The 355,112-nt window shown below is 56.2% G+C and carries 322 protein-coding genes, 5 tRNA genes and 6 pseudogenes (1 of these 333 only partly in view); 151 read left to right on the top strand and 182 right to left on the bottom strand.

Annotated elements, in window-relative coordinates; all coding sequences use genetic code 11:
* Positions 1–2,144 (top strand): preprotein translocase subunit SecA (locus A4E19_07470; GenBank protein ID OQW33167.1); only part of this gene is annotated, 2,144 nt, incomplete at its 5' end.
* Positions 2,145–2,192: 48 nt separating this feature from the next.
* Here the strand turns inward: A4E19_07470 and A4E19_07465 are convergent.
* On the bottom strand, positions 2,193–3,029 hold the full coding sequence (locus A4E19_07465) for a hypothetical protein (protein OQW33166.1): 837 nt from the start codon (positions 3,027–3,029) through the stop codon (positions 2,193–2,195).
* 481 nt (positions 3,030–3,510) lie between these two features.
* Between A4E19_07465 and A4E19_07460 the strand changes: the two genes are divergently transcribed.
* The 16 genes and pseudogenes from A4E19_07460 to A4E19_07385 all read left to right on the top strand — a co-directional run bounded on the left by A4E19_07460 (position 3,511) and on the right by A4E19_07385 (position 22,508).
* Positions 3,511–4,728 carry a hypothetical protein gene (locus tag A4E19_07460; protein ID OQW33165.1) on the top strand — a complete coding sequence of 406 codons (1,218 nt, stop codon included), beginning with the start codon at positions 3,511–3,513 and terminating at the stop codon, positions 4,726–4,728.
* Between the two features lie 10 nt (positions 4,729–4,738).
* Positions 4,739–5,110, top strand: coding sequence for an NADH-quinone oxidoreductase subunit A (locus A4E19_07455; GenBank protein ID OQW33164.1), 372 nt, complete (start codon positions 4,739–4,741; stop codon positions 5,108–5,110).
* Between the two features lie 140 nt (positions 5,111–5,250).
* Positions 5,251–5,730: an NADH dehydrogenase gene (locus A4E19_07450; protein ID OQW33163.1), complete on the top strand. Its 480-nt coding sequence runs from the start codon at positions 5,251–5,253 to the stop codon at positions 5,728–5,730.
* An 89-nt stretch (positions 5,731–5,819) separates the two neighbouring features.
* A complete protein-coding gene (locus A4E19_07445) occupies positions 5,820–7,571 on the top strand; it encodes an NADH-quinone oxidoreductase subunit D (protein ID OQW33162.1) in 1,752 nt (583 codons plus the stop codon).
* Between the two features lie 47 nt (positions 7,572–7,618).
* Positions 7,619–8,158, top strand: a complete 540-nt coding sequence (locus tag A4E19_07440; protein OQW33161.1) for an NADH-quinone oxidoreductase subunit E — start codon at positions 7,619–7,621, stop codon at positions 8,156–8,158.
* Between the two features lie 66 nt (positions 8,159–8,224).
* The gene (locus tag A4E19_07435; protein ID OQW33209.1) at positions 8,225–9,538 is read left to right on the top strand and encodes an NADH-quinone oxidoreductase subunit F; all 1,314 of its coding nucleotides are present in this window, start codon (positions 8,225–8,227) and stop codon (positions 9,536–9,538) included.
* Between the two features lie 58 nt (positions 9,539–9,596).
* Complete coding sequence (locus A4E19_07430; protein OQW33160.1) at positions 9,597–12,263, top strand: formate dehydrogenase; 2,667 nt, start codon at positions 9,597–9,599, stop codon at positions 12,261–12,263.
* 100 nt (positions 12,264–12,363) lie between these two features.
* A complete protein-coding gene (locus tag A4E19_07425; protein OQW33208.1) occupies positions 12,364–13,386 on the top strand; it encodes an NADH-quinone oxidoreductase in 1,023 nt (340 codons plus the stop codon).
* A gap of 14 nt (positions 13,387–13,400) precedes the next feature.
* Positions 13,401–13,967 carry an NADH dehydrogenase gene (locus A4E19_07420; protein ID OQW33159.1) on the top strand — a complete coding sequence of 189 codons (567 nt, stop codon included), beginning with the start codon at positions 13,401–13,403 and terminating at the stop codon, positions 13,965–13,967.
* Positions 13,968–14,054: 87 nt separating this feature from the next.
* Positions 14,055–14,579: an NADH-quinone oxidoreductase subunit J gene (locus A4E19_07415; GenBank protein OQW33158.1), complete on the top strand. Its 525-nt coding sequence runs from the start codon at positions 14,055–14,057 to the stop codon at positions 14,577–14,579.
* 75 nt (positions 14,580–14,654) lie between these two features.
* Complete coding sequence (locus A4E19_07410) at positions 14,655–14,960, top strand: NADH-quinone oxidoreductase subunit K (protein OQW33157.1); 306 nt, start codon at positions 14,655–14,657, stop codon at positions 14,958–14,960.
* A gap of 106 nt (positions 14,961–15,066) precedes the next feature.
* Complete coding sequence (locus A4E19_07405; GenBank protein ID OQW33156.1) at positions 15,067–16,962, top strand: NADH-quinone oxidoreductase subunit L; 1,896 nt, start codon at positions 15,067–15,069, stop codon at positions 16,960–16,962.
* A gap of 83 nt (positions 16,963–17,045) precedes the next feature.
* A pseudogene (locus tag A4E19_07400) lies at positions 17,046–18,488 on the top strand (NADH:ubiquinone oxidoreductase subunit M).
* A gap of 173 nt (positions 18,489–18,661) precedes the next feature.
* Positions 18,662–20,128: an NADH-quinone oxidoreductase subunit L gene (locus tag A4E19_07395; protein ID OQW33155.1), complete on the top strand. Its 1,467-nt coding sequence runs from the start codon at positions 18,662–18,664 to the stop codon at positions 20,126–20,128.
* A gap of 26 nt (positions 20,129–20,154) precedes the next feature.
* Positions 20,155–21,003, top strand: coding sequence for a hypothetical protein (locus A4E19_07390; GenBank protein OQW33154.1), 849 nt, complete (start codon positions 20,155–20,157; stop codon positions 21,001–21,003).
* A gap of 146 nt (positions 21,004–21,149) precedes the next feature.
* The gene (locus A4E19_07385; GenBank protein ID OQW33153.1) at positions 21,150–22,508 is read left to right on the top strand and encodes a hypothetical protein; all 1,359 of its coding nucleotides are present in this window, start codon (positions 21,150–21,152) and stop codon (positions 22,506–22,508) included.
* 104 nt (positions 22,509–22,612) lie between these two features.
* On the opposite strand, the gene A4E19_07380 is transcribed toward A4E19_07385, so the two are convergent.
* A complete protein-coding gene (locus tag A4E19_07380; GenBank protein OQW33152.1) occupies positions 22,613–23,773 on the bottom strand; it encodes a hypothetical protein in 1,161 nt (386 codons plus the stop codon).
* Between the two features lie 71 nt (positions 23,774–23,844).
* On the opposite strand from A4E19_07380, the gene A4E19_07375 reads away from it, so the two are divergent.
* From A4E19_07375 to A4E19_07355, 5 genes are all read left to right on the top strand, one after another.
* Positions 23,845–24,561, top strand: coding sequence for a hypothetical protein (locus tag A4E19_07375; GenBank protein OQW33151.1), 717 nt, complete (start codon positions 23,845–23,847; stop codon positions 24,559–24,561).
* Positions 24,558–25,037 carry a hypothetical protein gene (locus A4E19_07370; protein ID OQW33150.1) on the top strand — a complete coding sequence of 160 codons (480 nt, stop codon included), beginning with the start codon at positions 24,558–24,560 and terminating at the stop codon, positions 25,035–25,037. Before A4E19_07375 ends, A4E19_07370 begins: the two co-directional genes overlap by 4 nt.
* An 80-nt stretch (positions 25,038–25,117) precedes the next feature.
* The gene (locus A4E19_07365) at positions 25,118–25,525 is read left to right on the top strand and encodes a glyoxalase (protein ID OQW33149.1); all 408 of its coding nucleotides are present in this window, start codon (positions 25,118–25,120) and stop codon (positions 25,523–25,525) included.
* Positions 25,526–25,656: 131 nt separating this feature from the next.
* The gene (locus A4E19_07360; protein OQW33148.1) at positions 25,657–26,526 is read left to right on the top strand and encodes a diaminopimelate epimerase; all 870 of its coding nucleotides are present in this window, start codon (positions 25,657–25,659) and stop codon (positions 26,524–26,526) included.
* Between the two features lie 83 nt (positions 26,527–26,609).
* Positions 26,610–28,415 carry a hypothetical protein gene (locus A4E19_07355; protein ID OQW33147.1) on the top strand — a complete coding sequence of 602 codons (1,806 nt, stop codon included), beginning with the start codon at positions 26,610–26,612 and terminating at the stop codon, positions 28,413–28,415.
* A 25-nt stretch (positions 28,416–28,440) separates the two neighbouring features.
* Here the strand turns inward: A4E19_07355 and A4E19_07350 are convergent, their stop codons facing one another.
* On the bottom strand, positions 28,441–29,808 hold the full coding sequence (locus A4E19_07350; GenBank protein OQW33146.1) for a hypothetical protein: 1,368 nt from the start codon (positions 29,806–29,808) through the stop codon (positions 28,441–28,443).
* A 252-nt stretch (positions 29,809–30,060) separates the two neighbouring features.
* On the opposite strand from A4E19_07350, the gene A4E19_07345 reads away from it, so the two are divergent.
* On the top strand, positions 30,061–30,996 hold the full coding sequence (locus tag A4E19_07345; protein ID OQW33145.1) for a hypothetical protein: 936 nt from the start codon (positions 30,061–30,063) through the stop codon (positions 30,994–30,996).
* Between the two features lie 31 nt (positions 30,997–31,027).
* Here the strand turns inward: A4E19_07345 and A4E19_07340 are convergent, their stop codons facing one another.
* Complete coding sequence (locus A4E19_07340) at positions 31,028–31,813, bottom strand: hypothetical protein (protein ID OQW33144.1); 786 nt, start codon at positions 31,811–31,813, stop codon at positions 31,028–31,030.
* 206 nt (positions 31,814–32,019) lie between these two features.
* Here A4E19_07340 and A4E19_07335 point away from each other — a divergent pair, with 206 nt between their 5' ends.
* The 5 genes from A4E19_07335 (at position 32,020) to A4E19_07315 (ending at position 38,388) form a co-directional block, all read left to right on the top strand.
* On the top strand, positions 32,020–32,823 hold the full coding sequence (locus tag A4E19_07335) for a hypothetical protein (GenBank protein ID OQW33143.1): 804 nt from the start codon (positions 32,020–32,022) through the stop codon (positions 32,821–32,823).
* Positions 32,820–33,500, top strand: a complete 681-nt coding sequence (locus tag A4E19_07330; protein ID OQW33142.1) for a hypothetical protein — start codon at positions 32,820–32,822, stop codon at positions 33,498–33,500. Before A4E19_07335 ends, A4E19_07330 begins: the two co-directional genes overlap by 4 nt.
* 173 nt (positions 33,501–33,673) lie before the next feature.
* Positions 33,674–36,898, top strand: a complete 3,225-nt coding sequence (locus tag A4E19_07325; protein OQW33141.1) for a hypothetical protein — start codon at positions 33,674–33,676, stop codon at positions 36,896–36,898.
* Positions 36,891–37,574, top strand: coding sequence for a hypothetical protein (locus A4E19_07320; protein OQW33140.1), 684 nt, complete (start codon positions 36,891–36,893; stop codon positions 37,572–37,574). Before A4E19_07325 ends, A4E19_07320 begins: the two co-directional genes overlap by 8 nt.
* 313 nt (positions 37,575–37,887) lie before the next feature.
* A complete protein-coding gene (locus tag A4E19_07315) occupies positions 37,888–38,388 on the top strand; it encodes a hypothetical protein (protein OQW33207.1) in 501 nt (166 codons plus the stop codon).
* Positions 38,389–38,512: 124 nt separating this feature from the next.
* Here A4E19_07315 and A4E19_07310 read toward each other — a convergent pair whose 3' ends face one another.
* The 9 genes from A4E19_07310 to A4E19_07270 all read right to left on the bottom strand — a co-directional run bounded on the left by A4E19_07310 (position 38,513) and on the right by A4E19_07270 (position 51,391).
* Positions 38,513–40,081, bottom strand: a complete 1,569-nt coding sequence (locus tag A4E19_07310; GenBank protein ID OQW33139.1) for a hypothetical protein — start codon at positions 40,079–40,081, stop codon at positions 38,513–38,515.
* Positions 40,078–43,320, bottom strand: coding sequence for a hypothetical protein (locus A4E19_07305; GenBank protein ID OQW33138.1), 3,243 nt, complete (start codon positions 43,318–43,320; stop codon positions 40,078–40,080). The genes A4E19_07310 and A4E19_07305 overlap by 4 nt, the downstream gene beginning before the upstream one ends.
* A gap of 7 nt (positions 43,321–43,327) precedes the next feature.
* Positions 43,328–44,470 carry a hypothetical protein gene (locus tag A4E19_07300; protein OQW33137.1) on the bottom strand — a complete coding sequence of 381 codons (1,143 nt, stop codon included), beginning with the start codon at positions 44,468–44,470 and terminating at the stop codon, positions 43,328–43,330.
* Between the two features lie 26 nt (positions 44,471–44,496).
* Entirely contained in the window at positions 44,497–45,855 is a 1,359-nt protein-coding gene (locus A4E19_07295) for a hypothetical protein (GenBank protein OQW33136.1), read from the bottom strand.
* A gap of 315 nt (positions 45,856–46,170) precedes the next feature.
* On the bottom strand, positions 46,171–46,392 hold the full coding sequence (locus A4E19_07290; protein ID OQW33135.1) for a hypothetical protein: 222 nt from the start codon (positions 46,390–46,392) through the stop codon (positions 46,171–46,173).
* Positions 46,393–46,428: 36 nt separating this feature from the next.
* The gene (locus A4E19_07285) at positions 46,429–47,184 is read right to left on the bottom strand and encodes a hypothetical protein (GenBank protein ID OQW33134.1); all 756 of its coding nucleotides are present in this window, start codon (positions 47,182–47,184) and stop codon (positions 46,429–46,431) included.
* Between the two features lie 121 nt (positions 47,185–47,305).
* Positions 47,306–47,944 (bottom strand): hypothetical protein, encoded by a 639-nt coding sequence (locus tag A4E19_07280; GenBank protein ID OQW33133.1) that lies wholly within the window; start codon positions 47,942–47,944, stop codon positions 47,306–47,308.
* Between the two features lie 445 nt (positions 47,945–48,389).
* Positions 48,390–50,798 (bottom strand): ATP-binding protein, encoded by a 2,409-nt coding sequence (locus tag A4E19_07275; protein OQW33206.1) that lies wholly within the window; start codon positions 50,796–50,798, stop codon positions 48,390–48,392.
* A gap of 266 nt (positions 50,799–51,064) precedes the next feature.
* Positions 51,065–51,391, bottom strand: a complete 327-nt coding sequence (locus tag A4E19_07270) for a hypothetical protein (GenBank protein OQW33132.1) — start codon at positions 51,389–51,391, stop codon at positions 51,065–51,067.
* A 275-nt stretch (positions 51,392–51,666) separates the two neighbouring features.
* Between A4E19_07270 and A4E19_07265 the strand changes: the two genes are divergently transcribed.
* On the top strand, positions 51,667–51,897 hold the full coding sequence (locus A4E19_07265) for a hypothetical protein (GenBank protein ID OQW33131.1): 231 nt from the start codon (positions 51,667–51,669) through the stop codon (positions 51,895–51,897).
* A 902-nt stretch (positions 51,898–52,799) separates the two neighbouring features.
* On the opposite strand, the gene uvrA is transcribed toward A4E19_07265, so the two are convergent.
* On the bottom strand, positions 52,800–55,307 hold the full coding sequence (gene uvrA, locus A4E19_07260) for an ABC-ATPase UvrA (protein OQW33130.1): 2,508 nt from the start codon (positions 55,305–55,307) through the stop codon (positions 52,800–52,802).
* 317 nt (positions 55,308–55,624) lie between these two features.
* Here uvrA and A4E19_07255 point away from each other — a divergent pair, with 317 nt between their 5' ends.
* The 6 genes from A4E19_07255 (at position 55,625) to A4E19_07230 (ending at position 63,235) form a co-directional block, all read left to right on the top strand.
* A complete protein-coding gene (locus A4E19_07255) occupies positions 55,625–56,299 on the top strand; it encodes a hypothetical protein (protein ID OQW33205.1) in 675 nt (224 codons plus the stop codon).
* A gap of 75 nt (positions 56,300–56,374) precedes the next feature.
* The gene (locus tag A4E19_07250) at positions 56,375–57,997 is read left to right on the top strand and encodes a radical SAM protein (GenBank protein ID OQW33129.1); all 1,623 of its coding nucleotides are present in this window, start codon (positions 56,375–56,377) and stop codon (positions 57,995–57,997) included.
* A gap of 192 nt (positions 57,998–58,189) precedes the next feature.
* Positions 58,190–60,265 carry a universal stress protein UspA gene (locus A4E19_07245; protein ID OQW33128.1) on the top strand — a complete coding sequence of 692 codons (2,076 nt, stop codon included), beginning with the start codon at positions 58,190–58,192 and terminating at the stop codon, positions 60,263–60,265.
* Positions 60,266–60,351: 86 nt separating this feature from the next.
* The gene (locus tag A4E19_07240; protein ID OQW33127.1) at positions 60,352–61,731 is read left to right on the top strand and encodes a heme biosynthesis protein; all 1,380 of its coding nucleotides are present in this window, start codon (positions 60,352–60,354) and stop codon (positions 61,729–61,731) included.
* 82 nt (positions 61,732–61,813) lie between these two features.
* Positions 61,814–62,323: a hypothetical protein gene (locus tag A4E19_07235; GenBank protein ID OQW33204.1), complete on the top strand. Its 510-nt coding sequence runs from the start codon at positions 61,814–61,816 to the stop codon at positions 62,321–62,323.
* 243 nt (positions 62,324–62,566) lie between these two features.
* Positions 62,567–63,235 (top strand): hypothetical protein, encoded by a 669-nt coding sequence (locus A4E19_07230; protein ID OQW33126.1) that lies wholly within the window; start codon positions 62,567–62,569, stop codon positions 63,233–63,235.
* A 29-nt stretch (positions 63,236–63,264) separates the two neighbouring features.
* Here the strand turns inward: A4E19_07230 and A4E19_07225 are convergent.
* The 9 genes and pseudogenes from A4E19_07225 to A4E19_07185 form a co-directional block, all read right to left on the bottom strand.
* A pseudogene (locus tag A4E19_07225) lies at positions 63,265–64,023 on the bottom strand (2OG-Fe(II) oxygenase).
* A gap of 45 nt (positions 64,024–64,068) precedes the next feature.
* Positions 64,069–64,773, bottom strand: a complete 705-nt coding sequence (locus A4E19_07220; GenBank protein OQW33125.1) for a hypothetical protein — start codon at positions 64,771–64,773, stop codon at positions 64,069–64,071.
* Positions 64,773–67,196, bottom strand: a complete 2,424-nt coding sequence (locus tag A4E19_07215) for a hypothetical protein (GenBank protein OQW33124.1) — start codon at positions 67,194–67,196, stop codon at positions 64,773–64,775. Before A4E19_07215 ends, A4E19_07220 begins: the two co-directional genes overlap by 1 nt.
* A gap of 97 nt (positions 67,197–67,293) precedes the next feature.
* Positions 67,294–67,965: a phosphate transport system regulatory protein PhoU gene (locus tag A4E19_07210; protein OQW33123.1), complete on the bottom strand. Its 672-nt coding sequence runs from the start codon at positions 67,963–67,965 to the stop codon at positions 67,294–67,296.
* A 4-nt stretch (positions 67,966–67,969) separates the two neighbouring features.
* Positions 67,970–68,785: a phosphate ABC transporter ATP-binding protein gene (locus A4E19_07205; protein ID OQW33203.1), complete on the bottom strand. Its 816-nt coding sequence runs from the start codon at positions 68,783–68,785 to the stop codon at positions 67,970–67,972.
* Between the two features lie 43 nt (positions 68,786–68,828).
* Positions 68,829–70,244 (bottom strand): hypothetical protein, encoded by a 1,416-nt coding sequence (locus A4E19_07200; protein ID OQW33122.1) that lies wholly within the window; start codon positions 70,242–70,244, stop codon positions 68,829–68,831.
* Positions 70,245–70,323: 79 nt separating this feature from the next.
* Positions 70,324–72,645: a hypothetical protein gene (locus tag A4E19_07195; protein OQW33121.1), complete on the bottom strand. Its 2,322-nt coding sequence runs from the start codon at positions 72,643–72,645 to the stop codon at positions 70,324–70,326.
* Positions 72,646–72,766: 121 nt separating this feature from the next.
* Complete coding sequence (locus A4E19_07190) at positions 72,767–73,744, bottom strand: phosphate-binding protein (protein OQW33120.1); 978 nt, start codon at positions 73,742–73,744, stop codon at positions 72,767–72,769.
* Between the two features lie 176 nt (positions 73,745–73,920).
* Complete coding sequence (locus A4E19_07185; GenBank protein ID OQW33119.1) at positions 73,921–75,258, bottom strand: hypothetical protein; 1,338 nt, start codon at positions 75,256–75,258, stop codon at positions 73,921–73,923.
* Positions 75,259–75,539: 281 nt separating this feature from the next.
* On the opposite strand from A4E19_07185, the gene A4E19_07180 reads away from it, so the two are divergent.
* Together A4E19_07180 and A4E19_07175 are read left to right on the top strand one after the other, a co-directional pair.
* Entirely contained in the window at positions 75,540–76,238 is a 699-nt protein-coding gene (locus A4E19_07180; protein ID OQW33118.1) for a hypothetical protein, read from the top strand.
* A 61-nt stretch (positions 76,239–76,299) separates the two neighbouring features.
* A complete protein-coding gene (locus A4E19_07175; GenBank protein OQW33117.1) occupies positions 76,300–76,722 on the top strand; it encodes a hypothetical protein in 423 nt (140 codons plus the stop codon).
* Between the two features lie 6 nt (positions 76,723–76,728).
* Here the strand turns inward: A4E19_07175 and A4E19_07170 are convergent, their stop codons facing one another.
* The 9 genes from A4E19_07170 to A4E19_07130 form a co-directional block, all read right to left on the bottom strand.
* Positions 76,729–77,292, bottom strand: coding sequence for a peptide-methionine (S)-S-oxide reductase (locus tag A4E19_07170; protein ID OQW33116.1), 564 nt, complete (start codon positions 77,290–77,292; stop codon positions 76,729–76,731).
* 436 nt (positions 77,293–77,728) lie between these two features.
* On the bottom strand, positions 77,729–78,109 hold the full coding sequence (locus A4E19_07165; protein ID OQW33115.1) for a hypothetical protein: 381 nt from the start codon (positions 78,107–78,109) through the stop codon (positions 77,729–77,731).
* A 102-nt stretch (positions 78,110–78,211) separates the two neighbouring features.
* On the bottom strand, positions 78,212–78,844 hold the full coding sequence (locus A4E19_07160) for a hypothetical protein (GenBank protein ID OQW33114.1): 633 nt from the start codon (positions 78,842–78,844) through the stop codon (positions 78,212–78,214).
* 1,015 nt (positions 78,845–79,859) lie between these two features.
* Positions 79,860–80,549 (bottom strand): hypothetical protein, encoded by a 690-nt coding sequence (locus A4E19_07155; protein OQW33113.1) that lies wholly within the window; start codon positions 80,547–80,549, stop codon positions 79,860–79,862.
* Between the two features lie 545 nt (positions 80,550–81,094).
* Positions 81,095–81,171, bottom strand: a tRNA-Arg gene (locus tag A4E19_07150).
* Between the two features lie 58 nt (positions 81,172–81,229).
* A complete protein-coding gene (locus tag A4E19_07145) occupies positions 81,230–81,730 on the bottom strand; it encodes a shikimate kinase (GenBank protein OQW33112.1) in 501 nt (166 codons plus the stop codon).
* A complete protein-coding gene (locus tag A4E19_07140) occupies positions 81,727–82,581 on the bottom strand; it encodes a shikimate dehydrogenase (protein ID OQW33111.1) in 855 nt (284 codons plus the stop codon). Before A4E19_07140 ends, A4E19_07145 begins: the two co-directional genes overlap by 4 nt.
* Positions 82,582–82,637: 56 nt before the next feature.
* Positions 82,638–83,399: a hypothetical protein gene (locus tag A4E19_07135; protein ID OQW33110.1), complete on the bottom strand. Its 762-nt coding sequence runs from the start codon at positions 83,397–83,399 to the stop codon at positions 82,638–82,640.
* On the bottom strand, positions 83,396–84,271 hold the full coding sequence (locus tag A4E19_07130; GenBank protein ID OQW33202.1) for a tRNA (adenine-N1)-methyltransferase: 876 nt from the start codon (positions 84,269–84,271) through the stop codon (positions 83,396–83,398). Before A4E19_07130 ends, A4E19_07135 begins: the two co-directional genes overlap by 4 nt.
* Positions 84,272–84,404: 133 nt before the next feature.
* On the opposite strand from A4E19_07130, the gene A4E19_07125 reads away from it, so the two are divergent.
* From A4E19_07125 to A4E19_07095, 7 genes are all read left to right on the top strand, one after another.
* Positions 84,405–85,697 (top strand): serine protease, encoded by a 1,293-nt coding sequence (locus A4E19_07125; protein OQW33109.1) that lies wholly within the window; start codon positions 84,405–84,407, stop codon positions 85,695–85,697.
* A gap of 24 nt (positions 85,698–85,721) precedes the next feature.
* Complete coding sequence (locus A4E19_07120; GenBank protein ID OQW33108.1) at positions 85,722–86,471, top strand: hypothetical protein; 750 nt, start codon at positions 85,722–85,724, stop codon at positions 86,469–86,471.
* Positions 86,472–86,726: 255 nt separating this feature from the next.
* Positions 86,727–87,983 carry a hypothetical protein gene (locus A4E19_07115; GenBank protein OQW33107.1) on the top strand — a complete coding sequence of 419 codons (1,257 nt, stop codon included), beginning with the start codon at positions 86,727–86,729 and terminating at the stop codon, positions 87,981–87,983.
* Between the two features lie 191 nt (positions 87,984–88,174).
* Entirely contained in the window at positions 88,175–88,888 is a 714-nt protein-coding gene (locus A4E19_07110) for a hypothetical protein (protein OQW33106.1), read from the top strand.
* A 45-nt stretch (positions 88,889–88,933) separates the two neighbouring features.
* Positions 88,934–90,184, top strand: coding sequence for a glutamate dehydrogenase (locus A4E19_07105; protein ID OQW33105.1), 1,251 nt, complete (start codon positions 88,934–88,936; stop codon positions 90,182–90,184).
* 111 nt (positions 90,185–90,295) lie between these two features.
* Positions 90,296–90,589: a hypothetical protein gene (locus A4E19_07100; protein ID OQW33104.1), complete on the top strand. Its 294-nt coding sequence runs from the start codon at positions 90,296–90,298 to the stop codon at positions 90,587–90,589.
* A gap of 192 nt (positions 90,590–90,781) precedes the next feature.
* Positions 90,782–91,288: a hypothetical protein gene (locus A4E19_07095; protein OQW33103.1), complete on the top strand. Its 507-nt coding sequence runs from the start codon at positions 90,782–90,784 to the stop codon at positions 91,286–91,288.
* A 229-nt stretch (positions 91,289–91,517) separates the two neighbouring features.
* On the opposite strand, the gene A4E19_07090 is transcribed toward A4E19_07095, so the two are convergent.
* The 4 genes from A4E19_07090 to A4E19_07075 all read right to left on the bottom strand — a co-directional run bounded on the left by A4E19_07090 (position 91,518) and on the right by A4E19_07075 (position 94,170).
* Entirely contained in the window at positions 91,518–92,450 is a 933-nt protein-coding gene (locus tag A4E19_07090; GenBank protein ID OQW33102.1) for a hypothetical protein, read from the bottom strand.
* A gap of 15 nt (positions 92,451–92,465) precedes the next feature.
* On the bottom strand, positions 92,466–92,654 hold the full coding sequence (locus A4E19_07085) for a hypothetical protein (GenBank protein ID OQW33101.1): 189 nt from the start codon (positions 92,652–92,654) through the stop codon (positions 92,466–92,468).
* A gap of 20 nt (positions 92,655–92,674) precedes the next feature.
* Positions 92,675–92,881, bottom strand: a complete 207-nt coding sequence (locus A4E19_07080; GenBank protein ID OQW33100.1) for a hypothetical protein — start codon at positions 92,879–92,881, stop codon at positions 92,675–92,677.
* A gap of 92 nt (positions 92,882–92,973) precedes the next feature.
* The gene (locus A4E19_07075; protein OQW33099.1) at positions 92,974–94,170 is read right to left on the bottom strand and encodes a hypothetical protein; all 1,197 of its coding nucleotides are present in this window, start codon (positions 94,168–94,170) and stop codon (positions 92,974–92,976) included.
* A 173-nt stretch (positions 94,171–94,343) separates the two neighbouring features.
* Here A4E19_07075 and A4E19_07070 point away from each other — a divergent pair, with 173 nt between their 5' ends.
* A complete protein-coding gene (locus tag A4E19_07070; protein ID OQW33098.1) occupies positions 94,344–94,664 on the top strand; it encodes a hypothetical protein in 321 nt (106 codons plus the stop codon).
* A gap of 73 nt (positions 94,665–94,737) precedes the next feature.
* Here the strand turns inward: A4E19_07070 and A4E19_07065 are convergent, their stop codons facing one another.
* The 21 genes and pseudogenes from A4E19_07065 to A4E19_06965 all read right to left on the bottom strand — a co-directional run bounded on the left by A4E19_07065 (position 94,738) and on the right by A4E19_06965 (position 114,995).
* On the bottom strand, positions 94,738–95,670 hold the full coding sequence (locus tag A4E19_07065) for a hypothetical protein (GenBank protein ID OQW33097.1): 933 nt from the start codon (positions 95,668–95,670) through the stop codon (positions 94,738–94,740).
* A 95-nt stretch (positions 95,671–95,765) separates the two neighbouring features.
* Positions 95,766–96,044 carry an integration host factor subunit beta gene (locus tag A4E19_07060; GenBank protein OQW33096.1) on the bottom strand — a complete coding sequence of 93 codons (279 nt, stop codon included), beginning with the start codon at positions 96,042–96,044 and terminating at the stop codon, positions 95,766–95,768.
* A gap of 48 nt (positions 96,045–96,092) precedes the next feature.
* Positions 96,093–96,995: a multidrug transporter gene (locus A4E19_07055; GenBank protein ID OQW33095.1), complete on the bottom strand. Its 903-nt coding sequence runs from the start codon at positions 96,993–96,995 to the stop codon at positions 96,093–96,095.
* A 36-nt stretch (positions 96,996–97,031) separates the two neighbouring features.
* Entirely contained in the window at positions 97,032–98,747 is a 1,716-nt protein-coding gene (locus tag A4E19_07050; GenBank protein OQW33094.1) for a 30S ribosomal protein S1, read from the bottom strand.
* A 55-nt stretch (positions 98,748–98,802) separates the two neighbouring features.
* Positions 98,803–99,495, bottom strand: coding sequence for a hypothetical protein (locus A4E19_07045; GenBank protein ID OQW33093.1), 693 nt, complete (start codon positions 99,493–99,495; stop codon positions 98,803–98,805).
* Positions 99,492–100,190, bottom strand: a pseudogene (locus A4E19_07040) (hypothetical protein). Before A4E19_07040 ends, A4E19_07045 begins: the two are co-directional and overlap by 4 nt.
* A 4-nt stretch (positions 100,191–100,194) precedes the next feature.
* Positions 100,195–101,517 carry a 3-phosphoshikimate 1-carboxyvinyltransferase gene (locus A4E19_07035; GenBank protein OQW33092.1) on the bottom strand — a complete coding sequence of 441 codons (1,323 nt, stop codon included), beginning with the start codon at positions 101,515–101,517 and terminating at the stop codon, positions 100,195–100,197.
* Positions 101,514–102,407 (bottom strand): hypothetical protein, encoded by an 894-nt coding sequence (locus tag A4E19_07030; protein OQW33091.1) that lies wholly within the window; start codon positions 102,405–102,407, stop codon positions 101,514–101,516. Before A4E19_07030 ends, A4E19_07035 begins: the two co-directional genes overlap by 4 nt.
* Positions 102,408–102,414: 7 nt before the next feature.
* Positions 102,415–103,428 (bottom strand): 3-deoxy-7-phosphoheptulonate synthase, encoded by a 1,014-nt coding sequence (locus A4E19_07025; protein ID OQW33090.1) that lies wholly within the window; start codon positions 103,426–103,428, stop codon positions 102,415–102,417.
* Between the two features lie 18 nt (positions 103,429–103,446).
* Complete coding sequence (locus tag A4E19_07020; GenBank protein OQW33089.1) at positions 103,447–104,532, bottom strand: histidinol-phosphate transaminase; 1,086 nt, start codon at positions 104,530–104,532, stop codon at positions 103,447–103,449.
* Positions 104,533–104,534: 2 nt separating this feature from the next.
* Positions 104,535–105,611: a prephenate dehydratase gene (locus A4E19_07015; protein OQW33088.1), complete on the bottom strand. Its 1,077-nt coding sequence runs from the start codon at positions 105,609–105,611 to the stop codon at positions 104,535–104,537.
* 158 nt (positions 105,612–105,769) lie between these two features.
* Positions 105,770–106,774, bottom strand: a complete 1,005-nt coding sequence (locus tag A4E19_07010) for a Holliday junction DNA helicase RuvB (GenBank protein ID OQW33087.1) — start codon at positions 106,772–106,774, stop codon at positions 105,770–105,772.
* A 16-nt stretch (positions 106,775–106,790) separates the two neighbouring features.
* A complete protein-coding gene (locus A4E19_07005; protein OQW33086.1) occupies positions 106,791–107,282 on the bottom strand; it encodes a hypothetical protein in 492 nt (163 codons plus the stop codon).
* A 1-nt stretch (position 107,283) separates the two neighbouring features.
* On the bottom strand, positions 107,284–107,892 hold the full coding sequence (locus A4E19_07000; protein OQW33085.1) for a hypothetical protein: 609 nt from the start codon (positions 107,890–107,892) through the stop codon (positions 107,284–107,286).
* A 46-nt stretch (positions 107,893–107,938) separates the two neighbouring features.
* Positions 107,939–108,697 (bottom strand): transcriptional regulator, encoded by a 759-nt coding sequence (locus A4E19_06995; protein OQW33084.1) that lies wholly within the window; start codon positions 108,695–108,697, stop codon positions 107,939–107,941.
* Between the two features lie 134 nt (positions 108,698–108,831).
* Entirely contained in the window at positions 108,832–109,596 is a 765-nt protein-coding gene (locus A4E19_06990; protein ID OQW33083.1) for a hypothetical protein, read from the bottom strand.
* A 75-nt stretch (positions 109,597–109,671) separates the two neighbouring features.
* The gene (locus A4E19_06985; protein OQW33201.1) at positions 109,672–109,836 is read right to left on the bottom strand and encodes a protochlorophyllide oxidoreductase; all 165 of its coding nucleotides are present in this window, start codon (positions 109,834–109,836) and stop codon (positions 109,672–109,674) included.
* Positions 109,837–110,503: 667 nt separating this feature from the next.
* Positions 110,504–111,853 (bottom strand): hypothetical protein, encoded by a 1,350-nt coding sequence (locus A4E19_06980; protein ID OQW33082.1) that lies wholly within the window; start codon positions 111,851–111,853, stop codon positions 110,504–110,506.
* Positions 111,854–111,864: 11 nt separating this feature from the next.
* Positions 111,865–112,668, bottom strand: a complete 804-nt coding sequence (locus A4E19_06975) for a hypothetical protein (protein ID OQW33081.1) — start codon at positions 112,666–112,668, stop codon at positions 111,865–111,867.
* Positions 112,669–112,709: 41 nt separating this feature from the next.
* On the bottom strand, positions 112,710–114,542 hold the full coding sequence (locus A4E19_06970; GenBank protein ID OQW33080.1) for a hypothetical protein: 1,833 nt from the start codon (positions 114,540–114,542) through the stop codon (positions 112,710–112,712).
* A 114-nt stretch (positions 114,543–114,656) separates the two neighbouring features.
* The gene (locus A4E19_06965) at positions 114,657–114,995 is read right to left on the bottom strand and encodes a hypothetical protein (protein OQW33079.1); all 339 of its coding nucleotides are present in this window, start codon (positions 114,993–114,995) and stop codon (positions 114,657–114,659) included.
* A 531-nt stretch (positions 114,996–115,526) separates the two neighbouring features.
* Here A4E19_06965 and A4E19_06960 point away from each other — a divergent pair.
* Positions 115,527–115,724: a hypothetical protein gene (locus tag A4E19_06960; protein OQW33078.1), complete on the top strand. Its 198-nt coding sequence runs from the start codon at positions 115,527–115,529 to the stop codon at positions 115,722–115,724.
* Between the two features lie 6 nt (positions 115,725–115,730).
* Here the strand turns inward: A4E19_06960 and A4E19_06955 are convergent, their stop codons facing one another.
* The gene (locus A4E19_06955; GenBank protein OQW33077.1) at positions 115,731–117,314 is read right to left on the bottom strand and encodes a hypothetical protein; all 1,584 of its coding nucleotides are present in this window, start codon (positions 117,312–117,314) and stop codon (positions 115,731–115,733) included.
* A 614-nt stretch (positions 117,315–117,928) separates the two neighbouring features.
* Here A4E19_06955 and A4E19_06950 point away from each other — a divergent pair.
* From A4E19_06950 to A4E19_06935, 4 genes are all read left to right on the top strand, one after another.
* Positions 117,929–118,321, top strand: a complete 393-nt coding sequence (locus A4E19_06950) for a hypothetical protein (GenBank protein ID OQW33076.1) — start codon at positions 117,929–117,931, stop codon at positions 118,319–118,321.
* A 939-nt stretch (positions 118,322–119,260) separates the two neighbouring features.
* On the top strand, positions 119,261–119,593 hold the full coding sequence (locus A4E19_06945; protein OQW33075.1) for a hypothetical protein: 333 nt from the start codon (positions 119,261–119,263) through the stop codon (positions 119,591–119,593).
* Positions 119,594–119,900: 307 nt separating this feature from the next.
* On the top strand, positions 119,901–121,958 hold the full coding sequence (locus tag A4E19_06940) for a hypothetical protein (protein OQW33074.1): 2,058 nt from the start codon (positions 119,901–119,903) through the stop codon (positions 121,956–121,958).
* A gap of 317 nt (positions 121,959–122,275) precedes the next feature.
* Positions 122,276–122,938, top strand: a complete 663-nt coding sequence (locus A4E19_06935) for a hypothetical protein (GenBank protein OQW33073.1) — start codon at positions 122,276–122,278, stop codon at positions 122,936–122,938.
* Between the two features lie 98 nt (positions 122,939–123,036).
* Here the strand turns inward: A4E19_06935 and A4E19_06930 are convergent, their stop codons facing one another.
* Positions 123,037–124,260: a hypothetical protein gene (locus tag A4E19_06930; GenBank protein OQW33072.1), complete on the bottom strand. Its 1,224-nt coding sequence runs from the start codon at positions 124,258–124,260 to the stop codon at positions 123,037–123,039.
* 258 nt (positions 124,261–124,518) lie between these two features.
* On the opposite strand from A4E19_06930, the gene A4E19_06925 reads away from it, so the two are divergent.
* Positions 124,519–125,322 carry a hypothetical protein gene (locus A4E19_06925; GenBank protein OQW33071.1) on the top strand — a complete coding sequence of 268 codons (804 nt, stop codon included), beginning with the start codon at positions 124,519–124,521 and terminating at the stop codon, positions 125,320–125,322.
* 184 nt (positions 125,323–125,506) lie between these two features.
* Here A4E19_06925 and A4E19_06920 read toward each other — a convergent pair whose 3' ends face one another.
* Both A4E19_06920 and A4E19_06915 read right to left on the bottom strand, forming a co-directional pair.
* Positions 125,507–125,920: a hypothetical protein gene (locus A4E19_06920; protein ID OQW33070.1), complete on the bottom strand. Its 414-nt coding sequence runs from the start codon at positions 125,918–125,920 to the stop codon at positions 125,507–125,509.
* A 126-nt stretch (positions 125,921–126,046) separates the two neighbouring features.
* On the bottom strand, positions 126,047–127,399 hold the full coding sequence (locus tag A4E19_06915) for a hypothetical protein (protein OQW33069.1): 1,353 nt from the start codon (positions 127,397–127,399) through the stop codon (positions 126,047–126,049).
* Between the two features lie 243 nt (positions 127,400–127,642).
* On the opposite strand from A4E19_06915, the gene A4E19_06910 reads away from it, so the two are divergent.
* From A4E19_06910 to A4E19_06895, 4 genes are all read left to right on the top strand, one after another.
* On the top strand, positions 127,643–128,728 hold the full coding sequence (locus A4E19_06910; GenBank protein OQW33068.1) for a hypothetical protein: 1,086 nt from the start codon (positions 127,643–127,645) through the stop codon (positions 128,726–128,728).
* A 586-nt stretch (positions 128,729–129,314) separates the two neighbouring features.
* Entirely contained in the window at positions 129,315–129,893 is a 579-nt protein-coding gene (locus A4E19_06905) for a phosphoheptose isomerase (protein OQW33067.1), read from the top strand.
* A gap of 28 nt (positions 129,894–129,921) precedes the next feature.
* The gene (locus A4E19_06900; GenBank protein ID OQW33200.1) at positions 129,922–130,866 is read left to right on the top strand and encodes a hypothetical protein; all 945 of its coding nucleotides are present in this window, start codon (positions 129,922–129,924) and stop codon (positions 130,864–130,866) included.
* On the top strand, positions 130,863–131,558 hold the full coding sequence (locus A4E19_06895) for a hypothetical protein (protein OQW33066.1): 696 nt from the start codon (positions 130,863–130,865) through the stop codon (positions 131,556–131,558). Before A4E19_06900 ends, A4E19_06895 begins: the two co-directional genes overlap by 4 nt.
* Before the next feature lie 32 nt (positions 131,559–131,590).
* Here A4E19_06895 and A4E19_06890 read toward each other — a convergent pair whose 3' ends face one another.
* Complete coding sequence (locus tag A4E19_06890) at positions 131,591–134,713, bottom strand: hypothetical protein (protein OQW33065.1); 3,123 nt, start codon at positions 134,711–134,713, stop codon at positions 131,591–131,593.
* 171 nt (positions 134,714–134,884) lie between these two features.
* Here A4E19_06890 and A4E19_06885 point away from each other — a divergent pair, with 171 nt between their 5' ends.
* The 4 genes from A4E19_06885 (at position 134,885) to A4E19_06870 (ending at position 140,825) form a co-directional block, all read left to right on the top strand.
* On the top strand, positions 134,885–135,367 hold the full coding sequence (locus A4E19_06885) for a glycerol-3-phosphate cytidylyltransferase (protein ID OQW33064.1): 483 nt from the start codon (positions 134,885–134,887) through the stop codon (positions 135,365–135,367).
* Positions 135,368–135,370: 3 nt separating this feature from the next.
* Positions 135,371–138,847, top strand: a complete 3,477-nt coding sequence (locus tag A4E19_06880) for a hypothetical protein (GenBank protein ID OQW33063.1) — start codon at positions 135,371–135,373, stop codon at positions 138,845–138,847.
* Positions 138,848–138,950: 103 nt separating this feature from the next.
* Positions 138,951–139,763, top strand: a complete 813-nt coding sequence (locus A4E19_06875; protein ID OQW33062.1) for a hypothetical protein — start codon at positions 138,951–138,953, stop codon at positions 139,761–139,763.
* 78 nt (positions 139,764–139,841) lie between these two features.
* The gene (locus A4E19_06870; GenBank protein ID OQW33061.1) at positions 139,842–140,825 is read left to right on the top strand and encodes a hypothetical protein; all 984 of its coding nucleotides are present in this window, start codon (positions 139,842–139,844) and stop codon (positions 140,823–140,825) included.
* 27 nt (positions 140,826–140,852) lie between these two features.
* Here the strand turns inward: A4E19_06870 and A4E19_06865 are convergent, their stop codons facing one another.
* Positions 140,853–141,473 (bottom strand): GTP-binding protein, encoded by a 621-nt coding sequence (locus tag A4E19_06865; GenBank protein OQW33060.1) that lies wholly within the window; start codon positions 141,471–141,473, stop codon positions 140,853–140,855.
* Between the two features lie 16 nt (positions 141,474–141,489).
* Here A4E19_06865 and A4E19_06860 point away from each other — a divergent pair, with 16 nt between their 5' ends.
* Positions 141,490–142,290 (top strand): hypothetical protein, encoded by an 801-nt coding sequence (locus A4E19_06860; GenBank protein ID OQW33059.1) that lies wholly within the window; start codon positions 141,490–141,492, stop codon positions 142,288–142,290.
* A 618-nt stretch (positions 142,291–142,908) separates the two neighbouring features.
* Here the strand turns inward: A4E19_06860 and A4E19_06855 are convergent.
* The 13 genes from A4E19_06855 to A4E19_06795 form a co-directional block, all read right to left on the bottom strand.
* Positions 142,909–143,355 carry a glyoxalase gene (locus tag A4E19_06855; protein OQW33058.1) on the bottom strand — a complete coding sequence of 149 codons (447 nt, stop codon included), beginning with the start codon at positions 143,353–143,355 and terminating at the stop codon, positions 142,909–142,911.
* Between the two features lie 26 nt (positions 143,356–143,381).
* Positions 143,382–143,993, bottom strand: a complete 612-nt coding sequence (locus A4E19_06850; protein ID OQW33057.1) for a hypothetical protein — start codon at positions 143,991–143,993, stop codon at positions 143,382–143,384.
* A gap of 142 nt (positions 143,994–144,135) precedes the next feature.
* Positions 144,136–145,371: a hypothetical protein gene (locus tag A4E19_06845; GenBank protein ID OQW33056.1), complete on the bottom strand. Its 1,236-nt coding sequence runs from the start codon at positions 145,369–145,371 to the stop codon at positions 144,136–144,138.
* Between the two features lie 78 nt (positions 145,372–145,449).
* On the bottom strand, positions 145,450–146,436 hold the full coding sequence (locus A4E19_06840) for a hypothetical protein (GenBank protein OQW33055.1): 987 nt from the start codon (positions 146,434–146,436) through the stop codon (positions 145,450–145,452).
* A 13-nt stretch (positions 146,437–146,449) separates the two neighbouring features.
* Complete coding sequence (locus A4E19_06835) at positions 146,450–147,334, bottom strand: hypothetical protein (protein OQW33054.1); 885 nt, start codon at positions 147,332–147,334, stop codon at positions 146,450–146,452.
* A complete protein-coding gene (locus A4E19_06830; GenBank protein ID OQW33053.1) occupies positions 147,331–147,897 on the bottom strand; it encodes a hypothetical protein in 567 nt (188 codons plus the stop codon). Before A4E19_06830 ends, A4E19_06835 begins: the two co-directional genes overlap by 4 nt.
* Positions 147,898–148,014: 117 nt before the next feature.
* Positions 148,015–148,464 carry a D-tyrosyl-tRNA(Tyr) deacylase gene (locus tag A4E19_06825; GenBank protein ID OQW33052.1) on the bottom strand — a complete coding sequence of 150 codons (450 nt, stop codon included), beginning with the start codon at positions 148,462–148,464 and terminating at the stop codon, positions 148,015–148,017.
* 19 nt (positions 148,465–148,483) lie between these two features.
* Positions 148,484–149,002, bottom strand: a complete 519-nt coding sequence (locus A4E19_06820) for a hypothetical protein (GenBank protein OQW33051.1) — start codon at positions 149,000–149,002, stop codon at positions 148,484–148,486.
* A gap of 13 nt (positions 149,003–149,015) precedes the next feature.
* Positions 149,016–150,629 carry a hypothetical protein gene (locus tag A4E19_06815; GenBank protein OQW33050.1) on the bottom strand — a complete coding sequence of 538 codons (1,614 nt, stop codon included), beginning with the start codon at positions 150,627–150,629 and terminating at the stop codon, positions 149,016–149,018.
* Positions 150,630–150,939: 310 nt separating this feature from the next.
* On the bottom strand, positions 150,940–151,446 hold the full coding sequence (locus A4E19_06810; protein ID OQW33049.1) for a hypothetical protein: 507 nt from the start codon (positions 151,444–151,446) through the stop codon (positions 150,940–150,942).
* A 118-nt stretch (positions 151,447–151,564) separates the two neighbouring features.
* Complete coding sequence (locus tag A4E19_06805) at positions 151,565–152,227, bottom strand: hypothetical protein (GenBank protein ID OQW33048.1); 663 nt, start codon at positions 152,225–152,227, stop codon at positions 151,565–151,567.
* Entirely contained in the window at positions 152,214–153,056 is an 843-nt protein-coding gene (locus A4E19_06800) for a hypothetical protein (GenBank protein ID OQW33047.1), read from the bottom strand. Before A4E19_06800 ends, A4E19_06805 begins: the two co-directional genes overlap by 14 nt.
* Before the next feature lie 64 nt (positions 153,057–153,120).
* A complete protein-coding gene (locus A4E19_06795; GenBank protein OQW33046.1) occupies positions 153,121–153,723 on the bottom strand; it encodes a hypothetical protein in 603 nt (200 codons plus the stop codon).
* A 98-nt stretch (positions 153,724–153,821) separates the two neighbouring features.
* On the opposite strand from A4E19_06795, the gene A4E19_06790 reads away from it, so the two are divergent.
* A complete protein-coding gene (locus A4E19_06790) occupies positions 153,822–154,127 on the top strand; it encodes a hypothetical protein (GenBank protein OQW33045.1) in 306 nt (101 codons plus the stop codon).
* A 16-nt stretch (positions 154,128–154,143) separates the two neighbouring features.
* On the opposite strand, the gene A4E19_06785 is transcribed toward A4E19_06790, so the two are convergent.
* The 4 genes from A4E19_06785 to A4E19_06770 all read right to left on the bottom strand — a co-directional run bounded on the left by A4E19_06785 (position 154,144) and on the right by A4E19_06770 (position 158,292).
* Complete coding sequence (locus tag A4E19_06785) at positions 154,144–154,668, bottom strand: hypothetical protein (GenBank protein ID OQW33044.1); 525 nt, start codon at positions 154,666–154,668, stop codon at positions 154,144–154,146.
* A 203-nt stretch (positions 154,669–154,871) separates the two neighbouring features.
* Positions 154,872–155,660: a succinate dehydrogenase gene (locus A4E19_06780; GenBank protein OQW33199.1), complete on the bottom strand. Its 789-nt coding sequence runs from the start codon at positions 155,658–155,660 to the stop codon at positions 154,872–154,874.
* 41 nt (positions 155,661–155,701) lie between these two features.
* On the bottom strand, positions 155,702–157,612 hold the full coding sequence (gene sdhA / locus A4E19_06775; GenBank protein ID OQW33043.1) for a succinate dehydrogenase: 1,911 nt from the start codon (positions 157,610–157,612) through the stop codon (positions 155,702–155,704).
* Positions 157,612–158,292: a hypothetical protein gene (locus A4E19_06770; protein ID OQW33042.1), complete on the bottom strand. Its 681-nt coding sequence runs from the start codon at positions 158,290–158,292 to the stop codon at positions 157,612–157,614. The genes sdhA and A4E19_06770 overlap by 1 nt, the downstream gene beginning before the upstream one ends.
* A gap of 705 nt (positions 158,293–158,997) precedes the next feature.
* Between A4E19_06770 and A4E19_06765 the strand changes: the two genes are divergently transcribed.
* On the top strand, positions 158,998–159,819 hold the full coding sequence (locus A4E19_06765; protein OQW33041.1) for a hypothetical protein: 822 nt from the start codon (positions 158,998–159,000) through the stop codon (positions 159,817–159,819).
* 213 nt (positions 159,820–160,032) lie between these two features.
* Here A4E19_06765 and A4E19_06760 read toward each other — a convergent pair whose 3' ends face one another.
* Positions 160,033–160,548 carry a hypothetical protein gene (locus A4E19_06760; protein OQW33040.1) on the bottom strand — a complete coding sequence of 172 codons (516 nt, stop codon included), beginning with the start codon at positions 160,546–160,548 and terminating at the stop codon, positions 160,033–160,035.
* Between the two features lie 186 nt (positions 160,549–160,734).
* Between A4E19_06760 and A4E19_06755 the strand changes: the two genes are divergently transcribed.
* The 3 genes from A4E19_06755 to A4E19_06745 are packed head-to-tail and all read left to right on the top strand — an operon-like array spanning position 160,735 to position 162,284.
* Complete coding sequence (locus tag A4E19_06755; protein ID OQW33039.1) at positions 160,735–161,559, top strand: inositol monophosphatase; 825 nt, start codon at positions 160,735–160,737, stop codon at positions 161,557–161,559.
* Positions 161,560–161,619: 60 nt separating this feature from the next.
* Entirely contained in the window at positions 161,620–161,898 is a 279-nt protein-coding gene (locus A4E19_06750) for a hypothetical protein (protein OQW33038.1), read from the top strand.
* Between the two features lie 53 nt (positions 161,899–161,951).
* The gene (locus A4E19_06745) at positions 161,952–162,284 is read left to right on the top strand and encodes a 4-carboxymuconolactone decarboxylase (protein OQW33037.1); all 333 of its coding nucleotides are present in this window, start codon (positions 161,952–161,954) and stop codon (positions 162,282–162,284) included.
* Positions 162,285–162,299: 15 nt separating this feature from the next.
* Here the strand turns inward: A4E19_06745 and A4E19_06740 are convergent, their stop codons facing one another.
* The 3 genes from A4E19_06740 to A4E19_06730 all read right to left on the bottom strand — a co-directional run bounded on the left by A4E19_06740 (position 162,300) and on the right by A4E19_06730 (position 165,742).
* Positions 162,300–164,150, bottom strand: a complete 1,851-nt coding sequence (locus tag A4E19_06740; protein OQW33036.1) for a radical SAM protein — start codon at positions 164,148–164,150, stop codon at positions 162,300–162,302.
* 160 nt (positions 164,151–164,310) lie between these two features.
* Positions 164,311–164,658 carry a 4a-hydroxytetrahydrobiopterin dehydratase gene (locus A4E19_06735; GenBank protein OQW33035.1) on the bottom strand — a complete coding sequence of 116 codons (348 nt, stop codon included), beginning with the start codon at positions 164,656–164,658 and terminating at the stop codon, positions 164,311–164,313.
* Between the two features lie 85 nt (positions 164,659–164,743).
* Positions 164,744–165,742 (bottom strand): chromosome partitioning protein ParB, encoded by a 999-nt coding sequence (locus A4E19_06730; protein ID OQW33198.1) that lies wholly within the window; start codon positions 165,740–165,742, stop codon positions 164,744–164,746.
* 22 nt (positions 165,743–165,764) lie between these two features.
* Here A4E19_06730 and A4E19_06725 point away from each other — a divergent pair, with 22 nt between their 5' ends.
* A complete protein-coding gene (locus A4E19_06725; GenBank protein OQW33034.1) occupies positions 165,765–166,454 on the top strand; it encodes a hypothetical protein in 690 nt (229 codons plus the stop codon).
* A 789-nt stretch (positions 166,455–167,243) separates the two neighbouring features.
* Here the strand turns inward: A4E19_06725 and A4E19_06720 are convergent.
* From A4E19_06720 to A4E19_06710, 3 genes are all read right to left on the bottom strand, one after another.
* Positions 167,244–167,696: a hypothetical protein gene (locus A4E19_06720; protein OQW33033.1), complete on the bottom strand. Its 453-nt coding sequence runs from the start codon at positions 167,694–167,696 to the stop codon at positions 167,244–167,246.
* A gap of 99 nt (positions 167,697–167,795) precedes the next feature.
* On the bottom strand, positions 167,796–168,614 hold the full coding sequence (locus tag A4E19_06715) for a polyphosphate kinase (protein ID OQW33032.1): 819 nt from the start codon (positions 168,612–168,614) through the stop codon (positions 167,796–167,798).
* Between the two features lie 114 nt (positions 168,615–168,728).
* Entirely contained in the window at positions 168,729–169,670 is a 942-nt protein-coding gene (locus tag A4E19_06710) for a hypothetical protein (GenBank protein OQW33031.1), read from the bottom strand.
* Between the two features lie 203 nt (positions 169,671–169,873).
* Here A4E19_06710 and A4E19_06705 point away from each other — a divergent pair, with 203 nt between their 5' ends.
* Together A4E19_06705 and A4E19_06700 are read left to right on the top strand one after the other, a co-directional pair.
* A complete protein-coding gene (locus A4E19_06705; protein OQW33030.1) occupies positions 169,874–170,320 on the top strand; it encodes a hypothetical protein in 447 nt (148 codons plus the stop codon).
* Between the two features lie 33 nt (positions 170,321–170,353).
* Complete coding sequence (locus tag A4E19_06700; GenBank protein OQW33197.1) at positions 170,354–171,178, top strand: hypothetical protein; 825 nt, start codon at positions 170,354–170,356, stop codon at positions 171,176–171,178.
* A gap of 57 nt (positions 171,179–171,235) precedes the next feature.
* Here the strand turns inward: A4E19_06700 and A4E19_06695 are convergent, their stop codons facing one another.
* Together A4E19_06695 and A4E19_06690 are read right to left on the bottom strand one after the other, a co-directional pair.
* Positions 171,236–172,318, bottom strand: a complete 1,083-nt coding sequence (locus tag A4E19_06695; protein ID OQW33029.1) for a cytochrome-c peroxidase — start codon at positions 172,316–172,318, stop codon at positions 171,236–171,238.
* A 142-nt stretch (positions 172,319–172,460) separates the two neighbouring features.
* On the bottom strand, positions 172,461–172,973 hold the full coding sequence (locus A4E19_06690) for a DNA starvation/stationary phase protection protein (GenBank protein OQW33196.1): 513 nt from the start codon (positions 172,971–172,973) through the stop codon (positions 172,461–172,463).
* A gap of 291 nt (positions 172,974–173,264) precedes the next feature.
* On the opposite strand from A4E19_06690, the gene A4E19_06685 reads away from it, so the two are divergent.
* Positions 173,265–174,173: a LysR family transcriptional regulator gene (locus tag A4E19_06685; protein ID OQW33028.1), complete on the top strand. Its 909-nt coding sequence runs from the start codon at positions 173,265–173,267 to the stop codon at positions 174,171–174,173.
* Positions 174,174–174,256: 83 nt separating this feature from the next.
* Positions 174,257–175,030, top strand: coding sequence for an exodeoxyribonuclease III (locus A4E19_06680; GenBank protein OQW33027.1), 774 nt, complete (start codon positions 174,257–174,259; stop codon positions 175,028–175,030).
* 327 nt (positions 175,031–175,357) lie between these two features.
* On the opposite strand, the gene A4E19_06675 is transcribed toward A4E19_06680, so the two are convergent.
* The 9 genes and pseudogenes from A4E19_06675 to A4E19_06635 form a co-directional block, all read right to left on the bottom strand.
* Positions 175,358–177,814 (bottom strand): hypothetical protein, encoded by a 2,457-nt coding sequence (locus A4E19_06675; GenBank protein OQW33026.1) that lies wholly within the window; start codon positions 177,812–177,814, stop codon positions 175,358–175,360.
* 19 nt (positions 177,815–177,833) lie between these two features.
* A complete protein-coding gene (locus tag A4E19_06670) occupies positions 177,834–178,823 on the bottom strand; it encodes a hypothetical protein (protein OQW33025.1) in 990 nt (329 codons plus the stop codon).
* 25 nt (positions 178,824–178,848) lie between these two features.
* Positions 178,849–179,862, bottom strand: coding sequence for a hypothetical protein (locus tag A4E19_06665; GenBank protein OQW33024.1), 1,014 nt, complete (start codon positions 179,860–179,862; stop codon positions 178,849–178,851).
* Between the two features lie 865 nt (positions 179,863–180,727).
* Positions 180,728–181,063, bottom strand: a pseudogene (locus tag A4E19_06660) (capsular biosynthesis protein).
* Complete coding sequence (locus A4E19_06655; GenBank protein ID OQW33023.1) at positions 181,047–182,804, bottom strand: hypothetical protein; 1,758 nt, start codon at positions 182,802–182,804, stop codon at positions 181,047–181,049. Before A4E19_06655 ends, A4E19_06660 begins: the two are co-directional and overlap by 17 nt.
* Before the next feature lie 31 nt (positions 182,805–182,835).
* Positions 182,836–183,585 carry a sugar ABC transporter ATP-binding protein gene (locus tag A4E19_06650; protein OQW33022.1) on the bottom strand — a complete coding sequence of 250 codons (750 nt, stop codon included), beginning with the start codon at positions 183,583–183,585 and terminating at the stop codon, positions 182,836–182,838.
* 4 nt (positions 183,586–183,589) lie between these two features.
* A complete protein-coding gene (locus A4E19_06645; GenBank protein OQW33021.1) occupies positions 183,590–184,405 on the bottom strand; it encodes a hypothetical protein in 816 nt (271 codons plus the stop codon).
* Positions 184,402–185,523 carry a hypothetical protein gene (locus A4E19_06640; GenBank protein ID OQW33195.1) on the bottom strand — a complete coding sequence of 374 codons (1,122 nt, stop codon included), beginning with the start codon at positions 185,521–185,523 and terminating at the stop codon, positions 184,402–184,404. The genes A4E19_06645 and A4E19_06640 overlap by 4 nt, the downstream gene beginning before the upstream one ends.
* 289 nt (positions 185,524–185,812) lie before the next feature.
* Positions 185,813–187,288 (bottom strand): hypothetical protein, encoded by a 1,476-nt coding sequence (locus A4E19_06635; protein ID OQW33020.1) that lies wholly within the window; start codon positions 187,286–187,288, stop codon positions 185,813–185,815.
* A gap of 216 nt (positions 187,289–187,504) precedes the next feature.
* Here A4E19_06635 and A4E19_06630 point away from each other — a divergent pair, with 216 nt between their 5' ends.
* The gene (locus A4E19_06630) at positions 187,505–188,794 is read left to right on the top strand and encodes a hypothetical protein (protein OQW33019.1); all 1,290 of its coding nucleotides are present in this window, start codon (positions 187,505–187,507) and stop codon (positions 188,792–188,794) included.
* Positions 188,795–188,831: 37 nt separating this feature from the next.
* On the opposite strand, the gene A4E19_06625 is transcribed toward A4E19_06630, so the two are convergent.
* A complete protein-coding gene (locus tag A4E19_06625) occupies positions 188,832–189,656 on the bottom strand; it encodes a hypothetical protein (protein ID OQW33018.1) in 825 nt (274 codons plus the stop codon).
* Positions 189,657–189,877: 221 nt separating this feature from the next.
* On the opposite strand from A4E19_06625, the gene A4E19_06620 reads away from it, so the two are divergent.
* Both A4E19_06620 and A4E19_06615 read left to right on the top strand, forming a co-directional pair.
* Positions 189,878–191,410, top strand: a complete 1,533-nt coding sequence (locus A4E19_06620) for a hypothetical protein (protein OQW33017.1) — start codon at positions 189,878–189,880, stop codon at positions 191,408–191,410.
* A 346-nt stretch (positions 191,411–191,756) separates the two neighbouring features.
* Entirely contained in the window at positions 191,757–192,011 is a 255-nt protein-coding gene (locus tag A4E19_06615) for a hypothetical protein (protein OQW33016.1), read from the top strand.
* Between the two features lie 53 nt (positions 192,012–192,064).
* Here the strand turns inward: A4E19_06615 and A4E19_06610 are convergent, their stop codons facing one another.
* Positions 192,065–192,343, bottom strand: a complete 279-nt coding sequence (locus A4E19_06610) for a hypothetical protein (GenBank protein ID OQW33015.1) — start codon at positions 192,341–192,343, stop codon at positions 192,065–192,067.
* Between the two features lie 352 nt (positions 192,344–192,695).
* Between A4E19_06610 and A4E19_06605 the strand changes: the two genes are divergently transcribed.
* Positions 192,696–193,346, top strand: a complete 651-nt coding sequence (locus tag A4E19_06605; protein OQW33014.1) for a hypothetical protein — start codon at positions 192,696–192,698, stop codon at positions 193,344–193,346.
* Between the two features lie 19 nt (positions 193,347–193,365).
* On the opposite strand, the gene A4E19_06600 is transcribed toward A4E19_06605, so the two are convergent.
* On the bottom strand, positions 193,366–193,602 hold the full coding sequence (locus tag A4E19_06600) for a hypothetical protein (protein ID OQW33013.1): 237 nt from the start codon (positions 193,600–193,602) through the stop codon (positions 193,366–193,368).
* Between the two features lie 74 nt (positions 193,603–193,676).
* Between A4E19_06600 and A4E19_06595 the strand changes: the two genes are divergently transcribed.
* Together A4E19_06595 and A4E19_06590 are read left to right on the top strand one after the other, a co-directional pair.
* The gene (locus A4E19_06595; GenBank protein OQW33012.1) at positions 193,677–194,435 is read left to right on the top strand and encodes a hypothetical protein; all 759 of its coding nucleotides are present in this window, start codon (positions 193,677–193,679) and stop codon (positions 194,433–194,435) included.
* A gap of 130 nt (positions 194,436–194,565) precedes the next feature.
* Positions 194,566–195,006 carry a hypothetical protein gene (locus tag A4E19_06590; protein OQW33011.1) on the top strand — a complete coding sequence of 147 codons (441 nt, stop codon included), beginning with the start codon at positions 194,566–194,568 and terminating at the stop codon, positions 195,004–195,006.
* Positions 195,007–195,849: 843 nt separating this feature from the next.
* Here the strand turns inward: A4E19_06590 and A4E19_06585 are convergent.
* Positions 195,850–195,926 (bottom strand) — tRNA-His (locus tag A4E19_06585).
* A gap of 64 nt (positions 195,927–195,990) precedes the next feature.
* Positions 195,991–196,704, bottom strand: a complete 714-nt coding sequence (locus A4E19_06580; GenBank protein ID OQW33010.1) for an orotidine 5'-phosphate decarboxylase — start codon at positions 196,702–196,704, stop codon at positions 195,991–195,993.
* Between the two features lie 83 nt (positions 196,705–196,787).
* On the opposite strand from A4E19_06580, the gene A4E19_06575 reads away from it, so the two are divergent.
* Positions 196,788–197,066 carry a hypothetical protein gene (locus tag A4E19_06575; protein OQW33009.1) on the top strand — a complete coding sequence of 93 codons (279 nt, stop codon included), beginning with the start codon at positions 196,788–196,790 and terminating at the stop codon, positions 197,064–197,066.
* On the opposite strand, the gene A4E19_06570 is transcribed toward A4E19_06575, so the two are convergent.
* Genes A4E19_06570 through A4E19_06560 form a run of 3 tightly spaced genes read right to left on the bottom strand, consistent with a single transcriptional unit; the run spans position 197,038 to position 201,263 of the window.
* Positions 197,038–198,129, bottom strand: a complete 1,092-nt coding sequence (locus A4E19_06570) for a hypothetical protein (GenBank protein OQW33008.1) — start codon at positions 198,127–198,129, stop codon at positions 197,038–197,040. The two genes, A4E19_06575 and A4E19_06570, sit on opposite strands and share 29 nt — an antisense overlap.
* A gap of 38 nt (positions 198,130–198,167) precedes the next feature.
* The gene (locus tag A4E19_06565) at positions 198,168–198,818 is read right to left on the bottom strand and encodes a hypothetical protein (protein OQW33007.1); all 651 of its coding nucleotides are present in this window, start codon (positions 198,816–198,818) and stop codon (positions 198,168–198,170) included.
* Positions 198,819–198,827: 9 nt separating this feature from the next.
* Complete coding sequence (locus tag A4E19_06560) at positions 198,828–201,263, bottom strand: leucine--tRNA ligase (GenBank protein ID OQW33006.1); 2,436 nt, start codon at positions 201,261–201,263, stop codon at positions 198,828–198,830.
* 150 nt (positions 201,264–201,413) lie between these two features.
* On the opposite strand from A4E19_06560, the gene A4E19_06555 reads away from it, so the two are divergent.
* Positions 201,414–201,986: a hypothetical protein gene (locus tag A4E19_06555; GenBank protein ID OQW33005.1), complete on the top strand. Its 573-nt coding sequence runs from the start codon at positions 201,414–201,416 to the stop codon at positions 201,984–201,986.
* On the opposite strand, the gene A4E19_06550 is transcribed toward A4E19_06555, so the two are convergent.
* Positions 201,983–202,681 carry a hypothetical protein gene (locus tag A4E19_06550; protein OQW33004.1) on the bottom strand — a complete coding sequence of 233 codons (699 nt, stop codon included), beginning with the start codon at positions 202,679–202,681 and terminating at the stop codon, positions 201,983–201,985. The two genes, A4E19_06555 and A4E19_06550, sit on opposite strands and share 4 nt — an antisense overlap.
* A gap of 81 nt (positions 202,682–202,762) precedes the next feature.
* On the opposite strand from A4E19_06550, the gene A4E19_06545 reads away from it, so the two are divergent.
* From A4E19_06545 to A4E19_06535, 3 genes are all read left to right on the top strand, one after another.
* On the top strand, positions 202,763–204,145 hold the full coding sequence (locus A4E19_06545) for a ribosome biogenesis GTPase Der (GenBank protein OQW33003.1): 1,383 nt from the start codon (positions 202,763–202,765) through the stop codon (positions 204,143–204,145).
* A 204-nt stretch (positions 204,146–204,349) separates the two neighbouring features.
* A complete protein-coding gene (locus A4E19_06540; protein OQW33002.1) occupies positions 204,350–204,544 on the top strand; it encodes a hypothetical protein in 195 nt (64 codons plus the stop codon).
* A gap of 192 nt (positions 204,545–204,736) precedes the next feature.
* Positions 204,737–205,030, top strand: coding sequence for a hypothetical protein (locus A4E19_06535; GenBank protein OQW33001.1), 294 nt, complete (start codon positions 204,737–204,739; stop codon positions 205,028–205,030).
* A 287-nt stretch (positions 205,031–205,317) separates the two neighbouring features.
* Here A4E19_06535 and A4E19_06530 read toward each other — a convergent pair whose 3' ends face one another.
* The 8 genes from A4E19_06530 to A4E19_06495 form a co-directional block, all read right to left on the bottom strand.
* Entirely contained in the window at positions 205,318–205,635 is a 318-nt protein-coding gene (locus tag A4E19_06530) for a hypothetical protein (GenBank protein OQW33000.1), read from the bottom strand.
* Positions 205,611–205,808 carry a hypothetical protein gene (locus tag A4E19_06525; GenBank protein ID OQW32999.1) on the bottom strand — a complete coding sequence of 66 codons (198 nt, stop codon included), beginning with the start codon at positions 205,806–205,808 and terminating at the stop codon, positions 205,611–205,613. The genes A4E19_06530 and A4E19_06525 overlap by 25 nt, the downstream gene beginning before the upstream one ends.
* Before the next feature lie 723 nt (positions 205,809–206,531).
* Positions 206,532–207,083 (bottom strand): hypothetical protein, encoded by a 552-nt coding sequence (locus tag A4E19_06520; GenBank protein OQW32998.1) that lies wholly within the window; start codon positions 207,081–207,083, stop codon positions 206,532–206,534.
* Between the two features lie 3 nt (positions 207,084–207,086).
* A complete protein-coding gene (locus A4E19_06515; GenBank protein ID OQW32997.1) occupies positions 207,087–207,665 on the bottom strand; it encodes a hypothetical protein in 579 nt (192 codons plus the stop codon).
* Between the two features lie 301 nt (positions 207,666–207,966).
* Complete coding sequence (locus tag A4E19_06510; GenBank protein OQW32996.1) at positions 207,967–208,221, bottom strand: hypothetical protein; 255 nt, start codon at positions 208,219–208,221, stop codon at positions 207,967–207,969.
* Positions 208,222–208,374: 153 nt separating this feature from the next.
* A complete protein-coding gene (locus A4E19_06505) occupies positions 208,375–208,683 on the bottom strand; it encodes a hypothetical protein (protein ID OQW32995.1) in 309 nt (102 codons plus the stop codon).
* A gap of 111 nt (positions 208,684–208,794) precedes the next feature.
* Entirely contained in the window at positions 208,795–209,268 is a 474-nt protein-coding gene (locus A4E19_06500; protein ID OQW32994.1) for a hypothetical protein, read from the bottom strand.
* A 459-nt stretch (positions 209,269–209,727) separates the two neighbouring features.
* The gene (locus A4E19_06495) at positions 209,728–210,453 is read right to left on the bottom strand and encodes a hypothetical protein (GenBank protein OQW32993.1); all 726 of its coding nucleotides are present in this window, start codon (positions 210,451–210,453) and stop codon (positions 209,728–209,730) included.
* 383 nt (positions 210,454–210,836) lie between these two features.
* Here A4E19_06495 and A4E19_06490 point away from each other — a divergent pair, with 383 nt between their 5' ends.
* The 7 genes from A4E19_06490 (at position 210,837) to A4E19_06460 (ending at position 218,760) form a co-directional block, all read left to right on the top strand.
* Positions 210,837–212,051, top strand: coding sequence for a hypothetical protein (locus tag A4E19_06490; protein ID OQW32992.1), 1,215 nt, complete (start codon positions 210,837–210,839; stop codon positions 212,049–212,051).
* Between the two features lie 164 nt (positions 212,052–212,215).
* Positions 212,216–212,725, top strand: coding sequence for a hypothetical protein (locus A4E19_06485; protein OQW32991.1), 510 nt, complete (start codon positions 212,216–212,218; stop codon positions 212,723–212,725).
* A 32-nt stretch (positions 212,726–212,757) separates the two neighbouring features.
* Positions 212,758–213,063, top strand: coding sequence for a hypothetical protein (locus tag A4E19_06480; protein ID OQW32990.1), 306 nt, complete (start codon positions 212,758–212,760; stop codon positions 213,061–213,063).
* Between the two features lie 33 nt (positions 213,064–213,096).
* Positions 213,097–214,800, top strand: coding sequence for a hypothetical protein (locus tag A4E19_06475; protein OQW32989.1), 1,704 nt, complete (start codon positions 213,097–213,099; stop codon positions 214,798–214,800).
* Positions 214,801–215,099: 299 nt separating this feature from the next.
* Positions 215,100–217,208 carry a hypothetical protein gene (locus tag A4E19_06470; GenBank protein OQW32988.1) on the top strand — a complete coding sequence of 703 codons (2,109 nt, stop codon included), beginning with the start codon at positions 215,100–215,102 and terminating at the stop codon, positions 217,206–217,208.
* A gap of 435 nt (positions 217,209–217,643) precedes the next feature.
* A complete protein-coding gene (locus A4E19_06465) occupies positions 217,644–218,333 on the top strand; it encodes a leucyl/phenylalanyl-tRNA--protein transferase (GenBank protein ID OQW32987.1) in 690 nt (229 codons plus the stop codon).
* Positions 218,334–218,439: 106 nt separating this feature from the next.
* Complete coding sequence (locus A4E19_06460) at positions 218,440–218,760, top strand: rhodanese (GenBank protein OQW32986.1); 321 nt, start codon at positions 218,440–218,442, stop codon at positions 218,758–218,760.
* Positions 218,761–218,863: 103 nt separating this feature from the next.
* Here A4E19_06460 and A4E19_06455 read toward each other — a convergent pair whose 3' ends face one another.
* From A4E19_06455 to A4E19_06415, 9 genes are all read right to left on the bottom strand, one after another.
* Positions 218,864–219,787, bottom strand: a complete 924-nt coding sequence (locus A4E19_06455) for a UDP-glucose 4-epimerase (protein ID OQW32985.1) — start codon at positions 219,785–219,787, stop codon at positions 218,864–218,866.
* A 39-nt stretch (positions 219,788–219,826) separates the two neighbouring features.
* Positions 219,827–220,597, bottom strand: a complete 771-nt coding sequence (locus tag A4E19_06450; protein ID OQW33194.1) for an rRNA methyltransferase — start codon at positions 220,595–220,597, stop codon at positions 219,827–219,829.
* A 55-nt stretch (positions 220,598–220,652) separates the two neighbouring features.
* Complete coding sequence (locus A4E19_06445; protein ID OQW32984.1) at positions 220,653–220,907, bottom strand: exodeoxyribonuclease VII small subunit; 255 nt, start codon at positions 220,905–220,907, stop codon at positions 220,653–220,655.
* 62 nt (positions 220,908–220,969) lie between these two features.
* Entirely contained in the window at positions 220,970–222,313 is a 1,344-nt protein-coding gene (locus A4E19_06440; protein ID OQW32983.1) for a hypothetical protein, read from the bottom strand.
* A gap of 133 nt (positions 222,314–222,446) precedes the next feature.
* Positions 222,447–223,226, bottom strand: coding sequence for a metallophosphoesterase (locus A4E19_06435; protein OQW32982.1), 780 nt, complete (start codon positions 223,224–223,226; stop codon positions 222,447–222,449).
* Complete coding sequence (locus tag A4E19_06430) at positions 223,223–224,776, bottom strand: ribonuclease Y (protein ID OQW32981.1); 1,554 nt, start codon at positions 224,774–224,776, stop codon at positions 223,223–223,225. Before A4E19_06430 ends, A4E19_06435 begins: the two co-directional genes overlap by 4 nt.
* A gap of 578 nt (positions 224,777–225,354) precedes the next feature.
* Positions 225,355–225,651 carry a hypothetical protein gene (locus tag A4E19_06425; protein ID OQW32980.1) on the bottom strand — a complete coding sequence of 99 codons (297 nt, stop codon included), beginning with the start codon at positions 225,649–225,651 and terminating at the stop codon, positions 225,355–225,357.
* A complete protein-coding gene (locus A4E19_06420; protein ID OQW32979.1) occupies positions 225,644–225,898 on the bottom strand; it encodes a hypothetical protein in 255 nt (84 codons plus the stop codon). Before A4E19_06420 ends, A4E19_06425 begins: the two co-directional genes overlap by 8 nt.
* Before the next feature lie 66 nt (positions 225,899–225,964).
* Positions 225,965–228,268, bottom strand: coding sequence for a hypothetical protein (locus tag A4E19_06415; GenBank protein ID OQW32978.1), 2,304 nt, complete (start codon positions 228,266–228,268; stop codon positions 225,965–225,967).
* Between the two features lie 153 nt (positions 228,269–228,421).
* Between A4E19_06415 and A4E19_06410 the strand changes: the two genes are divergently transcribed.
* Genes A4E19_06410 through A4E19_06395 form a run of 4 tightly spaced genes read left to right on the top strand, consistent with a single transcriptional unit; the run spans position 228,422 to position 233,147 of the window.
* Positions 228,422–229,507, top strand: coding sequence for a hypothetical protein (locus A4E19_06410; protein OQW32977.1), 1,086 nt, complete (start codon positions 228,422–228,424; stop codon positions 229,505–229,507).
* Positions 229,508–229,546: 39 nt separating this feature from the next.
* Positions 229,547–230,923, top strand: a complete 1,377-nt coding sequence (locus A4E19_06405; protein OQW32976.1) for a peptidase M16 — start codon at positions 229,547–229,549, stop codon at positions 230,921–230,923.
* 7 nt (positions 230,924–230,930) lie between these two features.
* Positions 230,931–232,316: a hypothetical protein gene (locus tag A4E19_06400; protein ID OQW32975.1), complete on the top strand. Its 1,386-nt coding sequence runs from the start codon at positions 230,931–230,933 to the stop codon at positions 232,314–232,316.
* A gap of 21 nt (positions 232,317–232,337) precedes the next feature.
* A complete protein-coding gene (locus A4E19_06395) occupies positions 232,338–233,147 on the top strand; it encodes an ATP-utilizing protein (GenBank protein ID OQW32974.1) in 810 nt (269 codons plus the stop codon).
* 23 nt (positions 233,148–233,170) lie between these two features.
* On the opposite strand, the gene A4E19_06390 is transcribed toward A4E19_06395, so the two are convergent.
* From A4E19_06390 to A4E19_06375, 4 genes are all read right to left on the bottom strand, one after another.
* Complete coding sequence (locus tag A4E19_06390; protein ID OQW32973.1) at positions 233,171–233,677, bottom strand: hypothetical protein; 507 nt, start codon at positions 233,675–233,677, stop codon at positions 233,171–233,173.
* 66 nt (positions 233,678–233,743) lie between these two features.
* Entirely contained in the window at positions 233,744–233,977 is a 234-nt protein-coding gene (locus A4E19_06385; GenBank protein OQW32972.1) for a hypothetical protein, read from the bottom strand.
* A 36-nt stretch (positions 233,978–234,013) separates the two neighbouring features.
* Positions 234,014–234,763 carry a F0F1 ATP synthase subunit A gene (locus tag A4E19_06380; protein OQW32971.1) on the bottom strand — a complete coding sequence of 250 codons (750 nt, stop codon included), beginning with the start codon at positions 234,761–234,763 and terminating at the stop codon, positions 234,014–234,016.
* A gap of 8 nt (positions 234,764–234,771) precedes the next feature.
* Positions 234,772–234,960 carry a hypothetical protein gene (locus A4E19_06375; GenBank protein ID OQW32970.1) on the bottom strand — a complete coding sequence of 63 codons (189 nt, stop codon included), beginning with the start codon at positions 234,958–234,960 and terminating at the stop codon, positions 234,772–234,774.
* A gap of 235 nt (positions 234,961–235,195) precedes the next feature.
* Between A4E19_06375 and A4E19_06370 the strand changes: the two genes are divergently transcribed.
* Positions 235,196–236,650: a hypothetical protein gene (locus A4E19_06370; protein ID OQW32969.1), complete on the top strand. Its 1,455-nt coding sequence runs from the start codon at positions 235,196–235,198 to the stop codon at positions 236,648–236,650.
* A gap of 3 nt (positions 236,651–236,653) precedes the next feature.
* Positions 236,654–237,538, top strand: coding sequence for a hypothetical protein (locus A4E19_06365; protein OQW32968.1), 885 nt, complete (start codon positions 236,654–236,656; stop codon positions 237,536–237,538).
* Between the two features lie 731 nt (positions 237,539–238,269).
* Here A4E19_06365 and A4E19_06360 read toward each other — a convergent pair.
* Both A4E19_06360 and A4E19_06355 read right to left on the bottom strand, forming a co-directional pair.
* The gene (locus tag A4E19_06360; protein ID OQW32967.1) at positions 238,270–239,904 is read right to left on the bottom strand and encodes an L-aspartate oxidase; all 1,635 of its coding nucleotides are present in this window, start codon (positions 239,902–239,904) and stop codon (positions 238,270–238,272) included.
* 2 nt (positions 239,905–239,906) lie between these two features.
* Entirely contained in the window at positions 239,907–240,395 is a 489-nt protein-coding gene (locus A4E19_06355; GenBank protein OQW32966.1) for a hypothetical protein, read from the bottom strand.
* A 247-nt stretch (positions 240,396–240,642) separates the two neighbouring features.
* Between A4E19_06355 and A4E19_06350 the strand changes: the two genes are divergently transcribed.
* The 3 genes from A4E19_06350 (at position 240,643) to A4E19_06340 (ending at position 243,240) form a co-directional block, all read left to right on the top strand.
* Complete coding sequence (locus tag A4E19_06350; GenBank protein ID OQW32965.1) at positions 240,643–240,861, top strand: hypothetical protein; 219 nt, start codon at positions 240,643–240,645, stop codon at positions 240,859–240,861.
* 88 nt (positions 240,862–240,949) lie between these two features.
* Positions 240,950–242,680 carry an ABC transporter ATP-binding protein gene (locus A4E19_06345; GenBank protein OQW32964.1) on the top strand — a complete coding sequence of 577 codons (1,731 nt, stop codon included), beginning with the start codon at positions 240,950–240,952 and terminating at the stop codon, positions 242,678–242,680.
* Positions 242,681–242,817: 137 nt separating this feature from the next.
* Positions 242,818–243,240 (top strand): hypothetical protein, encoded by a 423-nt coding sequence (locus A4E19_06340; protein ID OQW32963.1) that lies wholly within the window; start codon positions 242,818–242,820, stop codon positions 243,238–243,240.
* Between the two features lie 284 nt (positions 243,241–243,524).
* Here A4E19_06340 and A4E19_06335 read toward each other — a convergent pair whose 3' ends face one another.
* The 3 genes from A4E19_06335 to A4E19_06325 form a co-directional block, all read right to left on the bottom strand.
* Positions 243,525–243,707 carry a hypothetical protein gene (locus A4E19_06335; GenBank protein OQW32962.1) on the bottom strand — a complete coding sequence of 61 codons (183 nt, stop codon included), beginning with the start codon at positions 243,705–243,707 and terminating at the stop codon, positions 243,525–243,527.
* A 176-nt stretch (positions 243,708–243,883) separates the two neighbouring features.
* On the bottom strand, positions 243,884–244,177 hold the full coding sequence (locus A4E19_06330) for a hypothetical protein (GenBank protein ID OQW32961.1): 294 nt from the start codon (positions 244,175–244,177) through the stop codon (positions 243,884–243,886).
* Between the two features lie 92 nt (positions 244,178–244,269).
* Complete coding sequence (locus A4E19_06325) at positions 244,270–244,575, bottom strand: hypothetical protein (GenBank protein ID OQW32960.1); 306 nt, start codon at positions 244,573–244,575, stop codon at positions 244,270–244,272.
* 235 nt (positions 244,576–244,810) lie between these two features.
* Here A4E19_06325 and A4E19_06320 point away from each other — a divergent pair, with 235 nt between their 5' ends.
* The 5 genes from A4E19_06320 (at position 244,811) to A4E19_06300 (ending at position 250,678) form a co-directional block, all read left to right on the top strand.
* Positions 244,811–245,914 (top strand): hypothetical protein, encoded by a 1,104-nt coding sequence (locus A4E19_06320; protein ID OQW32959.1) that lies wholly within the window; start codon positions 244,811–244,813, stop codon positions 245,912–245,914.
* A gap of 95 nt (positions 245,915–246,009) precedes the next feature.
* Positions 246,010–246,660, top strand: coding sequence for a hypothetical protein (locus A4E19_06315; GenBank protein OQW32958.1), 651 nt, complete (start codon positions 246,010–246,012; stop codon positions 246,658–246,660).
* Between the two features lie 1,460 nt (positions 246,661–248,120).
* Entirely contained in the window at positions 248,121–248,936 is an 816-nt protein-coding gene (locus A4E19_06310; protein OQW32957.1) for a hypothetical protein, read from the top strand.
* A 385-nt stretch (positions 248,937–249,321) separates the two neighbouring features.
* The gene (locus A4E19_06305) at positions 249,322–249,705 is read left to right on the top strand and encodes a hypothetical protein (GenBank protein OQW32956.1); all 384 of its coding nucleotides are present in this window, start codon (positions 249,322–249,324) and stop codon (positions 249,703–249,705) included.
* A gap of 253 nt (positions 249,706–249,958) precedes the next feature.
* A complete protein-coding gene (locus A4E19_06300) occupies positions 249,959–250,678 on the top strand; it encodes a cytochrome C554 (protein ID OQW33193.1) in 720 nt (239 codons plus the stop codon).
* A gap of 252 nt (positions 250,679–250,930) precedes the next feature.
* On the opposite strand, the gene A4E19_06295 is transcribed toward A4E19_06300, so the two are convergent.
* From A4E19_06295 to A4E19_06280, 4 genes and pseudogenes are all read right to left on the bottom strand, one after another.
* Positions 250,931–251,578: a hypothetical protein gene (locus A4E19_06295; GenBank protein ID OQW32955.1), complete on the bottom strand. Its 648-nt coding sequence runs from the start codon at positions 251,576–251,578 to the stop codon at positions 250,931–250,933.
* 183 nt (positions 251,579–251,761) lie between these two features.
* A pseudogene (locus tag A4E19_06290) lies at positions 251,762–252,310 on the bottom strand (hypothetical protein).
* Complete coding sequence (locus tag A4E19_06285) at positions 252,301–253,476, bottom strand: hypothetical protein (protein ID OQW32954.1); 1,176 nt, start codon at positions 253,474–253,476, stop codon at positions 252,301–252,303. Before A4E19_06285 ends, A4E19_06290 begins: the two are co-directional and overlap by 10 nt.
* 1 nt (position 253,477) lies before the next feature.
* Positions 253,478–254,962 carry a hypothetical protein gene (locus A4E19_06280; protein ID OQW32953.1) on the bottom strand — a complete coding sequence of 495 codons (1,485 nt, stop codon included), beginning with the start codon at positions 254,960–254,962 and terminating at the stop codon, positions 253,478–253,480.
* A gap of 168 nt (positions 254,963–255,130) precedes the next feature.
* On the opposite strand from A4E19_06280, the gene A4E19_06275 reads away from it, so the two are divergent.
* The 4 genes from A4E19_06275 to A4E19_06260 all read left to right on the top strand — a co-directional run bounded on the left by A4E19_06275 (position 255,131) and on the right by A4E19_06260 (position 258,710).
* Positions 255,131–255,907 (top strand): hypothetical protein, encoded by a 777-nt coding sequence (locus tag A4E19_06275; protein OQW32952.1) that lies wholly within the window; start codon positions 255,131–255,133, stop codon positions 255,905–255,907.
* Positions 255,908–255,989: 82 nt separating this feature from the next.
* Positions 255,990–257,045 (top strand): cytochrome D ubiquinol oxidase subunit II, encoded by a 1,056-nt coding sequence (locus A4E19_06270; GenBank protein OQW32951.1) that lies wholly within the window; start codon positions 255,990–255,992, stop codon positions 257,043–257,045.
* A gap of 78 nt (positions 257,046–257,123) precedes the next feature.
* Positions 257,124–257,996 (top strand): hypothetical protein, encoded by an 873-nt coding sequence (locus A4E19_06265; protein ID OQW32950.1) that lies wholly within the window; start codon positions 257,124–257,126, stop codon positions 257,994–257,996.
* 12 nt (positions 257,997–258,008) lie between these two features.
* Positions 258,009–258,710, top strand: coding sequence for a rhomboid family intramembrane serine protease (locus tag A4E19_06260; GenBank protein ID OQW32949.1), 702 nt, complete (start codon positions 258,009–258,011; stop codon positions 258,708–258,710).
* A gap of 28 nt (positions 258,711–258,738) precedes the next feature.
* Here the strand turns inward: A4E19_06260 and A4E19_06255 are convergent, their stop codons facing one another.
* The 8 genes from A4E19_06255 to A4E19_06220 all read right to left on the bottom strand — a co-directional run bounded on the left by A4E19_06255 (position 258,739) and on the right by A4E19_06220 (position 270,966).
* Positions 258,739–260,586 carry a hypothetical protein gene (locus tag A4E19_06255; GenBank protein ID OQW32948.1) on the bottom strand — a complete coding sequence of 616 codons (1,848 nt, stop codon included), beginning with the start codon at positions 260,584–260,586 and terminating at the stop codon, positions 258,739–258,741.
* 200 nt (positions 260,587–260,786) lie between these two features.
* Positions 260,787–261,950, bottom strand: a complete 1,164-nt coding sequence (locus A4E19_06250) for a hypothetical protein (protein ID OQW32947.1) — start codon at positions 261,948–261,950, stop codon at positions 260,787–260,789.
* Positions 261,951–261,965: 15 nt separating this feature from the next.
* The gene (locus tag A4E19_06245) at positions 261,966–262,487 is read right to left on the bottom strand and encodes a 5-(carboxyamino)imidazole ribonucleotide mutase (protein OQW33192.1); all 522 of its coding nucleotides are present in this window, start codon (positions 262,485–262,487) and stop codon (positions 261,966–261,968) included.
* A 423-nt stretch (positions 262,488–262,910) separates the two neighbouring features.
* Positions 262,911–264,356, bottom strand: a complete 1,446-nt coding sequence (locus tag A4E19_06240) for an ABC transporter permease (protein OQW32946.1) — start codon at positions 264,354–264,356, stop codon at positions 262,911–262,913.
* Between the two features lie 46 nt (positions 264,357–264,402).
* Positions 264,403–266,079: a hypothetical protein gene (locus A4E19_06235; GenBank protein OQW32945.1), complete on the bottom strand. Its 1,677-nt coding sequence runs from the start codon at positions 266,077–266,079 to the stop codon at positions 264,403–264,405.
* A 141-nt stretch (positions 266,080–266,220) separates the two neighbouring features.
* The gene (locus tag A4E19_06230; protein ID OQW32944.1) at positions 266,221–267,819 is read right to left on the bottom strand and encodes a hypothetical protein; all 1,599 of its coding nucleotides are present in this window, start codon (positions 267,817–267,819) and stop codon (positions 266,221–266,223) included.
* A gap of 25 nt (positions 267,820–267,844) precedes the next feature.
* On the bottom strand, positions 267,845–269,392 hold the full coding sequence (locus A4E19_06225; GenBank protein OQW32943.1) for a hypothetical protein: 1,548 nt from the start codon (positions 269,390–269,392) through the stop codon (positions 267,845–267,847).
* A 23-nt stretch (positions 269,393–269,415) separates the two neighbouring features.
* Positions 269,416–270,966, bottom strand: coding sequence for a hypothetical protein (locus tag A4E19_06220; GenBank protein ID OQW32942.1), 1,551 nt, complete (start codon positions 270,964–270,966; stop codon positions 269,416–269,418).
* Positions 270,967–271,107: 141 nt separating this feature from the next.
* On the opposite strand from A4E19_06220, the gene A4E19_06215 reads away from it, so the two are divergent.
* Positions 271,108–272,007 carry a LysR family transcriptional regulator gene (locus A4E19_06215; protein OQW32941.1) on the top strand — a complete coding sequence of 300 codons (900 nt, stop codon included), beginning with the start codon at positions 271,108–271,110 and terminating at the stop codon, positions 272,005–272,007.
* 25 nt (positions 272,008–272,032) lie between these two features.
* Here A4E19_06215 and A4E19_06210 read toward each other — a convergent pair whose 3' ends face one another.
* The 28 genes and pseudogenes from A4E19_06210 to A4E19_06075 all read right to left on the bottom strand — a co-directional run bounded on the left by A4E19_06210 (position 272,033) and on the right by A4E19_06075 (position 301,114).
* Complete coding sequence (locus tag A4E19_06210; protein OQW33191.1) at positions 272,033–272,734, bottom strand: 23S rRNA pseudouridine synthase F; 702 nt, start codon at positions 272,732–272,734, stop codon at positions 272,033–272,035.
* A 48-nt stretch (positions 272,735–272,782) separates the two neighbouring features.
* Entirely contained in the window at positions 272,783–273,715 is a 933-nt protein-coding gene (locus A4E19_06205; protein ID OQW32940.1) for a hypothetical protein, read from the bottom strand.
* A 62-nt stretch (positions 273,716–273,777) separates the two neighbouring features.
* A complete protein-coding gene (locus A4E19_06200; protein ID OQW32939.1) occupies positions 273,778–274,347 on the bottom strand; it encodes a pyruvoyl-dependent arginine decarboxylase in 570 nt (189 codons plus the stop codon).
* A 156-nt stretch (positions 274,348–274,503) separates the two neighbouring features.
* Positions 274,504–275,958 carry an aldehyde dehydrogenase gene (locus tag A4E19_06195; GenBank protein OQW32938.1) on the bottom strand — a complete coding sequence of 485 codons (1,455 nt, stop codon included), beginning with the start codon at positions 275,956–275,958 and terminating at the stop codon, positions 274,504–274,506.
* A 35-nt stretch (positions 275,959–275,993) separates the two neighbouring features.
* Entirely contained in the window at positions 275,994–276,266 is a 273-nt protein-coding gene (locus A4E19_06190) for a hypothetical protein (GenBank protein OQW32937.1), read from the bottom strand.
* Positions 276,267–276,369: 103 nt separating this feature from the next.
* Positions 276,370–277,011, bottom strand: coding sequence for a hypothetical protein (locus A4E19_06185; GenBank protein ID OQW32936.1), 642 nt, complete (start codon positions 277,009–277,011; stop codon positions 276,370–276,372).
* Positions 277,008–278,114 carry a deoxyhypusine synthase gene (locus tag A4E19_06180; protein ID OQW32935.1) on the bottom strand — a complete coding sequence of 369 codons (1,107 nt, stop codon included), beginning with the start codon at positions 278,112–278,114 and terminating at the stop codon, positions 277,008–277,010. The genes A4E19_06185 and A4E19_06180 overlap by 4 nt, the downstream gene beginning before the upstream one ends.
* Before the next feature lie 360 nt (positions 278,115–278,474).
* Complete coding sequence (locus tag A4E19_06175; GenBank protein OQW32934.1) at positions 278,475–280,193, bottom strand: hypothetical protein; 1,719 nt, start codon at positions 280,191–280,193, stop codon at positions 278,475–278,477.
* Between the two features lie 34 nt (positions 280,194–280,227).
* A complete protein-coding gene (locus A4E19_06170) occupies positions 280,228–281,397 on the bottom strand; it encodes a citrate synthase (protein ID OQW32933.1) in 1,170 nt (389 codons plus the stop codon).
* Positions 281,375–282,298 (bottom strand): methylisocitrate lyase, encoded by a 924-nt coding sequence (locus A4E19_06165; protein OQW32932.1) that lies wholly within the window; start codon positions 282,296–282,298, stop codon positions 281,375–281,377. Before A4E19_06165 ends, A4E19_06170 begins: the two co-directional genes overlap by 23 nt.
* Before the next feature lie 33 nt (positions 282,299–282,331).
* Positions 282,332–283,726 carry a hypothetical protein gene (locus A4E19_06160; protein ID OQW32931.1) on the bottom strand — a complete coding sequence of 465 codons (1,395 nt, stop codon included), beginning with the start codon at positions 283,724–283,726 and terminating at the stop codon, positions 282,332–282,334.
* A 32-nt stretch (positions 283,727–283,758) separates the two neighbouring features.
* Entirely contained in the window at positions 283,759–284,538 is a 780-nt protein-coding gene (locus A4E19_06155) for an enoyl-CoA hydratase (protein ID OQW32930.1), read from the bottom strand.
* A gap of 101 nt (positions 284,539–284,639) precedes the next feature.
* Positions 284,640–285,446 (bottom strand): hypothetical protein, encoded by an 807-nt coding sequence (locus A4E19_06150; protein OQW32929.1) that lies wholly within the window; start codon positions 285,444–285,446, stop codon positions 284,640–284,642.
* Entirely contained in the window at positions 285,443–286,402 is a 960-nt protein-coding gene (locus tag A4E19_06145) for a hydroxymethylglutaryl-CoA lyase (protein OQW32928.1), read from the bottom strand. The genes A4E19_06150 and A4E19_06145 overlap by 4 nt, the downstream gene beginning before the upstream one ends.
* A 9-nt stretch (positions 286,403–286,411) precedes the next feature.
* Entirely contained in the window at positions 286,412–287,212 is an 801-nt protein-coding gene (locus tag A4E19_06140) for a hypothetical protein (GenBank protein ID OQW32927.1), read from the bottom strand.
* 7 nt (positions 287,213–287,219) lie between these two features.
* Positions 287,220–288,824, bottom strand: a complete 1,605-nt coding sequence (locus tag A4E19_06135; GenBank protein OQW32926.1) for a methylcrotonoyl-CoA carboxylase — start codon at positions 288,822–288,824, stop codon at positions 287,220–287,222.
* An 11-nt stretch (positions 288,825–288,835) separates the two neighbouring features.
* Positions 288,836–289,237 (bottom strand): methylmalonyl-CoA mutase, encoded by a 402-nt coding sequence (locus tag A4E19_06130; protein ID OQW32925.1) that lies wholly within the window; start codon positions 289,235–289,237, stop codon positions 288,836–288,838.
* Positions 289,238–289,302: 65 nt separating this feature from the next.
* A pseudogene (locus A4E19_06125) lies at positions 289,303–290,076 on the bottom strand (MBL fold metallo-hydrolase).
* A 423-nt stretch (positions 290,077–290,499) separates the two neighbouring features.
* Positions 290,500–292,095: a methylmalonyl-CoA mutase gene (locus tag A4E19_06120; protein OQW32924.1), complete on the bottom strand. Its 1,596-nt coding sequence runs from the start codon at positions 292,093–292,095 to the stop codon at positions 290,500–290,502.
* Between the two features lie 35 nt (positions 292,096–292,130).
* Positions 292,131–293,030, bottom strand: coding sequence for a 3-hydroxybutyryl-CoA dehydrogenase (locus tag A4E19_06115; GenBank protein OQW32923.1), 900 nt, complete (start codon positions 293,028–293,030; stop codon positions 292,131–292,133).
* A gap of 104 nt (positions 293,031–293,134) precedes the next feature.
* Positions 293,135–294,274, bottom strand: coding sequence for an acetyl-CoA acetyltransferase (locus A4E19_06110; protein ID OQW33190.1), 1,140 nt, complete (start codon positions 294,272–294,274; stop codon positions 293,135–293,137).
* 80 nt (positions 294,275–294,354) lie between these two features.
* Positions 294,355–295,497, bottom strand: coding sequence for a hypothetical protein (locus A4E19_06105; GenBank protein ID OQW32922.1), 1,143 nt, complete (start codon positions 295,495–295,497; stop codon positions 294,355–294,357).
* Between the two features lie 85 nt (positions 295,498–295,582).
* On the bottom strand, positions 295,583–296,581 hold the full coding sequence (locus tag A4E19_06100; GenBank protein ID OQW32921.1) for a pyruvate dehydrogenase: 999 nt from the start codon (positions 296,579–296,581) through the stop codon (positions 295,583–295,585).
* A gap of 37 nt (positions 296,582–296,618) precedes the next feature.
* On the bottom strand, positions 296,619–297,617 hold the full coding sequence (locus A4E19_06095) for a pyruvate dehydrogenase (GenBank protein OQW32920.1): 999 nt from the start codon (positions 297,615–297,617) through the stop codon (positions 296,619–296,621).
* Between the two features lie 21 nt (positions 297,618–297,638).
* Positions 297,639–298,391, bottom strand: coding sequence for a hypothetical protein (locus A4E19_06090; GenBank protein OQW32919.1), 753 nt, complete (start codon positions 298,389–298,391; stop codon positions 297,639–297,641).
* Entirely contained in the window at positions 298,372–299,385 is a 1,014-nt protein-coding gene (locus A4E19_06085) for a hypothetical protein (protein ID OQW32918.1), read from the bottom strand. Before A4E19_06085 ends, A4E19_06090 begins: the two co-directional genes overlap by 20 nt.
* Positions 299,382–300,488, bottom strand: coding sequence for a DNA helicase RuvA (locus A4E19_06080; protein ID OQW32917.1), 1,107 nt, complete (start codon positions 300,486–300,488; stop codon positions 299,382–299,384). The genes A4E19_06085 and A4E19_06080 overlap by 4 nt, the downstream gene beginning before the upstream one ends.
* A 32-nt stretch (positions 300,489–300,520) precedes the next feature.
* A complete protein-coding gene (locus tag A4E19_06075; GenBank protein ID OQW32916.1) occupies positions 300,521–301,114 on the bottom strand; it encodes a hypothetical protein in 594 nt (197 codons plus the stop codon).
* A 250-nt stretch (positions 301,115–301,364) separates the two neighbouring features.
* Here A4E19_06075 and A4E19_06070 point away from each other — a divergent pair, with 250 nt between their 5' ends.
* From A4E19_06070 to A4E19_06020, 11 genes are all read left to right on the top strand, one after another.
* Positions 301,365–302,102 carry a hypothetical protein gene (locus A4E19_06070; GenBank protein ID OQW32915.1) on the top strand — a complete coding sequence of 246 codons (738 nt, stop codon included), beginning with the start codon at positions 301,365–301,367 and terminating at the stop codon, positions 302,100–302,102.
* Positions 302,103–302,147: 45 nt separating this feature from the next.
* Positions 302,148–303,866: a long-chain fatty acid--CoA ligase gene (locus A4E19_06065; GenBank protein ID OQW32914.1), complete on the top strand. Its 1,719-nt coding sequence runs from the start codon at positions 302,148–302,150 to the stop codon at positions 303,864–303,866.
* A gap of 20 nt (positions 303,867–303,886) precedes the next feature.
* Positions 303,887–305,077 (top strand): acetyl-CoA acetyltransferase, encoded by a 1,191-nt coding sequence (locus tag A4E19_06060; GenBank protein OQW33189.1) that lies wholly within the window; start codon positions 303,887–303,889, stop codon positions 305,075–305,077.
* 78 nt (positions 305,078–305,155) lie between these two features.
* Positions 305,156–306,379 (top strand): hypothetical protein, encoded by a 1,224-nt coding sequence (locus A4E19_06055; protein ID OQW32913.1) that lies wholly within the window; start codon positions 305,156–305,158, stop codon positions 306,377–306,379.
* Positions 306,380–306,434: 55 nt separating this feature from the next.
* Complete coding sequence (locus A4E19_06050) at positions 306,435–307,214, top strand: enoyl-CoA hydratase (protein OQW33188.1); 780 nt, start codon at positions 306,435–306,437, stop codon at positions 307,212–307,214.
* Positions 307,215–307,241: 27 nt separating this feature from the next.
* Positions 307,242–308,465, top strand: a complete 1,224-nt coding sequence (locus tag A4E19_06045; protein ID OQW32912.1) for a hypothetical protein — start codon at positions 307,242–307,244, stop codon at positions 308,463–308,465.
* 6 nt (positions 308,466–308,471) lie between these two features.
* Positions 308,472–310,418 carry a hypothetical protein gene (locus A4E19_06040; protein ID OQW32911.1) on the top strand — a complete coding sequence of 649 codons (1,947 nt, stop codon included), beginning with the start codon at positions 308,472–308,474 and terminating at the stop codon, positions 310,416–310,418.
* Positions 310,419–310,491: 73 nt separating this feature from the next.
* Entirely contained in the window at positions 310,492–311,454 is a 963-nt protein-coding gene (locus A4E19_06035; protein ID OQW32910.1) for a hypothetical protein, read from the top strand.
* Positions 311,451–312,857, top strand: a complete 1,407-nt coding sequence (locus tag A4E19_06030) for a tyrosine phenol-lyase (GenBank protein ID OQW32909.1) — start codon at positions 311,451–311,453, stop codon at positions 312,855–312,857. Before A4E19_06035 ends, A4E19_06030 begins: the two co-directional genes overlap by 4 nt.
* Positions 312,858–312,866: 9 nt before the next feature.
* On the top strand, positions 312,867–314,810 hold the full coding sequence (locus tag A4E19_06025) for a hypothetical protein (protein OQW32908.1): 1,944 nt from the start codon (positions 312,867–312,869) through the stop codon (positions 314,808–314,810).
* A 76-nt stretch (positions 314,811–314,886) separates the two neighbouring features.
* Positions 314,887–315,924 (top strand): hypothetical protein, encoded by a 1,038-nt coding sequence (locus tag A4E19_06020; GenBank protein OQW32907.1) that lies wholly within the window; start codon positions 314,887–314,889, stop codon positions 315,922–315,924.
* Between the two features lie 379 nt (positions 315,925–316,303).
* Here the strand turns inward: A4E19_06020 and A4E19_06015 are convergent, their stop codons facing one another.
* Positions 316,304–316,864 carry a hypothetical protein gene (locus A4E19_06015; protein ID OQW32906.1) on the bottom strand — a complete coding sequence of 187 codons (561 nt, stop codon included), beginning with the start codon at positions 316,862–316,864 and terminating at the stop codon, positions 316,304–316,306.
* A 445-nt stretch (positions 316,865–317,309) separates the two neighbouring features.
* On the opposite strand from A4E19_06015, the gene A4E19_06010 reads away from it, so the two are divergent.
* The 3 genes from A4E19_06010 (at position 317,310) to A4E19_06000 (ending at position 320,640) form a co-directional block, all read left to right on the top strand.
* Positions 317,310–319,004, top strand: coding sequence for a hypothetical protein (locus tag A4E19_06010; GenBank protein ID OQW32905.1), 1,695 nt, complete (start codon positions 317,310–317,312; stop codon positions 319,002–319,004).
* Between the two features lie 302 nt (positions 319,005–319,306).
* Positions 319,307–320,194, top strand: a complete 888-nt coding sequence (locus tag A4E19_06005) for a hypothetical protein (GenBank protein OQW32904.1) — start codon at positions 319,307–319,309, stop codon at positions 320,192–320,194.
* Positions 320,191–320,640: a hypothetical protein gene (locus A4E19_06000; protein ID OQW32903.1), complete on the top strand. Its 450-nt coding sequence runs from the start codon at positions 320,191–320,193 to the stop codon at positions 320,638–320,640. The genes A4E19_06005 and A4E19_06000 overlap by 4 nt, the downstream gene beginning before the upstream one ends.
* A 24-nt stretch (positions 320,641–320,664) precedes the next feature.
* Here the strand turns inward: A4E19_06000 and A4E19_05995 are convergent, their stop codons facing one another.
* A complete protein-coding gene (locus tag A4E19_05995; protein ID OQW32902.1) occupies positions 320,665–321,522 on the bottom strand; it encodes a hypothetical protein in 858 nt (285 codons plus the stop codon).
* 452 nt (positions 321,523–321,974) lie between these two features.
* Here A4E19_05995 and A4E19_05990 point away from each other — a divergent pair, with 452 nt between their 5' ends.
* The 15 genes from A4E19_05990 to A4E19_05920 all read left to right on the top strand — a co-directional run bounded on the left by A4E19_05990 (position 321,975) and on the right by A4E19_05920 (position 332,272).
* Positions 321,975–322,550: a hypothetical protein gene (locus A4E19_05990; GenBank protein OQW32901.1), complete on the top strand. Its 576-nt coding sequence runs from the start codon at positions 321,975–321,977 to the stop codon at positions 322,548–322,550.
* Positions 322,551–322,561: 11 nt separating this feature from the next.
* Positions 322,562–322,837, top strand: coding sequence for a hypothetical protein (locus tag A4E19_05985; GenBank protein OQW32900.1), 276 nt, complete (start codon positions 322,562–322,564; stop codon positions 322,835–322,837).
* A gap of 57 nt (positions 322,838–322,894) precedes the next feature.
* Positions 322,895–323,299, top strand: coding sequence for a hypothetical protein (locus tag A4E19_05980; protein OQW32899.1), 405 nt, complete (start codon positions 322,895–322,897; stop codon positions 323,297–323,299).
* A 75-nt stretch (positions 323,300–323,374) separates the two neighbouring features.
* Entirely contained in the window at positions 323,375–323,731 is a 357-nt protein-coding gene (locus A4E19_05975; GenBank protein ID OQW32898.1) for a hypothetical protein, read from the top strand.
* Between the two features lie 54 nt (positions 323,732–323,785).
* Positions 323,786–323,992, top strand: a complete 207-nt coding sequence (locus A4E19_05970; protein ID OQW32897.1) for a hypothetical protein — start codon at positions 323,786–323,788, stop codon at positions 323,990–323,992.
* A 28-nt stretch (positions 323,993–324,020) separates the two neighbouring features.
* Entirely contained in the window at positions 324,021–324,236 is a 216-nt protein-coding gene (locus tag A4E19_05965) for a hypothetical protein (GenBank protein ID OQW32896.1), read from the top strand.
* 120 nt (positions 324,237–324,356) lie between these two features.
* The gene (locus A4E19_05960) at positions 324,357–325,241 is read left to right on the top strand and encodes a hypothetical protein (protein ID OQW32895.1); all 885 of its coding nucleotides are present in this window, start codon (positions 324,357–324,359) and stop codon (positions 325,239–325,241) included.
* 342 nt (positions 325,242–325,583) lie between these two features.
* On the top strand, positions 325,584–325,820 hold the full coding sequence (locus tag A4E19_05955; protein OQW32894.1) for a hypothetical protein: 237 nt from the start codon (positions 325,584–325,586) through the stop codon (positions 325,818–325,820).
* Positions 325,821–325,958: 138 nt separating this feature from the next.
* Complete coding sequence (locus tag A4E19_05950) at positions 325,959–326,621, top strand: hypothetical protein (GenBank protein ID OQW32893.1); 663 nt, start codon at positions 325,959–325,961, stop codon at positions 326,619–326,621.
* Positions 326,622–326,633: 12 nt separating this feature from the next.
* Positions 326,634–327,458 (top strand): hypothetical protein, encoded by an 825-nt coding sequence (locus tag A4E19_05945; GenBank protein ID OQW32892.1) that lies wholly within the window; start codon positions 326,634–326,636, stop codon positions 327,456–327,458.
* A 33-nt stretch (positions 327,459–327,491) separates the two neighbouring features.
* Complete coding sequence (locus tag A4E19_05940; GenBank protein OQW32891.1) at positions 327,492–327,866, top strand: hypothetical protein; 375 nt, start codon at positions 327,492–327,494, stop codon at positions 327,864–327,866.
* A 66-nt stretch (positions 327,867–327,932) separates the two neighbouring features.
* Positions 327,933–328,829, top strand: a complete 897-nt coding sequence (locus tag A4E19_05935) for a hypothetical protein (GenBank protein OQW32890.1) — start codon at positions 327,933–327,935, stop codon at positions 328,827–328,829.
* 452 nt (positions 328,830–329,281) lie between these two features.
* Complete coding sequence (locus A4E19_05930; GenBank protein ID OQW32889.1) at positions 329,282–329,626, top strand: hypothetical protein; 345 nt, start codon at positions 329,282–329,284, stop codon at positions 329,624–329,626.
* 1 nt (position 329,627) lies between these two features.
* Entirely contained in the window at positions 329,628–330,113 is a 486-nt protein-coding gene (locus A4E19_05925; GenBank protein OQW32888.1) for a hypothetical protein, read from the top strand.
* Positions 330,114–330,223: 110 nt separating this feature from the next.
* Positions 330,224–332,272 carry a hypothetical protein gene (locus tag A4E19_05920; GenBank protein OQW32887.1) on the top strand — a complete coding sequence of 683 codons (2,049 nt, stop codon included), beginning with the start codon at positions 330,224–330,226 and terminating at the stop codon, positions 332,270–332,272.
* A 321-nt stretch (positions 332,273–332,593) separates the two neighbouring features.
* Here the strand turns inward: A4E19_05920 and A4E19_05915 are convergent, their stop codons facing one another.
* Positions 332,594–333,211, bottom strand: coding sequence for a hypothetical protein (locus A4E19_05915; protein ID OQW32886.1), 618 nt, complete (start codon positions 333,209–333,211; stop codon positions 332,594–332,596).
* A gap of 609 nt (positions 333,212–333,820) precedes the next feature.
* Positions 333,821–333,898, bottom strand: a tRNA-Glu gene (locus A4E19_05910).
* 242 nt (positions 333,899–334,140) lie between these two features.
* On the opposite strand from A4E19_05910, the gene A4E19_05905 reads away from it, so the two are divergent.
* The 6 genes from A4E19_05905 to A4E19_05880 all read left to right on the top strand — a co-directional run bounded on the left by A4E19_05905 (position 334,141) and on the right by A4E19_05880 (position 339,909).
* Positions 334,141–334,674 carry a hypothetical protein gene (locus tag A4E19_05905; protein OQW32885.1) on the top strand — a complete coding sequence of 178 codons (534 nt, stop codon included), beginning with the start codon at positions 334,141–334,143 and terminating at the stop codon, positions 334,672–334,674.
* 117 nt (positions 334,675–334,791) lie between these two features.
* Positions 334,792–335,223 carry a hypothetical protein gene (locus A4E19_05900; protein OQW32884.1) on the top strand — a complete coding sequence of 144 codons (432 nt, stop codon included), beginning with the start codon at positions 334,792–334,794 and terminating at the stop codon, positions 335,221–335,223.
* 96 nt (positions 335,224–335,319) lie between these two features.
* Complete coding sequence (locus A4E19_05895; GenBank protein ID OQW32883.1) at positions 335,320–337,026, top strand: glutamine--tRNA ligase; 1,707 nt, start codon at positions 335,320–335,322, stop codon at positions 337,024–337,026.
* A 503-nt stretch (positions 337,027–337,529) separates the two neighbouring features.
* Positions 337,530–338,573: a hydroxyacid dehydrogenase gene (locus A4E19_05890; protein ID OQW32882.1), complete on the top strand. Its 1,044-nt coding sequence runs from the start codon at positions 337,530–337,532 to the stop codon at positions 338,571–338,573.
* A gap of 87 nt (positions 338,574–338,660) precedes the next feature.
* The gene (locus tag A4E19_05885; GenBank protein OQW32881.1) at positions 338,661–339,380 is read left to right on the top strand and encodes a hypothetical protein; all 720 of its coding nucleotides are present in this window, start codon (positions 338,661–338,663) and stop codon (positions 339,378–339,380) included.
* Positions 339,355–339,909, top strand: coding sequence for a hypothetical protein (locus A4E19_05880; protein ID OQW32880.1), 555 nt, complete (start codon positions 339,355–339,357; stop codon positions 339,907–339,909). The genes A4E19_05885 and A4E19_05880 overlap by 26 nt, the downstream gene beginning before the upstream one ends.
* 480 nt (positions 339,910–340,389) lie before the next feature.
* On the opposite strand, the gene A4E19_05875 is transcribed toward A4E19_05880, so the two are convergent.
* From A4E19_05875 to A4E19_05865, 3 genes are all read right to left on the bottom strand, one after another.
* Positions 340,390–340,463: transfer RNA gene (locus A4E19_05875), tRNA-Gln, on the bottom strand.
* Positions 340,464–340,511: 48 nt separating this feature from the next.
* Positions 340,512–340,585: transfer RNA gene (locus tag A4E19_05870), tRNA-Gln, on the bottom strand.
* A gap of 36 nt (positions 340,586–340,621) precedes the next feature.
* Positions 340,622–342,043 (bottom strand): glutamate--tRNA ligase, encoded by a 1,422-nt coding sequence (locus A4E19_05865; protein OQW32879.1) that lies wholly within the window; start codon positions 342,041–342,043, stop codon positions 340,622–340,624.
* A gap of 126 nt (positions 342,044–342,169) precedes the next feature.
* On the opposite strand from A4E19_05865, the gene A4E19_05860 reads away from it, so the two are divergent.
* Complete coding sequence (locus A4E19_05860; GenBank protein ID OQW32878.1) at positions 342,170–342,874, top strand: hypothetical protein; 705 nt, start codon at positions 342,170–342,172, stop codon at positions 342,872–342,874.
* Positions 342,875–342,939: 65 nt separating this feature from the next.
* Here the strand turns inward: A4E19_05860 and A4E19_05855 are convergent, their stop codons facing one another.
* Entirely contained in the window at positions 342,940–343,356 is a 417-nt protein-coding gene (locus A4E19_05855) for a ferredoxin (protein OQW32877.1), read from the bottom strand.
* A gap of 133 nt (positions 343,357–343,489) precedes the next feature.
* Here A4E19_05855 and A4E19_05850 point away from each other — a divergent pair, with 133 nt between their 5' ends.
* The 7 genes from A4E19_05850 to A4E19_05820 all read left to right on the top strand — a co-directional run bounded on the left by A4E19_05850 (position 343,490) and on the right by A4E19_05820 (position 348,853).
* On the top strand, positions 343,490–343,963 hold the full coding sequence (locus A4E19_05850) for a hypothetical protein (GenBank protein OQW32876.1): 474 nt from the start codon (positions 343,490–343,492) through the stop codon (positions 343,961–343,963).
* A complete protein-coding gene (locus A4E19_05845; protein ID OQW32875.1) occupies positions 343,960–345,177 on the top strand; it encodes a cysteine desulfurase IscS in 1,218 nt (405 codons plus the stop codon). The genes A4E19_05850 and A4E19_05845 overlap by 4 nt, the downstream gene beginning before the upstream one ends.
* A 31-nt stretch (positions 345,178–345,208) precedes the next feature.
* A complete protein-coding gene (locus A4E19_05840) occupies positions 345,209–345,607 on the top strand; it encodes a Fe-S cluster assembly scaffold IscU (GenBank protein OQW32874.1) in 399 nt (132 codons plus the stop codon).
* A 22-nt stretch (positions 345,608–345,629) separates the two neighbouring features.
* Complete coding sequence (locus A4E19_05835; protein OQW32873.1) at positions 345,630–345,986, top strand: [Fe-S]-binding protein; 357 nt, start codon at positions 345,630–345,632, stop codon at positions 345,984–345,986.
* Between the two features lie 73 nt (positions 345,987–346,059).
* Positions 346,060–346,782, top strand: coding sequence for a hypothetical protein (locus A4E19_05830; protein OQW32872.1), 723 nt, complete (start codon positions 346,060–346,062; stop codon positions 346,780–346,782).
* Between the two features lie 21 nt (positions 346,783–346,803).
* Complete coding sequence (gene dnaK / locus A4E19_05825) at positions 346,804–348,624, top strand: molecular chaperone DnaK (GenBank protein OQW32871.1); 1,821 nt, start codon at positions 346,804–346,806, stop codon at positions 348,622–348,624.
* Between the two features lie 16 nt (positions 348,625–348,640).
* Positions 348,641–348,853, top strand: a complete 213-nt coding sequence (locus tag A4E19_05820) for a Fe-S assembly protein IscX (GenBank protein ID OQW32870.1) — start codon at positions 348,641–348,643, stop codon at positions 348,851–348,853.
* A gap of 9 nt (positions 348,854–348,862) precedes the next feature.
* Here the strand turns inward: A4E19_05820 and A4E19_05815 are convergent, their stop codons facing one another.
* Positions 348,863–351,268: a hypothetical protein gene (locus A4E19_05815; protein OQW32869.1), complete on the bottom strand. Its 2,406-nt coding sequence runs from the start codon at positions 351,266–351,268 to the stop codon at positions 348,863–348,865.
* A gap of 307 nt (positions 351,269–351,575) precedes the next feature.
* On the opposite strand from A4E19_05815, the gene A4E19_05810 reads away from it, so the two are divergent.
* A protein-coding gene (locus A4E19_05810; GenBank protein ID OQW32868.1) for a hypothetical protein crosses the window boundary here: on the top strand, positions 351,576–355,112 show its 5' portion. It continues 147 nt past the right edge of the window; 3,537 of the gene's 3,684 nt are visible here — the first part of the coding sequence; the start codon lies at positions 351,576–351,578; its stop codon lies beyond the right edge, outside the window.

Raw genomic sequence — 355,112 nt, 5'->3', positions numbered from 1 at the left:
ACGGCACGAACAACGAATACGGGTTCGATTATCTGCGCGACAACCTGGTCGTCACCGACTTGAATCAATGCGTCCAACGCGAGTTGAACTTCGCCATCGTGGACGAAGTCGACAGCATCTTGATCGACGAAGCGCGGACGCCGTTGATCATCTCGGGCCCGACCGACCAGACCACCGATCTCTACTACCGGATCAACGCGATCATCCCTCAGCTGAAAGCCGAAACAGACTACACCATCGAAGAAAAGACCAAGACGGCCGCGCTCACCGAGGACGGCAACGCACGCGTGGAAAAACTGCTCGGCGTGGACAACCTTTACGATCCGGCGCACATGGACCTGGTCCACCACGTGGTAAAAGCCTTGCAAGCCTATACCCTCTACAAACGGGACGTGGACTACGTCGTGAAAGACGGCGAGGTCATCATCGTGGACGAGTTTACTGGACGCTTGATGCCGGGCCGCCGGTGGAGCGACGGATTGCATCAGGCCGTCGAGGCCAAAGAGGGCGTGAAAATCGCCAATGAGAATCAGACCCTCGCGTCCGTGACCTTCCAGAATTATTTCCGGATGTACAAGAAGCTCAGCGGCATGACCGGCACCGCGGACACGGAAGCCGCCGAGTTCGCCAAGATCTATAACCTCGACGTCAACGTCGTGCCGACCAACCGCCAAATGATTCGGCAGGACTATGCCGATGTGGTCTATCGAACGGAGAAAGAAAAGTTCGCCGCCATCGTCGAGGAGATCAAGGAGTGCCATGAGCGCGGCCAGCCGGTGCTGGTCGGAACCATCTCGATCGAGAAATCCGAAAAGCTGGCCGGCATGTTGAGCCGAAACGGCATCAAGCATAACGTCCTCAACGCCAAACAGCATGAGCGGGAAGCCGAAATCGTCGCGCAAGCCGGACGCAAAGGCGCCGTCACGATCGCGACGAACATGGCAGGGCGCGGTACCGACATTCTGCTGGGCGGTAACCCGGAATTCATGTACAAGCAGGTGCTCTACCGGGAAGAAAATCTTCCGGAGAGCCGCAAGCTCGAGATCTATGAGGGCATTCGGTCCGATTGCGATAAGAACAAACAGGAAGTCGTCGCGCTGGGCGGTCTCCACATTCTCGGCACGGAGCGACATGAGAGCCGCCGCATCGACAACCAGCTTCGCGGACGGGCCGGCCGCCAAGGCGACCCGGGAACGTCGAGGTTCTACCTGTCGTTGGAAGACGACTTGATGCGGATCTTCGCGTCGGAACGGGTATCGCAACTGATGCTCAAGCTCGGCATGGAAGAAGGCGTCCCCATCGAACACGGCATGGTGACTCGTGCGATTGCGAACGCTCAAAAGAAGGTCGAGGCGCATAACTTTGAAATCCGCAAGCAGCTGCTCGAGTACGACGACGTGATGAACAAGCAGCGCGAAGTGATCTATCGACACCGCCGAGCCGTGTTGAACGGAGACAATTTGACCAACGACCTCCATGACATGATGGCCGACTCGGTGGAATCGACCCTCAATGTCTATTGCCCGCCTGATCAGTACCCGGAAGAGTGGGATGTCAAGGGGTTGACCGAGGTCATGCAGAGTCAATTCGGTTTAGACATCACGCAGGGGAAACATGACGGAGGAGACTCGCTGCGCGATGTCGGGCGGGACGCATTGTTGGAAGATCTTAAAACCCAGGTGCGAGAGGCCTATGCGAAAAAAGAGGCGGAGCTAGGGCCAGAGCTGATGCGCTTTCTTGAGAAGACCTTCATGCTCCAGGTCATCGACCACCATTGGAAGGATCACCTGCTTGGCATGGATCATTTGCGGGACGGCATCGGGCTTCGTGGCTATGGCCAGAAAGACCCGTTGATCGAGTATAAGCGCGAGGGCTTCGATCTGTTCGCCGGCATGATGGAACGGATCAAATCCGACACGCTCGATCGGCTGTTCCACGTGCAGGCGGTCCGCCACGAAGGAGGACAACCGACGCCTCCACCGCAACCGGTCCTCTCGCGTCCGCAGCCGAAACTCACGTTGAACCGAGGCGATGAACCGGTCGCTGCACCGGCTCCAGCGCAACGAGCCGACAACAAGGTCGGCCGCAACGATCCCTGTCCCTGCGGCAGCGGGAAGAAATACAAGAAGTGCCACGGGGCATAGACCAAGTTCGCCACCGTTGATCGATGGAAGTCTTCTTGGTCTCACACATCAGTCAATCGAAGATGCTTCTAAAATTAGCCGCCGTATATTTCCTTCCGCGGCCGTCATGAAAGTTATTCCTCTCACAGCCACAGCATGCTTTGCAGTTGCTTTGTAGAGAATTCGCTCGACGACACGTCCATATTCTTCAAAATGACTTTTTTGATCGCACATGAAAGGCTGGCCACATGGATCCATATAAAGGACCTCAATACTTCCAGTGCCGTCATCCAACATAAACGTGACTCCTGGTCCACGTGAGAAGAACTTTTTCGACTCATCTTCCGTTAGTAATCTCAAGGACGTAATGGCACCGCTCACCTGGACCTGCTGCGCATCGTAGCTTGGCATTTGCGAGAGCATTGCCCGTATTGAGAGCGCCCCGAGTTCGTAGACGCGAATGGTGGAGGCTACTAGGAAATACAATTCGTCCGGCCCATCGGTGCCATACCGCATCAATGTCCCCTGAGCCTTCATAAATTGCCCGATCATAATGTTCTTCTTCTGATAAAGATGCTCTTCGATCTCCGGTTCAGTAAAGACAGTTCGATACGCATCACAGCCCGGGTTCAGATGGCAGGGCTGACGAACTATTATTTCAATTTTGCCCGAAGGATCTTCCAGGGTAAAACCGAATCCCACAAGAAGGTTAGGAAGGCGAGGGGAAAAATCTATCGCCAAGGACGGCTGAACAGCCGTGACCGACCCAACTACAGTCGCCTCGTGGTTTGCATATCGTGATGGATTGGAAAGAACCGTACTGATCTCATCGAATGCGGTTGCCCCTCCAGAGGTGAGCACTGCCTCCAGAACAATCAATCCAACAATGATGCTCCTAGTACACATGGTTCATCTCGTGCATATCGTAGGTGTCATTCCCTGAAGGACCCCCCGATGACAATCTGTAGTGTCATTCATGCAAGTCTACCACTACACTGAAGGACCAAAGTTAAAGAACCATCGTTCTATTTCATTGGCTCACTGCCGTGAGTACCGGCGAGATCTCTCCCTGATAACAAAAAGCGTAGTTACTTTGCCTCGCTCGAACAGTGGCCGAGTCCGCTAAGTTTGGGCGAACGCTGCCTGGCAGATGGATTTTACTAATCACAGCCTCATGGCTGAAGTGGCTCGGCGGAGTATAACCGATGGAAGGGAACCAGTTCCGATGTCAAGCAGCTACGAGAGATCGAACAGTCGAATTGACAGCCGGGAACGAGCAAGGCACAGCGATTCCCCCTGATCCCGCCTTGACTTAAGACACTTCCGAAGGCTACTCTACTTCCCCTTCGTCACCCAGTGATGGGCAGGCGCTGCCCATGAGCTAGGGGTGTCGCTTTTTTCGATCTTGGACGGTGAATTGGAGCTTTTCGTGAGCACAGGGCATCCGGAACTTGTTGCCGCCATCGCTTCGGAGATTGCCGCATCCGGCCCGATTCCGTTTGTTCGTTTCATGGAGTTGGCCCTGTACCACCCGCGATTCGGTTATTACATGCGCGCACCTGAATCCCTGCACGAACGGATCGGTTGGCGAGGAGATTTTTACACCAGTTCGGATGTCCATCCTATCCTCGGGCAAGCGCTGGCCAAACAAGCCGAACAGATGGACCGGCTATTGGGCCAACCTGATCCATTTACCGTTGTGGAAATGGGACCGGGGAAGGGGCTACTGGCGCAGCATTTTCTCTCGGCTTGTCAGCGGCACTTCCGTCCGTTGTTTCATCGTCTTCGGTACGTTCTGATCGATCGAAGCCCGGCTATGCGCGAGTTGCAACGCAGGAATTTGGCTCCTTGGCTGAACCGAGCAGCCCTACTGACATGGGAAATCGATCTCGCGAGTGTGCCCTCTCACGGTGTGATCGGTCTCATCTTCAGCAATGAACTCGTGGACTCCTTTCCGGTCCACCGCATTCAGGTCACGGCAACGGGAATTGACGAACTTGCGGTGGACTACCGAGACGGGCGGTTCGTGGAATGCCTGGTGCCGCTGTCGTCGGATGTCCTGGCCGACCGTCTTCGCCCCATGCACCCCGGTTGGCCGCACGGCTATCGAACCGAATTCAACCTCAGAGCACTAGATTGGGTGGCGCAAGTGGCTCAGGGTCTGAATCGTGGATTCGTGATCACCATCGATTATGGCCACACGGCACAGGACCTCTATCGGCCCGACCGGAAAAACGGCACGTTTCTTTGCTATTCCGGGCAATCCGTCAATGAGGACCCGTTCCTGCGGGTGGGCGACCAAGACATGACCGCCCATGTGGATTTTTCGAACCTAGCGGCGACCGGTGAAACGCACGGGATCCGGACGACCGGTTTCACCAATCAGATGAGCTTCCTCATGGGACTCGGCGTCGAACAGATGCTCGCCGAGCTGGAACAGGACAGTCCGGCGTTCAAAGCGGCGATTCACCTCTTGAGACCGAACGGGATGGGTACGACGTTCAAGGTCCTCATTCAACACAAGGGAATCGTGCAACCGGAGCTCGACGGCCTGCGATACAAACCGTTCTTTCGGTCGGCGCTCACAACCCAGTCAGCCGCGTAAGGATCTACACATGGGGAATGCTTCCGTCCCGGAGAACTATTTGCCGATCCTCATTTTCATCGGTGTGGGCATTATCCTCGGGACACTGACCCTCATGGTGGGTCGATTTATCCGCCCCAATCAGCCCTATCGGGCGAAGTTGGCACCGTATGAAAGCGGCAGCCCGTTGTTTCAGGATGCCCGTGTGCAGTTCCCGATGCGGTACTACATCATCGCCATGCTGTTTGTGATCTTCGATATCGAAATCGTCTTTATGTTTCCCTGGGCGGTTGCATTCAAAAGTCTTGGGCTGGTTGGATTAGTGGAGATGGTCCTTTTCATCGCCATCCTGGTGGTCGGGTTTTGGTATGCGTGGAAAAAAGGAGCGCTGGAGTGGGATTGAAGGGCGGTGGGCCTATCCTCCTTGCTCGCCCACCGCGCACACAGGATTTATAGATTATGTATACAAGGGCGGTGCTCGGTGGATGCGCGCAGTGAAGGACAAGCCCGCCGCCCTTATCTGAGAAAGGGTGTAGGAATTAAGTGAGTCTTTTAGAGCGGAAATTTGACGCGAATATCATGACGACCAATCTGGATGCGGTCGTCAACTGGGCCAGGAAGTCCGCGCTCTGGCCGATGACGTTCGGGCTCGCTTGCTGCGCGATTGAAATGATCGCCAGCGTCTCTTCCCGGTACGACTTGGATCGTTTCGGTGCCGGCGTCTTTCGCGCGTCGCCCAGGCAGTCCGACCTCATGATCGTCGCAGGGACGGTCTCGCGCAAGATGGCTCCCGTCATCAGGCGGATCTACGATCAAATGCCCGAACCGCGATACGTGATCTGCATGGGCTCTTGCGCGACCTCGGGCAATCATTACAACAGCTACGCCGTCGTGCAGGGCGTGGATCAAATCGTGCCGGTGGACGTCTATGTACCGGGGTGCCCGCCGAGACCGGAGGCGCTCCTGGACGGGTTGTTGAAGTTACAAGAAAAAATCCAGCGCGAGAAAGTATTTGTAAAGTAGTCATTAGTGATTCGTCATTGGCACACGAGATTGGATGGTGTATCACCACAAACCAGTGGCCAATGATCATGGGCCATTGACCGGGCCTTATGCAATCGCTTATCGAAACCTTGCTCAAAAAATTCCCGGAGGCGGTGCTTTCCGTCGACGTCGATACGGCGCGGTCGGAAACGACGGTTCAAGTCGCGGCGTCCCGCATCTTGGAGGTCGCCCGATTTCTCCACGACGATCCCGCGGCGTGCTTTGACCACATCACCGACATCTGTTCGGCGGATTACCCTGCCGATCAGCAGCGGTTTGAAGTCATCTATCTCTTGCTGTCGCTCCCGCACGGCAGGCGAATCCGCCTCAAAGCGCGGCTCACAGAGGAGAATCCGACGCTGGATTCCGTCACCAGTATCTGGCGCGGCGCGACGTTCTTGGAACGAGAAGTCTATGACATGATGGGAATCCGCTTTTCAGGACACCCTGACCTGCGCCGTATCCTGCTGCCGGAAGACTATGCGGAAGGATATCCGCTGCGAAAGGACTTCCCGACCGAAGGCCGAGGGTGGCGGAGTCAGTTCGACTTCATCCCGCGCCTCGATGAACCGCCCGTCGAGCACGTCGAAGGGGAGGTCCCCGAGGCCGAGAAGAAGCTGTTCCTTGCCGAGCCGGACTCGTCCTCGCCGAAACGCCGAGAAGAATTGTTGTTGAACATGGGCCCTCAACATCCCAGTACACATGGCGTGGTGCGGGTGGTCCTCGAATTGGACGGAGAACGGATCGTCAAAGCCACGCCGGATTTGGGGTATCTCCATCGGGGAGTCGAGAAATTGGCCGAGGGTCTCGCGTACATGCAGATTATTCCCCATACCGACCGGCTCGATTATGTCTGCGCGATGGCCAACAATTACGCCTATGTCCGGGCCGTGGAGAAACTCATCGGCATCACCGTGCCTGAACGGGCCGAGTATATCCGCACGATCGTCGCGGAGATGCAGCGCATCTTGGGACATCTGTTTTGGCTGGGTGCCCAGGCCCTGGATATCGGAGCCATGACGGTCTTCTTCTGGACGTTTCGCGAGCGGGAAACCTTGCTCGACATGTTCGAACGGCTCTGCGGAGCCAGGCTGACCTTGAACTATTATCGGATCGGCGGCGTGGACAGCGACTTCACTCCCGAATTGGCGGCTCGCCTCAAGGCATTCTTGGAGACCTTCCCTCAAAAACTGAACGAGTATGATTCCCTGCTCGCGGGGAATCGGATTTGGCTGGGGCGGACGAAACACGTGGCGATCATCTCCGGAGAAGATGCGATCAACTTCGGCATGACCGGCCCTGCGTTGCGGGGATCCGGTGTGTCCTATGACGTGCGCAAGCTCGAACCCTACGGCGTCTACCATAAAGTGGACTGGGAAGTGCCGGTGGGGAAAACCGGCGATACCTATGATCGTTATTGGATTCGTGTCGAAGAGATGCGCCAGAGTGCGCGGATCATCTCACAATGTCTCGATCAGATGCCTCCCGGGCCGATCATCGCCGATATGCCGCAATACATTCCGCCCCCCAAACCGCAAGTGATGCGGGACATGGAGAGCTTGATTCACCATTTCATCATCTTCACCCAAGGGTTCAAGCCGCCGAAGGGGGAAACCTATTGCGCCACCGAAGCCCCGAAGGGGGAATTGGGGTTTTTCATCATCAGCGACGGCAGCCCCCGTCCCTACCGACTGAAGATACGTTCTCCTTCTTTCATTCATATGGGTGCGTTTGATCATATGGCGCGTGGCTACTTGATTTCCGACATCATCACGATTTTTGGAACCTACGATGTGGTCATGGGGGAGTGCGATCGGTGATGAGGACGTAATTCAGCTTGACGAATAGCGCAAGGCGAAGCACCGGCATGACTTTTTTAGAAAAACATAAAGACGAGATCGCGGATATCTTGTCGCGCTACCCAGTGAAGCGTTCCGCTTTGATCCCGCTCCTCTATGTCGCCCAGCGCGATCAAGGCTATGTGACCGAGTCGGCGATGCAGGAGATCGCGCATCTCCTCCGGCTGACGCCTCCGCAAGTCTATGAAACGATCACGTTTTACACGATGTTCAATCTGAAACCGACGGGCAAATTCCATATCCAGGTATGCAAGTCCCTCATGTGTGCGCTTGTCGGTTCGGATACGGTGATCGAATGGATCAAAGCGAAGTTGGGGATCGCCTCGGGGGAATCGACGACCGACGGGTTGTTCAGCCTCTGCGAGGTGGAATGTTTGGCCGCCTGCGGAACCGCTCCCATGATGCAGATCAACGATGACTACTACGAGCGACTCACCGAGGACAAATTGGACCGCATTTTGTCCGATCTTCGCTCGACGGGAACGAGTTCCCTGAAGAGCGGGCCGTTCATGTGGCCTGAGCCTGCCTCCTCGGAGCGGGGGGCGTGAACATGACAGGTATCTCGTCGTTCGTAAATGAGGACGGTGAATCGCTTTTCGCTTCACGAGATTGACATGCCGAAGCACGAACTCATTCTGCTGAAAAACATGATGCAACCCGGATATACCGGGTCGCTGGCGGACTATGAGAAGACCGGGGGCTATCAAGCCTTGCGCAACACGCTTGGGAAAATCGCGCCGGCGGATGTCACGGGGATGGTCCGCAAATCCGGATTACGCGGCCGAGGGGGCGCGGGTTTCCCGACCGGTGTGAAGTGGGGGTTTCTGCCCAAAGACTATCAAGGCCCTCGCTATCTGTGCTGCAACGCCGACGAGAGCGAGCCCGGCACCTTCAAAGACCGGCAACTGATGGAACGGGACCCCCATCAAGTCTTGGAGGGCATCGTGTTGGCTTGTTATGCCATCGGTGCCGAAACCGCCTACATCTATATCCGTGGCGAAATGGTCCTGGGCTCGAAGATCTTGGAACAGGCCATCGATGAGGCGAGAGGCGCCGGGTATATCGGAACAAACATTCTCGGCACCGACATCCATGTCGATGTGTGGGTTCATCGGGGAGCAGGCGCCTATATCTGCGGCGAAGAAACCGCCCTCTTGGAATCTCTGGAAGGCAAACGTGGCCTCCCCCGTATTAAACCGCCGTTCCCCGCCACGCATGGGCTCTATAATAAACCGACCGTGGTGAACAACGTCGAGACATTGGCGAATCTCCCGCACATCATGACCCGAGGTCCCGAATGGTTTGCGGCCATCGGTTCACCGCCAAAAAGCACCGGCACGAGAGTGTTTTGTGTCAGCGGGCATGTGAAACGACCGGGGAATTATGAAGTTCCGATGGGAATCACGGTCCGGGAGTTGGTGTATGAGCATGCCGGTGGCATGCGATCCGACAAGCCGATGAAAGCCTTTATTCCCGGTGGGGCATCGGCGCCGTTTCTGACGCCGGCCCATCTTGACGTGAAGCTGGATTTTGAGCATGTGGCGGCGGCGGGATCGATGTTGGGATCAGGCGGCGTGACGGTGATGGAAGAGGGCACCAGCATGGTGTGGGCTGCGCTGCGCCTGATGGAGTTTTTCTACCATGAGTCTTGCGGGAAATGCAGCCCTTGCCGCGAAGGCAGTTCCTGGCTCGTCCAGACCCTTCGCAGAATCTTGGCGAAACGCGGCCGGATGGAGGATCTTGAAACCTTATTGGATCTATGCAAAAACATCGCAGGACGCACGGTCTGTGCCTTCGGCGATGCGGAAGTCGCTCCGGTCCAAAGCACGCTCAAATATTGGCGTCAAGAGTATGTTGATCTCATCAATCAAGCAGAGGCGGCGAATCTGATCAGGCCGGAGCCGGTAGGACTCAGACATGAATCGTGAACCGTTATTCGCCAGAGTCATGCGTTTAACGGTTCACGTGTAACGAATAACGGAGAGCATGCCCGAGGCCACAACACAGACGGTTCGCATCACGATCGACGGGATGACGGTCAACGTTCCGAAAGGGACCTTGGTCATCGAAGCGGCCCGTCGTGTCGGCGTCATGATTCCTCATTTCTGCTACCATCCGAAACTCAAGCCGGACGCCAATTGCCGCATGTGCTTGGTCGAAATCGAAAAGATGCCCAAGCTCCAAACGGCCTGCAGCACACCAGTCGATGAAGGGATGAACGTGCGGACCGCCACCACGGTGGTCAACGACGCCCATAAATCGGTGCTCGAGTTTATCCTGGCCAACCATCCGCTGGACTGTCCGGTCTGCGATCAAGGAGGTAAATGCGATCTTCAAGACTTTTCTCACCAGTACACCGCGACCAGTCGATTCGTTGAAACTAAGCGCATTTTCCAAAAAGAGTATTTCAGTCCGCTCATTGAAACGCAGATGAATCGCTGCGTGCAGTGTCTCCGTTGCGTCCGATACTGTGACGAAGTGATGGACGTCAAAGCGCTGGCGCCCGTCGGCCGTGGGACCATGACGGAAATCAAGCACTTCGGCGCGCACCCGCTCGATTGTGAATTCTGCGGAGGCTGCGTCCAAATCTGTCCGGTCGGAGCGATTACCAGCCGATTGTCCATGTACGAGTACCGACCGTGGATGCTGAAACGAGCCGAAACCATCTGCGGGTACTGCGGAGACGGGTGCCAAATCACCGTACAGACGAAGGATCAGGAACTCATTGAAGTGAACTCGGCGCATGGAGCGGGACGCAACAACGGCGACCTGTGCGCCCGCGGGTTTTTCGGATTTCATGCGGCCACCAATCCGCAGCGCCTGACACATCCGCTCATTCGGCGCGACGGCGTGCTCGTGCAAACGACCTGGGAAGACGCTTTGGAATACGTCGCCAACCGCGTCGGCGAAATCAAAGCCGCTCACGGGGGACAGAGCTTCGGAGGATTGATCTCGGGCCGGTGCACCAACGAGGAATTGTATCTATTCCAAAAGTTTCTCCGCGTGGCCGTCGGCACCAACCATATCGATAGCAGCGCGCGCTATGGCCATGTGAACGGCCTGCACGCCATGCAACTCGTCCAAGGAACGCATCGGTGGACCGTCACCTTCGGCGATATTTTGGACGCGGATGTGCTGATCCTCGTCGGCACGAACATCACCGAGACAAATCCCATCACGGGCCTCAAAGTCAAAGAGGCGGTGAAGAAACGCCGGGCGACGCTGATGACGATCGAATCGCTGGAGCCGGTCGTCGATACGATGAGCAATATCGCCAATCTTTCGCACCATCATTTCCGTGTTCCGACCGGCGATACACTCCGTGCCATCGTCGGTCTGGTAAAGGCCGTCGTCGAGCAGAACCTGATACAGCCGGACCTCGCGCAACGGCATCCGGGATATCTCGGCGCCATAATGAATGCCTTGCAACAAACTCCATGGCAGGACCTTCAGGCGGCAACGGGAATCGAGGCGGATTCGTTTGTGCGGGCCGCGAAGGTCGCGGCGGGCGCACGTCGGATCGTGATTGTAGCCGGACAGCCTTTGCTGCGGAGCGAACAGGGCTACAACGGGTCTGTGGCCCTCCTCGATTTGCTTCTCCTCCTCGGGAAGTTGGATCAGCCGGGCTGTGGTTTCGCCCCTCTCGCAGAGGAAAACAACGACCAGGGCACGGTCGAAATGGGAACCGTCGCCGGATTTCTGCCCGGTGCGCTCCCGGTCACCAGCGACAAAGATCGCGAGCGGATCGCGAAACAATGGAACGGCGATCTTCCCACGGACAAAGGCGCGTCCCTCGTCGAGATGCTGGAACGAGCCGACACAGGCTCCCTCAAGGCCATGTTTATCGTCGGGGAGAATCCCGTGGGAAGCCTCCCGGCGCCGCTTCATGCCGAGCAATCACTGGGCAAGCTCGATCTCCTGGTGTGCCAGGAACTGTTTTTAACCGAAACGGCGGCCTTGGCCCATGTCGTGCTGCCCGCCGCTTCTTCCATGGAAAAACATGGGACGTTTACCAATACCGAAGGGCATGTGCAGGCCGTTCGTCCGTCGATCGAGCCCGTCGGGGAAAGCCGCCCCGATTGGGAAGTGTTTTCGGCGCTGTCCATCTTGTTGAACTCCCCGATGGAATATGCCGAGAGCAAGGAGATTCTCAAAGAAATTCGCAGTCTCATTCCCGACTATGGCTCGCTGGGCCCCACACCGTTGCCGCCCAAAGTCGATGGCTCAGCCGTGGACCGCTATCTCGCCGGCGGATACCAGCATGGCCTGGCGATGAGATACCATCCTCCCGCCCGAACACCGAGACCGGATGGAACCGTACGGTTGGACCTGGCACAAAGCCTGTTCCATTCCGGAAAGTTGTCCACGCGATCCAAAGGACTGTTGCAGATCGAGAAAAGCGGCCGGCTCCGGATCAGTCCGCCTGACGCCGCACGCTTTGCGTTGAAAGACGGCGATCGAGTCCGCCTCTCCAGCACATCCGGGGAAATGACGACGGAGGTCAAAATCGCGGAACGGGTTCCACAAGGGACGGCATGGTTTCCGTATCACTTCGGTCAAGCCGCCCTCCCGCTGTTTGAATGCGCCGTCGATCCCATCACCCATGTGCCATCATTCCGGACTGCGACTGTATCCATGATGAAGGTGGCCTGATGATCCTCTTCATCGCCGATGACTATGCTAATCGAGGAGTCCGATCGTGACTGAATTCGGGTTGCGTCTCACTATTTCCCTCACTCAAATCGCGGCGGTCATGTCCATCGTGGTCATCACGGTGCTGATCCTCACCCTTGCCGAACGCAAGGTCCTGGGATGGATGCAGGATCGCATGGGACCGATGGAAGTCGGCCCCTACGGAATTCTCCAACCGTTTGCGGACGCCATCAAGCTCTTCTTCAAGGAAGACATTATCCCCGCCGGAGCCAACAAGTTCCTCTTCACCATCGCGCCGATTCTTTGCTTGATTCCCGCGTTTATCGGCTTTGCCGTGATTCCGTGGGGCCCGAACTGGACGTTCGAGATCAACGGCGTCACCGTCAAGCCGTTCGTCATCAGCGACATCAACATCGGCATTCTCTACATCCTGGCATTCGCGTCGCTCGGAGCCTACGGCATCATCCTGGGAGGATGGGCGTCCAACAGCAAATATTCGCTGCTCGGCGGGCTGCGATCGGCGGCACAGATCATCAGCTACGAGCTCAACGTCGGACTGTCAATCGTCGGCGTGCTGATACTGGCCGGTTCGCTCAGCCTCGTGAAAATCACCGACGCCCAAGCCGGAGGTTTTTGGAATTGGTACCTCTTTGCGCTGCCGGCTCCACAGATCTTCGCCTTTGTCGTCTATGTCATCTCATCGGTGGCCGAAACCAACCGAGTCCCGTTCGATCTGCCGGAGGCCGAAAGCGAGCTCGTCGCCGGCTTCTTCACCGAATACAGCGGACTCAGATTTGCGTTCTTCTTCCTCGCCGAGTACGCCAACATGGTATTGGTATCCTGTGTCGCTGCCGCGCTGTTTCTCGGCGGATGGAACGCACCGTACCCCGGAACGATCATGGCTCTCCTCGGTGTGCCGTCCTTGGCATGGATCGAGAACACCATGTGGTTTGCGGTCAAGACATACTCGTTCTTGTTCCTCTTTTTCTGGCTCCGAGCCACGTTACCCAGACTGCGATACGATCAATTGATGAGATTCGGCTGGAAAGTGATGCTGCCCATTGCGTTGGGTAACATCGTCGTGACGTCTATTGCCGTATTCGTCCATCAACAGATGAAGTAACGGACAAGACCGGGATGGCATCTATGGCGACCACCAAGCGTCTGAACCTGTACGAATGGATCAAAACGATCACGTTCTACGAAATCCTCGTCGGCATGAAGGCGACGCTGTCACACTTGCTGAATTACCGTCCGGTCACGCTGCAATATCCTCACGAAAAACGCACGTTGCCCGACAATTATCGAGGCATGCTCGCGCTGCTTCGATACGACGACGGGACCGAGAAGTGCGTGGGATGCGATCTCTGCGAAGCGGCCTGTCCGTCGCGCGTCATCCGTGTCGTCAGCGCCGAAGTGCCGGGCGAACCGACGAAGCGTTACTCGAAAGAATACTACATGGACATGACCCGTTGCTTGTTCTGCGGGATGTGCGTGGATGCCTGCCCTGTCGATGCACTGGGCATGACGAGAGAATTCGAGTGGGCGGTCTACGACAAACGTCAGCTCCACTTGAATAAACAACAATTGCTCGCGATCGGCGACCGCTCATTTCCAGTCCGCGAGAAACGTTTGGAACTGCAACATCCAAACGTCGCGTTCTTCAACGTGGCGTTCAAGCACGTGCCGCCAAAACCTAACTGACCCCATAGGATCACTCATCGAACGACCGATGTCTGCAACACCGTTGCGTTAGTCCTGTCGGATCGGACCCTAACCCAGGAACATTTCATGTCGCTGTTGTTTTTTGGATACTTCGCCGGGATGATCGCCATGACCTCCGTGCTGGTGGTCGCGCTCAGGAACCCCGTCTACAGTGCGCTCTCGCTCTTGGTCATGTTTTTCCATGTCGCGGGACTCTTCGTCACCCTCCACGCCGAGTTTCTGGCAGCCGTGCAGGTCATCGTCTATGCCGGGGCGATTCTTGTCTTGTATCTCTTCGTCGTCATGTTGCTCAATGTCAAGCAAGACGACCGTTATCACAGCCAATGGCGGATCGCCGCATGTGTCTGCGTGCCGTTGCTGATCGAATCCATGGTATTGCTCTCCGGCGGAGCCGGGACGACGACTTCGGAAGGCCGGTCTATCCTGCCGGACGCGCATGACCCCATCGCCGCCGACAATACGCGGGCCATCGGTGAGACGCTTTTTTCCACGTACTTGTTCCCCTTCGAGGTGGCTTCGTTGGTTCTGCTGGTGGCGATGATCGGCGCCATCGTCCTCGCGAAACGGGATATCGGGGAAGGCGAAGCGTGAAGAGTCAATGGTCGATCGTCAATAGTCATTGGAGACGGGACTGACCCATGGCAAATGACCGATGACCGGTGACCAATGACTATTCCCATCTCTTACTACCTTATCTTGAGCGCCGTCGTGTTCCTGACGGGTGTCGTGGGCGTGCTCATCCGGCGCAATATCATCGCCATTCTGCTGTCGGTGGAGCTGATGCTGAACGCGACCAACATCAACTTCGTGGCGTTTTCCGACCACCTGCAGGATCTCGGCGGTCAAGTGTTCGTCTTCTTTGCTTTGACGGTCGCGGCGGCGGAGGTGGCCGTGGGGCTTGCGATCATCATCGCCCTGCACCGATCCAGATCGACCATTAATGTCGAAGAGTTCAATCTGCTCAAATGGTAGAAGAAGTCAATGAGCACTGGTCAACGGTCATGAGTACTGAAACTTGGTTCCAACGTCGTTGTGCGGAGTGACCTATCGACTAATGACCCATGACGATTGACCGCTTATGATCTACGCCCTCATCCCACTCCTGCCGTTGGCCGCCTTTCTCGTCCTAGGATTAGGCGGCTGGCGCATCAAAGACCGCGCCCACCTGGTCGCGGTTCCGGCCGTCCTGCTGTCCCTCGTCTTGTCGGTGGCCGCCTTTGTGGAAGTGGCGTCCGGCTCCGTCATTTCAGTCCCGTTGTATACCTGGCTGACCTCCGGACATTTGGACGTTCACATCGGTCTCCATATCGACCGACTCACCGCTGTCATGCTCCTGCTGGTCACCGGTGTCAGCTCCCTCGTGCACGTCTATACGATCGGCTACATGCACGGCGAGCCGGGCTATGCCCGTTTCTTCAGCTACATCGCGCTGTTCACTTTTTCCATGTTGATGCTGGTGTTGGCCGATAACTTGCTGCAGCTCTTCGTGTTCTGGGAAGCCGTGGGGCTGTGCTCGTATCTGCTGATCGGTCATTGGTACGAGCGCGCTTCCGCCTGTGCCGCGGCGACCAAGGCGTTTCTCGTGAATCGTGTGGGCGACTTCGGGTTCATGCTGGGCCTTCTCCTCGTCTGGTACAGCTTTGGGTCGCTGAATTATCTCGATATCTTCCCCGCCGCGCACGAAGCCGGTGCGTTAACGATGAACATCCTCGGCCCATTCGGAGGCATCTGGGATGTATCCGTCTTTACCCTTATCGCGCTGTTACTCTTCACCGGTGCAGTAGGCAAATCCGCTCAAGTCCCTCTTCACGTGTGGCTACCCGATGCGATGGAGGGCCCCACACCGATTTCGGCTCTGATTCACGCCGCCACGATGGTGACAGCCGGCGTCTTCATGGTGGCGCGGCTCGCCCCCATCTACAACTTGTCCCCAACGGCGATGACTGTCGTTGCGGTGACGGGTGCAGCGACGATGGTTCTCGGAGCCACGATCGCGCTGACGCAGACCGATATCAAGCGAGTGGTCGCCTACTCGACGGTGAGCCAACTCGGCTACATGGTCATGGCTTGCGGGCTCGGCGCCTATGCGTCCGGCATGTACCACCTCTTGACGCACGGCGCGTTCAAAGCCCTGCTGTTTTTAGGCTGTGGCTCCGTGATTATCGCGCTGCACCATGAGCAAGACATGCGACGGATGGGGGGCCTCAAAGACAAGTTGCCGACTACCTACTGGACGTTCGTGGTGGGTTCGTTGGCGCTCGCCGGCTTCCCGCTCACAGCCGGATTCTTCAGCAAGGACGACATCCTTGTCTCGGCGTGGTCCTCCGGCGCGCTTGGCCGAATACTGACGCTTGTCGGTTTGCTGACGGCTCTGCTGACGGCCTTCTACAGCTTCCGGTTGGTGTTCGTGACCTTTTGGGGCCCCTCACGCGTCGATCCGCACCACGCGGACCATGTTCATGAGCCGTCACAGACGATGACGACGCCGCTTATGATCCTCGCGCTGTTCAGCATTCTGACGGGCTATCTCGGCATCCCATCCTTCCTGGAACCGGTGTTTGCGACCGGAAGTGAAGCCGCCGCCCCTCATGGTTCGGATGGGCTGATGATCATGGCTGCGGCGACGGCGATGGGCCTGATCGGCATTGCCGCCGCCTATTATGTGTATGTCCTCAACCCGGATCTCCCGGAGCGCTTGGCCCGCCTGTGGGGCGGCCTATATCGCGGCTCGTTGAACAAGTGGTACGTGGATGAAGCCTACGATCATCTGTTCGTCAGACCGACGTTCGCAGCCGCGTCACAACTCTGGAAGCGAATCGACGTCAATGTCATCGACGGAGCCGTAAACGGCATCGCGCGGGGGGTGGCGTGGGGTGGATGGCTGTTGAGACTGATCCAGAGCGGACAGGTTCAACACTATGCATTGGCCACGGCGGTGGGAATCGTTATTTTGACGGCGTACCTTCTTCTGTAAGGGACAAGAACGCCGTGTTGGACCGATATGAATGATACCGACATGATATCGCTTTCTCGTCACTGTTCGCTGCGGGGCCCCCGATGACAGGCTTTCCTTGGCTCACGGCGCTCATTCTTCTCCCGCTGATCGGAGCCGCGGCGGTCTTTCTCGTGAAGGACGCCACGGCGCGGATCCTTGCCCTCGCCGTCACCGTCGCCGATCTGCTGATTTCCCTCCCCCTGTGGTGGCTGTTCGACGCGTCGTCCGGTCAGATGCAATTCATTGAGTCGGCCGTATGGATTGCGTCGCCCCCGATCCATTATCGGCTTGGTCTCGACGGCATCAGTCTGCCGCTCGTCCTCATGACGACCATCCTGATGCCGCTCTGCATCCTGATTTCTTGGCACTCCATCGAATCGAGAGTCCGGAGTTTCCTGGCCATGCTGCTGATCATGGAAGGTGCCATGATCGGCGTGTTCTCGGCCCTGGATTTCGTGCTGTTCTACGTCTTTTGGGAAGCGATGCTGATCCCGATGTATCTCCTTATCGGAGTCTGGGGCGGGTCGAATCGGCTCTATGCCGCGATCAAGTTCTTTCTCTATACCCTGGCCGGAAGCGTCCTGCTGTTGGTCGCGATTTTGGTGCTGTATTTCCAGGGCGGCCGTACCTTCGATATTCTTCAACTGAGTCAAGGCGCCTATTCCACATCGCTGCAGTTCTGGCTCTTCCTGGCGTTCTTCGCCGCGTTCGCCGTCAAGGTTCCCATGTTCCCCTTCCATACCTGGTTGCCGGACGCGCACGTGGAAGCACCGACGGCGGGCAGCGTGATCCTCGCCAGCGTGTTGCTGAAGATGGGCACCTATGGATTCTTACGTTTCAGTTTACCGATGTTGCCGGATGCCTCTCAGGCGTTCACACCGTTGATGGTGGTTCTCTCGATTATCGCCATCATCTATGGCGCGTACATGGCCTTGGCCCAGGCGGATCTGAAAAAGCTGATCGCCTATTCAAGCGTGAGCCACATGGGATTCGTTACGCTCGGCCTGTTCATGTTCAATATTCAAGGCATCGAAGGCGCCGTCATGCAGATGGTGAACCACGGCATCACGACCGGCGGACTCTTTCTCTGCGTGGGAGTGATTTACGAACGCACCCACAGCCGACAGATCGCCGACAATATCGGACTGACGAAGCCGATGCCGCGATATGCGACGTTCCTGGTCATTTTCGCCTTGTCGTCGTTGGGATTGCCCGGCACCAACAGTTTCGTCGGGGAATTCATGGTTCTGGCCGGCACCTTTCTCTGGAGCAAGATCGCCACGGCCTTCGCGTCATTGGGAATCATCCTCGCCGCCGCCTATTTGCTGTGGATGGTTCAACGCGTCGCCTTCGGCGTGCCGGCCCCACACATGCTCCCGAAACTCCGTGATGTCAACCCGCGCGAGATGGTCACCCTGGTGCCGCTCGTCGTGTTGATCTTTGTGATCGGGGTGTTCCCGAACCCTCTGCTGACCCGCATGCATCTGAGCGTCGAGAAGGTGCTCGCTCGCGTCTTCCCGACGGCTCCTGAGGAGACCGCACCTGTAAGCCTTCGCGGAGTTCCTACGACAGACCTTGCTTTTGATCGAGGAACGAACAACGCTTCGGGCCCGCGCCGAAACCGAGAACTTCGCGGCGAAGCAGACTTCGCGAGCACCAAAACCGAGGAAAGGCAACCATGACCTTCTCTGTCGGGGACCTCTTCCTCATTCTGCCGGAGCTCTTGGTCGTCACCGCCGCCTGTATTGTGCTGGTACTCGACCCGGTCCTGCGTCCATCGAGCAAAGACGGGCTGGTGTGGCTCAGCCTGGGAACGCTCGCCATGTGCATGGGCTTGACCGCCTCACAAATGAACGCTTCTGTCGAGGCGTTCAGTGGTCTGGTGATCATCGACACCTATGGAGCCTTTTGGAAACTGCTGCTCTACTTTGTCACCGGCCTCACGATTCTCCTGTCGCATTCGTACCTCAAGGAAGAGCGGCTGTACTTCGGCGAATACTATGGCTTCGTCTTGCTCGCCCTCTCAGGCATGATGGTAATGGTCTCGGCCGCCGACCTGCTGACGATCTATCTGGGCACCGAGCTCATGTCGCTCTCGCTGTACGTGATGGCAGGCTTGAAGCGATCGGAACCACGTTCGCTCGAAGCGTCCGCGAAATACTTCGTCTTGGGTGCGTTTTCATCCGGCATCCTCCTGTACGGCATCTCACTCCTCTACGGCGCGACGGGAAGCACCAGACTTCCGGCCATTGCCACAGCGATCGCCGGCCGGAGTCTGGACGATCCACTGCTGTTGTTCGCGACAATCCTCTTGGCGGTCGGATTCGGGTTCAAACTCGCGGTCGTGCCGTTTCATATGTGGACGCCGGATGTCTATCAAGGCGCCCCAACGTCGGTCACGGCCTTCATGGCTGTCGCATCCAAAGCCGCCAGTTTCGGCGCGTTTCTCCGGGTGTTTATCGAAGGGCTCGGCGGCTTGAAAGCCAATTGGTCCGCCATCTTCCTTCTGCTCTGCCTCGCGACCTTGGTCTTGGGAAATGTCGTGGCGTTAGTCCAAACGAACATCAAGCGGATGCTCGCCTACTCGAGCATTGCCCATGCCGGGTATGCCTTGATCGGCGTGGTGGCGGCCGGACGACTTGGCAGCTCCTCGGCGGTCGCCAGCGTATTGCTCTACCTCGTGCTCTACACCTTCATGACCTTCGGCGCATTCGCGATCGTCGCCATGCTTCGTAAGGACGAGATCGAGGGAGATGAGATCGAGGACTTCACCGGTCTGTCCAGACGCCATCCGGTGGCGGCGTTGCTCATGCTGATCTTCATGGTCTCCTTGGCCGGTATTCCTCCGACCGCGGGCTTCATCGGAAAATTCTACGTCTTCATGTCCGCAGTGGAAGCCGGCATGACATGGCTGGCGGTCATCGCGCTGATTTTTGCCGCCGTGTCGGCCTATTACTATCTCCGACTGGTGATGGTCATGTACATGCGTGAGCGGAATGAGTCCCTGGACATCGCTCCCCGATTGGTCATGTCGCCGACGCTCTCCATCGTGCTGGCCTGTGCGGTGGCAGGGGTGGTGATCTTTGGCATCTACCCCAATCCGCTCGTGCATCTCGCAACACAGGCGGTGCTGACCTTAAAATAAGGCAGCCCATCCGCATGCCGAGTCCCATGAACGCCCCCCGCTTCCTTCTCGATGTCCTGAAGTCATTTTTGCGGCAAGGCTGCGCCAGTCTCGCCGCTTCCTTGGCTTTTTTCTCGCTGCTTTCCCTGTTTCCACTCGCGTTCCTCCTCCTCTATGGAGTGAGTTTCTTCGTCAGCCAGGATGTCATCGGCGAACAGTTCATGCTGAGCTTCCTCAAGGGATTTTTGCCGTCATTGGGCGAACGGTTGGCCGAAGAACTCCATCGGATCAGTGCGCTGAAGAGTGTCCGGTGGCTCGTCTTTTTGTCGTTTTTCTGGTTCGGGGGGCTCGTCTTTTATGAATTGGACTATACCCTCAACGTGGTCTTTGAAAGTACCCATCGGCGTCATCCGCTGGTTTCAACGGCGATCTCCATTGCGCTGATCGGATCCACCGGACTGCTGCTGCTGATGGCGTATGTCGGCGCGCAAACCGTCACGTTTTTGACCGCTTATGCTCCACGGCTCTGGGGGCTTGATCTTGTCGCCCTGGCCGCGCATGATTTTCATCTCACCTACTCGCTTCCCTTTACCCTGGCATTCCTGACGGTCAGTCTGTTGTACCGCCTTGTTCCTCGTCGCCGCCCCCGGTGGCGCGCCGCCATGGCCGGCGCTCTGACCTTCAGCCTCCTCTGGGTTTCCGCGAAATTGTTGTTCGTCAGTTATAGCGACTATGCCACAGTCTACGCGCGCCTCTACGGATCGTTGTTGGAAGTCGTACTCCTGCTGCTCTGGGTCTATTACTCAGCTGGCCTCCTACTATTCGGCGGCATCATCGCCCACAAGCTGCAACAGCCCGCCCGCCTGTCGCCGACGACGCCGGCCGATGATGCTTAGGAGCCATAGGGACTCAGTATCTTTCCACCTGTTCGACATCTCCCCATCAGCCTGCGATCGACAGTCCATGCAACTTCCGTCCTTTTTCTGGCTGGGCACCTCCTTCCTCGATAAAATGGCTTCCGGCAAGGCTTGGAGCCGCGCGCATGGTTGAAGAATACGGCAAAGAACTCATGATGCTGGGAGGGACGATCGCCGGGTTCATGGCCGCGCTCCTTACCGTCATGGAAAAACTGCTGGACATCCAGCAGCGCATGCATTCCAAGAAAGAAAAGAAGCAGGCATACCAACCAGAGCGCGCCGTTGCGGAACCGGCGCCGAGCGTCGACTTCTTCTCCTCGAAACCACTGCGCGGGTCGTCTTACCTGTTGCTCTACGAAACCGGTGTCATTGTGGCAGCCGGTATTCTTCTCAACTATGTCGGTCTGACGCTCAGTCTGCACTTGGAGAGTATTCTCTTCCTGGACATGACAGGCACCGCCCTGGCGGCGATCCTCCTCGGCCCATGGTGGGGCGCCATCGTGGCGCTGCTTTCGAACTCGGTGGTGAATTGGGTGCTCTTTCCCAAGGCCACAGCCGACGTGATCATCTTCCCCTGGTCGCTGGTCAATATGACGGGGGCGCTGTTTTGGGGGATGTTGGCCCGGCAGCCGAGCTTCCTGAAATACGTAAGCACCGGCAAAAGTTCGGGCTTGGCCCATACGTGGTTTTTATTGAGTTTCGGCGTGGCAGGTGCAGTGGTCATGAGTATTCCCGGCACTTTGGTCCAATCCGCGCTTCACGAGCGTTCGATCTTTGCCCTCAATCCCGAAGTCGCCGAATCCCTCGGCTTGCGGATTGCGCACTGGGAGGCTGTGGTCCGGTCGTACCTGGAAGCCACGCTGGGGTTGAGCTGGAGTGAAAGCATCAGCTGGTACATCGTCAATTGGTTCCAGAACTGCGTGCGGTATATCCCGGACAAGACGATGAGCGCGGCGATCGCCTTGGTGATCATGAAATATGGATATCCGTTGTTCGAGCGAGAACTGGTTCATGGCGGGCCGGAAGGAGAGCGCCCCACTGATGAACGGATTCTGCCACTCGTGCTGGGACTGATTTATGCGCCGTCCTACGCGACGCTCATCAGCCAAGATCATTATGCGGGACACCTGTATTGGCCCCTGTGGTCCCTCCCCTGGTTGTTCATCGTGTATGGCTATTTCCGCATCCGCTATTGGGGGCCGACGGACGAAGCGCTTCAGGAGGCCCGTGTCCAGCGCGCGACGCGATATGCGCGGGCTTTAAAACCGATTGGAAAGGATCCGTCCTATGAATTCTGCCGCCGGCTGACATCTGCGACGTTGATCGCGAGTCTGCTCTTTGCCCTCTGCTTGCCCCTCCTGCTGATGGATTTTTTTCGTGCCACCTTCAAGTTTTTTTGCGTCGTCTATGGATTCCTTCTCGTTGTCCATCTCATTCGTGTCGCCATCGCACAAAATATCTCCGTGGCCCGAGCGGACGGGTGATCGGCCGGTATAAAGGAAAGGGAGTCGCCGGCCATTGGGCATGGCGAAGACCGATGGGATGGCCGGTCATTGCCCAATGACTATGACGAATGTCTTAGGCTTGGCTATCGGTTGGAAGACTGGCGCAACTGCAAAAAATGCACGATGGCCGAATGGGTCACGAGCCCGACGATCTCTCCGTCCTGCATGACGACTAACCGATCCCATCCTTCGCGGGCCATACGCTCCATCGCGTGAATCACGGGAAGGTCCGGTTCAATCACCAACGATTCCGGACGTGGACGCATGACCTGTTCGACTCGGCGCCAAGGCCACAGTGTCGGCGGCACGGTTTGAATGTCCAGCACGGTGATGAGTCCCACCAAACGCCCGTCCTCCAACACGGGAAAGCCGCCGTAACCATATGGCTGGAAATACTGGTTCACCGCCTCGTCCAACGTGCTATGCGATGGAATCGAGGTGACCGTCGTCACCATCAAGTCCCGAATGGGAACCGTCGCCAAAGATTGACGAATGATCGCTTGACGCCGACTCGCCAGGGCCGCGGCAAAGAGAAACATGCCGATGACGAGAATCCACCCACCGTTCGATGCCGTCGAAGGAGGCAATTCGTCGCTTACGGCACCGTACATCACCACAAGGCCTGCCAATCCGAGCATCAATCCGAACGCCAGACCCACGACTGCGGCTTGTCTCGTCGCTCGATAAAAATCGTTTCCCCATGCCCATAATCCCGCTCGTAACACCCGTCCCCCGTCCAGTGGAAAGCCCGGGATCATATTGAAGAGGCCGAGTTGCATATTGACGAACCCGAGCAACGCGCCGAGCATGATCCACCCCTGGAGGCCATGTTCCCGTTGAATTGCCTCGGCTAGCTCCACGAAGACGAAACAGAACCCGCCGATCACAAAACTGACCGCCGGTCCCGCCAATGCGATGAGGAATTCAGCGCGAGGTGTCGGGGCTTCCTTCCGCATGTGAGCCACACCGCCGAAAATAAACAACGTGATCTTCTCGATCGGGATGCGATAGTACAGGGCGACATAGGAATGGCCGAGCTCATGCAAGAGCACGGAGAGAAACAACAGCACCGCTGCGAGGCCGCCCATCCCCCAATAGCGTTCGGGAGGAAGCCCGGGCAAACTTTCCGGCAAGTATCCGGTCGAGAGGGTCCAGGTGACGAGGAGAAAGACGAAGAACCATGAGGCATGGACGCGGATAGGAATGCCCAACGCTCGGCCGATTTCCCAGGACGGTAGAGACATGGACGACACCGTAACAGCCGAATACGCAAAGGGTCAATTCTACCCTTGCTGATTCATGTATACTAGCTTCTATGTCAACGCCACGCGCTGGACGGCTGTTGCTCGGCATCCTACTGGTGGGAACGTCGGAACTGTTTTGTTCAGCCGACGGTACGGCCCAAGTCATCAAGTCGGGCCCACCATCATGCCACGGCGTGGCACTGACGTTCGATCTCTGTCCCGTGCGGAAGGGATCCGGCTACGATCAACCCTTGATGGACTATCTGATCGCACACCGCATCCCCGCCACGTTTTTCCTGTCCGGCAAGTGGATGGAGAAACATGAACCTGAAGTGAACCATCTATTGGGCTTGAGTTTTTTTGAAGTTGGGACGCACGGTGACGTGCATGCCCACCTTCCCATGCACGACGCCGACGAACAACGCACGGAGATCCTTGGTCCCGTCAAAATGCTGCGGGCACGCTATGCCCATGAAGCGACGTTGTTTCGGCCGCCCTACGGCGAATACAACGATGTGACCGTCGCCGTGGTGAACATGCTCGGCTTGCAATTCATCCAATGGAATATCGAATCGGGCGATCCCGATCCCACACTGTCCGCCGAGCAAATCCTCACCAGAGTCGTCCAGCGTGCCAAGCCTGGAAGCATCATCGTCTTCCACGCGAACGGCAAAGGCAAGCACACCCGGCACGTGATCGAACACCTCACGTCGGAGATCCTGCCCAAGAAAGGGCTCCAGCCCATGACCGTGAGCGAGCTGTTGAACTGTACTCCCCCAAACCCATGACGGCGCCGGTTATCAGGCACATGAATCCGGACGACCGTGATCCCGTCGTCCAACTGCTCGGTGAATCCGACCCTTGGAGAACACTCGGTTATTCAACGGACGATTGGAACCGCATCTTTCGCCCGATTCCGCAGGGAAGAGACTGCTACGTCGCACTCCTCAATGGACAGGTGGCCGCTGTCGCCATTGTGAAGCAGAAATTTCTCCTGGGCGACTATCTGGAGCTCTTGGGAGTGGCCGTATGGGCACGTCAGAAGGGAATCGGCGGGCGGCTGTTGCGGCACATCGAGGAACTCGTCTTTGAGAGGACCAAGAATCTCTTTGCCTGTGTATCGGATTTCAACGAACCGGCGAGAGCCTTTTACAAGAAACATGGCTATCAGGAAATCGGCCCCATGCCGAACTTCCTGATCCCTGGCAGTGCAGAATTACTCTTGCGCAAGACGGCGGGGCCAGCCAGAGGAAGAGGTCAGTAATCAGTAGTCATTGGTCATCGGGCAATGGTACATTTCAAACAGCACTCCCTCTTGTTCTAATGAACATTGACTATTGACCAATGACGGGCTTGAGAGTCAAGAAACTGCTTCACACCCGCATGCGGGTCAGTGATTTGGACGAGACGATCCGGTTTTACACGACGGTTTTGGGCCTTGAAGTTATTGAGCGAAAAACGTCGCCTCGCGGATCGCACCTGGCCTTCCTGAAAGTTCCCAACAGCGACGAACTGATTGAATTGACCAGCTTTCCCCCCAGCGGACCGGTCAGGGTTCAGGAAGACCTCGTTCATCTGGCCTTTCAAGTCGAAATCCTCGATGAGACGATCGCTTCGCTCAATGCGCAGGGGATTAAGATCACCGATGGCCCAACCACAACTTCCTCCGGCAGCCGGTTCATCTTCATTGACGCGCCAGACGGCTATGAGATCGAGTTGATTGAACGGCCGGCAAGCGTGAAAATCGTATAACCCACGGATTCGTCAATCGCCATTCGTCAACCGGTCAATGTCTTGCCTACATTGACGGCATGACTCTCCCCGCAGTACCTTCTTTCCTTCGAGTGACGCATGACAATCGACGAAACTGGAGGACTGCAGAAATGAAGAATGGGTTTTTCCGCGGGCACGGTCTCGGCAATGACTACCTGGTTATGGATCCCAAGGAACTGACATTCAAGCTGACGCCGAAGAATATGAGGTCGGTCTGCGACCGCAACTGGGGGGTAGGCAGCGATGGAATTTTGGCCTTGGTCCCCTCCAAGAGAGCTGATTTCGGGCTGCGCATTTTCAATCCGGACGGCAGTGAGGCGGAAAAATCCGGGAACGGACTCCGGATCTTTGCACGCTATCTTCACGCAACCGGTAAAACGAAGAAGAAGCGTTTCACCGTCGAGACAAAGGGTGGGTTGGTCGCTATTGATCTTCATGTAGACCGACATGGCGATGCAGCCGCCGCAACCGTCGAGATGGGGATCGCCACGTTCAAGCCGGACGCCCTCCCCTGTTCTCTTCACGTACCTGAGTTGATTCAGCAGCCGATCGAAGCAGCCGGACGAACCCTGACCTTTACCGGCGTAAGTGTGGGCAATCCCCACTGCGTGGTTTTCAAACCGTTGGGGGAATCATGGTCGCGGGAAGAATTGTTATCACTCGGCCCCGCCTTGGAGAATCATGACCTATTCCCAAAGCGGACCAATGTGCAACTAGCCGTCCCAATCGGCCCGAAGAAAATCTTCATTCTGATTTGGGAACGAGGCGCCGGAGAGACGCAGGCCTCCGGCTCTTCCTCATGCGCGGCAGCCGGCGCAGCCGTGCGCCTGGGGCTCGTGAAGAGCCCGGTCACCGTAACAATGCCGGGAGGAGCGTTGAATATCGACGTGGCGCCTGACTATAGCCTCACCATGAAAGGACCGGTGGCCGAAGTCGCGCGAGGAACACTAAGCCCGTCGTTTGTCCGAGGATTGAAATAGCGCCTCATCGATCGTCATCGGTCATCCGCAGGAAATGTCTGGCCTACTCCTGGTAGTCTACATTAATACATGACGGTTGAGGCATGACGATAGATATTCTCCAATCCAAACTCGCCCATCTACCCGGCAGGCCGGGCGTCTATCTGTTCAAAAACGAGCACGGCGACATCATTTACATCGGAAAAGCCGCGGTGCTCGCCGACCGCGTCCGATCTTATTTTCAGAAGGGCGCCGACCTTTCTCCCAAGACCGGTCTGCTCGTCAGCCAGATCACTGACGTTGAGACGATGGTGACTCGATCCGAACTTGAAGCCCTGATCCTTGAAAGCAACCTAGTCAAGCGCCACAAACCCCGCTTCAACATCGTGTTGCGGGACGACAAGCAGTATCCCTACGTACGGCTGCCCATCAAAGATGACTTCCCCCGACTCTCGATCGTGCGACGCGTACAAAAGGACGGGGCTCTCTACTACGGTCCTTATACGCCGGCGAATGCACTTCGGGAGACGTTGAAAGTCATCAAACACGTCTTCCCGCTCGCCACCTGCACCATCGATATCGACGGAACTGCGGACCGAGCCTGCATCGAATTTGAGATCAAGCGGTGCATGGCGCCCTGCACCGGCAACCAGTCGAGGGAAGACTACCTCCAGATCGTCAAACAGGTCCGCCAATTTCTGGAAGGGCGGGACCGCGAGTTGCTGGACGACCTCCGCACCCGAATGGAGGCAGCGGCGGAGCGCGAAGCGTTCGAGGAAGCAGCCCGACTCCGGGACCGCCTTTTCAAGGTCGAACGAATGCTGGAAAAGCAACGGATCACGCAGACCTCGGCCACCGATCAGGACGTGATCGGCCTGGCCAGACAAGGGTCGGCCGTGGACCTTCAGATTCTGTTCGTGCGCGGCGGCTTGCTGATCGGGCGGAAAGATTTCTTCTGGCCTCACTCGGCCGATGTGTCGGATGAGGAGCTGGTGCATTCCGCCATCGAACAGTTTTACAACAAGGACGGGCAGCCCCCAAGGGAAGTTCTTGTCCCGACTGATCTGGAGGACACTGCACTGATTCAACAATGGCTTTCCGAGAAGCGAGGCGAATCGGTTCGAGTGCGTTCACCGGAGCGAGGCGCCAAGCATCAGCTCGTTCTCTTGGCCGAGGAGAATGCCGCTGCCGCGGTCGCCGATCACCTGCGGGATGAGGAATTGGATCGGCAAGCCGGTGAGGAACTGAAACGGTTGCTGCGGCTGGGCCACGCTCCGCGCCGGATCGAGGGCTTCGACATCTCGAATACGATGGGCAACCAATCAGTCGCCTCGATGGTCGTGTGGGAAGACGGACAAATGAAGAAAGCGGACTATCGGCGGTTCAAAATCCAAACGGTCACGGGGGCCAATGACTTCGCCAGCATGAAAGAAGTCGTGACGCGGCGCTATCGACAAGAGGACAACCTTGCTCAGCCGGATCTGATCCTCATCGACGGCGGGCTAGGCCAACTGGCTGCCGCGCTGGAGGGACTGAAAGAAGTCGGGAAACCGGGTCTGCCGATCCTTGGGTTGGCCAAGGCCCGAGGCGACAAAGAGGAGCGCGTATTTTTAGCGGGCAGGAAAAATCCGATCATGCTCAAGCCGCAATCTCCCTCCACCCATCTCCTCCAACGCATTCGCGATGAAGCCCATCGCTTTGCGATCATGTTCCATCGAAAGCTGCGGGGCAAAGCCGTGGTCAGCTCCAAACTGGATCAGGTCATCGGAATCGGGGAGATTCGGCGCAATCAACTTCTAGAGAAATTCGGCAGCCTCGACCAATTGGCTTCCGCCAGCGACGAAGCGCTACGGGAGGCCGGGCTCAACTCGGAGACCGTTTCGAACCTCCGTCGAACGCTGGGGAAGTAGATCCCCAATGCCCTCGATTCGCAGTCTAAAATAGGTACCTGAAACTGAACGTTCCCAGGTGGACGAACGCGTGATAGGTCCCATCGACGGTGGGATTCACATTACCGATAACGGTACGCGATTCGTAGAACCATTCCTGATAGGCAAGGTCGAGCCCGATCCCTTTCGGCCACAAGGCCGACTCTCCGCTGCAGGGGAGCAGCCCCAGAAATTTCCCCGCTCCTTTACAAACAAAGCCCATACCAAGGGACAGGGTATGAGCGGGCAACGAAATGATGCCCGGGTTAAAGGTCCTATCAGGGACTGGATCTTCCGTGTACGTATAGCCGGACCGAGCTGCGATATCCCATTGCGGCAACCAACGCGGGTGGAGCCACTTATACTCGGTTCCGACGGCAATGACCGGTACGTTCTTCCACTGCTGAGGCTGGGGAATCGTGGAGCCCGTCGACAGGCGAACATCGAGGTTCCTATTCAGACTCCATCCCACATACTCGACATCAAGTTCGACCTTCCATTCTCTGTCGTGGGTGCGCACGGGCCAGACAGCAACGGCTCCCGTAACCATCTGCGGTAATACGAGATCCGTGGAGGCATCGGCTACCTTGGCTCCGTTCACTAATAGCGCCCCATTCAACGGCAAGACCGCTTGACTGCGATAGACCAGTCCGACCGAGAGAATCGGTTTACCAGCGTCGTTCCTCACAGGAGCATAGAGCAGACTAGCAACCACTCCTGCTCCAGTCCCTGTCCCGTTGAGCTCGATCGATCCTCCGGCTGGGATTCCCTGGGTTCCTGAACTGATCTGTTTCTGCTCCACATGTCCTTCACCGAGAAAACCCGCGAACGTATGAATCTCGGCGCTCACACCGATGGAGAGCGCATCGGATATTTTATAGGCAATCGTCGGTTTGATCGTGATCAGCGGCAATTCCGCCGATGTCACAGCCGTGTTGAACGGGCCGTCGATCGGGTACCGTGTCCTCAAACCGAAGGGCGATGTCAGCCCTAGACCGATTGCGATAGCCGAGAGACGTTGTGCGCCGAGCGCGCTAAGGTTGGCGCTCAGATAGGTGTGCCCAGGGGGAGGAAAGGAGACGCTCCCCCCGAAGTCTCCGCGAGTATCAAATCCGGAAACGTTCGTGGTCTTGATGGAACCGCCCAGCAATACGATCCCAAAGGCCGTTTGGATACCTTGAATTTGCGTGAGACCGGCAGGATTATAGTGTATGGCCGAGGCATCATCGGCTTGGGCTGCAAAGGCGTTGCCTTGGCCTGCGGCAATTGCACCCTGCGGTTGAAACCGAAGCGCTTGTGCATGAGCGGTGGACCAGGTCGCGATAATCACAACTTCCACTACGAAACAAAGTGGAATGAGAAAGAAAATAACCATGAAAAGGCACCTGTTAGATCAACAATGAACCATCCTATGTGAATAATGACTATTCTGGTCGGCGAGAAAAAACAGGCATGCTAGCGCTTTTCTTAAATGTCAGGATAGAGCCATATGGACATATTTCGGAGAAGTAGTATCGCTGAACCGAAAGCCAATATTTCTGTATTTCTTAGTTGATCTTCGCTCTGAACGTGAGTAGAGTACTCGGCCAAATCCTAACTATTTGGTTCAATCGGAGGTGCGGCCACCATGGGTGAAGCACTCAAACTGGACAATTCAATCTCCGGTGATCAATTGCACGATGCATTTCCATTCATTCGCCACAATGGAAGGAAAGCTCTTGCGAAGTCTCGTTCGGCTCAACCAGCCGTTGAACCACATCCTGAGGACACCTTTTCGTTTAAGGCGCCATCTCAACCCTTTACCGCCGATATTTTTGACAATCTCACAAAAAGGGAAATGCAGTGTGTATTGGAGATTCTCCACTATGCAATGCAAGCGACCACCGGGACTGATGTGCACCATCTGCTGCAGTTGGTTCAGCGCGTCGTAGCCTCCCCGCTGGTCATCGGTGGGGTCGCCCAATTGAACCCTAAAGGAGCATTCCAGGACTTCAATAGCGTCATCAACGTCAGTTACTCCAACGACTGGCTGTACCATTACGGCACAAGGGGATACGCCACCGTTGATCCCGTCCTTCAGTCGGTCCTTTCTACGTTTCAGACGCAAGTATGGGAGCAGACCTACAAAGGCGCCAGTTCTCCGAAGCAGTTGGAATTCGTGGAAGAGGCTCGATCATACGGCCTCACCCATGGACTGACGACCGGCATGCTGGAACCGGGCCGTAACTTCGCTTCCTTCTTTTCTTTTGCGGGAGGCGAGCCTGGCAACACAATTCGCTACAAGAAATTGCTTGAATACCTCCTTCCTCATCTGCATCGAATCCTCATCGCAAATGTTCACACCCCTTCCGCCAACCGCGTGAAGGGGCTTTCACCCCGCGAGCTGATGGTTCTCGAATGGATGAAGCAAGGAAAGACGAACTGGGAAATATCGCGTATCATCGGCGTCAGCGAGCGAACCGTCCGCTTTCACGTCGAAAGCATCTTCATGAAGCTCGATGTCGGCTCCCGCACACAAGCGGTCGCCTGTGCTATAGAACAAGGTCTTTTCGCCAACACGTAATTCGGCGCCCCGGCCCTACTTTCTGGACCGGCTACGCTGCCGCCAGCCTTGGGGTGGCTTCAACCGACATCGCGCGCGCGCTCACCCCATCGTGATAAGGCTGAGTCATGCTATACCCTTCCTTCGAATCTCTAGCGACAAACCTGCTCCGCTCAAACGACCGAGAGCCATCAAGCACATTCATCCAATCGTAGAAGGACGGTTGCTTCTGGGGGCAGGTTTGATGAAACTGCTCCCAATCCAGCACTGCGGCAATCGAAAGTGCTTGTGCCGGAGGTAGAGAGACGGCGGGACTGATGGCTTCGCATGTGAAGCCCATTCCGCGCAGTACCCTCAGGAATCGCTTTTCAACGACCATGTACAAATAGCGCACGTCATTGTGCATCGACCACTGGTAGACACTTTTAAAGAGAACTTGCATGAGGCGATTGGAAAGCCCCTTGTCGGTCACCGTCGGATCGACCGCCAATCGCGTGATCTCCGCCGCGTCGGGCGATTTTCTGACCTCACACGTCTGGAGCAGACACGCGCGGAATTCACTTTCCAACATGAATGGGAACGAAGAGTTGACCATCCGAAACACTCCACGGAGTTCTCCACCGCCATCAAACAACCCGACGGAGGTCGCAAAAGCATCGTAGGTATCGTATTCCAGCTCGTCCGGATTTCTCGCCACCCATTGTAACCGCTCGGCAAATACGCGATGTCTCAGTCTATAGGCCTTGATCATGTCAGTCTCTCCTTTAAGAGTCCTGACGAGAAGGTCATCTTCATAGAACGCGATCCCTTTTTCCTCTCCGGCTGCTAATACCTGCATCTGTACTCTCCTTTCGGTTGGGCCCGTTCGGGCCGGACATAGAGTCGAATGGCTCGCAAAGGTGGCGAATGGTTCCATTCTCGGGCCCCGGACGTCACCTGGCGTGTCCGCCAGGTGTCTTGCTTGTCCCTTTGGTTTACAAACACGGACTATGGAGTTGTGAGCAGGTTAACTTTCGAAGAAAGCAGTGAAAGGAGGGGCGTGGCGTGACACAAGGCAAGACCAGTTTTCAATTGTTGGACGGTGGACTTCTATCAACGTCCACCTTGTCGACAGCCCAGTCCGCACGACCACCGAAGGAATCTCTCGATCTCTACCAGTTGAAACCTTGCGTAGGGGAGTTAACGAGCGCATTCAAAGCGACCGAAAGTCGCCTGAGCAAGCTCCTGGAAGACCGGAACCGCATCGGCCGGGATCTGCATGACTGCGTGCTGCAATCGTTGTATGCCATCGGCTTGAACATCGAAACCGCTCAACGGACCCGGAGCGACCAAACGGCGGAAGCGAAAGAGGCCGACGAGCGGATGATTCACCAGATCAATCAACTGATTCAAGAGGTCCGCGGAATGATTCGCGAGTTGGAATCGGGAAGCGTTCAGGAGTTCGACTTATCGTCGGAGCTGTCCGCGTTGTGCGCGACCTACGAGCAAACAGGACGGTTATCCGTAAAATTGGAGCTCCAACGCAGCGCGATCGACGTGCTGACGAATGAAGAAGAGCGGGAGATCCTGAATATCGTGCGCGAGGCGCTCAGCAACTGCGCGCGCCACGCCAACGCCACCCGGTCGGTCGTCTCCATTCGCATGCGGGAAGCGAGAATTCGGGTGAGCATCCAGGACGACGGCATCGGATTTTCCACCACGACTGGACGGTCCCGAGGGTACGGACTGGCCAACATGGAGGCTCGAGCCAGGCGACTCGGCGGAGCCTTACGGGTACAGTCCAAGACCGGAGAAGGGACGCACGTCGTCGCGGAGTTTTCTCTGGAACCTCTGCTGACTTCCGTATGAAACAGTCACCGACCAGCATCGTCCTGATCGACGACCACGAGATGGTCCGGAGAGGGTTGCGCGCATTACTTCACCTTGAACCGGACATGGCAATCGTAGGGGAAGCCGGAACCGTGGCGGACGGTGTCGCAACCGTTGAGCGACTCGCCCCGCAGATGGCGTTACTGGACGTGAAGCTTCCCGACGCCTCGGTCACCGAAGCCTGCCGTCGGCTCTTGGCTGTTTCACCCAAGCTTCGAATTCTCGTCCTCACCAGTTACGCCGAAGATTCCACGGTAATGGCCGCCGTCCAGAACGGGGCCCATGGGTACGTACTCAAGGATGTTCGGATGGATGACCTGATCCGTGCCATCCGTACCGTCGCCGGCGGCCAGGGTTATCTCGACCCGCGGGTCACTCAACAGGCCCTGCATTGGATTCGAACCAGTTCACATCTTGGAGCAACGACCCATGGCACCTTCCGACTGTCCCCGCAAGAGCGCTTAATCCTACCTCTTTTAGCAGAAGGAAAAACAAATAAGGAGATCGCCGCTCAACTCCGCTTGAGCGACAAAACCGTGAAAAACTACTTGGCGAACATCTTTGACAAGCTTCACGTCAAGCGTCGTACAGAAGCCGTTGCCTGGTTCATGAAAGAAACCCATGTACCGGGTGCCGCGCGAAGCCAAAAATTATAGTGCTCCCGCCATCAGCTTGCGTCCGCTGTCTTCTTCCCTTCATCTCCCCTTTCTCCGTTTCCCCTCTGGCATTAGAGAAGCCGCTGGTTTTATACTAGTCGAAGAGACCTACCTACGATGAAGACTGGGCCAGCCTTATAGCTTCATCCGATGTGACACCCGAGCTTTTCGCCATGAGCGCACCGCCGGATACCGACAGCTCACTCTCCGCCGAACTTGTCCGTCTACGCCGCCAAGTGTCAGAATTGCAGCAGGCGTTGACTCATGCACAATACAGCCCTGCTCCAGCGAACCACCTATCGGCGCTGGGGGCCGCTCAAATAGGGGCGTGGGAATGGGAAGGCCGCACGGATCGCGTCATCTGGTCGTCGGAAACCGAGCAAATCTTTGGCCTCCTTCCCGGTTCATTTGACGGCACCTATGCGGAGTTCTTCACACGTGTCCATCCGGAGGACCGTCAGAGACTCAGTGCCGCTATCGCGAAGGCTGTGGAAGACCGGACGCCGTACCGGATCGAACACCGAATCATCAGACAGGATGGAGCCGTCCGATGGGTCGCGTGCCGGGGCCGCGCCACATTCAGGGACGACGAACCGGTAACGGGCATGGTGGGCACCATCGAGGATATCACGGGTCGCAAACAGTCCGAGCTGGCCCAGCAAGACATGCAAGGAATCCTCGAAGCGCAAGTCCGTGAACGAACAGCCGGTCTGGAACAGGTGGTCATTGAACTCAAGCGGGAAGTCGAGAGGAGACAACAAGCCGAATCCGCTCTCAAAGCAAGCGAGCAGCGCTACCAGTCGTTATATGAACAGAATCCCTTCATGTATTTCACCCTGTCGGCGGACGGCACCGTATTGTCCGTCAACCGCTTCGGGGCCGATCAACTCGGTTATCGGAAAGAGGACCTTCTTCACCGATCAATCCTGAACGTATTCGATCCGAACGATCGCGCGACGGTGCTGGAACAGCTCACGGCCTGTGCGGCCGATCCATACAAGCTGTTCGAGTGGAAAATCCAAAAAATCCGGAAGGACGGATCCAGGCTGTGGGTCAAAGAACGAGCCCGGGCGATTCATGATGAAACGGGGCGGATACTCGTGCTCGTCTTCTGTGAAGATGTCACGGCGCGGAACGTCACCGAGTCCTTGCTGCGCGAAAGCGAGCATGCCATTCGATCCTTTCAGGAGGCGACCGCCGCGCCGGGCTTGACCTTCGAACAGCGGATGCAGACCATTCTGGAGCTGGGGTGCCGCAGGTTCAAATTGCCCATCGGCATGCTCACTCGCGTGGCGGGCGATCAACTTGAAGTGTGCCAGGTCTGGCCGTCCGTGTCCGGCCTCACCGCCGGCACGCTCCTTCCCCTGTCACAAAGTTACTGCCGAACCACGCTGCAAGCCTCCGGACCGACGAGTGTCGAACATGCCGGCGCATCGGAATGGAGCCGTCATCCGGGCTATGCCGCCCTGGGATTCGAGTGTTATCTCGGCACCAAATTGGCGGGCCGACACAAGCATCACGGAACCATTTGTTTCGTGGGACCGGATCCTTACCCGGAGCAGTTCAGCGACGCGGACAAGGCCTTCCTGCAGTTGATGGCCCGCTGGATCGCCGGCGAATTGGACCGGCAGGATTCGGAACAGGCCCTGCGCGCGTCCGAATTGAAGTTCAGGACGCTTGTGGAAACGACCCGCGACTGGGTCTGGGAGGTCAACGAGCAAGCGGTGTATACCTACGCCAGCCCCCGTATTCGTGAAATCCTGGGCTATGAACCGGAGGAAGTGATCGGGAAAACATTGTTCGACTTGATGCCTCCGGACGAAGCCGCCCGGGTCGCCGACCTGTTCGGTCCTATTGCAGCGGCTTGTCGACCCTTTACTTTGCTTGAACACACGAATCGCCACAAGAACGGACGCCTCATTGTGCTCGAAACCAGCGGCACGCCCATCTTCGACGGCGCGGGCAATTTCCTCGGCTATCACGGCATCGACCGGGACATCACGGACCGTAAACGGACCGAAGAAGCGTTGCGGAAGAGCGAAGAACGATTCGAGATCGCTTTTCGATCAAGTCCCTATCCGGTCATCATGACCGAACTGGAGAGCGGGCGCTGTCTCGAAGTCAATGAGGCATCGTTGAAACTATTCGGTTACACCCGGACGGAGGTCATTGACCGGACCACCCTCGCGCTGGGACTGTGGCCCTCTCCGGACGATCGAGCGCGCTTCTTCCGGCAGCTTGAAGCGGAGGGCGCCATCAAGAACCGCGAGACCCGGCTTTGCACCAAGGATAAGAAGATCCTTACATTGCTCGTCTCAAGCGAAGTGATCGAACTGAACGGCGTGGCCTGTTTGATCACGGTCGGCAACGACATCACCGAACACACGCGTGCCGAGGAGGCATTACGGGCGAGTGAGCTCAGACTTCAGCGCTTCCTGGCCGAAGCCCCGGTGGGGCTCTGCATCCTCGATGACAATTGGCGCGCGATCAGCGCCAACAAGGCTCTGTGCGAGCTGACAGGGTATGAAGAACATGAAATCGTCGGAAGCACGTACGCGCTCTACACCCATCCGGACGATCTTGCGGCCAATATCGCGTTGACCGACGAGTTTTTCCGAGGGGTTCGATCGGACTACACCTACGAAAAGCGATATATCCGCAAGTCCGGGGAAATTATTTGGGTCTGCGTCAAGGCCATCCGCGTCGAGTTATCGGGCCATGCCGGGCCGCTCCTTCTTGCCGCGGTCCAAGACATTACCGAGCGCAAACTGGCGATGGAAGAACGGGAACACTTGAGCCGGGACCTCCACGACAATATTTTACAAGCCCTCTACGCGGTCGGCATGCAGTTGGAAGCCGGCAAATTGTCGATGGGGAAGTCGCTCCGGCGTTCGAAAATCCATATCACCCACGCCGTTGACCAACTCAATAATCTGATGCTCGATGTTCGGCGGTTCATCGCCTTACTGACGCAGCGTGCTACGGCGGAGCTGGACTTCGGACAGGCCTTGCGGCAGCTCATCGCATCGATGTCCGGGGCCGGCCAATCCGCTCCTGAACTGGAGATCGTCAACCCGGTCTTGTCCTTCATCACCCCCAAGGTGGGAGAACAATTGCTCAACATCGCGCGAGAAGCCCTCAGCAACAGCGCGCGCCATGCGCGCGCTTCCCAGCGGTGGGTCCAACTCCGTTTGGCCGATAACGCGATCCGGTTGACCATCGGTGACGATGGGGTCGGATTTTCCACCAAGCGCAAGCGGCGAGCCGGCCATGGGTTGGGCAACATGGCCGCCCGCGCCCAGCAAATCTCCGCCACCTTTACGTTGGAGACCGCACCGGGGAAGGGAACCAGTGTGCTGGTCGACGTTCCGCTGAAGAAGGGAAACGTATATGAATAAGGCCAATCCGATTCGACTGGTCCTGGTGGACGATCATGAAGTCGTGCGTATCGGACTCTGTGCCGTCCTCAATTTGACGCCCGGCATGAAAGTCGTGGCGCAAGGTTCGCGCATGGAAGAAGCGAAGAAACTCTGCGCTCGACTTAAACCGGACCTCGTATTGCTCGACATCCGATTGCCGGACGGCAGCGGGGTCGAGGCCGCGCGCGAGATTCTGACGAAATGCCCCGGCACCCGCGTGTTGTTCTTGACGAGCTTCGCCGACGACCATACCGTGCTCGAGGCTATTCTTTCCGGCGCTCAGGGTTACATTTTGAAGGACATCGCTTCCAGCGCCCTGATCCGCGCCATTCGGACCGTCGCCTCGGGTCAGGCTCTCATCGACCCTCGCTTGACGAAACCCACTCTGGAATGGCTGAGGAACGTGTATAGCGAGCCGGGGCAATCCAAGCGCCCTCTTCTTTCCCCGCAAGAGCAACGCCTTCTGCCGTTGGTGGCCAAGGGCCTCACGAATAAAGAGATCGCCCAGGATCTGCGGTTAAGCGAAAAGACCGTCAAGAACTACCTCGCGAATATCTATTCCAAACTCAATGTCGGGCGACGATCCCAGATAGCCGCCTTTTATGCCGGAAGTTTCAAGGGCTCAGGGGGGCGTTTGCCCATCGAGACCCACTGAGCCGGTCTCACCTGATCCTTCGGAGCGCTTCTTCCTCTCACGCTTGTCGATGCTTGCCGGTGGCCGCCGGGAAAGATCGCGCTCCGTCGCAATCCTATTCCTTCCGTCCGAATACCGATCCCCTCCACACCGCTCGCGCCCACCACGAAGCAGTGAATTGACAGCGCCGAACGCACTGACTAGGATACGCGCCGCCGACTCGCTACTCTTGTCGTCGTTGAACTGTGAGGAGGTCTTGATGCCCGATACCCATTCGCCCGAATTCCGTGAGACCCATCGACCGCCGAAGCTCTCTCACTCGGCCGGCCATCAGGTGGAGGCTGTCTTTGAAGCGGTTGTCTTCGCCAGTCGATGGATTCAAGCGCCGCTCTATGCCGGGCTCATCGTGGCGGAGCTGCTCTACGCGTACAAATTTCTCGTCGAGCTCTGGGAAATGGTGGTTCATATCCATAAAATGGAAGAAACTGTGTTCATGCTGGGAGTCCTGGGGCTGATCGATGTCACGATGGTCGCCAATCTACTGACCATGGTGGTCATCGGGGGATACGCCACGTTCGTCAGCAAACTGGATTTGGAACACCACCCGGACCGTCCGGACTGGTTGACCCATGTCGATCCCGGCACGATCAAAATCAAATTGGCCGCCTCTCTGATCGGCATCTCCAGCATCCACCTCTTGAAGGGCTTCGTGGACGTTGCAAACGAAAACCCGGAGCACTTGAAATGGAAAATCTTCATCCACATGACCTTCTTGGCCTCCGCCATTTTGCTGGCATGGACGGACAAGATCATGCAGAAAGATAAAAAACATTGAGCCATTGAGGGAACGGTTTCCTCATCGGCCGGTCCGACGTTGATTTTGGACACGATCCATCACGACCGCGATGGATGAAATTCTCGGGAAGAGATGGCGGTCTTGCCCATGGCGCAAGACAACATTAACGAGCAGATGATCCTGAAACCACGACCTCCACGGCAGCCTTGATCGCTTCGACGGTCAGCGGTTTGTCAAGATATCCGTCGATGGAGAAGGGCAGGTTCGTCGGCGGCTGACCGACGATCGCCTGATGCCGTAGCCCTAGTACACGCAGCGCGGGGAAACGCTCCTTGAGCGTTTGCACGTGGAGCAAATCCCTTTTGGGGGTAAGCAGGTTGACTTCTGCGATCAGCAGGACCGGCGAAAGGTTCAAGACCATATTGTCCAATTCTTTCGCCATGGCCATGGTACGAACCTTATAGCCCAGTTTCTCCAGTGTTCGGGCAATGACGGCCTGACTCACTGCTTCTTGCACATACACCAGCGCGCAGTCCGGCTCCACCGGTTCCTGCACATCATCCGCACGCGCCAGCGATAGATCGAACCAAAAGCGACTGCCTTTACCGGGTTCGCTTTCGAAGTCGATCGTTCCGCCCATCAGCTCAACCAATTGTTTGGCAAGCGCCAATCCTAGCCCGGTTCCTCCATACCGGCGTCGATTGGATCCGTCCGCTTGCACAAAGGGCTGGAACAATCGGCGGGCATCGGATTTATCGATCCCGATCCCCGTATCCGTCACGGAAAACCGGATCCGGCCGGCGGTGGGCACTGAGCCGGGTATCATCCCGATCGGGTGAGGTGCGGGCTCGATCACGAGACGGATCTGTCCCTGGTCCGTGAATTTCACGGCGTTGCCGAGCAAGATGGACAGAAGGCGGCCAAGACGAACCGCATCGCCCCAGAGCTCAGCCGGCACGATCGCGGCGATGTCGTGGTGGAGCGCGACACCTTTTTCTCGTGCCCGCTCTCGGTACAGGGCCATCGGTTCCTCGATAACCCGGCTCACGAGAAACTTCTCCCTGTTGAGCGTGACACGTCCGGCATCGAGTTTGGAAAAATCCAAGATGTCGTTCACGATTTCAAGCAAGGCCTTGGCCGAAACCTTGATCGTCTCCGCGCAGTCCCGTTGCTCCGGCGTGAGATCCGTATCGAGCAGCAATTCGTCCATCCCGATGATCCCGTTCATCGGCGTGCGAATTTCGTGGCTGATGGTCGCGAGAAACTCGGATTTCAATCGGGCGCCTTCAAGCGCGGCGTCATGTGCCTGCACCAACTTGTCCTGGCTGTCTCGTAGGTCTCGCATGGCCTGTCCGGCACGCAGCATGTAGCGGACCCGATGCCTCAGTAACAGGCCATTGATCGGCTTCACGATGAAGTCGGTGGCCCCGACGTCATAGGCTTGCGTGATCGACTGATAGTCCTCAAGCCCCGTCATGATCAGCACGGGAGTGTGGATGCCTTCCGGCAATTTCCGCAGCTCAGTACAAACCGCAAACCCGTCCATCTCCGGCATCAGGATGTCCAGCAACACAAGATCCGGTGGGCGCTTGATGAATGCCTCGAGTCCTAGCCGGCCGTTTTCAGCTTCCTCGACCGACCAGCCGGACTGTTCAAGCGCCTCGCGGGCCAGCAGGCGTGCGACGGTATCGTCATCGATGATGAGAACCGTGGGGCGCCGTTCGTCGGTCATGCCGCCGTCCTCCCCTTGCCGATTTCCGCTTGGAAGGCGGCACAGGCGTCGGCGTAGTGCCGCTCCAACTTTTTCAACGTCTCTTCCGCCCGCGCCAATTCCTGGCCGGCACCCATCATTTCCAATTCACGACAGTCGGACGCCACCGAGGTCGCGCCCAACTGTGCGCTGCTCGACTTCAAACAATGCGCGGCAGCCCGTAGCGAGGCTCCATCCTTCGACGACACGGCGCTCCGTATCCGATCGACGAGCTCAGGGGACGTCTCCATGTACTGATTCAAGACCCGCGCAACGATATCCGGTTGACCCGGTCGCTGCAGAGCACGGATGGCGGCTAAAGCAGCTTGATCGATGATCGCCGACTCGTTGGTTTGGTCCTTCTGTGTTTCCGTTTCTTGAGAACTTTCCTGCAGTCGGTGATCGTTCTGCCGCGGTGGCGCAGGCGGCTTGTCGACGGCCCCATCTGTCCAGCCGGGTATCTGTCGAGAGGTCCAACGTGCGAGGACTTGTTCAAGCTGAGAACGTGTGAATGGTTTTGTCAGATAATCATCCATCCCTGTGGCAAGGCACAATTCTCGATCTCCCTGCATCGCATGTGCCGTCAGCGCGACGATCGGTACATGCGGGACGGGCCGGTCCCCGTCGGAGTAGGATGGTCGCCCCTTTCTGGCCTCACGCTCCCGGATCAACCGGACCGCGGTGAATCCATCCATCTCGGGCATTTGGCAGTCCATGAAGATGAGCGCATAGTCCGCACGCTCCACCGCGACAAGCGCTTCTCGCCCGTTCTCAGCCGTGTCGATCCGGCAGTTGAACGTGTCCAGCATGCCGCAGGCGACTTCTCGATTCACCGGATTGTCTTCAACCAGCAGAATGCGAACCGGCTCCGGCCCTCTCGCAGGGTTGACAAGCGTTTCGGCGCTCATGCCGCTTTTCTCGATAAAGGACGGCAGCGACCTCTGGACCGGATCGCACCGCTTGAAATATGCGTCAAATCCGAAGGTGGATCCCTTCCCAGGAGTGCTTTGAAGCTCGATATGCCCGCCCATGAGAGTGACGAGTTGCTTGACGATGGCCAGTCCCAAGCCGGTCCCGCCATATTTCCGGGTCGTCGAACCATCGGCTTGGGAAAAAGCATCGAAGATATGAGCCTGAACCTCGGGGGAGATGCCGATACCCGTGTCTCGTACCGTGACCGACAGTCCGTACAGCTCCCCGCTCTGACTCTCCAAGGACACCGTCACTTCGATGACGCCCTGCTCCGTGAACTTGACCGCGTTGCCGACCAGATTGACGATGATTTGTCTCAGCCGCGTCGGATCACCGAGCAGGTAGGTAGGAACAGCGCTGGCAATATGCCACGAGAGCTGCAGTCGCTTCTTCTTCGCTTCAGGCATCGCCAGATCAACCGCTTCATGAATAGTCCGGCGAACCTCAAACGGGATCGCCTCCAACTGCAACTTCCCGGCCTCGATTTTAGAGAAATCCAAAATGTCGTTGATGATGGCAAGCAGAACCGAACCGGACCGATGAATCGATTCGGTCAAACGCCGTTCCTGATCACCGAGCGAACATCTCAAGAGAAGCTCCGCCATGCCCAACACGCCGTTCATCGGAGTGCGGATCTCGTGGCTCATGTTCGCCAAGAACTGGCTCTTGGCTCGACTTGCCGCTTCCGCGGTTTCTTTGGCCTGCCGAATCGCCTCCTCGGCCAGCTTCCGATCCGTCACATCGATATTGATTCCGACCATGCGCGTCGACAATTCGGCTTCGTTCTTCAGCAACGTCCCGCGAGCCAGAAGCCATCGGTACGATCCATCCTTATGGCGAAGACGATGCTCGAGTTCAAACCGGGACGGTTTCACGATCAAGAAGTCTTCGATGGCTCTCAACGCACGGTCATGATCCTCGGGATGCAGGCGGCTTTCCCATTCTTGAAACGTATTGCCGAGCTCCTGATCGTCATACCCCAATTGCCGCTTCCATTCGGGGGAAAAATACACCTCGTTCGAATTCACATCCCAGTCCCAGGTTCCGATGTTGGTGCTCTGTACCGTCGTCATCAGACGTCCTTCACTGGTTCGTAACGCTTGCTCCACCTTCCGGCGGTCCGCCGCCTCAAGAGCCAAGGCCACCGTATTGGCAACGGATGCCGCAAAATGTTGTTCTTCCAGCATCCACCGTCGCGTGGGCCCGACGTGCTCATGACAAATCACCCCGATCATTTTCCCCTCCGAGCGGATGGGAACGTCGAGCATGGAGGCAATCCCAAGAGGCGCCAGATACCCTTCTGTAAATTCGGCGGTCCTCGGATCGGCTTGAGCGTCATCGGCGGCGACAATCCGCTCGAGATCAAGCTCTTGGAAGTATTTCGGATAGTCGGTGGCCGTCAGCGCCATGCCTTGAGAATGTGCCTGGGCGGCGAGCTGATACAAATCGACGCACCGGATGGCGGAACGATCCGCAGTAAAAAACCAGATACTGACCCGCTCGGTGTGGAGGCACTCCGCGGCCACGCGCGTCACCGTTTGAAATGCCTCTTGGAGGTTTCCGCCGTAGACCTGCGGGTTTTTCGCCAGTTCAGACAGCCCCGCTTGGATTCGCCGAAGCACGCCCTCCGTCCGCTGTCGTTCCCGCTCAATCTGTTTTTGTTGGGTGATGTCCCTGAACACGAGTACGGCCCCGATGACCGCCCCATTCGAGAGCATCGGGGTGACGACCAGGGATATGGCCAGCAGCTGACCATCCGGCGTGACTAGTAATCCGTCGTCAGTCCGGTAGGTTTCACCGGAGGCAAGCGGAGGGAGCGTGGCATCGGAAATCAGACAGTCGTCCCGGTATTCCTCCGGCCCGGGAGAAATCATCCGATAGGCGGGACGGTCGACGAGCGCCGGAGCCGCTTCACCCAGGAGCTGTTCCGCCTGATGGTTGACCATCTGAATGTTCCACTTCGCGTCGACCACGCAGAGGCCGTCTCCCAGCGCATGCAACACCGCCTGGAGCTTGTTGCGCTCGTGCGCCAGTTGAGTCTCGCTGGTCTGCTTGAGTTTCGCGTACAGATCCTGCATCTCTTCCGAGGAGAGCGCGAGCGACCGCTCCAAGAGCGCGTGGCTCTGATCCGCCTCCACATAGCTTTGGCTGATCCGTTCCAGGATCTCACCCCACGCCTCCACGGTGGGTGGACAGTGCCGGGGGTCGAGGCTCAGCCGCTTAAGCTGTCTTGCCAGCAAAGGATGCATATGAATTTCACGCCGCCTCGCTGAGCGTGGTCAAGGTCATCGTCTGGTTGTGAAGATCGCAGGTTCCGGCGGTGTAGGGTGAGATTTCCCCATAGGAATAGAACCCGATCTGCTGCGTCCCTTTGGGCAGCACGTCAAGAGTGGCCTCGGTTTCTTCCTCCGTCCTGCCTCCCAACACCAGTCGACGTCCCACGCAACTGATGGCGATGGCAAGCGGAGCGGAGTCACCATCGACCGCGAACTTCGTGGAGGTTGCCGCTTCCGAGGCCCCTTGAACGAGCCGGTCGAAGTTCGCCTTCATCAGCTGCGCATAGGCTCCTTCCGGAATATCGCCCGCGAACGTGAGGGACTGTTCCCGTTCATTCACGCCGAGAATCGTTCTGACCAAACTCTTGGCATCCGTTTGATTGGAACGCAGTGCGAGCGGGAACAGCAGTCCGGTCGCCGGTAATCCGGAAGCCCGATCTCCCAAATATTCCTTGTACAGTTGAAGCGCGGGACGCCCATCGAGTTCGAAGAGAACATTGCCTGTGGATCTCGTGACGCGCCGCTCGGGGCCGAACCGATCCCATCCCCCTTTCGATCCATGACCGACCCGAATACGATCTCCATAGAACCCGACGGCGGTCACAAAACCGGATTGCGGCCGTCTGTCCTGCAGGACCCAAGTGCGGCGGAATCGGTCACCGTCGCCGGCCAGCCCCCCGGTCACCACGACGGAAGAGGACACATCTGAATTCAATCCCCGCACGAGTTCGCTTCCGTTCACATGAAGCCCGTCCGAGAGCACGAAGATGCCTTTCAACCGGGGATCATTCAGCTGTCGGGCGATGTGCTGCCCGGCGGAGAACGAATCTTCCGCCGACCGAGCGGGAGCGCTGGCCATCCGTAGATCCGTCCCGTCGAATCGCACAATCGCAGCGCTCACACTCTCGTCGAAAATCTGCGTTCCCAAAATCTCACCGGCGGTCGAACAGCCGATCACGATCGATTCGCGGTAGTCGTCGATCAGCTCGCTGAGCGGATCGGGAGATTCCAGGAAACCGGACGATCCGAACAGCAAAACGAGCGTTCGGGGAGAGTCTATTTTCGGCCGACTGTGGGCCGACCAATGTTTCTTGGAATCGTAACCGATCGTATGAACTTCCATTTTTTTGCTCTCCTTTCGATTGAGGGCTAGGCAGCGGCCCGATCTCCCAGACTGTCGCCCGGATTCGAGGAGGCGGCCGTCAAATGAACCGTAAACCAAAACCGCGAACCGTTTCCAAGTCCACCGTCCACCCCGATCGCTCCTTGCATCATTTCCACCAGGCGTTTGGAAATGGCCAAACCCAGCCCGGTTCCGCCGTATTTTCGTGTGGAGGATGCATCGGCCTGGGAAAACTCTTTGAAGAGCACCGCCTGAGCGGCTTCCGATATTCCAATGCCGGTGTCTTGCACCTCGATCTTGAACCCACCCGGTACACCGGGGATGCCTTGCACGGTCACCGTGACACTTCCCGATTCGGTGAACTTGACGGCATTTCCGAGCAAATTCGTCAGGACCTGACGTAACCGGTGCGCATCCCCCACGACCTTGGTTTGGAGGCCCTCTTCCAACGTGCAGAATAGGTTCAGTCCCTTGGCGCGGGCTCCCACCGCGAAGAACTCCACGGTCTCGCCGATCACCGCGGAAAGATCGAACGGGACGCATTCCAGCGCGATTTTACCCGCTTCAATCTTCGAAAAATCCAAGACATCGTTGATGACATGCAGTAACTGGGTGCCAGATCCGTGAATCTGTTCGACATAGTGCCGCTGCTTGTCGGTGAGACTGGTCAATAGAAGTAATTCCGACATGCCTAGTACGCCGTTCATCGGTGTTCGAATCTCATGACTCATGTTGGCGAGAAATTGGGATTTGGCCCGACTGGCGGCCTCAGCTCTCTCCTTTTCTCGGCACAAGTCCACCTGCACGGTTTCATTCACCCGCCAGTACACGAGAAGGGCCGCGCATTCCGCCAAAATGAATGTTCCATGAATGATCGCCCATGCCCAAGGATGATGTTGGGTGCCCGAGTGGTTGTAAACCATGGTCGGAGCCAACGTGCCGATGACCCCGTGATCGACCACGACCGAAATGAGCGCCAATAAGAAAGGCAGCCAATCTTGGTACAGGACGATCACGGCCATCATCACGAAGAAATGAAAGTGTGCCTCGATAAAACCATTGGAGAGATGCACCAGCAACGCCGACGCGAATATCAACCCCGCCGTCGCCAAGGCCGCTCGAAGCCGATTGGCCAAGCGACCGCTCATGGCCAGAATGGCCGACCCCACCAGGATCGACCCTCCGATCAAACCAAGGGACACATGGTGACTCGTCAAGACGCCAAACAGGGGCACCCCTGCCGCATGCGCCCATAGAAGCCGAACAATTCCGCGATGGCGCCGGAGCCATTCTTCTTCCTCCAGGGAATTCCCTCTCGGAAGGGCATGCCAGATCTTTAGGACATGGTTCCGAGCCAATTGCCCCTGAGATAGAGAGGTCGTCATTCCTGGTTTGCAGCGTGCCGTGAGAATTCAAACAAACGAATTCCGTACTTTTTCGGCCCTTTGGTCATAAAACTTGATGGGGGAAGACCGAATCGGAGGAAGGTATCTTACAATCACGATACCAGGCATCTGCGGCTGAAATTCCTTGACGGACGGGCAATACCTAGCCCCTTACCGGCTGGCGAGAGAGCCGCGCGGAAGAACAGCGGCTGTGTCCTAGTCAACAAAGCAGGGCGTCGACCCGTGGAAGAAACTCTCCGGCACTGATGGGCTTGGCCAAGGCATCGTGGGCGCCGAGCACAATCGCGGTTTGCGTCAGGTCATATCCTGATGATGTGCCCGGAGATCGCCAATATTTTGATGGATTGAACAGTGGACACAGTGGACCATGTTGGGCATGAAAAGATCCAACACGATGAGAGCGGGCTTGACACGTTCCAGATAGGCAAGCGCTTCCTTGCCGTCCCCGACTCCCCGGACCTGGTATCCCCGGTCTTCCAGAACGCGGTGCAACCAGGTCCGAACTGCGGTCGTCATCCACGACAAGAATCGTCGGCATAAGATACTTCGATCTTACGCAGGCATGCGTCCATCCACCGGTGCAAGATGTTGATACGTTTTCATATAATAGAAGGCCGCCGCTTGGGTACGGCGCCTAATCTCCAGCTTGGTAAACATGTTGGCGATATAATTCTTTACCGTCTTTTCGGACAGGGTTAACTTGCCCGCAATCTCCTTGTTTGTATTTCCCTCGGCGATGAGTGAAATGATCCGCTGTTCCTGCGGCGACAGCATGCGCAGTCCAGGACGGACTCCGGTCCGATCGTTCAGCGATTGTGACAACCGACACTCTGAACCGAAGTGTGATGCTCCGCGAGCCACGGTGTGAATTGCCTGGATGAGTTCAACCCGGGAGACACTCTTGGGTAGGACCCCCTGTGCACCGGCCTTGACGGCACGAAAGAATGCGGCATCCTGATCCCCATGGTCCCAAATCGTCATGATGATGCGAACGGAAGGGATGATGGTAAAAAGGGTTCTACAGATATCGGCTTTGCCACCGGACAACGTCGATTCCAACAAGATCACGTCGGGCTTGGTTCGTTTCGACTCAATCAGCACCTGGCGCACATTGGCGACCAGACCGACTACTTGGAAATTTCGCTCACCCTCCAACAGCGCGCACACACCGGCTCTGAACACTTCGTGGCTGTCTGCGATAACGACACGCGTCGGATGCGAGAGAGGAGAAGCGATGCTCAAGAAACCAGAGCAAATCGATGTCTTGCCCCGTTGCGCTCGTCTATGGCCCTGCCTTTTTCGTCCCATACGAGGATGAGCCGCCGCGCCGACTCGATTATTCTTGCGGCTTGCTAATAATTGTCGACATTAGGTATCAAAACAAACACAAATATGGTATCGGTGTTTCCCCTACAGAGAGTCTCAGTGGTCATTGATTCTCTCGTACCAGCCGATGATCGAGGGCGTAGCGGATCAGATCGGCGGTCGTCTCAAGGTGCAGCTTGTCAAGCAATCTGGTTCGATACGTGCTCACGGTTTTACTGCTCAGCTTCAGTCGCTTCGCGACCTGTGAGACGGTGCGGCCTCTCGCAAACAGGGAAAGGACTTCCAGCTCGCGCGCTGAGAGGGATTCGTGCGGCCATATCTTATCGTGAGGCATTGAATGGCGGTCGAGCATTTCACGCATCGGTTCCATCACCACTTGCCCCCCAGACAGAATGGTTCGTATGGCATCGTGCAGTTCTCCTGGGGTCGCCCCTTTGGTGAGATAACCGGATGCCCCATGGACCATGGCCAGACGCACATACTGAGGATGGTCGTGCATGGTCAGCATCAAACACTTGAGGGAAGGGCGCAGTTGTTTGATTCGTTTCAATACCGTCAGACCGCTGGAATCCGGAAGACTGATATCCAGAATCGCCAGATCGACGCGTTCCGTTCGTACGACCCGAATCGCTTCCTCTCCGGTAGAAGCCTCACGCACCACCGTCGAAGGGAAATGACTTTCCATGACTTCTCGAAGTGCTCGGCGAAAGAGAGGATGATCGTCGATGATCAGGACAAGCATGACACAGCCTCCGCTGAACCGTTTGTTGCACTTGAACGTCAGCGGCTGGAAAGATATACCAGACAAGGACTAATGGGGATGTCGGTACTCGTCCTACAAAGAACAGGAGCAGGGATGAGCGGGGTAGTGAGATGAGCTGCAACCCAACATGCAGTGGAGTTCGCAATTGGGCAGGAATGCGAAAGACAGATAAGATCCACGAGCATTTTCAAGTTTGATGTCAGTTTCTCAAATAGACACGCATACCCCTCTTCCTCGCTCCTATTAGCCTCGTTGATATACTTTAGTTGAGCGCGATCACTTTAACCACTAAGGATGCCCCTAGACTGGCGGAAATTCTCGGGATGCCACTACCCTAAAGAGTAGAGCGCTCCGGCTTTATCTTACTCTGTAGCAGACGACTGCAGAGGACGGCAGCCGTCACTTCCTTCCTAAGCGGGTGAAGTTACGTCCAGCCAGGTGTGAGCCTGCCTTCAGCATCCCGCCAGTGCGGCGTCCAGGCGAGGGCCACGAGTTTCACGGCGATGTTGGACTTGGTGGGCTTGATGGAAATCGTTTCAAGCTTTTCGTTCAAGGGATCGGTCGCGGCGGCCAGCGCGTCGCTTTCCGATTTAAATTGCGCTTCGAGTTCGGCCAATTGCTGTTGAAGCGCGGCGACGTTCTCTTCTGCCGCTCCCACATCTTTCGACTCTTTCATGACCCGGCCGGCACTGCGGACCGCGGTCGTGGCCCGGCCGATGTTCGAGGCACTGATCGTCTTCCGTCCAAGAAAAGCCCCAAGAATGGAGGCGCCGACGGAAATCGCCGCCTGCACTTGGCTGGAACGCGCTTCGGCCTGTTGCTTCTCCTTCGCCAGCTCCGCCCGCCTGATTCGGTCTTGAAGCGTCGCCATCTTCGAGGCATATCTTTGGCGCAGCGATTCCGTTACCTTATCGCGCTGCTCACGTCCGGTTTGCTGCAATCGCACCCGGAAATCCCGCTCGGACTCGCCTGGGTGAGACACCTCTTTGGTGCTGGGGCTCTTGAACAACTCGACTTTTTGAGTGCGAAAGAGCCAGCCGGCGAAATCCTTGTTCCAATCGGCATAACTCTTCGCTTTGCCCGCACCGGCGGGAAGGGCAAGAAACTGGGCATCAGCTTCTGGCTCTCTTTCAAGATCCGCCACAGTCAACTCTGCTGCGATCGCCTTATCCCAATCGATGGCCACAGGCCCGTCGGCCATGGGTACCAGGACCGTCATGCCTTGCGTGGTATCGATCCCGCTCTTTGAGTCGGAAAAACGGACCTGCGATGAGCCGAGCAGCATCGGCGCATAGACCAATTCACTTCCCTCCGGCTTGGTTCCACGGAGCGGCACGAAATGCTGCGGGACATCGGGAGGCAGCATGGGACGAGATGTCAGTGCTGAGGACTGAGTGCTGAGTGCTGAGTGTCGAGCCCCGGACGTTTCACGTTTCACGTTTGACGTTTCACGCCTTACCGGCTCCATGAGCGTCTTGATCTGCGTCCTGGTCAGAGGTCCCCGGAGGTAGGACAGACACCAGCGAGTCTCAAACACGACCGGTTCGTCCTCATGCACGTTATTCATGAGGAAGATCCGATTGCCGAGCCCGGCCAGCGTTTGCTCCATCCGACCGCGATCGAACTTCTTCCCGGCGCTGCTGGAAGCCCCTTCCAATCCTTCCAGCACCCGCGCCTTGTCCCGCTCCGTCTGCAATCGTCCGATGAACCAGGTGCCGGTGTTGGCCAAGCCCTTGTAATCGAGATCGACCGGATTTTGTGTCGCCAACACGACCCCGAGGCCGAATGCGCGCGCCTGTTTGAGTAGCGTCATCAACGGCAGCTTGGATGGCGGATTCGAGACAGGTGGAAAGTAGCCGAAGATCTCATCCATATAGAGCAAGGCGCGCAGGCTGGTAGTGCCGGATTGCGCCCGCATCCATCCGACCATTTGACTCAGCAATAACGTGACGAAGAACATGCGCTCCGCATCGTTCAGATGCGCGATAGAAAAGATCGCCAGCCTCGGTTTCCCGGCAGGGGTATACATGATCGACTGAATATCCAGCGCCTCGCCTTCCAGCCAGGTCTGGAACCCCGGCGCGGCCAGGAGATTATTGAGCTTCATCGCGAGGGCGAAGCGCTCTTTCGACGGAAAGAAGGAATCGACATCCATCACGCCGATCTTGGCGACAGGCGGCGATTGAATCGCCTGAATCAACGAGGCCAAATCCAGATCTTCTTCTTTCTTCCAAGTCTGATCGAGAATCGTGGACAGGAGAATGTGCTCGCGGCTCTGGATCGGATCGGCTTCGATACCGAGCAAGCCGAGCAAGCTCGTCACCGTCGTGCTGATGCGTTCGCGCAGCAACTCCGCATCCTCACGCACATCGGCGGCCGGCGCCGCGAACGATTTGAGGATGGAGACCGGCAATCCGGCATTGCTGCCCGGCGTGTAGATCACCACATCGGCGGAATCGCGGAGCCGTTGGATGCGCGCGCCGTCCTGTTGCCAACCGGCCAGGCCTTTTGTCCACAGCTCAGCCTGTGCCTTGGCGTAGTCGGCCGGCGACAAACCCTTGTTGCGCGCATCGTCTTCGTTGATCCAAGGCTGGAAGTCTTCGCCCTTCAGGCTTGGGAACGTTAGCATTAAATTGCCAAGGTCGCCTTTGGGATCGATGATGATCGCGGGAATATTATCGATGGCCGCTTCTTCGAGGAGGGCCAGGCACAGACCCGTCTTGCCACTGCCCGTCATGCCGACGCAGACGGCGTGCGTCACCAGATCTTTTGAATCGTAGAGAAGCCATCCCGGCTTGGCCTGTTTGGCCGCCAGATCGTACGGCCGTCCCATGTAAAAGACGCCGAGCCTTTCGAAATCCTCTGCCGTGGATGACGTCGGCGCGGATGATGGCGCAGAGTTCTTCACGGCACCGTCGGCCTTCGCACTCGAGTCGGTCTTCTTCGCTTTCGGCATACCGATATCCCCCTTCGCTCGCCAATCGGGAAAAATTCGCGGTATTGTAGTGATCTAACAGAAGAGCTGCAAGCGGAAGAGGAACGTCAGCTCAATGGAAAGGGTGCCATGAAAGACAGGAAGTCGCCGTAACCTGACGGTCATCACTCTTTGAAGATGACAAAGACCGCCACCACTATCAGGGCGAATCCCACCACATAGTTCCACTTCATCGCTTCCTTCAGATACACGACCGAGAAAATCGAAAACACGACCAGCGTAATAACTTCCTGGATCGTCTTCAGTTGCGCCGCGCTGAACTGCCCATGACCGATCCGATTGGCCGGTACTTGGAAGCAATATTCGATAAAGGCAATCCCCCAACTCGCCAGAATCACTGTGAACAAGGGGGAGTCCTTGAACTTCAGATGGCCGTACCAAGCGAGCGTCATGAACACGTTCGAAATCGTCAGCAACGCAACAGTCTGCATGGACACCGTCCTCCTTCTTGGAAAATTGTTGGGGTATTGTCGCTTGAATTCAAACGGCAGGAAAGGAAATGAGCAAATAAAAGAAGGGCTATCAACTCACCCTAACGAGCATAGGATTTTGGAGAGGGACAACGAAAACATATGGGATAGACAACCTATCAGGATATCCTCAAAGTTGGTACTTCTTGGCTCGTGACATCTTTGCTTCTACTTCCGCCTTACTTGATCAGCCCATACCACACTTGTAAACCACTACATGCTTAGACCGAAGGTCTATGAGCATCAAAGTAGGCGAGCAACTGGGTATAGCGGAACGCGAGCTTGCTGTTCTGAAGCCTTTGGTGTTCCTGTACCTGTTGAACAATAAACATACGGGCCTTTTGATACAAGTCACCATGATGCACATTAGTTACTGCGTGTCGAAAACTATTTCCGAGATAGTGAATTATCCTATAGCCGTCATCATCTTGGTAGGCTCAAGCACTGTAGCGCATAAGCCCGATTGACTGTGCTGACTACGCCATCTTCGGGATTGCTACTATGGGCTTCTAAGAACTCTACAACTTCGTGGCCAATTACGATCCTCGGATATTGAGCCACTTCGCTTTCGAGTTCGTACGCCCTAACAATTGCAGGCCCGTATAATTCACCTGGTCGGACTTCTGATCCCCAAGCAAGGCCAATAGCACCCCGGACAGGACGGTTTCGAACCAAGCCTAGCAGACAGAAATATCCTGATGTGCAAAAGAGCTCAAATACTCCTTTTGCTGGATACTTGCTCTCTTGATTTCCTAAGCATACAAATTTGACGAAGCCGTCTGACCAATACTGGGTCCTTACAGATTCAGATTGGATCTCGTCCCATGTAGTTTTCTCCTCATCACTCAAATATTGACGAAATGGCGAATTGGGATCCGGAGACAAGGCCCTCTTTAACTCCTCTACATCCCGTTGAAGCTGGAGGATGCCTCCAATGTTCTTCGATATGACTTTCTGAAAAGCCTTGTCTTCTGCTTCCGAACTAATTTTCGGTAACAGGCCTTGACCTTGAGCAGCATTTCGCTGACCCAATAGATCAATAAAACACACACAGTAATTAAACGCTGTGTATTTTGGCTCATCATTCGACATGGTTGTGGGGATGGCTGCCACCCAGGCCTCAGCTTATGTACACATCAGCGGCTGACCACTTTCTCGCCCCCCGCCGTCATCCCCTTCGCCTAGCTGGGTTGGAAGGGATGGAGCTTTCGGCGTCGCCATAGCGGGTGCGGCAAGATGTAGCTGAAAAAGGTGTCGCGGGCGACGGCATGCGATTCTTATCGCGCCTTACAGTCGCCCGCGGCCAAGAGTAGCGATTCAGTTGTCGTCAGAACTCATCGCATTATGGCGACGCACGAAAGATTCGCCCTTACAGCCCTGCTTCCCTCAACACCTGCCCCGTATACGACCGCTTCGACTTGGCGATTTCTTTGGGCGGTCCCTCTGCCACGATCTCGCCGCCGCGATCGCCGCCCTCCGGACCCAGGTCGATGATCCAGTCGGCATTCTTGATGACATCCAAGTTGTGTTCGATCACCAGCACTGTGTTGCCGGCTTCTACGAGTCGATCCAGCACATCGAGCAACCGCTGCACATCGGCGAAATGCAGGCCGGTCGTCGGTTCATCGAGGATGTACATGGTCCGCCCGGTCGCGCGTTTGGAAAGCTCCCGCGACAGCTTTACCCGCTGGGCTTCGCCGCCGGAGAGCGTCGTCGCCGACTGGCCGAGCTTCACATAATGCAGGCCGACATCGTGCAGGGTCTGAAGTTTTGCCTTGATTAGTGGGATATGTTCGAAAAACTCCAATGCGTCGTCCACCGTCATATTCAGCACATCGGCGATGCTCTTCCCTTTGTGGAGGATTTCGAGCGTTTCGCGGTTGTAGCGTTGCCCCTTGCATACCTCGCAGGTCACATAGACATCGGGCAGGAAATGCATTTCGATCTTGATGAGCCCATCACCTTGGCAGGCTTCGCAGCGGCCGCCTTTCACGTTGAAGCTGTACCGCCCCGGCTTATAGCCGCGGACGCGAGACTCCGGCAGGTTGGAGTAAAGATCGCGGATGTAGCCGAACAGGCCCGTGTAGGTGGCTGGGTTCGAGCGGGGAGTTCGGCCGATCGGCGATTGATCGATATCGATGACCTTATCGAGCGCATCGACGCCTTTTAATTCTTTACAGCCATCGATCTTGGGCTTCTTGTGGTACAGCATCTGCGAGAGGGAATGGAACAAGACTTCCAGGACCAGTGTGCTCTTGCCCGATCCGGACACCCCCGTAACACAGGTCAACAGTCCAAGAGAAATGCGTGCCGTAACATTCTTGAGATTATGCTTCTGCGCCCCGACCACGGACAGCATGCCCTTGGCTTTCCGCTCCCGCCGCGGCACCGACACCGCCTGCGCCCCACGCAAATACTGGCCGGTCAATGAGCTTGGATCACCCATGATCTGCTGAGGCGTCCCTTGCGCCACGACATGCCCACCGTGTGAACCGGCGCCCGGGCCCATATCGAGAATATGATCAGCTGCGATCATGGTCTCCGTATCGTGCTCGACCACGACGACGGTATTCCCAAGGTCCCGTAATCTCAGCAATGTCTGTAACAATCGGCGATTGTCGCGCTGGTGCAATCCGATGGATGGCTCATCAAGGATGTACAACACGCCGACCAGGCCGGACCCGATTTGCGTCGCTAACCGAATCCGTTGCCCTTCGCCGCCGGACAAGGTCGCTGCCGCCCGATCGAGGGTCAGATAGTCCAGGCCCACATTGACGAGGAAGCCCAACCGCTCACGAATTTCCTTCAGGATTCGATGCGCGATCACCAGCTCCCGATCGGAAAACTTCAGCGACACGAAGAAGTCAGCGGCGGCACGGACCGAGAGGCTGGTGACTTCGGCAATCGACTTCTTAGCCAGTTTAATAGACAGACTTTCAGGCCTCAGCCTTGCGCCATGGCAGACGGAGCAGGGTTCCAGCAGGGTGAGGTCCTCTTCTTCCGGGCAACCGGGTGTCACGGCATAACCGATACCGTCACAAGCCGGACAGGCGCCATGTGGGCTATTGAAGGAAAAGACCCGGGGTGTGACTTCCGGGTAACTGACCCCGCATTTGATGCAAGCCAGCCGGTCGCTGTAGAGCCTGCTTTGGCCGTCTTCGGTCAGCACTCCGACCAGTCCGCCGGCCAACCTCACCGCTATTTCGACGGAATCGGCCAGCCGGCGCATGAGGGCATCGCCGGGTTTCATCACCAATCGATCGACGATGATCTCGATCGTGTGCTTTTTCTGCTTATCGAGTGTGATGTCCTCGCCCAGATCGACAAGCTTGCCATCGACGCGGGCGCGGACATAGCCGGCCTTTCGCATCTCCAGCAGTTCCTTGCGATATTCTCCCTTCCGCCCGCGGACGATCGGCGCCAGAATCTGAAACTTCTCGCCTTCCGGCAGAGCGGCGATCGCATCGACCATCTGCTGGACAGTCTGTGCGGTAATCTCATCTCCGCATTGAAAACAATAGGGCCGTCCGACACGGGCAAAGAGCAGTCGAAGATAATCGTAGATTTCCGTGACCGTGCCGACTGTGGACCGTGGATTGTGGCTGGTACTCTTTTGCTCGATGGAAATCGCGGGAGACAGGCCTTCGATCGAATCCACGTCCGGCTTGCCCATCTGTTCGAGGAACTGTCGCGCATAGGCCGACAGCGATTCGACGTACCGGCGCTGACCTTCCGCATAAATCGTATCGAAGGCCAGCGACGACTTGCCCGACCCGCTCAAGCCGGTGATCACGACCAGCTTGTCGCGTGGAATCTCCACGTCGATATTCTTGAGATTGTGTTCCCGCGCGCCTTTGATGACGATCGAGTTGCCCATAGGGGCAGGATTATACCATTTTGCTCCGCCCTGCGATCACACGAGCCGGCGGCGACATTCATGCGAAGCTGAGATTAGGAATACTTCGAACATCATGGACGGAGACATACCGGAGCTTTCGCTTCCTCGTACTGTGCATTGAGACGATATCCATCTCACGTAAACTCTGGCACCTCACCTTGACAAAGCTTGAAACGGGGTGCTACCACCGTCAAATGGTGGGAACCGATCATCCTCCATTGACCCAAGATTCCAAGGCTCCGGCCAAGGTCGTCTCGACATGGTCCGGCCGGGCCCGTGAAGACGCCGTGCAGCGGATGTTCACCTCCATTGCAGGCGTCTACGACCTGAACAACACGCTGCTGAGTTTCGGCCTCCATTACCATTGGAAGAAAATTACCGCGTCCTTCATTACTCCCGTCGGACGCGGAACAGCGCTGGATGTGGGTTCCGGGACAGCCGATCTTGCCCTCCTTCTGGAATCGCGCATGGGCCCCAAGGGACGCGTTATCGCATCCGACCTGAACCATGCAATGCTGGCCGAGGGCCTCAAAAAGATCGGCGGCAAGGGACTCAGCGACAAAATCACCTGCCTGCAGGCCAGCGCGGAACAGTTGGGATTCGGGGACAACACCTTCGATGCCGTCACCACCGGTTTCTGCATGCGGAACGTCGGGGATCTCCCACAAGCCGTGCGAGAGATCCGCCGTGTCATGAAGCCCGGCGGCCGCTTCGTGTGCCTGGAGTTTTCGCGGCCGGTCTTCGGATGGTTGCGCAGGCTCTACGATTGGTATTCGTTCAAACTGCTGCCCTGGATCGGCACGATCGTCGCCCGCGACCGCACCGGCGTCTACGAATACCTCCCCGCGTCGATACGGACATTTCCCGATCAAGAACGGCTCTGCCAGATCCTACGTGATGCCGGATTTCGTCAGGTATCGTACAAGAACCTTAGCGGTGGCATTGTCGCCGTTCATGTCGCCACGAAATAGGAAAGGTTAAGGTTTAGGTCTAGGCTGAGAGCCGAACTAATGAAGCGTGCTTAACTTCAGCCTCACTCTGGTTGTATGAACTCCATTCTCTATATCTTTCTTCCCTGCAAAAAGGTGTATCCCATCGGGATCACCTACTTGGCGGACTTTATTCATCGACGGAAGCCGGACGTCCGCCAGCGCATTCTCGATCTGTCGCTGTTTCCCGTTGCGCAGCGCAGTCAGGCCATTCGGGATGCCGCGTCGGAGTTCCAACCGGATCTGGTCTGCTTCTCGTGGCGCGACATTCAGATTTTTTCGCCGCATGAAGGCGATTCCTCGCTGGAGCATGCGTTTAATTTTTATTTTGCCAGCAACCCCTTCAAGCGAATCGCCGCCTCGGTTGAGGGCGTCAAGCAGCTCTACCGCTACTACAGCCATATCTACACGATCCTGTCATATCCCTGGTTGATCAACAAGGAGTTTCCCAAGGCCCAGATCATGATCGGAGGAGGCGCGTTCACGGCCTTTGCCGATCAACTCATCGAAAAACTGCCGGAAGGCACGATCGGGATTCTGGGCGAGGGCGAGGATGCGATCCTGAAACTCCTCGAAGGCCGCTCGATCGATGACGAACGCTACATCATCAAGGACGGCAAGCAGATCAGGAAGGGAACCCAGGGCTCGCCCCCACTGTTGGATGCGCCGGCCGTCGATCTGCCGTATTTGACCTCCATCTTCCCACAGTGGCGGGAGTACGTCGGCGAGTCCATCGGCGTGCAATCCAAACGGGGCTGCCCTTACGACTGTGCTTTCTGTCTCTATCCCTATATCGAAGGCAAACGGGTGCGCTATCGACCACCCGAGATGGTCGTGAAGGATATCGCCCAACATTACCACCAGTGGGGCGCCCGTCGCTTTTGGTTCACCGACGCGCAATTCATCACGGGCAAGGAAGCCTATCCGCAATGTACGGAGATCATGGAACGCATCATCAGCGAGAAGTTGGAGATCGAGTGGTCCGGCTATATCCGCACGTCGTTGATCACTCCCGAATTCGCCAAACTGATGGTCCGTTCGGGAGTCGGCGACTTGGAAGTGGCCATCACCTCCGGTTCACAAGAAGTGTTGAACAACTTGCACATGGGCTTCAAGCTGGAACGACTCTACGATGGATGCCGCTATCTCGCGGAAGCCGGTTTCAAAGGCAAGGTCATCCTGAACTACTCGCTCAACAGTCCAAAGGAAACGGAGGAGAGCCTCCTGCAAAGCGTGGAATCCTACAAGGTGGTCGCCTCGATCCTCGGCGAAGAGCGTGTCTTTCCATTGATGTTCTTCCTGGGCATTCAGCCGAATACCGACCTGGAACAGCGACTGTTGGAAGAGGGTTACCTGTCAGCCGGCTATAACCCCTTGATGCTGACCCCGACCAGCATCAGAAAGCTGCTCTATAATCCTGCTCCTCTCAACAAGATCATCGCCAAAGCCTGTCTCCGAGCTTGGGAACGAAAGCAAGGAAGCCGCGATCCTCGTCGGTGGACCGGATCTCTGTCCCAGACGTCAGAATCTCCCACCTATGCCGACCAGAATCTCAGTCGAGGGATCGAAGGCAATTCCGGGCGGGATGCGCTCCTCTCACTCGAGGAAATCATCCGCTCACGCCGACCGATTTCATCACCTTCGCAGACCCCTGAACCACGAGCCAGTTCAGCGGGGTGATTTCTCCTCAGAAGACAGTGAAATCACCGTATCAAATCCACACCGCCCGCTTCTGCGGCACCTTGCATTCCGCTTTGAGGCGGTGCTATCATCCTTTTTCTTTAGAGGTAGGGCTGACCCGTCAACCATTTGGTATTTCAGGCACATATACTCCCTCCCTCTCCCTAACTCGCGCCTTAAGGAGGCGCTTCAATGTATAAGACCATTTATGTTCCGGTCGATAACTCCGACCATTCCAATACCGCGGTGGATATCGGCGTCCACTTGGCCAAAACCTTCGGCTCAAAAATCGTGGGAAGCCACGTCTATGCGGCGAAGATGCATGACAAGCGCTTCAAGCAAATGGAAGCGGGTCTGCCGGAGGAATACCATGATGAGAAAGAGCTCGACCGTCAGCGTCAGATCCATGATTCGCTGATCACCCGCGGGCTTCAAATCATCACCGATTCCTACCTCGACTACGTCGACAAGAAATGTCACGAAGCGAACCTCCAGATCGAACGACGATCGCTTGAGGGGCGAAATTGGAAGGTGCTGGCCGAGGACATCAACACCAACGGCTATGATCTCGTCATCATGGGGGCCTTGGGAGTCGGTGCAGTCAAGGACAGCGTCATCGGCAGCAACACCGAGCGCGTGGTCCGCCGCGTCCGCAACTCCGACATGCTGATCATCAAGAACGTTCAGCCGATCACGGGAGGCAAGATCGTCGTCGCCGTCGACGGCAGCCCCTATTCCTTCGGCGGGCTGATGACCGGCCTCGCGCTCGGCAAGGCACTCAACATGCCGGTCGAAGCCATCTCCGCCTTTGACCCCTATTTCCACTACGCGGCCTTCCACAGCATTTCCGGGGTCCTGAACGAAGAAGCCGGCAAAGTGTTTCGTTTCAAGGAGCAAGAGAAGCTGCACGAGGAGATCATCGACAGCGGCTTGGCCAAGATCTATCAGTCTCATTTGGACATTTCCCGTGAAATCGCCCAGGCCGAACAGACGGACTTGAAAACCACGTTGCTGGACGGCAAGGCCTTCGAAAAAATCATTCAGTATGTCCGCAAAGATGTGCCGGCCTTGCTCATCGTCGGACGCATCGGCGTCCACAGCGACGACGACATGGATGTCGGCAGCAACACGGAAAACCTGCTCCGGAGCGCGCCGTGCAACGTGCTGATCTCCAACCGCAAATATGTTCCCCCGATCGACACGCAAGCCGAGTACACGATCGCCTGGACGGAAGAAGCCTTGCGACGGATGGAAAAGATCCCGGTCTTTGCGCGAGGCGTGGCCAAGACCGCCATTCATCGGTATGCCATCGAAAAGGGCCATACCATCATCAGTAATACCGTTGTGGACGCCGCGGTCGGGCATATTCTTCCTAAAGGCGCCATGGACGCGATGCGCGCGCTTGGTGGGAGTCTGGACGCCGCCGGTATCGACCGCGATAAGATGCAGGCAGACGAAGCCGTGACGAAGGATCTCATGGGTCCGACCTTGAGCGGAATCATGACTCAGATCGTTGAAGAAAGGCCGAAAGAGGTCAATGCGTCCACGCAGGCCTATCTGGATCGCATGGGCCAAACCTATTTCGTCTGCGACGGCTGCGGTTACATCGGAAAGGGCGACACCCCCGTCAGATGTCCCGTGTGCAGTGCGGACGGAACGAAATTTAAGCAAGTCGACAAAAAGATTTTCGAAGTGGCCGCGACGGCTGAAGGCGAGCTGGAAACGGACGTGGCCTACGACGACGTGCCGATGCAATGGACCAAGGATGCGAAAGAAGCGATCCGCGCGGTACCGGCCGGCTTTCAGCGAAGGCGGGCGAAGGCCAGGATCGAAAAGAGCGCGCGGAAGTTGGGGATGACGACCATCACACTGGAATATGCTGCGCCGATGATCAAGGAAGCGGCTTCCGAAGACTATACACCCATTTTCTCCAACAAGGGCACCGGCACATCGGCGGCGGCGGAAGCGACACTTGAAGCGGCACATGGGACGAGCGGGAACGGTACGAACGGCCATGCCGAACCGGCCTCGCCGTACACCTGGACGAGTGATGCGCAGGCCAGATTGGATCGGGCTCCGGAAGGGTTCATGCGCGATTGCACCAAGGCGCTGATTCTCAAGCATGCCGAGAAAATCGGGGCGACCGTGATCACGCTCGAAGTCGCGAACGAAGGCATCGAACAGGCGAAGGGGTACATGGCGGAAGCCATGAAGACCGGCAATCTCAAGGATATGATCGCCGACCTGACCGGCAAGTCTTCGACTTGAGTCTTGAGTTGTAAATGTTGAGTTGTGAGTTGCATCAGCCCTCCTAGCTAGAATTAAATTACTAAAACTCATCATTCGGCACTCTTATGCCAAAGCCTCTCCCTATCTTCAACGGCCCTTCAACCACTCTGGGGTCGTTGCAGCAGCAAATTTCCCAGTTCTTCACTCCCACTCCGAAAGGTGATGGTCCGTCCGACGGCCGGACGGTGGACGACTTCAAACCTTACCTCGTCGCGCTAAACCTCACGAAGCGTTGCAACCTCAAATGCGATCACTGTTATCTGGATGCCACGACCAAAGCGGCGGGCGGTGACGATGAACTCACGACAGAAGAATGTTACCGGCTCATCGAGCAAATCGCGGAGGTGAACAAGGGATGCCTCCTTGTGATCACCGGTGGCGAGCCCCTTGTTCGGCCTGACATCCTCGACATCGCTCGTTACGCGGTGAAACTCGGCTTTATGGTGGTCTTCGGGACAAATGGGATGCTGATCGATGATCGAATGGCCAAGACCCTTGTCGAGATCGGGGTGATGGGCGTCGGGATCAGTATCGATTCGTTACAGGCTGCCAAGCACGATGCCTTTCGAGGAGTACCTGGCGCGTGGGAAGCGGCGGTCGCGGGGATTGAGGCCAGCAAGCGGAATGGTCTCCAATTCCAAGTGCATTTCAGCGCGCAGCCGATGAACTATCAGGAATTACCCGAGGTCATCGCCTGGGCACATCAGCTCGGTGCCCGTGTGCTCAACGTCTTTTTCATGGTCTGTACCGGACGGGGCGAAGAATTGACGGACATTACTCCGGCTCAATACGAAGAAGTGCTCGGCTACCTAATTGATTGTCAGGATAATTACAAAGGCATGTTGGTTCGCGCCCGCTGTGCCCCACACTTCAAGCGGTTGGCGTACGAGAAAGATCCCAACTCCCCGATCACGAAGGCGACCGGGTATATGGGAGGTGGATGCCTGGCCGGGACGAACTATGCTCGAGTGACGCCCAACGGCGAGCTGACTCCCTGTCCCTATATGCCGCTGTCGGCAGGGAATATTCGCCAACAGAGCTTCGTTGATCTCTGGGAACGCTCCGATGTCTTCAATTCATTCCGCTATCCTCAGCTGAAGGGGAAATGCGGCGACTGCGAGTACAGCGACATCTGTGGAGGCTGCCGTGCCCGTCCCTATGTGGACCATGGCGACTGGCTGGATGAAGATCAGTGGTGCCTCTACACCCCGAAAGGCGGCGAAAAGATCAAAGTGGCGTTCAATGTTTCGGAAGAGGCGGACGTGACATGGGACGAGGCCTCAGCGCTCCGACTGAGCCGGATCCCCTACTTCCTCCGCGCCATGGTAAAGAAAGGCGTGGAGAAGCACGCCCGCGAAAACAATGTCCCGCTCATCACCGTCGAACTCATGGAAGAACTGCGCAAGAAGCGATTCGGTAATGACGCGCCTGTGTTTAAATTTTAGCATCGAACCCAACCGAATGGATGGTTGATGTCGTCCTTGCCCGTTGCTCTCCACGCCGCCTTCAACCCTCGGCATTAACGTCATGGATGCCCTGAACAGCATTACGACGGATCTCAATATCCTCATTCCGATCATCAACCACTGGTTTCATCTGCTCTCGGCCATCATTTGGATCGGCGGCTTGGCGTTTCTCGTCATGGCGGTGACACCCGGACTGCAGAAAGCCGTTCCGAAAGACCAGATCAAGCCCATCACGGATATTTTTTATCGGTACTACAAGAAAGTCGCCGGCATTCTCCTGGTCGTTCTCCTGTTTACGGGCGGGGTGAATCTCCACTACGTCAATCAGGTCATCATTTCGCAAACGGGAAACGGAGTCCAGCACCATTCCAAATACCTCATGGTCTTCATGATCAAGCTTCTGCTCGTGCTGGGACTTCTTACCCTCTTCCTCTACACGGTCATCTTCAAATCCGACGACGAGGCCGATGAGGGGGAGGACTATGAAGCCATTCCCTTCCAACGCGCCGCCCTCTGGATGGGATTCTTCATCATCCTCTGTGCCGCGGCCATGAAACACCTGCATCAATAGTTTTTCACGTGTCTCGCGAACAGGCGCTGAGACAGCTCCCTGTCTCAAGCGACACAGTTGCTGTATCGGCTCGATACAGTCCTGCACGTCAAGAAATCGTAGACTCACATATACCTGATATGAATCCACCACTTCTGGATCGCCCATTGGGGAGCTTTCTGGAATGGAGGTTGCTTAAGACAGTGGCAACCCATCAAACCTTGTAGGTTATCGTGGGGAATATTCGGCAATATGGAGCACGGTATGGAGCCGACAGTGATTCAAGGGGGAAAGAGGCCTCACTTTTCCTCGCCGCCTGATGCCTCCTTTGGATCATGCTCATCCAGCGCTGCACTATCGCTGTTGTCCGTTGCCCCCCTCGCTGAGCCTATCCTTGGAAAAGGCTCAACCGGGCCGGACGATGCGTATGTCCTCGCCGAGAAATCGGGTGGGCAAGTTTCGGCAACTCCCTTCTCTCTCGACTCTCAGACGAATCGCCCACAGCGGGCGTCACAGCAAACTCATACGTTGAATCCGCATGCAAACGCCAAGGTCGAACCGAGAGCGATGCATTCCATATTGGTGGTCGAGGACGACCCTGATATCGCGATGGCATTACAAGACTTGCTCGAATTCGAAGGATTCCATGTCGACTGTGTACAGACCTGTCGCCAAGCCTTTTCATCCATCGAGCAGAATATCTACGATGCCATTCTTCTCGATCTCGGGCTCCCCGATGGAGACGGCTCCTTGATTGTGGAGCGGCTTCAGAATTCTCATCCCTCACTTCCCGTGATCGTCCTCACGGCTTCGAATCGTGACCTTGCGCCTCTGCGCGCCTATGCCCATTTGACCAAACCGTGGGAGCGAAAAGAGTTATGCGGGATACTTCACCGTGCGGTCGGCACGGGATCGCCCTGGAGGGTGGGATAAATCAGCGCCAAGCCGGAGAAGACCGTCCATCATTTGGATCGGTTGAGCCCCAGTGCCCGCTTGAAGACCGTGGCGAATCCGAAATAGCCGAAGGAATCTTTAAGGTTGGAGTATAAGCGTTTGACGGCACCCATCTCCGGATTGGTGACATACTCCATCGTCAGTGCAATCCGCTCTTCACCTTCTCCAAGCGGCGTGACCGCATGCCAGAGCTTGTCCCCGTTGAAAATCACCATGTCTCCCGGTTCGGTCACCAACTCGAGATGGCGCGGCTGCTTGGTGGGGTGGTCCTTGAAGAGTTCGCACACCAACTTGCACTGGGTTGACCGATCGACAAGCCCCATCAAGATCGTGTATCGAGCGCCCTTATAGTACGACGTATCATAATGGAACCCGATGTGGTCGCCCGGTTCCGTGTAGTAGTAGAGGGCGCAGGAATGAGGATCGTCGTCCGGGCAGAACATGAGTTTGGCCTCAACGAGCCGATTCAGGAATGTCCGAAACGATTCGGACCGCTAGAGGTCGAGAAAGCGGGGCGCTTTTTCCTGCACGGTATAGTAGCTGACACTCCCGCCTTTCTTGTGGCCGGGAATGTAGTTTCGATTGAGCTGGGCTTTGACCCCCTGCGCCTGAGGAACGAATACCTCTTCCACGAACGCACGAGGCAAGAATTGTTTGATCACCAGAAATTCATTTTGCTCCCAAAATTCCCGGTGCAGCCGAGTGACATCCAATTTTCCCACCGCCTGATCGATTGCATCGACCACGGTGCCCGTCTCAACTGTCATGTCTCACACCACTCCTTGGGTCTCGTGTGACGCGGTGGTTTAGGATTAAGGCCCGTTTAATACCGGAGCCCTGACGATTTCTGCATCCGGCGGTGCCTTGAAGTCGAACACTTCATTACCCAATCCCACGTTTGGTTTCAAGTTGGAAAATTCAAAGACGGCCACGTTGCCGCTGACCTCATGGAGTGAGACCGTGCGGATAAAATAGGTTTTGGGAAAAACTTCGACGACGATCCTCTGAAGATTCTGAGTGGATTCCTGCTCTTTGGCTTTTGGTATCAGGGTGATGAGCGGCAGACCGCCCACCCCTCGGTCCTTTCCCGGAGTGGGTTCAATCTCAAACGATTCATCCAATTTGGCGGCTCCCTGCAACAATTCCAATGGCGCTTTGGAAGCAGCCATCTGTGTCAGCTTTCCGACCAAGACCTGCTTGTGTTCGGGGACGTACATCTTTACATCGTCCTGATTCACATAGATCTGCTCGGTGGCCGGATCCACATAGTCCCACCGTAATCGGCCGGGCTTTTTGATATACACTTTGCCGGCCGATGTCACAGATCGATCAAACCCTTCAATCTTGGTTTTCTGGGAAAAGTCGGCCTGAAGATCCTTCATCTTCTCGTATCGTGCTTGCAATTGTTTGACGACGTCACGCACTTCCTGCAGCGCCTTTTCCTCCATCGGCCCGCCGGCCGCCCATGCCGGCCAGAGGACCGCGATACTCAATGACGCTGCCAGCCACCCTCGCATCATGCTTCCGCCGCACCGACCGGACCGCGCCGACCCAGCACCTCCCGACGCCCATCCCGACCCGCCGCTCCCACAATACCTTCCGATTCCATCTGTTCAATCATGCGCGCCGCTCGAGGATAGCCCACGCGCAGTCGGCGCTGAATCAACGAGGCCGATGCCTGTCCCGTCGACAGCACCAGTTCCTTGGCCTGCTCGTACACCTCATCTTTCGCTTCTTCCTCCGCCGCCTCGTCCAACTTGAGTGACTGCAGTTCTTGGTTATAGATGGGGATCGCTTGTTGTTTAACGAACTCCACCACCGAACGAACGTCGTCGTCCGACACAAAGGACCCGTGCAACCGGGCGAGGCGGCCGGTGCCGGAGGCCAAGTACAGCATATCGCCGCGTCCAAGCAACGCTTCCGCGCCGTTCGCGTCGAGAATGGTACGTGAGTCGGTCTTCGAGGAGACTTGGAACGCGATCCGTGCCGGGAAGTTCGCCTTGATCAATCCCGTCAGCACATCGACGGACGGTCGCTGAGTGGCCAGCACCAGATGAATGCCGGAGGCCCGTGCCATCTGTGCCAGACGGGCGATCTTGTCTTCCACATCCTTCGGTGCCACCATCATCAGATCCGCCAATTCGTCGATCATGACGACGATAAACGGCAGCGGCTCTGGCGGGGTCGGCTTGGGCTGCATGCAGCCCCGTTCGCCTTCTGGAATCGACGTCTCACCGGCAGAGAGGCGCTCCTCCTCCGAGAGGAACTTCGTCGGAAGCTCAGTCCGTTCGGTGCTTGGCGCATTGTTTTCAGCAAACACCTCCTGCAAACCCGCGACCTTTCGATTGTACGCATCGATATTTCGCACGCCGGCTTCGGCCAACAACTTGTATCGCCGTTCCATTTCGGCAACGACCCATCCGAGTCCCCTCGCCGCCGATTTGGGGTCCGTAATGACCGGCCGCAACAGATGAGGGATGCCCTCATACGATTGGAATTCGAGCATCTTGGGATCGATCAGCAGCAGTTTGACCTCACTGGGCTTGGCGGAAAAGAGGATGCTGAGCAACATCGTGTTCAGACTGACACTCTTCCCGGCCCCCGTCGCACCGGCCACCAAAAGATGAGGCATCGTCTTCAGATCCGCGGTGACGGGCGCACCGAAGATATCCTTACCCAACGCAAGGGTGAGCCTGGATTTTGCCCGCCGAAAGGCCTCACTCATGATGACTTCTTTCAGCGACACCGTTTCTCGAGACCGGTTCGGCACCTCGATCCCCACCACGGACTTGCCCGGCAAGGGCGCCACGATCCGCAAACTCGCGGCCTTGAGCGCCAACGCGAGGTCATCGGCCAGATTCACAATACGGGACACCTTTGTGCCGGGCGCCGGTTCAAACTCATACATGGTCACGACGGGACCGGGCCTCACTTCCGTCACGATACCGTCGATGCCGAAACTCATCAGCGCCCGTGACAAGACCTCGGACTGCGCTTTCAATTCTTCGTCCGACATCCGATCCATCGGTCCGGAGGGATCACCTAACAGCGCTTCCGGGTCAGGCAATTGATAGTTCCCGGACTCAGCTGTTGGAACGCCTACTTCCAGCTCATCGGTCGGCCCGTCCACCGTTGAAGTCGCGACAGGGAATGGCTGGATGATCGGAAGGGGAGGAGTCAGAGCTAGTTCCGGCTCCTCGCTCCTTTCTGCGGTGGACTCCTCCTCCAACGCGGCAGTCGATGGCCGGAGAGACTTAATCCGTGACCGTCGATTGCCGCCTTCCTTCTGGACTTCAGAGGACCGGTCAGGCATCACGGCGGATACCCCTTCACGGAGAGTGGCCCACCGTGCCGGTATGCGACGCACAGCTTCGGCCAGCGACAGCGGCGTTGTCAGGAGGAACGACACAAGAAGTCCCGCAATAATAAGAATATGGGCCCCGGTTCCGGCAAAGACGGCTCGAAGTCCCTCGGCGATCGTTTCACCCACCACACCTCCGCCCATCCCGCGCGAAATCATTCCGCTGGTCACCGTCGGGACGCCGGTGGTTTCCAGATGCAAAAACGCACTCAAGAAAACCACGACGGCCAGGGAACTGGCGGCCGTCCGCAGTCTGAGACTCACCGGAGCCTGGGAGAAACAGCGAAATCCCAACCGTCCCAGCAGCACGGGGAAAAGATAGGCAGCCCCCCCGATACCGTAAAAAAACCCGCCGGCCAACAGGGCTCCGAACGAACCGATGAGGTTGCGTGGGGGATCGGCGTTCAGTACACCGGTCGCCACGATCTTTGCTTCCCCGGGCACGAATGATAGGAGGCTCAAGAGCATGAGCAAGCTCAGCGCGATCAAGATCACGCCGATCACTTCCCGCTGAATATGAGAAGGGGGAGAGGGGGCGCGACGGGACTCGCCCCGCTTAGCCGAGGTGGTGGCACCCATGTCGCGGATGCTAACACAGGGGGAGGGTCATTTCAAACGAACACGCATACGAGTCATACTCCACCGCACATGCGCAGAAGCGCATATCCCGCGGTGTTCAAGATGCCACCGGCGGTGACGTGTGGCGGATGATCTTGCCTTCCACCAGATAGACCACCAATTCCGCAATATTGGTGGCGTGGTCGGCCATTCGCTCCAAATACTTGGCGATGAAACTGAGACGAATGGCACGGGAAATCGTGTGGGGATTTTCGATCATGAACGAGAGCAGCTCACGGAACAGCTGCTCCATCAGATCATCGACCACATCATCATCCCCGAGCACTTTCCTGGCCAGGACGGCATCCTCCTTGATGAAGGCATCGATACTTTCCTTCACCATGATTCGCGTCCAGTTGCCCATCCTCGGAATATCGATGTAGGGTTTCAGCTGCGGCTCTTCGTTCAGCTCGATGGCACGCTCGCAGACGTTCTCCGACAGATCGCTGATGCGCTCGAGTTCGGTCGAGATCTTCATGGCCGTCGTCACCAATCTCAAGTCCCGCGCGGCAGGCTGGTGGAGTGCCAACAGCTCGATGCATGCTTCGTCGATCTCCACGTCCATCGCATTGACTTTGTGATCCCGCTCGATCACCTGGCAAGCCAAGGCCGAGTCGCGTGTTACCAGCGCGGTCAAGGCCTTGTCGATTTGGTCTTCGGCAAGACCGGCCATCCGCGCCAGTTTCGTCTTGAGTTCCGCCAGCTCTTCATCGAAATGCCGTTGGATCATGTGCTCACCCGAATCGTCCGGTAATATAGTCTTCGGTCTGCTTCTTTGAAGGGTTCGTGAACAGTTGCTTCGTGCGACCGAACTCGATCAATTGGCCGAGGTACATGAATGCGGTTTTATCCGACACCCGCGCGGCTTGCTGCATGTTGTGGGTGACGATGACAACGGTCAATTCCTTCTTCAGCGAAAACAACAATTCCTCGATGACCCCGGTGGCGATCGGGTCAAGCGCAGAACAAGGTTCATCCATCAGAAGGACGTCCGGCTTGACGGCAAGCGCCCGCGCGATGCAGAGCCGTTGCTGCTGACCGCCGGACAATCCAAGAGCGCTCTTATGGAGCCGATCCTTCACTTCTTCCCATAAGCCGGCTCCTCGGAGACTTCGCTCGATGATCTCTTCCAGCACCGTCCGATTCTTCAAGCCTTGCAACCGGGGGCCATAGGCGACATTTTCATGGATCGATTTGGGGAAGGGATTGGATTTTTGGAACACCATCCCTACACGTTTTCGCAGGTCCGTGATATCGATCAGCGGATCAAAAATATCGATCTCATCCAAGAGAATATTGCCTTCGTGCCGAGCGCCTTCGATAAGGTCGTTGAGTCGATTCATGCACCGCAGCAATGTGGACTTTCCGCAGCCGGATGGCCCGATGAACGCGGTCACTTGATGTTCGGGAATCTCCAGATCGATTTTGAACAGCGCTTGAACCGGACCGTAGAAGAAGTTGAAGCCCTGCACCCGAAGTTTGGAGTTCTCTTGCACACAGTGTTGAGACGATACCTTTGAAACACTCGTTTCCATGCGCTCCGCTTTCACCGAGGAAGAGATGGGTGCCGGGGGAGGCACTCGAGGCTTCATTTCATACTGTTGATCCAGCATATTTCCTCCTCATGCGATTTCGCAAGACAATTCCAGTCAGATTCAGCGTCACCACCACAAGGATCAACACCAAAGTCGTCACATAGACCATGGGCTTGGCCGCCTCGACATTCGGCGACTGAAACCCCACGTCATAGATATGAAACCCTAAGTGCATGAACTTTCGGTCCAAGTGAATGAAGGGCCATGTCCCGTCGATCGGCATGGCAGGCGCCAGTTTCACGACGCCGGTCAACATCAAGGGAGCGACCTCACCGGCCGCGCGCGCCATGGCCAGAATCAATCCGGTCAAAATACCCGGCAGGGCCGAGGGCAGCACGACTTTCCACATCGTTTCCCATTTCGTCGCGCCCAACCCGATCGACCCTTCACGGTATTCTCGTGGTACCGCCGCCAGGCCCTCCTCTGTCGCAACGATGACGACAGGAACGGTTAAGAGCGCCAATGTCAACGAAGCCCAGAGAATTCCCCCCGTTCCAAACGTCGGAGTCGGCAATCGATCGGAAAACCACAGCGCATCCAGACTACCGCCGACGCCATACACAAAAAACCCCAACCCAAACACGCCGAAGACGATCGAGGGAACCCCGGCGAGATTGTTGACGGCGATACGGACGGTCCGCACGATGACCCCCTGGCGGGCATACTCCCTCAGATACAAGGCTCCGATCACGCCAAAGGGAGTCACGACGAAGCTCATGATCATGACCATCATGACCGTGCCGAAAATGGCCGGGAAAATCCCGCCCTCCGTATTGGCTTCTCGTGGTTCCGTCGTCAAAACCGTCCAAAGATTGCCGAGATACACCCAAACCTTTTCCAAGGTCGACAGGTCATTGGGCCGCAAGACCCGCATGACTTGGCTAAGTGACAAGGACTTTTCTTTCCCATTGGCATCGACGACGAGCAGGCTGTACGCGCTCTCCGCTTCATTCGATTCCGTATGCCGAAGCAGGGACGGTAAGGATCGCCATACCGCGTCGTCGCCTTCTGCCACGATCTGGTCTTCCTTGACGAGGGTCCGCAGCCGTCCATAGAAATTGCCCCACTCACGTCGTTCCACCATTACGAGATCGGCCGGTGTGGTTCGCTCGATGATCTGATCGGTGTTGATCCACCGATAGTCCAACCCGTACAGATCGCGATTGCCGATCTTCATCCTGATTCGTGGGATACCTTTCGGACTCACTTCTTCGCCGGCCAACTGGCCGATCACATGTTTTCCGTCTTTCAGGGTCAATTCGTACAGATCAGCCGGCCAGAAATAGCCGAACCCGTTGAGGAGAATCAACACCAACAGCCCGCCGATCATGAGGAGTGAAATGGACAGCCCTGCTCCGCAGCCCCAAATGAAGAGCTCACCGCTTGCCATGAAATGTTTGACCCACTGTTTCATCGATTCACGCGCCTGCGAACTGTGCCTGACCGGCTTCCAGCGGCCGGCCTCGAAAGTCGTCGTGCGAAACCCATCGCTACTAGAATTGGCTGTATTTCTCCCTCAGCCGTTGTCGTATCAATTCCGCTATCGTATTGAGGACGAACGTGGCCACAAAGAGGAGCAACCCCGCCAAAAAAAGCGTGCGATACAATGTCCCGCCATGCGGCGCCTCAGGAATCTCCACCGCAATATTCGCGGAAAGCGTCCGAAATCCGTTAAACATGCTCCAATCCATGATCGGGGTATTCCCGGTCGCCATCAGGACGATCATGGTTTCTCCAACGGCCCGACCGAGCCCGATCATCAAGGCCGAAAAAATCCCGGGGCTGGCTGAGATCAGGACGAGATGAACGAGGGTTTGCCACCGCGTCGCGCCGAGCGCCAAGGATCCGGCGATGAGATTCTTGGGGACGTTGGACAGGGCCTCTTCTGAAATACTGTAAATGATGGGAATGATGGCAAATCCCATGGCGACGCCCACCACGATGGCGTTCCGCTGGTCATAGTTCAGGCCGAGATACGTCTGCAGCCACGACTTATAATGGCCGCCGAATAAAACGGATTCCCACCATGCGTTGGTCTCAAGACACCCCCAGACAACGGCGATGATGATCGGCATCATGAGCAACGCCTCGACACCGGGCCGCACGCGATGCTTGAGGGAGGCCGGGAGCATAAGAAAGAGCCCGGTCGACAGGGCGATGGCCACGGGCATCATCAAGAGCATCCCCGTCATGGCGGGAAAGTTCCGCTCCAGAACCGGCGCAAACCAGAGACCGGCCAGAAATCCGAGCACCACGGTGGGTAACGCCGCCATGATTTCAATCGTGGGTTTGATCTTCGCCCGCAGATTGGGATGCATGAACATGGCGGTGTAGATTGCCGCCAATACCGCCAACGGCACCGCCAAGAGCACGGCGTAGACGGTCCCTTTGATGGTTCCGAAGATCAGCGGAGTCAGGCTGAACTTCGGCTCAAAGTCGTCAGACCCGCTCGAGGATTGCCAGACGAGTTTCGGTTGCTCATACCCCTCGTACCAGACCGGGGCGAACAAGGTGGCCAAGGTGATTTCCGGATAGGGATTCGTGATGTGATAGTGGACCAGTCGATGATCCTCGGTCAAGCTCACCACACCATCCGCTTTGGGAGCAAAATAGGTATTCCGGAGCCCTCCCCCTTGCGGCGTGAGCGTCAGCAACGTTTGTTCAGACGTCGAATGGTGGAGGCGGATTTCTCTCCCGGCGTCGGTGGTGATGAACCCCTTATCGCGTTGGGAAATCGTGATGTCGGTCACCGAACTTTTATGAGGGGCAAACCGATGAATGGCCGTCATATGGGTCGCATTGGTGCCCGGATGTTCCCGCACAGGCATCCACACGGCCACATGTCCCGCTGCCCCACCAACAACAAGACTCCGGTCGCCCATCAAGTAGGCAAGTGCTGTTACCGCTTCACCGGGCACGGAGGTCTGTGTCGTCTCGACCAGCACAGGCCTCCCCGGCTCCCGTAAGTCCATGTGGTACAGATTGCCCTCTTCCGTCCCGACGGCGAGAATTTCCGCACGACTCCCCAATGTCAGCGCTGTCACACGACCAGAGATGCTCGGCGTGAGATCGACCTGCGTGATCGACGTAACGGTGGTTCCATCGGCGCGGGAGGTGTTCCGGCTCGTGGTGAGCCAGAGATGGTGGTCTTGGAGCAACGCGGCGATCCGCACCTCGGATTCCGTGCTCTGATACGCCATCTTCACGACGGGTTGTGGCGTCGGTGCGACGGCGATCGGAGACCCGACCGTGACCGATGGAGAAATCGAACGTTCGTTATCTTGAAAGTCTTGTGTGAATTCGATGTTCACAGGAATGACACGTCCGTCTTCCGTGCCGATGGCCAGAGAATGACCCTTCCCCAACGCTCGCGCCAACGCGGTAACCGAGCCGTTCTGCACCAAGGAGCGCGAGGGAATTCCCGATACCGTGGACGTTGCTCCTCCTAAGAAGACGAACTCCAAGGAGTCACCGCGCAGCACATAGGCGAGCTCTTGATGTTCATCAATGCCGACGAGCGCGGCAGTCGATGGACGTTCAGGTGGAGAGAGGGCGATGGGTTCGGCCGAGGTCGCGTGGGGAGGCAGAAAGAGCGGAATGACTTCTTTGACCAAAAAAATGCACATTCCAAGAATGCAAAGGATGATGCTGATTCCGCCCGTCTTGATGATGAAACGTGCGGACCCATCGGTGATGGATCTGACTTGACGTCGGTTGGACAGTCCGCCGACAAGGGCCGTGGTCTGCATGGAACCTCGGCTCGGGGAAGGCTCTCCCTGAAGAACCGGTGTCGGCGTGAACGGCGGATCTGTCATACTGCGACCATGGCTTCCTTTCCCGACATTTCCGCTTTGTTATCCGACTTGCATGTTTCACTGGATCGTGAGCGACCATGAGCATGTCACGGTTGATCCGTTCCGGACAGTTGACTGAGGCCTACTCGATTTTTGCCAATTCTCTTTCAATCACGGATTGCGGAAGAGGGAAGAACCCGTCCTTGATGACGATCGCCTGCCCTTCTTTGCTGTACACAAACTTGATGAACTCCTTCACGAGCGGGTCAAGCGGCTTGTTGGGCGCTTTATTGACGTAGATCAACAAATGTCGCCAGAGTGGATAGGACCCGTTCAGGGCATTGGCCTGCGACGGCTCCACGAAAGGCGCACCCTCTTTTTCAGCTAATGGGATGGCCCGCACTCCTGATGTCAAATAGCCGATCCCACTGTACCCGATACCGGCTTGATCCTCCGTGATACCTTGCACCACGGATGCCGAGCCAGGCTGTTCTTTCACTTCATCCTTAAAGTCGCCGTTTTTCAGCGCATATTCCTTGAAAAATCCGTAGGTACCGGAGGCTGAGTTACGGCCATAGATACTGATCGGCAAATCCGCCACTTCGCCCTTCACTCCTACCTGACCCCACCGTTCGAGGTTTGCCGGAGCGCCAAATCGACGGGTCTTCGAAAAAATCGCGTCGACTTGGGCCATCGTGAATCCTCGGACAGAGTTGTCCTTGTTGACATAGACGGCCAGCGCGTCGATAGCGACCGGAAACGCGGTCGGTTTATATCTGAATTTTCGTTCAAAGGCATCGATCTCGGTATTTTTCATCGCGCGAGACATTGGCCCCAATTGCGCAGTCCCCTCGATCAGGGCCGGAGGTGCAGTGCTCGATCCCTTCCCTTCGATTTGAATCTTGACGCTGGGATATTGCTTACGAAACCCTTCGGCCCAGAGCGTCATCAGATTGTTGAGCGTATCTGAACCGATGCTATTGACATTACCGGATACACCGGTGACTTTGACGTAGCCTTTTAAAGCCGGATCCAACACAATTGCATCATCGGCATAGACCGATGAAAGCCCTGATGCAAGCGTCGCGAGGAGGGCTAGTGCCCCCAGGCTGCTCTTCATAGATGATCTTTCCATAGGTATTCCTTTCCTCATCCTGGTCCTTTTATGTAGATCCTATGCCCATGGCATCACGCAGGTGTTACCGCGATGTTACAACGGTGTTACATCTCCCAATTCTGTTGTTCATACGGACACTTTGAAGAAGCCGACTTACGGCTTCTTTAAGGTCGCCAGCGTTAGAAGTTATATTGCAATTGAGTCCGGACAATATCCCCCTCACGGATAAGGTAAGGCGCCGTCTGCGTATCAGTGCGTCTGCTTCTGGCATAGGCGATCGTGAACTCCAGAGCCTTGGTGAATTGCCACTCCATCCCGATTTCCCATTCGCGGACCACGTTGAACGGTGTATTGGTCCGGTGCTTCTTTCCGCCGCTGTATTCTTGATACCGTACATAAGGGATGATGGTATTCCAATCATTAACAACCCATCTATACATCCCTTGGACATAGCCGCCCTGAATGGAACCTTCCTCAATGGCTGTTCGGGTAGCATTCAACTGAGGACCATGGCCCCAATTCCATTCCGCTTGAAAACCAATCGGTTGAGGAAACAATACAAAATGCACGCCGACTCGCTCATCGAGAATGTTTCCGTTATTGACAAGTGCGGGAGTCCCTGGAAGACCGGTGCCTGAAGGAGCTCCCACATTGAACGTTCCACGGTATGCATCCGCGCCGAACTGGATAATTTGTCCATAGGGTAATTCCATGGGATAGGTGGCATGTACGACGACGTGCTTGTTGTCATTTCGTTCCGAGACATTGAGGGTTTGGCCGTTGTAGACCCCAATGCCTAAGAGGCCGTAGTCTCCAGACCCCTTGAGACCCGAATCGATCAGTCTTCGGAATAGTTTTCTGGTCTCATTCGGTGTGTAATAGAGGAACAATCCGAGGTCGCGCTCGCCATTTGCCGCGCTGTTGATTCCGTCGCTTCGGTCGAAGGCAAGCCGCTGTTGACTGGACTGGAGATTTTCGAACCCAAATGGAACCTTCGATTGCCCCGCTCGAATCCGTAATTCCTTTTTGTCTAAAAAGAGGAAGGGTACGGGCAGAAATATATCGGTATAGGCGTCGCGAAGTTGGACAAAGTTATTACTCTGATCCCCGGTCGTGCCCGGCACAGTGCCGGCAAATTCCGGTTGAATATAGAATGAGAGCCAATCCGTGATATCGCCTGAAAAGACGATGCGGACGCGGCGGAAGGCAAAGCCTGTATTATCGCGAATGGTGTTGTCGTACTCGCTCCGTATCGATTTATCTCCAGGAAGATAGCTATAGCGAGCTTGCACATAGCCTCGTATGCTGATCTTGTCGAACCAGTGTTTGATCGCTGACTGTTGTTGAACGATCGCCTCTTCTTTTTCATGCTCGGCTTTGAGCTTGAGCCATTCTTCTTTCGTGATCTGTCCTTTCTCGTAGAGAAGATCCTCCACTCTGGCTTGAGCCACATCGGCCTTCACGAATAACCCAAGACCAATCACACACAGGATCGCTGCAAGAACCCATCTCTTCATTCGATTACCTCCGTTTAGTCGGTCCTGTTCCAATAGCGTCGAAAGGAGTATCGGATGAGCGTTAACGCGTTTTTACAGACTTGTAACAAGTTTGTTAAATCATCTCCGATTCTGTTAAAAATGGATCATCGCGATCGTTTATACTTTAAACAGTACAAAGTTGGAGACTTGCAAGCGGATTTACAGCACCGTAATATTATTGATGCCTTATTCCCATAACTGTAGATAGGCAGCATAGCCCCCCTGGGCGCTAAAGGATGGATCGCGTAAGAAACTCTGGTGTGATTCTTCTCTCTGGCGTCGCTCTGCTGCTTTCCCTTATCGCCTGCCAGCATCGATCTTTTCCAACCATGACCATATTCGACGATCCATCACGTTTTGTCCGGCTAGAAGTAAATCGTACAGTGGGAGGAGGGCATGCTCACCCGGCCGACATCACGACAGATGAGATGATTGCGGTCCTGTCCGGTGTGATGATCGAAGAGCCGCCCGGCTTCCTGAGGTCGTTGTCCCTTTCGACTAAAGGTGACGAACCGCGGCAGCACCCGGCGTTCAATGAAGCAGAAATCAGCTTCTTTGCTCCGTTCTTGGCCGAAGGTTTAAAGACGGCGAAATCCGATCAGATCGTCACTTTCGGTCAAACCAGTCAAAAGGCCGCTTTCCTTGAAATAGCTTCAGGGGGAATGCTTGTAACCTCAGGCGGGCTGTTCATTAACGGCGACGAGCTGCATCTCATATTAGGGAACTATCGCTCGCCGGCAAACTATGCGCCGGATCCAGGAATCGGAGCTACGCTCGATGGTCGCTCAGCTCCGCTGCAACCCATTGCCCCACAGCGAACAACGCTGTATTTCGAACCGACCACGGCAGTGGCTCCATCACGGAAAAGCTTTTTGAGCCGTTTACTCGGACCAGATCGACACGAGATAGTCGTCCTATTCAAACAGCTGGCGGCCGGAACCGTAAAATCGGTCAAGTGATGGAAGAGGACGAATCTACAGCTGATGAGTCAAGCTGCGCCTGAAAAACTGCAGTACGGACGTGTTGTCAATTCCAGATCAAACCCATACCGAACCGCCGCTTTGGTCGATCGGCCTGGCGGCATTGATTGTTCTGCTTGCTCCTCTTGTCTTGTATTCGTTCGCTCCGACAGGTCCCATTCGAGAAGGCGATACGGTCTTCTCGCAGGGACAGCAGCAAGTCACAATCCAGCATATGGCTTCTGGTCATGAGCCTGCAGACAACACGTGTTTACTCGATCCGAACAGTCCTCTCATTGTCATCCATATCTCAGATACCGACGCCGACAGCTCAATCATTGCCCAAGTCCAAGGCAATCCGTCCGGCGAATGGCCTTTTTGTCCTGTGCATACCGAAGTGATGATCCAACCTCATCAGGTATTTCAGAAACCGGCGGTCTTTGGGAAGGTACGGGAGGTTTTGGTCGGACTATTCGATGAGTGAGTGCGGTTATGATTTGAGGCGGTGGGCAAACTGTTTTCTAAACTTGGCTACTTTTGGACCTACCACAAACTGACAGTACCCTTGGAAGGGATTTCGAGCAAAATATTCCTGATGATAGGGCTCCGCTTCATACCATTGTCCGGCGGGCACGACCTGAGTGACGATTGGAGCATTGTACAGTTTCTCGTCAGTTAGTGTTTTGATCAAGGTCTCGGTCGTCTGGAGTTGTAGTGGATCGCAGTAGAAAATGGCCGAACGATATTGGGTTCCCGTATCGTTGCCTTGTCGATTGAGCGTCGTGGGATCATGAATGACGAAAAAAATTTCGAGAAGCTCCTTATAGGAGACCTCCCGAGGATCAAAGGTGATACGTACGGCTTCAGCATGACCGGTCTGCCCTCCACACACGGCTTCGTATGTGGGGTGGTCCAGATGACCTCCGATGTAGCCGGACTCGACCGATTCCACCCCTTTTACCTGGTCATACACCGCCTCAAGACACCAAAAACAGCCCCCTGCCAGAATAGCGACTTCTTTCTCAGGAGAGATTGATGCTAATTCGTCGCCCATTTGTGTGATTGATCAAGTGACGTGTGGAATGCGTTCAGCGGCTGAAGGCCGACTACTCCTCTTCTTCCTCTTCGATATCCTCAATCCCTTCGTAACTCATTTCCGGAAACGAGGCCGAGGCCTTTTCACAGGCGGTTTCGACCATCTCTTCTGCATCCTCCGCCGAATCGGCATCGACCAAAAACTTCACGGTGATTGCATACCTCTGTTCCACTCCCGACTCCTTTCTTTGTCCTCATGCCGAGACTTTTTAGAATCCGGCATCAGTCTTTCCGTACTTTCTGACAGTTACGGTGGCCATGTCAACCATGTTTCGGCTACGCACGATGCGAATGCACGAGACCACCGAGCGAAGAGTTCGACGGAATCACACTGAGGCAACTTAGGAAGTCCTTAGAAGGCGGATGGTGGGTGCCTGAGAGCGAAAGGGAAAGACTTATTCGTCCTGTTCGAGTTCGGACAGGACCGTCTTGAGCTTCGCAAGTTCTTCTGGAGCGATACGCGAAAACGCAATCCCGAAACTATTGCCGTCAATCCAGCGTACGGTGGCTTCATCGACCCGCAGCGGCCAATCAAGGCCGGGAATGTGGAGTCGGCATTCGAACTTCGCACCTTGCTCCACCTTCATGTCACTTTCGATTTTACAACCGCCGGCGGAAATATCCAAAGTTCGCCCCTGTCCTTCCTGCTTCTGCCCGGAGAAGGTGCTTCGAAACTGCGTCGTGAATCTCGGCTGGATTCGACGGTCCTGCGAGCGAGGTTTAGCGGAAGTTTGATCAAGGGTGTCTGACTTGAAGAGAGACCCGAGCTTTTTCACGGAGGATTCCTCGTTCAGCGTCGCCGGTCTGAAGTGGTGCCGCAGATCGTTAAAAACATTTCTATGCCGCCCGCGGATGGCACTTCATGATGAAGCATCCTACTATTTGGTCGTGAGAAGCATGTGGCCGCGGCGGTTCTGCTGATAACAAGCTTCATCTCGCTCGAAGCAAAAGGGGCGTTCCTTCCCATACGATACGATTGCGACTTGCCTTGGATTCACCCCGATTTCCGCGAGATAGTTCCGAGCCGCCTTGGCGCGCTTATCGCCCAAAATCATGTTGTAGTCGGTAGTGCCTCGATCGTCACAATGCCCTTCGATTTTCAACAGAGATCCTGGATGATCCTTGAGGTACGCCGCATCATGATTGAGCGCTTCCATGCCTGCATCCGACAGGGTCCATTGATCATATCCAAAGAACACATCCTGCAACCCCGCCTCCACCGCCGCCTTCTCTTCTCTTGTCAGTTCGGCACGCTGACGCGCGCTGAACCCTGATGGATTCAGTGCCGCGGAATATCCGCCTTGCGCCAGCCGCTCCTCTGATGGATTACGGGAGAAACCGCTCAGTTCACCGCTTGAACCTCCGCGCGACATATTCGGGATCGATGAACTCCCGCTTCCGGATCCCCCTTGGCCCTCAGACTTGAGCCATTTTGTGTTACAGCCCTGGGTTGCCAACAAAGCGAATCCCAGCACTACCACGGCTCCGCACTTCGTCATTCCTCTATTCATGACTCTCTCCTCCCAGTTCCATCTTGATCAACTGACTCTAGCTATTTTCTGTACATCAATGAAACGAGGACCTTACGCTGAGCCTGCCTTGCCTCCTCTGCACGAACAAATATAGCACTGATGTTTAAAACTACTGTCTTACCGGGAGCTTAGCTGATCGGTGGAAGGATGCCTAATATTTTCCAATATTTGACGAGATGGCTCAGGATGAGGGTTCACTCAATAGGCAGAGCACTGAAGTGTCGAGGAGAAACAAGAAAACCGATGTTGAGAGGGAAGCAGTTAACCACGCTACGAGTATGCGCACTGCCCTTCGTTCGTTCAGCGATAGTTCTTTCGCTCAGACCAACGGGCCGGTTGCAGCACGGCTCCTAAACCAGCCAGCGCACAGATAAACAACAACATGGCTAGTGCGATCACGAGAAAGAATGCTGCTCTCATGTCGTGCAAAACGGGGATCATGGTACCTCCCTCTGCTTGCTCGAATCATTGACTGCGCCATCCACACTCACAGATCCACGGGCTCATTGGGTCCGTCTTTTCAAGTGGTCTCCCACAACAGGGACATTGTCTGGTCCAAGCAAACCGCTTCTTCTGTTCACAGTATACCGCTCCGAACGTCGATTGCTTTCTGTATCGGCGAAACATCTGAGCGGGATAACCTCTTCTCTGCATGAGCGTCATACTAGTGAAGTTCTACTGACAGGTCTATCCGGCTTTAGCGGAATAACCTGCAGAACATGCAATCCTAACATATTGATATAATGTGTTAATTTATCTTACTGCCCATCTAGGGGAATAATCATTGCTCTCCATCTGGTCGAGGCCACGTTCGCTGGATTCGGACAACACAACTGATGGGAAGGCTACACAGGCAGATGACTGAAAATCAAGACAGGAATTCGACAGCTAGTCTCCTGTGCTTGGATCATGGCGGTATACGACACAACGGATATCATTCAACTCTCTCAAGAGGTTTGTTCCTTATCTGTATTAGACCTTGTTCATCCGGTGGTTAGAACAACGGCTTCTTCCCGCCAGCCTTGACAATGGCATGGGTAAAGGCCCTCGAAAGACTTTCCAAAGTTGCAACGTCGCAGACAGGAATATACGCTTCCCCCTTCTTTTCGCCCGGTTTGTCCCTTGGAGGACGATCTTCGTACACAAGCTCCTCAAGACTGGTGACTTCTAATTTACCGGTTTTTAAGTCGTGCCTGGGTTTGCCTGGTATTGCAAGTGACGCCAGCCATTCGGTCACACATGCTCCACGGGCACAGCGTAGCCGAATACCATAGAGATTGACGTTTTCACCCTCTCGCTCCGGGAGCACATCCGGAGACAGTGCATTCAATTCAAACTGCTGAATTCTCTCTACCGGCGATTGGAGTCCGAATATCCCGCTTAATTTCCTTCGTTCATTCAAGCGAGTGACAATCCTCAGAGCTGACGGAGGCATAACCGTCACTTCCACCTTGGCCATCCTGTCCATATGCCAGAGTGATCCATCCTTCGCTATCATCCGTTGCAGACCACTGTGCATCGTTGCACAGGCTTCCCATGTATCCTTGATAAATTCTAACGTTTCCACCACCGTAGGTCCGTCAGTGCCCGATATATCGTTCGATGTCGCCCAGGCACTCGGCAGACTTGACATGAGAAAGAACAAGCAGATACTCAACTCTCTCGTTAGCCACTTCGTCATCATTCCCCTCACCTATTGTGGTTCTCCGGATGCTCGGCCACATGTTCCAACCCCTCCGACTTCTCAGTCTATCTGACTGGGATACGCTTGTGCTTAGCGCTGTGGAGGTCGATCCGGTGGCCAATCTCAGGCCTACGAGCCGTTGGCTCTTTGATGGTTATGGTCACGTGCTCATTCTACTTTATAACGTCCTGTCCCGCACATGGCATAGAACGAAACCGATGATTCGCCGTCAATCGATGAGGTCCATGACCTCATGATGGGGCGGATGTTCACCGAAGAGATCGCTTATCGGTCTATCAGCTCCTCAAGCAGATCTACCTGGCCGGCATAGCGAAGGCTACCTTCAACATCGATTTTTATCGGATCTTGTGCAGACCGGGATGGATCTTAATGGCTTATGAAAATTGCCGCATTACGGGCACCATAACCGGAGAGCCTGGGGGGCGGCGCGGAGGTCCTGGATCGGCTGCGGGCTCGGGTTAGCACAAAATTAGCACAGTCCGAGGGGTCGGCGAGAGGAGCGACGGCGTAAGTCCTTGAATCTATGGTGCGCCCGGCAGGAATTGAACCTGCGACCTACGGGTTCGAAGCCCGGCGCTCTATCCAACTGAGCTACGGGCGCAGATGGGTACATCAATCACGTTCTGGCAAGACTTGTCAAGGTTGAGTCGTTCAGACAGCTACAGTCGTGCCAAAATCTCATCGGTTACTTGCGTGACAGACTTTTCGTCCGTCTCAATGACATAATCCGCAGCGGCTTCATACTTCGGTGTGCGCTCACAAAGAACATCTTCTATTTCATCCACGAAAGATTTGGATCCCGTAAGGGAAGGCCGTTGTGAGTCCTGACCGATACGCTTTGCGATGGTGTTCACCGAGGCGGTCAACCAGAACAACTTTCCGGTTTCCTTCAACACTTCAACATTTCGTGGTCGAAGGATTGCTCCCCCACCCGTATCAATCACCAACCCTATCCGGCCGGACAGTTCTTGGCACACTTTGGTTTCGAGCTCACGGAAGTATTCCCACCCATTTGTTTCGACGATTTCCGGAATGCTTTGACCGACGAACTTCACGATCTCCGCATCGGTCGACACAAGGACACGTCCGAGTCGAGCCGCCAGGATCTTTCCGACCGTGCTCTTTCCCGTACCTCGATAGCCGATCAAGACCACATTCATCGGAAGCGGGATTCCAAGACCATGCGCATCACATCAACCGGAGCCGATTGATTGGTCCAGAGCTCAAATTGAGCGACAGCCTGATTGAGAAACATCTCCAACCCGGCAATCGTCTTACACCCCGCACGTTTTGCATCTTTCAGCAATCTCGTTTCGAGGGGATTATAGACGATATCCATAACGGAGAGATCGGCATGGAGAAGCGAAGCCGGGACACAAGAAACATCGATTTTCGGAGACATGCCGACTGGAGTGCAATGAATGAGCACGTGCGCGTCGGGAAGTACTCGCCGAAGGGTGGTTTCGTCAAGGTGAAAATCCTCGATCGTCAACATTGTCTCAGCGCGGACCTCCTGAGCCAGACTGGTCCGCTCGGAATCATCAATGCCTAGTAATGTCAATTTCTCCGCACCGGATTCCGCTGACAGCACGAAGGCGATCGCTCGAGCGGCCCCTCCGGAGCCAAGGACGACGATGCGTCGGCCCTGTAGCTCGACGCCGCTTTGCCGTAACGCCCTTAGCGCACCCGTCGCATCTGTATTGTACCCGGTCAACGCAGCCTTTTCGGCCACAATGGTGTTGATCGCACCGATTCGCTGTGCCGTCGGATCTACCTGATCAAGAAAGGAAATCGCCGCCACCTTATGAGGAATCGTCACGCTCGCTCCCCGGAAGTTCCCCAGTGCGCGAAGCCCTTTGATGGCATCGCCAATCGCTTCCACCTGCCAGGCAAGGTACACATAGTTGAGCCCTAATTTGCGGAACGCGGCATTGTGAATGGCAGGCGACAGTGAATGACCCACCGGATTGCCGATCACTCCGCAAAACTGTGTGTGCGCGTCAATGTCCATTCTTCACTTACTCTCCACTTGGAACGGGAAGTCGTTCCTGCTGATTGACGCAATATTTACCCTTTATATATGGTCATGCCCCCGTCAATCGGAAACGTCGCCCCGGTAATCCAGGCCGCTTCCTCCGAGGCAAGATACAGGACCATATTTGCCACTTCTTCCGGCGTCCCGGGGCGGCGAATGGCATATTGGGCAAGGATGGGCTGGAGCATATCGGGATTGGCCATCAGGGGAGCTGCCATCGGCGTATCAATCAGTCCCGGATTCACCACATTACAGCGAATCCCTTCCTTCGCATATTCGACCGCCAGTGCGCGTGTCATCGCATCCAGTGCGCCTTTGGATGCGGTATAAGCCGTTAAGCCGGAAAGACCTACTAAACTGGCAACTGACGAAATATTAATGATCGAGCCTCGTCCTTGCTTCTGCATGTGAGGGATGACGGCTCGCGTCATACGAAATACGCCGGTCACGTTGATATCAAACACGCGCGCCCAGGCAGCATCCTCGATCTCGTGAAGCTTCTTTCCAAACTCCCCGATTCCCGCGTTATTGACGAGGACATCGATCCGCCCGAAACTATCAAGCGTTCGACGGACCACGTCCTGCACGTGGACTTCGTCCGTCACCGAACCGGCAACCCCCAATACCTTTCCCTTATTGAGTCGGATGACACTGGCCACCCGATCCAATTCCTGTTGCCGGCGCCCCGTGATGACAACCGAAGCTCCCTCTTCGGCAAACCGTTTTGCAATCGCTTCGCCGATCCCGGCGTTGCCTCCCGTCACCACGGCTACCTTGCTTTCCAACCTACTCATACGCTCCCTTCCTCTTCCGCTTCGTCCGTGTCTTCTTGGCCTCCATCCGCAGATACTTTTCTCTCAGTCGTTGGCCCCAGGAGCCCCGGTTCGACCTTACGAGCCACCGTGATGAACCCAGAATGAGCCACCATGCGATGATCCGGACGCACACTTCTACCCTGCACCGACCAGGTTCTCAACAGGGTCTCAAACGTTTCGATCATCTCGAACACGGCCGTCCGTTCAAGTGCCTCCACCGTTTGCATGACCTGCGGAACGGTAGGGACAAAGCTCAGATAGATCCCGCCGGATCGAAGGGCTTTGGCTGCATGCGGGACGACCTGCCATGGTTCCGGCAAGTCAAGCACGACACGATCGAACGGTACCCCGTCATCTAGCAACTCGATCCCTTCATAGACGTTCCGTTGCAACGGAACAAGATTGGGTGGAGCTCCCAAATAACGTTCAATGTTGGTCAAGGCGGTCCGCGCAAAGTCTTCCCTGGCCTCGTAGGTCACGACCGTTCCTCTCGCCCCAACCGACCGCAGCAAGGCCATGGTCAATGCCCCAGACCCTGTGCCAGCCTCAAACACACGGGCGCCTGGATACACATCGGCCCACATTGGAATCAGTGCCAAATCCTTGGGATAGAGAACCTGAGCCCCTCGGGGCATCTTAAGTACGTAGTCCCCGAACGTGGGTCGGAGCGCCACCATTTTCTTGCCGCCGGACAGAGTGACGATAGATCCGTCGGGACGTCCGATCAGCGCATCATGGGCAATCTTCTGTCCACTGAATTGATACGTCTCGCCGGCTTTCAACGTGAGCGCGTACTGCCGTCTTTTTTGGTCGACCAAATGGATACGTTCACCATTGGCAAAGCAAGACATGCCGCGCATTCTAGGGGGTTCATTCCGTGGTTTGCAACCAGGCCGCTTCCTTGACAGGGTAGCAAGTGGCTCGTAAGATCTTTTCATCATTGATCGTTTCCACAGTGATGGTGAACACAGGACACTTTCACCCATGTATAAGCTCACAACACCGATTGTGGGTCCAGGATTGGTCCTGTGTTTGATGCTGTTAACCTGCCCCGCGCTCGCCGAAGACATCATCGTCGCAAACTACGAAGGGGTCATTAATCCTGTCGCAGCGGAGTATCTGCACGATGCCCTCGCGTTGGCCCAATCATCGAGTGCACAAGCCCTCATCTTAAAACTCGATACTCCCGGAGGACTGGACACGTCCATGCGCTTGATGATCAAAGACATGACAGCCTCGTCTATTCCGGTGATCGTGTTCGTCGCTCCTTCCGGAGGCCGTGCCGCCTCGGCAGGTGTCTTCATCACGATGGCGGCCCATGTGGCCGCCATGGCGCCGGGCACCAACATCGGAGCCGCACATCCGGTGGCGATGGGTGGCGGTGAGATGGACAACACGATGAAGGAGAAGGTGGAAAACGACGCGGTCGCGTACATCAAAAGTATCGCCGAACAGCGTGGACGAAACGTCTCATGGGCCGAAGACGCAGTTCGAAAAAGCGTCTCCGTGACCGAGCAAGAAGCCTTAAAACTCCGTATCATCGACGTGATCGCGGAAGACATCCCCACATTATTGAAATACCTCCAAGGACGAACGATTGCTCTTCCTCACGGATCAATCACGCTCCCGAAAGAGACCGCTACGCTCCGTGAATTCCCGATGGGAACTCGCCTGGAACTGCTCAAGATCTTGAGCGATCCCAATATCGCCTACCTTCTCATGTCCATTGGGACAATCGGGATTATGGCCGAACTCTACAGCCCCGGCGCCATCCTGCCCGGTATCATCGGCGCCATCAGCTTGATCTTGGCGTTCTATTCACTTCAGTCGCTTCCCGTGAACTACGCGGGCGCGCTTCTTGTGGTGCTCGGCGTGGTTTTCCTCCTGCTCGAAATTTCGGTCACCAGCTATGGGTTGCTCGCGCTGGGCGGCGTGGCGGCGATGACGTTGGGCGGTTTGTTGCTTATTAAGAGCGACGCACCGTATTTGCAAGTGTCTCTATCCTTTTTATTGCCGACAGTCATGACGCTCGGATCCTTGATTGGAATCATTGCCTGGACAGCCGTCAAGAGTACCCGCGGCAGACCGGTTACGGGAGCAGAGGGCATGATCGGCTCGATCGGGATCGCCAAGACCGACCTCAATCCTCGCGGTCAGATTACGCTACATGGAGAAATCTGGGAGGCAGTGAGCCATGCCCCGATAAGGCAGGGAGAACCCGCAGAAGTACTGGGGATTGAGGGACTGACCGTAAAGGTGGCCCCGACCAACAGATAAATCGACCGAAGATAAGGAGCCAATATGTCATTGCTCATGCCGTTAGTCCTGCTGGGCGCCGTGCTCTATGCGAGCTTCAAGCGCGTCATGGAATATGAACGGCTTGTGGTATTTGTACTGGGCAAGTTTCAGACGGTGAAAGGTCCGGGCATTCGGCTGGTCGTCCCGGTCCTCCAACAGATGGTGCGGGTCAACCTACAGACCGTGACGATGGAAGTCCCCTCCCAGGATGTCATCACCCGGGACAATATTTCCGTGAAGGTGAATGCCGTCATCTTCCTTCGTGTGGTTGATCCTCAACGGGCCGTCCTCGCCGTCCAGGATTATTTGTATTCCACATCACAAGTGGCACAAACCACCCTGCGCAGCGTGCTCGGTCAGAGTCAGCTCGACGACCTGCTGTCGAAGCGCGATGACATCAACGCCGAACTGCAGCGGATTATCGATCAACAGACCGAACCCTGGGGAGTCAAGGTGGCGGCCGTTGAAGTGAAAAACGTGGATATTCCGCAAGATATGCAACGTGCAATAGCCCGACAAGCTGAGGCGGAACGAGAGCGGCGCGCCAAGATCATCCACGCGGAGGGCGAATTCCAGGCCGCCCAGAAACTTGCGGAAGCCGCCGACGTCATCAGTCAAAACCCTGCCGCGCTTCAGCTGAGGTACCTTCAGACACTCGTCGAGATTGCGGCGGAAAAAAACTCGACGACCATTTTCCCCATTCCAATCGACACCCTGGCCCCTTTCATCAAAGGACTCTTTTCCAATAAATAGTGTGGCATTTCAGCCTGAATTCTGATGCCGATCCTACATACATGCCGCATAAGTGGGACAGTTCTTCCCGTGCTTCCTCATTAGCCCCGTCTAATCTTTCTGATTTTTCGAGCTGATTTCACCCGTCTTTTCTCATCTTGAATCCAGCATCTCTTTTGCTTCGTATCTGAGTACAGATCTGGACTCGGTTGAATCTTTTCCGCTGAATAAGGCTCAAACAAGGTACGATGTTCAACCAGAGCAAAAGGTGACACGATGAAAGATGGACTGCGAGTGTCAGAAGATATAGAGATACAGAAAACTTTCGTCCCGGATGTCGATGCCGATGACGCCAAGGCCAGCGGCATGCTGGGAATGATGAGCCGTGTCGAAGCCGAGGAGTCCGACTCGGACGCCAAACCTCAACCGGCCATGCGCATGAGCCGCGGGGCCAGCCCGTTCCTTTTGGAAGCCTTGTACTTCCGATCGTTCGGCGAACGAGGGCTCCTGACGCGGGAAGAGGAAACTGCCATCGCCAAACGAGTGGACCATGGGACAAGGCGCATTCGGGCGGCTCTTCGTCAGGCCGTACGAGTCTTGTTCAAATCCAAACGTACACCCGTTGTTGCAGAGAGCGTGAAAGTCCTGCAAACAGTCAGACGGTTGAGCGGACTTTCGGCGACCGCGTTGGATAGTGCCGAGAAGGCCTTACACACCACCCTCAATCAGTCGGATTCAGACTTCAAGCCTGTCGCGGGCACCGCCAAGACGCTGAACCTATTGCTCGATGAAATCCGCTCCGCCAGGGTCATCTTGGAGGAGGGCAAAGATGAACTCGTGCGGTGCAATCTTCGTTTGGTGGTGGATGTCGCTAAACATTACACCGGTCGAGGGTTGAGCTTGCTGGATCTCGTGCAGGAAGGCAATATCGGCCTGATGAAAGCGGCCGAACGATACCAGTACCGAAAGGGATTCAAGTTCAGCACCTACGCCACGTGGTGGATCCGGCAGGGCATCACCCGGGCGTTGGCGGACCAATCGAGAACGATTCGCATTCCGGTCCACCAAACGGAAGCCTCGCATCGAATCCTCCGTGTGATGCGGAGACTGGGGCAACAGTTTGGACGACCGGCCCGCTTGGAAGAGATCGCCCATGCGTTGCGCATGAGACCGGAGCGACTCCGCGAGACAGTGCTCGCCTTTCAGGAACCGGTGGCCTTGGAAACTCCAATCGGTGACGGCGATACCCAATTCGGGGATATGATTCCGGACCAGGAAGCTGTTCCACCCGATGCACATGTCCACCGGAGTGAACTGACCGAACAACTGGACCGAATTCTGAGCACTCTCACGCCTCGCGAGCAAACCGTCATTAGGCTCCGCTTCGGAATCGGCTATGATGAAGCCAGCACTCTGGAGCAGGTCGGTCAGAGCTTGTCCGTGACACGCGAACGTATTCGCCAAATCGAGGCGAAGGCGCTCAAGAAGCTGAAGACTCCTGCGATCAAGGAGCTTTTCGCCGCCATCAAGTAGTTACCGAATATACCGGGTTGCGGGGGGAATACCGTTCCTCTCGTAACCCGGCTTTCCTCTGTCGGTGAAGTATGCAACAATATCCAAACCATGCGGGCTTGTGCTTCTCCACGACCGCGACCTTTGGAATTGATCCTGATGGACGTTAGCCATCTTGATGGATGGATCTGTCCCCTTGAGCGTGTAATCCCGTGATCGACGCGAATACCGCGACGTCCCCACACTTGGAATTTCTCCACATTCAGACGGATGCGATTCGTTTCTTTCCAGAACCGGTCCCTTATCTCGTAGCCTGGGAAATACAGTCTCGCTTGCATGGGGAACGTCTCCTCAATCGCCGGCCGGACACGGTTCTGATTCTTGAACATCCACCCGTCTATACGCTCGGACGTCGCACCAAGCCGTCAGATTGGGGAGGTAGTGAATCCGCGTTATGCGAGGATGGAGCCGAACTGCATCACGTCAATCGTGGCGGATCGGTGACCTTTCACGGCCCCGGACAGATTGTCGTCTACCCCGTGCTCAAGCTTGATCGCCATGCTGCCGGGCCCAAGCAATTGGTCTGGTTGCTGGAAGAGGTGATCATTCAGACGCTCGCCCATTGGGACATTGCCGGCTCTCGCATCACGGGCAAGCCAGGTGTGTGGATCCTGCGACCTGAGCTTCAAAAAATCGCCTTCGTGGGAATACGAATCGAGCACGGCGTGACATTGCACGGGTTCGCCTTGAATGTCGATTTGGATCTCACGCCGTTCCAACGGATCCATCCCTGCGGATTTCCTGATTGCCGTGTGACATCCATGGCGGCAGTACGCCAAACAGCAGTTCCGGTTGAGGAGGTCAAACAGTGCCTTGCTCTGGCCTTTGCGGCGGTGTTCACCTGCAACCGATCAACGGCTGCATGACGCGTCAGGGTACGGCGATGGCGGGCGTTTGTTCAGGGGAGCCTTATGCAGGAACTTGACACACCGACTTTCCGCCTAGCAGTGGCTCAGTTCGATCAGGCGGCGGAGGCCATGAACCTCGACCCGAACCTTCGCGAACGGCTGAAACTTCCCCAGCGGTCTCTCGTCGTGAGCGTTCCAGTTCGGATGGACGATGGGCACGTGGAAGTCTTTACCGGCTACCGGGTTCAACATGATTCATCACGCGGCCCCTCCAAGGGAGGCGTGCGTTACCATCCCGACGTGAATCTTGGTGAGGTGGCCGCCCTTGCGATGTGGATGACGTGGAAATGCGCGTTGGCCGGCTTGCCTTATGGAGGCGCGAAAGGCGGAGTCGCAGTAGCGCCGCGGCGGCTGTCACCCGCCGAGTTACAGCGGCTGACACGGCGATACGTCGCCGAGATTTTCCCACTGATCGGTCCGGACAAGGATGTACCGGCCCCGGACGTGGGAACCGACGCCCAGATCATGGCCTGGATGATGGACACGTACAGCCAACAAGTCGGCTTCGCTGTTCCCGGAGTGGTCACCGGCAAACCGATTTCGATCGGGGGGAGCTTAGGCCGAGAAGAAGCGACGGGACGCGGAGTCGTGTATGTGACCCAAGAAGCGCTTCGCCACCTTAGGTTGCCAATGGAAAATGCCACCGTGGCGATCCAAGGATTTGGAAATGTCGGTTCACACACCGCCCGCATCATGCAACAACAGGGGGCACGGGTGATCGCCGTCAGTGATGTCAATGGCGGTCTCTACAACGACAAGGGGTTGGATATCGCACAGCTCCTTCGGCGCACCCCCGGTGAACCGCTGCATGACACCAGGCTTGGGGAGGCGATCACGAATGAAGAATTGCTTCAACTGGACTGCACTGTCCTGGTGCCTGCTGCTCTCTCGGAACAGATCACAAGCAAGAACGCCCATTCCTTACGGTGTCGGATACTATCCGAAGGTGCGAACGGGCCGACAACGCTGGAAGCCGACCGCATCCTCGCCGACAAAGGCATATTCGTCATCCCCGACATCCTTGCGAATTCCGGGGGGGTCATCGTCTCGTACTTCGAATGGGTGCAAGACCTTCAGCGCTTTTTCTGGAGCGCGACAGACATTCAGCATCGTCTGCAAGACATCATCACATCCGCCTTTCAACGGACACTCCATTTTTCGACTGCGCGCGGGGTGTCCATGCGCATGGCGGCGCTCATGAGCGGGATTGACCAAGTGGCCCAGGCGCATCTCCAGCGTGGATTGTATCCCTGACCTGTGACTTCCCACACTGTTCCCTCGGGTCCTCTTGATTGGATACTTGCCCCTCCGCTCTTACGTACGCTAGGGTGCTGGCGTGCCCCATAGAGAAGAGGAGGAGTACTCGTGGATCGAAACATGATCACTACTGCGTGGGAACAGCATTGTGCCGACGGTTGGCCTCGGTTTTCGAGCCCGCACCAGGGACAATTGATGACGATCGATACGGTCATCAGCGGCTGTGTGGTCTACTACCTCGATAGTTCCGATGGCCTCGATGACCAACGGATTGCCATCGTGAAAGACTGTTTAGGCGATCTCGATGAACTGACAGAAGGACTGGACCCTCAGTCCCAGATCTACTTTTACCGACTTCGTGAACTTGGGGCGATGTTGCTGGACGCCAAGCCGCAATCGTGATGCCAAGATAGATATCCATCCAACAAATCCCCTCCAGCGGCCTTTCATGTATCGCGTTCCTTGCAGGTCTAGCGACATGTTGGCTACAATGTCCCCCATGCCTTCCAAAATCCACCAGAACCCTTCTTTATCGAATCCCGGACCCTTAAGAAAGAAACGCTAAACGCCATGACAAATGAACCTGGAGCATGGATGGCCATCATCCTACTGGCGAGTGTCCTGGCAGTGCTCGGTTCAGCCCACGCCGAGCCGTATGAATTAAGCAAGAACGATGTCATGGAGCCGACGGCCTTTTCGAGCGCTGACGTCTCGCTGTTCGGCGTCAAACTTGGCGACTCGGAATCCAAGGCCGTTGAAACGCTCGTGAACGAAAAGATTTCCGGAATCAAGGCCGAACAGGAAGCGACGTTCATCTTCCTGCTCGATCAGCGAAAACCCACCGGTCCAATGGCCGGAGTGCGTATTCAAGACGGCAAGGTCGACCTCCTGTTCATCAATAACCGGTTCGCGTACAAGACCAGAGGTATCTTTCGCAACGTGCTCAATAGCGAGAGTCCGGAGGACATCCGAAAGTTGTTAGGCCGCGAAGAGTATGGAGACGAAAACGTGATGGGCGCCGTCATGGCGTACGACAAGCAAGGCTTCCAGGTAAATTATCTTGGCAAGGACATCAACATCGAGTTTGCCGCTCCACGATAGTCCATCCCAGTCGTGTCACCAATCGGAAGCTGTGCCAAAGAAGGCAGAAACCCACATCTTCAAGTCCGCAGAGCCGAACCGGTCGTTTGATTCGACGCGGAGAAATCTCCTCTCGACTGCCCAGCGATAGTGCTCGCATCCAAATAGCGAACCAGCGACGTCCACAATCGACATGCCAACCAGTTCCGTACGTTATCCTTTACACTATGTGAGGAATAAGAGGAGGCTGCTAGGGGACGGTATTCGTGAGACGGAACCCATAGTCGATCAAGCTCTTTGCGGTATTCCACCGACGGTTCGAGTTCAGGATCACGAGCAGCAAATCGCTCCCGTTTTGGGAGACTTTGGCGATCAAGCAGCGGCCTGCTTTTGAAGTGAATCCGGTTTTCACCCCTTCCACGCCGGGGATGCGTCCGAGCAAACGATTCGTGTTGTGGAGAACATACGCGCGATAGCCGCTGACTGGTGTGATAATCTCGCGTTCCTCTTTCACGAGGTCTCGGAACACCATGTTCCGCATCGCCACTTCACTCAACGTCGCGAGATCTTCAGCCGTCGAGTAATGGTCGGGACCGTCGAAACCGCACCCATTGCTGAAGTGGGTGTCTGACAACCCGAGTGCAACAGCCTTGCTGTTCATCAACATGACGAACTGCTCTTCGTCTCCGCCGACGTGCTCGACTGCCGCCAAGCAGGCGTCATTGGCCGACACCATCATCATCGCCTTGAGTAAATCGCCGAGGCGGAACACTTCCCCTACTTTCAACCTCAGGTGAGTTTTGGGAGCCCTTGCCGCATTCTTGCTCACCGTGACCAAATCATCGAGGCGGCCTTTTTCAAGAACGATCAGCGCCGACATAATCTTGGTGAGACTGGCCGGCGAAAGGCGTTTCTCGACCTCGTGCTCGAACAGGATACGGCCCGATCGCAACTCTTTCAGAAGAATACTGTGCGCCGGGATTCGTTTCCACGGGAAGGGTTGCGGGGCATACCGGACAGGATGGTGAGCCGGGTTCCGGGATTGCTTCTCCATCCCCGAAGCAGGGCCTACGAAAAACACGATCACGAAAAGAGCGATGACTGAAACAAGCGTATAGCGAGGGAAGGTACTGTCCAAGATTTGCCTGTGATCACCGAGGGGATCATGGTCGCATCGTGCCACAAACGGCCGCCTCGTTTAAAAGATGAACGATTCACGCACTTTATCACCTTTCCGCCCACTATCAATCACTTTATGAAAAAACCGGAGGAGGTCGGCCAGATCAATCCAGAACCCGCAATTGAGGCATCGAGCGTATATCCGCCTGTTGACCAGGGTATAGTGGCGTTCCACCAACATGAACCCTTTGCACTTGAGACACTGCATACATGTCCTGTTCTCTCCGGTTACCGAAGGCGATTCATGATTAACGCCACGCACCCAGCGAGCAAGCCACCACCGATGAGGGTCGTGCCAAAATACACGAAAACATTCGTCCCGCCAGAGGGTTGCGTGCCTTCCCACAAGTCGCGGACTCCGCCCTGGACCATGAGGACGGAGAGGGTCAGCAGAGCCCCGATCATGAACCACCATGCAAAGGATCGAAGTGCCATGTCATGCTCAAAATTTGCGCGCAGGCCTAGCCCCTGGCCACTCTAGCGAAGGCCCTCCAGGCTGTCAAGAATGGGCGGCGATTGCCCGCGTCCTATTCTCTTGCCTCCAACTTCGGAATGGGTTTGAGTCCACGGTGGAGGAAGATCGAGACACTGCCGCTTCCGTTGTCCGCGATGGCGAGTCCGGGTTCTTCCAGTCCGGAGGTGGTGACACGAAATGATGAAAGGGCAAACGGGCCGGCTTTCGTGCGGTAATTCCTCGGCGGATAGTGAAAGGTCCCATCACCCTTTCCAAACAAGATCGACAGATCATTCGATTGGAGATTGACGATGGCGACATCCTCTAACCGGTCGCCATTGAAGTCCCGCGCCAACCCAAAGTTGGGACCAGCATCGGCCCCGGAATCCTTACCGGGCCGAAACGTCGCATTGCCGTTTCCGAGAAACGTCGTGAAGCTATCTTTTTCTCCATTGATGACCAATAGATCCCGATGATGATCATTATTAAAGTCCGCAAAGCTCACACCGAGAGGCCGCCGGCCCGTCGAATAGTCTTTGGGATCACGAAAGGTGCCGTCCCCGTTCCCGAGCCAAATCGAAACGGCATTCGACATCGGTCCTCCATTCGTCACCACCAGATCCAATCTTCCATCGCCGTTGAGATCGGACAGGGCCACGGATGTAGGAGTGTCTCCATGTTCGTACTGTGTTCCATGTCGGAATTCGCCGGTCCCGTTCCCCAGAAAGACCTTGATCTTGTCATTCCGTAGCGCGACAACCAGATCGGCATGATGGTCACCGTTGATATCATCGGCGGCCAAACCAATCGGCGCCCGATGGACCGGATAACGCGGCCCCTCTTCAAACTTCCCATCTCCATGTCCAAGCAAAATCATCACCTCGTCGCCACCGGAACATGCCAAAGCCATATCCGCATGCCGATCCTGATTGAAGTGACTCATCACGAGAGAACGCGGTTCCTGGCACACATGGAGTTGAACTTGGTCCCTGAACGTCCCGTCACCATTGCCCAGCAAGATCGAGAGGGTATTGCTGGCAATATTGGTCGTGATGAGATCGGTGAACGAGTCCTGATTAAGGTCTTCGGTGACAATGGTGGTGGGGTTCTTACCCACCTTGTAACTGGCAAAGTAATAAAATGGATCAGGTGGATCATAGGGTTCGCTCTTGGAACAGGCCCACAAACCGTGACCGATCGGAAGAAACAGCCATAGTACGGAAAGGCACAGCCTCGCGGTGCGCGATCTCCGCTCGATACGATTATTCACACAGTCTCCGCTACCGAACCCTGCTGGGACCAATGGCCTATGCCGATAGAATCACAAGCCCCAGTATACAGAGGCAATCTTTCCCCTCGCAATCTACGAGCGGGCCCTCATCAGCCTTTGAATTTTGCCTTCCGCTTACGTTATGATGCGGCGTCGCTTTTAGGAGGAAAGTTATGAGCAAGATTGTGAACGTTGATATTACGATGTACGGGATTGCCGAAGTTCTCACCTGGTGTCATGATCGGAACAAGGGGCGCATCCCCGGCGTTGATACACCGGGCTTCAAAAAAATGCAGGAATTGCTTGCGCAGAAGCCTCAGTCGGGAGACTACTTTACGCTTGATCAATTCTGGAAGAAAAAAGTAACGTTACCATTGACTGAAGACGAAGTTGCGACGATCGATCGTTGCCTCTACGACATTCCGAACTTGGATAACGAACCACTCCCCCAAATCCGACACAAGTTCTGGCCTCAAGCGGTGGAAACACACTAAGTGTAACGCTCCACTGCTTGCACGACGCTCTTGGAAAGCACCTTGAAGAAAACGCAGAAGGGATCTTCGATTGTCAGAGCGTTCCCTCTCCTTTGAGGTACCTGCGAAAACGATCCATGAGCTCGGCTCCCAGGGTCCCGCCTTCCGGCTTCTTTGTCAAAGGGTCGGCAAAGTGCCCGCGAATTTCCTGAAGGCGTTTCTCGGCTTGATCATTGCCCTGCAGGCGCTTGGTTTTCTGAAGGGCGGTATCGAACGCATCGAATGTCAATTCCTGATAACCGAACGAGCGGATGCGCTTGACGGCCTTCATCATGGCCTGATTCCGGAACGTCGTCAAATGGCCTGAATCGATTTCTTTCAATCCCAGCTTTCGGGCTCGCCGTTCGGCTGCTTTTCTGATCCCGCTGCGCACGAAATCCGGAGATGTCTGAAGCCGTTTCCAGGCTTCGTCGGTCCAAGCGATTCGTTCCTGAGGCGCTTCCCATAGATCCTGTAGAACCGCTGCATCAATGCGGGTCAGCCGTTTCGCTCTGGCGAGATCTTCCGTATCGCGTTTCAACATGTCGGTCACGAATTCCAGGGCGATGGGTGGCGATTGTTTCAACTTGTCCTGGAGCAGGGCCGCGGCATCATCGGTCCATTCCATCGGAGGGCCGGTCTCCTCATGGAAGTCACCAAGGGCTTCCACTTTTTCGAACAACTCGACATTCACTTCGAGATGCCCCCGTTCCTTGGCGACTTCCTCTGCGATCTGCTTGATCATCCCGCGCATGAACTCAGGAACCGTCTCCAACCGCTCTTTGGCGGCGGCGGTCCATGGAAGACGGCCCTGGGCCATTTCTTCGGCGGCAGAAGCCATACCGGCTTCACCGCCCAGACGCCCCATCATCTGCCCCTTGAACTGCTCGAGAATTTCCTCGGTGATTTGCTCATACCCCAATTCACGCGCTTTTTTTTCAGCCAAACGCCGGACCATGCCACGCAAAAACATCGGTGCACGTTCCATTCGCCTGAGTGCGCCATCGGTCCAACGGATTTCCATGGCTGCAGACTGTGACGGTTCTGACATGGGATCAAATCCCCTCTTCCAAGACGAGCGGTCTATTGATTGAGCAACTCTTTGAGCTCTTTGCCGGCTTTGAAAAACGGGACCCGCTTGGCCGGAACCGCAACCGTTTCTCCGGTCTTTGGATTCCGCCCTTCCTTCATCCGACGGGCCCGCAATCGAAAACTGCCGAATCCGCGAATCTCCGTTTTATCGCCGTTCTTCAGCGAGTCACGGACACAATCGAAAATCGTATTGACGACGACTTCTGCCTGCCGCTTCGTCAAGGTGGTGACTTGCTCAGAAACCTTTTCGATGATCTGCGCCTTGGTCATATCCACTCTCCCTTCGACCCGGTTATCGCCGCATCTTCAGTGACACAGCTAGAAGGCCATCAGGTACTTCAAGCTCACACCCGGTTGCATATTCAATTTCGGAAACATCATGCTGAGTTTCGAGTCCAGGATTTCGCGAATGGAAAAGCGGCGGCGTGGCTCGACGACCTTCGGTTCTCCTTCGATCCCGGCCACCTCGGCAGCCAGTTGAATGGCATCTTCCAAGTCACCGAGTTCATCGATCAGTTTTGCTTCCTTGGCCTGGCGTCCAGTAAAGATTCGACCGTCGGCGAGGGCTTGGGCGGTCCGAAGTTCGAGTGAACGGCCTTCCGCCACCGCTTCGATAAACTGCTTGTGAACGTCATCCATCACGGCCTGGAGCAACGCCCTTTCTTCTCCGCTCATCTTCCGGAGCGGAGACCCCACATCCTTATACTTTCCGCTCTTGATGACGATCCCTTCCACACCGATTTTCTGGAGTAACCCTTCCACATTGGCCGTTTCCATGATGACTCCGATGCTGCCCGTCAGTGTTCCGGGATTGGCCACGATACGGTCCGTTGCGGCAGCGATATAATACCCTCCGGAAGCAGCGACGCTTCCCATGGATGCGATCACCGCCTTATTGTTCTTGCTCCGGACCCGCTTGACCGCGTCGTAAATCTCTTGCGACGGCACGACGCCGCCCCCGGGACTATCGATCCGTAGCACGATGGCTTTGATCGAGGGATTTTCGCTGAATCGCTTCAACTCTCCGACCGTTGTTTGCGAATCAAGAATGACGCCTTCAACTCGAATCAAGGCAATGCGGTCCTCACTGGACAAGTCGAGGTCGGGGTAGAAGAGATTCATCAGAATCAACACTCCTACCCCCGCCACAAAAAGCCACAAAGCCTTGCGGAACGGACGGCGCTTTCGCGGGCCTTCCGTCTGTGTCACTTCATCCGCCATGACCCACTCCCCGCTCCGCTAGATAAGCAGGCCCACTTAGCCTTGCTCTTCCGATTGCGCCCGTTTCCGGCTCTGTTTGGCCGCCCGCCCCAGACTCTGATCCAGCACACCCTGTGCAGAGTGATACTCATCAACCTGCTTGCGCTCCCAGTCCAGTTGATGGTCGCGAAGGCTGAGGGCGATCTTGCGCTCGTCTCGATCGACTTTGATTATCTTCGCCGCCACGTCGTCCTGCAACTTAAACTTTTCTTCCAGCTTCGCGGACGGTTCAAGACCGGATTCGCTGACATGGATTAAGCCTTCCACCCCACCGTCCAATTCGATGAAGATCCCAAAGTCGGCGACTTTCGACACCTTGCCGGTCACCGAGTCACCGACGCGATACCGCGACGGGATCGCCTCATCCCATGGATCACGAGACAACTGTTTGTACCCCAACGAAAGCCGCTCTTTTTCCTTGTCGATACGCAACACAACCGCTTCCACTTTCTGCCCTTTTTTGAACAACTCGGAGGGATGCTTGATATGTTTCGTCCACGACATATCCGAGATATGGATGAGCCCGTCGATCCCCTCTTCAAGTCCGACAAACGCACCGAAATCGGTCAGGCTCTTCACCTTTCCTTCGATACGGGTTCCGATCGGGTATTTGCCCTCGATCATGTCCCAGGGATTCGGCGCGGTCTGCTTCATGCCCAAAGATATCTTCCGGCTTGCCGGATCGACGTTGAGCACCGCAGCTTCCACTTGATCACCGACCGCCACGACTCTCGATGGATGGCGGACTTCGTGCGTCCACGACATCTCCGAAACATGCACCAATCCCTCCACCCCGGGCTCGAGTTCTACGAACGCGCCGTAATCGGTCAGGCTGACGACACGGCCACGAACTCTGGTCCCAATGGGATACTTGCCGGCGACATTGGTCCAGGGGTCCGCGCTCTTCTGCTTGAGCCCCAGCGAAATCCGACCGGTTTCACGATCATATTTCAACACCGTGACTTCAACCTTATCTCCCACTGTAAACAGTTCGGATGGATGCCCGACTCGCCCCCAGGACATGTCGGTAATGTGCAGCAAGCCGTCGATACCACCGAGGTCGATGAACGATCCGTAGTCGGTGATGTTCTTCACGGTCCCCTGAATGAGCTGGCCTTCTTTGAGATTGGCCAGCGTCGTCTGCCGTTTTTTATCCCTGGTTTCCTCCAACAGCACGCGGCGCGAGACGACCACATTGCCTCGTCGGTGGTTGATCTTGATGATCTTGAGGGGAAAGGTCTTTCCCACGAGGCCGTCCAGATCACGAACCGGATGAAGATCGATCTGAGAGCCGGGCAAGAACGCTTTCACGCCGATATCGACCATCATGCCGCCCTTGATGCGTGAGACAATCTTGCCTTCGATGCTTTTCTCTTCCTTGTAGAGTTTCTCGAGTTCTTCCCAAATTTTCATCTTGTCCGCTTTTTCCTTGGACAAAACGAGATTGCCGTCCGCATCTTCACATTCTTCGATATAGACTTGGAGCCGGTCCCCGATCTTGAGGTTGTGGAGTTCCTCGGTAGAGAACTGATCACCCGGAATCACTCCCTCGGATTTGTACCCGATATCAACGATGACCTTGTCCTTAGCCAAAGCCACGACACGGCCTTCTGTAATCGTGCCTTCTTCGAGATTACGGAAGGTTTCTTCGTACAATGCCGCCAAGGCATTGCGGTCTAACTGAGCGTCACTGCTGTTGGATACCGTACCCATATGAACATCCTACTCTTCCGACTTTCGTCGGGTGCTGATGGTGAAGTCGCCTGGCTCACTCAGCGTTGTGAGCGTCGGCGGTCGGCCGGCTTGGTGTCTCGCGCGCCAGATCATCTTTTCCCTTTGGCAAGGGAACTTGACCCAAGGCCGCAATGTGTTCGATCACCGTACGGCTGACCAGTTGATAAAACTGTTTTGTCGCTGCCCTCTCTTGTTGTTTCTCGGTCTCGAACCGAATGGGATCCCCGAATCGCACGCTCACCCGGCGCCATCTCGGCCATGAAGCACCCGGAGGCAGGACATCGTAGGTCCCCTTTAGATATGCCGGGACGACCGGACATCCTGTCTGCGACACAATGACTCCAATTCCCGCTTTCGGCTCCCGAAGGTGGCCATCGTGACTGCGTCCGCCTTCCGGGAAAATGACCACGACTTTTCCTGCTCGAATCAGGTTGATTGCCTTGCCGAACGCCTCTCGGTCGAGGCGTCCGAGCCTTACCGGTATCCAGCCCAACGCTTGCAGAACCCGGTTCAGCACCGGGATCGGAAACAAATCATTGCGCCCCAAGTACCAGGCCCTTCGGCGCATCCCGCAACCAAGCAACGGAATGTCAAGGTAACTGGCATGATTCGCGGCGATTAACAGACCTCCGGACTGAGGAATCCGGCCTTCGACGCGATACCGAAAGCAAATCAGCGCGACGACTCGTGCCAATACCCACAAGAATCCGTAGACGACTCCGCTCACAACCCGGTCGACACAGCCGCGATTATCTGCTCCACCACTTGATCAGGGCTGAGAGCAGAGGTATCGATTAATCGTGCGTCCTCCGCCGGACGCAGTGGATCCACCGAACGGGTCCGATCCCGCCGATCTCGATCCGACAGATCCCGCGATGTCGCTTCAACCGTTCCACCACGACCCGCGGCGACCAGTTCACGATGCCGCCGCGTGACCCGAACGTCGGCATCCGCCTCCAAGAAGAATTTATACGGTGCCGCAGGAAAAACCTTGGTGCCGATATCACGCCCCTCCGCAACCACCGAGCCTCGTTGGCCGATCTGGCGCTGGATCGGTAGCAACCAGTCACGAACGGCTGGAATAGCGGACACGATCGACGCAGCGGCCGAGACCTCCGGTGTACGGAGTTCATCGCTGACATCTATACCATCGACCAAGACATGCATGGCGCCATTGTGATATTGCATGTGTATTGTGGTGGTCGGTAATAGCTTGGTCACCTGCTCGAGATCAGACGGACGTATTCCCGACTGCAAGGTTTTCCATGCGACAGCTCGATAGAGCGCTCCCGTATCGAGATAGAGATAGCCCAGGCGAGTCGCCAGTAGTTTGGCGACCGTGCTCTTGCCCACTCCGGCTGGTCCATCAATCGCAATAATCAATCAGCGCTTCTCCTTTTTGAACAGACCAATCGGACGCATGCGTTCACACGCGCCGCGTCAACAGATCAGTGAGTACCTTGTCGAAGTTCGGAAATGATGTATCGACACAGCCCGTGTCGGCGATCGTCATGCGTTCCTCCGCCGTCAGTCCGCCAATGGCGAGCGACATCGCCACACGATGATCCCCATGGCTTTCGGCTTGGTCCGATGCTTTGAGTCGGCCGTTCTCTCCCCCTCGGCCTAATCCGCGGATGACCATTCCATCCGGCCGTTCCTCAATGAGCGCCCCCATGGCCTTCAACTCGCGACTCATGGTCGCAATCCGATCGCTTTCTTTGACCCGCAATTCCTCTGCCCCGGAAATCACCGTGTCCCCCTCTGCCACAGCGGCCGCCACGCACAATACCGGAAATTCATCGATTGTTTTTGGAATGAGGTCGTGGCCGATCATCACGCCCTTCAATGGAGATGATTTCACACGAAGATCCCCCACCGGTTCACCGGCTGCTTCTCGCAGCCCAAGAATTTGAATGTCGGCTCCCATCGTTCTCATGACTTCGATGAGACCGGTTCTGGTCGGATTCATCCCGACATTGTAGATGGTGATATCGGATCCTTCCACGATCGACGCTCCCACGATGAAGAACGCGGCGGCCGAGAAATCACCGGGAATGGTCATCTGCACGCCTGGCCATCCGACCGAAGGACGCCCTTGTAAAACCAGGGTATCGCCTTCTCTCGTGAGAGGAATATCAAAGAACTGAAACATCCGTTCCGTATGGTCTCGGGACAAACTGGGTTCCTTATATCGAGTCTGCCCTTGAGCGAAGAGGCCGGCGAGCAGGAGCGACGACTTGATCTGTGCGCTGGCTACGGACGACGCGTACTCGATCCCATGGAGGCCGGCTCCCGTTATCGCCAAGGGAGCGAGTTCTCCGCCTTTACGGCCTCCGATCACCGCACCCATCTCGCGCAGCGGCTTGACGACCCGCCCCATGGGGCGCCGCCTGATCGACTCGTCGCCCGTGAGGATGGAGAAAAAATCTTGCCCTGCCAGGATCCCCGCGAGCAGACGGATACCGGTTCCGGAATTGCCGCAATCGATCGGGGCGCTTGGCTCGGATAATCCCCAAAACCCCTTCCCGTTGACGGTTAACTCGGTGGGACTCTGCATAATGGGGATACCCAGCCCCTGAAAGGCCCTCATCGTGTTCAGACAATCTTCTCCCTGACAGTAACTCCCTATCGTACTCGTGCCTTCTGCCAGTGAAGTAAGAATGATGGCCCGATGGGTGAGAGACTTATCACCGGGAACGGTCGTCGTTCCTCTGAGTGGCCGGCCCGGGGTGATCGTCATTGATGTCATGGGTGGCTCGAAGAAAAACCATTCAACTTTTCACGTTCGCCTTTGGCCCGCTCAAGTAACTTCTCGATGCCGGCTGCATCCCCTGTTTTGATCAGCTGCTTCAATTCTTCCAGAGCGCGCACATATCGGTCGAGATAGGACGCTACATTATCCCGATTCCACAAGAAAATATCCCGCCACATTTCCGGGGAACTTGCCGCAATCCTGGTCGTATCCCGTAAGCCTCCTCCTGAATGACCGGCGAGATCCAACGATGGAATCTGCTGGTCTCGAAGCTCGGCCAAGGCATTCATAAGGGCAAAGGCCGCCACATGGGGCAGATGACTGACAGCGCCTAGAATTTGGTCGTGCAGATGCGGATCCATCGTTAAGACAATGGAACCGGCCTCTTCCCAGAGCTGTCTCACCCGATCCAGTGCCGTCGGGTCCGTTCGTCGTGTCGGTGTCAAAATACAGCGTGCTCCTTTGAACAATTGATCCGACCCCGCCGCAACACCCGTCTTTTCTTTTCCCGCTATAGGATGGGCTCCCACAAAATGCACACCCGCCGGCATGGTTGCTTCCGACCGTTCGACCAAGGTGCCTTTCACACTTCCCACATCACTGACGATCGCGCCGGGAGCAAGACAATGGGCCCACTCGTGCAGATGTCGCTCATAGGTATCGACAGGTGTCGCCAGGACGATCAAGTCCGAACCACGCACTCCCTCTTGAGGATCGGCCACATATCGATCGATCGCCCCCAACGCTACCGACGCCTTGAGATTTTCGACCCGACGGCCGACGCCGACCACGTGATCCGCCAACGCTTTTCGCCGGAGAATCATGCCCAACGATCCACCGATCAGCCCCACACCGATGATCGCGACGTGCTTGAAGTGAACGGCCATATCGTCTCTACAGCTCTCGACCCACGGCTTTCGCGATATTTCTGAGATCGGTCATCAAGGCCTTGAACTTCGAGGGTTTGATGGATTCCTCACCGTCACACAACGCACATTCCGGATTCGAATGAACCTCGATGAGCAGGCCATCGGCGCCGGCGGCGACCGCCGCCTTTGACATCGGAGCGACTAAATCCCACTTACCCGTGGCATGACTGGGATCAACGATGACCGGGAGATGCGAAAGCTCTTTCAAGGTGGGAATGGCCGCGAGATCCAACGTGTTGCGATATTGAGTTTCGAACGTACGAATCCCCCGTTCACACAGCATCACGTTCTGGTTTCCGCGTGACATGATGTACTCGGCCGACAGGAGAAATTCCTTGATGGTCGCGGACAAGCCTCGTTTCAGGAGGACCGGTTTATCATAGGCGCCGACTTCCTTCAGGAGCTCGAAGTTCTGCATGTTCCGTGCGCCGATTTGAATAATGTCCGCTTTTTCGAGAAAGAGCTCGATATCCCGGGTGTCTAGAATTTCGCTGACCACGGGTAATCCCGTCTGTTTCCTCGCTTCAACCAAGTAGTCAAGCCCTTCACGACCCAACCCCTGAAAGGAATAGGGTGATGTTCTGGGTTTATAGGCTCCCCCCCGCAGAATCGTGGCTCCTGCAGCCTTGACTTCATGCGCAATCCCCACGGTGAGTTCGAGCCGTTCGACCGCACAGGGTCCTGCCATGATGGCCAGCTTGTTCGCTCCAATCTTGACGCCTCCGACATCGATGATCGTCGCCTCCTTCTTAAACTCACGGCTGACCAGCTTCCAGGGGGCAAGGATCGGCAGAACGCTTTCAACCCCAGGAAGTGCCGTCAAGGGCTGATTGTGCAGGATGCGATCGTCTCCGATGACACCGATGATGGTGCGTTCCTGGCCCGTGGAGATCTGCGATTTCAAGCCCAGATCGCGCAGTCGGTCGATAATGTGATCCACTTCACTTTCCGAAGCCTCAGGTTTCAACACGATGATCATAATTTCCTCACTATATTCTCACCGACCTCCATTCAAGACTTTCTCGAGAGCCTGGAGGAAGGCAGCATTCTCGTCGGGTTGACCGATGGTGACACGAAGCATGGTTCCCTCAATGTGCCGCACAATAATCCCTTCTCGGAGCAATGCTTCGAACACCCCTCGTCCATCCTGTTTCGCATCAAAATAAAGAAAATTGGTCTCGCTCGGAATAGGAGTCAATCCTAAGGCGCGCAACCCCTGCTCAATGTGCTCCATCCCGGCTGCGTTGACGGCCCGACTCCTGGCCACATGCTCATCATCTCCCAATGCGGCCAGGGCGGCCTTCTGGGCAAGACTGTTGGCATTGAACGGAGGGCGCACTCTATTCAGGTAGTCGATGATCTCCGGAGTACTCATTCCGTATCCGATGCGTAATCCGGCGAGTCCATAGATCTTGGAGAACGTCCTCAGGACAATCGCATTCCGCCCCTGCTTCACATACGCCATCGCATCGGGAAACTGCGGATTGCGGACATATTCAAAGTAGGCTTCGTCGAACACGACGATGACGTCATGGGACACGTTGGCCATGAGTCGATCAACCGCGTCCCGCGACACGATCGTCCCGGTGGGATTATTGGGATTGCAAAGGAAGAGCAATCGCGTGCGTGGCGTTACGACGCGTACCATTGATTCAAGATCGTGAGCCCAGTTGACGAGAGGCACGACCACCGGCTTACCGTGGACCGCCGTGACCTCCATCTTATAGATCACGAACGTGTGATCAGCCATGATGGCTTCATCACCAGGAGTCAAGAATGTCCTGGCCAACAAGCCAAGGATTTCATCGGACCCGTTGCCGAGGATGACCTGATCCCCGGCCACCTTCCAACGATCCGCAATCTTCTGCCGAAGTTGATAGCCGCCTCCGTCCGGATATCGATGCAGCATGTCCTCTGCACCGGCCAATGCGGCCAAGGCCTTCGGCGAGGGCCCCAGCGGATTCTCGTTGGAGGCAAGTTTGATCACGCGTGAGAGCCCAAGCTCCCGTTGCAGTTCGTCGATCGGCTTGCCGGGAACGTACGGACTGAGAGATCGGATATCGGGATGAACCTGTAGTGCCATGGTCAGCTATGGATCGGATAGGAGCCTAAAATCTTCATAAAGAGGCAGCGCGCTTTCACTTCTTCAATCGCCCTATTGACGCGCTCTTCATTCATATGTCCTTCGACATCCACAAAGAAAATGTACTCCCACGCCTTGCGTTGAGAGGGGCGGGATTCGATCTTCGTCATATTGATTCCATGGGAGGCGAAAGGACGGAGCAGGTCATAGAGAGCCCCGACTTTATCCTTCACGGACAGCATCAATGAGGTCTTATCTTTCCCGGTCCGCTCCGACGGTTTTTGAGACAGAATCAGGAAGCGCGTGAAATTATTCAAATTGTCTTCGATACGAGCCTTGATGACTTTCAACCCGTAGAGATGGCCGGCCAGCTCTGATGCAATGGCAGCCGAGGCCGGTTCATCGATACACAGTTCGGCGGCCCGAGCCGTGCTGGCGACTTCAACCGCGGGGACATGCGGCAGATTGGTCTCCAGCCAATTCCGGCATTGCGCAAGGGCATGGGGATGGGAGTAGATTTTCTTCACGTCCTCGATGAGCCCCGTTTTCGACAGCAGATGGTGCGAAACCTCTTGAAGAATTTCTCCATAGATCAACAAGCTGGAATCGATAAACATGTCGAGGGTGTGATTCACGACACCCTCCGTGGTGTTTTCAATCGGCACCACCCCGAAATTGGCCCGACCCCGCTCGACCTCGCTGAACACCTCTTTAATGCTCTGGACCGGGACATACTGGACGGACGAGCCGAATTTCTGCATGCAAGCCATGTGGGTGAAGGTGGCCCGCGGCCCCAAGTACGCTACCTTCTGGGGAGCCTCAAGTGACAAGGAGGCCGACATAATCTCTCGATAGACCGATGGGATGGCTTCGCTGGGGAAAGGGCCTGTGTTGAGTTTCGTGAGCCGTTCGATGATCTCCGCCTCCCGGCCGGCGGTATGGAGGTTGGCATTCGCATCCTTTTCTTTTTTGAGCTTGCCGATTTCGATGACGCATTTCGACCGTTCATTGAGCAGTCGAATAATTTCATCATCGATCCTGTCGATTTCCTTACGATATTCTGACATATCTCTGGACATGCGGAGTCTCGCCTCAGACATCGGATCGCGGGGGGCTTTCCGATCCCCGGGGGGAAAGGAAATCGTAGAGACAAGTGGGGAATTCTACAGGAACGATCGAATCTATTGCAAGGATAGCGCTTGGTAATAGGAGTTGGGAAGAGATAGGATGCCGGTTACTACATGAGTAAGGGAGAAGCCCGCTTAAAGTGATCGTACGCCAAACGAGTCACTTGTCGACCACGACCGGTACGATCAAGGAAACCGGCTTGGATCAAATAGGGCTCATACACATCCTCGATCGTGCCCTTGTCTTCCTGGACGGCGGCCGCCAAGGATTCCACTCCGACGGGTCCCCCATTGAACTTTTCCATGATGGTCATCAGGATCTTGCGGTCCATTTCATCGAACCCAGCTTCATCGATGCCCACCCAGGCCAACCCCTCCTTGGCCACCTGTGCGGTGATATGCCCATCAGCCTTGACTTGGGCATAGTCCCTGATCCGCCGAATCAGTCGGTTGACGATCCGAGGAGTTCCACGCGCGCGGTGTGAGATCTCCGCAGCACCCTCCCGATCGATCCCAATGCCTAAGACTCCGGCCGAACGCGTCACGATGGCCTCCAGCTCAAACGGCTCATAGAATTCCAACCGATAGACCAGGCCGAATCGGTCCCGCAACGGGGATGTCAGTGAACCGGCCCTGGTCGTTGCCCCGACCAGGGTGAACCGAGGCAAATCCAGCTTGACGGTTCTGGCAGCAGGCCCCTGTCCAATCACCAGATCCAGTTGGAAGTCCTCCATGGCTGGATACAGCGCTTCCTCGACGGATGCGGGGAGGCGGTGAATCTCGTCGATAAAGAGCACATCATGCTCCTGAAGATTGGTCAGGATGGCCGCCAAGTCACCGGCATGGGCTAAGACCAACCCGGACGTGGACCGCAAGGTCGCGCCCATCTCTCTGGCGATAATGTGGGCGATGGTCGTCTTGCCTAAACCGGGCGGTCCGTAGAAAATGGCATGATCAAGGGCTTCTCCCCGCTGCTTGGCCGCTTCGATACAAATACGAAGCGACTCTTTCATTTTCTCTTGGCCGACATACTCATCGAGCGTCTGGGGCCGAAGGACATTTTCCTGACCCCGCTCCTCGTCCGTGGCGCGATTAGTCACGAACCGTTCAGTCATAGTGCGACGCTCGTGTCTACTTGTTCTCCGGCAACTGTTGATACTTTGGGGGAGGCGACAGGGCCCCTTGTCCAGGCTGGACCGTACTGCCGCAGTCAGGGGGACATTTTTTATAGCCCTGGGTCGCGTCGGGGAAATTGTGCTCCATTTTCCTCAACTGACATTGTGACAACCGCCCTCCGTCTTGGCTCCCACACCGAGCAGGTACCGAGGAACTTCCTATTTCGGCATAGCCGTCCGGACAAGGTCCGCACACGGCCAGCATGTTTGCCCCGAGGGGCACGCATTGCACGAGGGTCGGATCGCCCTCTTTGCATATTTCCGGGGATTGAGTAACGCCCGTCGTCGCATACCCATCCGGGCACGATCCGCAAGTCATTCTGATGCTCTTCTGATCTTGAACGACTTGAGCCATGCTGACAGGCGGGAATAGCCCCATGAGCACCGCGCCGATAGGAATACTGTACAGGAGTGGCTTGACTACGTTCCTTATACGGATAGGCATCATCCTACCCCCTTGCAAGTTCTTTGAGCCCTTGGCGAATGAGTTCCTTCAGCGCCAGTGGGCCTGTGGCCGTTTTGGTGACTCGCTTTAAGGCCTCTTTGGCATCCTGAGCGCGATAGCCCAAGTTTATCAGGGCCGAGAGCGCGTCCTCGTAGGACACATCAAACCCGGACGTCTCGGTCGCCATAGAACGGGAGGGGACACCGTTGACTTTGCCGATCCTGTCCTTGAGTTCAAGAGCAAGGCGACCGGCCGATTTCTTTCCTATGCCCGGAACCGTCGCGAGTTTGTCGATGTCTTCGGATTGGATGGCGTGAACCAGATCCGTGACTGACAGGCTCGACAGCACGCTGAGGGCGAGCTTCGGACCGATGCCCGATACGCTGGTCAGCAACAGAAACGATTCCTTCTCGCTTTGGGAAATGAAGCCGAACAGCTGAATGGCATCCTCGCGGAGATGCGTATGAATGTTCAGCGCGGTCACCTCGTCGAGATTCGGCAGGGCGTAATAGGTGCTGAGGGGAATGTGCACTTCGTACCCGACCCCCTGCACATCGAGCGTGAGGTGCGTGGGTGCCTTGAAGGCCAACCGCCCCGTGAGAAAGGCGATCATGTCGTATCGTTACCCGAAGGCAAGAACCATGGTGGTGAACTGCGGGTCATCCCGCCGCCGTCGCAGCGACTTTCTCCATCACTTCGTCCGGAATGTCGAAATTGGCATGGACCTTCTGAACGTCATCATGTTCGTCCAGGATTTCCATCAACCTCAGCATTTGCTCGGCGGACTTCTCTTCGAGTCGGATGGTATTCTGCGGTAAGTACGTAATTTCCGCAAGCGTCGTTTCGATCTTGGCATCCGCCAGCGCTTTTTTCACGGCTTCAAACTCATGAGGTCCGGTGATGACCTCGATGGATTTCTCACCGGTTTTGACATCCTCGGCTCCGGCGTCCAATGCCAATGAGAGCAGTGTGTCCTCCTCGACCTTGCCCGGTTCAATCGTCAACAGACCCTTCTTCTGAAACTGCCATGCCACGGCGCCCGCCTCGGCCATATTCCCATGATTCTTCGTGAACAGACTTCGAATCTCCGCCACCGTTCGATTCCGATTGTCGCTTGTGATCTCCAGAAGCAAGGCCGTCCCGCCCGGACCATAGCCTTCAAGAGTGAACTCCTCGTAGGTCACGCCGGGCAACTCCCCCGTCCCGCGCTGAATGGCTTTCTTCATCGTATCGCCAGGCATATTGGCTTCCTTGGCTTTGGCGATGGCCAGACGCAACCGTGGATTTCCATCCGGGTCTCCACCGGAACGTGCCGCGATCGTGAGCTCCCTGATGATTCTGGTGAAAATTTTCCCGCGCTTCGCATCTTGCGCCGACTTATGACGCTTGATGGTCGCCCAATGACTATGTCCACCCATAATGTTTCCTCCTCTATCCGGCCTGACTCTCTCGGCTGGCTAGAGCTGTATCGCGTGTCAAGAATGACAAAGAGCAAGTAGACGTAGCACAGGCCTCCGAAAGGTGTCAAATCATAGTGGCCATGTCACGTCCGTTATTCAAAATACACGAGCAGCTGAAGACCCATGGCGATCACACATGTCGCCCATGCCACTTCCCACCGTTTCATCGTCTGTCCAGAAGTACCGGACGCCCAGGAGACCATGGCATTTGAGACGGCAGCGCCGATCCCGAGGCTGCCGAGCAAGGCATGGTGCAGTTCGATCGTCTGATTCGCGGGATGATTCCCATGGGAATGGAAAAAGAGCAGGAGGGCCCCCACCGAGCCGAGAAAAAATAATGGCGCCGCCCAGGCCGGGTGCCGAGCCCACCCCATACGGCGAAACGTCTCACTCACCGAAGCCGTCGTGCCAAACACTCCATAAAATTTATGCTGGATGATTTCCTGATCTTGCCCAAAAAAAGTTTGCGCAAAGCTGAGCCGCCCAATCGGCCAAGCCTCATGGTCACTCCAGATCAGCAGATAGGGCCCGATGATCGCCAAGGCGCTCGGCAGAACCAGACGGATCCAGAACGGCAGGGGGTATCGCAGCGCATGCCCTAGTTCCGCCAAGCCGACCAGTATTACAAACAAGCCGACAAACCGATGGTTGAACTCGGAGTAGGCTACGCCTTGAGCCGAGCCCTCCCACGCACCACCTCCATGCCCCTTGTGAGCATCGTGGGATACGGCTGCGTCACTCATCACCTCGGGATAAGTAGCCTGCGGCGCCTGCGCCTCAACGGGCCAGATAGAGAAAACGACGGTAAGAACCACCAGAGTGAGCCCGTAAATCAGCCGCATCACGAACCGCTGCAAGAACCTGATAGATAGTAAAAAGGCCCATCCAGCCGGCCGGATGGGCCTTTTCTATGTCCACAATGAATCCCGTCGTTACATGAACTTCATGAACTTCTCTTTGGCCTCATCCATCACTTGCGCTGTGATCGTCGACAATCCGCGCTCCTTGGCCATCCGTTCAACCTCTTTGCGCGCCATGGGGCGGATGAAATCCGGGATATTGTCGAGCCGTTGTTCGGCCTCCCGAGACCATATCATGCCGTTGGGCGAATCATTCTTTGAATCGTCCATGACTTGCAGCGTGATGGTCTTAAAACCCTGCTTGCGCGCATAAGCCTCGACGCTTCCCTGCACCATCGGTTTGACAAAAGCCGGAAGCCGGTCAAGCTTTTCCTTGGCATCGGCCGTCCACGTGAACTCAGACGGGGAAGCCCCCTCGTTGGCTGGCTTACCGGAGCTCGTCAACCCCATCTCAGCTACCATCGCCGAGAACGGACAGCCACTCGCCTTTTCCCCAGCTTTCGCAGGTGAGGCAGTGGTGGCGGATACTGTCGGCCCACTCTGGGTAGGCTTGTTCATAGCAGGAGCGGTTTGGCCGTTTCCCGCGAGAGCCCGCAACCCTTCCATGGACGCCGCCGGCTCAACCTTGGCACCCAGCTTTAACCCCAATGCATTCATCATGTTCGTTTCACCGGCATTGGTCACCATCGAGAACTTGGCACTACAAGAAGGGCATGCGAAAAAGACACCGAGCGAGCCCTCCTCCGGCTTCTCCACCTTCTCAAGACTCATATATGTTTCGCAGTTCAAACAGACGAACTTCATATCAACTCCTCACCACCTTAGGTTAGGTGGTTGTAACATCGTTTCGAACCCATCACAGACACTCTATTCCACCGGAGTCCACCGGCATCCACGAAGAAACTTACGCTATCACAAGGGTTTTCGGGGAGTCAAACCGGCGGAAGGCAGGGAAATGATGTAGCAACAGATCGATTGGCAAGAATATCCCCACCGTATCGCCGAACTCGAAGGTAAAGGTCCCGGCCACTGGCGTCGCGCCCTGAGTAAACGCAAAGGTACTTGTGGTAATCGTGGTCCGATCGACGGGACGAGAGAACGACACGGTCACTGGGGTGTTGCGTGGAAGGTTGATCAGCCCCATGGTGGGGGTGATCGCTCCGATCCGCTGCGGCGCTCCCGCCACATAGGTATAGCCGTTCTGCAGCACGGCGTCGCCGTTCGTATTCGTCACCACCACATCGGCCGGCCCGACCACGGACGCGGGAACTTGCACGATCATGCTCGTCGCGGACACGAGCGTGAGGACCGAGGCCGGCTTGTTGCCGATCTTGACGGTCGTACCAGCGATGAAGCCCGTACCCGTCAACGTCGTCTGCTGGCCGCCCTGCACTGAGCCGACATTCGGTGAAACCGACGTGAGTGCCGGTGGGGGTCCCGCATTGGCAACGGTGAAATTCAGCCCATTCGAAGCCAAGCCTCCCACTGTCACGGTCACAGGCCCAGTCGTAGCACCGCTGGGCACTTGCGTCGTGAGTGTGGTCGAAGTGGCAGAAAGCGTCGTAGCGGTCACCCCATTGAAGGCGATTTGATTCAAGCCCGCCGTGGTGCTGAACCCATTCCCGGTGATCGTGACCAATCGCGTAACGGGCCCGGAGGTCGGCGACAAAGCCGAGAGGACGGGCGCGGAGGCATTCACGGAGAAGCTCGTCGTAGCCGAACCGGTCGTCGTCGTCACGGTGACGGTCGCGGGTCCAGCAGCCGCACTAAAGGCAATTTGGAACGTGGCGGTGATCGAGGTTGGGGTCGTCACGACATTGCGGACGAGAATGCCGGAATTACTCGTGGCGAGCGACGCGCCGGTCAGATTCGTACCGGTCAGCGAAACGTTGACGGAGGTTCCCGCATTGCCCGTGTTCGGCGTAAAGGCCGTGATTGTCGGCGCGCCGATGCCTCCCGTGTTGCGCGTGATGGAGAGGAGATTACCGACGGCATCGTAGGTATACGTCGCGACGTTGCCCTGCCCGTCGATGACCTGCGAGAGTCGGCCGAGATCATCATAGATGTATTGGGTCTGGTCGGCCAAGACCGATACGGGGCTCAAGAGCAGTACGATCACCCATAAAAAGCCAGCCCAAACTCCTGTCTTCCATCGCATCCGTGTCACCTGTACCATATCCGATTCATAAGGTTTTCTTCCCAGCCCGATCTCTTCACTGATCCAATGTGCTATCAAGAAATCATGCTCGACCACTTATTGTGTCCTCAAAGCTCAAAATCTTTCCGCTTCAAGTTATAGTGTTTGCGCTCTTGGAAGGAGACCTTTACTAAGCCGGGTACTTGCTTCAATGGTGTAAGATCACCATCTTCGATGTTTGTGGATTCGTAGAAATGAACCTCCCTCAGTTTTTTCAAACCAGCAAGAGGCTTAAATGATTGAATTTCCCCGTCGTTGGCCACAGTAAGGACTTCAAGCTGCTTCAGAATCGACAAGGGATCAATACTGCGTATTGCACGACATCCCTCAATGACAAGGCGGGTAAGGTTGGGGAAGCCCTCGATGCCTTTCAGTGAGGCAAGTTTTCTGGCATTGGCGATTTCCAACGTCGTGAGCGTTGGAATGACAATCGTACCAATTGATTTAATCGAGGAGTTGTACACCCTGAGCGAAGTTAAACTGGTGAGTTTCTTAAACACGCTAAGACTTTCCGCCTTGAGCCGATTTACGAAGACTTTTCGCAATTGCGAGCACTCAAAAAGCGACTCGGCTCCTTTTCTCCACTCCAGTGCTACTTCCTCCAGTTTAGGAAATTGAGAAAAATCAATTTTTGTTTTGCAGTAAGTCTCAATTTGGAGCGCTTTCAAGTCGTGCAGTACATGGATGGGTGAAATGTCTTCAATGGTGAAGTGTCCAAGATCTAGACACAGGAGATTGGGTAGATGATTCAGAAACTCTAGATTTTGGACTTTCCATCCTTTTGCATAGTTGAGTTCCAGCTCTCGGACATCGTTCTCCATAAAGGGCGCCAGTAGCTCGTCGGTCCACATGGATCTCAGAACCATGCGCATCCCAAATCTCCCTGGCTCAAGCTCATATCTCATCGTTCAACCTACTCACCCGAGAGAAGATGTCTTCTTTTTGGACCTATAGGATTTCGTTGGTTTGCCAAATTGCCACTTCCAATGCCACCTAATTCCCTAATCCGATTTTGTTCGGCGATTTCCCGCGTGGTTTTTCCACCTAGTACTTCGGTCACCTTTACCTCGTTACCTTCAGGTAGCTTCCCCGATCTTCGATGCTGCTCAAGCCTTGCCGGAATGTCACCGCTTTGTCCGACATAGGTTTTCCCATCCCTGGTCTTGAATTCATATGTCCCCTCTTTGACCTTGACCTTAGGAGGCGTACCACTCTTCCCTCCTCCCCCGCACCCCTGAGCCGCATCCGCTAGTGTATCGGGATCAGTCGCTGATTTCCGCTTAGCGAGATCAATACCCGCCGCCTTCAGCATCCCAAGGAGACACTGCTTGATCGGCCCTGGGATTCTGATCTTTTCGCCGAATGGGTCGATGAAGTTCGTCGGGTTGTTGAAGACGTAGGCATACAGGTTGGGATCACCGGCGTCAAACTCCAGCGGATCTTCGCTTAAGAACCGGCTGTGTGAGGAGTTGTAGTACCGAGCGCGGTAATAGTAGAGGCCATTGCCATCGTTTTCCCGGCCCGTGAACTGTATGGGATTCGTGGATAGACCATTCACGGTCGTTGCGCCGAATGGACTATAGGCATAGGTCGTCGTCACCGCCCCGGTGTCATTGGTCAGGGCCAGCGTCGAGCCAAGGTCGTCCGTGTGGTAGTACTCATTACCACCGGGAGTCTGCCGGACAATCGGCTCATCGATATTCAGCGTGCTCAGGTAGCTGGCATTCGCGGCGCCGGATTCAGTGACGACATCCGCGCCGTCATACAGGAAGGTCGAGGTCGCCCCGTTGATGGTCTTGGCAATGCGGCGGTCTAGCGCATCATAGCTAAAGGTGGCGCTGGTGCCTCCGCTGATGACGATCAAGCGATCGCGCGCATCCCAGGTATAGGTGTTGGTGCCGTCGTTGGTCAGATTGCCGTTGTTGTCATAGCCCAGCGTCCCGCTGTTGAATTGAATCTGCGCATTCACGGCGTTATAGGCCGCCGTCACGGCAGGCGGGAGGGCTGTGGCATTCTGAATCAGCTGGGTGACTTGGTTCTTGTTGTCCGCTGGATCAAAGTTGTGTGTGAGCTGCTCCAGCGTGGTGGTGCCTTTGGCGTGTGTGATCCCCAACAGTCGTGAAGCCGGATCATAGTTGTACGTCGTCGTGACCCCGTTGGACCGTTGCAATTGTGTGCGCCGATCCAACGCATCGTGCGTCAAGGTCGCTGAGAGTGGGCCTTGAGTGACTTGGGAGAGCTGCGAATTGGCGTCGTAGGTGTAGGACACCGGTGGCTGGGCATTGGCCCGCATGGTGAGCCGTTGACCGATCGCGTCATAGGTGTAGGTGACGATCCCCTGCGGCGTGACTTCCTGCGTGACCCGATCCAGGACATCGTAGGTCCAGTCGATGGCGCCGGAGGCGCTGTCCGTCAGCTTCATCACGTTGCCCACCGCATCATAGACGGCAGTCACGCTGGTGCCGTCGGCATAGCTGGTGCTCGTTTGGCGATCCAGTGCGTCGTACACAAAGTTCGTCTGCTGGTTCTTGCGATCCGTGAAGCGCGTGAGATTGCCGGCCAGATCATAGTCATAGCTTTCGGCGGGACGGGCCGGCAGGGCATCCTTCCGAGTCTTGAGCCGGTCCATGTTGTCGTAGGTGTAGGTCGTGGTCTGGTTCTTCGCGTCGGTCAGCGTGAGCAGATTGCCGTTGGGATCGTAGGTGAAGCCGGTGACGCCGCTGAGGGCGTCGGTAATGTGAGGCATGTGAGCAGACCTATCTGCAATTTGCTCAGCACCTATCGGTTCTTGTTCAGCTACGGCTCTCATCGGAAATTCAGCTTGTCCCTATTTTCTTTCTCTCTCCACTTATTGGTTTTTCTACTCTTCTTGGTCCAACAACCAATCAGGTTTTGCTTCATCGGAAGCCCATCCCCAGTCAGAAAACATCCTTATGCAGCCGTCTACCCGATAATCAATATCGGAAGAAGGCTCATCCAAAACACTATAACCAAACCCCATTTCAACCAACTCATTTTCTTTCCCGGAGAGATCTGAAATGCTAGTTACTATGATCATTCCCTGCGCTGAGCCAAGTTGGGGTAGGAGTGCCTGGGCCAAAATTGTATGGCCACCAATCAACTCAAGCTTGAAAGGAACAATTATGCGTATCCCAAGCTGCCGACATACATCGCGAAGTCGAGTCTGGAGTTGTGTCATGGCGTATTAGTTACCCCTAATTGGAATATGATCTACGGGCCCGACATGACCATGAGGCGCACGGATCCACGTAGTTGGGGTCAGGTCTTGCAATCATGCACCTCGCCTTCATCCCATCCATCTCTACGATGCTTGCTGGGATTGTACGAGATGACGTTGAGAAGGCAAGCAAAGACCGCCTGTCAACGCCCGCTGCTTGCGACCCTAGCCATGCGGGCGGGGGACGATCTGACAACCGCTCTCACGCTAGGTGACGGAGGCGAGGGACACAGGGATAGGAACCACCTGCGCTACGACGCATACCGGGCTTCAGCCCGCTTGAGCCGCCGGCTCCCCGTGGCCTCATGCACGCCCAGATGGTCGGCGATCTCACGCAGCCGATACCCGTACTGCCGCTAGGCCCGCGCAATCTGTGATTTCCATTGATTTGAGTTCAACTGAGAACAATCGCTCTAGCCCTGGACTTTCGGCGATCGGATGCCTACACTGCTTGCTGGAGCAGGCAAGACGCGTTGTAGATACGAGGCTGATATGAAATATCGAGTCGCTTTGCACAAATCAGAAGAAAGTTATGCCGTCTCCGTCCCCGGGCTTCCAGGTTGCTGGTCACAAGGCACGACCGAACAAGAAGCGATTCAAAACATCCAGGACGCCATCCGCGAATACTTGGCCGCCGTCGACGAGGAAATCAAAGGACAAGAAGTGCGAGAGATAGAAATCGCGGTGTAGTGTTGCCTAAACCTGTGTATTTGAGGGCCCATCGTCGCCGAGCCACTGCTTATACTTCTTGTAGTGCTCGACCTGCGCACTGCGCACCCAGTTTTCGCGCTGGATGCGCCCCCCAAAGTTAGGCAAGAGGAACTCGAATTTGTCGATGTCCGTCTGGCTCCAGGTTGCGACCTGGCTGAACCAGAAGACGCCCCGTTTGTGGAGGAACCGTTCTAATGCCGGACCGACCCCGCGGATCTGTTTCAGATCATCGGGCGACTCTCCAACCGCTTGGCCCTCAACCGACGGCGCAACGGCATCGGCACGATCCAGGTCCCCGACGGTTTCGCTCATCGTTTCAACCGGTACGTCCTCATTCTTTACGACAATCTGCTCAGCGAGAGTCTCAATCCGCTTCTCGCCACTCTTCTCCCCGGCCTGTGAAGACACGGCCCGGAGCTCAGCAATCTGCGCACGAAGATCGGGACTCACACTCGGGGGCTCGCCGTCGCCGAGCCACTGCTTATACTTCTTGTAATGCTCGACTTGGGCGCTGCGCACCCAGTTTTCTCGTTGTATGCGCCCTCCAAAGTTAGGCAAGAGGAACTCGAATTTGTCGATGTCCGTCTGGCTCCAGGTCGCCACTTGGCGGAACCACAAGACGCCCCGCTTGTGGAGAAACCGTTCTAACGCCGGTCCGACTCCGCGGATCTGTTTCAGATCATCGGGCGACGCTCCGACCGCTGGTCCCTCATCCGAGAACTCAACCGCACCGGCATGACGTAGCTCCTCGGCTGGTTTGCTCATCGTTTCAACCGGCACGTCCTCATTCTTTACGACAATCTGCTCAGGGGGAGTCTCGATCCGCTTCTCGACGACCTTCTCCCCGGCCTGTGAGGCCACGGCCCGGAGCTCAGCAATCTGCGCACGAAGATCGGCGATCTCGGCCACCTCGCCTTCCAACGCCTTGATCCGGGCCAGCTGCTCCGGATTGTCGACCGGCACCACCACCCGCCCCTCGCTACGCCTCTCCCCGACCTGTGAAGACAAGGGTTTGAGTTGAGCGATCTGCGTAAACAGCCCAGCGATCACGGCGACCTCGCCTTCCAATGCCTTGATCCGAGCCAACTGCTCCGGATTGTCGAACGGCCGATCGACGACTTTCTCCACCGGTACTTCAACACGTTTCAGCACCACCCGTTCGACCGGTACCTCGACCCGCTTCTCAACCGTTCGAACCTCCGGCGGTTGATTCGCGAGCATGATGACCTTACTCATGAGGCGTTCCACCTCACGACGCTTGTCATCTATCACTGGTCCCAGCACTACGCCCTTGATTCCCCATCCCAGGAGACCAGCTCCCACCACCGTCCAGAGCCAGCATGTCCAGTTCCCAGACATCGCGGCTGCTCTCACCGGCGCAGATACCGACGGCAATGGTGGTGGCGATGGCGGCGGCTCAATGAGTTTTGGTGTCGTTGGAGGAATTTCAGCCGGGGTTTCCAATGCGACCGGAGGAGGTGCCGTAATCGACCCTTTACCACAGAAGAAAAACGTCGTACCAAGGATGAATAAACCGAGGAGTGCGAAGAACGGGTCTTTACCTTGCATGACGGTCACCTTCGCTAAGGAGAGCACGGCAGGACGCCGAAGCAGAATATTGCTGTATAGGGAAATCCGTCAAGGGGTCGGTCTTGAACCATCGCCTACATGGTGGGGAACCAGTCTTAACTCCGCTGCACAAGCGGGACTGCCTGGCCAGCCAGTCCTGTGGGATGGTCAACGTGGTGAATGGTGATATGTTCAGATCGAATACTGAAAGATCGGCTTGGCTCCGACCGCCCCGGCGTCTCAATTCGTCAGGATGCGCGGTCGCTGCGTCGAAATTGGTGGGGCCTGTGAAGCAACATCCCTCAGATCAGCGTTGTGCCTACGACGCCAGTTTACAGTTTACATGAGTATGTATGGCGCCTGCCCGCTACGGGCGTCCAGCCCAGGTTACTTCAAGTAGACCATTGAATGGGCAAATCACAGGGAATACAATTGACTTCATCGTTCTGCTGATGGAACGATGAGGAAGATTTGGGAACAACGCATTGCGGTGGAGCGCAGCATGACTCATCTTCGCAAGCGTTACAGCACGTAAGGTGCGGTCCTTGAATCCCAGACATTGCATCGCCCTCTGGGGCTTTCTCATGGCTTCACCCGTCTACGCAGAGAGCCCCATGGCGACCCAAGTCTGCAGTCTGTTGACCGCTCCGACGCTAACCGCCGTGCAGTCTCGGATGGGCACGGGTGAAGGTTGTGCATGGCAATGGTCCAACGGTCAAGTGCTGTCGGTGTACGTGCATGTCGATCAACAGAGCGAGACGACGGCGGAGGCCAAACAAATGATCGATGTGTATTTGGAGAACTCGGCGTTCAAGCGAACGACATTCCCGATTTGTACGGGGAGCGACATGGTCATCGGTGATTTTCGAAACGGCAAAGGTCCCGGCGGCACTGGGTACACCCAGTGTTCCGGTTTTGTGTTGACCTTCAGTTTTCAAGGTGCCGACGCTCAACGCCATTTAACAACCGTGGCGAAAAAGCTCGCCGGCACAAACTTCGCTCGTTAACATATGACCATTCGGCCATTCGATAGCACCATCGTTCACGTACGCAGTGAAGCGTAAACCCCAAACGGACCACACCAGGTCGGTCTTTTCTACTCGTCGCAACAGAGGTACCGTATCATCATTCGAGTGACGGAAGGATACGAATCATGAAGAATGTCGAGATGACGGTTGAGGGAACCGTGTTGACGATTCGAGTCGATCTCTCGAAAGAGTACGGCCCGTCGTCAACGGGGAAGACGATCATCATAGCTTCAACGGAAGGGAATGTGACCATTCCGAATCGGCAAGAGAAGATCGGGCTCAATGTATACCGAAAAAAGTAGCACCCGGCGCGACTATTTGACCCTACCTTTCCCACCAACGAGTCCGCTTCCTTTTCCGACCGGCTCTTGACAGATTAGAAACAGCGCTCCAGGCCTATCAGTCCGTCTGCGATCCACAGAAAATCCCGGCGGCTGTGGATAACCATGCATCTGGTGATCGAACTAATAATTCCGGTAAGCTTGTTCGTAGAGTGTCCAGCTGTTTTGCTAGGAATGCGCGAAAAACTAAAGACTAGGACATAGACCCCCTATTAGATGTGGTCATTCAGGGACGGGGCGGACGCCTAAAAAGTAGGCAGTTTGATGAATAGATACGTCATTTGCACATCGTTTGGTCCACAAGCCGACTTGTTCACAAGGTTATCCACAGAAGATGGGGACCAAGACTGGGTACCCTACACCTCGAATGTCACCTCTACACGACGAACCCTCAACTGAGGATATTTCTCCGCCGGTTTCTTGACACCCTTCTGACCTTTCTCGGACAATCTGGCGCCCTGGGATCTCTGAACAACTTTGAGGCACGAGTATATGCCGCTCACGAAAGTAGACCGTCGCCTTATTTCATGAGGTCCGTTGGTTCATCAATTCAATTGAGATCTCAGGATTTCTGGGGATGGTCATAAAACGCTTGTACTATGTTGCCCTAGTCGTCGCTTCGATGCTTCTAGCCGCCTGCGCGTCCCCAGCCCACAAGTCGGGAGGAGGATCGGATGGGCCTGGGAGAGTGACGGCAAGTGGGTACACCAAAGAAGGTTGTCTGCTCAATCTCAAGCTCGCAGCCCGCGAGAGAAAGGGGCGACTGGTGCCCGACGACGTACAAATTAAGACGAACTGGCTCATGCTTGTCTTCCCATTCTTGAATCAGGAAGGCTACCACTGTTCGGGGAGTTTCACCGAACGAGAGAAACGGTCCTTGAGCAAAGACCCGCTCTACCCGATGGAGTAGGGCCGGCTACGATGAGGTTCGGCACTGTATCTCATCTGACGAACCGACGCGGCACTCTCCGGCACATGATCGATCACGAGAGCGAACAACTTCATTGCCCGTTGCAAAGTGGATCACGAAGGCGATAGGATCGATTTCTCTCTCTTCCCTCTCATGAAGAGGGGAAAAAACGCCGATGTCGATTTGAAATTGAACTCAAGTGCTTCCTCCTATGCTTCATTAGCGGATTTCATGTCACCCTGGAATGCGTGAAGTCCGTCGGTGTGGCGCGAATCATTTGTGGCCAGTATTTACTTGTGGGTGAGACATGAGCATCAAGTTATCCGCCTCCGCTCTCGTAGTCATCGCCATGATGTGCGGAAACGTACCGGTTTCGATGGCCATCGTTCAGCCGTTGGGGATCAGCCCATCCGTGGAGTTACGACCGGATCGTGCACAACATGCGCGTGCTCCTCTTCCGTTCTTCTATGGCTCGATCAATGAACAACGTGGGCCAAACAGGCTGAACGTTCCCCACGTCTACCAAGTGTACGATGAACGTATCTCTCCAAACACGCCGTCCCCGGCAACGCAACTTTCGAAGGCAGGGGAAGGAAAGAAGCCGCCCCTGGACCAGCTTCAACAGCAGCTCGCGGCAAAGGAGAAAGAGCTGTCCGCGTTGCGCGAGCAGCTTACGACTGCAAGTGAGCTCCTGAACCTGGAAAAACAACACGTCGGTTCGCTAGAAACGCAACTGACCCAAAAAGATCAGGAACTCAACGCCCTGCGCAATCGAGGAGAGTCAGACGGCCCGGCGTCGCAAGATGAATCGAGCGTGGCGAGAAACAATCTCCAGCAGACCTTTCTTGAGAATGCAAAGCGACGGATCGGCGAGCTCGTTCTTCAGCTCCACGCCAAGGAGAATGAGCTCGCAGCCCAGCGAGCCAGCGCCCATGAGAATTCCAAAAAGCTTCGAGAAGATCTTGCGTCACAGACGGACGAGCTCAACCAGGCCAAACGCCGCATCGCGGAAATCGAACAGCAGATGGCGGCGACGGCGAAGGGACAAGAATTGATTCAGGCCAAGCGCCGGATCGCTGAAGCCGAACAGCAACTGGCGAAGAAAGAGCAGGACTTGGCGCTGGCCAAGCGCCGGGCGATTGAAGCCGAACAGCTGACGGCGGGGAAAGACCATGAACTGGCACAGGTCAAGCGTCGCATCGCCGAAGTCGAACAGCAGATGGCAGGAAAAGAGCAGGACTTGGCGCTGGCCAAGCGTCGCGCGACCGAAGCCGAACAGCTGACGGCGGGGAAAGAGCAGGAACTCGCCCAGGCCAAGCGCCGGGCGATCGAAGCCGAACAACAGATGACCAAGAAAGACCAAGAACTGGCGCTGGCCAAGCGTCGCGCGACCGAAGCCGAACAGCTGACGACGGGAAAAGAACAGGAACTCGCGAAGCGTCGTGCCACCGACGCGGACCAGCAGACCGTAGCGGGGAAAGAACAGGAACTACTGCAGGCGAAGCGTCGTGCGACTGAAGCAGAACAGCTGATGGCAAGAAAAGAACAAGAATTGGCGCAGGCCAGAGAGGACCTCAAACAAGTCACGCTAAAGCTGGCGGAGCTCAATCCCCAGCTCATGGCGAGGGACGCGGAACTCGCACGCACAAAGCAATTACTGGCCGACAGTGAACGCAATCTCTCCAGACCAGCCGAACCGGCTCCCGCTCAAGAAGAGAATCCTCCCGCCCTTCCTTTGCAATCTCTCGATCAGAATCTATCCGTCACGAACCTGCTTGGGCCCACCGCCACGGCCGCAGATGACGAAGATTCATTAAGCAGCGATCTCGGCAAAATGAATGAGAGCCTTGCGAGCCTTCTGCAACCCGAACTCAAAAAGGGCAGTGTAACCCTGAGGCAGCGAGGCAATAAATTGACCCTCGCCTTTGCAACCGGTGAGTTATTCTCCACAGGTGACGCCACAGTCACGCTCGGAGGGACCTCCCTGCTCGAGCGAGTCGGAGCCGTCTTGCATGGATTCCGATACCAAAGCGTCGAAGTGGCTGGGCATACCGACAACACACCGCTTCGGAACGACCTCCGGAAAAACTTTCGGGATAACATCGAACTCTCCCGGATGCGCGCTGAACATGCCATTCAGGTACTGGTCACTGGAGGGCTTGAAGCCGACCGGGTCAAAGCCGTGGGATACGCCGATACCAAACCTATCGCGGCCAATGACACCGAAAAAGGTCGGAGCAAGAACCGGCGAATGGAAATCGTGATTACACAGTGGTCAGAATCCGGGAGCACGGCAGGCGACGCAAAGGCGCAAATCGGCAAGAAACTTCAAGGGTTCTCCACTCAGCCGGTGACGAATCACTGACCTGGCGAAAACCACCCTTTACATCATGAGCTTGGACAGAGTTTGGCGCTTTCGACCTCCCAATCTGCTCCCCGCACCCCCTATTCCACCATGACCACTTGTTCCTTCACACATCCATCGCGAGCGGGTAAGCCCTCTGTCATCGATGACTTCGGTTCCAAAGAAATGCCTGCCGAATGAGGCTTGACATAGTATCGCTTCGTACGGATAGTACCCCCAATTTCTTAGCTCGACCGATCGGCGATCAATCTCTGGAGGAGCCGAAGGCTTGGTTCCTTTCGCGTGGCTTGCACATCGTTCACTGCGGAACACAGGACATGGACTATCACGCCGAGATTCCCGCCACACCTGAAACGAGCGAACATTCTCGAGTCAGACTACTCGCCGCCCTACTCGATACCCATCACGTCACCTTTTACACCGTCATCAGCGTGATCCAAGCCACCTGTTTCGGGTTTTTGGCATTGGTCTGCTTTGAGGAAGGGAAGCACTTTACTCCCTCCCACTGGCTGCTCGCCGCCAACACCTTGATCATCTTCGCCCTCGTCTGGAACGGATTCATCAGAGGATTCGTCATCCTGTTATACGTTCCGAAACTCGCAGACGGTGTGATGCCGTTCGCACTTGGAGCCGCACAGTGTTTTGCCGTGTATTTCGTAGCCCATAGCGTGCACGGGTGGTATTGGAGCATGGCGGCTCTGTGTTTCATCGGTTTTCTGGGTTACATCAACGCCGAGGTCAACGCGAAACTGAATCCGTCGGAAAATGCGCACATCATGGTCTTCTACGGCAAGCACCTGCGCATGCTCCAGATCTCCTCCCTGTTTCTGGCGCTTCTGTGCGGGGTAATCGCGTACGTGACCGATTGGTCGGACACGACTCTGGCCTGGCTTTCATTTCCGCTGATCGTCGGATATGCAGTTGGAGAAGAAGTGCTGTGGCTGCGTTTGGAGCGGTTCGCGCGACGAGTCGGCGCATAATACCACCCCATACGAGATGATCTCACGATTCAAGAGGTACAACGATCGCGTGATCAGGGGGCGGCGATGTAAGAACGGTCGTGGAACCTATTGCACGACTAGCGTGCCACGATCCCTAACCGTACGAGGCCGGAGATGTCCTCGATATCGGCAGAATGGGCGACCCGATTGGTCACGCGGTTGTACCCTGCTTCGACCCCCACCTTGGTGGCCCACTCGGCCGACGAATATGCCGTCCAATCCACGACACCTCTCCACCTGAGATTTTCATTGTGGATTAGCCCATCGGAGGAATAAAAACTTGAATAGTTACCCATCGCGCTGAAGTGTAACTGCGGATTCCGCTGGTAACTGAACGCGAGTGAGGCGGTTGGATTGTCGATGCGTACGCCGGACCAGGATTGAAATTCTTGACGATAGGCGAGAACGGGTGAGATGGTCAGCGTACTGATCGGACGGAGAATGGCCGAAAGGGTCTGTACTCTGATGCTGCTATCGGCGTTGCCGCGGAGGAAATCGTTCGCAAGGATATAACTTGACGCGAATCGTATATCCCAACCCGGGCGCTGAAGGACCACGGCGCCTTCAATCGTATGGTTGGAGGACCGTTGCGAAGTCACGCCTATGGGATCGAGGAGGCTGTTCAGAGAGTTCCTCGCATAGGTGATGCTGAATTCCGGCCACAAGGGCTTGTTCAGAATCAATCCAACCCGCCCATAGGTCTGCTCCAATCGGGATCGTGTGATTTCAGCTTCGACATTGTTCCACGTTTGACCAACGGCATTTCGGAACGTCACCCATCCATTTTTCCATTCACCCCAAACCTCCCGCGTCGCCCGGTCTGGGCTCAGGAGGAAACCTCGTCCTGCCTGACGGAACGTCACTCCGTATCGTAGACTTCCCTCTGAGGCGATGAGTCCGATTCTGAACATGCGTGCAGATCCATCGGTTCGGGTCGGCACTATAGGAGACATCGGCCAGGTCATTCCTGTTGGGCTGTATGCAATTTCCGCCTCGGTCGCCAATTTTCCCTCGAACCATGTCGTCATCGCCTGCAGATGTTCGATCTGCGGGCGCACGGCCTCCGGAGTCAGGTCCCGGAAGCGAGGGGACACAACGGAGGGATATTGAACATGCGATGTGAAGGTGGTTCGAACTCGTTCGGCTTGAACGAAAGTGGGATCAACCGTCTGCAGAGTCGAAAAGCCTGCTGACCGATGCGAGGTTGGTGTGTTCCGGAAGATACCATCGCTGCACCAGGCCGGTGAGACGGCGCCGGGAAGCAACGCGACCAGTGTCGATACCAATAGAGGTCGCACCATTTAGGAATCCAACCATTGTCCAGTCACCTTGAAGTGTAGCAGTCGCGATTATGGCCATAAGCTGTTGATGTATTGTCGTAGTTGGCTATCTTGAAGGTCGCGAAAGCCAATTCATGATGCAGCGTTGACTGCTCAGAACGCCCTTGCGTTCAAAACTTTCCTGGTAAGATTGACACCCCAACAGACCGCAGATAGGGTAGCGCCGTGACGCGACATCAGGATGGAAAGAATAGCGAACGAATCGATACATCTGAACCGATGTATCGGCTCGCCGCGACAGGCCGTCGAGAGATTGAAGATGAGCGCCTAGGCCTCCTCGAAAACATCTTCGATCCTATCTCCCGCCAGCGGCGTGCCTGCGTCCAACCAGGCTGGCGCTGTCTCGAAGTGGGCGCCGGCCGCGGATCGATGGCCGTATGGCTTGCCCAGCAAGTCGGGGGCAACGGCCGAGTTGTGGCCACCGACGTCGATACCACCTCCCTCAATCGGCTTGACCTTCCCAATCTCCAGGTCCGCCGGCACGACATTCTCAACGATTCACTGGATGCTTTAGGCCTCGCTTCATTCGATCTCGTCTGTGCGCGCCTTGTATTGTTTTGGCTTGCGGGTAAACAGGAGATCGCCATCCGCCGCATGGTGGAGTGCTTGCGACCGGGCGGATGGCTCATCGATGAAGACGGCGACTGGGGGATGGTGGCGCCGGTCGACCCAGCCCATTCACACTACATCCCATATCAATGCGCCTGGAAAAACGGCGAATGGTGGGCCGAACGTGGATATGATCCGGTTTTTGGACGAACGCTACCGGTACTGTTCGACCGCTGTGGCTTGGTCGATATCCGTCATGAAGTGAGCGCATCGGTAGTCCGTGGCGGCAGTCCCTGGAGCCGGTGGTGGGTACAAAGCTTGGAAGGGATACGCGCCTCTGAACAGGCCGGTGGAAGCCTGACCGAAGTACGAGACCAAGAATACAGTGCGCTCACCGCCCCTTTGACCGACCCGTCTTTTTGGTTTCTCACTGCGCCCATCCATTGCTGCTCGGGACAACGAAGGACCTCCTGAGCCACCTGGCACGACCGACCAACAGTTCGCCAGGCCTCTCCTTTTTCTAAGGGTCAGTCTGATGTTTTCCCACCCGCGCGACTCGAACACGAGTTTAGATCTTCGCGAAACCACCAGACGGTGAGAGCAAGAGAACGTCGCGGTACGGAATGAAAGGGACACCCTGAGGTCGGCCACCGTGATGTTATGGACGGGGGATTGCGGCAGAATGCGGTGCTGACTGGAGCGCGGTGACCATGCCTCTGTCCAGACGTGTGACCTTCCCGTTCCCGTCAGTCGCCGCCAGCCGAGCCAAGCCTTTCACCACCACACGGCCGGTCACCTTCTCGCGCACGACATGCGAAAATGTCAACGCAGCCCCTGTCACCTCGCCGACTTCGGTGTCGATAACCAGAGTTTCTCCATATCGCCCTGGTGAACAGTAGTCCACTTCGGCATGCACGACCACAAAGATGGTGCCCTGTTCCATCAAGGCCGCGACCGAATACCCTCGCCCTTCAAGATATTCGGTCCGGGCTCGCTCAAAGTATTTCAGATAATTGGCATAGTAGACGACCCCGCCGCAGTCGGTGTCCTCGTAGTAGATCCTAATTTCCATACACACTGACGACGGATAGCCAGTTGGGAATTACACGATCGGATTGACTCACGAAGTGAGGTCAGAGTTCAAGAGAGAGGACTTCCATACCAACAAGGTCCTCTCTCCATGATTGATTCCAACTCCTCATGATAGGTCAAGGACAGGAAATTTCGGCAACGACGCCTCATTGACGCCCGACAGTTTGACGACCACATCGTAGAGCTGCTGCACTCGCTCCGCCTTGATGGGCTCGAAGCCGTGGCCCAACACCGCGTGGTTCGCGGCGTCCAGCAATGGCTTCATCTTCGGCCATTCCTTTAAGAACGCCTGACCCAGCTGATCACCCAACCCGGCCAGCACACGAAACTGGGCTTGAAGCGGCAGTTTGTATTTGCCATCGACGTCTTCCAGGTAGCAAGTGCGGCAAGTCTCTTGAAGCGCTTGCGGAAGCTGTCCCGGCGAAACGTCCCAACTCTTGATCTTGTAGGACTTATAGAGCCGGCCTTGCGCGAACGCCTCCAGAGCGCGAACGAGCGCCGTCATAGCCGTTTCGGGATCGTGGCGAACATGGAGTCTCCTATTCACGGCCGCCAGCAGGTCCAGTGCGATGGATTCTTTGACCTCCGCCGGATCCAACACGACTTTTTCAAGGAAGCTCGCGTTGACCTTGAGCGAGGGGAGAATCGCTTTCAGTCCGGGAGGTCCGCCCCATAAGGAAGCCATCTCAAGGGCCTTGATCGCGGTCTTCAATTTGTCCCAAGCCTGGCGGTAATGAAACCGTTCCCATAATTCATAGCCCTCGGCTAAGTCCTTTAAGGCACGATACAGCGGCTTCTGTCCGCCACTCACCAGGAGTTCGATGTCGTGAAACATGTTGGCGGCGGCGTGAAACAAGCCTCGGTTAAACAATTCACATCCGTCTCGGCGCGATACCGCTCCCTGCTCATCCCATGGATTCGTCTGAGTCCAGATAAGCGTTCTCGGACCCAACTCGATACGATCGCCCTCCAAACCTTCGCGCGCCTGAACCAGTTTGATCACCCGCGAAGTCCACGGGAACGCGGCCAAGGTAAGCGCTCCAGCCATCGCCGCGGTTCCTCCACTGAGGTCCACGACCAGCTCTCCCGGCTGAATCTCCCATGTCCTCAAGAGATCCGGTAACGACCGTGCGATCGTCCGATACACGGAGGGAAACTCCGTTGCGTCTGTCACCACGATCCAATCCCATCGTCTCGGCATCTGTTGGATCTTCGGCTGTACCTCCGATTCCACCAAGGCTTTGCTGCCTTCAGGCAACACAAAACACAACGTATCGGGGGTGAGTCGGTTGATCGAATAAACCGCCGAGGCCGTGTCATCGATCAATGCGATCACGAGCGTCTTGACGGATTGGTCTTGTGTCATGGCGCGACGACTATACCATTGGCCATATGTCTGTTCAATTCGACAGGCAGGCACACAAAAGGGATCGGGGACAATGGTTGTCACCTGGAACATTGATTCGGTTCCCTCAGGGGCATGACACTTCTCCAAAAGGAAGCGCTGCGATCGAGCATAATAGAATCTCGTATTTCCCAAATCTATTGCCTTATTCCGTCTAGCTGCGAGCTTGCACTATCTTTGCCGTTATGCAACCTCACCTACCATGGACAGGAGGAGGGTGAATCATGTTTGATGAACGCTGCAAAGAGACAGAACTAACTCGGCAAGCCTTATACGACCTGGTGTGGTCGACACCCCATGACCAAGCTTGCCAAAGAGTACGGAATTTCAGACGTTGCCTTGGCCAAAATCTGCAAAAAGTTGAACGTCCCCTACCCTTGGCGCGGGTACTGGAGACGCAAAGAGACAGGAAAAACAGTCAAACAATCGCCGCTCCCGCCAAACACTGATCCATCCAAGCAGGCAGTGACGATTCACCGTACCATCCGACTCGAATCTGTAGTACCACTCTCAGAATATGCCGAGCAACGGATCACCGCCGAGCAAGCTTCTGAGCAGAAGATCGTTGTGCCAGACCGACTGACCAATCCGCATCGATTACTTGAAGAACACTTAGCTGAATGGCGATCGCCGAAAGTGGATGACTACGGTGCCATTTGGTCAGGGAACATCAGACAGCTCAACATACGCGTAAGCCCGACAAGCCTTGGTCGAGCCCTGCGAATCATGAACACCCTGTTCAAGGAGCTCGAATCCCGCGGCTATCCAGTTGACATTCGGGACGGCTACGACAAGACTCTGGGAGTTCGTATCAATGGCGAATCCATCGAGTTCGGGCTTGAGGAACGATTTCAACGACTCGACCATCCGGATCAGAAGAATTCGCGACTCGAATCGTGGATGCGCCGCCGGTATCAATACATTCCGACAGGCAATCTCTTTTTGAAGATTGGCACTTGGGGAATCGATGGCATCCAAAAGAGCTGGAGCGACCGAAAGACCACTAGACTTGAAACGTGCCTGAATGACTTTATCGTGGGATTAATCAAAATCGCCGAGGCTGCCAAGGTCCGCCGACTCAGACAGGAAGAGGAAGAGCGCTTGCGGCGTGAGGCCCAACTTCGGAGACAAGAAGAGGCGCAGAGGCAAGAAGAAGAACTGGCCAGACGGCGAGCACTAGAGCAAGAGGCCGCCAACTGGGCCAAGGCCCGACAGCTTCGAAACTATCTCGCAGCGCTCAAGGACATGCTGGTTTCCAAACACGGCGAAGTTCAGTCAAAAAGCCCGACGGACCAATGGCTTAGGTGGGCCCATCAACATGCCGATCGGCTTGATCCGTTGATCTGTGAAAACCCAATGAGTGATGAACCTATCTCAAAATAGTTGACGGCAAGAATCCCTCTCTAAGTCCGGTAATGCTTCGCCCGCGCGACGACCAATGGGACGGATTCAGCGCTCAAGAGGAGGACCTGATCGATGTTGCACGATGGTATGAGCGCCGAGCCGAAAGGCCGGTGCCATATGAAAAGGTGCGGCAAAACCTGAAAAAGGCCGGTCGTCTGTGACCTACCGTCTGTCATCAAGCCATCTGCCGGCAAGGAACTGGAACGGCTTGACGATCAGGTATTGCGCCGGATCGATGCGGCGATACTCAGGCTGAAAGAGAATCCTCAACCGCAAGGTGCGAAGAAATTCACCTGGAGTTCCCTTGTATCGAATCCGTGTGGGCACCTATCGAGTGGTGTATGAAATCGACAACGTCCGAAAGCAGATCACCGTGGTAACCATCGGCCACCGCCGTGAGGTCTATCGTCGATGAACCGAGAGCTTCGCCGAAAACTCGACCGGAACACCCATAATTATTTGGGCCGAAGGATCGCCAAGCCGGTTGCTTACATCAACAGTCTGTCTCAGACAATACATCGCGCCTGAGTTTGACACGACGGACCACCTCCCCTAGAATCGCGCTATGCAAACGATTGTTTTGACCGCTTTTGCGGACAGCGCCCGCGTCAAGCAGCAGTTTGCGCGCGATCACGCCGATCGTATCGTGCAGGTCGCGACGCTCATCGCCAAGGCGTTCCACAACGGCAATAAGGTGCTTCTGTTTGGTAATGGGGGAAGCTCGACCGACGCCGCGCATATCGCCGCGGAGTTCGTGGGACGATACAAGCGCGAGCGGGTGCCCTTGCCCGCCATCGCCCTGGCGACGGACATTGCCGCCATCACCTGCATCGCCAACGACTATGGCTATGAGGAATTGTTTGCCCGCCAAGTGCGGGCGCACGGCCGACAAGGCGATATCGCCATCGGCATCAGTACGAGTGGGAATTCTCCCAACGTGCTGAAGGGGATCGAAGCGGCCCGCGACTGTGGCTTGACCACGATCGCCTGGACCGGCGCCAACGGCGGAAAGCTGGCCGGGTTGGTCGAGCATCCATTCATCGTCCCATCGACGGTCACGTCTCGGATTCAAGAAAGCCACATCACGCTCGGCCACGTCCTGTGCGAATTGGTAGAGGATCATCTCCTTGGGAAAGCGTCCTGATCGGACTGCCTCGGCTCGGCCTCCCGCCTTGATCCCTCCGATCAATGCGTCTGACCTCACGACCTATCCGCTGAAAAAACGACACAGCAAAGTCCGGCTTTCGGACTTGGCTGCGCCGTGGAAACGCGGAGGAACCTTCTCGACCTTCTCTTCCCGTCTACCGGACATTTTGGCGGTCAAGACGTTGCGGGCAGTCACCCAAGCCATCGTGAAGGCGCATCGAAGGCGTCGCCCCGTCATCCTGGGAATCGGAGCCCATGTGATCAAAGTCGGACTTTCGCCGATCATCACGGACTTGATGGAACGAGGCATCATCACAGCCGTGGCCATGAACGGGGCCGGAATCATTCACGACTTCGAACTGGCACTCATGGGTCACACGTCCGAAGAAGTCGATGCCGAGATCGATGAGGGGCGGTTCGGCATGGCGGAAGAAACGGGACGGATGCTGAATGAGGCCATCGCACGAGGCGCGAAGGACGGCCATGGGCTGGGTGAAGCCATCGGACGCTACATGAACCAAACAGCGGATCAATTCCCACATCGAGCGGTCAGCATTCTCGCCACGGGAGCGAAACTCGGTATTCCGGTCACCGTGCATGTCGCGGTCGGGACCGATATTATCCACATGCACCCCTCGGCGGACGGCGCAGCCATCGGAGCCACTTCTCTCCTGGACTTCAGGCGTCTGACCGCTGTCGTCGCCGGGATGGAAGGTGGCGTCTATCTGAACGTCGGCTCGGCCGTGATTCTGCCGGAAGTCTTTTTGAAGACACTGTCGCTGGGGAGAAACCTCGGCCATTCGATCGCCGACATTACGACCGTAAACATGGACTTTCTTTCCCATTACCGGCCGCAGACCAACGTCGTGCGTCGCCCCACACAAAAGGGCGGCCAGGGCTATTCCTTGACCGGCCATCACGAAATCATGTTGCCATTACTCGCGGCGGCCGTCTTGGAGGAATTGGGATGAGCCGTACTCCCGCAGCCTCGAGCCTTTCGATACTCTGTTCTTCCGAATGGCTACAGGCTCGTTGGCAACATTTGAACGGACGGTATTTTGCTGGTTCACTCAGGCCGATCGAGATCGTCTGGAGTCAGCGTCTGACCGCCTCGGTCGGGATGTTTGCTAGTCGAGAGGGGCCAAAGACATCGTACCCTTCGGCCATCACGCACCGTCGTCGCGAAATTCGCCTTTCCGTCCCGCTCTTCGAACAACTCGCCGCACGAACACCCTACGCGGAACAGGAGTTGCTCAACACCTTGGCTCATGAAATGATCCATCAATGGCAGTTCGATGTGCTGAAACGTCGACCGGATCATGGCCTGGAGTTTTTGCGGAAAATGACACAGATGAATCGATCTGGAGAAGTAGCCGTGACGACGTACCACTCGTTGGAGAAGGAAGTGATGGCCCTCTCGAAATTCGCCTGGCGATGCCGAGACTGCGGCCATCTCTATCGACGGCAGCGAAGAACGATTCAACCGAAGCGCCATCACTGCGGCGCCTGTCGGGGTCCATTGGAGGAACTCGTATCGCCCGCTCAACTGATCGAGGATCGTTCCTCTCCATCCCCACCCCATGCCGTCGACTCATCATCCCGCTCCGACCGACCGAATCGGCTCAACGACATCCCCGAGCAATTGACGCTTGGATTGTCCTGACGGCTGAATAGGCCTTGAGAGGCAACCGCTTGTTATGCGGCTTCCTGACTAGGATCGATTCGGGAACATTCCTGTTCCCGGTTGACTCGATCCAAAACCCCGGCCAGCGTGTCTATCGAAATAGGTTTGGGGAGATAGTCGTCCATCCCCGCGGCCAGACATCGTTCTCGGTCTCCCTGCATGGCGTTCGCCGTCATGGCGATGATCCGTGCCGGACGGCGGGTTCCGGACGCTTCATGTTTTCGGATCAGGCATGTCGCCTCCAATCCATCCACGTCCGGCATCTGGCAATCCATGAACACCACGTCGTAACGAACGCGAGACACCGCTTCGACCGCTTCGCGCCCGTTGGCCACGACATCAATGCGATATCCTAACCGTTGGAAGAGGCGAACGGCCACTTTTTGATTGATGACGTTGTCCTCGGCCAGGAGGATGCGGAGATCCACTTGAGCTTTGGATTCCGCGAGCGTGTGCCGCGTGACGAGCGGCGGCTCCTTCGCAGCCGACGTACCTGGCGCAACGGGGCGTTGCGTGATGACCGCGACGAGACAATCGTGCAACTGTCGCTCGCGGATCGGCTTGGTCAAGTAGGCTGCCAATCCCGCTTCTTTGGCCGTCTTTGCATCTCCCCGTCGGCCCAACGACGTGAGCAGCACCAGTTTGGCATCGCCTCCTTCCGTCCGTGTCTTTATCGTACGCGCCAATTCGATTCCGTCCGTCGGACTCATGTCGACATCCAACAACGCAAGCGCGAACCGCGGTTGCCCGTCACGGCGGCTCAGGGCGTCCAACGCCTCGGAGCCGCTGCGGACCACCGTCGGGAGCATGCCCCATTTCCTCGTCATCAGCTCCAAGATCCTTCGATTGATGGCCTTGTCGTCCACGATCAAAATGTGAAGATCCGTCAGCACGGGGGCAGAGAGATCGGCGGTCCGGGAATCTTCGGCCTGTTTGCGAAGAGTCACCGTAAACCAAAAACAACTCCCCTCTCCGACTCGGCTCGTCACCCCGATCGTTCCCCCCATCATTTCGACAAGACGTTTGCATATCGCCAAGCCGAGCCCCGTCCCGCCATACTTTCTGGTCGTGGATCCATCGGCTTGGCTGAACGACTGAAACAGCCGTTCGCGTGCTTCTTCTGCGATGCCGATGCCGGTATCCGTGACCGAGACGCGAATCCTCGCCTCCTCTTTGGATTGCGTCTCGACCGTCACCTCCACCACCACATCGCCGCTTTCGGTGAACTTGATGGCATTCGCCGTCAAGTTCATCACGATCTGCCGAAGACGTCCGGGATCACCAAGCAGATACCGCGGGACATCGGCATGGAACAGACAAGCTAGATTGAGCCCTTTGGATGACGCGCGTTCCGCCACAAGATCCAACGACTCGTCGATGGCAAGGCGAAGGTCGAATTCGATCACTTCCAAATCCAGCTTTCCCGCTTCGATCTTGGAAAAATCGAGAATGTCGTTGATGACCGTCAACAGATGATCGCCGCAGGCGCGAACGGTTTCCGCATATTCCCGCTGTTCCTCCGTGAGGGCGGTCTCCATGAGGAGACCGGTCATCCCGATGACACCATTCATGGGTGTGCGGATTTCGTGACTCATCGTCGCCAGGAACGACGACTTGGCGTCGGTCGCAGCCTTGGCTTCCCTCAACGCGGCATCCAGCTGGTGATTGATCTGTTCCAATTGCTGCGCATTGCTCTTCAACACGTGCTCCGATTCTTTCCGACTCGTGATGTCACGGATAAACGCGCTGAAGATCACGGAACCCTCGATCGCCAACGGCGTCATGGCAATCTCGATGGGAAATTCGCTGCCGTCGCGCCGGAACCCGATCATTTCAACCAGCCTGTTGGTCATGGGCGCGTCACGAAATTCTACGAGTCGCTGAACGTACTCGCGATAGCCGGCGCGATGAGACGGCGGGAAAATGGTGTCGGCTACATCACGCCCGATCACCTCATGAGCGGACCAGCCGAAAATCTGCTCGGCCTGCGCGTTCCACTCGGTAATTCGACCCGCACGATCCATCGTCATCACGGCGTCCAGCGCGGTGTCGATGATCAGACTGGTACGGGCTTCGTTCTCGTGCAGCGCCGCTTCCACTTCGGTTCGTTCGACGAAAAGACCGATCTGTCTCCCGATCGTGCCCAAGGTCTTCAGTAGATCCCAATCCACGGCCTGAGGCTCGCCGCTGAAGAGCTCCATGACGCCATAGACATTGGCCCTGAGCCAAACCGGAAACGAGCAGGCTGCGCGCAGCCTGCTCGCCCCTTCGACGGCTCCACGAGTGAACAGAGGGTCTCTTGTAATATCCTGTACCCACACCGGTTCGCCGCGGGCCCAACAGTGCCCCGGGAGATCCTCCCCCGCAACGTGGGCGTCCTGTCGGCTCCTGCTCAAAAACTCCTGCGCCACCGTTCTATCCACCGCCCAGTCCTGCGTGCAGACGATGGTTCGCCGGTCGTCCTGCACCCGCCAAAACAAACCGGCCTGCCAATCGAGATTGAGCACAATGGCCTGGAGGAGGTCAGGGACCGCTTGTTCGACCGTGGAAGTGCCGGCAAGCACTTTGGCCACGGCATGCTGGAGGGCTTGCCGACGATCGGCGCGCCTCTGTTCTGTCACATCCCGGACGACGCTGAGAACCGCGTGCACCGTGCCGTCAGCGGTCGGAAGCGGGACGAACGTGATCTCGGCCCAACGGACCTGACCCGATAGTCCGACGAGCCGCCCCTTTCCGCAGGTTTCTCGGCCTTCCTCGGCCGCCCTATGCATTTCCTCGATCTGCAGACGATCGTTCGCCTGGATATACGTTCGAATATCGGTTCCCACGATCTCTTCTGAAAAACCCGCATCGAAGAGGAGACAACCGGCAGGATTGATTTGAAGCACCCGATAGTCCCGTCCCAGCACCAATATCCCATGGGGTTCCGCTTCCAAAATACTTCTGAGCCTCTGCTCGTTTTCTTGGAACTTGGCTCGTTCAGCTTCCGCGCGGAACTCATCCACCCGCGCCCGCCGGGATGTCTGCATAAGGAAGAAAATCAAGGGAGCGACCAGCAGAACATTGGCCGCCGCAATGATCCAGAACATGCTTATGCCATCGGTCATCATGATCCACGCTTCGGGCACACCCATACCCGGAACCTTCGAGTTCGTTACGTGCTCTATCGGTCCATTGCCTGATGACTTGAGGGTCGCGTCACGACCCCCGTGTAATGTTCTCCCTCCTTCGAAGGTCCTCAGGAACCGGTACCCTACGAGCTTTCCATGTAGCCGACGCCACGGTCTGCGCGGTATGATGGTCTCATGATCACAAAGGTGGTGCCCCGCGATCGACTGCTTTCCATACTTTCCAGTGAACGGGCTCAGGGGAAGCGGATTGTTTTCACCAACGGCTGTTTCGACTTGATGCATATCGGACATACCCGATATCTGCAGGCGGCGAAGGCTCTCGGCGATATTCTGGTCGTCGGTGTGAACAGTGATACCTCGGTCCGCACCCTGGGCAAGGCGCCTGATCGACCGATTGTGCCCGAGGCACAACGGGCGGAAATACTGGCGGCCTTAGGCTGCGTGGATTTCGTGGTCGTTTTCGATGAATCGGACCCCCTCCCACTTATCACGGCCGTTCAACCGGACGTCCTGGTCAAGGGCGGGGATTGGGGGATCGATCGGATCGTCGGCCGTGAAATGGTCGAGGCTCGTGGAGGTGTGGTCAAGACGATCCCGCTGGTTCCCGGCATGTCCACGACGGGGCTTCTTCAACGCATCCGATCAACCACGAAGTAATGCGTGTCTGACACCGATCCCCAAACCTTACCCTGGCTCGCTCCGCTTCGTTCAGCACTCGGCCAAGACCGACCCCGTGTCTGTCTGCTGGGAGCCCACGGCTCCACTGCGGCTTGTGCCTTGGCTCTGTTGAACGACACGCCCAGACATACTCCGAACCACGCCGGGCCGTGGGTGGTCGTCACGGCAAACGACGACGCCGCCGAACGAACGTATAATGACTTGTGTTTTTTCCATGAACTCATGGGTCGTCCGATCGCAAACCTCGCCTGGTTCCCGGAATGGGAAACGCTCCCCTATGAAGCGACGGCACCGCATGTCGGCTTGATCGCGCACCACATGACGACGCTCCATCGCTTGTTGGTCAACCCTCCCGCCATCCTCGTCACCTCCGTCGCCGCGGCGATGCACCGTGTCATTCCACGTTCGACGTTCGAGCAGGCGATCTTCCGCTTCGAAACAGCGGCGGCCTTTGAACGCGAGTCACTCATCACCAACCTCCTTCGCCTCGGATACCGACGCGTGTCCGTCGTGGAAATTCCCGGAGAGTTCAGCATCCGTGGCGGCATCGTGGATATTTTCTCGACCGCCTACGCCAACCCGGTCCGGGTGGAATTTCTGGGCGACCAGGTCGAATCGATTCGGTTGTTCGACCCCTCCACTCAGACCTCCATCACAAAATTGAACGAGGGCTGGGTATTGCCCGCACGGGAATTCCTTCGGCCCCCGCACGCTTCGGACGAGATCGAGTCGATCCCCTCGGATGCCGAATGGCGAAGCCCCGACCTGTACGACTCCATGGATACGCTGTTCGATTACCTTACGGCCGATCCGATCCTCGCTCTGGACCAACCGGATAGGCTGAAACAAGCTTGTGAGGCGGCTTGGGGAAAAATCGACGACGGATATCTCCGTCATGTCGACCGTGATGCCACGCGTCCGTATCCCTCCCCCGAACGACTCTTTCTGACTTGGCAGGGCATTCAGCAGCGGATCGCGTCTTGGCCTCTGTTGGCCCTCGAGCCATTGACGGCACCGGACTCATCCTGGAATCAGATGTTTTCGTTTTCCACACAAACCCCGGGGAGTATCGGACTCGGTATCAGAGGCACGGCCTTCAGCCAGACCCTCGGCCTGTTGGAAGGACTCCGGAACGAACATCGGGTCGTCTTGGTGGCGCGAAGCCGCGGACAGGTCGATCGCTTACTGGCCTTGCTCCGAGAGCACGATTTGCCTGCCGACCCGTGGAAACCGACCTCCTGGTCCGGCCACAGGACCGGTAAACTGCCGTTTCATGTTTTGCACGGCGATCTCTCGTCGGGGTTTCTGTCCGGAGACCTTCGACTCGCCCTTCTGACGGAAGAAGAACTCTTCGCAAAAGGAGCGCGCCACAAACCGCAGCCGAAAAGCAGGACCGCGACCTTCCTCTCCTCCTTGGAAGACCTGAACGTAGGCGACTATGTCGTGCATGTCCAACACGGCATCGCGAAATATCGAGGACTCAAGCGCCTCTCGGTCCAAGATTTCGAGAGCGACTTCCTCATTCTGGAGTTCTCCGGTGGTGACACCCTCTATGTTCCTCTCGATCGGTTGAACCAGGTCCAACGGTACAGCGGAGCCGAAGGCCATGCCCCGCGGCTCGATCGCCTGGGCGGCACCAGTTGGGCCAAGACCACCGCGAGGGTGAAGAAGGATATCGAGGAGATGGCCCAGGAATTGATCGATCTCTACGCAAACCGCGAGCTGGTGAAACGCAATGCCTATGGCACGACCACAACCCTGTACCACGAATTTGAAGCCGCCTTTGAGTACGAAGAAACGGCGGATCAACTGAGAGCCATCGAAGACATCGCCCGCGACATGGAATCGACGAAGCCCATGGACCGGTTGGTCTGCGGGGATGTCGGGTACGGAAAGACGGAAGTGGCCATGCGCGCCGCCTTCAAAGCCGTGGAACATGACCGCCAAGTGGCGGTCCTGGTTCCGACCACGCTCTTGGCCCATCAACATCATGAGAACTTTGCCGAACGATTCGCCCCCTTTCCGATGCGTGTCGCGCTGCTCTCACGGTTTCAGTCGGCCAAAGAGACCAACGCTATTCTAAAGGATGTGGCGGCGGGAACCGTCGATGTCGTGATCGGCACGCACCGGCTGCTGCAGAAAGACGTGTCCTTCCGGCAACTCGGCCTCGTGATCATCGATGAAGAGCAATGGTTCGGCGTCAAACATAAGGAGCGGCTGAAACAACTTCGCACCCAGGTCGATGTCCTGACGTTAACCGCCACCCCCATTCCACGCACCCTCCAAATGGCGATGTCGAGCGTGCGGGACCTCTCGATCATCGATACGCCGCCCGCCGGACGATTGGCGATCAAGACCGAGGTGGTCCGATTCAGCGACAAGGCCGTGCGAGATGCCATCCTCCGAGAGCTTGGGCGCGGGGGACAGGTCTATTTCGTTCACAATCGGGTGGAAACCATGGAGCGGATCGGGGCATGGCTGCACCAGTTGGTTCCCGAAGCCCGCATGGTCATGGCGCACGGTCAGATGGATGCCCGACCGTTGGAAGCCGTGATGCTGAAATTCGTGAAGCGCGAGGCGGACGTCTTGATCGCCTCCGCCATCATCCAGTCCGGGCTCGACGTCCCCAACGCCAACACCATCATCGTCAACCGGGCGGATCTGTTCGGCCTCGCGCAGTTGTATCAGTTGCGCGGGCGGGTCGGACGCGGTGGAGAACAGGCCTACGCCTACTTCCTGATTCCCGATGAGGGCACGCTCACCGGCGATGCGCAAAAACGATTGATCGCGATTCAGCAATTCACCGAACTCGGGTCCGGATTCCGCATCGCGGCGGCGGACTTGGAGATTCGAGGAGCGGGCAATCTTCTGGGCAAACAGCAATCGGGCCATATCGCCGCGATCGGCTTGGACCTGTACATGCAAATGGTGGAACAGGCCGTCCAACGGTTGAAGGGACATGTGATCGAGGAGGAGCCCGACCCCACGCTCCAGTTGCCCGTGTCGGCGTTTATTCCGGAGCAGTACGTGGCGGACCCCCACCACCGTCTGTCCCTCTACAAACGACTGACGGCGTGCGGACAAGTCGGCGAGTTGGCCCTGCTGCATGGGGAGATTCAAGACCGGTACGGCCCTCCCCCGGAACCGGTCGAACGACTGCTCGAAGTGATGCAACTCCGGACCCACGCCAAACGTCTTCGCTTGAACTCGATCGAGGTGCACGGCCAGGCGGTGACGATCGTGTTTCATCCGAAGGCCGTCATCCCTGAAGTCGCCGTCCACCGATTGGTGGACCAGCTCAAAAAGCGGCTGCGGTTTCTGAGTCCGGCCTCATTCGAGATCCACATGCGCCAGAGCGACTGGCCGTCGCTGTTTTCGGAACTCAACGCAATCTTGCAAAGCCTCGATCTCTGTGATACCAAGACCATCCAAAGGGGAACGGCTGCCTCCCAATCGTGATCCACACGTGCCACAACCTATGATGCCCTTCCGGATCCTGTTCTTCTGTAAAACATATTGTCTGTCCGGGCTGCTTATCGGCATGGTAGCCGGTTTAGGACCAATGGTGTCGGGCTGTGCCGAGCGACAGGAAGAACCGGTCGTGGCCCTGGTCAATGGACGGGCCATCACTCAAACGGAATTCGACCTCCGGTGGGGGGAGCTCTCCAAAGCCACGCGGGCCCGCTACGAGAAGGAGGGAGGTAAGCGAAAATTCCTGGACGAACTCATCACCCGAGAGTTGTTGATGCAGGAAGCCCGCCGCCGAGGCCTGGACCAGGATGATGTCATTCGCGACAAGACGCAGCGTTATAAAGAGCAGCTGATTCTCGACGAACTATTGAAAGACAAACTTCAATCCAAGGTCGAGCTCACCCAAGCCGAGCTCGATGCCTACTACGAAAAACATGCCGGCGAACTCTTGGACCCCTTCAAAGCCAATGTCTGGGTGATGCTGCTCCCCAATGTGTATGCCGCCAGAGACCTTGAAGCACAGGTGAATCGAGGCGGGAATTTCGCCAAATTTGCGCAGCGATACTCGATCGACGAAAAGACGAAATCCAAGGGCGGCGAGCTCGGACCCTACCGAAAAGGACTGGTCCTTCCCGAACTCGATGCCGCCATCCATACCCTCAAACTCGGAATGGTCAGCGCGCCGATCAAGGTCGACAACGGGTATTATCTGGTCATGCTGACTCCGCTTGACGAGGCTGTTATCCAGGCTGATTTGGCGAAACAGGAACGGCTGCGGCAGGAATTACTGGCCGATAAGCGCCGCAAACAATTCGAAGAAGTCATCGCCGATATTCGGGCCAATGCCGCGGTGCGCCTCGCCGAAGCGTCCCGTCATATCACCGAGAACACCGGCAAACGCTGACGTCCGGTCGATATCCATAAGCCCGCCGCTTCGTGTAGAATCATGTACCAGAGCGCGCTGCCGTGAGATAAACGCATCATGAAACAGGTATCGTTCGGATCAGATTGGCCGGTTCCCCTCACGCTGTCCCTCGTCCTCTTGATACTCTCGTTCTGGTCCCCACCCTTGTGCGAGGCCCATCTGCAGGATCGCATCGTGGCCATCGTCAATTCCGAGTTGATCATGTTGTCGGACGTGAAGCGCGAGTTTGAAACGGAGCAAGAGCGGCTTTCTCGGGAGCTTCGCGGGAGCGATCTCGCCCAACGATTGAAAACGGCGGAATACATGGCCTTGACGAAGCTCATCGAACGACGATTGCAACTGCAGGAAGCCAAGGCCAAAAGGGTCGAAGTCTCGGACCTTGAAGTGAAACAAGCGCTCGAACAGATGAAGCGGCAAGGCAACCCCCTCGATATCGCGAATCCGGAGCATGTGCGGTCCGTTCGCGATCAGCTCCTCCTCATGAGGGTCGTGGATCAACACATTCGCGGCAACATCACCGTCGGAGACTCGGAGCTCAAACGGTATTATCAGGAACACCGTAACCGGTTCGCCCTTCCCGAAGAGTATCACCTGAGCCAGATCATCATGCAACCGCGCTCCCCGGACGGGTTGGCCGACGCCTTGCTCAAAGCCCGCCGGGCCATGGACGAGTTGAAGCGAGGAGAAAAGTTTGAAGACGTCGCCATGCAGTATTCCGACGGCGCCAATGCCTTGCAAGGCGGACGCCTCGGGTGGGTCCGACAAGGAGAACTGCTTCCCGTCATCGAACAGGCGGTCACTCATCTGGTGCCCGGAGGGATCTCCGATATCATCGAGAGCCCCGAAGGGATCCAGATTATCCGTATGGATGACAGAAAACCGAAACAGTTTCGCCCATACGAGGACGTACGGCGTGAGCTTCAGGAATTGGTCTATCGGCAAAAAAGCGAAGACATGTATCAGTCTTGGTTGGTGGAGCTCAAGAACAAAGCCTATATCGAGATCAAGTTTCAGCACGACGGGGGCACAGCTCGCCGATAGCCGTGGCTCCCTGTCTCTGAATTGAGATCAAGCGGGATCTCTCTGAAGACCGCCGGCCGCGTCGCGTAACGCTCTCCACACCCGATCCCGACCATCTCCGGTCACTGACGAATAGGGAATCAGCAGTTCCCCCTCGCCTAATCCGAGGATCCGATGGGTGTCCCTGAGGGTTCGAACCCGTTCACTCGGCTTCAACTTATCGACCTTGGTCGCCACGACGAGAGGATTCCGACGAATCGAACGGAGCCACGCGATGGTCTGACGGTCCTGGTCGGTCACGACTCGGCTATCCACCAACAGCACGACTCCGAGCAGCGAAGCTCGTCCGACGAGATAGTCTTCCATCAACGGTCCCCAGTCGCTGCGGACGGATTTCGACACCTTGGCGAACCCATAGCCGGGTAGGTCCACGAGATGGAATCGCGACAGGTCTGGATCGGACGTGGAAACGAGAAACACGTTCACGGCTCTCGTCTTTCCCGGCGTCCGGCTGACTTTGGCCAGGTCTCGACGATTGAGCAACGAGTTGATCAGCGATGATTTGCCCACATTGGAGCGCCCCACGAACGCAATCTCGTGGAGGCCGCCCGCAGGAAACTGTTCTGGTGATACACAACTTTTGATAAACTCAGCCGCGAAGATCTTCATATCGCCCGGCGAACCGATGGATTCACAACGGAAAGTGACGTACCGTCCGACCTTTCTGCGTCCCTACACATACGAGCCTCCTTCATCCAAGTCAACCCGCCGCCGCACCGTGGTTCGTCTTTTCATCTGGAGCATTGCCCTCATCGGACTTCCCCTGTGCCTCCTTGCACTAGGCTGGCTCACTACGCTCCCCAACGTCGACATGCTGGCCAAGGCCAACCCGACATCGACGGCGCTCATGGACCATCGGCTGGCACGAGCGACCGAACAGGGACGCAGCGGCAAGCGACAATGGATCTGGACACCCTTGAGCCGCATCGCGCCGGAGTTGCAACGTGCCGTGATCGCGGCGGAGGACGCCTCGTTCTTTGTCCATGAGGGGTTCGATTGGGAGGGCATTCGCGACGCCGCGATGTACAATCTGGAAGCAGGAGAGCTCAAACGAGGCGGGAGCACCATTACGCAGCAGCTGGCAAAAAATCTGTACCTGTCATCCGAACGCTCGCTGTTCCGCAAGGCCCGCGAAGCCCTGATCACGCGTTCGCTCGAACACCGGCTGACCAAGACACGGATCCTGGAGCTGTACCTCAATGTCGCGGAATGGGGACGCGGCGTGTACGGGGCCGAAGCCGCGGCTCGCCATCACTTCGGGAAACCCGCCTCCGAGTTGACCGCGGACGAAGCGGCCTGGCTGGCCGCTATCTTACCGAGCCCCCAGCGATACGACCCCCTCATAAAAACGACTTTCCTGACACGCCGGCACGAACGCATCCTCCGTTGGATGGAGAAGGTGTCAATCCAGCGGGTCCATCGGTAATCATTGCATTGCAGCGATATGCCGATTTGGTTAGGATACCGCCGCATGCGCACCTCCAATCAAGAGCGTGCGAAGCAGTTCCAATTAACCTCAATCCGAAAATAATTCTGGTCCTGCTGGCTTATTCTGCGGGTCCTGTCATGACGAACAGCCCCACCGTGCTCACTTCACCCATCCCCCAGCGGGGCCCTTCCGTTGCGCGCGGTGGGGCGCCCGTTCGCCACGCCACCCACGGTCATTTGCTTCCGTGCCTTGAGGTTATTTTTGGATTGGGCGCTAAAAGAAGGGGAGTTCAAGGCCTTGAGATTCCAACTTGGAATGTCAAAGCTGTCGAGACGACGGCACTGGCATTAGGCATGTCTACGTTCATCAACGATCGTTTGCGCCAGTGAACCGGACACGGACTTTAGCACTTCGCGGGCCTGTGCCGACGTAATACCAGGCAAAAGCGCGTCCTCAAGCCGGTAATCATGCCCATCAGATACTTTGAGACCCAGCCGCGTCAATTGACCACGCGCAGCTATTTTACGGCCGCTTGGCTTCATCGAAGCGGCTCGTGATGAAACTCGTGACATAGCTCATCTCTCTGTCATCAACGATGGGAAAGGGTAATCATCATCAGTCCGTCGATTCACCGCCCGTATCACCCACCTCTGTAAAGTCCTGTTCCCCAAAGATGGCCGATTCGTAGGTGTAGTGTTTGAATTCGAGCAGGTTGTGGGACGGGTCTTCCAGAAAAAATGTGCGGTGCTCGATGCGCGTGTCAGAAAATCGCACTCGCGGCTGTTGATAGAACGTCAGCCCTTTGGCCTTCGCTCGATCCGCCAGCGCCTGCCACTCTTCCTGTGAGAGAAAAATCAGTCCGAAATGACGCGGGTAAATTCCTTTCTGTTTCGAGGATTCATCCGGCACGACATGCGCAACAAGCTGATGACCTGCTAGACCTAGTGTCACCGCCTGCTTCGACCGACGCCCGATGGTACAGCCGAGACCATCCACATAGAACCGAAGCGTGGAATCGACGTCATGAATCGGAAAGGCGAGATGAAAGATGGAGTTGTTCATGGCCTGCTGTTACTCACCGACGAGCATCACTTGGCTTTTGCCTTATCGTTATAAAAACCAATACAAAACATCTCCAGTTTACCAAAGTCTGATGGACACTCTATCGTATAAGGGCCAGTCTCAATATCAGGCCCAAGGGAAGTTAGGTTGCGTTTCAATGTTTCGCTATTTACCTTTCCCTTTTTTATCTGTTTAGCGATCCAAGAATAGAACGGATCATTGTTTTCAGATGGTGTCGCGAAAAGCCAAAACGAGAGAGCCAGAGCAGGATAATTATACTTTATGTTTTCTTGAATTTTTTTGAGGTCTTTCCTCGTTTCAGCAACGCTGCTGGTAGCAGACCAGTTCCCGCACCACTTTATCTCGATCCCGGCAGAAACATTTTGCTGATCCAATGGGAACTTGAAAGGTTTTTCATAGATTACAATGTCAACACCGTTTCTCTCACAACCTATCGAGTAAGTATCTGGCAACTGGCCTTTCAAAACTGACTCTAATTTATATGCCCACTCAAACTGGAACCATCGCTCACATGAGTGCCCATTCCGAAGCCACCACAAAAGCCGATTCGCCACTTCAGGATCATCTGCGAACTTCTTCGTCGTTTCATCAATGATTTCACGATTTATCGGATTCATAAACCTCCTAAGGCCAATTTAAGAACACGCCTACCCCTCAACCATGCACAGGACGCATAGGACTTAAATCCTAGCCATACTTACCAATTATCATTTAAAAAGCCACAGCTCCCTTAGAGGTATCACATCACGCGTTGCTTTTTCAGTTCCCATTCCCCGACGCACAAAATCCAACTGTCTCTCGTTCGTCCATCGATTCCCCTGGCTTCGAAGCCTCTTTGCGTTGTGTACGGAGCATATCCAAGCTTTTGAACAGATGGTCGTCGTTCGGTGGCATGTCGTCATGCGTGCATTCAAGGAGAGCACTCACTACAATCTCCTGAACGTAAGCCATCGAGAACCCTTCGGACCGTCTAGCCGTTGTCTCTAGCGCCGATTCGGAGAAGAATGTTCCTCCTTTCCTGCGGAGAAGTTCAAGACGTTGTTCATACTTAGGCAGGTCAAACCGCCAGACCCGGTCGAACCGGCTCGGGCGGTGAATCAGGGCTGGGTCGAGTTTATCCGGCTCGTTGCAGGTCGCGATCACCAGCACTCCGTTCAGTACCTTGAGTCCGTCTAACAGGTTCAAGAAGTGGGATAGCGAAATCCCCTTGGTCTGCACCATCCGGTCGAGATCCTCCAGCAGGACAACTGCCGGAGTAGACTTCTCGGCCAGATCCATGGCATAGCGAAGCATGCCATCGTCCACATCCGCTCTCCCAACCACTGAAACAAATTTCGCCGGTGTGTTGGAAGCCAGTGTCTTGAGCGTGAGCGTTTTCCCGCAGCCTGGCGGCCCGACGAACAGAAATCCTCGACGATGCGGAATGCCCAGATAGGCATACCGCTCTGGACTGGCAAAAAATCCCTCCACGTTGGTCCGAATATCTAGCGCCATGGGAGCGGGTAACACCAGATCATCCCAGGAGCTTGCAGTCACCGGAATGTTGTCGCCATTGACGACATAAATCTCTTTCTTATCTTTGTGCCGGTCTTTGCCGTACCGGTCCAGAACAAGAAGAAGATCCCGCAAAGCTGCAAGGGACTTGGTTGCAACGAAATAGATCTCGGCGAAGCCGTTGCCTATCACGAGCGAAAACTTGTGACAGTGGATGTCGTGGCCGTTCCAGACTAATTCAATGGTTCCTCGCCAGCTATAAGCGTTCGCCTCATCGGAAGCAGCGTTCCAATTCCGAAATCCTCTTGCTGTAACGAGCGGGAAGGCCATGCGACGTGTTATTGCCGCCGCGTGCCACTCTCGGAGGCAATCCAATAGGTAGTTCAGCGACATCTCGCGACCAGAGTCTCCATCGATTTGATGAACAACCCAGCCTGCTTCGCGCGGGTGCGCGGCAAGAAATCGATCGCTTATTCTCTGGAGATACAGGGACTCACTCATGGTTTCCTCCTTCCCCATGTGCGAGGGCAACCCTAACACGGAGGCGTGACAGAATAGGTCTCTGGATGGTGGAGAGAGCTAGCGGGAGGATCGATACGATTGTGCGGCGGCAGTCAATTGGCTGGATACCTGATCGATAAGCGATTGCGGGCCTAGCACCTTTGCCGCCGGTCCGAATGAGAGCACCCAGGCGGTCAGTTCGTCGAGGCCGCCGCAACGCATGGTCAGAATGACGGAACCGTCTTTCTGGAGCTCGATCCTCTGTGTCGGATGCCAGCTTCGTTCTTTGACGAAATAGGCCCACTCCGGCGCAATCCAGATTTTCACTTCCTGCGGAAGCTCTTCGATCAACCCGAAGGCACGGTCGAGCCGGTCCGCAAGGGATATAGACAGGGGGAGGTCAAACATGTCTTCCGTGACCGTGATGCTCTTGATTCGCTCCAGCGCGAACATTCTCAGCTCTTCCGCTTGATGGGAATACCCGATGAGATACAGACCGTACTGGTACAGGATCAGCCCATAGGGATTCACCTTGTAATCTTGTGGACGTTCTCCCGGCTTCCGATAACCATGCAGAACGACCGTAAGCTGGCGAAGCAGTGCCTTCCGTACGGACTCGATGACTTGCCTTTGAGCCGCATAGGGTCGGACCGGCCGCTGGAGAGGCGCAAACGCCGTGACGATTCGCTCAAGATGATTTCTGACTTTATCGGGAAGGCCTGCTTCGACTTTCCTGATGACCGCCTCCAGGTCCTCAACAAACTGCGTGCCTTTCAAGTACGCAAGATGGCTCTGTGCGAGATGGAGCGACATCAGCTCATACGGCGACACCGCGACTTCGAGCCCCTTGAAGCCGGGAAGAAGTTTCCACCTTCCCTCATCCTGTTCCAGGGGATAACCTGAATCTTCGATCTGTTGCAGATCTCGGTGAACCTGACGCTTTGTGACTTGCAGCTCATCGGCCAATTCTCCCACCGTCGCCCCACCAATGAGCCGGCGAAGCATGACGCTGACACGCGCGACCTGGCTATAGCGTTTGGGTTTCCGTCCTTTGCGACGGGCCACGGCAAGTCCTCTGCTATCGGAAGGAATCTTCGACTATGGGGGTTCCGCGTCCGGCCCAGTACCCCGCCATCATGCGAGGGGTGGAATGATGAACGGTGAATCGCCCGTCAGGAGCAAGGACCAGGCATCCCGCGGATCCGTTTATCCTAGCGACCAACTTTTGCAGGACAAGTCGTGCTGCTATAGCCGGTGTGGTTCTTTTCCCTAGTCGGTCGCAGATTTCCATGGCCACCGCCAAGCGGATGATGCTCTCGCCCCATCCCGTCATCGAGACGGCGCCGGTCTCATTATCCGCATAGACCCCGCAGCCGATGATCGGCGTATCCCCGACGCGGCCCGGCACCATGAAATCGATTCCGCCGGTCGAAGCACCGGCAGCCACCGTCCCGGTTCGATCGAGCGCCACCGCCCCGACCGTGCCATGCCGTTCCCGCTTGTGTGCGGTTTGTCGGAGAGCCGTTTCGTAGTAAAACCGGCGCGGCTTTCCCGTGGACTGCTGGCGCTCCATCTTGAAATACCGGGCGAACTTCGTCGCCATCGGCCCCACGAGCAACACATGATCGGTTTCTTCCATCACGCGCCTGGCGGCGCTGATCGGATGAACGATGCCTTCGATTGATGCCACCGCACCGGCGCGCAGGCTATCCCCTTCCATGAGAGAGGCATCCATCCGCCGCACTCCATCCAGCTGGAGCAGCGCCCCGTTGCCCGCATTGAACAGTCCACTGCGCTCGAGCACGCGAATGGTCTGCTCCACCGCCATAAGCGATGAACTGCCACGATCCAGGAAATGGTACCCGACCTTCAAGGCGGCACGTAGGCACGCCGCCTGTGGCGAGGTCATGGCGCGGGAGCCGGCACCCCCATGTGCGAGGATGATTGGGCGGGTCTCGTTCAATTCAAGAGAAGCTCTCTGGTCCTCTGATAAGCCGGATCCTGCATACGATCCAGATCGGATCGGACAAATCCCAGCCCCGTCACGCAGAGTTCAAAGTTCTCGGACAATTTTTGAAACAGGGGCAAGTTGGTTTCCGCGTCATCACGGCCGATCTGCGCGACGATGCCGTACGACCGCTTGCCTGTCTTCACATAATCCACGAGGAAGTCCTTGTGATAAATGCGTCCGACCGACTTGAGCCGCCGCAGATATTCAGGAAACAACCCGGCCATGAACAACGTAAAGTCGCCGATATGGCGATGGACGTCTCGCTCACGATCCAACGATTGTGCTTCGAGCATGACTTCGGATTCAAAAAGCAATTCCACGACCGAATCAATCGGCTGATTCTCGCGATTTCGGATTTTATAGAGCTGATCCGTGTGGGTAAAATCGACCAGCAGGTCGGTGACGTACGAGGTCACCTTGGCATCGGGCCAGCCGAGATGTTCCGTGAAGCTCTTCTCGGTCAAGGCGCCGAAGAGTTGTCGAAGCGGATGGCGCGGCGGAACTTTGGTGCCCATCTTCACCTCCCGCGAAGTCCGATGAGACTCGTGTTCAGTATACCAGATCTCGCCCGGAAACCGGCTTTCACTCTCATCGATTCTATCGGAGCTGCCCCTCGAAATCTTGAGACTGCCTCACCGTCGTTCCCGACTGTCCACGATGAACGTCACCGGCCCGTCGTTCACCAAAGTCACGTGCATATGCGCGGCAAAGACACCCGTTTCAACCAGCGTGCCCGATGTTCGCAGACGATCCACGACCTGTTCATAGAGATGCTTGGCCGAGTCCGGAGGAGCAGCTTCGTCAAAACTGGGACGGCGACCATTCGTTGTCCGACCGAGAAGCGTGAATTGGGAGACCAACAACACCGCGCCACCTACCTCCGTCAGCGATCGATTCATCTTCCCCTGTTCATCGGCAAAAATGCGGAGGGTCCGGATCTTGTCGATCAGATACTGCATATCGGACTCGCCATCGCCTTTGGCGACACCCAACAAAACCAATACACCCTGTTGGATCCGGCCCACAATCTTTCCATCCACTTCCACCGACGCATTGGTGACACGCTGGATGACCGCTCTCATTGATAGACACTACCCTCGATCAGCCTCGCTGCAATTGCATCAATGTCCCTTCGAGTGACAGCAACTTGCGTTTCATGGATAGCCCTCCCGAGAAACCGCCGAGGGACGCGTCATGAGCGACGATCCTGTGACAAGGAATGACGATCGGCAACGGATTCGCACCGACTGCATTCCCGACGGCTCGGGCATAGTGCCGTCCACCCACGCGAAGCGCGAGCCATTGGTACGAACGCAGCTTGCCGTACGGCACCCGCTGTAAGGTCCGCCAGACCTGCCGTTGGAATGCCGTCCCCTGAGAAAGATCAAGCGGCACATCAAAAGTGTTTCGTTTGCCTTCGAGATAGTCGAGTAGTTGACGCCGGACTGCTTCGAGTCGCGAGGACTCTCCTCTCTGTAATGGACCTGTTGATTGTGCTCTGAGATCAGCTTCCACCTCCCGTTTCGACCGTTTAGGCAAAGCGATCACTTGAATTCCTTTCGAGGACTCCGCAATGCCCATCCAACCCCATGATGATTTGAAGATCATCACCTTGTGCATAAACCGCTCCTTACTATCCTGTTAACCGCCCGAGCTTCCGGCGAACCATGCCCCACACCACTCCGAGCTCCTCGGAGCGGAACAACGCATGGACTCCGAAATATCCACCGGCACCCAATCCAATGGCGATACAAAGCAACGCGGATTTTGTGAGCCATTCGGCGGAGTGAGTCCATACCTCGGCGCCGGCCACCCACCAGCATGCACCTCCCAGTGGAATACATGCGACCAAAACCCGAAAGGCGGACCGCGCAACCGTTCCCCACTCAACTCCGCCCAGTCTTCGGTTCAATACCGCCACCAGAATGACTCCGTTTACCATGGAAGCCAACGCCGTGGCGAGCGCCAACCCTGCCGCACCGAGAACCGACATCAACATCAGCGAGAACAGAATATTTGACGCCAGCGCGACCGCCGCCGAAATGGCCGGCGTCTTGGTATCTTGCAGGGAATAGAACGCCGTGACGATGATGCGTACTCCACCGAAAGCCCACAAGCCGACGGCATAGCAGAGGACCGCCAGGGCCGTCTCCGCCGTATCTTGCGCGGTGAAGGTACCATGCTCGAAAAAGAGGTGCACGATCGGAACGCGTAATAAGATGAGTCCAACCATTGCCGGCACGATGATGAAAAGGATCATACGCAGACCGAACCCAAGTGTGGTGCGCAGTTCGTCGAGCGCACCTCTCGCCGCTTGTGCCGACAAGGTCGGCAGGATCGCTGTCGCCAACGCAACACCGAAGATTCCGAGTGGAAATTGGATCAGCCGCATGCCGTAAAACAAATAGGTCGGTCCGCCGGCGAAGAACGACGCCAACACCGTACTCACCGTCAGGTTGATCTGCGTCACGGAAAGACCGAGCAGCGTGGGCACCATCAGCATGCCGATCCGCCGCAGACCCGGATGACTTGGTTCGAATCGGAAGCCGAACAGCAATCCCCGCAATTTCAGACTCGGAAGCTGCACCGCAAACTGGGCCGCCCCTCCCACCACCACTCCAATCGCCACCCCGATGATCGGTTCTTGCAGATACGGCGCCAAGCAAACCGCACCGACGATGATGAAGATGTTGAGAAAAAGCGGCGAGAAGGCCGGCGCCGCGAAGGCTCGCACCGAGTTCAGGATCCCCATGGCCAACGCCGCCAGGCTGATGAACAGAAGATACGGAAACATGACGCGGGCGAGCAGTGTCGTGAGCGTGAGCTTGTCGGGATTCTCGTGAAACCCCGGTGCGAGCAGCTGCACAAGCCAAGGTGCGGCCAGAATCCCGATCACCGTCACCAGCGTGACGACCGTCAGGAGCGCCGTAAAGACGGCACTGGCCAACTCCCAAGCATCCTGTTTGCCTCGAGTCGCCCGATATTCCGTGTACACGGGGATGAACGCCGAGGACATCGAACCTTCGGCAAACAGTTCCCGGAGAAGACTGGGGATGCGAAACGCGACGAAAAAGGCGTCCGCGGCCGGGGTCGCGCCGAACAATCTGGCCAACACCATGTCACGGACGAAGCCAAGGATGCGGCTGGAAAACGTGGCGACACCGATCACCCCGGCCGCTTTGACGACCGAACGATTCTCGTTCTGAAGCTGAACGGGAGCACCGGCCGAAACGGGAGGCTCTGACATGAACCGGATTCTAGCGGAACGATGATGAGCCGTCTATCGAAGGTTCGATATTGTGGCACTCAACAATGTGCGGAATTCACTAGGCTATTCCGCATCGAGTGCTTGCGGACTATCCATGACGATACCGCGGGAGAGGCCTTCTGACTTCTGTCCGAGGCGTGAAAGACGAACGCGACCGTGTAACGACAATCTCCTCGAAATGTGAGGGCTGAGGGACAGACGCCAGAATCGAGGAGCTAAGATGATTTCCTTGAAAGTCACTCCTGACGCGAGTTTGGAGTTCCGCGCCAGGAGTCCTCAGTACAATGGATCACGCCGCGAGTCGTTGGACCGGTGGCCGGCTGGTGATATTGACGACGTTTGCTCCCGCGTCACGTAATACCTCAGCCTTGGCCTGAGGCTTCATCTCCAACGTTCCATTGAACACGACCCCCTCTTCCATTGAAAGGACCGGCGTGATCAGACTGCCTTGAACGACAGCCGGAGCACAGAGCACAATCTGTTCCTTCGCCTGAATATCACCATGGATGGTTCCCCGACACACCACCGTCCCGGCTGTGACCTTGGCTTTGATCACCGCCTCAGGCCCGACCAGCAAGCCGCCGTCGGTATGAATTTCGCCGTCCAAGGATCCATCAATCCGGACCGTGCCGGAATAGGTGATGACCCCCTTGAATTCAACATCCTTCCCGACGAACGCCACCTCATCCGGAAGTACCAGACCGCTCTTTGATGGGGTGCGTCTCTCCTCAACCCATCGTTCCCGTTCCCGCTCTCGCTCGCCTTCTCCCCCTTCCGCCTCTTCCTGCTTCCACATGATCTGACTCCCTCCTTATCCGAATGGTCCACCTGAGCCGAACGAGTCTCCCCAAGTCTCTTCTCTATCGGTCGTCCGCGGGGTTTTATTGAGGATTCAAGCGAAGGAAGCGCGGTCTTTATGGCTCCAGGACCAATTCATTCGATAATTCATCGGGATTGTCGCCTGAACGGCCAGGACACACCTCGGCCAGAAGAAGGCCGCATGTCTGGATGCTTTGGCATAGCCCACCGACGACATCGCCCGCCTTCAATCGGTCGGCGGCGGCGGCGACAACCGTTGCCCAACGCTCAATCGGAACTCTTTGGAACAGGGGCTGATCCGCCAACACGTATATCTGATGCTCCAACAGAGATACCATGATCAGCACGCCGGTACGTTCGCGAGTCTGAGAGACGGCATGCTGTGTGAAAGCCCGCTCAGCCCTCAGTCGTACTTTATGTCGCATCCGATCCGTCGGTGTGAGCCGACGGATGACCGGATCATAGGTGCCGAGCCATACTCCGGCACCATAGGCCAGGATCGTCGCCAGCACCAACCAGGCTGCATTGGACGCATGCCAGCCCCAAGGAAGCCAAAACATGTCCGTAGTCAACAAAATGGTGAGTACGGACAAGGCAAGAATGAGTCCGAACCGATGTTGCGCGTCGCGGTAGAGCCCGGACCGGCTGACGATCATCGGAACGATTTCCGCATTGGTGTGTTGTTCCGCGGCATGCACAGCCAACCTGATCCGCTCCCGTTCCTCGGCTGTGAGCCTCAGCCCTTCACCAGCTTCCACTGGCCCCTCCGCCGCCGAAATCGCCCCCACCACCACTGAACCCCCCTCCACCACCGAATGAGCCTCCACCCCATCCTCCGCCGCGGCTACTGTACCAAACCCAATCATCCATTCCGCCGTATCGACTTCTCCTCCCCCCGATACCCGAGGCCCCAATCGCCAGCAGGAGAAACAAGGTGATACCGCTCGCAATGAGTGCCGGGATCAACCAGGGCGCCAGTAATGTGGAGATCCCCGCACCGGCGACCGGCCCGATGAATCGATGGATGTTCATGAACAGGAGCCCGACCAGCAAGCCGACGATGACGGCCGCCATGATTTGCCCAATGACATCGCTCTCCTGCCGCGGAACCGGCTTCTCGGAGGTCTGATATGTCCCTTCGATGGTCTGTAATATCGCGTTAATGCCCTGAACCACCCCGCCGGAGATATCACCGCCACGAAACCGAGGGACCATCTCATTTCTGATGATCTGCGCGGAACGAATGTCGGTCAATACCCCCTCTAAGCCGTACCCGACTTCAATCCGGACCTTGCGTTCTCCGATCGCCACCAACAACAGGGCGCCGTTGTCCGTGCCCTTCTGACCGAGTTTCCAAGTCGTCGCGACGCGATGAGAAAACTCTTCGAGCGATTCACCGTCCAGCGAAGGGAGGATCAAGACGGCGACTTGATTGCTCCACTTGGCTTCATGGGCCGCCAGTTGGGTGGTCAGTGACTCAACCGTGGAGTTCGGCAACACATGGGCGTGATCGACGACCCGCCCGGTCAAGGAAGGAACATCGAGGGCAAAAGCAGATGGAACAAGGGAGAACGTTGCGGCTGCCATGTAGCAGCAGAACGCGAGGCGGCTCATGGCGAGAAATGTCACGCGACCCCTGCTCACCCCCGGCTCAAAATTTCACTTCAGGCGGCTTCGCCACGGCGTTCTCATCCGCGACGGTGAAGTTGGGACGCTCCTCCAGATGCAGCAGGAATTTCGCGGTGAGGTTGGTCGGGAAATATCGCACCATCTTGTTGTATTCCGCGACGCGATCAATGTACCGCTTGCGCGCCACGGTGATCCGGTTTTCAGTCCCCTCCAGCTGGCCTTGGAGATCTCTGAAATTTTGATCAGCCTTGAGGTTAGGATAATTCTCGGCAATGGCGATCAGTCTGCCCAACGCGGATGTCAGACCGGCTTGAGCTCTTTGGAACGCTTCGAATGCGGCCGGATCCTTGAGGGCCTCGGGCGTTATTTGTATGCTCGTCGCCTTGGCCCTGGCATTCACTACCCCCTCAAGGGTCTCTTTTTCATGAGCCGCGTATCCTTTGACCGTCGCGACCAGGTTCGGAATGAGATCGGCACGGCGCTGATATTGATTGATCACTTCGCTCCACGCCGCTTTGGTATCCTCGTCCAATCCCTGGAGGTCGTTGTACCCACAACCCGACACGGAACAGGCACTGACCACCGCGATGGTCATCACCGTTTTCACCCACCAAGTACGCCCCATTGTTCCCTCCTTCAGCAGTAGAGCAGGACGCAGTGTTTCGCGTTCACGATCATGCTACCATGGGCATAATCATTAAGATATCTCGGTCAAGAGGTCCTATGTCGCGGGAACAATCGATTCATCAACCCGATGGGTTTCAAGTACGGCACCGCACGCTGGGTATCTATCAAGGCAGTGCGATCGATCTCGCCTTCTGGCACCCGTCCTCAGGCATGCCCGAACACGGGCTCTGCCGGTTTTCGACCAGGGATAAGGCGCAAGCGTTGATCGATGCCCTCTGCTCTTCAGCTTGCACGGAACCGATGAGTCAAAGCGATCTGACCATTGAACCGTACGATGTCGCCGAACATGATCGCTTGATCACCGACTATCCGCTGCCGTCTGCATGGGAGACGCCACTGTAGGCCGGACGAGTGGAGACTAGCCGGTGACGGTCGGTTCGACGGCCTTGGAAAGGACGTTGGAGGTGGAACCAGAATGTGATTGGATGAAGGCCAGAAGGCGCTTGTTCTCTTGGGCCTTGCGGAGAAATTTGAACGCGATGCCGCGCGCACCCACCGTGCGCACCATCGCAGCCACTTCCACGGGAGTTTCATCCTCGGCGATGACGATCTCCAGGTAAAAAATATCATCAACCCGCACGTGGGTTTCGCTCTTGATGATGCATCCACCCAGGGAGAGGTCCAACACAGTCCCCTCACCCCTCACCTTCCCACCGGAAAACGACAGACACAGGCGAACGGGGATACGGAGATGTTCTCGACGCTCGATGGGGTGCGGGGATCCCGTCGTGCTCACACGACGGGCGAGAAAACGATGACAACAGTGCTGGCACTGGAATGGAGCCATCCAAATCAGCGCCGCGATCAGTTCGCGCGGAGTCTGCGGTTGCGTTTGCAGGGCAGCGTCCTTGTGACATCGCGGACAAGCCACTTGGCGACTCATTCGACGTGGATCTCCTCGTACCGCTTTCACCACCGGGCAATGATCGCACTATAAAGGCCTTTCACCCACAGTCAAGCTGATTGCCATCTGGCGCAAATCGGCCGCCGACAGCCTTTGCACCGTGGAATGGCCGGCCCCCCGAGGCAGGGCATCGTATGATGTGACGAATTGAAACGAGGAGCAATCGCGCCGTCGTCCTACCTCTAGGCGGATTCTGCATGAGGAGATTCCGGCTCTGTAAGAAGGCCGGATTCAACGACGCCGGAACGAAGATACTCGCGGTTCAAAGTGGCGATGAAACGGACGCTGATGCGTTTCGGGCAGACGGCTTCACACTCGTACTGATTCCCGCACGCGCCAAACCCTTCTCGATCCATGGCCTCCACCATGGCTCTCACCCGACGGGTACGCTCCGGCTTCCCTTGCGGCAAGATCGCCAGGTGGGACACCTTGGCCGCGACAAACAACATGGCGGAGGCATTCTTACAGGCAGCCACACAGGCCCCACAACCGATACACGATGCCGCATCCATCGCGGTTTCGGCTTGGTCTTTGCCGATCAACAGGACGTTGCCATCCACCGCTCCGCCGGTGTTGACAGAGATATACCCGCCCGCCTGCGTGACGCGATCCAACGCTCGACGATCCACGACCAAGTCTTTGATGATGGGAAAGGCTCGCGCACGCCACGGCTCGATCGTGATCACGGCTCCGTCGCGAAACCGACGCATGTACAACTGACAAGTGGTGATGCCGCGGTCTGGACCGTGCGGAATGCCATTGATGACCAGCGAGCAGCTTCCACAAATACCTTCACGGCAATCCTGCTCAAATGCCACCGGCTCTTCACCCTTGGCGATCAGCCTCTGATTCACGCTGTCCAGCATTTCCAGGAACGACATACCGGCGCTGATGTCGTGCGCGTCATACGTCACGAACCGCCCGATGTCGGCCGGACCGTTCTGCCGCCAAATGTTCAACGTGAATCTCATGGTGCGTGTCTTACTCTCCCTTTCGTCTTCCACTTGTCCGATCACTGATAACTTCTCTTGGTCGGCGGTACGAATTCAAACGCCAACGGCTCCTTGTGCAGGATGGGGACCGTGCCATCCCGGTACTCCCATGCGGCCACGTGCGCGAAACGGCTGTCGTCACGCTGCGGTTCCCCCTCGTCCGTCTGATGCTCTTCCCGGAAATGTGCCCCGCACGACTCCTCTCGATGTAACGCGTCGTGGCAGAGCAGTTCGGCGAATTCGAGATAGTCTGCAACTCGTCCCGCATACTCCAACTCTTGATTGAACCCTTCTCCTACCCCCGGCACCATCACGTCACGCCAAAACTCCTCCCGTAGAACCGGGATCGATTTCAATGCCAGCTTGAGTCCGTCCTCATTGCGCGACATGCCGCAGTGGTTCCATAAGAGTGTCCCAACCTCCCGATGAAATGAGGCAGCCGTTCGCCGTCCCCCGACATTCAATAGGCGATTGATCCGATCCGTCACACGCTGAAGCGCCGCCCGAGATTCTCGATGATCTTCGCCAACAGGAGGCAGCTTCACCGTCGCCAAGTAGTGTCCGATCGTATACGGCAAGATGAAATAGCCATCGGCCAACCCTTGCATGAGAGAGCTGGCTCCGAGCCGGTTGGCGCCGTGATCCGCGAAATTCGCCTCGCCGATCACGAAGAGCCCCGGGATGGTGCTCATGAGATTGTAATCCACCCAGAGCCCTCCCATCGTATAGTGCGGTGCCGGATAAATTCGCATGGGAGTGTGGTAGGCATCTTCCCCCGTAATCCGCTGATACATGTCGAAGAGATTGCCGTAGCGCTCGCGGACCACATCAAGCCCCTGCTGGCCGATCACGTCGGCGAAATCCAGATACACGCCATGACCACCCGGACCGACACCACGGCCCTCATCACACACGGCCTTGACAGCACGGGCTGCGATATCTCGCGGCGCCAGGTTGCCGAAACGCGGGTATCGACGCTCCAGAAAGTAATCGCGCTCCGCCGGAGGAATATTACCCGGGCAGCGTTGATCCTCAGGCATCTTCGGTACCCACAGTCGTCCGTCATTGCGAAGCGATTCCGACATGAGGGTTAGCTTAGTCTGATAGGCATCTCCCGGTGGAATCGCCGTGGGGTGGATCTGCGTAAAGCATGGGTTCGCGAATGCGGCCCCCCGCTTCCACGCTCGGTAGGTAGCGGTCACGTTGCTGCCGCTTGCGTTGGTCGACAGATAGTACACATTGCTATAGCCGCCGGTCGCAAGCACCACGGCATGGGCCGTGTGGATGCTCACACGTCCGGTGACGAGGTCGCGCACCACGATTCCTCGAGCCTGCCCGTCGACCACGACAAGATCGAGCATCTCGGTGCGTGGACGCATCGTGACCTGTCCCCGCTCAATCTGCCAGCAGAGCGCCGAATAGGCACCCAAGAGAAGTTGCTGGCCGGTCTGTCCCCGGCAGTAGAACGTCCGCGAGACTTGAACGCCCCCGAACGATCGATTGGCTAACTGCCCGCCGTATTCCCTGGCAAACGGAATACCCAGCGCCACGCATTGATCGATGATTTGTGTACTGACTTGGGCGAGTCGATACACGTTGGCTTCGCGGGAGCGGAAATCTCCGCCTTTGATCGTGTCATGGAACAGTCGGCCCACACTGTCTCCGTCGTCTTGGTAATTCTTGGCCGCATTGATTCCTCCCTGCGCTGCAATGCTGTGCGCTCGGCGAGGACTGTCCTGAAAACAAAAGCACTCCACCTGATAGCCCAACTGCCCCAACGTCGATGCTGCGCTGGCTCCCGCAAGGCCGGTGCCGACGACAATAATTGTGATTCTTCGCTTATTATTCGGACTTACCAATTGCTCGCTGAACCGGCGTCGATCCCACTTGGTCTCCAGGGGGCCGGGAGGGATTTTAGGATCAAGTCTCATTATCCGCGTACGACCCCCACGAAGATGGCAAGGATGATAGTGACATTACCAAGGACGACCAGTATCGCAACAGCGGGGCCAGCGGCTCTAAAGAGTCGGTTCAATGCGGCATGCTCAAGCCCCAACGTCTGTAAACTGCTGGTGACGGCATGGTTCAGATGCATGCCCAGCCCCAGCTGGCCAGCCAAATAGAGCGCCACGATGAACGGATTCTGAAAAGCCTGGACGACTCTCCCATAGACATCACGATGCCCTTCGGCATCGAGCCGATCGGCCGAAGAGGGATCGATGACGCCGGCTGTTAAATGCAACAAGTGAAATACGATGAAAAGCAGGAGCACAAGGCCGGAGGCGACCATGGTGCGGGACGCAAACGAAGCCTGACGGTACTCATGTACCGCATAGGCAACCTTGCGAGCCCGGCGATTTCGCAAGGTCAACTGAATCGCCAGGGCGATGTGGAGCACGGCAACGCTCAACAACCCAATCCGGGCAGTCCAAAGAAGGATCGGCATATCGCGTAGAAACGCCGCATAGCTATTGAGTGCATAGGCCCCTTCAAACACTTGCAGGTTCCCCAACATGTGAAAAATGGCATAGACGACGAGTCCCAACCCGCTCAGGGCCATGACGATTTTACTGCCAACTGACGATTGGAAATAGTTGGACGGGCGTGTCATCCGCGATTATTATACACTGCTCGATTCATGAAGAATCACGATAATGTGGGAAAGTACCTTGCTATGGACAACGAAACGGCAATGTGTGAATGTGTGATGGTTCGCGCTTGTCGATTGTGATGCACAATAAGGACGTCTTCGGGCAACAGGCTAACGCAACATTATTCGACTAACTTGAAGCTTCAGTTCTTCAACCAGCTCGTCTCCGTGAAATGTTTCACGATATAGTGCCCTGCCGAATGGTGACTTCTACTTCAATAGAAATTTTACTTACATGGACTACACGATGCCTTGGAGTTATGGGACAGGACCTATCGCTTCCATCCGTTTGATGTTGAAGGGAGACCGTTTTCACGCATACCAATTTGGCGCTTTGAGAACAGCGGCACATTCCACTTATCGAATCTCCATGTTCTTGTCGCACCCTTTTTCTGGAAATACACAGTTGTGCTTTTTAAGATACAGTTGCGTTTTTCGTTGTTGTCTATATATTGATTTAATATCAATGTATTACAATAAATTTATATAGGCACACGAATTGCTTAGGTTCATAACGGATGTCTGTGTTTAGGCATTTGTCTGTATAAGGGAGGATTTGTGCGTAATCAACAAACCTTGGCATCGGCAGTAACCTGTTCTGGTGTGGGACTCCATTCCGGCCAGTCGGCATCGATTACATTGCGGCCTGCTCCCCCAAACACCGGTGTGGTTTTTGTCAATCGTAAAACGGACGTTGATACGTATCTTTCCGCCTCCATTGAACATCGTGTTCCCACCGAACTGTGCACGGCCATCAGCGGCAATGGCTTCCAGGTGCAGACTATTGAGCATCTACTATCGGCACTGGCCGGCCTTCATGTCGATAATGTGTTCGTCGATGTGTCGGCAAGCGAAGTTCCCGTCATGGATGGAAGCGCCGCACCATTTGTCCGATTGATTCAATCTGCCGGCGTGGTCCCTCAAGACAGGAAGCAGCCTTTTCTAAAGATCACGGCACCGATCGAAGTGTCCGAAGGATCCAGACGTGTGCGAATTGAACCGTCATCTACTCCTCGGATTACGTATTCCATCCACTATGAGCATCCCCTGATCAAGACACAGACATATGCCTATGATTGTTCCGTCAACACATTCGAGCAGGAGATTGCCGAAGCCAGAACGTTCGGGTTTCTGTATGAAGTGCAGGCATTGTGGGCTCGTGGGCTCGGCAAAGGCGGGACTCTGGACAACACGGTTGTGCTGTCGGATGACGGGGTCGTCAATGAAACCGGCCTCAGGTTTGACGATGAGTTTGTCCGCCACAAAATCCTTGATTTGATTGGCGACTTTTCTCTCTTAGGGATGCCCTTCATCGGTCATATTATGGCAGACCGATCCGGACATGCTCTCCATACTCGGTTAGTCCAGCAGATCCTCACACAACCGGAAAAGTGGGTGCTTCTAAACCTGGAGCCTTCGGGAGAAGGGAAGCGATCAGCTCCGCACTCGCTTCACCTTCAGCCTGCCGTTGCACTTCAGGCCTCTTAATCTGCAAGGTTTTTTGGTATCCAGCTGATTACCGTTCTTTCTGGCGGGATTATTCATTCCAGCGTACCCGGTATGGTACGCCGAGAGTAAGTGGCCTTACTCCCGGCGTATCAACTTACGGCGGAGATTACTTCTTCTTCTTCTTCGCTGCCTTCTTTGTTGCCAAGAGTCTCACCCCCCTTCGCAGTATCAAATTAGACGCTTTACCATGAACTACACAGCTTGAATCAGCACGTCATCAAGGGCTTCGAATGTATTAGGACCGACCTTTCTGAACCGTTTGTCGCGCTTGAGCGACGTCGCGATCGACGTAAGCGGTGTTTTCCCTTTAATCTGCAACCCGCCTTCGATTAAGCGCTGAACGAGCTCTTTGGCATGCATAGCCCGATTGGATTCTCGGAGGATTTCGTACGCCGCCTGCGGGACACTTTTCCCAACATATTTACTTCGTCCAAGTAGAATTTCTCGGGACTGATCGGTGACATCCATAACCGGGACAGGGCGAATACCCTTGGAATCGTCGGTAGTGATGATTTGGTTGGAGAGACTGGCAAGCTTGGCTTTATCGGCTTCGACACGATAGAGAGTTTCAGCGAGCTCAAGGTATTTCTTGATGGTAGCGATTTCGTCATCGAGTCGGCGACGCTTCTTCTCGAGTTCCTGGAACCGACTTTTATACGCGTTGATCCGTTGCTCAAGACCAACGAGAATGTCTGTTAATTCCTCCACAATTTCCTCTCACAAAGCATGCTTGCTTTATAGCATTGCTTGTAAAATCTGTCAATGTATATTATTTGAATCATATATTAGGTTACGAGTATGTTCATATGCGGGCAAGTAATCCTTTTCTAGACTATGTTGCTAAGCCTTGTACTATTACAAGCTTCGTGAATTTCCCAAATATGCCCAGCCGTCATGCTACAATCGAACGTGTCAATTTCCCATGAACCAATCTCGTCTGAGATCCTTCTTGAAGCAGCAGTCGCCGCCAGCCGAGCAGCCGGGACTCTACTGCTGCAATATGCCGAAGCCGGCTTCGACATTGAGTATAAGAATCCGATCAATTTGGTTACGGATGCCGACCGCGCTGCCGAACAATGTGTCATCGACCACCTCAAAGCTCATTTTCCCATCCATCGGTTCTTGGCTGAGGAACAAGGTCGCCTGGAAGAGTCGCCATCGCCTTATTTGTGGATCATCGACCCGCTGGATGGAACAACCAATTTTGCGCATGGCTATCCAACCTACTGCGTTTCCATCGGTCTCGAGCATGAAGGACGCTGTGTGCTTGGCGTAATCTTCGACCCGTCACGAAATGAACTGTTCACGGCCAGTGAACATGGCGGCGCTCTGTTGAACGGTCGCCCCATCCATGTGTCCGATACGATGACCCTGGACAACAGCCTGTTGGTAACAGGCTTTGCCTATGACATCAGAGAAACATCGCGAAACAACCTTGATCACTTTGTGAAATTTGCCCTCAAGGCCCAGGGGCTCAGAAGAACCGGGTCCGCCGCGTTAGACCTCTGCTACGTGGCGGCAGGGCGCTTCGATGGGTTCTGGGAAGTCCGGCTCAACCCATGGGATATGGCGGCCGGGTCGGTGATCGTGCGAGAGGCGGGCGGGAGGTTGACCGATTTCAGCGGGAAAGGTTTGTCGATTTATGGGCAGGAACTCGTCGCCAGCAATGGACGAATCCACGAAGCGATGCTTGCAGTCCTCCACCAAGAGACCTCTTGATATACTCAATGCCCCCGCATACAGTATCGGTAGAAAAGGAACGTACGCTGAGAGCGACGTATGGCACGGGCGATCCCTCCTGAACAACCGAACAAGTTGCCGTCCACCGACGATCCTGCCGATCAGACATGGGATGTGGAACTGCTGCGCGTACTGGTCACCCGAAAGGGAACACACGTCGAAGCCCAATGGGCCATCCATCCGCAGTTAAAGCAGGACCTCCTCCCCAATGAATGGCAAGAAGTGAGGAGTCTCATGGCGAAGGCCACCGACATCGTAGGCGATCGCTTTTCCAAAGCTCTGTCCGAATCCGATCCCATGCCCCCGGGCAATGCCTGATCGTTCCACCATCTCATCTTTGACTTCGCGCCCGATTAATCGAGGAGGTTTGTATGGACTCGTATTACCATTCGCATGATCTCGAAAAGTTTTCTGACATGGGGAAAGGCAACAAGGGCCTATGGGAGAAATTCATGGCTTACTACGAGGCAGTGTTTGCGGAAGGCTTACTGACCGAGCGGGAGAAGGCCCTCATCGCCCTCGCCGTCGCCCATACCGTGCAATGCCCTTACTGCATCGACGCCTACACACAAGCGTCGCTAGAGAAAGGATCGAACATCGAGGAGATGACCGAGGCGGTCCACGTCGCCTGCGCCATTCGGGGCGGCGCATCGCTGGTACATGGCGTGCAGATGCGAAACGTGGCCGAGAAGTTGTCGATGTAAAAAGGACTGGATGAATCAGAGGAACGGATTCTCTGGGATAGCCAGCGTGAAGTACTTGCCGCGTTCTTCGTAGAGGATTCGTGTTGTGGTAAGTTCGTTCAAGACGACTTTAAGTTGCTCATCGCCTGATTCAACTCGGTCTGCTACCGCTGTTCGAATTTGCTCCGCGCTCTTCGCCGACTCATTACAGATCTCGATCACCAACGCGGCTAATCCTTCATATCGTCGACGAGTTGGCGCCTTCGGATTGCGGCCGTCGTAAACGGTCACATAGGTTGGAGCTTTGGAGTAATACAGAAATGGCCGATCGCCGGACTTATGCATTCGCTGCCAGCTTTCGATCGCAGCGACCAGTTCTTGATACAGGTGTGGATCCACCGGCCAATTATCGAGTTCGTACTCGAAATCGTAAGCGATCTTGTTCAAGTCCAGCTGCCGCGCGTCGTAGACATACTCGTAGGCCATCCCTGGCCCGGTGATACGAACCCCATACTCATGCGGCCTGGTGAAGTAGGGACTGAAGCGCTGCAGCCAAAATTTTCCTGTTGCCTCCGGGGGCTGTAAGTGAAGCAGTGACGGAATCAGGTCGAGCTGGCGTTGGTAATCCTCGTTGGTCTCTCCCGGAAAGCCCAGCAAGATATTCCACAGCACCGTGACATGGTAATAGACGCTCCACTTGAGGCAGACAATGTTCTGCATCGGCGTGGCGCCCTTGTCCATCGCGCGCAGCTGATTCGAGCTGAGGCTTTCCAGCCCAGGCTGCATGCATTTCACGCCACCGGCGGCCAAGGTCTTGATTTGACGCTTCTGCAGATTGCTCTTTATTTCAATGAATACATCCAGATCGCAATGGTCCGAGGCAAGTTTGCCGAAGAGGTCGTCGATATAGCCCATATCGATGATGTTATCGACCAATCGAAATCGGACGGCATCGTAGCGCTGGGAGAGGTCGGCGATCTCTCTCAAGATCTGCTCAGGTGCCTTTGCCCGGAACTTCATGCTCTGCGCATTGAGACCACAGAATGTACAGTGATGTTTCTCTCCCCACCAACAGCCGCGTGAACCTTCATACAAGAGAATGCGATCCAGCCCTTGGGCCGTCTGTCCGAGCTCCGCAAGCAGCTGGTAGTAGTCGTCATAATTCGGCGGGCCGGTCTTTGCAAAGTCGGAAAAGAGCGCCGTATTCGGTGTGAACCGGATCTGGCCGTCTTGTCGGTATGCTACGCCGTGAGAAGCGCGCTCTGTGTTGCCTTCCAGAATCTGGCGGACTAACGGGAGAAAGGTTTGTTCGCCTTCCCCGATCACAACGTAATCGATAGAGGGAAAGGCCCTCAGATGTTCCAGCCCCATTTCGCCGTCGAAATTCGCGCCGCCGAAGACGATGGTCACGTCCGGATACAAGTCCTTGATCAGCTTGGCCATCGTGAGACTCGCGACGTTTTGATCGAACGTCGAGGTAAACCCGACGAGCTTGTACTGTCCCCAATTGATGGCCGTGAGGGCCCAGGTGAGGAATTGCGGCGCGATCCGAGTCGCCATCTCTTCGAAGTAGCCGACCGGCTTCCCGCTCTCTTGAGCCACCTGTTCAAAGACCGGCTTGAAGACCCGTGGATACTCAGGACGTTTAGGGTTGTCTCGAAATAAAAGAAAGGAGAACAACCACTCGCCGAAGAGCGCCCGCTTCTCGCAAATGCTCTCGTGTAATTCGACGCCGATCAAGTGGGCGAATTGAACATTCAGATGGTGACAATCGACGGGAATTCCGTGGGACTTCAGAAGCGCGGAGAGCGTGCCGAGTTGAATGGAGGGATACTTGGCGTAGCTGAAGGGCATATTGACGAGCGCGATTTGTGTTCCTTCGCTCATCCTGCCTCGTAACTTTGCCTCTTACAGCTCCCGTTAAAAGCCATGTGCCCCCGAGCCCCTTCGGTGGACTCAGAACAGGCCTGCCCTAGGGCACGCACCTTCAAGGAAACCCGTGCATGGTGCGACAGACTCACCACGAACGACATTCTGTTACACAACGCTAGGCGCCGGCCTTGAATGGCTCAAACTCCCGATCCGCCTTGGCAGCAAGATAAAAGTCGCTCTCGGTCAAGCCGTTGATTTTGTGCGTCCAAATTTCGATCTTGCACTTGCCCCAGGCCAGATACAAATCAGGATGATGCCCCTCCGCTTCGGCAACCGCACCCACCTTATTTACAAACTCCAGCGCTTTGGCGAAATCCGGGAAAGTAAACAGCCGTTCGAGATGCCCTTGCCCGTTCAACGACCACCCGCGGCCCAGTTCCCTGAGCAACGCCTGGGCACGATCACTCGGCACCGGCGGCACGCCGCCGCGACAGGGAATGCATTTGTTGTCTGCAAGACCCATGACATCCTCCTAGCAAGCTGAATCAAAGATCATTGTAAAGTGGCGTTCGGTTGAGAAACAAGCTGAAGGATCGGAAGACGAGGGATTACTCAACCTCGTCCGGCGCACCGCCTGATTTGGCCAGGTCATCCATTTTGATCTTGTCCGGATTGAATTTCTGCGCGGCCTGCATCATCCGATCGAGCGCGTCATCGAACGACAATGCCGGTGCATCCTTGGGCCTGAAACGAATGGGATTCACTCGGGCGACGACGAAGCTCTTGAGATAGGGACTGGTTAACCCTTTTGCCTTGAGAGCCTCGACTTGTTTGACGATGAGATCGTCCAATTCCAGGACGGTTTTTGCGCGTTGCTGACGAACAGGAAGGGCAGCCTGCAGTGGCTTCTGTAAAAACTCGTCGACTCGTTTCATGACTGGGTGGTACGCCCCACCGCTGAACCGAGGCCGCTCTTCATAACAGAGCCCCAGCGTGATCAATGCCGGCTCTTCAAATTCGAGGGCATAGATGTCTTCGTCGACATCGCCGACCTGTGCCAATTCCCTATACATGCGGATCACCTCCAATGCCTTCTCACGGAGGTTATGGGCCTTCTCCGTATTCAGTGCAAGAATCTGATAAGCGGCCGCCGCTTCTGGAACCACGATTGCCATGATGCCCTTCGCCCCCTGTGTCCGCATGGCGGACAGGCGATGGTTGCCGTTCGGTGTCCAATACTTCGCCGCATGGTCCGACTTTGCGATTCGTACGGCAACGATGGGATCCAGAAACCTGCCGATTTTCGCGATGACCGCTTCCAACTTCCTGACATGCGTATCGGAAAGATTTCGTTGATAGGGCGTCGGCTCGACCAGATCGATCGGCAACGCCGCAAAGACCAACCAATGTCCGCCGTAAGGTTCGCGATAGATGGAGAGGACCTTTCCTCCATCCCGTTCGATTGCCTGGTGCAACTCGGCCACGGCGCCAGGCGGCGCAGCCGCTTGGAGTTCCCCGGCTTCCAAGCCGGTTGAAGCGCCGGTTGCTTTTCGGCGTCGCCGCGCTCCCTTAGCCGGTGGGACTCTTTTCGATTTCTTTTCAGCCATGGCGATATGGTAGGACAGAGCCATGCGAAATGAAAGTCCTCCCCGCAGAGTCCTTCGTATCGGCCATCGCGGGGCCTGTGGATATGCCCCTGAAAATACCTTGAACTCTATTGAGCAAGCGATCGTACTCCGATGCGCCTTGACCGAAGTGGACATTCAGCGAACGTCCGACGATGAGCTGATCCTCTTGCATGATGAGCGGGTAGACCGCACGACGAACGGCCGCGGGTGTGTGTCTGCGCTGACCCTGTCAGACATTCGAATGCTGGATGCCGGTAGTGGCCAGAACCCACCGACTTTAGACGATGCACTGAAAATCGCGAACGGTCGGATCGGCCTGATTCTGGAGCTGAAGACAGGGGGATTGGCCTACGATGTCTGCGCGACTGTCCGTGCCAGCGGCTTCAATGGACCGGTGATCTATGCCTCATTCTTGCTTGAAGAACTACAACATGTTCATCAGGCCAATCCGAACGCGCAGACCATGATCCTTTTTACGCGGCTGCCTGCCACTCCAGGAGAGGTGGCCACCGGGCTTCACGCCACCCATGTCGGCCTGCGGCTTGATACTGTGACCAAACCTCTTGTGACTGCCCTACATAACCAAGGTCTGCTCGTGTTCGCTTACACCGCCAATCAACCGGTTGAAGTCATCAAGATGAAGGCGCTCGGTGTGGACGGGATTATCTCGGACTTTCCAGACCTCGTCTGAAAGACCCTGTTTTTGTTCGGGAGCACCCCATTCCGGTGAGGCCGCCGCGAAGTCCGCAGCGTGGAGAATAATGAGGCGCACAGCACGATAAAGAAAGCGGACCACATTTGTGTGCGCCGGCTGGTCGGTGAGCCGACAGTGTCCTCAATCCTCGCACCTATGGACGGGTGCGAGTCGGTAAGCGCCCAGTGTCTTCACGGTCTAGGTACAATCCTTCTTGTCTGCCACCTTGTCTACCCGCCTGCAGCAACTCTGTCCCGGCTCCGTACATCGAGACGCCGAGCAGTACGAGCACACAGGCCATTGAAATTGTTCATCATCCAATAAAACAGCGCGGGCGACCCTGCACTACGGTGGGAGGTCGCCCGCGATTTGGCGCTTAGGACGCCGGATTTCATGTCTTGGATTCTGTTGTCGCGGCCCTCAAGACCCACACGATACTGATGATCAAGGTTTCCAGTCGGGGGAGACCTCGTCAATCCAGGATACTGGTGTTCCTCCTGCTACCGTTCATTCTCCGCTTTCAAGATGGCTTTCACCCTCTGACGAGGGTTCTCCGTACCGATCCGGCACAGCCAGCGAAGAACTGGTTAGCATGGCCGACGAGAAACTCTCTCCCGCATCGGTGGGCCTGATGGGCCAGGTGGCGTCGTGTCGTCCATATCCACCCTCCTCTCGTGATGAAGTCATCGAGAGACCTGGATGGCAGCCGCGCGGTCTACCCGATCTCTCGAACTTCGATTGATAGATGGGCCGCAATGTCCTCCCTACGCCTTTTGGGAAACCTTGTCAAGTATCAACCACCCCGCTTTTCTGGGCACCGAAACGTAAGGCATAGCAGATGCCGACCAGCATCAGGTCTTCAAGAGGAGAATACCATCTCAATGGTTGCGGGAAGAACACGCCGTAACACCCACAGTTCGGAAGGTCGAGGCCGCGAAACAGCGTTACAATGAGCCCCACGGCATAGAGGCCGTTCAGGATCATCGCGAGGAACGCGCCCATCGATAGTTTCCAACCGGAAAGGATCCATGCCGCCAGTATCCACTCAAGCCCGACGATCATGAGCGCCACCGGCCAGAGGGACCAAGGAGGGAAGAGCCGGTAGGTCACCAACACGTCGACGAATCCGTTGAGATCCAGCGATTTCCCCAAAGCAGAGGCCAACAGCACTCCCCCGATGAGCAGGCGACAGCACCATGTCACAACGGTCCAAAACATGGACACCCCATCCGAAATCAAACAAGGAAGGAGGAGCGCGGTGCTCCTGCCGCACTCCTCCTTCCTACGTGCTTCACCCGTAAGCACGGCACTCCGGTCACGGCCGTCCCTGACCACTCGCTACACAATCCTGAGCTTGGTGAAATCCACACCCTCCGCCGCCTGGGGCGTCTTGAGTTTCATGTCCTCCAATGCGTTCACGACACAATCCGCCACCACGAGATTGCGGTACCACTTTCGATTCGCCGGCACGACATACCAAGGCGCGTCCTCGGTGCTGGTTGCCGAGATGACATCCTCGAAGGCCTTCTGATACTCACTCCACAGCTTCCGTTCCTCCAGATCGCCGGAATTCCATTTCCAGCGTTTTTCCGGATCAGCGATGCGGGCCTCCAACCGCTCTTTCTGTTCGTCTTTCGAGATATGGAGGAAAAACTTGATCACGGCCGTCCCGCTTTCGGTCAGTAGCTCCTCAAACTCTTTGATTTGATCGAAGCGGCGTTTAGCGACCTTGTCGGGCACCCACCCATGTACCCGCGTAATCAACACATCTTCATAGTGCGATCGGTTGAAGATCCCGATATATCCCTTAGGAGGCGCTTCGCGATGGACGCGCCACAGAAAATCGTGCGCCAGTTCATCCTTGGACGGAACTTTAAAAGCCGCCACCTTACACCCTTGCGGGTTCACACCCGACATGACGCTCTTAATGGTTCCGTCTTTTCCGCTTGTGTCCATGCCCTGCAGCACGATCAGGAGAGATCGTGCCGCGCCGGCATACAAACGCTCTTGAAGCCCATCGAGCCTGGCGATGAGCTTGGCCGTGTCGGCTTTGGCCTTCGCCTTCCCTTGTTCGCTTTTCTTGTACTCGCCGGTATCGTCCGGATCGAATTTTTTGAGCGACAGTTTAGCGCCACGCCGCACGCGATATTGCTTCACCGGCTCCTCCTTCGGTTCTTGGCGGCGGATCCACCGCCCGTTAAGACAGGACTGACCCTCTGTGATAGTACTCAGACGCCGGTTCGTCGTGACTGGACAGGAGCAGGTGGGAGGTTATGGCTGCTTCGGTGCATCCTGAGCACAGCGGAAGCCCACATTCGGATCTTGCTCGGTCGGATCGCCCTTCGTCCGAAACGAGGATCGCAACCGATACGGAGTATTGATATACGATCCACCGCGCTGGACTTTTGCCGTGCCCTCTCCCGGCCCACGTGGATTGATGGCGGGGCTATTGGAATAAAAGTTGTCGGCGTACCAGTCCATGACCCATTCATAGAGATTCCCCGCCAAATCCTGTACACCGTACGGACTTTGTCCCATATGATGATTGCCGATGACCGACACCGTCTCAGGGCCGCCTTCTTTTAATCCATAGACCGCATGGACTGGCGTGGGTGGATCGTTTCCCCAGGGGTAGGTCCGTTCGTCGGTCCCTCGCGCCGCCTTTTCCCATTCAGCCTCCGTTGGCAACCGCTTTCCCAACCACAGACAATAACCCATGGCATCCATCCAGTTCACCCAGCGGACAGGACGCTCGGCATGGATCATGGGCGTCTCCTTGTCCGTGAATCCCCATGGAGGCTCGCTCTGAATGGCCTCGACATATTTGGCGAATCGTCCGTTGGTCACCTCGAATTTATCGACATAGAACGCATGGAGGTAGACGCGGTGCGCAGGAGCTTCGTCTTCATCTCCTTTATCACTTCCCATCACAAACTCACCGGCCGGAATCAGCACCATCGGTGCACCATCTTTCCCCACTATTTCAGAAAGGCCCGTGGTCAGCACGGTCAGTTGGTGCGCGGAGCCTCCGTTGGTAAGCGACTTGCCCCTCTCTCCAGCCTTGTGATCTCCGATGGAACCGCCTGGTTTCGTTGACACGGAAGGCGGATCAGTTTTCACGGAAGCCGGCGGGCCAGGCTCTGGCTTGGATGTCCGGTTTTCGGTCGCCGCGGCCCACCCTGCCTGAAGAAAAAGGGTGACGGCGCCAGCCATACAAGCGATAACAATTCGTCGGGCATCCATGCGTAGGTCGCTCCCGATCAACAGGAATAAGGTACCGAAAACCCATTGTCAAATCCAGCCTGCTTTTTACTCTACTCTCGCCCAACCCGATGACGGCAGCCAGGTACACCCGGCAGGGGTGATCGGCGGTAGAGTTGCACTTGCCGGTCGTCCGGTGTAGCGTAGGCGGCAGCATGTCGAGCTCGATTTCTTCCACTGTCCAAAAGTTCCTCCCTCTCATCACGGTTCCCCTGCTGGTCTCTCTGGCAATCGGGTTTTCCGGCTGTGGCGGTCCCTGGCGGGATTCCTACTTCAAGCACGGCGTCGGTCGGTTGACTCAGGAGGAGATTCGGGAACGATTAGGCCCTCCCCACACGGCCAAGACCCCGGCGCTTGGCGGGGACAGTCTCTGGACCTATCGGTTCGCGCTGAGCGAACAGGAACTCACGCGATGGAACTCTTCGTTCGTCGCCGATGCTTCCAACTCGGTCACCAGTTTGATGGGGAAGGGAACGGATACCGCCAAACCCACGTTGTATTGCTATCGGTATACCTTGACCTTCTCCGAAAACAAGACCCTGAAGAGCTGGAAACGGGAGGAATGCGTCCCCGGTACCCGTGAAACGCTGACCGCCAAGTAGAGGACGATTGTGCCCCCAAGCGAGTGGTTTTCCATCGACAGCTCGGTCGCGCTGGACGGACTGAAGTCCCTGATCCTGCTGCTGACCTTGGTCGCGGTCCGGTCGCTGGTCGTTCGATGGATCGCCGGTAATCCGACGCTCTCGATGGAATCAAAACGTCGATGGGTGGTCACGACAAGGAACTCCGTCGTCTTCGCGTTCCTCATCGGCCTGGTGATGATTTGGGCACACGAGCTGCAGGCTTTTGCAGTTTCGATTGTCGCGTTGGCAGCCGCCATGGTCCTGGCGACGAAAGAGTTGATCCTCTGTTGGAGCGGCGCGGCACTTCGAGTCGGCGGCAAGGTCTATGCCGTCGGCGATCGCATTCAAATCGCCGGCCACCGCGGCGTGGTGCTGGATCACGATATGTTCGCCACGAAGTTATTGGAGATCGGTCCCGGACAATCCGCTCATCTGTACACCGGTCGCGTGACGGTGTTCCCCAACAGTCTGCTGTTCACCAATCCATTGGTCAAGGAAAATCCTGAGCAGGAGTACGGTCTCTATACGGTGATCGTGCCGATCAAGAACGATGACGATTGGACGCGAGCCGAGCGCGTCCTCTTGGATGCGGCAAAAGCCGAATGCGCGCCGTTCATGAAAGAAGCGGTGCGCCAGATGAAGTTATTGGAACAGACCAATCTGCTCGAGGCGCCTTCGCCGGAGCCGCGCATCACGATTCAACTGCCGGAATCCGGCAAGATACATCTCGTGCTCCGATTCCCGGCCCCGGATCGAGGACGCTCCCGTATCGAACAGGCCATCCTTCGTCGGTATCTCGTCCAGATGAACGGACCGGACGCCTCACCCAGCGCCTAAAAAAAGAGGGTCACCGTACGATGACCCTCCAATGATCCTCATTCTGAATGGTCCGAATTACTTCGGAAACGACTTCGGTGGGGAAACATGCTGCCATCCTTCTCCATTGAGCGATTTGAGCATGGCCACCAAATCTTGTTGCTCCTCATCCGTCAGTTCCAATGTAATGATCGTGTTATCTTGGTGGGGATTCTTGACCCCTCCTTGATTGTAGAACTTCACGACCTCTTCCAAGGTCTTGAATCGTCCGTCATGCATATATGGCGCAGTACGAGCGATTTCCCGTAACGTCGGAGTCTTGAACGCTCCGATATCCTCCGCGTTATTGGTGACCATGTACCGACCGAGATCGACCGTATTCGTGTCCCATCCAATACCGAGATTGTGGAACTTTTCGTCCGTGAAGTTGAAACCTGAATGGCATCGGGTACAGCGGGCTTTTCCGCGAAACAGCTCCAAACCGCGCTTCGCTGAATCGTTCAACGCATTTTCATCTCCTCCGATATCGAACTTGTCCACCGCGCTGTTACCCGACAACACGGTCCGTTGAAAGCTGGCAATGGCCATGCCCACTCTCTCCGTCGTGATGTTCTCATCGCCGAAGACTTGCTTGAAGAGCTTCCGGTAGCCCGGGATTTTCATCATCTTTGCGTTCATCTCATCGTAGCTGGCAAAGCCGTGCTCGATCGGATTCGTAAATGGACCGACCGATTGAGCTTCCAATGTCGCCGCCCGGCCATCCCAAAAATTCAATGTGCTGTAGACCCGATTGAACGATACGGGCGCGCTGCGGCCACCTTTGAGGCCATGGATACCGGTCGACACCGGCATGCCGTCTGCGAATCCTTTTTGAGCCATATGACAACTTGCGCAGGCGATGGTGTTGTTCTTTGACAAACGCTTATCGAAGAACAGAATGCGCCCCAGCTCAATCTTCTCCTTCGTCAGGGGATTGTCAGCAGGCACGAAATTATTCGGATCTTCCAATCCCGGAATGGTCGGCAACGTATAGGACCCTCCAGCAGACTCGGCGGCAGTCGCCTGTTTGCCGATCATCGGTATGAGGGGCATGGCGAGAGCCATCCCCAATACCCATACCCCCGTCAATACTGCCCTCTCAAATATCTTCTTTCGTGTCATCACATCCTCCCTTCTGCAGGCTATATATGTGACTGGTGACTTTCCCTGTTCCCTCACCGCTTCCTTTTCTGGCTCGTCCAGCCACCGATACTCTTGAAGAAAAGAGTGTCCCATGCGTCGATGGCCGTCATCGCCTTTTACACTACTCCAATAGGCTTCGGAGCATCCAGGCCGTCTTCTCGTGCACCTGCATGCGCTGAGTCAGCAGATCGATCGTCACTTGATCGGAAGCTTTCTCAGCCGTCGGAAAGACGGTCCGCAAGGTCCGCACCAACGCTTCCTGCCCCTCGACCAACTGACGAATCATGTCTTCCGCCTTCGGGACACCCGTGGCTTCGGAGATAGAAGAAAGCTTGGAAAATTGCGCATAACTTCCAGGAGCGGAATGGCCCAGCGCTCTGATCCGCTCCGCAACCAGATCGACGGCCAGGGCGAGTTCATTGTATTGCTGCTCAAACATGAGGTGGAGCGTCTGAAACATCGGCCCCGTCACATTCCAGTGGAAGTTGTGCGTCTTAAGATAGAGGGTATAGGTATCAGCCAGCACGTTCGCCAAACCTTCCGCGATCGCTTCTCTGTGCGACGGTGCGATCCCCAGATCAATCTGACGACCACTCCCGCCAACGGCCGATGCTTTCCTGGTTGTTTTGCGCATGGCGCTCTCCTCTCCGGTTTGAAGGCTCGTCGGCCAATGCGCGCCTGTCATATCATGACTCATGCTGCCGACTCAATCCGTAGGTAGTGTGATGGGATGTGTTTCAACCGCGACTCAGACAAGACATCCCTGATGCTTTCTGCTTCGCCTTTATGACCGCACCCCTCCGGTTCGGGGCAGGTCACGACTTCGCTTCTGCCCGTGCACAAGGTAGCGACCTATCGTGAATAAGTCCATTTGATAATACTGATTATCCATATTAATCTTTCTTATGGATGAAAGGAGACCAAGATGACGCTTACGGAATTGCGCTACATCGTAGTGGTGGCCCAGGAACGGCACTTTGGCCGCGCTGCGGAACGGATATTCGTGACTCAGCCGGCATTGAGTCTGGCCATCAAGAAACTGGAAGAGGAGTTAGGAACGACGATTTTCGAGCGGCGCCGGAACCGGATTGAACTGACCTCGCTGGGCGAGCAAATCGTCCATCAGGCTCAACGGGTGGTGGAGGAGGCGGAGCGCATTAAGGTCCTCGCCTCTCAAGGCAAAGATCAACTGAACGGGCGGCTGCGACTCGGCGTCATCGCGACCGTGGGACCGTACATCCTTCCAGACCTGGTCCCGCTTTTGAACAAGCATGCACCGAAGATGCCGTTGGAGTTGGAAGAAAACCTCACGCATAACTTAGTCGGCATGGTGAAGAGCGGAAAACTCGACGTCATCATGATCGCCCTTCCCTTTGAGGAACCCGGACTCCTGACCGCCGCCTTGTATGATGAACCGTTTCTGGCCGTAGTCCCCACCGGACACCCATGGCAAAAAAAGAAACTACTCGATTCCCACCTGTTGGCCACTCAGAAAGTCCTTCTCCCTCATGCGGGCCATTGCTTCCGCCAGCAAGTCCTCGATGCCTGTCCGGAGCTCAGTCGCTCGGATGGGGAAGGCTGGCAAGGAAACTCGTTGGAAACCATCAGACAGATGGTGGTCTCAGGTTTCGGCATCACCGTGCTGCCCTGCAGCGCCCTCACGCCGAAGTACCGGAACAAGCGCCTCGTCGCGATTAAACTGGCGGACCCGGTACCGGGTCGTCGCATCGGCCTTGCTTGGCGGCGTGGGTTCACCAGGCCCCAAGTCATTGAGGTGATCCGAGAGGCCGTCCATGCGCTGAAAGTACCGGGCTTTAAGATGACGACGGCATGATGTACTCGGCTCACCCTCTGAACTGCTTGTTGCTCCGGGCAGGTTTTGTTAGGATGCGCCCACTCTACGGGAGCTCGCGCGGGATGAAAATCGCCACGTTCAACGTCAATTCATTGCGCAAACGTTTGCCGATCGTGCTCGAATGGCTCGAGCGACATCAGCCGGATGTCCTGTGTCTCCAAGAGACCAAGGTCCAGGACAGCGAGTTTCCACTGCTGGCACTGGCACCCAGCGGGTATGAAACGACGTTTCGAGGGATGAAATCCTATAACGGGGTGGCGATCCTCAGTCGGAAGAAGCCGGAAGCCGTGTTCCATGGTTTCGACGATGGAGGAGACCTTGAAGACTCCCGCCTGCTGAGAGTGGTCATCGATGGAATTCCCATCGTCAATACCTACGTGCCGCAAGGGTTCGAAATCGATTCGCCGAAGTATGCTTACAAGCTCGCCTGGTACGAACGGTTACGGAACTACTTCAACGCCCACCTTTCCCCGCGAGTCCCGGCTATTTGGTGCGGCGATATGAATGTGGCTCCACGCCCCATGGACGTCCACAGTCCCGAAAAACATCTGAACCATGTCTGCTACCATGAAGCCGCGCGCAAGGCCTATGAACAGACGGTGTCCTGGGGATTTGAGGATGTGTTTGTGAAACTCTACCCGACACGTCAGCAATACACATTCTGGGACTATCGGGCGCCGAGCTCACTGGAGGCCAATAAAGGGTGGCGCATCGATCACATGATGGCCACGGCACCATTGGCTGAAAGATGTGTGAAGGTGGATGTGGACGTCGAGCCGCGGCGAGCGAAAGAGCCTTCAGACCATACGTTTTTGTGGGCCGAGTTTTCGATCTGACCGCGAACGCGACGTCCACTCCGACCGTAAGTACATTCCACCCCTCTCGATCATACAAAGAACAACTGTCTACTAGGCGGCCTTGGCTCGTAGGTGGTGACTACGATTCTGTTCAATCAACGGATCGATGATCAGGCCGCAATTGAGGCAGCGCAGAATGACCGTACTGGACGACACCGACGGTTGACGCTCGTGGATCATCAATCCTTTGCATTTTACACAGGTCATTGAATATCCTCCTTACTGATATCGACTGAGCAAGGTTTGTAGCATCCGAAGATTAACGAGATGTTAACAGCCAGTTAAAAGTCTCTAATGCCGCACCGCTCATGTGGCCGGCAATACTTTAAGCCCCGCTTCCGCAAACTTGTGTTCGATCGCGAAACGCAATTCGCTCGCAATTTCGTTCGGGTCGACGTCCGGGGAGATCTCATGCCAATAGTTCACCGTAAAGATGCGGGCTTGGGCTCCGAATTCGTCGAGAAGTACTTGAGGCGGCGGTTCTTTCATCACTTTCGGATGCTGGAGGGCGAGAGCTGACAGCAGATCCGTGATCTGTTGCGCAGCCGTGCCGTATGGAGCGCCGACTCGAAGAGAAAACCGTCCGACACGGCTTGAGTAAGTCCAGTTCGTAAGAGCCCGCTCCAGGAAACTGCTGTTCGGTATCAACGTCTCCGTTCCCTTGGCGTCTCTGATGGTGGATGAACGAAGACCGATCGACGTTACCCGACCTCGGACATTGTCGGCCTCGATGAGGTCGCCGACCCGCATCGGCCGTTCGATCAACAGCAGAATGCCGCTGATGATGTTCTTCAAGAGTGTTTGCGCGCCGAATCCCACGCCGATCGCGAAGGCTCCGCCGAGAAACGCAAAAATCGTCAACGGGATCTTGGCCCACGAGAAGCTCAGCACGATCAAGAACGTGATGAGAAAAGCCTGACTCCACTGGCGCACCAGATTGGCGACGTCCGCCGCCATCCCGAACCTTGTCACGCCCAATCGGCCGATCAACCGCGCCAAATGGACACAGACCACATAGCCCACCACGAAGATCGCCAAAGCGGTCAGCGTTTTGCCGACCGTCACACTGCGGTGGCCGGTCAGGGTCTTGCCGTCCACCTCGATCGTATCTTCCGCGGAAAAAAGCTCGTACGTCCACGCATCCGTGATCAGGTTCCCGACACGGCCGAGCCATTCTTCGAGTCGATCGAATAAGGGCAATTCCTTCTGTTGTTGTTTGAATTCGGTCCGCCATCTCTCCATAAACCTCGCCGCTTCATCCATTCGATGCAATGCCCGGGTGTACGTCTCTTCTCGTTCATGAAATGTCCGCATGAGGTTCTGCAGCGTGGCACGTAGCGACGGCGACGACGAATGGCGCATGCGATTCTCCACTTCACTGATCTGGCCGGATATGATTCCGGCCTGCTGGCGCAAGTAGTCTCGGGACGCTCGAAAATTATCGAACAGTGGTGCGAATCGTTCATACGCGTCCCGCGCCTTTCCCGGCTCAGCCGTATGGACGAGGACAAAGCGGTTCTCCCACAAGAGGCGCTCGCCTTCCACGACGTTCATCAATTGCTGTAAAAGGTCACTCTGCGACACCACATTGTCCATGCGCGCTCGGGCCAGCTCGACCTCGGCCTTTGCCCGGGCTAGGACCGGTGTTTCCTCGACCGACCCCTTTCCTCCGGTCTGCTTGTTTCGGAGCAGGTCGAATCGCTGTTCCACCTGCTGAACGGCCTGTGACTGCCGCTGTCGCTCAAGGAGCGATCGTTCCAGTTCTTCCTCCAAACGCAAGCGCTCTTTCGCCAAACGGGTTCGGACTTGAGCGAGGTCTGCTTCGCCGAAAAGGACGTGCGGAGAAACCGCATCCAACCGCCGCTGTTCGAAAGCGAGTTGGGCTTTGATGTTCTCCAGCTCTTCTTCCACCCGTCTTTTCGAGAGTTGCGCCGCTTCCAGCAGGACGGATGCGGCTCGAGCGCGAAGCGCGGCGAGTTCGTGCTCTCGGCGGGTATGGTCGGACACTTCGGCGGCTTCCAACCGTTCCGAGGCCTGCCGCAGCCGCTCTTCGGCCGTCGTCAGCGCTTCGCGCGCTTGCTCGAATCGCAACGTCAGTAATTCACGCTGGGATTGCAGCCCTTCGGCGGCAAGTGTGAGGGAATGCACGGTATCCCACACTTGGTCCGCGAGGAAAATCGAATAGGGCGGAGGCTCAGGAAAGCCTTTCCACTCGCTGTTGACGCTGACGATGTCGGTGTGCCGCTGACGCGCCTCGGTCAGCCGTTGTACATCGCTCAACTGCTCGTCATACCCGCGCACGATCCGCTCCAATAACGCCAGCCGCTCCTGCTGCTCTTCTTGAGCCGCGCCGGTCACGCGCTTGGATGCGAGAGAGTCCCGCACGGCATTCAGGTCCGTTTGTGCTTGCTTGCGTCGTTCGCGAAGCGCCGCCACATCTATTTGACCAGGCTGAGAGACGCCGCCTGACCCGCTATCTGCCTGCGAAGCCGATATCGTGAGAGTCGGCTCGACAGCATGAGCGCAGTGCGGGGACAATGAACCCATTGTGGCCGGGCCGAGCGCGAGGGTCAGGATAAGACGAAACGTGGAGGCGTTGTTGATGGACAACGAACGTCTGCGTACCGGTGAAGGTCGTCGTTGCCGTCTGAAAGAGGGCTGAGAGCGCCAGGTATTCAGCATGCCACTGATTCTGAGGTCGGCGATCAGCAAGGTTCGATTAAGGGTGAATCGCCGAACAATTCCGTGGATCGATAAATACACATGGCGGTGATCGTTGTGGTTACCATGCCAACACGGCTAACAGTCGATTGGCGATTGTCTTAAGGCCGGGATGCAACAAAAGTGGCCCGGCCTTGTCCAGCCAGCGTCCCAGCAGTCTGGCTACGTGCTTTTGTTTGCGCCGTTTTGCCAGCAATGGCGCACACGACGGCTCCACCCGTGACCCCCCCGCACCCCGATAGAGTTCGTACCAGTCGAGAAAGAGCAAACAGTTCAGCCGTTGAAAGCCCGAACGATACGCCCACTCGTACTTCGGGAATTCCAAACCGAGATCCCATGGATCGAGAATGATGCAATGTCGAGCGAGAAACAGACGATGGCCGTCCATCACGTTGTGAGCGATATCGTTGTGATATTGCGGTACCGCATACCCGAGCCGCCGAGCATAATGCGTGGCGAGATGTTGTTCCACCGCCAAGCGAGAGCGGAAGCGACGATCCATGAACGTCGAATGGCCGGCATGAGGCTGTTGCTCGTAGAACCTTGCATCGGCGTCGCTCATGAACGGCACGGACCAATACTGTTGCAGCGTCCGAGTCGAGCCGAATTGAAACCAATCGCTGACGTGGTACGGCATCTGCTCAAACATGAGCGGATCGATGGTAAACAGTGAGGAGGTAAGGATCCGTTGCTCGACGCCGACCTCCCAATAGCGACGGACGGCTTCCAGAAGCGCCGCGTGCTTCAGGGCACAGTCCGTGCGTATCTTGACGACATACGCTGTTTCGATGTCTTGTAGACCTTGTCGCGCAGAAAGAATTTGCCGATTGACATTGTTGTGTTGGCCGGCACCGTCCCGCGATTTGATCCCCGGCAATGGTCCAGGGTCGTCGGAAAACACCACACGGTCCACCGGAAGTCCCGTAACTTTCGAGCCGGTCCAGGTACTGAGTACACAACGGCTGCGAGGCAGTGCCTGGCGCGTGCGTCGAATGCATGTTGCCGTGCCCTGCGGACCATCGATGACCGGTCCCTGGAAAACGAGCGTCATGTCGGACTCGATAAGCGGCATGAAGTTATCGCGTGAGGCGATGGAATGCTCGCTTCACCAGGATCTTGCCATCACGCATCAGGGTTCCGATCGGATGCTTTCGAAACCGCTCCCGCGCTTTCGGATGGTACCGATCGATACGCTGAATCATGCTCGTATCGGCCACATTCACGACCAGCGGCATCCCTTCTCGATAGATTTCGTAACACCACTCAGGGTGATAGATGGGCACCAAACCATTGCGTTGGCAAAGATGGAGAAATAAAATCGTTTCCGGCGATGCCGGTACTTTGCGGGCGAGATACTCGATCACGCATTTGCCGAGATGAGTGAAGCACGGGAGATCCTCCCTGCGGAACAGAAACAGCTGATCATTGAAGTGATGCCGATCCGCTCCCTCGAGAACATCTCCGGTCATCACGTTTTTGTAGTACAGCACGCTGGCATTGCGAAGGTGCTTCCTTCCCCACTCATCAAACCCCTCTCCGGACGGAATATGAAGATGTCCGAACTTGACCTCGGCCTTGATGGGAGAAAAAAACGCCAAATCAGGTCTCGTCAGAATGACAAAGTGGTACCGGACTCGCTGCGTCTTCTCATGCTGGAGCAAGAGGTTGATGGCTCCCTCCATGTTGAAGACCATGGAAAACATGCGTGCCGGGTTGAGACCAAAAATCCACTCCTCGCGAGGAACAATCGCGGCCTGACGCACGAATTCCTCTTGCGCCACATCATGAAAGCGGTATTGGCGAAGGGCAGGCCCATACGCCTCCGCCAGATCATCCTCCGAAACCGCACCGGTCGACCCCATCTGCCCTTTGGGGTTGGCCTTCACGTTGCCGAACAGGTCCAGACGGCCTTTATGCACCAAACTAGGTGCGTCCGACTGCGCCGGTCCGAAATAAAACACGTCGGCGTTGTTCGGCAGCACCACGTGGCGAAGGAAGGATGGGGCTGTAACCCGAAACGTCCTCAACATGCCGTAGAGCAACACGGCAACCTGAGGAGAAGTGCTGCTCGCGTGGTTCACGCTCGTCATTGTGCCCTCGTCCCGACAAAAGTGGCTGGACGCCGTGTGCGTGGCGGTAAGATCGTCAGGCGTCAAGTCGGATATCGTCCGCTTTGCGGTTGGCCCGATCCGCCAACCTCTTCATGACCTCCGCATTAGCCGGATCGGCTTCAGCCGTTGCCAGATCATCCGGCGTCCCGAAACTGATGAACCGTTCCACTTCGGCGCCTCGGACAAGATAGCCATCGGCGATCATCCGGTTGTAGAGCGGTCCAAGGTAGTACTCCCCGTTCACTGTCTGGCCTTTTTCAATCGCAGCCTCGATCAGCTCGAAGAGCTGCACGGTGGAGCTAAAATAGTATGTTCCCGTTGAGGCATGGGGCGAGATCGGCTCTTTCTCCGTTACGCGACTCACCCGGCCTTCCTGATCCATGGCCGCATAGCTCCACTTACTGCCGGTCCCGCGGAACAGCAGCAGCGCACCGTCCGCCGATACCGGGAATTCGGCGAAGCTGCGCATTTCGAAGGCGCTATCGGCATTGTGTACGAGGACAGGAAGATGAAATCCCACATGATGTTTGGCAAAGAGCACCGTTTCGGCCTGTCCTCTTGTCTGGCGATCGACTTCGACAACGATGGGATGATGGTCCTCAAACGTTTCTTCGATGTCGCGACGTAGCATCGGCGCGTAAGGACCTTGCCGAATCAGACACACCAAGGTTTCTGCCTGCTCCAACGGCAGCGAACGAACGGCATGTCGATACATCGGTTGCCCGAACACCGAGATCAGCGGCTTCGGGAGATCATAGCCAGCTCGACTGAAGCGCGATCCCGCCCCTGCCATCGTGATGACCAGATTCATCTTCCGTAGGGCTACCCCTCGACGAAGAAGTTCCTTTTCGCCGAGTGCGTACCAATTGCCCGGGAACGCCATCGCTCGGTCGTCGACATACAAATCCGCGTGCGGTTTCCCGAACCAGAGTTCATCGTATTCGATGCCGTGTCGGTGCAGCCATTCGATCAGGGTCTGCCCTTGTCTGGCGATCACGAGGCCCACGTTCGCACCGCAGGTCTTCATATGGCGTGCGGTGGCCAGAATGATGTAATGACCCTCCGCACGCAGTCGGCGGATGGATTCGGCGGCATGCGGCAGCGGCCGAACTGTGGCGTAATCGTCGTGACAACTCTTCAATTCACAAAGTGTCCCATCGACGTCAAGACAGATCCGCACCGAGTGTCTCCTTCAACAACATCAGTCCCCTCAGATACAACGCCGTTTGGCGCTTGCCGTCGTCGCAGTGAAACGGCAACATAGTAAGAAAAAGCAGCGCCTCCAAGAGCTTTAAGTCGGTTACGTCATAAGCCGTCGTTCCGTCGAGCAAGTCGAACAGCACGGATTCCGCGTCGCAGGCCGATACCGAGCGGAGCAGCGTCATGTCGAAGCAGCTTGTCCCAGACATGGTCAATTGGTACATCTCGTGCAGGATGAAGTCATAGCCGCCATGGAACGAATGGAGCAGTTTGGCCATGTCGTAGCGTGGATCGCCATGGCAGCCCTCTTCGAAGAACTCTCCGCGCGGATCGATGAATTTGATCAAACTCGTGCGGGGATCGTAGAGGATATTTCCGCAACACAAGTCCCCGTGGATGATCGTGGGCGCACAACGATCAGCGATACGGCGAAGACGGGCCTGGAGTAGCGGTTTGTAGGTCATCCAGCCGGGATGTACCGCTCCATTGATGGAGACGGCTTCGGCTTCCAATAACGATCTGATGGCTGCCAGACGATCTCCCTCTTGAAGACGCGCTTCGATCTTGTTCCAATAGAAGTCGTAGACTCTATCGGCGTCTATGAACGGCTGTGCCCGTGCCGAGAACGCTTTATGAATCGACAGGATTTTGATGAGGACCTGCTGCCAGACCGACTTGGGAACCTCGTAAAAGACGAAATACTCGGACAGCGTTTTGTAGCCGTAATATTCGATCGTATACGACACATGTTTCCCAAGCTGCGCTTCCAACATCCGCGGGAAATATACGGTGAGTTCTTTCGGCAATCGATTGTAATAGTTGATTTCTTGAAGGAGCTTTTCTCGGTTTCGTCCTCGCTTCGTGATCAGTCCGCGCATTTCGTCGATATCGAGATGGTTGCATTCCCGCGTTCCGAGCACGTGAGTCCTGATCCGGGCGGAGGTATCCAAATGTCCAAGATCGATCCACGTGGCGACATCTTGTAAGCTCAGATTGTCACCATAGAGGTGAAAGAGAAGACCGCCCACGGTGTTGACGGCAACGCCTCGTTTGATGACTGCTTGGGCCTCAGCTATGGAAGGCAAATAATACAGCCCGATATCGGTACGGCTGGCCCCGGCGGAAGAACAATGGTTCCGCTTAGACTTGTTGCCGGCCCAGGCTTCCTCAAAAAGATATCCGTCCTGCGTCTCATGAATGGATGAATACTTGTCGGAATCGATGTATCCCGACGTGAAGACGATGGGATTCGAACCCGGCTCGAAACGGTCCAAGTCATAGTAGATGTCTCCGTAAGAGATCAGCGCAGATCCGTAGCCGATGCCTCCGAGTGCCATCACGTCGAAGACCGAAGCCAACGACTGGATGGGAGTCGCGCCCGGATGACTGGGAACGCGTACGATGGACAGGGCAAGGCGGCCCCCGAAAGCCGAGCGAAGGAACGCTTCGACTCGTTGCTCTTCTTCCGGAATGGCCACCAACACCTTGCGGCCGCCCAATCGGAGAAAATTCAGGACCGTGATGTAAATGAGCGGGCGCCCCATATAGGGCAACATCGCCGGAGAGGTGACGTCCATGATGTTCACGAAGTCCTGACGCACACGGCCGGCGGCCAGCAACACCAGATGCACATGGGCCATCGACTGTGGAAGAGAAGCGGGGTCGGCCGTTCCTGAGCCGGACGACTTGCCGGCTGGATGCTCAACGATCATCGACTCCATCACTCTGTGCCCCTTTCGGCCGATGGAAACATCATGGCTCCGGCAAATCCCGATCGAAACCGTGCAGCGGCGGCTGCTCCCAGCTCTGTTGAATCCGCCCATGGTCCAAGTGGATGATGCGGGTACACATATCCTTCAGCAACTGCTCCGAGTGGGAGGCCATCACGAGAATTTTCGACCGCGCCAGGAAATTCGCCAGGCGATCCTGCGCCCGCTTCTGAAAATCCACGTCTCCGACCGACAACCATTCATCCATCAATACAATGTCGGCATCCACCGCCGTCGACATCGCAAACCCCAATCGCATCTGCATGCCGGTTGAATAGGTCCGCACGGGCATGGATAAAAACTCGCCCAGCTCGGTAAATTCCGCCACTTCGTTGAGAAGGCGATCCGCTTGGCGACGCGACAAACCCAACAGCACGCCGCGCATTCGAATATTCTCCATACCGCTGGCGTCGCCTTCCATACCGAGATTCAGGTCGATCAATGAGGCAACACGGCCTCTCACTTCTAGACGCCCGGCGATCGGAGGATAGACTCCCGCGATCGCTCGGAGGAGGGTGGTTTTCCCGGAGCCGTTGTGGCCCCATAAACCCAATCGGTCTCCTGATCCAAGTCGGAATGACACCTCGTCCAACGCGCGCACGACCGTCACATCGCCACGGCGGCCGATGCGGCCGCCGGTGGCGGACTGCAGCAGTCGCTGCTTGAATGATTGATGCTCGACACGATACATCGGAAACTCGACGACGATCCGATCTGCATGCACCCAAGCCATACGTTCACAGCCAGTACGCGATACGGTCTCGATGACGCCCGAGTAGCCACACCATCATCGCACCAAAAAAAACAATCGAGCCCGTCGTCCAAAGATAGTGGACGCCGGATGGGATGTGTCCCAGGAGCGGTTGGCGAACCACTTCAATCCAATGGAACAGGGGATTGATCTCCGCCATCCACGCCTTGGATCGGAGCGCGGACGGTTCCCACAGTATGGGGGTCAGGAAAAAGGCGATCTGTAACAAGCTGGCGACCAACGGCGGACAATCGCGGTACCGCGTGCAGGTAATGGCAACCAGCATGGAGAGAAAGACCGAAATCATGGCCACGAGCGCCAGACCGACAAGCGCGAGCCAGGCGACCGGATGCCATCCGATCCCACACAGAAACAGCACGCCGGCCACCACCACGGCATTATGGGCCAAAATTAACGTATTGCGGGTGCCAAGCCGCAATATATACGTCGGATAAGGCAAGCGAGTTTGTTTGATGATGTGCTCGAATTGCGTGAATCCGGTACAGGCATCGTTGATCTGCGTGGACAACCAGGTCCATACCACGAGCCCGATCGCAAAAAACGGCAAATAGGTGGAGATAGGAAGCTGAAAGATTTGAGACCAGAGCAAACCTAGAACCCCGATGGTCACGGCCATACTGGCCGTCAGCCACCAAGGACCCAAGAGAGACCGGCGATAGCGAAGCCGGATATCCTGCCATCCGAAGTATGCCCAGGTGTCCCGCCATCGGAGCGTATCGAGGCATTCCTGGAGACCTTGTCGTAAACAAATGACCGCAGAAAGAGGAGCCCCTGTCGTCATGTTTGCGTCTCCTGCATCACGGTCCGGTATTCTTGGGCGTAAGCTCGAGCCATCGTGTCGGCCGTGAAGAGCTCCAGGTAGCGCCTGCGGCCGTTCCGACCCAATGTTTCACGTTCACGGCGATTTGCCAGCAGACGATTCACGGCACGAGCCAACGCCGGAGCATCATTGGGTTCGACCACAAGGCCTGTTTCCCCTTGGACATTGATGTAGGTCGTGCCGGTACCCAGTTCGCTGGAGACCATGGCCTTTCCGTACATCGCCGCTTCGACGAGCGACAATCCAAAGGCTTCCGAGCGCAAGTGAGAAGGAAACACAAACAGGGTGGAGAGGCGAAAGAGGGCATCTTTGTCGAGGGGGTCCACGGCACCCACGAACGTAACGTTTCTGAGACCTAGGCGCCGGCCAAGCATTCGGTAAGCTTGGTCACAAGGACCCGCACCTGCAACGACGATATGCGTACGAATGTCGGGAGCGGCCTGCAACAGGAGATGAAGACCTTTGTAATAACGCAAGACGCCGATGAACAAAATAAACTCTTCACCGATCCGATGCCTCCAATAGGCGGCTCGTAGCGATACCCCGGAACCCTGTCCTTTGTCTTCGATCCCGATCGGAATTACTCGAGTGGTCGCACCGAGGCGACGTAGCACCGGGCTGGTGCAGACATAATTGTGAGAAGTCGCAATGACCCTGGACGCATGTCTCAGAAACCACCAGCGAAGAGGCGAATACAGACAATTCAGACTCCGTTGGCGCACGACGTCCGAATGATAGGTCACTACAAATGGCTTCTTCACCCGGCTCACCCAATGGACGAAATCTCCATACGGCCAGGGAAAATGGAAGTGAAGAATATCCGCCCATTCGGCAAGTCTCCGATAGGCCACCAACATGGACAGTGAGAATCCCATGGAAGCTATTTGGCCGTCCTGCGGAAAACGATAGGCCGTGATGCCGTCTTGTCGTACGCGGCGCACTCGTTGTGCCGGGGCGAGATACGCAATGCGGCTGTCGATCCCATGCTGCCGAGCCGTCAATGCCAAAGTGGAAAGAAATCCTTCAATGCCGCCATATGCATCGGCAGACCACGATTTATAGACATGCAGCACACGAATGGCAGGTCTCGCCACGTAACCCGCGGCGCTTTCGGAACGGAAACGCAGTGACTTTATTTTCTTCTCTCGTGGAAGCAGCTGTATCATTGATCGTGGGCTCCGGAGGGCACAACACGAATCACCGTACCAACTCAGTTTCCGTACGCCCACTAGGAAAATGACCAGATGTTGAGACTTATGTCTCTAGTCGAGGGCAACCGCACACGAGTCATAAGGAAACACACACCATGGAGGATGGGAGCGAATCACTGAGGCCCACCAGTAGTGGCAATCGGGTAGTTTGAAACGTTCACCGGAGGGTGTTGCGCAGTACCCAGGCACGAAGGGAACGCAGATGAGCCGACCCTCCTTCAACATATAATAGTGACTCGAGGCTGGTTGGAGAAGCCAGCACCACATCCGTGATGACGGCACGCCCGTCACCGGAAAAGACCTCCACGGAAGATCGATCGAGCAGCACGGTCAGTCTGACAAGTCCTGTCGGATCGAGTCCGAGTGAAGTCTCGTGGCGAGCGGGAAAGCTCTGGTTCAGCAAAGAAAATCCTGAGCGTGAGCGATCGACGAAGAGGGTCCCTTGCACGGCATCGTATCCGACTTTGGTCTGTTCCGCCGACCCCCGTCTGACAACGAGTCCTATTTCACGTGCAGTGCCCGGCGCGAACGTCATATCTATTTCGAGGGCGTCGCCGACCAGTTCATCCAGTGGGATACCGGGAGCTTCCATCATGCGATCGGCAAGATCCACTTTCGGAGCTGCCTCCCGCAGATTTTGAAGCTCGATGACGGGACGTTGCGTCAGGAGATACCCACTCTCCTCGGTCCGAATCAATCCTACCTCGCGGGGTACCGTCATCGCTCCGCGCCAGGAACCCGTCGGCAATAGCCTGGCGTACGCCCAGTTATTCATCCAGGCGAGCCAGATGTGACGACGGTCCGTCGTTGGCAAATTCGAAAAGGACTGCGCCGCATAAAAATCAGCCCCGAAATCAACCCACTGGGCCGATGTCAAGGGTGTAAAATGACGACCATCAAAATCGCCGACTAGATACCTGGAGCCCGACCCACCGTACCGCCCGCCGGGGTTATTGTCGATCTTCAGCACCCACCGGGACACGCCCGGTTCATTGGAGACCGGCAATTCGAACATGTCCGGACATTCCAAGAGGTCGCTACCCAACAGCCGGTTCGGACCGATCGTGGACAAATGAGACCAGGCGGTCAGATTCACGGAGCTGTACAGCATCACTCGGTCGCCTGCCGCGAGAACCATGATCCACCGTTCGGTCGCCTTGTGAAAAAACACTTTCGGGTCACGGAAATCGATCAGACCGGGATTAGGGAGGACCGGATTAGATGAATATTGCGTGAACGTACGCGCTCTGTCATGGCTGACCGCGACACTCTGGACCTGAGCCTGGCCATGGTGAGTAAAAACCGCCAGGACACATTCGGCCGTCTTATAACCACAGAGGCCGCTGACTCGTTCGCCATCGACTACCGCGCTGCCAGAGAACGGCATCCCAAGCACCGGATCCGGCACCAGCGCCGCGGGAAGATCGCTCCAATGGATAAGATCAGCGCTGACGGCATGGCCCCAATGAATGGAACCCCAGGCGAGCTGGTTCGGATTATGTTGGTAGAAAAGGTGATATTCTCCGTCCACATAAACGAGACCGTTGGGATCGTTCATCCAGTTCGCTGGCGGCGTGAAGTGATACGCTGGACGCGCCTTGAATTCCACTGACGCATGATCAGACACCGCCATCGAGTCGGACGATGGGCTGGACGAGCTACATCCCGAAAAAACGGCGAACAGTGAGACGGCGATAAGGATTGCCGATCGGCTTGTCAAGGGATTCGTCCCAAGGACTTGAAAACCATGACATTGTGCAATAGTTGTAAGGAAGCCGCAGCAGTCTACATATCGCGGGAGAGAAAGTAAACGGGGTACGACGTCGACCCCCAATATGAAGGACCGGTGATGACCGACGACATGGGAAATGTGGCCATCGTGGGAGCCGGTGCGGCCGGATTGACAGCGGCGATCGTTGCGGCGGAAACTTCTGCCAAAGACGGACTTTCGGGACGCGTTTTCCTGCTTGATGGGGCCAAGCACATAGGGGCCAAGATTCTGGTCTCAGGCGGCGGGCGTTGCAATGTCACGCATGAGATCGTCACTGCAAAGGATTTTTTTGGGAATCGACATATCATCCGCAACATTCTGGCGTCATTTCCGGTCGAACGGACGATTGCTTGGTTTACGTCGTTAGGCGTCGATCTCAAGCGCGAACATACGGGCAAACTATTTCCCACCACCGACGATGCACGGACGGTCCTCGATGCGCTACTCACTCGCGCACGGCATGCAGGCGTCATCGTCCGTTCCGGCCATCGTGTGACCGAGATCGCGAGGGCGGACGCAGGATTTTTACTGCAACACGGCCATGGCACAACGCGCGCGTCTCGAGTCATTCTCGCCACCGGTGGTCGATCGTTACCAAAAACGGGAAGCGATGGATTCGGCTATCAGTTGGCTCGCGCATTCGGTCATCGCGTGGCTCCGACCTCTCCGGCCTTAGTCCCCCTGATCTTGGCCCCTTCCTTTTTTCATGCCGCCCTTTCGGGGCTGTCTCATGGCGTGGAGCTGAGCACCGTGGTGGAGGGCCGAGAAGTCGATCGACGGACCGGGAGCCTGCTTTGGACCCATTTTGGCATCAGCGGCCCTGTAGTCATGGACGCCAGCCGTTTTTGGACCATGGCAACAAATCAAAGCAAGCCGGTTGAACTGTACGGCAACTTCGTTCCAGGCAAGACATTAGATGAATTGAAGGAGTGGATCATCGCCCGAGCCGCTGAGCATCCGAGGCGTTCATTGCTACGGACACTGTCGACACTGGTTCCGGATCGACTTATCGAATCTCTCTGCCGCCATTGTTCATGCGACCCTCAGGAACCGATGGCTCAGGTCTCGCGTCGTGACCGAGAGCGATTACAGATCGCTTTGACGAGGTTCCGATTTCCTATTGAGCGTGACCGCGGATGGAACTTTGCCGAGGTTACAGCCGGCGGGGTGCCATTAGAGGAAATCAATTATCGCACCATGGAGTCGAAGCTCGTTTCAGGACTCTATTTGATCGGAGAGCTGCTTGATTGCGACGGTCGCATCGGAGGGTTCAATTTTCAGTGGGCTTGGACGACGGGCAGGTTGGCTGGTCAGTCAGCGGCGCGGGGCCTTGTGGCGGCAGGAAGTTTACCTCCCAGGGCAGGGTAGATCGTTCCCTTTCGGTGAGGATTCTCCTGACTCGAAATCACCACACACCCGCCTCTGCTTCCGAGCAGGCTTTGGATCGAGGAAGGACTCGATACGATACGCCTGGTTCTTTCACATCCGGCTCATGGGGAGCCACCATCGTCACCTGGAGCTTTTCATCGCCGAAGCCTTCCTCGCTGGTCCGCAACACGCCCTCGCGGTTCAGCATCTTGACTGCATTCGTGCGTGAGACGATCGGAGGGTACTGCCTGAATTGATCCGCCGAGACATACGGAACTTGGATAGTGACAGGACGGCGTTTGACATAGATAAAGTCGCGCAGGTTGTCGTCAATGGGAGTTTTCAAGCTGACTACCACTGAGCTCTCCGCCGGAATGGCCGCGATTGAAATGACATAAAGGGGCCTCACGTCGGGCGGTGCTTCCTTGTTGCCTGTAGCGATCAAACTCGGGGCGGTCAACAGCTGCGTCGTTTGATTGATCGCGGGAGATCTGACACCGACCCGGAGATTCGTGATGTCGCGATCGGATACGTTCTCGAGCAGCAACTTGATCAACACCCAGGCCTGCGGATCGGGCGACCGGACTCGACCGCTCGGGACGGATCGTTCCTCACGACGGATACTGCAGTCGGACACCAGATTGCGTCGCTCGAAGAAATAGAGCGTATTCATTCCCTGCGACTGAACTCCCCGCTCATACGTGTAGAAGGACACTCCGACGTGAATCAGCGTGGGTCTGAACCAGGCCACGATGGTAGGGAGAACAAGCGGCACAAATGCGGCAAAGAGGCCGACAATAACGATCTTGTTGAAGACCGTTTGCCCCCAAAACCAGGTCCAGCACTTTTTCAACCACCCCATGGAAACCTCACAAGAGTTTTACCACCTGGCACATTCCAAAACATAGGTCTTTGCAGACCACATTTCCTCATACAGGACAACTTGTCCGGCCTGGAATGGGTTGAGCTGGATTTCAACGGAAACCGCAGAGAGAACTATGCGGAGATATGAGTGATTGGGATGCTATTGCATCGGTACATGGCTTGCACCAATTTTAGGGCATCCTACTCTAGGAGGTGTGTATGAGATACGCCATTATGCTCCTCTATGCATCAGTTCTCACAGTTGTGGGGTGCAGTCATACCATTCCACCTGCTGCGACAAAACCTCAGCCACCGCCTCAACTGGGAAGCCTCTCTCCGACGATCCCGCCGGTTTCCGCTGGCGTGAAACAGGCTCAGGCTCCTGATTCATCCCTCCCTGTCACTGTCACAGCGGACCTCTCTCCATTGGTACGCCTCATTCAAGCGACGCTTCCTGAACGCTTCACGGAAGAGGATCATCCGCTCGGATACGACTACACGTGGCGCTTTTTGCGAGAGGGCGAACCACAGGTACAAGTCCAGGACGGGATCGTGAAATACCGCGCGACCTATAGAGGCGCAATTGAGTCGCCCGCTGCACGCGCCTGCCGGCTCGATCCGCTCTATCCGGTGATCGAAGGAACCGGACGGCTCTCTTTCAAAGAACACGAGCAAGGATTACTGGTCACACTGGTCGATCCGAGGACGACGATCGACTTGAAGCCTGAAAGCGACAGCAGCTGCAACATGTTTAATATCCCCGTGAAAGATCAGCTCGCCGAAATACTGAATCGAGAGACTATCACTCAGCGAATCAGCCAATCCGTCGATCGAGCCGCCTACATGATCCCGCTGAATCTCGTATGGGAACGACTGCAACAGCCGATTCTAGTCGGTCAAGCCAACACCCAATTTTGCCTCTATGGTCAGGCTCGAGAGTTCATCGTCGGTTCCATGAAAGGCCCTGCACAACAGACCACGCTCACGGGTGCGGCCAAACAAACACCCGTCGCGCTGTACCAGGCTCCTTGCCCACAAGCCAACGACTCTCATCCGATGAAAATTCACATGGATCGATCCGTCGTCGCCGCACAGGAAGGGCAGCCTTACAGAATTTTGCTCACCGTTCCCGTGCCCTACAACCTACTCAGTCAGCAATTGCAGCAGCGATTGTTTCATCAAGAGATCAAGCTGCCCACCATGCTCGGGGATAACCTTTTGATCGAGCAAGTCACGAGCTCCAACGCGAATGGTCAAACGCTCCTGACAGTCAACACCAGCGGAAGCGTGAACGGCACGATGTACTATTGGGGTGCGCCTCGGCTTGAACGAGATGGCAATGTCATCTCAATTTCGGATCTTCAGATGGCTGCCGAGACCAAGACGGAGCTGGACAAGGTAAAACCCGGCTATTGGCAGATGGTGGATCAGGAATTGAAGGCGCGCCTGCGGGAAACAGCCACCATCGACCTATCACAACAGTTGGGTAACGTAAAGCAGGCGCTCAGTGGACGGCACAAAAATGGATGGCTGGAGCTCGATCTCTTTATGGCTCGTCAGCAACCGGCTCAAGTCATATCGACTCAGAATGCTCTGGTGGCCGATGTCGTTCTGGAAGGCACCGCTAGTGCTTCCGGGCAATTGCCTATCGAGCAACGAATGCACGTGTCCCCCACGTTGGGAAATCAGCCACCCCAAGCTACGCGCGTCCCCGACGAGGAACGTTTGGAGAAAGTATCGGAAGTGCCGTAGGAAACTACCTCTTTATCGGCGGCTCCCAGGCCTCGCGGCCTGAAGCCGCCGATGTTCACCTAAACGAATTCCAGCAATTTCCAAGTCCTGAGTTGGCGTAGATCCCTGGCACATCGAATGATCCTTTTCGTACCATCCAAACTCTCAATGGCATGGAGGACTACATATCATCGGAATCATTCATATACGTCCAAACCGACGTGGATCGACGATAGCCAGTTGATCATGGTGCCTTCCTCGTCTCCCCAGTCATCTGAACCAGGGTCGCGAAGGGAGCAGTCGCGTATCGATCTCGCGGGATACCGATAAACCACATATTGACCATTGCCACTTGCCGCGCCATGCTATGCTAAATCGCCGGGTCAGGCTCTATGCAGGCTCTATGGAAGAGATGAATGACGATAGATCCCAGGAGATGTTTCGGCGGATCTCGATCCGCTGGAAGATAATGCTGGTTCTAGGAACAATCCTGATAGCTCTGGGGCTTTTCGTCGATTGGCCGCCACAGGAAGCGGATCTTCCGGACACCGCTTCATTCCTGGTCATCTTGGGCGGGCTCCTCGGTTCTGCAGGACTCCTGGCCGTACTTCGACGGGCATAGGCACGTATCAGCGGAGAAGCATGCGCATCTGCAGATACCGGAGGCGGGCCTTCTTAACGACCTCCCATCTGAAGCTGAACCGCGCTTACGCCATAGGGGCTGAAGAATGCCAGCACCTTGTCGCCTACCTTGAACTGGGCTCCCAGCTGAGTCTGTTGCGTGAGGTTCAAAATGTGGAGTTGTCCTTTATCGTCACGAATGACCATCGTGCCGGGAATCCCGGCTGTCATCGTGACCACTTCGCCTTGAACGGGAGGGAGTGCCGGTGCGGGATTTGGGAGACTGACTCCGACTAGGACCAAGAACATGAGCCAGCCCCTTGCTCTCATCATAATCCGAGACACAACATATTTCCTTTCTCTCAGAAAATGCGGCCGATCGATTACTCCCTGAACATTATGATGATTGGTCATTTTAACAGCTGTCTGACGAATTTGGCACAAGACACTGTAACGAGAAGCATGTGAAAGTTGACCGTTAAGATGCCAAGACGACTCTGATATGACTCGGACCTTGTCCTATCGTGCCTCCCGAATACTGCCTTCGTCCAATCTACGTGGAACAGGTTAGAACGCTCAACGCTTACCCTCCTTTCGAGGTAGATATTTCGAGGAAGGCGTTCCGCTACTCTCCCCGATACGCTTGATTCATCAGCCTGATGGGCAACAAGCGGAAGGAGTTACCATGCTGAATAGGACGTATCCCATGCGGCGCCATAGTCGTTTTCCGGTCAGCTGGCCCATGTTGTATGGGAATGATGCATTTCTTGCAGAAGGGACCGTCTTAGATCTGACTGCTCTCGGTTGGCGAGTTGCGGGGACCATGCCGGTGGTAGCCGGCATGCAAGTGAATCTGCAAGTATCTGTCCCCGAGCGGTCCGCGCCGCTGCGTATCCATCGAGCGACCGTGCTATGGGTGAACGATCACGAATTTGCGATCGAAGCCCACGAGATGGCTTCGATTGATCAGGTCTGGGTCACCCAGTTCCTCAAGCAAAAACTGGGGCTCATGTGGATGTCGCGAACCACTGACCAGGCGACACCTATCCTGACCAAGCCCGAGACACCCAGGGGTGAAACCACTGTTCCACAACCGTTCACTCCTTCCATGAAAGACATCCTGCACCGGTTCAGTGCGATTGACCTCGCTTCGACTGATCTATCGATTGACGTGCGATGGAATAGTGAGACAGAGCCTCAGGAGGACCAGCCTCATCCTCTTGACCACCATGTGCCCGATAGAGTCTTACGCCAGGCACACCACATTGTTCGAAGTATGGTCGCGATCAAAACTCTTCGTGCCCGAACCGGGCGAAATCCGATTCCGGACAATTAGTCCAACGCGAACAAAGCCGCTACCCACTATCGCTCAGTCCAGGACATCGGCTTGATGAGCTTCGAGCGCCTGTAGGCATTGCTGGAGTCTTTTCCTTGGGAATGTCTGGGTTCAACGGTTCCTGAGCGGGCTCCGGTACATCAACCGACTTTCGCCTTTCCCACGTGGCATACTTGTAAAACTCCACATAGGCGTCCAATATTCTGATCAGCATAGCTTCGGTCCCAGCATCGAACCGATCGACGGTGAGGTTCATGACTGCGTGATGCAGCGAGGCCTTCGAGCTCATTGATCTGCGATTTCAAAGCATATGCCTGGAACAATCCAGCCATGATCACCTCCACCTTCTGCCTACTCCCAGGAATAGGACGTACCACGGAACGACGGCTATGGCGGGAAGGGATTACCACCTGGTCCGATTTCCTCAGCGTTTCGTCCGTTCGAGGGATCAGCGCCTGCCGGAAGCTCCTCTATGACCAAGGTATCTCTGAAGCTCAGATACGGTACACACAAAACAATGCCCGGTACTTTGGCCTGGCCCTGCCTCGCCAGGAGCAATGGCGGCTCTATGAATGGCTTCGTGAGCGGGTGGTGTATCTCGATATCGAAACGGATTCGATCGGACAGATCACCATCGTAGGATGCTACGGTCATGGTCGGTTCACGTCATTCGTCCGTGGTGAGTCGCTGGATGCGCGGCACCTTGCGGGCGAATTATCCCAGTACGATCTCCTGGTGACGTTTTGCGGGACGACATTTGATGTGCCCATGTTGCTCGCGCAATACCCCAGTCTCCCCCTAGACCAGCCCCATATTGATCTATGCTTCGTGGGCCGGCAGCTTGGGTATCTAGGCGGACTTAAAGCGATTGAAGCGCAGTTGGACATTACTCGGGCGACACACTTGCAAGGCTTGAATGGGCATGATGCCGTGTTGTTGTGGAATCGCTGGCGGCGCAGCCATGATGAGAATGCCCGAGAACGGCTGCTCGACTACAATGAAGCGGATTGCGTGAATTTGGAGCGCCTGGCGGATATCTTCTACTGCGAGATGGTCCATAAATTAGAGTTCAATTCGTCCGTTCTATAACTCCTCCTGCTCTATTCACGCTCTATTCACATCCAAGCCAGGGCATTGGCTAGTCCCGTTATAGTGATTGCCATGATAAGCTTCAAAATGAATGAATCCTCCGCTGCAGGATCAACACTGGAGGGGCAGCATGAAACACGCCACTGCTCTTTTCATTCCGATCTTATTGATAGGCATGGTCTCCTGCGGTCCGACCACCGACACCATTGTAGTCCCATTCGAACTGACCAGTGACTTTACGTCCAGTACGTCACCTGGCAACAGCGCTCTCACCGGTCCTGCGAAGGCTCGTCAGCGACTAGAACGATTCATGACCTATGCCTATGACAGTGTGAGCAGCGATATTGCGAAGGGTCATGGTGAATATCTGATCTCGCTAACGGTCCTGGCAGGGGTTCCGACCGACGCGCAGGCCGACTTTCGGGCGGAAATGCAGAGCCGGTATGCCGCAATATACGATCCAACCTTATCGCGACAGGAGATCGCTAGGCTGGTTGTGAACCGCGCGTGGTCCGCCGGCTACGGAAGAACAGTGGATAGTCAAAACCCTTTCGAGGCGAGTGGTTCATAAACTGAGTCAATGACGTCGAGCAGATCGATTCTCACGGTACTCGGGTTCTGTCCGATTCTCTCATCCGCTCAAAAACCTGCCGTCATCAGGGCAAACACCACCGCCGCCAGCACCACGAGTCCAACCGCAATCAAGACGATAAGAGGATTGTCGCCTAACATGCCGGGCATGGGCTTCCTCCCCGCTTTGGATGTGTAGTCCACCATAGCCCTTATCGCTGCGGACTGTCCAGCACGACAAGAGTAGACTCGATGTAAGCCTCAAGACCGACCCCATGCAGGCTCTGGGGAAGGAATAAACCTAATGGAGGTAGATAATCCTTTTCCGACCTGGCTTGTCGTCAGAAGGGCTCAAGGAGGGTCTCCGTTGATCCTTGTGATGGAGTTTCCTACAATAGCCGCCGCCAATAGCCGCCGCTACGTCAGGCAGGCCACACGGAAGAGCGCGGGGTCCTTGGAAGGCTGAACGATGACCGGTTGTCCCTGACAGGGGGAACCGCATTATGCTGTTCCGAACGAAATACTTTGAGCTGGAGATTGCCAACTTCTTTTTCCTTCGGGTGCCACTCCTTGGCTCACTGTATGTCGGCCCTAACTCCGGATACGGTTACTTTGTGCGCAATAGCTCCAGAGAGAGTCACGCGGAACGTCGAGCGTACATCGACAGAACCAGAAAAACGTTGCGGGCACAGCGCCGATAGATTCTCTCACTTTATTCGCATGCGTAGTCTCGATGAGAACACAGCATGCCCTCGGCTCCATGCACCTCGGCAGGTCGGCCCTTCAAGCGGCGCCGTCGGCCGCATTTGAGTTGAACATCGGCGCAGGAGGCTTTGAAGGCTGGTGGGGTGGATGACGGGTTTTGAACCCGCGACCTCCGGATCCACAATCCGGCGCTCTAACCAACTGAGCTACATCCACCACGACTGATTCGGGGAAAGATCGATATTAGCAAAGGGTTGATCGCACTGGCAACCGACTTTCCTTAACCGCGCTTATCAAAGGCGGTTTGCATTTCCGAGAGAATGGCGGCCACCGTTGCCGCAGGGTCTGCCGCGTCACGAATCGGTCGGCCGATGACAAGATAGTCCGCGCCGGACGCGATGGTCTGAGTCGGAGTGGTGGCCCTGGCATGATCATCGACTCCCTTGCCGGCAGGGCGAACTCCCGGGGTGACGATCGCGAATTGCGAACCGATTTTCTGCCGGATGGCCGCCGCTTCTTCGCCGGACGCCACCACCCCATCACAGCCCACTTCCGAGGCCAGCGACGCTCGGGCGGTGACGAGGTCTTGAACCGTCCGCTGAATTCCCATTTCCCGCAGATCGTTGCCGTCGAAGTTCGTCAAGACCGTCACGGCCAACAGCTTGAGTGCCGAACCCTCTCGGCCTTGCACGGCGGCCATGAGGGCCTTGCGATTGGCATGAACGGTCAAAAATTCCACCCCCATCGCGGCGACCCGACTTGTAGCCCGACGGACCGTCTCCTCGATATCGAGAAACTTGAGATCGAGAAAGACCCGCATCCCCCGCTCCACGATCCGCCTGACCATCTCCGGACCCGCCGCGGTATAGAGTTCAAGGCCCACCTTCACGAAAGAGAGATGTCCTTGGAGTCTATCCAAGAGCCGATCGGCTTCCGCCGCTGACGGCACATCCAACGCAAAAATAAGTCGATCACGTGCCGAAATGTTCTCCATACCTGACTCCCTCTGCAGACCGATCCTTGACGATCGGCGGCATCCTATGATAGAAGCCTATCTCTTTTCTACAGGAGTATTCGATGCCTCGGATTCACAAATCAACCATTCGACGGGCCCGTCAAGCTGACCGGCGACATGAACGGAATCGAGCCGCCATCAATGCGGTGAGAACGCTCATCAAGAAGGTTCAATCCGCCGTAGCGGAAAAGAAAGGCGACGAGGCCAAGGCGAGCTTGTTGGAAGCGACCTCTGCGATCGGGAAAGCTGTTTCGAAAGGCGTCCTTCATCGCAATACCGCCTCCCGGCGCATTTCACGTTTGGTTCTTCGTGTCAATGGCCTGTCCGGGTCCGGCTCTTAATCGTTCGCACGTTCGACACGACCCGCGTAGGGACTCGCTTCGGTGAGACGGATGGCCGGAGTGGCTGGTCCGCTCGCCGGTTCGCGGTGCCCTCGCAGAGTTTCAGCAACAGATTCTCCAGTATCAATCTTGGACGACTCCCGCTTCCGCCCTTGAGCCTCCCGTCGGTATCCCAAAACAGACGTAGGGCCGTTTGAAGATGCGACGGGGAAAACCGATCGAGAAAGGAACGGACCTTCCACGGTTCCATCCGTAAACTTCTGGCCGCCTCCCCTTCACGGCCGCCATTGGCCAGCAGTTCTTTCACCTTCCAGAGACGACGATATTGCCACGCCAGAGAACCGAGGATCCGAAGCGGAGCCTCTCCCGCTTCCAGGTTGCGAGCCAAGATCGACAGCGCTCTTCCCCGGTGACCCTCCGCGATCGCAAGGGTCAAATCGAACACCGACGCGCCGGGCTCCATGCCACGTAGCAGGTGAACGTCGTCTCCGGTCACCGCACGATCGGGTGGGACGTACGAGGCCAGTTTCTCCAATTCTCGCCGTAACCCATACAGTGACGCGCCGCATGACTCCTGCAGCACCTGGGACGCCGCATCTTCCAGGCGAAGCCCGACCCGCTCTGCTTCACGGCTAATCCAAGGCGGCACCTGCGCCTCCCGGAGAGGTGAACAATCGACCAAGATCGCTTTTCGGGCCAGAGCCTGGGAAAATTTTAGCCGGCCGTCCAGCTTCGGACTCGCAAAGACCAGCGTCGTGGATTCCACCGGATTGTTCACGCAGTCGAGGAGGACCTCGCTTTCCCGAGCGGTGAGTTTTTCCGCCGCCTTCACCACGACCAAGCGGCGCTCGGCAAAGACCGGCACGGCCGCCACACTGTTCCAAATATCGGTTCCACTCACTTCATCTCCATAGAACAGTTCGTAATTGAATTCATCCCCATCCCCGCCAAGAACCGCGTGTTTGATGGCAGCGAGGGCAGAATCCCGTAGAAGGTCTTCTTCCCCGACGAGGAGATAGAGCGACCCCGGCGCCTGCTGTCGTAACACCGACTCCAGCTGCATAGGACTTATCGTGGATGCCATTGGACCCGCCTTCGAAGCTAGCGAGACATGGGAGCAGGAGCGGCAGACGCTTGTTTCGTCAGCGCTCCCGTTTCGAGCTGCAACAGAAAACGTGCCGCCAAATCGGCCGCCACGAAGCGACCCGCCTGCTCGATCGCACGATTCTGCAATGCGCGATTAAACTGGAGATCGGGCGTAATGAAGAACTCCGACGCTCCTTTGACGACTTGACTCCAGACCACATTGCGTGAGCGGGCGTCCTCAACGCGAACCATGACGACCACCTCGGTTCGACTTTCCAACGTGGCCGTCGGGGAAAAGCTGAGCGTCGGTACGATCACGGAGAGGATTTGCCCGGTCAAGACCAGATCCGCCATTGCCGACTCAGGCACGACCTGCGCTCCGCTGCCGGCGGAAAATTCTTCGCGGATATAGTTGGTGTATCGTGCTTCCAGATTCGGCTCAAAACTACCGTTGATCAACGGCCGAATGACAAGGCGTGGCGGCGGTCCTTGAGAAGACGCGGCCACGGCCCCTCCGATAGTCGGACCGGCGCCCTCCACCCGAAACTGGTACCCACAGGCGGCAAGCGTCGAGCCGATGATTGCTGAGACGAGAGTGCTGAGAACAAAAAAGAACGGCCCTCTTCCCTCTTGATTCCTGCTGGCTGTGGACTCAGCACTCAGCACTCAACACTCCTAGATGACAAAGTTGAGCAACTTCTTTTCGACGTAGATCACTTTCTTCGGCTCTTTGCCTTGGAGCCACTCGGCCGCCTCGGTGCGAGCCAGCCGCTCGATCTCCTCGCGCGATGTGTCGACGGCGACATCGAGTTTGGCTCTGAGCTTGCCGTTGACCTGAATGGGAATGGTCATGCGTTCATTCACCGTCAGTGCCGGATCGAAGATGGGCCAGGACTGTTGCGACACGCTGGGCTGGTGCCCCAACACACCCCAGAGCTCCTCGGCTAGATGCGGGGCAAACGGCGCAAGCAACAAGACGAACGGCTCGATCACAGTCCGTGGCCGTTCCTGAGCCTTCGTCATCTCATTGGTGAAAATCATCATCTGTGAGATGGCCGTATTGAATCGGAGGGCTTCGATGTCCTCCGTCACCTTTTTGATCGTGTGATGGAGCAGACGCTGATGATCGACGCTCGGTGCCGTCGACACGATAGCCTTCGACGGTCGGCCCTGCTCATCGACGATCAACCGCCAGACTCGTTCCAAAAACCGGGTCACACCTTCCACCCCCCTGGTGCTCCACGGTTTCATCGCCTCGAGCGGTCCCATGAACATTTCATAGAGCCGGACCGCATCCGCGCCGAACTGATCGATCATCTCATCCGGATTGACCACGTTGCCGCGTGACTTCGACATCTTTTGATTGTCTTCACCCAAAACGATGCCCTGGTGCACCAATTTCCGGAACGGTTCCGGCGTGCTTGCCACGCCGATATCGAACAAGACCTTATGCCAGAACCGGGCATACAGGAGATGCAGGACGGCATGCTCGCTGCCTCCGATGTACAGGTCCACCGGCATCCAATAGCGTTCTTTCGCCGGATCGACGAGCCGGATCGTGTTCTGGGGGTCGATGAATCTCAGGTAGTACCAGCAAGAGCCGGCCCACTGCGGCATGGTGTTGGTTTCGCGCCGAGCCGGTTTGCCGGTGGCGGGATCGGTCGTCGTCAGCCAGGAATCCAGGTTGGCCAATGGACTTTCCCCGGTCCCGGACGGTGTAAAGTTGTTGGTCTCCGGCAACACGAGCGGCAATTGCTCCTCGGGAAGCGGACGTCCTTCTCCATCCACCCACACGATGGGGAACGGTTCGCCCCAATACCGCTGCCGGGCAAAGAGCCAGTCACGCAGCTTATAGTTGACCGCCCTGGTTCCCTTCCCTTGCTTCGCCAGCCATTCGGTGATTTTTGGAATCGCTTCAGACGGCATGAGACCGTTGATCGAAAAACTGCCGTCCCTGGTCACTGAGTTCACGACCTTGCCGCGCTCCGTGTCGGTAAAGGCGGCTTCTCGCACATTCCCCCCGGCGATCACCTCACGAATAGGCAGCTGGTATTGGCGCGCGAACGCCCAATCACGTTCATCATGCGCCGGCACGGCCATGATCGCGCCGGTTCCGTAACTCATCAGCACATAATCGGCGATCCAAATCGGCAACCGTTCGTCGTTGACCGGATTGACGGCGTAGCCGCCGGTGAAGACGCCGGTCTTTTCTTTGTCGAGCTCTTGTCGTTGCAGATCGCTCTTTCGTGCTGCGGCTTCGCGATAGGTCCTGACGGCCTCTTTCTGCCCCTCGCTCGTGACCACATCGACGAGCGGATGTTCCGGCGCCAAGACCATATAGGTCGCGCCGAACAGCGTGTCCGGTCTGGTCGTAAACACCCGAATCACGCCGTTTCGATCGGCCAAGGCAAAATCGACCTCGGCCCCGATCGAACGACCGATCCAATTTTTCTGCATCTCCAACGTGCTGGCGGGCCAGTCGACCAGCTTCAAGTCTTCGAGCAAGCGATCGGCATAGGCGGTGATCTTCAGCACCCATTGCCGCATCGGCTTACGGACCACGTCGAAACCGCCGACTTCGCTCTTGCCGTCGACGATTTCCTCATTCGCCAACACCGTGCCGAGCGCCGGACACCAGTTCACCGGAACTTCCGCCACGTAGGCCAGCCCGCGCTCAAAGAGCCGGAGGAAGATCCATTGCGTCCAGCGGTAGTACTCCGGGTCCGTGGTGCTGAGTTCTCGTTCCCAGTCATACGAGAGCCCGACCCGTTTCATCTGGCGCTTGAAGGTGGCGATATTTTCCGCCGTCGTTTTCGCCGGATGAATGCCGGTTTTCACGGCATACTGTTCGGCTGGCAGGCCGAAGGCGTCCCAGCCCATGGGATGCAGCACGTTGAAGCCGCGCATCCGTTTATAGCGAGAGACAATATCGGTCGCGGAGTACCCTTCCAGATGGCCGACGTGGAGTCCGGATCCGGAGGGATAGGGGAACATGTCGAGGCAGTAGAACTTCGGCTTGCCGGAATCTTCCGTGACGCGAAATGTCCGGTGTTCATCCCAGTACTGTTGCCATTTCGCCTCGATTGCCTGGTGATCGTATCCTTTGCTCATGGTCAATTAGCCGCCAAAAGGACTGAGGACTCTAACATAGCCCTTCTGGGGTCACAAGTTGCGACGTCGACCGGCCGGATCTCTTGTTATACTACCCGCGCGATGGGATTCTACTGCGAACATATCTTCCCCCGCCTCATGGAGTGGGTGATGGCGGGAGAAGAATTTCGTCGTTTGCGTAGGGGCCTACTCGCTTCAGCTCATGGTGAAGTTCTTGAACTCGGGATAGGGACCGGGCTGAATCTGCCGCACTATCCGGAAACCGTCACAGAACTCCACGCGATTGACCCTGCCCAGCTCCTCCCAAAAACAATCTCAGCACGCAGCGCCCGCCTCTCGTTTCCTGTTAGAATTCAACGGGACTCCGCCGAGACTTTACCCTATGCCGATCGACGGTTTGATTATGTCATCAGCACCTGGACACTCTGCACGATTCCCGATCCAGTGCTGGCATTGCAAGAAGTCGGGCGTGTCCTCAAGCCGGGAGGGAAGTTTCTCTTCCTGGAACATGGCCGGAGCGATGATCGAAAGGTTGCTGCCTGGCAGGATCGGCTGAATCCTATTCAGAATGTGATCGGCTGCGGCTGTAACCTGAACCGACAAATCGACCGGCTGATTGCTCAGGCCGGGCTCCAGATCGCCCACCTCGATCGCTTCACCATGACGGCTGTGCCCAGACTGGGTGGTGAAATGTATAGAGGCACCGCCACCGGACCTAGTTAATCTCGTAACTGACCGTTCAACAGCGGCGCAAATCCCGAGATGGAGACAAACTGAGACAGCGGAGCCGGCGGCAATTGCGAACTCGACTTGGCGCTATGAACCAGGTAGGCCACGCCGAACTCCTTCGCGGCCATCAGACATCCTTCATCGTCATCCATGAACAGGGACCGTTTCGGGTCGAAGCCGAGAAGCCGCCGGCAGTTCGGCCAATACTCCGGTCGCATCTTGAGATAGCCGACTTCAAAGGCGTCCACAATCCTATTCACATACCGATCCAGACCGGTCTTGGCGACCTTGACCGACACACCCGTCGAATGGGCGTTCGTCACGATCGTCACGCGCTTCCCAAGCTGTCGGAGATGGCGCAAGAACTCCTCGGCGCCGGGGAGAAAACCGATCATGTGGTCGAGTTCCTTGTGCATCGCCACCACGTCGATGCCGACCCGCTTGGTCCAGTAATCCAGGTCCGTCCACGCGAGTTCCCCTTCGACGGATCGGTACATGGCCATCAAGCGATCGCGGGCCGTTTCAAACGAAAGAACGTGCAGTACCGCATATCGACGCGGCAGCTCCTCCTCGAAAAAGAAATTATCGAAATGGCGGTCGAGCAACGTGCCGTCCATATCGAGCAGCACATCGTCGATCTGGGTCCAGTCCGGGAAGTGCCGAGAACCGAGGACTGAGGACTGCGTCATGGGCAAAAGTATATCGGAGGGCGAACGGGAAGGCGAGACGGTTGTCTTTGAGAAAAACCCTATGTTACGGTCCGATACGTTATGCCGCGCGCAAAGTCTGCTCCCCAACAAGAACCGACGCTGCCGTTACTCCCGACAGAAGGCGGACCGCCGCCGCTCGTGGCCATCATCGGGCGGCCGAACGTGGGGAAATCGACGCTGTTCAACAAAATCTTGGGTGTGAAGATCGCGATCGTGGACGATGTTCCGGGAGTGACCCGCGACCGTAACTATGCCGATGCCGCCTACCGCAATCGAAAGTTTCGGCTGGTCGACACGGGAGGTCTGGATCTGTCTGCTTCCGACAGTATGTTGACGTTGATTCGACGACAGTCGGAACTGGCGATCGCTGAAGCGGACATCCTCATCGTGCTCTTGGACGGTCGCTCGGGATTGACTCCGCCGGATCATGAAGTGGTGCGGCTGCTGCGTGGAGTGACGAAACCACTGTTCTATGCGATCAACAAGATCGACACGCCGAAGTCCGAGCCGTTGCTCGCCGATTTCTACAAGTTGGGTACCGACCAACTCTATCCCGTGTCGGCCGAACATGGCTTGGGGGTCGCCGAATTATTGGATGCGATCTATCCGCTCCTTCCATCGACTGAGGAATCCGACCAGCTGCAACAACTTCCCCGCGTGGCTGTGGTAGGCCGTCCGAACGTCGGAAAATCCACCCTCGTGAACGCCTTGCTTGGAGAGGAACGGGTCGTCGTGAGCGATGTTCCGGGAACCACGCGTGACCCGATCGACTCGCTGGTCACGCACCAGGATCAACGTTATGTTTTTACCGACACAGCCGGCATCAGGCGGCGCGGCAAGGTCGACCGCGGAGTGGAAGGCTACAGCGTCCTCCGATCTCTCCGTGCCATCGGCCGGTCGGACATCGCCATCCTGATTCTGGATGGGGTGGAAGGCGTCACGGAACAAGATACCAAGATTGCCGGAGCCATTCTGAAGCAAGGGCGTGCCTGCATTCTCTTGATCAACAAGTGGGATTTGCGCGCTGCAGATCCGAAGGCACGACAAGCGTATGAACGCGAACTCCGTCGCCGGTTTCCCTTCCTCACCTGGGCGCCGATCCTATACGGCTCAGCCCTCAAACCGGACTCCGTCCATCGCCTGTTTCCTCTTCTCAGGGACGTGCACACCATGTTTACCAAGCGCGTTCCCACCGGAATGCTGAATACTTGGCTCCAGAGGATTCTAGTGACCCACCCCTTGCCGACTCGCAAACACAAGCCGTCCGCCGTCACGAAATCCGCCTTCATCACACAGGTGGCCACCAAACCGCCGGTCTTCGCCTTGTTCGTCGGCCATCCGGAGGACCTCACGCCCTCGTATCTGAAATATTTGGAAAACCAGCTGCGCGAGACGTACCAATTCACCGGTACCCCGCTCCGCATTATGGTGAGAAAAAAGTAGCCGTTTCGTCGCAGACCTAATTCCCAATACCGCATCCGCACTTACCAGTTACTTCGCATGCCAGCAGATTCTTGTATGCAGGAGTGTGCTCGGCTAAGAAGCAGGATGCGCGAATCACCATCTGCTCCTCACGGAAGAGTGACTCTGTTGTATAGAGATCCTCCCTTCGTTGCGCCGTGAACATCGCAGTGCTAGACTGCGTCCATGGTGCAGAATCAACCAGCAGCGCTCTTCCCTGATCCCGTCATTGAACGCTATAAGCACGATGTCGATCGCACACTCTTGCGGGAAAACTTGAAGCTCTCCGTCGAACAACGATTTCGACAGCTGCACGCACTGCAACAATTTGCCGCCGAGCTGAAACGAGCGCCTCGATCGACCGCGCATGACAGACTTTGAAGCGCTCATCAAGCTGCTGGCAACAGCCCACGTGGAATTCATTCTCGTCGGGGGCGCTGCGGCAACGGCTCACGGAGCATCCCGGTTAACAATGGATTTGGACGTGGTGTACGGTCGGTCGGACCAGAACCTCGACGGCTGACCGCCTGCCTGGCTCCCTATCATCCCTATCTGCGCGGTGCGCCGGAAGGCTTGCCGTTTCAGTTCGACACCCCCACACTCCAGCGTGGACTCAATTTCACCCTCATCACCGATGTCGGCGCGCTGGACTTGCTGGGAGAAATTATTGGCGGGGGGCAGTATGAAGACCTGCTGCCCCACACAATCGACATCAAGCTATTCGGCGTTTCTTGCCGCTGCATCACCTTATCGAAATTGATTGAGGTCAAACGTGCCGCCGGCCGCCCCAAAGATCTCGAAGCCCTGGCCGAGCTTGAAGCGCTCCAGGAAGAACAAGCATCCAAGCTGAAGAAGCTCTCTTCCTAATCAGTGTCGAGAGAGCAACTCTAGGCCCCTCGCCCGTACCGACGTTGGCTCTTGAAAGCTCAATTCTAACCCAGACACTATTAGCATCCGAGACGATTGGTTGACCCTGGACGTGCGCAAAACAGGGATCCGGCCATGGCGGAGCGGTGCCTGCGAGGGGGAGAATAGGCGCTGGTTGGATTTCCAATAGTCACCATCGATAGGACATTACCCGCTCCTGCTCATGGTGAGGAAGAAGTACGCATCCTCTTCGAGGATTCTGTTCTGTCACAGGGGGCTCCCAATTCCTAGCTGCCTATGTCCCAAGGTTCTCGGCGGACAAGGGCTAGCAAATCCCGCGCGCCGTGGACCACTCGCAGAATAAAGACTTCGTCGTCTTTCAGGAGATAGACGATTCGGTAATTCCCGAAAATCACTTCTCGCAGGTCTGGACGACTGAATTCGGGAACGATGCGCCCGATGTGCGGATTCTTGAGGAGTGTGTCTGCAGATTCGACGATACGATCGACGAATGTAATCGCATGGAGTACAGAATCGCGGGCGATAAAGTTTTCGATATCCTGAAGATCGTTCCCGGCGGTCAGCGACCAGCGGACTTGCGCCATCGGGCCATTCTTTCTTTCAGCTCTGCGTGGGTGAGGACCCGACCCTCGGCTACATCCTGAAGACCTTTCTCGACTTGTTGTTTGAAGAACAGCTCTTCCATGATTGCGCTGGTGCTCACGTCGTCAGGTAGTTTCTTAATGAGTTCCAACGCTTCGGCCTTGGCTTTCGCCATGTATGCCTCCATTGTTGACTGCTATTCCCTAGGCTAGGCCCAGATACCCCAAAAAGCAAGTCTGTAGCATGGAGCGGTGAAAGGGAAAGTTGCGCACCCAACCATAGGCGTAGAGGACGAAGATGGGTCTGGAGGGCACGCGGCTGCTGAGGGTGTTGGATTGAAAAGTCTCATATGTATTCGGGAATTGTCCATGTAGTGCAATGCCACGAACCGACCCCCGTTTTTTATGTGGCCACGCCAGCCAACTTAAAACAATTACTGATGCAACAATTCCGCGCTCCCCAGCTGTCGCCAGAAATTGCGTTTGCTCAACTGAAGGGGCATCCCATTCTGGACACTTTACCTCAACAAAGCGAAGGGTCTCTCCCCGCAGGTCCCAGATGACCAAGTCCGGACACCCTTTTGGACACCTGCCCGACAATAGAGGTGGGTCAAAGTCTCTGACACAAACTTTGGGAGTTTAACGCGAACCGTTCGCAAGCGCCCGCTGGAATCCGGCTGCAGGTCAATTACACCTAATTTTGTGCTACGGGAATTTGAGCCAAGCACCCTGCTCGGACGACCGTGGTGGAGAGCCAGTGGCTTTTTCCACCACTTAACATTCGCACGATCAAGCAACAGCACATTCCCTCGCAGACACCAAGCGGGACTACCTAGCGCCTAGCCACTCATCCGCCGGCGAAACCGGTCGGTTGCACCGGTTTGTTGGGCGTCTTACGTCTATACATACTGCTGGAGTTCCCCTGCCACGCCATTTGCCACACGGGTGAACACGATACCGCGGTCCTTGCAGATAAGACTGCACACCGAGAAGCCCACCACAGCTGGATGGCGGGATGTAAAGTTACAGAGCCACGTGATGTCGCCAGTGCATAGCCGATGATCATTAGCCTTGAACTCAACTACAGCTGCTGGATCGTTGCTAGGCACACCATTGATCCAAACCGTCTCATTAGGATTATGCCAAATCACTAAGTCCTTGCGCCCAAGCATCTTTGCGCCGGTTCTCGGTAGTTGTTTTACCGCTACCTCGATTCCAATTCTGGATTGGTCAATCTCTTGTGCCAAGAAAGAGTGAGCAAACAAATTCACCAGTTCGTTTTCACGGCCGAACCACTTAGGCTCCTTTAAAAAACCAACCAAGTCGAGAAGTTTCGATTCGATTATTTTGCCAATGTCGCTCACGATGCAGCCTAAGACGCCCAACGCTGCGTATGAGCGATAAGCGAAAGCAGGACGAAGCGCCGACCTAGCATGTCCGACTCCACGCACTTGTTAGGCATCATCTCTCCGCTCGTGCTCCTCAAAACCGTGATATCGCTTTTGACCGCGGCTCTTACGAATACGACCCACTTTCGTGTTATCGATTCGTCGCTGAAGGAACGAAACCAAGTCCTCGAAGCTGCTGGCAGGGATTGTTTGCCACTTTGAGCCATACTCTCGCTGAATGGCGGAGTAGATGACAGTGTACTTTCGGCTGCCTTCCTTCTCTGTATCTTGCTTTTGATAGTCCTGATACTTTCGGATCAGATACTCAATGTATGAGGTCATCGCGGCGACCGCTCCAATTGCGTCACTAGGCGGGTTAAAGCGAACCGATTTCTTTGTGGTCTTGAGATTGACAGTTTGTGCTTGAATGGCTCCCGGGCTTTTGTACGCAACGTTTCCGCCTGAGTTGATGATGACTATACTTTCATACTTCTTAAGTAAGCCTTGGGCAACGGTATCCTGAGCAAGGCTTATCTCAATTGCTCCCTTTCTTTCATGCTCGCGCTTCATTGTCTCCAATGCAAAAAGAGGATACTCATCAACCTCAGTATCTATGATCGTGTGATGCCTGCCGCAAAGCAGCATTAAGTTGCTGAAGCTGTGCCTATCTTCGTTTCCCTGCACGGGATCGTATCTTGGCCCATTGGGTGACGCTGCACGAATATGCGCGATCTCTCCCGTTATTGTTCCTGAGGCTTCCACTAACGGACTTTGACAGTTGGGAAACGCACATTTATTGCCTGATACAGCGAAGAGGCGCTTTACGGTTTTGAGCGTGGGCGCATTCATTTTATTTAGTGCCTAAACGCCGAGGATGAGCGGCGGCCGGCCGCAAATCCACCCACACGAAGCGGCCTGTCGCCTCATCCCAATGTTAGACACCTCGCTACTCGATTAGTTTGCGTGGCAACTGTTGCTTCTTTAGTGAGGCGCCTTCAGTAAGTAACTTGGGAGTTTCCTTCTTCAATCGGCGCTCTTCAAAGTGCACACGCTTCTTTTCAACTGCAGCGCGAATACTGTTTTGAATTGGAGTGAGTCTGCTTTGGCTCGTTTTGAATTCAACGAGAGTGATGTCGGTAACTTCGCCCTGGTAGTAGCCATCAAATATCACGAAGTCGACGGGGTCAAAAATTGGGCGCACATCATATGGATGATGCCCAAATCCTGGAAACATTGGCGCAATTTTCTCTAGTGTTTTCCCGAGCTGTCCTGCTCTTGATTTTGCGACAGCATCCTGACGAATCTCTCTAATACGGGTACCAAGCCGCTTATCGACAGCTCTGTCAACCTTTTCTTACCACTTATCCTCGAGTTCTTTAAGCGCTTCCTCGTGTTCCATTTCCAATGAATCCAACACATCTTCATGCTCGGCTTCAGTTTCTTCAATTTGTGCTTCTAGCTGCTCCCACTCTTCCTTAATGCGGTCGCGATCTCGCTTTAGAAGTGTCAGTAGGTCCCGCGGCGGTTCCTTGCCATAGGTGAGTTTTACCTCGGAGAGCCTGAAGGGTTCATGGCAATGAGGGCAGCGGCCATAAATGTTTTTCTCGTGCTTATAGTAACTGAGCAACGAGCTGATATCCCCTGACATGTTTACGCGGGACATGTATGGCCTCCTTACACTCACTGGAGACGCCTAACGTTTAAACTCAGGCTCCGGCCCGTCGCCCCTGCAGCCAATGGTTATGCGATAGCGCACTAGTTGCACTACCACCAACTACGGATTTGCGGCCAACAACTCTTTGGCCTTCAGCAGCCGCTTAAGTACTGCCTTGTAGCGAGGCCCCTTTCTGACATCTGCGTACCTCTCATGGCCTGGCATGCGGTAGAACCCTTCAACGGCTTGAATGTATCGCTCGCTGTACTCAACTTCCTGGTGGTAATTTTTCTGCTTCCTTGAAAGGATAGCGACACGCTCAAAATAGAAAGGCGCCGCAACAATACCGGCAGTCATCATTGCCCGGAGTTCTGCGTCACAGCAGCGCTTCATGTACTCGATGTCATCTTTATGGGATTCAGCGTATTCCCAGGTTTGCTTGTCCTCAACGAGGTTAGTGCCACCGGTTACCTCGGCAATCAGCTCTCCACTTGTCTTAGCTCCACCATTTGTCTTCTTAAGCAAAGGGTTTGCCTTCTTAAGGAGCAGGCTCATCCATATATCTACATGTTGGAGATCACAGAACATCCTCATGCTGCATAACTATGAAGTCTGCTGCGGCCTACCCGCGCAGCGTCCAAGCGACATCATCTGAATGCTTTGCTTTGGGTAGCAACGGAGAATCATCTCTGCGCGATAGTCTGCCAGGAGCGAAGCTTCCCTCCAAATGATTTCGTGCAGTCTGCCAAGACGGAAACCGGTGGGGATTAGAAGATGTGAGGAACCATTATCCTGAGCGTAGAGAGGGAATTAGCAAACCTAGAGTCAACTCACTTTCAGGACCGATTAAGAGATTCAATTGTCAATCCCTCGATCAGCTCGAAGTGACGACGATTGTTTGTGAGGCCGTCAGGCCATACCGCAAGCCTGTTGCACCAATCAAGAGGTCGAAATCACCAACCGCTTTACCCAACTTCCGTAGGCGTCCTCGCTGCTGACCAAATATTTGCAGGTGTCTTCATCGAAATCCTGGCCAGCTCATGAACAGACATGTCATTGCTCTTCGTCCTCTTCGTCGTACCACTTCTCGCGATAGATCGGGCAGAAGCCTTTCGAGCGGAGAAAGTCGGTCACGTCCTTAATCATGCCGCCGTTTCCGCAGAGATACACGGCAAGGTTGTCCACCGTCTTGACTCGCTCCTGCACCAGCGCGGTGACGCGGCCGGTGGGACCGGTCCATCCAGGATCCGGACGAGACAATGTGATGGTCCTGTGAAACAGAGGATGCCGCGCCGACAGTTCGCGCAGCTCTTCCTGATAGTACAGATCCCGCTGGGCACGAAGACCCCATAGCAAGGACACGACCTGCTGAGTGGTTTTAGGTAACAGGGTATGGAGCATAGACCGGATCGGGGCAATCCCCGTCCCGGTCGCGACAAACAGCAGATTGCGCGGCGCATCGTCGCGCAGCCGAAAGCTTCCGGCCGGCCCTTTGAAATGGACCTGATCTCCCGGTTTGAGACCAAAGAGGAAGGTCGATCCTGGTCCGTGGTCCACGCGGTTGAAGACCACTGTGATAATGCTCCGTTGACTGGGCGGCGAGGCAATTGAATAGGCACGTATCATCGGATAGGGTTTCCCTTCGACGGGAATCTCAAAGGAAATGAATTGTCCCGGCTGAAAGTCCAATGTCGTGGGCGAAATCACTCGCAAATCGAGCTCACGGACATCGTGTGTGAGATCATGCGCTCGGACGACTTCGGCGGCATTCGTCTGCATCCTTGAGTCCTCCTTTTCGTTCGACATAGTCTGATGCGCACTCTTGATATCTTATCCGAGCCCGTGAGCATGAAAATAGGGACGAGCCGGATTCCCAAGCATCACCGTGATGCCAGTAGCCCGATAAGTTACACCTTATGGGAAAAGATCAGACGGTGGTGCGCTTCGAGCGGTCAATCTGTTGCCGCTGCGGGCCGATATATCTACAGCTCCAATCAGCAACGCCGCTTTCGGGTTGACTCCAATTCTGAGCTCATGCTATTCGCATAACTCACCCGTAGGCTATCAGTGGGATGACCGCACGCCTCAGGTGCAAAACGCAAGAAAGTTTCCATTTAGAGAGAAACAACCATATCATCACTTCCGCACGGATCACCCGCTCTATGGATCGATTCACGCACACTCGGCTGCTCTTTCTCGCGGTATTTCTCCTCGGACTCGGTAGCGCGGGATGCGCCTCCGCCGATCCAACGGACGGAGGAAAGACACAGACACCCACCTCCGATCTTCTCCTTCTTACCGCCTTGGAAACTCAACTGGATACCTCTACGACTCAGCAACCCCAGACCGATGATGCAGCCCCCGGTCTACCCGAGATCGATGAAGCTCTACCGAACCCCCAAGATGAGATCCCTGCGGCTGTCCCGCCCCAGGGCAACGAGAGTCCGTCACCGCCGCCATCCGATAGTGCTCCAGCCGCTCAGCCTCAAGTGGACAATCCTCCGGCTGCGCCACAGGAACCCGATCGTCCAACGCCCGTCCTCGGTGAGGTGAACCCCTCCATCAGGCTCACGGGCCGGGTTTGGCGGGCCAAGCCGGGAATCGTTTTCTTGAAAACACCGATCGGGCTCATGTCGCTCAGCTCAAAGACCACGCTCAAAACGCTCCCCGCCTCGCAAGAAGTGTCCTTTTTGATCCACGAAGACCACGTCGTCGTAGATATCGTGAGGCGAACCGATGGGGCTCTCGTCCACCGCTACCTGACCGGACCATTCAAACGAGACCACGAAGACCGCACAAAGTTGATGCGCTGGACTCCAGAAGGCGGTGAAAGGGCTTTCCACATGGGCGCGCAGGAGCGGGCGCTCGCAAGCCGCAAGGACGGCGAGCCCGTGACGGTGGAAGTTGACGGCACGGATACCGTCATCGGTATCCATGACCTTCAGTTCGACCTTCAGATCGGCCAGGCCGCCGCCAATGGGGCCAAGGCACATCTGTTGCTGACCGGAACCATCTCAAAACTGAAGTCCAATTTCATTTTCTTTCGGACGCCGATCGGCATTGTCAACGTCAACGCTAAAATCGGGATCAAGAATGCCAAGGTCGGACAGACTTTGACTTTGCGCATGCATGACCACCATGTGGTGGCGGATCTCTCCTCGTCCAGCGACTCTGCCCCCGTCCGACGTTTCCTCACGGGTCCATTGGAATTCGCCGCTCAGGATCGGGCCAGCGTCCGGCTTTGGACCCCGGAGGGAGAACAGATCTACCCGGCGGATCTCGGCAAATCGGCGCTGAACGGGGCACGGGAAGGGACCCCCATTACGGTGGAACTTGATGGGGAAGGCGACGTCGTCGAATTTCACCGGATCAAGTAAGTTCTTGAACCTCCGCCCTCGTCTTGACTCTCTTTTCCATCCCCTCGTAGACTGCGCGGCGTATGAGCGTATCATCTACGATTCGCCGCTCGACGGCTTCCCCTCCGATCGATTCCCAATCTGCCAAAACTTTTGATACCCTGTATAAGGACCACGTAGATCTCATGTATCGATTCGCCTATCGTTTGTGCGGCGAACCGGAGGCTGCGAAAGACTTGGTCCAGGAAACCTTTCTGAATGCCTATCGGGGTTACGATAGATTTCGCGGTGACGCGCAGGTTTCGACCTGGCTCTATACCATTGCCTCGCGGGCATGTCTGCGCATGCGGCGCAGACGGAAGGGAGCCCCGGAGCGAGAGTTGTCCCTCGAGGAATTCGTGCCCGCGTCCGACGGTGAATTTCGCTTACAGATCCCCATCGATGGACTCAGTCCCGAGGAGGCCCTCCACAACAAGCAATTGCGAGAAGCGCTCGATGCCGCGATCAACCAATTGCCGAAGAAGTACAAAATGGTCCTGGTGCTTCGAGACATGGAAGGCTTAAGCGCCAAGGAGGTCGGGGCCATCATGGGTTTGAACGAACGAGCGGTGAAATCACGCTTGCACCGGGCTCGATTGTTCGTGCGCCGGCAACTCAGCGCCCGGGGTCTCGGGGAAGCCAGCGACCATGAATAGACCTCACCGCGCAGCAGGGAGACACATTTACAATGGGCAAACGTAACGCGTCCAAGCGGCAGGCGAGATCCTCAACGACGCGACACCCCCACCCGCATGGGAAAAGCCGGTGTCTGCGCATTCTCCGCCAGTTGTCCGCCTATATCGATGACGAACTCTCCGCGGACATTTGCCAAGAAATTCGTCGACACCTGGGCGCCTGTCCAAATTGTGAAATCTTCGTGGCGTCGTTGCGCCAAACCGTGTCGCTCTGTCGCCACAGTCCGGCACCGTCGTTATCAACGGCCGATCGAGCGTTGATCCGCGAGAAAATCCTAACGACCGCCTATTCCCGGTAATCGACACCCACAACCCTATCACCATTTCTCATCATGAAGAAGAATCTCTTGTGTGGCATTGTCCTTCTCTCCGGACTGTGGGCAACCATTGAAACAACCCTGCCTGACCTTACGATGGCGGCATCCAAGACTCCTCGGAAGGCGAAAACCGATACCGCGCACCAAGCCGCCGTCGAGACAGCGCTTCGATATGCTGAAGCCATCGCGAAAGGCGACAAGATCACGGCGGGACAACTGGACTTCGCCTGTCAATACAAACTCATGCCGGTGTTGCCTCCAAATCCTCAGAAACCTCCGACGGCTGCGGCCTCGTATGAGAGTTGTTGGCAGGAACTGACCGCCGGCCACAGCTCTGTTTTGAAACGCTCTGATATTGGGATGGACATCCTCTGGCCCAGCACAGGTCCCCTCGCTTTTTATGGAGATGAACTTCCCCGGATTCAGGCCTCCGCCTTCGTGATGGATGCGCTGGGAATTTCGCCGCCTGGAACCGGCCTTCATCTCACTGTGACAAGCAGCCGCCCCATCCCGAACGGATCTTTCCGACTGAAACCGAACGGTAAAGTCCTCGGCGTTCCCACCACGCTGGTTGACTTGACGGTTCATTACCACGACCCTCTCACATCCCCGGTGACGTACGGACCAGGCTCCGTCCAATGGACGAATACGATCAAACGTGAACGTCGAGCCTTAAAATCCATCGTGACTCGGTGGGTGGTCTTTACCGGACTCCGCACCCATGGGTTTCCACACGATCACGCGGTGTTCCATCTCCCCGTAACCTCCAAGCCAGAAGCACCTGGTATGGTCGCTGAACGAATCCCATTCGCGACCGAAACAAGCCGAGCCCTTCCCGAGTCGATTGTCTGGTGGGGTTCTGATGATCAATCCGGCACACTGGCGGCGGCAGCCACCCAAGCCGCGGCGTTTCCCGAACTGCACGATCGCGTCGCCATGCTCAATCGTATCCTGATCATCGACCCGCATCATGCCGATGCGCTCACAATTCTCACAAAACATCTCCATGCCACCTTGCTTCAAGAAGCCGCCAAAGGTCACCGGTTAACCATCACGGATCCGGCGTTATCGCGGGCCGTCAACGAATTCTACTGGAACATCTATGCAGCCGCCGGTCGCCTCGACCTGTCGAACGCGATGGAAATGGGTGGACTCGCGCAGCCGACGCCCGCCGATTTCTTGTATCGGCTGTTACCCGCGCTGGAAACCCTTGCGACCATCCATCCGGACCAGTTGGATACCCGCTTCCGTCTCGGCATGGCCTATCGCTGGAACAATGACCAGGTGCCCATGATCGAGACGTTTGAAACGTTGGTCCACGACATTCCCGCTGACTTAAGGATGCCCAGAGCGTCGGCGCTGGTGCAGCTGGCCTGGTCCCGCATCAACAAGGTGGCATGGAATCGGATTTTGCACGACCCTGATAGTGTCCGCGCCTACGAGGATGCTCAGGCTTCATCGGCCATCGCCGAGCTGCCGCTCGATAAGTTTCTTTCCGAATACACCATGGCCTACAGCATGATTTTCATGCCCAACTACGGCGATAAGCGTCAGATGCTCCGCCATCTGACCGAGGCGAAACGCTGGTTTGACGAGATACCGGGGAAAGACGACGAGGTCTGGCGCTATTTCCTCCATAGCGAATTGCTGAAAGCCGTGCTCGACGCCGACCCGCTGTTTCAGCCCATCCTGGCCTCAGCAGAGGAGATCAAGGAGTAGTCGTCTCATCTCTATTAATTGTCATTCCATCAAACCGACAGCATCAGATAAATTCGGACCTTGAAGGTCCACTCCCGGACAATTTGACACATTCAAATCTCTAAGCTCGCCGCTTTATAATAGCTGTTGCTCAGTTTGAGATCGAATTCAGCTAGGACGAGCGCTCTCTAGGCTCCACTCGTATAACGGGCAAATGGAACAGTAGCTCTGCTGAAAGTGGCCTCCGGCATCTACCGTATCACACTGAGACCACGGGACTGGCGCAAGATGCTGAGCTTGCATGCGGAGTGTGAAATCCTATGCCTCTCAATGAGTCCGCCCTCTCGTTAGCGTGGCTCCTACGCGCTCTTACGCAAGGAGAAAGTACTGGACCGTCACACCAATCTCCTGGCTTTGGCCAGCGTTCAACTGAGGGTGCCGACACGCCGCAGCACCGGTGGCACGCCCTCTCTACGGCGATGCGCGAGCATCAGAATGCGCTGCCTGACAAGGATGCCGAACTGGACTCTGACATCTGGCTATGCAAGTCGCAGACTGTGACGGATGGGATCCTGAGGGCGATTTGGCGACCTCCAGACAACCTTGATGATTTCGCGCCTGGTCCGCTAGGTCAAGCCACGTCGGCAGGTTGGGATGTACGTCCTACGCAATCAGCGCGGCTCGACGCGCTCATCGCCGATCAGCCGTCGTTTCCAGACGAGATGTTGCTGGTCCGCTGTAACAAGGCGGTCGCCTCTTACATGCGACTGTACGAAGCCACTACTCCCCCGTTGGTTCAGCCAGAACTGAAGTCACTTATCATAATGATCAACCAGATCCTTGCATGGCTGAATATTGCGATCGGAGCGTATCTTCGGGGCATCGTCCTGACGCCCTTCAGAACACCTCAGGATCTGGAAACGCTAACCAGCATGGCTGAATTACGCATTGCCGCAGTCGCCGGAAGTGGGGATGACGACCCATTTCTGCAGACTTCTCTCGTTGGCATGTACAACACCACTAGGTTTCAACCGGACCAGCCATCTTCTACAGGACCGACTCACTCCGGGCAGGGCGAAGTCTGGCGGGAGCGCTGGGGTTGGCTGACTCAGGATGCGGCACCTGAGGACGCACGTACCGCCATCATCATTGCAGCCCAGCTGCTTGCTAACGTCGCGATCGTCAGCCCACTCATCAAGACGGCGGGAACCGCCAGCCAAAGAGATTCGACAGCGGCGCTTTGCTATCTTCGCCGCCTGCTTCTGACGCTGCGTGCCATGGCGTGGGCAGAGGAGGCCCTTCAAGTGGAGTGGCGGCTCGTGCGCCCGGCAGACCTGCTTTGTTTCGCCTATAGCGCCTTGAGGCCGAACTGGCCACGTCGCATGATTGCACTCAGTCACAGGTCGAGCACTGTGAAACCGCGGTTGTTTAGTACCCCTTTTTGGGACTCGCCATTCGCAGCCCTTGATGCCACTTATGCTCCGCAGTGGGAGACCAACATCGGGATGATCTGGGGCCTTTTCGCACCGACTCCAACAATCGTGCGCATGCCGTCGCCACCTTATCGTGAGTCAGAGTGGTGTCAGCGCGAATCGGAACTTCTTGACTATCTCGTCAACCGATGTGACTTCATGCGCAACAGGCGTCTGATCGATGCATCGGAATCAGACGCGACAAACCTAAGTAGCCTGCTCAATGAACCGCGCCACGAGCCTGGCTCTTGGCCGCGACCGGTTCGCCTGCTTCATTTTCCCCTTCTGAGCGCTGCCGAAGCCGCTCTGATGAGCGCGGCTGGCGCCGTCCGGTTGATCAGTGTTGCGGCAGCAGGGCGGACCAATGTGGTCGCTCAGGTGATTCGTACATTATGGCAAGGCAGCCACCCGGATCTCCCTTGTCTCACGAACAATGTTGGTGGGTGGCGTGATTACGTAGATATCTTTCGCGCGCTCCCATCCAGTACGGCTCAAGCGATTGACGACGGTCGTCTTATAATTGATGACCACTGGGATTTCGCGGATAGACTGAGATTCCTGGAATTGGCGAAGAACCTACCGGACTTCGGAGACCCTCGTGTCCCAGCACTTCGCGATCACTTGGCCGCGTTTGAATGGATGCTCGTCGAGGAAGAAGCGCTGCTGCGCGACTACGCCTATGCCAATCTTGTCGTTGATTGTCGGCATGTTTCCCGAGAGCATTGGGAGCGCAGCGCAGCATACACCATAGGTCGTGGATTGACGTCCACGGCGACCCGCGTCCCTGTCTGGTTCCTTCAGAGCGCGAACGAGCGCGTGGATCAATGGACAATGGTTGGCGATTATCGACCGATCTTCACCGAACATTTCGAAGGCCAGTTCTCATGGATGAATATCGTTTCTTTACCGGAAGGCTGGTTTGAACGCTATTCGGAAAGGAATGGTCTACGCTGGTAGCGTGTGGCGTCAGACTTCACACCTCGGTCCTGGATCCTGGTCCTGAGATATCCCCATGGACGGCTCGATCGTGGGGAGCAGGACCGCGAGGCCTGTGTGCACTATCCTATCGGAGTTAGCGTAACCCATCACCGCTAATCTTATCGCGTTTAATGTGGCATACTGGCTGTGTGCGTGTGCCGTGCTCAATCGCGAGTGGGCACGCTATATGTGCCTACGCTTTGAGGAAGATCCCATGTTCTAGTGGCGTGGGCAAAAAAACGTTTTTGTCCACCCTCCTAGGATTGATTCGACCACCCTATAGCCGACTGTTGCAAGCTACGGAAACGTGTCGATAGCTGACGCTGACTGCCAAATTGGAGCTGAACTACTACACCTCTTTCATGTTTCTCCCGGCATAGTCTTTTTACCCCGCTTCACGTATCGTAAGTCGCGATGGTTCGTTTACACAGACAAGATCTTCGTTTTCCACCAGTTGAGCAGGCCACTCCTGAAGGCTTGCTTGCCGTTGGCGGAGATCTCCGCCCGGAGCGCCTACTTACAGCCTATCGGCACGGCATCTTCCCTTGGTACAACGACGATCAACCCATTTTGTGGTGGTCGCCTGATCCTCGCGCCGTGTTGTTCCCCGACAAGCTTCATGTCTCACACAGCCTCAAGAGAACCCTTCGCTCGAACATGTTTGCCGTCACGCTCGATACCTGTTTTCGCCACGTCATGGAGCAGTGCGCGGGACCGCGTTCGCAATATCCGGAAGGGGGCACCTGGATCACCGGTGACATGCTGGAGGCCTACACACGCTTGCATGAACTCGGCTATGCTCATTCCGCCGAGGCCTGGCAGGACGGTCGCCTGGTCGGCGGATTGTATGGCGTGGCGATCGGAGGCGCCTTCTTTGCCGAGTCAATGTTTACACGAGTCGACGATGCATCCAAAGTGGCGCTCGTCAGGCTGGTCACACAACTCCAAGCCTGGAATTTTCGACTTATCGATTGCCAGCAATCCTCTCCGCATGTCATGCGGTTCGGCGCGGTAGAAATTCCCCGGCGAGACTTCATCCACCACCTTGCAGTTGCAATCACGCTTCAGGACCGACGCGGACGCTGGCAGTTCGACAAGGCATGAGAACCGGAGAGAGTGGAGAGGTCGGGTCAACCCGGCGGTGAAGCGCAATTGACAGCCTTTTCCTCGGTCGCTTATGATTTAACCCCAGTCACGAGGAGGAGGTCATATGAGCTTCACGATTACACCGAAAGAGCTGAAGGCTCGAATCGATAAAGGGGATAAGCTGGTGCTCTTGGATGTGCGCGAGCCGTGGGAGAACCAGCTTGCCAAGCTTGATAACTCCGTGTTGATCCCTCTAGGCACCTTGCCCCAATCCCTTTCAAAATTGGACCGAAACACGGAGATTATCGCCTATTGTCATCATGGGATGAGAAGCGGAGATGCCACGGGATTTCTGCTCCAACAGGGATTCTCGAATGTGAAGAATTTGATCGGGGGAATCGATGCCTGGTCGGTCCAAGTCGATGGGAGCGTTCCTCGATATTGATCCGTGACGCATGGAGAGACCGGCGGCTACGAGTCAGTCGCTTCGTCTGAAGTTGGCTAGGCTGGTACTTGTGTGACCGACTGCGATGATTGAGGTCGGCAGACTAGCGGCTCTTTCCTTGGAAAAATTCCACCGTCTCCTTCAGCCCCTCGGCAAGTCCCACCTTGACGTCCCATCCCAGTTCCTGCTTGATCCTTGACGGGTCCACCACACTGCGAATCTGCTCGCCTGCCTTGGCCGGGCCATGAACTTCCTTGGCACTGGAACCGGTCAGGCCGGCCAGCATGCGGAACAGCTCATTGACGGATGTCTCGGTGCCGGTTCCTACATTGTAGACGCCGTGGGCGTCCTGGGCCATGGCGGCGAGGTTGGCTTCCGCCACGTCGTCGACGAACACGAAATCTCGGGTTTGCCGGCCGTTTCCGTTGATGATGGGCTGCTCGCTGTTCAACATCTTTTGGATGAAGATGGCGACGACCCCTGCCTCTCCATCGGGATCCTGTCTTGGCCCATACACGTTGGCATAGCGGAGGCTGACGACTGGAATCCCGCTGACCCGTTGGAAGTAGGACAAGTAATGTTCGCCGCACAGCTTACTGATGCCATAGGGTGACAGTGGTTTGGTGGGATGAGACTCAACGGCCGGAAACGCTTCCTGTTCACCATAGATCGCCCCCCCGGACGAGGAGAACACGACCTTTCGGCACCCATACCGAACCGCTTGCTGCAGCACGTTCATCGTTCCCAAAATGTTGACCTGCGCATCGAACACCGGATCATCCACCGAACGACGGACATTGATGTGAGCCGCAAGGTGAAGGACGATGTTGGGCCGTTCATTGCGAAAAACCCGTTCGAGACGCCAACTGGTAATGTCGGTTTTGTAGAGACTCGCCGCGCGGTTCACGTTTTTCCGTTTTCCGGTGGCCAGATTGTCGACGATGACCACTTGATGCCCCTCTTCAACGAGTCGGTCCACCACATGAGACCCGATAAACCCTGCGCCGCCCGTCACGAGTACTTTCATTGGCCCTCCTGAATGAACGCTCAGCCGTTCCGATACTCCTTACATACCATGAAACGGGGTACCGTACTCAAAGATTGCTAATATTTCCTGATTCCCCTTTTTCCCTTTGACCGGGGACTCTACCGTCCTCCTCGTCTGCAACCCCATGTCGGCGGCGAATCGCACGATGCGCTGCACTGCCTCCATCCTTTGCGCATCGTCGCGCACGATACCCCCCCGACCCACTTGGCCCTTTCCCACTTCAAACTGGGGTTTAATCAAGGCGATGACGCGGGCCGCAGGCCGGAGAAATTGCGCGACGGGGGGAAGCACCTTCATCAATGAAATAAACGACACATCGATGACGACCAGATCAACCGGCTCCGGAACAGCCGAAGGAGGCATATAGCGTATGTTGGTCCGCTCAATCAGCACAACGCGCGGGTCCTGTCGAAGCCGCCAGTCGAACTGACCATAACCCACGTCGACCGCGTAGACCCTCGCCGCTCCCCTTTGGAGCAAGCAGTCGGTGAACCCTCCGGTGGAGCATCCGACGTCCAGACAAATCAACCCGTGTGGATCGATCGAACCGAAGTCCAGAGCCGCCTCCAGCTTTTCGCCGCCTCGGCTGACGAACGGTTTACTTTCTCCGACAATCTCGATGTTCGCATCGATGGGAATCACCCTGGACGGCTTGTCGACGATCTGTCCGTTGCTTTTTACCTTGCCGGCGAGAATCATCCGAACGGCGATGTCTCGACTCTGTACCAGTCCGCGACTCGTCATCACATGGTCGCAACGATCCCTACCGCGTTGTGTGTTTGTACCCATGAGAACGAAAATGGGAAGATGAGACAAGAACGATGATCAAAAGACTGATTGACTCTCAGTCCTCGGTGGAGCCCGCTACATCAATGTCATTGGAACTGAAGGCACGTAATTGCTTTTTTCCATTCGTATCCTGGACCAGCACCTCGACTTTCCGTTCAGCCTCTTCCAATACTTTCAGACAGTTCTTTGACAGGCGAATACCCTCCTCGAAAATCTTCAAGGATTCATCAAGCGGCAGATCACCTTTTTCTAATTCTCCCACGATGGCTTCCAATCGGGCCATCGCTTGCTCAAACTTCACACCAGCCACTACGTCTCCTTTTCATACAACAAGCCGTACATCATTAATTATAACGGAGTCTCGGTCTGCTTTTAAACCGACGAATCCGACATGACTTCCTCCACGGCACATCGAATGCGTCCCCTTGCCAGACGCGCCACAATTTTTGCTCCGACGGAAACTTGAGCGGCCTCGCGGATGACCTGTCGCCCAGGCGTCGTCTCCAGGATCCCATATCCCCGCCCCAGAATCGCGAGCGGGCTCAGTCCGTTCAATCTTCCGAGATAGGCATGGGTGTGCTCGGTCCGACACGTGAGACCATGGCTCACCGCGGCAATCAACCGCGATCGCAGCTGCGGAACAATCACCAGATCTCGACGCACTTGGTGGGCCGGGCTCTTCGACATCAGCGCCTGTGTCCAGGCTTGCGAATTCCCCATCGCTTGTTTCAGCTGTGCACGCATCGCTTCTCGCATGTCGGCCACGGCGCCGTCCACTCGCTGAGCTTCCGTGAGAACCCTGAACCGGATATTGTCTAGATGAGCGAGCAGGAGGTCAAGTCTCTGATGCTGCCTCAGACATTGCGAGCTGATGGCTTGTGAACAGCGGGCGGTCAACATGCCCAACCGTTCGACGATCTCGGTCAACACCGGAGCCACCATTTCAGCGGCGGCGGACGGGGTGGGGGCCCGTACGTCCGCGGCAAAGTCCGCTAGCGTCACATCCGTCTCATGCCCGACAGCCGATACAATGGGGATCCGAGATGAGGCGACGGCTCGTACGACCGTTTCGTCGTTGAAGCTCCATAGGTCTTCCAACGAGCCACCGCCCCGGCCGACGATGATGACATCGACAACGTTCAGCCGGTTCAATGCCTGAATGGCCGCGCCGATCCGCTCTGCCGCCTCAGGCCCCTGCACCGGTACCGGCGCGATGATGATGTGCAAGAGAGGACAGCGGCGGTGCAACACCGTGATCAGATCTCGAACCGCCGCTCCGGTCGGCGAAGTCACGATTCCGACCGTCCGAGGGAACACCGGTAGCGGCCGTTTGCGCTTTCGATCGAAGAGCCCTTCGGACTCCAGCCGATGCTTCAGTTGCTCAATGGCCAGTTGGAGGGCGCCCCGCCCTTTGGGTTCGAGATGATCGAGAAGGACCTGGTACTCTCCACGCGGCTCATACACGGAGAGTCGTCCTCGAACGACGACGTGCAGCCCCTCCTCCAGCCCGAACCGCAGACGAACGGCCGTCGAACGGAAAATCACTGCGCGAATCTGACTCGTCCGATCCTTGAGGGTGCAGTAGAGATGTCCGGAGCCTGGGGCCCGCAGGTTTGAGATTTCCCCTTCAAGCCACACCTCCGCAAAGTCAGTTTCGAGGGAAGCCCGAACCTTGGCAGTGAGTTCCGAGACGGTGAGAATGGGTCTCGAGGTCAACTCGGGAGGAGACAGGGACGGGCGAGGATACGTATTCGTGAGTCCTCTCCTTTTAAACGAGCTCGACGCTCATCGATGGCTGCGAGGTTGCCGCGCTACAGCGTAGCGTAACCTCTCACGGCGTCTCCACGAACTAATCGATGACACGAATCCGTTCAAACGCGACGGCCTTACCCAAGCGGGGATCGAGTTCAAGCAGAACCGCACAAAACACGGACGGCCCTGATGCGACTTCGAACCGTCGCGGCATCGCGGTCAAAAATTTTTCGATCGCCAATTCTTTCTTGACTCCGATCACCGAATGGAGCGGACCGGTCATGCCGATATCGGTGATGTACGCGGTGCCTTTCGGAAGGATTTGTTCATCGGCCGTCTGCACATGCGTATGCGTCCCGACGACGGCGACCACCTCCCCGTCTAAAAAATGCCCCATCGCCATTTTTTCAGACGTGGCTTCCGCATGCATGTCGACGACGATCGCGGACGTCTCCCGCTTCAACCGCGACAATTCGCGTTTGGCCGTTTGAAACGGGCAATCGATCGTCGGCATATATACCCGCCCCATCAGCTGCAAGACGGCCAGCCGCTCGCCACCCGCCGTCTCGATGACCACACTTCCATTCCCGGGAACTCCTGCCGGATAATTCGCCGGCCGCAATAAACGGGGCTCGCGTGAAAAATAATCGACGGCCTCTTTCTTGTCCCATGCATGATTTCCGGTGGTGATCACCGAGATGCCCGTCTCGAAGAGCTCTTCGGCCAGCTCCCGAGTGATCCCAAAACCTCCCGCCAGGTTTTCACCATTGGCGATGACCGCATCGATACGGTGTTGTGCGGTCAGCCGAGGAACGGCCCGAGCGACAGCCCGGCGGCCCGGCTCCCCCATGATGTCCCCGATACAGAGGACCTTCATTTGGCGTATTCCACGTATCGGCTTTCCCGAATGACGGTCACCTTGATCTGACCCGGATAGGTCAACTCCTGTTCGATCTTCTTCGCCAGCTCGCGCGAAAGCTGGAACGACTCCGCATCCGAGATGTCCTCTTGCCTCACGATGACCCGAATTTCCCGCCCGGCCTGGATCGCGTACGCTTTTTGGACGGCCTTATGCCCGGTCGCCAGTGATTCCAATTTTTCCAACCGCTTCACGTAGGACTCTAGAGCTTCCCGTCGCGCACCGGGGCGCGCCGCCGACAACGCTTCGGCCGCTGCCACCAATACGCTTTCCGGGCAAATCGGCTCCACCTGCTCATGATGCGCGGCGATCGCGTTGACGATCTTCGGAGATTCACCGTATTTCTTGGCGATCTCGGCTCCCAACATCGCATGCGGTCCCTCTTCTTCATGGCTGACCGCTTTACCGATATCATGGAGCAACGCGCCGCGCCGAGCCAGCCGGACATCAAGACCCAGCTCCGATGCCATGATGCCGCAAATATACGATGCTTCGCGGGCATGGTAGAGATTGTTTTGTCCGTAGCTCGTCCGATACTTGAGACGACCGAGTACCTTGATCAACTCAGGATGAAAATCCGAGAGCCCCAACTCGAAAATAATCTTCTCCGCCTCTTCGTACATCAGCTTATCGATGTCGACTTTTACTTTTTCGACGATCTCTTCGATGCGCGTGGGATGGATACGCCCATCATGCATCAGCCGTTCCAGCGAAACCTTGGCGATCTCGCGCCGCAGCGGGTCAAATCCGGAGATAATCACGGCTTCAGGCGTTTCATCGATGATCAGATCGATGCCCGTCGCCGCTTCAAGCGCCCGGATATTCCGGCCTTCCCGACCGATGATCCGACCCTTCATGGCATCGTTTGGAATGGGGACCACGGAGATCGTGGACTCCGAAACATAGTCGCGAACGACCCGTTGAATCGAGGTGGTAATGATTTCTCGCGCTTCCCGTTCGGCGGTCTCACGGGCCTCTTCGATCGTTCGTTTGGCAATGCCGACGGCATCGAGCCTGGCCTGCGATTCCATTTCAAGGATCAATTGTTTCTTGGCTTCATCAGCCGTCATCCCGGCGACCCGCTCCAACGCTTCGCGATGGTCGCGCTCGGCCTTGGCGCAGGCGGACTCTTTGGCGACCAAGCCCTCTTCTCGTTTTGCGAAATCCGCCTCGCGCTTGCGTGACTCGTTCTCCCGCTTTTCCAGGGCGGCGAGCTTTCCGTCAAGCCCGCCTTCCCGTTGGATCAAACGCTTCTCCATCGCCGAGAGCTCGCCAAGTTTTGTTTTCTGTTCTTGCTCGAATTCTGACTTTGCTTTGAACACCAAATCCTTGGCCTCGAGCCTGGCCTCTTTAAGAATATTCTCCGCTTCCCGCTGTGCGTTCTGCACAACCTGCTTGGCCAGATCGTTCGCCTCAGCCTGTTTGGCGCCCGTCATCCGTCGTCGCACAAGCTCAAAAACACCCGCGCCAACCACGGCGCCGAAAATCACCGACAGAATAATGTACATGACATTTGCGGTAGAAATGGGAGTCACCCCTTTCTTAATGGCAACCAGATCAGATGAGTCTCACTCGGGCACGCACATCGCGTCACGCTGGCGAGTGGACTAGGCACACACGATGTGAGGTGGAAAAAATGGAGGACCTTAGGAGAGGGCAATCCGCCTTGCCTGAAAACGCATGAGATCGTCGGGGTACGACACCACACCCGGTGAACTTCGCTGCCTGACCCTTCCCGGCCGTGGATATCTAGACATCAGCCATTGAAGAGGGCCAGCGATTGAAACAGGTATGGAAGGTAGATGCTCGCTCGATCCGACAGGCATCCGTCGGATCGCTTCAATGTCAAAAACCGGAGGTCGCTTAGCCGATAGCATTCGCAGTCCCAGCACGACCTCTTTCACCTCAAGCATCCACCGAATCAACACTTCGTATCCCATCAGGTAAACGTTCTCTCTGATTCTCTCAGCGTTCGTTTCCAGTAGATTGATTGACGATATCACCCTTCCCACTCACCCCTACCATTTCCGCACTCACATATCTATATGATAACAAAGGGACACTTTGAAAGCAAGGCGAATCACCGTTAACGAAAGAGGGATGTCGGCATCTGTTCGTCGATCGATTCCATCAACGTCACCATCCGTCGTTCGACATCGGCTTCCCCTTGAACTCTCTTTTTTTCGGACTCAAACAGCTGATGGGCAAGATTGATGGCCGTCAGTACCGCCAACTTTGATGGGGTCGTGGTCTTCATCCCCTCCGCCAGATGTTTCATATGGTCGTCGACAAAATGAGCCAGCCGCCGAATGTATGCGTCATCGCCCTCTCCTGTGATCGCGTACCGTTGACCATAAATTTCGACATCAATTGTCTTAGTCAATGGCCACCTCCTTAGGATCCTCGATACATTCCAGCAACTCCATTTCGTTCATGACTTTTTCGATTCGTGTCTTGATGTCGATCCGCTCCTTTTCCCATTTGCGATTCATATCATCCTGTGCAGCCAGTCGTTGGCGAGCCTCTTTGATCTCTTCCTCCAGCAGCGCATTCTTTCGTTTGAGTTCCTGGACGAGCTTCACCAAGTCACGAATTCGAGTTTCCAATGCATCCAATCGGTCCAACGCCATGATCAACCCCTCTTCTTTATTGCCCCAACGGATTGTGGCGCACTATAAAAACTTCACAATATATTGTCAAGAAACGGTTTTTTGAACCCCTGCCAGACGCAGGTATTCCTTGTAGCTACGCAGAACCCGTTTCACGTATTGTCTGGTCTCCTGATATTGGATCAACTCGACAAATTCATCCTCGCTTCGTCCCCGATTGGCCGCCGCCCAGCTAGCCACCACAATGGGACCGGCATTGTATGCGGCGATCGTCTGCACCACATTCCCGGCAAACTGCGCAAACAGTTGCTCAACATATCGGGCGCCGATGCGGATATTCGTTTCTTGATCGAACAAATCTTCTCGGGATAGGCTCGGAAGACGGTGCTGTTGGGCCACGGCATTCGCAGTGGCCGGCATGACCTGCATTAATCCGATCGCCCCGACACGAGAGACGGCTCTCCGATCATACTGACTTTCTTCTCGAATGATCGCTGCAACGAGAAACGGATCCACTCCGTTGGCTCCCGCAAGTTTAATCGTAGGGATCAATCCGGTGGGATAGGCCACGTTCCACAATCCATCTGCAACCGCTCCGCCGGTACGCTCCAACTTTTCGCGGAATCGAGACCGCACCAGACGCAAGGCATGGTGATAGGCACCGACCTCGTTCAACATCATCGACAACGCCGCCAGCACCTCAGGATCGCGACTATACCGATCCGTCAACGCACTGAGCTCCCTAGCGGCATCCTGCTCGAGACCAAGCGCTCTGAGTTCCACCGCCCGCCGGTATGCCGGATGTAGCTCGATTTGTGTCCGACTGATCGCGGGATTATCCTGAGCCGGCGTCTGATCCACCTCGGTAGCAGGCTGAGCGGCCGAGGCGGGAATGACGCTACCTTCCTGCTTGGTCCGGCGCGCTGCCGATAGACCTGTCTGTTCGCGTGCTAACTGACAATAGTAGGTAAATGGAAATCGCTGACAGAGCAGCGCAAAAATTTCCTTTGACTTCTCACCTCCTACATGACCGTACGAACGGGCAATCCAGTAGAGCGCCTGGGGCTCAAAGTCGTTGTCCCTCTGCTCCACAATCTGACGCCACACACTGATCGCCTCCAGATAACGAGCCGATCGGTAAAGCACCCACCCTTCCCGCCATTGGGCTTCCGTTCGTTGAGAAGCCGGTTCTCCGTACTTGGCCACCTGTCGATACCTTGCCATCGCCTCGTCGAAGCGTGCCTCATCCTCGAGCCAGATCCCTGCGAATAAATTGATTTGCCCCTTCTGTTCCGGAGTCAATGTCCGTTTCGGGAGCGTGCGGCAGAGATCCAATAACTTGTCCCCGAGTCCACGCCTGAGATACACCCTCCCGAGCCATACCGTCGCTTCATCCGCCCGAGGCCCTTCCTCAGCGGTCAGCGCATGAAAGATGTCGCGTGCCTGTTCATACTGTTTCAACCGAACTTGAGCGATGCCCAGTTTAAGTTTGGCATCGATGCGGTGCGGAGAAGAGGGATCACGCGCCAAAAATTTTTTCAACTCCTCGATGGCTTCCGCGTGGAGTGACTGCCCGAGAAAAGCCTGGGCACGCTCATAATAGATGTCTGGCCGCGGTGTCCACGGTACTCCCCCAATATTGTTCCCAAGCAGAGTCTCGGCCTCCTTGGCCTCCTTGGTCTGTGGAAACTTCGTCCACAGCTGTTTCAGCGTTTCTCGTGCTTCCGTCAATTGATTCTCTCGAAGATAACAGGAGGCCAACCGCAACCAAGCCTGAGCGATCTGAGGGTCCTTATCGTTGGCGTTGACGGCCTTGCTGAACCAGGACACGGCCTCGGGACAGCTGGATGCCTGATACCAAGCTTCCCCAGCTCGGAGCGCCGCCTGACTGGCAAGGTTAGAATCAGGGACAGCCTGCGGAACTCCTTCAAACATGCCGGCCGCCTCCTTGGCATCACCCAAACGCAGCAACGCTTCTCCGACCCAGAATCGAATATAATCGTCCAGTACGGGAAGGTCCCGTTGGGCCGCCCTCAGGTAAGGCAGAGCGCCGGCAGGAGTTCGATCGATCAACAGCACCCCGGACAACAACCCGGCACGCTTGGCCCACACGGTAGAAGGAAATTCCTCCGTGACCTTTCGGAGGCGTTCCAGCTTGATCGCCACCACTTGATCTTTCGTCAGCGCGTGCCCCAGTCGCTCCTTCGGCCACACCGCCGCCGCAAAGCAGTCTTCCGCCGTCGTACAGCTAATGGTCGTCGATGGTTCGGACATCTCAGCCTGCGCCGCATGCCCATCGCGTGAACAAAAGCCTCCGAGCATGAGTACCAAGCAGGATGCGGCCGCCAACCCGTAGTCATTGATGAAACGATATGTGTCATGGGTCTCCATGGTGCCCCTCATCCGCGTTCATTATATACAGAGCCGCCTGTAATGGAAGAAGTTTCGGGACCCGACGATGCCCGCCCGTATGCGCCACAGCCTCCGCTGTGGTAGGCTCCTAGCTCCCACACAACGATAATCCGATTTGATAACGACTTACCAATGACCTCACCCAGTCCCCTCACAGCGCTCTTGAATCTCACCGAACCCCAGATGGTGAAGTTTGTCCGAGCGCAAGGCTGGCCGACCTATCGCGCAACGCAAATTTTGCGCTGGCTCTATCAACGGCGCCTGCGAACTATTACCGATATGACCGATCTCCCCCTGCGTGATCGCATGACACTGTCTCGATCCGCCACGATCGGACGCTCGACCTCTGTCACGGTCTTGCCGTCCCAGGATGGAACCCGCAAATTGCTGTTGACCCTTGAGGATGGTTTGTCGATTGAAACCGTGTTGATCCCGGATGAGGACCGGCTGACGCTCTGTGTGTCAACGCAGGTCGGTTGCATGTTGGATTGTGGCTTCTGTCTGACCGGACGAATGGGGCTCAAACGTAACCTCAAACTGTACGAAATCATCGATCAAACCCTGACTGCACAAGACCAGTTGGGCTCCCATGAACGCATCACGAATCTCGTGTTCATGGGGATGGGAGAACCCTTGGCCAACATCGACGGTCTCAAAGCCGCCGTGTCGGCTTTGACCAACAAATCTTGGGGACTTGGATGGTCGCCCCGACGCGTAACGGTGTCGACGGCAGGGCTGACGTCCCGTCTGGCGGACGTCGCCCAGCTGGGCGTGAACCTCGCCGTCTCGCTCAATGCCACCACTGAAGAACAGCGGCGAGAGTTGATGCCCGCGGCGAGCGAGATCGCCTCACTAAGGTCACTCCTGGCCGCCTGTCGCCGCTGTCCGCTCGCTTCTCATCAACGCTTGACCTTCGAATACGTGTTGCTCGCCGGCGTAAACGATCATGAGGCTGACGCTCGACGACTGGTCCAATTACTGAAGGCCATGCGATGCAGGGTCAATTTGATCCCGTTCAATGAATTTCCGGGCAGTCCGTTCCGTCGTCCGTCCGAACAGGCGGTGCTTCGTTTTCAATCTATCCTCCGCAACGCCGGCCTTGAGGCATTTGTTCGAAAGAGCCGGGGACGGGACGTGCTCGGCGCCTGCGGCCAACTTGGAGCACTCCCGAGCAACCAAAACTCCCTTGCCTTGACACCCATCGAAACTCGTTGCTAGCATGACCAATCCCATTATTTTATTATGATGATCACGCGCATGATCCAGCATCAGTGGCACGTCCGCTTCTTAACACTTTTCTCGGCGCTTCTCGTTTTTAGCGTCAGCTCGATCTCGCTCGGAGCGGAACCGAACGAGTACATCCTCTCAAACGGGATGAAGGTACTGCTGGTCGAAGTTCCCAAGGCTCCGGTGGCCACCGTGCAGGTGTGGTACAAAGTCGGTTCGCGAAACGAGGTGATGGGACGGGCCGGACTCTCGCACATGCTTGAGCACATGATGTTCAAAGGCACGGCACGGTTTCCGAAAGGATCATTCTCGCGAATCATCAGGAAGAACGGCGGAATCGACAACGCGTTTACCGGACAAGACTTCACGGCCTATTTTGAGAATGTGGCAGCTGACCGTGTCGGGCTCGCTCTCGAACTGGAAGCCGATCGGATGCAGGGTCTCCTTCTCGATCACAACGAATTTCAGACCGAGCGCGACGTCGTGAAAGAGGAACGCCGCCTTCGATCTGAGGATGATCCACAGGGCGCGCTGGTTGAAGCGCTGTTCGCCCACGCGTTCCTCAGCCATCCCTACCATTGGCCCGTCATCGGATGGTTCGCCGATTTGGATGCCATGTCTCTCGAAGACTTGCAGCGTCACTACGACACATTCTACTCTCCCAACAATGCGACCCTCGTCGTGGTGGGCGATATCAAGGCCGAGGCGTTACTTCCGACGATTAAACGGCTGTTTGAGCCGATCCCGAGAGGCCCTTCACCCAGACAAACCTTGCCGCCGGAACCGGACCAGCGAGGCGAGCGCCGATTTTTCCTGAAACGCGAAGCGCAGGTTCCGTTTGTCATGATGGGCTTTCGGGTTCCCAATTATTCCAGCGACGATTCTTATGCGCTCGACATCCTCGAATCGATCCTGTCTCACGGGAAGAGCTCTCGCCTCTATCAAAGCTTGGTGTATGACCAGAAGAATTCGTTGGCCGTCGGCGCCGAATACAGTGTGCTACAGACGGACCCCGGTCTGTTTTATTTCTACTCAGTGGTGCATCCCGGCGCGAAGATCGAAGGAGTCGAAGAAGCGATCCAGCGAGAGATCGCCCGGCTCCAGAATGAACCGCCGTCCGAGGTGGAGCTTCAGCGAGCCAAAAACCAAGTGGAAGCGGCACGGGTCTTCGAGCAGGACTCGAATTTTCGCCATGCCATGTTGATGGGACAGGCGGAATCCGTGGGTGCCGGTTGGCGGCGGATCGATCAATTCGTGGAACGTATCCGCGCGGTCACGGCGAAAGACATCCAGCGTGTCGCAAAGCAATACCTCACCCACGATAATCGGACCGTTGGAATTCTCATTCCCCTGCCGTCTCCCGCTCCTGACTCGGCTCCCGCAGCCGTCCATGAAGGGAAGTTATAGAAGGACCATGGTGATCGATCCGGAAAACCAGAGGCGCCATTTTTCTGTCCCTCGATCCGTTCTCCGATGGGTAACCGGCACACTGTTACTGGTCTTGTGCGGAGTCTTCATTGCAAATTCAGGGCATGCCGCCGACATTTCCCCCGTGCGATTCACCACCCCCAATGGGATGACCGTCCTTGTACTGGAGCAACATTTCCTTCCCATCGTAGAAATCCATGTCCTCGTCAAGGTCGGCTCCGCACAGGATCCACCGGAAAAGGCCGGTCTGGCGAATTTGGTCGCCGGTCTCCTCGATGAAGGCACAACAACCCGATCCTCAAGACAGCTGGCCGAACAGATCGACTTTGTGGGCGGGTCGTTGGGAGTCCGTGCGGACGAGGACTTCACGACCGCGTCGGCGCGCACACTGAAGAAAGACATCGACCTCGGGTTCACGTTGCTCGCCGACATTCTTCAGCGCCCCGCGTTCCCCAAACAGGAGTTCGAACGGGTCCGTTCGCAGATCCTCGGGGAAATCACCAGTGACAATGACGATCCAGGCCATGTCGCCATGAAGGCCTTCAATCAATTGATCTTCCAGAATCATCCCTATCGTTGGCCGGTGAACGGAACGGAAGACACGTTGGGCAAAATCACCTTGGCGGATGTACAGAACTTCTATGCCAAAGAGTATCTTCCCAATCAGTCCATCCTCACGATCGTCGGCGACGTCACAGTTGAACAAGCGACGGCGCTCGTCCAGACACATTTCGGGGCCTGGAAAAAAGGGGTCGTACCGCCCCGACCAGCCAAGAAGCCGGCCGCCATCGATAAAAAGACCGTGCAGCTCATCGAAAAGGATCTTACGCAATCGACCATTGTCATCGGGCATCCCGGCATCAGTCGAACAAACCCGGACTTCTATGCCGTCACCGTCATGAACCACGTCTTAGGGGCTGGAGGGTTCTCGTCCAGACTCATGGATACCATTCGAGACAAACAGGGGCTTGCCTATGGCATCACCAGTCATTACGATGCTCGATTGATGCCGGGTTCTTTTTGGATCAATCTTCAAACTCGCACCGAAACGACCAATCAGGCCATCAACGGCGTCTTGACTGAAATGAAGGCGATTCGCGAGGCCCCCGTCACCGACCAGGAGTTGGCCGACGCCAAAGCATTTTTAATGGGCAGCTTCCCCTTGCGGTTGGATACGACGGCGAAGCTGGCGCAAGTCTTGGCACAGGTGGAGTTTTTTGGGCTGGGGTTCGATTATTTTAATCAGTACCCCAAATGGATCGAACGCGTGACGAAAGAGGATGTGTTGCGCGCGGCAAAACAATATCTCGACCCTCAGCATTACGCGCTCGTCGTGGTCGGCAATATCGCGAAGGCAAAAATTCGTCACTAGACCCACGGACAGCGGGATATTATGCAACCGTCCTCTCTTCACCAGAAGCTCAATCGGCTCCGAACCCTTCTGACGGAAATGGGGTCTGTCGTGGTGGCCTATTCCGGCGGAATCGACAGCACCGTTGTTCTCAAAGTAGCCCACGAGCAGCTCCACGAGAAGGCCATCAGCATCACAGCCGTCTCACCGACTTTTCCGTTGATTGAGTTGGAAGCTGCCGAACGGATCGCTCACGAGATCGGCGCCCGTTATGAAACCGTGCAGACGGATCAGCTCGCCATTGACGACTTCGTCAAGAATGATGCAAGCCGTTGTTTCCACTGTAAGACCGATCTATACCAGCTTCTAGGGCGTCTGCGGAAATCAATGGCGGCTGCCTATGTCGTGGACGGGACCAACCTTGATGATCTCGGGGACGACCGCCCCGGCATCAAAGCCGCCCGAGAATGGGACGTGCGCAGCCCCCTCGTCGAAGCCGAACTGTCGAAGGCCGAGATCCGCATTCTCGCTAAGGAGCTCCGCCTGTCGAATTGGGATAAGCCGGCCGCCGCCTGTCTCTCGTCGAGAATCCCACGTGGAATCCCGATAACACTGGAAAAGCTAAGCCGTGTCGAAGAAGCCGAGGCCGTGCTCCATCGTGAGGGATTCCGTCATTTTCGCGTGCGCAACCACGGCGAGATCGCACGGATCGAATTGGCGCAAGACGAACTACCTCGGCTCGTGGAAGCAGATCGGCGCGCGGAGATCAGCGCCAAGCTAAGAGCGCTGGGATTTAAATTCGTGACGGTGGATTTGGAGGGATATCGGCCAGGCGGAGTCACCTTGAAATGACCCCACCTGCAGATCTCATGAAATTAGCGGAGATGTGATTTCGAAAGCGCCTCAAGCGCTTCGTCTGCGAACTTTTTCTGATCCGCCTCTGTTAAGCTCCGTTGTACCACTTTTTCCGCCACCATAAGAGCGAGTTCCGTCGTCTGGGTTCGAATATCTTGCAGAGCTTTCCGGCGCTCCTGGTCAATTTCACGGGTGGCATCACCTTTGATGCGCTCCGCCTCCGCGGTCAGCCGCTGTTCATTTTCATCAAGCAACCGTTGAGCACGTTCTTTTGCCGCTGAAAGAATGGCCTCGGCTTCCTTTCCCGCCGCATTAAGTTTGGCTTCATATTCTTTGAGTCGCCGCTCAGCCTCGGACCGATGCTGCTCGGCCTGATCGAGACTGTCCTTGATTTTCTTTTCGCGCTCTTCCAAGGCGCTCAAGATGCCGGGGAATGCATACTTATAAAGCACGAACAAGAGGATCCCGAACGAGACGACTTCCCAGAAAATCAAGGATGAAAAAAAATGAGATTCAAACTGTGGCATGGTTCATATCAGAAAGACTGGGTCAGAAAAACGTTCTCGAACTCTACCCAGACTTAGCCTGCTCCTCTAGCCCTTGCGGAAACCCATGATGATGAAGGCGATGACCAAGCCATATAGCGCGATGGCTTCGACCAGCGCGAATCCGATCCACATGTACTTCGTGACGCGCGCTTCGGCTTCAGGCTGACGTGCCACGACTTCGATCATCTTTCCAAATATATAGCCGATTCCCACACCGGCCCCGGCAAACCCCGCCGCGGCACAACCCATACCGATCAACCCTGCTGCTGCTGAATCCATTATGGCTTACTCCTCTCTTGTCTAAACTCGCATGCGCTAATGCGCGTGCTCCTCATGGCCATGTAAATGAAATGCGTCTCCCAAATAGACGCAGGTCAAAATGGTAAAAATATAGGCTTGGATAAAGGCGATACCGAACTCCAGTCCGTATATCGCGACGGTAAACACGAAGGGCAACCACCCAATCAATAATCCCCCGCCGATGGTGAGGCTGAACAGCACCGCGAGCATGACATGGCCCGCCGTCATATTCGCAAAAAGCCGAACCGCCAGGGAAATAGGCCGTGCCAACTGGCTGATGATCTCGATCGGAATCATCAGCGGCAGCAGCCACCCCGGCGTACCGGGCGGGACCAGGATTCCCAGAAACTTGGCCCCATGCAACGAAAAGCCAACGATCAGGCTCAACCCGTACACGAGGCAGGAGAAAACGGCCGTCACGATAATCTGACTCGTCACCGTGTAGGTACCGGGAATCAATCCGATGTAGTTCGAAAACAGAATAAACACAAAGAGCGTGGCAACGAGCGGGAAAAATCGCATCCCGTCTTTCCCCATCGTTTCCATAATCATGTTGCGAATGAAATCCACCATCATCTCCGCCAGGCTCTGCAACTTGCCGGGTACCAGCTTGCGCGATGATCCCGCCATCACCATGATCACTGACGCCAAGGCGATAACCACCCACATGAAGACGACGGCCTTATTGATGGAGATATCCAATCCCCCAATCGAGATTGGGATCCAGTTATGAAGTTCGAACTGATGAAGCGGACTTTCTTCCATGACTATTCCTACTTATTCACGTTGTCCGACGGACCTTGCCACCGCTGTGCAGAGCGATACGCACTCCTCATCCCGGCCGCCAAACCGAGGACTAACCCGATGACGAGCCCCCACGGAGTTGTCCCGAAGAGATACGTATCGACGACCCATCCCAGCCCACCTCCGACGATCAACGCAGCGAGCAGTTCCGTTCCCATTCGAACGGCCTGACCGAGCCCCGCGTATAAAGGATCTTGTGGAGGGGGCATTCCTAACCCACGGAAGGCGAGAGCACGTGAGCAAAACTCTGCCCGATGGGGTTCGCAATTTAAGCAAAACCATGCTTGGAATGTCAAGCTGTTAGACACCTATGCGTGCAGAAATCACTGCGGTATAGTGATCTCTCTTTCACGTGGGACACGAGCATCTATGCCGAGAACCTCACCCTCCTCGATGCCTTTTTTACGCGGTTCTCCTTCGCCTCTCGTTCTGACACGCCCCGCTCCTGCAGCCAGTCCGTTCGACCTGTACAAGAACATCGCCTCAGCTCGACACCCTTCGTTTCTCTTTGAGAGCGGCACCGGCAATGGCACCATGGGGCGATATTCATACTTGGGCGTCGATCCCTATCAAACATTGTATGGGAAGGGGGATACCTTTGACGGTCGATCGATGCAAGGACTTTTGAACTCAGGCACCGCTCCGTTTGATCGTCTAGCTCTCCACTTGAACCGTCAACAGATTGTTCGTCCTCCTGATGTACCTCCATTTTTCGGCGGTGCGGTGGGCTACTTCAGTTATGATCTAGTGCGCCAGTTCGAGAGGTTGCCCTCCGTGGCCCTGGATGACCTTGCCAATCCTGATTTCGAGTTCGCATGTTTTGATCTAGTCGCCGCAATCGACCATGAACTGAATCGTCTGGTGCTTATGTTCTGTCCGCCGCGAGAACGATTCTTGGGCGAGCCGAGGGAAAAGCTGTTCCGCGAGGGACGGGATCGATTGGCCGAATTCGAGGCGCGACTGACCAGCCCCGATACGGTCGACGCACACCAGAGTGATCTCGGCCGTCTCACGTTCACGCCGGAGCAAGAAGAGTCGGCGTATCGGCAACGTGTCCACCGTTGCCAGGAGTACATTGCAGCCGGGGATATTTATCAAGCCAACCTCTCTCACCGTTTCAACGTGACCTGTCCAGCATTCTCCTCTCTTGGAGACTTGCAAACAGATGTGTCCGTCTATGAACGCTTGCGGGCATTGAACCCGTCTCCTTTCTCGGGAATACTCCGGTTTGATACGGTACGGCTCATCAGTTCATCGCCGGAGCGACTGGTTCGCCTTGATGGACGCCGTGCCGACACCAGGCCGATCGCGGGAACCAGACCCCGCGGCAGAAACGCCGCCGATGATCAACGACTGATCAATGAGCTTCGTGGCAATGAAAAAGAACGTGCGGAACATGTCATGTTGGTCGACCTGGAGCGGAACGACCTCGGTCGAGTCTGCCGCTTCGGAAGTGTCCAGGTGGGTGAATTGATGACCTTGGAACAATATTCGCATGTCAATCACCTCGTCTCACAGGTATCGGGCACCCTTAAGGATCATGCGACCGGATTTGATTTGCTGAAAGCCATGTTTCCTGGTGGAACGATCACCGGCGTCCCCAAGATCCGCTGCATGGAGATTATCGAAGAATTGGAACCAGTCCGTCGCGGTCCGTATACCGGTTCGATGGGTTATTTCAGCTGGAGCGGAGACCTCGACTTCAATATCCTGATACGGACGCTCGCCATGAAGAACGCTAGGGGTTATCTCCAGGTTGGGGCAGGAATTGTGGCCGACTCAGACCCGACACGTGAATATGAGGAAACGATTTACAAAGCTCAGGCCTTCTTCAGCGCCTTTTCATAGCCCATGTGGATCTATTTGAATGACAAGTTCGTCAGCGACAAGGAGGCCGTGGTTTCCGTCTTCGACCATGGGTTTCTCTACGGCGATGGAGTCTATGAAACGATCCGTTCGTACGGTCCCCGCATCTTCATGCAAGACGAACATGTATCACGGCTGTTCCGTTCCGCTGAGGCCATCGGCCTGACGATCCCGATTCCGAAAAACAATTGGGGACACATCCTGCGCGAGACGATGATACACAACGGCGTCGGGACGGATCTTCGAGATGCCTATCTGAGGATCACGGTTTCGCGAGGAGCCGGAGACATCGGGCTGGACCCGGCGTTGTGTGCATGGCCGACCGTTGTCGTGATGGCCAAACCTTTGGTTCCTCCGGCGCCCAATTTCTATGAAACGGGCGTCAAGGTGATCATTGCTTCCACCAAGCGGAATTTGCCAAGCGCTTTATCGCCACTGATCAAGACGACAAACTTCTTGAACAATATCCAGGCTAAACGTGAAGCAATCGCAGCCGGCGCATTCGACAGCCTCTTGCTCAATTGGGAACAACACGTGACCGAATGCACCGTCAGCAATGTGTTTTTCGTGACGGAAGGAACGTTGCAAACTCCCGCTCTAGAATGCGGCATACTCGACGGGATCACCAGAATGATCGTCATTCGGTTGGCCAGGGAACTCAACATCCACGTCGAAGAAGGTCATTATTCCGTTGACCAGCTGTACCGTGCCGAGGAATGTTTTTTAACGAACACCAGCATGGAAATCATGCCGGTCACATCTATCGACGGCAGACATGTCGGGAACGGAAACCCCGGTCCAATAACCGCGAAACTCAGAGAACAGTTTATTGTAATGCGTGGTACATGTAGCGACAGTTCTTCCTGTTGATGAATCCCATCATCCTGTTTTTCTTCAAGTCCTTCGAATCGCCCAAGGCATAGGATCTGCATTTTCTTGACAGACCGTGACAGACTGCTATCGTTGGACCATGCCAAATTGGAATAAGCCGCATCGGTCCCCTATCAACCGGCCTGGCATGGCCATCCTCGTCGCATTGATCAGTGTCCTGCTGACGCTTCAAAGTGATACCCACGCAGAGATTTACCAATATATCGATGCCAAAGGGACGATATCGCTCACCAACGTTCCCTCTGATGCTCGGTACCGACGAATCGACCTCCACCCAAATCGGTTGCATCCCGTTTTATCAGAGCAAGAGCTGGAACCGGTGATCAATCGATTCTCACGGCAGCACCAATTACACCCCGCCTTGATCCGCGCCATCATCAAGGCCGAATCGGATTTCGACCCCCGTGCGGTATCGCGAGCCGGAGCAATTGGATTGATGCAACTGATGCCGCAAACGGCAGTGAGGTTGGAAGTCCGAGACCTCTACGATCCGGAGGACAATATAAGGGGAGGAACGAAGTACTTACGCCAGTTGCTCGATCGATTCCGCGGCAACCTACCACTGGCACTCGCGGCCTATAACGCCGGAGAACATGTCGTCGATCGTTACCGCACGCTTCCGCCCATCGACGAAACCCGTCAATATGTCCGCAAGGTCCTGCGGTATTACCGAATCTTCCTTACTCGAGACCTCGCTGTGACCAGCCATGTCATTCCGTCTTCGGAGTACGCCCTGCCACAATCCGCCCCCCTGTCTTCGATTCCCGCCGGCCAGTAGCACGAACCTCGGAATACAGTCGGCTGTGCTGCTTCCATCCCGCTGAAGTGGTTTCCGTGAAGTCTGATCGGTAATGGGCGCCGACGCTGTTTTCTCTCCACAGCGCAGCCTCCGCCACGCAATGCGCCACTTGAACCATATTTTTGACTTCCAAATCGGCTCTCCCGGCAAAGGATCCGGACACCATCTGTTCCCACCGGGTAAGCTGGGCCGTGGCACGAATGAGCGACTCCCGAGAACGGATGAGCCCCACCTGTCCCCACATGGTCCGGCGAAGCGAACTCCGTATTTTTTCGGCATCTTCCAACCGCTCCAACCGACCGGATCTGAGGTGTTCCATATGGGAAGTCACATCGGGCATTGAGCGACGGATGGCCCAAGACACGGCGGCGACGCCGGCCCGCATTCCAAACACCAACCCTTCCAGCAATGAATTGCTGGCCAGACGGTTCGCACCGTGCACACCGCTGCACGCGACCTCGCCAGCCGCAAAAAGGCCCGGCAATGTCGTGGCTCCGTTGATATCAGTTGCCACCCCTCCCATCATGTAGTGGGCGCTCGGAGAGACCGGAATCCATTCTTCCGTGATATCGATATCATGACGCAGACAGGTCGCATAGATCGTCGGGAATCGCCGTTTGATGAAATTGGCTCCCAAGTGAGTTACATCAAGGTAGACATGTCGTGCACGGGTCGCCGCCATCTCCGCCCAGATAGCCCGTGCGACGATATCCCGTGGAGCGAGGGCACCGAGCGGGTGATACCGTGGCATGAACGTCTCTCCCCTATTGTTGCGCAGCTGACCGCCCTCTCCTCGCATGGCTTCCGACAGCAAAAACGGCGGGCTCGACGGCAGATACAGCGACGTCGGGTGAAACTGGACGAATTCCATGTCCTGGAGCTCCGCTCCCGCACGAAAGGCCATCGCCATGCCGTCACCAGTCGCGTTGGGTGGGTTCGTGGTGCGGGCAAAAATCTGTCCCGCCCCCCCTGTCGACAGGACAACGGCCTTGGCTGGAATGATGAAGTGTTCCCCAGAACCTTCATCAAGCACCACGGCCCCGCAGCATCGGCCGTCCTCGACCACGAGATCGACGGTGAAGTGGTAATCCAGTCGGACGATCCGCCTGTGTCGGGCAGCCTGCGTCATGAGAACTCGAACCATTTCGTTTCCGGTCGCATCGCCTCTCGCTCGGAGAATTCGGTTGCGGCTATGGGCGGCTTCACGAGCAAAGGCAAACTTGCCGCCGCTTTTGTCGAATTTCGCGCCCCAGCGGATGAGTTCTTGAATCCGATCCGGTCCTTCCTCGACCAATACGCGCACCGCTTCACGGCGACACAGGCCGTGGCCGGCCTTCACCGTATCCGTCATATGAATGGCGACATCGTCCTCTTCACTCAACGCCACGGCCACTCCCCCTTGCGCGAAGATGGAATTACTCTGTAAAGGATGGCCTTTGGTAAGCACGATGACTCGACCGACCCGGCAGAGTTCCAACGCAGCGCGAAGCCCGGCGACTCCGCTGCCGATGACCAAAAAATCCGCTTCCTGCACTGTCTGCGGCATCGTTATGGTAATGGGGCCGAAGGTGAGAGAGGTTCCGATAACATCAGTCTTGTGTTCATTCCGAAGGGCAGGTCGCCTTGTGCGCTGCGCAAGAGAATCGAGTGCGTCCCCACCCATTGCAACCGTGCGTGGCCCCGTTGCCGAATACCCATGTCACCGGCATCTCGCTTCCATGTCCCTTGCCAATGGATGAAGACATCGACATCATCCTTTTCGATCATGACCCGTTCGATCTTGAACTCGAGGGAAATGATGGAAAAGGCTTCAAAGTCCGCGTCAACCTGTCGCTTCAGTTCGTCCAGCGGCTCTTGCGGCAACAGCATGGAGTGAAACCCGGATCGATCCTTTCTTTGATAGGCACTCCGCAAGGATTCCAACGCTTGATCGATACGGAGGAGTCGCTCGTGTTCGGCCGGGTATCGGATGGTTTTCGACGGGCACCCCGCGACCGCCATAGCGAGCAGGATGGGCCACACGATGGAGGTGAGCAATGAGACACGACCTCTTCGGAGATACATGGCGGTGCAGTATAGCACAAGGGGAAAAGATGCCGTGAGCTTGCATTTTCAGGGGAAAGCTTTTAGACTCGGCCGTCCTTGAGGAGATACAGATATGTCGAGCGTCTTGAAAAAACGACGAAAAAAGATGCGCAAGCACAAGTACAAGAAGCTGCGCCAACGCCAGAAGTTTCTTCGCCGAAAAAGCTAAGCCCGGCCGGCGTGGCGGGAGGAGAGAACCGTGGCCGAGGGGAAGAAAGTCCGCATCCGCGTACGGACGGTCAATTCTACCTACGTGGGAGACTTCTTGGTCCCTCCGATGCGGAATCGTGTCTCCGATGCGATCAATGAAGAGGCACGTCTCTTCATCAGCCTGACCGACGTCGTGATCGACGATAAAGATCGATCGGATTTCGTTGCGATCAATAAGAACTTGATCGAGTCGATCGTTCAACTCTAATCGTTTTATCTCACCCCGTCCGCCTATTCGTTCATCGCCGCCATTACCCGGCATACGATTCCGTGTCTACTTACACGGACTGACCACGATGTTGATCTTCAAACGATTCCGCCCGTTCGTGCGCCCTTATTTGGCTCGCTTGATGTTGGCTGGGCTTTTGGTGAGCGGAGTTGCGCTTATTAACCTCGCGTTGATTCGTCTCGCCGGAACCCTTTGGGACATCGTCACCGTCCAACAGGACGCCGGTCAGATGACTCGGTCGATCGGCCTGTTCTTGAGCCTGGTGATCGTGCAGGGATTGTGCTCCATGGGTCACAGCTATCTGACGGCATGGGTGGCTCAGCACGTGGTCGCCGACTTTCGCAAACATCTCTTCGGCCATCTGCAGACGTTGACGGTCAGGTTTTTCGCGCAGCGCCGAACCGGAGAGTTGCTGTCGCGAGTGATGAATGACGTCACCGTCATTCAATCCATCGTCACGGAAACCCCCATCGACAGCGTCAAGCAACTTGTGACCTTCGTGGGTGGCATTAGCTTTCTACTGATGATGAATTGGCGCCTCTGCTTGCTGATTTTGATCCTGTTGCCACTCTTGGTCTTGGTCGCAAAACTCTTTGGCCGCAGGCTGAAGTCGCTCTCCACCTCCATTCAGGACCATACCGCCACGCTCAGCACCTTGGTCGAAGAAGTGGTGTCAGGCATCCGTATCGTCAAATCCTTCGTGCAAACACAACGGGAAGAAACCCGCTTCGCCACCCAGGTGAACGAGACGCTTCGTCTCACCCTGCATCGGGCCGGCATCATGGCCGTGTTCATACCGGTGATCAGCCTCGTCACCTTCTCCGCGGCCGCAGCGGTACTGTGGTACGGCGGTCGGCAGGTCATCGAAGGGACGGTCACGCCAGGGGAGCTCTTCGCTTTCGTCCTCTTTGCCGGCATCCTCATCGGCCCGTTCAGCTCAGGAGCCCGCATCTTTACGCAGCTTAAAGAGGCCCAGGGAGCCACTCAACGAGTCTTCGAGATTTTGGACGCCCAGTCGGAAATTGCAGATCGACCCGAGGCGCAGAGTCTCTCCACGATCGAAGGGCACGTCCGAGTCGAGGCAATCAGTTTTGGTTACGATCCTCGACATCCGGTATTATCGAACCTCTCCTTTGAAGCGAAGCCCGGTGAACTCATCGCTTTGGTCGGCCCCACCGGCGCCGGAAAGACTACCGTGATCAATCTGCTGCACCGCTTCTACGATCCGACGGATGGCCGTATCACGATCGACGGCAAAGACTTGCGCCATGTGACCGTTGAAAGCTGGTACCGACAGATCGCGTTGGTTCCACAAGAGACGATCCTTTTTGGAGGCACCATCCACGAGAACATTCGCTACGGCGATATGACGGCCAATGAAGCAGCCGTATTGGAGGCGAGCAAGGCCGCGCACGCGCATGACTTCATCACGAGCTTGCCGGCAGGGTATGACACCGTGGTGGGTGAAAAAGGAGTCAACCTCTCAGGAGGACAACGCCAACGGATCGCGATCGCGCGCGCGGTCCTGAAGAATCCTCGCATTCTGTTGCTGGATGAAGCGACTTCATCGCTCGATACCGAATCGGAACGGCTGGTTCAGGAAGCCCTTCAACACCTCATGAAAGGACGGACGACCTTCGTCGTCGCCCACCGGCTGTCGACTATTCAGCGTGCCGACCGAATTCTGGTCCTCGACAAGGGGAAACTGGTGGAGGAAGGCACCCACTCGCAACTGATGGACTGCAAGGGGTTGTACTACTACCTCTATACTCTCCGCCAACATGAATCGGCCTCTTAATTTCACCGCGTAATTATAACGGCAAACTCCACCCGACATCTTCCATATTTAACGAGTCTGTAACACAGGCAGTGTATCGTTATGGACACGAGCCTAAGCACACGGTTGGAGGAATTCTCTTGAACTCACAACGTCCCATGAAAATTCTGATAGTCGAAGACGAAAAAGATATTGCGCAGTTGGTCAAGCATTATCTTGAAAAGGAAGGATTCCATCTCAGCATCGCCAAAACCGGAGTCGAGGCACTGAACCTTGCGGTGTCTGAACATCCTGATCTAATTATCCTTGACCTCATGCTGCCACAGATGGACGGGTTGGAGGTGTGTAGCGCCCTCCGTCACAAGCCCGAGACCGCGCTGCTACCCATCATCATGCTGACGGCCAGGAAGGAAGAGTCTGATACCGCTGTCGGACTTGAACTCGGGACCGACGATTACATTACGAAACCCTTCAGTCCCAAAACATTGGTGGCTCGGATCAAATCCCTCTTCGTCGACTGGAACGGACAAACGATCATACGCCAACGCCCTTGGTATACGGCTCCTTGCAGATGGACCTGACTCGACATGAAGTAACGGTCCGAGGCAAAGAAGTGCTGCTCACTGCTAAAAGTACGGACTGCTGGAGCATTTATTGCGTTACCCTGGCCGGGTACAGACACGGGAGATGCTGCTCAACTCGGTATGGGGTTACGACTATTATGGGACGACGCGAACCGTCGACGTCCATGTCAGGCGGTTGAAAATAAAAATATCGCTCCTCAATGATTCAATTGTCTCGGTCAAAACGCTGGGTTACAAACTAGTGGACCAGCCTGGGGTGTCGTAACTTCGCCCGCTCTGCCTTATCTACCACTATCTATCAGTTCCAACCCCCGTTGCACCAGCGTCCCGAAATCTGATCCGTCAAAAACATCGAATTCATCCGCCTGGCTGATTCTATTTGAACTCATCAGAACGGAGATGAACACTCCGACACTGGCCGCCAACAACCCCCGGGTCATGATTCGTTTGTCGCGTTGTGCCATGATCGCCTTCTTTCATGCTCCGGACTGCGAGCGCCTTCCTAGGCAATGTTCGTTGTTGGAGGTGCTACTCATTTTTGTGTCGTCGGTGATCGGTCTAGAGATTCCTTCAGGTCACGAATGGACGAATCGGTATCGTTGACCTCTCGACAAACGGTTTCACATGTGTGGGTAATCTCTCACCGGGACATTACAAGTGAGTCAGACACCGGTAACAGCTTTGTAAAACCTTGTTCCGGCTCCCATTTGCCCTGGCAGCGTCGCATATCAAGGTGAAACCGTGAAACCCAGGACGCCGGGCGACTTCGATGATTGATACCCCATGAGCATTCAACGACTTGTTGGTCTCCTCTGGGGTCCAGTTTTTGACCATCCGGGAACAGCAGCCCATCATCCGTATATTCGTTGTTTTCGACGATCAATCCGCGCTGCGACCGCAGAATTGGAAAATAGACGATCCCATCGTTATGCATCCCCCACTGACGAGCCTGTTCTGCTTCCGTGTGCTTGCATCCTGTTTGAACGCGGGCCCGTTGGAGACCGGATCGCCCCAGGCAATTAGTACTTAGTACTTCGGCCGTATAGCCTTGGGGGACCACCACCTCGTCGGCAGAAGAGGCCGGCACACTTTCGAACCCGAGCACCGGCCGCCGTCCCCGCGTCCGTCTATCCTCGCATCTGTATCGTCGGCTTCCTCGGTCTCCTGTGCCGCAGCGGGGACGGCCTTTAACAGTGCTTCAACGCCGCCAAGCGACGCAACTGCAGCGGCCGCGAAACCGGTCAAGGAACTGCGTCGCGACAAGCGCATATTCACAATGTCCTGAAAATGTTCGTTGTCAGAAGTGTCACGCACACTCTCATCATCGATCATTAACAGAGACCCTCGTCCCATCAAGGTTCGGATGAATCTCTCGTTACTTACAACAGCAATGGGTTTGCGATCGCGACGGCTCTCGCATCGGACCGTTACAAGGCAGTCAATTACCGGTAACAATCTTGTTAAAAATCAGCCGGTTGGGAATGGTGCAGCCGTCCTTGGCAGGTTGGGCATGTTTCGGTTGTGCAAGCAATCGAACTGTTAGGATAATGATTCTAAAAGAATTCTCATGCATGAACAGATCACCATCTCCAAAGGAACCTGTTTTGCCCTGTTCGCGTACGATATCGGTCTCTCGATCAACATGACGGATGCGGAACGGTGGATTCTTGCCGGCAGCGAACGAGGCCGGTTGCGGCATAAGACGAGGGCTCCCCAATATTTCGAATACCGGCCGGCTCCACTACGGCTGGTGCAGGAAGGGAGCGTCTTCGATATCAGCCAGTATCGGGCCAGCCCCACGGTCGAAGTCATGGTGTACGATTTCGGCGCCGTGACCATTACCTATCGCTTCGCCATTGACGGGCCGTTCACGCAATTGCTGGAACTTAGCGAGTCACTCTACGAGAACGAACGATTGCTGACCGAGTCGCGCGCCCGCGTAGAGCAGCTGGTTCAGGCGTTAGGCCCAGCCATCGAACGGCCGGCTATCGCAGAAGACGTGGAGGACTACATCATGTTCTCGATCGAGTCCTCTGTACCGGAAACACTTCCGTTATGGAGAAACAACGAAACCGACTTGGCTCATCTCTTACGTGCAGAACGCGTACCGTTTTCCGAGGAAGAAGTGGCTGACGCAGTTTCGTGCCGTATTTCATTTGGGCAAGAGGACATAGCGTTTATCGACTGGCATTCCGCCGTCTTGTTCGGGAAGGAAATGGACGACGTCCGTGCGGTCCTCGAATTTGCCAACGTGGAGTTACTGGAGATGCGTATACTCGACGAACAACTCGATCGTGCACTGGACGAGGGTTATGAGGCGCTATCTCGAAAGACACGCCTCCTGTCCCTCCCCGGCTCTCACGATAAAGACCTGACGCACATTGCGCAGCTGCAGGTCGACAGCGCCTTGATTTTCGAACGTGTCACAAATACCTTGAAGCTGCTGGGCGATCAGTACCTCGCGCGCGTCTATCGACTCGTCTCCCAGCGCTTTCACTTGGAGGCGTGGGACGCCAGCATCCTTCGGAAATTGCAGACGTTGGAAAGCATCTACGGCAAGATGTCTGATCGGGCGGGCACGAGACGAATGGAGATGCTTGAGTGGATTATCATCATCTTGATCACGCTCTCCATCGTTATCCCGTTTCTCCCCATTGGGGTAGGTCACTAAACACTTGAGCGTTCGCGTCCAATTTGGACTCAATGTGGCGATCCGGCTCAGCATCCTAGAGGATTCTGGAACGGATACCCCTCTTTCCAAGGACTATGGGTACGACTACGCCCCTTCGCCCATTGTTGCTGTTCTTCCGCACAGCGTGCTTTTTTCTGACGTTGATCGCTTCACCTGTCGTCGTCACGGCAGACTCTCACTCAGAGGTGGCGTTATGGTTCGAATCAGGCATGGCTGTCGCCACGAGCCAATTGAGCGGCCGGAGGGAGATACCGTTGGGTGCACAGGAAGTCGTGATGAGTTCCGGCACAAGCGGAATAAATGGAATCGTGGTGACGTCTCGTCGACTCTTAGGGTTTTCGAGCCGCGCCTTGACCTGGACCAAGAAAGAGCTGGACGTGAATGAAAAAGTCCTCGAACGAAAGATTCTCCCCGCCTTCAGCCTCATCAGGACCGATCGACATCTATATGGCTTTCGAGGCGTCAATGGGCTATGGCTTGAAGAAGCGCTAAGCATGCGAGAAAAAGTTCAACGATTCCACAGCAATGACTATGGAGCCGTCTTTATTACCGATGAACGATTGGTCGGATTCAGCCCACTGCTCGGCGGCTTCGCCTCGAAACCACTCGATGTGCATGAACAGATCGTAGGAGTGGAGAACGACAATGGGCTCATCCTCGTGTCCACCACGAAGCGCACGTTGGTCTTCGGCAGCCGCTTGAGTGGATGGGAAGAATTCGAGTGATGGACTCCATACCGTCACGGCAAGGAGAAATGACTCTACCAACTGTCCCTACTCAGATCGATTCCCTCTCCCGGCCTTTCGGGCATGGCGGCCATCGAAGAACAATCAGCTGGCAACGCGCGTCGGAACGGCGCTCGAATGGGGCGAGCATTGTTGAAACGACTCGATTAAAAAACTACAAGGAACAAGAAACGATTCTACCGTGGCAATTCTCCATCTTTCAGAACCTATTTCTGCCTCGTTTTTTGTCTGAGAATATCACCCGACATATGCGCTTCATCCCGAATAAACTCAAAATCCCTGAAATAGCATGCTTTGCATGCGGATTTAGTTTTGAATAGGTTCTAGTCTTTCGCTGCTCGCCGCCATCGCCTCATTCTTCACACAGAGTTCTCTCAAACGTAACGTAAAGGAAACAGTTACCCCGTAGGCTTGCATCATGTCACTTGCGAAGAAATGTCGGCAGACTGTCCTGGCATTATCACAGCATGAAAGGAGGTGAACAACAATGACCGGATGGATCATTGAAGCGTTTCTATTGAGCGCCATTCTTGGGCTCACGTATACCGTGTTATCTGTGGGTCGTGAGTGAGTAGAGGATAGCAACTCATAAGGGGAGGACACCCGACAGTGGACAGAGGTTCAAACGAGAGTCGGAATGAGGGCTGATTGCCCCACCGACTCTCGTCATGAAAAAGCACCCGTCATCAGCGACCAGCCAAGATCAACAACTGCACCAGATCAGCTCGGTTTTTCCTTTATGAAGGATTCCCGTGCTCGAGATCCGAGTTCCGCATACAGCGCACAGATGTCGATCCGAGACGCATGAGGCGTTTGTAGACGAATGAGTTAAAGCACCTCGTCGTGATTGTGAAAGGGAACAGCTCGGTTTCCGCTGACAGCCGTTTCAATCCAGATCGGTTTCACAGCGTACGGCCTAGTGCCATTGGCTTACAGGGGGAAGGTGTACTTCACCGAGCCGGCCTGTGTCTAACGAACATGCCGCAGGCGCTTACCGTGGTTATGGCCAAGTAAATCAAGAGAGACTTAACGAGCAAGATTCCTACTCGCAACCAAGTAGCCATAATGTCTTCCTTTCTACTTTTTATACTGAGGTGCGAAAACACTTTGCCGCTTCATCAACACCGTATCGACAACTGCCAGAGCCTTCACGTAACGAGCCTATGCAATCACTGACGACCTTCCACTTGCACATCGCGCGGCGGACATGTTGCGACACGTTGATTCATCGCCACAGAGCGGTCACGGCGATCGATTCTCGAGCGTGCACCTAAAGTATCGTGGACAATTTATCTTGCACATGTCACCGGCTCATTGCCGAATAGTTAATATCGCGTGACATTCCTGCTCTCTGCCCCGGACAATTAACCAGCCTGTAATGTTCTTTTCATACTGACGCAATGCGTAGCTGGTAACAGTGAAGCATCAAGGAGAGTCAGATGCGACTTCCTCATTCGAAGCTGGTTTTCTACGTGCTAACGACAACTCTGCTGACAGGATTCACACCTTGCAGTCGGGCGGAGGTCGGTCCCGCAATTGATCCTGATATCCCGTCCTACATCGCTCAAGAGTCGCTGTCCGGCAGACTGTCTATTTCTGTTTCTGCGGCGACGAAGCCCCTCGTTCAGGCCTTGGCAGACGATTTGATTCGCCACTATCCAGAACTACAGATCACCGTGATCTCGAAACGCTCTCACACCGGCCTTGCGGTGCTCCTAGCGCATCGGACCGAGATGATGGCCATGTCCCGACGCATGACTTCAACCGAAGTCGGAAATTGTCTCCTTGAATTGGGATATAAACCCATCGCCGTGCCGGTCGCCCATCACACATCGGCCGTCTTGGTTCGAAACGACGACCCGAATGCCGAAACATTTTCTTCCCAACACGTCCAAACTACCGAATCGACATCGGTCATGCCGCACCGCAACACAAATCAACGTAGCATCGAGGCCATACCGACCAGATACAAATCTCGCACAGTGACGCCGTTGCGGATTAATTCGATGGAGAGCGAAGGATATGCCACACCGATTGTGTCACGCCAGGTGGACCGCTCTTACACCTTGAAACGAAGCCTCTACCTGTACATCGCCAAGCTACCGGGATCGAACGCCCCTGAAGCATCAACAGAATTAATCCGATACGCGCTGAGCCGGCAAGGTCAACAGCGGGCGCTGGATCTAGGATATGTGCCGTTGTCCTTTGAGGAAGTTATGCAGATGACATCCCGGTGGGCAGCGTTGTTACGATGAGCCGATTCACACATCCACCAGTCGGAGATGTCGTCGGAACAGCTGACGGCGATGACAAACGGTATCACCTTCGAGGAACCTTGAGTCAACTGCCGCTGGGTGGCGACCTCAATCACCCATACGCCTTCACCATACAAGCATGTTGGCTTGCTCGACGATTTGCCGGCCTCCTCTCACAAAGTCCCCGCTTTCTTCGCTGCCGGTCAGGTAACAGTCGCCGCGAACGATGCCGTGACATTACTCCAGCCCTAAAAAGCGGCGTTGCCGTAACGTCTCGCGAAGTTCCTCTCAATTGATTTTACCGGCTCGTAATGCTCATCTAACACAGGCGCAATTCCTCCTTGGTAGCTTATGGTCACTACAAAACTAGAAAAAGGAGGATCAGATGGTTACTGTCGGAAACTTGATGAAGAAAGAACTCGTAACGGTAGAAGCGAGTACGTCTGTTGTCGAGGCGGCAAAACTGATGCGGGTTTGCAATGTGGAAAGTGTGCTCATCACCCGCAAGGCACAGGTCATCGGAATTCTGACTGAATCGGATATCGTCAAAAAGTTCGTGGGAGCCGAAAAAGCGTCCTACTTTGTGACTGTGGAAGAGATCATGAGCAGCCCGGTGCCGGGGATCGAAGAACGGCGGCCGCTGACGGAAGCCGCCGACCTCATGGACAAACATCGGACGCTTCATCTCGGTGTAACGAAGGGAGGAGCGCTCATCGGTCTGGTGTCCGTGCGAGATTTTCTCCGGCCCGTCTCCATCGATGACTTTTAACGCCTCGACCTTGCTTGAGCCTGCCGACTATTTGGCGAAGCACACTTGTCTTCTTCCATGCAGTCGGTCGCATGGCCGACCTTCCCTGAATCCTTGACGACCCACCCAGGAGCTCCCACTGCCATGGCTAAGACAAGGGATTCTCCGAGTGGACCTGCCTGGATGACCATCTTATTAGTGTGAATCTTCCTAGGTCTGCTTTAAAGAACTCAAGGAGAAGAGGGCAACACTCATGCGAATGAAAACGGGTGTCATGAATCATCCCATTCTTCACACGATGGCCGTGGCAACTGCGTTATTGGTTCTGGCGAGCATCGCGTCGGCGGAGCCCACCTTCGAGGGTCGGAAGAAATGCTATAACTGCCACAAGAGTCAAGGAGAATCCTGGGATAAGACACTCCATGCGAAGGCCATCGAATCGCTAAAACCGAATACCCGGAAGGAAGCGAAGCTGAAAGCCAAACTCGACCCGAAGAAGGATTACACCAAAGACAAGGATTGTATCGGTTGCCATGTGGACGGTTGGGGCAAAGAAGGCGGGTACGCCATTGAAGAGCCGGACAAGTTTCTGACCGGTGTCGGGTGCGAATCGTGCCATGGGGCCGGGAGCGACTATCGGAAGCTCCATCGCAAAGCAGGGGAGGCTTTTGAAAAGTCCCAGAAAACGATGGAGCGAGAGAGATTGGTTGAAGCGGGACAAGATTTCGAGTTTGCTGAAAAGTGTCACGCGTGCCATCTGAACTACGAAGGATCACCTTGGAAGGGAGTGAAGAAACCCTATACGCCCTTCACTCCGAAGGTCGACAAGAAGTATGCGTTTGACTTCGAAAAAGCCGTTCGCAGCGACAAAGCCTTGCACGAGCACTTCAAGCTGGACGGCGTTTTCACGGGGCAACCCATACCCAAATTCCACGAGGAATTCCAGAAGAAGGCCAAGCCGCCCGTCAAATCCGACAAGGTGGATGAGGAATGATTAATGGGGAAATTACCTTGGAGGTGCTTCCCGTTCAAACGGATACGATTCCGGTCTTTCTCTAAGACAAGGCATGCTGCTTTGAAGTCGCTATGACGGCAGAATTTCAGAAGATGATTGTGAGCAATTGGCGCACGGACACTACAAGCGGTAAATAAATTGATCGCGGGCCGAGCTTGCCGGAGAAAATCGCGACACTTGAGAAACCAAGGCGTTCCGATCGAAAACGTAGTAGTTGGAGAATGACAGCGCTTACTTCACTTTCGAAAAGTCGGCGGGGATTCTGATCTCTTTTCCGTCTTGCAGGTTCACGACGAAGACCGATGAGGCAGTGGGGTCGAACTGTTCGTAGGCGAAGAGTGCCGTGAAGCGGGATCGGAAGACCGGACCATTGCCTTCGTTCTTTCGTCCCCGTTCGGCCTTGCCGATGTCGATCGGCTTAATCCGCTTTGAGCCTTGCTGCAATTCAATCAATGCGCCCTCGGCAAAATACTCATCGTCGCCGCACAGCTGCACTTCCATTTCCATGTTGGGCATGTCCATGACTTTTTGAATGAACTCTTCGGGCATGCGCACGTCCGTCTTGCGTTTCTTTGATTCCGCCGCCTCTTGGCGACCAAAGGCTTCCAGTCGATACCGTTTGGTGCGAAGGACGGCGCTGGCGCCGCAGGGATCTTTTTCCGGATCGGCCCCTACGCGAGTCACCAAGGACGCTTGCTGAAGGACTTTCTTCACGTCTTCCGGTGAATTGGCCTTTTCCATCGGAATTCGCCCGGTCTCGAGTGCCTTGTGCGCTTCGTCTGGCGATAGAGTAACGTCAATCGCCCACATGTCACTGTTCCCGACCGCAAGAACTCCGATCAAGCTCACCAGTGACACCGACAGCTTACGAACAGTCATGCCTTCCTTTTCTTCTATTGCACCGACATGGCGAGATCCAACATGTCTGACACAATCCGATGAATGGTGCATTGTAGGTGAACCGCCATGCCTTTGCAATTAGGCTGTGAACCGATTCCAGTTCGCATATGGCCTACGTCGATATAGGCCTTCGACATTCACCGGAACAGGATAGTCGGCGGATCGCAGAAGTCGGGCGACGAGTCTTAACGGCAATCCCACCACGGTCGTATAATCGCCAACGATTTGCTCCACCAGGTCCCCACCGAGACCTTGGATGGCATAGGCTCCGGCTTTGCCAAACGATTCTTCGGTTGCAAGGTACCGCTCATACGCGTGCTCGAGGTCCGGTTTCATCTGAACTTCGGCGGTGGCAACCTCCACAGATTCGAAATGGTGTTCGCAATGACACAGGGCAACGGCAGTATGGACCTGATGAGAACGGCCCGCCAGGCTGGCCAACATGGCACGAGCATCGACAAGATCTACCGGTTTCCCGAGTAGTTGTCCCTCAAGATCGATCACGGTATCGCTGCCAAGCACGAGGGCCCGAGGCCTCACGAGAGCCACGGATCGTGCTTTTTTCAGGGCGAAGTGCCGGACCTGTTCTATAGGTGACAACCCGACCGTGGGGTGCTCGCGGAACTCCGACGGACAGACTTCGAAGGAAAGCCCCAACAGGGCCAGAAGTTCCTGGCGGCGAGGCGAACTCGACGCGAGTACTAGCTGCATCGTGAAGCCAGCACGCCCGGCTCATCGGGTGATTGGAGCGAAGAGAGGTCCATGGCGGCATCCGGCCGAGCGTGAAACTCGGCGAGGATAGCCTGGAGCTCTTCGACGGAAGAGACCCGCACCATCCGTGCACGAAGCGCGGCGGCATGCGGAAACCCTTTACAATACCAACCGAGATGTTTCCTCATACGATAGAATTGCTTTTGTCCGAGCATTGCCTGAAACTGTTTGGCGTGGTCGACCAACACGGCGAACCGTTCATCCAGCGACACCTCGCCGGGATCTCGCCCGATGTCGATACCATTGATATCCCGGTCTTCCAGACGGGTCTGCTCTTTCTGGCGAAAGAACCACGGGGCCCCAAGCACTCCCCGCCCGACCAACACTCCATCGACTCCGGTTTCCCGAACCCGTCGCGCGACGTCGTCCAGGCTCTGAATATCGCCATTTCCTACGAACAACGTTCCGGTTCCACGCACCAGTGCCGCAGCACGGGCAATCGCGGACCAATCCGCCAAACCTCGATACATCTGTCGAAGCGTTCGCCCATGGAGCGAGATCACGGCCGGTTGTTCCATCAAAAGTTCTTGAATCCATCCCTCGACTGCCACCTCGTCATAACCAAGGCGGGTCTTCACGGACAAGGGCAGTCGGCGTCGGGAGGTTGGGTTGGTCTGACCGCGCTGTCGATTCAGACGTTCGAAGAGGGCAACGCGCGCCGGTTTAAAACCTGCTTGTTCAAGAGTCTGTCCGCCAGCCCAGTCCTCGATGCCGCGTTTGGTCGCCTGCATGATCGTGCGAGCCAGTTCCGGAGTGCGGATCAGCCCGGCGCCTGATCCGGACGACGCCACACTCTTCGATGGGCAACCCATATTGATGTCCAGTCCATCGAAGCCCAATTCACACACCGCCTGGGCCGCCATATAGAAAAGATCCGGGTCTTTCCCATAGAGCTGCGCCACGATGGGACGCTCCTTCTCACTATACAGGAGCGTCTCCAAGTGAATCTCCGACCCATGACAGACGTCATGGACATGGGTAAATTCCGTAAAACTGACGTCCGGCTTGCCTAGTTGTGCGATGACGGATCGAAAGCAGGCATCGGTGACGCCGTCCATCGGGGACAACCCGATGAACGGACGTGGGAGACTTAACCAAAAATTCATATCAGCTCACGTATGCAGAAACATCGGGTTCGTTGGCGAAACGGTAGGCCTGCCGAAGTTCCTCCGCCTCTCGCTCGGCCACGCATTGCAACTCAGGCGCCACCTCCCGGACAAACTCGACAAACCGTTCGACCTTCAGCAAAAAGAAATCGTACGTGTCGGCAAGAGGCCGTGGCTCACGGAACCAGAACGCAACGAATTCATCGAGCGGCACATCTCGCGCGCTGAGCCGGCGGCAGGATTCTACAAACATGTCCTCCAGATTCCCCCCCCAATGAAGAATCTCATAGGGGAGATAGATAATGCGGTAGAGGTCCAACTCTTGGATACCGGCCTTGTCCAGACTCCATTCCAATCCTGTCGGTTCGGTCTTTCCGACCAGGACTCGTGCATAGCGATCGTAGGCCTTTTCGAGAGACTGTGTATTCGATGTCTGCAGCAGATCTTCCAGCCGGGCGCTGGCCTCACGATCCGATGCAGCTTCTTCAGCATTGGTCAGCCGGTCGAACACTCCACTATAGCGTCGGGAGAACTCCGTGAATTCAGCGACAATCAATTCGGCTGGTTTCGTATCCACCTCCAGAGCAAGGCCCTTCAGATTCGTGAGTCGTGAATGGTAGAGAATTTGATCGAGCATCTCGAACAAAACGGGCGGAATGGGGGCGGCATGGGCATCGACCCAGGCCGGGAATGCATCAGTCTCTATACGATTCCACCGTGAAGCCGGAGCCTGGTGTGATTCATGAATGGCCAGACCCGCCACATGGATTTCAACCACGCGATCCATGGGGAACTCGTCGAGAAAGATCTCGGTAAATCGTGTGAGCGACATGGTTCGATGCGCGCCGGAATAGCGAAACACCGTCCAAAGATGGCCCACATCCAAAACCAGTCCACAAGAAGTCTGCTCGCTGATGATCCGGAAAAACGCTGGAATGGACATCGTTCCTGCGACAAAGTACGTGAGTGGCGGCATTTCAAGCAACATCAACGGCGTGCTCCCATTGGTCAGACGACACTGTTGATCGAGCAAATGTTGAATCACTCGTGTATTGTCGGCCACCACGTTAGCGCTTAACGGGGTGTAGAGCGGAGGAAGATAAGTCCCGTAGTGATAGCCGGCGACAGATTTTGTAGCACATTCGTGATTCAGCCAGGCACTTTGCAACAGCAGGAGGTGTTTTGCGGCTTCAGCAACTTCCCGTTCAAACGCCGCATGATTGACCATGTCGGGCTGAGTGACCCACAGCCCCTCTCCATGATAGGTCAATAGTTCGTCGCCGACATCTTTCCTGGTGGATGCCAAAGCCCTCGATGTCGTACGAAACACTTCCAGGAAAGCCGGCGGCACTTGACGTTCTTGTAGACTTCGCCGCAAGCTAGCGAGGTCCGGAGCATGGACATCAACGGAAAGCCCGAGCCCATGCACGGGGATGGTCCCGAGCCGATGAATGAATTCCCTATGGTAAGGCCCACTCGACGCCATCGTTTCTCTCTTGTCGATGGTCAAAATATGTTATTAGTGTATGCCGTCAAACTATTGAATGACAAGGTTTTCAACCTCTCATGGCTCCAGGGAGCCTTCTGCTATACTTGGCATACATTGCGGCCAGGAGGGGGGCAGATTCGTGAAGAAAAGGGACTTCGCTGAGAAATGGCGGACCACGACGATCACCAGCCCAAAGCCCAAGATCCCCAAGCCATACTGGTCGCACACATGATGACGCCCGGCGTAGTCCAGATTCCAGGAGATGTATCGGTCACCGAAGCGGCATCGCTCTTGGAGCGCGAGCGAATGCCTTGTCTTTTGGTCAAGGATACGGAATCACGGTTCGGACTCATGACGCCGACTGACATTGTCAAAAAGGTCGTCGCGCAGGGTCTTGAACCGGATAACATCGAAGTCCGAACCATCATGACTCGACCGGTCCAATTCATCGAATACGACCGAGCGATGGACGAGGCATCGGCACTCATGATGTCCACCGGAACACCGATTCTCATCGTTACGAAACAAGATCAACCAGTCGGCGTCCTGACCGCGAAAGACCTCATTCTTTCTCCAAAGCGATGCGCGACGAATATCTCCGCCATGATCAGTATCATGGAGGAAACGGGCGTGGGAGATGAGCATCAAGTCGCCATTTCACAACTCAGCCATGCCGGCGCCTTAGTGGCGGCTGCCGCACTGTTGCTGCCGGGAACCAAGGTCATATTGAGCTTTTGCCTCTCTGAGACGATGAGCCCGATGACCATTCGAGGGACTGTCTTGAACAACGCGCGAGTTGAACCGGTGTCCCGCGCAATGGATTCCCTCACGGCAACAACTCATGGTGTCGAAATACAATTCGTCGATCTCTCCCCTGCGGATCAGTCAAGAATCAAGGCCTGGGTTCAGACCAATCTGCCTAAACCTTTCGACGCTTCATAGACCGCACGCGATCCCGGTAATCTTTGACCAATACCCGATCCATTGGTACAATTTTTCGTCTTACTCATTGAAAGAGGACAATATGACCACAACCGGGAGATCTCCGCAGATTCGGCAGCGTCCCACCTTGTCACGAGAGGAGATTCTGCAGCAAATTGGGACCCTTCTCGACGGTCGTGAGGACGACCTGCACGCTGCTCTCATGACGGAACTCCTCACGGGGTTGCTGAAACTCCATGATGCCCACCTTGATCTTCTGGATGTGAAAATCGTGAATCGCGCCGTCAAAGAACTTCGCCATGCATTCGGCGTCTTTCATGGGTATCGCGATCGCCAAAAAGTCAGCATTTTCGGCTCTGCACGAACCCTCTCTGACGATCCCAACTATCAACTCGCCTACCGGTTCGCCCACGCCATCGTCCGGGAAGGCTTCATGGTCATCACAGGAGGAGCCGATGGGATCATGCGTGCGGCGCAAGAGGGTGCCGGACGCGAAAACAGCTTCGGCGTCAATATCATGCTTCCGTTCGAGCAAGGTCCTAACTCCACGATCGCCGATGACCCGAAGCTCATTACCTTCAAATACTTTTTCACCCGCAAATTGATGTTTCAAAAGGAAGCCAACGCGATCGCGCTCTTTCCTGGAGGGTTCGGCACACATGATGAAGGTTTTGAGATTCTGACCTTGGCTCAGACCGGTAAGAGCGATCCTCAACCGATCGTTTGTCTACAGGCTCCCGGCTGCGATTACTGGGATGATTGGTCGAGGTTTGTGACGAGGCAACTACTGAATCGGAAACTGATCAATGAAGAGGACATGAGCCTTTTCGTCATCGTGGATTCTGCGGAAGCGGCGGTGAGCCACATCCGTGGATTCTACCGTCGTTACCACTCGATGCGTTTTGTGGGAAGACAGCTGGCGATACGCCTCAAGCAGACCATTACCCCTGAACAACTCGAGCAGGTACGAGACCGATTCGCCGATCTCTTATCCGGGGGCACGTTCGAACTTCGAGGCCCCCTGGCGGAGGAATTAGATGAACCGGCCCTGCGCGCTCTCCCTCGACTCGTGTTTGATTTTAATCGACGCAGCGCCGGGCGGCTTCGCCAGCTGATCAGTCACCTCAATGAGTTGTGAATCACTTTTCGTGGAAGACAGGGACACGACAGACACCTTTTAGTCCTGACTTGGGCATGCTATTCTCTCTCCATTCTTATGGGTAACATATCCTCCGTCCTCCTCTTTCATGGCTCTCCGGACATTGTCCTGTACCATGCCGAATGTTCCGATGGATTCGGAGCAGCCTGGGCACTCTGGAAAAAGTTTCCGAGCGCGAGCTTTTTGCCTGTCAAGCACGGCCATCCACCCCCTCCCGATCTCAAGGATCGTCGTGTCGTTATCGTGGACTTCAGCTACGCCCGCCCAGTCCTGGAAGCCATGGCATCCGAAACCAAGGAGCTGCTCGTTCTGGATCACCATATCACCGCTGAACGGACGTTGGACGGCTTTGCACATGCGTACTTCGACCAAACAAAGTCCGGTGCAGTCCTGGGCTGGGAATGGGCTCACGGCACGACAGCCCCTTGGCTGTTGCAGTATGTTCAGGACAAAGACTTGTGGACTTGGGCTTTGCCGGCAAGCCGTGAAATCAATGCCGCATTAGCCTCCTATCCGTTCGATTTCAACGTGTGGGATCACTTCGTTCAGTCGACGCTCGAGCAAGAAGGTCGAGCCATTTTACGCTACGAGCATGAACTTGTCGGAAAGCTCGCAGCCCAAGCCTCGCTCGTGGAGTTTCAGGGTGTCATCGTTCCTGCTGTGCAAAGTGCCGTCCTGACCAGCCAAATCGGTGAGCGCCTGTCGCCTCATTATCCCTTCTGCTTGATTTGGCATGACCGCGATGGTCGACGCTATTTCAGCATGCGTTCCCGATCCGACGGCACGGATGTGGGGACTATTGCCGCCTCATTCGGAGGCGGCGGCCATACTCATGCCGCTGGGTTTTCCGTTCCACTCGAGGGCGATGGATCACCTCCGACTGACCCCAGATTACCTCGTGCAATCCCCGAACGCCGTCGGATTCCCTAGTTCCGGACTGCCATGATTCCACTCCACGACGATAATCCCACTCAGCGGCCTCCCATCATCACAATGATCTTCATTTTCATCTGTGTCGCGGTATTTCTTTATCAAGTGAATCTTCCTCAGGAGGCTGCCGAGCTGTTCGCATTACAATACGGCGCCATCCCTGTCATTGTTTTTGGCCAGGCTTCATTCCCTGATGGAGTAACTGCTTTCCCGGCCTCTCTCACCCTGGTGACCAGCATGTTTTTGCACGGAAGTTGGATGCATCTCCTCGGAAACATGCTCTATCTTTGGATTTTCGGGAATAACATTGAAGACGCCATGGGTCATGCGAAATTCATCGTCTTCTACATCGTATCCGGTATTCTCGCGGCGCTGAGCCATGCCTTGACGGATCCTTCCTCACAAATCCCGATGGTAGGAGCCAGCGGGGCCATCTCGGCCGTACTCGGTGCTTATCTTCTGTTATTTCCTCGCGCTCACGTGCTGGTTTTGCTGCCGGCGATCGGGATGACTCGAGTGGCGGCGGGCGTAGTCTTAGGCATGTGGTTTATTACGCAGCTGGTCAGTGGAGGCATGAGCGTGGGAGCTGCTGGAGGCGGCGTCGCCTTTTTCGCTCATATCGGCGGATTCATTGCAGGTATGGCACTGATCGGTTTCTTCAAACGGAAAGATGTACGGTTTTTTTCTCCAGGTCGTTCGACATGGTCTCAATAGGCCACCCTATCCGGAACCGGCGGATGATTCACGCAGCGTCCAAAAGCTCTCTGATCCTCTCGACTAATCCGGATTGGCGGTAAGGATGCTGCAAAACATACCGCTGGTTGATCCGGTGGTATTGGATTGTTTCATCATCATAGCTGGAAACAAACAACGCTTTCATCAGCGGATGCTGGTTCAGGAGTCGGCGGGCCAGTTCACGCCCTCCGATTTCATGCATCACCAAAGGACTCACGGTCAGATGAACTACGCCTTTATATTGCCGAGTAAGCATCAACGCTTCGACCGACGAGGCCGCCTCCAAGACTTGATAACGATGGCGCTGTAAGACCGATCGCGCCAGCTTCCGTTCGATTTCGTTTTCCTCCACAAGCAGGATGGTTTCATCTCCTTTGGACAGCATCGCTCTCGGGATCACTTCCTCCCGTATGTCCGGTGCCGTGGCTGCGGGGAAGATGACTCGAACGGAGGTCCCCTGTCCTGATCGACTATCCACCTCCAGCCTCCCTCCGTTTTGTTTGACGATCCCGAACACCGCAGTGAGGCCAAGACCGATGTTCGTTTCTTTCGTTGAAAAGAGCGGTTCGAACATATGGGCTTGGGTATCTAAGCTCATGCCGGTTCCGGTATCACTGATTTGAATCAAGACCTGGGGGCCTGTCATCCTGCCCGACGACGGCCATGACAAGTCCGAGGGATGCTCAATCTTCTTGATCTCCATCGTCAGCATTCCTCTGTTCGACATGGCATCCCGTGCATTGACGATTAACTGGAGCAGGACGGTTTCCAGTCCTTCCCGATCCACTTCGGCGTAGGCCATCTGCTTATCCATGTTGATGGTCAGTCGAATATGATCGGGCAACAGACTTACGATCATTCCGTGCAGATCAGCTATTACCGCTTGGACCGACAAGACGTGTCGCACGGGCTGTTGCTCGATTTCGAGAGCGATGAGTTGGGCCGTGAGCGTGGCGGACTTTTCCCCGGCCTTAAAGATCTCATCGGCCGATGACCTGAGAGGATCGCTTGGTTGCAGATGCGACAGCATGAGACCTGTTTGTTTTCCGATGACGGCGAACAACGCCCCGAACTCACCGGCAATTCTCGCGGCCACTCGTCCGACAGCCTCCATCTTCTGCGCCTGATGAAGTTGTCGCTCCAGCCCCTGCCGGACGACTTGTCCTTCGCGCAATTCGGTATTCGTTTTGGATAGATCTTCTTTCAGTCCCTTGATTCTGGTTTCGAGTTCGGTTTTGGCGGCTTCTAGTTCCACTTCCGTTTTTTTCAGCTGGTCGACATCTTTCTGTAGCGATACCTTTTCTTCCTGGGCGACGGCCGCGCCTTCTAAGGCCACTCCATAGAACACCGCCATGACGAGAAGAACAGGGATCCCCAAAAGCTGTCCTGTGGCTAGAACCCCGGATTCTAAAATACCTTCATACACGACCACAGCGTACCCAGCACTCAAGAGCAGAGAGAGACCGAGCAGATGCCCCAACCGCCGGACCGACGCCGCAATTAGCACCAGCACAAAATAGGTGATGTAGAGATCCGATCGGGCGTTTCCTGAAAGATAGATGACGCCTGTCACGAGGAGTGTATCGAGGGTGACGAGACCGGCACTAAACCAAGGGGCCCTCAGAACGGTCTGGGGCAACATCGCAAGACAGAGGATACCCAACCATAGCCCTATCACTAGGCTATTGCTCATGAATCGGCTGATGACTGATTCGACACTGAAGATCAATTCGTACGATAAAGTGATGGTGACGAGCCCTTGAAGCACGAGGAATCGAGTGCCTGGCTCCGTAAGCCATCGGCAGAGCCTATCCGATGTTTGCTTGGAGCCGGTTTGAGCCAAATTTTGTCTCATGGTTTTGCGCCTCCGATGGCAACAGCTCGTGTGAGCGAGCAAATGTCATACCTTCGTGCGCCAAATCAACCTCATCATTTACGTGGCTTTTTCTTCTCGTCCCGATCTCTTGTGAACCACGTGTTGACAAAATCGAACGTCAGGAACTTGTATGCTGCCAAGGAGGCTTTCTCACCACATGCGTTGCTGTATCGGATGGATTAGGAAGAGCGTCGGATGCGTGCAATGAACTGGCGAGCCGTTTCAGTGGCTGTTTCTACTTGGGAGGCGGTAAATGTCACATGCCCCATCTTTCTACCAGGACGCATGATCCGCTTACCGTATAGGTGCAGTACGGCCCCTGCGGTCGCATGGAGCGCATACAACCCTTCACCGGATGTCACCGCCTGTACTTCCTCGCCGATGAGATTCACCATGACTGCTGGGCTTAAGAGTCTCGTTTCTCCCAACGGCAGGCCGCAGGTCGCTCGTACCTGCTGCTCGAATTGTGAGACCGTACAAACGTTCAATGTATAGTGGCCAGAATTATGGGGGCGAGGCGCAATTTCATTAATTAGGAGGGAGCCATTTGTGGTTTGAAAGAGTTCTACACAGAACACACCAACGCCTTGTAGCGCCGTGACGACCTGCTTTGAAATTTCCGTCGCCGTTTCGGCGACGTCAAGAGGAATGGAGGCCGGCACGAGGGTTTCCCGTAAGATGCCCCGCTCATGCCGATTCTCAACCACCGGATACACACACTGCGCGCCATTCCCGCCTCGCACGACGAGAACCGAAAGTTCTCGGACATACTCGACGAACTGTTCCAGAATCCACCGGCGACCGGCGTTCGCTGTTCTCAAGATGTGTTCAACTTGTTTTACGTCAGAAGCGTCGCGGAGCACCCACTGCCCTTTCCCGTCATATCCACTTCTCGCCGTCTTACAGACGGCGGGAAGGCCGAGGCGATCGACGGCTGACCTAAGTTGCAGGGCTGATTCGACAATCGAGAATGCGGGAACAGAGAGGTGCCGTGACGACAAGAACTGCTTCTGCTCAATTCGGTCCTGGATGACCCGCAGAACAGCTCCGGAAGGTCGCATCGGACATCCCCTTTCCAGCCATTCACAGAGCTCCGCCGGCACATTTTCCCATTCGAGAGTGACGGCATCGGCGATGCGGGCAAATCGGTCGCGGACGTTTACGTCCGAAAAAGGTGCGATGAATGAGTGGGTGGCAATCCGATGAGCCGGCGCGTCGGCATCTGGATCCCAGACTGCCACACCATACCCCATGCGGCGGGCAGCCTCGGTAAACATCATCCCCAATTGCCCTCCGCCCAATACCCCCAGAGTGGAGCCTGGCTTAAGGATTCGTTCCGTCACAGCGGTCGGCTCATCTCATCGGCTCCGGGGTTGCCTAGTCTGGTGGCCTTTGGCCTCCGGAGAGTTGAGAACGCTTTCGGTTTGAGCCGTCCGGTAATGCTTGATACTGACCGCAATTTCAGGATGGCTTCCGGCAAGAATTTGTCCGGCCAAAAGGCCTGCATTCTCGGCGCCCCCTATCGCCACGGTGGCAACGGGTATGCCCTTTGGCATTTGGACAATTGATAAGAGAGAATCAAGGCCACGGAGGTTTTCTGTGGGTATCGGCACACCGATCACCGGAAGGTCGGTCTTGGCCGCCAACATACCGGGGAGGTGAGCCGCTCCTCCAGCTCCCGCAATGATGACCTTGATTCCTCTGCTAGCAGCGCTAGTGGCGTACTCGAAGAGCCGATCCGGTGTTCGATGAGCAGACACGACGAGGAGTTCATAAGGAATACCGAGTTCCTTCAAGATCGCTCCGGATTTCTCTAAAACCGGAAAATCTGATTTGCTGCCCCCCAAGATTCCGACCAGCGGCCGCTGGTTCGTGAGCATTTGGCTCAGGCTTTTCAGAGACTGACTCACTCCCCGCTGTTTTTTGACCATTGTTGATCTCTCCCGCTTCACAAGTGCTTCTGCCGTCAGTCGTGCAATACCGGCACCTTAGCGACTCCTTTGGATAGGGTCAAGGCGATCGGAACTATGACTATCTTCTTGTGTGGGATGACCGATCGCTGATGCTTGCGTGATCGGACCAGGGCAGCAGCGATGTTGCCCACTCGCAATGTCCGAGTCGAAAGAAACCGTAGTGCATGCAATCGTAAGCAGCACACTGGAGAGAACGTTACAATGGGACGCACTGACGAGGAAAGGAACTACACTGCCACCGTTAACGAGTAGATGGCTCAGGGCGAATCCCTGAGCCATCTATACCGAGAAGGAAAACGATGTGCCGCATTCCTTGTGCGGCACGATCAACTATTTGCCACCCGGGGCCGCCACCTTGGGCGCGAACATTTCAAATACACTGGGCTCCCGCTGCAGGTAGTCCGGCGGGAAGAAGTTGAATCGCCGCCACAGTTCGTACCAAAGAGGGACACGATTCATGATCACCCAGCCCAAGACTTTGGTACCCTGTCGCACTTGAGCCTGTTCAGGCCATGGTTGAGGATCATCCGGGTCCGGAACGACCCAAAACCGATAATTTCCTTTCCCATCGTCGATCTGGTCAACAACCTTGATCACGCCCCCACGAGTACCCGCCATCAACCCAGGCCAGGCAGGCAATGGGATGGCCGGCACTCCGAAGAACAAGATGCGCACTTTCCGCCCAGGCTTCAAGAGCGGAGAATCCAACCCCTCCGCCACCATTTCAATTGCAGGATCCGAGGCAAGCGGAGAAATAGTAACCAGATTTTCTCCCTGTTTGACTGTTTCATTGATACCGACTTTCGCCATCTTGACGACGGTCCCATCCATCGGCGCAATGAGTTTCGCGGCCTCGATTCGTTGCTGGACGCCCTGTTGCCGGTAAGAGATATCCGCCAACGATTCCGTAGCCTTCGCCGCTTCCGCCACTGCAGCATCGCGCGATGCTATGGCATCCATGAGCCGTTGCTGCACATCCGCGGTGATTTGGTCACGTCCGAAACTCAAGGCAGACCGAGCCTGCTCGGCAGCCAATAAACTGGCCTGTGCTGCCTGCAAACCTGCTTTTGTGCCAATTTCCGTCTGAATCGTCAACTCGAGTTCTCGTTGTGAGACCAGTCCGTCTCTGACAAGTTGCCGATGCCGGTCGACGTTGAGCTGCGCCGTGTGCACGTCAATCTTGAGCTGCTCGACCTTTTGTTGCGCTTCCCGTACCTTATTATCCGCCTCGACCACTCTCGCTTCCGCCGACGGAACGGCAGCTTGGACTAACTTCCTCATCTCTCCGATTCGCTTATTCAGTTGATCCGCCCTGGCCAACGCCGCCTGACGTGTTTGTTCAAGCGCTACCTTACGTTGTTCGAACAAGGGAAGAATTTCCGGCGCCATGAAGGTCGGGTCGTAATCCTCGAGTTCACCGACGAGGTCGCCCTTCTTGACTTTGACGCCTTCATAAATGTGCCAAGCTTTGACACGACCTGTAATTCGAGATTCAATTTGCTGGGGACGATCATACGGCGTGTAAGCTGACACTTTCCCAGACGCCTGGATGGTCTGTGTCCATGGTACGAATTCAAGGACGATCAGAAAGAGCAAGAGAATCGTCAGAATCGCACGAGAAGCCGTGAACATTCCGCCTGGAATCTGTACAGCCTCCCAGCATGGCAACTTGGCCAATGCCGGTCCTTGTTCGATGGTGATCGCCTCCAAGCCGACCCCTCGCCGGACCAGCGCACGTTCTCCGCTGCCTTCGACACCGCGACCTAGGCTAGCCATGGAGCCTCCATTCATTTACCGGTGTTAATTTGCCATTCCGAACCGTTTACGCATGTGCATGATGCAGCATGATACGACGATCCGCATGATCCGTAAGATTGGGATCCGTCGACACGAAGATCACGGACCAGGCTTCATCCTTCGAGCACAGCCGACGCAGGACCCGCTCGCGCAACGACGGCTCGAGCGAGTGAATCAAGCCGTCAAATATGAGCACTTGCGGACGTCCGAGAATCGCTCGAGCCAACAGGATCTGCACGATATGGGTCGGTGACAGGGATTCACCCAAGGCTGAAATATCTGACTTGACCCCACGCGGCAACCCTTCGACATCTTCTTCAAGCTCAGTGAAGCGAAGCGCCCAATTGAGGTCGTCATAGGTGACATACGAACGTCCCATGACGATATTTTCCTCGATCGTCCCTTTCACCAATGACAGCTGAGAATCGATCATCACGCTGCGGCATTGGTTGATGGCATTGCCGTCGATATACCGGAGATCAACCCCATTGTACTGAACGACTCCGTTCGTTGGGACTTCGAGGCCGCCCAACACTCTGGCCAAAGCTGTTTTGGCCGCCGTGGTCCTGGCGTAGATCCCGAGCTTCTCGCCCGGGGCCACGTCCAAGTTGAAACCATCGAACACCGAGACCCCGCTGTGAACCAAACTGACACCTTTACAGGTCACCCGGACCCCTTGAGTCAAGTGCTTTGGAAGAGCGACAGCCGATTCGGTTGAAACCTGATCCTGCTCTTGACTAAAGACCTCATCAAGGTGGGTCAGCGACGCGAAGAAATAATATACATGTCCCATGTTCTTGATGAGAGAGTCGAAATTGATGACGAGTGCACTCACCACCGCTTGAACAGCGACTAACTGCCCAAGGGTCAACTGCCCCGATGCCATGAGCGAAGCTGCGAGGCCAAGCGCACCGGCTTGCGCGATGGCTTGTCCACCGACTGAACCAATATATTGTCGTACGAGAACGGCAAACCGCGCCTTCCGTGTTTCAACATAGCGACTGACGAGATCGTTCGTCTTGTGCATGAGAAACGGGCGACTGTCAGTGGCCTTCAACTGAAGCGCATTCCGCGAAACCTCTTGAACAAAATTAAAGACATCGTACTTCGCATGGGACATGGCGAGAGTCGTCTTGAGAGCACCACGGGAAAGCACGAAAAACGTGAGCGCGAACCCAGCCATGAGCAGAAGATTGTACATGAGAAAATAGGGATGGTAGACGATCAGCACGACCATGCCGACCGTGCCTCCCACCACGACATTGATCAGATCGATCAGCAACGTGGATAAGGCACGTTGCATGAAGACCGTTTCGATGAAGTAGTTCGCCAGTTCAGGTTTCGCTCCTTTAAAGCGATTCCGAGGAAGCTGCTCAACCATCGCAACTGTGACTCGTGCGAAGATCCGGCGTTGCACGACATCCACCGCGTAGAAATGGAATGTCTTGAAGAGGCCGACAAACAGCAGAACCCCCAGCATGATCCCCGTCAGGGTCCAGATCATGACCGGCTGCACCGCATAGGAGAAGGTACTAACCAACTCCTGTACGGTCAATGGAATGATAAGAGAAAAGAACCCGACTGCCAGGGCGTAAGAAAAAATCAAACTCATGATTTTTTTCTCAGCCCGCATCGCCACGGACAACTGCTTCATCAGTGCTTCGAACAGGCCCCTATAACCTTCGCCCTGAGGTTCTTTCATGAGCACCCCCAGTAATAGGTCTGAATGTGAATCATGCGCCCCTTGCCAAACTTCATCACGGCTGCACTACACCACGTTTGAGAATCGACTTCCAAGCCCATCGAATGAACTATACGGTAGTACCACCCCTTCTTCCTGACATCAGTCGCGTCCCGGTAGTTTACGACCGGACGAACCGGCTACGTGCAGTGGATCCCCATACTTGCTTAACACCTGGTCGGAAACAGGTTTCGACAGCGCCCCTCTTGCCCACAGCATGCCTCCACGCGACACGGCATAGTCAGCTTGGGCGCGGTAGAGCTCGTAAGCCGCTTGGACGACCGCACGCTCTCGTAGGTTGACGAAGAGCACGCTCGTTGCTCCCATATTAAACCGGGCTCGTTCGCCTTCTTCCAAGGTCTTGGCCAAGCGCAGAGCTTCCGTCGCGACCTTCACGCGGTCCCGGGCCCGTACTTGGGCTGACAACCAGTTATCAACGTCGATCTGAACTTGTCGCTCGGTATAGGCTTGCTTCCAAGCCAATCGTTCCTGCTGCGCTTCTGCGTGAAGGACCTTCCCTCTGGCACCCCGATTGAACAGCGGCATACTAAAGAGAGTCGCCATTCGGTAGCCGACCCCTCCAACCCAATAGATAGAACCGATCGACGGACCCCCCTCAACCGTGAGCTTAGGAAGCAGGCTATTCTTCGCCAGTTTGATTTCGATATTGTTCAATTTGGCTTCAATGTAGAGGTCGCGCACTTCCGGACGATCCTCCGCGGCTTCCACCTTGAAGGCCGCCACATCCTCGTCACTTGGCAACGTCGTCTCCCCCTGGAATTCCGGCGCCCACTCCGGTCTCGGTGTTACCGGCTCGCCGTTGTCCCAGAGAAACAGCGCCAGCTTATACTGCTCATACTCCACCTTCCGTTGCGCGGCAATGGCAGCTTCTCGACGCCGCTGAACTTCTTCTCGGGCTTCGACCACGTCTATCGGAGCGACCGCGCCGGCTTTGGCTCTTCCCTCGACCATGCGATAGCGCTCCTCGGCGACGGCCAGCGCACGCTTGACCACATCGGCTTGCTTGACGGCGACCTGCCAATCCCAATATTGCACGGCCCCGGCCAAGTAGAGATCTTGCCGTTTCTGGGCGACCTTCACCTCGGCTTGCGGCCCGGCGAGCTCAGCCTGTTGCAACCCGGCATACTCTTCGTTGACCATGAATCCCCGCAGGAGATTAAATTTCCCGCCGATTAGGGCCAGTTGTTGCGGATAGAAAAGTTGCAAGTCTTGAGGGAGCGCGACCCCGGGACTCTGGACGTTACGGTCGCTTGGGTCTATGGTATTTTGCCCACTGAGCGTCGCATGATCCCCAAAGACGTTCCGGATACCGACGAAGAGTTCCCACCCGATAGGGTGCCCGACCTTGATAAAAGTATCGTTATAGCCAGAACTTAAGTGATTCGGCGCACCACTGACGTTCGTCAGATTGAACGTTTGATACCGGTCGAACTCGACTTCGTTCCGAACCTTCGGCTCCCACGCACCCAAGGCTTTCAAGATTTTCGCCCGAGCCTGCGCTCGCTCCAGTCCGGTTGCCTTAAGCAGCGGATGGGTCAACTCAATTCTGGCCAACACCTCTTCAATGGTCAGGGGAGCGGTGCGAGTAGACTGAGCTCGAACGACGCTCGAGTCGATCACTGTTTCCGCCCCTGCGGTCACCGGCACCATCATCAACGAGAACAGCAAGAGAAGGATCAAGGGAGGATGCTCCTTTGTTGCTGAATTAATCGCGTCCCGGTCGTTTGAAGCCGTTCATGCCTGCCGCCGTCAGCGGGTTCCCGTACTTGCTCAACTCGCTTTCGGGCCACGGCTTCGACAACGCGCCCCTCGCCCACAACATGCCTCCACGCGCTACGGCGTAGTCGGCTTGCGCCCGATACAGCTGGTACGCCGCTTCCACCACGTTACGCTCACGGATGTTCACAAAGAGGACGGTGGTCGCGCCCATGTTGAATCGGGTCCGTTCGCCCTCCTCCAGCGTCTTCGCCATGCGCAGCGCTTCCGTCGCTGCCTTCACCCGGTCTCTGGCCCGCACTTGGGCCGAGAGCCAGTTGTCCACGTCGATGCTGACCTGCTGCTCGGTGTACAGCTGTTTCAGGACCAATTGCTGCTGGTCCGCTTCCGCGAACAGAACTTTCCCACGCCCTTCCCGCTGGAACAGCGGCATCGCAAAGGACGATTCCATCCGATATCCGACCCCCACATTCCAGTCCGCGCCGGCTTCCATTTGTCCCCCCTTAAAATCAAACTTGGGGAGCAGGTAGTTCTTGGCGAGCTTGATGTCGATATTATTCATCTTGGCTGCGATGTAGAGTTCTCTCACTTCCGGCCGATCTTCTTTGGCTTCCACTTTATAGGCCGCAACCTCGTCGTTGGTCGGGAGCGGCGTTTCACCTTGGAATTCCGGCGCCCATTCCGGTCGCGGCGTCACCGGCTCGCCGTTCTCCCACAGAAAGAGGGACAGTTTGTACTGCTCATACTCCACCTTCCGCTGGGCGGCGATGGCGGCTTCTCGCCGACTCTGAACCTCTTTGTTCACCTCGACGACATCGAGCGGCGAGGCCAGCCCACGCTTGGCCTGCCCTTGTACCTGAATGAGGCGCTCTTCCGCGACAGCCAATGTCCGTTTCTGCACTTCAGCCTGCTTCACCGCCACTTGCCAATCCCAGTACTGCACGGCCCCGGCGAGATACAGGTCCTGTCGTTTTTGGGCGACGTGGATCTCTGCCTGCGGACCCGCGAGTTCGGCCTTCTGGAAGTCGGCATACTCCTCGTTCATCATGAAGCCGCGCAGTAGGTGAGCTTCACCACCGACGAGGATTTGCTGGTTCTGCCAGAAGAGCAGTCCATCATTCGCGAGGAGCGCATGGGCGCCTTGGTTGGTGCGATCCCCAAACCCATTGCGGATCCCCCCATGGACCGTGAAGCCCCAGGGATGCCCCATCTGGAGAAGGCTGTCGTTAAATCCCCCCGTCGTCTCATTAATAAATGCCAGGAAATTCCAACTCTGATACCGATCGGCCTCTGTCCTGTTCTTGAACGTCGGTTCCCAGGCTGCGAGCGCCTTCAAGATCTTCGCCCGGGCCTCCATCCGTTCAACCCCGGTCGCCCGAAGCAGCGGATGAGTCAGCTCAATCCGGGCGAGCACTTCGCTGATGGTCAGAGGCTCGGTGCGGGCGGACTGCGCCTTCAACGCGCTTGAATCGTGCACCGGCTCCGCCAGTGCCGCCACGGGAAGCAAGGTCAGAATCACGAGTAATAGAGCGGCCATCGAAGGATGCTCCTTGCGTCGGATTAATCGCGGCCCGGTCGTTTGAAACCGTTCATGCCCGCCGCCGTCAGCGGGTTCCCGTACTTGCTCAACTCGCTTTCGGCCCACGGCTTGGCCAACGCACCCCTCGCCCACAACATGCCTCCACGCGACACGGCGTAGTCGGCCTGCGCCCGATACAGCTGGTATGCCTGTTCCACCACGTTGCGCTCACGGAGGTTGACGAAGAGCACACTGGACGCGCCCATGTTAAACCGAGTCCGCTCGCCCTCTTCCAGCGTCTTGGCCAACCGCAGGGCTTCCGTCGACGCCGTCACCCGGTCTCTGGCCCGCACTTGGGCCGAGAGCCAGTTGTCCACATCGAAACTGACCTGTTGCTCGGTGTACAGCTGTTTCAACGCCAATTGTTGCTGAGCCACTTCCGCAGCCATGACTTTTCCACGCCCTTCCCGTTGGAACACCGGCACCTCAAGGTGCACACCGACCCGATACCCGAGTCCCACGACCCAGTCCGCAGCGCCTTTGGTGGGCCCGCCCTCAAGATCCAACAACGGGAGCAGTTTGTTCTTGGCGAGCTTGATGTCGATGTTGTTGATCTTAGCTTCGATGTAGAGCTCCCGCACTTCCGGCCGCTCTTCTTTGGCCTCCACTTTATAGGCCGCGACCTCGTCGTTATTCGGGAGCGGCGTTTCGCCCTGGAATTCCGGCGCCCATTCCGGTCGCGGCGTCACCGGCTCGCCGTTCTCCCAGAGAAAGAGGGACAGCTTGTACTGCTCATACTCCACCTTCCGCTGGGCGGCGATGGCGGCTTCTTTCCGATTCTGAACCTCTTTGTTCACTTCGACAACATCGAGCGGCGCGACCTTCCCGCCCTTGGCCAATCCTTCGACCTGGACCAAGCGCTCTTCGGCAACCGCTAAGGCGCGCTTCACCACCTCGGCTTGTTTGACGGCGACCTGCCAATCCCAGTACTGCACGGCCCCGGCGAGATAGAGGTCCTGTCGTTTTTGGGCCACCTTGATCTCCGCTTGCGGCCCCGCGAGCTCAGCCTGTTGAAACTGGGCGTTCTCCTCGTTGACCATGAAGCCCCGCAGGAGATGGAACGACCCGCCGTAATAGAAATGCTGCTGTGGATAGGCGGCCAGTAGATCAGGGGGGTACGCAATCCTCGAGGTGGCTTTATCAAAGAAGCCGCTGCGGAGCCCGCCTTCGACCGTGAAGCCCCAGGGATGCCCGACCTGGACCGTGCTATCGGCATAGCCAGTGGTATGTTGACTCGGAATGTCGAAGGCCGTCGTGAGGTTCCAAGTCGTATAACGTTCGGTCTGTGTATAGTTCTTGATCTGCGGTTCCCAAGCCCCAAGCGCCTTCAGGATCATCGCCCTGGCCTTCGTTCGCTCGGCTCCCATCGCCCGAAGCAACGGATGCGTCAACTCGATGCGCGCCAGCACTTCTCCGATGGTGAGGGGTTCGGTGCGCGTCGACTGAGCCTTCAATGCGCTGGAATCATGAATCGGGTCCGCCAGTGCGGTCATTGGCAGGAGAGTCACCAGGGCCAATACCAGAGCGATCATGAGGGATGCTCCTTTCACATCGGGTGGCGGACGGCGCTCACAGTAGCAATCTCCTGCTTATTTTTCAAAATAGATAAAACGGATTGGAGTTATCGGCTAATCCGATGTATAGTGCTTCCCTCATTCAAATCCTAGGGCCATATGGATTGGCTGAACTATCATCATCTCCTGTATTTCTGGTCCGTCGCCCGGCACGGGACCGTGACCAAAGCCTGCGAAGAACTCCGCCTCGCGCAGCCCACCATCAGCGGACAGATCCACCTCTTGGAAAATACCTTGGGAGAAAAGTTATTCATACGGACCGGCCGCCGCCTGGCGCTGACGGAGATGGGCCATCTCGTCTTCAAGTACGCCGAAGACATCTTTTCGACCGGACAAGAGTTGATGAACACGGTCAAAGGGCATGCGAATGGACATCCTGCTCGACTGATCGTCGGCATCGCGGATGCGGTTCCCAAACCACTGGCCACCCAACTCCTCAAGTCCGCTCTGAAACTGCACCGGCCGACCCACTTGATTTGCCAGGAAGACAAATTGCGCCAACTGTTGACCGATTTGACGGCCCATCGATTGGATCTGGTGATCGCCGACACTCCGGCCCCCTCCAGCATCAAGGAGCATACGTACAGCCATCCATTAGGCGAATCAGGAGTGACGCTGTTTGCTACGGCGAAACTGACGACGCAATATCGCCGAGGCTTTCCCCAATCCTTAAGCGGGGCACCCATACTCCTTCCGACATCCAGTGCCATGCTCCGGCGCCTGCTCGACCAGTGGTTCGTTAATCAAGGACTCCATCCGAACATTGTGGGGGAGTTCGACGACAGTGCGACTTTAAAGGCCTTCGGCCAAGATGGATATGGAATCTTCCCCGGTGTGTCGGTGATCGAAAAGGAGATTTGTCGCCAATATCGGGTGCAGGCGGTCGGACAGTTGGAGTCTCTCAAACAACATTTCTACGCCATCACGGCCGAGCGCCGGCTGAAGCATCCGGCCGTCCTCGCTCTTGTCCGCGCCGCCCGGCAAGAACTGCTCGGGTAAGAACCTCCAGCGGCAAGCGCGCCCGTCATGCGCCGTCTCTTCCCACAGCCTGCATGAGTCGTTCTCGCTCCTGACTCGTGAGCTCTCTCCACTCACCCACGCCCAACCCCTTGACCGAAATGTGCATGATCCTCGTCCGGTGCAGCTTGCTCACTCGATAGCCAAGCGCTTGGCACATCCGCCTGATCTGTCGGTTCCGTCCCTCCGTCAGAACAATGCGAAATTGATCACGGGCCACGCGCATCGTGCGACAGGGCTTCGTGGCACTTCCGAGAATAACGACTCCGCGGGACATACGATCCAAGAAGGATTGGTCGAACGGACGGTCCACCTGCACCAGGTACTCCCGCTCATGTCCGAATTCGGCGCGGAGGATTTCGTTCACGATGTCGCCGTCGTTTGTCAGCAAGATAAGCCCGGACGAATCCTTGTCCAGGCGCCCGATCGGGAAAATCCGCTCCGGGTGTCCGATCTCCGCAATGATATTTCGAGGGACATGCGATTCGCTCGTCGTCGTGACCCCGACCGGCTTGTGATACTTGATATAGAGTGTCGCTTTGCCCCAGGGAATCACACGACCCTCGCGGGCGACGACATCCGCGGGCCCGACATGGTCGCCGAGTTTGGCCACCCGGCCGTTGATCGTGACGGCGCCCGATTCAATCAACCGGTCTGCCTCGCGCCGGGAACAGATCCCATGCTCGGTGAAGAACTTGTTGATGCGAATGGTGTGCGCCACGAGACGATGGAGGGACTTGACGGATGATACGGACGGTTAAAGCACGCGCCGGCCGGTCCCGATACGGCCGAGCATACGATAGATCAACCGTGCGATGGAAAATTGCGGCGCCACGAATCCTTCGATCGGTGCGATTTCACTGACATCCATGCCGACGATGCCGGGCCCCTTGGCCAGCGCCGTGATGAGATTGATGGTATCGTACCATCCAAGTCCGCCGGGCTCGGGAGTGCCCAAGGCGGGCATGATGGACGCATCCAGCCCATCGCAGTCAAAGGTGAGGTACACGGGCGTTCGGCAAGCCGCGACCACGTCGGGGATCCAGTTCGACGCTTTACCTTCATACCGGCCGGATGGGTCGAGGATGGTCGCTGCAAAAAACGTCGTGATGCGGTCTGTGGCATGGATACGAGCGACCTCTTCTTCGCTTATCGATCGGATGCCCACCTGCACCAGCGGCAGTCCGCCGTCCACCACTCGCGCCATGACACTGGCATGGCTGAAGGGATTGCCTTGATAGGCGGTGCGAAGATCGCCGTGGGCATCGATCTGCACGACGGTCATCTGCGGGTATTGCTTCGCATGGGCCCGAATCGCGCCCAATGCCCCGGTGTGTTCGCCCGTCAGGGTGATGAGAAACCGGCCGGTTCCCACATGCGGGGACACAAACGCTTCGATGGCCTCGACCGCCGCAAGATCGACCTTCCCCTCAAGGTCCAACGGCGAAGCCGTCGCGATCCCGCCCCATTCGCGATAGGGTTCGCGCCCCAGTTGTTCGTCGTAGAATTCGACTTGACGCGAGGCTTCCAGGATGGCGGACGGGCCCTGGTCCGACCCGCGAATATAACTCGAGGTGTGTTCGTAGGGAGCCGGTAGAACATAGACACCCGCGTGATGCGGATGGCACCAGGGTTCCTCGATCCCCAGAAAATTGCGGTCGGGCCCCTCCCAACCCATGGGAAGCGTCATGGGTGTGCTTCCCTTGGCGAGGCCGACCGAGGCTTCCCATTCCAGGCAAGAACCACGGACCTCTACCTGCGAGGACGGTTGGGCACGTTCTCCGGCGGAATGAAGACCGCCAGCGCGATGACGGTGATCCACTTCCCTTTCTTCCCGACGGCCGACTGGGTGATGTTGAGGGTCTGCACGATCTTCCCGCCCATTTTAAAAACCTGCTCGCGCTCTTTCCACGCGACATTGGGATCGAACTCGACGCCGAGGGTCGTCGCCAGCATCTGCGCCGCCAGATCTTCCGTATACTCTCCCGTTTCTTCGTCCGTCTCCCCGTGCGCATGGTGCTCCGAGAGATAGCCGTATGTGCCGCGGTCGGTGGGTTTCGCCAGTCCGACGGAGGCCGAGATGAGCCGGTTCCGTTCATTCGTCTCCGAACGCGCCATGACGCAAAACGTGATTTCTCCCGGCTTCAGTAGTTTCTCTCCGCGTTTTCGCGGGATGATTTTACAATGGGGAGGAAGGATGGATGAGACGCTGACCAGGTTGCAGTAGGCCACACCGGCGCTGCGCAGCGCTTCTTCGAAGGAGGCCAACTTTTCTTTATGGACTCCCACTCCTCTCGTTAGGAACATATGCGTAGGTACCATCTTCTTCCCTTTCCTCTGCTAATCGACCTGTCTGGTTGTTCGAAGGTTGTTTGGTGACGTGTTCGTAAGCGGCCAGCCAGACAAACAAACCGGACCAGAGCCACGGCGGTATCGGGCGCTTGTTGTAGCAAGATTGAACCGGCTTCGCAATATCTTCTAGACACTTTTTTCGGATGCGCCGGGCGGTTCCTTCAGATTCATGATGAGCATGCGTGGCTCGGTCATGTCTTCGATCGCGGCGCGCACGCCCTCCCGCCCCAACCCGGAATCTTTCACGCCGCCGTAGGGCATATGGTCCGCGCGAAAGGTTGGAATTTCATTGGCCAAGACCGCTCCGACTTCCAGATGCCGAAAGGCGTAAAAGATTTTGTTGATATCCTGCGTGAAGAGACCGGCCTGCAATCCATAGTCGGATTGGTTGAGCATCGCCACGGCTTCGCTGAGCTGACGGTACGGCGTCACGGTCACGACCGGACCGAACACCTCCCGACACGAGACCTTCATGTCGGGCCTCACGTTCGACAGCACCGTCGCTTCAACAAGAGCCCCCATCCGTTTTCCACCCAACAAGACACGGGCGCCCTCCGCCACGGCTTCGCCGATCCAACTCTCCACTCGCTGAGCGGCCGCGAGATCGATCAACGGACCGATGCTCGTCGTCTCGTCGGCGGGATCGCCCACTTTCAATCGAGCGACGTGCATGAGCAACTTGGTCGTAAACGCATCGGCGATCGAGTGATGCACGAACACCCGCTGCACCGAAATGCACGTCTGACCGGCATACCCGAATCCCCCGGCCGCGCAACGCTGGGCCGCCAGCTCAAGATCGGCATCGGGCTCGATCATCACGCCGGCGTTGCCGCCGAGTTCGAGCGTGATTTTTTTCTTGCCGCACTTGGCCTTCAACATCCATCCGACCGACGCGCTGCCCGTGAAGCTCAACAACTTGAATCGCGGATCGACGACCATCCGCTCGGCAAGCACGTTCTCGCACGGCACTATATTCAGCCCGCCGGGAGGAACCCCCGCCTCGAGCGCGACCTCTCCAAGGAGCAGCGCCGTCAACGGCGTTTGAGGGGCCGGTTTGATCAAAATCGGATTGCCGGACGCCAGGGCTGGTGCCACTTTGTGCGCCACCAGATTCAGCGGAAAGTTGAAGGGGGTAATGCCGAGAATCGGACCGATGGGGAAACGGCGGAGCAGGCCGAGGTGAGTATCGAAGCCAGGCGTCCAATCCAATGGGACCACTTCCCCTGCAATCCGCCGCGCTTCCTCGGCCGCCACGGTAAAGGTCTGAATCGCCCGATTGACCTCCCGCTTCGCATCGGTGATCGGCTTGCCGGCCTCGGCCGTGATGGCCCGAGCCACTTCATCTCGACGCCGATAGAGCAACGCGGCGACCTGTTGGAGGATATTGTATCGGGCATGACCCGGCAGCTGCTCCATCGCCGCCGCCGCACTGCATGTGGACGCGATGGCTTCATCGACATCGGATTCGGTCGCGTGGGTGACCTGCGCGATCAATTTGCCGGTGAACGGATCAACCACAGGGGCCGAGAGCGCGCCTGACTTCCACTGGCCATGAACGAGGAACGGACGGGATTCCTGCACGGGAAGACTCGCTGGAGTCCGAGCTGAGGTTGGTGTTAGTCCGCCGCTTCAACCGGCGCGGCGGCTTCGGCGGAGGGTTGAACAATCGTGGCCGCTTCTTGTGCGGCGACGGCCTTGGCGATCAATTCTTCCGTGCCCCAATCACGGATCGCCTCCAAGGTAAAGCCCTCGTAGGTCGATACACCGTGACACGTCGGACAGTCCGGCATCGGCACCTTTCTGTAGAAGACTTCCGTCAAGCACGACATACACACCCAGAAATCGTCATCGCGATGGGAGACGGGCCAGAACGATTGCATCGAAGCCATATGGGTACCCTACCTTTTTATTAAGGGAGAGGACTATCGCACCTGAGTACCGATGTCAACCCTACCGGCACTGTCCTGCCTCATCTCTCCTGCACCACCGCGGTTACTTTTTGTCGCTTGCCAGCAGTCGATCGATTTCTTCCGCGAACATTTCGAATGGAAAGGCGCCGGGGATCGCAACGGCCGGCTCTTTTTCCGTCGGCTCATCGGCCGTTCGCACCAGGATGAATCCCGGGGTTCCATGAAACCCCCACTGGTTGGCTTCCTGGCGATCTTCGAAAATCGCTTTCGTATACCGCCCGTCGTTCAGACACCGTTCAAACGCGGCTTGATCCAAACCCAAGCCCGCAGCCTGTCGGAGATACACCTGCCTGTCCAACCGACCCCCCGCGGCAAACAAGCGGTCATGCATCGCCCAATACTTGCCTTGAGCACCCGCGCATCGTGCCGCTGACGCAGCATCGACTCCAGGACCCTGATCGGCTCGCGGATAATCCTTGTAGAGAAACCGGACCTTTCCGGTATCGACGTAACGAGCCTGAATCCGTGGCCACGTATCCTTGAAAAATTTCAGGCAATAGCCGCATGTGAAATCAGAGTATTCGATCAACGTCAGCGGGGCGTTGGCTTGTCCTCGTACCCGCGCATCGGCATCAAGGGCATTCCCCGCCGACGCCGGAGAAGGCCACCCGAGAGTGCTGCACGCGAAAACCAGCAGCCACCGCTGTCCGATCGGCCAGGTCATGAGCCGCGCACCACACCGGCTTTTTTTCTCTCCAGAAGCCCCATCATCAGCAAGGGCCAGACGACGGTGGCATCGCTCAACACTTCGGCGAATCGTCCCCCGTCCTTCGGCGTCACAAATTTTCCCCAGGAGAGCCCCTCCTGATAGGTGCAGCCGCTGAGTCCTCCCCAGTAGTCCGGCTCCGGACAAATTCTCACGCCATAGTGGAATCGAGGCGGCTTCACGTTCAGGCCCAACCGAAGATTGCCGATTTCAATGTATGGGCCGACCTGCTGCGCCCAGTTTCGCGGCACCCCTCCTCCGATCGTGAAAATGCCGAGCCGTTTCGCGGAAAGGACGTGATCGGCATAGCTGTTCAAGTCCAGGTACGGATTGAAGGACGGGCAGGATTGATGGATCGCCCGGAGAACGTCGAGATCTTTCCCCGGCCCTACCCGAGACTTGGCTCGATCCACCTCCTGAGCCATGGCCCAGGTTCCCATGTCCAGGCCCACTTCCGAATCCGTGAAGGCCGGGATATAGACCGGTACCTTTTTCAAGTAGGCGCTTTTCAGAATCCCGTCGCTGTCCAATTCCTCCGCCAACGTCTTTCCCAGCTCTCTGGTGAGAATTTCCGACGAAAGCGGCTGATCATGGGTCAGACGCTTCAACGTTTGTGCGACGACGTGCTCGACATAATTCAAATTCGCTTCCATCTCGAGCGTGTCATAGACGCGGTTGTACCCTTTTCGAAACAGCTCTTCGTCGCTCATCGACGGGTCGTGCCGATAATGGGTCTTGCCGACCGACTCACTGAGACCATGCGCCATCAAGGCCCCGGTCGAGACGATGCATTGCACCATGCCTTCGTCGATCATCTTCGTGATGATCTTGCCCATCTTGGCAATGGTCATCGCACCGGACAACGTCATCACCACCTGGCAATCGGGATCCTCGATCATCGCCCAAAGCACATCGAACGCGTTGCCGAGATGTCGTCCTCCGAACGCCGTCTTGCCCATGGCCTCCAGCAATTCGCTGAACGAGGTAATCTTGTCGGGATCCAGCGGCTCGAGCGCTTCTAACCCGTCTTTTGCACCGTCATGAAATTCACGTGCGTACATAACGATCCTCTACAATTCTTGCGTGTGCATTTGTTTATACACAACCAAGAATGGAGGCGTCAACGAATGGTTCGCTCGTCTATGCAGTTCCGCGTCCTCGCAAGAGTTGACTGCGCGCGAACAAATCGCTCATGCCGCGTTGCCAAGCACTCACAAGTCGCGTAGGCTCACGATGAGGCCACGAGCTCGCCAGGAATCGGACCACGTCGAAGGTTCGTGCCAAAGTATCTGCTCGTTGCGAATAGCGAGGGAAGGCCAAGGTGCCAAAACCAATTTGCATTCGTGCTCGCTTCCGTTCGATCAGATTGCGTTGGGGGTGTCTCAGCAGTCAAGCCCGCCGCGCCCTCACGAGCAGAGCGATTACTTGTCCTGAAACTGGTGATCCCGATAGGCAGCCAAGGTAGAGGCGAGGCGACCTTTGAGATCCAGCCGTTTGGGCTTGCCTGTCGCGGTGTACGGCATGTCCTGACCGAAGAGAATCACCTTGGGCCGTTTGCAGAACGGCAGCCGTTTCCGGCAATGCTCCAGCAAGCCGGCCTCACTCACAGGACCGGCTTCCTCTCGCGGCACGACATAAGCGGCAATCTCTTCGCCATAGTACCGGTTCTCAAATGGGACGGCCATCGCGAAACGGACGGCAGGATGAGTCCGCAACACCTCGTCGATTTCCAGCGGAGCGATGTTGACACCGCCTCGAATGATCAATTCCTTGAGGCGACCCGAAATGAAGAAAAACGGTCGTCCCCGCTTGTCTCGGACATAGAACCCCTCGTCTCCCGAACGGAACCAGCCCCATTGAAACGCCGCCTCGTTGGCGTCGTCGCGCTTGAAATAGCCGGCACACACGGTCCCGCCGCGGATGCAAATTTCCCCCCTCGCCATTTCCGGCAGCGGGTGTCCATCCCCGCCCAGAATCGCCATTTCGTTATGTCGCAGCGGGACTCCGATCGAGGGAAACTCATAGTCTCCGATCCAGTGTCGATGCTCATGGGACTGGAGATCGTTCGGTAGAAAACAGGAATAGCATGTGGTTTCTGACAACCCATAACCATGGCGGATCGGAAAGCCGAATCGATCTTCGAATCGGACGGCGGTGTCTTTGAGCAGAGGACCTGCCCCGCAGATGAATCCACCGAAACCGTCCAGCTTGTAGGCGGCTACATCTTCATTCGCATCGAGGAGAAACTCGAGCAAAGTCGGGACGACACTGACACAAGTGACGCGCTCTTCGTGCAGCCTCCGCCAGAACGTGGCACTTTTGAATTTGCGATTCAAGACGACGCTGCCTTTGCAGTAAAACGGCGTGATCAGGGTAACGACCGTCCCATTCACATGATGAATCGGGAGCACGCACATCAACCGGTCGTCCGCTCCGAACTGATGCCAATCGGCGATCGCGTCGGCATCGAGGAGCAAATTCTCCACGGTGAGGACGACGCCTTTGGGCGGACCGGTGGTGCCGGAGGTATAGACAATGAGCGCTTCACCATCCAAGCCGAGAGTGTGCGATGCTGTGCTCATGGAAGAAGAGGACGGTGTCGGCTTAAGCCCTGTCCTATGCTTCGGGCCTCTCACGAAGCCGTCATCATTCAACGCCATCACATGCCGTAAAGCAGGAAGGTCTCGCTGAAGGTCGCTTAGTTCATCAAGATAGGTGTGCCAGCAACAGACGGCCGTCGCCTCGGAATGTTCCAGGATATAGCGTTTCTTATCCGCCGATTCTTCAACGTTGATGGGGACGATCGTGACACCCAAAAACCACGCCGCGAAATACAGCACCACGGTGACGTCATGATTGAAGAGGATCGTCGCCAGCCGGTCCCCTCGTCGCAAGCCGACCTCGTCATGGAGAAACGTCGCGACCAGTCGGACCACCGTCCCGAATTCCGCATAGCTGCAGGTATAGCGAACAGCCAGATCATCGTCACAATAGGTTAGAAATGTCCGGTTGACCAATGCGCGATCAGAAACGCGGGATTTGAAGAAGTCGGCGAACGAATTCCATGGGAGCGGAGGGGCAAACCCTTCGATTTTCCGTGCCTGCGCGATGTGCTCCGGTAGCCCCATCAATGGAGACATGTTCACTGTCCCGTGTGGAGGGCACGCGGTCTCATCAACCGCTGCGGCGGTCAAGGGGGACATATTCCCTCCTCGACGGTCCCGTATAGAGAGCGCGCGGCCGCATCAATCGATTGTGGTCCTGTTGTTCGGTGACATGGGCGCTCCATCCGGCGATGCGCGAGCAGATGAACAGGGGGGTATAGAGCGTTCGGGGAATCCCCATCAGGAGATACGCCACCGCCGTGTAAAAATCCAGGTTTGGGCGGAGGCCTTTCTCCCGCTCCATGACATGGTCGATGGTCGTCGCAATCTCGTACCATCGGCGGTCGCCGCAGATTCCGCTCAACGATTCGGCGTGCCGTTGGATGATGGCTGAACGGCTGTCGCCCTTCTTGAGCACGCGATGGCCGAAGCCCATGATGCGCCGTTTCTTCGCGAGAGCCTCCCGCACCCAAGCTTCCGCTCGCTCATGGCTCCCGATATCGAGAAACATCTCGGCCACCGCTTCGTTGGCGCCCCCATGGAGCGGCCCCTTCAACGTCCCGATTGCCGAGGTCACGGCCGAATGCAAGTCGGTCATCGTCGACGCAGTGACCCGGGCGGCAAACGTGGATGCGTTGAACTCGTGTTCGGCATACAGCGTCAGGGAGACATCGAGGACACGAGCCATGGCTTTCGCCTCATCGTTTCCCCTCCGATCGGTGAGAAGGTACAAGAGATTCTCGGCGAAACTCAGATCCTCCTGTGGCCGCACACGCGGTTTGCCGTTCACCAGCCGATAAGAGGTCGCGATCATCGGCGGGATCTGCGCCAACAGCCTGATCGATTTCCGAACGTTGACATCATGCGAGTTATCGTCCGCATCCGGATCGACCATGCCCAGCAAAGACACGCCCGTGCGGACGACGTCCATCGGATGGCAACCGGAAGGCACTGCGCCGAGGAACACGTCGAGGAGATGAGGAAGCACGGCCTGCTCGATGAGTCGTGCCGAAAAGTCTGTCAGCTCCTGCCGAGTCGGCAAGTGACCGAACAAAAGGAGATAGGCCACCTCCTCAAACATGCCGTGCTCCGCCAAATCACGGATCGCATAGCCGCGATAGAGGAGACCGGCTTCTCCTTCATCCACGAGACACAGAGCCGATTCTCCGGCAATCACGCCTTCGAGGCCGGGACTGTAAGCAGGATGGTCTTTCGCCTCACTCTTGAGAGACTCGGTCATGGCCGTGCTCATGGATCTTCCCTTCCCGCTGCTCCTGAACATCCGAGTACCGGAGCAGTCTGTACAGTTCCTGTCGCGTCATCATGTGATGGAGCCAGTCCTTCTGAGACCCGAACAGTTTGAGTTCAGCCAACAACCTATCGACGGCTTGCAAGGCCGTCCGTAAGGCGGTCACGGGAAAGAGCACGCCGCGGTACCCCAATCGTTCAAATTCCGCGACGCTCAACAGAGGCGTTTTTCCGAATTCCGTCATATTAGCGATCAACGGAACGACGACTCCCCTCGTTCTCATGTGACGAGCAAAGATCCGGAATTCTTCGGCCGACTCCAGTGCCTCAGGAAACAGCGCATCCGCGCCCGCCTCTATATAAGCCGCCGCCCGTTGAACCGCAGCTTCCAGCCCCTCCACCGCACGGGCATCGGTGCGGGCCACGATCATGAAATCCCGATCCCGCTTGGCGCGAGCGGCTGCCTCGATTTTGGCCGCCATGTCGCCCACAGGCACCAGATGTTTCCCGGAAAGATGGCCGCATTTCTTGGCCGCTTCCTGATCTTCGATCTGCATGCCGGCAAGACCGGCCTCCTCAAAAACCCTCACCGCTTCCGCGACTTCCGACGGGCCACCGTAGCCCGTATCGGCATCGACGATGACCGGAATCGACACGGCTTTGGCAATCCTGCCCGCTTCCGCCGCCATCTCGCCGAGCGTGATGAGGCCGATGTCGGGCACACCTCGGCAAGCGGAGACCGCCGCCCCCGAGACATACACAACTTCGAAGCCGGCCTTTTCTATCTGCATCGCAACCAGCGCGTTAAAGGCTCCGGGAATGGCGAGGGTCCGTGTACTCAACAATTCACGCAAGCGAGATGCCTTCGTCTGCCCCGTTTGATCCATAGTCATCTTTCCTACTATTCCTGAACTTCAACCTGAGCCTCAACCTTTCACCCTGAGCAGCGGCATGAGGGTGCCGATGTCTCCGACTCGATCGAGCGTCCATATGAATTCAATAAGCCGGTCGATACGGGAGCGACTCAATCGGCCGGCGGCTAACCGCCGAAACTTCGCTTCCAGATCCTGGTCCGACATTGGATTGCCGGGATGGCCCACCGGGAGATCGACCTGACTCACGTAGGTTTTACCCGCGCCAGTCTTGACCGTGATCCTGGTCGGCATGGTCTTAGGGTAGCGTCCCACAAATTCGGGTTGCTGCACGACACGGATCTTCTTCATCAAGTCCCGTAGGACCGGATCTTGTAATCGTTTCGGGCCGAATGATTGCAGCGTCACGTGCCCCTGGAGCAATGCCACTGCGACGCAATAGGGGAAGCTGTGGTCAGCCGTTTCCCTCGTGGCCGGCTGCCATTTCTCCGGATCGCGCCCGATGATTTCGATCGCCACGTCATAACTTCCGATTTCAACATCCATGACATGATCGATCGCACGCGCGCCTTCTGCTTCGATCAGGTCATTGCGAAGCGCGACGGCAGCCTCGACCGCGGTCTGCGCGTGATACTCCACCGGGTAATGCTTGATATAGGTGTCCAGGATCTTGAACGGGCCCATCGCAGGCGCCTGTCCCGTTTCTCCTCCCAACGCCGCCAGGTCGAACGGCCCCGAAACGAGTTTCATGAACCCCTTTTCACCTTCGAAGATAGGCGACGGCCCTGTCATGCCCGACTGCGCCAGCATGGCGGCAAACACGCCGTTGCGCGCGGCGTTCGAGAAGGCGCAAGCTTTCCACATGGACATATCCCCGACCCGCGTTTGCCGCAGTGCCACATTCGAGATACCTGCCAAATTGATGGCTTGTACCGTCTGCGGCTGTGAAAGCTTCATGAGCTTCGCGACCCCGAGGGTGGAAGAGAAGGATCCGTACGTCACATGGTCCCAACCGCGGGGTCGTAGCGCCGCGGCGTCACAGAGACGGCACTGAATTTCGTAGGCGAGGACGATGGCTTCAATGACACGTTTGCCGGACGCGTGGACTGCCTCACCGACCGAAAGAATGGCCGGAATATTATCGGAAGGGTGCGCCGGCTCTTTCGAAAGATAGGTGTCGTTGAAATCGAGATACCGAACCAACCCCCCATTGGCGAAGGTCGCCAGGTCGGGAATCGTCTTGTGACCTATGCCCCACAGCGTGGCGCCCTCGGACACCTTAACCGCCAGGGCAATCCGTCGAGCGACGCGGCAGGGCGCTGCATTCCAAGCCCCGAGCGCACACCCAAGGCTGTCGAGTACACGCCGTTTGACTTCGTGCACCACGGCATCCGCTACATCGCCGTAGCGTAACGTTTGGCAATATCGAGCGAGGCGATCTGCGAGCATCGGCTGCCTCTTTCCGATCTCGTCTTACGAATTCAGGCTTCTGTCTCGGCCCATTTCGGTTGCCGCTTTGCCAAAAATGCCTGCACAGCTTCTTGCTTGCCGGGGGTGACGCACAATCGACCGAATAACTCTGCCTCCCTGGCCAGGCCTTCCGACAGAGGGATGTCGATCCCCCCTCTGATCGCATGGAGTGCAGCTTCGACCGGGGTTTTCCCGTGGGCGATAATGGAAGCCGCGATGCCTTCAACCTGCGTGATCAACTCGTGTGGCGGGACCACTCGACTCAGCAGACCGATTCGTAGCGCTTCTTCCGCGGACAAGCTTTCGCCCGTCAGAATCATCTCTGCCGCCTTGGAAGGCCCTACGATCCGGGGCAACCGTTGGGTGCCTCCAAAGCCGGGAATGAGACCAAGCTTGATTTCGGGCAATCCCAGCATTGTCCCGAAGGCTGCCACTCGGATATGGCACGCCAGAGCCAATTCGAGACCGCCTCCGACACAGGTTCCGTTGATGGCGGCAAGGACCGGTTTGTCCGACCGCTCAATACGGTTGAGGAGGAATTGCCCGCGTGCAGCAAATTCCGATCCGCCATGTACCGTATTGAGATGACCCAGCTCGTTGATGTCGGCACCGGCGCAGAAAAACCGACCCGTCCCCGTCACGATGACCACGCGGACGTACTCGTCTTCCTCCAACTCGTTCAAGACGAGCTCGAGTTCCTTGAGCACGGAAAGATTCAGCACGTTGGCCGGCGGATTATGGACAGTAATCCGTGCGACGTGGTGAGAAATCGTCAATAATTGATGCGGCATAGATCCTCCATACCTCACTTCGTGTGGTCCGCCGGCTCATGGGCACAGCCCACTTTATTGTCACGGCCGGATAATCGCCTTCGACTTTCCTCTTCCATTCCTCACTCCACCCGTGCGGTTCCACCGACGCGGACAGCTCCTTCTGGATGGCTCCTGCCTCGGGATTGTTGATGCACCCCGATTGCAGCAGCGAGCTCTGAAATCCCCTCGCCTGTTGTCGCCACCGTACGTATGACATTCGGGTACCATTCCTGGAGATCTCGTACCGTACGATCCGCTTCAGGAAGGTCCCCCTTGTTGACGACGACAATGTGTGCAACTTCCAATAGTCCAGCCTTCATAGCTTGAACTTCGTCGCCCAGGCCCGGTGCCACCACTGCCACAACGGTGTGGGCGAGGTCCATGATATCGACTTCACCCTGACCAACCCCGATGGTCTCAACCAGGATCACCTGATATCCGGCTGCGTCCAATACCAGCGCTGCATCGCGGATCGTCGGGGCAAGTCCGCCATGATGTCCCCGAGTGGCCATGCTTCTGACATATACCTCGTGATCCAACGCATGATCCTGCATTCGAATACGGTCACCCAGCAGAGCACCGCCCGTGACGGGACTGCTGATATCCACCGCCAACACTCCGACTTTCAAACCGCTCCGCCGATAGTGGTGCACTAAGCGATCGACCACCGTACTCTTTCCAGCTCCGGGGTATCCCGTTACCCCGATGACCCTTGTCTCCCGCGAAGTGTTGTTGAGGAGACGCAGCACTTCTCTGGCGCCCGGATGGTTCTCCAACAAGGAGATCAGCCGTGATACGGCACGGACGTTTCCGGCTCTCACCTGCTCAGCTAAGATCATCAAGCCCTGAATGTCGCACACGAACGGGCGTGGACCGAGCAGACTCATGCCACACCTTCATACGCGGTTTGTTCGGTCTGTACCTGCGAGAGGCGCGACGACAGTCTCCGATTCAGCACCTTCCCGATCTCGCGTGCGGCCGCAATAACCTTCCGCTCATCCACGGCAAGCAAGGCACCGGATGCTTTCAGCGCATAGACGACGTCTTCCGTCGCAACGTTCCCAGACGCCCCTGGCGCATAAGGACACCCGCCGAGCCCCCCGGCAGCCGTGTCAAACGCCTCGATGCCGTACTCTGTCCACGCGGTCAGGACATTGGCCACCGCCATGCCGCAGGTATCATGGACGTGCAACGAGAGCCGGCTCCGATCGATACGTGGCACTATTTCATCCAATAGTCCTCGGATATCTCGAGGAGCGGCCTTTCCAACCGTATCTCCTAGAGAGATTTCGTCGACTCCCAGATCGAGTAGTCGACGCATCACGTCCAGGACCTGGGACGGATGGACAGCGCCCTCAAAGGGACAATGGGTCACGGTAGAAACGTACCCTCGCACGATCATTCGATCGAGTTTGGCACCAAATACCACCGGTCTGAACCGTTCGATCGACTCGTCAATCGTGCAGTTGATATTCCGTCGGGTAAACGTGTCGGAAGCCGCCGTAAAGACCGCAATCTTGTTCACCGCCGCCGCCCGTGCCCGTTCCAATCCTCGTTCATTGGGAACCAGCGCCGAGTAGATGACGCCGGGCTGCCGCTCGATCCTCCGGAACACCTCATCGGAATCCGCAAGCTGCGGGATGGCGCGGGCCGACACGAACGATCCCGCTTCAATCTCCGCTACACCGCTCATGGACAAGGCATTCACAAACGACACTTTGGCGTCCGTCGAGATGACGTCCGATTCGTGCTGGAGCCCGTCTCTCGGACCGACTTCGATGATCCGGATTCCTCGCGAATTCCGGTTCTGGCGGTTGCTCTCTGGCTTGTGGTGGCCTTCCACAGTGTGCCCTCATCCCCTGCCTGACGGCATGGCCCAGTTCGGTGTTCGGCGTTCGTGAAAAGCGCGAAGTCCTTCCCGTGCCTCTGGAGAGAGGCGAGCCCGAACGTTTGCTTCGACACAAACCTTCCAGCGTTCCTCATCGGATAGACGGCGAAGTCGACGTAGCAGTGCCTTCGTGTCTCGTACAGCCTGCGGAGCAAGGAGGGAGATCCGCTCGAGCAATGCCGCGACACGGGCGTCAAGAGCAGCTGGCTCAACCACATCGTGGATAAGACCGCCCTCTCGAGCGAGTGAGGCGGAAAACGGCTCGCCGGTGAAACAGAATCGGCGTACGAACGAGTCGCCGGTCTTCGCGAGGACAAAGGGCGCGATCACCGCCGGCACTAACCCCAAGCGGACTTCGCTGAACGTGAAGGTTGCCTCCGTAGCGGCCACGGCGATGTCACACCCGGCGATCAACCCGATTCCTCCGCCATAGGTGGCTCCCTGGATGCGTCCGATCACGGGACAGGGACATGCATCGATGGTGCGGAACATCTCGAGTAAGCGCTCGGCGTCCTGCTGCGCTTCCGTGGCGGAGACGGTCCGTTCCGGTCCCATCCACCGGATGTCCGCTCCAGCGCAGAATGTGGAACCGGCGCCGGCCAAGGTAATCGTACGCAGCGAGTGATCTTGTCCCAATGTACGAAAGGCCTTGCACAGCTCCTCCACCATGAGCGCGTCGAACGCGTTCCGACGATCGGGCCGATTGAGCGTCACTCGTGCGCAGCCTGTATTCGACTCGACGAGAATAGACGTAAACCGCTCCATCGGCTCCTCACATGCGGAAGACCGGGTAGTGCGACAAGCGGACCGGCGTCGTCAGCGCGACATCCAGACACAGGCCGAGAATCTTCCTCGTCTCCACCGGATCGATGATGCCGTCATCCCAGAGCCGAGCCGTGCTGAAGTAGGGACTGCCCTCCCGCTCATACTGTGCGTGAATGGAGTCCGTGATCTTTCGCTGCTCGTCTTCTGACAGGGCGGCCTTGTCGCGGGCACGCTGTTGCTGTTTCACCGTCAAGAGTACCTGCGCTGCCTGTTGCGCCCCCATCACCGAGGTTCGAGCGTTGGGCCACAGGAACAGAAAACGCGGCCCATAGGCCCGTCCGCACATGGCGTAATTGCCGGCACCATGAGAGGCGCCGATCATGATCGCGAACTTTGGGACATCGGCGGTCGCCACCGCCTGTACCATCTTGGCGCCGTCCTTAATGATCCCGCGTGCCTCATACTCCTTCCCGACCATAAAGCCGGTGATGTTTTGGAGAAACACGAGAGGCAATCGCCGCTGAGCGCAGAGTTGTACGAAATGCGCGCCTTTCAGGGCGGCTTCGGAGAGAAGCACGCCGTTGTTCGCGACGATGCCGACCTGATGCCCCATCCAACGGGCGAAGCCGCATGTGAGCGTTCGGCCGTACCGAGCCTTGAACTCCTGGAATCGACTGCCGTCCACCAGGCGAGCGATGACTTCACGGACATCGAATGTCTGGCGCGGGTTGCTTGGGATGAGTCCATACAGCTCGCCAGACGGGAAACGCGGCTCTTCGATCGCCGCCGGTCTGCGAAGGACCGGCCGTCTAGGCAGTGTGTCGACAATCGACCTGCAGATCTCAAGCGCCTCATGGTCATTGTCCGCCAGGTGATCGCTCACCCCCGAAAGTCTCGTGTGAAGATCTGCCCCGCCGAGTTCTTCGGCGGTGACCTCCTCGCCGGTCGCCGCCTTGACCAGCGGCGGTCCCGCCAGATAAATGGTGCCGGTCCCTTTGACGATCACGTTTTCATCGCACATGGCCGGCACATAGGCGCCACCCGCAGTGCACATCCCCATGACTGCGGCAATTTGAGGAATGCCGAGGGCGGACATGCGCGCCTGGTTATAAAAAATCCGTCCGAAGTGCTCCTTATCGGCGAAGACCTCCGCCTGCATGGGCAGGAACACGCCTCCGGAATCCACGAGATAGAGCGCGGGCAGCCGATTTTCCAGCGCGATCTCCTGGGCCCGAAGATGTTTCTTGATCGTCATGGGAAAATAGGTCCCGCCTTTGACCGTCGCGTCGTTGGCCGCGATGACACAAGGCCGCCCCGACACGTAGCCGATGCCGGTGATCAGGCCGGCGGCGGCGATGAGGTCGTCGTACATGCCGAATGCCGCCAGGGGACTGAGCTCCAGCCAAGGCCTGTCCGGATCGAGTAACTTCGCTATGCGCTCCCGAGCGGTCAGCTTGCCTCGCTGTTGATGAAGCGCGACTGCTTCCGGTGGTCCTCCTGCTCGAGCAAGGCCAAGATGTTTCTGGAGGTCCGCCATCAGCCCCTCATAGTGTGCACGATTCGACGCGAATTCGCTGCTCGTGGCAACGACTGAAGTCGTCAATGTACGCATGGTGCCTCAGCTCAGTTTTTGAGTCCTTTGACGAACTGCACGATTTCCTGGATCGGCGCTCCCGGCCTGAACAGGGCCTTCACACCGGCCGCTGTGAGCGCCGGAACGTCTTCATCGGGAATGATTCCACCGCCGAACAAGGCAATGTCGTCGGCATCCTGTTCTTTAAGGAGTTCGAGGACGCGCCGGAACAGCGTATTGTGCGCGCCGGAAAGAATGCTCAAGCCGATCGCATCCACATCCTCTTGGATCGCCGTACTGACGATCTGTTCCGGCGTCTGGTGCAGACCCGTATAAATGACTTCCATGCCGGCGTCTCGCAATGCGCGCGCGATGAGCTTCACACCCCGGTCATGACCGTCGAGGCCCACTTTGCCGATCAGAATGCGAAGGGGCTTGCTTGCTACTGCCATGCCGCCACCTCCCGAAGCACATACTTGCCTTCCTGATCCTTGTGAACATGCCCGGCCTGGACCACCGGATCATGCTCGAAGAGCAGCAGCCATCGCTCTTCGAACGCGCGATCCAACACCCATCGTTTCGTCTCCAAGGTCTGGATGGGGAAGAGATCGTAGCTCATGATGTAGGGAAGCGGCAGATGGGACACGGTCGGAATCAAGTCTCCGAGGAAGATCGCCACCTGCCCTTCCGATTCGATCTTGACGCTCTGATGGCAGCGCGTATGGCCGGCTGTGACGACGGCGGTCACGCCGGGAACCAGTTCCGTATCGCCGTGCAAGAATTCCCACTGCTTGATGTGATCGATCGGTGTAAAGTTCTCCGGGCGATAGCTTGCTCTGGTCCGTTCGTTGGCGCGGGCCGCATCTTCAAATTCACCACGTTGGATGACGTAGCGTGCCTTGGGAAAGGCGGGCCTGATGCGCCCATCCCCTTCTCGTATGGTGTTTCCTCCGGCATGGTCGAAATGCAGATGCGTATTGATCACTAGATGGATGTCATCCGGTCCCAGTCCTAATCGCTTCAATGATTCGAGGATGGTCGGCGTCCGCTCGACGGCGAACATGCGCTGAAACTTCTCGTCCCCCTTCGGTCCCAGCCCGGTATCGACCAGGATGTTCTTGCCGTTCGCCCTGATCAATAGAGCCGTCAGACTGAGTGAGATCCGGTTCAGGTCATCGGCGGGACAACACTTCTCCCACAACACTTTCGGCACGACCCCGAACATCGCTCCGCCATCCAGCCGAAACCGACCGTCACTCACCGGATATATTTCAAACGCGCCGAGCTTCATAAGATTTGTTATTTGTTATTTGTTATTTGTTATTCGTTACTCGTTACTCGTACTCTTGCTTGCTCTCCTCTCCACTTTAACGGCTCAGCTGAGAGGGATGGGCACCGAGCAGAGCGCCTGCTCCTCTACATCCTCTCCTTCGGCAGCGGATGACCGTGATGCCTCCCACTGCGCGCATGCGACTGGCAATTCCTCCCCCTCCCCTCTAACGGCTCAGCTGGAAGGGATGGGCACCGAGCGCGGAGCCATTGCGTCGAATTTGATTCAGTAGCCAATAGCGGCTCCGGACGCGACGGCTTTGCACCCACAGGGCGCGGCCTTTGAGGAGCGTCCGGCCAACAGGACAGAACGCAATTGGCCGCACGGCTCTGTCGCATAATGGCGCCCGCGAGGCTGCCCGCCCTTCGCCAGCTGAGCCACCCATCACAACACCACTGGCTCCCGATACGTGCCCAGCACCTCTTTCAACGCCGTGCAGATTTCCCCTAACGTCGCCTTGGCCTTCACCGCCTCGATGAGATACGGCATCACGTTCTCGCTGCATGAAGCTGCTTCCTGCAGCGCCTCGACAGCACCGGCCATCTTGAAAGAATCCCGACATTTGCGGAGGTCTGAAAGACGCGCCACCTGTTCGCTCTCGACTTCCTGTCCGATCTTGAGAATAGGGATCGGCCGTTCGTCCGGTTCCACATATTCGTTGACCCCGACGACGATCCGCTCCTTGCGTTCCAACTCGCGCTGATACCGTTGCGAGGCGTCGAGGATTTCACGCTGCGGGAATCCCCGCTCGATCGCCTGGACCATGCCGCCCATGTCATCCAACCGACGGAAGTAATCCAGTGCCGCTTCTTCGAGGCGATTCGTGAGGGTTTCGACATAGTAGGAGCCGCCAAGAGGATCGACGCTGTTGGTGACCCCGCTCTCCTGCGCGATGATCTGCTGTGTGCGCAACGCCAGTTTCACCGCATCTTCGGTCGGCAGCGCGAGCGTTTCGTCCATAGAATTGGTATGGAGGGACTGCGTGCCGCCCAAGACCCCCGCCAGCGCCTGAATCGTCGTCCGCACCACGTTGTTCATCGGCTGTTGCGCCGTCAGAGAACAGCCGGCGGTCTGCGCGTGGCAGCGGAGCTGCATCGAGCGGGGATCGCTCGGCCGATACCGGCGCGCCATTTCGCGTGCCCACAGTCGGCGGGCCGCGCGGAACTTGGCGATCTCCTCGAAAAAGTCGTTGTGGGCATTGAAAAAGAACGAGAGCTGCGGAGCGAACCGGTCCACGGCAAGACCAGATTTCACCGCTGCTTCCACATAGGTCAGGCCGTCATAGAGAGTAAAGGCAAGTTCCTGCACCGCGGTGGAGCCGGCTTCTCGTATATGGTAGCCGCTGACACTGACCGGGTGCCACTTGGGCACATGCTCAGCGCAGTAGGCGATGGTGTCGGTGATCAAGCGGAGGGAAGGTTCCGGCGGAAAGAGCCACTCTTTCTGCGCGATGTATTCCTTCAGAATATCGTTCTGCGAGGTGCCGTCCAGTCGCTCAAGGCTGATGCCGCGCTTCTCCGCGACCGCGAGGTACATCGCGAAGATCACGGCGGCCGGACCATTGATCGTCATCGAGGTGGTGACCTGATCGAGCGGAATGCCGTCGAAGAGTCGGTCCATATCATTGAGCGACGAGATCGCCACGCCGCAGTGGCCGATCTCGCCATGTGCGCGCGGATCATCTGCGTCGATCCCCATCAACGTCGGCATGTCGAACGCGACGCTCAGTCCGTTTTGCCCATGTTGAAGGAGATATTTGAAGCGGCGGTTGGTGTCCTCGGCCGAGCCGAACCCGGCGAATTGCCGCATCGTCCAGAGCCGGCCGCGATACATGGTCGGATACACGCCTCGGGTGTACGGGAATTCGCCCGGTGCTCCTAGCTGCTCCTCCGGCGACCAGTCCTTCAAATCGTGGTGGGTGTACACACGGTCGGTATCGAATCCTGAGAGGGAGGTGAATTTTGTTTTGCGTTCTTGCATCGATCTGCTCCAGATCGTGGTGGTGAGGAATCAGATCAGGACCTACTGTTGATTGCTTCCTGCCGTTCATTCCTCCCTTCATAGACATAAAACCCACGGCCGCTCTTCCGCCCCAACCACCCGGCCTGGACATATTGCCTCAGCATGGAACATGGGCGAAATTTGGGATCTCCCAAGTCTTGGTACAGCACTTCACAGATGGCCAGCATTGTGTCCAAGCCGATGCGATCGGCAAGGGCCAGTGGTCCCACGGGATGATTGGCGCCGGTGGTCATCGCCAGATCGATGTCCTGGACAGATGCCACGCCTTCCTCCAAGGCAAAAATGGCTTCATTGATCATGGGGATCAGGACTCGGTTTACGATGAATCCCGGCACATCCTTGGCCACAACCGGCGTTTTCCCCAAACGCGTTGCCAAGTCGAGCACGAGTCGCACCGTTCGTTCGGATGTCTCCAGTCCACGGACGATTTCCACGAGGCGCATGACTGGAACAGGATTCATGAAATGCAATCCCACGACACGGTCGGGCCGGCCCGAGGCAGCTCCCAACTTCGTGATTGAGATGGATGAAGTGTTGCTTGCCAGCACCGCCTGCGACACGCAGATTCGGTTCAATTCGGCGAAGAGTGCCCGCTTGAGCGGGAGATCTTCAGGGATCGCTTCGATCACGAGCTGGGCATCTCGTAAATGATCAAGCTGTACCAGCGGGTGAATGAGGGCCAGCACCTGACCAGCTTGGCGATCAGTGAGACTGCCCCGTTCAACCGCCCGTTCTAATCCGTCTCGAACCTTGGAAATGGCCTCCGTTACTGATTGCTCGCTCACGTCTACAAGAAGCACTTCAAAGCCTGCGGTGGCGCACACTTGACTGATGCCACGGCCCATCTGGCCGGCTCCCACCACTCCGATCGTCTTGATCTCGTCGAGTGTCATGTTTCACCGGCGGGACGAGCGAGACGTGGGCGAGAAGCGCGAGCCGCGACCGCTCGATGCCTTTCTTCTCGATTCCGCATTGCTCGCACGTCTCGCAATTCTCGCTATTCCCGCTCTACTATGATCGCCAACGCTTCTCCCCCGCCGATGCAAAGGCCGGCTAAGCCCCGTCTCGCCCCACGCGCGGCCATGGCATGAAGCAACGTCGTAAGGATGCGTGCTCCGGTTGCCCCGATAGGATGTCCGAGCGCGACCGCTCCACCGTTCACATTGACCCTCTTCTCGTCGAGTCCCAATTCCCTGTTGATCGCGAGGGACACGGCTGAAAACGCTTCGTTGATTTCGAACACATCGATGTCCCCAATCGTCAGGCCCGTTTTCTTGAGCACCCGTTTAATCGCGTCAATCGGCGCGATCGTAAACCATTCCGGTGCCAGCGCCGCTCCGGCGTAGCCGACAATACGCGCCATCGGGACAAGCCCGAGACGTGCCGCCTCCTCTTCCGCCATGACAACCAACGCCGCCGCACCATCATTACAGGAGGGGGAATTACCCACGGTCAGGACGCCGCCTTCCTGGAATACCGGCTTCAACTCACGCATCTTGCTGAGGTCGACTCGATTCGGCTCCTCGTCCTCCGTTATCGCCACTGCCGGACCTTTGCGTTGCGGTACCTCGACGGGCACAATTTCCTCCTTAAAGATTCCAGTCGCTATCGCCTCGCGCGCGCGCCGATAACTCTCGAATGCAAAGTCATCCAGTTCTTTTCTCGTCAATTGATACTTGGCCGCGCACAGTTCACCGCCGTTTCCCATGTGGAAATTATTGTAGACGTCCCACAACCCGTCCTTGACGAGACTGTCGACCAACTCCGCATGCCCTAACCGATAACCCTGTCGCGCTTTCTCCAGCAAATACGGCGCGCGGGTCATGTTTTCCATCCCACCCGCCACGACGACGCTCGCTTCTCCAAGTGCAATAGCTTGGGACGCCATGATCACCGTCTGGATGCTCGATCCACAGACCTTATTCACCGTCGTGGCACCGATCGAGTGTGGAATTCCGGCTCCGATCGAGGCCTGCCGCGCCGGCGCTTGTCCCAAACCGGCGCTGAGGACGCAACCCATATAGACTTGGTCCACCTGATCCGGCGACACGTGGACCCGCTTCAATGCTTCGGCGATAGCGAGACTACCCAATTTCGTCGCCGGCACCTGGCTAAACGCACCATTGAAACTTCCCATCGGCGTCCGCACGGCGCTCACGATTACGGCTCGTTTCCTCTCGTTCACAACTTTTTCCCTCCACTCCTTACTCACATTACTCACAAGATCTGCTCCCAATGGCTCTGTTCGAGATAGTGTTTGACCTTCCCCATGTATTGATCCGCCGTCGCCCCATCGATGACCCGATGGTCGAACGACAAGCTGAGGTAGCCCATCGGCCGAATGGCAATCGCATCGTCAATGACGACGGCTCGTTTCTGAATCGCGCCGAGGCCCAAAATCGCAATTTGCGGCTGATGGATGATCGGGGTGCTGAACAAGCTGCCGAACCCGCCATGGTTCGTGATCGTGAAGGTTCCGCCTTGTACTTCCTCTGGGCTCAATTTCTTGGACCTAGCCCGTTCCGCAAGGTCCGCGATTTCCTTCGCCAGCTGTGTCAGTCCTTTTCGATCGGCATATCGGATCACCGGCACCAAGAGTCCGTCCTCAAGGGCAGTGGCGATTCCGATATGAATGTCTTTTTTGACCACGATGCCTTGCTCGCCCCACGACGAGTTCACAATCGGGACATCTCGAATGGCTTTTGCAGTGGCACGGACGACAAACGGCAGATAAGTCAGGTTACGGCCTTCACGGAATTTGGCGATATGCGAGAAGTCAGCTTCGAAGAAGGTAGCGACATGGGCCGATGTCTGCTTGCTCTTGACCATTCGATCGGCGATGGTCTTGCGCATCTGCGTGAAGGGGAAAATTTCTTCGCCCATGGAAGGCTCACCAACTGCTGGAGGGACCTTGGCCTGAGTTCCGCTTTGCGCGATAAAGTCGAGGACATCCTTCTTGGTTACCCGGCCACCAACCCCGGTTCCCTTCACCTGCGCAAGATCGATTCCGTGCTCCCTCGCCAGCTGTCGAACAGCGGGAGAATGATGTTGCTCACCTCCTGAGGGTTGTTCCATAGGGCGAACAACGACCCCTCCAACCCGGTTAATGACTTCCGAAGGCGGCGCGCTCTCAATGCGTGCCAGCAGGGTGCCGACGGGAACCGTCTGACCCTCATGGACGATGATCTCATTCAACCGCCCCGTGGCGGGGGACGGAATTTCTAAGGTCACCTTTTCAGTTTCGACTTCCAAGAGCGACTCGTCCTTCTGAATCATCCCTCCGACGGGGACCAGCCACTTCACGACCGTCCCTTCGGCGATACTTTCTCCGAGCTGAGGCATGATGATGTCGGTCGCCATCTTGGGAACCTAGGTTAAGGACAAGGTTGAGGTTCAGCGTGATTGCAAGTCTTAGCTCAGCCTGAGCCTTAACCTCGTTTCCTTTCTAATAAGCCGCCAATCTCCGTGCCGCAGTAATAATGTCGCTCGTTTTCGGGAGAAAAAACTCTTCCAGCGGCGTGCTGAACGGCACCGGCGTATCCGGCGGCGCGATCCGCATAATCGGCCCGTCCAAACAGTCAAAACAGTCTTCCGCAAGTCGCGCAGCGATCTCGGCCCCGATGCCTCCGGTTTTGTTGTCCTCGTGCAGGAGAATGGCTTTGCTGGTTTTGCGGACGGACGCATAAATGGCTTCCTTATCGAACGGGATCAAGGTGCGTAAGTCGACCACTTCCAGATCGATCCCCTCGTCGGCCAATGTCTGTGCGGCTTCGAGCGCCAGATGGACCATCGCCCCGTAGGTAATGACCGAGATGTCGTTGCCAACCCGCTTCACGTCGGCTTTCCCGAGTGGGACGACGAACTCTTCTTTGGGCAAGACGGATTTAATGCGTCGGTAGAGAAATTTGTGCTCAAAGTAGATCACCGGATTGGGGTCGCGAATCGCCGCCTTGAGGAGCCCCTTGGCGTCGTATGGCGTGGACGGGGCGACCAACTTGAGTCCCGGGGAATGGAAGAACCAGCCTTCCGGACATTCAGAATGGAACGGCCCGCCATGCACGCCACCGCCGAACGGTGCGCGGATAACCATGGGCACCGCGGCTCCCCACCGGTAATGATTCTTGGCCGCCACCTCAGTAATCTGGTCGAAGGCGCAGGAGATAAAATCCGCGAACTGCATTTCCACGACCGGACGCAACCCCATGATGGCGGCGCCAATCGCCGCGCCGACAAACCCGGATTCGGCAAGCGGCGTATCGAGCACCCTCCACTCACCATATTTTTGGAGAAAGCCCTCGGTGATCTTGAAGGCGCCTCCGTAAGTACCGATATCTTCGCCCATCAAGAATACCCGCTCATCCCTGGCCATTTCCTCGTCCAAGGCTTGCGAAATCGCCTCCAGGTAAGTGACTTCCCGCTGTTCCTGCATCGTGTCTGTCGTCATGGGATCGCTCCCTTCCGAAGAAGCTCCGCGTCGTCAACTAATGGCTGCCGGCGCTCTCCGCATAGACTCCCTCCAACACTTCCGGCCCTTCAGGCAGAGGACTTTGCTCGGCAAATTCCAGACCGGCCTCGACTTCTTTCTTCACCCGTTCGGCTACTTCCTGGAAATACGACTCCTCGCCATAACCGAGTTGTTTGAGCTGCTGCTCGGCTTTCAGAATCGGATCTTTCTTCTTCCACTCCTCCAACAGCTCGCGCGGGACGTATTTGGCCGGGTCATGTTCGGAATGGCCGTGCATCCGCATCGTCTTGAATTCGAGAAAGGTTGGTCCATCTCCTGCACGGGCTCGCGCGATCGCTCGTTTTGCCGCAAGATAAACCGCGGCCACGTCGTTGCCGTCCACGATTTCACCGGGCATGCCATAGGCTCTTGCCCGATCGACGACGTTGGCGACCGCCATCTGCAAACGAAGCGGCGTCGAGTAAGCATATTGGTTGTTGTTGCAGAAGAAGACGACGGGGAGTTTCCGCACCGCCGCGAAGTTCATCGCTTCGTGGAAATCGCCCCTGCTGGATCCTCCATCACCGGTTCCCGTACAGACCACGCGAGATTCGCCTCGAATCTTGAATGCGAGAGCTGCTCCGGTTGCCACAGGCAGATTGTCGGCCAGATGACTGACGAATCCGAACACGCCCCGCTTGAGGTCTCCCATGTGGACATTCCCGTCTTTTCCTTTGGTCGGCCCGGTCTTCTTTCCAAGATACTGCGCGAGGATCTCGCCGGTTGTGAAGCCTCGAATGAGAAACGCGCCCATGTCCCGGTGAAAAGGAGCGATGATATCGTCACGTTCAAGGGCGGAGGCATACCCGACGGCAATCGCTTCCATGCCGTGGCTGGTGTAGACTCCGCCCACGATACGTCCCTGCCGGTAAAGCGCCGTGATCCTGTCCTCCAGCCCCCTGGTAAGTCGGAGGTAGTAGTACATCTGGCGCAGATCGTCTCGCTTGATCTCCTTGGCGATAACGGCAAGCTCCATGACAACCTCCACGTCGCCGCCCTACAAGGCCGGCATATCCTTCCATGACAATAAGGGTGTGTGTGCTCTGCACAGAGGACAGTGAACCGGCTCCCACTGCGGCATGTCGAGATCCGTGGTGTAGTAGAAGGGATATTGCGCGATCAACTCGCTCATGAATGGGAATTGGCCGCTGTCGCGGCGGGCAAAGACCATCATTCCCGCCAACTGACCTCCATGGTCCGTGACGACGGTGCCGAGTTTGCTCACACAGTTGCCGCGCGTGGTCACATCGTTGAGCGCCACAAATCGTTCACCGGCTTTGACGGCACCGACCGCGATGTCCGTTCCTATCCGCCCCGTCTCACAGCTGTACGGCGTCAACACCATGCTCAGTCCCATCGTGTCACGAAGCTCGGTCACGATCGCTTCAGCGAGCGGTTCCGCGGCCGAACTCGTCGCCACCAGTCCGGTTATTGGATGGTGTTGAAAGGTTTGCCTGATCCAGGCAGCCATATCTCGAGCTACCTTTCGGATCAGCTCCGGAAAACGCGCGATGGATTCGAACCGCAGATAGGTCGCCGTGTGATGTCCGGACACGACCTCCACATGGGTATCGAAGAAGATCGATCGAGAAACCCGCAGGATATGCAGAACCTCCTCTTCCGTCAGATTCGTATGCCGACCGGCGCGGATAACGGCCTTCAACTTTGCATCGATCGCCGGCCCTTCGTAGAGCATGCGATGCCGTTCCACCACCCCTGCGAGAACCTGCTCAACCGTGCTGACCGGCATCTTCACCCCCTTGCGCGGCGCTCACGACCTGAGTCCTGAGCACTCCGATCGGCTGGATTTCCAACTCCACCACATCACCCGGCTTCAGATAACGATCCATTTCCAAGCCACAGCCCCCTCCCACCGTTCCCGAACCGAACACATCTCCCGGATAAATAGTTTCACCTCGCGACACATGCGCGATCATCTGGGGAAAAGACCAGTGGATGCTCCCGAATCTCCCTCGCGACCACTCTTCTCCGTTGACTCTCGCGATCATCGTCAATGCACCGAGGTCAGCAATCTCATCGGGGGTCACGAGACAGGGACCCAGTGCCGTCGCGAAGTCCTTGCCCTTCGCCGGACCGAGCCGGCAGGCCATTTCCTGGAATTGGATGTCGCGTGCGCTGAAGTCGTTCATGATCGTATAGCCGGCGATGTAGTCCACTGCCTCCCGTTCTGAAACATCTTTTCCCTGGCACCCGATCACACAGGCGAGCTCCAGCTCATAGTCCAGCTTCGTCGTGTCGAGCGGCCATGGTAGGGCCTCATCCGGTCCAATAATTGTGCGATGGTTCCCTTTGTAATAAACGGGAGCCTTGTACCATTCCGGTGGAATCGGTTGTCCCCGCTTCTTCGAAGTCGCGGCGATGTGATCTTCAAACGCAATGAAATCCCGGAGCGACGGTGGATTGGGAAGGGGAGCGGCCAGTTGAACATCGGCGGCCGAATACAGGATCGTCTCACCGGAGGGTCCTTTCACTGAAGCGGGAAGCGCGGTCACGTAGTCTTTCGCGCGGCGTGCGGCTGCTATCGTGGAAGACCCTCCTTCGAGAAATTCCAACATGGTGGGCGGAACCTGTGCACCGGCTAAGCGATACGGTTGGGCTTCCTGTTGGTCCGCCAACCAGCGCGCATAGGCCATGTTCAAATCCACGATCTGTTGCCGATGTATCGCACCCACCCTTGTGAAGGTCCCTACAGGAGTTTTGACTCGAAAACTGACGAGTTTCATGGGCGGCTCCAACTCAATGCATAGTCCTTGATCTCCACCGCGTCCATCTCCGGTTGCACCGTGAAGGGAGCTTTGGACTCGACCATTACCGCCACTTCGCTGGTGTGAGTCTTCGTTTTGCCGGCCTGGACCGCTTGTGGTTGCGGTCCATGGTGAATTCCCTGTGGATGCAACGTGAGCATCCCCGGCTGAATCCCCGCGCGGCTGAAGAATTCGCCATCATGATAGAACAGGACTTCATCGTAGTCGGTATTTCGATGGTAAAAGGGGACACGCAACGCCTCCGGATCGCTTTCCAAGGGCCTCGGCACAAACGTGGAGATCAAGCATCCGCCGGCTTGAAACGTTTGATGAACGCTCGGCGGCAGATGATAGCGGGGACTGACGACCGGCCGAAAATCCCGCACATTGAGCTTCGCGACCCAAAGGTCCCCTTTCCACCCGACGACATCCATGGGATAGAAGGGATAGACGACCCGCGTCCAGTCGCCCTGGCGCTTGATGTGGACTTCCCACGCTCGACCATTTGCTTCCACCGGCTCCATTGTTTCCAGATCGGGAGCGACCAGGACGCCTTTATCGAACAGCGCATGTTGCCCTAGCGCTCCTCGCTCCGGCACTACTAATGGAACCGGAGTCTCGACGATGAGGAAAAAAGAGGGCGCTCCATCGCCGTGAGTGCGATAGGTTGTACCCTTGGGGATCACTACATAATCGCCTGCCTCGTAAGACAGAACGCCATAATCGGTCTCAAATAGACCTCGGCCCTGATGGACAAAAAAAACCTCATCCCCATCCGCGTTACGCACGAAATAGGGCATCGTCTCTCGTCGCCGGGAGATGTAGAGACTGACATCCTGGCTTTGCATCATCAGTACTGATCGTGTGGTGAAGGATAATGCGGACTCGGGAAGCTGCGCGCAAGCAAAGGCTCGCGGCTTCAGCTTTCCCTCGATGCTGATCCATGCTGTCGGAGGATGAGTGCGGTAAAGATGGGACACCGACCCCGCAAAACCGTTTCGTCCATGTTCTTCTTCATACAGCCCTTCGGGAATGCCGACATGGGCTTGGTTGGGAACTTTTCCTCTCCTTGTGAGATACATGGCTCGCTCCCAAGAAAGAGTGGACCGCCTGGTTAGGATGCCTTTTTCAGCGGCTTTTTCTGTTTGTGTTCGGACATCGAAGACGAGTCGTAATCGATGATGGTCTTCTCAACCCCGGACACTTGGTCTCGTTCGATATCCTTGTACAGTGACTCCACCGTGCTTCTGACAAACGTCCTCGCCGCTTCTTCACCGTGCTGCCGTTGGGTCAATTCGATGAACAGTCCGCTGTGCGGGAAAAGAGGATAGGTGAAGCGTTGTTTGAGGGGTCCGAACCCGTCTCTCCCTTCTTTCACCGGTCCACTGAACTTCACACCATGTCCCTCCCACTCTCGACATACCGTGTCGATATCGTCGACTTCGAGGGCGACATGTTGAACTCCCTGCCCGTACTTTTCGATAAATTCGTTGATTTGGGACTTCCCCGTCTTGTCTCGACCCTGCATGAGGGCGATCTTGGCGGTTCCACGTTGTACGACGACGGTATCCATCGATGAGGTGCTGCTTCCCACATCTTTCGCTGACCAGATCACCTCAAAACCTAAGATTTTGGCGAACAAGAATTCTGCCGCTTCAAGATTGTCGACACAGAGGGTGACGTGATCAAAGCCGATGGTCTGTTTCATGGTGCCTCCACATCGCCCTATTCTTGTTACAAGACCCCTTGCGATTATTTGTGCTATCACATGATAAGATATTACTATCATACAAGGGCCAATACAAGATATTCTGACGAGAAAGTTTTATCCGCTAGAGATCAATTCGCACATCTATGAGCATACATATTAATGATCTCCCGCCTATTGCCATGGTGATATAAAAGCTATATCATGTACCTATTCGACATCTCCATCGCAAAGATATCCGGAGGTGCCCATGACGTTTCACCAAGAAATGAGACGACTGGTGCTCGAGCATGGTGCCGTCAATAACCCTTACTTGGATCGCTTCCGAGCAGGGAAACTCACCGATTCAGACCTCAAGGAGTTCGCATTCGAGTTCTACAATTTTTCCCGTTTTTTCCCTAAAATCCTGGTGTCTCAGCTTGTCAATACCGAAGACGAGCGGGTGGCCGATGAACTGACCAAGGTCCTGTACTCTGAATTGGGCGACGGACAAACCAGCCGGCGGCACGAACTCCTCTATCGAAACTTTTTACGATCCGTAGGCATCGACATCCATGAAGCCATGGCTCGACCGATGCTCGCTTCGACCCGCGCCTATATAGATGGGATGGAACGACTCTACAGCGACGCCAATCACGCCAAAGCGTTGGGAGCTTCCTTTGGACTCGAGAACATGGCCATCACGATGTGGGATCATTTGATTCCAGGTCTCACCCACCTGAAGCTCACGCGCTATCCCCAAATGGACCTCGCCTATTTCACGTTTCACCGGCAGCTTGAGGGCACTCACGAGGAGGCCATGGAACAGGCGGTCGCGGCTGTACAAGGAACGGATGAGATCGGGATGTCCGAACAGGACGAAGCTGATTTTCGTTCCGGCGTCAACGCGGTGCTCAGCTATCTGGAAGGATTTTGGGTGGGCTTGGATCAACGGAAGACGAGCGCTGATAACACATGGACTGGCTTAGCTCGGCGGCGTGCGAGTTAGCGCCTTGAGTGATATGGCTGGCGGGATAGTGGGCTGGAGGATCATATGCCGAAGACCTGGATCAGCAGATATGATTCCGGGGTGTCCTCAAGCTTCAACTATCCGGAATGGACTGTACCGGATCTCTTGCGACACTCAGCGGACCGTTTCCCGGACTCCCCTGCACTGCTGTTTTATGGCACATGCATTTCGTATAGAGAGCTCGACGATCTCACGACCCGATTTGCGCGTGGGCTGCGTCACCTCGGCGTCAGTCAAGGCGATCGGGTCGCCATCATGCTCCCTAATATCCCGCAGGCGGTTATAGCCTATTACGGAATTTTGAAAGCCGGCGCCGTCGTGGTACCCACCAATCCGCTCTACGTCGAACGAGAAATTCAGACGCAGCTGACCGATGCAGGGGGGAAGACGATGGTGGTCCTTGATCTACTCTATTCTCGCGTCCGGGCTGTGAAGGAGGCCACGACGCTCCCCGAGCGGATTATCGTCACCGGCGTTCAGGACTATCTTCCTTTCTTCAAGAAGCTTTTCTATCCCATCAAAGCTTGGTTCGCCAAACGTTGGGTTTCCGTCGAGAAAGCCCCGTGCGTGTATGATTTCCTCGGGCTCCTGCACATCGACTCAACGGTAAATAGTACGGATCATTTCGCGGATTTGCCTCTCGTGCGACCGATCGACCTCGCACAACTGCAATACACCGGTGGGACGACGGGCACGCCAAAAGGCGTGATGCTGACGCACCATAATGTGGTCGTCAATACACTGCAGGGGCGATACTGGTCCCCGGATTTTCGTGAGGGGCAGGAAATCTTTCTGGGCGCGATTCCATTTTTCCATTGCTACGGTCTGGCCACCTGTCAGAACCTCGCCATCGCGACAGGCTGTCCAATAGTCCTCCTCCCGCGGTTCCATGCGGACGAGGTCATCAAGGTCATCCATGCCCATCGCATTACCATGTTCTCTGGCGTGCCCATGATGTATTCGATGATCGTCGAACATCCTGATGTCAGCCGCTATGACTTACGCTCATTGCGCGTGTGTTTGAGCGGAGCAAGCCCCCTTCCTGCAGATGTTCAAGGGCGGTTCGAAAACCTCACCGGTGCAAGGATTTCAGAAGGCTACGGCCTGACCGAAGCTGGTCCTACGACCCACTGTAATCCACTCCTAGGGGAACACCCGCCGAGCTCGATGGGCCTTCCATTCCCCGACACCGAGGCACGAGTGGTGGACCCGGACACCGGACTGGAAGAGGTACCGGAAGGAGAAACAGGCGAATTGATCGTGCGAGGACCTCAAATCATGCTGGGATACTGGAACAAGGAAGACGAAACGCGCGCCGTGCTGCGCGATGGGTGGCTGTACACCGGCGACCTCGTTCGCCGTGACGATCGCGGATACTTTTATTTTGTCGACCGCAAGAAGGACATCATCAAGTCACGTGGAGAAACAGTATATCCGCGCGAGATCGAAGAAGTCCTGCGTCAACATCCGGCGGTGTCCGACGCCGCCGTGGTTGGAGTGGCGGACCACGACTACGGTGAGATCATCAAAGCCTACGTCGTGGCAAAACCGGAATCGCATGTCACTGAGGAAACATTGATCACCCACTGCGCCGGATTACTGGCGCGATACAAGATTCCGTCGTCTATTGAATTCCGTCATGAACTGCCTCGAACGGTCATTGGCAAGGTGCTGCGTAGGGCGATGCGCGCCGAAGCGGCTCACGCGAATGCTGAGGAACAGCTTCAACGGCAGGCGGTGTGAACGTTCGTATGGAGGACCTTGTGAGAGACCTCGTAATCGTAGCCGGTGTACGGACACCGATCGGCAACTTCGGCGGCGCGTTGAAGGACGTTCCCCCTGAGCGACTCGGGGAACTGGTCGTTCGGGAAGTCATTTCCCGGAGCGGATTTGATCCCAGGCTGATCGAGGAGGTCATCTTCGGTTGCGTCGGACAGCCGAGTGATGCGTTGAACATCGCCCGCGTTATTGCCCTCCAAGCTGGTCTCCCCATTACGACACCGGCGTACACCGTGCAGCGCAACTGCTCCTCGGGACTCCAGCCGTTCGTGAACGCGTTCCAGAACCTTCAAAGTCACGATGCGGACGTGCAGATCGTGGGCGGCGTTGAAAGCATGAGCCGCGCTCCGTTCATCTCTCGCGACATGCGATGGGGCAAGAAGCTTCGACATGCTGAGTTTATCGACAGTATATGGGAAGGATTGACCGACCCCGTTTGCGGCCAGCTTATGGGACGGACAGCGGAAACCTTGGCTGAGGAGCTAGGGATCAGTCGGGAAGAACAGGACCGGTTTGCAGTCGAGAGCCATCACCGTGCCTTCAAAGCGGTTCGCGAGGGTCGGCTGAAAGAGGAAATTCATTCCGTCACGGTATCCAAATCAGTTGGAGGCCGGGCGGTTGCCCCGCTCGTGGTCACGAAAGACGAAGGCCCCAATGTCGCTCTCACCGAACCGCAACTGGCTCTCTACCCACCTCTCTTCAAGGAGGGAGGAACCGTCACAGCGGGGAACAGTTGCCCGCTCAACGATGGGGCAGCGGCAGCACTCGTCATGTCCGCTGAGCGTGCGCGAGACCTCAGCCTGCGGCCGCTCGGCCGTATCCGAAGTTATGCTTTTGTAGGAGTCGATCCGGCGCATATGGGCATCGGACCGGTGCAGGCGCTACCGGCAGCGCTTAAACGGGCTGGTATCCAGCAGGCAGATCTTGGTCTGATCGAGGTGAACGAAGCGTTCGCCGCTCAGTACTTGGCCGTCGAGCGGCAGTTGGGTCTCAAACGCGAGATCGTCAACGTCAACGGCGGTGCCATCGCGTTGGGCCATCCGGTCGGAATGACCGGCACGCGGCTCGTCATCACGATGCTCTGTGAAATGCGCCGGCGCAGCGTGGCACTAGGTGCCGTGACGATGTGCGTAGGCGGCGGGCAAGGCGCAGCGATGGTCTTGGAGCAGTTGTAAAACGGCCTCGGCATTCGATTCCCAACCGATGACTCGATGCCGAAGCCTGAGGAACCAACAGGCGGACCGGAGCAAGCTATGTACATCTATAAAGTCGGCGTCGTCGGGGCCGGCACCATGGGCGCGCAAATTGCGGAAGTGGTGAGTTACGCCGGGGTGCCGGTCGTTCTGGCCGATGTGAACCCCACTTTGGCGCAACGGGGTATCGATGCCGTGCGGGCGATCTATCAGGCTCGGGTGGACAAGGGCAAGATGAGCTCGGAGCAATTGGAAGAGAAAATGTTGCTCGTCATCTCATCGTCCGGCCTGGTAGGGCTCAAGGATGTCGATCTGGTGATCGAAGCGGTTTCGGAAGACATGAAACTCAAGGAACTGGTGTTCCGCGAGTTGGACCAGGTCTGCCCGCGTGGCGCGATCTTGGCAAGCAACACGTCGGCACTGTCTATTTCTGGACTTGGCGCCACGACGAAACGCTCGGACAAGGTACTCGGTCTCCATTTCTTCAATCCGGCTTATGTCATGCGGCTCGTCGAGGTCGTGCCGGGGTTGGCCACCTCCCCGCAAACCGTCGAGGATGTAGTGAGCTTCGTAGAAGGCGTCGGGAAACTGCCGGTTGTCGTGAAGGAGTGTGCCGGATTCCTGGTTAATCGCGTGTTGATGGCTTATGAGAACGAGGCCGTTCGTGCCTTGCAAGAAGGAGCCGCCACGCGACAAGAAATCGATCAGGACATGGTGGCCTTCGGCATGCCGGTTGGTCCCCTCGCTCTGCTCGATGCGGTGGGTCTTGACATCTCATTCGAGGTCGCACGCATCTTGTACCGCAGTTACGGACCTCGCATGACGCCGGCTCCCCTCCTTGAATCCATGCTGAAGGCTGGCCGCCTCGGAGTCAAATCGGGACGTGGCTTCTACGACTATGTCAGCGGAGAGGAAGGCGGTCGCGACCAGGGGATGGAACACCTTCTCCGCGAAGCCCGGCAACGTGGCGAAGGCGGCATGACTCGATGGAGCCGGTCTCGATTGCTACTGGCCATGACCAATGAGGCCGTCATGGCGCTCCAAGAAGGGGTCGCTTCCGCAGCGAACATCGATCTGGCGATGATGGCCGGGATTGGTTATCCCAAGGAAAAGGAAGGTCCGCTGCATTTCGCAGATCGGCTGGGCATTGATCAGGTTCTGCACGAGCTTGAGGATTTCACCGAGACGTTGGGTCCACGCTTTTGGCCCGCGCCGATGTTGCGGAGAATGGTGGATGCCGGATTCACGGGGCAGATGGCCGGACGGGGATTCTTCACATACTGAACGTCGCCGGATCGGCTTCCGAAACGAGCGATGAAGGAGACACGTCATGACCACGATGACGGGAGCTACGCACAGTTGCAAGATTGAAGAAGGCGTTGCCCTCGTGACCCTCAATCACCCACCGGTCAACGCCCTCACACCCGAACTGCTGACTGAGCTGGCCGGCACATTCGACTCGCTCGCCACGGATGATGCCGTGAAGGCTGTGGTGCTCACCGGTGCCGGTCGATTTTTTATCGCTGGAGCGGACATCCGAGTGCTGGCCTCCATTCCGTCGTCAGTTGCGGGCGAAGCGATGGCCCGCCAGGGGCAGATGTTGTTGAACAAGATTGAGGCACTCGAAAAACCGGTCATTGCGGCGATCAACGGCGCTTGTTTGGGAGGAGGTTTGGAATTGGCGATGTGCTGTCACATCCGCCTGGCAGCAGAAGGCGCCAAACTTGGCCAGCCGGAAATCAACCTGGGCATCATGCCGGGTTTCGGGGGTACTCAACGCCTTTCTCGGCTGATCGGCCAATCCAAGGCCATGGAATTGATCCTGACAGGAGAACCGGTCTCAGCTCGTGAAGCCATGCATCTAGGGTTAGTGTCCCAGGTGGTGGCCGTTGATGACCTGCTGCGACAAGCGCAAGGACTGGCGCGCACCTTGGCCATGAAAAGCCAGGTGGCGCTCCGTGCGTCGCTTCGGGCGATCCGTCGGGGCGGAGAGCTGCCGCTTTTCGAAGGCCTCGCCGTGGAAGCCCGTCTGTTCGGCGAATTGTGCGATACCGAAGATCGGAAAGAAGGAACGGCGGCCTTCTTGGAGAAACGGCAGCCTCGGTTCAAGAACCGTTAGTCTCCAAGAAGACAGCGGGGAGATATTATGCAGGCCCGACGTCCGACCAAATTGGCCTTGGCGCTGGCAGGAGGCGGCTTCACGGGCTATCTCTTTGAAGTCGGCGCCTTGACATCGTTGGATGATCTCCTCGGTGAGTCGTGTACCACCAACGATTTCGACATGTATGTCGGCGTGAGCGCGGGGTCGGCAGTCGCTGCCTTGCTTGCACAAGGAGTGAAACCGGAAGAGATACTCGAAACCAATCTCTCCGGAAAGCGTCCCTACTACTTCGACCACCGAGACATCTTCCGACCCGCGATCGGAGAAGGGGTGAAGACGATCTGGCGGGTGATCCAGCAACTGATCCCGTTGTTGAGGCTGTATGTGCGCAACTATGAGGAGATGACGTTCATCGACCTGCTGGACAAGGCTCAGGACGCATTGCCCAGCGGCATTTACCGATTGGAGCCCTTTGCCAGATACCTCGAAAAAACGTTCGCGGCCAAGGGGCTTGGGCTTCGGTTTACAGACCTTCACAAGGACCTCTATATCCCGGCCATTGATTTGGAATCCGGGGAAAGCGTCATCTTCGGAGAGGAAGGTTGGCGCGATGTTTCGATCGCCCAGGCGGTAACGGCGTCCTCCGCCGCACCGATCTATTTCTGCCCCGTGCACATCCAGGGTCGCGATTATATCGATGCCGGCATCGGGCGACCCGCGTTCTTCGACCTGGCCATCGCCAAACAGGTGGATCTCATGGTCATGATCAATCCGATGGTTCGTATTCCCCTGCCCAGTTCGTCATGGCAAGCCTCGACTCCCACGAAGCGCCCCTGTCGCCTGCGGGACAAGGGATTCTTGACGATCGGCGAGCAGGCCGGCCGTATCAATCTCGATGCCCGTATTTCGCAGGCCCTGACCATGTTCCGACAGGACTATCCCGGCAAGGAACTGCTTATGATCACACCGGGTCCCCACGATGCGCTCCTGTTTGAGCGGAGTTTTCTGAGCTATCAAGACAGAGTACACCTCCTGCGAGCCGGATATCAGTCAGTCGTGACATTGGTGTGTAACGCATACAAAAATCTTCAAACGCAGTTCGCTCGCCATGGGATCACTCTTGAACGAACCAGATTTGACGACCGTGCAGCATCACGCATGGCACAACTTGATCAGCTGATGACGGTTTCCACTCCTCCCCCGCGACGGGACAACGATGCGGCAATCGGACTAGGTCCTTCTCGTGCCGCCTTGCATGAAGCAAAGTAGGATGCGATGGCAAAGTCGGATAAGAAGCCGTTCATTCAAGGATCACTCGCCGTGGCAGAAGCCTCACGGGATCAGACTCCCTATTCGGGATTTCTGGCCGGCCTGTTCGAGGGAGTCGTACGCCGCGATCTCTACCGATCACAGCCGATCCCGCCAGTAAGCGACACTGCGAAGGACTTCCTTGAACACTTGCGCCTTCTGCTGATCGCGAAAGTGGACCCGGAGCACATTGACCGAGAGGGAGAACTCGGCGAGGATGTGTTGGCGGCGCTCAAGGACATCGGCGCCTTCGGCCTGAAAATTCCAACAATCTATGGAGGACTCGGCTTTACCCAGTCGGAGTATCACCGTGTGGCGACCTTGCTCGGGAGCCATGACGCCGCAACCACGGTGCTGATTTCAGCGCACAACTCGATCGGCGTCGGGGAACCGGTCAAGCTCATCGGGAACCGCGAGCAACAACAACGATTGTTGCCGCGCCTTGCGCGTGGCGACATTTCCGGCTTTGCGCTCACGGAAAAGGGAGCCGGCTGCGACATATGGGATCTAAGAAGCTATGCCATCCCCGTACGCAAGGACGGTGTCCTGGTGGGTTATCGACTGACCGGAGAAAAATTGTATACGACGAATGCGCCCAGACGAAACAATGAGTTTTTGGCGTCGCTCCTGGTGGTCATGGCTCAAATCGTAAACGCCCCCGATGATGTGATTCGCCCTAAGTCGGAACGCCGGTTCGGGGCCTTCGTCGTCGATACCCAGACACCCGGATGCCACTGCACCAGGCTCCAGTATATGGGTGTGCGCGGCATCTACAACGGCGCAGTCCGGTTTGACAATGTCTTTGTTCCGGTGGCCGACCGGTTAGGAGAAGAGGGGGAGGGGTTGCGGCGGGCATTGGAAAGTTTGACCGTAGGCCGGCTTACCTTGCCCGCCGCATGCTTGGGAAGTATGAAGCAATGCCTGTGGCTGGCCCGAAGCCGGGCGCAACAGCGCGTGCAGTATGACCGACCGATCGGTGAGCATACGGACATCGGGGCCAAGATTGTGCGCATGGCAGCACGGGTCTTTGCGTTGGAATCGTTGGTGACGGTGACCGGAGCCTGGGCCGACGCCAAAGTCGATGTGAGGCTTGAGTCAGCCGCCGCCAAAATCCTTGCGACCGAATGGCTGCTCGAATCGGTGCTCGATCTTTTCCGCATCTATGGCGGACGCGGGTTTGAAACATCGGAATCGCTCCGGCTTCATGGGGACCTGCCTGCACCGATCGAGCGCATGGTTCGCGACTCACTGATTAATGTTATTTGGGAAGGGACGAACGGTATCCTGACCCTCTGGATCGGACGTGAAGGATTGGCGGAGTACGTCTCACAAGGTAGAGCCTTCTTGGAATTCCAGATCAGCGGGATGGTCCAGGCTCTGCCGTTCTTCGCCAAAGTCGCAAGCCGCTCCCTCAATCGCTTGCCTCCGATCGGAGAATGGCCGGCCTCTGCCGCATCCGAATCGGCGTGGGAAAGGTTTGTCACGAAGAAGTCCCGAGAACTCGCGCAGAAGTCGCTGTGGGCCGCAGCCCGTCATCGTCAAGGCCTTGCACGTAAGCAACTCTTGATGACGCGCCTGGTCAAAGCCGGAATGCAACTCTTTGCGATGGAATCGCTATTGTGGTACGCATCGCGACAGCAGCCCTCCCGGAATGATCAGTTGGCCGACGGGCTGGTACAGCACTTCTGTTCACAAGTTGAAGATGAGTTCAATCCGAAGCCCTTGCTCTCTTTTAGACCATCGTTACAGCAGGACGACTCGCGCGTGTTCCGTTTGGCGCAGGATATTCTCGCCGGTAAGGCAGAGTGGTTGGAAGACGGAATCTTGGCCTGGCACCCGGCCGGACACAGTCAGGACGACCAGCTCGGGTCCACGACGAGAGAACAGTTGGCCGGATTTCGCATGCAGCACTGAACGAGAGAAGTTGGAACGGCGTTTCATCCAGATCGCCTCTAGATTATGAAGATCACCCCATGGTGAGGTCGGCATGACGGAAATGGCGGAATACTTCGAATTAGTCAAGGAGCGGTATGGGTTGAGCAGCGATTATGCACTGGCAGAGAAGCTTGGGATCGCCCAGCCGGAAGCCAACCTGATGCGCCGTGGACTTAAAATTCCCAAACCTGAGTTGTGCATCAAGATCGCCAAGCTGCTGAACAAGAACCCGGTCGAACTGCTCCTGATCGCTCAAAAGGACAAAGCCCCGAAACAAGCAAAGGAATACTGGACCCTCGCGCTGACGGCAGTCGATGTGATGCTCCATGTTCCCAAGAGCCCCAAATATATTCCACGTAAAGTGGCGGCCATCGGAAAAGAACTGCGTGAGCTGGAAACGCAGACCTTAACCTATCGAGGAGCCGAGGCGAATGCCGAGGCCGTCCGGTTGGTCCAAACGGCGGAACATTCGATCGATGCGTTGATGGAGCGATGGAATATCTGGAAGAAGGGCGAGGCGCTCTATCCGAATTACCTCTTGGCGAACCAGGAGGCCGTGAAGCGCGGTGTCATCATCCGCCGCTTATTGGTCCTGACGCGAGAACAAATGACCGAGGAGCCGGTCGTGACTGACGCCATACAGGTCATGGACGATCAACAGCGGGCCGGGATCAAGATACTCTATGCGTTTCGAGAGGAGTTGGAACGTGCTCCTGCGTTCAAGCGCTTTGAGGAAGATTACAGACGACAAGGCGCGGCGAGGGATCTCAATGCCGCCATGTTCGACAGGGAGATTCTTATCTTCTCCCAATCCTACGGCCAGGTGCAGTTGGGGGTGGTCGGCCCGCCGACCCCCATCACGATGATCAACCAATTGGAGATCACCTGGAAACCGGACTTGCTGCGCGACCTCGATCCCGCTCCCCTCTTCGACATGACCCGATATGTGTTCGAATATAGCGACGCTCACGCCTTCAGGACGGAATTGGCGCGATTCAAAAGGTCTGTCCGATGAAATTTCCCTCCGAGCCGTTCAAGATCAAGGTCGTGGAACCTATTCGTCGCACGACGCGCGAGGAGCGGGATCGATTGCTCGGCAAGGCAGGGTACAATCTCTTTCAGGTCCCCGCCGAGAGTGTCTACGTTGATCTGCTGACCGATAGCGGGACATCGGCCATGAGCGACCGGCAATGGGCGGGACTGATGATCGGGGATGAGTCTTATGCCGGCAGCAAGAACTACTACCACTTCGAAGAGACTGTTCGGTCCATTTTCGGGTACAAGCATGTCATTCCTACGCACCAGGGGCGCATGGCCGAGAATCTTCTCTTCTCGACGGTCGTCAAGCCGGGCATGTGCGTCCCCAACAACATCCATTTCGACACGACGAGGGCCAACGTCGAACATCAGGGTGCGGAAGCACTCGATGTCGTCATCAAGGAGGCGTACGACCCTCATCGCGAATTGCCGTTCAAGGGCAACATCGATCTGGTTCGATTAGAGGCAACGATCGCTCGAGTGGGCCCGGACACCATTCCGCTCGTGATGATGACCATCACGAATAACAGCGGTGGAGGTCAACCGGTTTCGATGGAAAATATCCGACGAACCAAGGCACTGCTCGATCACTACGAAATCCCCCTCTTCTTCGACGCCTGTCGATTTGCCGAAAACTGCTACTTCATCAAAGAGCGTGAACCAGGATACGCCGACATATCCATCCTCGACATCGCTCGGGAACTCTTCAGCTACGGAGACGGCTGTACAATGTCCGCGAAGAAAGACGGCCTTGTGAACATCGGTGGATTTCTGAGCCTGAACGACGGGCAATGGGCGCAGGACATTACCAACATGCTCATCCTGGTTGAGGGCTTTCCAACCTACGGGGGATTGGCGGGCCGTGATCTTGAAGCGATGGCCAGAGGGTTGCAAGAAGTATTGGACGAGGATTACTTGAGCTTCCGGATCGGGCAAGTGCGCTATTTGGGAGAGTTGCTGGATCAAGCCGGCGTGCCCATCCTCAAACCGATCGGCGGCCACGCCGTCTATCTCAACGCCAAAGCGTTTCTTCCGCAGATTCCGCAAGATCACTTTCCCGCGCAATCGTTGGCCGTCGCTCTCTATCGGGAATATGGGATTCGAGGAGTCGAAATCGGCACGGTGATGTTCGGGAAGAAGGAGCCGACAACCGGCCGCACGATTCATCCCGAACTGGAGATGGTCCGGTTGGCTATTCCGCGCCGAGTCTATACGAACATGCAGATCACGTATGTCGCGGAGTCGATCATCGAACTCTACCGGCAACGTGACCGGATTCATGGCCTGACCTTGACCTATGAAGCGCCGATGCTGCGCCACTTCACGGCGCGATTTGCTGAGATCCAAGAATCATCATCCCCGGAACCGATGACCGTCTGAGGAACCATCATGGCCACCCTATTCAAAGGGTTCGAGCGGATCGAAGAGGTCCGAGAGCGGTTGACAGGCCAGAGTTTTATGGCGGGGCTGTTTGCCGGAATGCCCGACTTTTCACTCCTGCTCATGCCGGAAGAGTCACCGGAAGATGAGGCTGCGTGGGAAGCATTCCGCCCCCGCCTGGAAACGTTTCTCACGACGCATGTCGATCCCGATGAAATCGAACGGACCGTGAGGATCCCCGACTCCGTTCTGAAAGGACTCTTTGCACTCGGTGCCTTCGGCATGAAGATCCCACGAGAGTACGGCGGGCTCGGATTCTCGTACACGAACTACGGACGCGCCCTCATGCTCATGGCGAGCTGGAACAACGCGCTGGCTCTCACCGTCGCCGTGCCGCAATCGATCGGCATCGCGATGCCGATCCTCATGTTCGGCAGCGAGGAGCAGCGGCGCACGTACCTCCCCCTTGTTGCGCGGGAAGCCGTGTCCGCTTTCGCCCTCACGGAACCGATCACCGGGTCTGACGCCGCAAACATCGCGACGGAGGCTATCTTGGATGCCACCGGGACGATGTTCGTCGTAAACGGCGAAAAGCTGTGGTGCACGAACGGCCCCATCGCCCGTTATGTGACGCTGATCGCACGGGTGCCGGCCAAGCGGACACAACAGAACGGGCAGACCGCGTGGGAACCGGTTCCCAACGGCGAAGGAGCCGATGAGCAGGTTCACACCGCCTTCATCCTCGATATGCAGGCATCCGGCGTCCATATTCGACAGCACTGCCAGTTCGAGGGCTGCCGAGGCATCGAAAACGCCCACATGACGTTCACGGACGTTCACATTCCTGCCGGGAATGTCATCGGTGAAGTAGGTCGAGGGCTCAAGTACGCGTTGAGCATCCTCAACGTCGGCCGGGCGGTCAGTATTCCCGCCATTTGCTTGGGCATGGCGAAACAAGCTTGGCAACCCACGCTCGATCGGGCCAACCAACGACTCACCTTCCAGCAACCTCTGGGCACAAGACAGACGCAACGCATGAGGCTGGGCCGCATGGCTGCGAATCTCTTCGCCATGGAGGCGCTCGCATTGACGGCATGGCGGATGGCGGATCAGCACACGTTTGATGTCCGGATCGAGGCCGCCGTCGCCAAACTCTTCTGCTCCGAGAAGACCATTCAGTTTTTAAAAGACGCCCAAGTCCTCTTCGGAGGGATGGGGTACGAAACAGCCCATTCGAAGTGGCTTCGTGGAGAGCCTGCGTTCGGCATCGAACAGCTTGTCCGCGATGCGGAGATGTACCGAATCGGAGAAGGTGCCACGGATATCCTACGACCATTCGTCGCCCGTGAGGGGCTCAACCTGCATCTGGAACGGGCCGGCCATCTCTTCGATGAACACACCACAGGCATTCGTCAATTCATCGAGTTTCGGCGACTCCTGAAATTCTATGCTCCTTGGTACGTGCGCCAATGGAGACGCCGTCGATTACCGCTGCACCCGGCGTTCCGACATCCGATGGTCCGCTCCAACTTGCTTTTCGTCGAACGTACCAGTCGACGACTGGCCAGAACGATATTTTACGCCATGTTGCTTCATCGGCAGGCGCTTCGAGACGATCAAGGACGGCAAAACCGGATCGAGATGATCGGCGAGGATCTTCTGGTGATCGCCGCCACCGCTCTTTACGCCGAAATGCAGGAACGGATCGGTGCACATCCGGAGATTTGGGATCTCGCAGAAGAATATTTTCGAGAAGCCAAAGACCGTCTCGAACAAAACCTCCACGAACTCATTCGCAATCAGGACGCAGGAGTGACGTCCGTCGGAGTCAAAGCCCTCAGCGGTCGATACGCTGCACTGAAGCATGGGATCATACGACGTGGCCTTCAAGACTACCTGAGACGGGAGAGCACCTTGAAGACCGACGAAGAGCATATCCGTAAGGTCGTTTGATTCTGAATGGGACGTTCCAGGAGAGTGCTCGAAATCTGTCATCCATCACAAGATTCCCCAAAGCAAAGATCGGCCTATGCGTGCCTGGTTGATGGATTCCTATAATGGAGTGGAACGGTTGAGGCTCGGCGAGGTGCCGGATCCTCAGCCAGGGCCGACAGAGGTGTTGCTCAACATGAGGTATGCCGCGCTCAATCCCGCCGATGCATTTCTGGCACAAGGACTGTATCCGGCAAGACCCGTCCTGCCACACATCCTCGGACGTGACGGGGTGGGTGACGTGTTACAGATAGGAACTGAGGTAGACGGCATCTGCGTGGGCGAAACAGTCGGGATCCTTCGCTGCTCGGCGGGAGTCGACATGCCAGGCACTCTGGCGGAGAAAGTCGTGACACCCGCCGAAAGTCTCGTTCGAATCCCTGTCGGCTGGTCTCTCGAAGAAATGGCCGGCGCCCCGCTGGTTTTCCTAACCGCCTGGCAGGCCCTCACACAATGGAGCAACCCACCTGCTCCGCCATTGGAAAGATCCATGATCCTCGTCACCGGTGCGTCAGGCGGTGTCGGGGTGGCATCAGTGCTGCTGGCAAAATCGATGAATCTGGCCGTCGTGGGTTTGTCCCGCGATGCGGAGAAACGAGCCAAGCTGAAAACGCTCGGAGCTGATTTCGTGTTTGACTCGGAGGATAGAAATCTAACGAAGTCTGTCTCTGCTGTGATCAGTCCAAGGAAAGCGGATTTGGTTATCGACTGCGTGGGTGGCAGGTTGTTGCCTCGCATGATCGCGCTCCTCGGCTACGGCGGGCGGGTCAGCATCGTCGGTAGGAGCGGAGGGACGGTCTCGGAGTTCAATACGGCGACCTTATTGTTCCGTCGCATTCGTATAGGTGGTGTCGCGGTCGGTGACTATACGGCCCAGGCAGCCCAAGCTGCATGGAAAGAGATTGTCGATCGGCTGGAAACGATCGGACGCCGCCCACTGGTAGACAGCATCGTTTCATTCGCGGAGATCAAGAAGGGATTCGCACGATTGGCACAGGGGCCGATGGGGAAAGTGTTGATACGGATCCCAGCAGATGGTTGCAATCATCCAATTACCAGGCAGGCAGTCATATAGTCCCGCACCAGTGTTCTCTGACCGTGACCTCGCCCAAAGAGCTGCCGTCACTATGGATTCGCCAAGTTTCGGTCTTGCTCCTGTGCTACTGGGCGGCGCCACAACGGCAGCTCTTGGCAGGAACGGAGGGAAGGTGCGTCCAGAGGCTGGCAGCGGGGCACCGGACGGCAGGTGTACCCCACGAAAGGTTTTCGAACCAGGGGAGGCTGATGACCAGCTTAGGAACCAGGTTGCTGAAAATACCTACCGGCGGTGTTTATCCGTGGCGCTAAAAAGCAACCTGGCCATCGGCACGAGCTCTTTCCGGCGCCATCAACTACGATACATAGCTAATTCAGCTCGGGTTTCGCCGATTTTTCACAAGCCGGGAGTCGGTTCTTCATTTTTTAGTCTGGAACTCCACGTTGACGAGTCTTATCTCTGAGAGATCCGCGAGCCGTGGGCACCAACGTGTGCCGGCACGCCACAAGGCCGAGTCCAGTTGGTCATAGATCGTCCCTGGGTGCTCATAGTGAATGCCATAGGCATGTGTGGCCGCACAGCGACACGGGAACACGAAGGATTTCGCCGAGTCGTCGGACTCCACCTCGAATCGTGTCACGGCAAGGTCAAATGTGAGCCGAATCTTGAACCAACAATGCGCATGATGGTCGTCGACTTGCATCGATTGCTGATAGCACTGCAACACATCACGGACGGTCACCATGGCCAACGACGTGTTCCCCGAGAGGACCTCGGCCCGCTTGTCGAGCATCAAGGCCTTGGCCAGGGACAAGGCGTGTCCTACTTGAATCGGGTTCAGGAGGTCGAACGCCGACTCATAAATGGTGATGTTGGGATCGACCTTGAATTCGCGTAGGGAGCCGCGCTTGGCCAACTCGAGGTTCCAATAAAAGTCCACGGCCTGGGACTGGCGGAAGCGAAAGGTCAGGAGGTTCATCATTCACTCCCTTTCACTACGGTTAGCTATGGCTGGAACCTTCAGGCAGGTACTCAGTCATAGCTAGCCTACACCACCTTCTGCCAGATTTTCAGCTCCTTATTTGACGGAGGCGTGAACTTCACCGGCTATCCAGGGAAAGGAATGGGTGGTGGTCCCAACGGGATTCGAACCCGTGTTTAAGCCTTGAGAGGACCGACCAAACTGAAGAAAATCAACAAGATGATATTTCGGAAACATCCGATGAGTAGTACTATTTTACAACGAGTTACAGAATGCGTGTCCTATATAGGACACGCTTCTGAATCCATCTTGCCGTTTCGAGCCATCTACATGAACTTGTGTCCCAGGCCTAAGGCCGTTGAATCATATTCCTTTCCGAGACGTAATCCAAGTGGTGCGCAACGAGATGTACAGGATAGAAGTTCGGAAAGCTTGCGAACACATGATGCGTAACGGATTGCACATCGCCAGTGAGCCCAGCGGCTTCTCGATCCCGGCTGATCTCATTACGCAGACAGTCGCAATCCTCGCTCGTAAGCGCGTCGGGAAGACCTATACGGCGTCAGTGATCGCCGAAGAGTTCTGTAAGGCCAAGCTGCCGTTTGTTGTCCTTGATCCGACCGGCGCTTGGTGGGGCCTTCGTGCCTCTGCGGACGGCAAAGCGCCGGGCTATCCGGTGATCATCATCGGCGGACCGCATGGCGATGTGCCGTTAGAGCCGACCGCCGGCCGGGTGATCGCGGATCTCGTCGTCGAACATCCTGGGCATTACGTGATCGATCTCTCCCTGACAAATTCCAATGCGGAACAAGATCGATTCGCAGCGGACTTCGCGGAGCAACTCTACCGGCGAAAAAGCCGCCAGCCGGATCCGCTGCATCTGTTCATCGACGAGGCCGACAGCTTCGCGCCTCAGCGGCCGTTTCCCGGGCAGCAGCGGATGCTCGGAGCCTTTGAAGCGATCGTGCGCCGGGGCGGAATGCGCGGCATCGGCGTGACGTTGATCTGTCAGCGCGCGTCTATTCTAAACAAGAATGTGTTGACCCAAGCCGAGGTGTTGATCGCACTGCAGACCACCGGCCCACAGGATCAGGATGCCGTGCTCGAATGGGTCAAGCGGCATGGTACCCCAAAGCAGCAAGAACAATTCATGTCGTCTCTCTCCGGTCTGCAAAAGGGCCAAGCCTGGATCTGGTCACCAGCCTGGTTGAATGTTTTTAAGATGATGAAGGTCCGTCAGCGCGATACCTACAATTCCTCCGCTACGCCGGAAATGGGGATGGCACACAAGGCACCCAGCATCCTGGCGCCAGTAGATCTTGACGCGCTGAAGGGAAAAATCGCCGCGACGATCGAAAAGGCCCAAGCGGACGATCCGAAGACGTTGCGGGCGAAGATTGCTCAGCTTGAACGGGATCTGTCCGTAGCACGCTCAATTGCAGAGACTCCGTCCAAGGTCGAGATCGTGGAGGTTCCCCTCATTAACGAGAGCGATGTCAAGCGTCTCGAAACCGCAGCCGCCGCACTCAACGGCGCAGCCTCGACCTTGGCCGATTCGATCAAACACTGTCGAACAATTCAAGGTCGTCCTACCTCGCACGTAATGAACCGCCCGCCGGCTCGCCGAGCAGGCAAAGCGATGCACGGCCAGATGTGTGACCGAGGCGATCAGGAGCTGGGAACGGGCGGCTTACGCCGAATGCTGATCGCGTTGGCGCAGCGCCCACAAGGCCTCAACGATCGGCAGCTGGGAGTGCGTGCCGGTCTGTCGTCCTCCAGTGGATCCTTCGGGACCTATCTAGCTAAGGGGCGGACGAATGGTTGGATTGAGGGGGAGCGCAAATGTCTCACCATTACCGAGGACGGATTAAAGGCGTTGGGAGCATTCGAGCCACTGCCGGCAGGGCATGACTTGTTACAGTATTGGCTGCGCGAGCTCGGCGACAGCGGCGCTTCGCGTATGCTGGAAGCCTTAGCGGCGGTCTATCCGAAAGTCTTGACGAAAGAAGAATTAGGAGCCAGAGCAAATCTCTCGCACTGCAGCGGGTCTTTTGGGACGTATCTCAGTAAGTTGCGGTCACTGGAATTAGTCGAGGGCCGGCAAGATCTACGGGCTACTTCCGAGTTTTTCGTGTGACGGATGTAAGGCACGGCGCCATTTGCAACATGGCAGTACGGCTGGTTTATGGTCCCCAACGGGATTTGATGGAGTTTGCACCCTAGCTTCCAGCGCGTGGTGTATTCCCTTCCAAGGGATAGTTCTATCTGCGTAACAGCCTAGGGGGATGGTGGGTGCTGTCTGCTGGTAAAGAATAGGATCGGGCGGTGAACGATTACACAATCACAGCGGGCAAGGTGCTTAAACATACTTATTCGAAAGGGTTATTGAATCTCATTTGACAGAAGCCTAAACGATAGGGCCCATACGGAGGGCCCTATATGAGGTCTAAAATCATCAACATAGATTTTTTTGAGGTAATCCTTCCTCCCGATTCCGTCATGACATTTAATAAAATACTCGAAACGGTTTCTCAGTCTCCTGACGACGACTCCAGAGTTGTTGACCGAGGCGACGCGCCTCTTAGGCTGCAAGCCGCTAAAAAAGAAGGCCATCATTGGGAAGGTGAAATGATTCGCATCCGTATGAAAGACCTCCCAGTAAAGGCCGCGATCGATGGAACAACAGAACCTATTGAATTAGAAGACAATGAAGGTCTAGGCGAAGAAACTGCCTTTCTTTTCAGTGTGCCCACAAAAACTTTGGCTTTACAACGGAACAGGCACGGCGTTTCCGCCTCATCATTCGCCAGCTACTTCACCAAAAAAGGCGGTGTCGAATTTATCGAACTGCATCCAATCCTCCGTCGCGATGCCTTAAAGGAGCTGGCAAAGATGGACCTGGTACGAAAATTCGATGTCCGAGTTGCTTCAGTTACGAATGGGGCAGCTGCTCGAAGTCAATCGGCCGGTGTGAACGCGATCCTCGACATCCATGATGTATTTAAGGCTCCTAGCGTATCAGTGAGTGTTTCCATGAAAAGGAAGCCAGGATCGCTATCGTTGCCCCAGATCATGCAAACCGTCAAGCAGTTCTGTAAAGGGATAGACAATGCAGTAGTAGAGAAAATACTCATTACTGGACAGGATGAGGACGGTGAGACGGCGTTACTGGACCTGCTAAAGTGGCGGATCGTAGAGACAATAGTTCTTCCCGTCTTAGATGATGACCGGCGGATATCTGCAAAAGATCGCCGCCGGGCCGTTAATCAGGCATGGGAGAATAAGAAGGGCGAGATTACATCCCTAGTACATGCAGAAAAATCGTGAAATCGAATTTCTTCGAACGCTGGTATCCGCAGTGCTTTGGCTCTTTTGTAGCGATGCTGTTTCTTTACATTTATACATCTTGGGAAATGTCCTTTCCGCAATCGACGAAGGACATGTTCCAGGCTGTCATAAACATAAGTGCGATAGCGGTTGGTTTCCTTGCTACGGCATACTCATTTATTCTTGCGCTAGACACAAACCGACCGGTGATTGCATTTTTGAAAGATGCCGACGTTTACGATCTGATGATAAAGTATCTCATGTCCGCAATCCGCTTCTCCTTTTTGACGACAATAGTAGCCGTCATCTGGCTCTTACTTGATGACTTCAAGACTAGTCAGTGGTACCTCTATGGCTTTACTGCTTGGCTATTCTTGGCAATAGCTGCCATTTGTGCTTGCCAACGATCTATATACCTCTTTTCAAGAATAGCCTTAAACAGGTAGCTGACCTGGTGCTTGGCAGTTGTTTTAGGCTTGTTGGGCGTCGCCCTGTATTGCCTTTCTCGATTCATATTTTGAATCGCTGAGCAGGGTGTCTGGCTGTAAGGCTTTTGGATATTTGCGTCGATAAAAATACAGGATAAAGAAAGAGAGCAGAATATAAGCAGAGCCCGCTGCAAGGGCAAACGCTGGTGAAGAGAATACAAAACCTACGTCATGCATTTTAGCCAGAGTCGTCGGAAAAATCCCAACAGCGACCATCAGTATTCCACCGATTAAGTTCGCCCAGGCTATGATGCGGGGATGCATTCTGAAAGACCATGCTTTTCCGCTCATTGACCGAATGTTCCCCAGATCCTCAATGCCTTTTGGCATGCCTCGGATAGTGCCAAGGAACAGCGGAAAACGATCGTCGCTTGTATGCAAAACTTCAATGAGCGCGCCATCTCCGGTATCAAGATATTCAAAGCGCAGGAAGAGGGAATTGCCTGGTTCGGGAATAAGAATGGTCTGAAGTTGGTTCACTGCTCTTGTTTGTTTCAGAACTGTAGCCGAAAGTACCTGTGAACCCTCGGCAAACACTAGTTGTAGCGGATCAGATGACACTATCTGGTCGGCTAGTATTGTGTTCTCTCCAGAGTTCCAAACTAAAACTAGTGTGCGAGTAAGTTTGGTAATCTCCTTGCCTCGAAATTGAAGGGTTATGTCGCGAGGTAGAGCACCAGTAGATCCCAGCAATTGCTGTGCGGTGTATGCAAAGGCAAGTCGTGTGCGTTGTCTTGTGCGGAGATAAATGAAAATTGCTATGGCTATGCCAAGCAAGCCAATAACAGAGCCGACCCACCCAAGACTGAAGATGCCTAGTAGGCTATCAAAGTCACCCATGGAAAGGACTGAATGAGGGCCGTAAGTTGTCTATCTGCTTATAGCGGTTTCGTCTCAAGATGACCTACTTAGATCTTTCCCGGTACTTCTTCAGCAAATCCCGCGCGGCCTCTTCCAGTAGTTCGTTGACATATTTATCTTCATCTGTTGCCAAGTGCTGAAGCTGCACCATTAGGCTGCGGTCCATTCTGACGCCGAACAGCTTTCTCTCAGGTTCTTTACTGATTCTTCCCATTAAGGTCTAACTAGTTATGTCACGTAATATACTCCTACATACAAATGAGGTGATGCCATGGCGATGGTGAAGCTGCTGATCAGCGTGCCGAAGCGGATCAAAATTCAACTGGATGCCTTACGAAAGGAGGGAACCTCGGCCAGTGGGTTTATTCGGAGTCTACTCGAGCGAGAGTTCAAGCATCGAAAGGAAACACATTCATGAAAGGGTCATGTCTATGTCTACTCTGGACGGGCCTGGGTTCCGCCAGGATGGGCCGAGTCTTGGCAGTTTGAAGACGGCTGAAGAGGTGGCGAAGGTGGTACGGCTTTCTCTGGATAGGATTCTTGAACTCAGTCGGGCGGAGGTGCTCCCGCATTTCCGCATTGATGGCGGGGAGCCTCTTTTCAGTGTGCCGACCTTAAAAGCGTATGTACGACGGTATCTGACGGTTGAATGCGAAGGGGCGCCGCTGCCGTTGGATCTCCGGCCGGTGGTGCTCAAGCCAGTGCACACGTCTGCACCACTCGCGCTGACTATGGTGCAGGACCGGCTTTGTGAATGTCCGGCGATCGATGTCCCGCCTTGTGTCTACTTTTTGATCGATCGGGAGACCATTCTCTACGTCGGCCAGAGCTGCAATCTCCCCGCGCGGCTCGTACAACACAGCCAGGCCGGCCGGCAATGGGAACGAGCTCTATTTCTCCCTGTGCCGGAATCGGAGCTCTTACAAGTCGAGGCGCACTGGATTCGAGCCCTCAAACCATCGTGGAACAGATGCAGAACTGCAAAGCCTCAGAGCAATGAACCATAAAAGGATGGTGAATGATGAAAACACGGAGCACCAAAAAGACATCCCGCCAGAGTTCTCCTCGGAACGTGGTGCAGCACGAACACGTCCCGTACCCCAGTGATCTTCTCATTGAACCGATCGAGCGTTTGAAAAGGCTAAAAGGCACGGTAACCCTCCTGGCCGCGTTGGGATCAACCGACCATGAATGTACTGATCCTGAAGCGATACTAAGATTCTCCGAACTCGTTGAAGAGCACTTAGAGGTGAGTTTGGAAGAATTGGCTGCAGTCCAGAAGGCTCTTGCTTAATTTGAATAGGGGATGGCCGTGCTGAGTCGCGCAACATCTAAAATGAGGAGGGCAACCATGGCGAGGAAATCTACCAAGAAATGTGATCCGCTTCTGATGCTTCATGGACGGATTTTACTCCGAGGTCGAGATGGCGAGATTACTGACGTCACTGAGGAGAGCGCTTATGCCCTGAAGAAGTTCGCTGAGGACGGCTCGTTGGTTATCCATATCCTGAACCAGTGCCGGAAGCGGTTGGATCTACTTTCTATGGCTGCGGAGAATCGATCGCAAATGGATGCGAGCCTCGTGCGACTCGCCATTCAAGATGTACAAGCCGATTTGGAAGACGGAAGCGATCTACACGGCTATATTCATCTCACCCAGGAAATGTTCGAGCATTCCGAGGCGCTCCCGCCGATCCCTATGCCTGGCACTTGGAGTGCCGGCCGCTCCTTCACCGTCGTCAAACCAGCATCATGACGGATGAAGGTATATGTTGGTGAACCGGTGCGCTGGGTCTTGGATACTGCGATGAACCTCTGTTGAAGAGAAAGGATGGTGACCGTGGGTCGAAAAAAGATCGTCAAGATACGGTTTGACATGGCCAACGAGCATGACGTCGCAACCTATCAGCGCCTCGCTGAATCAGCACAACGGGCTGATCGCAGAGGACGCGGCAATCAGGCGAACTATCTCGTCTCTCTTATGCTGGGAGTTCGAACCTACAGTGGTTTGAGGCTGGCAGGCTTGACGGAGAGACCTCAATTCCCGCCTGGACTCGATGAGGTGATGAATAACCTGTCAGCAAGGGTTCAAGAACTTTCACGACGCATAGAAGACATGTCGGTACCAAGACAAGATCGCGCACCAGTCCTTCGGCTCGTCCCGACCAATGGCGAGGACCCTCAATAGAGCGCCTGACGCTCGGTAAAGTTAGTTTTGTCACGCTAAGGCAAGGAGGTTCCGATGCTGCTCCAGCACATATATTACGAGATCTGTACCGAGGACCAGGACGGATTTAATCCTCGCGAGGGCTCCTATGATTCGCTGGCAGAGGCTCAAAAAGAACTCGCCCTTTTCCGTCGACGCTGGCCGAGCGAGAACGCCTTTGTAGTACGACTCACAATGACCAGGGTGTCAAAGAGCCGGCACGCGAGGCTGAAAGCTGTGTAGCTGGATCAAGGCTAGAAAGGAATGGTGGATGATGCCACGATCTCAAGTTTTGTATCAGGTGTGTGATGTGAGTCCCGATGGCGACTGGGAACCGTTGGGGCTGCTGTTCAGTGACAGAAACCAAGGGGAACAAGCGTTCAGGCTGTTTAAACGTCGTTGTCCCAGTCCTACAGCGTTCCTCGCTCGTGTGGTGTTCACCCGGGTCGAGGGAACGGCGCCACGGCGCAGGCTGAGGGCTGTCTAGCGGTTGATCTTTCCCGCCTGGCGGGTTAGCGTTCTGCGGGGCAATGGCGGGCCTCATGAACCAGCCGGCGGGCGTCTCCTGCCAGTCGCATGCAGTTGTCATCTGAAATTTTTGAGGATCATGGATAAGTTTACCAAGAGCAATGAGAACCTTCGGAAGGAATTGGCGGCGCTCGGCAGCGATGATTCTTTCGTAGAAGATTTGCGTCAACTAAAAATTAGATATCCGGAACGTTACCTTAAACACTATCTGAAATATCAAGAGGAATGGCGCGAGATAGCCCGTCGGGTTGCGGAAAGATTATGGCGTCATATTAGTTCTTCCTGTGTTACTTTCCTTGAGGAGTGCCAAACCAAACGGCTAATGATCCATGGTCCAACTGTTCGAATACAATTCGAAATAGATGTAATAAAGCTATGCGAGAAGTGGTGTTTACGGTGGCAATTTGATGTAGACAACAGGACGGCCTGTTATTGGGTTTCATCCGTGCTACTTAATTGGAAACAAACTGATGATAGGCCAGATTTGGCCGCAGCCTCATGTCCTCCCCAAGGCCTGGTTGTGCCGATTGTTAAATCAGAATTTAAACCGCTCGGCAATTTGCTCCATCAGCGACGAAGTGCACACGTCTCGGAAGTGCACATAACGGCCAGATCAACAGTTGGAATGAGAGATCTCACTGAAGCTGCGGCACGAGCCTACGCTTCTTTAAGATATCCCTATCCCATGATTTCTAACGTGCCTTTAAAAAAAAGGGGTGGGCGTCCAGGCATTCCAGCCCTAGCAAAAAAGATGATTCTCGACTCGTTTATAGATGAGCTTAGATCCCATACCGGGCTGGACAGGGAACTGATAATGGCAGTGAGTCAACGGCTAGCTCCTCAGATAGGCGGGACGCTATCCATAAAGTCCTATGAAAAACTGCTTGCAGAGGCGAGAGCACAAAGCGGAGCAAGTAGTACACGGAAAAGATATCTGACGGCTAAACTCGACAGAAGAAAGTAATTCCTCCTCCTATAAAACGCCTACGTTTTATAGATTTCGCCTTCTTCCTCCTCCTTCTCTAAATTCTATTGCACCACAGCCTATGGTGAAGGGGGTGCATATGAACATTCACAGGTTGAGATCAATCAGACATGAACGAGGTCTTGCACAGGCCGCGATCGCTGTTCGTTCTGGTGTAGCTGTAGGGACTCTAAATTTAATAGAGGTCCATGGCTATGAGCCTCGTCCACAAACGAAAGAGCGGATTGCCGCAGCTCTCGGCGTCGAGGTAAAGGCGATCTGGCCGGACGCCGGTCAATCCGATTCACCGCCGGCGGCATGATGCTAGTCCGTCATTCCATCATGATGTACGCGACACACGCCATGCGTTGGTTGGGGAGTCACCTTCGGCAACTAAGCCCGGTCGTTGCTGCGGTTCGAGCGTCCATCGACCTGCTCGATGTCATTCTGTTGTCCGCGCTTGCTCTCATCACTATCGGCGCGGCGCTCCTCTGGGGAGCAGGGACCGCGTGCCTTGTTCTGGGGTCACTCTTACTCGGCATGATCGTCTTTGGCGTGCCCAGCGCGGGGAAATCATGAGATCGCCGACGCTTCCATCCGAGAGCGGACACACAACCATGGAGCAGGCAGGTCGGGCCTTCATGAATGAGCTGGAGGCCCATTTTCATCAGGATCGCTACTTCAACCAGGACCATTCATTACAGGAGGAGAGCAATTATGAGAGTTCCGCTCTTTGAGAAGAAAAAAGAGAGTGTACCGCCTCAAGTGAGTCTGCAGCCGATTTCCGCGTTTCCTGAATTTCGGACGCAAGAAGATCTCGTCAATAAGCTGAAGGGCGAGCGCAACCGGCTTTCGAAAGAAAAGACAGACGCGATCGATCGCCTCAATGCATGGCGCCAGCCGCGAGTCGAGGTCATTGCGGAGCAATATATGACCGGAGTCGATTCGGTCGATATCGCCGCGCGCCCGCATCTAGGCAAAGTGCTTGATGACCTGAATCTGAAAATCAATGCGCTGACGTTGGCGATTCAAGAAGCCGAGAAGAGGCTCGAATCAATTCGGTACAAACTTTCGGCGGTCACAGCGGAGGAACAGCGCCCTATTGTGAGGACGGCACGCCGGCGTGTGCTGGCTGCCATGCTGCAACTGCAGGGTGCGAATAGTGATATTGCGGCCATCAATGAAGAGCGCTTCCTGCTCGGCTATAACGTAGCATTCAGTCCCGCAGGACTTTCGCCGTGGCCATACTGGGGGGACCCCAAACAGGAGAACTCAGTGTGGCGGAGGATTCTGAACGAATTCCTCGATGCCGGCGACATCTCCCCTGTGGAGCACCATCGGATCATCAACGGCGTGCCAAGCTTTGACCCTGAAGATTAAAGGAGGTGTGCCGTGAGTAGCGAACGACGAATCCTCGGATCGAAAATGACCTTGCGATCAGCCGGCGGTGCGCCAAAGCTGGTGGGCTATGCCGCCGTCTTCAACCGTGACAGCGAGTTGCTGGATGGCAGCTTCATCGAGCGGATCGCTCCTGGAGCATTTGCAGAATCGATTGCCCGACCAGATGACGTACGCGCCTTGGTGAATCACGAGCCGACACTGATTCTCGGCCGGAATCTCAGCGGCACCTTACAGCTACAAGAGGACAGCCACGGGCTGCTCTCAACCATTACGCCCCCCAAAACCTCGTACGCGCACGATATTTTGGAAAGCACCAGACGCGGCGATATTTCTCAGATGAGCTTCGGGTTTCAGACGATTACGGATCGATGGGAACGCGGGATGCATGGCAGGCCGGATGTCCGCACGCTACTTAAAGTGCGCCTGTTCGATGTCAGCGTGGTGACCTATCCGGCGTATCCGGATACGGATGTCGCGGTGCGGAGCCATCAGAGCTTTCTCAGCGGCCATAGCGAGACCGCTCACGGCGTGTATGAGCCGTCACTCGCGATGCGCCGGCTGCGATTGCTGAATGAGATTGTTGATCTTCCACTGTCTGGAAATTGGCCTGACGGCACGTCAGACCTGATCGCAGGTCGGCGCCGTCTGCTCGACATTATTCAAGAAGACCATGCGCGCGATGAACGGCGGTTTCGACAGTTGGAAATTGATTTACGACGGTTGGAACTGGATCGCTTGTTGTGGGAGCCATCTGAGAGCCAGCGAGCCGGGCGCTGGCTCTATGACTATCTCAATGCCAAGATCGAGGCGGCGTAGCGTTATTCAGCACCATGCCGGAGGAGGTTCATTGTGTGGACGATCAGGAAGGCAAAGCGGTCCGATGGGACAACGCCTCAGCGTGAGGTGCAGAAGCCGCCGAGTGACGCGGTTCCCAGGTTTGCAGCGCGGCAAAGCCTGATGCTCTTGCGGATGACGGTTTTTGCATTCGATCATATGGAGCGTGTGTTTCGCGCTCTACCCCCTGATCAACAGCCCCTCTATGAACATCTGGCCCACATCGAGGTTCGGCCGGCGTTCATTGACGTTATGAAACTGATCGATTTGAGTGAAGAACGCGGCCTATTCACATTTGATGAAGCGTCCTCAATCCGAGCTGGGCGTGTTGGCGGCATCGACAATCCTATCCCGGACTACGAAAGAAATGGCGATGACGTACGCGCGTAGGGTGGAACATGGTCGTGTGGTCTCGACCATCTCGTCGTGTGTTGTTCTATGAGCGTGGAGGCCATGATGTGGGCGTTTAGGCAGCCTGTTCCGGCCGGGCCCAAGGTCGTCCTGTTAGCGGTGGCGAATAATGCAAACAAGAATGGCGAGAATGCCTATCCATCCCTCAAGTTGCTCGAAGAGAATTGCGCTCCTATGGGCAAGCGGATGATTCAGCGTTACCTTCGCTGGCTCGAGCAAGCCAAGCTGGTTTCGATTGTTCCTCGCCATACTGATTCTGGCCGTCAAACGTCGAACTGTTACCTCTTGCACATGACTACTACCTATTGCGGTGAGGGCGTCAGAAACGACGCCCTCCCTCAAAAGGCCAAAAGCAATATGGACCATGTCGGAAATGACATGGGGAGGGTGTCGAGAGTGACACCCTCCAGGGTGACACAGCTATGTCAGGGGGAGGGTGTCATAGCTATGACACCCTCAGATAAGAATCTTGATCCGGTATCTGAACCCAAAGAAAGAATTGCCGGTGACGAGGGGACCTCGCTCCGGCGCCTGGCTAAGAGTGCTGCCACCTGGGAAGGATATCGGAAGGGGTACTACAAGCGATATGGCATCGATCCCGTTCGTGATGCTCGCATGAACGTGGATCTGTGCAGGCTCGTTGATTGCCTCGGATCAGAGGAGGCGCCGGCCGTGGCGGAGTTTTACGTCAGTCTAGAAAAGCCGCTGTATCTGCAAGCCGGACACCCGACGACGCTCCTGCTTCGAGACTACCAAGTCCTTCGTACGCAGTGGAAGACGCGAGTAATTCGGGCGCCGGTGGTGGGACCCAAGGCTTTTCAACCAGCGCCGCCTGTGGAAAAGACACTGGCCGAATGTCCTCCTGAAGCAGCAGCGGCGCTCTCGAAGATTCTGGGCCGAGATGCGTTCAGCTTTTCTACCGATCGCAAAGGATCTGCCTAATGCCGATGCTGCCGAAGCGTCCCTGTCCGGTTGCCGGATGCCCGGTGTTAGGCCCCTGTGCGGTGCATCGTCGGCCTGCCCTGCCGCCGGCGGAGAAGCCACGGCTGTATGACGATCGCCGCGGGAGCTCGGCTCAGAGAGGGTACGATCGGCAATGGAGAAAGAAGCGGGCCGAGTATTTGAAACGCCATCCCTTCTGTCGTTTGTGCCTAAGGAGCAGATCTGTGCTAGTGGATCATATTCGACCAAAGGTCAAGGGTGGGACTGACGACGAGTACAACCTGCAGGCCCTATGCAATCATTGTCACAACATCAAGACTGGATTGGAGAAACGTAGACAATGAGAGGGGGTAGGGGGTCAAAATCTCTACAGGTTTTCAGCGTAGACCGACCGTCTTCCCTCAGCGCATGCGCTGGCAAAATGAAAAAAAGAAAAAGCCCTAGGAGAAGCTATGTCACGAGGTAAGACCTGGCCATTCAAGGAGGGTTGGCCGGACAAACCGGACTCGATCGAAGAAGGGTCGGCCGCCGATGCAGAGTGGACGCGCATCTGCACGACGCTGGCAGCGCGAAACCAGCTCTCGCCCGCCTGGGGTTCAATGATTGGTCTTGCAGCTGGGATATTCGAGACGATGCAGCGATTGAATCAAGAGATGACCCGGCACGGACGCACCGAGGAAATGGCCGAGTCACACGCCGCTTGTGTCGCGCAATATCGTGAGGTGTGCCGCGATCTTTTAGTTGAGCCTCACACGTCCGCAACCGTGCGGCCATCTCGCCAGAACGGAGGCATGTAGGATGCCTGGACGACGTCCTAAACCAAACAATCTGAAAATTTTACAAGGGACGCACCGCCCGGATCGATCGCGTGTCCGAACAAGCGACGCGCCATTTGAAGCTGGGGCCCCATCAAAGCCGAGTTGGTTGGATGCTGAGGCCGCAGCGCAATGGGATGAGCTCGTTCGGGAGCTGGCCGACGAAAGCGGCATTCTTAGCCCTGCCCATTTCGGGATCGTGCTCGTGGCGTGCCAATACTTCGCACAGTACCGGCGGGCACAACAATTCATCGAAAAAAATGGCGAAACGTACGAGACAGTTACCGAGTCGGGTAGCCGCATGATCAGAGAATACCCGCAAATTAGACAGCGTGCCGAGGCCCTGGCCGGCTATCGGAAGTGCCTCAACGATTTGGGCGCGACACCGACGCAGGGTCCTCGGGTACAGCGGTTGCCGGACGGCAATCAAACAGAATTGCCGGGGATTGCTCGGTTCTTAAATAGCTGACGAAAGGAGACAGATGGCCAATAGACTGGCGCTCGAACTCACTGGCGATGCCAACAGGAAGATCTGAGAGGATCAGTAAGCTTTTCGCGTAGGCCATCAAGGAGAGGGATATGAATCGAATTGCTCTGGAGCTAGTTGCAGACAACAATCCACTGCTGAAGGCGCTGAAGGTGGCGGATGACGCAATCAAGAGTTTCATGGGGTCGACAGAATCAGCGAGTCGTCACTTCGATGAGGCGCAATCCGGCCTACGCAATATGGGGATGGGCTTTCTGAAGGTGGGCGGCCAGATTACCGCGACGGCCGCGGCGCTGGGAGCTTTAGGGCTCGCGGCGGCGAAAGAGCTGGGGTCATTTGCCGAGAATATCGAAATCCTCTCCCAACAGACCGGCATCTCCCAAGAGACCATCCAAAAATGGGACTTCGCGCTGAGCCGCGTCAACCTGTCGGTGAATGATCTCATTCCGGGATTCAAAAAACTGTCAACCCTGACGGCGGATGCCTTCGCCAGTGAGAAGGGAGCGCTGGACAACCTGGACAAGATCGGTTTGAGCGTCGATGCGTTGCGCGACAAAAATCCGGAGCAAGTGTTTCTGACACTCGCGGGCGCAATCGCCAAAATCCAAGATCCCCTCCTGAGAAACGCCGCCCTGGTGGATACCTTCGGGCGAGACGGCCTGAGCCTGGTGCCGATTTTGGGTGAGGTGGCGGATGGGTTTCAAAAATCAGGACAACAGGCGGAAGCCCTCGGCTTGGTGCTGGCAAGTGGCGCCCTAGCCTCGGCACAACAGCTTGACGATAGCTTCGGCGACCTCGGGCGGACCATGGCCGGGTTCAGCCGCACGATTGCCTCGACGTTTGCCGGGCCATTGCGCGAGGTCATCGACGTGTTGACGCAAACCCTCGGCGCGTTCAATCGGTGGTGGCAGGGACTCGACGCCGGAACGCAGCAAGCGATCACGATCTTCGCGGTGGCGTTTGCCGCATCAGGGCCGATCATTGCGACCATAGGCGCCTTCATGGTGGCGGTGTCGGCAGGGCTCGGGCCGCTCATGGTCGGCGGGGCGATCGTCACGGGGATCGTAGGGGCTGTCGGCGCCATCGCGGCGAATTTTACCAGGCTCAAGCAATCGGTCATCGAAACTGTCACGGGCATGGTCGAAGCCATAAAGATGTGGCTGTCCGACAAGCTCATGGCGATCGTGGCCCCGGTTCAGAAAGCGGCTGATGCGGTGCTGAACATCTTTAAACGGCTGCGTCATGAAGTGGTCGGCGGATCGGAAGTCCCGGACATGGTCGAGGAGATCGGCGATCACATGCGGATGTTGGATAAACGGATGACAGCGCCGGCCAGGGTGGCCGCGCAAGGGACGTGGGAAGTCTTCCGTGAGCTCGCAACCAATATGGACAGCACGTCACGGCAAGTCGCCAATACCGTCATGAGCGTGTGGACCAGTGCGAGCAGCACGATGTCGAACGCGCTTGCGGCGCAGATCATCAAGGGAAACGACTGGAAGGCCACCATGGAGTCTATTGCCACGACGGCCCTCTCCGCATTCATTCAACTCGGCATCGGGTTGGCCACGCAGAGCGCCCTGCAGCTGGCGATAAACACGACGAAGAATGGCGCGATCGTCGCCGGCGATGCGGCGGCGGCGGGGGCCACGGTGAGCATTTGGGGTGCGGCTGCTGGAGCAATTACCGGTATATTTGGAACCGTGAGCGGGGCCATCATGGGATTCTTCACTGAGACGCTCATCCCCTTTTTCGTTGCCATAGGGAAAGCCCTCATGGCCTTTTTGTCGTCCATTGCAGGCGCTGCTTCATCCACAATTTTCGGCATTCCCTACGCGGTGGCGATTCTCGCCGGCGTGGCCTTGATCGGAGCCGCGATCGGGACGCTGATGGCCTTTGCCTTTGCCGACGGCGGCATCACAACTGGGCCGACCCTGGCAATGATCGGCGAAGGTCAGACTAAAAAAGAGGCGGTGATTCCATTGAACAAGCGCGGCGCGGCGTTCATGCGCGACGCGATGGGCGGTGGGGGTGGCCGAGGAGGACCGGTGACGATCAACGTTGAACTCGACGGACGCACCATTGCGAAGACCGTATTCGACAACATGCAGTCAGTGATGCACATCAGAGGGGTACGGGCTTGACGTTGGGAGTCTGGATTTCTCGTCGTAACTTTATACCATTGAGTTGATTCAACAGACAGCGTGACTGTGCATGAGACCCTTGAATCTTCAAGAAGCCGCACGGTTTCTCCGGATGTCCTGCTCCAACTTGTACCAGCGGAAGGACATTCCGCGGTACCGGCGCCCTGGCTCACGAGTCCTATTGTTCGACCAGGAAGAGCTAGAGGCGTGGATGAAACAAGGCCGCGTAGTTGTTGAGAATCAACCGACACCTCAAGCAAAGATTCCGGATACTTGGGGCGAAAAGTATTCAGGCATCGTGGACATTTCCGTCCCACGCGTTTACCATCGCAGCGCTCGATATCGGTAACCCAAGCTATGGCCTACACCATCACCACTCGGCAGACGAAGAAAGGCTTGGCCTTTGACCTGTACATCCGATGGAAAGGCAAACGGTACCGTCCGCTCCTTGGGTACAACCTGACCAAGGAGCAGGCCGAAGAAGCGGCGATCGCCATGATCGCCAAGATTCAGCGGAACGAGCAGCAGGTTACACCCCGCTCCGTCTCCCTCCTCTTCAAAGATTTTCTTCCCCTGTACTGGCAAACGATGCGTGTGAAGAAACGGTTTGATCTGGCCAGACCGGAATCGGTGATTGAAACTCATCTGCTTCCCCGGTTCGGAGATCGTCCGCTTGATTCCCTCACGGCTGAAGATGGGCTGGCGTACATTACCGCCCGTCTTGCTGCGAAGGCAGCGCCCTGGACGATTAGGCGCGAGTGGAACGTTCTCATGCGGATTCTGAATCTGGCCGTGGACTTCGACAAGCTGGATAAGAACCGACTGAAGCGGGTCGAACTGCCCGACGTGGTAACCCGAGAGCGAGTGGCAACCATCGAAGAACTGAAGGTGATCAGAGCCAAGGCGGACGAGCGCCGGCTGAAGAAGATCGGCGGCCATGAGTATGACCCAGCCGAGTTCTGGCGAATCGCGACAGTTGCTCTCAACACCGGACTTCGAGAAGCCAAGATTCTGGAGATCGATCGGACCTGGATGCGGAAGCGGGATGACGGCTGGTGGCTGATCTTGCCTCCATCACGGAGCCGGCTGAAGCAGACACCCCGTGAAATTCCCCTCACGCCTGCCGCCTACGCAGCCCTACGCGGGGCGATCACCCATGTAGACGGGAGAATATTCAGGCGGTGGACTCCTGCCGCGTTTAGCATTTTCTGGAGGCGGTTGGCGACGGAATCGAAGGTGATCGATCTCCACTTCCATGATCTCCGCCATACTTTCGCCACATGGCTGCAGAACCTCGGCGTGCCACTGGAAGTGAGGGCCACCCTATTAGGGCATCGGCTGCGGGGAATGGGACCCGATCAACTTGGTGGCGAGTCGATGACTGCAGCGTATTCGCACGGCGGCTATGGCTGGAATCAACAGCTACGGGCTGCAGTTTCTCTGCTTCACAACGCCCTTTTGTCCTATGGTTTGTCCTATGGAATTCCGGCCGAGGAGAGAACGGCAGAGACAAAAGTGGCTAACTCGCGGAGAGATGAAGAGAAAGGGTGGTGGTCCCAACGGGATTCGAACCCGTGTTTAAGCCTTGAGAGGGCTCCGTCCTAGGCCAGGCTAGACGATGGGACCACTCCCGAACTGATCGAAAGCTGGACCGTAGCATAAGCGGTTTTCAGTTTGCAATGAAGCCTCTCTCTTGGTGAAGGGCTCTGTGAGGTCGTCCATTCGGGCCTACTCCACATGGCCATAATATATCCCGATCCTCGCGTACGGGTCCTTGACAGGACTCCTCAAACATCATAGCCTTCCTAATATTCGTGTTGACCTGCGAACCTTCGCGGGTCTTGGAACTACCGTGATTTGAGGTTTGTATGAACGATCCGGTGCCGTTCCGCAAGACCGAATCGCTTGGCCATGCGGCAACGGCGGGGGTGCTTTCCAAACCCAGACTTGAACTTCGCATTGGATCCAATATCTTTCGCAGCACCAACGGTGTCGTCACCATTCATGGGAAAGAGCAACTCGTCGTCGAGGTGAGACCGGAGCAAAGGCTGCTTCTCGCGACCCTCGATCTTTACAATGAACACGGAGTCCGTATCGCCCATGTACGAAGAAATGTTCTCACCGTGAACGAGCAGGGGCGATTTACCGTCGACGCTCCTCCCGCCCACAGCCTCTCGTCACAGGATGGTCCCTCTCTACGAGTCATCGATGTGCGGTCAAGCCACGTCGTATTCGAAGCGCGAATGGTATCGGAGCAACGAGTCGATCTGGCTCGTGGAACGCTGTATTCACACAAGGGAATACTGGTGGAGGTCACCCCCCACTATTGCCGGGTCGGTTCAGGCACCGCATTCTTTGGGAACATCGCGGAAGCTCGAGGCGGCCCTGCCATCCTCGGTTGATCTTATTTCGTTTCCCACGACTCGACTTCTCGAGTACACTGCAGACACTCATCATCGCCTTTGCAAAAAAACGAGAACCGTTTTACCGTTATCTCACCTTTTCCTACAATACGAAACATGACTGACCTCCCCACGCCGACGGTCCAAGCCTTTCTCGTGTGCGACCAAGTCATCGAGGACAGCCTCACGAAAAAGAAAAGCTTGATCGGCATCTTTACCCATCTGCAGGCCGCCGCCTTCCCGTTCCAGCATCAGCAGATGGGGCTCTACTTCTGCCTGACCGATGCCGAGGGCCCGTACCATTTTGATATCGACTTGATGTACCTCAACACGGAGCAACTGGTCTGTCGGGCGACGCTTCCGAACATCGAGATCGACGATCGCCTCCAGATATCAGATTTTGGAATCAACATTCCCCTGTTGATTTTCCCCGCGCCGGGGCGGTATGAATTCCGACTGCGCATGGACGGCCATCTCATCGCCCAAAAAGATTTCAATGTCATGTCAACATCGACGTCGACCCCTTCCGCTCCCGAACCATCCGTCTAGCCGTCCCCATTCCTCCTGTCCGCCCGTCTATGGTAGAACTGCAGCCTGGACCCGTCATCCGCATATGATCACGCCAAGACGTTCTCACAAGATTCCATGAACACACCGGAATCCTCAGCCGCGTCGAATTTCATTCGGGATCTCGTGACGGCCGACCGTGCGTCGGGCAAGCATGGAGGACGCGTGGTCACACGATTTCCTCCTGAGCCCAATGGATATCTCCATATCGGCCACGCCAAATCCATCGTGCTCAATTTTGGGATCGCCAACGAGACTCCCGGAGGGATCTGCCACCTGAGATTCGATGATACGAATCCCACCACCGAAGACCTGGAGTATGTTGCCGCCATACAGGAAGATATCCGATGGCTGGGATTCGAGTGGCATGACAAGATGTTCCATGCGTCGGATTATTTCGAGCGGCTCTATGCCTTCGCGGTGGTATTGGTCAAAAAAGGCAAAGCCTACGTCGATAGTCTTACGGCGGATCAAATCCGTGAACACCGGGGCACGCTCACCGAACCTGGCCGGAACAGTCCTTATCGCACGCGCTCCGTCGACGAGAATCTGGAACTCTTCGCGCGCATGCGAGCCGGTGAGTTTGCCGACGGCGCCCATGTCCTGCGCGCGAAAATCGACATGGCTTCCCCCAACATCAATTTGCGGGATCCGATCCTCTATCGCATCCGGCATGCCGCCCACTATCGGACCGGCACCGCGTGGTGCATCTATCCCGCGTATGACTTCGCACACCCCTTGTCCGATGCCATCGAAGGAGTCACGCACTCCATCTGCACGCTGGAATTTGAAGATCACCGTCCGCTCTACGATTGGGTCGTGGCCGAGACCGACGCTCCCCACCGTCCGCAGCAAATCGAGTTCGCCCGATTGAATCTGACCTCCACCGTGATGAGTAAGCGCAAGTTGCTTGAACTGGTCGGCAAGAAACTGGTGGCCGGCTGGGATGATCCGCGTCTTCCCACCTTGAAAGGCCTCCGTCGCCGAGGAGTGACGCCCGAAGCGATTCGGGCTTTTTGCGAACATATCGGCGTCGCGAAGCGCGACGCGACCGTCGAGGCGCAGCTGCTCGAACACTTCATCCGGGAGGATTTGAACAAACGATCACCGCGCGTGATGGCGGTACTCCGACCGTTGAAGGTGATGCTGGACAACTATCCGGAAGGGGTCGTTGAAGAGCTCGAGGCCGTGAACAATCCGGAAGATAGCTCGGCGGGCACAAGAAAAGTTCCCTTCTCGAAGACACTCTATATCGAACAGGATGATTTCCGGGAAGACCCCCCGAAACAGTTCTACCGTCTCGCGCCCGGCCGGGAAGTCCGATTGCGCTACGGGTACATCATCAAGTGTGTGGGCGCGACGAAAGATCCTCAGACCGGTGCGATCGTCGAACTCCATTGCACCTACGATCCGGAGACAAAAAGCGGATCGTCCCAAGAACAACGCAAGGTGAAAGCCACCATCCATTGGGTATCGGCATCCCATGCCGCCGCTGCAGCCATCCGGCTCTATCACCCCCTTCTGCTCAGTGACCAGACCAAACCGCCGGCTGATCAAGACTGGACTCGGTCCTTGAACCCTCAGTCATTGGAGTCCCTCACCGGCTGCGTGGTGGAGCCGAGCCTGCGCTCCGCCGCACCCGGTACCCGCTTCCAATTCGAACGTCAGGGGTACTTTTGTGTCGATCCCGACTCATCCCCCGAGGCGCTCATTTTCAACCGAACGGTGTCGCTTAAAGATGCCTGGGCCAAGGTTGAGAAAGCCCAGCAAACGTCCCGACGCTGACATTCGCTCAGGGGTCACAACCTGAGACCGTCACGTCCGTGTCTCAGATCAAGCTACGTTCCACGGCTGTACTTCACTCGAATCCGGCAGTACACTTATTTCATGATTTGCCCGCTGTGCCATCAGCCCACGACGTGGGAAGTAAACCCCTGGCGTCCATTCTGTTCCGAGCGCTGTCAACTCACGGATCTTGGAACGTGGGCCGCCGAACAATACCGCATCCCAGGCCCGCCGCTCACGGCTGAGATCGTCATCTCCGAATCCTCTCCGGACACGCATCGGAGTGAGGGCTCTACCAAGAGCTAAGGCCGTCACGTCGGCTCCTCGCCCGCTTCCTGCAGCGACAGGATCATGTGCCATCCCGCAACGCTGATGCGCATGGGCTCCGCACTGTGATCGAAGATACTGTCCATGGCAGGGTCCGATTTCTTCACTATTGGCAAGTTGGTGTGAACTTGCTAAGGTCAGATTCTTGCTCACGTCCTACCGAGGGAGTCGAAACTATGTTCGCGACCAAAGGTTATGCGGCGATGGCTTCCAAAGAAAGATTGCAGCCGTTTTCCTTCGAACGGCGCGACGTCGGCCCACACGATGTCTTGATCGCGATCTCGCATTGCGGCATCTGTCATTCCGACATCCATCAGGCCCGGAATGAATGGGGCATCTCTCTATTCCCCATGGTACCCGGCCACGAAATCGTCGGAACCGTCGCACAAGTCGGCACGGCTGTGACAGCCTTCAAGGTCGGTGATCGGGCCGGCGTCGGCTGCTTCGTAGATTCCTGTCGAACCTGTACCGCGTGCCGCGAGGGCCTGGAACAGTATTGCGACGGCGGCACCGTCTGGACCTACAGTGGACAGGATGGGACCGGCCAGATCACGCAGGGCGGCTACTCGTCTCACATCGTCGTGGATCAGAACTATGTGCTCCGGATTCCTTCGGCGCTCTCACTGACGGGAGCGGCACCGCTGCTCTGTGCCGGAATTACGACCTACTCCCCTCTCCGCCAGTGGGGCGTGGGGCGCTATCACAAACTCGCCGTCGTCGGCCTCGGGGGCCTCGGCCACATGGCGGTGAAAATCGCCAAAGCGATGGGAACCGAAGTCACGGTGTTGAGCACCTCGGAGAGTAAACGGGGTGACGCGAAGCGGTTGGGAGCCGCGAACTTTGTCGTGACATCCGACAGTCGGTCCTTTACCAAGCTCCAAGGATACTTCCACTACATCCTCGACACGATCTCCGCACCCCACGATTACAACGCCTATTTGAATCTCCTCAAGACGGACGGCACCATGATCCTCGTGGGGGCGCCCGAAACGCCGACCCCCATTCAGGCGTTCTCGCTCATTTTCAAGCGACGGCGTCTGGCCGGCTCCCTGATCGGGGGGATCAAAGAAACGCAAAAAATGCTCGACTTCTGCGCACAGCATCGAATCGAGTCGGATGTGGAGGTCATTCCAATCCAACAGGTCAACGAAGCCTATGAGCGGGTCCTCCGCGGCGACGTGCGGTACCGGTTCGTCATCGACATGAGCTCATTGAAATAACGAACGGCAGGAACCCAGAGACAGTTTCCCAACTTCTATGCGTCACTTGACCAACAATATAGACGGGTCTACAGTGCTGTTCGAACCATGAAGCATAAGGCCACTACCGTCGATAAGCATTTTGATCCACGCGAAATCCCCTCGTATGGCGTCATGGAAGCCGCGCATTATCTACGCATTCCGCGCACGACAATACGAGACTGGGTCTCTGGCCGTCACTACCGCAGTACAGCTGGTGTTCGCTTCTCAAAACCGATCATCCAAGTTCCCGATCCAACAACCAAGTTGCTTTCGTTCATGAATCTGGTGGAAATTCACGTCCTAGACGCTATTCGTCGCAAGCATGACATCCCATTAGAAAAAGTCCGAACTGCCATGAACTACCTGGCAAAACAATTTCCATCGAGACATCCTTTGGCTGATCAAGAATTCGTGACTGATGGACTGAACCTCTTCATTAAGAAATTCAGCCAATTGATCAATATTTCCCAGGAGGGACAATTGGCCATCCAAGAAATCCTCCAGGCACACCTCCAGCGCATTGAGCGGGACTTCAAGGGTATCCCCATCAGACTATACCCATTCACACGAAAACGGGACCTCCATGGAGAGCCTAGAATCGTCGTCATCGACCCACACATCTCATTCGGCCGGCCTGTGCTTGCAGGCACCGGCATTCCCACGGCGGTGATTGCCGAACGCTACAAGGCCGGTGAGTCTATGGACGACTTAGCAGAAGACTATGGACGACGGCGGCTCGAAATTGAAGAAGCCATCAGGTGTGAGCTCTCCGTCGAAGCCGCCTGAACCACCCATCTTCTTTCTCGACCGTTCTCTGGGAAAGAAGCGCGTTGCTACTGCCCTCCGCCAGGCCGGTGCCACCCTCCATATCCACGACGATCACTTTCCACCCGATGCAAAAGATGAAGCCTGGCTTGCAGAGGTTGGACAACGCGGTTGGATCGTCCTCACCAAAGATCACCGCATCCGATATCGACAAGTGGAACGACTGACGCTCATGAAGGCTGGCGTCGCGGCATTTATTCTGACATCAGGCGATCTGCAGGGCGAAGAAATGGCTCGGATTTTCGTCAAAGCACTCCCAAGAATCACACGGTTCCTAAAAAACACTCGAAACCGTTTATCGCGAAGATCACAAAAGACGGTGTCGTCTCGATGCTCTTTCACTGAGTCCATGCAATGCGAGCCGCATCCTCTCATAGTCACCCATTGCAGGCTTTCTGATCGGCGGCATCAAAGAAACTCAACAGATGCTCGACTTCTGCGCGCTACAGCCAATGAGCTTCTTGAGCGTAAGATTAGTGCCTACGAATAGCATATCGGCAGAGGGATCAACGAAAAACTTCACCTCTCTCCAGGTTGCATACACGATTGCAACGCCAATCACAAAAATCAGCAAAAACCAAAAAAGAAAGAATACCAGTCTGGAAAAGTCACCACGTCTTTCATATTCGCAAGATCGAGAAACGTACTTTCTGCGCTAGTGAGCTTAACACTCATTTACTTAGGACTAATTACCACACCGCTGTTACAATGCCTCGAAGGAGTCGGGATTTGAATTGTGCATACCGATCTCCTTAATTGCCAAGGTATAGGCCAAGGCGTCTCGCATCTCTCAGAACCCTCTATCTATCATGCCATATAGACTAAAAAGATCAGCCACTTCATTTTCTACAGGAATTGTACCCGTCTAATTACCAGATTCAATTCATCTTGAAGATTTTTGACTCGAGCGGGTAACAGTCTCTTTCCACAGCTGCTTCTCAGAAGCTCGCGAATGAGAATGGGAGAAAGGTGGCTGGGGGACTAGGAATCGAACCTAGGTAGCCGGCTCCAAAGGCCGGCGTCCTACCGCTAGACGATCCCCCAGCGCGGTACGAAAAAAACCACTGACGGTAAGGGCTGAGAAAGATAAATTGGCTGGGGGACTAGGAATCGAACCTAGGTAGTCAGATCCAGAGACTGACGTCCTACCGCTAGACGATCCCCCAACCGAGGTTCAACGTAATATAGGACCGCACAATCCGTCAAGCCTGACCGGCTTCAGCGCGGCCAATGCCCATTCGTAACCGATGTAAGGTCCGTTCCCGGCCGAGCACTTCCATGACTTCAAACAGACCGGGGCTTGCAGCGCGACCGGTGAGCGCCACACGAATAGGTTGGGCCAACACGCCCATCTTGATGCCCTCTTCTTCGACCAATTTTTTGAAACTTTCCTCCCAACTCGGTTTGCTAAAACTGGGAAACGCTTCGAAGCGCGACAGGAGCTTGCGCAGCACCGGAGCGACCGCGGGAGTCAGAAATTTCTTGGCTGCCTCCGCTTCCAATTCGGCATCCTGCCCAAAATAAGGCATGACCCAATCCACCATATCGACCAACGTCTTGGCCCGCTCCCTTACCAAGACCACCAGTTGTGCAAGCCATTCGTCCGAAGCCGTGCGTAGGTCGCCTTTCAAACCCGCCTGTTCGAGGTGTGGCCTCAGCGCCCGGGCGACTTGACTCGGTGGACTCGTCTTGATGTATTCGGCATTCATCCAGAGCAACTTGTCCGGATTGAAGACGGCGGCCGACTTTTGTACGTGATCCCAGGAGAACTTTTCGATCAGCTCCTGACGAGTAAAGAGTTCTTGATCTCCGTGCGACCAGCCGAGACGAACCAAATAATTGATCATGGCCTCAGGAAGATACCCCATGTCTTTATACGCCATGATCGAGGTGGCTCCGTGGCGCTTGGAGAGCCGAGTTTTGTCTGACCCCAAAATCATCGGCAGATGTCCGAAGCGCGGGACGGCAAACCCTAGGGCCTCGAAAATCGGAATCTGACGTGGTGTATTCGTCAAATGGTCGTCTCCGCGCACAACGTGTGTGATCCTCATCAAGGCATCATCGACCACGACGGAAAAGTTATAGGTGGGGTAGCCGTTTGATCTGAGAATGATCACATCGTCCACGACGGTGTTGTCGAAAACAACCTTGCCCTTAATCAAGTCATCAATCACGATCTGGCCCTCTTGCGGAGCCTTGAATCGAAGAGCGGCCTCGCTTGGCGGATTTGTGATTTCCAAATTGCGGCAGCGGCCGTCGTAGCGGGGGGAGAGACCTTTGGCTTCCGCTTCTTTTCGCCGAGCTTCCAACTCTTCAGCTTTACAGACGCACCAGTACGCATGTCCCGTCTCGAACAGCTGCATGGCGTGGCGGCGGTAGAGATCCATTCGCTCTGTTTGACGAAACGGGCCTTCATCCCAATCGAGCCCGACCCATTGCATGCCTTGAATGATGGCCTGAATCGATTCATCCGTCGAGCGACTTTGATCGGTATCTTCGATGCGAAGGATAAACACGCCCCGTTGCTGGCGCGCGAAGAGCCAATTGAACAAAGCCGTGCGCACGCCTCCGATGTGGAGAAATCCCGTCGGACTGGGGGCAAACCGGACGCGAACTTGATTCATGACCGTGCCGTTCCTTCCTTACTCACGATCGAATGAGCATCTATACCATGCTGCCCAAATTCTTGTACATCGTCCTGCCCTTCCATCTGCCGACGGCTTCTGCTATGACGATGCGGCGAGTCAATCATGGCGGAGCTCATTCAACCTGCCACGGTGCTTTCAGTCACCGATCTCACACCCCATGTCCGCCAGCTCGTGATTAAACCGAAGACCAGCAGAATCACTTTTCAGCCGGGGCAGTGGGTCTCTCTCAAACTGCCGGTTGGACCAAAGCCGCCGCTCAACCGCGCCTACTCTATGGCCGATCCCTCGTCGCCGTATGGGGAATTGACGCTGGCATTCGATCGGGTTCCCGGCGGACTGGGTTCCAATTATCTGTATGGGCTGAGATCAGGAGATGAGGTCGTCCTGTCAGGGCCCTATGGTAATTTCGTCCTCCCTCAACCACTCGACCGAGAACTGCTGTTGATCGCGCGCTATACCGGTCTTGCTCCGATGCGGTGTCTCCTGAAACAGATGTTTTTTTCAAAAGTTCAAACTCCCGTCCTATTGATTGCCGTCGCACCCAACGAGGACGAGGTCTTGTTCCATCAGGAATGGCTCACCATGGCGATGCAATATTCTTCCTTCCGCTATCTCCCGTTGGTGGCTCAGCACGGGGAATCGGAAGCCGTGGAAAAGACCTTGTCCATGCTCATCCCGTTGTTAAGAGAACAGCCCAAAGTCGTTCCCATGATTTGCGGGACTAAAGCGTTCGTCCGTCCCCTGCGTGGGTACTTCATGGAGGAAGGGTACGACCGCAAGGAAGTAAAGATAGAAACGTACGACTAGAAGCGGATGGGCAGAATCCCTTCAAAATGGCCCATTGATGAGCCCTGCTCAAAGACTCTCCCCGATCAGTGGCCCTCTCGCACGAGATTTTTATTGACGGCTGGAATTTCAACGATGACATCCTTTGTTCCGTTCGGCACACACTGACATCCCAGGCGGGACTGGAGTGTGGTCATGGGAGCCTCATCCAACTGATCATACTCATCGTCTGTCCCTTCATTGCAAGTTTCCAATCCCTGCTTCACGATGACGTGACAAGTCGAACAGGCGCACACCCCGCCGCAGACATGCTCCAAATCGACTCCGTGGCCCATTGCGATATCTAAAATGCTCCCAGGCAGCCCGGTGACGCCATAGGGAATCTTGTCCGGATCAACCGCAACGGTGGTCGAGCTTCCATTTGGCTGAATGAATGTGACGGAATAGGAGACCTTGGGAAGTTCGTAATCGGCTTTTTCAATATAGGGGTTCGTTCCGCCCATGTGCCTGTTCCTTTCTGAAACAAGTTAATTCCTGACCACGTATTGACACGATTCAAATCTCCATGCTAGTCTTAATCCGACCATATTGATCGGAGATCATTATAGTCTCCGATTAAATAGATCGGCAATAGATATGTTGAAGATATCAAAAAAAGCTGACTACGCGTTGATGGCGCTTCAGCACATCGCTTCTGTCCAGTTTGGTGATATCACTCCTGGTCGTGTGGTGAACACGAAGGAGATCGCCGAGGAATACAACATTCCGCTGGAATTGTTGGCGAAGGTCCTTCAGTCCCTCTCAAAGAACGGCCTCATCGAAAGCCACAATGGTCCCAAGGGAGGCTATCTCTTGGCACAAAGCGCCAGACAGATCACGATTGCGCACATCATCGAAAGCATCGAAGGTCCGCTTGCCATCACGGACTGCTCGCACGAAAAAGACGGAGAATTCTGCATGCAACGCGAGCACTGCAACATCCGCACACCGCTGCTGAAAATTCAAGACAGCATCTACCAGCTCCTGAACAACATGACATTGCAGGACATGATGGGCGGCACGCCCCTCATTACGATTCAGTCGCCCTCGGCACAAGGAGTCGAACGATGAAGCTTCCTATTTTCCTCGATAACCATTCCACCACTCCCATGGATCCACGAGTTCTGGAGGCCATGTTGCCCTATTTCGTGGAAAAGTTCGGTAACGCCGCCAGTCGCAATCATGCTTTTGGTTGGGCCGCAGAAGAGGCGGTGGAACAAGCCCGCAAACAGATTGCGAAGCTCATCAAGGCCGATTCAAAAGAAATCGTTTTCACCAGCGGCGCCACGGAATCGGACAACTTGGCGTTGAAGGGCGTCTTGGAGATGTACAAGGAGAAAGGCACCCACATCATCACGTCGTCCACGGAACATCGGGCCGTGCTCGATACCGCCAAATCGCTTGAAGCCAAAGGGCTAGCGACGGTGACCTATCTGCCGGTCGATAAACACGGCATGGTGAATCCCCAAGACGTGCACAATGCCGTCACCGACAAGACGATCCTCATCTCCGTCATGCTGGCCAACAACGAAATCGGCACGATCAATCCCATTCAGGAAATCGGGAAGATCGCAAAAGCAAAAGGCGTTCTGTTTCACTGTGATGCCACACAAGGCGTTGGAAAAATCCCGGTCGATGTCCAAGCCATGGGTATCGATCTCATGTCGTTCTCGGCCCATAAGATCTACGGCCCCAAGGGAGTCGGAGCGCTCTACGTCAGAAAGCGGAATCCTCGCGTTCGGATCGCGGCCCAGATGGACGGAGGGGGCCATGAGCGCGGCATGCGGTCCGGGACCTTACCGGTTCCATTGATCGTCGGATTTGGAAAGGCCTGTGAAATTTGCGAGCAGGAGATGGCGGCCGAAACGGCGCGGCTGACAAAAATGCGTGACCGTCTCCAAGCCGACATCATGGCGGCGTTGGAGGAAAGTTACCTGAACGGCCATCCGACGAACCGGTTGCCGGGCAATCTCAACATTTCATTCGCCTACGTCGAAGGAGAGTCACTGTTGATGGGCATGAAAGACATCGCGCTCTCGTCCGGTTCGGCCTGCACGTCGGCCACACTGGAACCTTCGTATGTGTTGCGGGCGCTCGGTGTCGGAACGGAGCTCGCCCACTCCTCGATCCGTTTTGGGCTGGGTCGTTTCAATACCGATGACGAGATTGACTATACGATCAAGAAGGTTATCGAAGTCGTGACTAAGTTGCGTGAGATGTCCCCCCTCTATGAAATGGCGAAAGAGGGTGTGGACCTAAAATCCGTTCAGTGGGCGGCACACTAACCGAGAAACTATCGTACATTCGGAGGATACCATGGCATACAGCGATAAAGTCGTCGATCATTTCAACAACCCCCGGAACATGGGGAGCTTCAAGAAGGACGAGGAAGGGATCGGTACCGGAATGGTGGGAGCTCCGGAGTGCGGCGACGTGATGAAGCTGCAGATCAAGGTGCAGAACGACACGATCGTCGATGCCAAGTTCAAGACCTTCGGTTGCGGATCGGCGATCGCGAGCTCCAGTCTGGCCACCGAATGGCTCAAGGGGAAAACGATCGAAGAAGCCCAGAAGATCAAGAATACGGACATCGTGCAGGAACTCAATCTTCCTCCGGTCAAGATTCACTGCTCGGTCCTCGCGGAAGATGCCATTAAGGCCGCATTGGCCGATTATCAGAAGAAAACGGAAATCCAACCGGCCGACACCAAGTAGCGGTTACGAAGGGAGCACCACCATGGACACCACGAATGTCGAGACACAAGCTCCGATTATCTCGCTCACTGACGCAGCCTTGAAAGAGGTCAAACGGCTCATCAATGTCCAAGGGATCGAGGAAGGCGGGCTCCGCCTCGGCGTGAAGGGAGGAGGCTGTTCCGGTCTCAGCTACACGATTAACTTCGATGACAAGATCGGACAGTACGATCAAGTCCATGAAATCGATGGTGTGAAAGTGATCATCGATGCGAAGAGCGCCATCTATCTCCAGGGAACCCAATTGGACTACCAAAAGGACCTCATGGGTGGGAACTTCAAGTTCCTCAATCCGAACGCCAACAAGACCTGCGGCTGCGGAGAGTCTTTCTCCGCTTGATTTCAGACGAAGGCCTAAGGATCGCATCTGAGGAAGAGATAAGAAGGGCAGTCGATATGTCTGTTTTTTACTCATGAATCACGATCAACCGTCAACTCATCCGGATACCAGCCGCCAGCTGCGGATGGCCCGCAGCATGTGCTGGCATTGTCAGTCGGAAGTGACGGGGGAATACTTCTGCGAACGGTGCGTGAAAGTTCAGCCGGTTTCAAAAGAGACCGACTATTTCACCTGCCTGGGGTTTCCGCGGCGCCTCACGCTCGACCCGACGAAATTGGAGGCCAAGTTTTACGAACTGAGCCGGACATTCCATCCGGATTTTTATCAGACCAAGAGTCCGGCCGAACAGACGATCAGTCTCAGCAATGCCGCAGTCCTCAACACCGCCTATCGCACGCTCCGCGACCCCATTCAACGAGCAGAATATCTCTTGGCCCTAGAAACCGGCTCGGTGAAAGACATTCGAACCTCCCCGCCGGCCGATCTCTTTGAAGAGATTCTTGAACTGCAGGACATTCTGGAAGAGTACCGGTCATCGGATCGCGGTTCGGATCAGGGCCATCGGCTCCGCGCCAATCTTGAGGCTGAACAGGAGGCGTTGGAGCGACGCAAGGAAAAGATGGAATCTCAACTTCGGCAACTGTTTTTAGAGTGGGATCAACTTCAAGACCGCGGCGATGCCACGAGTCAAGCCCGGGCGGAACGGGACAGAATTCTTAAACAAATGCGCGATCTGCTGTCTCACCGCACCTACATCCACAATATCGTCAACGATTTGGCGGCAACCATCGCCTGACGAACTCTCAGCATCTTTACCATGGCACGGATAGTCGGCATCGATCTCGGCACAACCAATTCGCTCGTTGCGTACATGAAGGACGGTCAGCCCTGTGTCATTCCAGATCGCAACGGTCGCACGATGGTACCTTCCGTCGTCGCGCTGACCGACAATGGACTGATCGTCGGCGATTCGGCGAAAGAGCATTTGACGCGCAATCCCGAGCGAACGGTCTATTCCGTGAAACGCTTCATGGGCAAGGGGCTGGCCGATGTTCAAAGCGAGCTGGCTTATTTCCCGTACCACCTGACTGAAACCGGGGGAGTCATCCGAATCCGGCTGGGTCAAAAGAGTTACTCGCCGCCGCAGATCTCCGCCATGATCCTCAAGGAATTGAAGTTGCGCGCGGAAGCCCATCTGGGCGAAAGCATCACGAAGGCCGTCATTACCGTTCCGGCCTACTTTAACGACAGCCAACGACAGGCCACCAAAGACGCCGGTCTCATCGCCGGATTGGAAGTGTTGCGGATCATCAATGAGCCGACCGCCGCTTCTTTGGCCTACGGGCTCCAGAAAAACACGCAAGGCACGATCGCCGTCTATGACTTCGGTGGTGGAACATTCGATATCTCCATCCTAAAGTTGAAAGACGGCATCTTTGAAGTGCTGGCAACCAACGGCGATACACACCTTGGCGGAGACGATCTCGATCGCTTGCTGGTCGATCTGGTTGTCGCGGACATCCGAGCACGCGAAGGTATCGACATAAGCAGCTATCCCGATCACGCACAAGCCGTCCGACTGGAAGCGGAACGGGCGAAGATCCGCCTTTCCGATGATCTCAAAACCGAGATCGTCATCGAGCTCCCGGAGGACAAGGGACGCTTCACCAGAGAACTCATGCGTGATCAGCTCGAATCCATGGCGATGAGTGTCATCGAACGGACCTTGACTCCCTGTCGTATGGCGTTAAAAGACGCGGGGCTCACCCCAACAGACATCGATGAAGTGGTCTTGGTGGGCGGCTCCACCCGCATGCCGTTGGTTCGGCAGCGCGTCGAAGCCATCTTCGGGAAGCCACCACATTGTCACCTGAACCCGGATGAAGTCGTCGCCCTTGGAGCGGCCGTGCAAGCCGATATTCTCGGCGGCGGGACAACGGATATGCTGTTGTTGGATGTGACGCCCCTGTCTCTCGGCATCGAAACGATGGGCGGCGTCATGAGCAGTCTGATTCGTCGCAATACGACCATTCCGGCAAGCGCCAAGGAAATGTTCACTACCTATGTCGACGGCCAGACCGGCGTTGATATTCATATTCTGCAAGGTGAGCGGGAACTGGTCAAAGACAACCGAAGCCTGGCCCGTTTCCGTCTCAAAGTGCCGCCTCTACCGGCCGGCGTCCCGCGCATCGAAGTAACTTTTTTGATCGACGCCAACGGCATCTTGAATGTCACCGCGACAGACATGCGCATGGGCCAAAGCCAGTCCATCGAGGTCAAACCCTCCTACGGATTGTCCGACACGGAAGTGGAACGGATGATCGAGGATTCGTTCAAGTTTGCGGCGGAGGATATCGGCGCCCGCAAACTGATCGAAGCCCGGTTGGACGCCGAGGCCTTGCTGAAGACGACCGATAAATCGCTTGTGGAGGCGGGACACTTGATCACCAGAGCAGAAGCCGATGCCATTGGTATGGCTTTATCCCAGTTATCCGCCGCGAAGGACGGGACAGACGCCCGTGCCATCCGCGCGCGCATGGCGGAACTCGAACAGGCCGCGAAGCATTTGAACGTCGTGATGTTGGACGACTCTCTCAAGAAGGGCCTGCAAGGGAAGAAAGTATCGGAGGTGTCGTGACGGTGGAGGAACAATGATGGACCTGAAATGGCAAGACGCCGAGGATATCGCCATCCGGCTCGTGGAAGAACATCCTGAGACCGATCCGCTGACCGTTCGCTTTACCGACATGCACGCCTGGATCGTCGCGCTGCCGGATTTCAAGGACGACCCAAAGAAGTCAAACGAGAAGATTTTGGAAACGATTCAGATGGCCTGGCACGAGGAATATCAGGACTCGCAATCGTAGCAGGAGCTGTTACAAACTCCCCTCTCCGACCGGTTGTCCTTCAGGGATCTGGTCCAGCTTGTAGAAATCCGTCGGATCGAGTCGACGCTGCGCCGATTGAGTCGGTTCGCTGCCCTTCGTAAAGAGCTCGACCGTTCCCTTCTGCCCTTCTCCTTCTTGTTCAGATTCCAGCAATCCTGTGGACGCATCCACCTTAACGAACGTCACCCCGTCGGGGATTTCGAACGGCACGACAGGAAGTTGCTTGAGCGCCTCCTTCATGAACGCGATCCAGATCGGCAAGGCGGAACGGGCCCCCGTTTCACTTTCTCCGAGCGAGCGACGGTCGTCGAATCCGACATAGACACCGCACACCAGATTTGGTGTTCCACCGATGAACCAGGCATTGATGTAGTCGTTGGTCGTGCCGGTTTTCCCGGCGATCGGACGCCCCAACGCCTTGGCGGCTTGCCCGGTTCCCCGTTGAACGACATCTTCCATCATGTTGGTAATCAGATACGCGGTTTCTTTGGTGATGGCTTCGTGGGGCTCGGGCTCCGTCACTTCGAGTGTCTTCCCCGTGTTGTCCTTGACCGATTTCACGGCAAAGGGTTCAACTCGAACCCCTTGATTCAGAAAGACGCCGTACACCGAAGTCAACTCCAGCAATCCGACCGACGATGTGCCCAGCCCCAGGGACAGGTCGGCGGGAAGCGGACTCGTCACTCCCACGGTGCGGGAGAAATCGATCACATTCTTCACGCCGACGTTGTCCAACAAGCGAACCGTCGCAAGATTGTGTGACTGCGCCAGCGCATCACGGAGACTCACCATGCCGTGAAATCTCCGACCGTAGTTCTCCGGTTTCCAAATCTTGTCCTCCTGTTCCTGCTCATAGACGACCGGCGCATCGAGGATTTGTGTGGCGGGACTCAATCCCTGGCTCATGGCCGTGGCATAAATGAGCGGCTTGAACGCGGACCCTGGTTGTCGATGCGCCTGAACCGCACGATTGTATTCACTGCGCGAGAAGTCATAGCCGCCCACCATCGCGCGGATCGCCCCCGTTTTCGGATCGAGGGCAATCAATCCGCCCTCGACGATCGGCGTCTGTTCCAGTGTGAGCAACACTCCGTCCTTGGTGAGCTTTTTCACGCCGATTTCGATGACATCTCCCGGCTTGAGGAGTGACTTGAGATTCGGATTCACCACGAAATCCACGGTGGGGTCCGGCCCCTTGAGCATCCGCTTGGCCCAGGCCATGTCCTCGAACGCCAGCTTCGCGGTGAACGCACCGACCTGAACCACATAGTGATCCTTCGCAACCTTTAAGACGACCCCCTCACCCAGATATCCGGGCTTGAGCAGTTGATCCCCCTGTGCCGCAGCTGAGGGCTGGAAAGTCTCCACATCCACGGTTCGCCGAGGTCCTCGCCATCCTTCCCGTTTGTCGAGCTCGCGAACCCCGTTCAAGAACGCGGACTCCGCGGCTTTTTGCATCTCCAAATTCAAGGTCGTGTAAATTTGGAGGCCCCCCTTGTACACCATCGACTCCCCATACTTCGCCACGAGCAATTGGCGGATGTATTCGACGAAGTACGGTGCCAGATGTTCGCTGCCGGACCGACGGAAATTCAGCTTCTCACGGGCGGCCGCTTCCCGTTCCGCCGCGGTGATAAACCCCACCTCCTCCATTCGAGCGAGCACATGCTCTTGACGATTCTTCGCCAAGTCATAGGCGCTGAAAGGGGAAAATCGGCTGGGTGACTTCGGCAGACCGGCCAGGAAGGCGGATTCGGCTAGGTTCAGGGCTCGGATGTCTTTCCCGAAATAAGAATGAGCGGCCGAGCCTACGCCGTAGGCGCCTTGCCCGAAGTAAATTTGATTCAGATAGGTTTCGAGAATCTGTTCTTTTCCCGAGACCACCTCCATCTTGTAGGCCAGGATGAGTTCACGAATCTTCCGTTCATAGGACCGCTCAGACGAAAGAAAGAGCGAACGCGCCAATTGTTGCGTGATCGTGCTGGCGCCTTCGACCTTTTTCCCCCCGTGGCGAATGTTCGTCCAGGCCGCCCGCAGCATCCCGATAAAGTCCAAGCCGGGATGTTCGAAAAACCGCGCGTCCTCCGTCGCAATGATGGCCTGGGTCAGCGTCTTGGGGATCTCGGGCAGCGGCGTCAGAATGCGTCGCTCGATGAAAAACTGGCCGATGGGCTGGCGATCGTCCGAATAGACGGTGGTGACCAAACTCGGCTGATAATTTTGAAGCAGGTCGAGCGAAGGCAGATCCCGGGAAAAATGCCAGATGATTCCCGCGACCGTCGTCGCCCCGACGATACTCACACCCACCACACTGATCAGAGCGATCTGCCACCAGCGCAGGCGACGGCGTGGCCGTTCTAAGCTCATTTCAACGAATCGACTATCTTTTGGCATCGGGGTTGGGGTCCTGTCGACGTGTGTCTGAGGTACGCAAGAACTTACAACGCGCCTTGCGAAAACTCAAGCAAGATGGCGATCAAGCCTTCAGCAGGACTTCCTGCTAATGCGGCGTTTCATATCCCCTAATAGATTCCGCAACCTCTCCTCACACCCAAACGGCACAAAAAACGCTTTTTACTTTCCATCTGACGTTCCTCATTGTACTTAAGGATTCCTGTCCCGACATCGTCGGACATCTGATACAGGGCAATCCGTAATCCTTGACTCGGATCTATCCACGCACCAAGGATGGAAACACGCTATGCAGAGCGCCCCGCTGCCTGAGAACGAACCGTCCCGTCTCGGCGAATTACGACGATACGAGATCCTCGACACGCTGCCGGAGGCAGCGTTCGACGATTTAACCGCGCTTGCCGCCCAGATCTGTGGGACACCAATCGCACTGATTAGCCTCATCGATACCCATCGCCAATGGTTCAAATCCAAGGTGGGAATTGACGCCACGGAAACGCCACGCGACATTGCGTTCTGTGCCCATGCGATCCATCAATCCGACCTCTTCATTGTGCCGGATGCCGCCGCCGATCCGCGCTTTGCCGACAACCCGCTGGTCACGGCAAACCCGAACATTCGATTCTACGCGGGACTTCCACTTGTTACCCACGACGGCCACGCGCTGGGGACCCTCTGCGTCATTGATCGAATCCCCCGTGAACTGACTGCCGAACAACGACAAGCACTCACTACGCTTGGACGTCAGGTCATGAGTCTGCTGGAACTCCACAGGCGTCAGATCCAGCTGGAGGGAGCTGCGGCTGCAGCAGAACAGGCCAGGCTCACTCAAGCCAAACTCGGCTTTGCCCTCGACCATGGTCTCGATGGAATGGCACTGCTCAACCGAGAGGGGCGCTACACCTACATGAACCAGGCCCATGCCAAGATGTATGGGTACGAGCCAGCCGATTTGATCGGGCAGCCATGGACTGTCCTCTATACATTCGAATGGCAGCGCAGAATTCAAGACTCGTATTTTCCGATTCTCCTTGATCAGAGCCATTGGTGCGGCGAGCTCATCGGGAAAAAGAAATCCGGTGAGAGTTTCTCCGTCGAGATTTCCTTGGCCCTTCTTCCTCCACACAATGCCCTGGGTGATTGGTTGCTCTGTACCTGCCGAGATATTACGGAACAGAAGAGAATAGAATCGATCGTCAAAGCAAATGAAGAGCGGCTCAGCCTGGCCGTCAACGCCGCAAACGTTGGCATCTTTGAGCACGATCACCGGAACGACAGGCTCTACTGGTCGCCTATTCTGCGAGACATCTACGGTGTGAACCCCGCTGAGCCGGGCTCCCTGCAGCGCTATCTCAGCCTGATTCACCAAGCTGATCGCGACCGAGTCCTCTCTGCAGTGCGACAGGCCCATGACCCAACCGGAGACGGGGAGTTTCACATCGAGCACCAGATTGTCAGGCCCGATGGAAAGATTCGACACCTGAGCCTGCACTCCCATACATCCTTCGTCGGTGAGGGTATGACACGAGTTCCCACCCGTACGATCGGTACGGTCATGGACATCACCGAGCGGAAGTGGGCGGAAGCGGGCGTGTGGGAGCGGGAGGCGCGGCTGCGCGCCATTGTGGACCATGCCGTCGACGGCATCATCACCATCACTGAACGCGGCGTAATCGAGTCATTCAATCCCGCTGCCGAACGACTCTTCGGCTACAACTCTGAAGAGGTGTGCGGACAAAACGTCAAGATCCTCATGCCCGAACCATATCAGAGCCAGCATGACGGCTATCTGGCCCACTACCAGCAAACAGGACAGGCCAAAATCATAGGAATCGGCCGAGAAGTGCTCGGCCGCCGCAAGAATGGCTCCACCTTCCCACTCGATCTTGCCGTCAGCGAAATACGTCTCGGCGACCGCCGCCTCTTCACCGGCATCACCCGGGACATCACCGAAAGAAAAGCTGCCGAGTCGAAACTGGAGCAAGCAGCCCAAGACATGGAAATCCGCAATCAAGAACTGACAGCAGCGCATGAGCAATCCCTTGCGGCCACACAGGCCAAAAGCGAATTCCTCGCCTTCATGAGCCACGAAATACGCACGCCCTTGAACTCGATGATCGCGATGGCCGACCTGTTGAAGGGTACGTCACTCTCGGTCGAGCAACAGGAATATGTCGGCCGGTTCAGCCGTGCCGCGACCAGTCTGCTTGATTTGCTGAATGACATCCTCGATCTCTCCAAGATCGAGGCCGGCCACTTGGAGCTTGAATCGACAACTTTCGATCTCCGCGATCTCATCGAGAAGACCGCCGAGCTCATGGCCGTCCGTGCCCATGCGAAACGGCTCGAACTTGTGGCGTTCGTGCATCCGGAGATTCCGACTTTCGTCACTGGAGATCCCACGCGTTTGCGCCAAGTGCTCGTCAATCTGATCGGCAATGCCATTAAATTTACGGAACACGGAGAAGTCGTCGTTCGACTCGTACCGGACGAAACCCACCAAAACAGTATCCACTGTTCGGTCTCCGATACCGGTATTGGGATTCCCGAAGACAAGCTGCAGATCATTTTCGACCGCTTCACTCAGGTGGATTCTTCAACAACCAGGCAGTATGGTGGCACCGGACTCGGCCTGAGTATTTCGAAGCGCATCGTGGAATTGATGGGAGGCCGGATACAGGTTGAGAGTCGCCTAGGGGCTGGCACCACATTTACGTTCGTTGTGCCGTTGCCGGAAGCCCTCGGCCGAGACACCCTCTCGCCGCAGCCGAGTCTTGACCTATGTGGGCGACGCATTCTCGTCGTAGACGATATCGAGATCAATCGGGTCGTGATACGAGAGTATCTGTCCCGATGGGGCGCCTCAGTGATCGAGGCCGATGGTGGGACAGCGGCTCTGACGGAACTAGACCGCGCTGAGCGCGAGGGGCAGACCATCGACCTCGCGGTAGTAGACTACCACATGACAGGCATGAACGGATTGGGTCTCGGAGAGGCTATCCGCAAACGACCTCGTTACACGGCATTACCCTTGATCATGCTGGTCTCGGACATGCTTGGAGAGGCCTCACGACAAGCCGCCGCCCTACGAATCGCCAGCTATACCTACAAGCCCATCAGCCGCAAGCAACTCCTCGAAGCACTGGCGTTCGCACTGGGCCTAAGACCGACCGTGCCGGTAGCAGCGGATCATGACCAGACCGGGGAGCAACTGGGCAGCCTTCGTCCGCTTCATATCCTGCTCGTCGAGGATCTTCAAGAAAACCGCGAAGTGATGAAACTCTATCTGAAGGCGACCCCCTATCGAATCGAGATGGCTGAAAACGGCCGGATCGCCCTCGAGAAGTTTCAAGCAAGCACCTATGATTTGGTCTTCATGGATATGCAAATGCCGGTGATGGATGGGATGCAAGCCACGGCGGCCATTCGCCGCTGGGAACGGGCGCAGCAGCGCCGACCGACGCCGATTGTGGCCCTGACCGCCAATGCGTTCAAAGAAGAAGCAACCAAGAGTTTGGCCACCGGCTGCACTGCCCATCTGACGAAACCGATCAAGAAGCAGGTGTTGCTCGACACGATCCACCTCCACACCGGCACCGTCGAACGAGACGCTGCCGATCCCGCCACGGCTACCATCGTCACTAATCGTGCTCCGACGAATGAGACATCGAATGGAGAGACCTGTATCGTATCGATTGACTCCGACCTCAAACCGCTGATGCCCATGTTTCTCGCTGGCCGAAAAAAGGATATCGTAGACATGCGAGAGGCCTTGGCTCGGCATGACTTCCACACGACCGGCCGAATCGCACACGGCATGAAAGGT

Origin of the sequence: Nitrospira sp. SG-bin1 (assembly GCA_002083365.1) — a bacterium.
GTDB lineage: Bacteria > Nitrospirota > Nitrospiria > Nitrospirales > Nitrospiraceae > Nitrospira_D.
The sequence above is the reverse complement of the archived record's forward strand: the minus strand, read 5'-3'. Positions and strand labels throughout refer to the sequence as shown.

Bases quoted from the DNA above. Each gene is read 5' to 3' on its own strand.
- A4E19_06630 (OQW33019.1), top strand. From the start codon at position 187,505: ATGACCGACGACATGGGAAATGTGGCCATCGTGGGAGCCGGTGCGGCC.
- A4E19_07030 (OQW33091.1), bottom strand. From the start codon at position 102,407: ATGGCCGTTCACTTCAAGCACGTCGCGATCATCGGTGTGGGGCTGATC.
- A4E19_06110 (OQW33190.1), bottom strand. From the start codon at position 294,274: ATGGGAAGTTTCAATGGTGCGTTTAGCCAGGTGCCGGCGACGAAATTG.
- A4E19_07105 (OQW33105.1), top strand. From the start codon at position 88,934: ATGCAGGAACTTGACACACCGACTTTCCGCCTAGCAGTGGCTCAGTTC.
- A4E19_06010 (OQW32905.1), top strand. From the start codon at position 317,310: ATGATGCGTAACGGATTGCACATCGCCAGTGAGCCCAGCGGCTTCTCG.
- A4E19_07035 (OQW33092.1), bottom strand. From the start codon at position 101,517: ATGACATCAATGACGATCACCCCGGGCCGGCCACTCAGAGGAACGACG.
- A4E19_06970 (OQW33080.1), bottom strand. From the start codon at position 114,542: ATGCCTCACATTACCGACGCCCTCAGCGGCGTCACCGGCTTCACCTAC.
- A4E19_07050 (OQW33094.1), bottom strand. From the start codon at position 98,747: ATGGGTACGGTATCCAACAGCAGTGACGCTCAGTTAGACCGCAATGCC.
- A4E19_07185 (OQW33119.1), bottom strand. From the start codon at position 75,258: ATGAAGAGATGGGTTCTTGCAGCGATCCTGTGTGTGATTGGTCTTGGG.
- A4E19_07350 (OQW33146.1), bottom strand. From the start codon at position 29,808: ATGGTTATTTTCTTTCTCATTCCACTTTGTTTCGTAGTGGAAGTTGTG.
- A4E19_06160 (OQW32931.1), bottom strand. From the start codon at position 283,726: ATGCTCGCAGATCGCCTCGCTCGATATTGCCAAACGTTACGCTACGGC.
- A4E19_07310 (OQW33139.1), bottom strand. From the start codon at position 40,081: ATGACCGACGAACGGCGCCCCACGGTTCTCATCATCGATGACGATACC.
- A4E19_06635 (OQW33020.1), bottom strand. From the start codon at position 187,288: ATGGCGGTGTCTGATCATGCGTCAGTGGAATTCAAGGCGCGTCCAGCG.
- A4E19_05965 (OQW32896.1), top strand. From the start codon at position 324,021: ATGATGCCACGATCTCAAGTTTTGTATCAGGTGTGTGATGTGAGTCCC.
- A4E19_05865 (OQW32879.1), bottom strand. From the start codon at position 342,043: ATGAATCAAGTTCGCGTCCGGTTTGCCCCCAGTCCGACGGGATTTCTC.
- A4E19_06855 (OQW33058.1), bottom strand. From the start codon at position 143,355: ATGAACAACTCCATCTTTCATCTCGCCTTTCCGATTCATGACGTCGAT.
- A4E19_06590 (OQW33011.1), top strand. From the start codon at position 194,566: ATGAAACACGCCACTGCTCTTTTCATTCCGATCTTATTGATAGGCATG.
- A4E19_06865 (OQW33060.1), bottom strand. From the start codon at position 141,473: ATGAAGATCTTCGCGGCTGAGTTTATCAAAAGTTGTGTATCACCAGAA.
- A4E19_06035 (OQW32910.1), top strand. From the start codon at position 310,492: ATGACGGAAATGGCGGAATACTTCGAATTAGTCAAGGAGCGGTATGGG.
- A4E19_06030 (OQW32909.1), top strand. From the start codon at position 311,451: ATGAAATTTCCCTCCGAGCCGTTCAAGATCAAGGTCGTGGAACCTATT.
- A4E19_06605 (OQW33014.1), top strand. From the start codon at position 192,696: ATGCTGAATAGGACGTATCCCATGCGGCGCCATAGTCGTTTTCCGGTC.
- A4E19_06785 (OQW33044.1), bottom strand. From the start codon at position 154,668: ATGAGTCGCCAAGTGGCTTGTCCGCGATGTCACAAGGACGCTGCCCTG.
- A4E19_06825 (OQW33052.1), bottom strand. From the start codon at position 148,464: ATGAGAGCGGTCATCCAGCGTGTCACCAATGCGTCGGTGGAAGTGGAT.
- A4E19_05855 (OQW32877.1), bottom strand. From the start codon at position 343,356: ATGGGCGGAACGAACCCCTATATTGAAAAAGCCGATTACGAACTTCCC.
- A4E19_05955 (OQW32894.1), top strand. From the start codon at position 325,584: ATGATGTACGCGACACACGCCATGCGTTGGTTGGGGAGTCACCTTCGG.
- A4E19_06020 (OQW32907.1), top strand. From the start codon at position 314,887: ATGCGTGCCTGGTTGATGGATTCCTATAATGGAGTGGAACGGTTGAGG.
- uvrA (OQW33130.1), bottom strand. From the start codon at position 55,307: ATGGGCAACTCGATCGTCATCAAAGGCGCGCGGGAACACAATCTCAAG.
- A4E19_06490 (OQW32992.1), top strand. From the start codon at position 210,837: ATGGATCGATTCACGCACACTCGGCTGCTCTTTCTCGCGGTATTTCTC.
- A4E19_05950 (OQW32893.1), top strand. From the start codon at position 325,959: ATGAGAGTTCCGCTCTTTGAGAAGAAAAAAGAGAGTGTACCGCCTCAA.
- A4E19_06780 (OQW33199.1), bottom strand. From the start codon at position 155,660: ATGAGATTCACGTTGAACATTTGGCGGCAGAACGGTCCGGCCGACATC.
- A4E19_05920 (OQW32887.1), top strand. From the start codon at position 330,224: ATGAATCGAATTGCTCTGGAGCTAGTTGCAGACAACAATCCACTGCTG.
- A4E19_06340 (OQW32963.1), top strand. From the start codon at position 242,818: ATGAAAATTCTGATAGTCGAAGACGAAAAAGATATTGCGCAGTTGGTC.
- A4E19_06310 (OQW32957.1), top strand. From the start codon at position 248,121: ATGCGACTTCCTCATTCGAAGCTGGTTTTCTACGTGCTAACGACAACT.
- A4E19_06665 (OQW33024.1), bottom strand. From the start codon at position 179,862: ATGACGAGCGTGAACCACGCGAGCAGCACTTCTCCTCAGGTTGCCGTG.
- A4E19_07440 (OQW33161.1), top strand. From the start codon at position 7,619: ATGACTTTTTTAGAAAAACATAAAGACGAGATCGCGGATATCTTGTCG.
- A4E19_06200 (OQW32939.1), bottom strand. From the start codon at position 274,347: ATGGTACCTACGCATATGTTCCTAACGAGAGGAGTGGGAGTCCATAAA.
- A4E19_06850 (OQW33057.1), bottom strand. From the start codon at position 143,993: ATGAATCCGATAAATCGTGAAATCATTGATGAAACGACGAAGAAGTTC.
- A4E19_06215 (OQW32941.1), top strand. From the start codon at position 271,108: ATGGATTGGCTGAACTATCATCATCTCCTGTATTTCTGGTCCGTCGCC.
- A4E19_06525 (OQW32999.1), bottom strand. From the start codon at position 205,808: ATGGCGAAAGCCAAGGCCGAAGCGTTGGAACTCATTAAGAAACTACCT.
- A4E19_06435 (OQW32982.1), bottom strand. From the start codon at position 223,226: ATGAAGGTCCTCTGTATCGGGGACATCATGGGGGAGCCGGGCCGCCGG.
- A4E19_05985 (OQW32900.1), top strand. From the start codon at position 322,562: ATGATGAAAACACGGAGCACCAAAAAGACATCCCGCCAGAGTTCTCCT.
- A4E19_06390 (OQW32973.1), bottom strand. From the start codon at position 233,677: ATGCCACAGTTTGAATCTCATTTTTTTTCATCCTTGATTTTCTGGGAA.
- A4E19_06450 (OQW33194.1), bottom strand. From the start codon at position 220,597: ATGGGTACAAACACACAACGCGGTAGGGATCGTTGCGACCATGTGATG.
- A4E19_06750 (OQW33038.1), top strand. From the start codon at position 161,620: ATGGCACGGGCGATCCCTCCTGAACAACCGAACAAGTTGCCGTCCACC.
- A4E19_05890 (OQW32882.1), top strand. From the start codon at position 337,530: ATGTTCGCGACCAAAGGTTATGCGGCGATGGCTTCCAAAGAAAGATTG.
- A4E19_06480 (OQW32990.1), top strand. From the start codon at position 212,758: ATGGGCAAACGTAACGCGTCCAAGCGGCAGGCGAGATCCTCAACGACG.
- A4E19_06645 (OQW33021.1), bottom strand. From the start codon at position 184,405: ATGACGACAGGGGCTCCTCTTTCTGCGGTCATTTGTTTACGACAAGGT.
- A4E19_06300 (OQW33193.1), top strand. From the start codon at position 249,959: ATGAATCATCCCATTCTTCACACGATGGCCGTGGCAACTGCGTTATTG.
- A4E19_07080 (OQW33100.1), bottom strand. From the start codon at position 92,881: ATGGCACTTCGATCCTTTGCATGGTGGTTCATGATCGGGGCTCTGCTG.
- A4E19_07060 (OQW33096.1), bottom strand. From the start codon at position 96,044: ATGACCAAGGCGCAGATCATCGAAAAGGTTTCTGAGCAAGTCACCACC.
- A4E19_06265 (OQW32950.1), top strand. From the start codon at position 257,124: ATGGGTAACATATCCTCCGTCCTCCTCTTTCATGGCTCTCCGGACATT.
- A4E19_06625 (OQW33018.1), bottom strand. From the start codon at position 189,656: ATGGGGTGGTTGAAAAAGTGCTGGACCTGGTTTTGGGGGCAAACGGTC.
- A4E19_07265 (OQW33131.1), top strand. From the start codon at position 51,667: ATGAGCATCAAAGTAGGCGAGCAACTGGGTATAGCGGAACGCGAGCTT.
- A4E19_06315 (OQW32958.1), top strand. From the start codon at position 246,010: ATGGGTACGACTACGCCCCTTCGCCCATTGTTGCTGTTCTTCCGCACA.
- A4E19_06725 (OQW33034.1), top strand. From the start codon at position 165,765: ATGCGAAATGAAAGTCCTCCCCGCAGAGTCCTTCGTATCGGCCATCGC.
- A4E19_06735 (OQW33035.1), bottom strand. From the start codon at position 164,658: ATGGGTCTTGCAGACAACAAATGCATTCCCTGTCGCGGCGGCGTGCCG.
- A4E19_06530 (OQW33000.1), bottom strand. From the start codon at position 205,635: ATGGCGCAAGTCCGCTGGTCGCTGACCGCCGGGAACGATCTTCAGGAT.
- A4E19_07065 (OQW33097.1), bottom strand. From the start codon at position 95,670: ATGGAACGTGCACCGATGTTTTTGCGTGGCATGGTCCGGCGTTTGGCT.
- A4E19_06875 (OQW33062.1), top strand. From the start codon at position 138,951: ATGGTGTCGGGCTGTGCCGAGCGACAGGAAGAACCGGTCGTGGCCCTG.
- A4E19_06870 (OQW33061.1), top strand. From the start codon at position 139,842: ATGAAACAGGTATCGTTCGGATCAGATTGGCCGGTTCCCCTCACGCTG.
- A4E19_06015 (OQW32906.1), bottom strand. From the start codon at position 316,864: ATGAACCTCCTGACCTTTCGCTTCCGCCAGTCCCAGGCCGTGGACTTT.
- A4E19_06115 (OQW32923.1), bottom strand. From the start codon at position 293,030: ATGACACTCGACGAGATCAAGACGATCGGAGTGGTGGGAGCCGGCCAG.
- A4E19_06140 (OQW32927.1), bottom strand. From the start codon at position 287,212: ATGGAGCGGTTTACGTCTATTCTCGTCGAGTCGAATACAGGCTGCGCA.
- A4E19_07410 (OQW33157.1), top strand. From the start codon at position 14,655: ATGACTATTCCCATCTCTTACTACCTTATCTTGAGCGCCGTCGTGTTC.
- A4E19_06695 (OQW33029.1), bottom strand. From the start codon at position 172,318: ATGACACGAAAGAAGATATTTGAGAGGGCAGTATTGACGGGGGTATGG.
- A4E19_06460 (OQW32986.1), top strand. From the start codon at position 218,440: ATGAGCTTCACGATTACACCGAAAGAGCTGAAGGCTCGAATCGATAAA.
- A4E19_06935 (OQW33073.1), top strand. From the start codon at position 122,276: ATGGACTATCACGCCGAGATTCCCGCCACACCTGAAACGAGCGAACAT.
- A4E19_06860 (OQW33059.1), top strand. From the start codon at position 141,490: ATGGATTCACAACGGAAAGTGACGTACCGTCCGACCTTTCTGCGTCCC.
- A4E19_05925 (OQW32888.1), top strand. From the start codon at position 329,628: ATGCCTGGACGACGTCCTAAACCAAACAATCTGAAAATTTTACAAGGG.
- A4E19_06465 (OQW32987.1), top strand. From the start codon at position 217,644: ATGGTTCGTTTACACAGACAAGATCTTCGTTTTCCACCAGTTGAGCAG.
- A4E19_07235 (OQW33204.1), top strand. From the start codon at position 61,814: ATGGATGCCCTGAACAGCATTACGACGGATCTCAATATCCTCATTCCG.
- A4E19_06405 (OQW32976.1), top strand. From the start codon at position 229,547: ATGATCCAGCATCAGTGGCACGTCCGCTTCTTAACACTTTTCTCGGCG.
- A4E19_07320 (OQW33140.1), top strand. From the start codon at position 36,891: ATGAATAAGGCCAATCCGATTCGACTGGTCCTGGTGGACGATCATGAA.
- A4E19_06170 (OQW32933.1), bottom strand. From the start codon at position 281,397: ATGACCGAGTCTCTCAAGAGTGAGGCGAAAGACCATCCTGCTTACAGT.
- A4E19_05980 (OQW32899.1), top strand. From the start codon at position 322,895: ATGGCGAGGAAATCTACCAAGAAATGTGATCCGCTTCTGATGCTTCAT.
- A4E19_07270 (OQW33132.1), bottom strand. From the start codon at position 51,391: ATGCAGACTGTTGCGTTGCTGACGATTTCGAACGTGTTCATGACGCTC.
- A4E19_07115 (OQW33107.1), top strand. From the start codon at position 86,727: ATGAAAGATGGACTGCGAGTGTCAGAAGATATAGAGATACAGAAAACT.
- A4E19_07295 (OQW33136.1), bottom strand. From the start codon at position 45,855: ATGACGACCTCTCTATCTCAGGGGCAATTGGCTCGGAACCATGTCCTA.
- A4E19_06135 (OQW32926.1), bottom strand. From the start codon at position 288,824: ATGCGTACATTGACGACTTCAGTCGTTGCCACGAGCAGCGAATTCGCG.
- A4E19_07280 (OQW33133.1), bottom strand. From the start codon at position 47,944: ATGCTTGTCCTGATCATCGACGATCATCCTCTCTTTCGCCGAGCACTT.
- A4E19_06185 (OQW32936.1), bottom strand. From the start codon at position 277,011: ATGACCTGGCCGATCGGACAGCGGTGGCTGCTGGTTTTCGCGTGCAGC.
- A4E19_06475 (OQW32989.1), top strand. From the start codon at position 213,097: ATGAAGAAGAATCTCTTGTGTGGCATTGTCCTTCTCTCCGGACTGTGG.
- A4E19_06540 (OQW33002.1), top strand. From the start codon at position 204,350: ATGGTGCAGAATCAACCAGCAGCGCTCTTCCCTGATCCCGTCATTGAA.
- A4E19_06420 (OQW32979.1), bottom strand. From the start codon at position 225,898: ATGGCGTTGGACCGATTGGATGCATTGGAAACTCGAATTCGTGACTTG.
- A4E19_06285 (OQW32954.1), bottom strand. From the start codon at position 253,476: ATGAATTTTTGGTTAAGTCTCCCACGTCCGTTCATCGGGTTGTCCCCG.
- A4E19_06155 (OQW32930.1), bottom strand. From the start codon at position 284,538: ATGCCGCATCAATTATTGACGATTTCTCACCACGTCGCACGGATTACT.
- A4E19_06975 (OQW33081.1), bottom strand. From the start codon at position 112,668: ATGCGCATGGTTCTGAGATCCATGTGGACCGACGAGCTACTGGCGCCC.
- A4E19_06040 (OQW32911.1), top strand. From the start codon at position 308,472: ATGGCAAAGTCGGATAAGAAGCCGTTCATTCAAGGATCACTCGCCGTG.
- A4E19_06575 (OQW33009.1), top strand. From the start codon at position 196,788: ATGCCTCGGATTCACAAATCAACCATTCGACGGGCCCGTCAAGCTGAC.
- A4E19_06555 (OQW33005.1), top strand. From the start codon at position 201,414: ATGGCGGGAGAAGAATTTCGTCGTTTGCGTAGGGGCCTACTCGCTTCA.
- A4E19_06620 (OQW33017.1), top strand. From the start codon at position 189,878: ATGAGATACGCCATTATGCTCCTCTATGCATCAGTTCTCACAGTTGTG.
- A4E19_06745 (OQW33037.1), top strand. From the start codon at position 161,952: ATGGACTCGTATTACCATTCGCATGATCTCGAAAAGTTTTCTGACATG.
- A4E19_07395 (OQW33155.1), top strand. From the start codon at position 18,662: ATGACCTTCTCTGTCGGGGACCTCTTCCTCATTCTGCCGGAGCTCTTG.
- A4E19_06360 (OQW32967.1), bottom strand. From the start codon at position 239,904: ATGCCGCAGACAGTGCAGGAAGCGGATTTTTTGGTCATCGGCAGCGGA.
- A4E19_06410 (OQW32977.1), top strand. From the start codon at position 228,422: ATGACCTCACCCAGTCCCCTCACAGCGCTCTTGAATCTCACCGAACCC.
- A4E19_06245 (OQW33192.1), bottom strand. From the start codon at position 262,487: ATGCTCACGAACCAGCGGCCGCTGGTCGGAATCTTGGGGGGCAGCAAA.
- A4E19_06920 (OQW33070.1), bottom strand. From the start codon at position 125,920: ATGGAAATTAGGATCTACTACGAGGACACCGACTGCGGCGGGGTCGTC.
- A4E19_07220 (OQW33125.1), bottom strand. From the start codon at position 64,773: ATGCGAGGGTGGCTGGCAGCGTCATTGAGTATCGCGGTCCTCTGGCCG.
- A4E19_05930 (OQW32889.1), top strand. From the start codon at position 329,282: ATGTCACGAGGTAAGACCTGGCCATTCAAGGAGGGTTGGCCGGACAAA.
- A4E19_07120 (OQW33108.1), top strand. From the start codon at position 85,722: ATGTCATTGCTCATGCCGTTAGTCCTGCTGGGCGCCGTGCTCTATGCG.
- A4E19_06085 (OQW32918.1), bottom strand. From the start codon at position 299,385: ATGAAACTCGTCAGTTTTCGAGTCAAAACTCCTGTAGGGACCTTCACA.
- A4E19_06050 (OQW33188.1), top strand. From the start codon at position 306,435: ATGACGGGAGCTACGCACAGTTGCAAGATTGAAGAAGGCGTTGCCCTC.
- A4E19_05905 (OQW32885.1), top strand. From the start codon at position 334,141: ATGAACGATCCGGTGCCGTTCCGCAAGACCGAATCGCTTGGCCATGCG.
- A4E19_07015 (OQW33088.1), bottom strand. From the start codon at position 105,611: ATGTCCAGAGATATGTCAGAATATCGTAAGGAAATCGACAGGATCGAT.
- A4E19_06955 (OQW33077.1), bottom strand. From the start codon at position 117,314: ATGCAAGGTAAAGACCCGTTCTTCGCACTCCTCGGTTTATTCATCCTT.
- A4E19_06395 (OQW32974.1), top strand. From the start codon at position 232,338: ATGCAACCGTCCTCTCTTCACCAGAAGCTCAATCGGCTCCGAACCCTT.
- A4E19_06545 (OQW33003.1), top strand. From the start codon at position 202,763: ATGCCGCGCGCAAAGTCTGCTCCCCAACAAGAACCGACGCTGCCGTTA.
- A4E19_06025 (OQW32908.1), top strand. From the start codon at position 312,867: ATGGCCACCCTATTCAAAGGGTTCGAGCGGATCGAAGAGGTCCGAGAG.
- A4E19_06810 (OQW33049.1), bottom strand. From the start codon at position 151,446: ATGTGGAAGCAGGAAGAGGCGGAAGGGGGAGAAGGCGAGCGAGAGCGG.
- A4E19_06080 (OQW32917.1), bottom strand. From the start codon at position 300,488: ATGTATCTCACAAGGAGAGGAAAAGTTCCCAACCAAGCCCATGTCGGC.
- A4E19_06485 (OQW32991.1), top strand. From the start codon at position 212,216: ATGTATCGATTCGCCTATCGTTTGTGCGGCGAACCGGAGGCTGCGAAA.
- A4E19_06090 (OQW32919.1), bottom strand. From the start codon at position 298,391: ATGCCGGTCAGCACGGTTGAGCAGGTTCTCGCAGGGGTGGTGGAACGG.
- dnaK (OQW32871.1), top strand. From the start codon at position 346,804: ATGGCACGGATAGTCGGCATCGATCTCGGCACAACCAATTCGCTCGTT.
- A4E19_06075 (OQW32916.1), bottom strand. From the start codon at position 301,114: ATGAAACAGACCATCGGCTTTGATCACGTCACCCTCTGTGTCGACAAT.
- A4E19_06930 (OQW33072.1), bottom strand. From the start codon at position 124,260: ATGGTGCGACCTCTATTGGTATCGACACTGGTCGCGTTGCTTCCCGGC.
- A4E19_06495 (OQW32993.1), bottom strand. From the start codon at position 210,453: ATGCAGACGAATGCCGCCGAAGTCGTCCGAGCGCATGATCTCACACAC.
- A4E19_06345 (OQW32964.1), top strand. From the start codon at position 240,950: ATGTTGATCTTCAAACGATTCCGCCCGTTCGTGCGCCCTTATTTGGCT.
- A4E19_07135 (OQW33110.1), bottom strand. From the start codon at position 83,399: ATGAGTAGGTTGGAAAGCAAGGTAGCCGTGGTGACGGGAGGCAACGCC.
- A4E19_07070 (OQW33098.1), top strand. From the start codon at position 94,344: ATGAGCAAGATTGTGAACGTTGATATTACGATGTACGGGATTGCCGAA.
- A4E19_06150 (OQW32929.1), bottom strand. From the start codon at position 285,446: ATGAGTCTGCTCGGTCCACGCCCGTTCGTGTGCGACATTCAGGGCTTG.
- A4E19_06100 (OQW32921.1), bottom strand. From the start codon at position 296,581: ATGACGACAGACACGATGCAGGAACAGCGGGAAGTCACTTACCTGGAG.
- A4E19_06705 (OQW33030.1), top strand. From the start codon at position 169,874: ATGTCGAGCTCGATTTCTTCCACTGTCCAAAAGTTCCTCCCTCTCATC.
- A4E19_06650 (OQW33022.1), bottom strand. From the start codon at position 183,585: ATGGCTTGGGTGCATGCAGATCGGATCGTCGTCGAGTTTCCGATGTAT.
- A4E19_05990 (OQW32901.1), top strand. From the start codon at position 321,975: ATGTCTACTCTGGACGGGCCTGGGTTCCGCCAGGATGGGCCGAGTCTT.
- sdhA (OQW33043.1), bottom strand. From the start codon at position 157,612: ATGAGACTTGATCCTAAAATCCCTCCCGGCCCCCTGGAGACCAAGTGG.
- A4E19_07085 (OQW33101.1), bottom strand. From the start codon at position 92,654: ATGCAGTGTCTCAAGTGCAAAGGGTTCATGTTGGTGGAACGCCACTAT.
- A4E19_07095 (OQW33103.1), top strand. From the start codon at position 90,782: ATGGCCATCATCCTACTGGCGAGTGTCCTGGCAGTGCTCGGTTCAGCC.
- A4E19_06255 (OQW32948.1), bottom strand. From the start codon at position 260,586: ATGAGACAAAATTTGGCTCAAACCGGCTCCAAGCAAACATCGGATAGG.
- A4E19_06985 (OQW33201.1), bottom strand. From the start codon at position 109,836: ATGATATGGTCTCGGGAGGCCGAACAACGGCTCGACAATATCCCGGAT.
- A4E19_05885 (OQW32881.1), top strand. From the start codon at position 338,661: ATGAAGCATAAGGCCACTACCGTCGATAAGCATTTTGATCCACGCGAA.
- A4E19_07190 (OQW33120.1), bottom strand. From the start codon at position 73,744: ATGAAGAGCAGCCTGGGGGCACTAGCCCTCCTCGCGACGCTTGCATCA.
- A4E19_05935 (OQW32890.1), top strand. From the start codon at position 327,933: ATGTGGGCGTTTAGGCAGCCTGTTCCGGCCGGGCCCAAGGTCGTCCTG.
- A4E19_06905 (OQW33067.1), top strand. From the start codon at position 129,315: ATGCAAACGATTGTTTTGACCGCTTTTGCGGACAGCGCCCGCGTCAAG.
- A4E19_07415 (OQW33158.1), top strand. From the start codon at position 14,055: ATGTCGCTGTTGTTTTTTGGATACTTCGCCGGGATGATCGCCATGACC.
- A4E19_07140 (OQW33111.1), bottom strand. From the start codon at position 82,581: ATGGACATTGACGCGCACACACAGTTTTGCGGAGTGATCGGCAATCCG.
- A4E19_06655 (OQW33023.1), bottom strand. From the start codon at position 182,804: ATGGAGTCGATGATCGTTGAGCATCCAGCCGGCAAGTCGTCCGGCTCA.
- A4E19_06500 (OQW32994.1), bottom strand. From the start codon at position 209,268: ATGAGGATGTTCTGTGATCTCCAACATGTAGATATATGGATGAGCCTG.
- A4E19_06065 (OQW32914.1), top strand. From the start codon at position 302,148: ATGCCGAAGACCTGGATCAGCAGATATGATTCCGGGGTGTCCTCAAGC.
- A4E19_06895 (OQW33066.1), top strand. From the start codon at position 130,863: ATGAGCCGTACTCCCGCAGCCTCGAGCCTTTCGATACTCTGTTCTTCC.
- A4E19_06295 (OQW32955.1), bottom strand. From the start codon at position 251,578: ATGACTGTTCGTAAGCTGTCGGTGTCACTGGTGAGCTTGATCGGAGTT.
- A4E19_07390 (OQW33154.1), top strand. From the start codon at position 20,155: ATGAACGCCCCCCGCTTCCTTCTCGATGTCCTGAAGTCATTTTTGCGG.
- A4E19_06370 (OQW32969.1), top strand. From the start codon at position 235,196: ATGCCTTTTTTACGCGGTTCTCCTTCGCCTCTCGTTCTGACACGCCCC.
- A4E19_06770 (OQW33042.1), bottom strand. From the start codon at position 158,292: ATGACACGCCCGTCCAACTATTTCCAATCGTCAGTTGGCAGTAAAATC.
- A4E19_06415 (OQW32978.1), bottom strand. From the start codon at position 228,268: ATGGAGACCCATGACACATATCGTTTCATCAATGACTACGGGTTGGCG.
- A4E19_06225 (OQW32943.1), bottom strand. From the start codon at position 269,392: ATGGCCGCTCTATTACTCGTGATTCTGACCTTGCTTCCCGTGGCGGCA.
- A4E19_07055 (OQW33095.1), bottom strand. From the start codon at position 96,995: ATGGCGGATGAAGTGACACAGACGGAAGGCCCGCGAAAGCGCCGTCCG.
- A4E19_07380 (OQW33152.1), bottom strand. From the start codon at position 23,773: ATGTCTCTACCGTCCTGGGAAATCGGCCGAGCGTTGGGCATTCCTATC.
- A4E19_06995 (OQW33084.1), bottom strand. From the start codon at position 108,697: ATGGGTGGACATAGTCATTGGGCGACCATCAAGCGTCATAAGTCGGCG.
- A4E19_07385 (OQW33153.1), top strand. From the start codon at position 21,150: ATGGTTGAAGAATACGGCAAAGAACTCATGATGCTGGGAGGGACGATC.
- A4E19_07275 (OQW33206.1), bottom strand. From the start codon at position 50,798: ATGGGACGGCCGTACGATCTGGCGGCCAAACAGGCCAAGCCGGGATGG.
- A4E19_06615 (OQW33016.1), top strand. From the start codon at position 191,757: ATGCTAAATCGCCGGGTCAGGCTCTATGCAGGCTCTATGGAAGAGATG.
- A4E19_07020 (OQW33089.1), bottom strand. From the start codon at position 104,532: ATGGCACTACAGGTTCATCCCGATATCCGATCTCTCAGTCCGTACGTT.
- A4E19_05835 (OQW32873.1), top strand. From the start codon at position 345,630: ATGGACACCACGAATGTCGAGACACAAGCTCCGATTATCTCGCTCACT.
- A4E19_06070 (OQW32915.1), top strand. From the start codon at position 301,365: ATGACGTTTCACCAAGAAATGAGACGACTGGTGCTCGAGCATGGTGCC.
- A4E19_07420 (OQW33159.1), top strand. From the start codon at position 13,401: ATGGCATCTATGGCGACCACCAAGCGTCTGAACCTGTACGAATGGATC.
- A4E19_06455 (OQW32985.1), bottom strand. From the start codon at position 219,787: ATGAAAGTACTCGTGACGGGCGGCGCAGGGTTTATCGGGTCTCATGTG.
- A4E19_06915 (OQW33069.1), bottom strand. From the start codon at position 127,399: ATGTTCCAGGTGACAACCATTGTCCCCGATCCCTTTTGTGTGCCTGCC.
- A4E19_05845 (OQW32875.1), top strand. From the start codon at position 343,960: ATGAAGCTTCCTATTTTCCTCGATAACCATTCCACCACTCCCATGGAT.
- A4E19_06380 (OQW32971.1), bottom strand. From the start codon at position 234,763: ATGGAAGAAAGTCCGCTTCATCAGTTCGAACTTCATAACTGGATCCCA.
- A4E19_07405 (OQW33156.1), top strand. From the start codon at position 15,067: ATGATCTACGCCCTCATCCCACTCCTGCCGTTGGCCGCCTTTCTCGTC.
- A4E19_07340 (OQW33144.1), bottom strand. From the start codon at position 31,813: ATGCAGGTATTAGCAGCCGGAGAGGAAAAAGGGATCGCGTTCTATGAA.
- A4E19_06240 (OQW32946.1), bottom strand. From the start codon at position 264,356: ATGGCTAGCCTAGGTCGCGGTGTCGAAGGCAGCGGAGAACGTGCGCTG.
- A4E19_06795 (OQW33046.1), bottom strand. From the start codon at position 153,723: ATGGGGCGTACTTGGTGGGTGAAAACGGTGATGACCATCGCGGTGGTC.
- A4E19_06890 (OQW33065.1), bottom strand. From the start codon at position 134,713: ATGGGTGTGCCCGAAGCGTGGATCATGATGACCGATGGCATAAGCATG.
- A4E19_05860 (OQW32878.1), top strand. From the start codon at position 342,170: ATGGCGGAGCTCATTCAACCTGCCACGGTGCTTTCAGTCACCGATCTC.
- A4E19_06330 (OQW32961.1), bottom strand. From the start codon at position 244,177: ATGCATAACGATGGGATCGTCTATTTTCCAATTCTGCGGTCGCAGCGC.
- A4E19_06470 (OQW32988.1), top strand. From the start codon at position 215,100: ATGCCTCTCAATGAGTCCGCCCTCTCGTTAGCGTGGCTCCTACGCGCT.
- A4E19_07155 (OQW33113.1), bottom strand. From the start codon at position 80,549: ATGATGACGAAGTGGCTAACGAGAGAGTTGAGTATCTGCTTGTTCTTT.
- A4E19_05915 (OQW32886.1), bottom strand. From the start codon at position 333,211: ATGGCCGCCGATCTTCTTCAGCCGGCGCTCGTCCGCCTTGGCTCTGAT.
- A4E19_07240 (OQW33127.1), top strand. From the start codon at position 60,352: ATGCCAAAGCCTCTCCCTATCTTCAACGGCCCTTCAACCACTCTGGGG.
- A4E19_07430 (OQW33160.1), top strand. From the start codon at position 9,597: ATGCCCGAGGCCACAACACAGACGGTTCGCATCACGATCGACGGGATG.
- A4E19_06005 (OQW32904.1), top strand. From the start codon at position 319,307: ATGAGGTCTAAAATCATCAACATAGATTTTTTTGAGGTAATCCTTCCT.
- A4E19_06885 (OQW33064.1), top strand. From the start codon at position 134,885: ATGATCACAAAGGTGGTGCCCCGCGATCGACTGCTTTCCATACTTTCC.
- A4E19_05830 (OQW32872.1), top strand. From the start codon at position 346,060: ATGAATCACGATCAACCGTCAACTCATCCGGATACCAGCCGCCAGCTG.
- A4E19_06260 (OQW32949.1), top strand. From the start codon at position 258,009: ATGATTCCACTCCACGACGATAATCCCACTCAGCGGCCTCCCATCATC.
- A4E19_07425 (OQW33208.1), top strand. From the start codon at position 12,364: ATGTCCATCGTGGTCATCACGGTGCTGATCCTCACCCTTGCCGAACGC.
- A4E19_07355 (OQW33147.1), top strand. From the start codon at position 26,610: ATGACGATAGATATTCTCCAATCCAAACTCGCCCATCTACCCGGCAGG.
- A4E19_05970 (OQW32897.1), top strand. From the start codon at position 323,786: ATGCTGCTCCAGCACATATATTACGAGATCTGTACCGAGGACCAGGAC.
- A4E19_06375 (OQW32970.1), bottom strand. From the start codon at position 234,960: ATGGGAACGGAACTGCTCGCTGCGTTGATCGTCGGAGGTGGGCTGGGA.
- A4E19_07365 (OQW33149.1), top strand. From the start codon at position 25,118: ATGACGGGCTTGAGAGTCAAGAAACTGCTTCACACCCGCATGCGGGTC.
- A4E19_07025 (OQW33090.1), bottom strand. From the start codon at position 103,428: ATGATCATCGTGTTGAAACCTGAGGCTTCGGAAAGTGAAGTGGATCAC.
- A4E19_06815 (OQW33050.1), bottom strand. From the start codon at position 150,629: ATGTCAGAGCCTCCCGTTTCGGCCGGTGCTCCCGTTCAGCTTCAGAAC.
- A4E19_06925 (OQW33071.1), top strand. From the start codon at position 124,519: ATGTATCGGCTCGCCGCGACAGGCCGTCGAGAGATTGAAGATGAGCGC.
- A4E19_05815 (OQW32869.1), bottom strand. From the start codon at position 351,268: ATGCCAAAAGATAGTCGATTCGTTGAAATGAGCTTAGAACGGCCACGC.
- A4E19_05850 (OQW32876.1), top strand. From the start codon at position 343,490: ATGTTGAAGATATCAAAAAAAGCTGACTACGCGTTGATGGCGCTTCAG.
- A4E19_07330 (OQW33142.1), top strand. From the start codon at position 32,820: ATGAAACAGTCACCGACCAGCATCGTCCTGATCGACGACCACGAGATG.
- A4E19_05975 (OQW32898.1), top strand. From the start codon at position 323,375: ATGGTGACCGTGGGTCGAAAAAAGATCGTCAAGATACGGTTTGACATG.
- A4E19_06570 (OQW33008.1), bottom strand. From the start codon at position 198,129: ATGCAGCTGGAGTCGGTGTTACGACAGCAGGCGCCGGGGTCGCTCTAT.
- A4E19_06280 (OQW32953.1), bottom strand. From the start codon at position 254,962: ATGGCGTCGAGTGGGCCTTACCATAGGGAATTCATTCATCGGCTCGGG.
- A4E19_07370 (OQW33150.1), top strand. From the start codon at position 24,558: ATGACGGCGCCGGTTATCAGGCACATGAATCCGGACGACCGTGATCCC.
- A4E19_05820 (OQW32870.1), top strand. From the start codon at position 348,641: ATGGACCTGAAATGGCAAGACGCCGAGGATATCGCCATCCGGCTCGTG.
- A4E19_07435 (OQW33209.1), top strand. From the start codon at position 8,225: ATGCCGAAGCACGAACTCATTCTGCTGAAAAACATGATGCAACCCGGA.
- A4E19_07230 (OQW33126.1), top strand. From the start codon at position 62,567: ATGGAGCCGACAGTGATTCAAGGGGGAAAGAGGCCTCACTTTTCCTCG.
- A4E19_07325 (OQW33141.1), top strand. From the start codon at position 33,674: ATGAGCGCACCGCCGGATACCGACAGCTCACTCTCCGCCGAACTTGTC.
- A4E19_06055 (OQW32913.1), top strand. From the start codon at position 305,156: ATGTACATCTATAAAGTCGGCGTCGTCGGGGCCGGCACCATGGGCGCG.
- A4E19_07255 (OQW33205.1), top strand. From the start codon at position 55,625: ATGTTCACCTCCATTGCAGGCGTCTACGACCTGAACAACACGCTGCTG.
- A4E19_07125 (OQW33109.1), top strand. From the start codon at position 84,405: ATGTATAAGCTCACAACACCGATTGTGGGTCCAGGATTGGTCCTGTGT.
- A4E19_06205 (OQW32940.1), bottom strand. From the start codon at position 273,715: ATGACGCTTCCCATGGGTTGGGAGGGGCCCGACCGCAATTTTCTGGGG.
- A4E19_06800 (OQW33047.1), bottom strand. From the start codon at position 153,056: ATGGCAGCCGCAACGTTCTCCCTTGTTCCATCTGCTTTTGCCCTCGAT.
- A4E19_07250 (OQW33129.1), top strand. From the start codon at position 56,375: ATGAACTCCATTCTCTATATCTTTCTTCCCTGCAAAAAGGTGTATCCC.
- A4E19_06940 (OQW33074.1), top strand. From the start codon at position 119,901: ATGAGCATCAAGTTATCCGCCTCCGCTCTCGTAGTCATCGCCATGATG.
- A4E19_07285 (OQW33134.1), bottom strand. From the start codon at position 47,184: ATGGGACGAAAAAGGCAGGGCCATAGACGAGCGCAACGGGGCAAGACA.
- A4E19_07195 (OQW33121.1), bottom strand. From the start codon at position 72,645: ATGACAGATCCGCCGTTCACGCCGACACCGGTTCTTCAGGGAGAGCCT.
- A4E19_06400 (OQW32975.1), top strand. From the start codon at position 230,931: ATGGTGATCGATCCGGAAAACCAGAGGCGCCATTTTTCTGTCCCTCGA.
- A4E19_06335 (OQW32962.1), bottom strand. From the start codon at position 243,707: ATGGCACAACGCGACAAACGAATCATGACCCGGGGGTTGTTGGCGGCC.
- A4E19_06740 (OQW33036.1), bottom strand. From the start codon at position 164,150: ATGAGCGAAGGAACACAAATCGCGCTCGTCAATATGCCCTTCAGCTAC.
- A4E19_05840 (OQW32874.1), top strand. From the start codon at position 345,209: ATGGCATACAGCGATAAAGTCGTCGATCATTTCAACAACCCCCGGAAC.
- A4E19_07215 (OQW33124.1), bottom strand. From the start codon at position 67,196: ATGGGTGCCACCACCTCGGCTAAGCGGGGCGAGTCCCGTCGCGCCCCC.
- A4E19_05895 (OQW32883.1), top strand. From the start codon at position 335,320: ATGAACACACCGGAATCCTCAGCCGCGTCGAATTTCATTCGGGATCTC.
- A4E19_07375 (OQW33151.1), top strand. From the start codon at position 23,845: ATGTCAACGCCACGCGCTGGACGGCTGTTGCTCGGCATCCTACTGGTG.
- A4E19_07305 (OQW33138.1), bottom strand. From the start codon at position 43,320: ATGCATCCTTTGCTGGCAAGACAGCTTAAGCGGCTGAGCCTCGACCCC.
- A4E19_07445 (OQW33162.1), top strand. From the start codon at position 5,820: ATGCAATCGCTTATCGAAACCTTGCTCAAAAAATTCCCGGAGGCGGTG.
- A4E19_06515 (OQW32997.1), bottom strand. From the start codon at position 207,665: ATGCTGCTTTGCGGCAGGCATCACACGATCATAGATACTGAGGTTGAT.
- A4E19_07130 (OQW33202.1), bottom strand. From the start codon at position 84,271: ATGTCTTGCTTTGCCAATGGTGAACGTATCCATTTGGTCGACCAAAAA.
- A4E19_06220 (OQW32942.1), bottom strand. From the start codon at position 270,966: ATGATCGCTCTGGTATTGGCCCTGGTGACTCTCCTGCCAATGACCGCA.
- A4E19_06120 (OQW32924.1), bottom strand. From the start codon at position 292,095: ATGCAAGAACGCAAAACAAAATTCACCTCCCTCTCAGGATTCGATACC.
- A4E19_07210 (OQW33123.1), bottom strand. From the start codon at position 67,965: ATGATCCAACGGCATTTCGATGAAGAGCTGGCGGAACTCAAGACGAAA.
- A4E19_06830 (OQW33053.1), bottom strand. From the start codon at position 147,897: ATGGGCACCAAAGTTCCGCCGCGCCATCCGCTTCGACAACTCTTCGGC.
- A4E19_05900 (OQW32884.1), top strand. From the start codon at position 334,792: ATGACTGACCTCCCCACGCCGACGGTCCAAGCCTTTCTCGTGTGCGAC.
- A4E19_06190 (OQW32937.1), bottom strand. From the start codon at position 276,266: ATGGCTTCGATGCAATCGTTCTGGCCCGTCTCCCATCGCGATGACGAT.
- A4E19_06105 (OQW32922.1), bottom strand. From the start codon at position 295,497: ATGGCGACCGACATCATCATGCCTCAGCTCGGAGAAAGTATCGCCGAA.
- A4E19_06365 (OQW32968.1), top strand. From the start codon at position 236,654: ATGTGGATCTATTTGAATGACAAGTTCGTCAGCGACAAGGAGGCCGTG.
- A4E19_06235 (OQW32945.1), bottom strand. From the start codon at position 266,079: ATGAAAGAACCTCAGGGCGAAGGTTATAGGGGCCTGTTCGAAGCACTG.
- A4E19_06710 (OQW33031.1), bottom strand. From the start codon at position 169,670: ATGGCTGGCGCCGTCACCCTTTTTCTTCAGGCAGGGTGGGCCGCGGCG.
- A4E19_06680 (OQW33027.1), top strand. From the start codon at position 174,257: ATGAAAATCGCCACGTTCAACGTCAATTCATTGCGCAAACGTTTGCCG.
- A4E19_06685 (OQW33028.1), top strand. From the start codon at position 173,265: ATGACGCTTACGGAATTGCGCTACATCGTAGTGGTGGCCCAGGAACGG.
- A4E19_06130 (OQW32925.1), bottom strand. From the start codon at position 289,237: ATGGCAGTAGCAAGCAAGCCCCTTCGCATTCTGATCGGCAAAGTGGGC.
- A4E19_06580 (OQW33010.1), bottom strand. From the start codon at position 196,704: ATGGAGAACATTTCGGCACGTGATCGACTTATTTTTGCGTTGGATGTG.
- A4E19_06180 (OQW32935.1), bottom strand. From the start codon at position 278,114: ATGTACGCACGTGAATTTCATGACGGTGCAAAAGACGGGTTAGAAGCG.
- A4E19_06550 (OQW33004.1), bottom strand. From the start codon at position 202,681: ATGACGCAGTCCTCAGTCCTCGGTTCTCGGCACTTCCCGGACTGGACC.
- A4E19_06305 (OQW32956.1), top strand. From the start codon at position 249,322: ATGGTTACTGTCGGAAACTTGATGAAGAAAGAACTCGTAACGGTAGAA.
- A4E19_06845 (OQW33056.1), bottom strand. From the start codon at position 145,371: ATGAGTGAGTCCCTGTATCTCCAGAGAATAAGCGATCGATTTCTTGCC.
- A4E19_06045 (OQW32912.1), top strand. From the start codon at position 307,242: ATGCAGGCCCGACGTCCGACCAAATTGGCCTTGGCGCTGGCAGGAGGC.
- A4E19_06325 (OQW32960.1), bottom strand. From the start codon at position 244,575: ATGATCGATGATGAGAGTGTGCGTGACACTTCTGACAACGAACATTTT.
- A4E19_06600 (OQW33013.1), bottom strand. From the start codon at position 193,602: ATGAACCTCACCGTCGATCGGTTCGATGCTGGGACCGAAGCTATGCTG.
- A4E19_07010 (OQW33087.1), bottom strand. From the start codon at position 106,774: ATGACTGAACGGTTCGTGACTAATCGCGCCACGGACGAGGAGCGGGGT.
- A4E19_06560 (OQW33006.1), bottom strand. From the start codon at position 201,263: ATGAGCAAAGGATACGATCACCAGGCAATCGAGGCGAAATGGCAACAG.
- A4E19_07160 (OQW33114.1), bottom strand. From the start codon at position 78,844: ATGAATAGAGGAATGACGAAGTGCGGAGCCGTGGTAGTGCTGGGATTC.
- A4E19_06690 (OQW33196.1), bottom strand. From the start codon at position 172,973: ATGCGCAAAACAACCAGGAAAGCATCGGCCGTTGGCGGGAGTGGTCGT.
- A4E19_07455 (OQW33164.1), top strand. From the start codon at position 4,739: ATGGGGAATGCTTCCGTCCCGGAGAACTATTTGCCGATCCTCATTTTC.
- A4E19_07170 (OQW33116.1), bottom strand. From the start codon at position 77,292: ATGGGCGACGAATTAGCATCAATCTCTCCTGAGAAAGAAGTCGCTATT.
- A4E19_06960 (OQW33078.1), top strand. From the start codon at position 115,527: ATGAAATATCGAGTCGCTTTGCACAAATCAGAAGAAAGTTATGCCGTC.
- A4E19_06950 (OQW33076.1), top strand. From the start codon at position 117,929: ATGGCGACCCAAGTCTGCAGTCTGTTGACCGCTCCGACGCTAACCGCC.
- A4E19_06790 (OQW33045.1), top strand. From the start codon at position 153,822: ATGTCGCGGGAACAATCGATTCATCAACCCGATGGGTTTCAAGTACGG.
- A4E19_06275 (OQW32952.1), top strand. From the start codon at position 255,131: ATGGCGGACCACGACGATCACCAGCCCAAAGCCCAAGATCCCCAAGCC.
- A4E19_06165 (OQW32932.1), bottom strand. From the start codon at position 282,298: ATGACTATGGATCAAACGGGGCAGACGAAGGCATCTCGCTTGCGTGAA.
- A4E19_07145 (OQW33112.1), bottom strand. From the start codon at position 81,730: ATGAATGTGGTCTTGATCGGCTATCGAGGTACGGGAAAGAGCACGGTC.
- A4E19_06945 (OQW33075.1), top strand. From the start codon at position 119,261: ATGGTCATAAAACGCTTGTACTATGTTGCCCTAGTCGTCGCTTCGATG.
- A4E19_07300 (OQW33137.1), bottom strand. From the start codon at position 44,470: ATGGAAGTTCATACGATCGGTTACGATTCCAAGAAACATTGGTCGGCC.
- A4E19_07005 (OQW33086.1), bottom strand. From the start codon at position 107,282: ATGATGCCTATCCGTATAAGGAACGTAGTCAAGCCACTCCTGTACAGT.
- A4E19_06670 (OQW33025.1), bottom strand. From the start codon at position 178,823: ATGACGCTCGTTTTCCAGGGACCGGTCATCGATGGTCCGCAGGGCACG.
- A4E19_06430 (OQW32981.1), bottom strand. From the start codon at position 224,776: ATGTACATTATTCTGTCGGTGATTTTCGGCGCCGTGGTTGGCGCGGGT.
- A4E19_06095 (OQW32920.1), bottom strand. From the start codon at position 297,617: ATGGAGCTTGCCGTTATCGCCAAGGAGATCAAGCGAGACGATCTGCGC.
- A4E19_06270 (OQW32951.1), top strand. From the start codon at position 255,990: ATGACCACAACCGGGAGATCTCCGCAGATTCGGCAGCGTCCCACCTTG.
- A4E19_06320 (OQW32959.1), top strand. From the start codon at position 244,811: ATGCATGAACAGATCACCATCTCCAAAGGAACCTGTTTTGCCCTGTTC.
- A4E19_07345 (OQW33145.1), top strand. From the start codon at position 30,061: ATGGGTGAAGCACTCAAACTGGACAATTCAATCTCCGGTGATCAATTG.
- A4E19_06385 (OQW32972.1), bottom strand. From the start codon at position 233,977: ATGGATTCAGCAGCAGCAGGGTTGATCGGTATGGGTTGTGCCGCGGCG.
- A4E19_06175 (OQW32934.1), bottom strand. From the start codon at position 280,193: ATGTCTCCATTGATGGGGCTACCGGAGCACATCGCGCAGGCACGGAAA.
- A4E19_07465 (OQW33166.1), bottom strand. From the start codon at position 3,029: ATGTGTACTAGGAGCATCATTGTTGGATTGATTGTTCTGGAGGCAGTG.
- A4E19_06755 (OQW33039.1), top strand. From the start codon at position 160,735: ATGCTACAATCGAACGTGTCAATTTCCCATGAACCAATCTCGTCTGAG.
- A4E19_06820 (OQW33051.1), bottom strand. From the start codon at position 149,002: ATGCACAAGGTGATGATCTTCAAATCATCATGGGGTTGGATGGGCATT.
- A4E19_07360 (OQW33148.1), top strand. From the start codon at position 25,657: ATGAAGAATGGGTTTTTCCGCGGGCACGGTCTCGGCAATGACTACCTG.
- A4E19_06910 (OQW33068.1), top strand. From the start codon at position 127,643: ATGACCAAGCTTGCCAAAGAGTACGGAATTTCAGACGTTGCCTTGGCC.
- A4E19_06505 (OQW32995.1), bottom strand. From the start codon at position 208,683: ATGTCCCGCGTAAACATGTCAGGGGATATCAGCTCGTTGCTCAGTTAC.
- A4E19_06595 (OQW33012.1), top strand. From the start codon at position 193,677: ATGATCACCTCCACCTTCTGCCTACTCCCAGGAATAGGACGTACCACG.
- A4E19_07290 (OQW33135.1), bottom strand. From the start codon at position 46,392: ATGACGACCGCAGTTCGGACCTGGTTGCACCGCGTTCTGGAAGACCGG.
- A4E19_07245 (OQW33128.1), top strand. From the start codon at position 58,190: ATGTATAAGACCATTTATGTTCCGGTCGATAACTCCGACCATTCCAAT.
- A4E19_06730 (OQW33198.1), bottom strand. From the start codon at position 165,742: ATGGCTGAAAAGAAATCGAAAAGAGTCCCACCGGCTAAGGGAGCGCGG.
- A4E19_05995 (OQW32902.1), bottom strand. From the start codon at position 321,522: ATGGGTGACTTTGATAGCCTACTAGGCATCTTCAGTCTTGGGTGGGTC.
- A4E19_06965 (OQW33079.1), bottom strand. From the start codon at position 114,995: ATGACACAACTCCAGACTCGACTTCGCGATGTATGTCGGCAGCTTGGG.
- A4E19_07200 (OQW33122.1), bottom strand. From the start codon at position 70,244: ATGAAACAGTGGGTCAAACATTTCATGGCAAGCGGTGAGCTCTTCATT.
- A4E19_07000 (OQW33085.1), bottom strand. From the start codon at position 107,892: ATGATCGCCTTTCTCACGGGGCGGTTGGCCTTCAAGGCACCCACGCAC.
- A4E19_06610 (OQW33015.1), bottom strand. From the start codon at position 192,343: ATGATGAGAGCAAGGGGCTGGCTCATGTTCTTGGTCCTAGTCGGAGTC.
- A4E19_05960 (OQW32895.1), top strand. From the start codon at position 324,357: ATGGATAAGTTTACCAAGAGCAATGAGAACCTTCGGAAGGAATTGGCG.